At 45.7% G+C, this 461373-nt stretch carries 374 protein-coding genes, 2 tRNA genes, 3 pseudogenes and 1 riboswitch (2 of these 380 only partly in view); of the genes and pseudogenes, 178 read left to right on the top strand and 201 right to left on the bottom strand.

Going from position 1 to position 461373, the window contains the following annotated elements; translation table 11 throughout:
- A protein-coding gene (locus LZG74_RS03225; protein WP_233795171.1) for a chorismate mutase crosses the window boundary here: on the bottom strand, positions 1-665 show its 5' portion. It extends 430 nt beyond the left edge of the window; 665 of the gene's 1095 nt are visible here — the first part of the coding sequence; it begins with the start codon at positions 663-665; the stop codon falls past the left edge of the window.
- Positions 666-853: 188 nt separating this feature from the next.
- Between LZG74_RS03225 and LZG74_RS03220 the strand changes: the two genes are divergently transcribed.
- On the top strand, positions 854-2056 hold the full coding sequence (locus LZG74_RS03220; RefSeq protein WP_233795170.1) for a proline dehydrogenase family protein: 1203 nt from the start codon (positions 854-856) through the stop codon (positions 2054-2056).
- Between the two features lie 50 nt (positions 2057-2106).
- Positions 2107-2826: a lipoprotein signal peptidase gene (locus LZG74_RS03215; RefSeq protein WP_233795169.1), complete on the top strand. Its 720-nt coding sequence runs from the start codon at positions 2107-2109 to the stop codon at positions 2824-2826.
- Between the two features lie 33 nt (positions 2827-2859).
- Here LZG74_RS03215 and LZG74_RS03210 read toward each other — a convergent pair whose 3' ends face one another.
- From LZG74_RS03210 to LZG74_RS03175, 8 genes are all read right to left on the bottom strand, one after another.
- The gene (locus tag LZG74_RS03210; protein WP_233795168.1) at positions 2860-4458 is read right to left on the bottom strand and encodes a hypothetical protein; all 1599 of its coding nucleotides are present in this window, start codon (positions 4456-4458) and stop codon (positions 2860-2862) included.
- Between the two features lie 256 nt (positions 4459-4714).
- Positions 4715-5389, bottom strand: coding sequence for an OmpH family outer membrane protein (locus LZG74_RS03205; protein WP_026631270.1), 675 nt, complete (start codon positions 5387-5389; stop codon positions 4715-4717).
- A 7-nt stretch (positions 5390-5396) separates the two neighbouring features.
- The gene (locus tag LZG74_RS03200) at positions 5397-6023 is read right to left on the bottom strand and encodes an OmpH family outer membrane protein (RefSeq protein WP_233795167.1); all 627 of its coding nucleotides are present in this window, start codon (positions 6021-6023) and stop codon (positions 5397-5399) included.
- Positions 6024-6075: 52 nt separating this feature from the next.
- A complete protein-coding gene (gene bamA, locus LZG74_RS03195; RefSeq protein ID WP_233795166.1) occupies positions 6076-8676 on the bottom strand; it encodes an outer membrane protein assembly factor BamA in 2601 nt (866 codons plus the stop codon).
- 4 nt (positions 8677-8680) lie between these two features.
- Positions 8681-9433, bottom strand: a complete 753-nt coding sequence (locus tag LZG74_RS03190) for an isoprenyl transferase (RefSeq protein WP_233795165.1) — start codon at positions 9431-9433, stop codon at positions 8681-8683.
- Positions 9434-9752: 319 nt separating this feature from the next.
- Entirely contained in the window at positions 9753-10538 is a 786-nt protein-coding gene (locus LZG74_RS03185) for a LytTR family DNA-binding domain-containing protein (RefSeq protein ID WP_233795164.1), read from the bottom strand.
- A complete protein-coding gene (locus tag LZG74_RS03180; protein ID WP_233795163.1) occupies positions 10501-11970 on the bottom strand; it encodes a histidine kinase in 1470 nt (489 codons plus the stop codon). The genes LZG74_RS03185 and LZG74_RS03180 overlap by 38 nt, the downstream gene beginning before the upstream one ends.
- A 258-nt stretch (positions 11971-12228) precedes the next feature.
- Positions 12229-12864, bottom strand: coding sequence for a DUF1080 domain-containing protein (locus LZG74_RS03175; RefSeq protein ID WP_233795162.1), 636 nt, complete (start codon positions 12862-12864; stop codon positions 12229-12231).
- A gap of 95 nt (positions 12865-12959) precedes the next feature.
- On the opposite strand from LZG74_RS03175, the gene LZG74_RS03170 reads away from it, so the two are divergent.
- A complete protein-coding gene (locus tag LZG74_RS03170; RefSeq protein ID WP_233795161.1) occupies positions 12960-13469 on the top strand; it encodes a fasciclin domain-containing protein in 510 nt (169 codons plus the stop codon).
- Between the two features lie 76 nt (positions 13470-13545).
- Here LZG74_RS03170 and LZG74_RS03165 read toward each other — a convergent pair whose 3' ends face one another.
- Positions 13546-13965, bottom strand: coding sequence for a nucleoside-diphosphate kinase (locus LZG74_RS03165; protein ID WP_026631263.1), 420 nt, complete (start codon positions 13963-13965; stop codon positions 13546-13548).
- 203 nt (positions 13966-14168) lie between these two features.
- Here LZG74_RS03165 and LZG74_RS03160 point away from each other — a divergent pair, with 203 nt between their 5' ends.
- The 4 genes from LZG74_RS03160 to LZG74_RS03145 all read left to right on the top strand — a co-directional run bounded on the left by LZG74_RS03160 (position 14169) and on the right by LZG74_RS03145 (position 17749).
- Positions 14169-15203, top strand: a complete 1035-nt coding sequence (locus LZG74_RS03160) for a bifunctional oligoribonuclease/PAP phosphatase NrnA (protein ID WP_233795160.1) — start codon at positions 14169-14171, stop codon at positions 15201-15203.
- Positions 15204-15257: 54 nt separating this feature from the next.
- The gene (locus tag LZG74_RS03155; RefSeq protein WP_233795159.1) at positions 15258-16160 is read left to right on the top strand and encodes an FKBP-type peptidyl-prolyl cis-trans isomerase; all 903 of its coding nucleotides are present in this window, start codon (positions 15258-15260) and stop codon (positions 16158-16160) included.
- Between the two features lie 83 nt (positions 16161-16243).
- The gene (rdgB, locus tag LZG74_RS03150; protein ID WP_233795158.1) at positions 16244-16819 is read left to right on the top strand and encodes an RdgB/HAM1 family non-canonical purine NTP pyrophosphatase; all 576 of its coding nucleotides are present in this window, start codon (positions 16244-16246) and stop codon (positions 16817-16819) included.
- A 36-nt stretch (positions 16820-16855) separates the two neighbouring features.
- On the top strand, positions 16856-17749 hold the full coding sequence (locus LZG74_RS03145) for a polyphosphate kinase 2 family protein (RefSeq protein WP_233795157.1): 894 nt from the start codon (positions 16856-16858) through the stop codon (positions 17747-17749).
- A 65-nt stretch (positions 17750-17814) separates the two neighbouring features.
- Here LZG74_RS03145 and LZG74_RS03140 read toward each other — a convergent pair whose 3' ends face one another.
- From LZG74_RS03140 to rpsL, 39 genes are all read right to left on the bottom strand, one after another.
- Positions 17815-18768 carry a hypothetical protein gene (locus LZG74_RS03140; RefSeq protein WP_233795156.1) on the bottom strand — a complete coding sequence of 318 codons (954 nt, stop codon included), beginning with the start codon at positions 18766-18768 and terminating at the stop codon, positions 17815-17817.
- A 328-nt stretch (positions 18769-19096) separates the two neighbouring features.
- Positions 19097-19627: a hypothetical protein gene (locus tag LZG74_RS03135; RefSeq protein WP_233795155.1), complete on the bottom strand. Its 531-nt coding sequence runs from the start codon at positions 19625-19627 to the stop codon at positions 19097-19099.
- Between the two features lie 172 nt (positions 19628-19799).
- Positions 19800-21332 carry a 2,3-bisphosphoglycerate-independent phosphoglycerate mutase gene (gpmI, locus tag LZG74_RS03130; protein ID WP_233795154.1) on the bottom strand — a complete coding sequence of 511 codons (1533 nt, stop codon included), beginning with the start codon at positions 21330-21332 and terminating at the stop codon, positions 19800-19802.
- Between the two features lie 44 nt (positions 21333-21376).
- Positions 21377-21709, bottom strand: a complete 333-nt coding sequence (locus LZG74_RS03125) for a septum formation initiator family protein (RefSeq protein ID WP_026631255.1) — start codon at positions 21707-21709, stop codon at positions 21377-21379.
- A 61-nt stretch (positions 21710-21770) separates the two neighbouring features.
- Positions 21771-23042, bottom strand: coding sequence for a phosphopyruvate hydratase (gene eno / locus LZG74_RS03120; RefSeq protein ID WP_026631254.1), 1272 nt, complete (start codon positions 23040-23042; stop codon positions 21771-21773).
- A 91-nt stretch (positions 23043-23133) separates the two neighbouring features.
- The gene (gene carA, locus LZG74_RS03115) at positions 23134-24237 is read right to left on the bottom strand and encodes a glutamine-hydrolyzing carbamoyl-phosphate synthase small subunit (protein ID WP_233795153.1); all 1104 of its coding nucleotides are present in this window, start codon (positions 24235-24237) and stop codon (positions 23134-23136) included.
- Positions 24238-24389: 152 nt separating this feature from the next.
- The gene (gene rplQ / locus LZG74_RS03110) at positions 24390-24965 is read right to left on the bottom strand and encodes a 50S ribosomal protein L17 (protein WP_233795152.1); all 576 of its coding nucleotides are present in this window, start codon (positions 24963-24965) and stop codon (positions 24390-24392) included.
- 72 nt (positions 24966-25037) lie between these two features.
- Complete coding sequence (locus tag LZG74_RS03105) at positions 25038-26027, bottom strand: DNA-directed RNA polymerase subunit alpha (protein ID WP_026631251.1); 990 nt, start codon at positions 26025-26027, stop codon at positions 25038-25040.
- A 124-nt stretch (positions 26028-26151) separates the two neighbouring features.
- Positions 26152-26757 (bottom strand): 30S ribosomal protein S4, encoded by a 606-nt coding sequence (gene rpsD / locus LZG74_RS03100; protein ID WP_026631250.1) that lies wholly within the window; start codon positions 26755-26757, stop codon positions 26152-26154.
- An 85-nt stretch (positions 26758-26842) separates the two neighbouring features.
- The gene (gene rpsK / locus LZG74_RS03095; protein ID WP_026631249.1) at positions 26843-27238 is read right to left on the bottom strand and encodes a 30S ribosomal protein S11; all 396 of its coding nucleotides are present in this window, start codon (positions 27236-27238) and stop codon (positions 26843-26845) included.
- Between the two features lie 41 nt (positions 27239-27279).
- Positions 27280-27657 (bottom strand): 30S ribosomal protein S13, encoded by a 378-nt coding sequence (gene rpsM, locus LZG74_RS03090; RefSeq protein WP_233795151.1) that lies wholly within the window; start codon positions 27655-27657, stop codon positions 27280-27282.
- A 5-nt stretch (positions 27658-27662) separates the two neighbouring features.
- Positions 27663-27779 (bottom strand): type B 50S ribosomal protein L36, encoded by a 117-nt coding sequence (gene ykgO / locus LZG74_RS03085; protein WP_015813811.1) that lies wholly within the window; start codon positions 27777-27779, stop codon positions 27663-27665.
- Positions 27780-27820: 41 nt separating this feature from the next.
- The gene (gene infA / locus LZG74_RS03080) at positions 27821-28039 is read right to left on the bottom strand and encodes a translation initiation factor IF-1 (RefSeq protein ID WP_026631247.1); all 219 of its coding nucleotides are present in this window, start codon (positions 28037-28039) and stop codon (positions 27821-27823) included.
- Between the two features lie 12 nt (positions 28040-28051).
- Positions 28052-28849 carry a type I methionyl aminopeptidase gene (gene map / locus LZG74_RS03075; protein WP_233795150.1) on the bottom strand — a complete coding sequence of 266 codons (798 nt, stop codon included), beginning with the start codon at positions 28847-28849 and terminating at the stop codon, positions 28052-28054.
- A gap of 7 nt (positions 28850-28856) precedes the next feature.
- Positions 28857-30170 (bottom strand): preprotein translocase subunit SecY, encoded by a 1314-nt coding sequence (gene secY, locus LZG74_RS03070; RefSeq protein ID WP_026631245.1) that lies wholly within the window; start codon positions 30168-30170, stop codon positions 28857-28859.
- Positions 30171-30230: 60 nt separating this feature from the next.
- On the bottom strand, positions 30231-30677 hold the full coding sequence (gene rplO, locus LZG74_RS03065) for a 50S ribosomal protein L15 (protein ID WP_026631244.1): 447 nt from the start codon (positions 30675-30677) through the stop codon (positions 30231-30233).
- Between the two features lie 14 nt (positions 30678-30691).
- Complete coding sequence (gene rpmD, locus LZG74_RS03060) at positions 30692-30871, bottom strand: 50S ribosomal protein L30 (protein ID WP_026631243.1); 180 nt, start codon at positions 30869-30871, stop codon at positions 30692-30694.
- Between the two features lie 33 nt (positions 30872-30904).
- Positions 30905-31420, bottom strand: a complete 516-nt coding sequence (gene rpsE / locus LZG74_RS03055; RefSeq protein ID WP_026631242.1) for a 30S ribosomal protein S5 — start codon at positions 31418-31420, stop codon at positions 30905-30907.
- A gap of 14 nt (positions 31421-31434) precedes the next feature.
- The gene (gene rplR / locus LZG74_RS03050; protein ID WP_233795149.1) at positions 31435-31788 is read right to left on the bottom strand and encodes a 50S ribosomal protein L18; all 354 of its coding nucleotides are present in this window, start codon (positions 31786-31788) and stop codon (positions 31435-31437) included.
- 44 nt (positions 31789-31832) lie between these two features.
- Positions 31833-32390 (bottom strand): 50S ribosomal protein L6, encoded by a 558-nt coding sequence (rplF, locus tag LZG74_RS03045; RefSeq protein ID WP_026631240.1) that lies wholly within the window; start codon positions 32388-32390, stop codon positions 31833-31835.
- 21 nt (positions 32391-32411) lie between these two features.
- Positions 32412-32810 carry a 30S ribosomal protein S8 gene (rpsH, locus tag LZG74_RS03040; protein WP_026350532.1) on the bottom strand — a complete coding sequence of 133 codons (399 nt, stop codon included), beginning with the start codon at positions 32808-32810 and terminating at the stop codon, positions 32412-32414.
- 77 nt (positions 32811-32887) lie between these two features.
- A complete protein-coding gene (rpsN, locus tag LZG74_RS03035; RefSeq protein WP_084439692.1) occupies positions 32888-33157 on the bottom strand; it encodes a 30S ribosomal protein S14 in 270 nt (89 codons plus the stop codon).
- A gap of 26 nt (positions 33158-33183) precedes the next feature.
- A complete protein-coding gene (rplE, locus tag LZG74_RS03030) occupies positions 33184-33744 on the bottom strand; it encodes a 50S ribosomal protein L5 (protein ID WP_026631239.1) in 561 nt (186 codons plus the stop codon).
- A gap of 73 nt (positions 33745-33817) precedes the next feature.
- Positions 33818-34159, bottom strand: coding sequence for a 50S ribosomal protein L24 (rplX, locus tag LZG74_RS03025; RefSeq protein ID WP_026631238.1), 342 nt, complete (start codon positions 34157-34159; stop codon positions 33818-33820).
- 48 nt (positions 34160-34207) lie between these two features.
- A complete protein-coding gene (gene rplN, locus LZG74_RS03020) occupies positions 34208-34576 on the bottom strand; it encodes a 50S ribosomal protein L14 (protein ID WP_026631237.1) in 369 nt (122 codons plus the stop codon).
- A gap of 2 nt (positions 34577-34578) precedes the next feature.
- Positions 34579-34842 carry a 30S ribosomal protein S17 gene (rpsQ, locus tag LZG74_RS03015; RefSeq protein ID WP_026631236.1) on the bottom strand — a complete coding sequence of 88 codons (264 nt, stop codon included), beginning with the start codon at positions 34840-34842 and terminating at the stop codon, positions 34579-34581.
- 15 nt (positions 34843-34857) lie between these two features.
- Positions 34858-35052 (bottom strand): 50S ribosomal protein L29, encoded by a 195-nt coding sequence (gene rpmC / locus LZG74_RS03010; RefSeq protein ID WP_026631235.1) that lies wholly within the window; start codon positions 35050-35052, stop codon positions 34858-34860.
- A 36-nt stretch (positions 35053-35088) separates the two neighbouring features.
- Positions 35089-35520: a 50S ribosomal protein L16 gene (rplP, locus tag LZG74_RS03005; protein ID WP_026631234.1), complete on the bottom strand. Its 432-nt coding sequence runs from the start codon at positions 35518-35520 to the stop codon at positions 35089-35091.
- 44 nt (positions 35521-35564) lie between these two features.
- The gene (gene rpsC, locus LZG74_RS03000) at positions 35565-36416 is read right to left on the bottom strand and encodes a 30S ribosomal protein S3 (RefSeq protein WP_035361634.1); all 852 of its coding nucleotides are present in this window, start codon (positions 36414-36416) and stop codon (positions 35565-35567) included.
- Positions 36417-36435: 19 nt separating this feature from the next.
- Positions 36436-36825, bottom strand: coding sequence for a 50S ribosomal protein L22 (gene rplV / locus LZG74_RS02995; protein WP_082217007.1), 390 nt, complete (start codon positions 36823-36825; stop codon positions 36436-36438).
- Between the two features lie 53 nt (positions 36826-36878).
- Entirely contained in the window at positions 36879-37157 is a 279-nt protein-coding gene (gene rpsS / locus LZG74_RS02990; RefSeq protein ID WP_026631233.1) for a 30S ribosomal protein S19, read from the bottom strand.
- A 9-nt stretch (positions 37158-37166) separates the two neighbouring features.
- Entirely contained in the window at positions 37167-37991 is an 825-nt protein-coding gene (rplB, locus tag LZG74_RS02985) for a 50S ribosomal protein L2 (protein ID WP_026631232.1), read from the bottom strand.
- Positions 37992-38032: 41 nt separating this feature from the next.
- Entirely contained in the window at positions 38033-38320 is a 288-nt protein-coding gene (gene rplW / locus LZG74_RS02980; RefSeq protein ID WP_025764313.1) for a 50S ribosomal protein L23, read from the bottom strand.
- A gap of 2 nt (positions 38321-38322) precedes the next feature.
- A complete protein-coding gene (gene rplD, locus LZG74_RS02975) occupies positions 38323-38952 on the bottom strand; it encodes a 50S ribosomal protein L4 (RefSeq protein ID WP_233795148.1) in 630 nt (209 codons plus the stop codon).
- A 5-nt stretch (positions 38953-38957) separates the two neighbouring features.
- Positions 38958-39578: a 50S ribosomal protein L3 gene (rplC, locus tag LZG74_RS02970; protein ID WP_026631229.1), complete on the bottom strand. Its 621-nt coding sequence runs from the start codon at positions 39576-39578 to the stop codon at positions 38958-38960.
- A gap of 281 nt (positions 39579-39859) precedes the next feature.
- Positions 39860-40165 carry a 30S ribosomal protein S10 gene (gene rpsJ, locus LZG74_RS02965; protein WP_026631228.1) on the bottom strand — a complete coding sequence of 102 codons (306 nt, stop codon included), beginning with the start codon at positions 40163-40165 and terminating at the stop codon, positions 39860-39862.
- 141 nt (positions 40166-40306) lie between these two features.
- Positions 40307-42427 (bottom strand): elongation factor G, encoded by a 2121-nt coding sequence (gene fusA, locus LZG74_RS02960; protein WP_233795147.1) that lies wholly within the window; start codon positions 42425-42427, stop codon positions 40307-40309.
- 228 nt (positions 42428-42655) lie between these two features.
- Positions 42656-43123 (bottom strand): 30S ribosomal protein S7, encoded by a 468-nt coding sequence (gene rpsG / locus LZG74_RS02955; RefSeq protein ID WP_026631226.1) that lies wholly within the window; start codon positions 43121-43123, stop codon positions 42656-42658.
- 117 nt (positions 43124-43240) lie between these two features.
- Positions 43241-43654: a 30S ribosomal protein S12 gene (rpsL, locus tag LZG74_RS02950; protein ID WP_026631225.1), complete on the bottom strand. Its 414-nt coding sequence runs from the start codon at positions 43652-43654 to the stop codon at positions 43241-43243.
- A gap of 439 nt (positions 43655-44093) precedes the next feature.
- Here rpsL and LZG74_RS02945 point away from each other — a divergent pair, with 439 nt between their 5' ends.
- From LZG74_RS02945 to LZG74_RS02910, 8 genes are all read left to right on the top strand, one after another.
- Positions 44094-46034, top strand: coding sequence for an OmpA family protein (locus LZG74_RS02945; protein ID WP_233796324.1), 1941 nt, complete (start codon positions 44094-44096; stop codon positions 46032-46034).
- A gap of 130 nt (positions 46035-46164) precedes the next feature.
- Positions 46165-47358 carry a deoxyribodipyrimidine photo-lyase gene (locus tag LZG74_RS02940; RefSeq protein WP_233795146.1) on the top strand — a complete coding sequence of 398 codons (1194 nt, stop codon included), beginning with the start codon at positions 46165-46167 and terminating at the stop codon, positions 47356-47358.
- 151 nt (positions 47359-47509) lie between these two features.
- Complete coding sequence (locus LZG74_RS02935; RefSeq protein ID WP_026631223.1) at positions 47510-48091, top strand: LemA family protein; 582 nt, start codon at positions 47510-47512, stop codon at positions 48089-48091.
- A gap of 39 nt (positions 48092-48130) precedes the next feature.
- A complete protein-coding gene (locus tag LZG74_RS02930) occupies positions 48131-48574 on the top strand; it encodes a TPM domain-containing protein (RefSeq protein WP_233795145.1) in 444 nt (147 codons plus the stop codon).
- A gap of 3 nt (positions 48575-48577) precedes the next feature.
- Positions 48578-49357, top strand: coding sequence for a YgcG family protein (locus LZG74_RS02925; RefSeq protein ID WP_233795144.1), 780 nt, complete (start codon positions 48578-48580; stop codon positions 49355-49357).
- A gap of 172 nt (positions 49358-49529) precedes the next feature.
- Positions 49530-50438 (top strand): hypothetical protein, encoded by a 909-nt coding sequence (locus LZG74_RS02920; RefSeq protein WP_233795143.1) that lies wholly within the window; start codon positions 49530-49532, stop codon positions 50436-50438.
- Between the two features lie 162 nt (positions 50439-50600).
- Complete coding sequence (locus LZG74_RS02915; protein WP_233795142.1) at positions 50601-52091, top strand: peptide MFS transporter; 1491 nt, start codon at positions 50601-50603, stop codon at positions 52089-52091.
- A gap of 29 nt (positions 52092-52120) precedes the next feature.
- On the top strand, positions 52121-54166 hold the full coding sequence (locus LZG74_RS02910) for a M13 family metallopeptidase (protein ID WP_233795141.1): 2046 nt from the start codon (positions 52121-52123) through the stop codon (positions 54164-54166).
- A gap of 1 nt (position 54167) precedes the next feature.
- Here the strand turns inward: LZG74_RS02910 and LZG74_RS02905 are convergent, their stop codons facing one another.
- The 5 genes from LZG74_RS02905 to LZG74_RS02885 form a co-directional block, all read right to left on the bottom strand.
- Positions 54168-55328: a DNA-binding transcriptional regulator gene (locus tag LZG74_RS02905; protein ID WP_233795140.1), complete on the bottom strand. Its 1161-nt coding sequence runs from the start codon at positions 55326-55328 to the stop codon at positions 54168-54170.
- A gap of 9 nt (positions 55329-55337) precedes the next feature.
- A complete protein-coding gene (locus tag LZG74_RS02900) occupies positions 55338-56585 on the bottom strand; it encodes an MFS transporter (RefSeq protein WP_233795139.1) in 1248 nt (415 codons plus the stop codon).
- A 37-nt stretch (positions 56586-56622) separates the two neighbouring features.
- The gene (locus tag LZG74_RS02895) at positions 56623-59229 is read right to left on the bottom strand and encodes a family 20 glycosylhydrolase (RefSeq protein ID WP_233795138.1); all 2607 of its coding nucleotides are present in this window, start codon (positions 59227-59229) and stop codon (positions 56623-56625) included.
- A 146-nt stretch (positions 59230-59375) separates the two neighbouring features.
- Positions 59376-60314: a nucleoside hydrolase gene (locus LZG74_RS02890; RefSeq protein ID WP_233795137.1), complete on the bottom strand. Its 939-nt coding sequence runs from the start codon at positions 60312-60314 to the stop codon at positions 59376-59378.
- An 87-nt stretch (positions 60315-60401) separates the two neighbouring features.
- The gene (locus LZG74_RS02885; protein ID WP_233795136.1) at positions 60402-65798 is read right to left on the bottom strand and encodes a S8 family serine peptidase; all 5397 of its coding nucleotides are present in this window, start codon (positions 65796-65798) and stop codon (positions 60402-60404) included.
- A 282-nt stretch (positions 65799-66080) separates the two neighbouring features.
- Here LZG74_RS02885 and LZG74_RS02880 point away from each other — a divergent pair, with 282 nt between their 5' ends.
- On the top strand, positions 66081-66854 hold the full coding sequence (locus tag LZG74_RS02880; RefSeq protein WP_026631212.1) for a shikimate dehydrogenase: 774 nt from the start codon (positions 66081-66083) through the stop codon (positions 66852-66854).
- Here LZG74_RS02880 and ribD read toward each other — a convergent pair.
- Positions 66851-67918: a bifunctional diaminohydroxyphosphoribosylaminopyrimidine deaminase/5-amino-6-(5-phosphoribosylamino)uracil reductase RibD gene (ribD, locus tag LZG74_RS02875; protein ID WP_233795135.1), complete on the bottom strand. Its 1068-nt coding sequence runs from the start codon at positions 67916-67918 to the stop codon at positions 66851-66853. The genes LZG74_RS02880 and ribD overlap by 4 nt on opposite strands.
- Before the next feature lie 92 nt (positions 67919-68010).
- Here ribD and prmC point away from each other — a divergent pair, with 92 nt between their 5' ends.
- Positions 68011-68871 carry a peptide chain release factor N(5)-glutamine methyltransferase gene (prmC, locus tag LZG74_RS02870; RefSeq protein WP_233796323.1) on the top strand — a complete coding sequence of 287 codons (861 nt, stop codon included), beginning with the start codon at positions 68011-68013 and terminating at the stop codon, positions 68869-68871.
- A 49-nt stretch (positions 68872-68920) separates the two neighbouring features.
- The gene (locus tag LZG74_RS02865) at positions 68921-69874 is read left to right on the top strand and encodes a MoxR family ATPase (protein WP_026631209.1); all 954 of its coding nucleotides are present in this window, start codon (positions 68921-68923) and stop codon (positions 69872-69874) included.
- Here the strand turns inward: LZG74_RS02865 and yidD are convergent.
- Positions 69871-70080: a membrane protein insertion efficiency factor YidD gene (yidD, locus tag LZG74_RS02860; RefSeq protein ID WP_233795134.1), complete on the bottom strand. Its 210-nt coding sequence runs from the start codon at positions 70078-70080 to the stop codon at positions 69871-69873. The genes LZG74_RS02865 and yidD overlap by 4 nt on opposite strands.
- 50 nt (positions 70081-70130) lie before the next feature.
- Between yidD and lgt the strand changes: the two genes are divergently transcribed.
- On the top strand, positions 70131-70961 hold the full coding sequence (gene lgt, locus LZG74_RS02855) for a prolipoprotein diacylglyceryl transferase (protein WP_233795133.1): 831 nt from the start codon (positions 70131-70133) through the stop codon (positions 70959-70961).
- A gap of 29 nt (positions 70962-70990) precedes the next feature.
- Entirely contained in the window at positions 70991-71623 is a 633-nt protein-coding gene (locus LZG74_RS02850; protein WP_233795132.1) for a hypothetical protein, read from the top strand.
- A 52-nt stretch (positions 71624-71675) separates the two neighbouring features.
- On the opposite strand, the gene LZG74_RS02845 is transcribed toward LZG74_RS02850, so the two are convergent.
- Positions 71676-72218 carry an RNA polymerase sigma factor gene (locus tag LZG74_RS02845; RefSeq protein WP_233795131.1) on the bottom strand — a complete coding sequence of 181 codons (543 nt, stop codon included), beginning with the start codon at positions 72216-72218 and terminating at the stop codon, positions 71676-71678.
- A gap of 594 nt (positions 72219-72812) precedes the next feature.
- Between LZG74_RS02845 and LZG74_RS02840 the strand changes: the two genes are divergently transcribed.
- The 9 genes from LZG74_RS02840 to LZG74_RS02800 all read left to right on the top strand — a co-directional run bounded on the left by LZG74_RS02840 (position 72813) and on the right by LZG74_RS02800 (position 86244).
- Positions 72813-74693: a PfkB family carbohydrate kinase gene (locus LZG74_RS02840; RefSeq protein WP_233795130.1), complete on the top strand. Its 1881-nt coding sequence runs from the start codon at positions 72813-72815 to the stop codon at positions 74691-74693.
- Positions 74690-76945: a regulator gene (locus LZG74_RS02835; RefSeq protein ID WP_233795129.1), complete on the top strand. Its 2256-nt coding sequence runs from the start codon at positions 74690-74692 to the stop codon at positions 76943-76945. Before LZG74_RS02840 ends, LZG74_RS02835 begins: the two co-directional genes overlap by 4 nt.
- A gap of 5 nt (positions 76946-76950) precedes the next feature.
- Positions 76951-78120, top strand: coding sequence for an exo-alpha-sialidase (locus LZG74_RS02830; protein WP_233795128.1), 1170 nt, complete (start codon positions 76951-76953; stop codon positions 78118-78120).
- A gap of 71 nt (positions 78121-78191) precedes the next feature.
- Complete coding sequence (locus tag LZG74_RS02825; protein WP_233795127.1) at positions 78192-80420, top strand: hypothetical protein; 2229 nt, start codon at positions 78192-78194, stop codon at positions 80418-80420.
- Between the two features lie 49 nt (positions 80421-80469).
- The gene (locus tag LZG74_RS02820) at positions 80470-81801 is read left to right on the top strand and encodes a DUF3748 domain-containing protein (RefSeq protein ID WP_233795126.1); all 1332 of its coding nucleotides are present in this window, start codon (positions 80470-80472) and stop codon (positions 81799-81801) included.
- A gap of 56 nt (positions 81802-81857) precedes the next feature.
- Positions 81858-83057, top strand: a complete 1200-nt coding sequence (uxuA, locus tag LZG74_RS02815; protein ID WP_233795125.1) for a mannonate dehydratase — start codon at positions 81858-81860, stop codon at positions 83055-83057.
- Positions 83058-83100: 43 nt separating this feature from the next.
- Complete coding sequence (locus LZG74_RS02810; RefSeq protein ID WP_233795124.1) at positions 83101-83889, top strand: SDR family NAD(P)-dependent oxidoreductase; 789 nt, start codon at positions 83101-83103, stop codon at positions 83887-83889.
- A gap of 55 nt (positions 83890-83944) precedes the next feature.
- Entirely contained in the window at positions 83945-84781 is an 837-nt protein-coding gene (locus LZG74_RS02805) for a ThuA domain-containing protein (RefSeq protein WP_233795123.1), read from the top strand.
- 26 nt (positions 84782-84807) lie between these two features.
- Entirely contained in the window at positions 84808-86244 is a 1437-nt protein-coding gene (locus LZG74_RS02800) for a Gfo/Idh/MocA family protein (RefSeq protein ID WP_233795122.1), read from the top strand.
- Between the two features lie 71 nt (positions 86245-86315).
- On the opposite strand, the gene LZG74_RS02795 is transcribed toward LZG74_RS02800, so the two are convergent.
- Positions 86316-87176: an AraC family transcriptional regulator gene (locus tag LZG74_RS02795; RefSeq protein ID WP_233795121.1), complete on the bottom strand. Its 861-nt coding sequence runs from the start codon at positions 87174-87176 to the stop codon at positions 86316-86318.
- Positions 87177-87460: 284 nt separating this feature from the next.
- Here LZG74_RS02795 and LZG74_RS02790 point away from each other — a divergent pair, with 284 nt between their 5' ends.
- Together LZG74_RS02790 and LZG74_RS02785 are read left to right on the top strand one after the other, a co-directional pair.
- Positions 87461-87889: an META domain-containing protein gene (locus LZG74_RS02790; protein ID WP_233795120.1), complete on the top strand. Its 429-nt coding sequence runs from the start codon at positions 87461-87463 to the stop codon at positions 87887-87889.
- Positions 87890-88108: 219 nt separating this feature from the next.
- A complete protein-coding gene (locus LZG74_RS02785) occupies positions 88109-88936 on the top strand; it encodes a sugar phosphate isomerase/epimerase (protein ID WP_233795119.1) in 828 nt (275 codons plus the stop codon).
- A 294-nt stretch (positions 88937-89230) separates the two neighbouring features.
- On the opposite strand, the gene LZG74_RS02780 is transcribed toward LZG74_RS02785, so the two are convergent.
- Both LZG74_RS02780 and LZG74_RS02775 read right to left on the bottom strand, forming a co-directional pair.
- Positions 89231-90676, bottom strand: coding sequence for a glycoside hydrolase family 125 protein (locus tag LZG74_RS02780; RefSeq protein WP_233795118.1), 1446 nt, complete (start codon positions 90674-90676; stop codon positions 89231-89233).
- Between the two features lie 62 nt (positions 90677-90738).
- Positions 90739-91290, bottom strand: a complete 552-nt coding sequence (locus LZG74_RS02775; protein ID WP_233795117.1) for a GNAT family N-acetyltransferase — start codon at positions 91288-91290, stop codon at positions 90739-90741.
- 162 nt (positions 91291-91452) lie between these two features.
- On the opposite strand from LZG74_RS02775, the gene LZG74_RS02770 reads away from it, so the two are divergent.
- The 3 genes from LZG74_RS02770 to LZG74_RS02760 all read left to right on the top strand — a co-directional run bounded on the left by LZG74_RS02770 (position 91453) and on the right by LZG74_RS02760 (position 97599).
- Complete coding sequence (locus tag LZG74_RS02770) at positions 91453-92580, top strand: Gfo/Idh/MocA family protein (protein WP_233795116.1); 1128 nt, start codon at positions 91453-91455, stop codon at positions 92578-92580.
- Between the two features lie 249 nt (positions 92581-92829).
- The gene (locus tag LZG74_RS02765) at positions 92830-96594 is read left to right on the top strand and encodes a PVC-type heme-binding CxxCH protein (RefSeq protein WP_233795115.1); all 3765 of its coding nucleotides are present in this window, start codon (positions 92830-92832) and stop codon (positions 96592-96594) included.
- 126 nt (positions 96595-96720) lie between these two features.
- Positions 96721-97599 (top strand): AraC family transcriptional regulator, encoded by an 879-nt coding sequence (locus LZG74_RS02760; protein WP_233795114.1) that lies wholly within the window; start codon positions 96721-96723, stop codon positions 97597-97599.
- A gap of 14 nt (positions 97600-97613) precedes the next feature.
- On the opposite strand, the gene LZG74_RS02755 is transcribed toward LZG74_RS02760, so the two are convergent.
- Complete coding sequence (locus LZG74_RS02755) at positions 97614-97931, bottom strand: nucleotidyltransferase domain-containing protein (protein ID WP_233795113.1); 318 nt, start codon at positions 97929-97931, stop codon at positions 97614-97616.
- A 436-nt stretch (positions 97932-98367) separates the two neighbouring features.
- Here LZG74_RS02755 and LZG74_RS02750 point away from each other — a divergent pair, with 436 nt between their 5' ends.
- From LZG74_RS02750 to LZG74_RS02710, 9 genes are all read left to right on the top strand, one after another.
- On the top strand, positions 98368-102171 hold the full coding sequence (locus LZG74_RS02750) for a hydantoinase B/oxoprolinase family protein (RefSeq protein ID WP_233796322.1): 3804 nt from the start codon (positions 98368-98370) through the stop codon (positions 102169-102171).
- A gap of 14 nt (positions 102172-102185) precedes the next feature.
- Positions 102186-103349, top strand: a complete 1164-nt coding sequence (locus tag LZG74_RS02745) for an NRAMP family divalent metal transporter (RefSeq protein ID WP_233795112.1) — start codon at positions 102186-102188, stop codon at positions 103347-103349.
- A gap of 201 nt (positions 103350-103550) precedes the next feature.
- The gene (locus LZG74_RS02740) at positions 103551-105872 is read left to right on the top strand and encodes a S9 family peptidase (RefSeq protein ID WP_233795111.1); all 2322 of its coding nucleotides are present in this window, start codon (positions 103551-103553) and stop codon (positions 105870-105872) included.
- An 84-nt stretch (positions 105873-105956) separates the two neighbouring features.
- A complete protein-coding gene (locus LZG74_RS02735) occupies positions 105957-109487 on the top strand; it encodes a PVC-type heme-binding CxxCH protein (RefSeq protein ID WP_233795110.1) in 3531 nt (1176 codons plus the stop codon).
- A gap of 41 nt (positions 109488-109528) precedes the next feature.
- Positions 109529-112519, top strand: coding sequence for a SusC/RagA family TonB-linked outer membrane protein (locus LZG74_RS02730; protein WP_233795109.1), 2991 nt, complete (start codon positions 109529-109531; stop codon positions 112517-112519).
- 23 nt (positions 112520-112542) lie between these two features.
- The gene (locus LZG74_RS02725; protein WP_233795108.1) at positions 112543-114126 is read left to right on the top strand and encodes a RagB/SusD family nutrient uptake outer membrane protein; all 1584 of its coding nucleotides are present in this window, start codon (positions 112543-112545) and stop codon (positions 114124-114126) included.
- Positions 114127-114210: 84 nt separating this feature from the next.
- On the top strand, positions 114211-115596 hold the full coding sequence (locus LZG74_RS02720; RefSeq protein ID WP_233795107.1) for an aminopeptidase P family protein: 1386 nt from the start codon (positions 114211-114213) through the stop codon (positions 115594-115596).
- A gap of 49 nt (positions 115597-115645) precedes the next feature.
- Positions 115646-116143: a DUF6978 family protein gene (locus LZG74_RS02715; protein WP_233795106.1), complete on the top strand. Its 498-nt coding sequence runs from the start codon at positions 115646-115648 to the stop codon at positions 116141-116143.
- Positions 116140-116922, top strand: a complete 783-nt coding sequence (locus LZG74_RS02710) for a DUF1828 domain-containing protein (protein WP_233795105.1) — start codon at positions 116140-116142, stop codon at positions 116920-116922. Before LZG74_RS02715 ends, LZG74_RS02710 begins: the two co-directional genes overlap by 4 nt.
- A gap of 51 nt (positions 116923-116973) precedes the next feature.
- Here LZG74_RS02710 and LZG74_RS02705 read toward each other — a convergent pair whose 3' ends face one another.
- A complete protein-coding gene (locus tag LZG74_RS02705; protein WP_233795104.1) occupies positions 116974-117216 on the bottom strand; it encodes a hypothetical protein in 243 nt (80 codons plus the stop codon).
- Between the two features lie 299 nt (positions 117217-117515).
- Between LZG74_RS02705 and LZG74_RS02700 the strand changes: the two genes are divergently transcribed.
- From LZG74_RS02700 to LZG74_RS02690, 3 genes are read left to right on the top strand one after another with little or no spacing between them, the layout of a single operon-like run.
- The gene (locus tag LZG74_RS02700) at positions 117516-117992 is read left to right on the top strand and encodes a DUF6934 family protein (protein ID WP_233795103.1); all 477 of its coding nucleotides are present in this window, start codon (positions 117516-117518) and stop codon (positions 117990-117992) included.
- The gene (locus LZG74_RS02695; RefSeq protein WP_233795102.1) at positions 117974-118132 is read left to right on the top strand and encodes a hypothetical protein; all 159 of its coding nucleotides are present in this window, start codon (positions 117974-117976) and stop codon (positions 118130-118132) included. Before LZG74_RS02700 ends, LZG74_RS02695 begins: the two co-directional genes overlap by 19 nt.
- Positions 118133-118171: 39 nt before the next feature.
- Positions 118172-118615 (top strand): hypothetical protein, encoded by a 444-nt coding sequence (locus tag LZG74_RS02690; protein ID WP_233795101.1) that lies wholly within the window; start codon positions 118172-118174, stop codon positions 118613-118615.
- Between the two features lie 78 nt (positions 118616-118693).
- Here LZG74_RS02690 and LZG74_RS02685 read toward each other — a convergent pair whose 3' ends face one another.
- The 10 genes from LZG74_RS02685 to LZG74_RS02640 all read right to left on the bottom strand — a co-directional run bounded on the left by LZG74_RS02685 (position 118694) and on the right by LZG74_RS02640 (position 132447).
- Positions 118694-119497 carry a M20/M25/M40 family metallo-hydrolase gene (locus LZG74_RS02685; protein ID WP_233795100.1) on the bottom strand — a complete coding sequence of 268 codons (804 nt, stop codon included), beginning with the start codon at positions 119495-119497 and terminating at the stop codon, positions 118694-118696.
- A gap of 17 nt (positions 119498-119514) precedes the next feature.
- Positions 119515-120243 carry a hypothetical protein gene (locus tag LZG74_RS02680; protein ID WP_233795099.1) on the bottom strand — a complete coding sequence of 243 codons (729 nt, stop codon included), beginning with the start codon at positions 120241-120243 and terminating at the stop codon, positions 119515-119517.
- A 19-nt stretch (positions 120244-120262) separates the two neighbouring features.
- Positions 120263-121708 carry an APC family permease gene (locus LZG74_RS02675; protein ID WP_233795098.1) on the bottom strand — a complete coding sequence of 482 codons (1446 nt, stop codon included), beginning with the start codon at positions 121706-121708 and terminating at the stop codon, positions 120263-120265.
- A 50-nt stretch (positions 121709-121758) separates the two neighbouring features.
- A complete protein-coding gene (locus tag LZG74_RS02670; protein WP_233795097.1) occupies positions 121759-123546 on the bottom strand; it encodes a DUF885 family protein in 1788 nt (595 codons plus the stop codon).
- 92 nt (positions 123547-123638) lie between these two features.
- Positions 123639-124901, bottom strand: a complete 1263-nt coding sequence (locus LZG74_RS02665; RefSeq protein ID WP_233795096.1) for an FAD-binding oxidoreductase — start codon at positions 124899-124901, stop codon at positions 123639-123641.
- A 7-nt stretch (positions 124902-124908) separates the two neighbouring features.
- Positions 124909-125910: a 4-hydroxyproline epimerase gene (locus tag LZG74_RS02660; protein WP_233795095.1), complete on the bottom strand. Its 1002-nt coding sequence runs from the start codon at positions 125908-125910 to the stop codon at positions 124909-124911.
- Positions 125910-127385 carry an aldehyde dehydrogenase (NADP(+)) gene (locus tag LZG74_RS02655; protein ID WP_233795094.1) on the bottom strand — a complete coding sequence of 492 codons (1476 nt, stop codon included), beginning with the start codon at positions 127383-127385 and terminating at the stop codon, positions 125910-125912. Before LZG74_RS02655 ends, LZG74_RS02660 begins: the two co-directional genes overlap by 1 nt.
- Positions 127386-127477: 92 nt before the next feature.
- Positions 127478-128416 carry a dihydrodipicolinate synthase family protein gene (locus tag LZG74_RS02650; RefSeq protein WP_233795093.1) on the bottom strand — a complete coding sequence of 313 codons (939 nt, stop codon included), beginning with the start codon at positions 128414-128416 and terminating at the stop codon, positions 127478-127480.
- Positions 128417-128538: 122 nt separating this feature from the next.
- Positions 128539-130467: a DUF3857 and transglutaminase domain-containing protein gene (locus tag LZG74_RS02645; protein WP_233795092.1), complete on the bottom strand. Its 1929-nt coding sequence runs from the start codon at positions 130465-130467 to the stop codon at positions 128539-128541.
- Positions 130468-130476: 9 nt separating this feature from the next.
- Positions 130477-132447: a DUF3857 domain-containing protein gene (locus tag LZG74_RS02640; RefSeq protein WP_233795091.1), complete on the bottom strand. Its 1971-nt coding sequence runs from the start codon at positions 132445-132447 to the stop codon at positions 130477-130479.
- Positions 132448-132730: 283 nt separating this feature from the next.
- Between LZG74_RS02640 and LZG74_RS02635 the strand changes: the two genes are divergently transcribed.
- From LZG74_RS02635 to LZG74_RS02615, 5 genes are all read left to right on the top strand, one after another.
- Entirely contained in the window at positions 132731-133822 is a 1092-nt protein-coding gene (locus tag LZG74_RS02635) for a Gfo/Idh/MocA family protein (RefSeq protein WP_233795090.1), read from the top strand.
- A 605-nt stretch (positions 133823-134427) separates the two neighbouring features.
- Positions 134428-137658, top strand: a complete 3231-nt coding sequence (locus LZG74_RS02630) for a TonB-dependent receptor (protein WP_233795089.1) — start codon at positions 134428-134430, stop codon at positions 137656-137658.
- 37 nt (positions 137659-137695) lie between these two features.
- Complete coding sequence (locus LZG74_RS02625; RefSeq protein ID WP_233795088.1) at positions 137696-139273, top strand: RagB/SusD family nutrient uptake outer membrane protein; 1578 nt, start codon at positions 137696-137698, stop codon at positions 139271-139273.
- A gap of 209 nt (positions 139274-139482) precedes the next feature.
- Positions 139483-141462: a sialate O-acetylesterase gene (locus LZG74_RS02620; RefSeq protein WP_233795087.1), complete on the top strand. Its 1980-nt coding sequence runs from the start codon at positions 139483-139485 to the stop codon at positions 141460-141462.
- A 77-nt stretch (positions 141463-141539) separates the two neighbouring features.
- Entirely contained in the window at positions 141540-142547 is a 1008-nt protein-coding gene (locus LZG74_RS02615; RefSeq protein WP_233795086.1) for a two-component regulator propeller domain-containing protein, read from the top strand.
- 61 nt (positions 142548-142608) lie between these two features.
- Here the strand turns inward: LZG74_RS02615 and LZG74_RS02610 are convergent, their stop codons facing one another.
- The 9 genes from LZG74_RS02610 to LZG74_RS02570 all read right to left on the bottom strand — a co-directional run bounded on the left by LZG74_RS02610 (position 142609) and on the right by LZG74_RS02570 (position 151085).
- Positions 142609-143388, bottom strand: coding sequence for a TIGR00266 family protein (locus tag LZG74_RS02610; protein ID WP_233795085.1), 780 nt, complete (start codon positions 143386-143388; stop codon positions 142609-142611).
- Between the two features lie 52 nt (positions 143389-143440).
- Complete coding sequence (locus tag LZG74_RS02605; protein ID WP_026631166.1) at positions 143441-143695, bottom strand: hypothetical protein; 255 nt, start codon at positions 143693-143695, stop codon at positions 143441-143443.
- 102 nt (positions 143696-143797) lie between these two features.
- On the bottom strand, positions 143798-145348 hold the full coding sequence (gene gltX, locus LZG74_RS02600) for a glutamate--tRNA ligase (RefSeq protein WP_233795084.1): 1551 nt from the start codon (positions 145346-145348) through the stop codon (positions 143798-143800).
- 36 nt (positions 145349-145384) lie between these two features.
- A complete protein-coding gene (locus tag LZG74_RS02595) occupies positions 145385-145753 on the bottom strand; it encodes a Rid family detoxifying hydrolase (protein WP_233795083.1) in 369 nt (122 codons plus the stop codon).
- A gap of 54 nt (positions 145754-145807) precedes the next feature.
- Complete coding sequence (locus tag LZG74_RS02590) at positions 145808-146326, bottom strand: acyl-CoA thioesterase (RefSeq protein WP_026631163.1); 519 nt, start codon at positions 146324-146326, stop codon at positions 145808-145810.
- Between the two features lie 20 nt (positions 146327-146346).
- Positions 146347-147204 carry an outer membrane beta-barrel protein gene (locus tag LZG74_RS02585; protein WP_233795082.1) on the bottom strand — a complete coding sequence of 286 codons (858 nt, stop codon included), beginning with the start codon at positions 147202-147204 and terminating at the stop codon, positions 146347-146349.
- 158 nt (positions 147205-147362) lie between these two features.
- Positions 147363-148058 (bottom strand): head GIN domain-containing protein, encoded by a 696-nt coding sequence (locus LZG74_RS02580; RefSeq protein ID WP_233795081.1) that lies wholly within the window; start codon positions 148056-148058, stop codon positions 147363-147365.
- A 67-nt stretch (positions 148059-148125) separates the two neighbouring features.
- Positions 148126-150681: a PspC domain-containing protein gene (locus LZG74_RS02575; protein WP_233795080.1), complete on the bottom strand. Its 2556-nt coding sequence runs from the start codon at positions 150679-150681 to the stop codon at positions 148126-148128.
- Positions 150682-150710: 29 nt separating this feature from the next.
- The gene (locus LZG74_RS02570; RefSeq protein ID WP_026631159.1) at positions 150711-151085 is read right to left on the bottom strand and encodes a PadR family transcriptional regulator; all 375 of its coding nucleotides are present in this window, start codon (positions 151083-151085) and stop codon (positions 150711-150713) included.
- 235 nt (positions 151086-151320) lie between these two features.
- Here LZG74_RS02570 and LZG74_RS02565 point away from each other — a divergent pair, with 235 nt between their 5' ends.
- From LZG74_RS02565 to murA, 4 genes are all read left to right on the top strand, one after another.
- Positions 151321-151830 (top strand): dihydrofolate reductase, encoded by a 510-nt coding sequence (locus tag LZG74_RS02565; protein WP_233795079.1) that lies wholly within the window; start codon positions 151321-151323, stop codon positions 151828-151830.
- A gap of 32 nt (positions 151831-151862) precedes the next feature.
- Positions 151863-154298 carry a C25 family cysteine peptidase gene (locus LZG74_RS02560; protein ID WP_233795078.1) on the top strand — a complete coding sequence of 812 codons (2436 nt, stop codon included), beginning with the start codon at positions 151863-151865 and terminating at the stop codon, positions 154296-154298.
- A 118-nt stretch (positions 154299-154416) separates the two neighbouring features.
- Positions 154417-155124, top strand: coding sequence for a DUF4290 domain-containing protein (locus LZG74_RS02555; protein WP_233795077.1), 708 nt, complete (start codon positions 154417-154419; stop codon positions 155122-155124).
- A gap of 44 nt (positions 155125-155168) precedes the next feature.
- Complete coding sequence (gene murA / locus LZG74_RS02550) at positions 155169-156476, top strand: UDP-N-acetylglucosamine 1-carboxyvinyltransferase (protein WP_233795076.1); 1308 nt, start codon at positions 155169-155171, stop codon at positions 156474-156476.
- Positions 156477-156627: 151 nt separating this feature from the next.
- Here murA and LZG74_RS02545 read toward each other — a convergent pair whose 3' ends face one another.
- A complete protein-coding gene (locus LZG74_RS02545) occupies positions 156628-157482 on the bottom strand; it encodes a DUF1080 domain-containing protein (RefSeq protein WP_233795075.1) in 855 nt (284 codons plus the stop codon).
- A gap of 131 nt (positions 157483-157613) precedes the next feature.
- On the opposite strand from LZG74_RS02545, the gene LZG74_RS02540 reads away from it, so the two are divergent.
- Positions 157614-158936: a deoxyribodipyrimidine photo-lyase gene (locus LZG74_RS02540; protein WP_233795074.1), complete on the top strand. Its 1323-nt coding sequence runs from the start codon at positions 157614-157616 to the stop codon at positions 158934-158936.
- Here LZG74_RS02540 and LZG74_RS02535 read toward each other — a convergent pair whose 3' ends face one another.
- From LZG74_RS02535 to hisH, 13 genes are all read right to left on the bottom strand, one after another.
- Positions 158937-160217: a pitrilysin family protein gene (locus LZG74_RS02535; RefSeq protein WP_233795073.1), complete on the bottom strand. Its 1281-nt coding sequence runs from the start codon at positions 160215-160217 to the stop codon at positions 158937-158939.
- A 79-nt stretch (positions 160218-160296) separates the two neighbouring features.
- Positions 160297-161457: a type IX secretion system outer membrane channel protein PorV gene (gene porV, locus LZG74_RS02530; protein ID WP_233795072.1), complete on the bottom strand. Its 1161-nt coding sequence runs from the start codon at positions 161455-161457 to the stop codon at positions 160297-160299.
- Between the two features lie 104 nt (positions 161458-161561).
- Positions 161562-164954 (bottom strand): type IX secretion system sortase PorU, encoded by a 3393-nt coding sequence (porU, locus tag LZG74_RS02525; RefSeq protein ID WP_233795071.1) that lies wholly within the window; start codon positions 164952-164954, stop codon positions 161562-161564.
- A complete protein-coding gene (locus LZG74_RS02520; protein ID WP_233795070.1) occupies positions 164932-165546 on the bottom strand; it encodes a hypothetical protein in 615 nt (204 codons plus the stop codon). The genes porU and LZG74_RS02520 overlap by 23 nt, the downstream gene beginning before the upstream one ends.
- A 68-nt stretch (positions 165547-165614) precedes the next feature.
- Positions 165615-165794, bottom strand: coding sequence for a hypothetical protein (locus LZG74_RS02515; protein ID WP_233795069.1), 180 nt, complete (start codon positions 165792-165794; stop codon positions 165615-165617).
- A gap of 151 nt (positions 165795-165945) precedes the next feature.
- Positions 165946-166719, bottom strand: a complete 774-nt coding sequence (locus LZG74_RS02510; protein ID WP_233795068.1) for a geranylgeranylglyceryl/heptaprenylglyceryl phosphate synthase — start codon at positions 166717-166719, stop codon at positions 165946-165948.
- Positions 166716-167138 (bottom strand): hypothetical protein, encoded by a 423-nt coding sequence (locus tag LZG74_RS02505; RefSeq protein WP_233795067.1) that lies wholly within the window; start codon positions 167136-167138, stop codon positions 166716-166718. The genes LZG74_RS02510 and LZG74_RS02505 overlap by 4 nt, the downstream gene beginning before the upstream one ends.
- Before the next feature lie 98 nt (positions 167139-167236).
- Complete coding sequence (locus LZG74_RS02500; protein ID WP_233795066.1) at positions 167237-167575, bottom strand: phage holin family protein; 339 nt, start codon at positions 167573-167575, stop codon at positions 167237-167239.
- A 59-nt stretch (positions 167576-167634) separates the two neighbouring features.
- Complete coding sequence (locus LZG74_RS02495; protein WP_026631145.1) at positions 167635-167970, bottom strand: phage holin family protein; 336 nt, start codon at positions 167968-167970, stop codon at positions 167635-167637.
- 13 nt (positions 167971-167983) lie between these two features.
- Positions 167984-168613, bottom strand: a complete 630-nt coding sequence (gene hisIE, locus LZG74_RS02490) for a bifunctional phosphoribosyl-AMP cyclohydrolase/phosphoribosyl-ATP diphosphatase HisIE (protein WP_233795065.1) — start codon at positions 168611-168613, stop codon at positions 167984-167986.
- Positions 168614-168697: 84 nt separating this feature from the next.
- On the bottom strand, positions 168698-169471 hold the full coding sequence (hisF, locus tag LZG74_RS02485; protein ID WP_233795064.1) for an imidazole glycerol phosphate synthase subunit HisF: 774 nt from the start codon (positions 169469-169471) through the stop codon (positions 168698-168700).
- 4 nt (positions 169472-169475) lie between these two features.
- The gene (gene hisA / locus LZG74_RS02480; protein WP_233795063.1) at positions 169476-170198 is read right to left on the bottom strand and encodes a 1-(5-phosphoribosyl)-5-[(5-phosphoribosylamino)methylideneamino]imidazole-4-carboxamide isomerase; all 723 of its coding nucleotides are present in this window, start codon (positions 170196-170198) and stop codon (positions 169476-169478) included.
- Positions 170199-170208: 10 nt separating this feature from the next.
- The gene (hisH, locus tag LZG74_RS02475) at positions 170209-170799 is read right to left on the bottom strand and encodes an imidazole glycerol phosphate synthase subunit HisH (protein ID WP_233795062.1); all 591 of its coding nucleotides are present in this window, start codon (positions 170797-170799) and stop codon (positions 170209-170211) included.
- A gap of 281 nt (positions 170800-171080) precedes the next feature.
- Between hisH and LZG74_RS02470 the strand changes: the two genes are divergently transcribed.
- The 8 genes from LZG74_RS02470 (at position 171081) to LZG74_RS02435 (ending at position 181842) form a co-directional block, all read left to right on the top strand.
- The gene (locus LZG74_RS02470) at positions 171081-172571 is read left to right on the top strand and encodes a M14 family zinc carboxypeptidase (protein WP_233795061.1); all 1491 of its coding nucleotides are present in this window, start codon (positions 171081-171083) and stop codon (positions 172569-172571) included.
- Positions 172572-172688: 117 nt separating this feature from the next.
- Complete coding sequence (locus LZG74_RS02465) at positions 172689-175505, top strand: TonB-dependent receptor (protein WP_233795060.1); 2817 nt, start codon at positions 172689-172691, stop codon at positions 175503-175505.
- A 70-nt stretch (positions 175506-175575) separates the two neighbouring features.
- Positions 175576-176922 (top strand): T9SS C-terminal target domain-containing protein, encoded by a 1347-nt coding sequence (locus LZG74_RS02460; RefSeq protein ID WP_233795059.1) that lies wholly within the window; start codon positions 175576-175578, stop codon positions 176920-176922.
- Positions 176923-177042: 120 nt separating this feature from the next.
- Entirely contained in the window at positions 177043-177654 is a 612-nt protein-coding gene (locus LZG74_RS02455; protein ID WP_233795058.1) for a HupE/UreJ family protein, read from the top strand.
- A gap of 32 nt (positions 177655-177686) precedes the next feature.
- Positions 177687-180068 (top strand): M1 family metallopeptidase, encoded by a 2382-nt coding sequence (locus LZG74_RS02450; RefSeq protein WP_233795057.1) that lies wholly within the window; start codon positions 177687-177689, stop codon positions 180066-180068.
- Positions 180069-180215: 147 nt separating this feature from the next.
- Entirely contained in the window at positions 180216-181163 is a 948-nt protein-coding gene (locus tag LZG74_RS02445; RefSeq protein WP_233795056.1) for a D-2-hydroxyacid dehydrogenase, read from the top strand.
- Positions 181164-181225: 62 nt separating this feature from the next.
- Complete coding sequence (locus LZG74_RS02440; protein WP_233795055.1) at positions 181226-181462, top strand: hypothetical protein; 237 nt, start codon at positions 181226-181228, stop codon at positions 181460-181462.
- Entirely contained in the window at positions 181444-181842 is a 399-nt protein-coding gene (locus LZG74_RS02435; protein ID WP_233795054.1) for a type II toxin-antitoxin system VapC family toxin, read from the top strand. The genes LZG74_RS02440 and LZG74_RS02435 overlap by 19 nt, the downstream gene beginning before the upstream one ends.
- A 2-nt stretch (positions 181843-181844) precedes the next feature.
- Here LZG74_RS02435 and LZG74_RS02430 read toward each other — a convergent pair whose 3' ends face one another.
- Together LZG74_RS02430 and LZG74_RS02425 are read right to left on the bottom strand one after the other, a co-directional pair.
- Positions 181845-182057 carry a hypothetical protein gene (locus LZG74_RS02430; RefSeq protein WP_026631134.1) on the bottom strand — a complete coding sequence of 71 codons (213 nt, stop codon included), beginning with the start codon at positions 182055-182057 and terminating at the stop codon, positions 181845-181847.
- Positions 182058-182169: 112 nt separating this feature from the next.
- Positions 182170-182559: a LytTR family DNA-binding domain-containing protein gene (locus LZG74_RS02425; RefSeq protein ID WP_233795053.1), complete on the bottom strand. Its 390-nt coding sequence runs from the start codon at positions 182557-182559 to the stop codon at positions 182170-182172.
- A 309-nt stretch (positions 182560-182868) separates the two neighbouring features.
- Between LZG74_RS02425 and LZG74_RS02420 the strand changes: the two genes are divergently transcribed.
- Genes LZG74_RS02420 through LZG74_RS02410 form a run of 3 tightly spaced genes read left to right on the top strand, consistent with a single transcriptional unit; the run spans position 182869 to position 185827 of the window.
- Positions 182869-183957, top strand: coding sequence for a sensor histidine kinase (locus LZG74_RS02420; RefSeq protein ID WP_233795052.1), 1089 nt, complete (start codon positions 182869-182871; stop codon positions 183955-183957).
- A complete protein-coding gene (locus LZG74_RS02415) occupies positions 183954-185033 on the top strand; it encodes a sensor histidine kinase (RefSeq protein WP_233795051.1) in 1080 nt (359 codons plus the stop codon). The genes LZG74_RS02420 and LZG74_RS02415 overlap by 4 nt, the downstream gene beginning before the upstream one ends.
- A complete protein-coding gene (locus tag LZG74_RS02410; RefSeq protein ID WP_233795050.1) occupies positions 185030-185827 on the top strand; it encodes a LytTR family DNA-binding domain-containing protein in 798 nt (265 codons plus the stop codon). The genes LZG74_RS02415 and LZG74_RS02410 overlap by 4 nt, the downstream gene beginning before the upstream one ends.
- 5 nt (positions 185828-185832) lie before the next feature.
- On the opposite strand, the gene LZG74_RS02405 is transcribed toward LZG74_RS02410, so the two are convergent.
- A complete protein-coding gene (locus LZG74_RS02405; RefSeq protein WP_233795049.1) occupies positions 185833-186159 on the bottom strand; it encodes a helix-turn-helix domain-containing protein in 327 nt (108 codons plus the stop codon).
- A gap of 6 nt (positions 186160-186165) precedes the next feature.
- Positions 186166-186501 (bottom strand): type II toxin-antitoxin system RelE/ParE family toxin, encoded by a 336-nt coding sequence (locus tag LZG74_RS02400; RefSeq protein WP_233795048.1) that lies wholly within the window; start codon positions 186499-186501, stop codon positions 186166-186168.
- A gap of 159 nt (positions 186502-186660) precedes the next feature.
- On the opposite strand from LZG74_RS02400, the gene LZG74_RS02395 reads away from it, so the two are divergent.
- The 3 genes from LZG74_RS02395 to LZG74_RS26365 all read left to right on the top strand — a co-directional run bounded on the left by LZG74_RS02395 (position 186661) and on the right by LZG74_RS26365 (position 189182).
- Entirely contained in the window at positions 186661-187788 is a 1128-nt protein-coding gene (locus LZG74_RS02395) for a DUF4249 domain-containing protein (protein ID WP_233795047.1), read from the top strand.
- 180 nt (positions 187789-187968) lie between these two features.
- On the top strand, positions 187969-188733 hold the full coding sequence (locus tag LZG74_RS26370; protein ID WP_310589272.1) for an ATP-binding cassette domain-containing protein: 765 nt from the start codon (positions 187969-187971) through the stop codon (positions 188731-188733).
- A complete protein-coding gene (locus LZG74_RS26365) occupies positions 188667-189182 on the top strand; it encodes an ATP-binding cassette domain-containing protein (RefSeq protein ID WP_310589271.1) in 516 nt (171 codons plus the stop codon). Before LZG74_RS26370 ends, LZG74_RS26365 begins: the two co-directional genes overlap by 67 nt.
- 22 nt (positions 189183-189204) lie before the next feature.
- Here LZG74_RS26365 and LZG74_RS02385 read toward each other — a convergent pair whose 3' ends face one another.
- Entirely contained in the window at positions 189205-191478 is a 2274-nt protein-coding gene (locus LZG74_RS02385) for an excinuclease ABC subunit UvrA (RefSeq protein WP_233795046.1), read from the bottom strand.
- Between the two features lie 123 nt (positions 191479-191601).
- Here LZG74_RS02385 and LZG74_RS02380 point away from each other — a divergent pair, with 123 nt between their 5' ends.
- Together LZG74_RS02380 and LZG74_RS02375 are read left to right on the top strand one after the other, a co-directional pair.
- On the top strand, positions 191602-192426 hold the full coding sequence (locus LZG74_RS02380) for an oxidoreductase (protein WP_233795045.1): 825 nt from the start codon (positions 191602-191604) through the stop codon (positions 192424-192426).
- Between the two features lie 63 nt (positions 192427-192489).
- On the top strand, positions 192490-193380 hold the full coding sequence (locus tag LZG74_RS02375; RefSeq protein ID WP_233795044.1) for an AraC family transcriptional regulator: 891 nt from the start codon (positions 192490-192492) through the stop codon (positions 193378-193380).
- 147 nt (positions 193381-193527) lie between these two features.
- Here the strand turns inward: LZG74_RS02375 and LZG74_RS02370 are convergent, their stop codons facing one another.
- The 6 genes from LZG74_RS02370 to LZG74_RS02345 form a co-directional block, all read right to left on the bottom strand.
- Entirely contained in the window at positions 193528-193683 is a 156-nt protein-coding gene (locus tag LZG74_RS02370) for a hypothetical protein (RefSeq protein WP_233795043.1), read from the bottom strand.
- Positions 193684-193887: 204 nt separating this feature from the next.
- Positions 193888-194250 (bottom strand): DUF4180 domain-containing protein, encoded by a 363-nt coding sequence (locus LZG74_RS02365; protein WP_233795042.1) that lies wholly within the window; start codon positions 194248-194250, stop codon positions 193888-193890.
- Between the two features lie 105 nt (positions 194251-194355).
- Positions 194356-195309 (bottom strand): DUF4249 domain-containing protein, encoded by a 954-nt coding sequence (locus tag LZG74_RS02360; RefSeq protein ID WP_233795041.1) that lies wholly within the window; start codon positions 195307-195309, stop codon positions 194356-194358.
- Positions 195310-195312: 3 nt separating this feature from the next.
- Positions 195313-197742 (bottom strand): TonB-dependent receptor, encoded by a 2430-nt coding sequence (locus tag LZG74_RS02355; RefSeq protein ID WP_233795040.1) that lies wholly within the window; start codon positions 197740-197742, stop codon positions 195313-195315.
- Between the two features lie 183 nt (positions 197743-197925).
- Positions 197926-198333 carry a hypothetical protein gene (locus LZG74_RS02350; protein ID WP_233795039.1) on the bottom strand — a complete coding sequence of 136 codons (408 nt, stop codon included), beginning with the start codon at positions 198331-198333 and terminating at the stop codon, positions 197926-197928.
- A 67-nt stretch (positions 198334-198400) separates the two neighbouring features.
- Positions 198401-198808 carry a hypothetical protein gene (locus LZG74_RS02345; RefSeq protein WP_233795038.1) on the bottom strand — a complete coding sequence of 136 codons (408 nt, stop codon included), beginning with the start codon at positions 198806-198808 and terminating at the stop codon, positions 198401-198403.
- A 293-nt stretch (positions 198809-199101) separates the two neighbouring features.
- Between LZG74_RS02345 and LZG74_RS02340 the strand changes: the two genes are divergently transcribed.
- The 4 genes and pseudogenes from LZG74_RS02340 to LZG74_RS02325 all read left to right on the top strand — a co-directional run bounded on the left by LZG74_RS02340 (position 199102) and on the right by LZG74_RS02325 (position 204240).
- Positions 199102-200907, top strand: coding sequence for a glycoside hydrolase family 15 protein (locus LZG74_RS02340; protein ID WP_233795037.1), 1806 nt, complete (start codon positions 199102-199104; stop codon positions 200905-200907).
- Between the two features lie 4 nt (positions 200908-200911).
- Positions 200912-201082: pseudogene (locus LZG74_RS02335) on the top strand (PadR family transcriptional regulator); the annotation flags it as partial.
- 81 nt (positions 201083-201163) lie between these two features.
- A pseudogene (locus LZG74_RS26475) lies at positions 201164-202768 on the top strand (ABC transporter permease).
- 116 nt (positions 202769-202884) lie between these two features.
- The gene (locus tag LZG74_RS02325; RefSeq protein WP_233795036.1) at positions 202885-204240 is read left to right on the top strand and encodes a hypothetical protein; all 1356 of its coding nucleotides are present in this window, start codon (positions 202885-202887) and stop codon (positions 204238-204240) included.
- 14 nt (positions 204241-204254) lie between these two features.
- Here LZG74_RS02325 and LZG74_RS02320 read toward each other — a convergent pair whose 3' ends face one another.
- From LZG74_RS02320 to LZG74_RS02295, 6 genes are read right to left on the bottom strand one after another with little or no spacing between them, the layout of a single operon-like run.
- Positions 204255-206501 (bottom strand): xanthine dehydrogenase family protein molybdopterin-binding subunit, encoded by a 2247-nt coding sequence (locus tag LZG74_RS02320; protein WP_233795035.1) that lies wholly within the window; start codon positions 206499-206501, stop codon positions 204255-204257.
- A gap of 23 nt (positions 206502-206524) precedes the next feature.
- Positions 206525-207508 carry a xanthine dehydrogenase family protein subunit M gene (locus LZG74_RS02315; RefSeq protein WP_233795034.1) on the bottom strand — a complete coding sequence of 328 codons (984 nt, stop codon included), beginning with the start codon at positions 207506-207508 and terminating at the stop codon, positions 206525-206527.
- Complete coding sequence (locus LZG74_RS02310) at positions 207505-208143, bottom strand: (2Fe-2S)-binding protein (RefSeq protein ID WP_233795033.1); 639 nt, start codon at positions 208141-208143, stop codon at positions 207505-207507. Before LZG74_RS02310 ends, LZG74_RS02315 begins: the two co-directional genes overlap by 4 nt.
- A gap of 24 nt (positions 208144-208167) precedes the next feature.
- The gene (locus LZG74_RS02305; RefSeq protein ID WP_233795032.1) at positions 208168-209226 is read right to left on the bottom strand and encodes an NAD(P)-dependent alcohol dehydrogenase; all 1059 of its coding nucleotides are present in this window, start codon (positions 209224-209226) and stop codon (positions 208168-208170) included.
- Between the two features lie 18 nt (positions 209227-209244).
- Complete coding sequence (locus LZG74_RS02300; RefSeq protein ID WP_233795031.1) at positions 209245-209811, bottom strand: DapH/DapD/GlmU-related protein; 567 nt, start codon at positions 209809-209811, stop codon at positions 209245-209247.
- A gap of 6 nt (positions 209812-209817) precedes the next feature.
- On the bottom strand, positions 209818-210222 hold the full coding sequence (locus LZG74_RS02295) for a putative quinol monooxygenase (RefSeq protein ID WP_233795030.1): 405 nt from the start codon (positions 210220-210222) through the stop codon (positions 209818-209820).
- Between the two features lie 164 nt (positions 210223-210386).
- Between LZG74_RS02295 and LZG74_RS02290 the strand changes: the two genes are divergently transcribed.
- From LZG74_RS02290 to LZG74_RS02270, 5 genes are all read left to right on the top strand, one after another.
- A complete protein-coding gene (locus LZG74_RS02290) occupies positions 210387-211283 on the top strand; it encodes an AraC family transcriptional regulator (protein WP_233795029.1) in 897 nt (298 codons plus the stop codon).
- Between the two features lie 342 nt (positions 211284-211625).
- A complete protein-coding gene (locus tag LZG74_RS02285) occupies positions 211626-214619 on the top strand; it encodes a TonB-dependent receptor (protein ID WP_233795028.1) in 2994 nt (997 codons plus the stop codon).
- A gap of 16 nt (positions 214620-214635) precedes the next feature.
- Positions 214636-216264, top strand: a complete 1629-nt coding sequence (locus LZG74_RS02280) for a RagB/SusD family nutrient uptake outer membrane protein (protein WP_035361597.1) — start codon at positions 214636-214638, stop codon at positions 216262-216264.
- A gap of 172 nt (positions 216265-216436) precedes the next feature.
- Positions 216437-217090, top strand: coding sequence for a hypothetical protein (locus tag LZG74_RS02275; protein ID WP_233795027.1), 654 nt, complete (start codon positions 216437-216439; stop codon positions 217088-217090).
- Positions 217068-217523: a hypothetical protein gene (locus tag LZG74_RS02270; RefSeq protein ID WP_233795026.1), complete on the top strand. Its 456-nt coding sequence runs from the start codon at positions 217068-217070 to the stop codon at positions 217521-217523. The genes LZG74_RS02275 and LZG74_RS02270 overlap by 23 nt, the downstream gene beginning before the upstream one ends.
- 343 nt (positions 217524-217866) lie before the next feature.
- On the opposite strand, the gene LZG74_RS02265 is transcribed toward LZG74_RS02270, so the two are convergent.
- The gene (locus tag LZG74_RS02265; RefSeq protein ID WP_233795025.1) at positions 217867-218379 is read right to left on the bottom strand and encodes a DUF6934 family protein; all 513 of its coding nucleotides are present in this window, start codon (positions 218377-218379) and stop codon (positions 217867-217869) included.
- A gap of 508 nt (positions 218380-218887) precedes the next feature.
- Here LZG74_RS02265 and LZG74_RS02260 point away from each other — a divergent pair.
- Positions 218888-219202 (top strand): helix-turn-helix domain-containing protein, encoded by a 315-nt coding sequence (locus tag LZG74_RS02260; RefSeq protein ID WP_233795024.1) that lies wholly within the window; start codon positions 218888-218890, stop codon positions 219200-219202.
- Between the two features lie 111 nt (positions 219203-219313).
- On the opposite strand, the gene LZG74_RS02255 is transcribed toward LZG74_RS02260, so the two are convergent.
- Positions 219314-219895 carry a Crp/Fnr family transcriptional regulator gene (locus LZG74_RS02255; RefSeq protein WP_233795023.1) on the bottom strand — a complete coding sequence of 194 codons (582 nt, stop codon included), beginning with the start codon at positions 219893-219895 and terminating at the stop codon, positions 219314-219316.
- Between the two features lie 137 nt (positions 219896-220032).
- On the opposite strand from LZG74_RS02255, the gene LZG74_RS02250 reads away from it, so the two are divergent.
- Entirely contained in the window at positions 220033-221100 is a 1068-nt protein-coding gene (locus LZG74_RS02250; protein ID WP_233795022.1) for an SDR family oxidoreductase, read from the top strand.
- Positions 221101-221195: 95 nt separating this feature from the next.
- Here the strand turns inward: LZG74_RS02250 and LZG74_RS02245 are convergent, their stop codons facing one another.
- The 4 genes from LZG74_RS02245 to LZG74_RS02230 all read right to left on the bottom strand — a co-directional run bounded on the left by LZG74_RS02245 (position 221196) and on the right by LZG74_RS02230 (position 225707).
- Entirely contained in the window at positions 221196-222020 is an 825-nt protein-coding gene (locus LZG74_RS02245) for an alpha/beta fold hydrolase (protein ID WP_233795021.1), read from the bottom strand.
- A gap of 97 nt (positions 222021-222117) precedes the next feature.
- A complete protein-coding gene (locus tag LZG74_RS02240; RefSeq protein WP_233795020.1) occupies positions 222118-223770 on the bottom strand; it encodes an NAD(P)/FAD-dependent oxidoreductase in 1653 nt (550 codons plus the stop codon).
- 161 nt (positions 223771-223931) lie between these two features.
- Positions 223932-224717 carry an AraC family transcriptional regulator gene (locus LZG74_RS02235; RefSeq protein WP_233795019.1) on the bottom strand — a complete coding sequence of 262 codons (786 nt, stop codon included), beginning with the start codon at positions 224715-224717 and terminating at the stop codon, positions 223932-223934.
- A gap of 33 nt (positions 224718-224750) precedes the next feature.
- A complete protein-coding gene (locus LZG74_RS02230; protein ID WP_233795018.1) occupies positions 224751-225707 on the bottom strand; it encodes an aldehyde reductase in 957 nt (318 codons plus the stop codon).
- A gap of 141 nt (positions 225708-225848) precedes the next feature.
- Between LZG74_RS02230 and LZG74_RS02225 the strand changes: the two genes are divergently transcribed.
- Positions 225849-226739, top strand: a complete 891-nt coding sequence (locus LZG74_RS02225) for an alpha/beta hydrolase (protein ID WP_233795017.1) — start codon at positions 225849-225851, stop codon at positions 226737-226739.
- 161 nt (positions 226740-226900) lie between these two features.
- Here the strand turns inward: LZG74_RS02225 and LZG74_RS02220 are convergent, their stop codons facing one another.
- From LZG74_RS02220 to LZG74_RS02190, 7 genes are all read right to left on the bottom strand, one after another.
- Positions 226901-229042 (bottom strand): hypothetical protein, encoded by a 2142-nt coding sequence (locus LZG74_RS02220; protein ID WP_233795016.1) that lies wholly within the window; start codon positions 229040-229042, stop codon positions 226901-226903.
- A gap of 168 nt (positions 229043-229210) precedes the next feature.
- The gene (locus LZG74_RS02215) at positions 229211-232045 is read right to left on the bottom strand and encodes a hypothetical protein (RefSeq protein WP_233795015.1); all 2835 of its coding nucleotides are present in this window, start codon (positions 232043-232045) and stop codon (positions 229211-229213) included.
- A 22-nt stretch (positions 232046-232067) separates the two neighbouring features.
- Entirely contained in the window at positions 232068-234692 is a 2625-nt protein-coding gene (locus tag LZG74_RS02210) for a glycoside hydrolase domain-containing protein (protein ID WP_233795014.1), read from the bottom strand.
- 120 nt (positions 234693-234812) lie between these two features.
- Complete coding sequence (locus LZG74_RS02205) at positions 234813-236558, bottom strand: RagB/SusD family nutrient uptake outer membrane protein (RefSeq protein WP_233795013.1); 1746 nt, start codon at positions 236556-236558, stop codon at positions 234813-234815.
- 32 nt (positions 236559-236590) lie between these two features.
- The gene (locus tag LZG74_RS02200) at positions 236591-240049 is read right to left on the bottom strand and encodes a TonB-dependent receptor (protein WP_233795012.1); all 3459 of its coding nucleotides are present in this window, start codon (positions 240047-240049) and stop codon (positions 236591-236593) included.
- Between the two features lie 273 nt (positions 240050-240322).
- The gene (locus LZG74_RS02195) at positions 240323-241516 is read right to left on the bottom strand and encodes a FecR family protein (RefSeq protein WP_233795011.1); all 1194 of its coding nucleotides are present in this window, start codon (positions 241514-241516) and stop codon (positions 240323-240325) included.
- An 81-nt stretch (positions 241517-241597) separates the two neighbouring features.
- A complete protein-coding gene (locus tag LZG74_RS02190) occupies positions 241598-242179 on the bottom strand; it encodes an RNA polymerase sigma-70 factor (RefSeq protein ID WP_233795010.1) in 582 nt (193 codons plus the stop codon).
- A 200-nt stretch (positions 242180-242379) separates the two neighbouring features.
- On the opposite strand from LZG74_RS02190, the gene LZG74_RS02185 reads away from it, so the two are divergent.
- Positions 242380-242847, top strand: coding sequence for a response regulator (locus tag LZG74_RS02185; RefSeq protein ID WP_233795009.1), 468 nt, complete (start codon positions 242380-242382; stop codon positions 242845-242847).
- 595 nt (positions 242848-243442) lie between these two features.
- Positions 243443-244723 (top strand): condensation domain-containing protein, encoded by a 1281-nt coding sequence (locus tag LZG74_RS02180; RefSeq protein WP_233795008.1) that lies wholly within the window; start codon positions 243443-243445, stop codon positions 244721-244723.
- A gap of 62 nt (positions 244724-244785) precedes the next feature.
- Here LZG74_RS02180 and LZG74_RS02175 read toward each other — a convergent pair whose 3' ends face one another.
- Positions 244786-245175: a helix-turn-helix domain-containing protein gene (locus LZG74_RS02175; protein WP_233795007.1), complete on the bottom strand. Its 390-nt coding sequence runs from the start codon at positions 245173-245175 to the stop codon at positions 244786-244788.
- Positions 245176-245303: 128 nt separating this feature from the next.
- Here LZG74_RS02175 and LZG74_RS02170 point away from each other — a divergent pair.
- From LZG74_RS02170 to LZG74_RS02145, 6 genes and pseudogenes are all read left to right on the top strand, one after another.
- Positions 245304-246088 (top strand): annotated as a pseudogene (locus tag LZG74_RS02170) (SDR family oxidoreductase).
- 66 nt (positions 246089-246154) lie between these two features.
- Positions 246155-246478 (top strand): nuclear transport factor 2 family protein, encoded by a 324-nt coding sequence (locus LZG74_RS02165; protein ID WP_233795006.1) that lies wholly within the window; start codon positions 246155-246157, stop codon positions 246476-246478.
- A 31-nt stretch (positions 246479-246509) separates the two neighbouring features.
- Positions 246510-247409 carry a hypothetical protein gene (locus LZG74_RS02160; RefSeq protein ID WP_233795005.1) on the top strand — a complete coding sequence of 300 codons (900 nt, stop codon included), beginning with the start codon at positions 246510-246512 and terminating at the stop codon, positions 247407-247409.
- Between the two features lie 178 nt (positions 247410-247587).
- Entirely contained in the window at positions 247588-248493 is a 906-nt protein-coding gene (locus tag LZG74_RS02155; protein ID WP_233795004.1) for an alpha/beta fold hydrolase, read from the top strand.
- A gap of 92 nt (positions 248494-248585) precedes the next feature.
- The gene (locus LZG74_RS02150) at positions 248586-249089 is read left to right on the top strand and encodes a hypothetical protein (RefSeq protein ID WP_233795003.1); all 504 of its coding nucleotides are present in this window, start codon (positions 248586-248588) and stop codon (positions 249087-249089) included.
- On the top strand, positions 249082-249447 hold the full coding sequence (locus LZG74_RS02145; RefSeq protein ID WP_233795002.1) for a helix-turn-helix domain-containing protein: 366 nt from the start codon (positions 249082-249084) through the stop codon (positions 249445-249447). Before LZG74_RS02150 ends, LZG74_RS02145 begins: the two co-directional genes overlap by 8 nt.
- Positions 249448-250342: 895 nt before the next feature.
- Here LZG74_RS02145 and LZG74_RS02140 read toward each other — a convergent pair.
- From LZG74_RS02140 to LZG74_RS02125, 4 genes are all read right to left on the bottom strand, one after another.
- Positions 250343-251539, bottom strand: a complete 1197-nt coding sequence (locus LZG74_RS02140) for a site-specific integrase (RefSeq protein WP_233795001.1) — start codon at positions 251537-251539, stop codon at positions 250343-250345.
- A gap of 274 nt (positions 251540-251813) precedes the next feature.
- Positions 251814-251887, bottom strand: a tRNA-Arg gene (locus LZG74_RS02135).
- Positions 251888-251977: 90 nt separating this feature from the next.
- Positions 251978-252757, bottom strand: coding sequence for an enoyl-CoA hydratase/isomerase family protein (locus LZG74_RS02130; protein ID WP_233795000.1), 780 nt, complete (start codon positions 252755-252757; stop codon positions 251978-251980).
- A 19-nt stretch (positions 252758-252776) separates the two neighbouring features.
- Entirely contained in the window at positions 252777-253415 is a 639-nt protein-coding gene (locus tag LZG74_RS02125; protein ID WP_233794999.1) for a hypothetical protein, read from the bottom strand.
- A 193-nt stretch (positions 253416-253608) separates the two neighbouring features.
- Here LZG74_RS02125 and asnS point away from each other — a divergent pair, with 193 nt between their 5' ends.
- On the top strand, positions 253609-255045 hold the full coding sequence (gene asnS / locus LZG74_RS02120) for an asparagine--tRNA ligase (RefSeq protein ID WP_233794998.1): 1437 nt from the start codon (positions 253609-253611) through the stop codon (positions 255043-255045).
- A gap of 151 nt (positions 255046-255196) precedes the next feature.
- Here asnS and LZG74_RS02115 read toward each other — a convergent pair whose 3' ends face one another.
- Positions 255197-256222 (bottom strand): T9SS type A sorting domain-containing protein, encoded by a 1026-nt coding sequence (locus tag LZG74_RS02115; protein ID WP_233794997.1) that lies wholly within the window; start codon positions 256220-256222, stop codon positions 255197-255199.
- Between the two features lie 118 nt (positions 256223-256340).
- Positions 256341-257669 carry a hypothetical protein gene (locus tag LZG74_RS02110; protein ID WP_233794996.1) on the bottom strand — a complete coding sequence of 443 codons (1329 nt, stop codon included), beginning with the start codon at positions 257667-257669 and terminating at the stop codon, positions 256341-256343.
- 359 nt (positions 257670-258028) lie between these two features.
- On the opposite strand from LZG74_RS02110, the gene LZG74_RS02105 reads away from it, so the two are divergent.
- The 4 genes from LZG74_RS02105 to LZG74_RS02090 all read left to right on the top strand — a co-directional run bounded on the left by LZG74_RS02105 (position 258029) and on the right by LZG74_RS02090 (position 264201).
- Complete coding sequence (locus LZG74_RS02105) at positions 258029-259165, top strand: T9SS type A sorting domain-containing protein (RefSeq protein ID WP_233794995.1); 1137 nt, start codon at positions 258029-258031, stop codon at positions 259163-259165.
- A gap of 99 nt (positions 259166-259264) precedes the next feature.
- On the top strand, positions 259265-260476 hold the full coding sequence (locus LZG74_RS02100; RefSeq protein ID WP_233794994.1) for a serine hydrolase: 1212 nt from the start codon (positions 259265-259267) through the stop codon (positions 260474-260476).
- A gap of 61 nt (positions 260477-260537) precedes the next feature.
- Entirely contained in the window at positions 260538-262496 is a 1959-nt protein-coding gene (gene nuoL / locus LZG74_RS02095) for an NADH-quinone oxidoreductase subunit L (protein ID WP_233794993.1), read from the top strand.
- A 37-nt stretch (positions 262497-262533) separates the two neighbouring features.
- Positions 262534-264201 carry a NuoM family protein gene (locus tag LZG74_RS02090; protein WP_233794992.1) on the top strand — a complete coding sequence of 556 codons (1668 nt, stop codon included), beginning with the start codon at positions 262534-262536 and terminating at the stop codon, positions 264199-264201.
- Positions 264202-264303: 102 nt separating this feature from the next.
- Here the strand turns inward: LZG74_RS02090 and LZG74_RS02085 are convergent, their stop codons facing one another.
- A complete protein-coding gene (locus LZG74_RS02085; RefSeq protein ID WP_233794991.1) occupies positions 264304-264714 on the bottom strand; it encodes a hypothetical protein in 411 nt (136 codons plus the stop codon).
- Between the two features lie 220 nt (positions 264715-264934).
- On the opposite strand from LZG74_RS02085, the gene LZG74_RS02080 reads away from it, so the two are divergent.
- From LZG74_RS02080 to LZG74_RS02045, 8 genes are all read left to right on the top strand, one after another.
- On the top strand, positions 264935-266050 hold the full coding sequence (locus LZG74_RS02080; protein ID WP_233794990.1) for an acyltransferase family protein: 1116 nt from the start codon (positions 264935-264937) through the stop codon (positions 266048-266050).
- Between the two features lie 78 nt (positions 266051-266128).
- Positions 266129-266836, top strand: coding sequence for an ATP-binding cassette domain-containing protein (locus tag LZG74_RS02075; protein WP_233794989.1), 708 nt, complete (start codon positions 266129-266131; stop codon positions 266834-266836).
- A 189-nt stretch (positions 266837-267025) separates the two neighbouring features.
- Positions 267026-270082, top strand: a complete 3057-nt coding sequence (locus LZG74_RS02070) for a glycoside hydrolase family 3 N-terminal domain-containing protein (RefSeq protein ID WP_233794988.1) — start codon at positions 267026-267028, stop codon at positions 270080-270082.
- A 79-nt stretch (positions 270083-270161) separates the two neighbouring features.
- On the top strand, positions 270162-274316 hold the full coding sequence (locus LZG74_RS02065) for a T9SS type A sorting domain-containing protein (RefSeq protein WP_233794987.1): 4155 nt from the start codon (positions 270162-270164) through the stop codon (positions 274314-274316).
- Between the two features lie 116 nt (positions 274317-274432).
- Entirely contained in the window at positions 274433-274849 is a 417-nt protein-coding gene (locus LZG74_RS02060; protein ID WP_211237755.1) for a nucleoside deaminase, read from the top strand.
- Between the two features lie 63 nt (positions 274850-274912).
- Positions 274913-275515, top strand: a complete 603-nt coding sequence (locus LZG74_RS02055) for a superoxide dismutase (protein ID WP_026629244.1) — start codon at positions 274913-274915, stop codon at positions 275513-275515.
- A gap of 118 nt (positions 275516-275633) precedes the next feature.
- A tRNA-His gene (locus LZG74_RS02050) sits at positions 275634-275709 on the top strand.
- A 250-nt stretch (positions 275710-275959) separates the two neighbouring features.
- Entirely contained in the window at positions 275960-277180 is a 1221-nt protein-coding gene (locus LZG74_RS02045; protein WP_233794986.1) for a site-specific integrase, read from the top strand.
- A gap of 352 nt (positions 277181-277532) precedes the next feature.
- Here the strand turns inward: LZG74_RS02045 and LZG74_RS02040 are convergent, their stop codons facing one another.
- Both LZG74_RS02040 and LZG74_RS02035 read right to left on the bottom strand, forming a co-directional pair.
- Positions 277533-278549: a hypothetical protein gene (locus LZG74_RS02040; protein WP_233794985.1), complete on the bottom strand. Its 1017-nt coding sequence runs from the start codon at positions 278547-278549 to the stop codon at positions 277533-277535.
- Between the two features lie 518 nt (positions 278550-279067).
- A complete protein-coding gene (locus LZG74_RS02035) occupies positions 279068-279616 on the bottom strand; it encodes a hypothetical protein (protein ID WP_233794984.1) in 549 nt (182 codons plus the stop codon).
- Positions 279617-280551: 935 nt separating this feature from the next.
- Between LZG74_RS02035 and LZG74_RS02030 the strand changes: the two genes are divergently transcribed.
- Entirely contained in the window at positions 280552-280932 is a 381-nt protein-coding gene (locus LZG74_RS02030; RefSeq protein WP_233794983.1) for a lysozyme inhibitor LprI family protein, read from the top strand.
- 27 nt (positions 280933-280959) lie between these two features.
- Here the strand turns inward: LZG74_RS02030 and LZG74_RS02025 are convergent, their stop codons facing one another.
- Complete coding sequence (locus tag LZG74_RS02025; protein ID WP_233794982.1) at positions 280960-281775, bottom strand: hypothetical protein; 816 nt, start codon at positions 281773-281775, stop codon at positions 280960-280962.
- A gap of 430 nt (positions 281776-282205) precedes the next feature.
- On the opposite strand from LZG74_RS02025, the gene LZG74_RS02020 reads away from it, so the two are divergent.
- The gene (locus LZG74_RS02020) at positions 282206-282637 is read left to right on the top strand and encodes a plasmid mobilization protein (RefSeq protein WP_233794981.1); all 432 of its coding nucleotides are present in this window, start codon (positions 282206-282208) and stop codon (positions 282635-282637) included.
- Positions 282625-283890, top strand: coding sequence for a relaxase/mobilization nuclease domain-containing protein (locus LZG74_RS02015; RefSeq protein WP_233794980.1), 1266 nt, complete (start codon positions 282625-282627; stop codon positions 283888-283890). Before LZG74_RS02020 ends, LZG74_RS02015 begins: the two co-directional genes overlap by 13 nt.
- A gap of 339 nt (positions 283891-284229) precedes the next feature.
- Here the strand turns inward: LZG74_RS02015 and LZG74_RS02010 are convergent, their stop codons facing one another.
- On the bottom strand, positions 284230-284625 hold the full coding sequence (locus LZG74_RS02010; RefSeq protein ID WP_233794979.1) for a hypothetical protein: 396 nt from the start codon (positions 284623-284625) through the stop codon (positions 284230-284232).
- Between the two features lie 573 nt (positions 284626-285198).
- On the opposite strand from LZG74_RS02010, the gene LZG74_RS02005 reads away from it, so the two are divergent.
- Together LZG74_RS02005 and LZG74_RS02000 are read left to right on the top strand one after the other, a co-directional pair.
- Positions 285199-286194: an AAA family ATPase gene (locus LZG74_RS02005; RefSeq protein ID WP_233794978.1), complete on the top strand. Its 996-nt coding sequence runs from the start codon at positions 285199-285201 to the stop codon at positions 286192-286194.
- 3 nt (positions 286195-286197) lie between these two features.
- Entirely contained in the window at positions 286198-288816 is a 2619-nt protein-coding gene (locus LZG74_RS02000; protein WP_233794977.1) for a S8 family peptidase, read from the top strand.
- Positions 288817-288969: 153 nt separating this feature from the next.
- On the opposite strand, the gene LZG74_RS01995 is transcribed toward LZG74_RS02000, so the two are convergent.
- Entirely contained in the window at positions 288970-292113 is a 3144-nt protein-coding gene (locus LZG74_RS01995) for a DUF3427 domain-containing protein (RefSeq protein WP_233794976.1), read from the bottom strand.
- A gap of 94 nt (positions 292114-292207) precedes the next feature.
- Here LZG74_RS01995 and LZG74_RS01990 point away from each other — a divergent pair, with 94 nt between their 5' ends.
- The 4 genes from LZG74_RS01990 (at position 292208) to LZG74_RS01975 (ending at position 295293) form a co-directional block, all read left to right on the top strand.
- Positions 292208-293107: an alpha/beta fold hydrolase gene (locus LZG74_RS01990; protein WP_233794975.1), complete on the top strand. Its 900-nt coding sequence runs from the start codon at positions 292208-292210 to the stop codon at positions 293105-293107.
- Positions 293108-293186: 79 nt separating this feature from the next.
- Positions 293187-293639 carry a DUF6922 domain-containing protein gene (locus tag LZG74_RS01985; protein ID WP_233794974.1) on the top strand — a complete coding sequence of 151 codons (453 nt, stop codon included), beginning with the start codon at positions 293187-293189 and terminating at the stop codon, positions 293637-293639.
- 148 nt (positions 293640-293787) lie between these two features.
- On the top strand, positions 293788-294330 hold the full coding sequence (locus tag LZG74_RS01980; RefSeq protein WP_233794973.1) for a PH domain-containing protein: 543 nt from the start codon (positions 293788-293790) through the stop codon (positions 294328-294330).
- Positions 294331-294750: 420 nt separating this feature from the next.
- On the top strand, positions 294751-295293 hold the full coding sequence (locus LZG74_RS01975) for an antibiotic biosynthesis monooxygenase (RefSeq protein ID WP_233794972.1): 543 nt from the start codon (positions 294751-294753) through the stop codon (positions 295291-295293).
- A 148-nt stretch (positions 295294-295441) separates the two neighbouring features.
- Here LZG74_RS01975 and LZG74_RS01970 read toward each other — a convergent pair whose 3' ends face one another.
- Complete coding sequence (locus LZG74_RS01970) at positions 295442-297079, bottom strand: ABC-F family ATP-binding cassette domain-containing protein (RefSeq protein ID WP_026629256.1); 1638 nt, start codon at positions 297077-297079, stop codon at positions 295442-295444.
- A 142-nt stretch (positions 297080-297221) separates the two neighbouring features.
- On the opposite strand from LZG74_RS01970, the gene LZG74_RS01965 reads away from it, so the two are divergent.
- The 5 genes from LZG74_RS01965 (at position 297222) to LZG74_RS01945 (ending at position 302092) form a co-directional block, all read left to right on the top strand.
- A complete protein-coding gene (locus tag LZG74_RS01965) occupies positions 297222-297470 on the top strand; it encodes a hypothetical protein (protein WP_233794971.1) in 249 nt (82 codons plus the stop codon).
- 162 nt (positions 297471-297632) lie between these two features.
- Entirely contained in the window at positions 297633-298391 is a 759-nt protein-coding gene (locus LZG74_RS01960; protein ID WP_233794970.1) for a LytTR family DNA-binding domain-containing protein, read from the top strand.
- Between the two features lie 3 nt (positions 298392-298394).
- Positions 298395-299546: a sensor histidine kinase gene (locus LZG74_RS01955; protein ID WP_233794969.1), complete on the top strand. Its 1152-nt coding sequence runs from the start codon at positions 298395-298397 to the stop codon at positions 299544-299546.
- A 152-nt stretch (positions 299547-299698) separates the two neighbouring features.
- The gene (locus LZG74_RS01950; RefSeq protein ID WP_233794968.1) at positions 299699-301012 is read left to right on the top strand and encodes a carboxypeptidase regulatory-like domain-containing protein; all 1314 of its coding nucleotides are present in this window, start codon (positions 299699-299701) and stop codon (positions 301010-301012) included.
- Between the two features lie 15 nt (positions 301013-301027).
- Positions 301028-302092 carry an outer membrane beta-barrel family protein gene (locus tag LZG74_RS01945; protein ID WP_233794967.1) on the top strand — a complete coding sequence of 355 codons (1065 nt, stop codon included), beginning with the start codon at positions 301028-301030 and terminating at the stop codon, positions 302090-302092.
- 40 nt (positions 302093-302132) lie between these two features.
- Here LZG74_RS01945 and LZG74_RS01940 read toward each other — a convergent pair whose 3' ends face one another.
- The 5 genes from LZG74_RS01940 to LZG74_RS01920 all read right to left on the bottom strand — a co-directional run bounded on the left by LZG74_RS01940 (position 302133) and on the right by LZG74_RS01920 (position 307007).
- Complete coding sequence (locus LZG74_RS01940) at positions 302133-302420, bottom strand: hypothetical protein (RefSeq protein WP_233794966.1); 288 nt, start codon at positions 302418-302420, stop codon at positions 302133-302135.
- 604 nt (positions 302421-303024) lie between these two features.
- Positions 303025-303543 (bottom strand): GNAT family N-acetyltransferase, encoded by a 519-nt coding sequence (locus LZG74_RS01935; RefSeq protein WP_233794965.1) that lies wholly within the window; start codon positions 303541-303543, stop codon positions 303025-303027.
- Positions 303544-303559: 16 nt separating this feature from the next.
- Positions 303560-303871: a multidrug efflux SMR transporter gene (locus tag LZG74_RS01930; protein WP_233794964.1), complete on the bottom strand. Its 312-nt coding sequence runs from the start codon at positions 303869-303871 to the stop codon at positions 303560-303562.
- Positions 303872-304009: 138 nt separating this feature from the next.
- On the bottom strand, positions 304010-305350 hold the full coding sequence (locus LZG74_RS01925) for a PQQ-binding-like beta-propeller repeat protein (RefSeq protein WP_233794963.1): 1341 nt from the start codon (positions 305348-305350) through the stop codon (positions 304010-304012).
- Positions 305351-305465: 115 nt separating this feature from the next.
- Positions 305466-307007 (bottom strand): hypothetical protein, encoded by a 1542-nt coding sequence (locus tag LZG74_RS01920; RefSeq protein ID WP_409014451.1) that lies wholly within the window; start codon positions 307005-307007, stop codon positions 305466-305468.
- Between the two features lie 245 nt (positions 307008-307252).
- Here LZG74_RS01920 and LZG74_RS01915 point away from each other — a divergent pair, with 245 nt between their 5' ends.
- From LZG74_RS01915 to LZG74_RS01890, 6 genes are all read left to right on the top strand, one after another.
- Positions 307253-308947 carry a hypothetical protein gene (locus LZG74_RS01915; RefSeq protein ID WP_233794961.1) on the top strand — a complete coding sequence of 565 codons (1695 nt, stop codon included), beginning with the start codon at positions 307253-307255 and terminating at the stop codon, positions 308945-308947.
- Entirely contained in the window at positions 308931-316529 is a 7599-nt protein-coding gene (locus LZG74_RS01910; RefSeq protein WP_233794960.1) for a hypothetical protein, read from the top strand. The genes LZG74_RS01915 and LZG74_RS01910 overlap by 17 nt, the downstream gene beginning before the upstream one ends.
- A 12-nt stretch (positions 316530-316541) precedes the next feature.
- A complete protein-coding gene (locus LZG74_RS01905) occupies positions 316542-318458 on the top strand; it encodes a hypothetical protein (RefSeq protein ID WP_233794959.1) in 1917 nt (638 codons plus the stop codon).
- 116 nt (positions 318459-318574) lie between these two features.
- Complete coding sequence (locus tag LZG74_RS01900) at positions 318575-320173, top strand: fibronectin type III domain-containing protein (protein ID WP_233796321.1); 1599 nt, start codon at positions 318575-318577, stop codon at positions 320171-320173.
- 3 nt (positions 320174-320176) lie between these two features.
- A complete protein-coding gene (locus LZG74_RS01895; protein WP_233794958.1) occupies positions 320177-320608 on the top strand; it encodes a hypothetical protein in 432 nt (143 codons plus the stop codon).
- Between the two features lie 147 nt (positions 320609-320755).
- Positions 320756-323179, top strand: a complete 2424-nt coding sequence (locus LZG74_RS01890) for a TonB-dependent receptor (protein ID WP_233794957.1) — start codon at positions 320756-320758, stop codon at positions 323177-323179.
- Between the two features lie 78 nt (positions 323180-323257).
- Here the strand turns inward: LZG74_RS01890 and LZG74_RS01885 are convergent, their stop codons facing one another.
- The 3 genes from LZG74_RS01885 to LZG74_RS01875 all read right to left on the bottom strand — a co-directional run bounded on the left by LZG74_RS01885 (position 323258) and on the right by LZG74_RS01875 (position 326800).
- Positions 323258-323629, bottom strand: a complete 372-nt coding sequence (locus LZG74_RS01885) for a hypothetical protein (protein ID WP_233794956.1) — start codon at positions 323627-323629, stop codon at positions 323258-323260.
- A gap of 74 nt (positions 323630-323703) precedes the next feature.
- Positions 323704-326328, bottom strand: a complete 2625-nt coding sequence (gene ppsA, locus LZG74_RS01880; RefSeq protein WP_233794955.1) for a phosphoenolpyruvate synthase — start codon at positions 326326-326328, stop codon at positions 323704-323706.
- A gap of 16 nt (positions 326329-326344) precedes the next feature.
- On the bottom strand, positions 326345-326800 hold the full coding sequence (locus tag LZG74_RS01875; protein ID WP_233794954.1) for a MarR family winged helix-turn-helix transcriptional regulator: 456 nt from the start codon (positions 326798-326800) through the stop codon (positions 326345-326347).
- A gap of 225 nt (positions 326801-327025) precedes the next feature.
- Here LZG74_RS01875 and LZG74_RS01870 point away from each other — a divergent pair, with 225 nt between their 5' ends.
- Both LZG74_RS01870 and LZG74_RS01865 read left to right on the top strand, forming a co-directional pair.
- Entirely contained in the window at positions 327026-329422 is a 2397-nt protein-coding gene (locus tag LZG74_RS01870) for a TonB-dependent receptor (RefSeq protein ID WP_233794953.1), read from the top strand.
- Between the two features lie 30 nt (positions 329423-329452).
- Positions 329453-330391, top strand: a complete 939-nt coding sequence (locus LZG74_RS01865; protein WP_233794952.1) for a DUF4249 domain-containing protein — start codon at positions 329453-329455, stop codon at positions 330389-330391.
- 73 nt (positions 330392-330464) lie between these two features.
- Here LZG74_RS01865 and LZG74_RS01860 read toward each other — a convergent pair whose 3' ends face one another.
- The 5 genes from LZG74_RS01860 to LZG74_RS01840 all read right to left on the bottom strand — a co-directional run bounded on the left by LZG74_RS01860 (position 330465) and on the right by LZG74_RS01840 (position 334126).
- Positions 330465-331505, bottom strand: a complete 1041-nt coding sequence (locus LZG74_RS01860) for an SGNH/GDSL hydrolase family protein (protein WP_233794951.1) — start codon at positions 331503-331505, stop codon at positions 330465-330467.
- Positions 331506-331802: 297 nt separating this feature from the next.
- Positions 331803-332114, bottom strand: coding sequence for a hypothetical protein (locus LZG74_RS01855; protein WP_233794950.1), 312 nt, complete (start codon positions 332112-332114; stop codon positions 331803-331805).
- On the bottom strand, positions 332108-332908 hold the full coding sequence (locus LZG74_RS01850; RefSeq protein WP_233794949.1) for a hypothetical protein: 801 nt from the start codon (positions 332906-332908) through the stop codon (positions 332108-332110). Before LZG74_RS01850 ends, LZG74_RS01855 begins: the two co-directional genes overlap by 7 nt.
- An 88-nt stretch (positions 332909-332996) precedes the next feature.
- Positions 332997-333467 carry an RNA polymerase sigma factor gene (locus LZG74_RS01845; RefSeq protein WP_255699088.1) on the bottom strand — a complete coding sequence of 157 codons (471 nt, stop codon included), beginning with the start codon at positions 333465-333467 and terminating at the stop codon, positions 332997-332999.
- 86 nt (positions 333468-333553) lie between these two features.
- Positions 333554-334126 (bottom strand): hypothetical protein, encoded by a 573-nt coding sequence (locus LZG74_RS01840; RefSeq protein ID WP_233794947.1) that lies wholly within the window; start codon positions 334124-334126, stop codon positions 333554-333556.
- A gap of 130 nt (positions 334127-334256) precedes the next feature.
- Between LZG74_RS01840 and LZG74_RS01835 the strand changes: the two genes are divergently transcribed.
- Complete coding sequence (locus tag LZG74_RS01835; RefSeq protein WP_026629277.1) at positions 334257-334859, top strand: Crp/Fnr family transcriptional regulator; 603 nt, start codon at positions 334257-334259, stop codon at positions 334857-334859.
- A 115-nt stretch (positions 334860-334974) separates the two neighbouring features.
- On the opposite strand, the gene LZG74_RS01830 is transcribed toward LZG74_RS01835, so the two are convergent.
- Together LZG74_RS01830 and LZG74_RS01825 are read right to left on the bottom strand one after the other, a co-directional pair.
- Positions 334975-335445 (bottom strand): hypothetical protein, encoded by a 471-nt coding sequence (locus LZG74_RS01830; RefSeq protein ID WP_233794946.1) that lies wholly within the window; start codon positions 335443-335445, stop codon positions 334975-334977.
- 180 nt (positions 335446-335625) lie between these two features.
- Complete coding sequence (locus tag LZG74_RS01825; RefSeq protein ID WP_233794945.1) at positions 335626-336549, bottom strand: DUF6268 family outer membrane beta-barrel protein; 924 nt, start codon at positions 336547-336549, stop codon at positions 335626-335628.
- A 438-nt stretch (positions 336550-336987) separates the two neighbouring features.
- Between LZG74_RS01825 and LZG74_RS01820 the strand changes: the two genes are divergently transcribed.
- Positions 336988-338415, top strand: coding sequence for a T9SS type A sorting domain-containing protein (locus tag LZG74_RS01820; RefSeq protein WP_233794944.1), 1428 nt, complete (start codon positions 336988-336990; stop codon positions 338413-338415).
- 55 nt (positions 338416-338470) lie between these two features.
- Here the strand turns inward: LZG74_RS01820 and LZG74_RS01815 are convergent, their stop codons facing one another.
- The gene (locus LZG74_RS01815) at positions 338471-339319 is read right to left on the bottom strand and encodes a neutral zinc metallopeptidase (protein ID WP_233794943.1); all 849 of its coding nucleotides are present in this window, start codon (positions 339317-339319) and stop codon (positions 338471-338473) included.
- A gap of 103 nt (positions 339320-339422) precedes the next feature.
- Between LZG74_RS01815 and LZG74_RS01810 the strand changes: the two genes are divergently transcribed.
- Entirely contained in the window at positions 339423-340001 is a 579-nt protein-coding gene (locus tag LZG74_RS01810) for an O-methyltransferase (RefSeq protein ID WP_233794942.1), read from the top strand.
- A 58-nt stretch (positions 340002-340059) separates the two neighbouring features.
- Here LZG74_RS01810 and LZG74_RS01805 read toward each other — a convergent pair whose 3' ends face one another.
- The 3 genes from LZG74_RS01805 to LZG74_RS01795 all read right to left on the bottom strand — a co-directional run bounded on the left by LZG74_RS01805 (position 340060) and on the right by LZG74_RS01795 (position 347553).
- Positions 340060-344370: an FG-GAP-like repeat-containing protein gene (locus tag LZG74_RS01805; RefSeq protein ID WP_233794941.1), complete on the bottom strand. Its 4311-nt coding sequence runs from the start codon at positions 344368-344370 to the stop codon at positions 340060-340062.
- Positions 344371-344521: 151 nt separating this feature from the next.
- Positions 344522-346228: a sorbosone dehydrogenase family protein gene (locus LZG74_RS01800; protein WP_233794940.1), complete on the bottom strand. Its 1707-nt coding sequence runs from the start codon at positions 346226-346228 to the stop codon at positions 344522-344524.
- Positions 346229-346380: 152 nt separating this feature from the next.
- Positions 346381-347553, bottom strand: coding sequence for an AIR synthase related protein (locus tag LZG74_RS01795; RefSeq protein WP_233794939.1), 1173 nt, complete (start codon positions 347551-347553; stop codon positions 346381-346383).
- Between the two features lie 131 nt (positions 347554-347684).
- Here LZG74_RS01795 and argH point away from each other — a divergent pair, with 131 nt between their 5' ends.
- On the top strand, positions 347685-349025 hold the full coding sequence (gene argH, locus LZG74_RS01790; protein WP_233794938.1) for an argininosuccinate lyase: 1341 nt from the start codon (positions 347685-347687) through the stop codon (positions 349023-349025).
- A gap of 12 nt (positions 349026-349037) precedes the next feature.
- The gene (locus tag LZG74_RS01785) at positions 349038-349577 is read left to right on the top strand and encodes a hypothetical protein (RefSeq protein WP_233794937.1); all 540 of its coding nucleotides are present in this window, start codon (positions 349038-349040) and stop codon (positions 349575-349577) included.
- A gap of 172 nt (positions 349578-349749) precedes the next feature.
- Here the strand turns inward: LZG74_RS01785 and LZG74_RS01780 are convergent, their stop codons facing one another.
- The 6 genes from LZG74_RS01780 to argB all read right to left on the bottom strand — a co-directional run bounded on the left by LZG74_RS01780 (position 349750) and on the right by argB (position 361926).
- Entirely contained in the window at positions 349750-351444 is a 1695-nt protein-coding gene (locus tag LZG74_RS01780) for a SusD/RagB family nutrient-binding outer membrane lipoprotein (RefSeq protein ID WP_233794936.1), read from the bottom strand.
- Between the two features lie 38 nt (positions 351445-351482).
- Positions 351483-354821, bottom strand: a complete 3339-nt coding sequence (locus LZG74_RS01775; RefSeq protein ID WP_233794935.1) for a SusC/RagA family TonB-linked outer membrane protein — start codon at positions 354819-354821, stop codon at positions 351483-351485.
- A 205-nt stretch (positions 354822-355026) separates the two neighbouring features.
- Complete coding sequence (locus LZG74_RS01770; protein ID WP_233794934.1) at positions 355027-356337, bottom strand: vanadium-dependent haloperoxidase; 1311 nt, start codon at positions 356335-356337, stop codon at positions 355027-355029.
- Positions 356334-359699, bottom strand: a complete 3366-nt coding sequence (locus LZG74_RS01765) for a VCBS repeat-containing protein (protein ID WP_233794933.1) — start codon at positions 359697-359699, stop codon at positions 356334-356336. The genes LZG74_RS01770 and LZG74_RS01765 overlap by 4 nt, the downstream gene beginning before the upstream one ends.
- Positions 359700-359741: 42 nt before the next feature.
- Positions 359742-361070, bottom strand: coding sequence for a cytochrome c (locus tag LZG74_RS01760; protein ID WP_233794932.1), 1329 nt, complete (start codon positions 361068-361070; stop codon positions 359742-359744).
- A gap of 58 nt (positions 361071-361128) precedes the next feature.
- Entirely contained in the window at positions 361129-361926 is a 798-nt protein-coding gene (gene argB, locus LZG74_RS01755; RefSeq protein ID WP_233794931.1) for an acetylglutamate kinase, read from the bottom strand.
- 129 nt (positions 361927-362055) lie between these two features.
- Here argB and LZG74_RS01750 point away from each other — a divergent pair, with 129 nt between their 5' ends.
- From LZG74_RS01750 to LZG74_RS01735, 4 genes are all read left to right on the top strand, one after another.
- Entirely contained in the window at positions 362056-364161 is a 2106-nt protein-coding gene (locus LZG74_RS01750) for a cytochrome c biogenesis protein CcdA (RefSeq protein ID WP_233794930.1), read from the top strand.
- Positions 364162-364243: 82 nt separating this feature from the next.
- A complete protein-coding gene (locus tag LZG74_RS01745; RefSeq protein WP_233794929.1) occupies positions 364244-364534 on the top strand; it encodes a nucleotidyltransferase family protein in 291 nt (96 codons plus the stop codon).
- Complete coding sequence (locus LZG74_RS01740; protein WP_233794928.1) at positions 364521-364859, top strand: DUF86 domain-containing protein; 339 nt, start codon at positions 364521-364523, stop codon at positions 364857-364859. Before LZG74_RS01745 ends, LZG74_RS01740 begins: the two co-directional genes overlap by 14 nt.
- An 88-nt stretch (positions 364860-364947) precedes the next feature.
- Positions 364948-367434 carry a glutaminase family protein gene (locus LZG74_RS01735; protein ID WP_233794927.1) on the top strand — a complete coding sequence of 829 codons (2487 nt, stop codon included), beginning with the start codon at positions 364948-364950 and terminating at the stop codon, positions 367432-367434.
- Between the two features lie 3 nt (positions 367435-367437).
- On the opposite strand, the gene LZG74_RS01730 is transcribed toward LZG74_RS01735, so the two are convergent.
- The gene (locus tag LZG74_RS01730; protein ID WP_233794926.1) at positions 367438-369159 is read right to left on the bottom strand and encodes a Fic family protein; all 1722 of its coding nucleotides are present in this window, start codon (positions 369157-369159) and stop codon (positions 367438-367440) included.
- A 311-nt stretch (positions 369160-369470) separates the two neighbouring features.
- On the opposite strand from LZG74_RS01730, the gene LZG74_RS01725 reads away from it, so the two are divergent.
- Together LZG74_RS01725 and LZG74_RS01720 are read left to right on the top strand one after the other, a co-directional pair.
- A complete protein-coding gene (locus LZG74_RS01725; RefSeq protein ID WP_233794925.1) occupies positions 369471-369716 on the top strand; it encodes a hypothetical protein in 246 nt (81 codons plus the stop codon).
- A gap of 23 nt (positions 369717-369739) precedes the next feature.
- Positions 369740-370135: a GIY-YIG nuclease family protein gene (locus LZG74_RS01720; RefSeq protein WP_310589299.1), complete on the top strand. Its 396-nt coding sequence runs from the start codon at positions 369740-369742 to the stop codon at positions 370133-370135.
- 158 nt (positions 370136-370293) lie between these two features.
- On the opposite strand, the gene LZG74_RS01715 is transcribed toward LZG74_RS01720, so the two are convergent.
- The 4 genes from LZG74_RS01715 to LZG74_RS01700 form a co-directional block, all read right to left on the bottom strand.
- On the bottom strand, positions 370294-373419 hold the full coding sequence (locus LZG74_RS01715) for an efflux RND transporter permease subunit (protein WP_233794923.1): 3126 nt from the start codon (positions 373417-373419) through the stop codon (positions 370294-370296).
- Between the two features lie 25 nt (positions 373420-373444).
- Positions 373445-374497 (bottom strand): efflux RND transporter periplasmic adaptor subunit, encoded by a 1053-nt coding sequence (locus LZG74_RS01710; protein WP_233794922.1) that lies wholly within the window; start codon positions 374495-374497, stop codon positions 373445-373447.
- Positions 374498-374504: 7 nt separating this feature from the next.
- Positions 374505-375836: a TolC family protein gene (locus LZG74_RS01705; RefSeq protein WP_233794921.1), complete on the bottom strand. Its 1332-nt coding sequence runs from the start codon at positions 375834-375836 to the stop codon at positions 374505-374507.
- An 87-nt stretch (positions 375837-375923) separates the two neighbouring features.
- The gene (locus LZG74_RS01700) at positions 375924-376394 is read right to left on the bottom strand and encodes a MarR family winged helix-turn-helix transcriptional regulator (RefSeq protein ID WP_233794920.1); all 471 of its coding nucleotides are present in this window, start codon (positions 376392-376394) and stop codon (positions 375924-375926) included.
- Between the two features lie 204 nt (positions 376395-376598).
- Here LZG74_RS01700 and LZG74_RS01695 point away from each other — a divergent pair, with 204 nt between their 5' ends.
- Entirely contained in the window at positions 376599-378275 is a 1677-nt protein-coding gene (locus tag LZG74_RS01695; RefSeq protein ID WP_233794919.1) for a hypothetical protein, read from the top strand.
- Here the strand turns inward: LZG74_RS01695 and LZG74_RS01690 are convergent, their stop codons facing one another.
- A complete protein-coding gene (locus tag LZG74_RS01690; RefSeq protein WP_233794918.1) occupies positions 378276-379745 on the bottom strand; it encodes a M48 family metalloprotease in 1470 nt (489 codons plus the stop codon).
- A 225-nt stretch (positions 379746-379970) separates the two neighbouring features.
- Here LZG74_RS01690 and LZG74_RS01685 point away from each other — a divergent pair, with 225 nt between their 5' ends.
- Entirely contained in the window at positions 379971-380789 is an 819-nt protein-coding gene (locus tag LZG74_RS01685) for a 1-acyl-sn-glycerol-3-phosphate acyltransferase (protein ID WP_233794917.1), read from the top strand.
- A gap of 54 nt (positions 380790-380843) precedes the next feature.
- Positions 380844-381758, top strand: coding sequence for a TIGR01777 family oxidoreductase (locus tag LZG74_RS01680; protein WP_233794916.1), 915 nt, complete (start codon positions 380844-380846; stop codon positions 381756-381758).
- A 16-nt stretch (positions 381759-381774) separates the two neighbouring features.
- Here LZG74_RS01680 and LZG74_RS01675 read toward each other — a convergent pair whose 3' ends face one another.
- Complete coding sequence (locus LZG74_RS01675; protein ID WP_233794915.1) at positions 381775-383256, bottom strand: M61 family metallopeptidase; 1482 nt, start codon at positions 383254-383256, stop codon at positions 381775-381777.
- 108 nt (positions 383257-383364) lie between these two features.
- On the opposite strand from LZG74_RS01675, the gene LZG74_RS01670 reads away from it, so the two are divergent.
- The 9 genes from LZG74_RS01670 (at position 383365) to accC (ending at position 390355) form a co-directional block, all read left to right on the top strand.
- Positions 383365-384021 (top strand): hypothetical protein, encoded by a 657-nt coding sequence (locus LZG74_RS01670; RefSeq protein ID WP_233794914.1) that lies wholly within the window; start codon positions 383365-383367, stop codon positions 384019-384021.
- Between the two features lie 119 nt (positions 384022-384140).
- On the top strand, positions 384141-384773 hold the full coding sequence (locus tag LZG74_RS01665) for an acetyltransferase (RefSeq protein ID WP_233794913.1): 633 nt from the start codon (positions 384141-384143) through the stop codon (positions 384771-384773).
- 73 nt (positions 384774-384846) lie between these two features.
- The gene (locus LZG74_RS01660) at positions 384847-385398 is read left to right on the top strand and encodes a DUF177 domain-containing protein (protein ID WP_035360694.1); all 552 of its coding nucleotides are present in this window, start codon (positions 384847-384849) and stop codon (positions 385396-385398) included.
- A gap of 114 nt (positions 385399-385512) precedes the next feature.
- On the top strand, positions 385513-385707 hold the full coding sequence (gene rpmF, locus LZG74_RS01655; protein ID WP_084439466.1) for a 50S ribosomal protein L32: 195 nt from the start codon (positions 385513-385515) through the stop codon (positions 385705-385707).
- Between the two features lie 132 nt (positions 385708-385839).
- Positions 385840-386778 carry a phosphate acyltransferase PlsX gene (gene plsX, locus LZG74_RS01650; protein WP_233794912.1) on the top strand — a complete coding sequence of 313 codons (939 nt, stop codon included), beginning with the start codon at positions 385840-385842 and terminating at the stop codon, positions 386776-386778.
- Positions 386779-386866: 88 nt separating this feature from the next.
- On the top strand, positions 386867-387862 hold the full coding sequence (locus LZG74_RS01645) for a beta-ketoacyl-ACP synthase III (RefSeq protein ID WP_233794911.1): 996 nt from the start codon (positions 386867-386869) through the stop codon (positions 387860-387862).
- A gap of 27 nt (positions 387863-387889) precedes the next feature.
- Positions 387890-388456 (top strand): elongation factor P, encoded by a 567-nt coding sequence (efp, locus tag LZG74_RS01640; protein WP_233794910.1) that lies wholly within the window; start codon positions 387890-387892, stop codon positions 388454-388456.
- 37 nt (positions 388457-388493) lie between these two features.
- Positions 388494-388976, top strand: coding sequence for an acetyl-CoA carboxylase biotin carboxyl carrier protein (gene accB, locus LZG74_RS01635; protein ID WP_026629314.1), 483 nt, complete (start codon positions 388494-388496; stop codon positions 388974-388976).
- A gap of 35 nt (positions 388977-389011) precedes the next feature.
- On the top strand, positions 389012-390355 hold the full coding sequence (gene accC, locus LZG74_RS01630) for an acetyl-CoA carboxylase biotin carboxylase subunit (protein ID WP_026629315.1): 1344 nt from the start codon (positions 389012-389014) through the stop codon (positions 390353-390355).
- 83 nt (positions 390356-390438) lie between these two features.
- Here the strand turns inward: accC and LZG74_RS01625 are convergent, their stop codons facing one another.
- The 6 genes from LZG74_RS01625 to LZG74_RS01600 form a co-directional block, all read right to left on the bottom strand.
- A complete protein-coding gene (locus tag LZG74_RS01625) occupies positions 390439-390807 on the bottom strand; it encodes a DUF5618 family protein (protein WP_233794909.1) in 369 nt (122 codons plus the stop codon).
- Positions 390788-391237 carry a type II toxin-antitoxin system HigA family antitoxin gene (locus tag LZG74_RS01620; protein WP_233794908.1) on the bottom strand — a complete coding sequence of 150 codons (450 nt, stop codon included), beginning with the start codon at positions 391235-391237 and terminating at the stop codon, positions 390788-390790. The genes LZG74_RS01625 and LZG74_RS01620 overlap by 20 nt, the downstream gene beginning before the upstream one ends.
- Position 391238: 1 nt before the next feature.
- The gene (locus tag LZG74_RS01615) at positions 391239-391571 is read right to left on the bottom strand and encodes a type II toxin-antitoxin system HigB family toxin (RefSeq protein WP_233794907.1); all 333 of its coding nucleotides are present in this window, start codon (positions 391569-391571) and stop codon (positions 391239-391241) included.
- Between the two features lie 98 nt (positions 391572-391669).
- Complete coding sequence (locus tag LZG74_RS01610) at positions 391670-392977, bottom strand: Gfo/Idh/MocA family oxidoreductase (protein ID WP_233794906.1); 1308 nt, start codon at positions 392975-392977, stop codon at positions 391670-391672.
- Between the two features lie 128 nt (positions 392978-393105).
- Positions 393106-394428: an Nramp family divalent metal transporter gene (locus LZG74_RS01605; protein ID WP_233794905.1), complete on the bottom strand. Its 1323-nt coding sequence runs from the start codon at positions 394426-394428 to the stop codon at positions 393106-393108.
- A gap of 78 nt (positions 394429-394506) precedes the next feature.
- On the bottom strand, positions 394507-395967 hold the full coding sequence (locus LZG74_RS01600; RefSeq protein ID WP_026629320.1) for a nicotinate-nucleotide adenylyltransferase: 1461 nt from the start codon (positions 395965-395967) through the stop codon (positions 394507-394509).
- A gap of 149 nt (positions 395968-396116) precedes the next feature.
- Here LZG74_RS01600 and LZG74_RS01595 point away from each other — a divergent pair, with 149 nt between their 5' ends.
- Positions 396117-396521, top strand: coding sequence for a gamma-glutamylcyclotransferase (locus LZG74_RS01595; RefSeq protein ID WP_233794904.1), 405 nt, complete (start codon positions 396117-396119; stop codon positions 396519-396521).
- Here LZG74_RS01595 and LZG74_RS01590 read toward each other — a convergent pair.
- Complete coding sequence (locus tag LZG74_RS01590) at positions 396505-397278, bottom strand: type III pantothenate kinase (RefSeq protein WP_233794903.1); 774 nt, start codon at positions 397276-397278, stop codon at positions 396505-396507. The two genes, LZG74_RS01595 and LZG74_RS01590, sit on opposite strands and share 17 nt — an antisense overlap.
- An 86-nt stretch (positions 397279-397364) precedes the next feature.
- On the opposite strand from LZG74_RS01590, the gene LZG74_RS01585 reads away from it, so the two are divergent.
- The gene (locus LZG74_RS01585) at positions 397365-400541 is read left to right on the top strand and encodes a glycoside hydrolase family 2 TIM barrel-domain containing protein (protein ID WP_233794902.1); all 3177 of its coding nucleotides are present in this window, start codon (positions 397365-397367) and stop codon (positions 400539-400541) included.
- Between the two features lie 4 nt (positions 400542-400545).
- Here LZG74_RS01585 and LZG74_RS01580 read toward each other — a convergent pair whose 3' ends face one another.
- The 5 genes from LZG74_RS01580 to LZG74_RS01560 are packed head-to-tail and all read right to left on the bottom strand — an operon-like array spanning position 400546 to position 404516.
- The gene (locus LZG74_RS01580; RefSeq protein ID WP_233794901.1) at positions 400546-401100 is read right to left on the bottom strand and encodes a YceI family protein; all 555 of its coding nucleotides are present in this window, start codon (positions 401098-401100) and stop codon (positions 400546-400548) included.
- A gap of 19 nt (positions 401101-401119) precedes the next feature.
- A complete protein-coding gene (locus tag LZG74_RS01575; RefSeq protein WP_233794900.1) occupies positions 401120-402007 on the bottom strand; it encodes a DUF5777 family beta-barrel protein in 888 nt (295 codons plus the stop codon).
- Between the two features lie 13 nt (positions 402008-402020).
- Positions 402021-402524 carry a ubiquinol-cytochrome c reductase iron-sulfur subunit gene (locus tag LZG74_RS01570; RefSeq protein ID WP_233794899.1) on the bottom strand — a complete coding sequence of 168 codons (504 nt, stop codon included), beginning with the start codon at positions 402522-402524 and terminating at the stop codon, positions 402021-402023.
- A gap of 41 nt (positions 402525-402565) precedes the next feature.
- The gene (locus tag LZG74_RS01565; RefSeq protein WP_233794898.1) at positions 402566-403966 is read right to left on the bottom strand and encodes a hypothetical protein; all 1401 of its coding nucleotides are present in this window, start codon (positions 403964-403966) and stop codon (positions 402566-402568) included.
- Positions 403947-404516: an RNA polymerase sigma factor gene (locus tag LZG74_RS01560; protein ID WP_026629327.1), complete on the bottom strand. Its 570-nt coding sequence runs from the start codon at positions 404514-404516 to the stop codon at positions 403947-403949. The genes LZG74_RS01565 and LZG74_RS01560 overlap by 20 nt, the downstream gene beginning before the upstream one ends.
- Positions 404517-404744: 228 nt before the next feature.
- Between LZG74_RS01560 and LZG74_RS01555 the strand changes: the two genes are divergently transcribed.
- From LZG74_RS01555 to LZG74_RS01520, 8 genes are all read left to right on the top strand, one after another.
- Positions 404745-405827, top strand: coding sequence for an acyltransferase (locus LZG74_RS01555; RefSeq protein WP_233794897.1), 1083 nt, complete (start codon positions 404745-404747; stop codon positions 405825-405827).
- 93 nt (positions 405828-405920) lie between these two features.
- Positions 405921-407732: an ABC transporter ATP-binding protein gene (locus tag LZG74_RS01550; protein ID WP_233794896.1), complete on the top strand. Its 1812-nt coding sequence runs from the start codon at positions 405921-405923 to the stop codon at positions 407730-407732.
- Positions 407732-409540 carry a MutS-related protein gene (locus LZG74_RS01545; RefSeq protein ID WP_233794895.1) on the top strand — a complete coding sequence of 603 codons (1809 nt, stop codon included), beginning with the start codon at positions 407732-407734 and terminating at the stop codon, positions 409538-409540. The genes LZG74_RS01550 and LZG74_RS01545 overlap by 1 nt, the downstream gene beginning before the upstream one ends.
- A gap of 128 nt (positions 409541-409668) precedes the next feature.
- Positions 409669-410985, top strand: coding sequence for an RIP metalloprotease RseP (gene rseP, locus LZG74_RS01540; RefSeq protein WP_233794894.1), 1317 nt, complete (start codon positions 409669-409671; stop codon positions 410983-410985).
- Positions 410960-411520, top strand: a complete 561-nt coding sequence (locus tag LZG74_RS01535; RefSeq protein WP_310589264.1) for a DUF6702 family protein — start codon at positions 410960-410962, stop codon at positions 411518-411520. The genes rseP and LZG74_RS01535 overlap by 26 nt, the downstream gene beginning before the upstream one ends.
- Before the next feature lie 132 nt (positions 411521-411652).
- The gene (gene lon, locus LZG74_RS01530) at positions 411653-414169 is read left to right on the top strand and encodes an endopeptidase La (RefSeq protein WP_233794892.1); all 2517 of its coding nucleotides are present in this window, start codon (positions 411653-411655) and stop codon (positions 414167-414169) included.
- 121 nt (positions 414170-414290) lie between these two features.
- On the top strand, positions 414291-415817 hold the full coding sequence (locus LZG74_RS01525; RefSeq protein WP_233794891.1) for a tagaturonate reductase: 1527 nt from the start codon (positions 414291-414293) through the stop codon (positions 415815-415817).
- A 225-nt stretch (positions 415818-416042) separates the two neighbouring features.
- Positions 416043-417194 carry a DUF748 domain-containing protein gene (locus tag LZG74_RS01520; protein ID WP_233794890.1) on the top strand — a complete coding sequence of 384 codons (1152 nt, stop codon included), beginning with the start codon at positions 416043-416045 and terminating at the stop codon, positions 417192-417194.
- Positions 417195-417227: 33 nt separating this feature from the next.
- Here the strand turns inward: LZG74_RS01520 and LZG74_RS01515 are convergent, their stop codons facing one another.
- The 5 genes from LZG74_RS01515 to LZG74_RS01495 form a co-directional block, all read right to left on the bottom strand.
- Positions 417228-417893 carry a bifunctional 4-hydroxy-2-oxoglutarate aldolase/2-dehydro-3-deoxy-phosphogluconate aldolase gene (locus LZG74_RS01515; protein WP_233794889.1) on the bottom strand — a complete coding sequence of 222 codons (666 nt, stop codon included), beginning with the start codon at positions 417891-417893 and terminating at the stop codon, positions 417228-417230.
- 24 nt (positions 417894-417917) lie between these two features.
- Positions 417918-418913: a sugar kinase gene (locus LZG74_RS01510; RefSeq protein WP_233794888.1), complete on the bottom strand. Its 996-nt coding sequence runs from the start codon at positions 418911-418913 to the stop codon at positions 417918-417920.
- A 14-nt stretch (positions 418914-418927) separates the two neighbouring features.
- Positions 418928-420352: a glucuronate isomerase gene (gene uxaC, locus LZG74_RS01505; RefSeq protein ID WP_233794887.1), complete on the bottom strand. Its 1425-nt coding sequence runs from the start codon at positions 420350-420352 to the stop codon at positions 418928-418930.
- Positions 420353-420480: 128 nt separating this feature from the next.
- Positions 420481-421671, bottom strand: a complete 1191-nt coding sequence (uxuA, locus tag LZG74_RS01500) for a mannonate dehydratase (protein ID WP_233794886.1) — start codon at positions 421669-421671, stop codon at positions 420481-420483.
- A gap of 8 nt (positions 421672-421679) precedes the next feature.
- Positions 421680-422291: an RNA polymerase sigma-70 factor gene (locus tag LZG74_RS01495; RefSeq protein WP_233794885.1), complete on the bottom strand. Its 612-nt coding sequence runs from the start codon at positions 422289-422291 to the stop codon at positions 421680-421682.
- A 276-nt stretch (positions 422292-422567) separates the two neighbouring features.
- On the opposite strand from LZG74_RS01495, the gene LZG74_RS01490 reads away from it, so the two are divergent.
- Positions 422568-423596: a LacI family DNA-binding transcriptional regulator gene (locus LZG74_RS01490; RefSeq protein ID WP_233794884.1), complete on the top strand. Its 1029-nt coding sequence runs from the start codon at positions 422568-422570 to the stop codon at positions 423594-423596.
- Positions 423597-423614: 18 nt separating this feature from the next.
- Here the strand turns inward: LZG74_RS01490 and LZG74_RS01485 are convergent, their stop codons facing one another.
- The gene (locus LZG74_RS01485) at positions 423615-424895 is read right to left on the bottom strand and encodes a DUF349 domain-containing protein (protein ID WP_082217289.1); all 1281 of its coding nucleotides are present in this window, start codon (positions 424893-424895) and stop codon (positions 423615-423617) included.
- A 70-nt stretch (positions 424896-424965) separates the two neighbouring features.
- On the opposite strand from LZG74_RS01485, the gene ettA reads away from it, so the two are divergent.
- The 5 genes from ettA to LZG74_RS01460 are packed head-to-tail and all read left to right on the top strand — an operon-like array spanning position 424966 to position 431511.
- A complete protein-coding gene (gene ettA, locus LZG74_RS01480) occupies positions 424966-426633 on the top strand; it encodes an energy-dependent translational throttle protein EttA (RefSeq protein WP_026629342.1) in 1668 nt (555 codons plus the stop codon).
- 23 nt (positions 426634-426656) lie between these two features.
- Positions 426657-428039, top strand: a complete 1383-nt coding sequence (murC, locus tag LZG74_RS01475; RefSeq protein ID WP_233794883.1) for a UDP-N-acetylmuramate--L-alanine ligase — start codon at positions 426657-426659, stop codon at positions 428037-428039.
- Positions 428040-428071: 32 nt separating this feature from the next.
- Positions 428072-428668 carry a TIGR00730 family Rossman fold protein gene (locus LZG74_RS01470; protein WP_233794882.1) on the top strand — a complete coding sequence of 199 codons (597 nt, stop codon included), beginning with the start codon at positions 428072-428074 and terminating at the stop codon, positions 428666-428668.
- A 19-nt stretch (positions 428669-428687) separates the two neighbouring features.
- On the top strand, positions 428688-430259 hold the full coding sequence (locus LZG74_RS01465; RefSeq protein WP_233794881.1) for an OmpA family protein: 1572 nt from the start codon (positions 428688-428690) through the stop codon (positions 430257-430259).
- A 10-nt stretch (positions 430260-430269) separates the two neighbouring features.
- Positions 430270-431511, top strand: coding sequence for a TCR/Tet family MFS transporter (locus LZG74_RS01460; protein WP_233794880.1), 1242 nt, complete (start codon positions 430270-430272; stop codon positions 431509-431511).
- Here LZG74_RS01460 and LZG74_RS01455 read toward each other — a convergent pair.
- From LZG74_RS01455 to LZG74_RS01445, 3 genes are all read right to left on the bottom strand, one after another.
- The gene (locus LZG74_RS01455) at positions 431508-432119 is read right to left on the bottom strand and encodes a heme-copper oxidase subunit III (protein WP_233794879.1); all 612 of its coding nucleotides are present in this window, start codon (positions 432117-432119) and stop codon (positions 431508-431510) included. The genes LZG74_RS01460 and LZG74_RS01455 overlap by 4 nt on opposite strands.
- An 82-nt stretch (positions 432120-432201) precedes the next feature.
- On the bottom strand, positions 432202-433011 hold the full coding sequence (ispE, locus tag LZG74_RS01450) for a 4-(cytidine 5'-diphospho)-2-C-methyl-D-erythritol kinase (RefSeq protein WP_233794878.1): 810 nt from the start codon (positions 433009-433011) through the stop codon (positions 432202-432204).
- A 9-nt stretch (positions 433012-433020) separates the two neighbouring features.
- On the bottom strand, positions 433021-434484 hold the full coding sequence (locus LZG74_RS01445) for a M28 family peptidase (protein ID WP_233794877.1): 1464 nt from the start codon (positions 434482-434484) through the stop codon (positions 433021-433023).
- A 318-nt stretch (positions 434485-434802) separates the two neighbouring features.
- On the opposite strand from LZG74_RS01445, the gene LZG74_RS01440 reads away from it, so the two are divergent.
- Entirely contained in the window at positions 434803-436287 is a 1485-nt protein-coding gene (locus tag LZG74_RS01440; RefSeq protein ID WP_233794876.1) for a xylulokinase, read from the top strand.
- Between the two features lie 88 nt (positions 436288-436375).
- On the opposite strand, the gene LZG74_RS01435 is transcribed toward LZG74_RS01440, so the two are convergent.
- A complete protein-coding gene (locus tag LZG74_RS01435; RefSeq protein ID WP_233794875.1) occupies positions 436376-436717 on the bottom strand; it encodes a single-stranded DNA-binding protein in 342 nt (113 codons plus the stop codon).
- Positions 436718-436974: 257 nt separating this feature from the next.
- On the opposite strand from LZG74_RS01435, the gene LZG74_RS01430 reads away from it, so the two are divergent.
- From LZG74_RS01430 to LZG74_RS01420, 3 genes are read left to right on the top strand one after another with little or no spacing between them, the layout of a single operon-like run.
- Entirely contained in the window at positions 436975-437331 is a 357-nt protein-coding gene (locus LZG74_RS01430; RefSeq protein WP_233794874.1) for a hypothetical protein, read from the top strand.
- A 33-nt stretch (positions 437332-437364) separates the two neighbouring features.
- Positions 437365-438240, top strand: coding sequence for an aldo/keto reductase family oxidoreductase (locus LZG74_RS01425; protein WP_233794873.1), 876 nt, complete (start codon positions 437365-437367; stop codon positions 438238-438240).
- A gap of 31 nt (positions 438241-438271) precedes the next feature.
- Entirely contained in the window at positions 438272-439792 is a 1521-nt protein-coding gene (locus LZG74_RS01420; protein WP_233794872.1) for a GH3 auxin-responsive promoter family protein, read from the top strand.
- On the opposite strand, the gene LZG74_RS01415 is transcribed toward LZG74_RS01420, so the two are convergent.
- A complete protein-coding gene (locus LZG74_RS01415; RefSeq protein WP_233794871.1) occupies positions 439783-440367 on the bottom strand; it encodes a hypothetical protein in 585 nt (194 codons plus the stop codon). The two genes, LZG74_RS01420 and LZG74_RS01415, sit on opposite strands and share 10 nt — an antisense overlap.
- Before the next feature lie 58 nt (positions 440368-440425).
- Positions 440426-441007, bottom strand: coding sequence for a hypothetical protein (locus LZG74_RS01410; protein WP_233794870.1), 582 nt, complete (start codon positions 441005-441007; stop codon positions 440426-440428).
- Between the two features lie 139 nt (positions 441008-441146).
- Here LZG74_RS01410 and prfA point away from each other — a divergent pair, with 139 nt between their 5' ends.
- Positions 441147-442220 (top strand): peptide chain release factor 1, encoded by a 1074-nt coding sequence (prfA, locus tag LZG74_RS01405; protein ID WP_233794869.1) that lies wholly within the window; start codon positions 441147-441149, stop codon positions 442218-442220.
- 54 nt (positions 442221-442274) lie between these two features.
- Here prfA and LZG74_RS01400 read toward each other — a convergent pair whose 3' ends face one another.
- Positions 442275-442832: a DUF255 domain-containing protein gene (locus LZG74_RS01400; protein WP_233794868.1), complete on the bottom strand. Its 558-nt coding sequence runs from the start codon at positions 442830-442832 to the stop codon at positions 442275-442277.
- Positions 442833-442897: 65 nt separating this feature from the next.
- A complete protein-coding gene (locus tag LZG74_RS01395) occupies positions 442898-443839 on the bottom strand; it encodes a DMT family transporter (RefSeq protein WP_233794867.1) in 942 nt (313 codons plus the stop codon).
- 80 nt (positions 443840-443919) lie between these two features.
- Positions 443920-444121: riboswitch (cobalamin riboswitch) on the top strand.
- A gap of 76 nt (positions 444122-444197) precedes the next feature.
- On the opposite strand from LZG74_RS01395, the gene LZG74_RS01390 reads away from it, so the two are divergent.
- The gene (locus LZG74_RS01390; RefSeq protein ID WP_233794866.1) at positions 444198-446090 is read left to right on the top strand and encodes a TonB-dependent siderophore receptor; all 1893 of its coding nucleotides are present in this window, start codon (positions 444198-444200) and stop codon (positions 446088-446090) included.
- A gap of 51 nt (positions 446091-446141) precedes the next feature.
- Positions 446142-447224, top strand: coding sequence for a YncE family protein (locus LZG74_RS01385; RefSeq protein WP_233794865.1), 1083 nt, complete (start codon positions 446142-446144; stop codon positions 447222-447224).
- 75 nt (positions 447225-447299) lie between these two features.
- Here the strand turns inward: LZG74_RS01385 and LZG74_RS01380 are convergent, their stop codons facing one another.
- From LZG74_RS01380 to LZG74_RS01365, 4 genes are all read right to left on the bottom strand, one after another.
- The gene (locus LZG74_RS01380) at positions 447300-448040 is read right to left on the bottom strand and encodes a M48 family metallopeptidase (protein WP_233794864.1); all 741 of its coding nucleotides are present in this window, start codon (positions 448038-448040) and stop codon (positions 447300-447302) included.
- Positions 448041-448109: 69 nt separating this feature from the next.
- Positions 448110-449447, bottom strand: a complete 1338-nt coding sequence (locus LZG74_RS01375; RefSeq protein WP_233794863.1) for a DEAD/DEAH box helicase — start codon at positions 449445-449447, stop codon at positions 448110-448112.
- A gap of 24 nt (positions 449448-449471) precedes the next feature.
- On the bottom strand, positions 449472-452114 hold the full coding sequence (locus LZG74_RS01370) for a valine--tRNA ligase (protein WP_233794862.1): 2643 nt from the start codon (positions 452112-452114) through the stop codon (positions 449472-449474).
- Positions 452115-452191: 77 nt separating this feature from the next.
- Entirely contained in the window at positions 452192-454018 is a 1827-nt protein-coding gene (locus LZG74_RS01365) for a sensor histidine kinase KdpD (RefSeq protein ID WP_233794861.1), read from the bottom strand.
- A gap of 198 nt (positions 454019-454216) precedes the next feature.
- Between LZG74_RS01365 and LZG74_RS01360 the strand changes: the two genes are divergently transcribed.
- The 5 genes from LZG74_RS01360 to LZG74_RS01340 all read left to right on the top strand — a co-directional run.
- Positions 454217-454993: a T9SS C-terminal target domain-containing protein gene (locus LZG74_RS01360; RefSeq protein WP_233794860.1), complete on the top strand. Its 777-nt coding sequence runs from the start codon at positions 454217-454219 to the stop codon at positions 454991-454993.
- Positions 454994-455149: 156 nt separating this feature from the next.
- The gene (locus tag LZG74_RS01355) at positions 455150-455731 is read left to right on the top strand and encodes an adenylate kinase (protein ID WP_233794859.1); all 582 of its coding nucleotides are present in this window, start codon (positions 455150-455152) and stop codon (positions 455729-455731) included.
- A 20-nt stretch (positions 455732-455751) separates the two neighbouring features.
- On the top strand, positions 455752-456759 hold the full coding sequence (gene obgE, locus LZG74_RS01350) for a GTPase ObgE (protein ID WP_026629364.1): 1008 nt from the start codon (positions 455752-455754) through the stop codon (positions 456757-456759).
- A gap of 74 nt (positions 456760-456833) precedes the next feature.
- A complete protein-coding gene (locus tag LZG74_RS01345) occupies positions 456834-460010 on the top strand; it encodes a sialate O-acetylesterase (protein WP_233794858.1) in 3177 nt (1058 codons plus the stop codon).
- A 162-nt stretch (positions 460011-460172) separates the two neighbouring features.
- Positions 460173-461373 carry the 5' portion of a sialate O-acetylesterase gene (locus tag LZG74_RS01340; protein ID WP_233794857.1) on the top strand. It continues 950 nt past the right edge of the window, so the window shows 1201 of its 2151 coding nt (coding positions 1-1201); it begins with the start codon at positions 460173-460175; its stop codon lies beyond the right edge, outside the window.

The following is a 461373-nucleotide window of genomic DNA, read 5'->3' as shown; positions in this document are numbered from 1 at the left end:
TCAAGCGCACGTTGTGCCAATTCATACAAGTAAGCACGTTTTCCGGCCATGTGGCTTGGATCACCGATAACAGGCAATTCAGGGAAAAGTGTTTTCAATTCGATTGCAATGTTCCACATTGGGGAGTTACGGAACTTCGTTTCCTGAGCGTTCGAGAAACCACGGTGGATTGCACCCAATTTCCTTACGCCAGCCTGGTTCAAACGCTCCAAAGCACCGATCCACAATTGCAGGTCAGGATTCACAGGGTTTTTCACCAAAACAGGAACATCAATGCCTTTCAAAGCATCCGCAAGTTCCTGAACATTGAATGGGTTCACGGTTGTACGAGCACCGATCCAAAGTATATCCACACCATATTTCAATGCTAATTCAATGTGCTGAGGATTTGCAACTTCAACAGCAACAGGCATTCCGGTTTGTTTCTTTACTTCCTGTAACCAGGGTAAAGCAGCTTCTCCCATGCCTTCAAAACTTCCTGGACGAGTCCTCGGTTTCCAAATTCCCGCACGGATTACGTGCGCAAATCCTTCCTCTTTGATCTGGATTGCGGTTTCTAACATTTGTTCCTCGGTCTCTGCGCTGCAAGGTCCGGCGATTACCAAAGGCTTACCTTCGGTATTGATCCAACTGCTTAACGGAAGGATATCTAAAGAAGCATTCATATTCAAAAACTTGTCCTTAATAAAAAATGATAATTGTAATATTTTGATCCGGTGTTATGCGTATTTCTGGGATTGACGTACATTTGATATAACAAAAGTCAATCAACTTCTTAATGCGTACTACTTTCTTCCAGTGATTTTAAGCAAAAACACTAAACTTTCACTTAGGAAAAACGTATAATTAAAAAATGGCATATCCTTCTCCAAAAGACGAAATACCTGTATTTTTTGAAGATACTTCCGTCGCATTTGCATCAAAATCAGACGCTCAACTACGGAAAACTTACTGGTTATTCAGCCTCATGAATCAGGCTCGAGTGGTAAATTTAGGCACTTTTTTTATAAAGCTTGCACTAAAACTTCACTTACCGATAAAAAATGTTATCCGTCTTACCATTTTTGAACAATTCTGTGGCGGTGAGACGATTAGGGACTGCGATCCAACCATTTCATTGCTCGGCCGGTCGGGCATTGGCACCATCCTGGATTACTCGGTGGAAGGTGAGGACGACGAAGCAAGCTTTGATGCTACAACGAATGAAATCCTGAAAACGATCGATAAGGCGGCTTCCTCGGAAACGATCCCTTTTTCCGTGTTCAAGATTACGGGTGTTGCTTCCGCGGATCTGCTGGAAAAAATCCAGCGTAATGAGGAGCTTACAAGCGAGGAAGAGGCCGCATATGCCCGCATTCAGGAGCGTGTGGAGACATTATGCCGCCATGCACATGATAAGAACGTCCGCATTTTTGTGGATGCGGAAGAAAGCTGGATCCAGGGCATCATCGACGACCTGACCTACCGAATGATGCAAAAATTCAACCGCGAAAAAGCCATCGTTTACAACACATACCAACTTTACAGGCATGATACGCTGGAAGGATTAAAAAGTGCTTATCTCGCGGCACGGCAGAAAGGCTATTTCCTTGGCGGAAAGCTCGTTAGGGGTGCATATATGGAAAAAGAGCGGCTCAGGGCGAGAGAAAACGAATATTTTAATCCTATCCATGTTTCGAAGGAAGCAACGGACAGCGACTACAACGCAGCCATCGATTTCAGTTTGGACCACATTGAACACATTTCGATCTGCCTGGGCACACATAATGAATACAGCTCGCAATACTGCGCTGCCAAGATGAAAAAGCAGGACATCAGCCGGAATGATGACCGGATCTGGTTTGCACAATTGCTGGGCATGAGCGATAACATTTCCTTTAATTTGTCGAAGGCGGGATATAATGTTGCCAAGTATGTTCCTTACGGCCCAATTGACGCTGTTTTGCCTTATCTGATCCGTCGTGCAGAGGAAAACACCTCTATTGCGGGCCAGAGCAGCAGGGAGTATCTGCTGGTTAAAAGTGAATTGAAGAGAAGGGGAATCGGTTCTTTATAAGTAACTTATTACTTTCGCATTCTTGAAATTGTCAATTGTTTGAAAAACGAATGAATCAATCCCGAAATCCAACGCCATATTTAGTTTTCAGTTTGCTGCTTATCGTGCTGGATCAGCTTTCTAAATTCCTGGTTTATAAATACATGGAACCTGGATTTTCCGGCCAGATCCCACTGATCGGCAATTGGCTGAAACTACATTATGTCCTTAATCCGGGGATGGCGTTCGGCATGCAGCTGGGGCACGAATATGGCAAGCTTTTTCTGACATTGTTCCGCCTTGTGGCCATGTGCGCCATTGGCTGGTATTTGATCCATTTGGCCCGTTCAGGTGCTTCAAAGGGATTGCTTTGGGCATTGTCAATGATACTTGCCGGCGCTGTGGGTAATGTGATCGACAGCACATTCTATGGCGTTTTGCTTAAAAATGCGCCTTACGGCTCTCCTACTCCCTGGTTTCATGGACAGGTTATTGACATGATTTTTGTTGATTTTTGGGAAGGGTTTATTCCGGAATGGATTCCTGTCTGGGGTGGACAATATTACTCTACACCAATCTTCAACATTGCCGATTCATGCATTTTCATCGGCGTATGCAGCATTCTAATATTCCAGGGAAGCTTTCACTCGGATCATTCAGATGATTCAGATCATAAAGATGAGGATGAAACGCCCGTTGAAACGTCAGTAAGCGCAACGGATGAGCCCACAGACATTCCTCCTTCCACTCCTGTTAAACTGGAAGATGACGAAACGAAAAAAGAGAGCTAAGGCTCTCTTTTTTCGTTTGATATGATCTTGATTTTAATTCTCTTCTTTGGTCAGCGGCACGAAATCCTTGAAGGACTTTTTCAGTGCAGCATCTGTGGCTTCCTTCTTGCTTTCCCAATTCGCATCCAGTTCCAATGCTACCAAACCACTCAGGTTCATAAGCGCTTTGAATTCGTCGAGTTTACGGATAAAATCAGGTGTCCTCCGCGCAGATTTCTGAGCATATTCACGGGCAAAAACATCTCCCTTATTTTGCAGCTCATTTTTCTTTTGCAATACGTAATTGAAACGATCTAACAGTCCGTTCGTGGACTTACCGATCACCTCAGTTGCCTCCAATGTTCCAACCGTCGCAACCGTCGTCCCGCCAATGGTTGTAATGTAACCCCGGGCTTTTCCCTTATCGTCTGTAAACTGTGGCGCCAGCCCGGTCGTTGCTCCTAGCGAAGCATTTAGCAAGGATCTGCTCCTCTTCCCGCGTTTCGCTTTGGAATATGCTTTTTTCAGGTAAATTTCCTTCTCCTGCATTTGCTCCAGAAGCCCCCATGCATTCACGAGTGCGCCCTTGTATAAGCCGTACACATACGCGTCACGAAGACTTTCATCCACAGTGTTTTTGATCACAAAGCGGATCGTCTTCTCCTTTTTGTTCTGCGCCTTGTCCATCACGTAAAAAATGATGTTAAAGGAAAGAGTATCAAACGGATCTTTTACAAAATCATAACCCGGCTCCCATATGAACTCGTAACTGGTAGGCGCGTTTTTTACCAAAGCTTCCTTGGGAACATTCTTATTTTCAGAAATGAATGCGAATGTGGAAATGTCGTCTTCTCCGTTTGGATCCGACAATGCGAACCGCAGGTTAATGCGGTTGTTTTCCGCGCTCCTGATCGTGGAAACCTGTGGCACAATCGTAAAGTCCGGTGCCAGGTCCATTTGCGTAATGTTCAATCGCAACCTCCCTTTTGTCCGCTCCTTGGACGGCTGATCTTCTACATAAAACTCAACATACTTAGGAGATTCCTTCAAGATGTTAAACTGCTTGGTAGAAGGCTCCCAGACAATTTCACCTGCTGCCGAAAGCTTCATTCCCTCAGGCATTTCTTCCAGAATGGGAACAAAAACAACGGGATCACCATCCGGATCACGGACAGAGTTCATATCGATCTGATAGGTGTTCTGAGTTCTGTATTGAATGTAGAAAGGCTTTAATTCGTCAACTTGCGGAGGCCGGTTCACGTGCATGACTTTAAAAACCACCTCGCGGGAAGCACTTTCACCCGATGTGCTCTGTGCTTCAAACACAACCGGAAAGGATTTCGAAGTATTGATACGGTCAGCAATGTCGTAACCCGGAGTCCAGATGAAATGCCCGAGCGAGTCAAACTTCATCTCTTTAAGATAACCGGTAGAAATACTATATCGCACAGAATCGCTTTTTCCACCTTTGGTCTGAAGATGAAAATTGATCTCCTTCCCTTCACTCAGCACATTCCATTCGGATTCATTCGGGAAAACAATCTGCAAGGGGCCTGTTGCAGAACTCTTCATATTATCCTGCCCCTGCGCCTTTGAGAATAAGAAAACGGCCGTCAGAAGTATCAGTATTTTATGAATATGCTTTGTAATCATAACTTCCAAAATATAATTAATTCCATGTGTCGAGAAACCCTTTGAGTCTAACGCAAAACTAGCAAATACTATATAGAAAAGCGTTTTGAATAATTTTTAAATTGATATTTGAAAACGGAAGCCCGGCTAATCAGATTGATTTTGGACATTTCAAATAATAGTGCAGTGTAAAAACGTCGGCCTTGCTAAATACAAATACCGGAGGGAGCCATTTTAAAGACTACCCTCCGGTATTTTAAGTTCAATGAAGCTGCTACTATTTTTTCTTTGGCGTCGTAGCCGCAGGTGTTGTAGCTGGTGCTGCTGCGCCTGTTTTTGCAGGTGCTGCTACTGGTGCAGCTGTTCCTGGCTTCGCTGCCGCAGGAGCTGCTGCTTCGATTTTGTCAGGATCCACACCCAATTTTCTAAGGATAAGATTGGTTGCATTGTTGTCTTCAGAAGCTGCAAACAAGATGATCGGTGTTGTTCCAGCACCTGCATCCATGTTCAGGATGTAAAGGAATCCGCTTTCTTTTCCAACTTCCTGGATAGCGTTGTTAACCTTCGTCAAGATCGGCTCAAGCAATTGTTGCTGCTTAGTCTGCAAAGACGTCTGAGCATTGTTTTGCATTTCCTGAATTCTTGTTTGCAGGTTTTGCAATTCCTTTTCTTTATCTGCACGGATGACATCAGTCATGTTAGCGCCATTTTTCTGATAGGCTTCATACTTCTCCTGTGCTTCCTTGTATGTTTCTCCTAATGCTTTATCCAACTGAGCCTTTGTAACTTCAAGCTGGTTCTGCATTACTTTACTTTCTGGTAACTTGCCAATTATATAATCAACATTAGTATAACCGATTTTAGTAAGTCCGCTTGCAGGAGTTGTTTGTGCTAACAGAGGGGTTGTAATAATGGTCATTACGACCAAAAAAGCTATCAATTTTTGTTTCATTGCTTTGTTACTTAAGTTTACTGTTTGTACTTTTTTGTTTTGGTGAGTTTTGTGTCGGGGCCTGTACGGGTGGCTGCTCTGCCTTTCCTACTTTCTCTTCCGCAGCTGCTTTTGTTGCCTTTGGATTAATACCAAGCTCCTCCATCACATAATCCGAGTAATCGTGCTTGGGATTTGTATAAAGCATGCCTACATCGCTGGACTTATCAAACATAAAATCGAGCCGGCGCTGGCTGCAAACTTTGGTAACTGCTCGCTGCACTTTTTCAAGGACGGGCTTCATCAATTCTTTCTTCTTCTGAAACAGAAGTCCTTCCATGCCGAAGATCTTACTATTGTATTCTCCGGCTTCGAGTTCTTTTTCCTTAATCTCGCTCTGTCTTTTCCGTTTTAAGTCTTCGGTGAGCAGGATCTCCTCAGCCATATAAGCACGCTGCATGCGATCGACTTCTAGAAATTTATCCTGGATCTCTTTGGCCCACTTGTCAGAGAACTTCTTCATCTCTGTTTGTGCCAATTGGTACTCAGGCATTTTACTGGTGATGAATTCCATGTCTGTGTAACCTATCTTTTGCGCCCAGGACGCTGATCCACATAGAATTGACAAAACTAGTAAAATAAAAAACTTCTTCATGCCAGGGAGCTAATAATTTGCAAACTTCTTAACGAAACTACAATCAGAAATATTATCTGATCTGCTGACCAATCGTAAAATGGAATTGTGGTCCGCTTCGTTTCTGTTCTCCCTGAATTTTATCAAAACCGTAACCCCAGTCAATTCCCAGAAGTCCGAATGCAGGCATAAATATACGTGCTCCTACCCCTGCTGAACGTTTCAAGTCGAATGGGTTGAACTCTTTATATGTTCCCCAGTTATTTCCACCTTCTGCGAAACCTAATATAAAGATCGTCGCTTGCGGGTTGAGTGAAACCGGGTAACGAAGCTCCATTACATATTTGTTATACACAATTCCACCTCCTGATGCCGGGAAGCCCTGCTCGTTCTGTGGTCCTACTTTCTGATCCTGGTAACCGCGCAAACCGATAATGTCCTGGTCAGCAAGTGAGAATGAACCTTGACCTGCCAGACCGGATCCACCCACGATAAAGCGGCCGAACGGGCTGTAACCAACTTTGTCTCCGTAAGCTCCGAGGAAACCCATGTGCGTACGAGCGCTCAATACAAGCTTTCCTGTGATAGTTGCATAATAGCTGGCGTCAAACATCCATTTGTGATATTCTACCCAACGATATGTGTCGGTCTTGTCTGTGAAAGTCTTCTTCCTGAATGCTGAATAAGGCGGCGTGAATGTTCCGCTCAAAGAAATGTTGCTTCCGTTTCTTGGGAATTGGAAATCACTAAGGGTATTTCTGGATATCGTTGTGTTGAACGAAATATTGTTTGATACACCATTGCTATACCCAATCCGGAATATATCAAGATCATCCAGTCTGTATCGCTGATAGGACAGCGAATGGGTCATAACAAGATTGCGATCCGGTTCCTTAAGACGGCGACCAAGCGATAAAGTAATTCCATTATTGAAATACCCGCCGCGGTAGCTCAGACCTCCGTTACCTTGGCCCAAATTGTTATAAAAAGAACGTGGATCTGTCATCCGGTAAACTGTGCGCTGTAAGGACACACCAAAGTTGATAGGTTTCTTGCCGCCAAGCCATGGTTCACTGAATGATAGCGAGTAGGTCTGATACTGCTTCCCGTTCGCCTGGAAACGCAACGATAGTTTCTGACCGTCACCAGAAGGCAATGGCCGCCAGGTTTCACGGTTAGGGATGTTTTTCAGTGAGAAGTTATTAAAAACCAATCCAAGCGTTCCAACGAAACCAATGTATCCACCCCATCCACCGGATAACTCGATCTGGTCAGAAGGTTTTTCTTCCACAGTGTATTCGATATCCACCGTTCCGTCCTGCTGGTTGGGGATCGGGTTGATCTGGATTTTTTCGGGGTCGAAATAGCCCATTTGGGATAATTGACGCTGCGTGTTGATAATCTCTGTTTTACTGAATTTCTGTCCTGGCAATGTAAAGAGTTCCCTTAACACCACGCGGTCGCTGGTTTTGGTGTTACCATTCAGCAAAATGCGATTGATCGTGGCTTGCTTTCCTTCGAACATTCTTAATTCAACGTCGATAGAATCGCCTTCAACAGCCTTTTCAGTAGGCTCGATGCGGAAATACAGGTAACCGTCGTCCATATAAATGGAGCTAACGTCGGCACCAGGGATACCATTGATTTTTTTGTCTAGTTCTTCGGGATTGTAAACGTCGCCCTTCTTCACACCCAGACGCTCACCCAGGTAAGCCGATGTATAAAGGTAATTTCCTGACCAGGTGATGTCGCGATAGAAATACTTGGTTCCCTCGTCAATTTTCATGACAATGCTGATCGTTTCATCACCATTTTTAATGGAGTCGAATTCAATCGTTGCATCGCGGTAACCGTTTTTACGATAATAGGCAATGAGTTTTTCCTTGTCTTCGTCGTATTTTTTAGGAATATATTTGGATGGGTTGAAAAGACGGCCAATTCTTTTCTGCTTGGTGCCTTTCATTTTGCGTTTGAGGATTTTATCGCTCACCGCCGTATTTCCCTGAATGTCGATCTCCTCGATCTTAACCTTCTTTCCTTTTGTAATGGTGAAGTTAAGCGTAGCCTGTCCGCGCGTTGAATCAGGGATTTGCAACACCTTTACTTTCGTGTTGTAAAACCCTTTATCCATGTAATACTTTTTAATAACAAGCTGGGTGTTCTTGATTACGGTTGGCGTAATAACGCGCCCTTTGATCAATTTCACCTTATCATTCAGTGTTTCGCGCTCGCCTTTGCGGATGCCTGAGAAGGAAACTTTGTAGAGTCTTGGACGCTCTTTAATGTGAATGTTCAGCCAGATCTTTTCGCCTTCCACTTTCGTAGCAATGATCTCAACATCATTCAATGTTCCGAAGTCCATCATTCTTCTGATCGACGACGGGATTGCTGGTCCAGGAACGCGGATTTTATCGCCAGGTTTCAAGCCTGAGATGGAAACCATGGAATTAGGGTCCAGGAACTGGGTTCCTGAAACAGTCACTTCTGCAATTGTAAATTCTTTTGGATTAGCCGGGTCAATGCCCAAATTGGCGGCAGCAGAAGCAGGTTTTGATCCCGCAGCTCCCAGCCCGACCTTTTGTGCATTTGCTGAAAAACACCAGCAAAGCAGGATCAATGCTAAAATACTTTTGAGGTGTGCTAATGATCTATTCAAATTTTTCACAAGGTTCATATTATTACTTAGCACTATTCGCTTTGATTTGTTCACCAGTTTTGCCAAAACGACGCTCTCTGTTTTGAAAGGCGGCAATCGCTTCATATAAATGTTCCCGCCTGAAATCCGGCCAGAAAAGGTTTTCGTAAAAATACAGCTCGGCGTAAGCAAGCTGCCATAAAAGGAAATTGCTGATCCTGTGATCACCGCCTGTGCGCAGCATCAGGTCCACTTCCGGACGGTTTTGGGTTGCCAGTTTCGCAGCCAGCATTTCTTCGTTGATCTCATCCGGTGCAATCACACCATTCTTTACATCCTCCGCAATCTTCCTCGCAGCCTGGGTAATGTCCCATTTTCCGCTGTAACCCAGCGCCAGGATCAGGTTAAGGCCTGTATTTGCCTTTGTAGCCTCAACAGCTTCCGCCAATGTTCTGCGGCAGCTCTTTGGCAGACTTTCCGTGTCACCGATCGTGTCCAGCTTTACATTGTTCTTGAGCATAGTAGGCAGCTCATTTCCAATAGACTGAACCAGTAATTCCATCAAAGCCCTTACTTCAAACTCGGGACGGGCCCAGTTTTCGGTGGAAAATGCATAAAGTGTCAAAAACCCGACACCTAATTCCGCACAACCTTCGGTTACTTCCCTAACGGCCTTTATCGCGTTGCGATGGCCGAAAATGCGCGCTGCTCCCTGGTTTTGGGCCCATCTTCCGTTACCGTCCATGATAACGGCGATGTGCTTTGGCAGATTGCCCGTATCAATGAGCTCCTTCATTATTCCTGACCCCTTTAACCTTTTTTAACAAAAACAAAATGAACTACAGCGAGGATCTTTTCAAGTAAGATCAAAATTTAAAACTTCCCGCTTTTTTAAAGGGATCACTTTGTACATCATGATACGCAGGAATGCAGCATTCTGTGTCGAAAACTAAAAAAATATTAGTCTTAGCTTCGTCTCAAATTGCTATAAACCTTCTGATGAACAGTTGATTAACCTCAAAAATAGTAATGGAATTTAAAATCAGGGCGCAATTTAGGAATAAGTATGCCCTCTTCAAAATCATTATTTTGTGTCCGGGGACGTAGTAACCCGATTAATTATCAAGAAGATGGCGGATTGCTTCTCCGTATGTGCTGCCGCTTGTGAGCTGGGATGCCTTGCGGTCGCGCATGATAATGACATACTTGCTGTTGAAATGTTTTTGGATTTCTTTGATGTGGTGGGAATTAACGATCCCGGCGCGGCTAATGCGCAGATATTGCTTGGGAAGCTTCTCTTCCAGGGATGTCAGCGTATAATTGAGCAGATATTTTTGTCCGTCTAATGTGTTTAAAAAAACATACTTTTCCTCTGCTTCGAAATGGGTGATCTCGGTCAGCGGAATGAGCAAGATCCGGTCGCCTGATTTCACCGACAATGAGAAGATCTCTCTTTTCGGTTTCATTTCCTCTAACAGCCTGAGCAGGTTTTCGGAATAGGGATTTACCGTGGCGAGATTGTTGGCGCCTGCTTTGGTAATGTTGCGGATCTTCTCAATGGTCTTAATCAGCCGGTCATTCTCGACCGGTTTCAGCAAATAGTCAACAGAATTTTCCTCAAAAGCACGGATCGCATACTGATCGTAGGCCGTTGAAAATATCACCAGCGGCATCTTGGTCAGCTTAGCGAGCATTTCGAAACCATTTAAAAGGGGCATTTCAATGTCCAGGAAGATGATATCAGGACTATGCTTGTCAATCTCGACCAACCCTTCTGCGCCGTTCTTTGCTTCGGATACAATGGTGAAAACATCATTGTGCTTTTCCAAAAGCCTTCGAAGCCGGCTTAATGCCAGCGGCTCGTCATCTATGAGGATCGTTTTCAGCGGGAATTGGGTCATGGCCTTGATGTTGATTTTGTATAATAGCAGATTTTTGAATCGAAATGTTGACCGATTTGCGCGGCTCATTATGCAGTTCCAGACGCGCCGCATCGCCATAAAGCAATTTTAATTTGTCCTGAATGCTCCTCATTCCATATCCGGCGCCCATGGTCTCGGAAAACGGCGGGCCATTGTCGTGCACACATAAATGCAGCCACTCGTCTTCTTCGTAAATGCGGACCACAATTGCGCCTTGTTCGGCCAGCTTGGCAACGCCGTGCTTGATTGCGTTTTCCACGATGGGCTGTAAAATGAATTTGGGCACATGCAATTCTTTTAATGTGGGATCGGTCACCTCGACGGTAAATCTGAGGCGCTCCCCAAACCGAACTTTCTCCACCTGCAAATAAGTGGCAACCATTTCCAGTTCATTCTCGATTGTATCAAAGTAATCGTTCGTTTTTCTTCCGGTCGTGTATCTGAACAGTTTGGAAAGCAAAAGTGTCATTTCCTCGGCCTTATCAGGATCCTCATGGACGAGGCTGGCAATGCTGTTTAAGGAGTTGTATAAAAAATGAGGGTTAATGCGTGCCTGCAATGCGTCCAGTTCGGCGCGGGTTTTCAGCTTTTCCAGGTTTAGTAGTTGAAATTCCTGATCGGAAATCTTCCTGGAAATCTGTTTGCCTTCGCGGCTCAGAAAGTAGAAAATATTAGCAACAATGATCGGGCCCCACATATACCAATACCAGGGCGCATTCTGTGCTGCTTCATTGGGATAAAGATTCCTGTAATTGTCTACCAGCGTTACGCCAAAAAGAAAATAGACGGCTATTGCAAGCAAATTGTTCATTATGAGCACGATTACGGACAAAATTACGTGCCTAAGAATGGTTCGGGTGATGAAAACGTCGAGCCATATTGTGATTCCCTGGGTTAGCAGAATGGTAAAAACCCCCGCTATAACATTTTGGGAAACCAGATATTGATACAGCTTGATCCGGACGGGCTCATTGGTGAAGTAGATTTCAGCAGTAAAATAAGAGATCGCATTTATCCCGTATAACACTGTGGCACCCAGGATAACAGCGACCACTGTCCCTATCCAACCCTGGTTTTGAATGATGCCAATGAGGTTAAGATCACGCCAGTTAAATGATTTTTCTTGTGAGGTAAAACTGAAATTGGCCCCCTCCACCCTGGCGCCTGTGAGGTCAACATCGGTTAAGCTGCTGAAACTCAAATCGGCATTGCGCAGGTCGGAGTTCCGGAATGTGGTGCGGTCCAATGCAGCGAAACGAAGCTTTGCATTGCGCAGGTTAGCGCCATCGAAATTGATGTCTTTAAGACTTGAAAAGCTAAAATCCGCATTTTCAAGGTCCATATTACTAAAATCCCTTCCATCGAGTGATGATGCCGTCATTCGCAGACGCTTCGTTCCTTTTTCGTTCATAATTTAAGTGAAACGCAATGTTACTGATTAGTCCGGGCTAGCATCCATTCTGTTCCTGATTCGTCAATCGATCCAGCATCCTTTAATAAGGCGCTGGTTTTCTCCGGATACTTAAAATAAAAAAGCTTCATGGCTAATAGACTTGTGTTACTTGTTTACACAAATCTATCAGCCATGAAGCCCTATGGTAAGCGTTTTCCGACGAACTGCTCATTTCGAATGTATGAACGCCGTTGCGGCCGGAATGAAGAAGGAAGCTTAAAGCTCTTCCACAGTAATATTTTTCCAACGCACTTTAATGCCGCCGCCATCGTGGATCTGCAATGCTATTGAACCGTCTCCGGCGCCAATTTTAGCATCGGTAAAATCAACCATTTGATTACCATTAAGATAGGTTTTAACATTATCCCCTACCGCGCGGATTCTTAATGTGTTCCACTCGCCCATTTTCAGGAAACCTTCTTTTTCATCCGGGATCTGCACCAGCCAGTTACGACCGTAAGATTCGTAAATGCCGCCAGTGTCATGATTTGGTGGCGCCACTTCAACCTGCCAGCCCGAAACTTTCGTTCCTGTAACCGTAGAGCGGAAAAACACGCCGCTATTGCCATTTGCTTCTTGCTTGAATTGCAGGGAGAGGTCAAAATTCTTGTAAAACTTGTCGGTGGTGAGGTAGCCATATTGTTTATCCGGCCCGCTTTCGCAGATCAGTTCACCATTTTCTACATACCATTTTTCGGTCCCGTTAACTTTCCAGCCGCTCAGATCTTTCCCGTTAAATAACTTAACAGGCTTTTTCAGGGGCGCGGGAACGGGTGCTGTGAATACAAAAAATGCGGAGTTCAGTAACAATATAGTCGCACAGAGCACTATAAGTTGTCGAAGTTTTAACATAATAAATTGGGGGTTAGGATTAAAAAAAATTCAATTAGAATTCCGTCAAAATACATTTTCCATTAGTTTTACGGAAATTAACCAATTGGAAAGCTATGAAAAAAAACCGTTTTGTAGGGCGTTGTCTGGCATTTTTTTTACTTGCAGTGCTGCCATCAGGAGTAATTATTTCCTGCACTGAGAAGAGTGAAGACATAGTAAAGGGCAAAACGATTACAGAAGTCATCATGGAGAATGAGCGTTTCAGTATTCTGAAAGATCTTATGCTCTATGCCAAGATGAGCGACGGATTGCGGACCGGTGAAGTAACTTTTTTTGCACCTGACAATGCTGCCTTTGGCCGTGCCAATATTTTCTCTTCCTCTGTGTTGACCGCGATGCCGGAAGATTCGGTTCGAAAACTTATCAATAACCACATTCTTGGAAAACAGCGGCTTGATTATAAGAGTCTTAAAGAAGAAAAGAAGAAGGCGATTGGAGGCAAAGAACTGAGCATTACCAAAAGGGACAGCATTTTTTCTGTAAACAGAGCGGACATTGTCGTTTCTGATATCAGCGCTGCAAACGGGGTGATCCACATTATCGACAGCCTTGCCGTAAAATGATATAAAAGAAGAAGCTTAAAAAAGATCGGCCCGGTTGAATGTTCAACCGGGCCGATCTTTTTTGCAACCATGATGTTTAGAATTGCTCGATATGGGCAAAGAAGAAGTTTCCTTCGATGGCAGCGTTCTCGTCGGAATCCGAACCGTGGATGGCGTTGGCTTCCATGGATTTTGCAAACAATTTGCGAATGGTGCCTTCGTCTGCATTGGCAGGATTGGTAGCACCGATCAAAGTACGGAAGTCCGCCACGCCGTTTTCCTTTTCGAGGATCATCGGAATGATCGGGCCGGAAGACATATATTTACATAAATCATTGTAAAAAGGACGCTCTTTGTGCACTGCATAAAATTCTCCGGCACGTTCCGCGCTAAGCTGAGTTTTTTTAACAGCTACAATCCGGAACCCGGCCTCTTCAATCATTTTGATAATGGCTCCGGAATGTCCGTCCTTAACGGCATCCGGCTTAATCATTGTGAATGTTCTATTTGTTGGCATACTGTTGGCTGGAATTTATTTGCTGCAAAACTATGCATTTTTTCATTTTATATCCTCGCGCTTCGGTTTGCGCGGTGGCGCGCATGTTAAAACATAGCCTGATAACCAGCCTTTAGGGCACAACATTGAGCAAATCCCAACAGTTTTATTAATTTTGTGGGCTGAATACGAACCGAATTTTCTTCCTTCCGAATTAAGTAACTGTGAATCAAACCGTTGAAGAGCTTAGCTCTTTTTTATCCCACCCCCAAAAAATCATCATTACGATGCATCGTGACCCTGACGCTGACGCGCTGGGATCGTCATTGGGCTGGGCAAGTTATTTAATTAAAAAAGGACATGAAGTTACAGTCATCAGTCCGACGGATTACACGGCTAATTTACGTTGGTTGTCTGGCATTGAGCATGTTCTGGTTTACGAAAAGCAGGCGGATCAGGTTAAATGCAAGGAGAAAATTGCAAATGCTACATTAATATGCTGCCTGGACTTCTCAGCGCTTTCCAGACTTAAAGATTTGGGACGGATTGTGGAAGAAGCCACTGCGCCGAAATTAATGGTAGACCATCACCTTGAACCCGAGCATTTTGCAAAATGGATGGTTTGGGATACTTATGCTGCTGCTACGGCACAGCTTATTTACAAACTGATCAAAGAACTGGAAAATAATGCGCCGGTTACTGAGATCTTCGACATCCCCATGGCTGAATGCTTGTACGCCGGAATAATGACGGATACAGGCTCATTCAGACACGGAAATGTTACGCCCGAGGTTCATCTGGCCGTTGCTGACCTGATGCTCACGGGATTTGATTCCAGCCGTGTGCACCGACTTATTTACGACAATGCGCCACTCTCGCGTTTGCAATTTCTAGGTTACGTGCTCTCCCAGAAATTAGTGGTTTTACCCGAATACAGAACCGCCTACATGGTTTTGACGGAAGCGGAACTGCAAAAATTCAATTCCAGCACGGGAGAAACCGAGGGAATCGTTAATTACGGTTTGCAGGTTGAAAACGTAGTAATGTCTGCTATGTTCATTGAAAGAAAAGGTGAAGTGAAAATTTCATTCCGTTCGGTAGGCACATTCTCGGTGAGAGACCTGGCGAGCACCTATTTCAATGGCGGCGGACACAAAAATGCATCTGGCGGAAGATCGGAACAATCAGTGCATGATACAGTTGCCACTTTTTTAAATATTCTTCCGGAATACCAACAAGAACTTTTAAACGTTGACTAAGCTTAAATTTTACTTCAAAAATCACATCATAATCTTTCCAATTAACACAATCCAATGAATTTAAAATCAATAGGTTACGCAATGGGCGTAACTATTCTAGCAGCGGCTTGCAACCAACATAAGACGCAGGTTACTGAATCCGGACTGAAATACCAGATTTTCGAGCACGAAGATGAAGCGAGAAAAGCCAAATTGGGAGACATTATGACATTCCACTTTGTGTTGAAAAACGGCAGCGATTCTACGCTTCGTGATACATATAAAGAAGGTACACCGCAAAAAATGGTTTTGCAGGCTCCTCAGTACAAAGGCAGTTTTGAAGAAGGACTTGCTTTGCTTGCAGCGGGAGACAGTGCTAAAATATCGATCAATGCAGATTCAATGTTTGCAAAAATCGGCCAGCCTATGCCTCCTATGATCAAAAAAGGATCTGATCTGAGCTTCACCGTGAAAGTGGTTAGTGTGCTTACGCCTGAGGAATTCCAGAAACAACTTGCCGAAGCCGGTTCCAAGCAAAAAGCGATCGATACGAAAATAATTGACGATTATATCGCAAAAAATAACCTGAAAGGAAAAGCGCAGAAGACAGCATCTGGCCTGGCTTATGTGGATGCCGTTCCAGGAACGGGCGACAGCCCAAAAGCAGGTGACAATGTAAAAGTGCATTACACAGGAAAATTGCTCGACGGCAAAGTATTTGACAGCTCACAGACTGGCGGCCGCGGTCCTATCGACTTCCAGGTTGGTGTGGGAATGGTTATTCCAGGTTGGGAAGAAGGCATTATGATGATGAAAAAAGGCGGAAAACGCACATTGATCATTCCATCTGGCCTTGCTTACGGAGCTGAGGGATCGCCGGGAGCCATTCCTGCAAACTCAGTTCTGCTATTTGACGTGGAATTGGTTGATTTCGGAAAGGCGCCAGCACAGCAACAGCCTGGCCTGCCAACAAGGTAATTACCAGATATGAATTAAAACGGCTGCTTCACAAGAGTAGCCGTTTTTTTGTGTAAAATGCATTTAGAACATAACATTATAGCATGAAACTTTGCTTTGCCACCAATAATTTGAATAAGTTAAAAGAGATACAAGCATTGCTCGGTGGCCAGTTTGAGCTTGTTACACTGAGCGACATTGGCTGTGAAGTAGACATTCCCGAGCCATTTGAAACAATCGCTGAAAATTCCGCTGCTAAGGCGCGATACGTCTGGGAACATTACGGCATCAATTGCTTTGCTGACGATACAGGACTGGAAGTCGCGGCGCTTAATGGCGAGCCCGGCGTTCATTCGGCCTATTATGCAGGGCCGCAGCGCGATGCTAATGATAACATGGATTTGCTGCTCAGCAAACTGGCTGCGCACAGTGACCGCAGCGCCCGGTTCCTGACTGTGATCACACTTGTGATGAACGGCGTCTATCAGCAGTTCGCAGGAACGGTTGAAGGTAACATTATCACCGAAAAGAGAGGCAGCAATGGCTTTGGTTATGATCCTGTATTTATGCCTGCTGATCTGGAGAGAACATTTGCCGAAATGACATTGGAAGAAAAATCACAGTTAAGCCACCGGGCACGCGCATTTGCCGGGCTGGTCAGCTTTTTGAAGCAACTATAATGTAACGAGTAAACATCATTTCTAAACAGCATTCAAATGGCGGACTTCAATGCAAGCGATTATCGCGTCGACGGGACCGAGAAATTCAGTATCAAAAAGGCCAAGACGCGCTTCAAGGACATTTACAAGGATAAGGAAGAATATGAATCCATGCAGGCGGAGTCGGCTAAGGAGCTGGATGTGCTGCAGAGTATGATGTACGCACATAATCGCTATGGCTTACTGGTCATATTTCAGGCGATGGACGCTGCCGGCAAAGATGGGACGATCAAACATGTGCTTGCAGGGGTGAATCCGGTGGGCGTGAAAATACATTCATTTAAAAGGCCTACGGAAACAGAACTGGAACATGATTATCTGTGGCGGAGTAATCTTGTGCTTCCTCAACGCGGAACGATCACGATCTTCAACCGCAGTTATTACGAGGAAGTGCTCGTTGCCAAAGTGAATCCCGAGATCATCACGCAATCGCAACGGCTGCCTGTTGAATTGACGGAGGACATGGAAAAGCTTTGGAAACACAGATATTCGGATATCCGGAACCTCGAAAAATATCTTTACAGAAACGGCATCCGGGTAATCAAGTTTTTCCTGAATGTGTCGAAGGAAGAACAAGCTTCGCGCCTTATTGAGCGGATAGAAGACCCTTCAAAAAACTGGAAATTTGAGGAGCAGGATGTGAAAGTGCGCGGGCAGTGGAATGAATATATGCAGGCTTACGAAGATTGCATTAATAACACTGCTACAAAGAAATCGCCTTGGTATGTCGTTCCGGCAGATGACAAAAAGAATCTGAGGCTGACAGTGGCCAACATTATCGTGGAAGAACTTAAAAAGATGGATATGTCTTATCCGGAATCAGGCCCTGAGCGGTCAGAAGAGCTGCATCACTTTATCGATGTGATTAATGCGCAGAACACTGAGGATTAAGCACAAAAAAGGCGGCTGAATAATCAGCCGCCTTTGATAGTTATGCATGGTGTGAATTCTAATTCTTATTTCTTGATAGTGAAGTTTCCACCACCAATTTTATAACCTTCTGCATACAATTCAACATTGTATTTCCCTGGACGGAATTGTGAGCTGTTGTCATACAACAATTCAACTTTCTGGTTATTGTTTTGGTAAGCAATAGACTCACGAGTTGTGAACTTAGATGGAGCTCCATCAACTTCAAACTCTCCTGATCCAGTTGCGTCATCTGCTACAACCGCTCCTTCTGGGTCAAGCACACGCACATAGATGTCTTTCGATTCTTGTGCTGTCAACTCATTTTCAGGAAGCGTGAATACCATTTTGATTTTGTCAACACGGCTTGCTTTGTACTCTTCTTTATCTTTCACTTTACCTCTTGAATTAACAGTAAGGATTTTCAGATTTGCAGCTTTCAGTGCAGCAGCCTTTGTTACTTTGTCGCTAAGCTCTTTGTTAGCAGCTGTAAAAGTTACTACTGAATCAGTAAGTTCAGCCTGACGTTGTACCAATTTCTCACGCTCGCTGGTCAAACTTCCAACGTGTGTGCTCAAAGAGTCGTTCGATGCAACCAATTTCTCGTTTTCAAGCTTCAATTGAGCGATCACCTCATCTTTCTCTACCAGGAATTTCTCGTATTCCTTGATTTTGCCAAGATACTTATTGGTCTCAACTCTCTTGCTTCTGCTGAAAGCTAATTTGTCTGCTTCCAGTTTTTCTTTAACCTTAGTCAACTCTGATACGTCACCACCTAGTTTTTCAATTTCAGCGATTTTCGCATCCAACACTGTCGAAATAGAATCTAATTTAGTTTTGGTCACAGCCAATTCTCTGGCTTTTTCAACAACCATTGTTTCCTGCTGAGTCAACTCATTTTTTTGAGTCGTAAACAAGTAGCCAAACATGGCCGTCGCAAGCCCAAGGACAACAACCATTGCCCAGGCGATACTTTGCTTATTCTTTTGTTCTTGTTCCATCGATTTAGAAAATTTATTAATGTGATTTAGTTGACATGTTGACAGGTTAAAAATTCACCTAGGGTCTACATGGATTTGATCTTAAAATCTCTATTTCTGTGCCGAATTGCCGATTCGGACCTATTACAGGCTATTATAACATTCAATTTTTATATAAATAATACTAAAAAAGAGGCTCAGTATCTTACTGAGCCTCTTTTTAAATTATGATTTTAAACTTAGAAAATTAGGGCTGAACGGCTGTATGGGGGCCGGTTAATTAGAAAATTGGGTAATGTTTACCCAAAGTATGGAGTTACAGTACAAACAAACATCATTTTAAAACCCGCTATAATCCTATTTTTGCTGTAATATCAAAAGACTTGCGGTCCATGAACAAAAGCTTTTGATAACCTTTAACCGAATAACCGGAAACTTCAAGGAGATTATTCCGTCTGCTAGATGTTAGTTCAATAAGCTTTTCTGAACTGTATATTCGGTTTTCAGAACGCAACAGTGCTTTTACCAACACAGGTTGCTGCGTCGCGCTATCCACTTTGATCATCAGATAACGCACTGGTAAGTTCTCTCCTTCCCTGATTTTATATTCGTAAACAGACGAATCACTTCGGGTCACCGAATAGCTTTTATTATATGCTGGCTTATTAATGTCGGCTTGCGCGAACAGTTCCAGCTCCTTTTTCCAGTTCGTCTCGATTTCAGCGCGCAGCTCTTTTTTCCCGTCCAGCTGAACAGTCTTGGCCACCTTAGGCTTCTTCTCGTTCAGATAAACGATTTGGTTTTCTACGAAGCCTTTGAGGTCATAGTATGCCTTCTTTTCGTTCGGATCCGTGACAGATTCCCGGCAAGCGCTTAACATTGTCAGGCATACCAAGATATAGAGGAAGCTGCTTTTAAGGAACACCGGGCGGCTAGAAGAGTGTATTGATATGAAATGCATTGGTAATGTTGACTTTATCACGCAGAAGATCTAAAAAAACAGAGAGCCCAATGGACTCTCCGGTAAACAACATCATTATAGCTGGTTTAGTTTAGAGGATACTAACCCCTGTCATCTCAGCCGGCTTTGGAATTCCCATTAAGTCAAGAATTGTAGGTGCAATGTCGGCCAGCTTGCCATCTTTTATCGGATTCTGATAATTATTATCGACTAATACGCAAGGCACCAGGTTCAAGGAGTGGGCAGTATTGGGAGAGCCGTCGTCATTCAGCATATAGTCCGAATTTCCGTGATCGGCAATGATAATGGATGAATAACCATGGTTTAAACCAGTGGTAACAACAGCCTGCACACATTGATCAACGGTTTCACATGCCTTAACCGCAGCTTCAAACACACCCGTATGTCCAACCATATCCGGGTTTGCAAAGTTGAGGCAAACAAAATCCACCTCTCTTTTTTCCAACTCAGGCACTATCGAGTCCCTGATGCCGAACGCCGACATTTCAGGTTGAAGGTCATAAGTCGCAACTTTTGGCGACTGGCAAAGTAAGCGGCTTTCACCCTCAAACGGCTTTTCGCGTCCGCCAGAGAAAAAGAATGTTACGTGCGGATATTTTTCCGTTTCAGCAATGCGGATCTGTTTTTTCCCCGCTGCTTCAAGCACTTCGCCTAATGTATTGTTGAGATTATCTTTATCAAAAATCACATCTACACCTGTGTATGTATCATCATAATTGGTCATTGTGATGTATCTCAGGTTCAGCTTGTGCATATTCTGCTCATGAAAATCCTGTTGCGTCAGCACTTCTGTGATTTCGCGTCCGCGGTCGGTCCGGAAATTGAAACATAATACAACATCTCCATCTTCGATAACACCGATTGGCGTCCCGTCCGGATTTGTTGCAACGATAGGCATGATAAATTCGTCAGTAACGCCTGTCTCGTAGGAATCTTTGATTGCTTTCAATACGTCACCGGATGCTACATGCGCACCTTCGCCGTGCACCATTGCGTCATAAGCAAGCTTCACACGCTCCCAACGCTTGTCGCGGTCCATTGCATAATAACGACCGGTTACGCTTGCTATGCGGCCTGTTGTCTGATCCAATGTTTGTTGAAGCTCTGTTAAAAAGCCTAAACCACTCTTCGGATCGCAGTCACGGCCGTCTGTAAATGCATGCACAAAGACGTTTGTCAAACCCCTGTCGGCAGCGATTTTGACAAGTCCTTTTAAATGATCGATGTGTGAGTGAACGCCTCCATCGGAAACCAAACCGATGAAATGCACTTTTTTGTTATTTGTTTTGGCAAAATCCAAAGCATTGGTAAGGACAGGTTCCTGACCTAATGTTCCTTCGGTAACAGCAAGATTAATTTTTACCAGATCCTGATAAACGACACGTCCTGCTCCAAGATTGGTATGTCCTACTTCTGAATTTCCCATCTGTCCGTCGGGAAGCCCCACAGCCAGTCCGCTTGCAGCAAGTCTGCTATGCGGATATTTCTGCATAATGCTGTCGTAAAAAGGAGTGTTGGCAGCTAAAACAGCGGAACGGCTCTCTTCGCCAGGTTGGGCAATTCCCCAGCCGTCCATGATTATAAGAATTACTTTTTTGCTCAATGTCTTAGAAATTAAATATTAACACGCAATGGCCAATGGCGGGCTTACTCGCTTTTTTTGCCTTCGACCGGCTGATTTTTCTCGTCAACGATTACATATACTTCCTCGTTGGGCTTGCGCATCATGAAATTTTCGCGCGCCCATTTTTCAAGCATTTTGGGATTACCAAAAACCTCATTCCGCTCCTTCTTAACTTCTTTGATCTTTCCCAACAAAATACCTTTTTCGTGTTCCAGTTCCTTCATTTTCATCCGGTTGGAGATCACAATCCGCATATTGTTATTGTCAAGGAAAAGGATCCAGACGAACCATGCCAGAAATGTGGCTATATAAAAGTTTTTGAGCGTTTGGAGCGACCAGAATGATCCTTTTTTCATAACGAAAAGCGAGTGTATATACAAAAACCGGAGCATTAAGCTCCGGTTTTGATTAATGATATCAGAATTTCAATCCTGGGAAGTAAGCGTTTTCACCAAGCTCTTCTTCAATGCGAAGCAGCTGGTTGTATTTCGCCATGCGGTCAGAGCGGGAAGCAGATCCCGTTTTGATCTGTCCTGTGTTCAATGCAACTGCAAGGTCAGCAATTGTTGAATCTTCCGTTTCACCTGAGCGGTGGGACATTATGCTCTTATAGCTGTTGCGTTTTGCAAGGTTAACCGTGTCAATCGTCTCAGTCAATGAACCGATCTGGTTTACCTTCACAAGGACTGCATTTGCAATTTGTGATTCGATTCCTTGTTGCAGACGGGTTACGTTTGTCACGAACAAATCGTCACCTACCAACTGGATTTTCTTGCCAACCGATTGTGTAAGTGTTGCCCAGCCAGCCCAGTCGTCTTCGTCCATTCCATCTTCAATTGAAATGATCGGATATTTAGCAACCCACTGTGTCCAGTAGTCAGCCATTTCGTCAGAGCTCAGTTTCCGACCATCTGATTTTTTGAAGTGGTACAATCCATCTTCGTAGAATTCAGAAACAGCAGCATCCATTGCGATGAAGATGTCTTCACCTGGCTTGTAACCTGCTTTCTCGATCGCCTGAATTACGATTTCGATCGCTTCTTCATTTGATTTAATGTTTGGAGCAAATCCACCTTCGTCACCTACGTTGGTAGAATATCCTTTGCTTTTCAAAACTGTTTTAAGCGTATGGAAAACCTCAACGCCCATTCTCAATGATTGCGAGAATGTATCTGCTTTCGCAGGCATGATCATGAATTCCTGGAAATCGATAGAATTATCCGCGTGGCTTCCACCATTCAGGATATTCATCATCGGAACTGGCAATGTGTTCGCGTTCGTTCCGCCCACGTAACGATATAATGGAAGGTTTGCTTCTTGTGCAGCAGCCTTGGCAGCAGCCAGAGAAACACCCAGAATTGCGTTTGCGCCCAATTTCGCTTTGTTAGGCGTTCCGTCCAATTCCAGCATGATTTTATCAATCAGATTTTGCTCAAAAACTGAACAACCGATCAACTCAGGGAAAATAATATCGTTGACATTCTCAACGGCTTTCAAAACTCCTTTTCCTACGTAAACGCTTTTATCGTCATCACGAAGTTCAACGGCCTCATGCTTTCCGGTAGAAGCTCCAGACGGAACAGCAGCACGTCCTAAATAGCCATTTTCAGTACGAATATCTACTTCTATTGTTGGGTTTCCTCTTGAATCCAGAATTTGTCTTGCATGTACTGATTGAATCGTACTCATTTGCAGCTTGTGGTTTTGATTTAAAATAGAATTTTTTAACGGTACAAAATAACACAAAAAATCCTCTGCATTACAGAGGATTTCGATATTTTCAGCTCGCTCTTAACAATTTGATAAATTCGTCAAACAGATAGCGCGAATCATGCGGACCTGGCGATGCCTCAGGGTGATATTGAACTGAGAACGCAGGATAATCCTTTCTGCGAATTCCTTCAATTGTTTTATCATTCAAATTCACGTGCGTGATTTCAATATCAGGATGGTTTTCAATCTCATCCGGATTAACCGCGAAACCATGATTTTGCGAAGTGATTTCGCATAATCCGGTGATCAGGTTTTTCACCGGGTGGTTCAACCCGCGGTGGCCGTGGTGCATTTTATATGTGTTAATCCCGCTTGACAATGCAAGCAGCTGATGTCCCAGACAAATTCCGAAAAGAGGCTTGCTGGTTTTGATCATCTGGTTGACACTTTCCACTGCGTAAAGCATTGCAGCCGGGTCGCCAGGGCCGTTGGATATGAAGAATCCGTCGGGCTGCCAAGCCATTACTTCCTCAAAAGGCGTCTTTGCAGGAAAAACTTTACAGTAACATCCGCGTGAGGTCAAGTTTTGCAGAATGCTTTTCTTGATTCCGTAATCCATAACCGCAATCCTGAACTGGCTGCCAGTTTCCTCTCCTACATAGTAAGCGCTTTCTGTCGTTACTTCGGATGACAATTCGAGGCCATCCATTGAAGGGATTTTTTTCAATTCGGCCATCAATTCCTTTTCATCCAGGACTTCGGAAGAAATGATCGCATTCATTACGCCTCTTTGTCTCACGTGGCGCACAATGTGTCTTGTGTCTACGTTACTTACGCCCACGATGTTGGCCCGCTCAAAATATTCCTGCAATGAGAAATCAGCTGTGTCTCGGGAATAGATCGGGGAGAATGTGTTACAAACCATCCCGCGGATCTTCACCGAAGCCGATTCTTCCTCGTCTTCCAGCTGAACCCCGTAGTTGCCGATGTGCGAGTTGGTGTTAACAATGATTTGACCATAGTAGGAAGGATCGGTATAAATTTCCTGATATCCTGTCATACCTGTATTAAAACAAATTTCCCCGCCGGTGGTCCCGCTTATTCCCAAAGCAAGTCCTCTATAAGCTGTCCCGTCTTCAAGTAATAACAGAGCTTCCTTTTTTTGACCCATTTTATTGCTAAATCTATTGTTTGTCAAATGTTGTTGAGCGAATTGCCCGGGTATTTTTAAACTGCGGTGCAAAATTATAAAATTTTACCCATAAAAAAGGGTTAAACGAAACGTTCAACCCTTTTCCATATATTCTTAATGACTATCCAAAACTATTCCTTTTCAGTAGTAGGTGCTGGCGAATCATTGTTTTCAGCTGTTTCGTCAGCAGCAGGCTCGTCATTTACGGGTTCTGCTTCTGCAACCACAGGATGATCTTCTTTTTTAACAGGAGCAGCTGCTGCTACTTCTGAACCTTCTTTCTTCGCTCCACCTCTTCTGCTACGTCTTGTTTTTGCAGGTTTGTCAGCATTAGCAAGAAGCAATGCATCGTTGAAATCTACAAGTTCAATCAGTGCCGTTTCGGCAGCATCACCAAGTCTGTTTCCAAGCTTAATGATCCTTGTGTAACCACCTGGGCGAGATGCAATTTTGTCAGAAACAACACCGAAAAGTTCTTTTGTTGATTCTTTATCATTCAGATAAGAGAAAACAACCCTTCTGTTGTGGGTAGAATCTTCTTTGGCGCGGGTTAGCAAAGGCTCAACGTATTTACGAAGTTCTTTTGCTTTCGCTAATGTTGTTTCAATTCTCTTGTGGATAATCAATGAAGAAGCCATGTTTGAAAGCATCGCCTTGCGGTGAGATGCTGTTCTTCCCAAATGATTATCTTTCTTACCGTGTCTCATTGTTTTGTTGTTTAGTTGCTTCGAGCGGCGGCTAGCGCGCTACAGAATACAGACTTATTATGGAATTATTTATCAATCTTCGTCCAAACGGTATTTGGCAACATCCATTCCAAATGTGAGTTGTTTATCAGCAACAAGCTGTTCCAACTCAGTAAGAGATTTTTTACCAAAATTGCGGAATTTCATCATGTCTGAAATTTCAAGTCTAACCAGATCACCCAGTGATTTAACGTCAGCTGATTTCAAACAGTTGTAAGCACGTACGGAAAGGTCCAGCTCAGACAATGAAGTCTTAAGCAGTTTTCTCATACGCAACATTTCTTCATCCACCTGATTGTCTTCTTCTGCTTTCTGCTTCTCAAACGTCATTGTTTGATCAGAGAATAGCATGAAATGTTGAATCAAAATGTTTGCAGCACCTTTCAATGCATCCTCAGGGTGGATAGAACCATCTGTCTGGATGTCGATCAAAAGACGCTCGTAATCTGTACGTTGTTCTACACGTGTATTTTCAACACTGTATTTAACGTTTTTAATTGGCGTATAAATAGAATCCACTGCGATGTATCCGAACGGCAACTCGTTTGCACGTGGTTCATCAGCAGGAACGTATCCTCTTCCTTTGTCCAAAAGCAGTTCCATTTCGAACTCTTTCTGGTCATCAATATGGCAAATAACCTGATCCGGGTTTAAAACTTCAAATGCGTTGGTAAACTTGCCAATGTCGCCGGCTGTGATAACGGATACATTTTTAAGGTTTACAACGATTCTGCTTTCGTTCAGATCAGAAACTTTTTTAAAACGAACCATTTTAAGGTTCAGGATGATTTCTGTTACATCCTCAACTATACCTTCGATAGAAGAAAATTCATGAAGAACACCAGGGAACTTCACGCTCGTAATGGCATAACCCTCCAAAGATGAAAGAAGTATTCTACGTAATGCATTACCAATGGTTACGCCGTACCCTTTCTCTAAAGGCTTAAACTCAAACAACCCGTGAAAGTCGTCTGCTTTTTCCATGACGACCTTATCAGGCATTTGGAAAGCTAATATTGACATAGTCCTTGCTCCTTTTATAGTAGTAAATGATAGTTGATCACGCTACCGTTACCTTTGCGATCGCAAAATTGCCGTTACCGGCTAAAAGCACGCCTGGTAAACTAGGCGTGCTGTAATATGAAGATTATTTAGAATACAATTCAACGATAAGCTGCTCGTTGATGTTTTCCGGGATTTGCTCGCGTTCCGGGAAGGTTACAAACTTACCTGTCAATTGCTGACCATCCCACTCCAACCAGTTGAATCCTTTTGAGCTGTGGCCAGCAAGGCTTTCTGAAACTGATTCAAGAGACTTGGATTTCTCACGAACTGTAACGATTTGTCCAGGACGAAGAGAATAAGAAGGGATGTTTACAATTTCACCATCAACAAGGATATGTTTGTGGGAAACCAGCTGGCGTGCAGCACGTCTGGTTGGAGCGATGCCCAAGCGGTAAACTGTGTTATCAAGACGAGCTTCGCAGTATTTCAACAGGTTTTCACCAGTGATACCTTCTTTAACCGAAGCTTTTTCAAATAGGTTACGGAATTGTCTTTCAAGAATACCGTAGATGAATTTCACCTTCTGCTTTTCCATCAATTGCAAAGCATACTCTGATTTCTTAGAGCGGCGACCCTTTCCATGAACTCCTGGAGGGTAATTTTTCTTAGCAAGCGCTTTGCTCGGGCCCATGATGGGTTCTCCGTAACGTCTTGCAATCTTAGATTTGGGACCTGTATAACGTGCCATTAAAAACTTGTTGTTTTACTTAATTGATTAAAAACCATTCTGTAACCCCAGTGTCCAAATTACGAATGGGCATTCTAATTGAATACTATACTCTCCGACGTTTTGGAGGACGGCAACCATTGTGTGGAAGCGGAGTAATATCTCTGATCGTGGTTACCTCTATTCCAGCATTCTGGATGGTACGGATTGCAGACTCGCGGCCTGATCCCGGTCCTTTAACAAACACCTCAGCTTTACGCATTCCCAGGTCGAAAGCAACCTGAGCACAGCTTTGAGCAGCTGTTTGCGCAGCATACGGAGTGTTCTTTTTAGAACCACGGAAGCCCATCTTACCGGCAGATCCCCAGGAAATTACCTGGCCGTTGTTATTTGTGATAGAGATGATAATGTTGTTGAAAGAAGCCTTGATGTGTACCTGACCCACTGACTCTACAACTACAACTCTCTTTTTAGCTTTATCTTTTCTTTTATTTTGTGCCATTGCTTATGGATAGAAATGTGGTTTTACCCACTGCTCACTGATTATTTAGTAGCCTTTTTCTTGTTCGCGATTGTTTTGCGTTTACCCTTACGAGTACGAGAGTTGTTCTTTGTCCTTTGTCCGCGCAATGGTAAACCTTTACGGTGACGAAGACCTCTGTAACAAGCGATATCCATTAAGCGCTTAATGCTCAGTTGAACTTCTGACTTAAGTGCACCTTCTACTTTATATTCACCTGCTATAACCGCGCGAACTGCACCTGACTCATCATCATTCCAGTCAATCACCTTTTTATTGATGTCAACTCCTGCTTTTTCCAGAATTTTTTTCGCTGAACTGCGTCCAATTCCGAAGATATAAGTTAGTGAGATTTCGCCCCTTTTACGGTCGGGAATATCAACTCCTGAAATACGTGCCATAATGATTAACCTTGTCTTTGTTTATACCGTGGGTTCTTCTTGTTAATAACATACACTTTACCCTTTCGGCGTATAACCTTGCAGTCCTCACTGCGTTTCTTTACTGATGCTTTGACTTTCATCTCGAATGTTACTTGTTGTTAATAATGAGGTGATCTTCTCCTTATTTGTACCGGTAAGTAATTCTTGCCTTTGATAAGTCGTAAGGAGACATTTCCAACTTAACACGGTCGCCCGGTAATATCTTTATATAGTGCATTCTCATCTTTCCTGAAATGTGTGCAATAACTTCATGCTTATTCTCTAAAATTACACGAAACATTGCATTGGAAAGCGCTTCTAAAATTACTCCGTCTTGTTCGATTGATGCTTGTTTTGCCATTCGTAGCGTTAATTACATTACTTCAACCATAAGGCTGGTGTTGGCCGTCACTTTTTCTATATAATCGAATGTTGTCAGAATTTCGGCTTTGCCTTTACGGACAACAACCGTATGCTCAAAATGAGCTGAATATTTTCTGTCACTTGTTCTGATTGTCCATCCATCCCGCTCTTGCATTACCGTCTTTACGCCCAAATTAATCATAGGCTCAATCGCAAGAACCATTCCTTCTTTCAATCTGATACCTTTGCCTCGTTTTCCATAGTTAGGCACTTCCGGACTTTCGTGAAGATCTCTTCCCACACCGTGCCCTACTAATTCCCGGACAACCGTATATCCTCTTTCCTCCACATAATTTTGCACTGCAAAACCTACATCACCTATCCTAAGTCCGTCGACCGCTTGCTCAATGCCTTTGTATAACGACTTTTTAGTAGCAGTCAATAATTTCATAACTTCCGACCTTACCTCACCAACAGGGTAAGTATAAGCGCTATCACTATGAAATCCATTTAATTTAACTCCGCAATCGATCGAAACGATATCTCCTTCTTTCAATGCGTAGTTCCCCGGTATACCGTGAACAACGACTTCATTAACCGATATGCAAAGTGACGCTGGAAACTTATTAAATCCCTTAAAAGAAGGGATGCCACCATTATCCCTAATATATTCTTCTGCTACCCCATCGAGTTTATTTGTTGTTACACCCGGCTTAACCCATAATGCAACCTCAGCATGCGCTTTACCTAAAACCTGCGCACTCTGTTTAATTAACTCAATCTCCTCCTCCGTTTTTAAATAAATCATTGCAATATCAGATGGCGACGCTCTCAGTTCTGCCAGTTACACGACCAGACTTCATCAATCCTTCGTATCTGCGCATCAAAAGATAACTTTCAATTTGTTGAAGCGTATCCAAAACAACTCCAACCATAATAAGCAATGATGTTCCTCCGAAGAAGTGGGCAAAGTCAGTCGAAACTCCTAACAAACTTGCAAATGCCGGCAATATCGCAACAAGAGCAAGCATTAAAGAGCCTGGAAATGTAATCCTATCGAGTATCGAACTAATGTATTCGGATGTCTGCTGACCCGGTTTTACCCCAGGAATAAATCCACCACCTCTCTTCATATCATCAGCAATCTGCTGCGGATTTACCGATATAGCGGTATAGAAGAATGTAAATACAATGATCAAAAACGCAAACAGCAAGTTGTATTGCCAAGTCGTATAGTTTGCAAAAATCGTAGCAACATTACTGGCGAAATCACTCTTCTCAGCAAAGTAGGACGCTCCTAGCGAAGGAATAAACATCAACGCTTGTGCAAAAATAATCGGCATTACACCAGCTGCGTTCAATTTCAAAGGCAAATACTGACGTTGTCCACCCATTACACGGCTACCAACGACTTGCTTTGCATACTGAATAGGTATTCTGCGAACCGCCTGTGTAAGCATTACGGCACCCATGATCACAAAATAAAGCGCAACAATTTCAAGTACAGTGATCAAAATTCCACCGCTACCACGAGATACAAACTCTTTGTAGATCGCGCCTGGGAATCTCGAAACTATCCCGATCATAATCAGCATAGATATACCATTACCGATTCCTTTATCCGTAATTCTCTCGCCCAGCCACATGCAGAACATTGTCCCCGCAGTCAAAACGAATACAGATGAAATAGAAAAAAGGCTTCTTGAAACCAATAAAGCCTCATCAGGAACAGTAGTATTCAGATAAGCAGTCCCCTGAACCAATGTAACCACAATTGTCAGCACTCTGGTAATCTGGTTCAGCTTCTTACGACCAGATTCTCCCTCCTTTTGCATCTTTTGAAAATATGGCAAAGCCATTGTCAAAAGTTGAATTGCAATAGAAGCCGAGATATAGGGCATAATACCCAATGCAAAAATCGAGGCCTTACTGAACGCACCTCCTAAAAAGGTATCCAGAAGGCCTAAAAGTCCCTGAGTGGAAACATTCATTTGATCCGGTTCAACGCCGGGCAAAGCCACGTAAGACCCCAAACGGAAAATCGTTATAAACAAAAGAGTGTTGAGAATTCGCGTTCTCAACTCTTCAATTGCAAATATGTGTTTTATAGTCTCTAAAAATCGTTTCATGTCGTGGGCTTACAATAGCTATTTGTTATAAACAACTTGTGCTTAATGCAAACAGCAAAATTATAGTTTAACCGCTTTGCCTCCTGCCTTTTCAATCGACTCAATTGCAGCCGCAGAAAAACCATTTGCCTGAACTTCGACAGCCGCTGAAATTTCGCCTCTATTCAAAATCTTCACAAGGTCTTTCTTTGCACACAAACCGTTTTCACGAATAAGATCTAAAGTGATTACAGAAGCATTCGTTTTTTCTGCAAGAGCCTGAATTGCGTCCAGATTAAGCGCTTTGAATTCAACTCTGTTAATGTTGTTGAACCCGAATTTAGGCAGACGTCTTTGAAGAGGCATTTGCCCTCCTTCAAAACCTACCTTACGGCTATATCCAGAACGTGATTGTGCTCCTTTATGTCCACGTGCAGCTGTTCCACCTTTTCCAGATCCCTGACCACGTCCAACACGCTTTCCTGTTTTTACAGATCCAGCAGCTGGTTTTAATGAACTAAGATTCATACTTGAAATATATGTTAGATTTCCTCTACTTTAATTAGATGGCTTACCTTACGGATCATACCCGCTATGGCGTCGCTATTTTCCTTCTCAACCGTTCTGTTCAACTTACCAAGACCTAAGGCCTTGATGGTAAGCTTTTGTCTTTCGGGACGATCGATTGTGCTTTTTACTTGTGTAATACGTACTTTTGACATGATCACTCAGAGATAAGGGAATAATCCGGAGGACTATCCGTTGAATACTTTGTCCAATTTAACACCGCGCTGAAAAGCAACCTGATGAGGAGCTCTCATTTTCAATAAAGCATCGATTGTTGCCTTAATTACGTTGTGAGGATTTGAAGATCCTTTAGACTTAGCAAGTACATCTTTGATCCCGGCACTTTCAAGTACCGCACGCATTGGTCCACCAGCAAGAACTCCTGTTCCAGGTGCAGCTGGCTTGATCAATACAAAACCTCCGCTGAATTTACCTTCCATCTGGTGAGGAACAGTATGCTTAAGCATTGGAACTTGAATTAGATTCTTCTTAGCGTCATCAATGCCCTTGGCGATTGCATCCGTAACTTCGTTTGCTTTGCCAAGTCCGTATCCTACAACACCGTTTCCATCACCTACAACGACGATAGCCGAAAAGCTGAAACGACGACCACCCTTTACTACTTTTGCTACCCGATTGATTGCAACTACGCGCTCTTTCAAGTCCGATTCGTTAACCTTTGAAGGTTTTGTATTTGTAGACATAGTCTTTGTTATACTTAGAATTTCAGGCCACCCTCACGAGCTCCTTCGGCCAATGCTTTTACTTTACCATGATACAAATATCCGTTTCTGTCAAAAACAACAGTCTGGACACCTGCTTCTTGTGCCTTTTCAGCAATCTTCTTACCAACCTGGAGAGCAGTGTCAACGTTAGCGTTTTCTTTTCTTCCACCCAGGTCTACTGATGAAGCGCTTGCAAGCGTTACACCATTTATATCATCTATAATTTGCGCATAAATGCTGGTGTTAGAGCGGAAGACTGATAATCTCGGACGCTCAGAACTACCTTTCACCTTCTTACGAATGTGATATTTAAGGCGTTGTCTTCTATCTGCTTTTGCGGTAGCCATTTTCAAACTTGTCTTACTTGTTTATAAACTAATTCCGTGACTTACTACTTTTTAGAAGCAGATTTTCCAGCCTTACGACGAACAACCTCACCGACAAAACGAATACCTTTTCCTTTGTAAGGTTCAACCTTACGCAATGATTTGATTTTCGCTGCAACCGATCCAATCAGTTCCTTGTCAATTCCTTCTAAAATAACCTTGGGATTTTGTCCCTTTTCGGAAGTCGTTGTAAGCTTGATCTCTTCCGGAATAGCCATAAAAATATTGTGAGAATAACCCAATTGCAATTCCAGCACATTGTTTGCTGCACTTGCCTTGTAACCCACACCAATAATCTCTAACTCTTTCTTATATCCGGCATCTACTCCGATCACCATGTTGTTGATCAAAGATCTGTACAAGCCGTGCAGTGCTTTGTGACGCTTCTGCTCAGTCGGCCGACTTACTTTAAGTTCACTACCTTCAATCTCAACGCTGATATCGCTATCAACTGTCTGATGCAGTGTACCCTTTGGTCCTTTTACTGATACTACATTACCTTCTGCAACTGATACAGAAACACCTGCCGGCAAAACGATAATTTTATTTCCTATACGTGACATTTCCTGAATAACTTTTAAATATTAATACACGAAACATAACACTTCCCCGCCAACATTAAGCGTTTTAGCCTCCTTGTCAGTCATTACACCCTTAGATGTTGAAATGATGACAGTTCCTAAACCACCCAATACGCGTGGTAATGTTGATGAACCTGAATATTTACGAAGTCCAGGCTTACTAACCCTCTCCAATTTCACAATTGCAGATTGCTTTGTCACAGGATTGTATTTCAAAGCTATTTTGATTACACCCTGAGGGCCTACTTCGTCAAATTTATAACTCTGAATATACCCTTTATCAAAAAGTACCTTAGTTATTTCTTTTTTAATGTTGGATGCAGGTATCTCAACAACCCTGTGCTTCGCTTTGATAGCGTTTCTGAGTCTCGTCAGATAATCTGCTATGGGATCCGTTAACATTTTTATGCCTAGTTTAAACACCCCCTTTGAAACGGGAGTGCAAAGTTAAGTAATTGAAATCAGAATTGAAAGTATTCTTACCAACTTGATTTTGTAACACCCGGAATCTTGCCGTCAGAAGCCATATCCCGGAAACAAACTCTGGAAATTCCGAATTTCCGCATATAACCCCGAGGCCTTCCCGTGATTTTGCACCTGTTATGCAAACGTACAGGAGAAGAGTTACGTGGTAATTTATCTAAACCAACCCAATCACCAGCAGCTTTCAATTTCGTCCGCTTTTCAGCAAACCTAGCTACTAAGGCTTCTCTTTTTCTCTCCCGTGCTTTAACTGATTCTTTTGCCATTGTCGGTAAATATCTTATATTAAGAATTATCCTTGTTTGTTCGCATTTGTAAATGGCATACCCAATGCCTTCAACAACTCATAACTTTCTTCGTCAGAATTGGTAGAAGTGACAAATGTGATATCCATCCCGGTAATTTTATTTACCTTTTCTATACTAATCTCAGGGAAAATGATTTGCTCTTTAACACCGAACGTATAATTTCCGCGTCCGTCAAATCCTTTGTCACTGATACCTTTGAAGTCTCTAACCCGAGGCATTGCAATTGCTGTCAAACGGTCAAGAAACTCATACATACGATCGCCGCGAAGTGTAACCTTAGCTCCGATCGGCATGTTTTCACGCAACTTAAAGTTCGAAACCGCTTTCTTGGAAATTGTTGCAATTGCTTTTTGACCAGTGATCTGGCTCAATTCCTCAACACCAGTGTCAACCAGCTTTTTATCTGCTACTGCTGCTCCAATTCCTTTATTAATAACAATCTTAGTCAAACGAGGAACTTGCATCACTGACTTATACTGAAACTTATCTTTCAGTTGCGAAACAACTTCGCTTACATACTTTTCTTTTAATCTCGGCTGTGCCATCTTTTTGAAGATATTATTGTGGATTACCGACCCACCGTTTATATTCTATTCCAAGTTCAACATGAACAAAGAATTACAAAATATTTCCTGTCTTTTTCGAAAAACGCTGCAGCTTTCCTTTATCATCTGCTTTGCGACCGGTTCTGGTTGCTTCGCCAGTTTTAGGATCAACTACCATTAGGTTACTAATGTGTATAGCACCTTCACGCTTCTCAATGCTTCCTTGTGGAGTTTGTGCATTAGGCTTAACATGCTTTGTAATCATGTTTACGCCTTCCACAACAGCTCTAAGCTTTTCAATATCCACCTTCTTGATAACACCAGTCTCGCCTTTTGCATTGCCTGAGATCACCTTTACAGTATCTCCGGTGCGAATGTGCAACTTAGCTGGCGCCTTTTTATTTTTGCTTTCCATTTTAGATATTCTCTTATCAGTTCAAAGAAATACTAGAGTTTTGATTTCTTACAACACCTCAGGTGCCAATGAAACGATCTTCATGAATTGCTTTTCACGCAATTCACGTGCAACCGGTCCAAAGATACGAGTACCACGTGGCTCGTCGTTGTTGTTTAACAAAACAGCTGCGTTATCTTCAAATCTGATGTAGGTTCCATCCTTACGGCGTACTTCTTTTTTTGTACGAACCACAACGGCTTTTGAAACCGTTCCTTTTTTCATATTGCTCGAAGAAAGAGCTGATTTTACTGTTACGACGATTTTATCGCCTACTGAGGCATAGCGTTTGCCAGTTCCGCCAAGTACACGAATTACGAGTACTTCCTTCGCTCCACTGTTGTCTGCTACCGACAGTCTTGATTCTTGCTGTACCATTGTTACTTAGCTCTTTCAAGGATTTCTACTAATCTCCAACGCTTACTTTTACTAAGCGGACGTGTTTCCATCACGCGGATCGTATCACCGATTCCAACCTGATTGGTTTCATCATGCACCATAAGCTTGGTAGTTTTAGTCATAAACTTACCATACTTGGCATGCTTCACTTTACGCTCCACAGTGATCACGCAGGATTTCTCCATTTTGTTGCTCACTACTTTGCCAACTCTTTCTTTACGTAAATTTCTTTCTGTTGCCTCCATAATTTCTAAACTGATTTACTGTTGGTTACTTTTAGCCGACAGCTCGGTTAAGAGTTTTGCAATTTCCTTACGCGAGGTACGAATACGCAAAGGGTTTTCAATTGGTGAAATCGCATGTGCGAACTTCAACCGTAACAAGCGCTCCCGCTCCTGGGCGATCTGCTCTTTAAGTTGATCCTGCGACAGATCCTTTATTTCTTTACTAGTCATTGCTTTAAATAATTAGCGTTCTTAATAACATTCGGGTTAATTCGCTTCTTGATAATCCCGACGTACCACGAACTTGGTTTTGATTGGCAACTTTTGTGCAGCCAAACGCAATGCTTCGTTAGCGGTATCTAATGTAACACCAGTGGCTTCGAAGATGATTGTTCCCGGCTTAACTGGCGCAACCCAATATTCAGGAGCTCCTTTACCTTTACCCATACGAACTTCCGCTGGCTTCTTAGTAATCGGCTTGTCAGGGAATACACGAATCCAAACCTGCCCTTCGCGTTTCATCGCACGGGTTACTGAAATACGTGCTGCCTCAATTTGACGTGCGGTTAACCAACCTGGTTCAAGCGCTTTGATAGCAAAAGAACCAAATGCGATTTCATGTCCGCGAGTAGCCAAACCATTGTATGAGCCCTTGCCTTTTTGTTGCTTGCGAAATTTTGTCCTTTTCGGCTGTAACATGATTTTAATCTATTTGACCCGATACGAAATCGGAAAATGTCTGATTACTTCTTCTTATTTCTATTGTTGGTGTTGCCGCCAGCATTGCGTTTGCGACGATCTGCTTCGCTTCCGCCGCCACCGCCTTCACCACGAGGTGCTCCACCATCACGGCCACCGCCTCTGCGATCTCTTCCGCCACGGTCATTGCCGCCACGATCATTACCGCCAGATGCACTTCTTTCTGCTCTGTCAGATGCTGCTGTTGCCGCGCTTGGTGTCAAATCTCTCTTGCCGTAAAGCTCTCCTTTGAAGATCCATACTTTAATACCGATTTTTCCGTAGATCGTTTGTGCTTCTGAGATTGCATAATCGATATCAGCTCTCAAAGTGTGAAGAGGAATTCTTCCTTCTTTGTATTCCTCAGTACGAGCCATTTCAGCTCCACCAAGACGTCCAGCAAGACGGATTTTAATTCCCTGTGTTCCAACCCGCATAGCAGAAGCGATTGATTGCTTCATTGCTCTACGATAAGAGATACGAGCCTGAAGTTGTTGAGCGATTGCCTCGCCGACCAATTTCGCATCGATCTCAGGACGTTTGATCTCATAAATGTTGATCTGAACGTCTTTTCCTGTGATCTTTTTAAGCTCTTCTTTGATTTTATCAACCTCGCTACCACCTTTTCCGATTACAATACCCGGACGGGCAGTGTGGATGGTCAATGTGATACGTTTCAATGTTCTTTCAATAACTACTTTTGAGATCGACCCTTTTGGGATACGTGCTTTGATGTAGTTACGGATTTTTTCGTCTTCAACTAATTTATCAGAGAAGTCTTTTCCTCCATACCAACTTGACTCCCATCCTCTAACAATTCCTAGTCTCAGACCTATAGGATTAACCTTTTGTCCCATTCGATATAGATCGTTTTACTTATGATTCGGTGATTACTGATTCTTTGTCTGCGCTTGCGATAGAAGCAGAAGCATCGTCAATCACGATTGTGATGTGGTTTGAACGCTTACGGATTCTATGTGCTCTTCCTTGCGGTGCAGGGCGCAAACGCTTTAACATACGTCCACCGTCAATAAATACGGTTTTGACAATAAGATCAGCGTCTTCCAGCTTCGCATCTTCATTCAGTTGTTGCCAGTTAGCAACTGCAGAAAGTAAAACTTTATGCAAAACCGGTGAAGAAGCTCTCGGTTGAAACTTTAATAGTGCCAACGCCTTGCTGACCTTTTGTCCGCGAATCATGTCGGCTACTAACCTCATCTTGCGAGGAGAAGTAGGCACATCTTTTAATATAGCTCTTGCTTCCATGTTCTTTCAGATATAGGCTCGTTCCTGTGACAGAACCAGCTATCGTCGACTAATTATTTTCTACCTTTATCTTTTTTTGCAGTATGGCCACGGAAGTTACGTGTAGGAGAAAACTCTCCCAGTTTGTGACCAACCATATTTTCAGTTACATACACAGGAATGAACTTGTTTCCGTTATGCACTGCGAATGTATGCCCGATAAAATCCGGCGATATCATAGAGCGTCGTGACCAGGTTTTGATTACTGATTTCCGAGAAGCGCTGTTCATCACAGTCACTTTGTTCTCAAGACGAAAATCGATATATGGTCCTTTTTTTAATGAGCGTGCCATGTTATACTATTATTTTTTACGACGGCTGATAATCAATTTCTCAGAATGCTTGTTGCGATCACGAGTCTTAAGTCCTTTAGAGAACTGTCCGTTTCTAGATCTAGGCTGGCCCCCTGATGAGCGACCTTCACCACCACCCATTGGGTGATCGACTGGGTTCATTGCAACACCACGAACGCGTGGGCGACGACCTAACCAACGACGACGACCTGCTTTTCCTAATGCCACATTCATGTGACTTGCATTAGAAACGGTTCCAACTGTTGCGATACAAGTAGAAAGTATCATACGCATTTCGCCAGATGGCATTTTCAATACTGCATATTTTCCTTCTCTCGCTACAAGCTGAGCATAAGCTCCTGCGCTACGTGCAAACTGACCACCTTTACCAGGAGTCAACTCGATATTATGAACAATTGTACCAATTGGCATAGAACCTAATGGAAGCGCATTACCAACTTCCGGTGCTACTGAACTGCCTGAAACAATTACTTGTCCCACTTTCAGTCCGTTTGGTGCAATCACATATCTCTTTTCTTCATCTTCAAACTGCACCAACGCAATACGCGCTGAACGGTTTGGATCGTATTCGATTGATATTACTGTGGCTGGCGCATCGAAACGATTTCTTTTGAAATCAATTACACGATACTTTCTTTTATGTCCGCCACCTATATGGCGCATGGTTCTGTGTCCCTGGCTATTACGACCACCTGTTCTTTTGATGGTTTCCAGAAGACTCTTTTCAGGTTTCGCCGTTGTGATCTCCTCGAATGTAGGAGCGGAGCGGAAACGCTGACCAGCACTTGTCGGTTTTAATTTTTTAACTGCCATTTGCTATTAACTCGTCAAAGATTTGAATCGCTCAACTATTCTTATGCTTCACCGTAGATATCGATGATTTCACCTTCAGCTACTGTTACGATAGCCTTTTTGATAGTCGAAGTTTTTCCACTTACAAACTTACCACCCGATGTACGGGATTTGCTTTTTCCAATGCTGCGCATTGTATGAACGCTTTCTACGGTAACCCCGAACAGTTTCTCAATAGCCTTTTTTATCTCTACTTTATTAGAAGTAAGGGACACTTCGAAGGCATATTTTCCTTGACCACCCTGAGCCGTTACCTTTTCGGTTATAATCGGACGTTTCAGTACACTCATGATTATTTGTTCAATTGGGTTTCCAAAATAGACAGAGCAGATTCACTTATCAAAAGACGGTCTGCATACATCAGGTCATACGTGTTGACCGCGTCCACTGTCGTAACTCTTGCTTTTGGAATGTTACGGCTTGACAGATATACATTGCTGTCAACAGATGGAAGAATAAGAAGTGTTTTGGTGTTCACCAATGCAAGTGAGTTCAAAACATTCAAATAAGATTTAGTTTTTGGCGCATCAAATGAGAATGCTTCAAGAACTGAAATCGAATCAGATTTCGCTTTTGCAGAGAAAGCTGACTTACGAGCCAAAACTTTAACTTTTCTATTGATCTTGAAACCGTAGTCACGAGGTCTTGGTCCGAATATACGCCCACCACCTACAAACACCGGAGATTTAATACTACCAGCACGAGCTCCACCAGTTCCTTTTTGTTTCTTGATCTTACGTGTAGAGTGATTAATCTCTGCACGTTCTTTTGATTTGTGTGTTCCCTGACGTTGGTTAGCCAAGTATAACTTCACATCGAGATAGATCGCGTGCGTATTAGGTTCGATGCCAAAAATTTCTTCAGACACACTTACCTTCTTGCCGGTATCTTCTCCTTTTATATTTAATACGGACAGTTCCATCGGTGCTATTTCTCAATGATTAGAAATGAATTCTTTGAACCAGGTACTGAGCCACTAACAACCAGAAGGTTCTGCTCAGGGATCACTTTCAGAATACGTAAATTCTGAATTTTTACACGATTGTTACCCATGCGTCCACCCATGCGAATGCCTTTAAATACACGTGATGGGAATGAACAAGCACCAATCGAACCTGGGTGACGCGCTCTGTTATGCTGACCGTGTGTCTGACCACCTACCCCTGCGAAACCATGGCGCTTTACAACACCCTGGAAACCGCGGCCTTTGGCAGAACCAACTACGTCAACAAACTCGCCTTCTTCAAAGATATCCGTAACAGATAATGAAGTTCCAAGTTCATGTTCCACCTCAAATTCCTTAAACTCAACCACTTTTTGTTTGGGAGTTGTACCGGCTTTCTTGAAGTGGCCAATCATAGGCTGGGAAGAACTTTTCTCTTTCTTTTCACCAAAACCTAACTGAATAGCTTTATAGCCATCCTTTTCTTCGGACCTAACTTGTGTAACAACACAAGGACCAGCTTGAATTACAGTACATGCCAGAGCCTGCCCGTCAGCATTGTACAAACTAGTCATTCCGATTTTCTTACCAATTAAACCAGACATGTTTTGAAATTAAAATTAGCAGGTAAAGACCCTTATTCTTTAAAACGGACTGCAAAGGTATGAAATCAAATTCACGCATCCTAGCAGCTTTAAAATATTTCTCGCTGATAATCAGCAAAAAAGGTCAGATGAATTGAACCATCTGACCTCATTTTTTGAGAACTGGCGAATGGTGCATTAAATGCACGAACATTCGGCTGTTTTCTGAGCTCAGATGTGGTTTCCGGAAACGGACCTTCATCCAATTTATGTCTTTGGCTTAACTGAATAAGCCCTTATTCCTATACTTTAATCTCTACGTCAACACCGCTCGGCAATTCAAGCTTCATCAGTGCGTCAACAGTTTTTGCACTTGTAGAGAAAATGTCTACCAAACGTTTGTAAGTACAAAGCTGGAATTGCTCACGTGACTTCTTATTAACGTGTGGAGAACGAAGAACAGTGAATTTCTCAGTCTTAGTTGGCAAAGGAATTGGACCGCTAACGATAGCACCAGTTGCCTTTACAGCTTTAACAATTTTCTCAGCTGACTTATCAACCAGATTGTGGTCGAAAGAGCGAAGTTTGATACGGATTTTTTGATTCATCTTATTTTATTATTTCCGGTTCTGAGAACACTTGAACGAAACGAGTTTCGACAATCCACAGGCGAAAGAACCATTTACTTCGCCAGCTTCTATATAAAAATGATCCGTTACCAGCTGCTGCTGATAGCGGATCAGATCAATTTATGCTTTAACTAAACCTTTTGCTTTTTCAATTACGCTTTCTGCGATGTTGTTAGGAACGATCTCATAGTAAGCGAATGTCAGAGATGCTGTTGCACGCCCGGAAGACATTGTACGAAGATCAGTAACATAACCAAACAATTCAGAAAGAGGCACATCACATTTGATAACCTGAGCACCATTACGTGAATCCATTCCTCTCATCACACCACGACGACGGTTAAGGTCACCAGTGATTGGTCCTGTGTATTCATCAGGTGTAAGAACTTCAACGTGCATAATCGGCTCCATCAATTTCGAACCTGCATGACGCGCAGCTTCTTTGAAACCAATTTTTGCTGCAAGTTCAAATGACAGCGCATCTGAATCGACATCGTGGAAAGATCCGTGGAAAATACGCACTTTCATCGAATCCAATGGATATCCTGCAAGTGCACCATTTGACATGGATGCTTCAAAACCTTTCTGGATCGGAGCGATAAATTCACGAGGAATAGTACCACCAACAATCTGATTCACAAACTGCAAACCTGTTTTTGGTTCTTTGCCTTCTTCATTATCATCGCGTGGTCCGATTTCGAATACGATATCGGCAAACTTACCACGACCACCTGTTTGTTTCTTGTAAACTTCACGGTGCTCATAGTTCTTAGTAAGAATCTCTTTGTAAGCAACCTGTGGAGCTCCTTGATTTACTTCAACTTTGAACTCACGACGCATACGGTCGATAATGATTTCAAGGTGAAGCTCACCCATTCCTTTGATGATCGTTTGACCTGTTTCTTCGTTACTTTCAACTTGCAACGTAGGATCTTCTTCGATCAATTTAGTAATTGCTTTTGAGAAGTTATCGCTGTCAGCAGCTTTCTTAGGCTCGATAGCATAACCAATTACCGGCTCAGGGAACACCATTGATTCAAGAACGATTGGGTTCTTTTCGTCAGATAATGTATCTCCTGTTTTGATATCCTTGAAACCTACAACTGCACCAATATCACCCGCTTCAAGACGATCAATTTGATTTTGCTTGTTAGCGTGCATTTGGAAAATACGAGAAATACGCTCTTTGTTTCCTGAACGGTTGTTCAAAACATAAGAACCTGAATCAAGATATCCTGAGTAAGAACGGATAAAGCAAAGACGTCCTACATAAGGGTCAGTTGCAATTTTAAACGCTAGTGCGCAGAATGGATCTGAATCCGTTGGCTGACGTGAAATCTCATTTCCAGTGCGAGGATCTGTTCCAACAATGCTTTCGCGATCTTGTGGTGAAGGCAAGATAGCCATCACGTAATCAAGCATCGTTTGAACACCTTTATTTTTGAATGAAGAACCGCAAACCATAGGAACGATTTTCATGCTGATCGTTGCTGCACGCAAAGCTGCAAGAATTTCGTCTTCTGAAATTGAAGTGGGATCTTCAAAATATTTTTCCATCAAAGTGTCATCGAATTCGGCAACAGCTTCAAGCAATTTTTCTCTCCACTCCGTTGCTTCTTCAAGCATATCGTCAGGAATAGGAACTTCTCTGAAAGTCATTCCTTTATCTTCTTCATTCCATTCAATACCACGGAAGTTAACCAAGTCAACTACGCCACGGAAAGTATCTTCAGCACCGATAGGCAATTGAAGAGGAACTGCGTAGCTTCCAAGCATTTCTTTAACCTGCGTACAAACTTTCAAGAAGTCTGCACCTGAACGGTCCATTTTATTTACGAAACCGATACGGGCAACATTATAGTTGTTAGCCAGACGCCAGTTTGTTTCAGATTGAGGTTCAACACCGTCAACTGCACTAAAAAGGAATACAAGACCATCCAATACACGAAGAGAACGGTTTACTTCAACTGTGAAGTCAACGTGTCCCGGTGTATCGATAATGTTGATATGATATTTTTCACCACGGTAATTCCAGTCAACAGTTGTTGCTGCTGATGTAATAGTGATACCACGCTCCTGCTCCTGCTCCATCCAGTCCATTGTAGCTGCACCATCATGCACTTCTCCAATTTTGTGGCTTACCCCTGCGTAATAAAGGATACGCTCCGTTGTGGTTGTCTTACCCGCATCAATGTGCGCAGCAATACCAATGTTTCTTGTTAATCTTAGATCACGTGCCATGACAAATGGTGATGTGTTATTTTATATTCGATGTGCAATTCACTCAGAAGCAATTTGAACTCAAAGAGGATGGCGAAAACGCACTACTTCCAAAAATTCAGAGCGCAAAAGTATAAATTGTTGATTATAAAAACAATTATGTAAAGGTTAAATTTCAGAAAAATCTTAAATAAAAATCGGAAGCCCGGGTAAACCGAACTTCCGACTGTATTCAATATTCTGCAACTACTAGAATCTAAAGTGCGAGAACGCTTTGTTGGCATCTGCCATACGGTGCGTGTCATCTTTCTTTTTAACAGCAGCTCCTTCACCCTTTGCAGCGGCAATGATCTCACCAGCAAGACGGTCAACCATTGTTTTTTCTCCGCGCTTACGGGAATAGTTGATCAACCATTTCATTCCCAAAGACTGCTTACGCTCAGGACGAACTTCGGTTGGAACCTGGAAAGTAGCACCACCTACACGACGGCTTTTTACTTCCACAGATGGAGTTACATTGTTCAATGCTTTTCTCCAGGTTTCAAGACCGCTTTCGCTAGTCTTCTTCTCAACTATTTCCAATGCATCATAGAAAATAGTGAATGCAATGCTTTTCTTACCTTCGAACATCAGGTTGTTAACAAACTTGGTAACCTGAACGTCCCTGAACTTTGGATCAGGAAGGATATATCTTTTCTTTGGTTTCGACTTTCTCATTTTAACTTAAAATTTTACACGAGGTTTCGTTTTGCAACTTATTCACCCAGGCCATGAGCTTGGATTACTTCCCTTTTATCAGATTAATTCCTTAATAAAAGCAGAGAGAGTTACTTTTTATTTCTTTTTACCTTTTGTTGGTGCTGCTGCAACTTGTCCTGGTTTTGGACGCTTAGCACCATATTTCGAACGACGTTGCTTACGGCCGTTCACACCAGCTGTATCCAATGCACCACGGATAATGTGGTAACGCACACCTGGTAAATCTTTAACACGACCACCGCGGATCAAAACGATCGAGTGCTCTTGCAAGTTGTGGCCTTCACCCGGGATGTAAGCATTCACCTCCTTGTTGTTTGAAAGACGAACACGGGCAACTTTACGAAGCGCTGAGTTCGGTTTTTTAGGCGTTGTCGTGTACACCCTGGTGCACACACCCCTACGCTGAGGGCAAGAATCCAAAGCCGGTGACTTTGATTTCCATGTAATGGTCTCTCTACCTTTACGGACTAATTGTGAAATAGTTGGCATTTAACAAATTGATTTTGATCTGGTTAATGCACCAGTCTATTGTTTTGAAAACAGTTTTCCCGAAAAATCGGACTGCAAAAGTAACAGTCTCACATTGATTTACAAAACGTTACTTTCTTTTTTTCCAAAATCCATTTGAACAAATAAGCATTGTAATGCCAAAATGCAGGACGAACATGCTTATATTGCTCAGCGCATCCCTGCCAAACGATTAACAGGCTTGATTTTAGCCTAAAGAAGAATAAATAAAAATCTTAGCCTCTCATATCCGGAATTTTATTTCCAAACGTTGTTTATTAGTATTGTTTATCAAAAACCCAGTGTGCGCGTCAAATCATTTGATTTTATACTTTACATTATGAAACTTTCCCGGCGTTACTTTACCCTCATAGTTAGCCTCTTTACTATATGCGCTTATTTATCCGGCTGTAACTCAGCCATGCAGGCCTACAAAGACGGGCAAAAGAAATTTGAAAACGGTGAATATGATCTGGCCATAAAAGCATTCGAAAAGGCTGCCGCCGCGAATATAGAGCCCGTACAAACCGATTACCTGATTGCCGAATCCTATCGCTTGTCCAACCGTTTCAAAGAATCTATTCCTTTTTACAAAAAAGCCATTGACGCCGGTATCAATAAGCCTGATGCCCGGTTTCAGTATGCCTATGCATTGAAAACGGCTGGCCAGTATGAAGAAGCGTCCAACCAGTTTGCTTCCTATGCCAAGGACACTGCCGGCATTCAAAGTTTGCAGGACAGAGCATTGCGCGAAGTTGAGATCCTTAAAATTGCGGATCGCTTGCGTACAACAAAGATGGAGGTTGAAGCCAAAGCAATCCCGCTCAACACGCCCGGATCTGAATTTTCACCGACCATATTAGGTAACGAACTTGTTTTTTCTTCATCCAAAAAAGAAAAGGTTTACAAAAATAATGGCCAGCCTATGCTGGGCCTTTACAAAGTTTCAGTTTCAGAAGATGCTGGTGCTACACAAGGCACTCCGGTTTTGCTGAGCAATGATATTTTTGATGCAGACGCTAATGAGGCTTCACCCGCATTTTCTCCGGACGGAAAGACATTGGTGTTTGCACGCGGCAACACAGGTAAGAAAAACGGCGCTGTGGATGTAGACCTGTATTTAAGCCGCAATGTGAACGGACAGTGGACTACGCCCGCCATTTTACCTATCAATGATTCACTAGCCTGGGACGGTTCGCCTGCTTTTTCCCGCGACGGCAAAACATTGTATTTTGCTTCAAACCGTGCTGGCGGCTCAGGTGGCATTGACCTTTACCGCACCAATATGGATGCATCGGGCCGGTTCAGCAAGCCTGTAAATATGGGTAAGGACATTAATACAGCTGGTGACGAAATGTTCCCTTATGTAGCCGAAGGCGGAAAGCTCTATTTTGCTTCTGACGGCCATCCGGGGCTCGGAAAGCTGGATCTTTTCTCAGCGACGCGCACGCAGGGCGTTATTTCGATTGAAAATTTAGGTTTGCCCTTTAATAGTCCTCAAGATGATTTTGGGCTTGTGTTTTATAAAGACTTGAACAAAGGTTTCTTCTCGTCCAACCGCGAGGGTGGCAAAGGAGACGACGACATTTATTATTTCTCCGGCCCGGAAGAAGAGGATAGCACTACGGTGGCTAAAAACAACGATCCGAACGATCCTTCAAATCCTAATAACCCGAAATACATCAATGGCAAGCCAAAGGTTGTAAGATACTTCCTGGCTGGAAATGTGATCGCCAACGGAACATCGACGCCGATCGATTCTGCAGTCATTCGCATTCTGCCAGACACCTCTGATACTGAAATTGCGCAATTGCCTTCCAATTCAGAAGGAAAATTTGGCAAACAGCCTGTTGAAGAAGGCAAGTCGTACAGCCTTTTGGTTCAGCGCAAAGGATATATCAGCAGACGCGAGCCATTTTCGATGGACGGTCGTTCGATCCCTCCAATCTTCCTGACAAAAGAATTAACCGACACCACATTCAATGTGACAATTAAGCTCGATAAGCTGGAATTGAACAAGACATTTGTTCTCGAGAACATTTATTACGATTTGAACAAATACAACATTCGCCCGGATGCGGCCATTGAGCTGGATAAGCTTGTGCAGATCCTGAAAGATAATCCTACGATGAAAATCGAGCTGAGCTCTCATACGGATGCGCGTGCAACGGACGCCTATAACATGACGCTTTCACAAAACAGGGCAGAATCAGCCGTGACTTATCTCAATACAAAGGGAATAGATGCCGACCGGATGGTTGCCAAAGGTTATGGCGAGCGCGAACTCATCATTCCGAATGCCAAAACCGAGGAAGAACACCAGCGCAACCGGAGAACGGAATTCACGATCCTGAGTTACTAACATTTGGCAAATATTATAGAAGCCCGGTCCCGGCAATGCCCTGGACCGGGCTTCTTTGGTTATGCCCAGGTTCAAATTTTGTATGTTTGTATTTTTAAAATTCGATTTTCAGATTATTTAGTTAGTATTAATGGCTCAGCGAATCATCTATTGGTTTAGAAATGACCTGCGTTTACGCGACAATGAAGCACTTTTTTCTGCTGTCGCATCAGCAAATGAAATTGTACCCGTTTACGTTTTCGATCCCCGGCAATTCGATAAGACAAGATTAGGCTTCCGCCGAACAGGCGCTATGCGGGGACAATTTTTAATCCAGTCCATCGTCGACCTTAGGAACCGTTTAAGACAAAAGGGAGGCGATCTCTTGATACGCATAGGCGAACCCGAAAAGATCATCGCGCGTCTTGCAGAAGAATACAATGCCGAATATGTTTATACGAGCAAAGAAATCGCCCCCGAAGAAACGCGCATCGAATCTTCCCTGAGCAAAAATCTCAAAACGGTTAACATTGACATTAAGCTCTTCTGGATGGATACGCTGATGCATGCCACGGCATTGCCGTTCCCAATTGCAAAGCTTCCAGCCAACTTCGTTTCTTTCGCAACGCGAATTGAAAATGCCCTAAAAGTAAAAGAACCGCTTCCGGAACCCGGCAAAGTAACATTACCGTCTGATTATGACGCCGGCCCCATCCCGATACTGGCACAAATAGGCGTTGATCCCAATGAAATGGAAAATGCCGATGAACAAAATATCAGCCTGGGAGGTGAATCTGTCGCATTAACAGTCTTAGAAAAATATCTGGCCGACTATATAAAGGAAGGAAAGAGCTACGAAAGTGTCGATCCGCTTACCGATACGCGTCTGTCGGACTGGCTTTCGTTGGGCTGCATTTCCGCCAGATACATTTACTCTCAGGTAAAAAAAGTGCAACCAGCTAACGCGGAAGATGTTGCTATGCTCGAAAACCTGCTTTCACGCGACTATTTCCACTGGACTTTGCTGCGTTTTGGGCCGAGAATGTTCAAGCCGAGCGGTGTACAGCACCAGTTTCTCCGCCGCTGGCAAAATGACAATGCATTATATGAAACCTGGACAAACGGGCAGACAGCTGATTCTCAAGTAAACACATTGATGAAAAAGCTTAAACAAACCGGCTTCTTGACCTCCGACGAGCGCACCCTATGCGCCGATTATCTGGTGAATGTGCTGAATGTTAACTGGACCTGGGGGGCGATGTATTTCGAAAGTCACCTCATGGATTATGAAGGTTCCGTCAACTGGGGACGCTGGAATAATATTGCTGGTGTAGGAGAAAACTAATGCCAAAGGGTCAAAATTGTGGAAAAAACCTATTATCCGGTAATAAGTGTGTACAAAATCCACCTCGACCCGGTCATGTAGTTTTTCTAAAGGATTTTGCTAGCTTTGGGCAACTTTGAAGTAAATTCATTAACTCTAAACTGAATATAAAATGTCAAAAGGACTCATTGCCGTTATTGTCGTAATTCTTATTTTCGGATTCGTTGGCTGCGGTAAATATAATGGCCTGGTAAGTAAAGACGAGGTTGTAAAAGAATCATGGGCGAAGGTGGAAAGCCAGTATCAGCGTCGCGCGGACCTTATTCCGAACCTGGTAAGCACTGTTAAGGGAGCCGCGGATTTCGAGAAAGGAACATTAACAGCCGTAATCGAGGCGCGTAGCAAGGCAACACAAACTACTATTAATGCAGGAGATCTTACGCCGGAAAACATCGCGAAATTCCAGGGCGCACAAGATCAGTTGAGTGGAGCACTGTCCCGACTGCTTGTAACGGTTGAGCAATATCCGCAACTAAAAGCAAATCAAAACTTTCTTGATCTTCAGGCGCAGTTGGAAGGCACTGAAAACCGCATCACGGTAGCCAGAAACGATTTCAATACGGTTGTGAAGGATTACAACCAGGAAGTGCGCACATTCCCTAACAATCTTTTTGCGGGCATCTTCGGGTTCTCTCAAAAGGGTTATTTCACAGCGGCAGCTGGTTCGGACAAAGCTCCAACCGTGCAATTTTAGAAAAAGCACATTGGTTCTTAAGTAATAAACCAGATCATCATGGCCACAGATCCACTCTTTTTTAATGAAAAGGAGCAGCAGCTTATCATTGAAGCAATTCAGCAAGCTGAAAAACAAACATCCGGCGAAGTAAAGGTGCATATCGAAAAGAAATGCCCTGATCCGGATGTGATGGAGCGGGCCAAGGAAGTCTTCCTTTTTCTGAACCTTGATAAAACAGCAGAACAAAACGGGGTGCTTTTTTACCTGGCATATGAAGACCGTAAGTTCGCTGTTTTAGGAGATAAAGGAATTGATGCGAAGGTTACCGCTGATTTCTGGAATAGTACAAAAGATCTTCTCCGGCAATATTTTTTAAACGGGCAGTATTCGGAAGGGCTTGCAAAAGGAATCGCAGAAGCCGGTTTTCAATTGAAAAAGCATTTCCCCTACCAATCTGGCGACATCAACGAACTACCGGACGATATTTCGTTCGGGCACTGATCTATGAAGAAAGCCCTCATTATTTTTTGTCTGATCTGCTTCACATTCCTACGTGTGGCAGCGCAGGATATACCTAAAAGGCCCAATCCTCCGCGGTTGGTGAATGATCTTGCCAATCAGCTTAGTGCAAGCGAAGAGGCACAGCTGGAACAGAAACTCGTCGCCTACAATGACTCCACTTCCTCGCAGATTGTGATCGTTATTGTGCCCACAACCGGCGATTACCCACTGGCCGATTATGCACTGAAGCTCGGCCGGGAATGGGGTGTCGGACAAAAAGACAAAGACAACGGAATCGTGTTGCTATGGGCGCCCACAGACCGGAAAGTATACATTAGCACTGGTTATGGTCTAGAAGGTGCCATTCCCGATGCCATTGCCAAAAGGATCATTTCACAGGTGATCACGCCCAAATTCAAAAACAATCAGTTTTATGAAGGTTTGGATGAAGGCGTGGACATGATTTTCAAATACGCGACCGGCGAATACAAAGCCGATCCCAAACAGGCTAATGACGACGAATCATCCTCACCATTGCTGATCTTCGTAATCATATTTGTCGTGATTATGATCTTCATGTTCCGAAACCGTAATAATGGTGGCGGCAGAGGCGGACGCGGCGGTTTGGGCGGATTTGGCGGACCGATCATTTGGCCATATACTACCCATTCCGGGGGAGGAAGCTTTTCCGGGAACTGGGGCGGAGGTGGCGGAGGCGGAGGTGGTTTTGGAGGATTCGGAGGGGGAAGCTTTGGTGGCGGAGGCGCAGGAGGAGACTACTAAGTCGCTATTTACGAGTTGGTTATAAAGCAATTGATATTTAAAAGGAAGGCCTTATGCAAATTTGCATAAGGCCTTCCTTTTTTGCATTTAATGCTTATCCGATAACGTATAGTATTGGCATAGTTTTTTGACATCATCCATTAATTATTTTATTTAACCTAAACAAAATTATATGGAAAGGAAGAATAATACCGGTCTATTGGTCGGGTTGATCCTTATGACAATTCTTGCGGCAGTATTTGGTTATCTATACTACAATGAGCGCAATATCACCAATAAGCAGGAAACAGATTTGCAATCTCGTGTAAACGAACTCGCATCAGCAGAAATCAAGCTTGATTCTATTTCGAAACAACTCGACGCACGGATCCAGGAAGTTCAGGGATTGGGTGGCGACATTGAGGAGTTGCAGAAAGTGAAAGCAGCCCTCGAAAATGACCGTATAGCATTGCGTAAAGGCAATGTTACCATGGGCAAAAAAGTGAAAGAGTATGAAGCGTTTCTGAACAAAAAAGACGAAGAAATTGCGCAGCTCAGAGAAGAGAATCAGCAGCTGATAAGCCAAAACGAAACATTGGTTCAGGAGAAAACAACACTGGAAACGACCAAACAGGCCATCAGTGATTCCCTTTCAGGTGTAGTTTCCAAAAACACCGAGCTGGAATCCAAAGTTACAATGGCTGCAGCATTGCGCGCACGGAACGTGAAGGTTTATGCTGTTTCGTCCAAGGGAAAAGTGAGAGAAGGCGAAAATGTGAAAGCCAAAAGAGTGGATAAGGTCCGGGTTGATTTCATTCTTGAAAAAAATCCATTGACTGCGGCAGATAACAAGACCATCTATCTGCGTATCATTGATCCATCAGGAGCAACAATCTCGGATACGAAAACCGGATCCGGCGTATTTGACTATAATGGCCAGGAACAAGGATATACCATTAGTAAGGATGTATCTTATACCAATAATAACCAGGACGTAAGTATTCTTTATGACAGGGATGCGTCATTTGCGTCCGGAAAATACACGATCGAACTTTACTCAGAAGGTTTCTCCATTGGAGAAGGCTCGTTCTCAGTGAAGTAAGGATTTGAACAACCTAATTTTATGTAAATGCGGTAACTGGCCCGATGTGGCTGGTTACCGCATTTATTTTATCCGTTTATTTATATTTATCGTTATTTCATATCTTGTGCTATCATTTTTTCAAAAAACAGCCCGCTAAACCAAATAAAACACTTCTCTTCTATGTCTGCACAGATTTCCCAAAAGCACCCCACAGGCTTATATGTCCTTTTTTTCGCGGAAATGTGGGAGCGGTTCAGCTACTACGGGATGCGTGCAATCCTCTTACTTTTTCTCCTCGACGCCGTACGTGGCGGGATGGGCATGAACGCAGGCGAAGCAGCCGCGATTTATGGCTTATATACTGCATCTGTATACTTGCTGACACTGCCTGGTGGGTGGCTTGCAGATAATATTTTGGGGCAGAAAAAAGCCATTTGGTATGGCGGGATCGTGATCATGCTGGGCCACATTATCCTGGCAATTCCAGGCGGCAGTACGCTATTCTTTTTAGGGCTCACGACAGTGGCGGTTGGAACCGGCTTATTGAAACCAAACATCAGCTCGATCGTAGGCGAGCTTTATCCCGAGGGCGGTGCGCGGCGTGATGCAGCATTCTCCATTTTTTATATGGGCATTAACCTCGGCTCGTTCCTTGGAATTGCCATTGTAGGTTATCTCGGAGAGCGGGTAAGCTGGCATATGGGCTTTGGAGCAGCCGCCATTGGAATGCTTCTTGGATTGATCGTTTTCCGCTACGGAAGCGCCCGCTATTTAAAAGGAATGGGTGATGTGCCGCCGGCCAGGATCGCTACGGCCGAATCCGATGCGCAAAACGGAGCCAACAAAAGGCTCGGTTACCTTTTCATTGGCGCACTCGTCGTGCTGTTGATCGTCTTGCAAACTTCCGGCGTGCTGGATATGACCACCGCGCAAGGACTGGCAAAAGGTGCCGGTGTGATCATTGTCATTATTTCTGCTTCCTACTTCCTCTTTATATTATTTGCCGGAGGCCTTACCCGCGTAGAGCAGTATCGCGTTGTGGTGTTAATTATCCTGTTCCTGGCCATAGCGCTTTTTTGGGCGGGTTACGAACAGGCCGGAACATCGCTTCAGATCTTTGCCGAGCGTCATACCCAGCGTGTTATTGGCGGATGGGAAGTGCCGTCCAGCTGGTTCCAGAACTTCCAGCCTACTTTCGTGCTTCTTTTCGCGCCTGTCCTGGCAAGTCTGTGGATATATCTGTCATCAAAGAACCTTAACCCATCCATTCCCGTCAAATTTGCGGCTGGATTGATCTTGTTGGGTTTGAGCTTCTTTGTAATGGTGGCCGCTTCCAACATTGCGGTAACCGGCCAGCTCGCATCTCCTTTGTTCCTCACATTGACTTACTTCCTGCACACGATCGGAGAATTGTGCGTAAGCCCGGTCGGACTGAGCTCTTATACGAAACTGGCCCCCAAGCGATATGTAAGCCAGCTAATGGGCATCTGGTTCGTGGGCGCGTCGCTGGGTAACCTCATTGCCGGGATCTTCGCCGGAGGGTTTGATGAAGAAAACATTATGCAAATGCCTGCCTTGTTCAACCAGGTCGCTATTATTACAACCGTATTCGGCTTTATCCTGCTTATTTTCTGGAAGCCTATCAAAGGCTGGATGGGCGGAATCTCGTAATCAAAAAATTAACATTCAATACACTACAAATGAAATTAGCCAATTTATGTTATTCGGCACTGGCATTCTCGCTTGCGATGACGGCCTGCAAAAAAGAGAATGATCAGGAATCGACCCGTGAAAAAGTGCCTGGTTTTGATATCAGCTCGCTTGATTCGATGGTGAAAGCTTGCGATGATTTTGACACTTATGTTAATGGCGGCTGGAAAAAAGCGAACCCGATTCCCGGAACAGAAAGCCGCTGGGGCGCTTTCAATGTGTTGGATAAGGAAAACAAAGAGGTAAGGTTAAGAGGCATTATAAACGAAATTGTCAAGCTCGAAGATCGCAAGAAAGGAAGCGAGGAACAGCAAATTGCGGATTATTACCAATCCTATCTGGACACCGTCACCATTGAAAAACGTGCTATAACACCATTAAAGCCGTATTTGGATAAAATAAATGGCGTGCAGTCCCTTAAAGACCTTTCGTCGGTTTCGGGAGAATTGCAAAAGGTTGGTGTTTCTTCGGTTGTGGGCTTAGGCGTGGATGCGGATCTGAAAAACAGTAAAATCAATGTCCTGTATCAAGGGCAGGACGGCCTGAGCCTGGGCGAGAGAAGTTACTACGAACGGACAGATTCGAGCACAGTGAAAGTACGCGAGGAGTTTGTGAAACATGTGGATAAAATGTTCTCGCTGGGAGCATTTGCGGATCCTAAACCAGGGCAAACGATCCTGGATTTTGAGACGAAACTGGCGAAGCTTCAATTAACAAATGTTGAGCTGCGTGATCCCGTGAAGACATATAACAAGATGTCCTTCAAAGGTTTCCAGGCACTCGTTCCAGATTTTGATGTCGAAACATTTGCCGGCAAGCAAGACATCAAGACGGACAGCATTGTTGTCCAGAACAAAGCTTACCTGGAAAACGTAAACAAACTGCTCAAAGCCACGCCGATTGCCACATTAAAGCTTTATACCAAATGGCAGCTTCTGTCACGGTTCGCGGGATATCTCCCCAAAAGCTTTGACCAGGAGAATTTCCGCTTTTTCAGCACCGTTATGCGCGGCACAAAGCAGCAGAAAGCAAGAGTGGAACGCGCTATCCGTTCAACGGATGGCCTGTTAGGAATGCCTTTGGGAAAATTGTTCTCTAAAAAATACTTCCCGGAGGAAGATAAGAAGAAGGTTTCGGAAATGATCGAAAACGTCCGCACGGTGTACGGCGAGCGTATCGACAAACTTTCCTGGATGGGCGATTCTACCAAGGCGAAGGCCCACAAAAAATTGAAAGCATTCACCTACAAAATCGGCTATCCCGATAAATGGAAGGATTACTCGTCCATTGATGTGGTAAAAGATAAGCTTTTTGAAAATGTGATTGCAGCGTCGCTTTACGCGCATAAGGAGGAGATCGACAAAATAGGAAAGCCGGTGGATAAGGCCGAATGGCTGATGACGCCGCAAACAGTGAATGCCTATTACAATCCGCTCAATAACGAAATCGTGTTCCCTGCCGGGATTTTGCAGCCGCCATTTTACAACCGCGATGCCGACGATGCCATTAACTACGGCGGCATCATTGCCGTTATCGGTCACGAATTCACGCACGGTTTCGACGATCAGGGATCGCAGTTTGACGATGAGGGAAATCTTAAAAACTGGTGGACACCTTCTGATAGGGCTAACTTTGACAAGCTGACAAAAAAATACATCGACTATTTCAGCGGCATTGAAGCATTACCCGGATTTAAAATCAACGGTGCTTTAACGATCGGCGAGAATGTTGCCGACCTCGGTGGATTAACATTGGCTTACTATGCATTGGAAAAATCCCTGAAAGGCAAAGCGGAGCCCGCTCCTATCGACGGTTTCAACTGGAAACAACGCTTCTTCCTGGGCTGGGCGCAGGTTTGGCATATGAACACGACCAACGAAGCATTGCGAAACCAGGTGCAAACCGACCCGCATTCACCCGCAAAAGATCGTATCAATGGCCCTATGCCGCATTTAAAAGAATTTGAAGCTGCATGGAACTGCGCACCAAATAGCAAAATGATCCTGCCCGATTCAGCCCGGATTGTGATCTGGTAAGCTATTTGCCTGCAACGTACCTGTTACGATAAACACTTGGACTACACCCCTTAGCCTGCCTGAATTGGCGGGCTATATTTTTGCTGTCTGTAAGCCCCATATCCAGCGCAATTTCAAACACCGACATATCCGTATCGAGCAGTTTTTGGGTAAATTTCTCAATGCGCAGGTTGAAAATGTATTTGTAAATGGGATAACCGGTAATTTCAAGAAAGCGCTTTTCCAGCGCACGGCGGGACAACGGGACCTGCTTGACAACCTCATCTACGTGCAGGTTTTTATCAATGTTCTGATGGATGTATTTTAATGACGACGCGATATGGTCATCATTGGTAGCATAAATATCCGTGGAATGCCTCGTAATAACCTGAACCGGCTTTACAATGATGTCATAATAATGGGCCGTGCCATGCTTGATCATGTGATCGAGCAATTTGGCGGCGTCGTAACCGCCTTTTTCTGCATCCAATGCAATGCTTGACAGTGGCGGATCTGATAAATCGCAGATCATTTCGTCATTATCCACACCCAAAACAGCAACTTCTTCGGGAATGCGGATTCCCAATTGCCGACAGGCCTCGGTAATGTGCTGCCCCTGGTTATCGTCGCAGGTCATGAGGCCGATGGGCTTCGGCAGCGATTTCAGCCAGCGGCTCAGCGAGCTGGGCTTATAATACCAAAGCTCTGTGGAACGCGCCTTTTTGTGCTCAAAATAATGAACCTCATGCCCGCGCTTTTTCAACCTCTCCTCAAATCCCTCAGCCCTCTCTCTCGACCACACAATGTCGTTGAATCCGTAAAAAGCGAAATTTGTAAAACCCTTTTTGAGAAAATAATCGGCGCCGAGTTGCCCGGCTTCGTGATAGCCACCGGTAATGTTGGGAATTTCGGCAAAACGCTCTTTGAAATCCTGCGCTATAACGGGAATCCCCGCCTGCACTATTTTTTCAATGTCCTTATTGTAAAGCTGTCCCACGATGCCATCGGCTTTCCATTCCAGCGCCCATTTCAAAATCCCGTCGATCCCCACTGTTTCCCTATGGAAAAGAGGCATCCGGCAAAAGATCCAGGGCCCGAATTCCTTCGAATACGTGTTGATCCCCTTCATCAGGCTCTTGCTGTATTCTTCGGCGAAGTCAAGGAGAAGGATTATTTTATACATCAGGCATGATCAGAAGATGTCCTTAATGCTCGAAATCGTATCATTATTAACGAGTGGTTTGGCCCAGATGCCAATGCTGAAAATGTAAGCCAGCGGCACAAAAAGGAATAGCATCGCCATTTGTAATCCAAACAACTCCCCCAGCCCCCCAACGATTAAAGGCACAACCGCCCCGCCCGCAATGCCGGCACATAAAATGCCCGAGAACGTTCCATGATGCCTCGGAACGGAATTCATCGCAAGCGAGAAAATCACCGAATACATGACCGAGGCAAAGAAACCGGTGATAGGAAATGCATTCATAGCAACCGCTTTTGAACCAAATAATGCGAAAGCCAATGATAAAATAGCCCCGGAAGTGAAGAAAACGAGCACTTTACGGCTATCGAATATTTTTAATAAAATCAATCCCAGAAAACACCCGATGGTAAGCAATCCCCAGAAATAGGAAATCACCGCCGCGCCGTTAGTGGCGGGATCAACATTGTGATAGGTTTGTAAAAATTGAGAGATCCAGTTGGCAATGCCCTGCTCGGTTCCTACATACGCAAAAATGCCCAAAAAGAACAGCCAGACTGATTTGTTCGCCACCAGTTCTTTAAATGAATGTCCCACATCCATACGCTCGTCTTCCAGCAGGTCCACTTTGGGAAATTTCACCAACGAAATCACCACCACCATTAACAATGCTATAACGGCAAAAACCCAATACAGGGAAACCCATTTCAGGTTTTCAGGGACAAGATTATTTAATGTATCAATTAAAAACCCGGAATTGCCTGAATGCACATTGAGCACCAGATAGCTGTAAAGCATGGGGCTCAGGAATGATGCCCCGCCGAAGAAAAGCTGCGCCAGAACCGAAAAGAATGCAAATTTCTCTTCACCGCCTGCAACCCGCAACAAGGGGTTAATGACAACTTGCAGCATGGCCATGCCAATCCCGATCAGAAAAAGAGAGCCTAGTGCAATGGCAAAGCTTGGAATAATGGCAAATAGCAGCGCTCCTAAAAAAGCAAGAAAAAAAGCCAGCAGTAACACTGGCTTTTCTCCGTATTTCTCAACCATCAGGCCCGCCGGGATTGACATGACCCCATAGGCGACAAAAAACGCAAAAGGAAGAAATCCCGCAAGGCCAATGCTCAGGCTGAAACTTTTGACGATATCCGGAATAATGGGTCCCAGGATATTGGTCAAAAAAGAGATGACAAAAAATATCAGCAGGATCAGGATAACAATAAAAATATTCCTTTGCATGAGGGTTCGGGCTTACTATCCACTATTTGTGACGTGCTTACTGGGCGGCAACTACGCTCGTGCGGCTCGCTCTACCAGCCATATCAAAGCTTTTCAGCTTGATCGTTCCGGCAGCTTTTACCGGCGCTTCGTAAACCGGCGATTTTGCAGTTGGCTCCGAACCGTCCGTGGTGTAGCGTATAGCAAGTCCGGGAAGTTCCACATTGGCTTTCAGCATGCCGCCTTCCACCACAGCGCCCGGCATAGGAAGCCTGTAATTATAACCTCCGTTCACAAAACTCATTCTTGGCATGTGCCGCTGCGCAATGCTGTTGGCAAAAACATTCCAGCCTTCATCGATCATTTTTTTCCGCGCTGCGTCGTCGGCCACATTCTCCCACTTGCGTTCCGCTGCCCAGGCGCTTTCTGCAAAACCCATCAATTTTGGTAAAATAGAGTATTCCATCATATCACGGCCTTTCACCGTCTCGCACCAAAGCTGCGCTTCTATTCCGATGATATTTTTCCGCGCCTCCGGTTTCAGCTGCTGCTTACCTACGAATTCCTCTTTCATAGGCTTGCCCAAAGCCGTCTGCTCCGTTGTGCGGAACATATTGAATGGTGCAAATGCCCAGTTATCGCGCGTATCCACAAATCCTCCCCAATACAAGCCTGGCTCTTTCGGGTCGTTGTTGTAAGACATATCGAAGTAAAAATTCGTCACATTGCAAAGTACAACCTGATATCCGGCATTGGCGAGGCGGTTACCCAAATCCACATCATATACATTGTTCCAAACATAAGGAACCACAGGATGGCCCACGAATTCAGGGTTAGCATTGTAAATGCCTGCATTGGTTTTGGTAAGGGCAACTTCCTCCCAGCCATGCACTTTGAGATTGCGCTTTTCCAGTCTTGGCAGCAGTTTTCTGAAAAAGTAAGTTTGTAGGTCGCGGAATTCTTTGATCTCCGGATTTTCAGCCTTTAATTTAATGGCCATAGGCGACTTGGTCCAGGCGCCTTCGGCCACCTCATCTCCGCCCGTATGGAAAGTATCCATCGTCAAACCTGCCTCTTTGTACATTTTGGCAAATTCATCCACCACCTTTTCAAAGAAATGATAAGTGGATTCCCGGGCTACACTTACAGTATTGTTCTTATAAGCCTGCGCCGAAAGGTAAACGGACTTGTCTTCCGGGTCAATCAACCGGTATTCGTTCGCTTCTTTCTCTTTTCCTTCCTTCATCAAGCGTTCATAGCGCGCTTCCATTGACTTGATCGCTGCCAGTGCGTGGCCAGGGAAATTCACTTCCGGGATAACCTTAATGTGCCTGTCGTTTGCATATTTAAGTATTTCAATAAAATCGGCACGGGTGTAATAACCACTTCCATATTTACCCTCATCATTTGCCACCGGCCCTGATCCGTAACTTGGATGTAATGCAGGAGCGCTGATTCCTGACATATGCGCACGGTGCGCGCCTACCTTCGTAAGTTCGGGTAACCCATCGATTTCAACGCGCCAGCCTTCATCCTCGGTGGTATAAAACAAAAAGTGATTGACTTTATATGACGCCAGGAGATCCAGCACGCGCTTTATAGATTCTTTTGTCTGGAAATTCCTGCCCACGTCCAAATGCATGCTCCTGAAATGAAAACGTGGTGCATCCTCAACCTGAATATGCCCTAACAATATAGATGGAGCCGGTTTTTGGTAAGATTCCGTTGGTACAAGCTGTAAAAGACTTTGAATGCCATAGAAAACGCCTGCCGCATCACTGCCCGTAATATTCACCCCGCTTGCATTAACGCCTAGCTTATACGCTTCCTTCGCAATGCCGTTTACAGATACAGTTCCTGTGTTCAAAACAATAGACGGAGCCTCGGCCGCCGTTGTGGTCGGCAGTCCCTCGCGGATCGGGAAATCTGTTCCGGTAACTGTTTTTAGTTTTTCAATCAGATATTTGGCTTCCTTTTCAAGACCTTTCTGGTAGAATACATTGGCCTTACTATCTAATGTAAATGTCTCCGTGCCGGCACTCATTTTTACCGGAGACGGAATGATCTTCAAAAGCTGCTCTGCGCCAAGCTTAGTGAATTTGAGATTGTCTTTATAACGCTGCTCCGCCGTTGGAAGCGGCACAAGATCATCTTTTCCTCTCAGGATCTGCTCTTTGGCAACAAATGGTTCAACCTTGAAATCTGCAACCTGCACGATCTCCTTCTCTTTGCCTTCTTTGTCATAAAAAACAAAATACAAGCCCATCGGCGCATCCGTTTCCTTAATGACGCCTTCTGTTCCGGTATAATTTACAATGATAGAGTCACCCGGGGCAAGCTTGAAATCCTTACCCGGCACCATTTTGTACCAATCCCCATTCAAATGCTCAATGATAGCCGGCTGCGGTGTTTTATTGCGCTGGATCGGCCGAGGCGACATATTGAAAAACAATGCCCAGTTGGTGCCGTCGAGGGTAAAATCGCTGCCATTTCTAAGGGTGAATTTGGCATCGAAACTATGCGCTGGCTCTATAAAATTGGTAATGAGCTTCCACGAAATACCGATTTTTTGCGCCTGCTCTTTGGTAACGTCACCGCTGCGCGAGCAACCGGCCAGAACAAGAAAACATAATGCAACAAGCTGATAAAGGAATATTCTCTTCATTGGGTCAGAAATACAAAGATTTTATGAGTTTAACGGTTGCTATGCAGGCAAGCCGGATTACAGCATTAATATTACTGATAACTTAGGAAAATATACTAGTATTTCTTTCAGCAATTGCCGCAATGATCCTGGTCCGCCAACGAACCTTATTTTTTACCTTCCCACATCATTAATCCTTCGATCAATGCAGTGAGCTGGGCAGTTGGCATGCCGGGTGTGAGGTAAGCGTGCGGGCCCATGGGGTCGTCCTGCCAGGTGTTATTCCCGTCTGTAATGACGATTTTCCCACGTTTTAGTCCAAAATAAGGCTGTACACCACGTACGCCGACGAGCACTGCAGTCTGGTCCCAGCTCTGGCGGCCATTGGCATCCTCCTTGCTTTTGGACATGGCCATTTGGTAAGCATCTTTAACGGGGCCTTTTAATCTTTCATTTGCAATCACATGCACACCGGTCCGGATCTCCTGCCCTATTTCAAAACCGCTGAAAATGATTTCCGTGGGCCATTCCGTGAAAACCTTCTGAGAGGCGAGTGAGTCTGCATATACATTGTATTCACGTCCTGCCGGAAATTTACCGGCCATGCTCACAAGGCCGCTTACTTTCTTCTTCACCAGGCCCAGCCCCGACAAGGGAGAATGTGCATCAGGTTTCGAATCAAGCAGATTTGCCAGGTTTGTTAAAAAACCAATAGTGACGATAGTGACGCTCTGATCCGGTTGTTTGGCTAAAATTTTACGATAAACCGTTACCGCATCTTCTGCGTCGGCGGTATTTTTGATCTTGTGCGGATACTTTTCGACCAGCATTTCGGGCCATTTTTGCGTAGCGCCAAAGGCTGGCGCTCCCGCTCCTTTCGGCGCTCCTGTTGGCAGCTCGGGTCGTCCGAAATATGTGTTGATCAGGTCGATCGTAGGCACTACATATTCATTTTTATTGGAAGCGATCACCGCCAAAGGCCTTACTTCCCCCTTGTCTGCCAAGGCATGCATGACCGCCATGGCGCCCACATCGTCATAATCCGGGCCAATGTCCGTATCCAGAATTAATGTTTTGGGGAGCCGGCTTCCTGTTTGAGAATACACGTGGGAACAAGTTAAAAGACAAAATATCAGTATTATTTTATGCATGGCAATCATTAAGAAAAACACTTTTGCGCAAATTTAACCGCTTTAATGCTTCAAAACATGAAAGACCTGCTTTTCCTTTCCACTCACCACTTCCAGTAAATAAGTCCCGGAACCATATTCCGCGCCGGTAAGGTCCATTTTATGCTTTTGGACAAAACCCGTTGCTGCCGATTTTGAGCTTTGGTATATACGGCCGCCGTTGTCATATACATTCACGGTCACCTCCGCACCCGTATTGGCCTGATAAGTGACATAAAACATGCCTGTGGAAGGATTTGGATAAACCTGCCAGGATGGTTTATCATCAAAAAACACAGGTTTAACGCTCGAATACCGGTAACTTTTATCCGTGTCCAACATTTTTAACCGATAATAAAGCACACCCGTTTGCGATGAACGCTTGTCCGTAAATGCATAACCCTGTGTCACGTTCAGACCGCCTCGGGATATCATTTCACCCAATTTCACGAATTGATTCTGGCGGTAGGCGTCATTTCCAGCTGCTACTTCAATCTCGAAATGGTCAAAGTTTTCTTCGGAAGTAGTCTGCCATTCGAGCAAAACCGATTTATCACCATCGGCATCTTTTTTCCTGGCCGAGAAGCTGATCAGCGAAACAGGCAACGCTTCACCGGAACCGATGAAGTTTTTGGCAAGCCAGAATTCAGAGAATGTTTTTACCTTCAACTCAGCATAATAACCTCTGTCATAAGGCACTTTCTTAACATTGGCCGATGGGTGAAAAGTCCATCCGATACCCAAACTGTTATCAATGTTACCATCCTCTTTCGATAGGTCCGTGCTCTTAAATTGCGAAATTCCCAGCTCATAAGCATTGGCCGGCTTGTCACAAGTGTTACAGCCCGTTGCATTTACCAAGGCCAGCGCCTCACTTTCCAGGAAATAAAGCCTTACCACGGCCGAATCGGCCAGATAGGAATTTTGCGGTTTGATTGTAAAATTTTTATCCAGATAATAATTACTGTTAGCCTGTCTGACGCCCGAAGTGTTGACATAAGCCTGCACATCCGTATTGCCGATATTTTGCCCATTGGCATTAACCGACGCCACAAGCTTATTGTTTTTCAGAAAATGCACCCAATTATTGGAGGCAGGAACATTTTGCGTAATGGGTGAACCCGTGCTTGCTTCGTCATAAATCCCATTGGCCTGGTCATAAATATGGATGTCGTCCAAAGCGATGCCTTCCCTGTTATTGAAATTATCGGCACTGAAAACAAAGCGTATCTTCAAACTGGCAAACCCCGTGGGCAACGGAATAGTAGCCACGTGCCATCTTACAAAATCCTGGATGCTCCAGGACCCTTTTCCGGAGTATGTTTTGTTGTACCAACTTGTGCCCTGCCCCTGAATCCCCAGCCTCGTCCATGCGCCGCCATCACCCGAATATTCCAGGTAGGCAATGTCGCACGGCACGGGGTCACAAACTTCCATATCGAGTGCTACGCTGAAACTCAATGTGGGTGCATTCAGCCCGGTAACATTGAAGCAGGGTGATATCAGATAAGATTCTTCCCGGTCGTTGTTTGTGCCTGCAAGATTGGTTTTCCAAATATTCTTCCCGCTGGGAGCGGTATTTATTTGCGTAGAAACGGGCTTTCCGTGCTGCCAGGAGCTGTTTGTTCCTTTGGTATACCAATGGCCGTCATTGCTTTCAAAGTTTTCGAGATAAGGATAAGCGCTGATCACCGGCGCGTTATGGATTTTTACCGTCAGCGTATCATTCAACCGGTAACTATCCGTATCCAAACCAGCCCAAACCTTTATCACATGCCAGCCGTAAGCTGACAAATCCACTTTGTCATTGAATGTATAATCGATTGTCGTCCGCTTGGCCAGCGAAGCAATGGTGTCGGTGATAATGGAACCATCGTTCAGTTGCAGATAAACCGGAATGTTGGTAATGGTCCTCGCTGAGCTGTTGCGAATTTGTGCTATAACAGGTTCAGCATTGCCTAAACCGCAATTTTCGGCTGCCGGCTGCGTCACGGCCAATGTTTGAATGTCATCCCTAACCACATAAAGCATAATGTCATCAAATGAATAACCCGCCCCGGTCATGTAATCGGCGGCGATAATCTTGCCCCACTGGCCCCAGCGGACCTGAAAACTGGATGAGAAATTTTTGTTATTCAAAGCCAACAGTTTGCTGAGCTCGATTCCCTGCGGCATTTTATAGCCGTCCTGAGCAGAATTTTGATTTGCAAACAGGTCATAAGCTTCAATCCAGGGATCGGTGTCTGCTCCACGGATCCAGACGCGGTTGTTGGCATTGGTCTTTTGTCCATGATTTTTGTATTTAAAATTCAACCTTACATCCACATCTTCTACATCAAAAGCGGCCATATTGAATGTTCCGTCCAGATAGCTGATGTTTCCTGCTGAAAAATAACGGTTCGCGTCGAGCGTCAACGCCCTTTGGCCCGAGGCGGCCATGCCGGTGTTCAGAAACGTCCTCAAACGTCCGGCCGTAGTGGAAGAGCTGAAATCATATCTGCCGTCACCGATGAGCCCCGTCTGACTTTTCACCCAGGTCTGAATAGGCAGGTTTTCAATGTCATCCAAAAAAGGCAGAGCGATCTGGTCATTGGGCAGCTGCCTGAAACTTTTGGTAAGGGTGTCGTTGGCTGAAATCAGATCAGGCTGACTGTGGATAAAAACCTGCAAATTATAATCACGCACCTGGCTCATATCAGCGCCGACGCTGAATGTATGGTCATATGTTTTCCCTTTTTCGATAAAAGGCGATATAGTCTGCGGCGGGATGGCTTGCCCATCCAGAACATAACCTACCTCAACAGGCCCGTTGAAGTCCACATCATCCAGGTTTTTGATCCTGATCTTGACAAAAATCGCATTACCAAGCTCCGAAGAGGTGTTTTTTCGGCCGGAACCAGCTGGTGTCAGTATGGATTCAATTTTTAAATCATTGTCGGAAATGGTACCGGCACAGGTCCCGCTGTCCGGCCTTCTCGAAATGGCAAGCCCTCTTCTGCCCGGATGCCCGTTGATGCGCGCCCGGACCGACATGGTATAAGTAGAATCTTTCAACATGCCGCTCAGCACATACTTGTTTTGCGTCGTGGTGCCCACAGGCATCATCTCTTCGCCTTTCAAAAGCATTATTTCATAGTCCGTTGCGCCCGGGACGGCGGCCCAGTCAAGGGAGATGTAACCCTCACATTGCAGGTTGGATAAAGTCAGGGCCGGGATGCCGACAATGGTAAAGGCTTCGCTGCTGCTTTCGCCAACCACATTGTTATTCTTCTTGTGAATGACCTTGATTTTCGCTTGATCCGTGGTCGTCCCGGCCGGGATGGTCCAGGTTGTCTGCCTTATTGCAGCAGCCAGGTTCGCGGCAATATTTGTCCATGAGCCACCATTATTGGTTGAAAACTGAACTGTATAAGTGCTCTGCAGATCCGTAGGAGCATTCCAGCTGATGATCAAGGCATCCCCATCTTTCAATCGTTCATTACCAAGCGGGTAAGTGATGGTGGCTGCGGCAGGAATGAAATCATAAACGACGAAATACTCCTGGGAAGGGTTCTGCGGAACGGCGTGGCCATTGACCGAGATTGTGTAATTCCCCGCAGCAGGATTATTGATGGTAACCTGCTCCACATTATTGATACGGTCCGCGCCGGTCGTGGCTGTCGCATTTACTTTCGACGGCGTAGGATCGAGCAGCCTGGGAAGTGTCGGATTGTTCGATGGATCTAATACTTTCAAATCCAGGTCGTTGACCAGATTCTGTGTGGAGAGCACTGCTGCTGCCGGATCATTATAATACAGCATTACTTTCAACTGCGCCGTTCCTGCCGGAACCTGAATGTTATGCGTTAATGTTTGCTGATGTTCAACCGACCCGCTTACGTAGTTTTTATCTTCCAGCATTTTCACAGACCGTGAAAGATCCATCCAGCCAAAGCCAAACTTATAATCCGGGCCTTCATTTCCTCTGTCAGTTGCGCCATTGCAGATCAGCGCTTTCATCAATGCATTTTTAGGATTGGCGCCGCCGTTGACCTGACGAAACCGCTCGTAAAGCAACGCCAGACCACCCGAAATCGCCGGGCTCGACATACTCGTTCCACTTCCATTGGTATAAAGGTTAGTGGGAATCGTCGACCGGACCGATGAGCCTAATGCCACAATTTCCGGCTTGATGCGCCCGTCACGCACGGGCCCGACGCTTGAATTGCTTGCGATCGCTCCTCCATCGGTCGTATTGCCTACACTGATCACGTTTTTGGCAGTCTGATAACCGCTGATTACATTGCCAAAACCCAGTGGATACGGAGAACAGGTGCCTCCACCGCTGTTACCCGCCGAAAAAACGTGTTGGAGATTGGGCAATTGAAATGCCTGTTCGTCCAGAATGCGTGAATAGAGATCGTAAATGCCATATGTTTCGCAGTTGTTTATCTCGCCACCGTAAGAGTTATTGGTCACAACCATCCCGAAATCATTCACATACTGAGGAGAATAGGCAATGATATTGGAAAAACTTTGTGAAACAATGGTCGCTTTGGGCGCATAACCTGCATAAAGCTCGTTCATAATGCCTGCCCCGGCCATGGTCCCCATGGTATGCATGCCATGCTGCCCGGCTTCAATGGCAGCCCGGTTAATAATGCGGTTATTGAAATCAATGTGCAGCATAGGATTGGCATCATCGCCATGCCCAAGGACAACACCCTTTCCTGTCAGCTTACGTCCATTGGGTAATGTTGAATGCAGCAAACCGGCACGCCCATTTACAAGGCTCCGGTTGTTAAATGCTTTATCCTGCGCTGGTGCGGCTTGCACATACTGGACAAATGGCTGCCCGGCAAGCTCCTTAATGCGGTTATCCGCAATGCGCAATGCAACAACCTGATAATCTTTATATTGATCCGAAATAATCTCAAAACCCTTTGCCTTCAACTGGGTGTTAATTTCCTGGTAAGTAAAAGATCGGGGATAATTAATCCAGACGTCTACCGTGCCCGGCAACTTGACTGCATGAACAGGAAGCTGACCTTTGGCAAGTCCCGGCTGCATTTTTTGTTCAGGAGTTAATTCAAAAATAGCCCGTCCGTGCATCCGGGCCAACGCACTTTTATCCGAATTGCCGGCGACTGTTGCCGTGTAAGCATTGTTCGGAATGTAATCCAGCAACTCAACGCCCTGCTCTTTGAGCTCATCCCGCTCCGCATTGTTCGGGATGGATTCAAACTGGATCACAACGAAAGTACGCGAACCGTCTGCCGCTGTTCTGAGATTGGCACCTTGCTTGCTGGCGCTGATATTTTTTTCGGGAGTGAATGACCCGCTGTTTAAAAGGACCTTAAAATCCTTGCCGTTCTGGGCGGTAACTGATAGGGAGGTTAGTGCGAAAAACGATAGTGTGTGGTAAAGTTTCTTCCATTCCATAACATTTTAATAATAAGTACGACAGGTAATTCTAGTGTAAATATGCTCGATTTACAAATTAATTCTAGCATTGTTTAACTAGTTACCAATACCATAAGTCAACTAATTGATATTTAGATTAATAACTCCTTCAATCGACCCTATTTGAGCGTCTTATTTTTTGTGAATCCTCAGCTCACATTTTGCAGGTAACATTAATTTTGTATTTGCCTGACCACTGGGTTAACTTCGCAATTTATTTTCCACGTTACTTTTGCGTTGCCAGCAGCGCGCACAGACTCTATGAACCTATACGGCCTGATCGGATTTCCCCTGACCCACTCTTTTTCAAAGCGCTATTTCACCGACAAGTTTCTCCGTGAGAAAATCAGGGAAAGCAGCTACGAACTGTTTGAAATGAGCTCACTGGAAGGATTGCCGGCTTTATTAAAAAAGAAGACGGATCTGAAAGGTTTGAATGTGACTATTCCCTTTAAAACAGAGGTAATATCCTATCTGGATGATCTGGACGATGCTTCTGCGGAGCGTATCGGAGCGGTTAATACCATCAAAATATATGCCGACGGCAGCACAAAAGGATTCAATACAGACTATTATGGCTTCCGCCAGTCGCTGGAAGAATGGATGGACAAGCGGGGCGAAAAGTGCAGCAATTTCAGTGCATTGGTGCTAGGAAATGGCGGCGCTGCCAAAGCGGTCCAGGTTGCTTTGCAGGATATGCATATGGATTATAAGCTGGTTTCCCGCCAGAAAAGTGATGACTCCATCATGTATGAGGAATTGACGGAAGAAGTCATGAATTCATTTTTACTGATCATCAATACAACGCCGCTGGGCATGTATCCCAAAATTGAGGAGTGCCCTAATATTCCTTACCAGTTCGTTACCAAAAAGCATTATCTGTACGACCTGGTCTACAATCCTGCGGAAACATTGTTCCTGAAAAAAGGAGCTGAAAAGGGCGCAGCTGTTCAGAATGGCCTGAAAATGCTTGAACTGCAAGCAGAAAAAGCCTGGGAGATCTGGACGCAGGAAGAAAACTTATGGAGTGTTTAAATGCGGGAATAATAGGTCCAGAGATCGTTCTCTACTTTTTCGGACGATGTAAGAATGCCGGTTGCAACAGGGGCTTTTACACCATTACCAATAACCGCCGGTCCCTGGCAACGACGGATCTCGTCCCATAAGCCGGTCTGCAAAAACGCATTGATCACTGCGGCACCGCCTTCAACAAAAACGGACTGGATTTTACGGGCTAACAGGCTTGTGAGCATTTGTCCGATCTCGTCTGCACCCGGGTTAACTTTTAAATAACTGATATTCAAACTGGACGAATAACGCTCTGGCGAATCCGGCAAGCTGCTCTCCTGCAAATAATTAACAACAATGGTCGGCTGTATTTTGCTGAATAAATTCAATGTCTGCGGAAGCTGCAAATGTCTGTCCAGGACAACGCGCACCGGATCACGGCCTTCCCAATTGCGCACATTCAGCCTGGGATTGTCAATTAATGCGGTTTTGTAACCAACCAAAATTGCGTCTTCCTCCGTCCGCCATTGATGCACGCGCATGTTTGAAAGCGTTCCGCTGATCCGCAGCGGCCCGCCCGTTTCCGGTCCCAGAAATCCGTCCGCCGTTTCGGCCCATTTCAGAATTACATAAGGCCTTTTCAGCTCCATAGCAGTGAAAAACCGCTTGTTAAGCGCCAAACCTTCCGACGCCAGCACGCCGATTTCAACCTCAATCCCAGCGTCCAGCATACGCGAAATGCCTCTTCCTGACACCAGTGGGTTGGGATCATTGTTGCAAATGACCACTTTTTTGAGTTGCTTACTAATGATCAGATCCGCGCAGGGAGGCGTCTTGCCCGTATGTGAGCAAGGTTCCAATGTAACATAGGCAGTGGATGCCGGCAGCAAATGCGCATTTCCTTTTAATTCGGCATCCTTAACAGCCCAAACTTCCGCGTGCGGACCGCCATACTGCCGGTGCCAGCCCTCTCCTATGATTTCGCCTTTATGGACGATCACGCACCCCACCATCGGGTTAGGACTTACACTTCCCCGACCGTTGCCGGCAAGCTGCAAAGCCCGTCTCATCCATTGAATATCTGCGTCCATGCGGCAAAAATACAAACCTCCTTTTAAACTCAACTTTCGTGAGTTCCTATTATTTGCTAACTTTCCGACATTGGAATAAAAAACACCAGAAAATGACTTCGGCACGTCAGTTATATCAATATATACTAAAAGGCATTACAGTTTATCCCGAAAAAGAAGCGCAGGCAATCGCTTTTATGTTACTAGAACATTATATGCGGCTTCGCAATATTGATGTACTTGTGGACAGACCGGTTCCTGAAAACACGGCCCAGCCGGATTGGGATACGATTATCGCGCGGTTGAATGACAATGAACCCGTTCAGCATATCATCGGATCCACCGAGTTTTGCGGACTCGAATTCCGCGTTTCATCCTCCGTACTGATCCCGCGCCCCGAAACGGAAGAGCTGGTGAGAATGGTGACCCGCGATTACGCAGAACCGGACAAAAATATTTCTATTCTCGACATTGGAACCGGCAGTGGCTGCATTGCCATTGTGCTTGCACGTTTCCTGCCACACGTTTCGGTACACGCCTGGGATGTTTCGGATGAAGCCCTGGAAGTTGCCCGCGAAAATGCGCGTCAGCTCATTGCCGACGTAACTTTTGCCAAGCAGGATATGCTTAATGTCACGTTCCCGCTCCCCGGCAACATTATCCAGTTTGACTGCCTCGTGAGTAACCCGCCATATGTAACTTACTCAGAGCAGGAACATATGCGCCCGAATGTCCTTCGTTTTGAACCCCACGAAGCATTATTTGTGGAAGACAGCGACCCATTGCTGTTTTACAAAGCCATCGCAGATTTTGGCATACACCATTTAAAACCCGAAGGAAAGTGTTACGTAGAAATCAACGAGCACTTCGGAGCCGGGACTAAGCAGGTTTTTGAGGAAAGAAATTATAAGAACGTTGAGATTCTAAGGGATATCCACGGAAAAGACCGCTTCGTAAGAGCGATCTGGAAGTAAACATCCGCCGGGGGCCAAAGGAAACCGCCAACATATAGACCAATCATCAATGTATATAGAGAAAATAAAGGATGTGCTGAATGAGATGGGCAAGGTGGTTGTGGGGCAGGACAAACTGCTCAACAGGCTCCTGATAGGTCTTTTCACCGGCGGCCATATCCTGCTGGAAGGTGTACCCGGACTAGCGAAAACACTGACGATCAATGTGATGGCAAAAGTGCTGCACCTTGATTTCAAAAGGATCCAGTTTACGCCCGACCTGCTGCCCGCCGATTTGATCGGGACGATGATCTATAAGCCTAAGATTGGGGATTATGAGGTAAAAAAGGGGCCTATTTTTTCAAATATTATTCTTGCCGATGAGGTGAACCGCTCCCCTGCCAAGGTGCAGTCGGCTTTGCTGGAAGCGATGCAGGAAAAACAGGTAACGATCGGGGATGAAACTTACTTGCTTGACCGGCCATTTGTGGTGCTTGCAACGCAGAACCCGGTGGAGCAGGAAGGAACATATCCGCTTCCGGAAGCGCAGATCGACCGTTTTATGATGAAAGTCTACGTCGATTATCTTGAAAAGGACAAAGAACTGGAAGTAATGCGCCGCATGTCGGACATTAACTATGACTACCAGATCAAACCGATCCTGAACAAAGAGGACATTTTCGCAATCCGGAACAATGTCAATAAAGTGAACATTTCGGAAACGCTTGAAAAGTATATTATCGAGCTGGTCTTTGCCACCCGCCGCCCGCTGGATTACGGGCTTCGTGATGAGGCGCGTTACATTCAGTTTGGCGTTTCCCCCCGCGCAACCATTTACCTGAACCGAGCGGCAAAAGCATTAGCATACCTGGAAGGACGCGATTATGTGTTGCCGGAAGACATTAAGGAGCTTGCACCGGACATTATGAACCACCGGATTTTACTCAACTACGAAGCAGAAGCAGACGGCGTGAGAACAATGGCAATCATTGATTCCATTTTGCGGAAGGTGGCGATTGGTTAAGGGACCGGATCATGTCCGTGACCTCCCCACGGATGACATCTTGAAAACCGCTTTAAGCCCAGCCAGGTGCCTTTTACAACGCCATGCTTACTGATTGCCTCGATCATATACTGTGAACAGGTAGGCGTATAACGACAAGAATTTGGCAGGTAAGGAGACAGCACACCCTGGTAAATCCGAACCAGCCCTATGAGTAAAAATTTCATTTCGCTTCTTGTGTCAAAGTAGTATATTTGGCAATTAACATCATAAAAGCATGATTTCGTATATAATATGGAATGTCAGTCCTGAAATTTTCACTATTCCTCAAATTGGTGATTTTGGACCATTTCCTGTACGCTGGTATGGCCTCCTCTTCGCCGCCGGTTTCCTCGTTGGACAACAAGTAATGATCCATGTTTTCAAGAAAGAAGGAAAACCGCTGGAAGATATTGATTCGCTCACATTGTATATGGTGCTGTCCACGGTCATCGGAGCGCGCCTCGGCCATTTCATATTTTATGAGCCGGAAGTTCTTTTCAAAAAACCGCTTGAAGTAATCCTGCCTCCCTATGCAGGTCTGGCGAGCCATGGAGCCATCATCGGGATCATAACAGGTCTCTGGCTTTATTCGCGTTCAAGAACCGCAACCGGGCAAACATTTTTATGGGTTGCCGACAGGATGGTGATCGTTATCGCACTGGCTGGCGCATTCATCCGTTTTGGAAATTTAATGAACTCCGAAATCGTGGGTAAGCCTACCGACGTTCCTTGGAGTTTTGTTTTTGTTCAAAACACCGAGTTCCGTCAGATTCCCCGCCATGCCGCCCAGCTTTATGAGTCCATTTCGTGTTTTATACTCTTCTTTATCCTGCTGTGGATCTGGAACAAATACAAGTCAGCAACGCCGCGTGGCTTAATGGTCGGGATTTTCTTCGTTTGGGTCTTCACCTTACGTTTCCTCTACGAATTCCTGAAAGAAAACCAGGAAGCCTTCGAAGCCAATTATCTGCTGAATATGGGTCAGATTCTGAGTATACCAGCCGTATTACTTGGTTTATATTTTATTTACCAGTCCAGAAAATCAACGCATCAACTGGCCGGATAATTTAATATTGAATCTAAAAACCCGTCAAGATGAAAACATCGTTTATGCTGTCGTTGGTGCTTGCGTCTGCCATGCTTTTGAGCAGCTGCGGAGGGAAGCAGGAAGAGAAAGAAGGGGCTGAGCAGGAAGGAGCTGAGCAGGAGGCTGATAAATCTGCTGTCGATGCATTGGAGGCATTCGCCGATAAAGCAAAAGAAATGGGAAGCCGCGAAGCCGTTGACCCGATTGATTTTCGGAAACTGAAAGAGCTCATGCCTGAAAAAATTGCCGGCATGTCCCGCACCGAAGCCACCGGCGAAAAATCTGGCGCGATGGGTTTCACTGTTTCCACGGCCAGCGCCAAATACAAAGGTGAAGGCGAGGAAAGTCTGAACATTGAAATCGTAGATACAGGAGGCATTGCCGGTGTATCGACCATGGCACTTGCAGGCTGGTCGATGGCGGAAATTGATAAAGAAACGACCACCGGATACGAAAAAACGACAAAAATAGAGGGTTATAAAGCATTTGAAAAATACGACAACGAAGGCAAATCAGGGGAAGTGAATGTGCTGGTAGCCGACCGTTTCGTCGTCAATGTGCAGGGTGACCACATTACGGTGGATCAGCTTAAAAACGCACTGAAAGATCTGGATCTCGCCAAATTAGGCAATTTGAAATAAAAAAAGCAGAAGCAATCACGCTTCTGCTTTTTTTAAGACTGTTTGAAAAGCTTTAATACGCTGTCGCAAAATCCACCTTTTCTCTCAGGATCTGCTTCGCCTTTACCAGCTGGTTTTTCACTGTATTTTTAGAGATCCTCAGAAACTCTGCGATCTCCTGGTAAGATTTCCCTTCTTCAATATTCAGCTTTAAAATTTGCCTTCTTTTCACCGAAAGCGAATCCACAGCCGCTACAACCAGGCTGATCCTTCTTTCTCCTTCTTCCTTTTCATCTTCATCCGCCATTCTGATGGCTTCCATGTAATTCTTACGTAACAGTTCGCTTTTTTCGATCTTCTTGAAATGATCGAAAGCCATATTCCGCAGGCAGGTAAACAGGTAAGAATTGAAGTTATACTCGGGCTTAATGTGATCTCTTTTCACCCAAATTTTAATAAAAACATCCTGAACCATGTTTTCCGCCTCTTCTTCATCTTTCAGCAAAGACGTGGTAAAACGCAAAGCAGGAGCTTTATAGTAATTGTAAAGTTCAGCAAAAGCCTGTTCGTCGCCTTGCGTTACTTTTCTCAGGATATTTTCGTCAGGGTAGGCCACGGTCGTAGAGGTTTATCGAATTATATATAGGGTTAGCACGTACATTCAACAGAGAAAATGTTTCTTTTACAACTTTATTTCTTGATATAGTAACATTGCACCATTATCAAAGATTACATCGTTTCAAAATCGATATAAAATTGACTATCAGGACCTTTTCTAAAATTTCATTGGTCAAAACATTACCAAAGCAATTGCAAATTTTGCTTTTCTTCGATGCGGCAAAGTTTTATGTTGAGCGGCTTATTCGTAATTCTTTCATAAATCTACGCTTAGATTTTGAAATCCAAATCGCAAAATGCGTAAAAATATCTTCAATTTGCGCAATCCAGTTTTATTAATATTTAGTTAAACAAACAGCGATCAGCCGTTATATATACTCATTATCAATCATTTCTTAGCAGAATCTACTATTGAAAACAAATTTTTTCCGCAGGGGCCAACAGAGCCTGTTAACAATTTTATAACATTTCAGGAAAATGCCGTGAGCGCGGATAGCCTGTCATTTGTGATCAGGAGTATTATATTTCAAAAGCCGAATCGTTATCCATGGACCAAAGCCGCATTCAACATATCATCGAAACAATATCCTCAGTGAAAATCGCCGTCTATGGCGACTTCTGCCTCGATTCCTATTGGATTATGGATGAACGCGGATCGGAAGTTTCGATTGAAACCGGCCTGCAGGCCCAGGCTGTTACCAGACATTACTATACGCCGGGCGGCGCTGCCAATGTTGTAGCCAATTTATCCGCATTGAAACCCGCCGGTATCCGGGTGATCGGGACCATAGGAGACGATATGCAGGGAAGGGAATTGAGGTCACAGCTGGAAAATTTGGGAGCCGAAACAACTGCGCTTTTTATCCAGAAGGAACATTTCAATACATATAGTTACCTGAAAAGGATCATTGACGGAAAGGAGGAACCCCGCATTGATTTCGGTGTATATAATGAACGCAGCGACGAAACGGATCAAAAGCTCCTTGCAGCGATCGAACAGGCTTTACAAGAATCGGATGCACTGATTTTCAATCAGCAAGTCACGGGAAGCATTAATAATGAACACTTTATAGATCAGGCTAATGCACTCTTCGCGAGATACAGCGACAACATCGTGATGCTCGATTCCAGGCATTTTAATGATCGTTTTGAAAATACGTATCTCAAATGCAACGACCGGGAAATAGCGTCGTTGAATGGCGAACTTGTAAATCCCGGTGATAATGTTCCAATTACTGAGGTGAAAAAATATGGTCGCGCGGTTTACGAAAAATACAAAAAGCCTGTGTTTGTGACTTGCGGCGAACGCGGAATAATCGCATTTGATCAAACGGGTGCCCGGGAAGTCCATGGAATCCAGCTCAAAAGCAAGCTGGACACGGTTGGCGCAGGCGATACGGCCATAAGCGCCATCACGCTTTGCCTTGCGGCCGGTTTCCCTCCCGTTGAAGCCGCCACATTCGGCAATTTCGCGGCAGCCGTCACGGTTCAGAAATTGTACACCACCGGCACAGCCAATGCCCGGGAAATTCTCTCAGTAAGCCAGGATCCTGATTTTATCTACAATGCTGATCTGGCAGAAAACGAACGAAGTGCCGTGTTTTTACAGGATACGGAGGTTGAATTATGCGAACCGGGCGTGCTGGAAAAGCTGGGTCAGATCCGCTATGCTGTTTTCGATCACGACGGAACGATCAGTTCTCTGCGGCAGGGCTGGGAAGAAATTATGGAACCGGTCATGATGAAGGCCATTCTGGGCGACCATTACGATACAGTCGACGCTAATGCTTTTCATAAGGTTTTGGGCCAGGTAAAAGAGTTCATCCATAAAACGACTGGCATTCAAACGATTTACCAGATGGAAGGTTTGGTGAACCTTGTTCGGGAAGCAGGATATGTGCCTGAGCAGGAGATTCTGGACAAATTCCAGTACAAAGCATTATATAATGATGGCTTGATGGAAATGGTCAACAAGCGGATGGAGAAGTTGGCTGCGGGAGAACTCGGACAGGAAGATTACACCATGAAAGGCGCCGTTGCCTTCTTGCAGGAGCTGAAAGAACGAGGTGTAACCATGTATCTCGCCAGCGGAACAGACGCCGAAGATGTTAAGCATGAAGCTGAAATGCTTGGCTATGCACATCTTTTCGACGGCGGTATTTATGGCGCATTGAAGGATTACACCAAGTTTTCCAAAAAAATGATCATCGAAAAGATCATTAAGGACAACAACCTGAACGGAAATGAACTGGCCGTTTTTGGCGACGGGCCTGACGAAATCCGTGAAGGCAGGCGCGCCGGCGGCATTGCGGTGGGCATTACCAGCAATGAGGTTCAGCGTTTTGGTCACAATCCGGCAAAACGGCCGCGTCTGGTCAAAGCAGGTGCACATTTGCTCATTCCCGATTTTTCCCAATACAAGAAACTCATAACCCTCCTCTTTCAGGAAAATGTAAAATACGCGGACGCATGAGCTGCTACGCGGAAAGATTTTTAAAAAACTGCCTTTTGCTGGTCTCCTTCGTACTGGCTGTTTCCTGTAAAAAGGAGCAGCCTGACAGATCCGCAAATGTCAGTTATCAAGACAAACCTTTTATCCAGGAATTCCATGAAGCATTTCGCGTAGGAAGCGGAAATGCCGAAAACGAGGTAAGGAGCATTGCGGTCGATCAGGAATCTGCGATCTGGATAGCAACAGCAGCCGGCATTTTTCAAAAAAAGAAGGATAGTCGCGACTGGTCCAGCATCATAAGCGGAAGCGACAACGGTCCCGCTTATGACGTAGAATCAGATGCCAAGGGCATAATGTGGCTCGGAACCTGGAACGGACTACTCTCTTATAAAGCGGGGAGACTGGAAAGAGTAAGCGGACCAGAAGGCCCTGTCTCGGCCATTTGTGCAGCAAAAGAAGGCATATACGCATTGGGGCCGAGAGGTTTTTGGCTCAACGAAGGAAAAGGTTTCCATAAAATGGACGGCAACATTTCCAGGTCTGTCCGGGATGTGATTTCAGATCAAAACAAAGGCCTATGGCTTGCTACGGATGTAGGATTGTATCATTGGACAAAAACCGGTTTAACCCATTACTATAAAACCGACGCATTGATCAGCGGTTATGCCAAGGGCCTGGCGCTGGATGGGAACAATAAACTTTGGGTCGGTGGACTGGGTGGTGTAACAATCCGTGGTTTGGATAAAAAAGAAAAAGAACTTAAACCTGAAAATGGCATCCCATCCGTCTACGTTACATCCGTCCGTTATGCGCCTGACAGCTCCATGTGGGTAGGCACGCAGGCAGGCATTGTACGTTTCAGGCCTGGTGGCAGCCATTCGTTATTGTTTTCCAGGCGCTGGTTAATGGATGACCAGGTTAATAAAATCGCATTTGACAAGGAAGGAACGGCATGGATCGCAACGCCAAAGGGTGTGAGCGCGATCCGGAAGAGAACGATGACATTGGCACAAAAAAGTGACTCTTTCTACGATATATTAATGAAAAGGCACATGCGTGCCCCCTGGATTGCCGGTCAGGCACATTTGCGGATTCCCGGCGATACAACTTCGTGGCAGCCCGAAGATGATGATAATGACGGCGAATACACAGGAAATTACCTCGCCATGGAAAGTTTCAGATACGCTGCCACAAAAAGCCCGGAAGCAAAAGCTAATGCTGAGAAGGCATTTGGTTTCCTGAAATTATTGCAGGAAGTGACGGATACGGATGGCTTTTTCGCCAGAACTATCGTCCCATCGGATTGGAAAAACGTGCACGACGCCAACCGGACTTTCACTGAAAGAGAAAAAGCGGATGAACTCGTGAAAGAGCCGCGTTTCAAGCCTGTGGAAGTACGCTGGCACAAATCCAGAGATGGAAAGTGGCTCTGGAAAGGTGATACAAGCAGCGATGAAATGTGCGGACATATGTTTGGCTACTATTTCTACTACACATTGGTGGCGGATCCGAACGAGAAAAAGGTCATAGCAACGCATATTGCAAGGATTGTGGATCATTTAATGAAAAATAACCTGAATCTGACAGACGTCGACGGCACACATACACGCTGGTCCGTCTGGTCACCCGACAAGCTCAACCGGGATCCCGAATGGCTTCCCGACCGCAACCAGAATTCGATGGAGTTGCTCGCTTTCATAAAGCTGGCCTATCACGTAACTGGCAATAAAAAGTATGAAAATGAGTACATAAGGCTCATAAAGGATGAGAAATATCTTGAAAATATGGGAGAAGTCACGAACCAGAACCCTGCCTGGTTCATTTACTTCGACGTGGTTTTGCAAGCTTACCTTTATCCGATCTTGCTCAAATGCGAGAAAGATCCTGAGCGCCTGAATTTTTACAAAGCACATTTGAACAAATGGTTTGAAAAACGAAAAGCAGACCATAACCCGCTCATTAACTTCATATATAGCTATTCGTCAAGCCAGAAAGCAGAGCTGGATAACTCCATCAATTTCCTCGTCGACACGCCACTGGATTTAATCGACTGGCCAATTGACCATAGCAAAAGAGAAGACCTGAAAATTGTAAGAACGCCGGTTCTGGAAGATCAGCAGGTGGATGCATTGCAGCCCGCCAGTATCCGTATGACCGTACGTTGGGATAAAAATCCCTGGACAATGGCTGGTGGCAACCCGCAAGTGGAACGGGAGCCGGTATTTTGGCTGCTACCTTACTGGATGGGCCGTTATATGAACATGATCAAATGATTAGTATGAAAATATTCTTTCCGTTTTTGTTATTGCTGCTGTATGTAACAGCCACTTTTGCTCAGAACAGTGCCGTAAAACAGGAAATGCTCATTTTTCCACAACAAGAACAGCACGTTCATGGGAGCAGCATTGTGAGCTTACCGAACGGCGACTTCCTCGTTGCCTGGTTCCAGGGAAGCGGCGAGCGCACGGCGGACGATGTGCGCATTATGGGTTCAAGATTAAAAAAGGGAGCAAAAAATTGGAGCGAGCCATTCCTGTTCGCCGATACGCCGCACATTCCCGATTGCAACCCGGTTCTATTCCTGAATGCACAGGGTAAGCTGTTTCTGGTTTGGATTGCCGTGCAGGCTAACCTGTGGGAACAGTCTATTTTAAGAACAAAAACGACAACCGATTATAACGGCGACGGCGCACCGAACTGGACCTGGCAGGACAATATTCTGCTAAAACCCGATGACAAATTTGCCGCCGAAGTCGCAAAAAAGTTTAAAGATCTTCCTGCAAATCACGCAGGATGGGCCGGGTACGCACCCAGATACGACGGCATGATCCAGGAGGCTGCAAAAGATCCTGTAAAACGGAGCATTGGCTGGATGACCCGGCTCAAACCATTGTTAATGGAAAACGGAAGAATCGTACTGCCGCTCTACTCCGACGGCTATAACCTTTCCTTAACAGCCATTTCGGAAGATCACGGCGCAACCTGGCGCCCAGGGCTGCCCATTGTAGGCCGCGGCCCCATCCAGCCGGCATTGGGATTGAAAAAGAATGGTAATCTGGTTGCCTTCATGCGCGACAGTGGTGACCCGCCTACACGCGTACATTACAGCGAATCCTCAGACAATGGCGAAAGCTGGACAGCAACGCGAAAAACAGACATCCCTAACACCGCCAGTGTAGAATTTCTGGTTTTGAATGATGGTAAATGGGCTTTTCTGGGAAACGACATCGATGACGGACGTTATGAACTGACCCTCCGGATTTCCGCAGATGAAGGCAAAACCTGGAAACGCGGCTGGATCGAAAACGACAAATCCAAAAAAGGCGGCTACTCCTACCCTTCGCTCATTCAGACTGCCGATGGCCTGTTGCACATGACCTATTCCTACCATCCGGAAAAAGGCAAAAAATCAATCAAATATGTCATCGTAGATCCGAAGTTATTATAGAGATCACGCGGAAGGGGAAAGTCCGCTTCATGCCAACACAAAAAATAATATACTAAACCTATAAATAGTTAATGCTTAAAACCCCCAACCTCCGTTTCCTGTCCCTGATTTTTCTCTTGATGACACTATCCGTCGGCAAGAATTCCGCACAGACCGTCCATCAGGATAAGCCATTCAAACAGGATTACAGCATCAAATTCTACGCTAATGAGGGCATGAATTTGCAGCAGATCATTGCCGACCGGAATGAGAATATGCAGATCCTGGGCAAGGATGGCTTGCTGCATCCCGAAAATGGACAGTTTTTACATCCGGGAAGCATTCGCGCAGATAATTCCTATCGGTTTATGAAGGACAAAAAGATCGCCGCAATCGCAAGCTACCAGGACCAGCATGTATATCTGACCGAATCCGTCATCCTCAGCAACGCCTGGGCCGGAACACTCCTTTCGAAACATACACTGCCCAAAGCCAGCATTTTTGCCGGCGGCAACAACTTTGCATTCCTGATATCGGATGGTAAGTCGATGCAATTGGTTCAGGATTCAAAGAACATCTGGAGTGGAAATCTGCCCGATGACGAGGTTTTGGACATTGTTTTTCAAAGTACAGGAAATCAGTTCTGGATACTGGGAAGGAAGTCGCTTTATAATCTTCCGGTTGGAAATAATGTGTTGACCAAGGCTTTTTCAGGGAACAATTTCACGGCTTTCGACCTCGCTAATAAAGAAAAGAGCATTATAATCGGAACCAGCGATGGCTATCACGTTTTTGATATAACCTCAAAAAAACAAACCGGGACTATCCACAACAAGCTTCCCGTCAATAAGATAACAGCCGTAAAAGAGGTGAATAACCGCATTTGGTTTGGATCAGACGAGGGCGCATTTGCACTCCGGGCTGATAATAAGTTCGATTACTATTATGGTGAGCGCTGGCTGCCGGGCAATAAGGTCGTTGACATTGCAAAAGGGCCTCAAAATTCAGTTTTGATATTGACGAACAAAGGGTTAGGCCAGATTAATTTCAAATCCATGTCGCTTGAGGAAAAAGCTTTGCTGTTTGAAAAACAAGTAAGGCAGCGGCACATCAGAAACGGGTTTAATGCCTCACTGGTTAACATGGACCACGGAAATGTTGCAACGGGTTTTATGGAAGATTCTGATAATGACGGACTTTGGACTTCCATGTATCTGGGCGGCGAAATTTTCCGCTACGCCGTGACAAAAGATCCAGAAGCACTGAAAAATTGCCGGGAATCCCTGGACGCTTTGGAAAGATTGTACTCAGTAACCGGCATTCCCGGCTTTCCGGCGCGCTCTTTTGAGCGATCGGGGCACATTAAGGAGCTGAGCGACAGCGAGCGTTGGCAGCATTCCGATGAAAAAGAATGGGATTGGAAATCGACCACCAGCAGCGATGAAGTGATCGGGCATGTGTTCGCATTCGGCGCTATGGCAGAGCTTGTCGATGATCCGTCTATGAAAAAACGGGCGGTTGCGCTGATCGACACATTGATGTCTCACATTGTTAAAAATAACCTATATCTAATAGATTTTGATGGAAAACCGACCATGTGGGGCAAATGGAACCCTGAATATGTGAATGCTTTTCCAATCAATGTTGGAGACCGGAAACTGAATTCTTCCAATATTGTCTCCATGTTGCAGACGGCTTATCATTTTACAAAAAAAGAAAAATACAAAGCCAAAGCTTTTGAACTCATGAACAAGCATGGCTATTTCGAGAACATGATGCGTTCCATGAAAGTGATCGGACAAGCCCCGGCAGACGCGGATGAGCATAGTAAGCACATGTCCGACGGCTGGAACCATTCTGATGATGAAATGTATTTTGTGGGTTACTGGGGGCTTTATCGCTACGCACTGAATGATACGCTGAAAGCAAGATACAAGCAGCAGATCCTGGATCACTGGCAGGTTGAGCGTCCTGAAAAAGAGGGCGCCTGGAACATTTTCACAGCAATGACCGGAGCAAAAGATTTTGATCTGAAAGAAGCGGTCTGGTATTTACAGGAACATCCGCTCGACCTGATCGACTGGAACATCAAAAACAGCCATCGGAAAGACATTGAGTTGATTGAACCCAACTTCCGCAGGCAAACCACCAGGGAAGTGCTCCCGCCCGACGAGCGCCAGGTTCAGCGCCACAATGCCAATATGTTCAGCCTGGACCGGGAAGGACGAAACGGTGACGGCGAGTATAGCGCGGGGGATATCTGGCTTTTGCCCTACTGGATGGGGCGTTATCTCGGGGTCATCAGCGCACCACAAAAATAGCTTCATGCAATTTCAACGTTATTTTCTAATCACAATAATGCTATTCTCAATGCTGTCTTGCCAAACAGAATCCTATCTGCAGGAGAAACAGGTTACCCAGGATTACGGTTATCATCACGATCTGGACAATAACGACAACTTTTCACCCGATGGGAAATGGCTGGTTTATGACACACGGACAGACAGCGGCGGCATTGCGGAATCAGCTAAGATTGAGAAAGTAAACATTGAAACAGGTGAGAAAAAGGTTTTGTTTGAAATAAAAAACAATCAAATGTGGGGGCCGGGAGCTGGCGCAGTCAGTTATAGCCCGGTCCGGCAAGCCGTTGTTTTTATTCATGGGCTGGCTAATAGCACAAAGGAAAATCCATATCAGCAATGGCGCAGAACAGGCGTGATCATTGAAGACGCAAACCCGAACGTTCCGATTTATATGGACGCCCGGGATGTAACTTTTCCATTCACGCCCGGCGCATTACGCGGCGGCACGCACCGGCACGAATGGAGCGGCGACGGAAAATGGATCGGTTTTACTTATAATGATGCCATCCTGAAAGCCCTTGAAGATGCTACGGGACAAAAGCGAAACCTGCGCACAATTGGCGTTTCCACAAAAATAAAGCCCGTAAACGTCGACAAAAATGAAGAAAACGTCTCCGGTGAGTGGTTCAGCGCATTAGTCGTTCGTGTTGTTCCAAATCCCGAACCAGGAAGCGATCAGATCAGCCATGCAGCAGGTGACAGCTGGGTTGGGAGGAATGGTTATTTGTTAAAAAACGGCGAGAAGCAGCTTGCAAGAGCGTTTATTGGTGTTGTAAAAAATAAAAACGGCCAGGATGTGAGCGAAGTATTTATCGTCGATATCCCCAACGACATTACGCAGCCCGGCGAACTTGGGCCATTGGAAGGAACAAAAGATGATTTCCCGATGCCTCCCAAAGGAGCAAGCCAAACGAGACTGACATTCACTGCTGAAACTCAATTTCCAGGATGCACCGGCATTGTGCGGTCGTCACCGGACGGAACTTCGCTTGCCTATTTGGCAAAAGATAAAAATGGTGTTGAGCAGATCTTCCTGATCTCACCATTGGGCGAGGAGCCGCGTCAGCTTACTGCACACGAATCTAATGTTTCGGGGAACGTAAGATGGCGTCCGGACGGGAAAGCGGTGGGTTACATTCACGAGGGAAGCATTACAATTTGCAAGATTGGCGACGCGCCTTTTCAACAAAGATTCGTAAAAATCACGCAGCCTACCAATCCCGCGGCGTCTAATTTGGTATGGTCTCCCGACGGTAAGACATTAGCATTCAATCGTTTGATACAAAAAGAAGGCAAGCCTGCTTCTCAGCAGATATTTGTCATTGAAGTGAAGATGTAGGGGAAAGCGCAAACAATCGCGTCTGCATATTTATAACTTAATATGCAATTTATCCTATGATTCATACCATGCGCTGGTTCGGGCCTAATGATCCCGTTTCACTGATGGACATACGCCAGGCCGGATGCGCCGGAATTGTCAGCGCGCTGCACCAGATACCCGTAGGCGATGTGTGGTCGCCCGAAGCGATCGCAGAACGAAAATCGCTTATCGAAGCTGGTAATGAACGATTTACGAAGCTTGAATGGCTGGTTGTTGAAAGTCTTCCCGTTCACGAACACATTAAAAAAGGCCTTCCTACCCGGGAACTTTACATTGAAAACTATAAGGAATCATTAAAAAACCTGGCCGCCAGCGGAATCAGGACCGTTTGCTACAACTTCATGCCGGTGCTGGACTGGTCGCGTACGCAGCTGGACTATACAATGCCCGAAGGCCATAAAACCCTTCGCTTCGTTTGGGAAGATTTCGCATTATTTGACCTTTACATTCTTCGCAGGCCCAACGCCTCAGCCAATTACGAGCCCGAAATTCAGCAATCAGCATCGGAAAAATTCGAGCGCATGTCGCCCGAAGAAATTTCTCATCTCACAAACACCGTTTTATTAGGATTACCCGGCTCGGAAGAGGCATTTGATCTTGTAAATTTCCAAAGTCTGCTGGACGCTTATGCGCACATTGGAGATCAGCAGCTGCGCGAAAATCTGTATTATTTCATCAAAGAGGTTGCGCCCCTGGCGCAGGAACTGGGCGTAAATCTCTGCATTCACCCCGATGACCCGCCGAGGTCGTTATTGGGTTTGCCGAGGGTTGTCAGTACAGAAGCTGACCTCGAAGAGCTCATGCAAGCCAGTGATGTGAGGGCTAATGGGATCACATTTTGCACCGGTTCTCTGGGTGTAAGAGCTGATAATAACCTTGTTAAAATCATTGAACGCTTCGGTGACCGCATTCATTTCGTGCATTTGAGAACCACGAAGCGTGAAGATGGCACCCGGAATTTCCACGAAGCACCGCATCTGTACGGCGATGTAGATATGTACGCTGTCATCAAAGCGCTATTAGCCGAAGAGCAAAAACGTAAGGAAGCTGGCTATCAGGACATTGAGCTCCCTATGCGTCCCGATCACGGTTTCCAGATGCTCGATGATCTGCACAAAAGAACATATCCCGGCTATTCCGGCATCGGACGATTGAAAGCATTGGCAGAGCTCCGCGGATTGGAAGTGGGCATTAAGCGTGCTTTTCATTATTAAAATGCCAAATCAAGAACATTAATCACCCACGATTTTTATAGAAATGCCTGAAATTGAAGATTCTAACATAGCCGCTTTAAATGTATTTTCACTCGCCGGAAAACTGGCGCTTATCACGGGCGGCGGAAGCGGCATTGGCTTTTACATTGCCCAAAGCATGGTTCAGGCCGGAGCCAAAGTGGTTATAACCGGTCGGCGCGAAGGTGTTTTGCAAGAAGCGGTCGCCACGCTTGGGCCTAATGTCCATTACTTTACCAATGACGTCACGCAACTCAGCACCATTCCCGCATTGATCGAAAGCATTGAGGCGAAGCACGGCCCGATTGATATTTTGGTCAATAATGCAGGCATTAATATGAAAAAACACGCCATTGAAGTCACAGATGAAGATTTCGACCGTGTTATTCAAACCAATTTACATGCGGTTTTTGCCGTAACAAGAGAAGTGGGCAAGCGAATGATCGTGCGTAAGCAAGGCTCTATCATTATGATCACCTCCATGGCCGCATTATACGGAATTGACCGTGTAGTGGCTTATACAGCTTCCAAATCCGCGGTTGGCGGCATGGTGAAAGCGCTGGCCACCGAATTTTCCCCTTATAATGTAAGGATAAATGCAGTGGCTCCGGGTTTTATAGAAACGCCCATGATGCTCACTGCCATGAACGGCGACCCATCGCGGCGCGACAAAGCGATGGACCGCACGCCCATGGGAACCTGGGGCAAACCCGACGACATCGGCTGGGCCGCAGTATTTCTCGCCTCCCGCGCCGCCAAATTCATCACCGGCGTCTCGTTGCCCGTGGACGGTGGCAATTCGATAGGGTTTTAACATTGAAAGAGCTTTTATACACTATAATCATAAACATTTCCTTAATCCAAGATCCATGAGAAGCACGAGTTTAATGAAATCAACAGGTCTGTTTTTGTTTTTTGTCATCTTTTCAATGGCAGCAAGCAACGCCCAAAAAGTCAAATGGAATAAAGTCAAAGTCCTGGTTTATACTAAAAATGGCAAGGGTTATGTGCATGATAACATTGCGGCTTCGGTGGTGGCGATCCAGGCTCTGGGGAAGCAGCATGGTTTCGGGGTGGATGTGAGCGATGATCCTGCGAAGTTTACGGAAGAGAATCTGAAACAGTATGACGCGCTTATTTTTTCCAATACAAATAATGATGTGTTCGATACGGACGCACAGCGCGTTGCATTGATGCGCTATATCCAGGCGGGCGGCAATTTTGTTGGCCTGCACTCGGCCTCCGGGACTGAGCGGAAGTGGCGCTGGTTCAAGGATATGCTGGGCGGAACATTCTTCTGGCATGAACCCGGACAGAGCTTCACAGTGAACGTTCTGGACTCCAAAAATCCTTCCCTGGCGCACCTACCCGCGAAATGGGAGCGCAAAACGGATGAATTTTATTTTATCAAGGAGCTGGGCGTGAACCTGAACGTGCTGGCAGTAAATGATCATACAACCATTCAAAAACCTGCCGGAAAGGCACTGGACACATTTGGGACCGTTTTCCCATCGGTTTGGTGGCATGAGTACGACGGTGGCCGCGCCTTTTATACTTCGCTTGGGCACCAGAAAGAAGATTATGAGCAGGAAGATTTGAGAAAACATATTCTGGGAGCCATCGAATGGGCCATAGGACCTCAAAAAGCAAGAAATTATAGCAAGGCTTATGCAACAAGCCCCACCGACGAAGTGCGTAAAAAGTAATATCAAAAACATTAATCCTGAATCCAATGAAAAATTTAACAGAAGAAAACGGCCAGGACAGAAGGTCGTTCCTGAAAAGCGCCGCCACTGGAACGGCCGGCATCATTGCCGCTTCCATGTTCCCGACGATCGTCCCGGCAAGTGTTTTTGGCAAATACGCGCCTAGTAACCGCATCAACATCGGCCAGATCGGCATCGGACGCATTGCAACCGGTCATGATTTGCCCGAGATCCTGAAAAATGAGGTGGCTCATGTGATGGCTGTGGCAGATGTGGATAAAAACCGGCTTGCACAGGGCAAACAGTGGATTGAAAAGAAATATGCAGATAAGACCGGCAAAGCGAATTACGTGGATGTGAAAGCATATGACGACTATAAGGAGCTTTTGGCCAATAAAGAAATTGACGCGGTGATCATCAGCACGCCCGATCACTGGCATGCACAGCCTGCGATGGAGGCGGCTGTTGCGGGCAAGCACATTTACATGCAAAAACCTACTTCGCTGACGATCAAGGAAGGCCGTATGATGGCGGACATGATCAAGAAAAAGAAAGTGGTTTTCCAGTTGGGAAGTCAGCAGCGATCCATGAACCCATGGCCGCAATTCAAGAGAACTTGTGAGCTGGTTCGCAATGGCCGCATTGGCAAGCTGAAAAAAGTTTACGTAGGCTTACCGGGTGATCCGGCAGGGGGTAACACAGAAAAGATGCCGGTTCCCTCCAATTTGAACTACGATATGTGGCTGGGCTCAACGCCCGAAGTATACTATACGTTGGACCGCGTGCATTCACAAACAGATATTAATGACCGTCCGGGGTGGCTGCGTTTAGAGCAATTCGGTGCGGGTATGATCACCGGCTGGGGTTCTCACCACATTGACATTGCGCATTGGGGCATGGATACCGAGCTAACCGGCCCGATTGAAATCGATGGAAAAGCCACATTCCCGCCTGCCGGTTCCGGCTTATGGAATGTGCACGGCGACTTCCTGGTGACTGCTAAATATGCCAATGGCGTTGAAATGGAAATCGGCGGCACCAATCCCAACGGGGTCAAATTCGAAGGAACGGACGGCTGGATCTTCGTTTCGCGTGGCAATGTGGGCGTGACGGCTTCCGATCCGGGCGCAGCTGCCGCAGCAAAGGAAAATAAGGCGTTTTATGCAAGTGATCCTAAAATCCTGGGTTCGGTAATCCAGGCGAATGAAATCCACCTCTACGAAAGCCCCGAACAACACCAGAACTGGCTCGAATGCATTCAGAATGGCAAACAAACCGTGAGCCACGCAGAAATTGCACAACGTTCGTGCTCAGCGTGCCTGATCGCGCATACGGCGATGAAGCTGGGTCGTAAACTGAAATGGGACCCGAAAAAAGAAGAATATATTGGTGATAAAGAAGCAAATGCAACATTATCCCGGCCGCAACGAGGACCTTATGGGACCAATTATGTCAAGGGCTGACAATGACAATTCTAGCAAAGAAAGACTTTCCGGAATCAAAATTCGGGGAGTCTTTTTCATATCAAATTAGCCTAATAATTGCCCTTATATTCCCTTGGCGTGTGGCCAATATATCTTTTGAAGTTTCTGTTAAAATTAGATAAAGAATCAAATCCGCTGTCGTAAGCAATCTGAGCGATGGTCCATTTATCTTCTAGCAACAATTTGCAGGCATGCCCGATTCGAATCTCATTGACGAAATCAATAAATGTCTTGTTTGACCTGGCTTTGAAATATCTGCAAAAAGCGGCCTCAGTCATCCCTGCCAGCGACGCCACATCACCCAGCCTGATTTCCTGCGAAAAGTGTTGCAGCACATAATTGTGCACCTTATGCATGCGCTCGGTCTCGGAAACTTTGTAAGTATTTACATAACCATAACTGGAAATCGGAGAACCGCCAGCTTCGTGCGCAAGCTTATCCAGCAATGTGAGCAACTGAATAATGGTTTGAAATCCTTCTGAATGCATGATCGACATCAATTCCGAACGGATATGGCTTCTTAACTCCCCCTTATATTCAATGCCGCGTTTTGAATCCAGAAGCAACTGTTTCAACGCCAGCATCTCTGGTTTCTCCAAAAAATCCTTCCCCAGAAAATCCTCCTGAAAGTACAAAACAACGCCATGTGTCGCCAGTGAAGAACCGGCGTCGAAATAAGCCGCGTCGCTGCGCCACAGGTGGGGAACATCAGGTCCGAGGAAAACCGTATCACCAGGACCGAACGTTTGCACAGAATCGCCGATCAACCGCTTGCCAGTCCCTTCCAAAACAGTGAACAACTGGTAGTGCGGATGAAAATGCCAGTTAGGATCGAAATGAGGTGCTTTCAACTCCTGGATCGTCACCGTCCTGACCTGGCTTTCAATATTTTTATGGATTGGCGCCTTCATAAACCTGCTTTATTTTACCTTAATGCAATACAAAAGTAGCACATTGCCATCAAAATACGGCCAGTATGGATTTCTACTGATCCGTTTATCCAAAAAATCAATTATGCAACGGCAAAAGAAATTTCCGTGAATCGCGTTGTAATTAACGTAGTACAGCACTGCGGGATTTATGCGACAGACCTTTTATGGCATAGTTTTTTAATTATTGAACGCTCGTAAATCCAATTCCAACGTTTTGAGTTACGTTGTATTCTATAACTTCAAATAGCAGTAATTAAGCAGTCATGAACAAAAATATTACCTTCCTGGCGTTCCTGTTTGGCGTTTTCGCCTTATCCAGCTGTGGAAAAACAACCACAATTAATACAAATATGGAGCTCACCGGAAAGTGGGAGCTGCAAAGTATAGTACAAAATTCAGACACGATAAAAAAACCTGCATTAGCCAAAGGTCAGATGCCCGTAAGCCTGCATTTTAAAGAGAAAGGTGAGCTGGAAGGAACATCCTCAACCAACATTCTGACAGGCTTCTATGAAACAGCGCAACAGAACACCATTCAGATGGGCGGTGGCGGCACCGAGCGGGCCGAAACGCAGTGGGGTAATTTGTTTGTAAATGCAATTCCAAACGTAAATCTGTACGATCTGAAAATGAATAAGCTGGTGCTTTATTATGAAAATAACAATCAGTTAATTTTCAGTAGGGTGCAATAATTTTTATACAAATATGAAAAAGGCAGCCTTGGTCGGATGATCAGGCTGCCTTTTTCTTGTCTCACATCTTAGCTTATTTTGCCCTAAGCCAAACGGCAGGCTTGCTAAAAGATCAATATGCGGTTGATATTTGTCAAATCAGGTAAAATTTGAAGCGGTTTTTTATTGTAAAATTGTGTGCATCTTAGCAGGACATTTCCTGACCAAAAACCTTTTTTGATGAAGTACAGCATGAATCTCCTCCTCTGGGGGCCACAAATTGACGATAGCCTTTTCCCTACCCTCGAACTGATCAAAGAAATTGGCTTTGACGGCGTAGAAGTCCCGATTTTCAACACCAACCCTGCACATTGGTTTAACTTCCGTAAAAAGCTCGACGAGCTCGGCCTGGCTTGTGAAACCGACACGATCTGCGGCCCATCGGAACATTTGATCAGCCCTGATCCAGCCATGCGCAGGCATACAATCGACCACTTGAAAAGCGCATTGGATTGCTCGCTTGTGCTGGGCGCAACCAAATTAATGGGCCCTTACCATTCTGCATTGGGCGTTTTCACAGGCCAGCCAGCCACGCCGGAAGAATGGCAATGGGCAATAGAAGGCATCCGCGAAGTGGCTGATTATGCTGAATCCCTGGACATTACATTAGGCCTCGAGTATCTCAACCGCTTCGAGCTATATCTTACATCCTGCGGCGACGAGTTGATCCGCTTCGTAGACGAGGTGAGCCACCCGCATTGCAAGATCATGTTCGACACTTTCCACGCCAACATTGAAGAAAAGAACATCGGCGACACGATGCGCAAAGCAGGCGACCGCATTTCATTCATACAACTCTCTGAAAATGACCGCTCTACACCCGGAAAAGGAAATGTAGATTGGGAGGGCGTTTTTAAAGCCATCAAAGACATTAAATACGACGGCTGGATCAGCATTGAAGCATTCAGCCAAAAACTGCCAGTCGCCAACATCTGGCGCAAAATGTTCGAATCCGAAGAGCAGCTCATGCGTGACGGACTGGCCTTCATCAAATCGAATTTGTCCTAATCCATCCAAAAATCGACCTTGTCATACAATCACCCCGGGTTGAAACCCGGTCTAGGAAATTGGTCGAGCCTACGGCTCTTTTTCGTTGATGGTGCACTTACCTCGCAAGAGCCAGAGGCTCGGAACATTTTTTACCAGCGGGTTTCAACCCGCTGGCTCCTGACAAAGCCCGGGTTGAAACCCGGGCTAGAAAATCGGTCGAGCCTACGGCTCTTTCTCGTCGATGGTTCGCTTACTTCACAAGAGCCAGAGGTTCGGACCATTTTTAACAGCGGGTTTCAACCCGCTGGTCGCTCAATAAACCTTCGCCAGCAAATGTGGCCGCTCCTTCTCCAACTTCAAAATCAACTCCCCAAACAAAGTATTCACCCAAGCAAACCACTTTCTCGTAAACTTGCTTTGATCATCTTTATCAAAGGATTCATGCATAAAACCAGTATTATTATGCGTGGTTTTAAGCAATTTCAACTGCGCTTCAATTTCTTTTTCGTCGGTTGAAGTAATGGCTCTTGCGATGATGCCCATGGGCCAAATCTGGTTTACCAATGTGTGCGGGCTGCCTAGGCCTTCGCCCGCTTTTCCTTTGAAGAAATAGGGATTTGAATCGCTCAGGACGAATTTTCTTGTGTTAATGTAGATCGGATCTTTCACGAACATAGCGCCTAGGTAGGGCATGCTGATCAAGCCGGGAATGCCTGCGTCGTCCATTAACAAATAGTTGCCGAAACCATCCACTTCAAATGCATAGATCTTGCCGAATTCCGGATGCGGATAGACGGCGTATTTTTTCAATGCAGTTTCAACTTCTGTTGCCAGCGCTTTAAAATCACCTGCCATTTTCGCACCTTCGCCGCCTACTTTCTCTAACATTTCTGCAACTTCCCGAAAGGAAACGACGGCGAAGAAATTGGAAGGAACGAAGAATGGATACATCGCTGCGTCGTCAGAAGGACGGAATGTGCTTGCTATCAGACCATTTGGCTTGATGGGATTGCCATAACCGTTGCCGGGAACCGTATCCGTAGACCACGAAGTGACGCGACCGAATTTGTATGGGCCGGGGCCGTCTTTGCGTTGCTGCTCTTTGCAGGTTTTGAGGATTAACCCCATGGCCTTCGTCCAATCGGCGTCGAATGGCTTGGTGTCGCCGGTTATTTTCCAATAATTATAAGCGAGGCGAATGGTGTAGCAGAGCGAATCCAGCTCCCATTTGCGTTCGTGGAGCATAGGTTTCATGTCCGTTACGTCCTTGGTCCATTCGCTTTCCTTCGGGCGATCGTAAAATGCGTTGGCGTAAGGGTCAATGATGATGCATTTGGTCTGGCGGTTGATGAGGCCGGCGACCATATCTTTCAACTTTGTGTCTTCTTTGAGCAAGGGCAAATACGGCCAAACCTGCGCTGTGCTGTCACGGAGCCACATCGCGTCAATGTCGCCGGTAATGACGAACGTGTCGGGCTTGCCGTCGATGGGTTTGTAATGAACGGTTGTATCAATGGTGTTAGGAAAGCAATTTTCGAAAAGCCACGCCAGTTCCGGGTCTTTAATCACCTTTTTCATGCGGGTAATCGTCGCTTCCACGGCTGGACTGGTAAAGCTGCGCTTGTCGGCAGGAGTACGAACGACTGGAAAATCAGCAGCTTTTTTGGCAAATGACCAGTTTGAAACGGCCATTCCAGCCACAGCCATCGCGCTGGCTTTTATAAATGTTCTCCGATGAGAACTGCTCGGTTGAGACATGGATTCAGGAAAAATGATTTATTAAAATATTTTAAACAAGCAATTTAGGCAAAAATCTCCTTTTACACCTCCCGCACCATATGATCATACGTGTGCCCCAGAAAATCCTTTTCGCCAGCCACCTGAAAACCCACTTTTTCATAGATCTTCCTGGCATCCGGATTCACCTTATCCACGATCAGTCCAACGCGATTGAAATGCTTTGCAGCGGCCAGCTCACAGAAGGCGTTCAGCAGCTTTTTACCAATCCCCTTTCCTTGATGCGCCGGATTTACATTCACGCAATCGACATAATACTCGCCGGCTTCGGTTTCATCGCCGGGTGAAAAATCGGGATCAGATTCACGCAGAGCTTTCAAAACAGGCGCGCGAAGTTCATGCAAACAGGCGCCGTTGTAGCCAACAATTGAGCCGATTACGCCGTTTTCATCTTCGTAAACCAATGTATTTTCATAACTATATTGATTGCCTTTATTTGCAATAAATCTTTCCATCAGTGGAATTGCATCATTGGGATCATCGGATTTTGCGAAGAGGCAGGCAATGTGGCCCAGGGCAAGAATAATGAGGGGAGCGAGCTTTGGAGCGTCGTCTGACGTGGCTGGTCGGATCATAAAATTTAATAATTTCTATCTATATTTTGCAAGAATTTGTCGCTGCGCCGAAAAGCAGGTCAAAATCGAGTCAGTACTAATCAAAAGACGTAAAGTTTTTAGCACTATTTTGTTTTAAAATTGTATTGCCTAAAACCGGATCATTAACCTACCAAAATAAATATGTCTCAAAAAATTAATGTTGCAATCGTTGGTCTTGGCTTCGGAGCCGAATTTATCCCCATTTACCAGCAACATCCCAATGCAAATATGTACGCAATTTGCCAGCGTACAGAGTCCAAACTGAATGAAATTGGTGACCAATATGGCATCGACGTGCGCTACACAAGTTACGACGACCTTTTGAATGATCCGAATGTAGATGCCGTACACATTAACTCCCCTATCCCGAACCACGCTGAGCAAACTTTGAAGGCATTGCGCGCCGGCAAGCACGTGGCCTGCACCGTGCCGATGGCGACGAGCGTGGAGGATTGCATCGAGATCGTGAAAGCGACCAAAGAATCGGGCAAAAAATACATGATGATGGAAACCGTGGTTTATGCGCGGGAATTCCTTTTCGTGAAAGAACTATATGAAAAAGGTGAATTGGGAAAAGTGCAGTTCCTGAAAGCAAGTCACCAGCAGGATATGGAAGGCTGGCCTGATTACTGGCCTGGATTGCCTCCTATGCATTACGCAACGCACTGCGTAGGCCCGGTTGCGGGACTTTTGAAGCTTGAAGCGGAGTATGTTTCCTGCTTCGGTTCAGGCACGATCAGCGAAGATCTGGCCAAAATTCACAATTCTCCTTTTGCCGTTGAATCCGCGCATATTAAATTTAAGGACAGCGACTTATCAGCTTATGTATATCGCTCGTTATTTGACGTGGCGCGTCAGTACAGAGAAAGTTTTGAGGTTTACGGAAGCAAAAAATCTTTCGAATGGCCATTGATCGAAGGCGAAGATCCTGTGATCCACACGGCTAAAAAACCGGAACACGAAATCGCTGAAAAAGTGGCTACGCCGGATTACGCACATTATTTGCCAGAAGAAATCCGTCATTTCACCGGAAAAGGCGTTTACAACCTGGACGAAAACGCGCATTTGTCATTTGTACAAGGGGGCGGCCACGGCGGCTCACACCCGCATTTGGCCCACGAGTTCATCAGCGCATTAATCGAAGACCGCGAGCCTTTCCCAAATGCATGGCAATCGGCCAACTGGACGAGCGTTGGGATCCTGGCGCATGAGTCGGCATTACAAGGCGGGGCGTTGATTCAGCTGCCTGATTTTAAGGAGCTGGCATAACTCTTCGACTCCGCTCAAAGTGACAAAGCAATGGCTGCCTGAGGGAACGGCCTATCAGTCAGAGCCAACCTTGTCAGCCTGAGCGTAAGCCCTGTCAGCCTGAGCGGAGTCGAAGGCACGTGCACGATGCCGTTGACAAGCGGGTTACCAAGCCAGTAACGCGCCTTCGACTCCGCTCAGGCTGACAAGGCGTGCTACTAGCAGCAACATACAACAAAGCATAAAACAAAAAAGAGAACATAGAACTCAATGAAAACCAAAGCGTTATCCTTTATCCTTGGTATTGTCCTGCTGGGCTGTGCCTCTCAGCCTTCATCGCAGAACGCGTCGGTGAAGAGCTCCTCGGCCAAGAGCGAGGCCGGAAAGGCGCGGCGTCTGGAAATCCTGTTTTTGGGAGACAACGGACACCATAAGCCTGCTGAACGCGTGCCGCAGATCATGGCTGCATTAGGCCCGAAAGGTTTCAACTTTACCTACACGGATAACCTGAACGACCTTAATCCTGAGACACTTAACAAATACGACGCCCTGATGCTTTATGCAAACTGGGATTCCATCGCGCCGCAGCAAGCGAAAGCATTGCTGGATTACGTGGCGAGTGGCAAAGGCTTTATCCCCATTCACTGCGCTTCGTATTGTTTCCGCAACAATCCGGAAGTGGTGAAGCTGATCGGTGGCCAGTTCTGGAGACATACTTGGGACACGATCCAGCCTGTGTGGACAAAACCTTCACACCCTGCAATCGCTGGTGTGAAGGAGTTCAAAACAGTGGATGAAACCTATTTGCACGAAAAACTACAACCTGATAACATTGTCCTGACGGAACGTTTGATCCAAAAAGATCAGGAAAAAGACAGACCGGGTCAGCAAAAAGAGCCTTACACATGGGTTAGAACGCATGGAAAAGGCCGCATTTTCTACACGGCTTATGGCCACGACGAACGCACCTGGTCGGTTCCAGGATTTCAGGATATGCTGGAAAAAGGAATTCTTTGGGCGGTTAATGATGATGCAAGAAAATCATTGGCAGCTTTGGCCCCAAAACCATTTGAATACCGCGAAGCCAAACTTCCAAACTACGAGCAGCGCCCTGGCCCGCAAATGCAGCAATTGCCTTTGTCGCCCGAGGAATCTGTAAAGCACATTCAAATCCCGGTTGACTTTACATTGGACGTTTTTGCACACGAGCCGGATGTAATGCACCCGATCGCAATGACCTGGGATGAGCGCGGCAGATTGTTTGTTTTGATCACAAAAGATTATCCAAACGAGCGCAAAGACACAGGTGGAAGCGACTACATTCTAATTTGTGAAGACACGAATAAAGATGGTAAGGCCGATAAATTCACGAAATTCTCGGATGATCTGAGCATTCCAACAGGACTTGTTTTTGCTAATGGCGGGATTATCGTTTCGCAGGCGCCGCATATGCTGTTTTTGCAAGACACCAATGGGGATGATAAAGCGGATGTAAAAAAAATCCTGTTCTCAGGCTTTGGAACGGGTGATACGCATGCCGGACCTTCCAACCTGCATTATGGATTTGACAACTGGATTTACGGATCGGTTGGTTATTCGGGCTTCAAAGGCAAATTCGGAAACGCCGATTCTTTGAACTTCGGACAAGCACTTTTCCGCTTCAAACCGGACGGAACGGATATGGAAATTGTGGCCAAAACCTCTAATAACACATGGGGGCTTGGTTTTAACGAAGCGGGCGATCTTTTTGGCTCAACGGCTAACAACTCGCACGGCTGGTATAGCGCCATTCCAAACCGTTATTTTGGTCAAAGCAAAGTAGACAACGGGAGCCGCAGCACGGATACGCATAAAGACATGCAGCCGATCACGCCGAAAGTGCGTCAAGTGGACGTTTTTGGCGGATTTACTGCCGCAGCCGGACATAATTTTTACACGGCAAGAGCATTTCCAAAGAAATATTGGAACAATGTCGCCTTCGTTTCTGAGCCTACGGGGCACATTTTGCACCAAAACATCATGAAGCCGAAAGGAACTGATTTTGAGGATGCATTAGGCTTCAATTTGCTGGCAGGTGCCGACGAATGGGTTGCACCTGTGTTTGCAGAAGTTGGCCCGGATGGCGCTGTTTGGGTGGCTGACTGGTATAGCTACATCATCCAGCATAACCCGACGCCAAAAGGATCTGAAAACGGAAAAGGAAATGCTTATGAGACTGATTTGCGCGATTTTACACACGGTCGTTTGTATCGCATTGCCTGGAAAGATGCACCAAAATATACGCCGATCGTTTTGAGCAAAGACCGCCCGGACGAGCTGGTTGCGACATTGAAAAACACCAATATGCTATGGCGCCGTCACGCGCAACGCCTTTTGGTGGAACGCGGAAACAAAGATGTTGCGCCTAAATTGGTTGAGCTGGTTAAAGACAAAAGCGTTGACGAAGTTGGCCTTAACACGGCTGCTATCCACGCATTATGGACATTGCACGGTCTGAAAGCGATTGAAGATCCGGCGGTTTTGGCTGCCGTAACCGAAGCTTTGAAACATCCATCTGCTGACGTGCGCAAAACAGCCGTTCAGGTGTTGCCACGCAATCCTGCCACTGCGCAGACATTGCTGACAGCCGATGCATTGCACGATAAAGCGCCGCTTGTGGTCTTAAATTCGTTGCTTGCATTCTCTGAAATTCCTTACACGCCGGAAGTTGAAACCGCGGTTTTGGGATTGATGGACACTTATGCTATGCCGGAAGATCGCTGGATGCCGGATGCTTTTGCAGCCGTATTGAATGCTCAAAATGGCAAATTGCGTGAGAAATATCTCGCACAACGCGTAAGCAAATCGTCTGCAACTGCCGCTTCAACGCAGAAAGCAAGTGCAGATAAAGGGATGGATCACAGCAACATGGATCACAGCGCGCACACCGCCGCTGCGAAACCAACTGTGGAAGGCTCGGCCGAATTGGCGATTACGAACATTACGATTGAGCCAAAAACACCTTACGTTCGTGAATATGCGCGTGTGGTGATTGAGATTACAAACCAAGGTTCGGTTGCTGTTCCAAAAGAGCTTGTTCCAGTTGTGAATGTGGGCATCAGAAGTCGTTCATTGAATACGAATTACATCAGTCGCCAACTTAACAGCGGCATAGCGCCGGGTGAAACTGTGAAACTGACTGAGGGAAATAATGGTCCCTGGAAATCAGGTTTCGGCTTTACTTCGGATGAATCGGGTAAAGTGAACATCACAGCGACGGTGGACGTGGACAATGTTGTTCCTGAAAAAGACGAGAACAAAAACAACACGATGACCAAAAGCTTCGAAGTGAAGCGCATGGACAAGCTGTCTGACTTTGCTTTGGAGCGTGCAACACGCGGTTACACGTCTTATGCAAGCGGTGACGATGTTTTGAAAATGATCAAAACAGCACAAACGCTTGATCCGCAGGGACGCAACGCCATCATGAAAGGAATCGTAGGCGCATGGAATCCAAAACGCAAGGAAACGGCAAACGAAGAAGGCAAAACATTGCTGACATCGATTAAAGGCGACTTGCCGGATGATTTGAGCACACGTTTCACAACATTAATGGAATCTTACGGCATTAAGGAAGATGTCGCAGTTGACCCGAATGTGCAGGTGGTTCAGATCAAGGCAATCCGCGAGGAAATGAAATTTAGCTTAACAGAATTCACTGCCATTGCAGGGAAAACAATTGAGCTGGTTTTCGAAAACCCGGATGCAATGCAGCATAATGTGGTCGTTGGAAAACCAAAATCGACTGAAATAATCGGTGCAGCTGCTGACAAAATGATCACTGCCAAAGACGGCGCTGAGAAAAACTACGTTCCGAACATTCCGCAAGTTCTGGCTGCAACGCCGCTCGTGAATCCGGGACAAACTTTCCGCCTGAAATTCGTCGTGCCTGACGTGGTTGGCGACTATCCCTACGTCTGCACATTCCCAGGTCACTGGCGATTGATGAAAGGCAACATGAAGGTCATCAAAGAGCAGGCGGTTTTGAGTAAATAATTCAAGAATGTGAGGCATAATGCCTTTAAATACGATCCTGGGTGCAACTTTTCCCGCACCCAGGATTCTTTGTTTTAAACAAAACACCTATCATTACATTGCAGGCTGCGCCCGCACCTTACTTCAATGAAAGTCGTTCAATTTACCATTCCCGTTTCCAAGGAGCACACCATTGTGGTGCAGGAAGACGTGTTGCCGCATTATTACAATCATTTGCACCGGCATCGGGAGGTTCAGATTGAGTGGGTTGTAGAAGGTTCGGGGATTCTCATCGCCGGGAATTATATGCAGCGTTTTGAGTCGGGCGAAGTTTACATTATAGGTGCCAATCAGTCGCATATTTTCAAAAACGACGAAGCCTATTTCAATCCCGAAGAAAAAAAGCAAGTCCATTCCGTTTCCATTTTCTTCAACCCAACGCAGCTTCATCAAAACATTTTAAGTTTGCCTGAAATGGTGAGTATTCGGAAATTTGTGGATGGCCTTCACAATGGTTACCAAATTCCCGAATCAGCATTACCAATCGTCCAGAAAACCATTGCTGAATTAAAACAAAACAAAGACAGCCTGCGCGTAGCATCCTTCATCTCGCTCCTGCATTTGTTTTCCACCATCCGTGACATCAAGCCGCTGGCAACCAACAACAGCGAGCAGATCATTTCCGAAGTCGAAGGAATCCGCATGGACCAGATTTTCCAATATCTGGTCAGCAATTACAAAAGGCACATTTCACTGGCCGAAATTTCAGAAATCTCCAACCTCACCCCGCAGGCATTCTGCCGTTATTTCAAAAAACACACCGACAAAACCTTCATCAGCTTCCTAAACGAAGTCCGCGTAAACGAAGCCTGCAAAATCATCATTTCCGGCAAATTCGACAGTTTCTCAGACGTCAGTTACCAGACTGGATTTGATAATGTGACGAATTTCAATCGGGTTTTTAAGAAGATCATGGGGAAAAGCCCGAGGGAATTTCATAAGGACTTTCGCGAGCGGGTTGGGTGAAATAGTGAAAAGGGCTAGGCAGCCACTTTCCCAATTTCTATCCCATGTTTCATGATTTCCTGGGCGACCGGATCGGAGCTTTGAAAATCCTGAACAATAAATGGATGCGGTTGGATGCGCAAATCAATGTTTCTACGGAGTTTCATCATATCTGTCTGCGTCTCAATGATATCTGCTGAACGGTCCAGCCCCAACGCAATATCAATGTCGCTATCCAAATGACTATTGCCCTTCGCAAATGATCCAAAAAGAAAAGCTTGTTTCAACGGGTAAGTCTGATTCATCAAGTCAACATATTGCTGCGCGATTATAATTGCCTCTCTTTGATCCATGATCTTAATGTTTGAAGAGGGATTTAATATTGGTAGCAAATTTGAAATCAGTGCAAAAACAATCCCGGAGGGATGTAATATCGGTAACAAAAACCGTTCGCAATCGCATCAAATCCCGGAGGGATGTAATAATGTACATGACGTTGCATCCCTCCGGGATTTGCGTTTTACGTTGATTTCCTCTTTTTCTACCAATCTTGCATCCCTCTGGGATTTGCATTTTTGCGCGCATGTTGACTTTGCTACTGATATTAAATCCCTTTGGGATTTTCCCTTGCTTACTTCATTTTCTCAAACCATTCACTCGTGTATTCCTCCTCCAAACTTACATAAAAATCAAAGCGAAGCCATTTTTCTGGTAACCATAGGTTTTATTTCAAATCTCCCCTATTTTGGAGCTTTACATTACTTTTTTGGTTTGGCTGGATTGGGAAAAATGGATGGTTCTTTTTGGAAGATTTGGGTGGATACGGGCGGGACTTTTACGGATTGTCTGGCTGTGGATCTGGCAGGGAATAAAACGAGGTTGAAAGTGCTAAGCTCTGGCTGTGTGCGGGGACGGATCGTTAGCAAGTTGGCCGATAACACTTTTCAATATACAGCTTCCTGGGCGTTTGATGCGGGTTTGCTGGAAGATTATACATTGCGCTTGTTGGAAAATGGGTTGGTTAGCAAAGTCATTTCTTTTAATTCTTCCAATCAAACATTCACACTTGAAAATGAACTTCCATTTGCGCAAAATACTGATTTTGAAATATTCAGTGGCGAAGAAGCGCCTGTTCTGGCGGCGCGATTACTAACCCAAACCAAACTGACCGAAACATTGCCTCCACTCGAAATGCGCCTCGGCACCACGAGAGGAACCAATGCATTACTCGAAAGAAAAGGAGCGAAAACGCTTTTAGTGGTCACAAAAGGCTTTAAAGATCTGCTTTACATTGGCAACCAGCAACGCCCTTCCTTATTTCAACTCGACATTCCCGAGCCGAGATTACTTTATTCCGAAGTTCTGGAAATTGACGAGCGATTGGACGCTTCGGGAAATGTGATCCAAGATTTGAACGCGGCAGATTTAACAATATTAGCATCTGCTGCAAACGCCGATTCCATTGCCATTTCGCTGCTGCATTCGTACCAAAACAATGCGCACGAGCTCCTGGCTGAAAAAGCATTCTTGGAAAATGGAGCCAAATACATTTCCGTTTCCTCCAAGCTTTTCCCATTCTCCCATTATCTCCGCCGCACGCAAACGGCCGTGGTAAATGCTTATCTCGATCCGGTTTTAGATCAATATTTGACTAACATTAAAAACTCGTTGGGCGGCAATCCGCTGGGCGGCAACCCACTCGGCGCTGGTAGCCTAAAAGTCATGACCAGCACTGGCAGCCTTTCCCAAGTGAGCGGATTCAGAGCCAAAGACAGCTTGCTAAGCGGCCCGGCTGGCGGCATGGTGGCGGCGGCCAATGCTGGAAAACGCCTTGGATTCCTCAAATTGATCACATTCGATATGGGCGGAACGAGCACGGATACGGCGCTGATCGATGGGCGGCCGGAGCTAAAATACATTACCGAAATTGACGGCATTGAATTTCATAACCCGACATTGGCGATCGAAACGGTCGCCGCTGGCGGCGGTTCTGTTTGCTGGTTTGATGGATTTTCGCTGCAAGTCGGGCCGGAAAGTGCGGGGGCTTCACCGGGGCCGGCGTGTTATGGCGCGGGCGGTCCGCTGACAGTTACCGATGTGAATTTGCTTTTGGGCAAACTGGATGCTTCGAAATTTGGCATTCCCGTTCGGGCGGATGCAGCGTTGGCGGCGCTTCATGATTTGCAAAAAAGCATTGAATCGCAAACAGGCAATGTGCTTTCGTTTTCGGAGCTCTTAACCGGCCTCGAAAGGATTGCGAATGAGAAAATGGCTGATGCGATCCGTAAAATCTCGGTTGAAAAAGGCATTAATCCTGCTGATTTTGCGCTGATCACTTTTGGCGGCGCAGGCGGATTGCACAGTTGTCAGCTGGCCGAATTGCTGGATATTCAAACGGTTATCATTCCTTACGACGCCGGACTTTTCAGCGCGGTGGGCATGGGCGAGGCGCTGATCAGCACCATTGTTTCAAAACAAATCCTACTTCCCTGGCGCGAATCGGAAGACAAAATTGAAGATTGGAAAAATGATCTCTTGGGTGAAGGTGCCAAAAAACTGCAAGATCAGGGCGTTAATGCATTCGAAACAGCCTTTTGCTACGTTTATTTCCGTTTTGCAGGACAGGAAAATACGATTGAAGTCAATTATAAAGGCGCTGAAACATTAAATGCTTTTGAAAAACTTTACACGGCTCAGTTCGGCTATTTCCCAGCAAACCTAACCATTGAATTGGAAAGTTTGAAACTAATGATTCGGGAGAAAACGGCTCCTATTGCGCTGGAAACGATCATTAAGGAAGGAAATTCAGCGGATGCAATAAGAACTGTAACGCCTTTATTTGAAACAAAATCATTTGAAACGGGAAAACCTGGTGCTTATCATGCTGCTTACCTCTTCGAATGGGACAAACTTGCGGCGGGCGATCAACTCATTGGCCCAGCGATTTTATTAAATAACACTTCCACAGCCTACATTCCCAAAAACTGGAAACTGATCATTCAGAACAGCAAAGATGCGATCGCTTTCAAAACTTCGGAAACCAACATCACAGCCGAAAAGCAAAGCGAGGAAGTTGCTTTGCAGCTTTTTACGAATCGTTTCAAATCTATTGCGGACGAAATGGGCGTGCAATTGCAACGGACTGCATTTTCGGTGAATGTGAAAGAACGGCTCGATTTTTCGTGTGCTTTGCTGGACCAGGATGGCGAGCTGCTGGTGAATGCACAGCACATTCCGGTGCATTTGGGCAGCATGGGCATTTGCGGAAGATTGGTGAAAGATGCGATTGAGATCGGTCCCGGGGATGTGATTATTACGAATCATCCGAAATATGGCGGCTCGCATTTGCCTGATATTACATTGATTTCGGGCATTTTTACGGTAGACAAAACTTGTATTGGTTATGTTATCAACCGCGCACATCATGCCGAAGTCGGAGGGAAAACCCCTGGTTCGATGCCGCCGGATGCAACTTGTCTGGCTGAGGAAGGCGTCGTTATTTTGCCTCAATATCTGATCAAAAACAATGTATTTCAATGGGAAGCCATTCGCGCACTTTTTACGGAACGCCCGTATCCTACGCGGCATTTCCTGTCCAATGAAGCCGACATTATGGCCTCATTGTCTGCATTGAGGAAAGGCAGCGAGCAAATGTTGCGGCTGGTGGACTTGCACGGACTCGAAACCGTCCGGAAATACATGCGGCTACTGAAAGAAAATGCCGTGGCACAGCTGCAAACCGCATTAATTCCATTGCAAGGCAAAACTTTCGAAGCAACCGAATTTCTCGATGACGGCCATCGCATTCAGGTGAAAGTCTCCATAACCGCCAGAAAGCAGGTTTTCGATTTTACCGGCACTTCTGATGTGCATCCCAATAACCTGAATGCAAACATTTCGATCCTGTACAGCGCGATTTTATATGTGTTAAGGCTTTTGGTAAACAAAGAAATTCCGCTGAATGATGGCCTGATGAAGCATGTGGACATTATTTTGCCTGATAACAGCTTCCTGCATCCCAAGTTTTCCGATGATTCCTTCCAATGTCCGGCCGTGGTCGGCGGGAACACGGAAGTGAGCCAGCGTTTGGTAGATACATTGCTTAAAGCGTTCGGATTGGCGGCGTGTAGCCAGGGAACGATGAATAATTTTCTTTTTGGCGACGAGCAATTTGGCTATTACGAGACCATAGGAGGCGGAACTGGCGCAGGGCCTGGCTTCCACGGTCGCTCTGCCGTGCACCAGCACATGACCAACACCCGCATTACCGACCCCGAGCAGCTCGAACGCAATTATCCGGTGCGTTTGCTGGAATTTGGCATTCGCAAAAATTCCGGTGGAAAAGGAACATTCCACGGAGGCAATGGCATCGTGCGAAAATTCGAATTTCTCAAACCATTGCAGCTCACATTATTGGGACAACACAGAAAATACCCACCTTACGGACTGAATGGCGGCGAGGACGGGAAATGCGGCATGCACACATTGATCAGCAATGGTGAAACCACATCATTACCCGGAATATGCAGCTTGGAAGGGCAGAAGGGCGATATTTTAATAATTGAAACGCCGGGTGGCGGAGGATTCGGTTAAAAATTAGTGTAAAAATGGCGAGTTCAAAATCCTCCAAAGCGCTCTTAGGCGCAGCATTCCTGATGGCGACTTCCGCAGTCGGCCCGGGTTTTCTGACGCAAACGACCGTTTTCACACAGCAGCTCGCCACGAGTTTCGGCTTCATCATTCTCCTCACGGTCATTATTGACCTTTGCGCGCAGTTCAATATCTGGCAAATCATCACCGTTTCGGGCAAGCGCGCGCAGGAATTGGCCAATGCATTATTTCCCGGATTAGGCTTCCTGTTAGCGTTTCTGATCGTCCTTGGCGGATTTGCATTCAACATTGGCAATGTCGCCGGTGCCGGTTTAGGTCTTGAAGCAATGACAGGTTTGAATGTGAAAACTGGCGCTGTGCTGAGTGCGGGCATGGCGATCGGGATTTTCCTGTTTAAAGAAGCGGGAAAAGCGATGGATATTTTCAGCCGCGTCCTCGGCACATTAATGATCGTTTTGATCTTATATGTTGCTTTTACGTCGCATCCGCCGCTGGTTGCGGCTCTGCACCACACGATCTTGCCCGAAAAATTTAATGCGATGGCCACTGTAACGTTAGTAGGCGGGACGGTCGGCGGATACATTTCGTTTGCAGGTGCGCACCGGTTGCTTGACAGCGGGATTAGCGGCGAAGCATCGCTGCCGGAGGTGAACCGAAGCGCCGCAACGGGCATTCTGATCACAACTGTGATTCGTTATCTGCTCTTTCTGGCGTCTTTGGGCGTGGTCATGTCCGGCGCAACCATTAATCCCGACAATCCCACCGCTTCCATCTTCGAACAAGCCGCCGGATCAGCCGGACGGCAGATTTTCGGTCTCGTGATTTGGAGCGCCGCCGTCACTTCTGTGGTTGGCGCTGCTTACACTTCCATTTCTTTTGTCCGTTCGTTCCATCCATTTTTGGAAAAACACCACGCCGCGCTGACCATTATTTTCATCGCCATGTCCACTGCCGTATTTACAATTATTGGCAAACCGGTGAAAGTGCTTGTTTTTGTCGGCACGCTGAATGGCTTTGTGCTGCCTATTGCGCTGGCTATCCTGCTGATTGCAAGCGGAAAATCGCGCCTGATGGGGACGTATAAACATTCGCGCGCACTGCTGATTATGGGCTGGTTGGTGGTTGCGGCCATGACGGCCTTAGCAATCGGGATTTATTAACCTAGCGAGCCGGTGGGCTTACCGTCGTTTATTCTACACATCTGCACATATCCCGAATTAAATCTGCTGTTTTAACCCAAAAGCAAAATCTAACATTGAAATAAGTTAATATCGGTAAAAAAGGGGCTAAATACCACGAAGTTTATTGCTTGCCATAAAGGTAATTTTACCCATACGAAATTGAAGATAATCATTCCTAGTATGGCGCATTTTACCAGTCAAAAGCTTCAACTGCTGACCGTCTTTGCCGGCTCCCTGCTTTCCTTACTTTCTCATAAAAGTATGGCTCAGCAGCCTGCATTGGCACCTTATCATCCTGACGCTTCTGAAATCAGTGCTTCGTACAAGCACATGGAGCGCATGGACTCGGTGACGAAAGGAACAGTTTTGAAAGCCTCGATCCAGCCAACCTGGCAGCCCGACGGACATTCATTTTGGTATAGAAATGTGTTAAAAGACAGCCTTACCGAGTACATTTTTGTCAATACCGCAACGGGTAAAAAGACGAGTCCGCTAGATAAAAAAGAACTTGCAGGCGCACTTTCGAAAGCACTGGATTCGACATTATTGGCTGAAAAGTTGCTGATCAGCGAAATTTATTCAGACCCAAAAAGCCAGACGCTTTTCGTACAGACAACGGGCAAATGGTTTGCATTTAATACCAAAACAAAAACCGCAAAAAAGCTTGAAAAACTGCCCCTCGAACATCCCAAAGAAATAGGCTGGACGCGGGCGAGAAGCCGGTGGAGACCATTCCGGGCAGACAGCACTTCGCCGGATAAAAAGTTGACCGCTATCATTAGAAACGGGAATATTTATTTAACCAAAAAAGAAGAAAAAGACGCTCAGCAGCTCACATTCGAGGGAAATCCGCTGAAACCTTTTGGTGAACTGAGCTGGTCTCCGGATGGAAAATACATTGTTGCTTACCGCATTACGCCACATGAAGAAAGGCAGATCAGCATCATTATGTCGTCCTTGCCAAACACGACGCGGGGCGAGGTGAAAACGCGTGGTTATGCGCAGCCGGGTGATGAATTTACGTCTTACGAAATGTTTGTGGTGAATGTTGAGAACAAGCAGGTTACCAAAGTTAAATCAGACATTATCGACTTTTTCGAAGCGCCGGTCATTCGCTGGCGACATGGCGATAACACGCATTTTACTTACGAAAAAGTGGATCGCGGGCACCAGCGTTTCCGGGTGATCGATGTAGATGCGACGACGGGCGACACGCGGAATGTGATTGATGAAAAAATGGAGACATTTATTTACCAAAACCTGATTTACACACATTACCAACCCGAAAAACACGAAATTATCTGGTCATCGGAAAAAGACGGCTGGCGGCATTTGTATCTGGTGGATGAGCTTTCGGGCAAGATCAAAAATCCGATTACAAAGGGCAACTGGGTGGTTCGTGACATTGACAGCATTGATACACAGAAACGCGAAGTGTGGTTTCGGGCGAGCGGCATGAATGCAGATGAAGATCCTTATCACATTCATTATTACAGAATCAAATTCGACGGCAGCGGCCTCGTAAAATTGACCGATCATGCCAAAGCAACGCATCAGCTCACTTTTTCGCCCGACCGCACTTATTACATTGACACTTACTCAACGATGATGAGCCCGCCGGTTTCCGAGCTGCGGAAAACGGCGGACGGCTCATTGGTTACCAAATTGGAAGAGGCCGACGTTTCGCAATATCTGTCGCTGGGCTTTAAGTTACCGGAGATTTTTAAGGCAAAAGGACGAGATGGCCAAACCGATATCTGGGGCATTGTGTATCGTCCGAGCAAGTTCGATCCGACGAAGAAATATCCGATCATCGAAAACATTTATGCGGGTCCGCAAGATTCGTTCGTGCCCAAAGCATTCCGTTATTATGGTGAAATGCAGAGCCTTGCCGAGCTTGGATTTATCGTCGTGCAAATGGACGGCATGGGCACAGCCAACCGCTCGAAAGCATTCCACGATATGTGCTGGAAAAATCTGGCAGACGCCGGTTTTCCTGACCGGATCGCCTGGATGAAGGCATTGGCGGCCCAATATGCTTACGTAGATTCGTCTCGCGTGGGCGTTTACGGCACATCTGCGGGTGGCCAGAATTCGCTTGGTGCATTGCTTTTCCACCCCAGTTTTTATGATGCTGCGGTTTCGGCATGCGGCTGTCACGATAACCGCGTGGACAAGCAATGGTGGAATGAGCAATGGATGGGTTACCCGGTTGGCAAGCATTACGACGAACAATCCAACATTACCAATGCCGCCAAATTGCAGGGCGACTTGCTGCTGATCGTCGGTGAAGCGGACACCAATGTGCCGCCGGAATCGACTTACCGGGTTGCAGATGCATTAATAAAAGCCAATAAAGATTTTGAATTGCTGGTGGTGCCGGGCATGGGCCACAGCGACGGCGGGACTTACGGAAGAAGGAAAAAGAGGGACTTTTTTGTAAACAAATTATTGGGGGTAACGCCTCCGAGCAGGAATAAAACAGACCTAACGCCACAGTAACACATAACAGACGTCAGCCCGGAAACGGTGTAATGGATTGCAAAAATTGCAATAATCCAAACAGGAAACCTTTGCCCTTTTATAATGAAAAAATTACTGCTTTTACTAGCCTGCTTCATCTTCATCAACAGCTGTACACGGAAATCTGGAACGGCCGTTCAAGTAAAGTCCAGCGAAGGGCGGCGCATTGAAATCCTTTTTCTGGGTTATGACAGCAAGCACCATTATTCGGAAAAATTCTTCCCGATGCTAGCACATCCGTTGTTCCAAAAAGGCATTAACCTGACTTATACTTCGGATTTGAATGTTTTGAATGCAGAGAACCTGGCAAAATATGATGGCTTAATGATCTATGCAAATCATAATGTGATCTCCCCTGCGCAGGAAACTGCGATGAAATATTTTGTGGAAGGCGGGAAAGCATTGATCCCTTTGCATGCGGCCTCTTTTTGTTTTCAAAATTCTGATTGGTATATCAAAACCGTCGGTGCGCAGTTCAGCACGCATAAATATGGCACATTCACAGCGCCGATCACGCAGCCAAACCATCCGGTGATGGCGGGTTTGAAGGAGTTTGAAACCTGGGATGAAACTTATGTCCATGCGAAAATCAATCCGGACATTAACATATTGCAGGAACGTGTAGAAGGGACGCATCGCGAGCCTTGGACCTGGGTGCGGACGCAGGGAAAAGGCCGCGTGTTTTACACCGCATATGGCCACGACGAGCGCACCTGGAAGCAAAAAGGATTTCACGATCTGGTGCTGAACGGTGTGTTATGGGCCGTAAATGATGATGCAAAAGCCGCCTATGCGAGCCTGAAACTGCCGACGCCCGAATTCAAAGACGCCGACGTTCCTAACTACGAAAAACGCGATCCGGCCCCCAAATTCCAGCTTCCGCTTTCACCTGCTGAATCGGCAAAACTGATCCAGGTTCCGGTTAATTTTGATTTACAGTTATTCGCTTCCGAGCCCGACATTGTGAAACCCATCGCGATGGCCTGGGACGAAAAAGGTCGCTTATGGATCATTGAAACGGAAGATTACCCCAACGAGATCAGAACGGAAGATGGAACCGGAAAGGACCGGATCAAGATTTGCGAAGACACCAACGGCGACGGCAAGGCCGATAAGTTTACCGTTTTTGCAGACGGCCTGAACATTCCGACCAGCATTACATTTGCAAACGGCGGCGTGATCGTAGCCCAAGCCCCACATTTCATTTTCCTCAAAGACACCAACGGCGACGACAAAGCGGACATTCGCGAAAACATCATCAGCGGCTGGGGCAAAAGCGATACGCACGCCGGGCCCTCCAATTTGAAATATGGCCTCGATAACAAGATCTGGGGCGTGCTGGGTTATGCGGGTTATCGCGGGACGGTGAATGACAAGCCGGTGAATTTCAGTCAGGGCATTTATACATTTGATGTGGATGGCAAAAACCTGGAATACATTGGCCGGACGTCGAATAACACCTGGGGATTGGGGTTTTCGGAAGATTTTGAAGTGTTTATTTCCACAGCCAACGGCAATTACAGCGGACATTTCGCGATGCCATTGGAATATGTAAAACGCTCCGTCGCGGATGGCTCGGGCAACACGGTTTACAAGCTCGATTCGCATTATGATATGAACTATATGACGCCTGCATTGCGCCAGGTGGACTTTCACGGCGGCTTCACGGCGGCGGCTGGTCATAATCTTTACACAGCCAGAAATTTCCCAAAACAATATTGGAATGCAACGGCATTTGTTTGTGAACCAACGGGCCGCTTGCTTTATCAGGCCATGCTGAAACCGAATGGCGCAGGTTATAAAGAGAAAAATGGCTTCAATTTGCTGGCGAGCTCGGACGAATGGTTCTCGCCGGTTCATGCGGAAGTGGGGCCGGATGGCGCCGTTTGGGTTGCGGATTGGTATAGTTTCATCATTCAGCATAATCCCACGCCGCGTGGTTTTGAAAATGGAAAAGGCAATGCATACATCAACCCGCTGCGTGATAATAAGCACGGACGTATATACAGGGTCGTTTATAAAAATGCAAAACCTTATCAACCGGTAAAACTAGATAAAAATGATCCCGCCGGACTTTTGGCTGCATTGAAAAATGACAACATGTTCTGGCGCACCACGGCGCAAAGATTGATTGTGGAAGCGCAGCACAAAACATTGGTTCCTGAGCTGATTAAGCTGGTTAATGACCAATCTGTTGATGAAATTGGGTTGAACAGTCCTGCCGTGCATGCGCTCTGGACATTGCAGGGATTGGGTGCGCTGGATGGTTCCAATGAAGAGGCATATCACACGCTGGTTCGTGCGGTGCGGCATCCGGCTGCGGGCGTTCGCAAGAATGCAGTGAAGCTTTTGCCAAGAAATGATAAAACGCTTTCTGCATTGAAATGGACGAATTCTTTGAACGATCCGGATCTGAAAGTGCGACTTGCCGCGATTCAAGCATTAACGGATTTGCCGGCTTCCGAGGAAATTGGGAAAATGCTTTATCTGGCCGGTCAGGATTCGGAAAATGCGGCGGATGAATATTTGCAGCAGGCCATTTTCTCAGGTGTCATTAAGCATGAAGCAGGTTTTAAAAATGCAGCTGCAAAGCTGAAAGATTCCACATTAACCGCCCGCATTGAGCGCGGATTGGTGCAGGAAACTTATGTGCTCAATCTCTGGTCCCCACCGATTTTCCCGCCGGACATTACCAACAAAGAAATCACCATTAAAGCCATTATTACCAAAGCCGACGAAGCATTATCGGGCGTGGTTGCTTCGCAAGGCAACAAGGAGAACGGTTATAGTCTTTATATGAATGAGGGAAGATTGCATTGGCTGATCAAGCAGGACGGCAAAGCTTATGACATTCATTCCAACCAGACATTGCCTGCCGAACGCCTCAATGTCGTTGCAACATTGTCCGAAGGCGGTGAAATGACATTGGCCATTGAAGACGAAACACCCATTAAGGGCAAAGCAGCATCGCTTTTCACCAAACCATTCAACCCCGACGACATCCGCCTCGGCCGCGACTTGCGCGACGAAAACCGGGTGGGCGATTATCCTGAAAATTTCAGGCTAAGAGGCTGGCTGGATGTGAAAAGCACAATGCAGCTGAACCAGGTTTCAAAAGATAAATCAGAGAAAAAAGTGGCCGCAGCAGCGCCGGTTAGCAAGCCGGAAGCAATAGGAAAAGGCAAAGGAACGCCGGTGACGATCAACCTGAAAGTGATTGAGCATGAAATGAAATTTGATAAAAAGACATTTACCGTAAGACCGGGCCAAAAAGTCTCGATACGCTTTACTAATCCTGATTTTATGCAGCATAACCTGCTTATTGCTGCTCCGGGAAGTCTGGAAAAAGTGGGCTCCGCTGCGGATCTGCTGGCGCGCGAAAGCAATGCCATTGAACTGAATTACATTCCAAAAATGCCCGAAATCCTTCATTCGACTGAATTGATCAGCCCGGAAGGAAGCACCACGCTTGTTTTTATTGCCCCCGAAAAACCCGGCGACTATCCTTTCCTGTGCACTGTGCCAGGCCACTGGCGGATTATGAATGGGATCATGAAAGTCGAATTGAACACATCTAATAAAGAAGCGAAATAACCCAGCGAACTAAAATCTTATCACCATCTAACTTTTGACACATGAATAAACAATTATCCAGACTTATTCAGGAAGTGGCCTGTTACCTGCTTTGCAGCGTAGCGATGCTGCTAGTCCTACCGGCCCAGGCACAGGCAGCCGATCGCCAGATTACCGGAAAAGTGGTTTCAGCGGAAGACAAAAATCCGTTGCCGGGTGTGACCATTATTGTAAAGGGAAATAATACGATAGGAACTGCAACGGATGCCGAAGGAAAATTCAAAATGACCGTTCCGGAGGATGCAACGCTGATTTTGAGCTACATTGGTTACACAAGCCAGGAATTTGTGGTGGGCACCCAAAACGATTTCAACATTGAAATGGCGTCGGACCAGAAGCAGCTTACGGAAGTGGTCGTGATCGGTTACGGAACACAGAAAAAGGGCGACATTACGAGTTCGGTTGCGAGCATTAAGCGCGAGGATTTTATCAAAGGAACGGTTCGCGATGCTGCGCAATTGATCCAGGGAAAAGTGGCTGGCTTGCGCATTACAACGCCGAGCGGCTCGCCAACTTCCAACACGCAGATCAACCTGAGAGGAATCAACTCAATCAACGGAACTTCAAACCCATTGATTTTAATCGACGGAATTCCCGGCGGTCTGAACACGGTTGCGCCCGAAGACATTGAATCTGTGGACGTTTTGAAAGATGGATCTGCGGCTGCGATTTACGGAACACGCGCAACCGGCGGTGTAATCCTGATCACAACCCGCAAGAACCGCGGCAACAACACGCGCTCGACGGTGGAATATTCCAATTACGTGAACATTCAGACCATTGCGCGCAGGCCAAAACTGCTGACTGGCGATGATTACCGTCAAAAAATCGGCGAAGGCATTGACTACACAGATTACGGCGGCAACACCGACTGGCTCGACGAGATCATGCAAAATCCCGTCAGCCACAACCATAACCTGACTTTCTTCGGCGGAAACAGCACAACCAATTTTACAGGATCTGTGAATTACAGAAACTGGGAAGGGATCTTTTTGAGATCAGGGCAGAGTCGCTTCACCGGCCGCGCCGACTTGAACCATGCGATGTTTAACAACAAATTGAAAACAAACATCCAGATCATCAACCGCATCACTTCATCCAATGGCGCGGTTTCGCCTGCCAACAATGATGCCGCTTATGGCTACGCTTACCGCCAGGCCATGATCCGCAACCCGACAGACCGTGTGCGCACAGAAACGGGCGCATGGCAGGAAAGGGACGGTTATTTTTACGAAAATCCTGTTTCGCTATTAAACGAATCAAACTACGAAGCCAAGTTTAAAGAAATGAGGATGAGCGGAAGTCTGGACTATGCGCCGATCGCCGATTTGAATTTCAAATTATTGGTTTCTAATGTTCAAAATAGCAACCTTGAAGGCGGTTCCACAACATTTAACCACACCGCAACGCGCCTTAGCAACCAGAATGCAACCGCATTCAGAGGCACGCAGGCCAACAACGAAAACCTGCTTGAACTTACAGGAAATTATGCCAAATCATTTGGAAAGCATCGCTTTACATTGTTGGGCGGATACAGCTGGCAGGACGCAACTTACGAGGCATTTGATGCCAGCAACTGGGATTTTCCGACAGATGCTTACGATTGGAACAACCTTGGCGCGGGCGGCGCTTTGCAAAAAGGGCAAGCCGGCATGTCGAGTACGAAGAACAAATGGCAGCTTGCCGGTTTCTTTGGCCGTTTGACTTATAGTATGGATGAAAAATATCTGTTCATGGCCAGCGTGCGTCGTGAAGGTTCTTCCAGATTTGGGATTAACAACCAATGGGGAACATTTCCTGCCGCTTCGGTTGGTTGGAGAATCAGCAAGGAGCGCTTTATGGAAGGACTTCCGGGCGTCTCTGAGATTAAGGTCAGGGCCGGGATTGGTGTGACGGGAACCATTGCAAGTGATCCTTATCTATCACAGATCAGCTATAATTTCAGTCGGGAAGATGGGGCCTTTATTGGTGGGAAATGGGTTCCAGGATTTATCCCGGCGCGTAACTTCAACCCGGATCTGCGTTGGGAGAAAAAAGAAGAGGTGAATGCGGGCGTTGACTTCGGTTTTCTAAAAAACAGGATCAATGGTTCGATTGATTTTTACAGCCGCAAGGTGAAAGATCTGCTTTATGATTTCCCTGTTCCCGTGCCTCCTTACCTGATCGGTTCCATGCTGATCAACGCAGGAACCATGAAAAACGAGGGTATGGAAGTGCTTTTGAACATTGTGCCTGTTCAGACTGCTAATTTCCAATGGAACACCGGCTTCACCTATTCTACCAACCGTAACAAACTTGTAAGTCTTTCAAATGACCAATTCCAAGCTGCTAACGACTTTTTCGATGACGGTTACACAGGCGAGCCGATCCAGGTTTCTACACACCGCGTGAAAGTGGGCGAGCCGATCGGACGGTTTTTTGTTTGGAAAAGTGTAGGTGTTGATGAAAAAGGCGCCTGGCTGGTTGAAAACAAAGACGGCGAAGTGATTCCCATCGCCAATGCGACGCCGGAAGACCGTCAGTATTACGGAAATGGAATTCCAAAACACAATGTAGGCTGGAACAACTCGGTTCGTTACAAAAACTTTGATTTGGCTGTAAACATGCGCGGCGCTTTTGGATTCGACATTCTGAACTTTCAGAGCATGTTTTATAACAACCCAAGAAACAAGGCTTATAACATGCTGAAAACGGCTTACGATCCGATCGACGGCAAAGTGCTGAACAATGAGCTTGTTTATGTTTCCAATTACATTGAAAAAGGTGATTACTGGAAAATCGACAACGTCACATTTGGCTACACGCTGCCTACTCTGAAAGGCTTGAAAAACGCCCGCATCTTCGTTTCCGGCCTTAACCTGGCGACGATCACCGGCTACACCGGCGTTGACCCGGAAGGCGTAGACATGACGGGTTTTGCCCCGGGAAGTGACCAGCGCGACAAATATCCGACAACGCGGACATTCACAGCAGGCCTTAGTGTAACATTCTGATCCACAGCAAACTTTTTGAAACAATGATTAATAAAAGTAAAATATACATCGTCCTCGCATCCATAATGGGTGCGGCTACGCTCTACTCCTGCACCGACCTCGAAGAACAGGTTTATTCAGAAGTGTTATCGAGCACTTACCAACCCACTGAAAAAGACCTTCCAGCGATTGTAGCGCCGGTTTATTCATCCCTTCGCGGGTTAATGCTGGGCTGGCAGGGCTATTTTGACTTGCAGGAAGAAGCAGCCGACGCTATCGTGACGCCCGTTCGCCCAAATGGCTGGGACGACGGTGGAACTTATCGCCGGATGCACCAGCACACCTGGACTTCCCTGCAATGGCAACCCGAAAACGCATGGCAAAGCTCATTCCGCAGCATTACCACGGCAAACCGCGTTTTGTCCCAAATTGCAGAAGGCGAAATTCCTTTGACAACGGGCAAAGTGGAAGTGGAAGCCGAGTTAAGAGCTGTGCGTGCACTGGCTTACTATCTTTTGCTCGATAACCACGGCAATGTGCCGATTGTGACTGATTTCAAGGACATTAATTTACCAAAACAAAACACCCGCAAGGAAGTGTATGATTTTGTGGTAAAAGAATTGCTTGAAGTGATGCCTAACCTGAGCGAAAATGCTTCGACAACGTACGGTCAGCTGAACCGCTGGGGTGCAAAAACGCTTTTGGCAAAAATATATTTGAACGCGCAGGTTTACACCGGCACGCCGGAATGGGAAAAGGCCAGTGCGCAGGCTGATGATGTGATAAAAAGCGGCAAATATGTGCTGGATGCCAATTATTCGGATGTTTTCACCTGGACCAATTTCAATTCCAAAGAGATCATTTTCGCGATTCCTTACGATGAAATTTACGGAACCGGCAACCAGATCCACATGAAAACGCTCGACCCATTGAGTCGCACCGTGTATCCGATGAATGCTGGTCCATGGGGCGGAAACTGCGCCGTGCCACAATTTATCGACACTTACGACGCCGAAGACAGCCGCCTCGCCGACACCTGGGTAATGGGTCCGCAAAAGAACGCAACCACCGGCGCAGTCGTTATCACATATTCCAAAACTGTCCCCAGCATTGAAAAAACGGCTTCGACAGACGGTTACCGCATTGGAAAATACAAAATCAAACCTAATGCAACCGGCAGTCTGGACAACGACTTCCCATTGCTCCGCTATGCAGATGTGATGATGATCAAAGCGGAAGCGCTTTTGCGCACCGGCAAAGCCGCCGAAGCAGCGACCATCGTAACCGAAGTCCGCAAACGCGCATTCAAAGCCAACCCTGCAAAAGCAACCGTAACCGCGGCAGATCTGGCAAAAGGCAGTCGCTATAATTACGGTTACCAGGCCACGGACGGCACCATTACCGAGCGCCAGGGCGGAGACGATGTGAAATTCGGACGCTTTTTGGATGAGCTCGGATGGGAATTCGCAGCAGAAGCGCACCGCCGCCAGGATTTGATACGGTTTGGTATATACGAAACCAAAAAGTGGTTCAATCACCGCCCGCAAGCGCAGCAACGTGCATTGTTCCCAATTCCACAAACGGAGCTGGACAAGAACACAAACCTGAAACAAAACCCAGGCTATTAACAAAAACTTTAAACAAGGTTAGGTAATAAGCTCCTGCTCCCGACACTGTTGGTGAGCAGGATTTTTTTGTTTAACATTATGACCATGTTCTCAAAAGAAACCTACATACAACGCCGCCAGACTTTAAAAAAGAAAGTGGGGAGCGGCCTTATTCTTCTGCTCGGCAATGATGAGTCGGGAATGAATTACAAGGATAATGTTTATCCATTTCGCCAGGATAGCACTTTTCTATATTATTTCGGACTGGATACGGCTTCGATTCATGCGGTTATAGACATTGATAATGATCAGGAAATCATATTCGGCGATGAGCTGACGATCGATGACATTGTCTGGACCGGTTACCAGGAGCCGCTTGTTGAAAAGGCTGCCAAGATTGGCGTGACGCAAGTGAAACCACTTTCGTCGATTTCGGGCTATTTGCGTGATGTTCAGAACCGGAAACAGGAAGTGCATTTTCTGCCACCTTACCGCGGCGAGCACACATTGCAGTTGCAGGAATGGCTGCAAATTGCCCCTGCCGAAGCGTCGCAACGTGCTTCCGTAAAGCTTATCAAAGCCATTGTTTCAATGCGTTCGTACAAATCGGCCGAAGAAATTGCCGAGATCGAAAAAGCCGTCAACACGTCCATTGACATGCACCTGGAATTCATCCGCACCACGCGCCCGGGCATGACTGAAAAAGCCATTGCAGGAAAATTGCAAAGCATAGCCATCTCCCAAGGCGGCGACATCTCCTACCCGATCATCCTGACCGTGAACGGAGAAACACTGCACACACACGCACGCGACCGCATTATCAACGACGGCCAAATGGCATTATGCGACGCCGGTGCCGAAACCGCCATGCATTACTGCGGCGACCTTACCCGCACCATTCCGGCGGGAAAGCAATTCAGCAGCATTCAAAAAGAAATGTACGAAATCGTGCTCAATGCACAGGTTTCGGCAATTGAAGCCTGCAAACCAGGCGTTTTGTTCAAAGACGTCCACGCATTAGCATCCACCAAATTGCTGGAAGGCCTGAAATCAGTAGGCATCATCAAGGGCGACCCGCAAGAAGCCCTTGCCAACGACGTCCACACACTCTTCTTCCAATGCGGCCTCGGCCACATGATGGGCCTCGACGTCCACGACATGGAAAACCTCGGCGAACAATACGTAGGCTACACCGAAGACCTCATCAAAGGCACCACCTTCGGCTGGAAATCCCTCCGCCTAGGCCGCGCCCTGGAACCGGGTTTTGTAATTACCGTCGAGCCCGGGCTTTACTTTATTCCAACTTTAATTGATCGCTGGAAAGCTGAGAATAAGCTTTCGCAGTTTATTGACTATGGGAGGTTGGAGCAGTTTAGAGATTTTACGGGGATTCGGGTGGAGGATAATTTGGTGATTACGGAGGACGGGAATCGGGTGTTGGGGAAGGAATTGGTGAAGGATATTGGGGGGATTGAGGCTTTGCGGGGGTAAGGTTAACGTTAATTACTGTTACAATTGTTGAATATTTATCACACACATTATGCTATCAAATGAATTGGCTAAGAGGCTGATCAAACTACCAAAAGCAATAGAAGGTGGCACGCAGACCATCAGCATGCTCGATGAAAAGAGCAGATTTATACTGAGTAATCATGACGAACCGGAATTCGAATTTTTATTTGAAATAACCTCGCACCGAAAAATTACCTTCAAGATTTCTCTTCATCACCAGGAACATAATTTACGAGAGGGGTTGATAAGAATAGATTACAAGGGAGGTCATAAAAACCCGGAAAACATTACAGATGATGTTCCAGAATTTGTCAGGCCATATACGGGTTACTTCTTTGTAAATGAACCGCATATCCACATTTATGTGTTCGGCTTTAAGGATCTTGCATGGGCTGTGCCGCTCGCTGCTTACAATTTTCCTGTCTTAACGATTGAAAATTCTGACGACCTTAGCAAGGCGATAAACGCGTTTGCTCGTGAGATTAATATCATCACACCATTTTACATTCAGAACTCGCTATTATGAATTGGGTAAATACACTAATTGACGATTACTACACCTGGCTAAAAAACAAAACGGTCGTAATTCCTGATGCGAAAAGTGAATGGGTATCAATTCAAACACCTTTTATCGGGCTTTTTAATGATACAATTGAAATGTATGCGCAGAGAAAAAATGATAAAATAACATTGTCTGATAATGGAGAGACATTTCAAAATCTTGAATTAGTCGGGTCTCCCATTAGTCGGACAGGAGAAAGAAAGAATCTGGCTGAGCGCATTCTTTTAAATTATGGCATTCAATTGCAGAACGATGAGTTGGTAACAGAGACGACTGAAAAAAACTTTGCTCAGAAGAAGCACAATTTCCTTTCCGCTATAATGGAGTTGAATGATCTCTATGTTTTATCAAAGTCTAACGTGACGTCAATTTTCAAAGAAGATGTGAGGGCATATTTGGAAGAACAAAACGTCATCTACACTCCGGATTTCATCTCCAAAGGGTCTACCGGATTGGAGTTTATGTTTGATTTTCAAATTGCAGGAAAAAACCGTGAAATCGTTATCAAGTCCTTCAATACAATTAATAAGCAGTCTCTCAGCAGTTTTTTGTTCAGTTGGGATGACATCAGACCTGTGCGGGAGAAGGTTAGCAAGAAAGATGTCGTAGCGATTGCATTGATCAATGATGAGGAGAAAACAGTCAAAACAGAATTTCTAGATGCATTTCGCGCTAAAAGTGCAAACTACATTATATGGAGCGAGCGTAACCATCCGGAAAATACTATAAAACTTGTCGCTTGAATCATTTTTTAAAAGCCTGCCGCTGCCATACGAGCAGCGACAGGCTTTTAACTAATTCCTCTTCCCATAATCCCCAATTTCCTTCAACAAACGCGTAAGCACCTCACTCGTATCCAACGCCAGCAGCGCATATTTACGACTAAGATTCCATTCATCAGTTGGGCGGAGATAATGTCGGAGCATTTCGTTGTGCATCCGTTCGATTTCGATCAGGTCGACATCTTGATTTAGATAGTTGCTCAGCAACTCCTCGGCTGCGCTTTGGCGGGATTCTTGGATTTTTGATGTGTGCATTTTTGGATGATTTGGACATTTTGTGAAGCAAAACACGGTGCCGCACTTGCCGTTGTCCAAACCTTCCCAGGCTAATGGTGTTCAAACCATTACGGTAGTTACGACACCGTACTTTATGTATGGCGCGCAATACGATATCGAAGCAAAATAATGCCGTCAAAATGATTTGGCGACAACATTGCCTGGGAAAACTTGGACGCTGTAAACTTACTGGGTTTGATGGAAAAAGCAAAAGTGAATACAACTTCAAGGAATATTCATTGTAATTCTTAGCTTTGCAAAAAAGAAACACACTATTAATGAATCATGCAAAATACCTGACTCTTACAGAAGAGTCATTGCTAGTATATCGTTTTACCAGTGAAGGGCCCAAGGGTCTTGTGAAAAAAAGTGCCACTTATTCTATTACTGAGATTGAGAATGTTTACAATTTAGGATTCGGAGACTATGATTCGACTACTGATCAGGTGAATGATCTTGCAGTCACCAATAATGGTGATAGCAAAAAAATATTGGCAACAGTTGCTTCAACTTTGTACGCTTTCACAGACAAATTCCCGAATGCCTGGATTGGGGCGACTGGAAGTACACCTGCTCGGACGCGACTATATCGAATGGGCATCACTAATAATCTGCGCGAAATCTTGAAGGATTTCGTTATATTTGGGTATAGCCTCGATGAAGACTGGGAGAAATTTAGAGTCGGAAAAGAATACAAGGCATTTTTAATAACTAAAAAAGAAAACGTGCACACATCATGGAGACAAAAGATCTAAAAGAATCAAAAACTTCAAATATTATTGTTGACAAGAGCCTAAATAAGCTTAGAGGCAAAGAATATTTTCCAGAGAAATTAAAAAAAATGAATGAGATCTTAGCTAAATCTGGATTGCCTGATCTTGATAAGTTGAAATAACATTTATCAAGTAGAGCTGGTGAATGATCGATCACAACAATGCCCACCCAAACCCACCGCTACTCCGGCCCGCCTACGCGTCTCTACGCCTACATGACCCACTTCTCAGTGGAATGTCCTAAGTGCAGTAAAGAAGCGCTAGTCATTAACCAAAAGAACGGAACAGAAATCATTAGAAAATTAGTTTGCAGCAACTGCAGCCATACGGAGCAAGAAGTCTCTGGAAAAACTTATCAGAATGCTTCCGTTTGCGATCCGGTTTTCAATCTTCCCTTATGGCTGCAAGGTGAGTTTAAGGGTGATGTGCTTTGGGCTTGTAATCGGGAGCATCTTGGGGATATACGGAGTTATGTTGCTTCGAAATTGAGAGAAAGACAGACTTTGACGCATACGACGATGGTTGAGAAGCTGCCGCAATTCATTAAGGCTGCTAAGAACCGGGATGGGATTTTGAAGCTGATTGACAAGATTTTAAGGAAGTAAACTCTGCGATTTCTCTCCATGTGGCTTCTGTGTGAGTCCAGCAAAACCCAGAATTTTCATTCGTACAATCTTGAAGGGTTATTTTCTTACTTCAGCTGCGGTTTTGGGCTTAGGGAGCTCTTTTCTTGGGATTTTTTGATCGAGTTGGGCTGTGTTGTAAACGAAGCTCGCAACGACGACCGCCATTTGTTTCAGATCGTCCATAACCAGCCGCTCATAAGTGTCTGCATTCGTGTGGTGCGTGCGGGTTCCGTACTCGATTCCATCTTGAATGAACTGGAAACCAGGCAATCCCAACACATCAAACGCAAGGTGATCGGTTCCTCCCGTGTTTCTGGAAGTGATCGTAGGATGGTCTACAATGTCAGTAAATGGCGCAAACCATTTTTCAAAAAGCGCACGCGGGCCTTCGTTTCCCTGCAAATAAATGCCGCGGATGCGTCCTGTGCCATTATCAATGTTATAATAAGCGGAAAGTTTCGCATGCGCCGGCAGCAATTTCATTGTTTGCGGATCACCAAACGTGTTTTTGACATAAGCACGTGAGCCATGCAACCCCTGCTCCTCACCCGACCAAAGCGCAATGCGAATGGTTCTTTTGAGTTTCAGGCCGGATGCTTGCAAAATCCGCACCGCTTCAAGCATGACCGTGCAACCAGCGGCATTGTCCGTCGCGCCAGTCGCTGAATGCCATGAATCCAGGTGACCGCCGAGCATCACCACTTCGTCTTTCAGTTTAGGATCGGTGCCGGGAATTTCGGCGATTACATTGCCGGTTGTGAGTTTTTTGTCGAAAAATGAGGTTTGTGATTCGGCTTCTAATGTTACGGGAATGCCGCTTTCTATCAATCGGGCGACTAGTCCTGCGTGCTCGGGCGCCATTTCAAATGCCGGGCGGGCTAATGGTGCATCGCTTTGTAGGATGCGCCGTTGCTGGTGAAAAATGTGCCGTGCTTTCCTGATCTCCCTGCGAGTTCTAGGCTAATATTTTGGGCTTTCATGGTGCTGTCTACCCGGCTGCGGAAGCTGCGCATGGTGCGCATCCGCTCGGCTTGCTCGGGGGTGAAGTTGCTTTGGCCGAATGGCTGCGAATTGGTCATTTTGTCCAGATCCTCCGTTGTATAACGCAATGCATCGGGCTTGAATGTCGGGTCGGTGTCGGCGGGTCCTTTTACCAAAACGATTTTCCCATTTAGCTTTCCATCTGCATATTTTGCGAGGTCTTCTTCATTCTGGATATTTACAACCACAACCTCCCCTGTCATGGGCCCTTTCGTGCCGGAAGTCCAGGCTTTTGGAATGGCTATAAATGGCATATAATATGGCTTAGTCATCGCCAGATAGCTTTTTTCGACCTGCCAACCTTTTCCAAATTCTCCCCATTCTTCGATGCGCGAGTTCTGCAAACCCCACTTTTTCAATTCACTTACCGACCATTCCGCGGCTCTCTGGAAGCCGGGAGAATTTGTAAGACGCGGACCGGAAACATCTGTTAGCTGATGAGCAATTTCTTTCACTTTGGAATTTTCCATGCCTTCCTTCCGGATTTTGGCAATGGCAGCTTGATCGACTTCCTGAGCAAAAAGAAGGCCCGGACAGAACAGCAATGAACAAAAGATCTTTTTCATAGGAGCTGATATGAGAATTCTAAGCTTTAATCTCTTTTCTGGCAATCATATAATAAACCGGAATGCCCAGCAGCACAATGATCAATCCTGGCCAGGTGTATTCTGGTTTATAAATGATGAGCAAAATGCAGAATGCGAGGCCCATAATAATGTAAATGATAGGCAAAAACGGGTAACCAAATGCTTTGTAAGGCCTATCGGCATCAGGACGTTTTTTTCTTAATATAAATATCCCAACGATAGTCAACATATAAAACACAACCACCACAAACGAGATCATATCCAGCAGGTTACCATATTTCCCACTCAACGCCCAGAGCGATGCAATGACGCATTGAATCCAAAGTCCAAATTCAGGAACAGAATTCTTATTCAGCTGTCCTACTTTGCTGAAAAACAGTCCGTCTTTGGCCATCGAATAATAAACCCGAGCGCCGGACATGATCAATCCGTTGTTGCAGCCGAATGTTGAAATCATGATCATTACGGCAATAATGATCGTTCCGGATGTTCCGAAAATAACGTGTGAAGCGCTTACAGCAACGCGATCTTTATCAGCAGCTGCGATTTCCTGCAAGGATAAAACGCCGGTGTACATGACATTGGTTAGCAAATAAATCACTGTTACAATGATGGTTCCTAAGGCAAGGCTTAGCCCAATGTTACGCTGCGGATTCTTGATTTCTCCCGCTATGAAAGTTACATTATTCCAGGAATCGCTGCTGAAAATGGAGCCAACCATGGATGCGGCGATGGCACCGAAAGCGGCGATCGTTGTATAGGAGGCAATGCTTCCGTCTACATTCAATTTATGCATATCCCACATGTTATGCATATCCCACATGGTGGCTGAATCCCAGTTAGCCGCCCAGATCTCAGGTTTCATAAATAGTAAGCCGAAAACGATCAATCCCAATAAGCTCAAAAGCTTCGTTAATGTGAATGTAGTCTGGATAATTTTTCCGCTGTTGACGCCGCGTGTATTGATGAACGTTAACAGCACAATGACGACAATGGACAGTAACTGCGCGGGTGTTATTTGTAAAAATCCCAGATCGACGGCCACAATGTCTTCACTGAATTGAGGCAATAAATAAGCTGTGAATTTGGCAAAAGCCACGGCAACGGCGGCAATGGTGGCGGTTTGGATTACGGTGAAAAAGCTCCAACCATACAGGAAGCTAATCAGCGGGTTATAGGCTTCTTTGAGGTAAATATATTGGCCGCCGGCTTTGGGAAACATGGCGCTTAATTCGCCGTAACTCAATGCTGCCGTAAGCGTCATAAAACCGGTGATCAGCCACACAAACATGAGCCAGCCCACGCTCCCGGTGTTGCGCGTAATGTCCGCGCTTACGATGAAAATTCCCGATCCGATCATACTGCCGGCAACGAGCATGGTTGCGTCTACGAGACCTAATGAGTGTTTAAATGCGGTTTTTTCCGGGACGGATTCTACTGACATAAAAGTTTTTTGGGTTAGATAAGGCAGGTTTCAACTCTTAAAGTACGCTTTTATTTGAAACTATAAAATTTCCACTTTGTTTTAAAATCGCGCGTTACCGGCTGATTGATTAATGTGGCCCTTACCATCTCAATGGGCATATTATTTTCCTTCATAATGGCGTCGTGGAAATCTTTGTATGTCATTTTTCCGCTGTCGACCAGTTCGTTTTTGAGGCTCAGGATCTGCAAGCCGCCGATGAGATAAGCGACCTGGTAAAGCGGACTGTAACTGCCTTCGAATGAGCGGCGCACTTCACCCTCCGCATTCGCACGTTCGTGACCTACCCGATCCACCAGAAAATCAATGCATTGCTGCGGGCCCCATTTGCCTAAATGATAATTGAGCGAGAAAATAATCCGTGCGCAACGGTGCATCCGCCAGAACAACATCCCGATCCGCTCCTCGGGCGTTTTGGCAAAACCCTTGTCATACAGCAGCAATTCCCAGTAAAGCGACCAGCCTTCCGTCCAGAACGGCGTCCGGAATTCGCTGCGGTAAGCCTTGTAACGGCTGTTCATATAATATTGCAAATGATGCCCCGGCACAAGCTCGTGATGCACCGTCGCCCGCGAAAAATACGGATTATTGCCGCGCATACTCATGAGCTTATCCTCGTGCTGCATGGTGTTGGTGGGATAGGAAATGATAATATCGCGCCCGCCCAGGAAAAACGGGTTAATAAGCTGTCGCTCAGGCGTCATCATTTGCATGCCCCAGGTTTCGTCTGCGATTTCGGGATAGTCGATCAGGTTGTTGGCGGTGATGAATGTTTTGGCGTCGTCGTAGAGTTTCAGGATCAGTTCGGGCTGGGTTCCGGCTTTTACGTAGCTGTTTTTGACCTTTTCCTGCGCCTTTTTCCAATCGTTCCCGAAACCCATTTCCTGCGATGCTTTCAGCAATTCCTTGTCACACCAGGCAAATTCTTTGTTGGCCAAATCGATCAATTCATCCGGCGTATAACTGATCATTTCTGCATTCAGCTGGCGGATCAGCTCGTCGCGGCCGATGGGAACGCCCTTTATGCCGCTGTTGTCGTCCTTTTGCGTTGTGGTAAGTTTGCCTTTGCTTTTGATTGTTTTGGCATAAGCATTCAAAGCGCTGTCCAATGCCTCGTAAGGCTCTGGAACCCACCATGAAAACATCGGATCATAACCTTTGTAAAAATCACAAGTGCTCTTTAACCTGGATTTTAATCCAATTACCGCCTCTTCGCCGCGTTCTGCAAGAGGCATTTCAATGCTTTCTGTTTTTTTGAATGCGTCGGACGCTGTTTTAACTTCTTTTAAAATATCATTCAGCTGACCTGCAACTGCTTGTCCGTCAACGGTTGCGCCGCGTCTTCGGCCTTTTTCCAATGTGTATATTTTATCCGCAAAAGGGAAATAGGTTTTTACTGCATTGTATTCTTTTTCCTCTTTGGATAATGTTAGCAAATCATCCTCAATGCTTCTTTTGAGCAAAATATAATCCACTTTTCCATAAATGCTCATGGCATTGAAATCGAGCTTGGCGAGCTTATCCAAATAATTTTGATCCACTTCGCGAAGTCGATTCCGCTGTTCGGGCGAATTAAGGACATTGCTTGGCGCGCCGAAACCGCCTCGTCCGCGCTCCATAGGCGAGTAAAAAGAGCGGATTGCGCGGGTGTCCTGGCCATATTGAATGATGAGCCCGGCTATTTCGCTGGTTTGTTCGTAGAGGTTAAATTTGCTTTGGGCAAAAGCTTTTGGAATAAAAATCGCTGCGCTTATCAGGAAAATAAGGCACAAGAAAGTTCTGTGGTTGAAAAGTTTCATCCAGGTCTGATTAAGGTTTATACTTCGGCTCCGCTCAGTATGACACTGCTTCTCAGTATGACAATCCTGGATGAAGCTTGATATTGGTTAAATCAATTATATCGTTCAGGATCGTAAATTTTGATGTCGGCCGACAATGCAGACTCGTTGGCCAGCTCCGCCACCATTTTGCCAGTTGCCGGTCCGAGACTGATGCCCATCATGCCATGACCACCGGCGACGATGAGGTTTTTCAGTTTTTTGCTGTAACCCAGATAAGGCAGCCCATCCGGAGAACACGGCCGGAAACCATACCAGATTCTTTCCTTGCCCGGAACAGCCACATTCAGCTCGGGATAATATTGCGGAATGGAGTTTACGATCCCTTCCACGCGGTTCATATTAATGTTGTCATTCACCGCCGCAAGCTCCATCGTGCCGCCAAATCGCACTTGTCCGTTCATAGGCGTAACCGCAACGCGTGCTTCGATCAGCAATGCGGGATGTTCGATTTTATGCTCAGCATTAGGCTCCATGAAAGAGTAACCCTTTCCAGGCATTACAGGAATGGATAAACCAGCTAACTTGGAAAGCTCGGGAAGCCAGGTTCCGCCTGTCATGATAACGAGGTCGCCTTCGACGGTTTTGGTTTCGGTTTGAACACCTTTTATTTCTCCGTTTTTTATATCAAAACCTTTAACCTTCGCATTCAAAATCACTTCCGCGCCTTGGGATTTTATGTATTTCAAAAGCTGCGAAAACAATGCGGTTGGATATAAATGTGCGTCACAATGATAATGCACTGCTCCTATCACGTCCAGCTGAATGTTGGGTTCAATGGCCTGAACTTGCTCCTTAGTAAGCATTTCAATGTCCAAACCGAGCTTTTGACCGTCCTTAGCCACGTGGATTTCTTCTTCTCCGGCTTTCTCGGTTTTGTAAAGCATCAGAATGCCTTTTTCTTCCAGACCAAAATCAAAACCTTCTTCTTTGGCCAGATCTTCGTAAAGCTGCTTGCTCAGCAAATGATAATCGCGCAAATAAGGCGCGGCGCGTTCCACATTGGCAGGCGTGGCGCTTTTCATGAATTTCAAACCCCATGAAACCAGCGACCAGTCGAGTGAAGGTTTTACATAAAACGGACTGCGGCTGTCGAACATCCATTTAATGCCTTTGGAGATCATGCCGGGAGCAGCCAGCGGAATAAAATGACTTGGAACGATCATTCCAGCATTGCCCTGCGAGCAATTATCTGCCAGATCGCCCTTATCGATCAACGTCACATTCCAGCCACTTTTTAACAAATAGTAAGCCGAAGTCAACCCCATAATCCCGCCGCCAATAATGGTGGCTTTTCCCTTATTCGTCACGTTCATATTGCTATTACAAAACCTGGAATCCAAATGCGTATGGATCTTCCTCGTCGTCGATGATGATTGTATTGTAACCCGTCACAACCGCCCAGCCTTCAATGCCTGGGATGATCGCGGGTTTGTCTCCTATGGTCACTTCGTCCTCGACGGTCCCGGTGAATTTGGAACCGATGATGCTTTCGTGAATGAATTTGTCGCCTTTTTTAAGTTTTCCTTTGGCATGCCATTGTGCCATCCGCGCCGAAGTCCCGGTTCCGCAGGGTGATCTGTCAATGGCTTTATCGCCGTAGAAAACTGCATTGCGCGCAGTGGAAGTCTCGTCCAGAACAGCCCCTGCCCATAGGAAATGGCTTAATCCATTGATATGCTCGTTTTCGGGATGGACGAATTTGTATTTTTCATTCATCCGCTGACGGCAAACGCGGCTCCAACTGATTAGCTGATCTGCCGTGTAATTTTCGATGCCTTTGAAGTTTTCCTGCGGATCCACGATGGCGTAAAAGTTGCCGCCGTAAGACACATCCACATTCAATGTGCCCAGTTCAGGACATTCCACTTCCAGGTTTTCGGCTGCTAAAAATGATTTTATATTGATCAGTTTAACAGATTTCACCCTTTTGCCTTCCTGCACATATTCCACCAAAACCAAACCGGCAGGCGTTTCCAGGCGCAGCTTACCGGGCACTTTTGGCGTTACCAAACCTTCCTGAATGGCAATGGTGACGGTTCCAATGGTTCCATGGCCGCACATCGGAAGGCAGCCGCTGGTTTCAATGTAAAGCACACCAATGTCATTTTCGGGATCAACGGGCGGATATAAAATGCTTCCGCTCATCATGTCGTGGCCGCGTGGCTCGAACATTAATCCTTTCCTGATCCAGTCAAATTCTTTCAAAAAGTGAAGTCTGCGCTCCATCATGCTATTGCCCTGCAAAAGCGGGCCGCCACCGGCCACCACCCGAACGGGATTCCCGCAAGTGTGCGCGTCGATGCAGAAAAACGTTTTTCTCATTACAAAGCCTCCTTCGTTAGCTCATTATTAACCGTCCGCCAGATTCCGAGCGGGTTGGCATTTTTTAATTCTTCGGGCAAAAATTCATCTGGCCAGTTCTGGAAGCTCATTGGGCGAACGAAACGCTTGATCGCGTCCGAGCCAACGGATGTAAACTGGCTGTTGCTTGACGATGGGAATGGTCCGCCGTGGTGCATGGATTTGCAAACTTCGACGCCGGTTGGGAAGTTGTTGAACAGGATCCGGCCGCATTTGTCGGTTACCAATCCGATCAGTTCTTCATTTTCAGCCAAATCTTCGTTCGTTGCCAGCAATGTGGCTGTTAACTGTCCGTGCAGCTTTCCTCCGACAGAAATCACTTCATCGATGTCCTCACATTTAATGATCAATGCAAACGGGCCGAAAACTTCTTCCTGCAATGCATCATTGTTCAGGAATGTTTGCGCGCTTACCGTGGCAACCGTCGCGCCGCCTTGTCCTTCTAAAACTTCCGTTTCAGTGACAGCAAGGATTTCAACACCGGGTTGTGTGGTTAACTTTTGGCGACCTTTCTCATAGCTTTCCGCAATGCCTGCATGCAGCATATGTGAAGGGGCAATTTTTATGATTTCTTCCTCCAATGCATTTTCAAATGTTTCCAATGCAGGACTTTCAATGGCGATCACGATGCCCGGATTGGTACAAAACTGACCTACGCCCAATGTTAAAGAACCGGCATATTGTTTTGCCAATTCAGCAGCCGAAGCTTCCAATTTATTTGGCAATAAAAACACAGGGTTAACACTGCCCATTTCCGCAAAAACTGGAATTGGATCAGGCCTTTTTGCTGAAATCTCAGCCAATGCAGTTCCAGCACGATAAGAACCTGTAAATCCAACCGCCTTAATGATCGGGTGGCTTACCAGGAACTGCGATTCTTCATTGGTTTCGAAATACACATGTGAAAAAGTGCCTTCCGGAAAACCGCTTTTCTTAACGCCTCTCGCGATGGCCTCGGCCATGATCCACGAAGTTTCGGGATGGCCGGGATGGGCTTTCACCACAACCGGACAACCGGCCGCAATGGCGCTGGCCGTGTCACCGCCCGCCGTTGAAAATGCGAATGGGAAATTACTCGCACCAAAAACAGCAACGGGGCCTAATGCAATGCTTGTTTTGCGAATATCAGGTTTTGGAGGCGTTCTTTCTGCGTTTGCTGTGTCAATGCTCGCATCAAGCGGAACGCCTTTTTCTAATGCATCGGCATAGCTTCTCCATTGGAAAATAGTCCTTGCTTTTTCACCTGTTAAGCGTGCTTCGGGCAGGTTGGATTCTGCTTTGGCGGTTGCAATGAGTTCAGGGCCAATGGCTTCAATCTCGTCTGCAATTGTCCGCATCAATGCCACGCGCTGCTGGATCGAATGTTTTTTTATGATCACAAAAGCCTCGAGAGACTTTTGCAAAATGGCTTCCAGTTGTTCTTTTGAAGTTGTCATGGGCTGGTTAGGATAATTTCTGTTTGTAAAAGTCGAAAAAACGAATGCGAATCCAGCTCTAAATTAAAGCCGGATTGCGCAACGCGACAATGTTATGCAACAGAAACTTCCGAAGACAAATTCAAATAATCGGGCAAAGCAGGCTGAGTTGCAATGGCTTGATCAATGATCGCAAGCACTTTTTCGCGCTCTGCACCTTCGAGAACCAATCTTGGTGCACGAACGAATTCTGAGCCTATGCCTGCTTTTGTAGCGGCAAGTTTGATGTTTTGAACCAGTTTTGGATGAATGTCCAGTTCAAGCAAAGGCAGATACCAGCGGTAAACGGCCAATGCTTCTTTGTATAATCCCGCTTTTACGAGGTTGAAAATCGCAACGGTTTCTTTCGGGAATGCATCTACCAAACCACCTACGACGCCGTCGCAGCCCAGCATTACTTCTTCCATGATCAATGTATCCACACCGCAGAAAACCTTGAAACGGTCGCCGAAACGGTTATACAGGCGGGTAACATTGCTTACGTCGCGCGTTGATTCTTTGATGGCATGCACATTAGGAACCTTTGCAAGTTCTTCGAACATTGCCAGCGTTACTTCAATTTTGTAATCCACCGGATTGTTGTAGATCATCAATGGCAATGATGTGCTTTGCGCGATGGTTTTGAAATACACAACCGTTTCATGGTCGTCTGCTTTGTAACGCATCGGAGGCAACACCATCAGACCGTCTGCACCCGCAGCTTCGGCTTCTTTGGCAAGGCTTACCGCTTCGGCAGTCGATTGCTCGGCAATGCAAACAACGATCGGGAAATCCTGGGCAACAATGCTTTTTGCATATTTTACCAATTCCACTTTTTCCGTTTTGGTCAATGTGCTTGCTTCGCCCAATGAGCCTGAAACGATCGCGCCGGTCACACCTGCTTCGATCTGCACTTCCAGATTTTTACGGAAAAGATCAAAATCAATGCTGTCGTCTGATTTGAAAGGCGTTAGCAACGCCGGAAATACACCTTGCCAGGATTCCTTGTTCATATATTGATTGTGTTAACTATGAAAGATCTGATTTTTTGTCAAAGTTAATTGTTGGTTACCCGCCAAACATTTCAGGTATTAATCAATAATATACGAATTTTAACATAAAACCGAATCCGGCTTCAAGGTTTGTTTTCTACGAATACGACTTGCGCGCGGTCGGCTTTTCTCACCTTTTTCAGGAAGTCGATCCAGGCAGGAAAATCCTTGGCATTGTAGCGCCCGCCGTTCATAACGACCTTCCGGGAGCACAGGAGCTTGTTGTTTTCCAAAATCGTTTTGGATTCATAAGTCCCGAAAACCGAATTAATCTGAAAAGAAGGCAATGTGGTTTCCAGTTTATAATTCGCCGGAATGACGTAAGACACCGTGTCAGAATCGGTAAAGTCATAGACAGAGCCGGGCAGATAAAAGTCTGTTGTGCGCTCCGAAGTTGCCGGTAATTCAAATCCGCGACTTAGTAATGTAGGTTTAATAAAAAGGCGTGAGCCCGTTTTGGTTGCGCAGTTGCGCACATTCAGAGATAATTTCTCCGTAATGGTCGGTTCTGCTTCCCTGCCTTCGAGAAGCTCGAAACGCTGTAAATCCAGACTTGGTAAATTAATCTGGTTCATCAGCCATTTCTTCTGCTCTTCTTTATTACCATTGTGAAAAACACTGTTTCGAGATTCCTGCTGTAAGCCTGCATATAATGTATGCACTTCCACTTGTCCGTTTCCGCCTTGATCCAGGTTCACATTCGCGCGACTTTTCCGTGTGTTTTGATGTGATTTATAAACGGGCGTCTGCACCAGCTTTCCGCCTTCGGGCGTGACGAGTAATGCATAGCGGCTGCCCGTGAATGTGCCCATGAAGTTGGGCGTCGTGGTCTGGCTGGTGCATTCGAGCCACATCGTGTCTTTTGCGACTACGGCGCAGGCGATGACGTGGTTGAACTGGCTGCTTGGGAAGTCAGGTTTCATCATCGCTTCACTGCCTGCTTTGATCAAGGCAACATAAGCAGGAATTCCCGCCTGGCGCAATGCAGCGACAGTAAAATTGCTCAGCGCCTTGCAATCGCCATAACCTTTGCTGGCAACAGTCATGGCATCAATCGTCTGCCAGCCGCCGATTCCCAGCTGAATGCTGACATAACGTGAGCGGGTTTGCATCCATTTATATAGTTTTTCAACTTTTTCGCGATCTGTTTTTGCATCCTTAATAACCGATTTTATTTCGGTAACCGTTGCAGGCGGAAGCACGTCACGGCCTGCATTCAATGTGTGATAAAATTTGCCAAAATCTGCCCAGGTGTTGAAATTTCCCTGATAATCCTGCACTTCAAAATCAGAAGGCGCGGCCATCACGAGCGGCAAATAGTCGATCACGGGAAGCGGGTAAAAATCGGTTGTTTTGGAAACGGGTTGGTTTCTGACAACCCAGGTGTAAATATCCGATCCGCCCTCCCCTTTGGTTTTCATCACCGGATTTACACCATTATATTCTTTGTAACGAAACTTGAAATCGGCTGGCGTTTTAATGGTGAACTGCGCGCGCTCAACGGCCGTCTTTTCATCAGAAAGAGGCATCCAGCGCGGATAGAACATCATATTTTTCTCCTTAGTCTCGTAATTGAACTCAATCGTGTAAGGATAAGCATAGCTCTTTTTACCAAAATCCGCCAGTTTAACCCTTGCGTCGGTGATATTATCTCCGCCGCCGCCATAACCATAGTCCGTAATGTCTGCGTTTTTTAGCTTTTTCTGGACTTTCCCGCCTGCATCGTAAAGGATGCCGCTGATATCGGTGATCTTGGTGAATTTATCATAACCCACAAGGAGCTGGCCATACTCATTTTCACCCTTTTCATTCAGAATCGTAACAACTGTGCGCTTCTTGTGCCGCGCTTCGGCTTTTGAAATAATCTCAAAAAAATCTTCATCCAACCGCACAACCGCATTGGCACCGGCATTGAGTTCCGGACTTATTTTCGTGACGTCGAATTCATCTTGCGCCTGAACCTGACATAGTATTGTGCAGACTAAAAAAAGAATAGAGAATAAAAATCGCATCTTGGAGGGTTAGTTAGCCTTTTTCTTGATTACCAAAGGTTGCGCATGTTTTTGGACCACGCGTTCAAAGAACTCTTTTACGTCGTGGTATTCTTCTGCGTGAAAATTCGTTTTGGAAAGGACAATGACGCTGCTCACCTGGATCATATCACCTGACTGCCGAACCTGGTAAACAAATTTTCCGGCTTTTTCAGGAAGGCTTACGATTTCTGCCTTTGGCATTTCTTCCAAAACATAACCTGCCGGAAGCTTATAATTACCAATGAATGATTCCGACATTCCGCTGGTGAAATCGAGCGGATAGATCCTTTCTTTCGATTTCAACGGATTGCTTTCCCAGCGACCGGCCAAAATGGGATTGAAGTAAAACAAATCGGGTGAAGCATTCTCGTCTTCCAGTTCAAAATCGCAGGCGACATTGACAGCTGCTTTCAAATCTTCATTTTTATTCTTCACGGCAATGTTGCTGATCTTCCACTCCGGCGACCGTTTTTTGAGCACTTCGTGATAAATGTCGTCAGCCTCTTTTACATATTTGTCACGCCAGCGTAACGCTTCATAACCTGCATAGGAGATGCTGTAATTGCCCTTAATGCTGCCATCTTCGGGTAAAATGTTTGCATTTACCATTTCCAGTTTGGTCTGGGAGTCCAGCGGTTTTATATCCAAGAACCGCCCCGATCCTTTTTTGGGAATAAGCCTGCCATAACCGTTCAATGTGTGCTCTGGAAGAAGGCCAAGCTTGGCATAGGGCTGTGTGGCGTCCAAAAAGTATTCTTTCCCGGCAACCTCAACATGGCTGATCACATAATTGCAGCTTTCCAGAAGCGGGATTTCTTTTAAAAACCGGCCATTGGAACGTGTGCTGAGAATGACCGGATCCGCATTAAGATCCAGCTCGCGAAGGAGTGACGTCAGAATCAGATTCACCTCAGTTGCATTGCCGGCTTTGTTTTCATAAGCTTTCCTGACGCCATCTCTGGAACCCAGATAGGACGAACCGTCCCATTTCATGTGGCTTTGCAAATGCCGGTAAGCCAGCTCCATTTTTTCCTCCGGCGTCTTGGCGGTTTGCATAATTTCGTCGCGCTTTGCTTTCAGGAAAGAAGATTTGCGCAACTCTACACCAAACCAGTTCGCCTCGTTCAATGTCTTTTCAACATCGTCCCAGGTGTTTGAAAAATGCCTCGATATTTCACCAGGGACCTGAATGACGGACAGCTCGAAATTCACTTTTGACAGATAATCGCTTTCGGTCGTTATAAAAGGTTCGTTGACAAATGCAGGTGCATCCTTCACGACAAAACGATACGCGACGCCGCGCCCGTTCAGCTTGGACGAGCCTACATGCACATCCGTAGGCTCCTGTTCGCTGATATAGAGGGGCAGGTAACCGCTCATGGTTGTTTTATATTCCAGAAAAAACGGGATCGTAATGCGGAACTCACTCCACTTACTCGGCACAGACGCCTGAAAAGACCAGGGACTTGGCTTATCTCGAACGGTCAATGGTGTTGTCCGCCTGTAAGAATATTCGATCACGGAACCCTTCCGTGCATTGGCGAGGTTGAATTTGTAAGTATAATATTTGCCCGTGGCCTTTTCCCGCTTGATCGACTTCCGGTCCATGGCCGTTCGTACAAGCTGTCCGTTCTCCATATTATAGGTGAAGCCCTGAATGTCGTCCATCAATTCCTGGTTTTCGGGCCCGCTGCCCTCGTAAGTAGTGATCGCAACTGAAGCTCTGTCAAGGGCTGACTCTTTGAGGATTTTGATCCTTATCCAGGATTCCATCACCATTACCAGTCCGCGGATGTCGTCGTAGCGATAGGTCACTTCGCCAAAATCATAGAGGTAAACGGCAGCGGCAGAGCTATCGCCCGGAAGTGCTGCCATTTCCACATCAGCACGATCCACAACCCCAAACCTGGGTTTGAAATCATCCTGGGCAGCAACATTAAAAGATAGAAAAGTGAGCATGGATAGGACGCAAACCTTCCACAAGACAACGCAGGAAAGCCTGCACTGAAGTAAAAAATGAGTCATGCAACGAATAGAGAAAGAGGTAGAATTAATATGCATAATTGCAGCATTAATTTGATTTTAGCAAAAAATTTGTAACTGTTCGTAGATTTTTTTTCACTGAAATCTGCCCAAATGCGAAAACAGATTTTAATACCTACTTTTGCACCAAAATGAAGCTTTGCTTTGTTCAATAATTACCTATTCCTGCTAACCCGGAACATTAACATTTAACATTATTATGTCATCTTTCGAAAATGGAAGTCCACTTCGCGTACTCGTAGTCGGTTGTGGCAATATGGGCGCTTCCCATGCATTTGCGTATCATTCGCTGGACGGTTTTGAAATCTGCGGAATCGTTTCAACCGGTAAAAGCAAAGAGGTTTTGAATGAAAAACTTGGTGGCGGAAATGCCCTTTTCAGCGATTATGAAACGGCATTGAAGGAAACCAAACCGGATGCGGTCTGCATATCAACTTACCCTGACACGCATGAGGACTTTGCTGTAAAAGCATTGGAGCACGGCGCGCATGTTTTCATTGAAAAACCACTTGCTGACACCGTTGCAGGTGCTAAGCGCGTTGTAGAAGCTGCGAAAACGGCTGGCAAAAAAGTGGTTGTTGGCTACATTCTGCGCGTGCATCCTTCCTGGGAGCGTTTCGTAGCAGAAGCGCAAAACCTGGGCAAGCCGCTCGTGATGCGTATGAACCTGAACCAGCAAAGCCACGGTTACATGTGGGGCGTTCACCGGAATTTGATGAAAAGCCTGAGCCCGATTGTGGATTGCGGCGTACATTATATAGATGTAATGTGCCAGATGACGCGTTCGAAACCTTTGCGTGTGAATGCCATCGGTGCGCGATTGACGGAAGACATTCCTACTGGAAACTATAATTATGGTCAGCTTCAAATTTGGTTTGAGGACGGTTCTGTGGGCTGGTATGAAGCGGGCTGGGGACCGATGATCAGTGAAACTGCATTCTTCGTGAAAGACGTGATCGGACCGAAAGGAAGCGTTTCTATTGTTGCGAAAGATGCGGGCGGCACTGGAAAGTCGTCTTCCGTGGAAGCACATACGAAGACGGAATCCATTCGCGTGCACCATGCGGAGCTTAATGATAAAGATGAATTTGTGAACGAAGATTCCTGGATCAACCTCGAAGACGAGCCGGATCACCAGGAGCTTTGCAACCGTGAGCAGCGTTATTTCCTGAATGCGATCAAAGACGATTTCGACCTGACTGATCACCTACAAGACGCAGTAACAAGCTTGCAGATTGCCTTCGCTTGTGATGAATCTGTGAAGACCGGCCGGACGGTGGATCTGGTTTAAAACACATTATCTTAAATATAGCCCTGTTGGTTTTCGGTGACTTATCCGAAAATTAACAGGGCTATATTTTTTGTAAACATGCGGTTAACTAATTGATTCCGAGCAAAAATTGATCAAATGTGAGTGAATTTATGCAAACGTTTGCACAGATAATTTAATTTTTTCTCTGCTGGTCATTCGAAATTTATTGTTATTTATTATAATATTGCAACGTCTTTTTAAGACTTTTAAAAATCTCAACCGACCCTTTATAATCGTATTGCATCTTTTTTCACTTTGAAGATCACGCAAATTCCTGGCATAACTTACTTGTCTGGCACCTCTCACAAATAAATTTTCGTTGCACCCATTAATGGCAACCAGAAATTTCTGAACAGTAAACACCCAAAAAACCGAACATAGCCAGGAGCCAAAAGTTCGCGCTTTTAAAAATTGAACGAATTAAATAAATACCATAACTTTTAAAACATAACACAAATAATTTTCCTCACCTTAAATAACTAATTAATGATGCAGAAAACACCCGATTGCCAGAATTCACTATGAAACAGTTAATTACCATTTGCCAACATTGCATGAAAAACGTTTAACCAATACTAACCTACATGAAAAATACCGATACCTATCAATGGTTGTTCCGAATGCGGAATATCCGGAATGCATTATTTCTAATACCCGCTCTTTCAGGTCCCTTCGTGGCATCAGCCAACATGAACATCGCTTCGGGAACTGCTGCTCACGCTAAGATTGATAAAACATTAAAAGGAAAAGTTACCGATAAGGAAAACGGGGAAGGCTTACCTGGCGTGAACGTTGTTATAAAAGGTTCCAGCACAGGTACAACCACCGACGGAAGCGGTAATTACACATTGCAAGTGCCAGAAACCGGTGCAACGCTTGTGTTTAGCTTTGTAGGTTATACAGGCCAGGAAGTGGAAGTGGGAAACCGCACTACGCTTGACCTCGCTTTGGAGTCAGATTCAAAAGCACTTAGTGAAGTAGTCGTTATCGGTTACGGTACCGCTAAAAAATCAGACTTAACCGGTTCCGTAGGTTCGGTTAAGGAAGATCAGCTGAAAGAACGTCCTGCTCCGTCTTTGAACCAGGCTCTTCAGGGTAAGGTTTCGGGTGTACAGGTGAACGTGAACTCGGGACGTCCGGGTGGTCGTGCTAACGTGCGTATCCGTGGATTTAGCTCTATTAACTCTTCAAACAACCCATTATATGTGGTGGATGGTGTAATGCTTCCGCAAGGAAACCAAAATCAGCAAAGCCAGGCCATCGACTTCATTAACCCTAACGACATCGTGTCTGTTGAGGTTTTGAAAGATGCATCTTCAACAGCCATTTATGGTGCAAGAGGTGCGAATGGTGTTATTTTGGTTACGACTAAAAAAGGAAAATCAGGTGAAGGTGTGATTACTTACAACCTGGACCTGAGCGTTCCGACAGCGGGACCAAAAAGAGCAAAAGTTTTGAACGCGAAGGAATATCTTGCGGTTGAAGACCTTGCTTACGCCAACATTGCGAAATATGACCCTGCGGGATGGGCTGCCGGAAAATATGCTCCGCAAAACCCGAAAGTGCGTCGTGCTGAATTGAATGCTAAACATCCTGATATCTTCACAGTGGATGGCAGCGGTAATTTCATACCAAACTATGATACCGACTGGTTCAAAGAAGCTACGCAACACAAGGTTTCTCAAAACCACCAATTGGGTTTCAGCGGCGGTAACAACAAAACAACTTACTCTTTGTCACTAAACTATCGTGATGATCAGGGTTTGATCAAAACATCTTACCTGAAACGTTATTCAACTCGTTTCAGCATTGATGACCAGGTTAAAAAATGGTTGAGAATCGGTGCTACATTGAGCTATAACAACCAGGCTGAAAACCTTGTCGATATCAATGATGCTGTTCCACGTCAGATGGTGGAGGATTTCCCTTTCCTTCCTGTTAAATACCCAGACGGAACTTATGCAAACAACCGTGATTATCCACAGGCAGAAGGTGCATTCAGCTCGGTACACCGTCTGATGGGCCGTAAATACAACCAGAACACACAAACTACATTGGGTAGCTTGTACTCGAACATTACCCTGGCTCCTGGCCTGGAAATGCGTTCTGTTCTGGGTGTGAACATCCTGACTCAGGAATTCAACGAATCACAAACACGTACACTGGCAATCGGTGAATCTGGTACGGCTGGTAAAGCAAGCAGAAAAGAGACGTTCTGGTCATTTGAAAATTATTTGACCTACAACAAAACTTTCAATGGTATCCACGCAATCAATGCACTTTTGGGTATCTCGTGGCAGGAAACGAACCTGACTTCAACAGGAGCAAGCGTTCGTAACTTCTCAACAGATTACTTCGGTTTCAACAACCTTGGAGCAGGTGCTACATTGCCGGGTGTTGGTTCAGGTGCTGCACGTTTTGCGTTCAACTCTTACTTTGGACGTGTGAACTATACATTGAAAGAGAAATATCTGTTGACAGTAACAGGTCGTATCGATGGGTCATCTAAATTCGGTGATAACCACAAATACGCTGTGTTCCCATCTGCTGCTTTGGCATGGAAAGTGTCTGACGAAGAGTTCCTGAAAGGAAATACATTGATTTCCAACCTGAAAATCAGAACAAGCTACGGTTTGACTGGTAACTCCGAAATTCCTTCTTATTCTTCATTGTCATTGCTTAGCTCAAACTATGCAACCATCTACAACGATGCAAGATTTAACGGAACGGGTATCAACAGACTTGCTAACCCTGATTTGAAATGGGAGAAAACAGCACAAACTGACGCAGGTCTTGAAATTAGCTTCCTGAAAGGCAGAATCTCTGTTGAAGCGGATTACTATTACAGAAAAACCACTGACATGCTTTTGGATGCTCCGGTTCCACGCACAAGCGGATACGCAGTTATCAGAAAGAACATTGGTTCAATGGAAAACAAAGGAGTTGAACTTGCTTTGAATACGACTAACATCGAAAGAGCAAACTTCTCATGGAACACGAACTTCAATATCTCATTCAACAGAAGCAAAGTATTGTCATTGGCAACACCTTCTGACATCTTCGGAGTGGGTGGTCCTGGTATTACAAACCAAACGAGCATTATCCGTATCGGAGAGCCTGTTGGTGCATTCTGGGGACTTACACGTCTGGGTGTTTGGAGCGAGGCTGAAAGAGACGAGGCTGCTAAATTTACCAGCTATCGTAACAACCTTAAAATGCTGCCTGGTGACATCAAATACAAAGATTTCAACGGTGATGGCGCTATCACAGATGCGGACCGCAGAATCATTGGAAATGGTAGCCCAAAAGGCTGGGGAACTTTGGCGAACTCAGTTCGTTACGGAAACTTTGACCTGACATTTGATATGCAGTTCTCTTACGGAAATGACCTGATGGACATGAACCTGCACGCTAGCGAAGACCGCGTTTCTATCGCAAACAGCTACGCTACTGTATTGGGTGCATGGACTCCTCAAAACCAAAATTCACAAATCGCTGAGATTCGTGAAACGCGTGCGGGTTACGTAACAAACGTAGATACACGCTGGATCTTTGACGGTTCATTCCTTCGTGGCAGAAACTTGCTTTTGGGTTACAGCTTCCCATCGGATATGATCAGCAAAATCAAACTGAGCAAACTGAGAATTTACGTTTCAGCTCAAAACTTCTTCTTGCTGACTAAATACCCACATGGTGACCCTGAGCAAACGCCGATCCGTGGTGGAGATGCTGACAACGTATTCTCACAAGGTATGATCTGGCATAGCTATCCAAAACCAACCACTTACATGGCTGGTCTGCAGATCGCATTTTAATGAACAGGTTAAGTTATTTTAAAAACAGATATTCATTATGAAGTTATATAATTTGAAAAACCTAGGGACAGCACTTCTTTTCGGCGCTATTTTGCTGGGACCGACGAGCTGTTCAGACTTCCTTGACGAACAGGATCCGTCCAACCTAACACCGGAAAGTTTTTACACAATCCCTGATCACGCGGAAGCTGCCGTTGCAGCAACCTATGCTGGTCTTAGATTCTATGGAGACGGCGCTGGTATTTTCTCTGCAAACTGGCAATTGCTGGAAGCAGTAACAGGAACTGCAACCACTGAAACGGGACAAAATTCCGATTTGAACAACCTTTACTCGTTGACTTACGATGGTAACACAGCGCATATCAACAACTGGTGGAACGGATTGTACCGCCTTATTGCTAATGCAAACCTTGCTATCGAGAAAATCCCGACCATTCCTTTTTTAGCTCCTGCAACACCTGCACAGCAAACAAAATTGCTTGGTGAAGCACGTTTTCTTAGAGCATGGGCTTACTTCAATGCAGTTCGTCTTTGGGGAGATGTTCCTTTGGTGACAAAACCACAAACGGCAACATCAGAAGATTTCTTTGCGAAGAGAGCTCCGCAGGAAGAAGTTTATAAACTGATCGTAGAAGACTTGCTTGCAGCAGAATCTGCCGGACTTCCTGTTTTCGAAACAAGCGGCCGTGCTACACAAATGTCGGTGAAAGCATTGCTTTCAAAAGTATATCTGACAATGGCTGGTTTCCCGCTAGGCAAAGGTGCTTCGCACTACAAGCTTGCGGCTGATAAAGCTTTTGAAGTAATTACTTATTCAAAAGCAAACCCAAATGTTGTAAACCTGTTTCCTACTTACAAGGAAATTCATACGGAATCGCTGAAAAACAGATTGGAGCATTTGTTCCAGATCCAGTATAATGCATTGGTTGCATCATTCCCATTGAATGACTATCTGCCTAACTTCAAGGCTGTAACTTTTGCAGGTCCTGGTGGAACAGGAAGCACTATTCCAACGCTTTCATTCTACAACTCATACGAAAAAGGCGACTTGCGTACAGTTGATCAGGAAGGCTGGTTCTATACAACGTATTATACCAATGGCGACGGAGCTAAGTTTAATCTTGGCGCACCTTATGTATTCAAGCATTTCAATCAAACTGCGCTTGGTGCTCCTGGTGTTACTGCCACCAAGAACAACAACCTGAATGTGAACCTGATCCGCTACGCAGAAGTGTTGCTGATCTATGCAGAAGCACAAAACGAAGTAGGCGGCCCAACTGCCGAAGCTTATGCGGCTTACAAAAGAATCCGTGACCGTGCCAAGTTGACAACGCCTGCCATCGGAACATTCACTGCTGCAACATTCCGCGAAGCGGTTTGGAGAGAGCGCTGGTATGAATTCGCTTACGAAGGCATTACCTGGTTTGACATGGTTCGTCTTCGCAAAGTGTTCAACGAGAAAACAAAAGGATTTGACAATTTCGTTGGTCACCTTAACCTGAATGTTGGAGCTGGTGTTGCTTTACAGGAAAAACACCTGCTGTTCCCATTGGGAATCCAGGAAATGAAAAACAACCCTGGCCTGACACCTCAAAACCCAGGTTACGGTCAATAGTTAGCGTAATGTTTGAAGAGCCGGTCCGGATTTGGACCGGCTCTTTTTTTATGCCAAAACCATAAGCGCCTCAATGTAATTTAAGCTAAATTGAAGCCGAAACAGATGTGAAGAGCAGGCTAATGATGAGAACGATACGAACATACTGCGCACCTTTCTGCAAAAGATATAAAGCGGTGTTGTGTTTTCAGTGCATTGCCTTTTTCCAAATGCTTGCCGTTTCTGCAAACGGACAGATCATCTTAACAGCTCCTGCCAATAACCAGATCGTCCAGCGCAACCTTTCGGGTTTTGCCTCGATAGCGATTACTGCGTATGCTTACCGGCCTTATACAAGCATTGAAGGTCGTTTGGTCCCGATCAAAGGAAATGTACATCGGGAGAAAGTCTGGGAGTTTGATGAAGAGCAAGTTCGGCAGGGATTTCTGACGGCTTCTGTTCAGGCAGAAACGGGCTGGTATCAGCTGAAAATTTCGGCTGTGACCGAAAATGGGGATATTGATTCTATTTCTGTAGATCGTGTTGGTGTAGGTGAGGTTTTCCTTGTGGCAGGAAATTCCAATGCAATGGGTTTACCCGGGCTTGGTGCTAAAAGTACTTCCGACCAGGTTGTTTCCTTCAACGCAGTCAATAAGCAGTTGAATGCAGAAAATATCACCGTTGCGCCAAACGAACCCATGCGAAAGCCGACTTTTGAGGTTTTAAAAAAAGACAATTTCATTTTTCCTTCCGGAGAAACGGCCTGGTACTGGGGTGAATTGGGCGATTCTATTTCAAAGAGATTCAAAACGCCGGTGCTCTTTTTGAATGCTGCATGGGCCGCAGCAAATTCCGACAGTTACTACGATGCGGCAACCGGGAAAGATGCGTTTAATCCTTATGTTGGAAAAAATTGGCCAAACAGACAGCCCTACTCGAACATTGTCAACACCATCCGCCATCTGAACTCATGGCTCGGAATGCGTGCAGTGCTCTGGTCGCACGGAGAGAATGATGCGCAACTGAAATTCACCGAACAGACTTACTTCAACAACATCCAGACATTAATTACAAATGCCCGTGCGGATGCTGGTTACAATGTGCCCTGGGTTATTGCGCGAAATTCGGCCAGTAACATTATAAAAGATCCTTACCTGCCCGTTATTAATGCACAAAACAGACTCTCGACATTAAAAAATTTCAACACATTTCCTGGTCCTAACCTCGACACTATTCAAATTCCCAGGCCCGTTTCCGAGCATTTTGAGAATGTGCCGGGCGGGATTCAGGGCTTGACATTAGCAGCGTCTGCCTGGAACAGGGCACTAACGGATTCGCTGTTCAAAAAGATCGTCCCTATACAACCTACAAATTCCATTCATACGGGCGTTGTGCCTTCCACGGCGTTTCCGGGTGCGTCTTTTTATTTGGGTTACAACATTCATGGGCAACAAGTCGGGCCACTTTCCTTACGCGCAGAGTTGTTTGATGAAGGTGGGAAATTTGTAGATACAGTTGGCATAGGGAGCGCAAACCCAATGCTGGTTAAGCTTCCGGCCAATCTGGCTAATGGAAATTACAGCATCCGCCTGGCAGGAACCACGCCGAATCTCGCTGGCAGCACTTCAACATTATTCTATGTAAACAATGCTTACCGATCCGTACAGGTCGTCAACACGATCAGCGCTGTAAAAACGAATCAGGTCATCAATCTCAAATGGTTAGTGGCCGCAAATCCTGGTATGCAACGAATGGTTCTGGAAAAAACAACCAACGGCGACACCTACACCGATTTACAGCAATACAATGTGCCTGACAATGGAACAGCATCAGGCGTATATGCTTACACCGATACCAATACGGATTCAAAGATCATTTTTTACAGGGTAAGAATGGAATATACAGATGGCAGAACCTCCTATTCGCCCGTCGTGACCATTCTGGAACCCGGTGCATTGCCACGACTTGTTGCATTTCCGAATCCGGTTACCAGGCAGGCATTTTACCTGGAAACTGACGACATTGACGCCATCCCGCAACTTTCGCTGTACGATGTTGGCGGACGCGCGCATCCTTTGTTTGTCTCGGATCGGGAGATTATTGGTTTGCTGGCTGTTCGCCCGCTTTACCCTTTGCCCGCGGGCATCTACATATTGCACATAAAAAGCGGGACAGGAACCCAGGCTCAGAGAATGGTTTTTGTTGATTAAAAGAATGAATATCAGTAGCTTCCAACGAATTTCACAGCAATGGTGTCAATTCCAAAACAACCTAAACCTCGAACGCTATGAAAAATGCTGTACTGATCTTTGCTATCCTCTTGCTTTTCGGCTCCTGCAAAAACGATTCGAAAGAAGTAATTCCCGAAGGCCGCGTGCTTGACGATATTACATTAAAAGACTATTTCATCACCAGCATTGCTTTTGACAAAAAAGGCAACGCATGGCTTGGAACGCTCAGGCACGGACTAATCAAATTCGATGGTCAAACATTCAAAATCTTCGATGCCTCCAATTCTTTGTTGAGTAATGCGGCCATAATGGACATTGAAGTAGATAAAGCCGGTCACATCTGGATTGGCAGCAATGACCTGATGGAATACGACGGAGCAAAATTTATCAGATATGAATCGAAGCAGTTTGGCCTCCCTGCCAATCATGTCCGGTCCGTTGCTATCGACGCAAGTGACAACATCTGGTTTTCGTGCGGCAGTAATCAGTCAGGTGGATTGGTAAAATATGACCGGTCAACATTCAACACCTTCACCCCGGCAAATTCCAAACTACCAGGAAATATGGTGCAAAGCATTGCGGCTGACAAGTCGAATAACGTTTGGGTCGCGCTTAATGATGGCATTGACGAAGTGTCCCTTGCTAAAATAAATCCTGACAATGCGATTTCCGTGACCGGCTCCAAAGAACTGGGTTTTAAACCTTATTATTTCGGCAACATTGTTGTCAATGAAAACAACGAACTTTTAGGATCAATCGATTACGGCTTGTCGAGTCTGATAGCAACCGGAAGGCCTCAGATTTTCAAATTCACCGGCAAAAAAGCGCAGATAGTGAGCTTGCCCGACGAAGAATCAACCGTTTACACAACAAATCGGATATTTTCAGACAGCAAGAATAATTTGTGGGTGTCGTTCTCCGGTTCGGACAAAGAATGCGGCGTTTTTAATGGCACAGATTGGACATTTCCTAAGTTAGGAACAAGCGGGATTTTTGCATTCGCCGAAAGCCCTGACGGTGAAATATGGCTGGGAACCGGCGAAGGTCTTTTTATTTTGAAATAAAAAAGCAAGCACATTGTGCTTGCCCAAATTTTAGCTTACTAGTTATAGCTTACTTACAGCATTAATCTTCAAACAACCGCCCTAACCCACCAATCACCGACCCGCTTTCCTTATTAGCATTTGGGCCGCCAACTGACAAGCGTTGAATCAGTTTAGAAATAGGCATCGACTGGATCCAGCAACGGCCCGTGCCCCGTAATGTGGCCAGGAACATGCCTTCGCCACCGAAAACCATGGATTTCAAGCCGCCGGAACGCTGAATATCGAAGCTTAATGATTGCTCGAATGCGACTACGCAGCCTGTATCTACGCGCAAAGTTTCGTTATTTAAATTCCGCTCTATCACCACGCCGCCTGCGTGCACGAACGCCATTCCGTCTCCTTTAATTTTTTGTAAAATAAACCCTTCACCACCAAATAAGCCTGAGCCGAAACGCTGGTTAAAATGGATTTTCATGCTTGTGCCCATGGCAGCGCACAGGAAACCGTCTTTTTGAACGATGAGCTCGTTGCCGTAGATTTTGGAAAGATCAATGGGCATCACGGTTCCCGGGTAAGGGGCTGCAAATGCTACTTTTTTCTTGCCATATCCCCGGTTTGTAAAGTGCGTCATGAAAAGCGATTCGCCCGTAATCAGGCGTGTTCCGGCCTGGAAGATCTTGCCCATAATGCTCTGGTTCGCTTCCGATCCATCGCCCATTTTAGTCTGGAATTCAATGCCATCTTCCATGAAAAGCATGGCACCGGCTTCCGCGATCACGGTTTCGTTAGGGTCCAGCTCAATTTCTACGACCTGGATATCGTCGCCAATAATTTTGTAATCGATTTCGTGAGAGATCATTTGTGCGTAAAAGGTTTAATTTGATAGTAAGCTGAACTGCAATGACCACTTGCTACTCTTCTTCTTCCTCCTCTTCCTCGCTTGTTTTCTTCTTTTTGCGGGTTTTCCGGCCAGGAATGTCTTCCCGGTCGCGGAGCTTTTTGTCGTCCACATTTTTATTCAAAAATTCGTTGATACGGTCCATATCGAAGCTGGTCGTAATCTCGCCAAATGAATTGATCTGAATGTCAAATCCGTCCAGGTCCTTATGTACACGGGGTTTTTCGGCAGCTGGTTTGGTCGTATCGGTTGGTTTTTTCTTAGCCATGTGTCTGAAAATTCGCCGCAAAGCGGTCATTTCGAATGATTACTAAATTAAGGAGCCCTTTTCCGGAACCCAAGTCAATTTGATCCAACGGTCATATCACAATTATGCCAGGCGAATTTGGGCTGGTAAGCGGGTTAAGGCATTATCCAGACGTTTTACGACTTCGTCTTTTCCCAAAATTTCCATGGTCACCATCAGGTCAGGTCCGTGGCCTTCGCCCGTGAGCGCGAGACGGAGCGCCTGCATGATTTTGCCCATTTTTATACCAAGGGATTCCATCGTTGCCGACAGGCTTTCTTTAATGTTATGCGCCGTAAATTCAACGTCAAAAGCGATCAGAGCATCTTTAAATCCGGAAATCGCATTCACTGCCTGCTCATCCCATTTTTTCAAAACCAATTCCTGATCGTAAGTTTCGGGCGTATGGAATAAAAAGCTGGATTCGCTCACAATCTCCTTCACGAAGTGCACGCGGTCTTTCAGCAAGAAGACTATCTGCGCGATTTGATGGTCATCAACATTAATGTTTTGAGCCGCAAAAAGCGGTTTCGCCTGCGCTATGAGCGTTGCGTCGTCCAGATTTTTGAGATATTGCTGGTTGAACCAGTTTGCTTTTTGAATGTCAAATCTTGCCCCGGCCTTATGCACGCGCTCAAAACTGAATGCGGCAATTAGCTCCTCCATGTTGAAAAGCTCCTGCTCGGTTCCTGCATTCCAGCCTAGTAAGGCAAGGAAATTGGCCGTTGCGTCAGCGAAGTAACCTTCTTCACGGAAACCTTTGGCTATGTCGCCTGTGTTCGGATCGGTCCATTCGAGGGGGAAAATCGGGAAACCGCCCAGATCTGCATCACGCTTGGATAACTTGCCGTTTCCGTCTGGTTTCAGCAAAAGCGGAAGGTGCGCAAACTGCGGCATGGTGCTTTCCCAGCCTAAATATCTGTAAAGCAAAACGTGCAACGGGGCCGATGGGAGCCATTCCTCACCGCGGATCACGTGCGTAATGCCCATCAAATGGTCGTCCACAATGTTGGCCAAATGATAGGTCGGCATGCCGTCGGATTTCAAAAGCACTTTATCGTCGATCTGCGAGGAATGCACCACGACCCAGCCGCGGATCAGGTCATTGAAACGAATATCTTCCTTTGGGCTGATCTTCATCCGGATCACATACGCTTCACCGCCTTCCAGTCTCGATTTTGTTTCTTCCGCCGATAATGTCAGCGAATTGGTCATTTCCATCCGCGTGATCGCATTGTATTGTGCCGCTGCGACTTTTGCTGCTTCGAGGCGTTTGCGCATCGCGTCCAGTTCGTCAGCTGTGTCAAAAGCATAATAAGCCTTTCCCTCTGCAACAAGCCTTTCCGCATATTCGCGATACATTTCTTTTCTTTCCGACTGGCGGTAAGGCGCGTGCGGACCGCCTTGCTGCGGGCCTTCGTCGATGGTGACGCCTAGCCATTCCAATGCTTCCAATATATATTCTTCAGCACCGGGAACGTAGCGGTTCTGGTCTGTATCTTCAATGCGAAGCAACATTTGGCCACCCTGCTGGCGTGCAAACAGATAGTTGTACAAGGCAGTGCGGACGCCGCCTGCGTGCAGCGGGCCGGTCGGGCTGGGGGCAAATCTTACCCGGACAGGTTTATTATTCATTATCTTAATCTAAAATTTACTGGATGATTTTGCCTCCTATTCGACGGCAATAACGGATATTTCAACATTCACGTCTTTTGGCAGACGCGCAACCTGCACGGTTTCACGGGCAGGTGGTTCTTTGGTAAAAAAGCTGCCATAAACCTCATTTACGGCCGCAAAGTCGTTCATATCTTTCAGGAAAATAGTTGATTTCACCACATTCTGGAAACCTAGCTTGGCTGCGCCGAGAATGTGACCAATGTTCTGCATAACGATTCCTGCCTCGGCCTTAATATCACCCGATTGGGCAAGCTCGGCGGCAATTTGTCCTGAAACGTAAAGGGTCCCCTTTATTTTGACGGCCTGGCTGTAAGGTCCGATCGGAGCAGGCGCTTTATCTGAAAATATGATCTCTTTTGGCATAAGTTGAATGGATTTATGCCGTAAAAATACCAAAAATATGGGAGTAAGCCCGACTTATGTTACCTGAAAAAGCGCTTTCAATTCGGTGGCATCCGCAGGATTCATGCGACCGGCCAGGACGAGGCGCAGCTGGCGCCGGCGAAGTGCGCTTAAATACAAATCATGTTCTTCGGGCGTTTCAGGTTCGAGCGGCGGCACTTCGATAGGACGGCCGTTTTGGTCCACAGCAACGAATGTGTAAAAAGCGCGGTTTGTGCTCACACGGTGCCCGGCAGGAATATCCTCGGCCCAAACTTCCAGAAAAACTTCCATAGAAGAGTTAAATGCGCGGGTTACTTTGGCCTGCATGGTCACAATGTTACCCAGCTTAATCGGCTCAGTAAAAGACACATTATCCACCGAAGCGGTTACTACAATGCGGTTGGAATGTTTCTGCGCGGCAATGGCGGCACAAATGTCCATCCAATGCAAAAGCCTGCCTCCCATCAGATTATTTAATGTATTCGTATCATTGGGAAGCACCATTTCGGTCATGGTAACCTCCGACTGATGAGGGTGTTTAGGCTTTAACATATGTAACAATGGATGATTTATTAAAATTTGGGACAACGGGTTTTCCTGCGCTCCTTGGCCTGCATTCTATTGCCAATGGAATAAGTGCCGCGCACCTGTAAGAATAAATAGCTGTCTTTATTTTTGGCACTTCCGCGGTTCCAGCCCGGTTGACGTGGATCTAGGCCGATTTCCGGCGAGCGGTCGGACAATCTTCTGGCTAAGTCGCTCGGTAACTGATCGGGATTGGGATAAACTGTGCTCACGTCGTCGAGATAATCGGAATTAACGAAGTTGTTGCAAAGCTCCATGCCAAGGCTCAACCGCTCCGTCGTTTTGATAGAAACACCGATTCCGGCTGTAAAAACCAATGGTAAGCGCTTGTATTTTACGCCTTCGGTAGTGAGCGGCGCGAGATTCACCCACTCGCCGTCAATTTTGGCTTTTGGATTTAATAATGTAAAACCTAAGCCGCCGAAAAGATAAGGATTAACCCGCGGCTGGCTGTTGAATGAGAACAATTCCGCCTGTATGCCCAGGTTAATGTCTGGGTTGAATGTCTTGAACGATAAATTATTTTGCGCGTTTTTAGAATATTTCTGATCGGCTGAAACCTTATAAAACCTCAGTTCTCCGCGCGCGCTGACGTGCTCTGTCAGCCTGTAAAGTCCTCCAAATGAGATGGATGGCCCCAATCCCAAATGCTCCATGTTCACACCATCCGACAAATCTCCCATGTAATATGCAACGCCCACACCCGCCGTTACACTCATGACGCCGAATGGATTAATGTATTTGCCTGATCGATTCTGCGCCGCTGCTTCCTGTGCGGTCTGGAATGAAAAGACCAGGATTAACGCATTTAAAACAACATATTTCAGGTAAAGCTCACTTCTCATTTTACTCAGGTAAAAGTTTTTGATCGTTGATTGCAGAGAAGGTTAAGTCCGTAAATATATTACTCTTAACCTAATTTGTTGCTTTTTTCACTGATCTTACAAAAACAAAAGGCCGGACAATGCCGGCCTTCTGTTCAAATGATATCGAGGTATTTATACTAATCTCTTTTTACCGAACTCGCGCCGGAAGAGCTGGAATGAATGTCTTTCGCCGATCCGGAATAACGGATGCTGCTCGCGCCACTCGCATCTGCATGCACCGCATTGCTGGCCATAACCGCCGCGCTGCTGGCTCCGGATGCATCAATATTCACCGTTCTGGCAGCAAAATCACGGCCTTTGAACGACGAAGCGCCCGAAACTTCTCCGCTTAAAACATCACCTTTTCCAACCAGAACAAGGGAAGAAGCACCGGATAAATCGAACGTTAACTTCGGCGCCGACATCTCCATATTAACTTGTGACGCACCGGAAACCTCTACATCCATATTTCCTACACCCGTAAAAGGAGCCACATGAGCCTTACAAGCACCTGAAAAATCAACCCCTTCTAAAGCAGGCATTGTAATGTTTACATTGACCGTCTTCCTGTTTTTATTCCAATTATTGCCTTTGTAACCCAAATGAAGCACATCTCCTTTCACCGTTGCTTCCAGATCTTGCAGATCCTCGGAGCGGCCGGTAGTGGAAATACTGTATTTGCTTCCTTGTTTTAGCTCAATCCGGAATGCACTGCCCATAGAAACCTTATCAAAACCGGATAAGTTGAAATTACGTGTTTCCTGTGCGCTGGCGGTTAATGTTAAGAAGAGCATTAATAATGCTGCAACTGAAAATAAAGGGATCTTTTTCATGGTATAAACTAATTAGATGACTTTTCGAAAAGATGTGTAGTCAAGATCAAAAGTTGCATCGGGCCAACTATTCCTGAACATTAATCTTGCTGGCGCCACTCGTGTGACGTCTGATACTTGGAATTCTTCCCAACTCCACTTTGGAGGCGCCCGAAGCGTCCACATCGGCTGTCTGAATGTTCAGTCCCACGGCATCCAACTTGCAGGCGCCGGATGCATCCAGATTTACCGACCGCGCAGATCCTTTTAATGTTGCTTTGGAAGCACCTGAAATACTCACTTCCAATTGATCCGCCTCAACATTAATTTCCGATTTTGAAGCGCCGGATATGTCCACTGCCAATTTGCCCAGACCTGTAAAGCCGCTTACCAACGTTTTGTTAGCACCTGAAAGAGACAGATTTTCGATCTTCGGCATCGTGATCACCAAGCCGATCCTTTTCCATTTATCAGAATCAAAAAGACTGAATTCCTTATTTCTGGTGACACGTAATGTGCCATTTTCCACATACACTTTAAGGTCATCCACGTCTGCCGGTTCTTCGCTGTCTGCTGTTACATTGTACTCATTTCCCTGACGGATAATGATCGAATAAGCGCCGCCTATGTCTATTTTATTAAAATCCCCTACTGGAAACTGCTTGCTGTAATTGCCACGCTCGCCGAGTTCAAGATCGCTGTTGTCCTCATAATCAAATGAGTAGCCGGCATTTTCATTATTCTCCTCCGTATCGCTTTTCAGGAACTTAGCAGGCAAATTCACACAAATCAAGCCTGAATCCTGACGCATTTCCCATTTCAATGTGTTGAAATCAACTTCATCGTTATCAAGGTCATAGCGGTCTGTCGTTTTCTGATCCCAGCGATTCATGGTAAAGTAGAAATCGCGCTTCATAACAAATGGTTTGTTAAATGGAATATGCAGCGCAAGATCGATCCGCTGATCCCGAAACGGGCCATGTCCTGCCAATATGGGGCCTTCTTTAAAAATAAAAACGGAATCCTTCACATCTATATCATACGCTAACTCGCTTGCATTCTTCTCCGCATCCTGGCGGCTGCGCCCCCTTGCATATAATGTTTTATCCAACCTGATACTGTCCGAAGTTGCCATATATCCAACCAGACGGATACCAACATCCACATTTTCCTCATCATTAATATAGTTGTAATCAAGTGTAAGCGTTCCGGAGGGTGCTGGATAAGATACGGATTGAACCACTTCACCTCTTTTTGCAAAATTTCTTTGGTAAGAAATTCCACCAATCGTAGCCCCGATAATTCCAACAATCCAAAGGCCGAGCAATGTCAGCCAAACTGAGCCTCCAACAATTCTTTTGTTAGAAATAAGCGTCAGACCTAGTAAAAGGAACGTAACCAATGGAATGGCTGACACAAGAAATCCTGACAAAATCAGAACGCTTGGTAATTCTTGAAAAATCAGGAAGGGAAGCGGCAAATTGTCAAATGCTGCGGAACTTGTCACGCCCAAAGCTACACCGCCAGCAATGATCAGCCCCAATAGCCCCATAACCGCCGTTGCCACCAGGAATGCACCGATCAGAATCCGGATAATAGGCCCCAATCCTTTCAACATCCTTCCCAACGCACCGATTACCAATGCGATTGCACGAAAGGGAAAGAGGAAAATCTTTGTTACGATATGTTCCTCACCTGTTTTTTCGTCGAGGTTTAAGCCATGTTTAATGTTGGATTCAATGTTGGATAACGTGATAGGCTCGCCTTGCATTTCCATTTTCTCGGTTAGTGTATTCGCAACCGGGGCAATGACCCAAAGGATGATGTAAACCAGCACACCAGTTCCGAAAAGCAGGATCGACAACACCCAAAGAAACCGCACAACGCCCAGATCCACACCAAAATAAGATGCTACACCGGCCGCAACACCACCCACCACTTTGCGGTCCGGATCGCGGTAGAACTTTTTGATTTTTGTATCTTCTTCCAAAGTTGTAGAACCCGGAAAAGCAACCCACATCGCAATGTAAACCAGCACCATAAAGCCAGAAAACGGTCCGAATTCATCTTCCATATTCAGATTCATCATTCCCGAACCTGCCGGTAAGCCAATGACAAAGAACAAAAATGCAAGCCTTACCCAAAGCGGATCAATCGTAAAGTAATGTGCAAGCCCGGCCGCAACACCGCCCAAAAGCTTGCGTTTCAAATCGCGGTAAAGTTTTTTAGGGGCAGCGAATGGTGCAGGTTCTGTTTTAGGCGCGCTATATGACGACGATGAGGAAGATGAAGCAGATGAATATGTTTCTTCCCTTGGTGCATAACCTTTGGAAGCGGCAGATTCCAATGGATCGGCAAGGATGTCTTCCGCCTGTTCGATGGCTTCGAAATCAGCAACCGTTCCCATGGCAGCGATCAGCTCGTCTACGTCGGAAAGGGAGATAACCTGCTTAGCTTCTGCTTTTTGTTTGTTCAAAAACCGCTCTGCGATCCTTCCTTCAATGTCCGATAAAATCTCTTTGCTGTCTGCAAAAGACGAGAAGTATTTCTGGATGGAAGATAGGTAGCCTTTCAGTTTTTCATACCCATCTTCCTCGATATGGAAGATGATGCCGCCTATATTTATGCTGATTGTCTTTTTCATGATTGTAATAATCGAATGTCTCTAAATGATCAGTTAGGTTCGGGAAGATTGGAAGAGGCCGTTTTGCTCAATTCCTCTGTGCGGTGAATAACAGTTTGCACAGACTCCGCCAGTTCAAACCAGGTGGCTTGCATTGCATCCAGGAATATTTTCCCCTCATCAGTCAAAACATAATATTTTCTTGGCGGGCCCGAGGAGGACTCCACCCATTTATAATCCAGCCAGCCAGAATTTTTTAACCTGGTAAGAAGCGGATAAAGCGTGCCTTCCACCACCATAATGCGTGCAGAAGTCAGCTCATCCAACATATCCGAAGCGTATACTTCGCCCCGGGATATGATGTGCAGGATGCAGAATTCCAAAATTCCCTTCCGCATCTGCACTTGGGCATTTTCAATATTCATGTGGTTTCATGTGTTAATTATATGTAACAGTTCATGGCTAACAGATAGGATTGGCCTTCTGATTTAACAAAGGTATACACAGGTACTTTGTGATGCAAGGTACCATGTTAAAAAGATTTAGCTGTTAGGATGAATGGTCATTTTGAATGCTGACCGGCGCAAAATATATTTAATATATCTGGCCTTATTATTTTAGAATATATTTTATAAATAATTGAATTCAAATCTAACTGCATTGGCAACACAAACTCAGCTTTATATCATCGCCGCCATGAGCGAAAACCGGGTCATCGGAAAGAACAACAGCTTACCCTGGCACCTGCCGGACGAGTGGAAACACTTCCGGAAAGTGACGGATGGGAAAGCTTTTATAACGGGCCGTAAAAGTTTTGAAGCACCTGACGCGCTGCATTCGACTTATAAAAACGTGATCCTTTCTTCCAGCCAGCCAGATACAAGTGCGCCTGATAAGGTGTATGCAAAAGATATTTCTTCTGCACTGGCGTTACTTTCTGGCGAAGACGCCGTATTTGTATTGGGCGGAGCTTCTGTTTTTTTGGAAATGCTGCCGCTCGCGCAAAAACTATATCTAACCATTGTACACGCACAGGTTGAGGGCGACGCATTTTTTCCGGTTGTGAACCAGGATGATTGGGATCTGATCAGTTCTGAATTTCATGAAAAAGACGAGCAGCATGCTTACTCCTTTTCGATGAATGTTTATGAAAGAAAAAACACCGGTTAAGGACGTACGCAGCCTGTTCATCTGTTTTCAGTATGGACAAATTTTTCGAACACACGCTATTTCTTATGTTCTGGATAGTGCAACCGGCATCACTATTAGCTCAAAAATCGTTCGGCAACGAATGGATGGTTGCTTCACAGACTTATCTGCGCATTCCGGTTGTCGAAAACGGTTTTCACAAAATTACCAATGCAGAGCTCCGGCAGGCCGGCTTTCCCTTGGATAGCAGACAGTCCGCTTCATTTCAAATGTTTCGGCGCGGAAAAGAAGTTCCTATTCAAATAAGCACCGACGAGCAGAATAATATTGAGATCATTTTTCAAGGACAAAGGAACGATGGCGCATTGGATAGTGCGCTTTACATTAAACCCAATTCAATTCCCCATCCACATTACAGCCTCTATTCCGACACCAGCGCATTTTTCTTAACACATAATGCTGTCGGCATTCCGGGTAAGCGAGTGAATTTCAATGTTCCAACCCAGGATTCGCTTGATTATCGCCTTGCAGAAGTGGAGAAACTCTTCGTATCCCATTATGCGCCCGGAAAGTTTTATCCGCCGGAAAGCGGCTTTAATGATGGCTCAGCGCTTTCTGGCTACGACGTGGGTGAAGGCTGGACAGGCCCTGAGATTAAAAATAATGCCGCCTATCCCTTTTCATTCAATATTAACAATGCCTGTCTTGACAAATTCTCAAAAGCTAAAATAGAGCTCGTTCTGGTTGGAAGATCGGCTGGCAACCATGCTTTTTCGCTTTGGTCGTCTGATCAGTCAGGTTTGAAGAGAAAAATCAGCACATTCAATTTTACAGATTTTGAATCCATAATATGCAAAGCGTTTCTGGATTCAGCGGACGTTATGAGTAAAAGTGAATTTAGGCTCACGTTGGTCCCAGCCGAAAACGAGGGCTCTTTTTCTTTGTCTTATGCTAAGCTGCACTATCCGCAAAGGATCTTAAATGATGATTTCGCACCAATCAAGCCAATGAACATTCCCAAACCGCGGCTGGTCAAATTTACAGACATTGACCCGCAAAGATTTAACTATTTAATCATTACACATCCGGCTGTTCGGATCTCTGTTGCCGATGCTGATCCTGTTGCGGCTTACGCTGCTTATCGCGCTTCTAAGCAGGGCGGCGGGTTCAAACCGCTGATTTTGCATAGCGAGGACATTTATGATCAGTTTAATTACGGTGAGCCAGGGCCGGCGGGGATCAGGAATTTGATTTCCTGGATTGCAGAAGCCGGAAATTTGAAATTCGTGTTCTTAATCGGCCGATCTGTTGACCCGCAAGCTGTGAGAAAATCAGTTGATGCGCGGACATTGGATATGGTTCCTAATGCTGGCTGGCCGGGATCGGACATTGCGCTGGTGATGGGAACGGACTCTGCATCCGGCTTGAACCCGATTGTGCCTATTGGACGGCTGAATGCATTGAATTCGCACCATGTCTATGATTATTTGCTGAAAGTTAAGGCCGTAGAATCGGAACCGCTAACGGCAAAGTGGCGGAAAAATATTCTTCATCTGAGCGGAGGACGAACCACTGGTGAGATCGCCGTTTTCTTGGATTATGTAAAATCTTTTGAGCAAAAATTGGCGCATTCAACATTAGCAGCCCATTTTGAAACAATATCAAAGCAGACCACTGATCCGGTTGAAAAGATTCCGGCGCACATTCCCGTTAACAAGGGTGTCGGACTGATTACATTGTTTGGGCATTCGAGCCTGGACGTGACGGACATGGATATCGGGTTAGCCAGCGATTCCAAAGCCAACATTGCCAATCATCCGCGTTATCCGGCGATCATTGTCAATGGCTGTGCGGCGGGAAGCATTTTCTACTCTACCAAAACGCTGAGCAGCGACTGGATCCTTACGCCGAACAAAGGCGCTGTGCTGTTTCTGGCACATACATTCAATGGCTTATCAACTGATTTAAAACATTATACAGATAGCTTTTACGAAGTTCTGGGCGATTCTAATTTTACTCATCAGGCATTTGGTCTCATACAAAATGAAGCCATCCGCAGGAATTTAATTAAACAAAAAAACATAACGGCCATCATCACCGCACAGCAAATGGTGCTCCATGGCGATCCTGCAATCCGTATTTTCCCAAAAGATTCAGCATCAATTTCAGACACAACATCAGCCACATTACCGGACATTGCAGCCATACATGTTTCACCAAACCCTTCCAATGAATGGTTCCGGTTCTCTGTCGAATTTGAACCATTGCCATCTCCCGAAAAAGTGAGTTTGCTGGTTTATGATTTGTGGGGAAGAAAAGTGGACGAAATGTTGTTTTCAGCACATTATGGAGAAAACGAATGGTTTTGGCATCCCAAAAACCTGCCATCCGGCGTTTATATATACAAACTGAAATTGGATCTTGGAAACAGAACAATTTCACCGGCAGCTCAAAACGCCCTGCAAGGAAAATTGATTTGGCTCCATTAACCGCAGTCATCCTTTTCTTTCCGTAAAAACTTCTTATTTTTGTTGATTATAAAAATGACTTATCCACTTGAAAGAATACGGTAGTAACGTACAAAAACTTGCTGATCACATCGTTAAGATGGAAGATCGGACAAAACGCAACCTTTATGCGCACATTCTGGTTGAGCTCATGCGTCAGATCCATCCGAACATGAGGGATAACCAGGATTACACCAATAAACTGTGGGATGACCTGTACATTATTTCCGGATTTGAATTGGACGTTGATAGTCCGTTCCCGCCGCCTTCACCAGAAGCATTAGGTAAAAAACCTTTGACAGTTGGTTATAACCAGCAAAATCTAATGTATCGCCATTACGGCCGAAACATTGACCTGCTGCTTGAAAAAGCTATAAATACGGAGAGTAAAGAAGATAAACTGGCTTTTGTCTCGTATATTTTCCGCCTCATGCGCTCCTTTTTCAACACCTGGAATAAGGACAATCCGGAAGATCACGTTTTATTGGGCCAGCTGGAACAACTTAGCAAAGGCCAGCTAAAAGAAGAAATCGACTATATCCGTGCTAACGGGCCTATTGAGGCAGCACCGAAAGATCGCAATAATAGCAGTCAGGAGCGCAACCGCGGAAACAGCCATCAAGGCCAGGGCAACGGCGCCGGAGGCTTCAAAGCCCAGTCGGGCCACAATGCGGAACGGCAGGGAGGGAACAACAACCAGGGCAACTCCAACCGAAACAGGCCCAATAACAAGTTCTCGGGCCGGAACAACAGCGGTAACAACAACAATAATAACAACCGGAATAACCGTAAAAAACCTGGAATCTAACATCCAGGTTTCATTTTATCCAGTCAATTGCCCCACATTCAAATATGGCTTCATTTAAAATAACCGGAGATAGACGGCTTAAAGGATCTATTGTTCCCCAAGGCGCAAAAAACGAGGCATTGCAGATTATCTGCGCAGTGCTTTTGACCAAAGAACCGGTAACAATTCATAACATTCCTAACATTCGGGATGTAAATCAGCTTATCAATCTCCTTAGAGACCTGGGTGTCCGTCAAACAAGACTGAGTGAGTCGTCGATTCGCTTTGAAGCAGCTGATATCAATCTGGATCACCTGGAATCGGAGTCTTATAAGCAAAAAGCAGCCGCCTTGCGTGGATCGGTCATGTTGCTTGGCCCTATGCTGGCACGTTTCCGCAAAGGCAGAATCCCGCGCCCGGGCGGCGATAAAATAGGCCGTCGCAGGTTAGATACGCACTTTTTAGGTTTTGAAAAATTAGGTGCGCAATTCAGTTACGACGAAGAAGATGGTGGTTTTTATAAAGTTGATGCGACCAATTTGAAAGGCGCTTATATGCTGCTTGACGAAGCGTCTGTTACCGGAACAGCCAATGTTCTGATGGCAGCCGTGATGGCGGAAGGCACAACCACCATTTACAATGCCGCGTGCGAACCTTACTTGCAGCAGTTATGTAAAATGCTGAACAGAATGGGCGCCAAAATTTCAGGAATTGCTTCTAATCTGCTTGTCGTAGAAGGCGTTAGCCAGCTCAGCGGAACAGAACATACAATGCTTCCTGATATGATTGAAATTGGCAGCTTTATTGGATTAGCTGCTATGACACAATCCGAAATAACGATCAAGGATTGCCAGATCGCGCAATTGGGCATCATTCCCGATGTTTTTCAAAGACTCGGGATCAAAATGGAATTCCAGGGCGATGATATTTTTATTCCCGCACAGGAACATTACCGCATTGAAAACTTTCTGGATGGCTCAACCATGTCTGTTGCCGATGCACCGTGGCCAGGTTTTACACCGGACTTGCTGAGCATTATCCTGGTAACAGCCACACAGGCACAGGGAACAGTGCTCATCCATCAGAAGATGTTTGAAAGCCGTCTGTTTTTCGTAGATAAATTAATTGAAATGGGCGCACAAATAATTCTCTGCGACCCGCATCGTGCAACCGTAATCGGACATAACCGGGAAACACAACTCCGCGGCATCCGCATGACCTCTCCCGACATTCGCGCCGGAGTAGCGCTACTCATCGCAGCACTATCCGCAAAAGGCATCAGCATTATCGATAACATCGAGCAAATCGACCGTGGTTATCAGAACATTGATGGTAGGTTGAATGCTATTGGAGCTGAGATCATTAGGTTGTAAGGCTCTTGTCCTGTCAGCCTGAGCGGAGACGAAGGCGCGTTACTCCTTGGTACCGCGCCTTCGACTCCGCTCAGGCTGACAGGGCTATTAACGGCTCAGGCAGACAGGCTCCTTTGCCAGGCGGCCGACCGCTGGGCCCTGCTACAACACCCTACTTCTTCCCGTAACTACACTTACTATTATCTGCCTTCACATAGTAAGACTTATAATTGACCGCCTTAGGGTCCATGCAGCCTTTCAAATCCAGGATTTCAACCTTCCTGAATTCCACAGGATGGCTTTCGCTTTGTAGTGAGATGGAACCGTGATCCAGTAATTTTCCGGCAATCATCAGCGACGGATCATGGCCGCTTACATTGCCTCCGCCAATTTGTGGTTTGTTGTATTCCAAAACCATTTCTCCATTTGCAAAATGCTGGATTAGCGAATCGCCCAGTACAAGCACTTCTGCTTTTACCCATTGATCGCCATTGTAGGTTTGTGATTTGGAATTCACGCAATGTTGTGTGATCAGTTTCCCGTCCATCACCACATTGGTTCCTGGCGTGCAAAGGTTGCAGGTCGTGCGGGTTTTGTCATTTCCACCCAACAGCTGCACTTCAATGGAGGCCGGGAAATCCTGGTCTTTTCCCATCGTTGCAGCCGGCTGGCCGTGCACCATGATTCCGCTGTTGCGCCATGCCCAGCCTTCGCCCTTAGGTGCTTGCTCGCCTACGAAGCGATATTCCACGGAAATACGATAGTATGAAAAGTCTCCTTTATAGAAAATGTGACCATATTTTTGCTTGAAGTCGTCATACTTGTCATAACGCACAACCATTTTGCCATCTTCCACCCGGAATGTGTTCAGGTAGTTGTCGTTCAGTTCATATCCACGTATTTTAATGTCCCAGCCGTCGAGGTTCTTGCCGTTAAAAAGCTGCTTCCATTCCTGTTTATCGGCATTTTTCTGACCGAAAACGATAAAGCTTATCATGCTGAAAAGTAATGTAAGTTGTAATTTCATGGATCAAGGATTAATGAGACCACAAAGTAAACAGACGATTGTTACAAATCCGGGGCATCCAAAAAATTCTTTCCTCCGTATTTATCACAAGCCTTTATCCGTTTGGCATACTATTCTTGCAATTGTAAAACATGAGCTTAAAAACAAAAGAAAAGATCACAATATTTTGGTTTCGCCGGGATTTAAGGCTGCATGATAATGCAGGTTTATACTATGCATTGCGCAGTGAGCATCCGGTTGTTCCTTTGTTTATATTTGACAAAACAATCCTGGATGATCTTGAAAATAAGCAAGATAAGCGCCTAATGTTCATTCATCAGACGGTTCTAGAATTACAAAAACAATTGCGTGATCTTGGCTCTGACATTCTGGTATTTTATGGTCATCCAACCGATGTCTGGAAAGAATTAAGTGAAAAATATGACATTGCCGAGGCCGTTACCAACACAGATTATGAGCCTTATGCCACCGAACGGGACACAGCGGTAAACAAAATTCTTCAAGCAAAAAATGCGCAGCTGAAAGCCTACAAGGATCAGGTGATTTTTGAAAAAAAAGAGATCTTAACCGGCCAAAACACGCCTTACACTGTTTTCACGCCTTATAGCCGCATGTGGAAGCAAAAATGCAATGACTTTTATTTGTCTTCTTACCCTAACAAAAAGTATTTCAAAAACTTTTTACAATGGAAAGGCGACGCAATTCCAAAGCTGGAAGAAATGGGCTTTCAGCCCACGGACACAGATTTCCCATCTAGCCAAATCCCAGCCGAATTGCTCGAAAACTATGAAAAAGGAAGGGATTTCCCTGCCATGGAGGCCACAAGCCGAATCGGCATACATTTAAGATTTGGAACAGTGAGCATTCGCCAGCTGGCGCGATTTGCCAAAGACCATAGTAGCCTTTATCTTAACGAACTGATCTGGCGGGAATTCTATCAGCAAATTCTCTATAATTTCCCGCATGTAGGAAAAGGCAAAGCGTTCCGTGCTGCATATGACGACATTAACTGGGGTTATGATAAAGAAGCTTTCCAGAAATGGTGTGACGGTAAGACGGGTTATCCGCTGGTGGATGCGGGTATGCGGCAGATGAATGCCATTGGCTTTATGCACAACCGCGTCAGAATGGTTACAGCAAGTTTTCTTGCCAAACATTTACTGTTGAACTGGCGCTTAGGGGAAGCTTATTTCGCAGAAAAACTGCTGGATTACGACCTGGCAGCAAACAATGGCGGATGGCAATGGGCGGTTGGCTCAGGCACAGATGCGGCCCCTTACTTCCGGATTTTCAACCCGGAAGCACAGGCAAAAAAGTTTGACCCGGATGAAGAATACATTAAAAAATGGGTCCCGGAATTTGGCACTGATGCATATCCGGAACCCATGGTAGACCACAAAATGGCGCGGGAAAGATGTCTCAAAGCCTATAAAAAGGCATTGGACAAGTCTTAATCACCTTCCGCCGGCAATTACAGTAAGCATATCCTCAGGTTTCAGATACTGTGTTGCCATAGCAAGCACATCTTCGCTTGTGGTTGCGTGGATCTGGTCAATGTAATGTTTGAAAAAATCTGTTGGCAATCCGTCGAGAAGCAGGATTTTCTGACGGTCCGCTACTTCAAACGCGGTGTTCAAAGATCCGGCGAATTCTCCTGCCATAAAATTCTTTACAGTTTGCAACTCCTCCTCGCCTACCGGCTCGGTTTGCAGTTTGTATATCTCTTTCTTGATTTCGTCAATGGTTTGTTGGGTAAATTCCTTTTTCACATCCGTCCCGATCATATAGTAACCTTCTTTGCGCAATGTTACCAGATGCGAAGAAATGCCGTACGTCAAACCTTTTTCTTCCCTGATGTTTTTCATTAACCTGGATCCGAAATAACCACCTAGTATTTCATTGGTTACCAGCATTTTAAAATAATCAGCATGATGACGGTTGAACAGTTTCCTTCCCATTCGGATGGATGACTGCACGCTCTCAGGCTTCTCTACAAGCACTTCTGTATCGATATAATGAGATTGTACAAAATTCTTTAATGGCGCAACAGATGCCTCAGTCTGGCTTTTCCCGAGCTGCTCGTTGACCACTTTTATATCCTCCTCGCCAACCTGCCCAGCTAGAACGACCGTAAATTTTCCGTTTTTAATGAAGTTATGATAATGCTCTTTGACCGTTTCGATGGAAAGTGCAGAAATCGTTTCTTCTTCCTGGCTCTGGCCATAAGGATGATTGCTGCCAAACAGCTTTGCACGGAATGCAGTCGTTGCCAGGTAAGCATTTTTCTCCTTATTAACCCGCAGATTTTGAATATTAATATTTCGAAGGTCTTCAAACTCCTTTTCTGGGAAAACGGCATCATGGATCAGCTCGCTTACCAGGGGCAAAACCTCCGGTAAAAAACGGGAAAGTGCATAAACGACGATTCCTATACGGTCGGCAGTATGCGTCATTTCCGTAAATGCGCCGATCCGGTCAAAGGCCTCGCTGATTTCCGCAGATGCTTTCGAACGCGTTCCCTCCGAAAGCATTTTGATCGCAAAGAATGACGCACCGATTCCACTTTCATACCAATTCCCCGCTTCAAAAATAACTTCAAGCCTGATCACCGGCTGATCTCCGATATTGATTACATGCAGGGAAGTCCCGTTATCAAGTGTATAAGTTTGCGGATCTGGCAGGTTTACAGCATTTATAACTCTGAATTCGGGGGCGATAGTACGGTCAATGGTCATGTGAAATGGTTGAGTAATAAAAAACGAATGACGTTACAATTACGCCATTCGTTCTGAAAAAACTAAATTCTGAATTCTGTTAGTTCTCTGTATCGCTTACGTCCAGTTTCTCCGACTTGTTAAGGCCAAGTGAAAGTGTGATTCTAAGTGTCTGAGCCAACGGGCTTCCTTGTGTAACTGGGAAAAGATAAGCAAAATCAACTGAATATCTGTCCATAAAATGAGCTCCTGCGCCTGCTGTGAAATATTTCAGGTCGCCTTTGTTCTTATGTTCTGAGTTATAACCGGCGCGAAGTGCGAAGATGTTATTATACCAATATTCAGCACCAACTGCCAATCCGATTTCCTGCAATTCTTCTTTAAACCCATCAGGAGCATCCGAGAATGATCCGAACACGCCATTAAGCAGCGGACGGGAATTGATGTTGGTTCCGTCCGGAGTTGGCACCATTAGTTTTCTTGCGTCAGCAACGAAATTGAAACGGTTGCGTCCGTCTGCTGAGAAAGAAATTCCACCACCCAGTTTAAGATTAGTAGGGATAAAGTTCTCAGTATCAGTTCCTGCACCGTAATTCACTTTACCACCCAGGTTGGAAAGTACCGCCCCAAGCGACCATGTGAAGTCACCGCCTGTCTCTTCGTTTCTCATTTGCTTGCGGTAATATGCGCTGATATCACCCGCTGCTACACGAGCAGGATTCAGTGAAATTTGGTCAATAACCGCTTTTCCTGCAAGGTTTGAAGAAATGTATTTCAATGTTAAGCCCAGCGAGAAATTTTTACCTAGCTGGCGTGCATAAGTTCCGCTGATTGCAAGTTCTCTCGAAGTAAAATATCCGTTTTGAGCACCAGTGGAAGTTCTCAAATCCAGCTCGCCATTGTTGAAATAGTTAACCGAAAGTGCAACAGCCTGCTTGTCACCCAATTTCTTATATCCTGTGAGGTAACCCAGCCACATATCGTCTACAAGGTTCCTGAGCCAAGGCGTATATGATGCAGATACACCTATGTCTTTCGTATTGTAAGGAAGCTTGGCGGCATTCCAGTAAGTAGCATTGGCATCGGGACTAAGTGCGACCCCGGCTTCCCCCATCGCAGCGCTTCTTGCGTCCGGGGCAAATGTTAAGAATGAAAGCGGGGAATGAGGAATCCTTTGTGTGCTTGATGGTGTGGTTTGGGCCAAAATTGCACCCGTTGATAGAATAAAGAGAGAAGATAAACTAACAAAAAATAGTCTCATAGAAATTGGATTTGCGATAGGAAGTGCTTTGAATCAGCTTCTTTAAAGGGTCAAAAATACAATGAAAGATAGTTATTACTAAAAAAATGATAAGTTTTATTAAACTAAGGAGAACGGACCAACTTACCGGACCGCTGGTCGCTGGAATTATCTTTTAAGGACCTGATGCTTAACTGGTAAATAAGAGAAGTAAGCTTCGGTATCCAATATCCTGATTGAGTAGCGTCAAATGTTTCTTTAACGGTTGACTCAATGTTGAAATATTGTCTGCGGAAATGTCCCAGAGACTGCCCATTGTTTGATAATATATTAAAAACTATTTCGACATCATCATTTTCCCTGTTATGTGTCAGTTCAAATGACAAATCTTTTTCAAATGGGTTTGGATATACTTTCAGCGTGTTGAGTTTGATGCCCTTGAATGCACCTATCTGAAAACCGAACGCAATTTCTGAGAAGTTAGTATAAGTATCCCAGACTTTTACTCTAATTACATATTTACCGGTTGGTAAGTTTTCAAACGGATAATTGATGACGCCCTTGCGGTAATCACCCGTATCTGCTGTGTAGTATTCGTTCAGGTTAACCGACATCGTGTCATTGACAACCATCGTGATATCATGCCCGATCCCCGCATTTGAAATACTGATCCCATTTTCGTCGCTGGCAGAAATGTATAAGTTGCCCGACGGCTCAATAACGTCGCCATCCCTGAACGACGGATCGTTCACATAGGCCGTAAGTTGCGGCGGCGTGTTGTCGATTTCGGGGATAGCGCTGCCGCCAATGGTAACACTCAGCTGTGCACTGGCGTCACCAAGACTGTCTGACTGAACAGCATAGACGTTGACCCTGCCTATTCCCATGCGATAATCGATATCCTTTGGCATGACAAACTCACAAATAAATTCCCCTCCTATCACCTTTACACTGCCATCGAACAATTTGCTGCGAAACTCTGAATAAGTTTCCGGCTTGCCTTCATTACCCAGCGTTTTGAATGTGGTTTGCTTATCATATATTACAATGCGTGCAATGCCTTCGAACTTGCTGTCCTTTAATGTTGTAACTGCGTCAAACACCTGCCCTTTCAGCTTCACTTTTTGCAATGCACGCAATGTATCCGGCTTTTCTGCCCATCGGATTGCTTTCTGAGCCCGGGCGAGCTTCATCGACGGATCCGCAAGCAATGTAAAATTGCGGTTCAGGCTTCCTACCAGCGCTTTGTTTTTGGTTTCTTTGAAAAGATCGCCTAATCTCCGGCTCGGATCTTTATTAACCAAAGCTTCATAAAATGCTTTGCTAAGCGTGAAATTGGTGCTGGAATAAACCGGCCGCGTCGTGCTGATGGCGCCAATGGCCGCGCCTCTCGGACTTAAAACCATCAATTCTGCGCCCGAAACCAGCCCGGGATCATCGTAACGACCAAAATCGCAAGTCGCTGTAAAAAGCAGTGGTAAATTATCTATCCCGCGCGCCGATTGCATATCTGCCAGCGTCAGCACCTGTTCCTCCGCCCAGCCGCTCACGCCCCCGTGACCCGTGTAGTTCAGGATTAATGTGCCCTCGTTAATCTTTTTGTTGATAACCTGATTTACCGCTGGCGCCTTTTGTCCTTCTGCACCTGTATTTTGCGGAAATGCATCAATGAACACCCGTGAAGGCATAAAATCGTTTTGAAGCAATGTCGCCAGCTCGTCCGCGTGACGCTGGTGAATGTTACCATCGCCGTCGTCAGCAACAAACTGAACGGTGTTCCGCCAATTCCCAAAACCACGGCCCGACGAACCATAGCGGATCAATTTGTCCACACTGAGCTCCGCCTCAGCCAATGTTTTGACCGGAAGTCTTCCTACCCCGATGTCAATCGTATGATCACCAGAAGCTGATTCCTGCCATGCGCCCTCGCCATCCTTCATGAAACCAAAATAGTCATCGGAAGAATACGTGTAAACCGGATTTAAAGACTCTCTGCTTTCGTAAACCGGCACCCAAAGCCGCTGCTGCGACTCCGATTGATTTTGTAAAAGATTTTTGTAATCAAATGTCGCATCACCGAACAAAAGCAGATATTTCAGCTTCTCAGGCTTTTTATCATAAAGGTGTTTTACAAAGTCCCTTATCGCGGTCAGATCGGGCTTTCCTCCTCCAAATTCATTGTAAATCTCGTCCGTAGTCACAACCAGCGTTTCCAGCTCATCATTACTTTCGCGGAATGCAGCCAGCCTTTCAGCAGCTTGCCTGAATGCCGGGGGTGTAACAATCAGGAAGTCTGGCGTAGCATTGCTGATAATGTTCTGCGGATCAATTTTTTGCAAAAAGACCGGCTCAATCGCCTGGCTTGCAAGAAAGCCTATATATTGCCTGCTACGCTTCCCGCCTCTTGTTGTAAATGAATATGTGCTGTTCCGGATATTTTGATTCACGACTGATGAAACCTGCGGATTGGTCACATCCCAGAGCTGCCATTCTGGAATTGCATTTGCGAATTCATAAGTAACCGTGTCAGCAATTTCCGGTAAAAACCTGTAAACCTGCTGATTATCGTAGCGGCGCAATTGTCGTTTCAAATGCAACGCCATGTAATTCAGATATCCCTGTGCGGAATTCTGCCCGTTTCGTTCGTAGGTTACAGCGATATTAAACACAGCCGCCGGCGCATTGTCTGCATTTACTGTAAATGTTGCATCGGACCGTAATGCTTTGATGTCATAAGTTCCGGCGCTTACGGTTCCAATGGCAGACTCTCCTACTTGCTTGCCATTCAGTTGCCAAAGAAATTTGGTGGCGATCTGTGCTGCACCAATCGCAGAAGTACGCAGCTGTATTTTCGACGCCGGAACAATGCCGGGAATGTTCGCCGTGACGGCAAGCGGCGTATTATTCAAATATTCGCCCCACCATTCCCTGCCTGATTTAAGCAGGTTGTATTTTTCAGTTTCATGAAACCAATAGTCATCAAACTGATTAATCACTTCGCCATTCAAAGAAGCAAGTGCCGCCAAAGGCTTCACCCTGAGGCCATTTTGCTGTCCATAGGTCAGGAAATAATAGTTGGAATCGGTGTATGTGTTAATCTGATGCTTCAACTCTGCCTTTGCAGAATCGTATAAGATTTCGTGCGGGCTTTCGGCAAAGAAGTAAACCGCGTCGTTTCCATCAAACTTGCCATCGGCCTCTCCTGCAACCCAAACCGCACTTTCCAGCAATGCATTGGATTTTAATGCATTATTAGCCTGCGGCAGCATTCCTGCTTGCTGGCTGTAAATTTGGATTTGCCTGGGATCAATTTCTGATGCATTAATGCCGAGCTTTTTAAAAAAAGCTGCGTCCATACGGTGAATGCCCGTTTCCGTAACTGCCAACTTGAACCAATTACCGCTTGAAAGAATAGATTTTTCCTGTGCTTTTGAAGAAAAAGAAATGAGTAATCCCAAACAGCATAACACTGAATGGATCAGGCGATCACGCACATTAACATGCTTCAACCAATGCATGGGCTGGAATGGTGTAAAGACGCTGGGAAGCTTTGTCCGTGCAAAGCACACGTGTCCTTCTGAGCGATCCACGGACGAATAACCTGTTCTGAAACACGAAATTACTTCCTTCATGAAGCTGAAACAATGCTATCCTTGATGCATTCAGCTCCTGACTGTCGTATTTGCGGATTGCACTATACAGAATCAGGTCACCGCCAGTTGACGCCTTCGGGTTCTTAGCATAACGTATTAATGCATCAAGAATATCTGCCGGAAAATGATTTTCGTTCAGGACAGGCTGCAACAATTTACTAAACTCCTGCTTCCATTCCACTCCATGCGGCGCAACACGCTTTCTCAGCCGGACTTTATAATTCAAATGCACCACGCAATGTGCCACTTCGTGTAGATACGTGATCAGAAAATTGTAGGGATTGAGATTAACATTAACCGTTATTCTGGGAGTGCAGCGCGGACGAACTGTAAAATCGCCCAATCTGGTGCGGCGTGGCCGGGAGAGAAAGAAATCAAACTTATAAACCTGGTGTAACTCCTCGCAATATGCGATTGCCGCCTGGGGAACATGGAGGCCGAAGGATATGTTTTTCATTCCTTAAATAAAAAAAGAAAAGCGCTATTTTCATAGCGCTTTTCACGAATTTCGACTTGTACGTCTAATTACTTAACTGAATCAGCAGCAACTGAATCTGTTGCCATTGTATCAACCATTGCAGTATCAACAGCAGGAGTTTCAACAGTTACAGCAGTAGTATCAGCAGATTCGTCAGCTGGTTTGCTAGTACAAGCAGCGAAAGTTACCATCCCGGCAACGAACGCAAGTGCAAATATTTTTTTCATTTCTTGGGTGTAATTAAGGTTCGATACAAATGTAGCAGGATTAAATCGAATGTTCCTAACGTTTGCTATTGTATTTTTCCAAGAACTTAAAATTTCCTTAGAAAACACCCAAATCCCTTTATTTTGTACAATAAAATCTCCTATTGTTTCCTTAAACGCTTTCTGTTTTCCTATTGAAAGCCTTTACGCAGGCTGCAACTTCGGGAAGCAGGTCCGGGTTTTGTTCTATTCCGTTACCGACTACAATTACGTCGGCTCCCGCGCCCAGTGCGGCATCCGCTTTTTCATACGAATCGATGCCGCCGCCTACGATGATGGGTGTGTCCACGGTTTCGCGGACAGCTCTGATGGTTTCGGATGTAACCGGGAATTGTGCGCCGCTGCCTGCGTCCAGGAACATGAGTTTGAGGCCCAAAAATTCTCCCGCTAATGCTGTACAAGCTACAATGCCAGGCTTGTCCCTTGGTAAGGGTGTAGTATTACTGATATATGAAACGGTTGTGAGCTTTCCGCTTTCGATTAATAGATAACCGGTAGGCAAAACTTCAATTCCGCTTCTCTTCAACAACGGCGCCGCTATAACATGCTGACCAATAAGAAGTTCCGGATTGCGCCCTGAAATCAGGGAAAGGAAAAGGACCGCGTCGGCGGAAGGATCGATGTGAAGGCTGCTTCCGGGGAAAAGGATAGCAGGAATGTTCGTGTGCTCGTGTATAGCGGCAATAAGCTGGTCAATCGCGTAATTGGTAATGAGGCTGCCTCCTACGAAAAAAAAGTCAACGCCATGCTCAACCGCGAATTCCAGGAATTTCGGAAATGTTGAAAAATTAATTTTGTCAGGATCCAAGAGAACAGCAAACGATTTCCTTTTCTCTATTTTTCTTGCTGAAAGGAGGTCTGCGATTTTATGATTCGCTGTTTTCATTCGATTTTTCTATCATCTGCAATTAAATGTTTAAGCTTCTGGCGCGCCCACCCTACTGCCAACGTCCAGGCTAAACTTTGAACGGCTGCTCCAACCGCAAATTTGCTTTTCTGTTTCGCCTCTCCTGCCTTGAATGCCTGAGCTCGCTCATATGCCTCAGCCTCTTCCTCTGCCGCCCTTTCGTCTTTCTTATTTTTTGGTAAAATCGCATTCATTACAACATATGTGGTTGCCACCACACCGCCGATAATCAATGCTTTCTTTCCATATTCGGTAGCGTTCGTTTTCAAACCGCTCCACTGTAATTCAAGCTTGTCCTTATATAAATCCGCGTCGAGCAGTAGGTCTTGCTTATCCTTATCCGTATCAGATGAGAATGGTTTGGTGATCTTTACGGAAGAATCTATTGAAGCACTCATTTCATTTTTAGTTTAATGATGAACCTGAGAAATTTTCAAAAGGAACCCAAAAATAGCAATTTGAGTGAATTTTTCCCCAAAATATTATTTCAAAAGTGTTAATCCTCTTTTATTTTGACAAAACGAACGATAATTCCACGGATAAACTGAATCAGCTTTTCTCTGAAGACAATCCAGATTACCAGTTTTAAAATGAACACGCCCAACAGAATCAGATAGCCCAGATAATCGCTGTCGAGCCATTTGTTCAGGAACGTCCCGAGTAGAATTACCATCAATATAAGCACTGTAAGCGCGATACAAAGCAGAATGGCGCTATAAAGCCCCATTACAACCGCACGTTCGATCTTGTCCCTTGTTTCGATTTTAAAAAGATCGATACGGGTCTCGAAGTACTTAAAAAGCGTGTCCTTAATTTCCTCTAGTTGACTAAGCATAAGCAGTAGTTTTCAATCATGTGTATCAATTTAAGGCTCTTACGGAGCTGGACTTGACACTAATCCAAAAACATACCAAGAATACCTGAAATGATAGAAACGACGAAACCGAAAAGCAGTGCGGGAATGAACCCGTCTATAGAAAACCCGGAAACAAGATAGGTGGCAAGGTAAATGATGAAAACGTTCACAACAAAATAGAATAGTCCCAATGTCATGATCGTGATCGGCAGTGCGAGAATCTGCAATACGGGTTTCAAAAATGTGTTTAAAATCCCCAGCACAATAGCCACAATAATGGCGGTGGTTGTGCTCGCCACAACAACTCCCGGAATTAACTTGGCAGCAAGTAAAATTGCTAATGTACTGATTAACAGACGTATTATTAATTTCATAAGCAGGTTATTTTTATTGATGACGGCTACGAAGTACGCCAATTACCTCATCTAAGTCAATGTTTTTCTGCTCCAAAAGGACGAGCAGGTGAAAAAGCAAATCGGATACTTCATTTTTGAAAAGATCCGCATCGTCATCCTTGGATTCTATCACAACTTCCACTGCCTCTTCTCCCACCTTCTGCGCTATTTTATTGATCCCCTTACGAAACAGGCTGCTGGTGTATGACTCGTCCAGGGGGTTTAATTTTCTTTCCCGGATCACTTCCTTTTGAAGGTAATTGAGAAAAGATGCTTCCCCGATTCGGGTATCCTGACTATTTTTTTCCCCAAAGCATGTATCTGCTCCGGTGTGGCAGGTTGGGCCAGCGGGAGTCGCCTTAATAAGGATGGTATCCCCGTCGCAATCAGCAGCTATCTCGTTCACAAAAAGGAAGTTGCCGGAAGTTTCGCCTTTCGTCCAGAGCCTCTGCTTGCTGCGGCTGAAAAACGTCACGGTCCCCAGTTCCTTCGTTCTTTCAAGTGCTTCCTGGCTCATGTAACCGAGCATCAGCACTTTGTTGGTGTTGATATCCTGAATAATAGCCGGTATAAGCCCGTCCGGGGATTTATTAAAGTCAATAGTTGAAAAAGTCTCGCTCATTGTAGTTTAGTCATTTGGACAAAGTTGCATTCTTTCCGGCTATTTTAAAGAATGTTGCCGGTAATAGTTGACAAACCTCCCGCCTCAGCGCGTCATACGCATAGGCAGGTTTTTATCATGGAGGTATTTTTTCAGATCCGGAATATCAATCTCCCGAAAGTGGAAAATGCTTGCCGCCAGGCCCGCATCGGCTTTTCCGGCAGTAAAAACATCGTAAAAGTGCTCCATATTTCCCGCCCCACCGGAAGCGATCACCGGAATGTTCGCATTTCCGCTGATGGTTGCAGTAAGCTCCAAAGCGAAACCAGCCTTGGTTCCGTCCGTGTCCATAGAAGTCAGTAAAATTTCGCCGGCACCACGGTCTTCCACTTCTTTTGCCCAGGGAATGGTCCGGAGTTCGGTTGGTTTACGCCCGCCATGCGTGTGGACAATGTGCTCCTGCCCGTTTTCCGTTTCAATGTAACGCGTGTCAATCGCAACCACAATGCACTGGCTTCCGAATTCCAGCGAAAGCTCGTTGATGAGATCCGGATTTTTTACCGCCGCCGAATTGATCGAAACCTTATCCGCACCCGCATGCAGCAATGCAGAAACGTCCGCAATAGAGGAAATCCCGCCGCCTACCGTAAATGGAATGTTAATGGTGTGCGCCACTTTCCGCACAAGGTCAATGAATGTGGAACGGCCGTCAACCGTGGCCGTAATGTCCAGGTAAACAAGCTCGTCCGCGCCGTGGGCCGCGTATAATGCTCCCAATTCCACCGCGTCGCCCGCATCGCGAAGATTGACGAAATTAACGCCCTTCACTGTTCGCCCGTCCTTTACATCCAGACATGGGATTATTCGTTTTGTTAGCATAATTTTAATTCAAAAAACGCTGTAACTCGCTCAGCTTGATCCGGTTTTCGTAAATTGCTTTCCCGATGATCACACCGTAAATGTTCATTTCGGCCAGCTTTTCCACATCTGCCAACCCACTTATTCCTCCGCTAGCAATAATTTTCAGGTCGGGACATTTGTCCTGCAAATTTTTATATAGGTCAAACGATGGGCCTTGCAGCAAACCATCCTTCGCCACATCCGTGCTGATCGTGTATTTAACACCTTTATCAACATAATTCTCCACAAAATCGTAAACCCAGATCTCCGTCCCCTCTTCCCAGCCGCTTACTGCCACTTTCTCTTTCTTCGCATCGGCTCCGAGAATGATCTTTTCGCCCCCGTAAACCGAAATCCAATTCATAAAAAGCTCCGGATTTTTCACCGCAATGCTTCCGCCGGTAACTTGTTTGGCACCACTTTCAAAAACCGCTTTCAAATCATCATCCGACTGAACACCTCCGCCAAAATCAACGTGCAGCGTAGTTTTAGAAGCAATTTTTTCCAAAACCTTCCAATTAACCACTTTCTTGGCTTTTGCTCCGTCCAGGTCCACCAGGTGTAAACGTTTCAATCCGGCATCCTGAAATTGCATCGCTACTTCGAGCGGGTTTTCATTGTAAATGGTTTTTTGTCCATAATCTCCCTGGGTAAGGCGCACGCATTTTCCTTCGATCAGGTCAATGGCTGGTATTATTTCAATCATTTCAAAGGGTTTAAACAATGTCTAAAAAGTTTTTCAGGATCTGCTGCCCCGCGTCGCCGCTGATTTCGCAGTGAAATTGCGCTGCATAAAAGTTGTCCCTATGCAGCATAGCACTGAACGGAAGCACATATTCGCAGCTGGCAACCGTGTACTCGCAAACCGGCGCGGCATAACTATGCACGAAGTAAACATAAGCATTGTCGGGCAAACCCGTGGTAAGCGGAGTTTTATAGCCTGTAATGTTGTTCCATCCCATATGCGGCACCTTTAAGTCCGGTGTTGCAGGGAACCGGTTTACGTCCACATCGAAAATCCCCATGCATTCCGTGTTATTTTCCTCCGAAAACCGGCACATGAGCTGCATGCCGATACAAGTTCCGAAAAAAGGCTGCTTCAATGTCGGGATGACTTTATCCAAGCCCACTTTGCGCAAGTAGTTCATCGTTGTGCTGGCCTCGCCCACACCCGGGAAAATGACCTTATCCGCCGACCGGATTTCTTCCACGTCGTCCGTATACAGGTAACTTGCGCCAATGCGGTCGAGGGCGTACATGACCGACTGCACATTGCCTGCATTGTATTTAATAATGACTGTTTTCATCCAATGTGATTTGAGGCAAAACAAAAAAAGCCCGATTTTGAAAATCGGGCTTCTGGGATACTATGTATTCAACCTTATTACAACACTACTTGCAAAAACACATCACCCAAGACGTCCGAAAGCCAGATGGCCTTGATGAAAATGATGATTTGTTTCAGCTTTAAACATGCACAAATGTAAGTAATATTTGCTAAAAGTAGAAAGCATACGAACAAATATTACATTAAAATTTGCTTAGAAAATTCTTGTACATTGCGATTACAAAACGGCTTTGTACGATCATGCGCATTATCATTTCACAACTATTTTTCTTTCTAATTACCTTGACCACCGTTACATCCCAGGCACAGTCTGACGAGCTGCCGAACCGGCTTTTTAAAGTGCACGACACTTACCGCGAGACTACATTAACACAGCGCCGCTTCAAACAAAAAGACATTCTTCCGCTCATCGCCAAGCGCCAGGGTAACCCGCTTTACAAGATCGAAACTGTCGGCCAGTCGTTTGAAGGCAGGACGTTACAAATGATCAAAGTCGGCACGGGCAAGAAAAAAGTGCTCCTATGGACTCAAATGCATGGCGATGAACCTACTGCAACCATGGCGAGCTTTGATATATTTAATTTTTTAGAAGGCAAAAACGATGGTTTCGACGATTTCCGGAAAGAGTTGCTCGAAAAAACAACATTGTATTTTGTCCCCATGCTCAACCCCGACGGCGCCGAACGTTACCAGCGCCGCACCATGCAGGGCATCGACATGAACCGGGATGCCGCTTCCCGGCAAACGCCCGAAGCAGTGGTGCTGAAAGGTTTGGTGGATCAACTGAAACCCGATTACGGCTTCAACCTCCACGACCAGAGCCCACGCTATTCGGCTGGCAGAAGCGCCAAGGTTGCGACGATTTCGTTCCTGGCTACTTCCTATGATTACGAGCTGAATATCAACCCCGTCCGCGAGCGTTCCATGCAGCTGATCGTGGGCATGAATAAGGTTTTGCAAAAATACATTCCCGGTCAGGTTGCACGCTATTCCGACGATCATGAACCTCGTGGCTTTGGTGATAATGTTCAGAAATGGGGAACCACATTGGTCCTGATCGAATCCGGTGGCTATGTAGGCGATCCTGAAAAACAATACATAAGGAAGCTCAATTTCATGGCGATCCTTTCGGCATTGGACAAAATCGCTGACAACTCCCTTACCAAAGAAAAACGCGACGATTATTACAAAATCCCTGAAAACGGAAGATGGGTTTATGATCTCGTGGTGCGCAATGCGACAGTTAAGCAATCCGGGAAGTCGTTTCTGGCGGATCTGGGCATTAACAGGAATGAAGTAAGCTATTCCAATGCAACCAAGTTTTTTTATTACAGCAAAATCGAAGACTTCGGCGACCTGCACCCACAATTCGGCAGTGAAGAAATTGATGCAAAAGGATTAACCATTGAAAAAGGCAAGGTCTATCCCACGACATACAAGAATGTAAGCGAAGTCAGCAAACTGAATGCATTAAGCCTCCTCAAACAAGGTTACACCTACGTCCGTCTTGCATCCGACAGCAACACCCGCGCCCTCGGTCTTTACTTTACAACAACACCATTGCATGTCCTCAGAAGCGGGCAAGCTGCTCCTTCCGGAACGCCTGGATTAGGCAATACGGCAACATTTATCCTCAAAAAAGGCGCCGTAGTGAAGTATGCGGTCATCAATGGCTTCGTTTACGACCTGGAAGACTATGAAGCCGGAAAAGGAAACGGGATTATTGAGTAAGTGCTTGATTTTAAACGAAAAACCACATTCCGAAATAACTGAGCCATAACATGGGGGTAACATTGAGGTAATATTGACAGTCTACTTTTGTATCAGAAAATAATTCTGACACAAGACATGAACTTAAAAATTACCTCTCTCTTATTTTTCCTCTTCACTACCACGTTGGTATATGCCCAAACGGGTTCGATTAAGGGGAACATTGTTGATTACAAGACCAAAGAAGCTGTCATCGGAGCCAGCGTTGTTTTAAAAGGTTCCACTCCACCCATCGGAACAGCAACAGATGTTGAAGGAAATTTCGACATTCAGAATATCCCCACAGGAAAGCAAACGGTTATCGTAAGCTACGTTTCTTACAAGCCGAAAGAAATTGCGATTGAAGTTTACCCAAATCAGGCTGTCCTCATCAACACAACCATTGAGGAAGATGTGGCGAACCTGGAAGAGGTTAAGATCGTAGGACAACGTCAATCCTTCACTGACGTTTCCGTTATCACAGAGATCAAGCAGGCTGAGCAAATTGCCGTTGGTATTTCTGCCCAGCAAATCCAGAAATCACAAGACCGTGACGCTTCCCAAGTGGTTCGCCGCGTGCCGGGCGTTTCTATCCAGGACGACCGCTTCGTCATTATCCGCGGTTTGAACGAGCGTTACAACACCGTAATGTTGAATGATGCGATCACGCCTTCAACAGAGGTTGACGTTAAATCTTTCTCATTTGACCTGATTCCAAGCACGGCCATTGACCGGATGATGATCTACAAATCTGGCGCTCCTGAATTGCCAGGCGAATTTGCAGGTGGGATCATCAAAATTTATACAAAAACAATCCCCGACGACAACGGATTTACATTCAGCTTAACAGGCGGTTACCGCGGAAATACAACATTCCAAAATGTGCTTGATTACAAAGGCTCATCATTGGACTGGACGGGTTTTGGTGCCCCTGACAGAGCACTTCCAAACGGTTTCCCTTCGACAAAAAGATTGCAGAATGAAAACGGCCCTTCGGATGCAACATTGAATGCATTCCGCAACTTGCCGGAGTTTTATGATCTGAAATCAAAGTCGGTTACGCCTGACCTTCGCGCTTCGCTGGGTTACAACCACAAGTTCGAGCTTGGGAATATGAAGCTGACCACATTTAATAACGTCAACTATTCATCTACACACCAGTTTTTACCAACAACGCAATTCCGTTACCTAAGCTTCGACAAGGAAAAGCAAAAATCAGACATTCAAAGCTCTTATCAGGATGAGTTGTATCAAAACAATGTCCGTCTGGGCGTCATGTCCAACTGGGCTTTGATCATCAACCCTAATAACAAGATCGAATTCAGAAACCTGTTCAACCAGCTTTCTAACAAAGAGACCAACTTCCGTCAGGGTTACAATACAGACAATGATGTTGAAGTGCAGAACTACGCATTCCGTTACGAGTCGAAAAGCATTTACTCGGGCCAATTAGGCGGAACGCACGAGCTGGGCGCACATACAACATTCAAATGGCTTGGCGCGTTGGGAACAACATTCCGCAGCGAACCCGATTACCGCCGCTTTATTTCAACCCGTTCCATTGGTAGCACTGGCCCTTTCCAGGTGGAACTTGTTCCGGGAAGCAACGCCAGCTTAACAAGAGGAGCGAGATTTTATTCTGAACTAACCGAATACACCAGCTCTTTCCGCGCCGATCTTGAACACCGTTTCGAACGCAGCGCTTATGAAGATGACGAAAGCATGCAGATCAAACTTCGTGCGGGTGCTTACGGTGAAATGAAGGACAGAGCATTCAAAGCAAGATGGTTCAACCTGACAAACTCTGGCAATGCTTCGCAAGAATTGCTCGGGCAGGCACCAGCACAGCTTTTTGACTCACAAAATATTGGAAGAGATCTGCTTTACTACGCAGAAAGAACCAACACAGATGATAAGTATACTGCTCAAAATACATTAATGGCAGGTTACGTAGGTTCTTACATTCCTTTTACCAAAAAATTCAATGTTTCGGTTGGCCTGCGTGTTGAGAACAACATTCAGAAACTGCAAAGCAGACAGCGTGGTAGCGGCGAACGTATCCGCGTGAACAACCCAATTTTCCGCTTCTTGCCTTCGGCTAACCTGGCTTACAACTTCACAGAAAAATCATTAGTAAGAGTGGCTTACTCGGTTTCTGTGAACCGTCCTGAGTTCCGTGAGCTTGCACCATTTACTTACTATGACTTTAACTTCGACGTGTCCCGCGTGGGTAACCCAAATTTGAAAACCCCTTCGATCCAGAACGTCGACCTTCGTTATGAGTTTTATCCAAAAGATGGTGAAATGATATCGGTTGCGGCATTCTACAAGCACTTTGTTAACCCGATCGAAACACGTATCCGCTATGCAGGTTCAGGCGTCTCGTTCTACGTGGATAATGCTAAGTCTGCTTACACTTATGGTGCTGAAATCGAACTGCGCAAATCCCTTAAAAACCTGACCGTTTCCCCATTCGTAGATAACCTGAGCGTATTGCTGAATGCATCGGTGATCAACAGTAATGTATTGACAGGCTTTGCAGGACAAGAAAATGACCGCCAGCTTCAAGGACAATCGCCTTACCTGATCAATGCAGGAGTTTATTACAACGATGTGAACCGCGGCTGGCAGGTGAATGCCCTTTACAACGTGGTAGGACGCAGGATCTTCCTGGTGGGTGACCGCGATTTGCAGCCAACCGTTTATGAAATGGCAAGAAACGTGATCGATCTGAACATCGTGAAGGCTTTGGGAGAACATCTTGAAATCAAATTGGGGATCCAGGATCTGCTTAACCAGCGCTTCCGCCTGATCCAGGATAGCAACCAGGATCAGAAAATCAGCAGCGTGGATGAGTCGTACCAGAGTTACCGCAGAGGCAGCTATTCAACAATCGGAATCACTTACAAATTTTAATAACCACAAGTCGTAAACCGGCTCTTTTTATCACCAGAATACTTTAAAACAGAAAACAAACAATTGAATTATGAAAAACACAGGTAAACTTTTAAGCTTGCTGATGTTGGGGCTTACCATTTTCGGATCTATCTCTTGCACAAATGATGACGATGATGACGAGGAGCCGATTGTAACACCGGTGGGTGAAATAAAAACCGTTACAGGCAAAATCACTGCCAATACTACATGGTCTGCTTCGAACCAATATTTGCTTTCAGGATTTGTATATGTTGAATCTGGCGCAATACTGACTATTGAGCCGGGAACGATCATTAAGGGTGATGGAAACCAGAAAGGCTCTCTTATCATTAAGCCAGGCGGAAAAATTGTTGCCGTAGGAACTGCTGATAAGCCTATCATTTTTACATCAAGCAAGCCAGCAGGTCAGCGTAAAGCGGGTGACTGGGGAGGTTTGATCTTACTTGGAAAAGCTCCGGTTAACAAGCCAGACGCAGTAATCGAAGGTGAAAACCAATCGACGTTCGGCGGAACGGATGCAGCTGACAATTCAGGACAACTGAAATATGTTCGTATTGAGTTTGCTGGTATTGCTTACGAAACGGATAAAGAGATCAACGGTCTTACATTTGGTGGCGTTGGTTCAGGAACTGAGATCGATTACGTACAGGTTTCTTACTCGGGTGATGATTCATATGAATGGTTTGGTGGAGCAGTAAATGCGAAACACCTTATTGCTTACCGTGGTCTGGATGATGATTTTGATACGGATAACGGTTTTTCAGGAAACGTACAATACGGTTTTATCCTGCGTGACCCGGCAGTAGCTGACTTGGCAGGTGATTCAAATGGTTTTGAGTCAGATAATGATAATGCCGGATCTGAAAAAACACCTCAGACTTCTGCGAAATTTGCTAACATAACAATCGCAATGGCAGAAGGAACGCCTAACGCGAAATTCGCCTCAGCTGTACGGATCAGAAAAAATTCTGCTATCTCGGTTTTCAATACATTGGTGACTGGTGCCTGGCCACGTTCAGCTGTGAGAATAGAAGGCGCACCTTCTGTTGCAAACTTCACAACTGGCAAGATTAAAATGGACGGCAATGCGGTAGCAATCACCGGCACTCCAAAGGAAGGTGTTATCGAAGGCATCACAGAGGCGCTTTTCGCTCCTGCTGCTAGCAAAAACAAAGTAGCTGCTGTTGCTGATCTTAAATTGGCAGCTGGTTACAATTCAATCACTGCTAAGCCGGGTCTTCTTCCAACAACAGGTTCTGCTCTATTGACTGGCGGTGCAACATTGCCAGCAGGATTTGAGGCAAACACAGTAGTTGGTGCATTCGGAACAACCGACTGGACTGACAAATGGGCTAACTGGGATCCACAGAATGCCAACTACGAAATCGTAAAATAATTAATAGTCTTATATAATTGGTGTCAGAATTTCGAAAGGCCGGGGGCAGATGCTTCCGGTCTTTTTTTTGTGACACGAATAGAATATATTCGAATTCTTTTTTTGTCTTGACAAGTATCTATGTCCGAATTCCAGGCTTACCTACAACTAGGTTTCACCCACATTACCGATTCCCTTGGCTACGACCATATCCTTTTCATTATGGCGCTTTGTACAGTATACACGCTTATCGACTGGAAAAAAGTGATCGTTTTGGTTACTGCTTTTACCATCGGCCATTCCATTACGCTCGCGCTTTCCACATTGGGTTTTGTGAATGTGAACCCGGACTGGATTGAGCTGCTCATTCCGGTTACCATTGTCATTACGGCTGTTCTCAATTTCTTTTATGTTGTTCCAAAGGCTTCTTTCAGCCATCATGAAAAAGCTTCAAAGGTCCGATATCCGCTCGCATTGTTTTTTGGATTGATCCACGGACTGGGCTTTTCCAATTATCTGAGGTCGTTATTAGGCAAAGAAGCAGACATTGTAAGTCCGTTGCTGGGTTTTAATGTTGGACTGGAACTGGGTCAGCTGATCATTGTTTTTGTCATTTTGTCCATTGCATTTTTCATGATCGAGATCCTTCGTGTACAGCGACTGAGCTGGATCCATATTTTATCCGGCATTATCGTCGGCATGTCGCTTTCACTGATCATTAATAACGAATTCCTGCACAGCCTTTTAGCCTAAATAACCTGCATTATTCTCAATAACCAACTAATATGAAAAGAGCACTTCTCCCGTTACTGATTTTGCTTATTACGGTTTCTGCCATGGCGCAGCAACTTCCTCCAAATCCCAATTACAAAGCAAATGACCGTTTTGAACAATTGGGCACAATGCTTCCGACACCCAATTCAACCCGCGCGGCATCTGGTGCGCCGGGACGTGAATACTGGCAGAACCGCGCTGATTACGACATTAAAGTGGAATTGGACGATGACAAAAGAAAGATCATAGGCTCCGAAACCATTACATTTTTCAATAATTCCCCGGACGATCTGAAATACATCTGGCTGCAACTGGACCAAAACCTTTTCAAAAAAGACGGGATCGGTGCCACTTCCAGAACAGGCTCGGTAAGCGAAAAAGGAATGTCAACAGCGCATCTCGCAGCATTGAACAACGGCCGCGGCTCATCCCTTGATCCGAATGTTGAATATGGTTATAAAATAGGTTCGGTGAAGGACAAAGCTGGAAAAGTATTGCCTTACACGATCAACGGAACCATGATGCGCATTGATTTACCCATGACATTGAAATCGGGGACAAGCTATGTTTTTGGTGTGGACTGGACTTATAATGTTACTGAATATTACGGACGTAGCGGTTACGAGTTTTTCCCGAAAGACGGCAATGCCAATTATTTCATCGCCCACTGGTTTCCACGCCTGGCGCCTTACGACGACATCAATGGCTGGAACCACAAGCAATTTTTAGGACAAGGTGAGTTTGCATTGATTTTTGGAAATTATAAAGTGGCCATCACCGCTCCCGCCGACCACGTGGTGGCAGCCAGCGGCGAATGCCAGAATTATGCACAAGTGCTTACGGCAACCCAAAAGCAACGTTTGAAGCAAGCCGAAACTTCCAAAACACCCGTTTTAATCGTCACACAGGCCGAAGCAGAAAAAGCGGAGAAACGCGAGAATAAAAACCCAGGCAAGAAAACGTGGATTTACAAAGCAGATAATGTACGTGATTTTGCATTTGCTAGCAGCCGTAAATTCATCTGGGATGCCATGCAAACCGATGTTTACAAAAGCGGCCGTAAAATCTGGTGTATGTCTATTTATCCAAAAGAAGGGAATCCGCTTTGGGAGCAATATTCAACCCGCGCTGTTGCCCACACATTGAAATCTTACGGCGCACGCACATTTGAATACCCTTACCCGGTTGCAATCTCATGCCATGGCGTTGCAGGCGGCGGGATGGAATATCCGATGATCAGCTTCAACGGCGGCCGTCCGGAGGAAGATGGGACTTACAGCGAGGCTGTAAAATATGGCATGATCGGGGTGATTATCCATGAAGTAGGGCACAACTTCTTCCCTATGATCGTGAATTCCGATGAACGTCAATGGGCTTGGATGGACGAAGGCTTAAATACATTCTGCCAATATCTGGCTGAGAAAGAGTGGGATTACAACTTCCCTACCCGCCGCGGCGAGCCCAACCAGATCACAGATTATATGTCGTCTGACAAATCTGTGCTGACACCCATTATGGCCTCCGCAGAAAACGTAATAGGCTTGGGACCAAATGCTTACGCGAAACCAGCAACTGCGCTGAACATTCTCCGCGAAACCGTTATGGGTCGTGAATTGTTCGACCATGCATTCAAAGAATACGCAACAAGATGGAGATTCAAAAGCCCATCACCAGCTGACTTTTTCCGCACCATGGAAGATGCCTCAGGCGTGGATCTGGACTGGTTCTGGAAAGGCTGGTTTTATGGAACCGAAGCTGTGGATCAGGACCTTGTAAGCGTGGATTGGTTCAGCATCGATACCCAGAATCCGGAAATTGAAAAGGAAATCGCGCGCAAAGAAGCAGCCCGCAAGCAGCAGACAATGAGTAAACTGCAGGATGCCAAAACCAAGGGCGAAACCGTAGTTGCACAGGATTCCACCATGGCCGACTTCTACAACCGCTATGATCCATTCAAGGTTACGGAAGCGGACAAACAGAAATACAACCAATATCTGGCGACACTTTCGGACAACGAAAAGGCGCTGATCCAGGAAAACAGCAATTTTTACACCCTTTCTATCAAAAACAAAGGCGGATTGCCCATGCCGGTGATCGTGAAAATGGGTTTTGAGGACGGCACTGATTCTGTGGCCGTATTCCCCGCAGAAATCTGGCGCTTCAACGACGCACAGGTTAATAAGGTGATTTCGACCAAAAAGAAAGTCGTGCAATGGACATTGGACCCATATCAGCAAATCGCAGACATTGATACAGAAAACAACGCCTTCCCGCGCGTAGCTGCGCCCACAAGGTTCCAGATCTTCAAGCAGCAGCAACTCAAAAAGACGCCTAACCCCATGCAAATGCAAGGAACTGGCGCCGGAAAAGTCACGACTGATCCGAAGAACTAGAGCTTTTTTAATAAAAAACGAAACCTCCCCGAGCCTTGTTTCGGGGAGGTTTTTTTATGTTATTTCAAAATTAATTCTGTATAATTTCAAAATAGAAGTTATGTAATTTCAAATTCGTCAATTGAGTATTTTTAAATCAATAAGTTAATGAACATCGTAATTCTAGACGGCTACACCCTGAACCCAGGCGACCTGGACTGGGCGCCAATTCATAAACTGGGGCATGCGAACATATTTGACCGCTCAAATCCAGCGGAAATCGTTGAACGGGCGAAGGATGCGGAAATGCTTTTGGTGAATAAAGTGGTGTTAACTGAGGCTATTTTGGATCAATTGCCAAAGTTGCAATACATTGGCGTAATGGCAACGGGCTTCAACAACATTGACATTAATGCTGCCCGAAAACACAACATTACAGTTACCAATGTGAAGGCATATGGCCCTGCTTCCGTGGCGCAGCAGACATTTGCATTGCTCCTGGCGGTTGTGAACCATGCCGAGCTGCATAGTCAGAGTGTGTTTGCAGGTGATTGGGTGGCCTCACCGGATTTTTGTTATTGGAAAACACCGTTAACCGAGCTGGCAGGGAAAACAATGGGACTGATCGGCCTTGGGGACATTGGGTCGCAGGTGGCAAAGATTGCGCTGGCCTTCGGAATGAAAGTGATTGCTTATAGAAAGCATCCAACGCCAACCGAGGGAGTTGAAATGGTTTCACTGGAGGAAGTTTTTGAAAAAAGCGATGTTGTAAGCCTGCATTGCCCCTTAACCGACGAAACCAAAGAGATCGTCAACAAAGAGCGGCTCGCCCGCATGAAGCGTAACGCTATCATTCTCAACACCGGCCGCGGCCCACTTATCCAGGAGCACGACCTTGCAGAAGCACTAAAAAACGGCATAATTGCCGGAGCCGGACTCGACGTATTGTCAACAGAACCACCAAAAGCCGACAATCCCCTCCTATCCGCCCCCAACTGCATCATCACCCCTCACGTAGCATGGGCTACCTTCGAAGCCAGAAAGCGACTCTTGCAAATGGTCGCCAACAACCTCGAAAGCTACATGCACGAAGAACCGGAGAATGTGGTTTCGTAAAACCATTTAGAGGAACATTTGTTACCCGAAATGTTTATATTTGATTATAAAACTAAAAGATTATGCTTACCGCAGTTGAAGGGATTTATGAAAACGGACAGATCATCCTGAAAGAGAAACCGGCCGTTAAACAGCGTGTTAAAGTTTTTGTAACTTTTACAGATGAGGTCGCGGAAGAAGAAAAAAAATCAATGGCTCGCCCTTCTACGCAATTGAGAGGTGCCTGGAAAGATGCCGACAAAAAAGAAATCCAAAGCTACTTCGACAATATCAGGAATGAATGGGAAAGAGATATCTGATTGACACGAATGTTGTTACAAAATATTTAACCGAAGAACTTTCCGAGAATGGTCTTGATCTGATCGATTCGATAATAGATGCAGGCGACGCCCAAATCTCCGTTATATCCCGGATTGAATTATTAGGCTTTGCCCCCAAAAGCGATCATCTCGCCCAGTTTATAAAGCAGTTCCTACAAATTTCCAATGAATTTGGCATTGCCGAGGATATCGTGCAAAAGACGATTGAAATACGAAAAGCTTATAGGATCAAAATTCCCGATGCAATCATTGCTGCGACCGCATTAACAAGCGACCTGATCCTGCTTTCGGATAATGATTCGGATTTCGGAAAAGTGTCTGGGTTAAAATACATTAACCCAAGAAAATACACTTTATAACTCTACTTCCGAGTCTTCTTCCCCTTACCCCAGTTCTTTTTCATCTTGGTATAGGACTTCTTGCTGACTGTTTTTTTGCTTTTCGGGCGGGAGGTTCCTTTTTTCTTTCGGGCGTTGATGTTGTTGACGAGGGAGTTTTTAACGCCTAGTTTGTTCTTTTTCTTGCCGCTGGTCTTCGCTTTTGTGCCGCCTTTTTTCTTTGCTTTCTTAGCCATAATCGATGCCGTGTTAAGTGTTTCGGCAAGACGTTAAATATCCGTGCCCGCGCGCCGGGAAACGAAAAAGCCCCGGACCTTTGCAGATCCGGGGCTTGCTTCTATATAATCCTTATGCTGCCAGGAATTCACCCGCAAGCATTTCATGGATTTCACGCATCCTTCTTCTTGCAATGGGCACCTTCCGTCCGCAGCTTAGCAACAGCGTGTCAGGTTCGATTTGCGCCGTAATGTACATTGGATTAACAATGTATGATTTGTGGATCCGGATAAAATCGACATTCAAAATCTCCACCACTACTTTCAGCGTTTTGGACACCAGGTATTTCTTGCCCTGACGCGTATGAATGTAAGTGTAGTTCCCTTCCCCTTCCAGAAATGTGATCTCTTGTGCAGAAACCCACAAGATCTTGCCGTGCATGTGCACTGCAATGAGGTGAGCATTGTCAACGTCGGCGGGTTCGGCTGTCCAGGAGAATGGATTCATTAAAGTTGTTTTCATGGCTTAATAGATAAAAGTTAAATTGATTTTAGGGTAATGCCCTGGCTATTAGAATGACACAAAATTCGCTCGCAATTGTTGCGGTGGGAAACAGATATTATCCGTACTGTAAGATTTGGTATCTGTATTACACTTTTTGGTGGATGATCTGTATGTATCGCCATTTTCACCAATAGTTTACATGAATGCCGGGGGTAAGCAGTTTGGAAGGAGATTAGTGACATTTCAGCACTTTTTTTATACAATTGACAGCCGTTCCGTTTCTGCCGGATTCCCCGCGTTCCTATTTTTGCTGTTCTTGTTTTTACTATGATGCGAATCCGGTTCAGGTATTTCGATAAGTATTTTGATACGCTTCGAAAAAACCGTCTAAACTTCTTCATTCTTGTATTGGTGATCCCCTGGCTGGTTCCGGTGGTAGGTTACCTGATGTGGGGAAGCATTTACTTTTCGGACCTGCGGGTTTTCCTTGGCGGGAGCTTTATTAACCTTATACTCTGCCTGATAGCCAATCACATCAATCAGATCATCGCTATTATCATTGCCAAAATATATCCCGACACACACCAGTCCGTTTTCCGCGTGGTGTTCTGGTTTGTGCTTTATTCGATTGTTAATGTTTGTATTCTGATGGCGGTGCTGCTGGCCTATGATCAGATTCATTTATTTGGCTTTTCGATCCAGCGTGAACGGGCCATGTGGTCTGTATTCCTGCTTCTTGCGGCTTCGCTGATCGGTGCAGGGCTTACGGAACTGGCTTATACATTCATGCAGTGGAAAACCAACCAGGACGAATTGCAGCAGATGGAACAGCGGCAATTGCTTTCCGAGCTGGAAGTGGTCAAACAGCAGGTTAACCCTCATTTTTTATTCAATTGCCTTAACTCCCTGTCTGTACTGATCTCAGAATCGCCTGCTACGGCTGAGAAATTCGTGGACGAGATGTCCAAAGTTTACCGCTATCTGCTGAGTGTCAACGGCCCCGACCGCGAAACAAGCATGGTTACACTCGATGCCGAGCTTCGTTACATCCGCTCGTACATTTACTTACTGGAGACGCGTTTTGAAAACGGCATAAGCATTTCCATTCAGGCCGCTGATCTGTATCTGAATGGTCAGATGGCGCCATTAACATTGCAAACATTGATCGATAATGCGATCCGGCACAACATTGTTTCCGCCGACCATCCGCTGCGGATTGCTATCCGGACCACCGCCACCGGCCAGCTGGAAGTGGTCAATAATTTGCAAAAAAGGACCGTGCGCACGCCATTCAGCAATGCCGGCCTGGCCACATTGATATCACGCTATAAAATGCTTTTCAACCAGGCCGGAACCATTCAGATCAAGGAAGAAGGATCAGAATTCACAGTGCTTTTGCCCCTGATCTATACATGATAAAACATTACAGATTTCAGCACATTGGCCAGCTGATATGGCTGAGCCTCTTCGGCAGGTGGATGTTTGTCCTGCTTGTGCCCTGGTTTGTGCCCACGATCAGTTATTTGCTCATCGGTGATCCTTATTTTGCGAGCATTCCGAACTTTATTTTGGGTACATTAATGGTCTTGGCTATGACCATTCTGGCATTTATTCCGCATGATTGGGCGGCGCAATATATTGCTCAGAAATATCCATCCATCCATTCGTCACTGAAAAGGGCAGTGTACACCGCGCTCTCATTTTGCGTCCTTACTGGCGTCTATGTGACGGCATATGGCTTATTCATCATTCATTTCCGGCCATTGAATGCACAATTGGATTTCGGGAAAATGATAAATGTGTATTTGTTTGAAATGCTGGCGATCCTGCTTTTGACCTGTTTGTACGAAGTAAATTATTCGCTGCGGAAATGGAAAGAGATCAAGATCAATAAAGAAGCCATCAAAAAGGCCGGATTACAGGGACAGCTCCAAAGTCTGAAAAGCCAGGTTAACCCGCATTTTTTGTTTAATAGTTTGAACACATTGTCCGCACTAATCCATGACGAGCCTGCCCGGGCAGAGCAGTTTGTGGATGAAATGGCAAAGGTTTACCGCTATCTGCTGCAAACCAACCAGCACGAGCTCACGACGCTGGCCACCGAAATCCGTTTTATCAAATCCTATTATCACCTCCTGCGGACCAGATACGATACGGGGCTGGAACTCGTCATTAATGTGAGCGACAGCGCTTTAAACAAATACATTCCGCCTTTAACATTGCAGTTACTGGTTGAGAATGCCGTAAAGCACAATACGATTCTGGAAAAAAATCCGCTTCTGATAGCCATTACTTCGATCGACAATGACCAGCTGGAAGTGCGTAATAATCTTTTGGAAAAATCAACCCGCGTAAAATCAACCCGGCTGGGCCTTGCCAATATTGAGGCTAAATACAGGCTGCTATCCGACAGGCAGCCCGTGATCGACCTGAGCACCGACCACTTTGTCGTACTGTTGCCCTTGCTTATGCAAAATCCTGATAACCAATGAATATCTTAATTGTTGAAGACGAGAAGCTTGCCGTGCGCAAACTCACAAAACTGCTGGAAGAGACCGCTCCGGAGTTTGTAATCAAAGGCATTACACCCAGCATTGAGGCCACGGTGGAATGGATTTCGGAAAACCGCGAAACCGGCAGCGCCGAGCCAGACATTATCTTTTTGGACATTGAGCTGGCAGATGGGCAAAGCTTTGAAATATTTAACCGCATAGAAATCAGGAGCACCGTGATTTTCACAACATCCTATGACGAATATGCATTACAGGCATTCAAAGTCAACAGCATTGATTATCTGCTGAAACCCGTGCAGCAGGAAGATCTGCAACGCAGCATCAGGAAGTTCTACGACCTCACCGGAAACCAGCGGAAACCAGAAATGCCAACATTGCCTGCTAACCTCGAAAACATCCTCAAAAACCTGCAATTACAACAGCCAGCCGCGGATTACCGCAAACGTTTTCTGGTGAAGCAGGGTGCAAGGATGCTGTCGGTTGAGATTTCGGAAATCGCTTACTTTTATATTGAAGACGGGGTGAGTTTCTTCAAAAACCAGCAGGGTCAGAAGTTCGTCGTGGATTATCGCATGGATGAATTGGAGCTGTTTCTTGATCCCGACCGATTTTTCCGCATCAACCGCGGCCTCATCGTCACGCACCAGTCCGTAACCCAGATCCAACCCTACTACAACAACCGCCTGGCCCTGACATTAAAACCAACCTTCGAAAAAGAATCCATCGTAAGCCGCGAAAAAACGAACGATTTTAAGAAATGGATGGGGAAGTAAAGTGGTTATCTAAGCTGGATATAATTGTTTTTGAACCGGACCTTAAAATGGAGTTCTGCTTGCAACGCGCGAAAAACCTTTAATATCGTGTCAATGGTCGCACTGTTGCTGCTGCTTTCAATTTTGGATATTTGGGCTTTTTGAACACCAACCAACTTGCCCAATTGTTCCTGGGTCAGGTTTTGTTCCTGGCGTGCAGCCTTTATCATTCGTCCTAAAACATCCATACTCAGCTCATACTCATACGCCTCCCGCTCTGCACTGCCGACCTCTCCAACATATTTGTCCTTCATTTCGGCAAGCGTGTAAGACTTTATTGTCGGCTTTTCCATGTTTTTTTAAGATTTTCCCTGAAAATATCTGGCCCTGATTCTTTTAGCTTTATCAATTTCGCTGCCTGAAACTTTGTTTGTTTTTTTGATGAAACCATTAGTTGCGACAACCAAAGTATTTCTACCATCGGTTTTATCCCAAAACGCGAGCAACCTGACGCACTCACCGCTATAATTCGTCCTGAATTCCCAAATGTCATCCCTCAACTTCTTGAACAGTCTGGGATCATTGGTTTTTTCGGCGAGGTCAACATTATAAATCACCTTCCTGGCCACTTTGGGAGAAAGCGTTGCAAGGAATTTTTCTGCTTCCTCTAAAAATAGTGTGTGAAAATATTGCACTTTAAATGCTTTTCACAAACTTAAACAAAGTTTCTAAATTTAGAAACTTTCAGGAGGCTCTAATGCGTTCCAGTATCATAAGTAACCATCCGATGATAAATTTTGCGCTATTGTTTCTCGTTTTACTGACAATTTCAGAACTTAGTAAGAAAAGTGACTATGACGTATCGTTTACTTAAGTTTGTTTCTTTTGCCCTGCTGTTCTTTATGGACAGCTGCATTGAGCCGTTCTCTCCGCCTGAGGTCAATTCTGTTGAAAATCATTTGGTTGTGGATGGATTTCTGAATGTAGGGAAAGACACTAGCCGGATAGAACTTAGGAGAACGCAAAATGTAAATCAAACGGCCGGCCCGACGATCGAATCCAATGCAACTGTCTCGGTTGAATCGGAATCGGGAGAAGTGAATGCGTTTACTGAGTCACGTGCAGGCTTATATGAGCTTCCACCCCGGCCATACAATACCGCCGACAAATACCGGATCCGGATCAAGACGCAGGATGGCAATGAATATTTATCTGATTACGTGACGGTTAGCGTTACACCTGCCATCGACAGCCTGACCACCAAGTTTGACAGCTTCCAGGATGCAATGATATTTTACGTAAACGCCCACGATGCGCAGGGAAAGACACAGTTCTACCGCTGGAAATTTGAAGAAACCTGGGAATATCGCGCCGCCTACCAAACGGGCATCGAAGTGATTGACAAGAAATATGTTTCCCGGACGAAAGACATTAATCAATGTTGGGGAAATATGCGCTCCGGAAGCATTCTGCTGGGGACAACAGTGAAACTTTCCAGTGACATTATCAAAGATCTGCCACTTTTCAAAGTCCCTGTTTCGACTAATAAACTTTACATTAAATACAGCGTACTGGTGCGGCAATATGGCCTTTCCAGGCCTGCGTTCGAATATTGGACGGCACTTTCCAAAACCACACAGGGAACAGGAAGCCTTTTTGATCCCCAACCTTCGCAGGTTACAGGCAATATCAAAAATACCAAGGACGGAAAAGAACTCGTGTTTGGCTATTTCAGCGCATCAACCGAAGAAACAAAAAGGCTTACGATCACCCCGAAGCTTGGAAGATTCCCGACCTGCATGATGCCCGATACATTTGACGTAGTATGCAACCCCATGAGCAGCAGGCAATGCGGGCTCGAAACTACCTCATTATTAATGTCATACACAGGCCTGAGGGGAGAATTCCTCCTGGGCGCCCCGCCTAGCTGCACCGACTGCAGGGAGCAGGGCGGGACATTGGAAAAACCCAAATTCTGGTAACCGATGCACCGGAAAGGATAAGGTAAATGAGGAGATAGCATTGACAAAAAAGCCGATCTGCTTTATATTTGCGCTTTAACCACAAACTGATATTCATGTAAGAGCAATTTCTTTCACAAAAAAATAACCGGGGCCACTTCAATCGGCTCTTGATTTATTCACTTTTTAAAGAAAGAAATTATGCTTTTTCTCCAAGGTGTCGCGTATGCGCACCCTAACAGGGATTTATTGCTTTCCAATATAAATCTCTCCATCAATCGACATGAAAAAATTGCCCTGATCGGCAATAATGGCTCGGGAAAATCCACGCTGCTGAAAATGCTTGCGGGCCAACTGCTCCCTTCCGAAGGACTTGTCAAAGCTGAATCCGAACCCTATTATGTTCCGCAGATCTTCGGTCAGTTCAATGATCATTCCGTTGCGAAAGCGTTGGGTGTTGAGGGAAAAATCAATGCTTTAAGGGCCATTCTGGATGGAAATGTCACCGAAGAAAATCTCGCGTTGCTAAACGATGACTGGGCCATTGAGGAACGTTGTTTCGAAGCATTTGCACATTGGCAGCTGGGTGCATTGGATCTCACGCAAAAAATGGAAACGCTCAGCGGCGGACAAAAGACAAAGGTTTTTCTGGCCGGAATCATGGTTAACCAGCCAGAAATAGTACTTCTGGACGAGCCCAGCAATCATTTGGATGCTGCGGGCAGGGCTATTCTTTCTGATTATATCAAAACAACATCAAACACCCTTGTAGTGGTAAGCCACGATCGCACGCTGCTTAATCTGCTCCAAGCTGTGTATGAGTTATCCAAACACGGCATAACGGTGTATGGCGGCGATTATGATTTTTATGCAGAACAAAAAAGCATTGAAAAAGATGCATGCAGATCACCAGCGGAGAACGCATTGCCATCAAAGGCCATAACGGGTCAGGCAAGACAACATTGATCAACCTCATGCTGGGAAAGCTGGAACCACGCTCGGGGAACATTTACCGTGCTGTTGATCAGTGTATTTACATTGATCAGGACTATTCTTTAATTCATAATCATCTGAGCATTTATGAACAGGCGCAGCGCTACAATTCCGGGCATTTGCAGGAACATGAGGTAAAAATTCGGCTTAACCGGTTTTTATTCACGAAAAATGAATGGGAAAAGCGATGCGAAAACCTTAGCGGAGGAGAAAAAATGCGCCTCATTCTCTGCTGCCTGACGATCAGCAACCAATCGCCGGACATGATTATCCTTGACGAGCCGACCAATAATCTGGACATAAAGAACATTGAAATCCTGACCACAGCAGTGAATGAGTATCGCGGCACATTGCTCGTCATCTCGCACGACGCTTATTTTCTATCCCAAATCAACATTGAAAGGACAATTGAGCTGACATGAAAACCTCGCGCAACGGCCATAATCAGGCCGTTGCGTTTTTTAGATATAAGCTGGTAATGGATCCTTCTGCACTCAATAAATCGACAGGTGTGCCTTCAAAAACGACTTTTCCGCCTTTTGTGCCGCCATCCGGGCCCATATCAATGATCCAGTCCGCGTTTTTGATCACATCCAGATTATGCTCGATGGCGATCATGGTGTTTCCGGCGTCTACAAGGCGGTTCATGATAGAAAGCAAATGCGTTATATCCGACATATGCAGCCCTGTGGTAGGCTCGTCAAGGACATAAATGCTGCCTTTTTTATGAAGTTCGCTGGCGAGCTTGATGCGCTGACATTCCCCGCCGGACAATGTGCTGAGCGGCTGGCCGAGCGTGAGATAATCAAGCCCTACATCGCTCATAGCTTGCAACTTATGCAGAATGTCTTTTTGTGTAAAATAATCCAATGCTTGTAAAACGGTCATTTCGAGGATATCGGAAATGGACTTTCCATCCAGCTTATGAGCCAGCACTTCCTCCTTGAAACGCTTCCCTTCGCAAATTTCGCAAGGTGTTTTTATCCCGTCCATGAAGGCCAGATCGGTGTAAATCACGCCCAGCCCCTGGCAATTGGGGCAAGCGCCCTGCGAATTGAAGCTGAACAACGATGCGCTCACGCCATTTTCCTTCGCAAACGCCTTACGGACATCGTCCATAACACCCGTATATGTGGCAGGGTTCGAGCGCGTGGATGTGCCCACGGCCGACTGGTCAATGACGATCGCCTTGGGATGTTGTTTTAAAAACACATGATTAATGAGTGAGCTTTTGCCCGAACCGGCTACGCCCGTAACCACTGTCAGCACGCCGCCTGGAATGTCCACACTTACATTATGCAGGTTATTAACCTTTGCATTTTTCACAGAAAGTTTGCCCGCAGCTTTGCGGGATTTTTCTTTGAGCGGCAACGATTGCTTGATATGGCGACCAGTAAGCGTATCCGCCTTGACAAGCTCAGCATAGGTTCCCTCAAAGACAATGTTTCCGCCCTTGCTTCCCGCGTGCGGGCCTACATCTACGATATGATCAGCCACTTTAATCACATCCGGATCATGCTCAACCACAATCACCGTATTTCCTTTGTCGCGCAACTTTCCGAGCAGTTCGTTCAACCTATGGACATCGCGCGGATGCAAACCCACACTCGGCTCATCGAAAATATACATCACATCGATCAAGCTGCTGCTCAGATGCTTAACCATCTTTACCCGTTGCGATTCTCCTCCCGACAATGTGGTCGTTTCCCGGTCCAGGCTCAGATATTCCAGGCCAATGTCCACCAAATGCTGCAACCTTTCGGATAATGTAGCCACCATGGATGCGACCAGCGGATCTTTGATTTTACTGATCAATGACACCAGCTCCGACACTTCCATCGCCGACATTTCGGCTATATTCCTGCCATCAATTTTACAGTTCAATGCAGCCTGGCTCAGCCGCGCGCCGTGGCAGGATGGACAAGGTTTGAGGGCAATGTAAGGCGCAACACTCTTTTGCGTCCGCTCCGATAATGTCTTAATGTCCCTTTTAATATATGACTTTTCAAATTTCTCGATCACACCCAGGTAAGTCGCATTCATCGTTCCGCCTCCGACCTGCAACTTGTATTTCAGGTCCTTACCATAGAGCAGCAGCTTCATTTCCTCATCCGTGAAATCTGAAAGTTTTTTATCATTGTCAAAAAACCCCGAACTCGCGTAACTGCTTTTTTCCCAGGTCGCAAACACCGGAACCTGCACGGCGCCTTCGTTGAGGGACTTGGACATGTCCAGAAACGAGTCCGCCACAACGCCCATTTTTTTTCCTATCCCATTACATTCCGGGCACATTCCCTGCGGATCGTTGAATGAAAACACATTGGAATTCCCGATATGCGGCTTCCCGATCCTGGAAAACAGCAAGCGTAACACCGGCGAAATGTCCGTAATCGTGCCCAATGTTGAATGTGAATTCCCGCCTAACCTCCTCTGGTCGACCACAATGGCCATGCTGAGATTTTCAATCGCATCGGCGTGTGGCTGGGCGTATTTGGGAAGAAAATTCCGGATAAACATGCTGAAATTCTCATTCAGCTGGCGTTGCGCCTCCGTGGCAATCGTATCGAACACGATGGAAGATTTTCCCGATCCCGACACGCCTGTGAAGATGGTGATCTTGCGTTTTGGAATGCGCAGTGAAACGTTTTTCAGATTGTTTTCACGCGCACCCCGGATTTCAATAAATTCCTGATACATGGCTTTTTGTTTATAATTCATGGCTTGCCACAGAACAAGGTAATTCTGTGCTATTCTTCCGCTCAAATGAGCTATTTATCCGCCGGCATGTACGCCAACTTTGTGTCATCAAAATAAACATTAAAAACACAAAAAAATAAGATCATGTCAAAAACCATTTTTATTACCGGCGCATCCAGAGGATTTGGAAAATTATGGGCGGAAGCACTCCTGAAACGCGGAGATAAAGTTGCCGCCAGCGCTCGCAACATTGCGGCCCTGGACGATTTGGTTGCCACGTACGGCGACAACATTCTGCCCGTTCAGCTCGATGTGAACGACAGAAATGCAGTAAACAAAGCCGTAGCACAGGTAAAAGAGCATTTCGGAAGCATTGATATCCTGATCAATAATGCGGGATATGGGGTGTTTGGGACAGTGGAAGAAACGACCGAAGCGCAGGCCAGGGCGCAAATGGAAACCAACTTCTTTGGTTTGCTGTGGGTTACACAAGCAGTGCTTCCGGTTATGAGAGCGCAAAAATCAGGTCATATCATACAGGTTTCAAGCTTTTTGGGACTAACAACATTGCCTATGCTGGGCTTATATAACGCATCCAAATTCGCAGTGGAAGGCCTAAGCGAAACCATTGCCAGCGAAGTGGCCCATCTCGGAATTAAATTCACACTCATTGAACCCAACGGATATGCAACAGAATGGGCTGGAAATTCCGCAGTTCAGACCACATCGGACATTGCGGATTATGCGCCCGTACGCGCTGCATTTGCCGAATCAGGCGAGAATCCCGATGGCTGGGGCAAGCCGGAAGCGACCGTGGACGCTATCCTGAAAGTGATAGACAGTGAAAATCCTCCGCTGAGATTATTGCTGGGAAAAGTGGCCTATCATGGTATGAATCAGGTTTATACAGAACGCCTAAAAGACATTCAGGCCTGGAAGGACGTCAGCATTGCGGCACACGGACATTGAGTAGGCCGAATTATAAAAACAGCTAAATTGTTAACTCTGAACAATTCGTTTTTAGCAATACAAATGAAACATTATAAAACGATAAGCGAGATCCATAAGGGCAATGGCTGGGCGCCACCCGAAAATCCGCTGTTCAGCATCAATGCTTGTAACAATGCCTGCACGCTCGGCAACCGCGAGTTCACCAGCGATGCTTACATGATCGGTTTCAAAAAGTTGAAGTCCGGCATAATTCGCTATGGCAGAACAGAATATGACCACAGCGAAGGTTCGATGATGTTTGTCAAACCCCGGCAGATCATTGAAATAAAGGACATTGAATTTGAAGAAAAGGGATTTATGATCCTTATTCACGAAGATTTCCTGGCCGGCCACGAACTCCACCACGCCATTCAGAAATACGGTTATTTTGACTACGAAGTCAATGAAGCACTGCACCTTTCCCCAAAAGAAGAAATGGTGATCTGGGAGCTTCACGACAAAGTAAAAGCCGAGTATCAAAATAACCCCGATGAATACAGCCGGGAGATCATCCTGAGCCACATTGCCTCGATTTTGATGTATGCGCAGCGGTTTTACAAAAGGCAGTTCCTTAACCGAACTGACATGTCGGGCAAAACCGTCACCAGGTTCAACGATGTGCTGGGGGCTTATTATGGCCAGGGATATTTGCAAACAAAGGGGTTACCCAGTGTAAATTCAATCGCCGAGCAGCTCAATGTTTCCTCGCGTTACCTCAGTGACCTGCTCCGTCAGGAAACAGGCAAAACCGCCATGGACCTCATTCATATATCATTGATTTCGGAAGCGAAAAACATGTTAAGAGAAGGCAGTCAGGGCGTTGCAGAAATTGCGTACGGACTCGGGTTTGAAAACAGCTCCTACTTCACGCGGTTATTCAAAAAGCAAACCGGCATGAAACCGCTGGAATTCAAGAAGATGAGTTTGAATTAGATAATTATAGATTAAGCTTGAATTAGCAAACCAAGCGAAACCAAAAATAAAAAGGCCTGGCTAGTTGATATGTATCTCAACTTCCAGGCCATATTTTTATAGTGTGTCTAGTGCTGCTTATGGTGTGCTTAATACCGCTTTCCACTTTTAAGACAGGCGAACCGAATAAAGCGGCTTCATAATCCTCGGTCTTTTACCCGATTTCTGCATGCCGGCCGAAGCACTCTCACGCTGGAAAGGATTGGTGTTTTCAAATATGCTTTGGTCTTCGAATAACTCCTGATTTTTTGCTGACGATTTCATGTTTTTTAGCTTGTTGATGAATTGTAATAAGGGTAGATAAAAATCTGTGCCAGAAGATTAAATGTAAAAAGCCAGGCAATCGTGATGAGGTTAGCCTGACTTAGTTTGTCTTTGCGTACACCAATTCATATTAGATAGATAGTGTGATTCTAGGCTGGTATTTTGATAAAATCAAGCCGCTCACAATGTAAAGGGGTGCATTTCCTACCCATTCGCAAACCTCTCCAACGCCTCAGAAACGCCACCTAAAAAATTAACCCTACCACCGCGGTTACTTTCCCTAATAAAGTCCTGAATGCTCTTTCCGGGATATTTGTCAAAGTCGCCGATGATAGCCAGACGCATTCGGTAGTTGGAGAATTTTTGAAGGATTTCTCCGGCGATGCCGGTTTTTAGGTCGAAGAAGGAGGATGTGATGTTTGCTTCGTGAAGGATAATGCTGTCAAAGCCTTGGTAATAAAGGTTTCCAAGCAAGTCCAGCCCATCTTCGGCTGTTTCGATAATCAGCTTGTCAGAAGTGACTTCTGCGATCTGGACTTCGCCCGCAGTATGAGATATAATGTTCATTGTAATGTAAGATTGGAGTAATTGGGTCAAGCAAATTTTCGTCTTTTTGACCCAATTAACAAAACGTTTACACATTTAGGGATGCCTGTTTGTAAGGGCAACGGCCTAAAACACCACCTTCACCTGCGCTGCGTTGTAAGCCGCAAAACATCCCAACCCGCCATTAACATTGGAATACAGCGGCGCGGGTTCGGCGAAGGGGGTTTCGGAGTTGCTTTTGACTTCTAGTGAGCGTTGGTATTTGTGATAGTTTGTGTCCAGGTTGAGGACTTCAATGATAATTTCGGGAATTTTGATTTTGGGATAAACTGTTACCTTTTTGCCATTCGCCAGAATGTTGTCGCTTGGACGTGGAAGTGTAATTTTAGCCAAAGGCGAATTCATTATCGCTCCATCCAGATTATGGTCAATGAAATATTCGTTCTTGCCCTTTTGCCAGTCCCAGTGGAAATAAAAATGATTCGAGACCCGGGATTCTTTTACTTGCTTATCCTTGACAAATCCTATTGAATATTCGATATCGAATCCGGCGCTCAGCTTATAATAATTGGTGTCGGAAGGAATGTCCCGCCAGTTCATCCGCAATGTCAGGATGGTGTCCTTCGTGGTGATGTCGTCAACCACTACTGTATCCAACTCATACGATTTGATCACCGGCGTCTTGCCCGGAACTGAACATTGTGCAGTAACATTCCGGCTTTTGTCTGAGACGGTTAAATAATAGGTTTTTGAACCGCTGATGGGGAATTTTGACTGCGGAATACTGTAAAGCTTCTTCTCAGCATCGAACGGAATCAAAATCTCATTCGCACCATCCGACAGCCGGACGGTGGCGTCTTCCACGCGGCTGCCACTCGATTCGGTGTCTGTAAATAGAGGGATCGACTCCGTTACTACCACGTTGATAAAAGGCAACTGGGGTGAAATGATGGAGCTAACGACCAGTTTGGATTCTGCCTGCGGTAACTCGGAGCGCGGAATGTCGGTCATCGGTGTTTCGCAAGCGCCGCATATGATGGATAACAGCGCAATGCTGCATATGAATTTCAATGTCTTCATGGCTCAAAATTTAAAGTTGTAACTGAATGAGGGCACCACGGGGAACAGAGAGTATTTTTTCAAAACCGTTTTCCATTCGCCGTCACTCATTTTCTCTTCCGAGCGATCGTAGAAGAAGGGATTTTTGCGGTTGTAGGCGTTGTAAACGCTGAATTCCCATGTCCGTTCGTGGCGTTTCTTTTTCTTATGAAATTGAATGGCAAGGTCCAAACGGTGAAATGCCTCTGCGCGGAAACTGTTTTTAGCAGGAAACTCTGATGCCGCATATCGTCTGTCGTTGCTGTTTTGATTCAGATATAGGTCATTCAAAGCCTTGTCCGATGGATCATATCGTGTGAAGAAATTATCACTCATTGGATAGTAGATCGCAGACGGAACGGTGAGCGCATTTCCGGTTCCGTAAACCCAGCTTGCCGACATGGTAATGCGCTTATTCAGCTCATAAATCCCTACCACAGAAACGTCATGCCTTCGATCGTAACGTGGATGGAATGTCTGGCCGTTGTTCAATTCGGGGAATTTCCAGTAAATCCAGGATAATGTATAACCTATCCAGCCCGAGAACTTTCCGCTTTTTTTCTGGATTAAAAACTCAGAGCCATACGACCAGCCTTTCCCGGACGTGACATTGTCCTGCCAGCTTACATCATTGGCATTTTCTCCGTTAACACCCAGGAAGCTGGCCCCTTCCCGGTAACTGAGAATGCGTTGCATATCCTTATAAAACCCTTCCAATGTAATGGTTAAGCCTTTATTTTGAAGATCCTTCGCCAATCCGAACGCCACCTGGCTCGATTGCTGCGGAGCAATGCGGTCTGTGCTGGTCACCCATAAGTCGGTGGGCAAACCTAAGCCTGTGTTGGAAAGCAAATGCACATACTGGTTCATGCGCGCATAGGAGGCTTTGGCAGAAAAGTCAGGAGCAAGCTTTAATGCTGCCGAAAAGCGGGGCTCAGGGTTCAGATATGTTTTTTTATCCGCCTTAAAATAGCTCATGCGAAAGCCCAGGTTCATTTTTAAAGCATCGAACGGTTGCCAGGTGTCCTCAACATAAGCTCCGCCTTCCAGGGAATACATTGGCTTCTCCAGCGGGTCAATTGTTCCCTCGGCATCCGTGCCCGACATAGCCAATGCCGACGGCGTGGATTTATGGCGTGTGGCCTGAACGCCAAATTTGATCGCGTGCGATGCATTGGGATAAAAATCAAAATCGCTTTTGAAACTCAGATCCTGGATCCGGGAATCATACCGCAATCTCGACTCTGTCGTAGCATTGCTTTCATCGACAATGGGTTCTCGGATATAGCTTGTCGTGGTGAAGTTGAAATTGGTAAAAACCAATGCAGTATTTGCAAAAAGTTTTCGGTTAAATACGTGGTTCCAGCGCATGGTAGCTGTTGTATTGCCCCAATTTAGCCCCGCTTTCATTTTGAAGGATCCGCTCTCTTCCTTGACGTAGAATTTGTCCTGCCCTAGATAACCACTCACATAAAGCTTGTCTTTGGCTCCGAGGTCGTAATTGATTTTCGCATTGAGGTCATAGAAATAGTAGCCCGGGCGAAACCCTTTCTGTTCTTTTTTCTTTTGCATAACATTCAGTACAGGCGCAGCCAGAACATCAATGTAAGTCCTTCTTCCGGAAACCAGGAACGAGGATTTGCCTTTCTTTATAGGCCCTTCCAATGTCAATCTGGATGAAATTAACCCGATCCCGCCTTCTCCGTGCAGCTTTTCCTTATTCCCTTCCTTCATATCCATTTCCACCACCGAGGACAGTCGCCCGCCATAGCGAGCGGGGAATCCGCCTTTTGTCAACTCTACACGCTTGATGGCATCGCTGTTGAACACCGAAAAGAAGCCGAACAAGTGGCTTGCATTGTAAACCACGGCATCATCCAGGATGATCAGATTTTGATCCGGGCCGCCACCGCGCACATACAATCCGGTCTGGCCTTCGGTGCCTTTCTGAACGCCGGGCATAAGTTGCAAACCCTTTAAAACGTCCTTTTCTCCAAGTAATGAGGGTATTTTCTTAATCTGGTCGATTGGAATTTCGACCACACTCATCTGAGCCGAACCGCTGACATTGTCGTCCTGCTTACGTGCCGAAATAGTGACTTCATCCAGTTGACGGATCGAAGACAACGCCAGACTTAACTCAACATCTGTTCGTGCTGAAATAGTCTCGGTTATTGTCTCATAACCTACCAGAGAACAAGTAATTGTAACCGAATCCGACGCAGGGATTGTAAGTGAATAGAACCCATAATTATTGGTTGCAGCTCCGGTGGCTGAGCGGGTAATGTACACATTAGCACCCGTCAGTAATTCCTGGCTTCCCTTCTCTTTTACAAAACCGCTTATGGTTATACGTTTCTGCCCGAATACATGCATGGATGCAAGGCATAGGGCGATTATGATGTTTATTTTCATAAAAATTTAAGCTTTTTGCATTCAGGGACACAGCACTTTTCAAGTCCGGGCAATCCGGATCCGTTGCTCCGGATTGCCCGAACATGACATTATTGGCCCGCTTGAATGCGTGGTGAAAAAATGACGATTAACTGGTTCGCGTTGTTTGCAATGCGTTAATCAGGAAAATCAGACTCTGGAAGTTTAAATATGCGTGTCAATCATTTTGAAAGGAACTTCTTCCTCAGTGCTGGTGCCGTCTTCAAAGAATACCAATATCCGCAACAATACATCCGTTGATTGATTTGCATCATATTCAATAGATTCTTTAATATTGATTCGCTTTTCACCTTTGCAATCGCACTTGATCTCTTTGTTGAAAATCTTACGTCTTTCAGGGTCCAGCAGCATTACATAATAACTCATTACCGACTTATCTTTCGGTTCAATGATCGCCTCGACATCGAAAGCGGTAATGTCCTTGACATCCTGATCGCGCGTCGGAGAGACCACAGTAATCAAAGGTGAGTTTGCCGTAATGTCCTTCTGCTTACAAGCGCCCAGCATAGTTGTCAAGGCTGCTATGACGAAAATCATTCTGTTCGTTTTCATGTCTTTTCAAGTTTTGTGAAAGGATAAATGAATTTGGCTTAGTTCTGGTGAAGTGCTTTTTCACCTTCTATTTTTTTACATCCACCAGTTTGAATGGGATCTCTTCCCGGATGTTGCTGCCATCACTAAGTACGGCATCTACATGGAGGAGCAGTTCAGACGTTTTCTTAATGTCGTATTTGAACGACGCTTCAACCTGGACTTCGTCTTTGTCCTTACAATCACATTCTGTCTTTTTGTTATATATCTCTTTTTTCTCATTATCGATAAGATAGATATAGTAACTAACGACGGACTTTTCCTGAGGCTTGATTACTGCCTTGACGACGATCTCCTCGGTGTCATTAATCTCCTGCTTCCAGCTCGGAGAGGTCACCGTGATATATGAAGAATCGGCTCTCGGAACTTCCTTTTCCTTACATGCTGATAGTGCAGCCAAAGCAGATAAAACTATCATTGATCTGTTCGTCTTCATGTTTGATTTTAATTTAAGTGAAAAAATGATAATTAAACTTTCAAACCCACCATCGAAACCCATGCCCTGAGCCGCGATTTACGCAATAGGGTTTCCTTCCGGCAGGGATGAATGATTGAACGGTAAAGTGTTTGTGTAAACCTTGGTTTGAAAATGTTCCAAGGCTGGGAACTGGGGATATTGTTCGCAAATCAGCTTTTAAAAGGAGGCTATTCTCCTTTGGAAAGGTTGTGAGCCCCTCCCCCCTGGCGTGATAATTTACACACTCCTTTCTCACGCTCACAAAATAACAAATGCCCAGAAAGAACCCTGAACATGCGCGGATTGAGGATTATGGATTGATTGGAAACTTGAAAACTGTTGCCCTTGTATCCGTGGAAGGCTCTATCGATTTCATGTGTTATCCCGCCTTCGATTCCCCAACTGTTTTTGCCAAATTACTGGATAATAAAAGTGGCGGCAGCTTCGGTATTTATCCGCAAATGGATGGTTATAATACCAAGCAGCTTTACCTCCCGGCAACGGCTGTGCTGCTTACCCGCTTTTTCTCGGAATACGGGATCGCGGAAGTGACTGATTATATGCCGGTTAACGACCAGATGGACAAGTCAAATGCAATCGTTCGGCAGGTGAAAACAGTTCGTGGCAACATTACTTTTCAGGCGAAATGTGAGCCTGCTTTTGATTACGCAGGCGCTTCGCATACTTGCGAAATGCATGATGAAGGTGTTTATTTCAAAGCAAATGATAAAGACGGGACGATCATGCGCCTGATAGCGGACGTTCCGTTACAGATCAGGAAAAATGCAGGTTACGCGGAATTTACGCTTGAACAGGGAAACACGGCTTATCTGGTGCTGGAATGTGGCAAAACGCAGGTGGAGGATGAAAATCCAATTGATGTTTATAAAAAAGATACTTACCAGGATACGGTTGATTTCTGGCGGAACTGGTCCAAAAAATCTACTTATAAAGGTCGCTGGACGGGTGCTGTGAACCGTTCGGCTATTACGCTCAAACTGCTCACTTCCCGCGAGCAGGGTTCCATGGTGGCTGCCCCGACGTTCAGCTTGCCGGAAGTGATCGGCGGCGGGCGAAATTGGGATTACCGCTTTATGTGGATCAGGGACGCGGCATTTACGATGTACGCATTCCTCCGGCTGGGTTATACCGATGAGGCCACGGCTTTTCTGGAATGGATTCACGATCGTGCCCAGGAAGATAAGCTTTACCTCATGTATACGATCGATGGCGGCCATGATATGGAAGAAAAGGAGCTGGAACACCTGAGCGGTTACCAGGATTCAAAACCCGTAAGGATCGGCAACGGGGCGCAGGACCAGTATCAGCTGGATATTTACGGGGAACTGATAGATACCATCTACATTTATAACAAACAGCATACGGCGATCACGTTTGAATTTTGGGAAACCATTGTGAAGCAGGTTAATGTGGTTACCAAGCAGTGGAAAACGGCCGATCACGGAATCTGGGAGATCAGGAACACCGAAAAACATTTTCTGCACAGCAGGCTTATGTGTTGGGTAGCGATGGACCGCGCAATAAAGATCGGCCAGCACCGCTCATTCCCTTTCCCGGAACAGGAGTGGAAAAAAGTGCGTGACGACATTTATACAGACATTTATGAAAATTTCTGGAATGATGAAATCGGCGCATGGGTCCAGCATAAGGGCGCGAAAACCGTGGACGCCAGCGTGTTGCTCATGTCGCTGATGCATTTTATCTCCCCTTACGAGCCGCGCTGGTTGTCTACATTAAAGGTCGTGGAAGAACAGCTGGGTGTTGACGTACTTCTATATCGATACAAAAACGGCGAAACATCATTCGATGGCCTTGAAGGTGAAGAAGGCACATTTAACATGTGCTCCTTCTGGTATATTGAATCCCTCGCTAAAAGTGGGGAAGTCGCAAAAGCGCTTGATAGTTTTGAAAAAATGATAGGTTATGCCAATCACCTGGGACTGTTTAGCGAACAAATCGGCCACAAAGCCGAGCACCTGGGCAATTTCCCACAAGCATTCACGCACCTGGCTTTAATCAGTGCGGCATTGGAGATTGATAAAAAGTTGGATAGATAGCTGGCTTGAAGAAAAGGGGCTTGTGAAGTCCGAAATGGGTGGTGCCACAGGTGAGCGGGGCGGAAGGAGCAAGCGGCTTTATGTGGTAACAGCAACCGGCCGGCGCGCATTGGAAGAAATCAGGCAGCTTCGCAACCAAATGTGGGACACCATTCCAAAAATAGCCTGGTCATGAGCGCTTCCAAACCTGCCGGTAAAGTCCCGCCACGCTAGGCAACATGGCTGCTGCAATTGTTCTGCCCTGCGCACCTGGCCAATGAAATGGAAGGCGACTTATACTTATTCCGGCATCAACATTGTTGGCCTGTCCATCGGGATGACAACGGCCATCCTGATCGGCCTTTGGATGTGGGATGAGCTTTCCTACAATAAATATCATCAGCATTATGACCGCATTGCCCGCGTGATGCAGCATCAGACTTATAACGGGATTACCAATACTTTTCCTGCCACTCCCCTGCCCATGCGAGCTGCTTTACACAGTGAGCATGCTAGCGATTTCACGTATATCGCATCTTCGTCATGGACTGAGGACCATATTTTAGCATCTGGCGAAAAGAAAATTTCCAGAAAGGGCAATTGCGTTGAGCCCGATTTTCCGTTTATGATGTCGCTGCGAATGATCAAAGGCACAGCCAGCGGTCTTGATAACCCGGCTTCGGCATTACTCTCCGAATCAGTTGCCGAAGCTTTGTTTGGCGAGGAAGACCCAATTAACAAAACAATAAAGGTTGACAACAAAGATTACTTCAAAGTTACCGGCATTTATGAAGACCTTCCTTACGGGACGGAATTCCATGATGTGACATTCCTGCTGCCCTGGAAGCACTTTCTGGAGGAAACACTCTGGGTAAAACGCTCGGAAACCAATTGGGGAAATAATTCTTTCCTCTTGCTGGCACAAATCGCGCCGAACACAAGCTTCGACCAGATCAACGCAAAAATTGAAAATATCAAAGCCCGTCATGCAAAAGAAGAAGCCAGGTTTAGTCCAAAAGCATTTCTTCACCCAATGAGCCGCTGGCATTTGTATTCCGAGTGGGAAAATGGCGTGCCGGTCCGCGGACGGATACAATTTGTATGGCTGTTTGGAATCATTGGCGCATTTGTGCTGATGCTGGCCTGTATCAACTTCATGAACCTGTCCACTGCCCGGTCGCAAAAGCGGGCCAAGGAAGTCGGCAAATCGGCACTTTGGTTGTGCTTCGCCAGATCCAGTATGCCAAAGACAGACCGGTGGGTTTCGATCGTTCGGGATTACTGTCCGTTGAAATAAACACCCCGGATCTGCAAGCACATTCACAGCCGCTCCGAGACGATTTACTCCAAACCGGTGCTGCTATTGATATTTCTAAATCTTCGAGTCCGACTTCGGAGGTCTGGAGCAGCGATGCAAGTTTCAACTGGACCGGCAAAGATCCCGACCAGCTTGGTGATCTGGGAACTGTTGGTGTCACCCACGATTGCGGAAGAGCGAATCGGGCAGCTCTCGACAACTTTTGCGTCTTTGGCAATATTTATTAGTTGCCTCGGTCTTTTTGGCTTAGCTACGTTCTTTGCCGAACAGCGCCAGAAAGAGATCGGTATCCGAAAAGTCCTTGGCGCTTCCGTGGCTAACTTATGGCAACTGCTTTCCAAAGATTTCCTGACCCTGGTAATGATATCCTGCCTGCTGGCGACACCCATCGCATATTATCTCATGCACGACTGGCTGCAACAATACACTTATCAAACAGCATTATCCTGGTGGATTTTTGCAGCAGCCATTGCAGGCGCTTTTGTCATCACCCTCGCCACAGTCAGTTTTCAGGCGGTGAAGGCAGCCATTTTGAATCCGGTGAATAGTTTGAAGAATGAATAACAGTTAAATGTGCGTTGCGAATAATTTTATGACCATTAGAACAAAAACTTGTATTTCAATAAGAAATATCTTTACTTCATGCCGTATGTCACCGTTTGCCTATTCCTCTATCTTTTATGAAAAAGTTGCTTTACGTGTTCATCATGTCGGTTTGCCTGCTCATAGGCTGTAAGAAGGATTCCCCGGTTCTTGAAATTGCACCACAACCTGGTCCGACTGCCGAAGGAAAAATGATAGCAGCGACTGAGCTGTTGAAAGGGCTCAGGGTTAAAGGGTCCGAAAAAATCACCTTTGATTCGCTGCATAATGCTTACCTGGTAAGTTTTCCGCAAACATATAATGCTTCACAGGCTGAGGTTACGTTTTCTATGAAACCAGGGGTTCGGTTAAGGTATGAGACGAACGACCTGACAACGGACAGCGTCATCAACTATAATTTTCAACGTACGTCCCCGCTGTATTTGAGTTTGCAGGATCTGGCGGACAACGATTTTTCTAATCCGTATATTTATTTTAATTTTTCCGGAACCCCTGATATTGAGTTACTTCAAAAAGAAATTGCCGTTAATGCGGATGCGATCAAGCTGCCTTTTAAATTCAATGTTAAGGAAGGAAGTTCGCCTGCTGCGCCCGATTTCAATGGCCCCTTTGTTAAAGTTACTGATAAAAAAACCGGCCTTTCGGAGGAAGCAACCTTTTATGTGGAAGACCCGAGCATTTATCTGGCAAATACACTGGAACTAACGACCAACGCCCCACTGACTTTTGAAATCAAATTCTTCAATCAAAACCCTGTTGTTTTCGAGGGGATCCGATTTAAACGCGCCTTGCCAACCGTCCGTGCTTTTACTTATTTTCCATTCCAATACACGCGCCAGGATACCATTGAGGCAATGGGCGGCTTCTTTTTACCGACTGAAAAATACACGATGACCATCTCCGGCGTTTCCTTGCCAGCCCCGGTTACGCTGCCTGTCCGCATGCATGACGTACACACATTAATGCGCGACAAAATCCCCGCTAACTTGCCCGACGGCTCTTACCTGCTCTCTTTTTATGAGAAAGACCAATTGCTGGGAAAGGGGGCCGTTCATCTGGGCAAGGCGGATGAAAAATCTCTCGAATCCATTTGGAAAGGCGATCTGAATCAAAGTCTTGACAGGAATGTGGAGCAGCTTTCTTTTAGCAAGGGCGACGTTTTCTATGCCAAGCCGTCACCGTTGATGTTCACATATCCCCGGGTTAATTTTGATGTAAACCACCTTCCGCGTCTTCGCCTCAAATCTTCCGAAAAGACAATAGACCTAGTTCCCGAACTGGCTTTGTATTACTGGGCAATGGCCGGTTTCAATTTTGCGGTTGGGAAATATACGATCCCTGCAAACATGCCCTCGGGCAACTATATTGTGACTGGCATTTATCCGGACAAAACAGTTTCAAAACCCTATTGGTCCAGCATTGAAGTCAAATAGCTCAGAGAGCCGACTCAAATCAGCTTGTCGGGCGTGATAGGCAGCTCCCGGATTCGTTTTCCGGTTGCATTGAAGACTGCATTCGCAATTGCCGGCGCTACGCCTATGATTGCAATCTCGCCTAGTCCTTTACTCCCCACGGGATCAGCCAGTAAGTCGGGTTTGTTTACAAAATACACATCAATGTCAGGCACATCGGCATGAACCGGCATGTGGTAATCCGCCAGGTCTTTGGTGACGTATCGTCCATAACGGTGGTCCATTACCGCATCTTCTGTCAATGCCATTCCAATGCCACCCGTAGCGCCGCCGATCATCTGGCTTGCCGCGGTTTTGGGGCTTACGATGGTGCCCGCATCTGCGCAGCAAACGATTTTTTTCACGCGCACCTGGCCTGTGAACGGATGCACGTGGACTTTGGCAAAGTGCATGGAAAATGCATACATTGAATATTTAGTGCGGTTTTCGTCGGGTTTGGACTCGTTGGTGGTCTCTATTTTTTCAATGTTATTTTGTTTAAATAAATCGGCGAGCGTCGTTTTTGCAGACTTGCCACCGAGCTGCAATTCATTTTTATCAAACATCAGATCATCAGCCTTTGCAGAAGTGAATGCTGCATTTCCCTTGGCCGCTGCCATGGTTATGAGCTGTTCTTTTAGTGCATTACAGGCAGCAAGCACTGCCGGCCCCACGCTATTCACAGTCGAAGAACCTCCCTGCAATCCTGCATTCGGAAATTCGGAACTTCCGAGGTGAAATGTTATTTTTTCGGTTGGAATGCCCGTAGCATTTGATGCGATCTGCACCATTGCCGTTCCGGTACCCGGGCCGATATCGGTAATTGCGCAGTGCATAATGAGGTTGCCTTCCTTGTTCAGCTCTGCATGTACGGTGGCCGGACTGCGGTTTGCGCCAAATGTGCCCGTGCCCATTCCATAGCCTACAAGCCATTCTCCCTCACGCACTTCGCCTGGTTTCAGTTTCCGCTTTTCCCACCCAATGCGCTTTTTACCTTCTTCATAACATTCCCGCATATATTTGGTAGACCACGGCATTTTCTTGTCCGGATCGGACTCCGTATAGTTTGCAAGCCTAAAATCGATCGGGTCCATTCCGATGGCGTGCGCCATTTCGTCCATGGCAGATTCCAGCCCAAAAGCACCCGTCGCTTCACCCGGCCCACGCATCCAGATGGGTGTAGCAAGGTTGAGTGGTAAGATCCGGTAGCGTGTGCTTATGCTGGGCGAAGCATACATCATTCGCGTTTGCTGCAAGGTGGATTCGGTGAATTCTTCGTAGCTCGACGTCTGCCCGATGGATTCGTGGTTGATAGCAACCAGTTTCCCGTCTTTGGTCGCGCCCATTTGTATTTTCTGCCAGGTGCGCGGGCGGTAACCTACCATCGTGAACATTTGCTCGCGTGTCAAAACCAGCTTTACAGGCCTCTTCACCTGTTTTGCTGCAATAATAGCAGCCGTTTCGTGCGGCCAGTTATGCAATCCATTCCCGAATGCGCCGCCTACGAATGTGGTAATGCATTTCACATTTTCTTCGGGCAAATCCCACTCTTTGGAAAAATTTTTCTGCGTCATTTTTGTGCCCTGCACTTTGTCGTAAACCGTCAGCTTGTTGTCGGCTTCCCAATGTGCAATGATTGCCTGCAACTCCATCGGATTATGCATTTCGGTAGGCAACACATATTCCGCCTCAATTTTTACAGCGGCATTTTGGAATGCGTCTTTCTGTCCCCGGTCGTAATCCGCAGTCGGTGATTTCGGGTTTTTCTTGGCAGATTCAGGCAGCTTTGCATTTTTAGCGTTTGCTTCCAGGTCGGTCTGATGTTGCTCCTTATTGTACTGGACCTTGACCAGCGACGCGGCATGCTGCGCCTTTTCCAGGCTCACTGCAACCACCGCTACAATGGGCTGATCATTGGAATAAATCTTATTGTCAAAAAACACGCGCAGCGGCTGGCCACTGGTCGATGGCTCCGAGGGATGCTCGCCTTTGGGCTGGTATCCAGGCACTTTGATCGCATTCACATGCGAAATCACCGCCAGCACACCCGGTGCGCGCTCGGCGGCTTTGGAATCAATGCTTTTAATGGTGCCTTTGGCGATCCGGCTGCCAACCAGTACGGCGTACGCCATATCAGGCAATGGATATTCGGCTGAGTATTTGGCTGCGCCGGTCACTTTAAGGCGTCCGTCCACCCGGTCGAGTGGCTTATATTCTTTTTTATCGAAAAATGCTTCGTTCATGATCTTGGAATTCAGGGTTAGGATTACACCAGGTTAGCGGCATTTTTCAATGCTTCTACAATCACATTCGGGCCGAGTTTCAGCTTGAATGCATTGTATTTAAAAGCCTTAGCACCTTGCATGGCAATTTCGGCAGCCTGCCTGAAAGTCTCTTCGGTGGCTGGTTTGCCGATCAACGCTTTTTCTGCCTCTTTCAAACGCCACGGCTTATGCGCCACACCGCCCATTGCGAGCCTTGCTTCCTTAATCACCTTTCCATCCAAATTCAAAGCTGCCGCCACCGACACCAATGCAAAAGCATAAGAAGCACGGTCGCGAACCTTCATATAATGGCTGTTTTTACCAAATGCATTATCCGGAATTTCAACTGAAACGATCATTTCGTTGTTCTGAAGTGTGTTATCTTTTTCAGGCTGGTTGCCCGGAAGCCGGTGGAATTCTTCAAACGGGATCCGCCTTTCTCCTTTCGGGCCTGCTATCAGCACGGTCGCATCCAATGCTACCAGCGCTACGCACATGTCGCTCGGATGCACGGCAATGCATTGTTCACTCGTCCCGAAAACCGCGTGCATACGGTTCAATCCTTCTAATGCGCCGCAGCCTGAACCGGGCTCGCGTTTATTGCAGGGCAGTGCTGTGTCATAAAAATAGTGGCAGCGCGTTCGCTGCATCATATTTCCGCCAACAGTGGCCATATTCCTGATCTGCGGCGATGCGCCAGCATTTAGTGCTTGTGATAGCAGGGGATGTTTTTCAATGATCAGTTTGTGTTCAGCCACGCGGCTGTTTAGTGCCAGGGCGCCGATGCTGATCTTGCCATTCTGCTGTTGTATATCTTTGAGGGGAATCTGGTTAATGTCCACCAGCTTGGTTGGTGCGGTAATGTTCCGCTTCATCAGATCCACCAGGTTCGTACCTCCGGCAATGAACTTCGCATTGCTGCTGTTGGCCAATGCATTCACAGCTGCTTTCGTGGTTGCCGCGCGTTCGTATTGAAATTGTATCATGATTTCTGCCCCCCGTTTTTAACTTCCTGAATCGCCTTTACAATGTTGGGATAAGCTCCGCAACGGCAGATATTCCCACTCATGAATTCCCTGATGTCTTCTTCGTTATTCGCGTGCCCTTCGTTAATACAGGCCACTGCCGACATGATCTGTCCCGGCGTGCAGTAACCGCACTGGAAACCGTCGTGCTTGATAAAAGCTTGCTGCATCGGATGCAGCTGTTCGCCCTTTGCCAATCCTTCAATGGTTGTCACTTCCTGGCCTTCATGCATAATGGCCAGGCTCAGACACGATAACACGCGCTCCCCGTTCACATGGACCGTACAAGCGCCACATTGACCATAGTCACAGCCTTTTTTGGTTCCGGTCAAATTCAGCTGTTCACGGAGCACGTCCAGCAGTGTGGAGCGTGGTTCCAGGTTAAGCTGTTGTTTTACACCATTCACCTTGAAACTTACAGGCGTAGTTTCCAACGCAAGGCTGATCTTTTCTCCTAAATCATGCTTTGCTGCTTTCGCAACTGTTGCGGGTGCAACAGCAATGGCGGTGAGGATGGAAGTTGTTTTAAGAAAGTCGCGCCGGGAATCGCTGCTATGCAGCTTTTCCGGCTTTTCTGATGCGTTGTCTTGGTTCATGGTGAATGTTGATTGGTGCAATACTTACTTCTTGATGGAAGCCAGGTCAATAACGAAACGATATTTCACGTCGCCTTTGATCATGCGTTCATAAGCTTCATTAATTTCCTGAATGTCGATCATTTCAATGTCTGCGACAATGTTATGCTCGCCGCAGAAATCCAGCATTTCCTGTGTTTCTGCAATACCACCGATCATGGATCCGGCAAAGCTTTTACGTCCCTGGATCAGGCTGAAAGCTGCAACCGGCAGCGGATTTTCAGGCGCTCCTACCAATGCAAGCGAACCATCCACGCGAAGCAAACTAATGAATGCGTTAATATCGTGCTCCGCCGAAACAGCGTCGAGAATGAAGTTCAGCTTGCCTGTGTAAGCAGCCATTTGATCTTTGTCTTTTGATAAAACCACTTCATCGGCTCCCAGTCGTTTCGCCTCCGCGAATTTTGATTCGGAAGTCGTGAATGCAACCACATGCGCGCCCATTGCTTTGGCAATCTTGATCCCCATATGGCCTAAACCGCCGATCCCTACGATCCCAACCTTCTGACCAGGCCCCACATTCCAATGTCTTAATGGAGAATATGTTGTTATCCCGGCACATAATAATGGCGCTGTTGCCGCCAGATTAAGGTTTTCGGGAATGCGTAAAACGTAATTTTCATCCACCACAACACTTTCAGAATAGCCGCCAAAGGTGGGTGTGTCCAGATATTTATCCGGCGAATTGTAGGTGCCCGTCATGCCTGGTTCGCAATATTGTTCCAGACCTTCCTGACAATACTGGCACTCGCGACAAGAATCCACAATGCAGCCTACACCCACCGTATCGCCTACTTTGAATTTGCTCACATGATCACCTACACTAATGATTTTACCAACAATCTCATGGCCCGGAACGCAAGGATAAATTGTGCCGCGCCATTCGTTTCTGGCCGTATGAATGTCGGAATGGCAAACTCCGCAATATTGAATTTCGATTTGAACGTCGTGCGGAGTTGGAACTCTGCGGCTGATGTCCATTGCATTTAAAGGTGCCTGTGCTGCTGTGGTGCCGTATGCTTTGATATTTGTTGTGTCTGTCATGATATTTGATACTTGTAGTTAAATCTGTTTTACAACTTTTGCAGGAATGCCTGCGACAACCGTGTTCGCAGGAACGTCGCGGCTTACCACCGCGCCTGCTGCCACTACTGCATTTTCCCCTACCGTTACACCCGGCAGAATCGTTGCTCCTGCCCCTATCCAAGCATTTCGTTTGATAATGACTGGTTTGGGGATCAATGTCGTGCGGTCATCGGGATCAAGCGGATGATTTTCAGAAGTAAGGTTCACCCGCGGGCCGATCTGCACATTATCTTCAATGGTTATCCCACCAATGTCCAGGAACGAGCAGGCGTGATTGATAAAAACGTTTTTACCCAGCTTAACAGACTTTCCGAAATTGGTGTAGAAAGGAGGAAAAATCGTCGTTGATTCGTCGATTTCCGTGCCTATAATTTCACTCAATTGCGTTCGGACCTGATCCAATTCTGTTGCGGTCGCATTCATTTGCACACATAACCGGATTGTCCGGGCAACTACTTCCGCGAATTTCCCATATTCAGGATCATCTTTCTGAAGCAGTTCACCGGCCTGTAACCGCGTGAAAATGTCTTTTTCTGTACTCATTGACTGTTATTTCAATTTTTTAAAGATTTCCGGCATCGTCTGCGAATCAATTGCATTCATATCTATCAATTTCAATGCCTTCACCATTTTCAATGTTGTTGTTTTGTAATGCTGGAAATGTGGGGTTTTCAAATGCGATTGGTACGCTGCGCTGTCGGCATAGATCTCCACGATCCGGATCTGGTTGGGCTGCTCTTTGATATACATTGGAAAAATAGCCACCACACCCGGCTCCTTTTTGACAGACGCTGCGGCTTCTTCCTTCAAAATCGCATTATACTCCGCCAGAAATTCCGGCACGATCTCGATTTCAGAAATTCGCACCATCGGCTGGTTTTGAGCAACCTGTGCACTTACTACGGTTGCGCTCAGCATGAGAACGAGAAGCGGGATAAATTTATAAAGGCCCATGATAATGATTTTGGTGTTTGAAGTTGTTATTACAAAGCTCGCGAATACTGCCTGCGCTATTTTATACAGGTTACTGGAATATTTACCACTTTTACTGATTACGTCTGTAAGATAGAATCGGTTTTGCGGCAGGTGTTATATTTGATCTGGAAAATTCTCAGATTATGGAGCAGGTAGAAAGAATAGATACGGTAAAGCAATATAACAACTGGATCGGTGTGGAGACGCTGCATCCGCTGGTGAGTGTGATCAATTTCAGTGAGATACCGACCGTGCAGCACTTCCGGCGCTATATGGGCATTTACGCCGTTTTTTTCAAGAATATCAAATGTGGCGACATGATCTACGGTTGCCAGCCTTATGATTACGAGGACGGAACATTGGTTTTCATATCGCCCGGACAAGTTTACGGGATCGATAGCAAAGGAGTTGCAACCAAACCGTCCGGTTATGCACTGGTTTTCCACCCCGACCTGATCGCCGGAACGCATTTGGGAAGGGTTATTAAGGATTATTCCTTCTTTTCCTATGAGGTGAATGAAGCATTGCATTTATCAAAAAAAGAGAAGGAAACGATTGTGGATTGTTTGGAAAAGATCAATGTTGAAATAGACCAGAATATCGACAAGCATAGCAAAACCCTCATTGTTTCCAACATTGAGCTGTTCCTCAATTACTGCATGCGCTTTTATGATCGTCAGTTTATCACAAGAAGCAATGTTAATAAGGATATCCTGGTGCGGTTTGAGCAATTATTGAATGATTATTTCAAATCAGGAAAATCGCAAACGTCAGGCTTGCCAAGCGTGGCTTACTGCGCCGAGGAGCTGAATTTGTCTCCTAACTATTTTGGTGATTTAATTAAAAAAGAGACCGGCCATACTGCGTTGGAATTTATTCAGTCCAGGTTAATTGATCAGGCCAAAGTGAAGATGTTTGAAGGCAGTCAATCACTGAGTGAAATTGCTTACCAGCTCGGGTTTAAATATCAGCAGCATTTTACAAGGCTTTTCAAGCAAAAAACCGGCGTTACGCCAAATGAATACCGGAATTTGAACTAAAATTATCGCCATTCACTCGGCCATTCTTCTCGCCTGGCCCGCAGCACTGCGGAAACTTACATTGAATATATTCAGAGTGATGTATTGAAATGATACTTCGTTTTGAGCTTTATCTACAACCTTCGAAAATCTGGGATTTGATAGAACAAATTACCATCCCATCACGAATTGATGATACGGCTAAAATTTGCACCTTTCTGGCTGTTATGTCTGAATAAGGTCAAAATATAGTCAGTAGTCGTCAAAAACCGTAATTTGTTTAGCATTATTTAAGCTTAAAATTGTATTGTAATTTGATGCACTGCATAATGCGGCGCGGGGTTTGGCAGACCGCTTTGTGCCATGCTGATCGCGGGATCCATCTTTACCGGCCAGGTGAGGGCGGCTATACACCCGCCAACCACGGCTGGTATGGAGCTTCCGGTAAAGGCAGAAAAAGTACTGAAGGGAAAAGTGCTGGACAACAACAATGCAGCATTGCCCGGCGTAAGTGTCGTGGTTAAAGGAACTTCTACCGGAACTATTACGGATCCTGACGGAAATTTTGAATTGAGAGCAGAAGATCAGGCTGCCACGCTTGTCTTTTCGTTTATTGGTTATGTTACCCAGGAAGTCGCCATTGGCAGTCGGTCAAATTTCGATGTTGTGCTGGCTGTTGACAGCAAGGAACTTACGGAAGTGGTTGTGGTTGGATACGGAAGTCAGCGTAAAGCAGACATTACCAGCTCAGTAGTGCGTGTTACGCAAGAGAATTTTGTAAAAACCCCTGCCGTGGATGCGGGACAGCTTTTGCAGGGAAAAGTAGCCGGTCTTACCATTTCAGCCCCAAGCGGTGATCCTACCCAAGGCTCTCAGATCCTGCTACGGGGAAATACAACATTGCTGGGTGCTAACTCAAATCCCCTTGTACTTATTGATGGTGTTCCCGGCGACCTTAAAACCGTAGCGCCTGAGGATATTGAGTCAATAGACGTTCTTAAGGACGGTTCTGCGGCTGCGATCTATGGAACCAGGGGCACCAATGGCGTAATCATTGTCACTACAAAAAGAGCCAGCGGCAATTACAACAGCACGGTTGAGTACAACACCTCTTTCAGCACACAAACAGTTGCCCGGAAGCTTGACCTCCTTACAGCAGCGGATTATCGCGCGCACATTGAGCAGGGCATCCGCGAGCCTTCGTGGGACCTGGGCGCGGATACAGATTGGATGAAAGAAATTTCTAAAAAAGCATTGAGCCAGGTCCATAATCTTACGTTCAGAGGCGGAAGCCACCGTACCAACTATCTTGTGAACCTTAACTACCGATATCTGGACGGTATTTTTATCAAATCTGAAAACAAAACCTTTAATGGACGCGCCGATGTAAACCATACCATGTTGAATGATAAACTCAACATTAATCTTGGTTTCATCAACTCATACAACAGCTATCCGACCACCGGCGATGGGGTAAGTTTCAACGGATATACCTATCGCCAGGCAATCATCCAGAATCCTACTGCACCATTACGAAACCCGGATGGAACCTGGTTTCAGCAAACGGGGATCTTTAATTATGATAACCCTGTGGCGCGTTTGCAGGAAAGTGATGGAAAACACAACTCTCAGAATACCAGGATAACATCCAATATCAGCTATAGTCCCATTGAAGACCTTAAACTGTCGGCCCTGTTTTCCTACAATCAATACAATCAGAACCGTGGGTATTCAGAAACGAAGAGCCATGTATCTGCACTGCGGGACGGGCGTAATGGTTACGCCTCGATTGGTTCGGTGCGGTCGGTGGATAAGCTTATGGAGCTTACCGCACAATATTCCAAAAACCTGAACCGTCACAAGTTCTCCCTGCTGGGCGGTTACAGCTATCAGGACAACTCGTTCTCGGATTCTTTCATGCAGAACTGGGATTTCCCGACTGATAAGTTTTCCTATAATAATATCGGCATCGGAGACGCATTGAAAACCGGACTTGCGCCGATTGGCAGTTCCAAAAGGGAAACCAACCTGATCGGCTTTTTTGCAAGGGCCACTTACAACTTCGACGACCGTTACCTGTTGCTGGCAAGTATCAGACACGAAGGTGCGAGCCAGCTATATGGCGCGAAAAACCCTTGGGGAACATTCCCGGCCGTTTCGCTGGGATGGCGTATCAGCAACGAAGCATTCATGAAAGGCCAGACGATCTTCGACGACCTGAAACTCAGGGCCGGCTATGGTGTTACGGGAACGCAGCCTAATAACCTGTTCCTCGGCGTGGCGATCCTGAATTATCAGAAGTTCTTTTACAGCAATGGCAAGTGGGTGCAGACATTGGTTCCTGCCCAAAACCCGAATCCCGACCTGAGATGGGAGGAAAAGCATGAATCGAATATAGGTCTTGACTTTGCCATCCTCAAAAACAGGATCAATGGTAGCATTGATTTTTATAACAGGAAGATCAAAGGGCTTTTGTATGATTTCCAGGTGCCCAGCCCGCCCAACTTGTACACATCTACCCGCGCTAATGTGGGCGTGATGGAGAACCGGGGACTGGAACTGCTGGTGAACTTCGTGCCGGTGCAGACCAACAATTTTACCTGGAATTCAAGTGTAAACTATTCGACCAATACCAACAAGCTGGTGAGTCTTTCAAATGACATTTATAAGACAACCAACGACTTTTTTACCACGGGTGCAACCGGCGACCCGGTTCAGACTTTTACGCACATTGTGCGGATTGGTGACCAGGTGGGGGATTTTTATGGCTTCAAGGTGGTGGACATATCCGACGACGGTAAGTGGATTTACGAAGGCCGCGACGGTCAGCCGCAAAATTACGATGAGTTCCAGCATGCCTTTGAGGACAAACGCGTGCTTGGAAATGGTTTGCCTAAGTTCTATCTCAACTTCAACAATAACCTGCGTTACAAAAATCTGGACCTGGGCGTAACCATGCGTGGGGCATTCAAATACCAGATCCTGAATTACCAGCGGATGTTCTTTGAAAGCACTGGCCTTCAACAGTATAACAACCTGAAATCGTCCTATGACAAGGTTTTTGACAAAGCTGTACTCAGCCCAACTATGCCACAGGAATTCAACAGTTACTACATTGAAGATGTTGATTTCTGGAAAATCGACAACATCACAATTGGTTACAACATCCCGAAGCTGAAAACAAAACACATTAAGGCCATCCGGGTTTACGGCTCTACGCTTAACACATTCACTTTTACCAAATACAAAGGCGTAGACCCTGAGGTGGACAGGCTGGGACTTTCTCCTGGAAATGACAGCCGCGATAAATATCCAATGACCAGGACATTCACACTCGGGCTAAACTTGTCATTGTAAAACTCTAAACTTGATTATGAAAAATATACACTTTGGTTTAAAAAGTAAAATTGCTGTTGTAGCGCTGTTGCTGGGCAGCTCGTGTACTGATCTGAAAGACGAAAGCTTCGACCGTATTATAGCCAACCAGTTCACACCAGCTTCCGGTGACGTGGCCTCGCTGGTGGGCGCTGCCTATACCAATTGGCGCGATGTGATGCAGCAATGGAATGGGCTTTTCCGCACCCAGGAGATATCGGGGGATCAGCTTGTTATCCCTTCCCGCCCGAATGGCTGGGTGGATGGCGGCGTTTACCGCAGGATCCACGATCACAAATGGACCGCCGACGACGAGATCGCGATCAATAACTGGAACAGGTCTTATGCTGGGATTGCCAATTGTAACCGGCTTATTTTCCAGATCGAATCGGGAAGTATTCCGTTTACAGAAGGGAAAGAGGCGGTAATTGCCGAGCTCAAAGTCCTTCGTGCATCCTATTACTATGTGCTTTGCGACCTGTTCGGGAATGTGCCGATTATCACGCAATTTGATGTGCCCGCAGGTTTTATTCCAAAGCAAAGCACACGGAAAGAGGTTTTCGATTTTATTGTCAAGGATATTCAGGACAATCTGCCGCTGCTATCAGAAAAGAACGATCCGACAACCTACGGACGTTTTAATAAATGGGGCGCACATACGCTTCTTGCCAAAATGTATCTCAATGCAGAAGTTTACACAGGCACACCTGCCTGGGAAAAGTGTATCGAGCAATGCAACCTGGTGATCAACTCCAAGGCCGGATATGCATTGGAAGCTACTCAGAAAGAGGTGTTTAAAACAAATAATGAATCTTCTAAGGAGATCATTTTTGCCATACCTTTTGATATAAAATACGTAACCGACTGGAACGGATTTTCTATTCACATGGAAACATTGCAGCCAGCCAATCAGGCGACTTACAACCTGCTGAACACGCCCTGGGGTGGCATTTGCGCCATTCCGCAGTTTATTGATTCGTTCGACAAGGACGACGAGCGCCTGGTAAGCAACTGGATACAAGGTCCGCAGTATTCGGCAGGCGGAACACCGCTTACGAGTACGCTGGGGGCATATGCGGGCAAACCGTTGAGCTACATTAATCAGCTGCCCGGCGTGGATCAGTCGGAAGAAGTCCATGGTTTCAGGCTTGGGAAATTTGAAATTGAAAAAGGAACCACGGTAAACCTGAGCAACGACTGGCCCTTGCTGCGCTATGCAGATGTATTACTGATGAAAGCAGAATCGTTGCTGAGAAGCGGAAAAGCCGCAGAAGCAGCAACCATAGTGACGACTGTAAGAGCACGTAATTTCAAAGCAAACCCTGCGAAAGCCGTTGTTACTGCTGCGGATCTTCAAAAAGGAAGCACTTATGCTTACGGGTTGAAAAACCACAATACAACTACAAACGAGGGCGGAGCGGATATCAAATTTGGCCGCTTCCTCGATGAATTAGGTTGGGAATTTGCACAGGAAGGGCGACGTCGGCAAGATCTGATCCGGTTTGGTGTGTTTACAACCAAATCCTGGTTATCCCACGTGCCTAACGGCGCCTACCGAACGCTTCTTCCAATCCCGAGGCCGGAGCTTAACAAAAATGCAAACTTGAAGCAGAACAACGGATACTGATCCTATCTTCTCATTGTCAGCACATTCCCCGACCGGTCGCCTTTTCTGCGACCGGTCGTTTGCTTTTAGCAAAGCGCCTTTGCAAGGAAAATCACAGCAAAAAATGTTTCAATCTTCTTTATATGTAACCTTTATTTAATTATATTAAGGATCAAATCATATCGTTGTAACAATGGGCACGCTGCTGGTATTTCTGATCGTCTTCATTCCGATGGGTTGGGTATTCTGGCGACTGCTGCGATTCACGCGCAATACAATCGGCACGAACTCTCCGCTTAAAGTGCAACGGATTTACCAGACTACATTCCGCTCGTTCTTTGTCAGATTGGAATCAGTGTTTCTTTTGATTTGCCTCTTTATGGGCTTCGTAATTCTAAAAGCTTCGCTCTTCGCAACCTTTTCAGGGCCGGACCCCATGATTGGACGGACGATTCTCATCATCTTTGGCTTTGCCCTTCTTTGTATGGGGATGTTCACTTTAGTGATTGACTTAAATCACTGGCCTTATGCCCGCGGCGTCGTGATTACGACATTACCGGATGAACATGAACTTGATATACAACTCCCCGACACAACCTTACGCATCAAGGAGGGTGACATCCGCAAAATAATGCTGTATCATAACGAAGGCAAATTGCAACACGGATTTGCACAATTCCAGCTTAACAACGGCAACAGCTTTCTGCTCCCCTTTAAAACAGAAGGCATATGGGTCATCAATGAATATTTCAAAGGCATACCAATGGAAAACCACATACAGCATGTCCCGCTGATCCGCACAACTTTCAAAAGCGAGGCAACCTATGAACGAGGTTCTGATCGTTGAAAACCGGCGATACGGATGGATAGTCCCTTTCGTCACGTTTCTTCTGGGTATTTGCCTCCTCGTGATAATCTACATGATGTACACCAGTGCAAAATGGGAAGATGAAATGTCGGCCCATTTACCAGTTGTCTGCATGAAAATCACTTACGGGTCAGAGGGCCTAGGAACCGTTAAATATCCCGATCGCATTTACGCAGAATATCTGGGCAAAACCTACAATTTCTCGATGGGAAGAAAGTACTACCGAAGCTTATCAGGCGTAGATACCATCGCAGTCCACTTCGACCCGGCAAGCGGCAAAGCATTCCTGCCAACAACATCCGCACGAGTCAAACATTACACCGGCCTCTACATCCTTTTCGCGGCTGGCGGTTTGTTGCTGATAGGTGGAGGCGTGTCGGAGTTTATTAAGATTTTTAAGAAGCGGGTTTGAGGGGGGGGGGGTGAGAAAGATGTTCCGGTACTTGAAACGGCAGAGAATATCAGTTTAGAAATTCTTTCGGGACAGGATTTCTCTTCAGAAACGCCTTCATTTCCTCCGCTTTACGATCGAAAGTCGACTTTTCAGAATTGTTAAAATCATCATAATGGGATGGCGACGTAGGTTGCACAGATGGTATAGCCGAAGAATTTTTCATAAGAAGTAACCCAGTGGACGTTTTGGGATATACTGAGCCTTTTGTACCAGTTATTGCCAAATGCCTCAAACCTTTCAGGCTCTTCTCTTTGGCTGTCTTTGAATGTTGGTTAGCCATATTTTGTTTTTTTATATTCGACTAGTGTTCGGACCTTTTCAAATTTAACAAAAAAGCATCGTAGTTGGTGCCTAGCTCAAAAGGAACCCACGATCCGTCCCAATCTGGCCAACTACCCATTATTTTTCCATCCACTTTATCCGCTTTGAACCCATAGATATTACAATACGCGATTAACTCATGATAATATGCATTGATACCCATCTGATATTTGCGGGTCCTCAAAGCCAACTCTCCGGGCAAAACCGATCCTGTAGCTGCAATATTAGCGCGCGGATTGCTCCTTAGGAATTCCAGGGCCCTTTGCCCAACCGTCGCCAGTATACGATCTGTGTCACCATTTCTGATTGTAACTTTATCATCAATGTCACCTTTCAGGGTGTTCCAAACTCCAAAACCGACATTATAGAATCTTGTTTCAGCGTCCATCAGTGTAATCCGAATCCGCAATTCAACCATCCCTAACTCCCCAATACTAAAAAAGCAAAACTCCTGACTTCCAATTTGATGTGTTGGATATGGGATAATGTCCATATAAATGTGTGTTACCAATAAGGCACAAATCTATGTAAAAATCTGTGCAGTTAGCTTTCGCTTGCTGAGGTATGAAACAACTTCTAAATCTTAGCAATCGCTTTGCTGATTAACTCAAAACCTAAACTTACTACTCTAATGAAAACCATTGCACCGACCATAGGACCTGTGTAATCATGGTGTTGATCCGGCTTCCCCACATGCATATAACCCGCAGCCATTGACATCTGCCGCTTTTCAGAAACCAGAAAAAGTATATTGGGCCGCCAGCTTGGAAACTTTCAGCACGGTTTCGAGTAAGCGCCGGCGACTGTGACATTCGAACCAACGCGAGTTTCTTTTTAACGAAACTTTATATACATTTGCCGTCTTAAACACACTAAACATTGGTAGTAGCCACGCATGGATTTATAAAAAAGAGAAGTAAAGTCCCGGAAAATGAAATTGAAAAGGCAATCAACATTAGGCTCAAATATTTTTCGGCCCAAGCATCAGAACAAAAGAAAAAATGAAAACACATACATTGGATGAGGTCCAGGATAGACTTCTTGGGAAAATCGGGACACCGGATCGTGACAGATTTGAATTTGAACTTCAATTAGACCTGATTGGCAAGGCAATAAAGGAAACCCGAAAAGAAAGAAAGCTGACGCAGGAAGAGCTGGGAAAACTAATCGGCGTGCAAAAAGCACAAATTTCGAGGCTTGAAAGCAATGCAAGCAATGTGACAATGGACACATTATTGCGGGTATTTACTGCTCTGAAAGCCAAGGTAAAGCTGCAAGTTGAGTTACCAAACCTCAAAATAAGTATCGGAGAATAAGTGCCAATGACGGCCAGGCGCAATGCGGTCGTTTAGGAATTTTTGAAGCGTTTCTCCTTTTATGCCTGTTTTTAGGTTCAAGGTTGTTGGCGTAAGGTTTTCTTTAATAGGTTATCTCCGCTGAGCCAAATTCTTCTTAATCCTGCTCAGCGTTTCCGGGGCGATGCCCAGGTAGGAGGCGATCAGGTTTTGGGGGACGCGTTCGATCATTTTGGGGTTTGACTCTGCCAGTTTTACGTATTTTTCTTCGGCCGAATGCGTGATGGAGCTCATCAACCGCCGCTCCTTGGTGACGATGCTGTTTTGGTATAGGATGCGGAAATAGCGGTCCATGACCGGGACGGCTAGCGTTAGCGCTTCATAATTTTCCCGGGAGATCAGCAGCAACTCCGAATCTTCAATGGCATCAATGTTGAATACGGCCGGCTCGCCCGACAAAAAGCTGTTGAAATCGGATAACCACCACCCTTCCCACCCAAAAACGCTCATGTGTTCGTCACCCTTGTCATCCACATTGTAAGTCCTTAGCAGTCCTTTCGCTATAAAAGTCAGATGCTTGCAAACATCGCCTTCCTGCAATAAATACTGGCGTTTTCTCAGTTTTTTGGGAATAAAAAAGGTCTCGATGGCCTCCTTATCAAGGTCCGAAAGCGAAACCTTTTCCTGAATGTGCTGAAAAAGTACTTCAATCATAGCTAATCACATTTACACCGGCAAAGATAGGAATGCTTGATTTAGATCAACTGCATTACTTGATGCAGGTCAATGGGCATCGCCTTGGCGTGCGGTAATTTTGTAACATTAAATCAAGTGTTGAAAATCCCAAGCAAATGACAAATATTGCACTAGTAGTAGGCGCAACCGGCATCACCGGAAGTAACCTCGCAGAAAAACTGATTGAAAAAGGCTGGATCACTTATGGCCTTTCCCGTCATTCGAACACAGAAATTGCAGGCTTAAAACCTATCGCCGCTGACTTGCTTAATCCGGCTGATCTGACAGTGAATCTGGCGAATGTGACGCCTACCCACGTTTTCTTTACAAGCTGGATGCGCAATGATACGGAGGCCGTAAATATCCGCGTCAACAGCGCAATGGTCCGGAACTTACTAGACAGCCTTTCTGCACGAAAGTCGGTCCGGCATGTTGCGCTGGTAACGGGGCTTAAACATTACCTGGGACCGTTTGAAGCATATGCAAAGGCAGGCACATTGCCCGAAACACCCGTCCGGGAAGAGCACCCCAGGCTCGATCTGGAAAACTTTTACTATGCCCAGGAAGATGAAGTTTATGCTGGCGCTGAGCGTGATGGTTTTACCTGGAGCATTCACAGACCGCATTCTGTGGTGGGCAAAGCAGTTGGTAATCTTATGAATATGGGCACCACGCTGGCCATTTACGCAAGCATTTGTAAAGAGACCGGCAGGCCTTTTCAATTTCCCGGCTCAGCCGAGCAATGGAACGGGTTATCCGATGTCACAGATGCAAAACTGCTGGCTGAACACATGATCTGGGCTGCCACCACGGAAGCGGCTCACAATGAAGCATTTAATGTTGCGAATGGCGACCTCTTCCGCTGGAAATGGCTTTGGAAACAAATAGCAGACTGGTTTGGCGTTGAGTCAGCCGGATTTGGCGGGCAAATTCGCCCTTTGGAACAAGAAATGGCAAACGACGCCCCGGCCTGGCAGCAGATTGCTTCCAAATACAATTTGAAAGAACCCGATATTAATCGTCTAGCCTCCGCCTGGCATACGGATCTCGATTTGGGCCGCCCTTTGGAGGTTATGACGGACATGTCCAAAAGCCGCAAACTCGGTTTTACGGGTTATCAGGACACGCGCGACTCGTTTTTTGATTTGTTCAAAAGGCTGAGATCGGAAAATTTGATCCCGTAATAGCTGAAATATATTGCTACCAAACCAGAATGGCCGGGCGGAAAAATTCCCACCCGGCCATTCTAATGCTCCTGACGACGATAAAGCGCCAGTTACTAGTATTCCTGAATGAATGCCAGGATATCCTTATTGATTGTTTCGGCTTCCGTAGTCGGCATTCCGTGTGGAAAACCTGGGTAGGTGATCAGTTTGCCATTTTTCAACATTTTAGCTGCCTTCAATGCAGTGATCTCATAAGGCACGATCTGATCGTCTTCCCCATGCAGCACCAATACCGGGACATCAACGCTTTGCAGATCTTCGGTAAAATCAGTTGCAGAAAATGCCTTTATACATTCATAATGGGCAAGAATGCTACCCATCATGCCCTGACGCCACCAGTTGTCACGAATGCCCTGCTTTTCAACAGCGCCTTCGCGGTTGTAACCGTAAAATGCCTCCGAAAAGTCTTTAAAATACTGCGGTCTTTGCGTAGCGGTCATCTCGCGGATCTCATCAAAAACTTCCATCGGCACACCATCCGGATTAGTTTCGGATTGCACCATAAGCGGCGTTACAGCACTCACCAGCACCGCTTTTGCCACCCTGCCATGGCCATGTTTGTTCACATAGCGTATCACTTCACCGCCACCTGTCGAGTGACCGACATGTATGGCATCTTTAAGGTCCAGATGGGCAACCAGTTCGGCTACATCCGCAGCGTAAGTATCCATTTCATGACCTTCAAAAGTTTGGGAAGAACGTCCGTGTCCGCGACGATCGTGAGCTATGACGCGGAAGCCTTTTTGAAGAAAAAACATCATCTGATTATCCCAGTCATCGCCGGAAAGTGGCCATCCGTGGTGAAATACGATAGGTTGCCCGGTGCCCCAATCTTTGTAAAACATTGTTGCCCCATCTCTTAGCTGCAAAGTGCTCATGATTTTGTTTTTTGAGAGTGAAAATTGACGCGACAATAACGTAACATTCGGATCACTTTTCAAGCAACGAGCGTGAATGTTGTGTTAATTTGGTTTATTAGACTACTTTCACCTTCCTTCTCGTATTCATCTTCGTTTTGATCCACTCAGGATAATGTGTTGCATCCTCGGCTGCATACACGTGAAGTTGCTGGGACGGATCTGGTTTCAGCAGTGCTGCCTGGGATGTGCCGAGGATCTTTGCGGCTGTTTGCACACCCGAATAACTTGCTCCCGCAACGCCGTTGGCCAGAATGCTGGCGCCGCACAAATACAGATTTTCGATCTCACTTTGCGCTTTAAAAGCAAATGCACCAATCTGCCAGAAACTTTTTTCGGTGCCATACACACAGCCGTCCGTGGAACCAATGTAATGCTTGTTGGTAAGCGGAGTGCCCATTTCTTTCTGGACAATGCTTTGGCTGATCCCCGGCAGAACTTTTTCTAGGCTTTTGATCATTTTCATGCTCAACCGCTCTTTAAAATCCAGATATGCCTGCGAATGTATGCCGGTTTCGCCGTCAAACTGGCTGAAAGCATGATTGTTAATGAGCGTAATCACCTCAAGCGTATGGTGAATGCCGTCAAAACTTGTCGGATCTTTTAATGTGCTTGAACTGATAAAAAGTGCTGGAAAGGCGTTTTCTGAGGCAATATCTGCATCTTCATCCTGACCATACGATTCTTCCGCCGCTTCATCAGGCACCAGCCAGACATTTCCTGAGTCCAAACCCGCTTTGCGGAGATCCATATCAACCGTCAAAAACAGGATCAGCGAGGTGCAAGAATATTTAGTATTTTTTAATTGATTCAGAAGCTGCTTGCTGAGGTTTTGCTCGCCTATCAGACTTTTATAAGTCGTTCCCGGATCCGCATTGGAAATAACCCTTTTTGCATAAATAAGCGCACCGTTTTCAAGTTCGACACCCACCGCACGCTTCACTTTCTCACCTCGTATCAAAATGCGCTTCACCTTCTGCCCCGTCCTGCACTGGCCGCCGTGTTTTTTAATCACATTGGCCATCGCTTTGACGATCGCCGCACCGCCGCCCATCGGATAAAAGCCACCTTTTGCATAATGTGCCATCACCGCAGCATGGTAGGGAAAGCTGGCTTGGGCAGGCGGAAGGCCGTGGTTACCCCACTGGATATTCAATATTTTTTTCAAAAGCGAGTCCTTGATATGCCAGTCAATAACCCGTTTTACGCTGAATAAGCCATATTTTCCAAGATGTCGCGTACGCCAGGGAATGGTCAGGTGATCACGGAAACCATTCATTTCTGAAATCAGATCCAGCTGGCTGCTGACATTTTTAACCGCAGTCAGATACTTTTTAATCCCCTTTTTTTCCGCAGGAAATTGTGCAGAAAGTGTTTTGCAAAGTGCGTCGAAATGGGCTGGAATATTAACGCGCTTTTCGCCAATCCAGCAATGTTCATAGGCAGCCGGGTTCATTTCAAAAAAGGTGAGTTCATTGGCAATTCCCAAACCTTCGTACAACATTCGGGTGGACTGCCCCTCGCCCAGCTGACCTATATAATGTACCCCGGGAGAAAAACGCTGGCTGCCGATCCGGAAGCTGTGGCACCAGCCGCCGAGCACATTATGCTGTTCCAAAATGAGCACCGTTTGCCCCTCACGCAGCAGGCAAATCGCCGCCGAAAGCGCACCCATACCCGAGCCGATAATGACATTATCGAATTCATACATTAAATCCTGCGGTTCAGACGACACAATATGGGCTGGCTATTTAAGAAACTGGGAGTGATTGGAATGAATATAAAAATATTGTTCCCTGACAAATGCAGAAAAATGAATGTTATTAAATTTTAACTGAATCTATCGCCGCCTGCTTTGCGCCTAACCAGCCGCTATTGCATCACTTCTGACGGAGTCCTGCCGAATTCTTTTTTAAATACAAATGAAAAATGAGACAGGTCTTCAAAGCCAACTTCCAGATAGACTTCACTGGGTCTGTGTTTTTGCTGACTGATTTGAAAATAGGCTTCGTCGAGCCGTTTCTTTTTAAGCCAATTTCCGGGGTTTGTGCCGAAAACCTTTTGAAAATCCCTTTTAAATGAGGACAAGCTTCTGCCAGTAAGGAAGGCGAAACGTTCCAGGCTAATATTAAAGCGGAAGTTGCGGTTCATATATGCTTCGAGGTCAATCTTGGCAGGAATTGCGAAGTTGAAAAACACATTAGCCATCGCAGGATCAGACTTTAAAATGATCATCAGCAGCTCTTCGCGTTTTATATCCGCAAAAGTTTCGTCAATCTCCAAATCTCCGGAGTAGTAAGGTTCCAGCGACTGGATATAGTTTTTAATCAGTTTGTTATCTTGTATAAAAAGAAAAGAATCATTGTTGCTGTCAGCCTGGGCTTGAAGCGGATGCCGCTCCAAAAACTTCCTTAGGAATGGCTCGTCCAATGTGATGATGATCTTTTCAAATTCGTCCTTATCCTTATATTTTGTATAGCGCACCAAATGGTTTTTCCTGGCGATGCAGTAATCCCCGGGAACCATCTGATAATGCTTGTGACCGTCAAAAGCCTTTATTGAACCTTTCAGTAAATACAGAAAGAAATGTTCTGATATAAATTGCTCCGGCGAAATTTCCGGCCCCAAATGACAGGATTGCAGGTTATTAACTTTCACTTTTCACATTTGATTTTATGAATCCAAATTTACTCATTTATACAAACTGTCGACACTTTCCAGAATAGCGGATTGTCTGCTTTTCGGATCCCAACTTAATATTTCCACTGCTTTCCTGTTCGACATTTGAATATAAAATGCTTCATCCGTCTGCTGCATATCCGCAATATTCGCGGCCAGTTCAGGCCGTTCGGTTTTGATTAGTTGCGCCACATCGTAGACGCTCATTACGCCCTCAGATGTAGCCAGAAAGCGCTGTCCGTTTGCTTTGGGATGCAGCATTGCTTTTAAATGGATGTCGGCAACATCACGTACATCAACAACGCCGAATGTAAATGCCGGGCTTTCGGTCGTAGTGCCGCTGATGATCCCCTTCACGATCGTATCCAGCGAAGCCGACGAAATATCTCCCAAAACCGGCCCGAAAATCCCAACCGGATTGATAACAGTAAGCTCCATGCTACCACCTTCTGTTTTTATAAAATCCCACGCCGCTTTTTCTGCAATGGTTTTAGATTTAATGTATGCCATGATCGGCGCATGCTCATCCGTCCAGTCTGTTTCGGTGAATACGTGATCCTTTGCATTATTACTGTAACCAATGGCAGCAAACGACGAGGTAAGTACAACGCGCTTAACACCTGCATTGCTCGCTGCTTTCAAAACACGCAGCGCACCGTCACGAGCAGGAATGATGAGCTCGTTCTCATCTTTGGGCGCCTGGGCTGGAAATGGCGATGCAATGTGCAGCACATATTCGCAGTCCCTTACCGCTTCCTCCCAGCCTTCATCTGACGTTAACTCAGCCTGATAGAAAGAAAGATCAGTAAAATCGTCAATTCCGCCATCTTTCAATGCATCAATTATTTTGTCTTTTTTAGACAAAGAACGGAGCGTGGTTTTCACCTGATAACCTTGTTGTAACAGTTGCAAGATGGTATGGATGGCTACGAATCCGGTTCCGCCTGTAACTAATATGATACGTTTCATTTCGATTGGTTTTAAAAGTGAAATTTGATTTGGGTTGTTGCTTGGCGTGGCCGCGCCATTCATTTTCGGATTTTCAAGTCCTCATGTTGTCTTTGTTTTTCCAATACAAATTTCAGCAATCCCAGATCAGGCTGCTTTGTTGTGAAGTTCAATTTTTCTTTGTTGTGGGGGTCAATGGGACCCTTTCAATGGCTGACCAGTCTATTTTTAGTTGTCGCTTTTCAGGCACATTCTCAAAATATACAGGCGTATACACCTACATCAAGTGAGGTGTTGACGATTCACTCCAAGCTATTAAACGAAGACCGAAAGGTGTATGTGCATTGCCCTAAAGCAGACTCCGCGGATAGAAACAAACATTATCCAGTCATATACGTAATGGACGGCGATAATCATTTTGAATTGCTTGTTCAGTATGTCGATTATCTGAGTAGGCCCGACGTTTTGGCAATGCCGAAGACAATTGTCATTGGCATCCCAAATACAAAACGGACCAGAGACCTTACCCCAACCAACAGCATACTTAACTACGAGGGAAAACCAGACAGCAGTTCGTATACAGGCAGCGGCGGGAACGAGAAATTTTTACAATTCATCGAGAATGAATTGATCCCAATGATTGACAAAAATTATAAAACAACACCCTATAAAATATTTGCCGGGCATTCCTTTGGAGGCCTTTCAGCACTTAATTGTCTGCTGACTCATCCGGATCTGTTTGATGCGTATATTGCCGTAAGCCCATCTCTTTGGTGGGACAGGGAGTATATGTTGAAAATGACTGATGAAAAATTAAAAAGTGGCTCAGCCCTAGACAAAATATTTTTTTACAGTGACGGAAACGAAGGGGGGCCTAATTCGTTTTTCCATAAACATCTGTTGAAGCTGGATGCAACAATTGCTAAGAAAAAGCTAAAAGGATTCAATTATCTCTACAAACATTACCCCACTGAAACCCACATGACCGAACCCGTTGTGGCTTATTACGATGCCCTGCGTTTCATTTTTGAAGACTGGGAGAAGCGTCGCTAGGGACTATTACTTTCAAAAATCTTACAGCGAAATCTATTGCAACTTTTATTGCAACAAAAACAAAAAAGACCTAGCGGAATTTGCTAAGTCTTTCATTTCATGTGGTCACGTAGGGATTCGAACCTGCGCTATACCTAAGATATATTAACCTTTCGTGCAAGCTAATCTCGTTTAAGCATGCGATATGGTTTTCTATTTTTACCATCAAAGTCTGCTTTATATAGCTGCCAGCTATCAACGCTCAATTCTTCCAGGTGATATTGATTGACAGGATCGGCAAGTTCTTTTCTAAGCCAGCGTGGAAAAGCATTCGCAGCACGTGCGTTTTCCCATGTACGGATCGCTTTGAAAATAGCATCCTTTTGTGGGCAGCTTTCGACTTCTTTCTGATCAAGTTTTAAACTGTAAGTAGAGCCGATTCCTACTGAAATTGCTTGAATGTGCTCATATTCAGCGACAGTGGATTTTGCATTGATCGGGAAGTTTGCGCCCATTCCGACTGGAAAAAAGTTGGCGTAGGTTACATCTCTCAGGTCTTTCCCCTGGCTGGTGGCACTGCCCCATTCCCTGGTTTCAACGTCATAAAGATTTTTACCGCCCCCCACATTCCAAATGCTTTGATAGTGCCAGGAACCTTCTGACAAGGTAGATCCCGTGAAACGAATATAGGGGACTCCAAGCTCGTTGGCCCTCGTAAACATTTTACGAAAAAACCGCTTGACGGAATAATATCCGTGGCCGTTGTTAAACAGAAACTCCTGGCCGTCAAAATCATAGTATTGCAGCCCATTGACCTTACATACGTCGGCATAGTATTCGGCTATTTTGTCCTGTAATTGCATGTTGGGAATCAGTCCGTCGTAGCCATAGTTGATCGTCACCTGCAACTTGTAAATGGTATCTCCGGCTGCGTGACTGGATTCGGTGGTTTTCCAGTAGCCGCGTTTCACATTGAGCAGCCGGAATGGTGCCTCATCAGAAACCCCCATATAATAAATTAGCTCCTTGCCGATTTTGATCATATTCAGGTCTTTGGCGTGACCTTCCCAACTGGCTATTTCGTCCAGATATTTGGGATCATTGACAAGAATAATTGTATCTCCGGGTGCGATACTTTTGACAAGCAGGCGTTTTTGCTGGTAACACAAACTATCGCTCGGAACCGGGCTGGCGTCTTTGGTACCCGGTGCCAATGCGGTTGTAATCGGCGTCCGGCCAATGATCAATCCGGATTTGGCAGCCAGCTCGGAAAATTCTTTGTGCGACTTATCACCAGACGCCATTTTTAATGGTTTCTTTTCAAAGTTTTTCCCGTCCAGATAACCTTGATTTCCTCGGTCGGCCCTTACAAAACCCAGATCATACAAGCTGATTGCTTTAAAACCCAAATGCTGGGCATAGGGTACAATGCTATCATATACCCCGCCGACGGTCAGCGCGTCCGGCACAAATGCAGCCGGGTCTTTTACCCATTTTCCATTGATCGTAGGATAGGGGAGGCCTTCCGATAGCACAATGTTTTGCATCACGTCCAGCAAAGCCGTACTGTCCGGACTTCCCCAAAACGCAACCGAAGATCCGTGATAATCTACCCCAGGTAATGGCTGCACTTCCTGATGGTTTGGTTTGTTCACCGCCATATTTGGAATCAGCGAAAAGTAAACCTCCCGCTTCGGTGCCCGGTCCCTCGAACTGTACGCAATGGAAATTCTACCCTTGATGTCGATCTGGGCAGCATTGCCGTATAAAATCCGGTAATAAGGTTCTTTGTGCGCATAAAAGGCAACGTCATTGATTCCATCGCCTCCAATTGGAAAAATCTGACCTTCGTGCAGGTGTGAAGGGAGCGGAAACCGTTTTTTATCAGGACTATGGATGATATATTGGAAAGGCGCCGCGTCGGCTATGGTTTCGGAAGTGCCGCCGAGGGTGTTATCGTTCAACGCCAGCATACCGATCGCATAGTTGACGGCATCGCTGGTATCACGGGCTACGCCGATTATTTCGCCAAAAAGATTGGTGATATTGGTATGATACGCGCCCCACTGAACGTTGTCGATACCATTTCGGGGACTAAGCGATTCCAAAGTCAGTTTGAAATACTTCTTGTTAGAAACCAATGCTACGGTAGCGACCGAACCATTGGGATATTGCAGCGCGAAAGTGTTTTTTGACTTATTATATATTGCCTTCGTTGGTTGGTAATATTTCCCTTTTTTACTATCGTAGAGAGAAAGCAATGGCGATGGTTTGTCAGCCGGGCTAAATTCCCGCTGAGCTGTTTTCCCTGTTGCATTCTTCATACTCGTAATCCATCCCTTACTGTTGATATGGATTTTAAAATAGTCGGTAGTAAAGTCATGCTGGGCATAACAGTACGGAGCAACTATTAATATGAATAGATTTAAAGTAAGGGTTTTAAGGATCGAAAATCGCATGTCAGTCATCTCATGTAAATAAAAATAAACGCATTAAGGTGTCAGCAAAAACCATTTCTGGCTTTTGGCAGGAATCGACACTCTCAAAGTCATTTTGGTGCCGTTCAGTGCCATTTTTCTGGTTGGTCCATTATTTTCCGCAATACTAACCTGCTTTTGCAATCCCGTATAATAAAGGTCGACATCAATTTCCCTGGTGATAGGCTGGTCGAGCGGGTTATAAACCATGAGCAAACCCTTTTCTTTTCCAAGCGGGTCCACGTGCATGATCGCGTCATAATCCCTGCCGTCTGGCCTGCGGATATGGATAATGTCCGAGTCAAGTATTCTTCTGTGATTTTTGTAAAAGTCGACCCACTTTTTGACCATGGCTTTTGTTTGAGGGGCATCATACAATTGCGGGCCGCGGTAACAAGCCTGCACGCCCGCGCCAAACAAATTGGCTAGTCGTTGTTCGTAATGTGGCAGGTGTTCTTTGAGGGGTTCAATGGTTGCAGCTGCGCCGCCGCCGTGGTATTGCACAAGCGGAACAAACATCCAGCCCATCGACGGCGTTTTCTCCCAGGTACCGTCATAAATATTCTGACGTTCTATGATTTCCTGGAATTCGCGCGGAAGCGACCAGTTGGTTTCCCGGTAGCCCATAGCGCCTTTGGTACTGCCGTTCAAATAATACCAATCAGGCACATTCAGATAAATGCCTCTGCTTCTACACCAGCGGTAAAACTTCTGGATTTCGCCGAACTGTTTCCAGCGCGAATCTTCCAGCCCGCGGTGGCCGGGGTGCGTGGTGGAGGCACATACATCGCCGGGATAAGAGCCGTCATGTTCGAGCAGATCGTGCCCGGTTGTTTCGTAGAAATTGTATAGCTTTTTGAAATAATCCTTCCCCCATTCACTTTCCAGACAGGGAGAATTCCCGAATGCAGGTTTCTTTCCAGCTGGCATTACCACATCATCTTCTTTACTAATAGCCCGGCTCGCCAGCAGAGAATAGCCACCGAGCGCAATACCTTTCGATTTGGCATAATCCTTCAACTCCTTCATGCGCTGCAAGTTTTCAGGCGAAGTATTCTCGATATCAAACCCGCTGCCGAATGTCATGATCACCATTTCGAAACCTACCTCGGCACATTGATCGATCGCGGCTTTCACCGGCTGATCTTTTACGCTGCTTACATGCATGATCACCGGATTTTCGGTAACCCAGGGTGATATCGTGCGGTACATTTTCCTTTCGCTCATGCCTCTCCGTTCCCGGTTGTAACTATCATAAATCAGCTCCCAGAGCCGCATGCTTTCAAATGAAGCTCCGGCGGCAACTTCCTGGCCCATGCCCGTTTTCGGCATACATACCAGCAGCGAGGGCGTTTGCAACAGATAGTTAACCTGCGTCGTGTAGGTCGAATCTACCTTCCACTCCACACACGCATTTTGTGCGGCATTGGGCGACATAGAGCCGAATGCAAAATCACTTTCAGCAAATATGGGCGGCATTTCCCAGCGCTGTTTGTGTTCCACGGCACTTTCTGCCTCGGTCACGGCCAGGTGCTCGCTTTTAATATTATTGACAATAAATTCTGCTTTACCTTGATTCTCCACACTCACCCATTTGCTGATCATGGGCAGTCCGTCATACAACTCGTAGTGTACCGTCACTTTCAGGTTTTTGAGAAAGTCGAAATCAGTATCCGATCCTTTATTTTCTCCCAGTAAAAGCAGCTGTTCTATTTTGCCTCTTCCCACAACTCCTTCTGCGCCATTGCTTTTCACTTTACCGCCACGAGGATCGGTTTTTCCCAGCCGGATATGCGTCGGAAAGCTGCTGGTCGGCAATTCTGTAAGTATCTGGTAAGTTTTACCATCCTCTGACACCGAGCAGATCATCTTTTTTTCAGCCAGCAGTATTTTCAGAAAATAGGATCTACCAGTATCAAAACCTTCAAAATCCTGACTTTTACCATCGTGATAGACACGGAATCGCTTGTTACTCGCCGACAGATGAAATTTAGAAGATTTGTCGCCCTCAAACTGCAATGCAATGCCCGGACCGTACCCGCTGCTTTCATCTGTTCCCGAATTGAGCTTGCAGATGATCACTTTGGTTTGCGGCGGCAGCGCACGTTCTCCAAAAACCACCGCATTGGCCGGAGCGAGGATTTCCCCTGCTTTCCCTTCATTATTAAATGCATTGGCCAAGGTTTGGGACGAAACAATGTTCCAGTCCGGCGATAATTTGATAAAATCATCTTTTAGCAAAATCTCCCTTTTCGAATCCTGCGCATTTAGATTTTTAAAATTTCTGATTACGGCTTCGTCGGCTTTGTACGTGAATGCGACTTCTATTCCTTTGGGGGGCCAGGGCAATTGCTTCGACGACCATTCAGTACGGCGGTTCCATTCGAAACGTTCTTTGATCGGGGAGGACGTGTACGACATTAATTTCAAGCTATATGGGTCCGCCTTCATGCCCGGGATCCACTCTGGCAGCAGGTAATTCCCAATCGGCTGGCCGGTAAGTCCGCCCACATTGATCTCATGCCCGTTAACCCAGATCACGGCTTCCGGCGACACTGCTCTTACCAGTGCCTCATTGGTAGTCAGGTTGTCTAGTCCGATCGTTGCACCATTTGGATTCATGGTGAATGTTCTAGAAATCAGTCCGTTACTTAAAACCATGTAGCCTTCTTGGGTTTTATAAACAGCTGATTTCTGCGCATTACCGGTAATGAGCCAGTCTGTTTTGCTCCGCAATCTTTGCTTGTCATAAACAGGCAGGTTACCTATCTCAATTCGCTGTGCTTGCGCACCGACGAGATGACACGTGGCCATGATAAATGCCGCAATGGCAAGGATATTTTTTTTCATTTCAACCATTCTAGAAAGCCTGTCATTTATTTTCTGTTACTACAATCATGAACCCTTTGCCTCCGGGCACATTGACGGAACTCAGCGATTGCAGAGGTTGCTCGTCCTGGAAATCTTTTACAAATGGCATCGAGATCATGCATTTGGAAGCGTCGTAACCCAGCGCATTCCAGTCGATTAAAACCGATGTACTTTGCGCTTCTTTGTCCCAATTGGCAATAGCGATGACACTTTCATTTTTGCCCTTGAAAATAGAGCTAATAACGTGCTTATTATTTGTCTTAACCGGACAATCTTTGTCCCAGTAGCCGAGCAGTTCTTTGTCTTTAAAGTTGTGTTCATCCCAAAACTTCCATAGCTCGTCAGGCACATTGCCGGTCCATCCAGAGCGGTTGGTAATGCCGTAAACCATTCCACGCCACGGGTTACCTCCACCTTCCAGCATTTGTCCCGGCAACCCAAACGGAATGCCTGATACTTCCACCAGCCAATGATCCGGTGCGCGGTTGTAATCTCTTGCTTCTCCGATCCAGACCAGATCAAGATAGGGAAGTAGCTCCATGTAGAGATTCAGGCAGCTCGCAAATCCAGCCCAGCTATTGAAATGGTTCCAGCTATGCAGGTCGATCCGGCCTTCGGGGCGGTTTTGGTCGATGACTTTCCTGGCTCGCTGCAAGGTAAAGCGGTCGAGCGCGGCGTCGTCGATGTAGATACCATCAATCTTTAAGTTTTGAACCATCCAGTCGAGACCAGCGATGTAGAAATTGTTGAGCCTACTGTTGGGCGTGGTGATCACCGACAGATCAATCGATCCCTTGAATTTGCCTTCGCTCACCGGATTATACCATGCCGGAACATACTTTTCTCTCAGATTCCTGACCAGCCATTCATTTGGGCCTTTTGGATGTAATGCCTCCGTCCGGCTTGCATTGCCTGGTCCCGGAAAAAGTATTTCCCCGTCCAGGCTGTAAAAAGCCTGAAATTCTGGAATGTTCTTGGTAAGCTCGCGGGTTGTATAATACAGTTTAAGCCGCTTTTTATGGTCGTGGGCTTTGTCCGCCAGTGTTTTGAGTTCAGCTGTATTTTCGTCTAAATAAGGATAATTGATGAAAGGGTAAATGTCTTCTGCGTGGTGGATATTGATGATATTGGCACCTGCTTTTTCGGCTTTGTCCACCTTGCTGATCGCATTCGTGCCTCCTCCATGAAAGTAGCGGTCGCCATATTTTTTTTCATTGCTAATAGATTTAAATGGTGTTATCAGGATTTCAAAATCGTAATTCAGTACGCTTCCTGCGGACATTTCCCGGCTGCCGGAATAGGCGTTCACCAAAACTGAATTACCTTTTTCCTCCACATTCACACCTCCTTTATTTTCATTTCCCCACGACGGAGGAAGACGAAGGGGTTCGAATTTGTAGTAAATATTAACCAGCGGGAGCTTGTAATTTTCAGCTTTCCATTTCAAACGCAGCCCGCCATTTACCGCGCCCAGCCATAGCGCATCCTGATTTTTGGTCGTATCCCACTGCCACTTCCAGGAATCGGGTCGCAAGCCGCCTTCGCGATTCAGGCCCATCATATAGGTTGATTTTTCCTTAGTTACGGGCACTTCAAGACGGACATCTTTGATCTTTAATGGCTTCAATGCCTTCAACGAAACCTTATACTCCACAAATCCGTCGAAATTCAGGGTTCCTAGATAGGTCAGCTCACATTCTGCCGAGGAGTTCTTTACCTGCCAGCTGATATGTCCTTGTTTTTCCTCAATAAACTTTACAGGGCCTGGCGTTAGCCTGATGATCTCTCCATTTGCTTTTTCAATTACAAAACGAAATGCGCCGCCTGTGATAGGTTCGCCTTTTTCAGAGATACTTTGATTGGAGCTGGTAAAAAAAGTATTGATTTCCGCAGGCATGCCATCGTTCCCTATTACAAAGGATCTTCCCAGGATATGCAGGGTTTTGTCTTTTCGGGTCACGGGCTGGTAACCTTTTGTGATTTCTGCATCAATGCCGACAGTACTATTCAGCCAGTTCATGCGGGACAGCCCTTTACCCTCGTTATAGCCGTGATTTTCAACAGCATTCCCGTCAACCGCGAGCTGTATTTTCAGGGATTGCTTTTTACTATTAACTGAAACCGTAACGGTGCCATCATAAATTCCTTTGGCCACGCCGGTAAGATCCGTTCCGACCCATAATGCCTGCACCTTACCATTCGGAATACCGATCTTTTTAGAAAAAGGTTTGCCCGTGTAATCAATTCCGCCGGCATTGAAACAGCTCATCTGTCTGGAAGGGATAAGCTTTCCATCATTTCTTTTGAAATCTGAAAATTTGATTTCTAAGTTTTGAATGGCGCTGCTGCCAGCCCCAACTCCAATCTGGTACACAAAGTATTCGCCAGGCCTGGCTTTTAACTCCAAAGGGTTTCTGGTAAAATCGCTAGTTAACCAGGATATTTTCAGTGAATCGCTCCATTGGATAGGGTTTTCCCTGGTCTCTGCAAAAACATAATGAGACTGTTTTGCCAGCTTTTCGTACTTCTTTTTGGCGGTTTCAACAGCGATATATTGCTCGCCGCTGCCCTGCCCGGTTACTACAGCCGCTAAAAATAGCAGCATACTTAAAAGAATGTATTTCATTAAGGTTTAGGATTAATGATAGGCTACGCATTAATAAAAGAGTCCTCTCAGCGTATTCTCAGGTCAATGGAAGGAGCGCACCGAAGTGCGCTCCGGACTTATTGAGGGTTTAGGAATTTTCTATTGTAATGGGTCAAATGTGCCTCCCCAGCTTTTGTTCTGCTCTATTTTACTGCTGCGGTCAAGAATCGCTTTTGGAATACCGAAAAAAGAATATTTGTCTTCTTCAAGCATGACGATGGGCTGGTAATCCCGGACTTCTGTTATTGTGAATTTATTCGCGATGGTGTTGATGTCAACGAGACCTTTTGGCCGGTCTGCTGCCGTACCATTCCATTCAACTCTTAATCCATGAAAATATTTATCCTTGAAACTGTTGAATGTCGAAGTGTATACCCTCCATCTGCGCAGGTCCCAGAAGCGCTGTCCTTCGAAAGCAAATTCGACCAATCGCTCGTCCATAATCGCCTTTCTGATGTCAGGAAGTGTTGCTGCGGTAATGCCATAGTTTGCCTTGGCTCCCGGCTCTATGCCCGCCCGATTTCGGATTTTATACATCGCAGCCAGTGCTTCACTGGTTTTACCAATCTCGTTTGCCGCCTCTGCCATGTTCATGAGCACTTCTGCATACCGGATCTCGATCCAGTCAACCTGCCCGTCTTCGACGGTGGTTCGGGTAATGTTGCGGTCCAGCATTTTGGCGGGGTAAAAACTCGAATGTGAAAACAGGTTTTCGCTGTTATCTGCCCGGGCTTCTTTTCCATTAATCCCGGTAGCCGCGTTGCCATCTGCGTCATAGAAATATGTCCACATATTTTCCTTTCCAAACATTTCCGCCAGATAAGGTTCAGCGCCATTGTAAGCAATCGAAGCATAAAAACGTTTGTCCCTGTCTTTAAATAGCGTTTTGTAGTCCATTGTAGCCGGATTGTACTTCGATCCGTCTTTCATCGGATACGCATTGACCAGTTCGAGAGAAGGAACATTATCCCCCACAGCGCCGCGGGAGTAAAGTAACGGGCGCATGCCTGCTTGAGAATAGCCGTTTGAAAAACCGGGATACTGGAATCTTTTAACCATGATTACCTCTTTGTTCATCTCATTCGTCCACAGGTCTTTATAATTAGCGTAAAGTCCTTTTCCATTTGCATCCAGAAACGTGAGCGCATCTTTGCTTGCATTGTAAGCAGCGGTCCAGCGTGCAAGGTCATTCGAACGGTTGAATTGTGGGCTGGCCCAATACAGCAGAACGCGTCCTTTGAAAGACATTGCAGCGCCTTTATCAATCCGCCCGATCGTGCTGAGCGGTTCTACCAGCGGGATTGCTTCGTCCAGGTCTTTAACAATCTGGGCAATGCACTCGGAGGTTTTGCTTCTGGGAACAAAAATAGCCTCCTTGTTAGCCGGTGATTCAGGCTTTAAGATCAGCTCGACCCCTCCATAAGCCTTAACCATTCTGAAATAGGCGAATGCACGCCAAAACAGCGCTTCGCCTTTCAGTGATTTTTTAATGTTTTCATCGAAGGTTGCATTATCCACCTGGGCAAGGAAAATGTTGATTTTCCGGATGTTTTCGTAAGGGAAATCATTGTAAGTGTCAGCCGTGAGGGTGCCTTTCAGATAGTCACTCAGTCCTGCTGCATTCTCTCCGTTGATCACCATGGTTTCATCCGTAAGTCGCCCAACTGAAAACGAGGACGGCATAAAGTTGGCGTACATGTCATTCACATAAGCCTCAGCCACCTTGGGATTGGTGAGAACATCCTCGCTGCTGAGCGCTGCAAGGTTGGTCTTGTCCAAAGGATCGCAGCCGGCCAGCATCATCAAGGAAAACAAGCTCGACAAATATATATATGCTTTTTTCATATCTGTATTTCTATAAGAAAGTTGCAAACTGATTAAAATGAAAGGTTTACGCCCATCGTGTAGGTTTTCATCGTCGGATATGAATTCATATTGGCGACACTTGGGTCATGAAAATCATATTTTGAAAGCGTAAGCAGGTTGGCTCCGGATAAATAAAAACTGACTGCTGACATGCCGATCTTTTTAGTCAAAGTTTTGGGCAGGGAGTAGTTAAGGTTTATGTTCTGAAAGCGCAGGAAACTACCATTCTTCAGCCAAAAAGTGGATGGCAAATGGTCATTGGATGCGTCCCAGGTGACCGGCTGCGGATAGGCCGCATTTACATTTTCAGGCGACCATGAATCAAGCCAGAATGAAGGTGGTCTTGCGCCGTCGAAAAACCTTCTGCTATATCCATCGTCATACAGCTTCGAACCGCCTGTCACACCCTGCACAAATACGTCGATTCCGATACCCTTCCAGCTGGCCCTAAGGTTCAGTCCAAATGTGTACGGGTTAAGTGAATGCTTGCCTTTCAGGACCTGCCTGTCATAGTCATCGATCTTACCATCGGGAACTCCCTGTGCACCATTGACATCCTCAAAATTGATGATACCCAAAACCGCTGGCTTTCCATAAATTGTATAGCCGGATGGCAGAGCGTCCAATTGTTCGCTTGTCCGGATGATGCCAGAGGAGACGAGCATTCTGATGTAATCTGTCGGGCGTCCGTTCGGGTCATCCACATCCTGAGCATTCTGAGCCACATCCCTTACTTTCACCTTATTATTAGAATATGAGAAGCTCCCTTTAACCCCATACGTTACATCACCCGCATTCCCACTGTAGCCCAGCTCGATTTCGTAGCCGTGACCATCAACAATACCATAGTTTTCTGGCGGCATACTTCCTCCGAAAGAGTTAGGCAGCGAGGCGATCCGGGTATCGAGGATATCGTAATTATGTCTTTTGAAATATTCCCCCGAAAGTGAAAAACGGTCGAATATTTGTGCATCAAAACCTACATTAAGCTCACTGGTTTTCTCCCAGGTAAGTTTTTCGTTGACAATTCCATTGTAACCTACGCGCGGCTGCGGCGTGGTCCCAAACAGATAGTCGCCGCTCACCCCATAAGATTCGCTCCATTTCCAACCACCGACAGCATCGTTACCCGCCAAGCCCCATGAACCACGCAGTTTCAGGAATTCAATGTGTTTTACTTTGAAGAAGTTTTCTTTTGACAATACCCAGCCAGCCGAAACAGAAGGAAATAAACCCCAGCGGTACTCAGGTCCGAAAAGCATTGATCCATCACGCCGAGCGGTTACATTCAGGAAATATTTGTCGTCATAACTGTATATGGCCCGGCCGATATAGGATGCGCGGCCGGTTTCCGATTCGGTGCCGTCTACATAAGAGTCAGCCCTGGCCGATGATGTTGCCCATAACTGGTCGTTTTGTACAAGCGGGAAATTTTCTCTTACTCCGTAGAAATAATCGTATTTGCCTTCACTCTGCTCATAAACAGCGATTGCGTCGATATTATGCTTACCGAACTGTTTGGTAAAATTGGCGCTGAAGTTCAGCTGGTAATTGTTGGTTGCTTCCTGGGTTTTCACCAGTCTCTCTTTATTAGGATAAGAGGATTTTATGCTACCGGTAATCTCGTCTGTGAAAATGGCGCCATTGGTTCCCTTTTTCACAACATCATACAATGTTGTTTTCAGCTCATGAAGCTTCATGGTCCTGGCCTCATAATTCGGGCTGAACTTACCCGACACGGATAACCCTGGCACAAATGGAACATTGTAGGTTAATCCTAAGACCATTGCAATGTTTCGTTCTGTGCGCGTCACTGAGCCGCCTTCTTCAACAAAGGCTAATGGGTTGCCTATCCACCCCGGATTAATGAATTTGCCGTCTGAGGTTTTTGGCCCCGTGTTAGGCAGGTAATAAAGCAGCCTGCCCCACAAACTACCAAAAGTCGGATTTGTGTCAAAGCCATCCAGGTCTTCCTGCATGGCAAACCGCGTCTTTTTACCCTCATTGTAAGCTACATTAAACGTGCCCGTCAAGTTCTTGGTAAGATTTATATCGATATTGGAGCGGAAATTATACTTCTTAAAATCTGCATTTTTAATGAATGCCGACTGGTCAAAGTAAGAGCCAGCTACAAAGTACTTCACCTTATCACTTCCCCCACTCGCAGAAAGCGAATGTCTTTGTAATACAGGATCTATGTAAGCTTGTTTATACCATCCCCGTCCCGGATCATTATTTTCAAAGAAGGCAGCTTCTTCAGCATCATACGCAGGTGCAATGCCCCTGCTTGTCCGTGCGTAATTGTTGAGCCTGACCATATCGCGGGCATCCACGTAGCTGGGTATTTGGGAGGGGTTATCAATACTGTACGAATAATTATAATTGAGCTGAAACTTACCTGATGTGCCTCTTTTTGTGGTTACAAGCACCACTCCATTGGCAGCTCTTGCACCGTATATCGCCCCGGACGCCGCATCTTTCAGCACAGTAATATTTTCCACTTCGGAGTAATCCAGGGCGTCAAACATTCTTTTATCCATGATTACACCGTCAATCACATATAGCGGATCGTTCCCGGTCGTTTTCCAGGTGTTAATAGACCGTATCCGGATGGGCGGCGCATACCCCGGCGCGCCAGATGCCTGACTTACATACACCCCGCTTAATCTTCCCGCCAGCGAGCTGGACAGATTAGGTACGGGATTGTTTTTAACGTCATCGGATTTCATCGTAGCAATGGCTCCTGTAACGGAAGTTTTTTTCTGCGTACCGTAGCCCACCACGACTACTTCCTCGAGGGCTTTGTCGTCTTCCGCCAGCCTGATATCAAAAACAGTCCTTGCACCGACAGCAACTTCCTGGGACACGTATCCCACGTAACTGAAAACCAATCTTGCATTCTGATCTGGCACATCCAGCTGAAATTTCCCGTTCTCATCCGAGGTTGTCCCCAGTTGCGCGCCTTTCAGCAGGATGCTTACTCCCGGAAGGACTTCCCCAGCTAAATTCGTAATGGTGCCCCGCACTGCAATGTCCTTTTGCTGAGCACGGTTCAGCTTGTCTATGAGCATTCCCTGCATTCTTTTTTCCATATCCTGCTGGGCGCCCGGATAGGTACTTTCTGTGGGTGCCGAGAGATCCGGGGATAAGCTCGATTGAGGAGCAGGCAACTTTTCCTCTTTTCTCTTGATCACAATGGTTTTATCCACAACGCTATAAGTAAGCGGCTGATCCTTCAATACCTCGTCCATGATCTCCTTGACTGAGCTGCTCTGAAGAGACGCGGTTACGTTCCTTGCTTTTTTTACCACTCTGTTGTCATAAAAAAACTTATAACCACTTTGTTGTTCAATCCGGGTGAATACATTTGAGAGCGTTGCATTCTTAACAGAAAGGACAATTTTCTGGGAGACGCTGTCGGCTGATACATGAACACAAGCGATTGCTATTAAAAACGCTATCAGTTTCATTATCAAAATCGATTTAATAAAGTAACGGATGTTTATACACGTTACTTTCCTGTGTAAAAAAATTTGCATATTTTTGTTTGGGTTTGGATTGTAAAAATTGTTTTTCCATCAAAAAAGGGCAGTTCTCTCCTGATCCGCTTTGCGGCTGGGAGCATTCCGGACATCAACCGTTTCAGGTCAGATCTGAGACGGTTTTTTTGTTCCTGGAACTTCGTAGTTAGTTTCTCTTTTTTATTAATCCATAATGCGCAGGTTTAGGTTTGGTTCAGAGGGTTAGTTAGTCACTACTATTTTCTTATTTTCAATCCGGAAGTGCACATCGCCCAGTTCGAGTATCTGCAGTACCTTCGATAAATTGGTATTCCGTTCGATTTGACCTACAAACTCGTATTCTTTTATGGGTCCTTCATAAACTACCTCCATGTCATACCAGCGAGAAAGTTGCCTCATCAATTCTGGTAAGCCTACGTTGTTAAAGCGGAAATATCCTTCCTTCCATGCAATTACGGATTGAGTATCCACCTGTTTGACTTTAAATGACCCGGCAGCCACGTCAGTAGTTTTTCTCAGGTCTCGTGCTAACAAAGCCTGTTCTCCTGGCCTCAACAATACTCCTTGATTTCCCTTTCCTGTTAATTCCAGTTTTATACTTCCTTCCACTAAAGTTGTTTGAATGATAGCTTCGTCGGCATAGCTATTCACATTAAAGCGTGTGCCGAGCACCTTTACAACCTGCTCGCCCGCTTTCACTTTAAATGGCACGCGCTTTAAATTTCTGGTTACTTTGGCCACTTCAAAATATGCTTCGCCAGTAATTTCAACCACCCGTTCTGTTGTCGGGAAAACAGTAGGGAAATGTATAGACGAGGCAGCATTAAGCCAGACCCGTGTTCCGTCGGGCAGCTTTACCTGATATTGGCCTGCCTTTGGGGTAGAAATCGTATTGTAAGTCAGTTTCCATGCCCCGCCATCCGCTTCCTGCATATCAAATTCATATACAATTTCTCCCTGCTTTGTTTTGATCACCGCAGTTTGTCCCTGCTGGGCCAGTTTACCGTTGCCAGCTTCGTGCAGCATAATACTGTGTCCGTTTGACAATGTAAGCTTCGCTCTGTTATCCCCCGGCGCTGCATCCTGAGCCATGGCAACAGTTTTGATCTTGGGCGCATTTTTCTGTTTAATAAAAACATTCACGCCGATCGTAGCAACGATGGCAATGGAAGCGGCAACTGCAAGCCATTTTCTCAGAGGTTTAACCCGGCTGCTATAAGATGCTGTCTCATTCTTGTGTATCGGGAGAGATTCCCAAACCTGATCCAGGTGCTTCTCAATCTCATTGGTAGTAATGGTTACTGTTGAGGATTTTCCGTGAGCAGTATACCAGCTTTCCAGCAGCGCCATTTCCTGCTCGGTCAATGTCCCGTCCTTATATTTTTGAAATAACTCCTTAGCCAGAGATTCGTCCATTATACATGTTTTCTGCGTCTGTATATAAGACGGGCTGCGCAGATGGAAGTAGTAGACCAGCGCGAAAAAAATTTAACTTTTCTAAAGATCTTTCGAAATAAACATGAGAACGAAAGCTAGATCCAGCTTCTGCCTGAGAATGTGAAGGGCATTACTGACCTGTTTTTTTACTGTCTTGTCTGATATATGGAGCTCCTGAGCAATTTCCTTGTATGATAGGTCTGTATTTCTGCTCATTTCAAACACTTCACGCATTTTGGGAGGCAGGAGGGAAACTTCCTGCTCAATGAGTACGGTGAGTTCTTTTTCTCTAACCTGCTGGTCTGTAACACATTCACCTTGTTCAATAAATGCAGCCAGCGAACTAATGTACTTTTGCTCCACTTTCTTGTGGGAAATGACATCAAAGATACGATTTCGGAGCGCCTTGTATAAGTATGATGAAAAGGAGGTGTGCGGTTTGATTCCTTTCCTATTGGCCCAGAGTGTAGTGAAAAGCTCTTGCAAAATGTCCTTGGCCTCTTCCTGATCCCCCAGCATCCTGTGAGCATGCAAAAAGAGCACGCCTTTATAACGACGATAGATTTCGGCAAATGCCTGGTCATCGTCATTTGCTATGAGAGCTGCTAACTCGAGATCACTACTTAGGTAATAAGAAGCCATATCATTAGAAAGGCTAAAGATAACTTAAATATAATGCAAGAAATGGCGCATAATCGAAACCAATTGTTATTAGTTGACTTAACGATGCTTATGACGGCATTCAAATAAATTGAGTTAGACAAATTTTGATCAAGAGCATTTTTTTGAAACAATAAATGCTCCTATTATCTAGCATAATATCCTTATTCATTCTTGCAACAATGCCTGCAAACTATTACATCTTCGCACCAAGTGCAGCTATGCATCGAGATAATAAGCTTTTAGAGAATCAGGAAAATTTTCAAACAAAGACAAACAAACTCAAGCATTCTTGGGACTACCGCTTCTTGATCCGCGAGGCTGTTCGGGTTTCTGACTTGCAGTTGACTATTATTGAAGCACACACGGGATTAGATTTTATTAAAAAATCTCCTGTTAATCCTGAAAACACTATTGTGCTATTGGACATGAACATGCCTCAGATGGATGGAATTGAAACAATAAAGGCAGGAACAGCACAGGGGAAGCTCCATACTACCCCTGTCTTTATGATTTCAACATCTGATAATAAAAAACTTAGGAGCAATGCGCTTAAGAACGGAATTAAACGCTTTTACAGCAAGCCTGACTCTTTTAATGGATACCTGCGCATGATGAAAGACATTTGCAGATACTTTGATCATGTTTAGGCCTTATACTCCTTTCAAAATCTTATAGCCAAATCTATTGCAACTGTTATTGCAATAAAAACAAAAAAGACTTAGCAGAATTTGCTAAGTCTTTGATTATCTCGTGGTCACGTAGGGATTCGAACCTACGCTATAACCTATTGATTTTCAATGCCTAAATGTAGCTCAAAAGGGCTGCTCACCGACTGCTCACCTGATTTTGGGGTTGGTGCAATCGTAAGTCAAATATAAATATAATCAGCTTGCTGACAAGATATTAGGTCAAAAATCACATGAAAAGGTTCAGGGTTCGGGTCGTTTTGGGGTTCGCTTAAAGTTATTTTTTCGACCTATAAATATGCCTAACTCTTGTATTTGCCTATGATTTCTTGAATTATCCATCCGCGTGAACCTCGATACATATAAATTCCTGATCGAGGGCATTTTGGTCTTATTTGTTTGTTATCTCGCGAATGTAAGCGCAAACCGTAGATAGCGAAATGTGCATGACTACTCGAATTTTGTCCATTCTCTCCCGCATTTCAGTCTGCCAATTTTGCATTCAGTTTAAGGGAGGCGGTTCGATGCCGTCCCCGTCATCTTAACTCAATGTAAAATGAAAAGAAAACAGAATCGCACATTAGGTGCGTTCGAAAAAGCATTTTGGCTGCTCGACCAAATCGATTCCAAGGATTTCGCCCTGGCCGCAGACATCAAGGGAACCGAGCCTGTTGAAAAATGGCAGAATGCAATTAAGCAGGTGCAAAAACGCCATCCTAACCTTTCGGTAAGAATTGTGCTGGACGAATTGGCAAGACCCACATTGCGGCATGTTGAAAACATGACTATTCCGTTCCGGGTGGTGCATGTGGAGCAAGATTACCGCTGGGAACAGGAACTTGAAAAGGAGCTTTCCGAAAGGTTTGACACAGAAAATGGTCCGTTATTAAGGGTTGTTTTAGTTCAAAAACCGAACAGCACGGTTCTGATCGTGGCAGCAAACCATACCGTCTCAGACGGAACATCATTGAACTTTCTGGTTCGGGATATACTGCTCGCTGTGACTGGGAAAGAGCTTGCATTAATGTACCCGCAAGTGTCCAATGACGAAACACTCGATCTTCCAGGAGATCTGCCTGCTCAGACTGTCGAAAATGTGCTCGAACTGAAAATGAAGACAGATATCGTTAACCCATTGGTTTCGTCGCACCGCTTTTCCGAAAATTTAACGCAGAATATTCTTGAAAGAGCCCGACAGGAAAATACAACCGTTCATGGGGCAATCTGTGCGGCAGTGCTTATGGCTTCCAGGAAATTGCGTCCGGAATGGGATGAAACCAGAATGGAATTAGTCTCGCCGATTTGCACCAGAGGAGCGCTCGAATTGGATGATAATTTCGGCCTGAATATCACCACACAATCCGTGTTTTTCGAACACCAGAGACATTTATCTTTCTGGAATCTGGCAAGAATGGCGAAAGCTGGGCTTGACGGGACCAACTCACCTGAATATGTGACGGGCTATCTGTCGTTTTTCAGGGACATTGTCTTTGGTCACAATGATATGCAACTGATGATCGATGCATTGAAACAAGCATTCAACCATCATATTATGGTTACCAACCTGGTCAAAGTCAGATATAAAACTGATTTTGGAACATTAAAACTGGAATCGGTATATGGTCCGATGGTGCGGTCAGGGAAAGGAATGGAACAAACGATCGGCGCATTGACGACCAATGGATCGCTTGGATTGACCAACACGAGCGATAACCCGATTCCCGGTCTGCTTATGGAAATAGAGAAAATCCTGATAGAAGCTTGTCAGGGATGTGCTGATTCCAGCAATATCTCCGATGTCGAAGGCCGAACTACCAAATCGTGCTTTCTTGCTTAACTTAATAAATCCGAAACTGTCGTGGGGAGACTCACGGCGGTTTTTGTTTATATAAAAAATTACTACTCGTCATTGATAATATTCGAGTCAGCTTGCCTGGCAAATGTTCTTTCAATGAGCGACCGCAAACGCTGGTCATGCTGGTCGCCCCATTCGCCGATCGCGCCGATTACGGGAATCAATGATTTTCCAAAATCGGTGAGATAGTATTCGACTTTTGGCGGAACAACCGGGTAGATCACTTTGCCAATCAGCTCGTGGCTTTCCAATTCTTTCAATTGCACATTCAGGACGCGCCGGGATGCGCCGGGGATCTTTCTTTGCAGTTCGCTGGGACGTTGGAAGCCTTGGTTGATGAACCACAAAAGCCTCATTTTCCATTTGCCGTAAAGCACTTCTCCGATCAGGTCGAGCCCGCAGTTGAGGTCGGGCAATGTTTTTCTTTCGTACATGCTGCAAATATAACCATGTGCATTTGGCAGTTCAATAGGGATAAATTTATCCCTATCTGAATCGTAAGTCCCTACTTGTCAGCAATAAGCATTGTGCTGAAATTTGTCCTAAACAAATCAACAAGGTCATGGACTTTAATTTTGAAGACGAAATAGCAGGTAAAGTTGCACTGGTAATCGGGGGCACGAAGGGGGCTGGCAAGGCCATCGCAGACCTCCTTTTGAAAGCCGGCGCAACAGTGATAATTACAGCCAGAAACAAGCCGGAAGAAGAAAATAACGGCACTCATTTCATACGGCAAATTTAAGCAAAGCGGACGGAACACAGAAAGTGGTTGAAGAAATTACAAACAAATTCGGTCGCCTGGACATTCTCATCAACAATATGGGAGGCTCAGAAACGCCCGGCGGGGTTTTGCGGTGCTTTCGGACGATGATTGGGAAACCTCATTTCAAACCAATCTGCTCGCTCCCGTGCGGCTGGATCGCGGCTTTTTGCCCGGAATGATCCAGCGGCGCGAGGGAGTAATTATTCACATTGCATCCATTCAGGCGAAATTGCCCTTACGATTCCACCCTCCCTTATGCGGCGGCGAAGGCAGCATTGGTTAATTATAGCAAAAGTCTATCGAATGAAGTGGCGCCGAAAGGCGTTCGCGTGCTCACCGTGTCACCGGGCTGGATTATGACCATTGCATCCAGCAGAATGATGGATCGCATTGCAGAAAGCTCCGGCGGCACAAAAGAAGAAGCCGAAAGCAGCGTCATGAACGCGCTTGGCGGGATTCCTTTTGGCAGAGCGGCCTGGCCGGAAGAAGTGGCCGAGCTGGTTGGCTTCCTGGTTTCACCCAGAGCGGCTTACCTCACCGGCACAGAATACGTGATTGACGGCGGCACAATACCGACGATATAGGCAGGCACTGACCAAAACAATTCTTGAATCAAAAACCATTTTAATCAAACTCAAACTTACGTAATCATGAAACTTCCAAACAACATTGAAGGCCTTATTCAGGCACAAAACAACCAGGACAGCACAACATTTGCTGAATATTTCACTGCAGACGCAACCGTGGCAGACGAAGGCTCGTCCTATTCTGGAAGAGACGAAATTAAGGTTTGGAATCGGCAGACGACTAAAAAGTATCAAATGCATTTAAAACCGATCGATTTCAATCAAACCGGCTCAAAAGGCGAGCTCACCGTGGAAGTAACTGGCACATTTCCCGGCAGTCCTGCCGTAATGCAATATCACCTGGAGTTGGATGGCACATTGATCAGCTCGTTAAAGATTACCGCGTAATAGTGATTTGTTATAAATATTAAATGTAAATATGATTGTAAAATCAGGATTGACATTGACAATCTTAATATTGTTAGTATGGTCATCCACAACAATAATCTTCGCCCAGAAGAAGGACTCACAGAGCAATTCTGACCCGTCCAAACGGATCAGAATTGCACCTGAAAGTGTTTTCAAAAGTTTTCGCGAGGCGGGCATGAAGCCTGTTAATCACAAACTAACACCAGCTGAAAATAAAAAAGTGAGCAATGCTTTTGCCCTTTTGCCACCATTACATCAGCGGATTTTAAAACAGCATTTACAAAGCATCAGCTTCATGGATAACATGCCGAACACGGCATTGACTTCACCGGTTGATATGGGCGGCGCGACAAAAATGTTCAACATTACTTTTCGGGCAAGCTTGCTGGACGAAAACATTTCTGAGTGGGCGACATGGAAAGAAAGAACTTGTTTTAAGCAGGAAACTGATTCTAATTATAACGTGCGCGTTGACGGAGGGAAAATGGATGCCATTATTTATGTGCTGATGCATGAAGCCACGCACATTGTCGATGCGGTAATGGACATTAACCCGCATCCAGCAGAAGCAAATGCAGTCGTCGACCCGACGACATTTACAAAAAATGTTTGGCGCTTAATGAATGTGCCTGCGGATCCATACATTGATTCGCTGCTAGAACAAACGCGTTTCCGAAGCGGAAAGCCGGTGCCGATCAGTCTGGCACCGGAAGTTTATGCTAAGCTAGCGAAAACGCCATTTCCTTCTTTATATGGAATGGCGGCATGGTTTGAGGATATCGCCGAGCTTGCAACCATTTATCACCTTACTGCCAAACTGAATCAGCCATTTTATATAGTGGTCACCAAAGACAATGTTGAGCTGGCCAGGTTCGAGCCGATGAAAAATGTGCTGGTTAAGCCGAGATAGAAGCAACTTTCGATCTTCTACACGAAATAATTTCTCAGGTCGGGAAAAATGTACAAGCCGCATTGACTTTTATCCATTCTTCTGCGCTGCTTTCCGTGCCAACTTTGCAATGTCAAAACACAACGACAATCAGCTAGCTGTTAGCTGATTACTCAAAAAATCTAAACTTACTACGCTAATGAAAACCATTGCACTGACCATCGGATTGATCTTCACACTTATCCAAAGCCAACTCCTATTTGCACAAACGCGCAAACCGGCATCCGCAGGAAGAGAAGAATACATTGAAGTTGAAAAAAATGTAAAACTGCACGTTATTGACCTTGGCGAAGGTCAGCCCGTTGTCCTCATTCACGGATGGCCGCTGAACAATGAAATGTATGAATATCAATACCAATATCTGGTTGAAAAGGGATTCAGGGTTATAGGCATCTCGCTTCGCGGTTTCGGAAAATCGGACAGGCCTTACGGAAAATATGATTTTGACACTTTCTCAGACGACATTAAAGTGGTTTTGGAAAAACTGAAAATTGAGAATGCAACGCTAGGTGGCTTTTCAATGGGCAGTGCCGTGGTGCTTCACTACGTGACTAAATACAATGGGGCGCATATCAGTAAACTGGCCGTCTTCGGTGCAACCGGCCCATCATGGAAACAACGCGATGGCTATCCTTACGGCATCACCGACCAGGGCGCAGCTGATCTGATAAAACAGACGAAAACGAACCGGGAACAATTAGTAGCAGGTTTCGGGAAAGCATTTCAGGGACAAGAAGGCGGACTTTCACCAGAATCGATCAAATGGCTGGAAAACATTAACCTGAATGCTTCACCTTATGCTACGACACAAGCAATCTCAGCATTGCGAGATCTGGATCTGCGTCCTGAGTTGGCGAAAATCAAAATGCCTGTCGCAATATTCCACGGCGTAAATGATAAGTTATGTGACTTTTCGCAGGCTGAACAGTTGAACAAAGCGATTAAGGGTTCATATATCGTCAAATTTGAGAAAGGCGGACACGGGTTATTCATTGAAGAAATGGATAAATTTAACTCCGAGCTCGAAAAATTTGCAAGAAAGTAATTACCCTATCGTCCCTGTGCAGCGGCTAACGCTTCACAGGGACTTTTCCCGATTTAAACCAAAGATATTACCAACATTCAGCGTATATAGCCATGAGTACGACGGTTTTCAACAATAATTTAAAGACATTGGGATTACTGCATGTAAGTCAAGCGCAAACCGACGCCATCAATGGACCCGATTACAAGCAATACATCAAGATCCTTTACTTACCCGCAGGCTACAAGCTCAGAGTGGATTTTGCCTGTTACGACACACAGCAACCAACCCTCTTCTTTATCAGTCCAAATCAATATCTGGAACTGGAAAAAGCGGGCGAAGAAAGCGGTTACTTTATATTTTACAACCGTGATTTTTATTGTATTCAAATTCACGATCAGGAAGTTGCGTGCGATGGGCTGCTTTTTAACAACATTCGCAATATGCCCAAAGTAGAGGCTTCGGAAGAAGAAATTGCTTTTTTGGGAGGCTTATTTAAAGAAATGATTCAGGAGTTTCAGCTTAAAGACAGCTCGCTGGAAGAAATGGTGAGGACTTACCTCAAACAACTTTTGATACGCGCTACACGCTCCCTGGAAAAGGCAGCATTTGGATAATTCAGTAACGGAGCAACAGAGCGATCTGGAATTTTTCCGCAAGTTTACGCGGTTGGTAGAAGAGCATTATAAATCAAAACACACCGTCGCCGATTACGCGGACTTTTTATGTATGGCGCCGAAAACGATTACCCATAAGTTTAACCGTCTTCGGCTGCCACAACCCAACGAAGTGATCAAAAACCGGATTGTTTTAGAAGCAAAACGATTGCTCGTTCACACATCGCTTACGGCAAAAGAAATCGCCTACGACCTTGGTTATAATGACCCGGCTTATTTCAGCAGGCTGTTTCAAACTAAAACGGGTGAGTCTCCGTCGGGCTTCCGAGCGAGCTTTTTGGGGCAGGGCATTTTGTAATTTACATAACAATGCCCGTAAATTATCCGGAAACTGCCCGCCGGATTTATTCAGCCTCCGAGAGAAAATTCGCGTCCTGCGTACACTCCCTGACAGACTCCGCCACTACAAGCAAACCCTTCTAGAAGTCAATTCAAATTTTTAAACAAAGACAAACAAATTCAAATTTTTTCGAGAATCACGGTGATTTTTCCACAGCCAGCTATCGCCGGTACGTCGCAAAAAGCGACTCCCCGGCGGCTGGCCATGGGAAAACCCCTGGACCCCTGCTATTCGCCTTGCGGCTCATAGCTTATTTTGGAAGACATAGGGAAACAAAAGGAATAGCAGACCATACGCTGGTGATTCAATGGTTGCAGTGTTAAACATCACTATGGGATCACCTGCATAGTTTACCGAACGAAATGTACTTTTAACGAAAGCGTTGGGCAAACAGTATAGCGCGAAAAGGATTACCGAGCGTTGGGCTGACGATCATTTTCTCTTCATCAGCAGAAGTCTCAAATGAATAGAATGAATGTGGGTGACCGCTAACCTTGGCAACACTCATCAAGCTAGTATTGATGTTCAGCAGGGAAACGACAAGTCGCATGTAGATGCATTGTTGTCTCCCGTTAAGGATGGCAAAACCATGCCGCACCAGCCGAAAAAACCGAAACGGAAAAAGCAGAAGGGTTTTCTATTGGGTTGTAAGAAATAAGTACGCTTGCAACCCAGCGCAACGAAAGCTACAAAGCAAAAAGCGACGACTGCAAATCCGTCGACTATTTACCGCGGCTAGGCGCCCCCGGCTCTCGCCGCTCCTTAAACCGCCTCATGGATTTGCAGCCAAGGGGTAAACCCCCGTCACTTTCTGCTTTGAATGAATTGCTTATGCCCTGACTTCCAAGGAAAATTAATGTGATAATTTCTCCCTAAGGGACCTCATATCCTCACTAATCTTTCGATCCACGATCTTGGCGTAAATCTGAGTCGTCCGAATATTCGAATGCCCCAGCATCTTTGACACGCTCTCCATCGGAACTCCATTTGAGAGCGTAACCGTAGTCGCAAATGTGTGCCGGGCAATGTGAAACGAGATATTCCGGTCAATCCCACAAACCGCAGCGATTTCTTTCAAATAAGCATTCATTTTTTGATTGCTCGATACAGGGAGTAGCTTGCCACTAATCTCGCATTGCGGTTCATCCTCGTATTTGGCGATAATCTGCAAAGGCACGGGCAAGAGTAATACTCTGGACTGAGAATCTGTTTTTTGCCGGTTGATGATCAGCCATTGCTCGCCATCCTGCCCGATCGTAATTTCCGAACGGGTGAGTTTCTGCACATCCACATACGACAATCCGGTGTAGCAGCTAAAAAGAAAAATATCCCGCACTTGTGAGAGCCTGGCAGATGGGAATATTTTATTGGCTATCACTTTAAGTTCCTTTTCTGTGAGGGCTGCACGGTTCGTTTCCTTCTTATGCACCTTGTACCCAAAGAATGGATCTCTGGGCAACGATCCCGTTTTGATCAGGCCGAGAACAATTTTCTTGCAGTATCCCAGATAGCGCATGGTGGTGTTATGCCCGCACTTCTTTTGGGTTTTAAGCCAGAATTCAAAGTCAGTGATGAATTCGTAATTCAGTTTTTCAATCTCAATGTCCTCTGACTTGAATTTCCATTTGATATATTCCTTGGTGTGCTGGTACGAAGTATTGTACCGCAAGATAGTACCATGCGCATAGTCGGTGCCTTTCAATTCGACAAGCCGGGCGTTATGCTTTGCGAACTGTTCGAGAAACATGATCTTCTTTTCAGCAACTCCCGTGACCGATGCTTTCAAGGCTTCAATCGTAATTTCGTTACCTGTGGCCATTAATTGCCGGTGCGCCTCATAAACTTTTGCCTGGAAGGTATCAAGGTAGGCATTGAGCAACCTTGTGTCTTCCCGCGTTCCGTTCTTCCTGCCAGCAGCTGCATTCCACTTTTCCGGCTCGCATTCCCGCTTTGTAGCCAGCTCAAATCTTTCACTTCCAATCGAAACCCGAATGTAAATGGGCAGCGAGCCGGATACGAAGTTGCTTCTTTTCTTAAGATAAAAAAGCATCGAAAACCTGTTTGTCAACATAGCAATCTGTTTTAATGGTTGATAAAACTACGATTGCAACCACCCAAAAATCAAGATGTTTACGCCGTAAACAGGTATGATACAGTCATTTACGACGATTCTGGTGAGCACTTTTTCTGTCCCTTTTGCTTGCTCACCAAATGCTCACCAAAACACTGCGAAAACCTGTATTTTTTGGTGTTTTTTGACAAAAAAAAAGGCCCGTAAATCATTGATTTACAGGCCTTTTGATGCTTTTTAGTATTGAACTAAGTGGTCACGTAGGGATTCGAACCCCAAACCTCCTGATCCGTAGTCAGGTGCTCTATCCAATTGAGCTACGCAACCAATTCCTTAATTGGAGTGCAAAGATAGGAAATGGAGGCGCTTGGAGCAATAGTAGATTGCAAAAAATGCTGAAAAAAATTTTGCAGAATTTTATTTACCCTGAAAATCAGGCTTTTTCTTTTGCAAAAATGAAGAAATTCCTTCCTGGGCATCGTGGGTTTTGAATAATCCTTCCTGGTTTTCGAGCTCGTGTTGCTGCATTTGAGCCAGATTGGAATGAAAAGATTCGTTCATGACGAGCTTCATGGCGCCGATGGCTTGCGTGGGTGCATTGCGGTAGTAAGCAGCGGTCCTCTCGATTTCTGCGTCAAGCTCGTCTGCCGGCACGCATCTGCTGATGAGGCCGATGCTGGCGGCTTCCGGGGCGTAGACTTTTCTGCCGGTGGATGCGATGTCGAAAGCGCGTGCGGCGCCGACCAATCGAGGCAGGAAGAATGTGGCGCCGGCGTCGGGTATGAGGCCGATTTGCACAAATAATAAGCTTAAATAAGTGTCTTCACGCGCGATGACGACGTCGCAGGCCAGCGCGAGCGAGCACCCCGCTCCTACTGCCAGACCGTTGAGTCTGCAAATCACGGGCTTTGGAATGTTGCGGATGGCCTGGATCATAGGGTTGTAATATTCCCGCAAAATCTCATCGGCACCCTGCCCTGAGCCTGCGGTTTCTTTCAAATCTGCGCCGGAACAAAATGCCTTGTCGCCCTCGCCGGTGATGATGATGACGCGAACGGATTCATCGCTTTCGGCTGCTTTAACGGCAATGGTAATTTCGTTGATCAATGCAGGGCTTAATGCATGGTAAACCTGCGGCCGGTTCAGCGTGATCCTGGCGATGCCATGTGCGTTTTCGAAAATAATGTGCTGGTACATGGCTGTGAAGTGTTTTTTGTCAAAAGAAAAAATAGACGGTGAGGCTACTCACAAAAACACCGCAAATAACGCCGACCAGAATCTGAGCGGGTGTGTGTGCATTCAAATGCAGCCTCGCACTGAGCAGCCAGCCGGCGATCAGGACTGTGCATATCAGTGGAATAAGCAGTTGCGCTTCGTCGTGGCGGATGAGCAGGCCGGTAAGCATGCCCAGGGAACCGCCTATGCCGGTTGCGTGGGCGCTGATTTTCCAAAACAGACTAACAACAGTAACAATAAGCAACGAAATCGTGGCCGCACCAAGAATGATCGCAATTTGCGGGGCGAGTTCGGCGATGGGTTGCAATTTCCAGCCGAAAAGATAAGTGGCAATGCCATAGATAATGATGCAGGCCAGATACGGCAGCCTGCGCTCTGCGAGGTCATCGACGTGCATGGTGCTGATAATGCCCATTTTTTGGAAATAATAAACGACCAATGCAGGCGCAATGAAGGTGTTCAGGAACAAAAGCAACAGCAAGCTACCCAATGCCGGCAGCTCAAAAGCACTCACGCCGACCAGATCAGGGGTAATGATAAACAAGAGGGCGAACAAATAAGTAGTGAGGATCAGCGGGTGAAATACTACAGATAATATGAGTGCGATTCGATTATTCAAGGCAGAGTGTCTTTAATCCGGATGTAACTGACAAAATTACGCTGAAAACCAGTCTGCACAAGAGTCAGTTCCCGCAGAAAAGTAAGTTAGGCGCGCGGAATAGGTTTTCGTAGGGTAATTTGTAATTTTGCGCCTCATTCGGAAAGCCGGATTCACAAGCATTCAGTAAATATAAGATTGAACCAAAAAGAAAATGGGACCGCTGCAGATTAAAGACATTTTACAGACTTCTCCTGAAAACCAGTCCGTTACAGTAAAAGGATGGGTCAGGACAAAACGTGAGAGCAAAAACGCGATTTTCATTGCGTTGAATGACGGTTCCACCATTCATAATATTCAGGCCGTGGCTGAGCCCGGCCAGTTTTCTGCTGAACTGCTGAGCACGGTTACCACCGGTTCTTGCCTTAAAATCACTGGTCAACTTGTTGAATCACAAGGTTCTGGTCAGGCTGTCGAGGTGAAGATCGACGACATTCTGGTTTACGGGACGGCTGATCCGGAGTCTTTTCCATTGCAGCCTAAAAAGCATTCACTCGAATTTTTACGCGAAATAGCGCATTTGCGCCCTCGTACCAACACTTTCAGCGCAATCCTGCGCATTCGCCATGCATTGGCTTTTGCGGTGCATCAGTATTTCAATGATGGTGGATTTTTCTATCTGCACACGCCCGTTATTACGGCTTCGGATGCGGAAGGTGCAGGTGAAATGTTCCGGGTTACGACATTGGATCTCAATAAGTTGCCAAGAACCGAAGAAGGAGCAATCAATTTTAAGGAGGATTTCTTCGGAAGAGAGGCCAACCTGACGGTTTCGGGCCAGCTTGAAGGCGAGCTGGGTGCGATGGCGCTTTCCAAAATTTATACATTCGGGCCAACATTCCGTGCTGAGAATTCCAATACGACTCGCCATTTGGCCGAATTTTGGATGATTGAGCCTGAAATGGCGTTTTTCGAGCTGGAAGATAATATGAACCTGGCGGAGGATTTCGTAAAAAAAGTGATCACTTATGCATTGATCCATTGCAAGGACGATCTGAATTTCTTGCAAAACAGGCTTGCAGAAGAAGATAAGAACAAGCCGCAAAACGAGCGCTCGATCCCGCTGCTTGAAAAACTAAGTTTCGTGGTGGATAATCCTTTCGAGCGCCTTACTTACACAGAGGCCATTGAGATTTTATTAAAATCAAAACCACATAAAGAAAAAAAATTCCAATATCCAGTCGGCTGGGGAATCGACCTTTCCAGCGAGCACGAGCGTTATTTGGTGGAAAAACACTTCAAAAAACCCGTTATTCTTACCAACTATCCGAAGGAAATCAAGTCGTTCTACATGAAACTGGACGAGGATGGAAAAACGGTGCGTGCGATGGACGTTTTATTCCCGGGCATCGGCGAAATCATCGGCGGAAGTCAGCGTGAAGAGGATTACGATAAACTGCTGGGTCGCGTGAAAGAAGTGGGCATTGATCCTGAAAACCTGTGGTGGTATCTCGAAACACGTAAATTCGGAACCGCACCGCACTCCGGTTTCGGACTTGGATTCGAGCGTCTGGTGCTGTTTGTGACGGGCATGAGCAACATTAGGGATGTGATCCCATTCCCGCGTTACCCGAAGAGCGCAGAGTTTTAATAATATTTTGAAGGTTTTTGGTAATCTATCCTATAAAGACGATGAAAGTAAGGAGGGGGTAAGATCAGATAACTATTCGGCCAAACTCAATTTTGTAGCTAACGCTATTGAGTTTGGCCGATGTTCGAGGATAGGTTACTGTTTAAAATTATTAATTAACCACGATTTTATAGGTGGTTTCCGACCCATTCGTGTTTGTCAATTGTACCACATAAACTCCCTTCGGCATACCCTTCACATTCACTTTTGACGAGGGCTTACCAGCTGAACGATAAACTTCTTTTCCATCAGAACCGACAATCTTCACTTTCGAAATCTTGCTCCAATCAGCAGCTTGAATTGTCAATTCCTCCGAAACAGGATTAGGGTACGTGTAGGTAGCAACACCCTCAAACTTAACATTACGAATCCGGCTATAAGCGCTTGTTCCATCTTTGTCAATCATATGCAAACGATAAAAGTTATCACCCTCTAGTGGATCATTATCAACCGCAGCATAGTCGACCTGCGCTTTACTTTCACCCGTTGCAGCCACTGTCTGAATTGTTTTCCATTCTTTTCCATCAAAACTACGCTGCACATCGAAGCGGTCGCTGTTGGTTTCTTCGGTTGTGGCCCAGGTCAATGATGCAGTTTTCCCTTCGCTTGAAGCATTGAATTCTTTTAGCGTTACCGGGAGGTTTACCTCGACAGGTGTGGTTGTTGTGCTATTGTCATTACCAGTGTCGTTTCCCGGAGTTTGGCCTGGATCTGCAAAACCAAGGTTTGCCACTATAATCCCGTTACCGACCTTATTTCCAGTAAACCGAATATGAAAACTAATACAAGTTGCATTTTCAAGGGTAGGGTTGTACAGTAAACGAACCGAATGGCTGCCCGGAATATTCTCCAGTGAGAGGATTGTAAAATCGCTTACGGGAGTTCCATCAGTATTTACGACCTCAGTAATTGTTAGATTCTCTGAAAAGCTTATTAGTGGTCGTATTCTATTAGCAGGAGCAGTTATCGGATCCGGATCATCATTGCATATCGTCACGTCAATTGCGCCTGTCTCGTAGTTGAGAATTGATGATTGTAAAGGCGTAATATTTATGCCGATATCCTGTGCATGTGCAAAATTGAAAATGCAGGTGCAAGAGGCTATTAGACTACCAAGTAAAAGTGTTTTGATTTTCATTGTTCATTTTGAATTAAAGGATAGACCTAAAAATTGAATATTACTACATTGACCTACACATTAACCCATTGTTATTCAATGAATTAACATATGAAGTGGATCTTTTTATAGACAGGCCTTAATTTGTGGAAATAGAGGTTACTACCGCGTTGTTGCGCGAATCTTTATCACCACCTGTCTTACCAATAAGTGTTGCTTTTATGTTCTGGCCAGTACCGGGTGTGACTTCTTCATTTGGCTTTATCTTGAAACCAACAACCGCTTTTCCTTTTGCAGGAATGGGTGTTGTGGAAGACGCGGTGATATAACTGGCACTTTCTGAAAATGTCCAGTTACTATTTTGGTTAGGTGTACCTCCTTGAAATACATCAGAGACACCACTCACAGTTGGATAAGTTATTTTAAATCCTCCAACTTTGTTTATACGAAATGTGACAGTTCCAGAAGTAGGTACGCCACTGTTTTCAAAAAGGTTAACCACAAAATCCTTGCTTGCCTCAGTAACAACTATTGCATTGATATCCAGAGAAGGACTCAGGTCGGGGCAATCGCTTATTTGAACGGTAACCAATGAGGTAGAGAGGTCCGTATTAAAGCACGAATTGTGCTTATCATACCAAAAAGCAAAATACTGCCCATCCCCCGCAGCAGCAATATGCGCATCAGTTAAATTTAGAGGTTCGCTATGATACTGGGATTGCTGCCAAACCACAACACATGACGGACATGGCGGAGTACCAGCAACAACAAAATCATTCAGATTGACAGTGGCCTGAGGACACTTATTCGTTCCCTTATTAATGGGTTGTATTAACGCTACTTGGGATAAACCGGCGTCACATGCGTTAATTGCACTTTGTCCGATATCCAGGCCCAGGTAACCCGTCAGTTGTCCGCCTTCTCCCGAAAAGGCTACGACTGCACTGGTTCCTGTTGCTGTAAACTCCAGAACCTGGGGAATCCAAGTGCTGACATTACTAAATCCTGGCCCACCGCCTGGTTGAAACTTGGTTACGTTTATTCCCGAACCTCCAGAGACAAGACCTAGCTTCGCTTGCGTACCAAAGCCTAGATTGCCGACTCTTAATGAGATCACATTGTAGTGTATTTTATACTTCCGCCCGGGTGTCAGATTACTGATTGTTGTTTGAGCCACCGCGGTGCCCAAGTAGTTAGCCATAATTGTAAGAAACCCATTTGCCAAAGGGTCAAGACAAGCATCAAAAGTTGGTGGAGGTAAGATAGCGGGATTCCAGGTAGTGCCTGCCGAAGTGTTTCCCCCCAAGTACTTGATATTAGAAATGCTAGGTTGGTATGCTGATATTGTCCATCCGGAAGGAACGCAGTTTGCGCAGGGATCCCCATGAGAATCCTGTAGAAGCTGGGCATTGGAATCTCCTAATGCAAGAAGATAAATAGCGATAGCTGATAGAAAAATCTTTTTCATAATATTATAGTGTTTAAATGTTCATAAGCATCTTAAAAATTGTTTGTGTTCATTGTTTCAGCTAGGTCCGAGCAATCCGGATTACGGGTTGTAATTTGGAGTGGCGAATTAGACTTTGGATGATGTAATGAATGAAGGGTTAGTCTGAGTGAACCAACGGTATTCCTATTATATTTACTTGTCTTTCAGCGTCGAAAGCAATTTGTTCTTGATTATTGGGGAGGTATTTGCAGTAATTGCAACTACAATTTTTTGACAGGCTTTTAAATTCACATCGAAAAAATCTCTGCCCCCGCGTGACCTTTTCAAGATTTACCGTATCAATAAAGTAAATACTGTAAATCTTAAATTTCACGCACTTGAAAACGGACTTCAATTCTTTTCGAAACAGCATCATTTTGACCTGGTCAATGATGCTGTTTTTTGTTTCAAACGGCTCTGCCCAGGAAGCATTCAAAATCAAATGGTCGATGGATAATACCCAGAGCGGCGTTTCCAACCATGCCAACTTCGTGCCTATTGATGCCGTGCTGGCGGGTGGCGGGAACACCAATGCGCTCAATGGCGGTTACGGGCTTGGCGGCGCGATGGTAGCGGCTTATGTAGTGCGGCCCTGGCCTAATTCCTTCTCGGCTGGCCGCTATATGGAGTTTGCATTTATTGCCAAATCATTTAAATACAATATTAACAGCATTTCCCTGAGGTTAAGGCGCTCGCCCGACGGTCCAAAACAATTCAAGATTCGAACGAGCATGGATGGCTTCTCCTCCGACCTTACGGCGTCTACATTGGTTAATCCGAGCCAATTCTACACATTTACGGTCCCAGCGGGGTTTAATAACCTTTCGGAGAACATATTTACCTTCCGCGTTTACAGTTACGGCCCAACGAGCATTTACGGCACATTATGGTTCGATGAGATCATTGTGAACGGAGATGTGCTGGCAATTATCCTGCCGGTTTATCTCACATTTTTTAGAGCAACCGTAAAAGAAGGCAAAGCGCTACTTTCCTGGGAAACAACCCGGGAAAAGAACAGCAAGGAATTCCGCATCGAGCGCAGCAACGACTTTAACACATTCACAGAAATCGCACGGCTGGCTGCAAGTGGCGAGACGCAGGGCAGGACGCGTTACGAATTTTTGGATGAAATGCCTGCCGCCGGAACCAACTATTACAGGCTTTGCATGACGGACACGGATGGCAGCATTGTGTTTTCGGCTCAGGCGGATGTTAATGTTCAATCAGAAACCGCCTCCTTTTATGTTGCTCCTAACCCGGCCTCTGCTTTGAAAATCTGCGTTTTTGGGCAAAACATAGATCCGGAATCATTAGAACTCACCAGTTTCGCTGGTTTACGTATAGTCACCAAACATGAATTTAATACGCCGGGATCCGTTGATTTAATTCCGGCTCAGGCACTTTCGCCGGGTTTGTATTTATTATGTTATCAAAAAAATGGCATTAAAGAACATGCGAAAGTATTAGTTCCGTAAAATATTGTGCGCTTAATTTGTGTTGCTTAAGTATAAAAATTGCCTGCGATTCATCGTTAGGAAAGCGACGTTCTGATGAAAATAAATGGCTTGAAGCCTATGTTGAAAAAAGTGCAGCCGAAAGTGTGGTGGGCGGCATTAGCTGTCCTGGTTATCCTCGTCATTTCTTGGGGATTGGTGCGGAAAAAGAAGTCGGGACCGGAAGAAATTTTGGTCGATGGCAAGATGGTCTCCAAACTGGACCCTGTTCCTGTAAAAAATCCGGATGCAGCCACGGCGGCAAAAATTGCCAAAATTGAAGATATTTTCAGGCGTAAAAAAAGGGCTGGATTCAATGGTAATGTGCTCATTGTTCAGAAAGGGAAAGTGCTTTATCAGGATTCCTTTGGTTTTGCCCATCTAAAAAAGAAGGATACATTGACCAGCGATTCGAGGTTTCAGCTTGCCTCGCTTTCGAAGCCATTTACGGCCATTGCCGTCCTTAAACTTGTGCAGGAAGGACGTGTTAGCCTGGATGATTCGGTGCAGCGGTTTTTTCCTGATTTCCCTTATCACGGCGTGAAAGTGGATATGCTTCTAAGCCACCGCAGCGGACTTCCCAATTACATTTATTCTTTTGATGATAGCGTGCGCCATGGCAAAAAGTATCCTGATAATCTGGATATTATGGACTGGTATGCCAAAGTCGTCCCTACTCCTACGCCTTACAACCGCCCGGGAAGATCATTTAATTATTGCAACACAAATTACTGCGTGCTGGCCGCCATTGTTGAAAAAGTATCAGGCGAAAATTTCGGCACTTATCTGTACGACCAGATTTTTGCGCCCCTCGGCATGATGAACACATTCCTGGTAACCGACACCTCCAGTGCGGCTGTGCAATTCAGGACGGATGGACACCAGTTCGGGCGCAAACTGGAAAAGGATTATTACGACGATGTGGTCGGGGATAAAGGGCTGTATTCCACAACGGGTGACATTTATAGATTTTATAATGGGCTGACCCAAGGCTTATTATTAGACAAAAAACTCCTTGACGAAGCATTCAAACCTCGCAGTTTCGAGCGCGCCGGCATCCGGAATTATGGTTATGGCTTCCGTATGCATACGAAAGAGGACAACACACCGCGCTTCATTTACCATGGCGGCTGGTGGAAAGGTTATAACACCATGCTGTGGGTTTGCCCGGAAGACGAGGCGGTGATTATTGTGCTTGGTAACTCCTACAACCGCTCCACTTACGACCTCAAAGAACTGCTCGAAGTGATCCACGGACCAGGCAAAGTTGAGGAGATTGAGAAAGACATCTAGCATTGTTTGAATTCGGCCGCGAATTCAGGATATTTGCCGAAACAAACGAATTCCCGCATCTATGCCCGATTCTGCATACTTTTTACCTGCTTGTCTGCTGTTGGGATTGCCATTTTTGGGTTTTCTTTTGCTCTGGCTAGCTGGAAAAAGTTTTAATAAAGCAGCAGGTTTCGCGGGAGCATGCATAACCGCTGCCGGACTGATAATCAGTTTTTTATACGCAGATCCGCAATCATTACACGTCGTCAGTTTTCACTGGCTCACAATTGGCAGCACTTCCATTGACATTCCATTCCGTTTTGATGCATTAACCTGCATAATGCTCGTGATCGTGCACTTTGTCGCATTGCTTGTGCAGCTATATTCCACGGCTTACCTCCACGGTGACAATAATTTACATCGCTATTTCGCATTCATTCAGCTCTTTCTGTTTTCCATGATCGGCATTGTGCTTTCGGGCAGTTTGCTGGTGATGTACATTTTCTGGGAATTGGTGGGGCTTTCTTCTTATCTGCTCATTGGTTTTTGGTATTTCAAACCCAGGGCCGTTTGGGCTGCGCAAAAGGCGTTTGTGCTCAACCGGATCGGTGACGCAGCATTCCTGACGGGCATTTTAATGCTGTTTTACTATATTGGTTCTACCGACTTTGAGGTGCTCTCCCTGAAAATTGACTCGCTAAACCCTGGAATCCTGACCGCCATCGGCCTTTGCCTTTTCGGCGGCTGCATGGGAAAATCGGCGCAATTTCCGCTTTCGGGCTGGCTACCGGATGCAATGGAAGGTCCTACGCCTGTTTCCGCTCTTATCCACGCGGCCACAATGGTTGCTGCGGGGATTTTTTTATTGGCAAGAATTTCTTTCCTGCTCACATTCGATGCAAAGCTGGTTATCACGATCATTGGCACCATAACCATGCTTATCGGGGCTGTTAAGGCCACTCAGGTTTGGGATATCAAGCGCGTTTTGGCTTATTCCACGATGTCACAACTTGGATTAATGGTCATTGCAGTGGGTTTCGGGAGCTGGCAAACTGCCCTGTTCCATCTGGCCACGCATGCATTTTTCAAAGCTGGATTATTCCTTTCAGCCGGTTCAGTCATTCACGCCGTAACACCGGCCGACCTTGGTTCTGATTTTGATTTGCAGGATATGCGCACAATGGGCGGCTTGAGCAAAGCATTACCGGTTACATTCATTTGTTTTTCGGTATGTGCCGCAGCATTGGCCGGTTTGCCGTTTTTTTCAGGTTTTTTATCCAAAGACGCGATCATTACCGAAGGTTTTTTGTGGGCAGGAGAATTGGGCGCACTGTTTTATATTTTCCCCATTGTTGTGATCCTTTCCGCGGGCCTGACAGCATATTATATGACAAGGCAGATCTGGCTGGTGTTTTTTGGTCAAAACAGATTTGATGCCATACGCATTCACCCGCATGAATCGCCAGCCATTATGTGGCTTCCGATGGCGGTTTTGGCAATTCTATCCGTTTTCATCTGGTTCTCCTGGAATCCTTTTGACGCGGCTGGCTGGTTTTTATCATTCATAGGACAACACTCAGAAGCGCATTTAGTCTGGGTTCCGATTGTGGCCAGTTTGACAACTTTCGTTTCCATTTTCTTGGCTTACAGAGAAATTAAATCAGAAAACCCATTCAGTATCAATACGGTAAATGCTGTTAATGCTCCGAATGCGCTGCAAAAACTAGTTTGGCTAAGGGACTATTCCAACACCCAATATTTCATCATTCCGTTTGCATTCATTACCAAATATTTGAAAATATTCGAAAAGCGCGTCATCGACTCGTTTGTTGACCGGCTCGCCAAAGTAAGCGTTGTCCTGGGTCACCTCATCGGCTGGTTCGATCGGTTTTTTGTGGATGGCGGGGTGAATCTGCTGGTCTTTTCGATTAAATCCGGCGGGCAGGCAGTCCGTAATTTACAAAATGGCAAGATCCAGTCTTATTTCATTGTGACTGCCATGGGCGTGTTTTTATTGATATTGTGGCTGGTAATCCTGTAAAGCAACGCACCGGCCATGATTTTTAACTTAATGCTGAATGATTGATCATATACTGACATTACTAATTGCCATTCCATTGCTGGGCGCAGCCGCTGTGGCTGTATGGCCGGCCAAAAAACCCGAAAACTTCCGGATCATCGCATCGATTGCGCTGGCTTTGGAAGTCATCATTTCGGTGCTGTTATATATTTCTTTTGACAATCAAAATCCCGGTCACCAGCTCAGCGAAGTTACCGACTGGATCACCTTGCCGATCGGCGCATTGGGTGTGGTTTCGATTGATTATGCGCTTGCCGTGGACGGCATCAGCTTTCCGCTTGTGCTGCTGGCCGTGATCGTGCTTTTTGTAGGGGTGATCAGTTCGTGGAATGTTATTCAAAAATCAAGGGCATATTTTGCATTGTATTTATTACTCACAGGCAGCGTAATCGGCTGTTTTCTGGCGCAGGACTTCTTCCTTTTTTACCTGTTTTTCGAATTCATGCTGCTGCCCATGTATTTTCTCATTGGCTTATGGGGCGGTCCGAGGCGTGAATATGCTGCATTGAAATTCTTTATTTACACATTCTTCGGCTCATTACTCATTCTGATTGTAATGATCGCGCTGTACTTGTCGGTGATCGATCCGCTGGAAACGGCCAGAGTCGTGGGCATTTTAGGCCTGGAAGATCCCATTCATCCCGACCTTATTTTACAGGTGCAGCAATGGCTTATCGACGGCAAAATCGCGCCTGAGCAGCTTGTCCACACTTTCCGGTTCGCCTATCTCGCCGATCCCAACAACTACATTCCCGGCTCACTGCTCAGCACCGCTTCCGAATATCTGATCGGCAACATTCCGTTGCGTCTGCTCGCATTCTGGTTCCTGTTCATTGGATTTGCGGTGAAATTGCCTGTCGTTCCCGTCCACACCTGGCTGCCCGATGCTCACGTGGAAGCGCCAACGCCTATTTCGGTCGTGCTGGCTGGGATTCTTTTGAAAATCGGCGGTTACGGTTTTATCCGGATCGTGGATGGATTCTTCCCGTTCGAGGCACAGTATAGTGCCGTTCCGTTGGCCACATTGGGCATGATTTCCATCATTTACGGTGGATTCAATGCGTTAGGACAAACCGATTTGAAGAAAATGATCGCCTATTCCTCGGTCTCTCACATGGGATTTGTATTGCTCGGCATTGCCGCATTCACGGCCGAAGGCATTAATGGCGCCATTTACCAGATGGTCAGTCACGGCGTTCTTTCCGCGATGCTCTTTATACTTACCGGCGTGGTTTACGACCGCACCCACGACCGCCGCATCGACCATTACCGCGGCCTCATCGCCGTCATGCCGCAATACACCATTATCACCGGCATCGCGTTTTTCGCATCATTGGGGCTTCCCGGGTTCTCAGGTTTTGTAGGAGAACTTTTCACCTTGATGGGCGCCTTCCAGTCCGAAGCATTGCCCGTCTGGATCCCCGCATTATCCACATTAGGCATTGTATTGGCCGCCGCCTATTTCCTTTGGACCTACCAGCGCATGTTCTTCGGCGCATTCTGGTACAAAAACGGCAGCCTCCACGTCCTCTCCGACCTAACAAAAAGGGAAACAGCGATGCTGCTTCCCCTGGTTTTATTGACTATTCTTTTGGGCCTTTTGCCCGGAATCTTGTTCGATATGACCGGTCCTACGGTTGAGGCCTGGCTGGAGGGGTTGCGATAACCAAATCCTTAAAACCATAATATTTTGGGATTCAAATCCCTAAAAACTATAATAATTACGGATTCAAATCCCCAAAAACCATAATAATTAAGGATTTGAGTATTATTTCCCGAAAATCTGATCCAAGCTGAACCTCCCCTTCTTGGCCAAAGCCTGCAATGTTTGCTGTTGCTCGGGGGTGAGGACTTCTATGATTTCTTGTCTTTTTTCTTCGGCTAGGCGTTTGTGATCGCGGCGTTTGGCTTCGTCGTTTCTGGACAGTTTGCGGTCCATGCGGGCGTAGCGGCGGTCGATTTTCTTTAATTGTTTTTGCTGGCGTTTGCTGAGATTGAGCTCTTCGGCGAAGCGGTCGAGGTTCTTTTCGAGGCGACGGTTGTTGAGTTTGCTGTTGGTAACGGGTTCTTCACTGCGGTAATCTTCGTCGTTATCGTTGTTATTTCCGGTGTTGGAAGTGGCACAGCCGGTGAAAAACAGCGTTACGGCCACAAGGCCCAGCATTAATATTTTTTTCATGGGGTGAATGAATGGGTTGAAAATATTGATGCTTATAACGCAAGGCCGGAGCTTTGATATATAATCCTGCACAAGACTTATATGTATTTTCAAATAAATGTAGTTTTGCCCGAAAGTATAAATAGTATTTTTTGCAATCTTTACAGTAAGTACCAGTACATTTTATTCCAAACTATGCCCTTTTTACCAAATTTTATTTCTCCTTACCCTTCTTTATCAAATGAAAGATAGTCCTGCGCCGCAGAGGTTGTTATCCCTGGATACATTGCGTGGTTTTGACATGTTTTGGATCTCAGGAGGCGAAGAAATCTTCGCAGTGCTCGCAAAAGTAACCGGCTGGTCCTGGGCGATTTTTATGGCGCATCAATTCACCCACCCCGACTGGAACGGTTTCCGCGCCTATGACCTGATCTTTCCAACATTTCTTTTCATGGCTGGCGTTTCCGCCCCATTTTCTCTGGGCAGCCGGCTGGAAAAAGGCGTCCCGCCTTCCGAACTGATCAAAAAAGTTGTTCAGCGCGGACTGACACTGGCTTTACTGGGCGTCATTTACAACAATGGTTTATTCCAAACCGAATGGGAAAACATGCGGTACCCAAGCGTCCTGGCGCGGATCGGGCTTGCGGGAATGTTTGCTCAGATCATTTATTTATACACCGAAAAAAGGACGCGCTGGATCTGGTTCGCAGCTATTTTGATCGGTTACTATCTGTTTATGAAATTTTATCCGGTCCCGGGCTGCGGCGCCGGCTTGCTCACTATTGAATGCAATCCGGCCAGCTACATTGATAAAATGATCATTCCGGGACGGTTGCACTTGACGATACACGATCCTGAGGGCCTGGTTTCTACCATTCCCGCCATTGCGACTGGGTTAATGGGGATTTTTGCGGGTGAGCTTTTGCGGACAAGTGAAGAAATTATTTCAAAAAACACGAAAGTCATTTACCTGGTTTTTGCGGGCATTATCAGCCTGCTCGTATGCGTCGTTTGGGATTACTTTTTCCCGATTAACAAGAATCTGTGGACGAGTTCGTTCGTGCTTTGTGCCGGCGGGTTCAGTACATTGCTGCTGGCCTTGTTTTACTGGATCGTGGACGTGCTGAATTACCGTAAATGGACATTGTTCTTTGTCGTCATCGGGATGAATTCGATCGTGATTTACATGGTAGGAAGCTTTATCAACTTCAATTACACAGCCCAGGCACTTTTTGGCGGCATACTCAGTTACTTCCCCCACACCATCGAAGCCGTAGGAGAAGTCATCGCTTATATCATGGTTCAATGGGCATTTATGTATCTTTTGTTCCGGAATAAGCTATTTTTGAAGGTATAGGAATTAATTTTGAATGAGTGAATGACTGAATAAAATCACATTCAGTCATTCACTCATTCACTCATTCAACATTAAAAAATGTCCATCCAAGTCACCAACCTAACCAAACTCTACGGGACGCAGCGTGCGATTGATGGGATATCTTTTAGTTTGAAGAAAGGAGAGATCGTGGGGTTCCTGGGACCGAACGGGGCGGGGAAATCGACGACGATGAAGATATTGACGGGCTACCTGAAAGCTTCGGAAGGATCGGCGAAAGTGTCTGATTATGACGTGTCTGAGGAGCCAATGCCAGCGCGCAGGACAATAGGATATTTGCCAGAGCACAACCCGCTTTACCTTGATATGTATGTGAGCGAGTTCCTGCTATTTTCAGGAAAATTGTATGGCATGAAGTCCGCCGAATTGCGGACGCGGGTAGACGAGGTCATTGCCTTGTGCGGCCTCGAAGCAGAGAAGCGCAAGAAGATCGGGCAGCTTTCCAAAGGTTACCGGCAACGTGTGGGACTTGCGCAGTCATTTTTGCATAATCCATCCGTGCTGATCCTCGACGAACCGACTACGGGCCTGGATCCCAATCAGATACAGGAAATTCGCGAAGTGATCCGTAATGCCGGGAAGGACAAAACGGTGCTTTTTTCAACCCACATTATGCAGGAAGTTGAAGCATTATGTGATCGCGTGATCATTATTAATAAGGGAAAAGTGGTGAGCGACAGCACATTAGATGAGCTTCGAAAAACGGGCGATTCGCTCGAAGAAATTTTCAGGAGCCTGACGCGGTGATGTTTGCTTTGACGTGAAATCGAAAGTCAGAATCCGCACGCATTAAATATTAGAATTGCATTAAAACAACTTTTTTTCGGATTTATTCCGACCGCAATTTGTTATAATTGTAACCTTTGATAAATTCAATTGAGCAGTGCAAAATTCAGGTAACCTAACATTCCCTCTTTAAAATCAGTAGTTCGGAGTATGAAAAATTGGTTGTTAAGCCGGTTTCGTTTAGTTGTAAGTGTGGTCGTTCTGGTCATTTTAACCTCAATGGTTTCCGTTGCCTGGAAGCGCATACGCGTTTTTACAGAACCCGTTACCGCATTGCCGGAAACTGTGAAGCAACCTGCGAAAAAAGCCAGGAAAAGGCTTGACCCGGTGCTCGTTCTGCCTGAAAACGAGTGGGTTGACAGCACATTAAACTCTTTGACGATTGAACAGAAAATCGGCCAGCTTCTCATGGTGGCCACATTCTCGAATCGCGACGAATCACATTATAAATACATTGACAGGCTGATCAGCGACTTCCATATCGGTGGACTGATCTTCTTCCAGGGCGGCCCGGTAGGACAAGCGCAGCTCACAAACCGCTATCAATCGCATTCCAACATTCCGTTATTTATCGGCATCGACGGTGAATGGGGCCTGGGTATGCGCCTCGACAGCACGATTTCTTTTCCAAAACAAATGGTGCTTGGCTCGATCCAGGACGACGCACTCGTTTACAGAATGGGGAGCGACATTGCCCGTCAATGCAGCCGTTTGGGTATACAGATCAACTTTGCGCCCGTTTCGGACATTAACAGCAATCCGGGCAACCCTGTGATCGGCATTCGTTCCTTTGGCGAGGACCGCGATAATGTGACGCGCAAGGCGATCGCTTATATGAAAGGTTTGCAGCATAACAAGATCATTGCCACTGCCAAGCATTTCCCCGGCCACGGCGATACGGATGCGGATTCACATTTTACGTTGCCCGTTCTCACGCATTCCATAGACCAGCTTACCGAAACGGATCTCTATCCTTACCGCGCGATGATCGCCGACAGTCTGATGGGCGTTTTGAATGGTCATTTGTTCATTCCGGCATTGGACAGCACCCCAAATCTGGCCAGCTCACTGTCTGACAAAGTGGTTACCGGTCTTTTGCGCAAGGATCTGGGCTTCCGCGGGTTGGTTTTTACGGACGCCATGAACATGCGAGGCGTTTTGAAAACCGGAAAGGCAGCAGAAGTGAATCTAAAAGCATTGATCGCCGGAAACGACATTCTCCTTTATCCAGAAAGCATTGCCGAAACCGTTGCCAAGATTAAAGACGCCATTGATTCCAAAAGGATCAGCGAAAAGATCATTGATGATAAGGTAAAACGCATTTTGCAGGCCAAATACTGGTCAGGATTGAGCCAGTACAAGCCCATTGACACCAATAATCTTTACGCTGACCTGAACACCGAAAAGAGCAAAGAACTCTATCGCGAACTTTGCGAGGCGTCGGTGACGGTTGTTAAAAATAACAATGATCTGCTGCCGATCGGCTCGGTAATGGATGATAAAATGGCTTCTGTAAGCATCGGGGATGGAAGCAGCGTGGCGTTCCAGAAAATGCTTTCGACTTACAAACCGATGCGTTCCTACACATTCTACGAAGGACCGACTTCACAGGCGCAGATCGCTGAAATGATTGGCTATTTGTCTAATTATAACACAGTAATCGTAGATGTGCACGGCATAACGTCTAATCCCAAAAGCAATTACGGCGTTACGACGGGGATGGTGGATTTTGTAAATCAATTGAAATTACAAAACAAAAAAGTGATCCTGTGCTTGTTCGGCACGCCTTACAGCATTCAGTTTTTCCCTGAAACCGATGCGCTGATCTGCGCAAGCCAGGATGGGAAGGATCAGCAGGAAATTGTGCCGCAAATCATTTTCGGCGCCTTAAAATCACAAGGCCGCCTTCCTGTTTCTGTACTTTCATACAAAGCGGGAAGCGGCGTTACCACGACTACCATCAACCGGATCGCCTTCGGAACGCCTGAAAGCGTGGGTATGGACGGCAGTTCGCTGAAACGGATCGATGAGCTGGCAACAGCGGCCGTGAATGACCATGTTTTTCCGGGGTGTGAGGTTTTGGTGTCAAGAAAAGGAAAGATCATTTATGACAAACAATTCGGCGCCCTAAGTTACCGCACACCAGACCGTGTGACTTCGGAGACCATTTACGACCTTGCCTCACTGACCAAAGTGTCGGCCACATTGCAGGCTGTTATGCTGCTTTACGACCGCAAACAAATCGATCTGGACCAAAAAGCATCCACTTATTTGCCTGAATTGATGGGCACCAACAAGCAGAATTTCACGGTCAGGGATTTGCTTTTGCACAGATCGGGCCTGGTTTCGTTTTATCCGCCGCTTTGGGACAGGACCAAAACCAGTGCAGGCGGCCTGCTTCCCGAATATTATAGTTCCAAAGCGGACACATCCTATTATCTGCAAGTTGCCCCAAAGCTTTTTGCCAAAGGCGCAATGCGTGATTCGGTTTGGAAATGGGTGGTGGAATCGCCGATGAACAATCGCAAAGACAGGTCGGGAAGTTACGGTTATCTGTACAGCGATCTTGGCTTCCTTACATTGCAGAAGATCGTTGAAAAAGTGACCGGTCAGCCGCTCGACATTTTTGTTTCGGCCAACATTTATGAACCGTTGGGCCTGGCTTATCTGGGTTTCAATCCGCTGCGCCGTTTTTCTGAAAAACAAATTGCGCCTACCGAGCAGGATTACCGTTTTCGTAACCAGCTTTTGCAGGGAACTGTGCACGACCAGATGTCGGCCATTGTGGGCGGCGTTGCGGGACATGCGGGACTTTTCGGCACGGCGCGCGACCTTGCTATTTTGTTCCAGATGAACCTTTGGAAAGGAAATTATGCGGGACGCAGATATTTCGAGAATGCGACCGTTCCGCTCTTTTCGAGGGTTTATGACGAATCCCACCACCGCGGCCTGGGCTGGGACAAAGCACCGAATGATGGAAACAGTTCTTACGTATCTCCACAGGCGTCTGTGAATTCATTCGGTCATACGGGCTTTACGGGAACTATGGTCTGGATCGATCCGGAAGAAGATCTGGTATTTATTTTTCTTTCCAACCGCGTGAATCCGGACCCTGAAAACACAGCTATTACTACGCAGCGCACGCGTCGGAAAATCCAAGATGTAGTCTATAGTTCACTTATTGAAAGGAAAAGCGAGCTTCCTTAATCGAGTCGAAAGTGTATTTGAAAAATATCTCTAACTTTACCAGACAAACAGGTTAGCGGAAAGATATTAAGACAGATACATGAACAGAACATTTATTAAAAAGAGTATTTTTACAATTCTGGCTGCGGTTTTATGCGTAGCAAATTCATTTGGCCAGACAATCAAAACGGATGCTGTAGACCCAGTTGAGGTCTGTGCCGGCGGAAGCGTTTCGGTCAAGTTTACTGCAAAAGACATTCTTTTAGCTCCGACAAATTACACCGCTCAATTATCTGACGCTTCCGGCTCGTTTGCCGCGCCCACAGATCTGGGCTCGTCCGCTACTTCCCCGATTTCGGTAACCATTCCAAACGGAACCGCTAGTGGTGACGGATATAAAATACGCGTCATAGGTTTCGTATCACTGGTGCCAGCCATAGCAACTTCTGAAAGCGCTTCAATCAAAATAAATGCGATTCCGGCAAAGCCAACCGTAACATCACCCGTGGCTTACGAAGTGGGCGACAAATCCGTAGCATTAATCGCAACCGGCACAGGCCTGAAATGGTACGACACCGTAACCAGCGCCGCCGGATCAGCAACCATCCCCGTCCCCGATACCAAAGCCGAAGGAACCCAAAACTATTTCGTAAGCCAAACCGTAAGCGGCTGCGAAAGCGACCGGGCCCAAATCGTTGTTAATGTTACAAAAACGGCATGTACACCGCCTGCTAAGCCAGTTGTGACCGATAGAAATTTCACTATCGGAGATCCGGAAGAAGCGCTCACCGCCACTGGAACTGGTCTGAAATGGTATGCCGCGGCAACAGGCGGTTCACCTTTGGCTTCTGCCCCAAAACCTTCTACCGCCACAGCCGGAAAAACCAGTTATTTCGTAAGTCAAACTTTCAACGAATGCGAAAGTGAGCGTGCCGAAATTGTAGTTACGGTAAGTGCTTGTACGCCACCAGCGAAGCCAGGAGTTGCTAATAAATCATACACAATAGGCGATCCTGAGGAGGTTTTGACTGCAACAGGAACCGCTTTAAAATGGTATACAGCCGCATCTGGCGGTTCACCATTGGCTTCCGCACCGAAACCATCTACCAAAACTGCCGGAACAACAAGTTATTTCGTAAGTCAAACTGTTGGTGGCTGCGAAAGTGAAAGAGCCGAGATTGTTGTGACAGTAAGTGCTTGTACGCCACCTACAAAGCCAGGAGTTGCTAACAAAACATACACAATTGGCGATCCGGAGGAAGTTTTGACTGCAACAGGAACGGCTTTGAAATGGTATACAGCTGCATCAGGCGGTTCACCATTGGCTTCCGCACCGAAACCATCTACTAAAACTGCCGGAACAACGAGTTATTTCGTAAGTCAAACTGTTGGCGGCTGCGAAAGTGAGAGAGCCGAGATTGTTGTGACAGTAAGTGCTTGCACACCACCAGCGAAGCCAGCAGTTGCTAACAAAACATACACGATTGGCGATCCGGAGGAAGTTTTGACTGCAACAGGAACCGCTTTAAAATGGTATACAGCCGCATCTAGCGGTTCACCACTGGCTTCCGCTCCAAAACCATCTACCAAAACAGCCGGAAAAACAAGCTACTTTGTAAGTCAGACTGTTGGCGGCTGCGAAAGTGAACGCGCCGAGATTGTCGTAACCGTAAGTGCTTGTACACCACCTCCAAAGCCAGTAGTTTTAGATAAAACTTACACAGTTGGAGACCCCGAAGAAGTACTCACTGCAACAGGAACGAACTTAAAGTGGTACGCACTTGCTAACGGTGGATCCCCATTAGCTTCGGCCCCTAAGCCCTCGACCGCTACTGTTGGAACAAGCGTTTATTTTGTTACTCAGACAGTTGGTGGATGCGAAAGCGAAAGAGCCAGCATCACAGTTATCGTAAAAGCATGTTCTCCTCCTGCTAAGCCGACAGTATCCGCAATTGACCCGGTTTGTATGAACACCACAGTTCCATCATCCCTATTATCAAGCGCTGTTGCTCAGAAAACGGGTTTAAAATGGTATGAAAGTGCAACGGGTGGCGTTGGTTCAACGACCGTTCCTACGCCGACAACTTCAACTGCCGGAACCAAGACATATTATGTTACACAAACTGTTAAAACTTGTGAAAGTGAAAGGGCAGCTGTAAGTTTTGAGGTTAGGGCTCTACCAAACAAACCAACTGTTGAAACCGTTGAATACTGCAAAGACGTAACGACCGCAGTAGCATTGACGGCCACAGGCACTGGCGTAATAAAATGGTATGCTGCTGAAACAGGCGGGAATCCATTGGCAGCGGCTCCAAAACCATCGACTACCACGGTGGGAACAGTTTCTTACTTCGTAAGCCAGACCGTTGCAAGTGCAGGCCTTTCGTGCGAAAGTCCCCGTGCAGAACTGAAAGTTGTTACCAATGCGCTGCCAGCTGCTTTGCCGACCATTTCAGTAGCGGTATGCCAGGAGCGTTCAGACAAAACCTATACGCTTGAACCGCAACCATCCAACGGAAATACAGTGAATTGGTATACTGCCCTGACGGGTGGAACTGCTTCTAAAACGGCTCCTTCTGTAAACCTTAAAAATGCCGGCGAAACGACATTTTATGCCACTCAGGTTTCAGCAAAAGGTTGTGAAAGTCCATCACCAAGAATTGCCCAGAAAATCCGCGTAAAACCACTTCCAGGCCTACCAACAATCGCCAACCAAACCGTTGAAATCTGCCAGTTTGTTGTCGCGCAGCCGCTAACTGCTACGCCTGTAAAAGATGGAATTTTGAAATGGTACGGAACCAATGCAACAGGCGGCGACGCCAGCGATGCGGCTCCGATCCCTTCTACGGCAGAAGGCGGTACAACCTCTTATTTTGTTGGCCAATCCCTGGAAGGCTGCATCAGCGACCGTGCGAAAATTGATGTGAAAATCAATACAACACCAAAACCACAAACTACCACGCAACTGGCTTACTGCCAGAATGAAGTGGCTCCAAGACTGGATGCAACGGGCTCCATCCTGAAATGGTATCGCAATTCAAATGATACTGATTTTCAAGGCGTTCCGTTTACGCCGTTTACAGAAAAAGTACAGGATTATTCTTTCTATGTAACACAAACCGGCACAAACGGCTGCGAAAGCCCGAAAGAAGAGATCAAGATTCATATCAAAGCATTGCCATCGGCAACGATCTCCGGCAACACTACAATTGATCTGGGACAAACCGCTACGATCAGGGTCAAATTTACAGGCGATGGCCCATGGATGTATGCACTTTCAGACGGCAAAACCGACACAACTGATCAGATTAACCACGAGATTATGGTTAAGCCGGTCACGACTACGACTTATTTGCTAACCGAAGTTGCCAACGCTTGTGGTAAAGGTTTACCAATTGGCAGCGCATTGGTAACGGTAAAAGTCCCTACCATTAATTCAGGGAATCCGTCGGTGGCAGAAGCTTGTGCAGGAAAAACGTTCAGTGTTCCATTCCAGCAGTCAGGCGATTTCCCTTCCGAAAACACGTTTAAAGTACAGATCGCTACGGAGAATACAGATGCCAAATTTATCAGCATTCCATCCGTTGCCTCGTCCAATATTATCACTGCCACATTCCCGGATACGACGCTGGCAGGAAGCTATTACGTTCGCGTAGTGAGCTCTGGCAAAAACCCCGACTTTACCGTTAAAGGCAGCGTAAGCGCGATCACCATTACGGCAAGTCCGCTCCCGGTTGCTACAATTACCGGCACCCAAACGATCCTGATGGGCGATAAAGCGGATATGAAAATTGAAACCACAGGAAAAGCACCGTGGACGTTTACATTAAGCAATGGCACAAAAGACTCGCTGATCACTGCATCCGTGACTCCCTATACATTCAAACTAGCGCCAAAAGCTACGACCATTTATACTATTTCGAAGGTGACCAATGGCTGTGGAACCGGCAAAGGGGCTGGCAGCGCAAGAGTCCAGGTTGACCCGATCCTGGGCGTTGAGCCGCCTGCATCTGCTGATTGGGTGAAGGTTTATCCAACGCTTGTGACAACACAATGCACCGTGGAAATTGACGGCATTATTGCGCCAAGAGAAGCCCGCGCAGAGGTTATTGACCTTACCGGCCGCTCCCGCGCAGTGAAAAACATCAACCAGAAAGTAACAGACGTAGACTTCTCCTCCTACCCTTCCGGACTTTACCTGCTGAGGGTTACGAACGGAAACAAGAGCACCGTTTGGCGCGTTATGAAGCCATAATTAGGACACAAGAAGCTACAAACGGGACATTTATTGCTTGGCAATGAATGTCCCGTTTTCATTCATAAACGAACCATACATTGAATATTCAGGCAGACATTCTTGACAATTACTTCATGACTGAAGCCATGCGGCAAGCTGAAAAAGCGTACGAAGAAGGTGAAATTCCCGTCGGCGCGGTCGTTGTGATTGGCGAGCGGATTATTGGGAAGGGTTATAATCAAACTGAAAAATTACATGACGTAACTGCTCACGCAGAGATGATTGCGATCACCGCCGCGTCAGATAATCTGGGATCTAAATATCTTCAGGATTGTACATTGTACGTAACACTCGAACCTTGTGTCATGTGCGCGGGCGCGCTCTATTGGACGCAAATGAACCGCGTGGTGTTTGGTGCTGCTGATGAAAAGCGTGGATTTTCGAGGCTCGGTAAGGCAATTTTACACCCCAAAACGACGCTCACAACCGGAATTTTGGCAACCGAATCGCAGGAACTGCTGCTCAAATTTTTTAAGAGATTAAGAACATAAAGCCTTTTTCTGCTGTTAGCCTAGTGATACAGCATATTTTTTAAACATTAAACTACACTGAAAATGGCGTTTACACTAGATCCCTTACCTTACGCAAACAATGCATTGGAACCACATTTCGACGCATTGACCATGGAGATACATCACGACCGTCACCATCAGGCATATGTTACCAATTTGAATGCAGCGGTAGCAGGCACTGAGCTGGAAGGCAAAAGCATAGAAGAAATCGTTGCAAACATCAGTAAAGCACCGGCACCCGTTCGTAACAATGGCGGTGGTCACTGGAACCACGCATTTTTCTGGAAATCCCTTTCTCCAAACGGAGGCGGCGAACCAACAGGCGAACTGGGCAAAGCGATTACAGCGAAATTCGGATCATTCCAGGCTTTCAAAGACGAATTCAAAAAAGCAGCCACAGGCCGTTTCGGTTCAGGCTGGGCATGGTTGATTAAATCCGGCGACGGCGTAGCCATCACTTCTACCCCAAACCAGGACAACCCGTTGATGGACATTGCGGAAGCAAAAGGAACGCCGATCATCGGTTTGGACGTGTGGGAACACGCATATTACCTGAAATATCAAAACAAGCGCCCGGATTACATCGACGCATATTGGAACGTAGTGGACTGGAAAGCTGCTGACGCTCTTTACGTTGGCGCGTAATCAGGGTTGAAAATATAGATTTAGGTTTGAAGGTTGAAAAAAAAGTGCACCATTCGCCTTGCAACCTTCAAACCTTTTCCTAATTTTGTGTCCTCGAAAGGGGTTTTCCCCTCAGAACGGAGGTTGTAGCTCAGTCGGTTAGAGCGCTAGATTGTGGTTCTAGAGGTCGCGGGTTCGAGACCCGTCTCCCTCCCTTGAAATAAGTTCAAAGTCAAACAAAATGCCTGTAAATCAATGATTTGCGGGCATTTTTGTTTTTCAGATCATATCAAAAAATGCAAAAATTCCCATGTTTCCAGTGAGTCTTTCGTGTAGTTCACTCACTTTGAGAAAAAGACTCACTGGAAACGGCATAACAAATTGATAACAAGATGTTTACGGCGTAAACATCTTGATTGGCAAGCGTGGTAATTCGATATTTAACCACTTTTAAATGCTTGTGTTATGTTGGAGAAAACATTTGGCCTGCTTTTCTATTTAAAGCCCGCCAGAAATCAAAAAGGAACAGTTCGCTACATCTATCTGCGAATCACAGTCGACGGCAAGGTCGCCGAGCTATCCACCAAGAAGTTATGGAATACTGAAAGGTGGAATTCCTCAGTTGGACGTCCCGCCGGAAACAAGGAAGACGCCAAGACGCTTAATGCGTATTTGGACATGCTCACGTCAAAAGTTTACCAGGCCAAGAAAATTCTTACCGAAGATGACAAAGAAATTTCTGCGGAAGGATTGAAAAACATATTGCTCGGTAAGAGCAATGAAACCCGTACAATCCTTGAAGTCTTTTCGCACCATAATGAGCAGATGGAAGCTCTGGTCGGACAAGAGTTCGCGCCGCTGACTTTGAAGCGCTACAAGACCGCTAAGGAGCACACTGCCTCCTTCATCAAATGGAAGTACAAGAAGGATGACATGGCTATCAAAGACCTGAATTTTGAATTTATCACGGAGTTCAACTTTTGGCTGCGAAGTGCGCGAGGCTGCAACCATAACTCTGCGATTAAATACATGAGTAACCTCAAAAAGGTTGTGCTGATCTGCGTCAATAATAAGTGGTTGAAGAAAGATCCGTTTCAAGGATTCAAGCTGACGAAGAAAGAGGTTGTCAAAAACCCTTTATCTCGGGACGAACTAAAAAGACTCACTGAAAAAGTATTTGATGTTGAAAGAATAAGTCAGGTGCGGGATATCTTTTTATTCTGCTGCTATACTGGCCTTGCATACGTGGATGTGAAGCAATTGAAGACGACGGACATTGTCATCGGTATGGACGGCGAGCCATGGATTGATACCACTCGCCAGAAAACTGATGCGCCTACACGTATTCCGCTGCTGGATACGGCCCTGGAAATTATTGAGAAGTATAAGGATCATCCGCAGTGCTGCGCTGCTGGTGTTGTGCTGCCGGTTCTGAGTAATCAGAAGATGAATGCTTACTTGAAGGAGATTGCTAACCTGTGCGGGATTTCTAAGACGCTAACTTTTCATATTGCGCGGCATACATTCGCTACTACGGTGACGCTGAGTAATAAGGTGCCGATTGAGACGGTTTCGAAGATGCTTGGGCATCGGTCTTTGAAGCAGACTATGATTTATGCTAAAATACTGGATGTGAAGATTAGTGAGGATATGAAGGGTTTGCGGGAGAGGTTGAAGGGGTTGTAGAGTGGGGGCGAAACGTCAAGTTGGCAAGCCTGGCGTTTCGCTCACTAAAACTACAGTCTAGTTAACATATCATTTGTTGCTTGATAATGTCGCGCAAATGACGTGGGAATGTCGTCTAGAAGTTAATATATAAATCCTGTTTTAGACTACCGTGCAAAAAAGATGAGCAGCTATGCAAATAGGAGAAAGATAAGAAAATACAGGATTAGGCAGGACTTACCCGGGGTTAAACTTATTCCCTGAATACGCCCACGTTGCTTCACAAGATGCGTCATCTTCATATGGAACAAAGGTCCCATTTCTCAATAAGGAAAATCATCGATTCATAATGGTAAGCTTCAATATCCAGCAATCAAAGTGGTATCCATTCAGAGTATTCCAAAGGAATTCGTCCACTTGATTTTAAGTAGTTAACCCAACTGAACTCTTTACGCATACCTACTCTGAACTTCTTGTAAGTAGGGTCAATTGTGAGGGAAAATGCTGACGCGCGACCAACAGAAGCTTTCTTTTCAACATAAATACTATGTCCTGCTAATGGTATTGTGGAATCATTATATTTTACTGCAAAAAACTCACGTCTTTGTGTCCCACTGTATCGAAAATCTTTAAAAGTAAATTCACTATTTACATTCTCTTCCGTCTCGACAATAAGTGCCATCTTAAACTGGAAGGAAGTGACTTCTGAGTTCTTAATTAACTTAACTTGAAAATCCGAGTTACTTGCATATACTGACGGGATAGCAAAAAATTTCACTACCCGGTCACCGGGAGGAATTATTGTCTCATTAGCCATATTAAACCGTTGTAGGTTTTTCATTTTCTCCACAAACTGAGATGTCGCATATATCTTTTCGTAATATTCGCTTTTAAGCGGGCTAATCTGATTATATCCGATTACAACTAATATGCTATCTAAGCTTATTTTTTGGATCTTGTTACTGTTATTTTCCAGTGAGATCATAAAAACATTTAGATATCGGTCTTCAATTTTATATGGATTATATGCACTTGAGTATTTTGTTTTGGAATGCGAGACTTCTTCACCACTAGACCCTACTCCGTCTCCAAAGCTTGCTCGCCTTTTGAGAGCTTTCACTATGTCGCTTGGTAATTCACCACTTTTGGCAAGAGCATCTAAATGCCTATACGCATTCGAAAGGCTCAATTTTCCTTTATTTTTTCCATTATCTTCAGATAATGGGTCAACCATGACCGTACTGTAACTGGATGTTTCGCGACTGTAACTACCGTCTGTGTTAGTTGCAGCTGTGCTGATTGAGTCCATCATCCTGGCATCTAGGGGAGAAAGTTGAATAGTCATGCCATTATCTAATTTTTTAGCTAGGACAGATGGGGTGAATTTCATCGTCTCAATTCGACTTTGAAACACCTTTGTCGTCTGTTGAGGTTGTCTAGCACAGCCGATAGCCAAAAGAAACGTCGCAGCAAAGTAGAGGGATAGGCGAAACGAAATGTAAAAAGTATGCATAAATAACTCTGGGTCAAGAAAAAATGGTGATGGGAAAACTCAATTTTTAAAAGTCGTGAAAATAGATAGAATTTGCTTAAGAGTGATCTAAACCAGCAATTCTAATGACGGTTTTCCAGTAAAACCTGTGTTATCTCTCATTATCAGCGAATCTAACACCGTATGCTCGGAGCATAACTTCGCTGCCTCAACCACCAAGCTCTAACTAAAAAGATGTCACCTCCATGCATAAGACTCAACATAAGGTCTGTTTGATAACAAAATTATTTTGTGAACAAACCAAAATAATAAGCTTGCGACATATTTGGCATTTTTCAATAATTGGCAGCCGCCTGTGCTAAAGGGTTTGAAATATGGCAGATGCATTAAGTTTATAAACCAGGCATCCGTGAGCATTATTGGCAAAGACTTCTGTCAACATACGTCTTATTCCCATTACTATTTATATAATAACACCCACCACGTGGTCCAGTTATGTAGGATGTTCGAGGAGCGCGGTACGACCTTCTGACTACTGGTACAGCCTCTGACTCACGTTCAGGCAACACATAGTTATCAAGGGAATATTGAGGTGTTGCCATTTTCAAGTCAGCGACTTGATTAGCAAGTATTTCAACCAGCTTTTGTGATTGTTGCATTGCGACCTGTGCGCTTTCCTTTTCCTGGGTCCGTTCTTTTAATTCCATCTCCTTAGAACGCAATTCAATCCGAAGATTCTCTAGGGATTTGTTGGACTCGAGTCTATATTCTTCTCTTTTATTATCAGCTGCAATCTTACCTTCTTCCAATGAGCTTTTCAACTTGGAATTCTCATCCTTCAGCTGTTGAATTTCAACCATCTGCTGACGTACTATCGTTTTTAAGTATTTCCTGGTATAATCAAGTGTTTGAGAGTAACTATTTAAGCTAACGAGTAGAAATAATGCAGCAAAAAATGCTTTCATAAAGAGAAATAGTTAAGTACAATTTGGCAAAATTACTAGGGTTATTCGTAATAGGCGTAACCGATTAATCATTTCTTTTCAATTTGCGGATTGCCTGAATTACCTGATTAATAAGTTTGAAGCTTAGGGTCCTAGTAACTATGTTTCGTATACACAATTAGGGTGTCGAATTCATACATTTAACCATTGAAGACCTCCGTGAAGTGAATTTGAAGGAGTAAAAACGTCTTTAACCAAACGACAAATCGTTGAGTTGCTCCGCACAAAAATTAGCTTGGAACGACAAATCTTGGCTGCAATTCGGAATTCGCGTTATCAAGGCGCTGAAACTGTTACTATCAAAGAAGCAATTCAATGACGCCAAAACAAACCGAACGGCTCCAATTAAAAATTGTAAACATCAAAAAAGCCCTGGTTGATGAAGCAATAAAGTATCGCGATTCCACTGCAACATGGCTTTGTTACTGAAACGAGGATAAAATAGGGCATGAATGACCCTAACGCATACGCCCCTCGTCCGAAAACTTTTAGCATCGTCGTTATCAAGATTTCCTGCAAAATCAGAATTGCAAAAAGGAAGATTGCGAAATGGTAAAATTGTCTGGCCATGTGCTATGGGAAAGCGTTTTACCAAACTTATAGAAAACATTCTCGGTGGGTTACTTTCAGAACTGTTAAAGTAATTTAAATGCCTGTTTGAACAAACTCGGGTATTTTCAAGAATTCTCGAACAAACGCAGACATTTTCGACCATTCGCGAGTAAACCCGACCCATTTTCGAACAGACTAATATAGACCTTTAAACGACCATTGATCCAAATGAGACATTCTCCATCGGCCTTGGTTAACACAGCCGGAATGCCAGCGATCGAGGGCTATTGGTGAAAATTTCCCACTTTTACAGCATTATACCCAAACACCAGACTGACATTCAAATGAAGAAATACCTGTTAGCTTCCATCATTTTTCTAGCATCGCTAAATATCTCATTCGGGCAAGTAAACGAAAACGCTTATGAAAAAGCAGAGAAAGAGATCAATTCGGTTTATCAAAAAATCTTACAGGAATATGCCACGGATAAGGAATTCATAAAAAACCTTAGAGCGTCTCAACGCCTGTGGATTCAGTTTCGCGATGCTGAGGTAAAAGCCAAATACCCTGACAGGGAACCTCGCTATTATGGTAGCGTTCATTCTATGTGTCTGGCAATTTTGAAGACTGAGCTTACCAATGAAAGAATTAAGACATTGAGAGTTTGGCTGGTAGGCATAGAGGAAGGCGATGTATGCGCCAGCTCAGTCAAGCGAAAAAACTGATGGTATCAGACTTTTCTTAGATGTCAGTTATCGCTCCAACTCATACACCTTGTCTGTCGGCTTTAAATCAGCATAAGTCTGCAAACGCCAGGTTATGAACGATAAAAGGTCCTTAGCAACTCTGGGCGTAAAAGTGGATTTCAGATATTTTCGTTTTCCATTAAAGTAAAAGATGAGTGTAATTTCCGGAGAATCCTTAACCTCAATATCTCCGAATCTCAGAGTTCTTATACTGCTGTTTTGCAGTATAGTAATACACTGTGTATAAGTACTATCATCCAGTACTGCCATGTATTGACCGGTTGCCAGGTCTTTGTTATGGCCGTAGAAACCATTGTCGATTTCCAGGTAAAGATTTTTGTGATTATCAAGCTGCAATGAAACAGTTGAGCTGAACCAGGCCTGTGTAGCGTGATAAACCAATTTTTCAAAGACGAATGTCGTATCAATAACTTGTTCCTTTCTTCTGAGTTTCAACAAAGGTCGGTTCTGGAAATAGGCTTTCGACAATTCAGATACAGGCTTTACAATTAGGCTTGATTTATCATAGCTGACCACTTTTAGGTCGTACCGATCTACATATTCGATTTTAAATTGCGTCCGTGAGCTTGTATAAATATGTTGAAAGCTCAGCGTGTCCCCTAGCATGAATAGGTGAAAATAATCTTCTTGCATTAACTTATTAGCTAGTACATTACTTGAATCCCGGCCGAGGTTTCGAATTTCAATCAGGTCTTGCTCAGGTGTAATCCAAGAGCCCTTCAGCAAGGCAGGCTGTGCAAGCATATAATGTCCCAGAAGAAATGTCAAAGCCATGATAATGGCAGCAGTTCTTTTTCTCATAGCCGTCAAATTCAATTCAAATATATAAGAAAATTATATACTTAGCCGAATGTTGGAGATGTGTTTCCATATATTCAGTTCTTACTTGGACAAAACCGACGGGAGCATCACCTTTCGAACAAACTCAAACATTTTCAACAATTCTCGAACAAACACAAACATTCTCGACTTTTTTCGACCAAACACGAATATCTGCGTCCAGATTATCATTAGCCTAAAACAATTCCTGATCCTAAGGCAAATTTACACAGGATAGGTAAATCCCATTTCAATAAAGTAGATTCACAAATCGGCTCAGCACCTGGTTCAAAGACTATGAAATCCAAATGAGCCGCCTGCTTTGTGCGTCTGGCCAGATGTACGATTGTAATACAATCGCCGGTTGCTGCGCACCCGATCTGGCCTTCCCCTCCAAAGTCGGTCCAGGTTTGTGAAGGAGTTTTTAATGTTTGAAAGTGTAGATAGGATCGTGATGAAAGAAGAAAAATCGAACAAGACAAAGCTTGTAATCTTCCGGTTAACCCCCAAAGAGTACGCCACATTGGAAGCCAAACGCGGCCGTACCACATGCCGGAAATTAAGTGAATTTTTAAGGCTCTTGATCTTCAACCGACCAGTAACCGTGATCGAAAGGAACGGTTCGCAAGATCAGATGATTGGCGAATTGTCGGAGCTTCGGGAAGAACTTAACCGGCTTGGTAACAACTTCAACCAGGCGACCAGACGCCTCAATGCAGTTAACCAAATCTCAGAATTCAGAAACTGGATCGCCAGCTACGAAGCTGAAAAGACATTCCTGTTTTCAATCCTGGACAAGATCAAATCGCAAACCGATAAACTGGCAGACCGATGGTTGCAGTGATCCACACCAGCAGCCGGCTTCGGGCTGTGCTTCAATACAATGAGAACAAGCTGGAACAGGGTCATGCGGAATGCATTTCGGCTATCAACTATCCCAAGGATGCGGATGCCCTGAGTTTTGATCAAAAGCTGAACCGGATTCAGCGGCAGCTGGCTTTGAACAAAAGGACGAAGGTCAATACGGTTCACGTGTCTCTGAACTTTGATCCGTCGGAAAAGCTGAGCAAAGAACAGCTTGCGGAGATTTCGAAAGCCTATCTAAAAGGTATTGGATTTGAGAAACAACCCGCCTTGGTGTATGAACATCGGGATGCCGGTCACCCACACGTGCATATCGTGACGACCAACATCAAAGCTGATGGCAGCCGGATCTCGCTGCACAACCTGGGCAAAAATCAATCGGAGAAAACCAGGAAGGAGATTGAGATAGATTTTGGATTGGTGAAGGCACAAGATCGAAAAGCGCAGGAGTTTAATTTGAAGCCGGTTAGCATCAAAGCAGAGTATGGAAAGTCAGAAACCAAGAAGGCCATTGCCAATGTGCTCGACAAAGTTCTGAACGAATACAAGTTCACTACGATGGGAGAATTGAATGCGGTGCTCAACCAATATAATGTTGCGGCAGACATTGGCTCAGAGGGTTCGAGGATCAGAAAGAACAATGGCATCTTATACCGCGTGCTGGATAAAGATGGCAACCGGGTTGGGGTGCCCATCAAAGCAAGCGACTTTCATTTTAAACCAACACATAGAAATCTGAAAGTGCGTTTTCTGTACAATGAGATGAATCCGAACCGTACGAAGGATTCGTTACGGATTAGGAATAGTATAGATTTTACTTTGTATGGCAAACAAAACGTGTCATTGCCCAGGCTTATCAATATTCTTGAAAAAGACGGGATCGATACGGTAATCCGAAAAAATGAAGAAGGCCAGTTGTACGGGATCACATACTGTGATCATCGTACGAGATCCGTCTTCAACGGAAGTGCATTGGGCAAGCAGTATAGCGCGAAGGGAATTGCCGAGCGATGCATCGAGGACCCTTTTTATCTTCATCAGCAAAAGTCTCAAAGGATAGGGATGGAGATTGGGCAGGCGGGTAATGCTTACCATGCCGGAAATGGTAGTTCGTTGGAGAATGATAAGTCTCTTGATTCTTTATTGTCTCCTGTTAAGGATGGGGAGAACATGCCGCATCAGTTGAAGAAGCCGAAACGGAAGAAGCAGAAAGGGTTTTCGATGGGGTTTTGACTTATTCAAGAATTGCACTTGCACCTCAGCGCAACGAAAGGTACAAAGCAAAAAGTGACGACTGCAAATCCATGAGGCTATTTACCGCGGCTGTCGCCGCTCCTTAAACCGCCTCATGGATTTGCAGCCAAAGGGGTGAACCCCGTCACTTTTCGCTTTGTGTAAGAATGGGCGATTGTGCTGAGGTGAAAAATAATAGTATGAAATCAAACGACAATTCAAAGTAACAAAGGCACTGCTTTTCTATTCCCAGAGCTTTGCGTCGGGCGACGGGTTGCTCGGCAGATATTTTTCTGAGCTACAACAAAAAAGGACTGTCGCCAACAGTCCTCCCAACCTCTAAGCTTTCGCCCCCATTTGTTCGAGCCCTTCCCAAAGTACTTTCAGATCGAAAAGAGCTGACTTTTCTTTCTGATCAAACGGGATATCCGAGTGATAAAGAGCCAGATCGTGGATCATTTTTAACGATTGGGATAATTCCCGACAGCCCTGGCAATCGACGATATACAGAAAATCTGCCTGCCGTTGCGTCAGCGGAGCGCCGACATCTAATGCGTGACGTGCATCATTCGTTGCGTTGACTGAACTTGCATTCGAGTCGACACCTAGACCATTTGATGTTTGCATTGAAAATGGATTTGGGTGAAATGAAAAGGAGAGGTCACCGCAAACATCAACGAAAGAACATCTCGTCCAGGTCTCGGGACTTACACCCGTGTGCCTCTCCAAGGCCATTTTGGCCTGGATTTGTTTAAAAATTTCATAGATGTTCTTAAAATGTTTGCGGGGCAAATATAGGGGAATATTCTGAACTGGAACAGGTACTTTGGCAAGTGCTGTCAAAGCCCCAATTCGGCCAGCGGGCTAGTTGCGTAGCAGCCTAAATTTCTAGAATTGGGAAATTGGGAAACTATTATAGACTCAAAATCTAGCCGCGTTGGAAGTTGCCAAGAACTCTCAGAGGATCACTACGCCGCAATGCCACTGGTACGCTGACTAGCTCTTGGCAATCAGAAAACCATACTGATTTAAAGGCGATTACACAGCCGCGTAGGACTTTTTAATGCTCACTTCAGTTGCAAGGCGGAGTATTTACCCGATTTGCTTAACAATACGCCTTGAAGATGAAGCCGTCAATTGTTTTATTAACTTATTCATACAGTTATAATTGCAGCAATTATAAGTAAAGAATAATCTCGAAGTCCTTAGATGAATAATACACCAGGGTTTACGTTGGGAATACAAACAGATCTTTTCGATAGCTCGTCATAGATTGTCAGTACATTTGTATAAAAAATTATTTTCTCTATGCACCAAGACCTGCTTGTACGACTCTTCCGATCAATTGATGGAGAGCGCTCTGACGATATCGTCAAAGTCGCTCAGTCTATCATTGAAGATGAGCGAAAAAAAGGACACGAAAAACTTGCTGATCGTCTAAACATCATCCTAACTAAGAATATCAAAACCAGTCAATCATTGAAAGGGGAATTGCGAAATATCTTCGGCAATTCCATTTTGATTCCAACAGATAAACGGAGCAATATTCCTCTTGCGACAGAAGTCAAAAGAGATATGTTGCGACATGAAATGATTTTATCAGAAGAGGTTGAAGAAAAAATCGGACGAATAGAAAAGGAATTCTTGGCCCGCGAGAGATTAGCTCATTTCGGCTTGCAGCCACGGAGACGTATTTTGTTTCATGGCTATCCAGGTTGCGGCAAGAGCATGAGTGCCGAGCGAATAGCATGGAATATAGGATTGCCATTTCTTAAGGTAAAATTTGAGGCAGTGGTTTCATCTTACCTTGGTGAATCGGCAAGTAATTTGTCTAAGCTCTTTGAATCGATAAAAACGTACCCTTGCGTGCTGCTATTGGATGAGTTCGATTTCATCGCTAAATCAAGGGATGGCAAGCAAGATGTAGGTGAAATGCATCGAGTAGTCAATATTTTGCTGAACGTCCTGGAAGATTTTAACGGCCCAGGATTGATTATCGCCACGACAAATCTTGAAGGAGCCATTGATAAAGCCATTTTTAGAAGATTCGACGATATCATCGAACTTCCAAAACCAGAAAGCGCGCAAATCTTGCGCATCTTAAAGTCGACTTTGGAATCAATGAAAACTGACAAAGACGTAAATTGGATTAGGGTAGCAGAACGGTTGAAAGGTTTTTCATCTGCATTGATTGTTAAGGTAGCAATGGATGCAGCTAAATTAAGTGTTATTCAAGGCGATGGGGTAATCAAAAACACCTATTTTGAGCAATCTATCGCTGAAAACGAAAAGTATAACAAGTAATCAATGGCCGAGTTTCCCCACCTAAACCTTAAACAAAAACTACAAGGTCGTTACCAATTTGCTGGAAGACGGATTGAAAAAAAGACCGATCCACAAACCGAAGCAAATCTAAAGAATCGTGAGGCTCATGGCAATCAACTTAGAGAAGCCGCTCAGTTATTGGCTCGCGATCACGCTACTTTCCTCAGGGAACGGGAAGAACAGCGCCTGCCAGATTTATTCGATGATGATATTCTGCCTATTTTTTTGCAGGTAGATCCCAAAGATTTTGACATTGAGGCTCTTAAAGGATTTGGAATAGAAATTGTTTCCGAAGAGGAAGACGGATTTATCATCGGAGCTAACACGGACAGTTTTCGTTCTCTGACCCTTAAAATTGACTCGTTTTTAAGAGAGGAAGGTCGTTCCAAAGATCAAGCAGGAAGGCTATGGCAGATTATTCATGGAACTCAGTGGCGAGTTGACTATATTTTATCAGAAGAACTTAGAGCAAAATACAATTTAGGTATCTCTGACACTGATCAGTTTACGGTCGATATTTCTGTCGCTTGTTATCTAAAAATGCCAGAGCGCCCAGTACGTGTGGAGGCGGAAACGGACGATGAATATGCCGCAGCACTAGCGCGACATACTGAGAAACACCGCCAATTGGTAGGGAAAAAAAAGTTTCGAGAAAGGAAGGAGGAGGAAAGTGATGAGCAATTTGAGGAACGTCTAGACCGGTGGAGGAAAAATTATTCGAACTTGGAAGACGCGCGAGACGCCATCGCAAGTGAAAGGCAGAATTACTTGACAAACTTTGTGATAAATATCTATGGCGGAGAACTGCTTAGCAGCTTTATAGACTTGGAGGATAGTTTCGGTTTCAAAGCGAAGATGTCTGGACGGGCTTTGAAAGACTTAATTCGTGGTTACGCCTATGTGTTCGAAATTAGTGAAAGCGAACAGGTTGAAATAGAACAATCTTCTAGTGAACTAGCCAATCTGAATGATATTGAGATTCTAGAACCAAGTGAAGATTCCCCTACATTTTGTGTTATTGACAGTGGAATGCAAGAACAGCACATTTTACTGTCAGCGGCTATTAAAACGGCTTCTTCAAAAAATTACGTCCCATATGAAGACACAACTGCCGATTCGGTTCCCAATGGGGGACACGGTACAAAAGTAGCCGGAGCTATATTATACGGGAACAACATACCAATTAGTGGGGTATATCAGCCACCTTGTTTTTTGCTTAATGCACGAATACTAGACTCTTCGAATTATTTGCCTACGGAGCTCTATCCTCCGCAACTTATGGAGCAAATACTATCCGACTTTGATGAGGTAAGATTATTTAACATGTCAGTGGCATCTAGGGGACCATGCAGACTAACACATATGTCGACTTGGGCAGCTGTTATCGATCAATTAATTCATGAACGCCAAGTTTTGTTTGTTTTAGCTGCGGGTAATATCATGAGCCGTACGGGACGTAATGATCGACCCGGAATATCCGAACATTTACAGGCGGGACGTGCTTATCCCGACTTTTTATTGACCCCATCCTCACGAATCGCCAATCCTGCCCAAAGTTTATTGGCATTAACTGTCGGCTCAGTCAGTATAGCTGAGTTTAATGATGCTGATAGAATTTCGTTTGGCAAACGCGATTATGCGTCGGCATTCTCACGCAGTGGACCAGGTATGTGGGGCTGTGTAAAACCAGACGTTGTGGAATATGGGGGTGATTTTTTAAGGGAAAAGAATGGCTTTTTAATAACTCAACATAACGATATCTCAGCGCAAGTTGTCCATACTGGGGCAAACCGGCAAGGGTTTGATGTTGGAACATCCTTCGCAGCTCCCAAGGTGGCACATATTGTTGCTCAATTGGCGAAAAAATTTCCTAATGACAGTACCTTGCTCTATAAGGCTTTAATAATACAGTCGGCACGTTTGCCAGAACATGTGTTTCACAATCCAGGAACGGAGGCGTTACGACATCTTGGCTATGGTATTCCAGATCCACAAAGGGCCTTAGAGAACAACCCTTACCGTGTGACGTTTGTTGCGGAGGGTTCGGTTGCAGCACAGCAGGCAAACTTGTATTCGGTGACTATTCCGGCGGAAATCAATCGTGCTGGTACCGACTTTGACATTCTAGTAGAAGTTACCCTTACATTCACCGCCGCCCCACGTCGGACAAGAAAAAAAATCAAATCTTACCTCAGTTCATGGTTGAGCTGGGAATCTTCCAAATTAAGCGAAAATTTCGAGGACTTTTCCGCCAGAATTTTAAGAGATTTGAATAGTCCCGAAGAAGAAATTGTCGACAATAGATCTATTAGATGGACAATCTGGTCGTCGCCAACTTGGGGACGAGTAGCCGAATTTAAACGACAGGATAGCGCCACACAGAAGGATTGGGTAGTTTTAAAATCGAATGCCCTCCCTCGTGAACTATCATTTGCGATCGTAGGCCATAAAGGATGGTCCAAGGATATAACAGAGGAACTACCATTCGCTTTGGCAATAAGTTTTGAGGCCATTAGTAGAGAAACTGAGATTTACAACCTAATTGAAGTGAACAATCGCATCGAGATAGAAGAAGAGGTAGCTGTACAGATCGTTAAATAGTGAATAATCCAATTTATTATAAGCCTTACTTTTGCAGCGAAAGTCATTTCATTTCAAAATCCACACATTGCTTTTTGCAAACAGAAGTTGCTTCTCAGGGAGACACTCTGCACTAGCCAGCGTGATAACCGCACTGGTTAAGGTGAAATAACCTCACCCAACCGCCATCTTCGCCATTTCCTTCCAGATATAATGCGGAGCTGACTCGCGCAATGCCCAATTGATACTCATCGGCTTCGCTCCATAATGGTCGATATAATCAGCCAGGCCAAGGAAGACATAGGCAATCGTATTATTGAATTCATCATTGTTCTTCTCCCGCACAAAAAGAAGTATCGATTTTTCCGTTTGCTTTTGCTTTACATATGACAGCCCCTTGCCAGTTTCGGGCCGGGCGGTGTTCTGAGATTGCCAGTGAAATATCTTTTCACTGACTGCGTAATCGTTGTACAATGTGGTCGGAGAATAATTTGCTTCTGTCTTTTCAAGCGTTATGAGCAGCAGCTCGGCATTTTTCGCTTCCAGGTTTACGACCCCTTCGCGGTTGCTGGATTTCCTTTCAAATGTGCTTTCTCCGAAAGCGGCCAAGATCTGTTCTCTCGAATATCGGCTATGTACTTTGAGTGGTTGAACGAAAGGTAAATCAGCGTCCGTTTCGATGTGTGCAATTCTATCGATAACAAGTTCGAGCAGCTCGACCATTTCATTCACTAGCTGTTCATTCCTTCCAATTTTTGCAATACTTGCCGATAGGTCTTCTGCTCCGCCCGGGCTTTGCCAAAAGTCGTAGTGAAGCATGGTCAGCATTAATTTTTCATGATCGGGCAACGCATTTACATCTACCTGAAACTTCTGCTTCGCCATCCTTAGAATGAATGACAAATAGCTGAATGAATTACAGCAGAGCCATTTTTTCAGGATCGTGCGCTTCGTCTCTTCCTCATTGATTGGCAATAGATCGTCCAACCGATTCGCCAACTGACAGAGTTTGCTCCAAGTCGCTCGCTTGTAAATCGCTTGCAGCGGAATGTTATGGAAAGTGACAAAGTTTTTAAGCGATAAAGGCAATGTGGTTTGATGCCGGAAATTGGCGATTTTGGTGACTAGCTGATTTGTATTGAGCTGGGTTGCTGATCGAATATTTCTTAGGATGATTTCCTTTGCCTTCCTTTCCAAAACAATGGAGCATCCCAATGGCAAATGTGGAAAATCGCGTTCGAGCTCTTCCAACGTGGAAGTACTGGTTTTCCCTATGAGCGCCCGGAACTTACCTTCAAAATCGTATTCCGGCCGGGCATTGCCAACAAAGTCAAGAACAGTCAGGCACTCCTTACCTTCTGACAGTCGCAAACCCCTACCAAGTTGTTGAAGAAACACAGTCAAACTTTCGGTAGGTCGTAAAAACAGCACAGTATCAATTTCCGGGATATCGACACCTTCATTGAAAATATCAACCACAAAGAGGTAGTTGATATCCTTTCGCAACAATTTAGATTTAATGGTGGATCTCAATTCGTCACGGTCGCCTCCGCTGATAAGGTAATCCGCTTTTAGCCCAGCCAATGAAAACTTTTCCGCCATGTAAATGGCGTGTTCCCGCGTTACACAAAAACCCAATGTCCTGACATCCTCATAGTCTGTGAGATAGTTTCTGCAATGATTAATTATTTCTCCCACCCGAAGATCATTGTGCGTGTAAATTCTCGTCAGCTCGCTTGGAAGATAGCGTCCATTCTGCCAGGTTGCATTGGATAAATCTGTAGTGTCGCTAATACCAAAATATTGAAATGGACAAAGCAGTTTCCTGTTCATCGCCTCAGGCAATCTGATTTCGGCTGCAATTGTATCACAAAAATCCGCTAGAATATCAGCCCCGTCAGTACGCTCGGGAGTCGCGGTTAAGCCAAGAAGCACCTTCGGCTTAAATTTGTTTAGAATTGGGCGGTAGCTATTTGCAGCAATGTGGTGCACTTCATCGACGATAATGAAGTCATAATAGCTCTCCGAAAGCGGTAGCTCCTCCATGCGATTTGCAAGAGTCATCACGGACGCAAACACAACATCGTAATTGTCTGGCTCGATGCCGTCAACCCAAAGATCACCAAAGTTGTTGTCACGTAGAATGCCCGCAAAGGTTGCCCTTGCCTGCATCAGTATCTCCTTTCTGTGTGCGACGAAAAGCAGTCTCGCGTGAGGCTGAATTTTTAGAAAGTTTTTGAAATCAAATGCAGAGACTACCGTTTTGCCTGTACCGGTCGCAGCGACAATCAAGTTTCTATACCTATTATGAATTTGCCTCTCCGCTAAAAGCTTTTCTAAAATTTCCTCCTGGAACGGTAAAGGCTTTATATCAAAAAAAGAAGTCCCTTCGACCTGGCCTTTGTTCTTCTCTCTTCCGAGGGCCACTTTTAGTTTCTCCGAATGTTCCCCCAATCGAAAATATTCGAATTCTCCGTCTTGCCAATACGTTTCGAAAGTCTTCGCAAATTTGTCTATGATGTGACTAACTTCCTGAGTAGTCACTTTCAGGTTCCATTCCAATCCGCTGGTTAGCGCGCTTCTTGAAATATTGGATGAGCCAATGTAGCCTGTATTGAAGCCAGTATTTCGGAAGAACAGATAAGATTTAGCGTGCAGCCGCTCGTTTTCCGTATTGTATGAGACCTTCACTTCACAGTTAGGCAGTCCGGCTAAAAACTCTACCGCTTTCAGATCAGTCGCACCCATGTAAGAAGTCGTGATAATTTTAAGGGAATTACCTCGACGCGTGAATTCTTCCAGTTCTTTCTGAAAAATTCTAATGCCAGACCATTTGATGAAGGAGACCAGGAAGTATATCTTATCAGAAGACAGGATTTCCTTTTTCAACTCACTTTCCAGCGAAAGCCCGGCATTAGACCCTGTGAATAACTCGCTTTGTCCTAGGCCCGTAAATGGGGATATTTCCTTGATATGTTTTTCAAAATCGGAGAAAGGTGCATCCATTTTCGCGAATACAGCATTCAGGATTTTCCCATTTATCGAAACCAAATCGTCATCGAAATCTGTGTGATCCAACTCGGTTCGAAGTACCCTGATGATTTTGTTTGACAATTCGATTTGATGTTCAATACTATCATCTCCCGAGATCAAACTTAGACCGTAGTTCAGAAGGCGACTTACATGGTGACTAAGCACGCGAGCGACTTCGCTCTTTTCGACGGGTGTTTCCTTTACAAAGAATTGTTGTTTATCGAGGGAGCTTATCTTTGAAGCGATCAGTTTGGTAATCAAATTCTCGTAAAGGCCTTGCTGCATGGGGCGGGTTTAGTAATGGTATTTAGATAAAGTTGTAGAAAGGAATTTGTTACCCAAATATTAGTTATGTTAGTCATTCTTCAATACTCACTGTATGTCGATAAAAATCCTAACCATTCTAACTCTACTGGTACCCACGCTCTCCGCTTTCTCTCAGGAAAAAATGGTAAGTGTAAACGGCGTTAATTATCACGTTCTTACGACAAGCTTAGAGCAAAGAAAGCCAAGTCAGCCAGTTTTGGTTTTTGAAAATGGCATGGGTATGGGGCTTGGAAATTGGAATACCATAACGGATTCGCTTGCTAATGATGCTCCTGTTTTTCTTTATGACAGGCAAGGCGTGGAGAAATCAGAAATGGTTTACCAGCAGCCTACTCCTCAGAAGATAGCAGCGAACCTCAAATTACTTTTGAAGGAATTAAAAATTGAACCGCCGTATATATTAGTCGGTCATTCTATGGGTGGTATATATGTGAGGGCTTTCGCAGGATATTATCCCAATGATATTGCGGGGCTCGTGTTTGTTGATCCAGCAGATTTTACAGAAACAAAAGCCGATTGGAATCAGATATTCAGAACGATCGGCGTTTCTGAAAAGCAAATTGACGAAATGCTTATAAAGCGACTATACACTCCTTTGAAAGTAGATTCGTCGCGCTACGCTGCATGGAGCGAGGGACAGGTTCTGACGGATCTCCGAAAAACCGACTTCGCTGAGCTTAGCAGCTTACCCATTCCTCAGGTGCCCATCTTGTTTTTTGTCGGCGGAAAGCTGGAAGTTCCAATGGAACGCCGAAGTAAGGATTATGATCATGAGCGATTCTTTGAAGTAAAAAATAGCTCCAATATGCTAAGATGGAGGCGCTTTATTCACGCTTCCAGTAAGGGTGGCGCACTGATCTATTTAAGCAACAGCGGGCATTTTGTGCATCGGGACGACGCGGCAATAGTGATTGGGAATATCAGAATGATGTTAAAAGCAATGGAAAAATAATCCGAAAGACTTTAATGACGAAGTAATCCGAAGACTTAGATTAAAGAAAAGTGTAAGCAAAAATGTTTATATTTGAAATATGGAAAAGCAGTTTGAAAAATATAAAGGCATACATCCTGGAATCATTCTTGATCGTGAGCTAAAAAAGCGATCACTCAAACAGCGCCCTTTTGCCCTATCTATTGCTGAACATCCACAAAGCTTCAACGCTATTGTTAAGGGAAAACGGAACCTCAGTACTGCGCTGGCGCTTAGAATTGAAAAGGGGTTAGATCTTGACGAAGGCACATTTGTAATGCTCCAAGCCTACTATGACATCAAGAAGGAGAAGGAGAAACAAGCTAACAAGACTCCTGATTTGACGATATTGAGAAAGTCACTGTTCTGGGATACTGACATCAGCCGCATTGATTGGGAAAAGCAAGCAAAGGCTGTTATCGAGAGAGTCTTTGAACGCGGGAATGAGGATGAGAAAGCGGAAATTGCAAGGTTTTATGGACAAACAAAGATTGAGCATATAGTATCAATGTAGACTAGATACTTTTCAGCATACTCACATCCAGATAAGAATAGCAGCTAATTACCTCTAAAACCATCATTTTATACCGATTTTTCTCCATAACGATAGTAATAGGTATCATGACAACCGTCTAATTAACACATATTTACGACTAGTACACATGACTAATTCCGAAGAGCTAAATAGTTTTCTAACGAATTATGGTTTTCAGCCAAAAGAAACTTGGGATGAAATTCGTGAACTACCATCACTTATTCATACGGGAGAAGTCTATTTGGCCATAATTGAAGGCCAGCTTGTCAAGATTCATAATCGCCCGCGAAGTGGCATAGGAATCTTGGTTTTGACTGATAGGCGAACGGTTTTTTATAGGAAGAGCATAATGGGCACTGTCACTATGGAGGAAATACCTCTTTCTAAAATCTCTTCGACTTCATATCGGAAAGGACTAGTATTCAGTTCTATTTGCATAACTGCATCAAATAACGAAGCAATCATCGACTATTGTCAACCTGCCTTAGCGAAAACCTTTACTGATATCTTGCAACGAAAATTAAATGAGCCGAGTTTACCACAAATTACGACACAAACAAAAGAATTTGGTCAGCTTGATGAAATTGAAAAGCTTTTTAGCTTAAAGGAACGAGGCGCACTAACTGATGAGGAGTTTGCACATCTAAAAAGAAAACTTCTGGGCATTTAATTACTATAATAGCGCTTAAAGAGTTTTTAAAATTTTCGTATTTTTACCACAGAAAAATCGCACTTACCACCGCCAAAAACACAGGCATTTTCCAACCTTTGAACACCAAAAACCACCCGAAAACTTACTCAAAAACCAGCGAAAATCACCACAAAACACCGCAATTTTCGCCAAAAGAATTATACATAACAAATATACTGTTGTACTATATGTATAAAAAATAGTGAGTCTTTCGTGTAGTTCATCTCAAATACAGGAGGCAAAACCTTGATTACGAGCTGATTAACGGCAAAGTTCGAGACCCGTCTCCCTCCAAGTTGTTGGCAGCCTTTCTTTCCAGGACATTTCTTAAGCCTTTCTAGAAAACCTGCATTTATTATATTTACGTTCAATCCTTCCCAAAATGCAGATAACATTCCCATGCCCATTCATGTAGCTATTACCCGTAAAGTACTTCCTGGAAAAGAGGATGAGTTTAAAGAGGCTTTGCGGCATTTTTTGGGGGATTCTTTTTTGCATGGAGGGGTTCATGGTGCGGCAATGATGACGGCTTTGCCAGGCAGCGAGAGTCGGGAAATTGGCATATTAAGAACGTTCGCCAACCAGGCAGAGCGTGACGCTTTTTATAATTCAAAGCTCTTTAAAGACTGGGAAGCCTATGCATCCACGCTGACGGAAGAGCCGGTTTATCGGGAGCTTACCGGCCTCGAAGCCTGGTTCCGTTCACCTGTTCCGCCTCCAAGATGGAAAATGGCAGCGGCAACGCTTTGCGGTGTATACCCAACGAGCTTGTTTCTGACTTATGTTCTGGGTCCGTTTATCCAGGAACTTCATCCTGCATTAAAGACATTGATTGTAGCGGGATGTATGGTGGGACTGCTTACCTGGGTTGTAATGCCGCAGGTTACAAAGATTTTGAGACCGTGGCTACAAAGCTCAGACACACAAAGTGCCCAAAAGTAGAAGAAAAGGACTGTCACCAACAGGCCTCCAATCACTGGCATTTAATGCGTGACGGCCATCGACCGCGGAGAACAATAAACACTATTATTCGTAGACGCAAAAATCCTACCTCTCTCACCAGCCGCACGGCCCACCACCGATCGTAATGCTACTTCGCAAGCTGCAAGTCTGCAATGCTCTTAATCCGATTCCGCTCCAAAAAAGCATCAATTGTCTCGAAATGTTCGATAACCCGCTTGTCCTTGAATTCGAAAACTTTTTGAGATAAGCCTTGTAAAAAGTCCCGGTCGTGGGAAACGAGCACCAATGTGCCGTCAAAGTTCCGGAGCGCTTCTTTTAAAACATCCTTTGATTTCAAATCCAGGTGGTTCGTAGGCTCATCGAGGATCAATAAGTTGACAGGCTCCAAAAGCAGCTTCACCATGGCAAGCCGCGTTTTTTCGCCTCCCGATAATACACTTACTTTTTTATCAATGTCCTCTCCCTGAAACATAAACGCACCCAAAATGTTCTTGATCTGCGTTCTTACATCACCTTCTGCAACTTCGTCCACAGTTTGGAAAATAGTCAGACTTGGGTCGAGTAGCGAGGCCTGGTTTTGCGCAAAATAGCCGACTTTGACATTATGCCCCAGCTGGCAGGTTCCTTCCACATCAAGTTGCCCCATGATGGCTTTAATCATGGTCGATTTTCCTTCTCCGTTCCGGCCTACAAACGAGACTTTTTCGCCTCTGGAAATGGTCATGCTCGCATTTTTGAACACCACCTGGTCGCCGTAGGATTTGGAAACGTCTTTCACCGTCACCGGGTAATCGCCCGAGCGGGGCGAAGGCGGGAAACGAAGTTTCAGGGCTGAATTGTCGATTTCGTCAATTTCGATGATTTCCAGTTTCTCCAGCATCCGCTCGCGAGAAGAAACCTGGTTGGTTTTTGAATACGTTCCGCGGAAGCGCTCGATGAATTGCATGTTGTCTGCAATCATTTTCTGCTGTTCCTGATAAGCCTTGATCTGGTGCGAGCGGCGCTCTTCGCGCAGCACCAGATAATGCGAATAATTGGCTTTATAATCAAAAATACGTCCCATTGTCACTTCAATGGTGCGATTGGTAATGTTGTCGATGAAGGCCCGGTCGTGGGAAATCACCATGACTGCATTGGCCTTATTTACCAAAAAATCTTCCAGCCAGATCACCGATTCAATGTCAATGTGGTTGGTAGGCTCATCGAGCAAAATAAGGTCAGGCTTTTGCAAAAGGATTTTGGCCAGCTCTATGCGCATACGCCAGCCGCCGCTGAATTCCTTGGTCTGCCGATGAAAATCTTCGGGCCGGAATCCCAGTCCTTTCAATGCTTTTTCTACTTCGGCGTCGTAATTGACTTCTTCGAGCTGGTAATATTTCTCACCAATTTCAGTCACCTGCTCGATGATGGCCATATATTCATCGCTCTCGTAATCCGTGCGGGTTTCGAGGGCGTGGTTCAGCTTTTCCATTTCGGCGCGCATTTCAAAAACCTGCTTGAATGCTTTGGCCGCTTCCTCGAATACGGTGCAGTTGTCTTCCGTCAGCAAATGTTGCGGCAAATAAGCGATCACCGCATCCTTAGGCGCACGCACGTGGCCGCGATTGGCTTTTTGCTCACCAGCAATGATCTTCATCATGGTGGACTTTCCGGCCCCGTTTTTACCCATGAGGGCAATTTTGTCGGTTGGGTTAATCACGAAGGACACTTCGCTAAAAAGGACAGAACCGCTAAATTCAACGGCCAAATTCTCAACTGTAATCATTGTCTCATTTTTTGAAGCCGCAAAGGTACGAGGATAGCATCATTGACCAATAACATTGAATTAATTGTTCGGACCGAACGTTTTTAAGTTGAGACATTATGGCTGATTCAGCTAATTTAAAAACAGAAAATCAACTCAAAATATGGACGTTCGCACAACATTATCGGTAAATGAAAGCTTTATGGAAATGCTGACCGATATCAAAAACCGCGGGGCAAAAGCAGAAATGATCCTGGACATCAACGGACTGGAACGCGCTCAGGGAGTCATTCAGGAAATTCACGCCGACGATCCAAACCCTTACATTGAACTAACAGACGGGACCAAAATCGTAGAAAAGACAATCGCCGCCCTCAACGGCATTTTCCGGCCGGAATATGCGGGGTGTTAATGGCTTCAAATGTTTGTTCTGCTTCTTAGTAATGATACAACGCACGGCCAAAGCAAGATTAGGCGGCCTTAAAAAATGAACCGCCGCCGTTCAAAGCAGGAGAAGCGTTGTGAATGTGACTTCTAGTATCCATATTCATGACGCGAATTCAAACGCAGGCCAATGAGCGATATTAGCACAAGGAAAATAAAATGTCTGATTATTGATGATGAGGAACCTGCGCATGAGGTGCTCAAATTTCTGATCGCAAAAGTGCCGTGGCTGGCCTTTGAGGGCAGTTGTTATAATGGCATTGAAGCGATCGAGGTTGTCCCGGCCCGAAAGCCCGACATTATATTCCTCGACGTAAATATGCCTGAGCTTTCAGGCCTCGATCTGCTGAACATCATCCAGTCGCCCGAGCTGCACGTGATCATGACCACCGCTTATCCCGAATACGCGGTCGACGGATTTACATTTGACGTGACCGCTTTCCTGCTGAAACCCATCGGATTCGACCGGTTTTTAAAAGCCGTCACCAAAGTGAGAAAGCTCATCACAGGCGGCCAAATCCCTGAGCCAACGTCCGCATTGTCCGAAATGAAACCAGAAAGTCCTGCCAATGACGAATATGTCTGGATCCGGGCTGACCGTAAAATGTATTGTGTTTGGTTTAAAGATATTTTCCTGATCGAGGGCTTAAAGGACTATGTTAAAGTGCATTATACCGGCGGCGTGCTCGTCACATTAATGTCGATGTCGGCGATGATGGAAAAGCTGCCGTTCCCACCATTTGTGCGCACGCACCGCTCCTACATTGTCAACCGGAATGCAATCCGCATGATCGAGGGCAACACCATTACACTGCAAAATGGCAAGGAAGTTGCCATCGCCGTCTCGTCTACCCGCGATGAGATATTCAGACAGCTGACAGCGAAATAGGGCATGGGAAATAGCATCAGGACTGAACATTCGTTTTTCGAATCTCTCATTTTCCCACCAACGCCCGCCGTACGGATCGCTCATCACGTTTGTTTTTGGATAGGCTTCGTTGTGCTGCATTTTGCCTATTCACTCCCTACCCTTTCCAACGTCGTCGCCGATCCGCGCTTCACACTGGTGGGTGTGATTTATTTTTTAAAGTTTATCCCAAACTACTATTTCTGTGTAGCATTATACAACTTTCTTAGCAGGTATTTAAAGGGATTTTTGCTGGGATTGGCCGTTTTTTTCGGCACCATTCTATCTCTGCATATTTGCAACACACTGATTTTCATGTTTGTTGATATGGCTTATGGCCTGGAAACGATGCCGGAACGCTTTCGCATGATCGGGGAATTGCATTTAAAACTGCTTCGGCTCGAAGATCCCCTGACCTGGACCGTACTTGCCTACGATCTTTCAGAACTAGAATTGTTACTGTTCACGGCGTCGGTTAAAGTTGGGCTATATGCAGCCCGGCAAACCATTCTGCGGCAAAAACTGCAAACCGAAGCATTGGGCATGGAGCTGAAAGTTTTGAAGACACAGATCAATCCGCATTTTGTATTTAATGTGCTGAATGCCGCTTATGCCAAGATCCTGCCCATTTCGGAAGAGGCTGCCGAGTATTTACAAAAGTCTTCGGAAATCATTCGTTTCGCTTTGTATGAAGCCAATGAAGAATTTATCAAGCTGGAAAAAGAAATGGCCTATCTGAATCAATATGTGCAGCTGGAATCGATCCGGAATACGCATCGCTGCAAAGTGAGCCTGGTTCAGGAAGGAAGTATCCTGGAATCGCACGAAATCCCGACGCTATTGCTGATTACACTCGTGGAAAACGCATTCAAGCACGGTGTACATGCTTCAAGGCATCCTTCTTTTGTTGATATAAAAATATTTATCCATCCCGATAAGCTGGAATGCAACATTATCAACAGCGTTCCCCAAAGATCTGCCGAAGCGCAACCAGCACCTGAACAACCCACTGGCCTGGGCCTCGCCAACCTGAAAAAACGACTGGAAATCTACTATCCGGATCGTTACCATTTTGAGACGATTGCAAAGGACCATACATTCAAAGTAATTCTCTCAATGCCACTCACAGCCGCCTAGCGGATCGACGAAACGGCTTCTGAAATCGACGAAATACCGGCACCCTATTTCGTCTAGTTTTTAACATACTTGATCTAAGAAGATTTCAAATCCGCTGTATTCCGGATTGATTTGTACAATCTAAAAACCAGTACAATTCAATCCTCAGCTCCATGAAAAAATTCTCCGCTCTGCTGATCTGCATGCTTCTCATAACAAGCATGCTACGCGCGCAATACATTGTAAAAGGAAAGGTTGCTGATAAAAATAACGCGGGAGCAGCTTACGCAACGGTGGCTCTTCTGGCAGCTGCCGATTCAAGCATTGTAAAAGGCGGATTGACCAACGAAAACGGTGATTTTCAAATAGATCACCCTTTGAAAGGTGCGTATAGGATCAGTGTTCAATACGTAGGTTTTGCAAAAGCATTTACCAATCAATTTATATTAAACGACACAAATAAAATCCAGGAATTCCGTCAGATCACATTGGCTGACGAAGCTGCTAACCTGGAAGAAGTTACTGTGAAGGGCCAGCGTAGTTTGGTAGAAAATAAGGGCGACCGGATGGTCCTGAATGTGGCTAACAGCGTCATAGCCAAGGGAAATAAAGTAGAGGATCTTTTGAAATACGCTCCTCTGGTCCAATCCTCGCCGATGGGAATCAAGGTTGGCAACAAAAGCAATGTTCTGATATTGGTAGATGGCCGGCAAACCAGCCAGACTTCCCTCACCAACTTCCTGCAAAGTTTCTCTGCGGAAGACATCCTGAAAATCGAAGTCATTCCAAATCCATCTGCCAAATACGATGCAAGTTTCGGGGCTGTCATTAATATTATTACAAAAAAGAGTCTGGAAAGAGGCTTTAACGGTCGGTTAAGCTTGATTTATTCCAAAGGTGAATACGGGCGTTTTTATCCCGATGCCTCGGTGAATTTCAGATCGGAGAAATGGAATGTCTTCACTTCTGTCAATGGCACGCTGGAAAATATTGGCTCGGAAGACGAATTGATCCGCAAATTTCCCGGCGGATTTATGGACACCAAAGCATTGACCAATTACAAAACCGACGGACTTTCCACATTCAGCGGCATTGACTATACGCCAAACAAAAACAACACCATGGGCATCCGGCTCAATAGCGGCTCACGGAACAGCGACTATACAACCAACATGAACACCGGCTTTAAATCTTACCCAGCAAGGCTGGACTCGCTGCTGGACGTCAGCCGGTTGACTACAGATAAAACCCGGAACTATGACATTAACTTCAACTACACCGGAAAGCTGGACAGTGCAGGCAAAGAGCTAACTTTTAATGTCACGAAAAGTTATTTTGACAAAAAGAACACGCAACACCTCATTTACCAGGAACGAAGCCTCGAAGGCGTTTCTTCCGGCGACCCGACCAGGGCCAGGATCCGCAATCCAAAAGACGAAAATAACCTCATTGCGCAGGCTGATTTAACATTACCCACAAAACGCTGACGTTGGGAATCGGGATTGAAATACATCGTGATCGGAAACAACAATACGCTCACGCAGGAAAACGAAATCGAGGGCCAATACGCGATCGACCCGGATTTTAGCGTTTCCGGCATTTATAAGGAACATTCCTATGCAGCCTATGCGGGTTACAACAATGCATTCAAAAGCGGCTGGACTGTACAATCGGGATTGCGTTACGAAAATACCAGTCAGGAACTCACCAGGTCCGACGTGAGCCGGCAATATGCAGGATTATTTCCAAGTTTAGGCCTGAACAAAAGCTTGAAAAATGGCGATATGGTCAATATTTCGTACGCCCGCAAAATTTCCAGACCATCACTCACTTACCTGATTCCTTATCGCTGGCTTTCAGACCCTTACCTTGTTTCAGTAGGAAATCCCAATCTTCGTCCGTCTTACGAGCATACCATTGATGCCGGGTTTTCCAAAGGCGGACTTTCGCTTTTCATCAATTACACGCGAACAAAGGATTACATTTCGGATGTCATTTACACAGATCCGGAAACCAGGTCATTTGTAAGTATTCCCGAGAATTTGAAGCATGTAAACAGCGCCTACGCAGGCCTTTCGTGGAACCAGGAGCTGTTCAAATGGTGGTATACCAACTGCTCCGTCGTCTTAAATGCCTCCCGGACCAAAACACCGATCGCCAACATTCCCGGCGTAAATTTCAGCGGATTTGGCATGAATTCTTACACCAATAACACATTCACTTTGCCAAAAGGATACAAAATCGAATTGCTCTTCATTTATAATTCGCCTTATCGGTTTGCGATTATGCAAAACAAGCAAGTGTATTTTATGTGGCTCAGTTTCAATAAAGCAGTCCTCAAAAATGGCAATGTAAAAATCTCCATCCAGGATGTATTCCGGACGCAGGCATACCGCTACGTCACCTCGTACGGGCCTGTCTACACGTCCACGCGCTCCTACGCCGACAATCAGCGGATAAGGCTTTCATTCAATTACAATTTCGGAAAAAAGACTGTAAAGCAAGCCAAAAACAGGAGCTTAGGCAACGAAGCCGAAAAAAGCCGGATGGGCGGAGGGGTTATGTGAGGTTTTGGCGGCGCCCCGCCACCGCCACCCGCCAACCTGACTAAACTTTCGCTCCCATTCTTTCGAAGCCTTCCCAAAGTACCTTCACATCGAAAAGCGCCGATTTTTCAGCCGTATCAAACGGAACGTCTGAATGATAAAGCGCCAGGTCATGAACCATTTTAAGCGACCGCGCCAACTCCTCGGAACCCTGACATTCCACGAGATACAAAAAATCGGCTTGTGATTGCGTCAGCGGCGTGCTAACATTTGATACGTTACGTGCATCAACCGTTGTGTTGACTGAATGTTGGTTCGAGCCAACACCTTTTCCATTTGACGCTTGCATAGTTAAAATGGATTTGGTTAAAGAAAGGAGAAGTCACTGCAAACGTCAACAAAGCGAACTTTGGTAGGTCCAGGGACTTTCACCCTTCTGCTTCTCCAGTGCCATTTTTGGCCTACATCTCAATTTTCTGTTCATAATGAGTATTGTTAAACGTTTGCAGGGCAAATATAGGAGAAAGTTTTGATGGGTCGGAGATGAATGAATTAACGGTAAAAATCCCGCAATCAATGCCGTTTGATAAATGCTTTGAGTAAAATAGAGCAGTGGCAAACTTGAAAGACCAAATAAGAAATAAAATACTACAGAGATTAATCAATCCGATAAGTGAATCGCGATCGAAAAACTCGAGAATCACAACCATTTTCCTGACGTCAGGAAAATGGTTAGTATAGGCTCAGAATCCGAGAGACCTGTTCAAGATATCGCACTCACGAGATATGCTTGTTACCTGGTAGCCCAGAATGGTGATACACGGATTTCGGAAATTGCTTTTGCGCATATTTTGCAGTGCAAACACGACGTGCAGAGATCATTGAGCAACGAAGGCTGGACCGTGAAGGAAAGAAGGTTTTGATAGAAACGAAAAAGAATAAGAAATAGACTCTCAAAGCATCTTCCTCATCATAATATCCGTCTGCTCGTCTGCTCCGAATTTGAAGATGTGTTTGTCGAAGGCGGTGAAGCCGTTCTTTTCGTAAAATCGGATGGCTTTTGGGTTTTCTTCCCATACGCCCAGCCAGAGATATGCTTTTTGTTCGAGTTGGGCGGTTTCGAGCGCTTTGTCGTATAATAACTGGCCTACCTTTTTGCCGTGAAATTCACTTTTGACATAAATTCGCTCGATTTCGAGAGAGGTCGGATCTTGCAGCTCGGTCTGTGCTTTTCCCGTATTTAATTTCATGTACCCGACGGGACTATCACCGAGCCAGGCTATGAAAAAGTGTGATTCGGGATTGTCGAGTTCGGCGGCCATTTTAGCATCACTGAAATTTTCGGTCAGATAATGCTTCATATCCGCCTCGGTGTTGGCTGCTGCGAATGTTTCGAAAAATGTTTCCCTGCCAATCTGCTGAACCGTAGTCAAATCGTCAGCGCCAGCCTTAACTATCGTAATTTGATCCATTTCGTTTCTTATTTTTTCATGAAAGTTTCATTAATACCAGCCCTGCCGTGATGAACAATGCAGCGGTGATCCGCATTGCGTTGGCTGGCTCGCCCAGCAGAAAAGTGCCGACGATAAATGCCCCAACAGCGCCTATCCCCGTCCAAACGGTGTAGGCGGTGCTCAATGGCAATGTCCGCATAGCCATGGCCAGCAAGGCGAAACTCGCGATCATTGCGACGAGGGTAATTGAGGTAGGAATAAGCCGGGTGAAACCTTCCGACTGCTTCATGAAGTAAGCCCAGACAACTTCCAGAAGCCCGGCTGCAATCAAATAAATCCAAGACATGACTTTGACCTTTTTAGGCCGGGCCGTCCCGATTCGGTTCCCAATACGGGGGAGGTCGTCCTCCTGCATGGCCGCTGTGCAAAGGCTGAGCGGCGGGACAAAAATACCGTTTTGTCAAAAATTTTACAAACCTTCCCGCTATAACGCTGCCTCAAAACAATATACATTGTAATTCGTGGATGCAAAGATTTTGCCCTTCTTCCCATTTTTTCCAGGGGAACCCGTAACGAAGCCGGCAAACCACGAGTCGTGCCGCCTTTCGAGTTTAATGTCTGGGGAGGGCATATCCCAAAGCAGCTTTCCTGTGTTAACGTCCACAGCAAGCAGCGACTTGGTGTAAATGTAATACACCACGCCATCCTGGTGGTAAAGGTCACTGGTTAATGCGCTTGCCTTCTGGGTCCAGCGCGGTGATCCGGTGTTGGCATCCACACAATAGAGTGTCGCATTGTCTCCGTTGAGCAAAAGTTTGTCTTCGACAAGGATAAAATCATTGAAACCTGTGAACATGTCCGACAGGCTTCGCCTCCATATTTCTTTGCCGGTCATCAGATCAAAACATCCAACCGTCGTCAGCGAGGTTACATACACTTTATCACCATTCACAATGGGCTTCAGACAAGCCGAAGCACCACCATTATCGGGACGGATGGCTATTCTTTCGTAAACCCATTTCTTCGCGCTGAGATTATACAGGCCAAAATAACCACGCGTGTGATTGTACTGATCCTTCGGGCCCGGCTCCGTGAAAGGCACCACCAGATAATCACTACCATTCCGGCTAAACGCTTCCATATTCAGCATTGAGCCCCGGTAATACAGGGAATCTGAGTCGATATAAGCGTATTCATCACGCATAACAGGTTTCACGATTTCTTTAAGCGCACCGGTCCTTACATCGCCTGCAAAAATCGTTGGTTCTATCCGGCGTTTTTTCTGCGATTCCAAGCTCCTGCCAGGCATAAAATACCGCTCTCCTAAAAATGCCGGGTAAGGTCTTAATGATAATTCCGGGTTTCTGGTTTTCCAGATTGTTTTGCCTGTCAGGGTGTTAATACAATAGGTTGTACTGGCGTCATGTAGCAGCATACTTCCGGGATAAAGTCCGATGCTTTGCCGCAGCGTGCCAATGGATTTATTTTCAAATTCGTCCCAGACCCACAAGTTTTCACCCGTTTCCAGGTCTTTCAACTGCAAGAATCGCTCTCCAACCACTTTCTGGGCTGATTCACGAACACCCACAGCTAACACGCCGCGATCTTCTACAATGTATCCCCTATGCAGGCCGGAAGAACGCGGACCATTGGAAGTCGATGATTTCCAAATGTGAGGTTGCTGGGTTATCACACCATCCTTGTCGATTTGGGTTGTGATCTTTTCGGGAGCGCAGGCGACCAGTCCAATGAGAAGAAAAATAGCTAATAACCGGCCCTTCGTGATAGCGGGCACCCGTTTTCTGGCTAATGCGATCCTGTTCATAGCTCCCATGATTGATTGTTCAATGCAAAGGAACGATATGCAGAAAATTAGCTTCTTGTCCCCCGACATAGTTTCACGTTGTCGTACAACAAGATTTTTTCACACTAAAACAATATCATTTGCCGCTCACTGACCCAGCATTCACCTTTACACCCTTAAACATAAACGCATTATCACTGATCCTGAGCTTTTTACCGCTGGAAGTCGTTACATTTTTTAGCACAACCTGTTTGGTTTTGATAAATGGAAATTTTTCCTGGTAGGAATCACTTGTCATCTCCGGATTGAAATTGGCAAAAATGGCTGGCCCTTCGTAAGCTTCGGGGTGTGCGGAATCTTCGATGCGCAGATTCTCAATCGTAATTTTTTCGGGCATGTAACAGATGTAGCCGAAATCGTGCTGCCCTGAATTGGACCCGCCTATCAGGCTGGCACTGACAGGCTTGCCATTTACCGGCACAAAAACGCAGTTCCGGATCACCAACTCACCTTGCCAGGTGCTGCCATAATCCGAACGCAGGTTGACAATGTTTTTGCCACGGATACACGAATTTTCCACCAATAACAGTCCGGTTCCAATAGCATTGATGCCCATGTGACCGAGCGTGGAATTACGGATGGTGGCGTTGGCAACGCCCTGGTGTGCATCGAAGCGGGAGAGCGTGCAATGGTCATAAAGCAGGTTTTTGCAGAAATTAGAGCCTAATATGCCCCAGTATTTACTGTCATTGATGTCATTGGTCTGGCTGCAATTGACAAAAGAGACATTAAGCGCCCGGTTCACCGAAAGATCATAGCTGCCCATAGACACAGGTTTATCAGCTGTTCCAATCGTTCTGTAAGTTTTGTGTCCGGTCAGGATGGTATTTTTTACGGTAACATAGGAGCAGTCGCCAATGCTGATAAAACCATTGTAAGGCGCGCCTTGCTCGCCTTCGCCTTTAATATGATGTTCCAATCCTTCCAATGTCACATTGGAGCGTCGAACGGCAATGTTCCGGCTGTAATAGTTGTATTTGGATTCCGCTTTGTTGGCAATTGTAGTAAAGCGTCCGCCACTGATTTTCAGTGGTTTTTCATCAATCGGGAGCGCGGTAATCTCGGTTATTTTATCAAAATCCCAGATAATAGGTGCGTTCATATCCACGTTGCCATTTTTATCGACAACAAAAATATCCGTCTGCGAAGAGCCATTGTTTTGGTTGAGCCCGTAACGAATGTAGTGCTTCACATTTGCATTCGTAACCGTGATAAGGCAGGGGCCGGGCAGTGTGGCATTGATCTTTTTCTGGTTTCTTTTTAGTGACCTGATCATTTCCAGTTTAAAGGGTTTAAGCGCTGAGCTAACCATAAATACGGAGGCATCACGTTTTTCCGCCTCGGTATCATCAATAATGAAAGCCGCTTTGCCAAAATCAGTTTCCGTCCGGATAATGGCAGTGAGGTGTTTTCCGCCAATGTAGTAAGTCGCGCCATCGTCGGCTTTCACGCGCAAACCGTGCAAATTGGCAAATGCATGCGTCGCGGCAATGGCGTCGATGTCGTCCGTCTTACCATCACCTTTGGCGCCGAAATCACTGTAATGCACCACTCCGGTGGCTTTAAACCTGGCCGCCTCATCCTGCGCCCTGGCCGTCCATGCACCCAGGATGAGCATTAATAATAGTGTGTATTTCATGTTAAAAATCAATGATTGTTATGAATAGGAAAGAAAATTTGAAAGCAACCTTACCCTTGTCCTGCTTCTGAATTTCGTGTCCATAGCTCCGTTAAAAATCCTTCATCGATTTTTGAATGTCGTTCATCGATTATAAAAAGAACAGCGGCAGGTGCGCAGATACCTTTCGGGAAAATCGGTCAGGTCGAGACTGGTTTTAATTCAACCCCAAAACTGTTCTGCAAATGCGACGCTCAGGTTTGTTACTGATTTGCCTCTGTTTCTGCTCCTGCTCCCTTCTGCGGGCGCAGGATGGCGCGCCTAAAAACAAGCAGGTTCAGCTTTCGGGAGGGCTTAATGCTTATGCTGGCCTGTACACGTCCAGCGGCATCGCCGGGCGCAACCAACCCAATCCGTTTGGACTGAGCGGGGCCGTTACATTAACCCTTCCCGGCGGCATTTCTTTGCCATTTTCTGCTGTGCTGGGCAACCAGGGCGCCAGTTTCCGTCAGCCGTTCAACCAGTTCGGCGTGAGCCCCACATACAAATGGGCCACTGCGCATGCAGGTTACCGCAATGTATCTTTCTCGCCATTCACGCTTGCAGGTCATACATTTCTGGGCGGAGGCATTGAGCTGAATCCCGGCATGCTGCGGATAGGCGCTGTATACGGACGTTTTAACAAAGCCATTTCTTCCACACTTTCCGATCCTAATGTTATCCCGTCTTTCAAACGCACCGGTTATGCGGTGAAAGTAGGTTATGGCAAGCCTAACAATTACGTGGACCTGGTTATGCTCCGGGCCCGTGATGATACCAACTCCATCGACCGGGTGCAGATGTCTCCCGAGAAATACACCACCCCAGCCGAAAACATGGTTATCGGTCTCACTTCACGACTGCTTTTGATCAAACACATCCTGGTTGAAGCAGACCTTGCGGCGAGTTCCTATACGCGGGACATTTCTGCATCTGAGGTGGCGGCTGAGGGTAAAAATCCGATGTTCCGGCTCGTAGGCAAGCTGATCACGCCGAGGCTTTCCACCCAGCTAACCCAGGCGACGCAGGCGGCATTGGGTTACCAAAGCAAATGGGGGTCTGTCAAATTTCAGTACAAACGCATTGATCCTAATTTCCAGACCATGGGCGCCTATTATTTTCAGAGTGATATTCAGAGCTATACGGGCAATGTCACATTGAATTTACTCAAAGGAAAAGCGCGGCTGGCTGGCAGTTACGGAAAGCAGTTTGATAATCTGGCCCAAAATAAAATCGCGCGCACAGGCCGCTCCATAGGTTCTATGATGGTTTCTTTAAACCCCGGCCCTACCCTCGGATTCGACGTTTCGCTCTCCAATTACGGGCTGAGCCAGCGCGCGGGAATCCGGCCATTGATCGATACGCTCCGCATTGCCCAAAACAATTTATCAGCAACTGCCAACGTCCGTTATTCCATTTTTGACAAAGATTTTTCCCACATTTTCACCCTTACCGGCGCACATCAGCAACTGTCCGACATGAATGATAACACGTCCGTACAAACCGAAAATAACAGTCAGAATGCCAACCTGGGCTATTTTCTGCAAGCCAGTCAAAGTGGGTTCGGAGCGAACTTAATGCTCTCCTACACGCAGACGAGCCTTCCGCAAACCTTGCCCGGGACCACGGATCAGAAAGTAAAATTCTACGGCCCTACACTGGGGACGAATTATAGTTTTTTAAAAAAGAAACTGAACACTTCACTCAACTTCTCCTATCTGTTCAATAAGCAGTTTGGGGAAACAGGAAAAGTGTTAACAGCCTCCATGAATGCAGGTTACCAGCTTGCAAAAAGGCAAAGCCTGAACATTATGTTCAATTATCTCAATTCGAACACGGGCATTCAAACAGAAAAATTCAACGAACTCAGAGGAAATATCGGCTATGGAATTTCATTCTAAAAAATATAGCGCTTTCACAAAACGGTGCATTGGCTTCGGGATGATGCTATTTCTGTGTCTGGGATTTTATGCGGGTTTTGCCCAAAATCAAATCCGCATCACCACCAATGTTTTGCCGCCTTACAGTCCTTATATCCAGGATTATCCCGGCACTGGCAACCGCGTTCAGGTTTTTATTTCCAATCTTTCGGGCCGGGCATTGTCGGTGCGGCTTTTGGGGAAACTGGAAGGCGATAATGGTGTCGTCATTCGTACTTCGCAGCATTACCGTCCATTGCGCCCGCTGGAATTGCGGCCAACGGATGTGAACAGAATGATTACGCGGGCTGAACTGGAAGGGCTTTTCGACCTGAATCAAATTGAAGTCGAAGGGTTGAATAAAGACCAGCTTTACCGCGGCTTACCCCTTCCCGAAGGCAACTATCAATTGTGCGTCCAGGCATTTGATAATGCCACCACCCGCCCGTTATCCGCCGAATTCCCCATGGGCTGCAGCGGATTGATCCCTGTCCGCATCATTGAGCCGCCTATCCTGATTTCACCGATGGCCGATGAGGAAATCGCCGTCAAAATACCGCAAACTCAGCTTTTCACCTGGTCGGCGCCTGTGGGCATATTGCCTAATCAGGTGGAATACAGCATCCGGATCGTGGAGCTGCCCGAAACCAATGTTGATCCTAACGTATATATAGATGCGATGGTGTTGCCAAGGTCCGGCGTGGAAGTGAACAATCTCCGAACAACGACATTTTTATACGGCCTACAGCAGCCACCTTTGCAAAAAGGAAAACGTTACGCATGGCGCGTACAAGCGAAGCCCATCGGACAAAGGCTCAATTTCCTGAACGACGGAAAGAGCCCTGTTCAATCATTCATATATGGCCAGCAAATGCCGCTTGGGGTTGATCTGGAATACATTACCATTACCAGTCCTGCGGCAAAACGCAATGCAAGTATCGAAGTAGGCAGTAACAATCCGTTTCTAGTAACCTGGAAGCTGGATGAAGAATTTGAAAAAACATTACGAAAAGCATTTGAAGCGCAACCAAAAAAATCAATTGTAGAGCAGTTTGCTGAACTCAGTTATCGCGTAGTGATTAAAACGGACGAAAAAAGAGGCCAGGGCACCGTGGTGCTGGACCGGCTGGTCCGGGGAGAGCAGCTGAGCATGGAAAAATCGGAGCTGCCAGCAAACATGCCGACCGGGCAAAATTATGAGGTCCTGATTGAGTTACAGGGGATGTCGGAAGCGAGAAGAAACCGCGCGCAGCTGGGCGAAGCGCTTTTAGTCTCAAAACCAAGATCTTTTACACTGATTGAAAGAAACAAAGGAAATGAGGCAGATAGCCTGACGATCCGGGGTGTGCTGGCTTATCGTTTCCCGGGCGAAAGCGGCACACCGCACATTCTTCCGAACACGCAGGTTGTTCTTATGAAAATTTTCCCGAACAGGTTCCGGGCAACCGTTGCTTATGGCAAATCCGACGGTTCGGGTAACTATACCATTAAAATTCTCAAAACCTCAATCCAGGGGCTGGGCGATTCGACGGCTTACACCCGTTTTATGGTCGATCCGGTGAATCCGTTTATCCAGCGCCTGGCCGAGCCGGGCTACTACCAAACCAAGGATGACAACACTTTCCAGGTGTCCAGCGCCGAGCAAAAAGGCTATGAGGTTCAGAACATTACCTGGCTGGCGGCCGGCTATAACCTGGACGTAACAGCCAGGATTTCATATAAAAACTGGCCAGGCACGCCGGGCATCAACCTGGAAGGAAAACACCTCGTCATTTACCGGAAACCAGGCATTGCCAAAGATTTTGACAAATACAGGCTTCCGTTTGAAGGTTCAGTAAACCAATCGTCCGGGCCCGTAACTGCAACCGTGCAAGCCGGAATAAACAGCGGTTACCAGCCAGTTGGCGGCATCGGTAATAAGGTAAATGTGAATGTAAATGCATCGTCGGATGAGCCCGGCAGTTCCGGAAGCGGCAAATCCGGTGAAGCTGCGCTGCGTATGCAGGTGATCGCAGAGCTCGAAAAAAAGGGTTATCAGTTCATCAGCATGGTGGCCTTGAACAAGAAGGATACTGAATACGGCGCGATGATCAATAACCTCGTTTATGGCGGCGTATCTTACGATGCTTACCAGATTTATTGCCCGGATTGTGGTCTTGCGCCGGATGACGCCGACCCAATTATCAAGACAAAACCTTCCGAAAAGCTGCCTGAAACGCCCGCACGCATTGAAAAATACACCTATAACATTCAAACCGACGAAGCTCCTACCATGACTTTTACCGGCAAGCTCACATACAAGTTTGCGGACGCGGGCAAGGAAGGCGCGCAAGTGAAAGCATTGCCCAACACGCAGGTGCGTTTGCAAGTGGTTTACAAAGCAGCCGGTTCAGATAAAACCACATTCGGCACCAGCTACGGCAATTATGCCGAGTTTTCGGAATTCCATCATGATTTCAGCCAGACTCTCGATACCAAAGTAACGGGCTCCGACGGCTCTTTTACATTCACTGTAAAGATGACCAAACCTATGGAACTGGGAATGCTTGCGCCTACCAAAGAAACTGGCCAGGGAGAATTCAAGATGCCGTCCGTAGCCTACATCCGCGGCATCCGCGTCGTGGTGGACAATCCCTATTATGCAAGCCCGACGGAAACATTCGGCATTCAACAAGACCAGGTGATGAAACCGCAGGGCTCCTACGACTTCGGCCCGGTTACCGCAGTAGCCAAAAGCTATACGCTCATTACGCAATCCAAATCGGACACAACCGGAATTTCTTTGGTGAATGAACAAAAGGCCGGGATCAGAAACGACCTTTCCGGGATAAGGGTGTCTGTGCTGCGCCGGATCAAAAGCAAGGACAAACCCACAGGTCCTGACCGCAGACCGCCCGCAGACGAAGGCGTTGGTGCAAAACAGACCATGACATTCCATATGAAACAATTCACCGTGATTTCGACCGCAGAAACGGACGCTAGCGGAATTGCTAAATTCCCAAGAATGGTTATGGCCAATGGTGAGGACGATGCGTATTACCTTTCAACCGAATCATCAGTGGACGGTTTGAATAACTATAAGCTTGTTTCGCTCAAACGGATCACCGTCAGCGAAACCTGGGGGTCAACATTCTCGCCGTATGCAACGCAGGAGGAAATACAGCGTTCGGAACAGGCACAAAAAACACAGTACGACGCCTCTAAAATTGATTGCAAAACAGTTTGGGAGCTATTCCACCTGGACAACCCCAATTTCCCCACAGTCTGGACCCCTTCTGGCACTTTCAGTAATGAAGAGTATGAAAAAAAGGTTGTGACACAGCATGCACCTGACTACCGCTGGGCAAGTCATTTGGTTGACTGCAAAACGGTGAATAATTACTGGCTTGGCGAGAAATTGCATGACGTGAAAGTGAACCAAAAGGTAATGATCCCGCAGTCAGCCTTGTATGAGCCGGTCTTCGCAGATCAATATAAAACATTTGAATCGGACCCTGTCATCCGTCACCTGAAACCAGGCAATCCAACTGTGAATGTGCGGGTTGTAGATAAATCAAATCCAACACAGGGCATCAAAAATGCGATAGTTACCCTCAATTATATTCCAAACGAATCGCCTGCCGGCCAGATCACAAGCCTGATGATGATAACGGATGATGAAGGCTGGATTTTGCAACCATTCCAACTCAAACCCGGCACCAAAACAACTGTACGCATTAAGGCGGAGGGCTATGTCTATGTTTCCTGGATGAACCAGGCCAAGAATGAAGGCCATATCAATATCGGCGACGTGTTATTAGGCCAGAACAGTTACTACGACCGCGTTTTAATGGAGCCTAACACGGTCATCACCGGTAGGGCGATAGACATTGATGCCATTCAGAAATCGACTGTTGACGTGTCCGGCAATAATGCAACTATGGATGTGAAAGATGCTGCCACCAAAACAACAACACCAAAAACGACAGTTGGTAAAAATGCAGCAAGCGGCAATGTTAGTTCCGTACCGGTACAAACGCAGCCTTACAATCAAATGGTCGTCAGCTCGGAACCGTCGCTTGAAGCCTATGCCCAGGCCGACGATGGCAATATGGTGAAGACCAAATTTGAGAACGGGACCTGGAAATATGCCCTTAAAACACCTTCTACGGCATCCCAGCTTAAAATTTTCCCTGTCAACATCAGCTATTTTGGTGAAGAAAGAAACATTAAAACGCAACTTCCAAAACCTGTCTTACAAGCAAACAGGTATACCATCGATGCGGGCGACATTAATATTTACGAACGGGACCACCGCATTATATTCAAATTGCAAGATGAAATAACCAAAAAGGGAGTTCCCAATGCATATGTGCGGCTTTTTGGCAAGAAATCGAAAGGTTTTGAGTTTGGGGCAAGTGAAACCGATGGCATCGTGGAAACGCGCTTCAAGAATGTTTCCATTGACAACCTGTATGTCGAAATCGCGGCGCCGGGTTATGTGACCAGGACAGTAGCTGTGAATAATAGTGAAACGAAAACAGCCGAAACCAAAGTCGTAGTGCTTCAACCGGCCAGGACGGTCAAAGGAGTTGTAGTAGTCAACACGGGAAAAGGAACAGAAATCCCGCTCGAAGGAGCCGAAGTGTATGTGGCTTCTGGTGGCAATGCGCCCGTGAAATACAGCGCGGTAACGGGCAAGGATGGCTCTTTTTCAATGGATGTAGCCAAAACCCTGGATGGCAGCACGATCAATATTGAGGCCATTTTTGACCCGAAAAATGTTTCCAATCCACCATTGCCTGCGGGCACTACATACGTGGGAGCGGGCAGCAAATTGCTTATGCCGCAGCAATCCGGCCAATCATTAAAATTGACATTAACGGCTTTTGATAAATTCAAAATCGCGTCGCTATGGGGCTTTCCAGTCACTATCGAAAAAATAGACCCGAAAACGATGGGGGTTACGGGCGAAATCGACTTGTCGGACAGCGGATTAGGGCCATTCGCGATTGTAGATAAGAGTATAAGGGTGCGTTTTGAGAATGTGGCTTTCAAAGCAGATCTCCAGAATCCGGGTTTCGGCATTCCGGTTGAAGAATCCGTAGCACTTGAAACGAATGTTCTGAATAACCTCCTTTACCACGCTACCCCGGAAGTTGACATTAAAAAGACCAGGTATAACATCAAACTTTCCTCCCCGGAAGGGCTGCTTTTCAAACTCAAAATTGTAAGAACGCCCGGCACTTCCACCGGCAAGATCATGGCCAAAGCGCAGGTGCTCGATAACTCGTTCAACTTTTCGTCCAACCTGCTGTATTACGACAAAGGCCAGTTCTTCCTGTACGACCCCGAGGTTTCCGGGCAGCCAGCGAATAAACCAATGGTTACCGCATTCGACGCGGCGAAAAGTAACATTAAATGGACCAATTTCGGGATCTGCCAGTCAAACGGAAAACCCATGACATTGAGGCTGCTTGACTTTGAAGCGGTCAGCAAGCTGGAAGGCTCGCGTCTGATCGGCGACGAAATCCACCTTAATCCCGTCATGACCTGTCCTGTTAAAAACGCCCAACCGGAAAAACTGGAAGTGACGATCGGCGACCTGGTTTTGAAAAACAACACCGTGGATGTAAAAACGGGCGAAACGCCGCTCACTTTCCCGCTGGCCGGCAAATGGAGCGTAGAGATCCGTGACTGGAAGCTGGATTACAAAAAGGGTGGGTTTTATTCCAAATCAGGCGTTGTAAAAACCGGAAAGGTGGATATTCCTGTCACAGAATTCAACTTACGCAGCGATTTTTATCACCTGCTTGTCAATCCAAATGGCAATTTCGACCTGGCGGGCGTGGCCAAAATGAACCTGATAGGCGAGCCGTATTTTGCATTTGATCCGCAAACAGGGTCAGATATGAAGGGGCATTGGGCTATGGTAGTGGTGCCAAAGGACGGTAAGCCAGCCGCTCAGCTTCCTGCGGGTGCTGTTCCGGGCCTTTCAAAGGAAATGGATTTTGAAACATTATCCCTCCTGGATAATGGTGAAGATGTGGTATCATTTGGCTCAGGCAGCAAGGCGTTCCGGTTTTTTAACATCATCGACGTGCGCCCAACCACCATTGAAACCGGCGCCGATTACTTTGCATTCGATGCGGGGATGTCCAATGCTATTCCCAATGCGCCGCAGGATGTTTCAATGCGATTTATTTATTCCAAACCACAGGGTACCGTGAAGCTCAAAACCGTTGTCCCTGGCGGATACAAGCTGCAAACCAAAGGTTACCTCAATTTCGAGGCTGGCCAGCATGTTGCTGCGGACAAAAGCCAGTCCACTGCCATCTTCTTCGGAGAAGGTGTGATCGCCATGCGGGGTAAGGTAGAGGAACCCGATAAGCTAAAACTGGATAATGTTCTTTTGGTTCATAATAAAAATGAAACGCACATCACCCACGGCCGCAACATAGATCTGACCGATCCGACCACATTGACAAAATGGAGCGAAAACCTCTCCGACCTCACGGATCCGGCAAAAGATGAAGTGAATTATAATGAAGGTGGTGATTTCAAAAGGCTCAGTGTAGGGCTTGGCGGCAATGGTCTTAGTAAGGTGTTTGTTCACCAATCTGTAACCAACAAGCAATGGGAGCTGCTCAAATTTTCCGGATTGCCGCAGGGTTTTTCCAAAATGCTGGGAGAAGATGAGAAAAACCGGCTTGCGTTTACTGCCTATGGTGAGATCAAAGCCGAAGGCCAGAAGATCAAGCTCGATGGGATTGATACGGGCCTCGGCGGGCTGAGCCTGGTGTATGATCACGAGAAAAAACGGTTAACAGGCTCTATGCAGCTTTCGAACATTCCGGTTCCGCCTACCATGACTTTCATGAATGGCATGGCGCAGGTAAGGCTGGACGGCAACGGATTTTACCTGGTTGCAACCGGCGAATTGCAGAATGTGCCGCTCATCGTGCCGGTTACCATGCGTGCCGGGTTAATGCTGGGCGTGTACAACAGCAATGATCTTGGGGAAGCGCAGCAGGTGCTTTTCACAAACAGCCACCGCAAAGCGTTACCCTGCTCGTTCGATGGTTTCAAAGGGATTTACGCGATCGGCGAAGTGCCTGTTCCTTTGATCAAATCCTTCAATTATGAGATGTCCTTACCAGGCGTGGGCGGTTACAAAGTGGGAATGGATGCCTTCGTGGACGGTTATGTGTTTAGTAATTACAGCAATGGCGCATTCACAACAGGCACAGGATTGGGCATTGGCGCACATGCTTATGCATATGGAAGCATACTTTCCCTGAGCGCGGGCGGTGAAATCCACGTCAGTGGCGGTGTGGACGGCACATTAACCGTCGACCCGGGAGCGAAAAGTGTTTCGGTTGAAATGAATTCAAGAATCGGTGCCGGATTTTCAGTGACATTAACGGAAGACCTGACCGGTGCTACAACCGGCACATCCGCTGATTTCTGTCTGACATTGGCGGGCAAGGCTCAATATAAAATTGGAAGCAGTCCCGATCTCTCCATCACACCCGGCTGCATGTTTACAGCGTGCACAGGCGGCTGCACAGTAACAGAACAATAATCAATTTCTGATATGAAAAATATATTATACAAAGCGCTGATAATGATTTGCTTGTACCCAGTTGCATTGCAAGCGCAAAAACCGCAAGCCGCTGCTGGTCCGTACGGAGTGTTTATCCAGATCGACAAATTATTACACGGCCCGCAATATGTGGTGGAGCGGCTGGAAACCGGCAAAGCAACGTCCAAACCGGATTGGCAACCCGTATGCACCACCGACAAAGGCCCGATCAGCGCAAGAGACCTTGTTGCCCGGCTTACATTGCTTTCTGCTAAAAACTCCATGTATGAAATTCCGGACGATTCACTTACCGCATTGCTATATACGCGCTATCGGAATGCCTCACATGTAGATTCTTTGGGTGCATATGGCGAAAATCCGCAGTATCTGGAAGCATTAGGACTTGGTTTCCTGGATACGGATGTACTCCAGGGCAAGCGTTATGATTACCGGGTCCGCGCATTGGAATCGCGTGAGGGGGTTTTTTATAATCCAGGGACAGTTTCAGTGCCTGGTTCAAAACTCGCTACAACTGCCATGGCTGTCAGTCAAAATGCGAATGGGCAGGTTGTTAACATTCAATATTTACTAAAAAAACCCAATCCTTACATTGCCGGCGCGCGCGTTTTGCGGGCAACTTACGGTCAGACCGATTTTGCGGAATGCGGTGCGGAATGGGGTTTTAGAAAAGGGAAAAAAGATTCGCTTTTCCTCGTTGTTACAGATCCGAATGTGCGCCGGAAGATGCTTTATTCGTATGTCGTTTATCTCAAAGATTTTTTGGGGAACGAAAGCGGCGCGGCGGACACGGTTACCATTGCCAATCTTCGCCCGCAAGAACAAATCCCTGTTATTCATTACATTAACACAGTTTCCCATGAGGCCGAAAATGCCATTGCCGTTTCCTGGCAGCTTTCTTCGACCAAAGACCTTCGTTCGGTTGAGATCTGGCGCAGCGAAAAATTTGATGTGGGTTTTCAAAAAATCGGCATAGCAACTCCTAATGATACGGTTTATTACGACAACCGCGTGGAGCCGGTGCAGGGATATTATTACCAAATCCGGCTGAATGGGACTTACGAAACTTCCGGAGAGTCGGTCAAAGTTTCGGGAATGCTGAAAGCCAGTCGGCCGGCATTAATACCGCCTACCCATTTTCAGCTGAAAACATCCAGTGACACGCTCACATTCCGCTGGCAACCGGCTGATTTTGATACACATGGCTATTACATTTATTTCGCCGCCGGTCAAACAGACTCCCTGCAACGCTATTCCGACATTATCCTGGCTGGTAAGGAGTTAAAATATCAGGTTCCGGCCAAAAAGCTGGCTTTGGGCACAGGTTACCGGTGGGCTGTGGTGGCTGTAAATACAAGCTACAATATGGGACCGATGAGCGAGATCCTTTATTCGCAACCGCGGTTTCCCGAGCGGCTGGCAACACCCATTAACCCTGAAATGATTCCCCAGAATGACCGCGCATTGCTGGTTTGGGAGAATATGAGATCCATTGACCCCTACATTTTAGGTTATATCATTGAAAGAAAGGCGGCTAATGAAAAAGCGTTCAAGGCGATTTACCGGCAAAAGGATGAAGATAACAACCGGAACAATTTCGCGGACAGCACCGTGAAACAAGGCGTCCGGTACACCTATCGCATTAAGGCTTATGGTTTGAATGAAATGTGCTCCTTTTCCCAAAAACCAGCCTTGCACAGCGCGCCATGTTACGGGCCAATGTGGTTTCGTACCAGCAAGTGGACCTGTCCTGGGACCGGCTTCCTTCTTCGGTGGAAGTGTTTGTGGTTGAGCGCAAAGAAGACGGTTTTGGCCAGCGTTTTACTGCGATTTCAGGTAATTTATCTGGCACCACATTTTCGTATCAGGACAAAACCGTGCAGGAAAACCGGACCTACATTTACCGGGTAACGGCCTCTTGCGACAAATCCTGCGGCGGTGAGCTGAATGAAGTCCGTGTTACCACGCCTTTGGCCCCGCCTGCAAATCCCAGCAACCTGGAAGCATTTTACATTTCCGGCCGCGGCATGGCCATAACCTGGGTGGGAAACAACAGCGATGGCACTACTTTCCTGCTGGAACGCTCGGAAAACGGCGGCGGCTTCAATTTACTTACACGAGTTCCTTATGCCAGGTCGCTCAGCTATAATGACGGAACGACGACGGCTGGCAACAGCTATTGTTACCGCGTAAAAGCAGTCAGTGCAGGAGGAGAATCGGGTTACTCGAATGAAAGCTGCGTGAGCCGCGCGCTTCCCAAACCAGCAGCGCCGTCGGGCCTTTCCGCAACGGTTGTCAGTTCCAGCCAGATCGATCTCACGTGGTCGGATAATGCTGATAATGAGACAGGATTTGAGTTAGAGAGGTCTTCGGATGGAAATAATTTCAGCAAACTGGCAGACATACCAGCAAACGCGACAAGCTATTCCAACACAAGCCTTCCCACATTAACCAAATTTTGGTACAGGATTCTGGCCAAAAATGCGATCGGGACTTCGGGATTTTCGAATGTAGCTGAAGCAACTACATTTGATGTTCCGCCCGGCGCTCCGACAAGCCTTACGGCCAAAACCATTAGCAGCAGCCAGGTTAATCTTTCCTGGAAAGACCAGGCCACGAATGAAGCCAGGTTCGAACTGGAGCGCTCCACAGACGGCACCAGCTTTTCCAAAATTGCGGACATTGAGGCAAATAAAACGACTTACGAAAATACGGGACTGCAACCGGCCACTAAATACTGGTATCGCGTGCGGTCGGTCAATGATTCAGGGCCGTCGGGTTTTTCCAACATTGCCGACGCTACAACATTGGACGTTGAACCAAATGCGCCGGGAAGGCTCAGCGCCACAGCGGTAAGCCATGACCAGATCAATCTGGAATGGGAAGATGTCTCAGGCAATGAAACGGGTTTTCAGATCGAGCGGTCAACCAACGGGACCACATTTACAAAAATCGCTGACCTCGCGGCCAATGTGAAAAGTTATCAGAATAAAGACCTGAGCTCTGAGACAAAGTACTATTACCGGATTCGGGCTGTGAATGCAATCGGCCCGTCGGCATACAGCAACGTCGCAGATGCGACCACACGCAAAGCGCCAATTCCCGATAAGCCCAAAAACCTGACCGCGACGCCGGTAGACTATGATCTCGTACAGCTGAAATGGGCTACATTATCGTCCAATGCAACGACGGTGATCATCGAGCGTTCCCGCAAGCCGGACGCAGATTTCAAGCAGATCGGAAGCCAGGCGGCAAACACAACGCAATTCCCCGACCGTGAGATTTTGGATGTGTACGATTATTATTATCGGATTAAAGCAGTCAACAGTGCAGGCGCCTCACCGTATAGTGACGTCGTGAAAGTCGCTGCCAGTCAAATCATTACTGGCACCGAGCCGCAAGCGCAGGAAAGCCTGGTTTATGTACACGAAAAGACATTGCACGTAACATTAAAGCACCCGGTTTCAGGCGAGATGACATTGTATAACACCCGCGGCGCAATAGTAAAAAAAACAAGTTTGACCCAAAACATGACCCTCGACCTATCCCTGCTCCCCGTGGGCATTTACATTGCCGTCCTGAACGGTGAAAAGACATTGGTAAAACAAAAAGTACTTCTTTATTAAATCATGAAAAAGAACCTGTATCTGATAGCATTATTGCTGCTTGCTGCCTGTCAGCCCAAAAAAGTAGAGCCTGCCGACATTGGGCAGATCTGGAAAGCAACGTCCGTAAAGGAAAATGGCGTGGTGGTGTTTACCGAAGGAAATGCAGGGAACACCAAACCCGGCTACGCCCGCTTCCGCCTAGACCTGACAAGTAAGGAACAGGTCCGTTTCACAGACGTCGACGGCCGCACATTATCGGGTCAATGGTCCCTTTCGCCCGACAACAACCGCCTCATCCTCGAAAACCTGTCTCCCCCACCCACCGGATCAGCCGGCAACATTGAATTTTACATTACCGACAAACCCACGCAGGAGAGGCTGTTGCTGAAACGGACGAATGAGAGCAGGAAGACGGGGAATACGGTGAATGAATATGAGCTTGTGCCGGAGTGAGTTTTGCGTATTAAAAATTCTATCTTCTGAATGAATAAAATATCTACAATCCCCTCCTTACCAAAATAGTACAATTTGCTTGGAAGTGAACTTTGGGAAGAATACATTTGCAGCGTCATTTAAATTTTAAATAGTCTAAATAAGCAAATGAGAACCTTTCTACCATTTTTATTATTTTTACTCATAACATGCCTTTCCTATGGTCAGTCAGGGAAATTGAAGGGAGTTGTGCAGGATAACTCCAAAAAGAGCATCCCGGGCGTCACCGTTTTGATCAAAGACACTAAAATCGGGACGCAATCCAACAACGACGGCGTCTTTGAATTATCCAATTTGAACGACGGAAACTATACTTTATCGATTTCTTCTATTGGGTTTAAAACCAAAGAGTTGCCGGTTACTATCGCGCAAAACGAAGTTGACCTGAATACCATCACATTGTATGAGGGCGACGAAATATTGCGGGAAGTGCTCGTGCAAGGTGAAAGTGAAAACAAATTTTCAAGAAATCAGACGGCCTATGTTGCCAAATTGCCATTGCGCGATTTCGAAAACACGCAGGTTTACAGCACCATTACCAACTACCTGCTTAAATCACAGATCGTTACAAACTTTGACGATGCATTGAAAAACGCAGCTGGAGTGGAAAACCTCTGGACGTCCACGGGCCGTGGCGGTGACGGAGCAGGATATTACTCGCTGCGCGGATTTTCAGTCCAGCCTAAACTGGTCAACGGCTTACCCGGACTAACCAACGGAACCATTAACCCGGCCAACATTGAGCGCATTGAGGTTTTGAAAGGACCTTCTGCAACGCTTTTTGGCAATGCGGTCAGTTCTTACGGCGGGCTTATTAATGTAGTAACCAAAAAGCCTTACGTAGGAACGGGCGGCGAGCTTTCATTCACAACCGGTTCTTTCGGACTGAACCAGGTAACGGGTGATTTTAATACAGCATTAAGCAAAGAAAAAGGAATTTATTTTAGATTAAACACCTCATATGCAGCAGAGCGCAGCTTCCAGGATGCTGGTTTTCGGAAGTCTTTCTTCGTAGCCCCTTCCCTATCTTATAAGGTGAACAATAACCTGTCGTTTTCTTTCTATGGCGAGATTACACAGGCGGAACAAACAAACCCCATGTTCCTTTTCCTGAACCGCACCGCGCCTACGGAGTCCAAAAATATGAAGGAGCTGAATTATAACTACAAGCTCTCTTTCACCAGCAACGACCTGACATTGCAAAACCCAACGCAGAATTACAGGGTCGAAATGGATTACAAACTTTCGGACACATGGCAGTCGCAAACATTGATTTCCAAAAGCGCCACTTCTACGAAAGGCTATTATTCCTATTTGTTTGACTACGGCATATTGGGAAATGATACTTTCTCGCGCTTCCTGAACAAACAAAATGAATACACCGGAACATCCGATATCCAGCAAAATTTCATTGGTGATTTCAAGCTCGGCTCATTGCGGAACCGGGTTGTGCTTGGGCTGGATTATTTCACAGCCACGTCCACAAGCAACGGCACGGGTTATGCATTTTACGGTAATGTAACGCCGGAAGGTGGTTCGAGCGGCGATGATCCGTTTACGCCAAAAGTGGTCGAAACCACTGCTTACCCGCTTTCAACGGCTGCTGTGGATGCCGTGCTGGCGCGTCAGGGCGTGAGTAATGCAAAATCGAAATATAACATTTACAGCGCTTACGCGTCTGATGTGCTGAATCTTACCAATAACTTGTCTGTAATGGTGGGCCTGCGTCTGGATCATTTTGATAATCAAGGCGATATAGCAACGGGAGAAGACAATTACAATCAAACTACATTGTCTCCGAAATTGGGACTTTTGTTTGAGCCGGTTACGGATAAGGTCTCTATTTTTGCCAATTTCCAGAACGGCTTTACCAACGTGGCGCCTGCACTTGTGGGCAACCCGGAAGCCGGCCCGCAAACTATCAAGACTTTCAGACCTGAGCAGGCCAACCAGATTGAGTTTGGTATCAAGACGAACATTATCAGAAACAAGCTGAACGCAACGATCAGCTATTACGATATCCGTGTGAAAGACCAGGTGATGACAGATCCTACGTCGCCGTTCAACAAAATCCAGGATGGTGAAATTTACAGCAAAGGGTTTGAAATAGAAGTAAATGCTAACCCTGTGCGAGGCCTGAACGTGCGCGCCGGATATAGCAACAACGACAGCAAAACCACCAAAACGGATTATACCGACATTCTGGACAAGCGTCCACTGGGAGCCGGGCCAAAGACACTTTACAATTTCTGGGCTAATTACGAAGCTCCGGGCGGTAAGCTGAAAGGGTTTGGCCTTGGGCTGGGCTTCAACGGCGCTAGCGAGCGTTATGCGATAAACTATGTTTCGACAGGAGATTTCATGCTGCCCGCTTACACCGTTGCCAACGCCTCCCTCTTTTTCCAGGCAGAAAATTACCGCATAGGCCTCAAACTGAACAACGCTTTTAACAAAGAATACTATAAAGGATGGTCAACCATTGCCCCACAAACTCCGCGGGCCTTGCTGGCAAACTTTACTTATACTTTTTAAGGTTTGGTTTAATATAAAAAAAGCCTGTGAATCGATTGATTTGCAGGCTTTTCTTGTTTAGAGACTAAAATCAAAACATTATTTTTTTGCTTCCTTAACCGCCTTGATCGGGAAATCTCCGTATTGTGATGAGATCATTCCGGTGAGTGTATCGCCTTTTAGTGCCAAATTATATTTGAAAACACCCTGGTCAGATTCTGTCGAGAATGTGACTTTATCCGCGGCAACGGTCAATTCCTTCATTTCCTGCTTTTGCGTGTCACCTACGTAGCCAACCGTTTTGTTGTCTTTTTGCTCAAAAGTGAAAAATCCGGATTCGTATTCGGGCGGAACATCGCTGATCTGATATTTCCAGGTGCCCAATATATCGTCCGCCGTGACCGATTTTTGCGCTGCAATTGAGAAAATCCCAAGTGCGATAACCATCATGAAGTACAACTTTGTTTTCATCCTGACCAAAAGTTTAAAATTTGAAAACTAATATTTGGTCACCAATTAACACAATTCCGGATACAGTTCAAAATTTAGATCAGCTCAACATATCCATCCGTCCCATTCACCCGGATCCGCTGTCCATCCTTGATGAGCTTTGTTGCATTTTCTACGCCTACAACGGCTGGTAAGCCATATTCGCGTGCAATAACGGCTCCATGGGTCATTAACCCGCCTACTTCTGTGACGAGACCTTTGATGGAGACAAACAAGGGCGTCCAGCTCGGATCAGTGAAAGCGGTAATCAGAATGTCGCCATCTTCCAGCCCGGCGTCTTCCATGTTCAATATCACGCGCGCGCGACCTTCAATGATCCCCGACGAAACGGCCAGACCGGCAATGGCGCCATCGGGCAGATTTTCTTTTTTATAAGAACCGGTAATCACTTCACCATCAGACGTCATAACCCGCGGAGGCGTTAGTTTTTCATAACTTTTAAATGCTTCCTTCCGTTGGTGGATAAGTTCGTTTTCCAGCTTTTTTGTTTTGACAACTTCACATAGTTCGTCGAACGTGAGATAATAGATCGCTTCTTTGTCAGCTATGACATTTGCCTGCACAAGCCGTTCGGCTTCCCCTAATAACGCTTGCTTATATACGAAGAAGCGGCTTACCATTCCATATTTTGGATATTCACGATAACCCGTAAAATTGCGGATCAGGTTGATCACCTGTTTGGCCTCCTTTGCTTTTGACTCACCATCAGGAAGTTGTCTTAACCGGCTCAGTAATTCCTTTTCTTTTTCCAATGCTTCCCGCCGCCCCTGCTCAAATTTTCTTTGACTGGCACCAGGTTCAAAATTTCTGATATTACCAAGAATAACCGGGATAAGCGTGGCAGGTTTTTCTATCCAGCGCGGACGCGTAATGTCAATTTCGCCAGCACATCGTACACCGTATTTTTGTAGAAAAGCATGCATTGCAGCCTGGGCTTCTTTTCCACCTTCCAATTGGTCCAGATGGTCCAGAAAATGATCATCTTTTACATTTTGAAGATAATGGATGACTTCCGGAAAAGGGCGGATCACATCTGCAACGTCCAGTAGCGCCAATCCCATTTCGGAAGTCACGTTGTTGGGGACAGATTGAGAAAGTGTGTCTGCTGCATTTTTCTCACCCAGCCATTCATTCATTTTGTCATTAACCCACGCCAAGGCATTAAAAGTGGACATAATTGTCTTCGTACTCAGCGAATCAAACATGCTTTTCCTCCACTGTTGAATGTCCTGGCGGATGAAATCGAGCAGATCCGAGCCTAATTTGGACTGGATATCTGATTTCAGTGCGGCAAGCGATGTTTCGCTCTTGCTGATCAAATCCGTTATGACCTTTGGATCGTCGATGAACGGCGGAGTGGCAGGCGGCGGTGCGGGGTTGTTTAAAACCGATTGTTCTTCCGGCAAAAATTTAATAAAATCTTCCCGGCCCAAAATATTCAGCAGCGCGTCTTTGATCAGCGGATCCGACTTTCCCAATGTCGTATTCAGGAGAATATCCCGCATGGCCGGAGAAGCCAGGTTGGGCGCGACGTCCACGAATAATCTCCCGCCAGCGGTGCGCATTTTGGCAGGGGTTAGCAACAGGAAAACGGAAAGCCCCAGCGGCTTCATAGCATCCGTCATCATTTGCTGGTGGCCCACAGACACATAAACGGCCGGAAGGCCCTCAGCATGAACCGGATCGCTTGTCTGAGGAATGGGGAACAAAGTAGTAATCGGGCGGCTTTGAACAATATAAAACGTGTTACCAGACAGGCACCATTCGATATCCTGAGGAGCGCCGAAATGGGCTTCAATTTTTCTTCCAATGTGGGAAAGCTGTAAAATTTGCGCATCTGTCAGCGTTTGCATTTCCTGTTTTTCGGGATCAATCTTCTCTTCGTGCGTGCCGCCATTTGCTGATGCACGAATAGCCAGCTTCTTTCCTCCTATCTGCTTGTCGACGATAGCCTCGTTACGGACTTTATAATGATCCGCATTGACAATGCCCGAAACCAGCGCCTCGCCTAGGCCGAAGCTGGCATCGATGGATGTGACATTCCGGTTGCCATTAACCGGATCAGCAGTGAACAAAATGCCGGCCGCATCAGGAAAAACCATCTTCTGGACCACCACCGACAGCTGGACTTTGCGATGATCAAATCCGTTTTGAATGCGATAAATCACTGCACGATCCGTGAACAAGGAAGCCCAGCATTTGCTGATATATCCGAGGACAGCCTCCTTTCCTATGACATTCAGGTAAGTATCCTGCTGGCCTGCGAACGATGCCGTCGGCAGATCCTCCGCCGTGGCGCTGGAACGGACCGCATGTGCATTGCTTTCACCCAAATGATGAAGATGAATGCCAATTTCTTCACTGATCTTCGCCGGAATCGTTGTTGCTTCAATCAACCCTCGGATTTCCGCACTGATTGCACAGATCGCTTTTCGATCCTCAGCATGCAGCAGCGCCAGCCGATCCAGCAACATATCGATATCCGGGCTGTTCGCAATAATTTCCTTAAAAGCATTGGTAGTCACGCAAAAACCATCCGGCACCTGCACGCCCGGAATCCGCAGCAACTCGCCCAGATTAGCACCTTTGCCACCGACCAAGTGTATTTGCGTTTTATCAATGTTCTTAAATTCTATTACGAATTGACTTTTATTTTCCATGGCTAATAGGAATGCATTATTGTTTGTCGAGCTGTTCCGTCGTTTCTTTTGCTATTTCTATCGCTTTGTTAAAATAGGCTTCAATGATTTTGCTGTCCGCATCGGAAAATGACGCCAGCATTTCCTCCGTTTTGCTCCTGAAATCCTTGTATAGCGGCGCAAGGAGCGCCATAATGTTTTCGGTGTTGGCTACAATGATCACTTTCCGCCTGTCTTCCGGCGCAAAGCGCCTCTTCACCAGATCTCTCTTTTCGAATCTATCAATCAAACCGGTTACGGCCCCCGTAGTGAGACCCGTCAGGTTCGAAAGTTCACCAGCCGTCATTTCGCCTTTTTCGAGGAAAAATCCCAAATACTTATGATCAGTCCCGGCAAGTCCGGCCTTTCGGGCAACGGTTTCATGCATTTGCAGTGAAACATATGCGTATTGCTGGCCCAGTCGCCGGACCGTTTTTACAGCCTCATCATTCATATTTTATCTTGTTGAATAATTATCTTAGTAACAAAGATAAATATAGAAAAGTGAGACGTCCAAATTATCAGGTAAAAATAAAGTCGATCCTTTTGCGTCACTAGCGCTGTTTCCCTCGTATTCCCTAGCAACATCGTTCAGGAAATTCTTGAAATGATTAAATTATTTTTTTGACATACCATAAAATGTAACCGAACGTTAACGAATTTTAACGCGATGCTAAGTATGCCCAAACCACTCTACCAGTTACTAATTTTTGTTTTCGTTTCTTTTCAGGCTTATGCTCAGGAGCAGATTACCATCAGTGGTTTTGTGCGTGAAAAAGGAAGCCTGGAATTGTTGCCAGGTGTGAATGTGTACCTCGAAAATTCTACGGTCGGGACGGTTACCAACACCTACGGCTTCTATTCACTCACCATTCCGAAATCAGATTCCGTCAGGATTTCCTATTCCTTTGTAGGCTATGAAAGGCAGGAAGTTCGCGTTGAAAAGGTGGTTAGCCAGCAGATTGACATTGCATTATCAACAGCTAACCAGCTGAACGAAGTCATCATTTCGGGAAGGCGACAGGATGAAAAAGTTAGCGAATCGGTGCAGATGAGCCAGATTGAGATCCCCATTTCTCAAATCAAAAAAATCCCGGCGTTTTTTGGTGAAAAGGATGTGATACGCGTGTTGCAGCTTATGCCGGGCGTCCAAAAAGGGACCGAAGGACAAACGGGCTTATACGTCCGCGGCGGCGGGCCAGACCAGAATCTGATTATCCTCGACGACGCGGTGGTGTACAATGCAAGCCATCTTTTCGGCTTTTTCTCCGTTTTCAACAGCGATGCCCTCAAAAGTGTTGAACTCACAAAAGGTGGGTTTCCGGCGCGATACGGTGGGCGGCTTTCCTCGGTTGTTGAAATGAATATGAAGGAAGGAAGCAAAGAAAAACTCCACGGCGAAGGCGGCATTGGCCTTATCTCATCCCGGTTGACGCTGGAAGGGCCATTGGCTAAAAAGAAATCCTCTTTCCTGATTTCCGCACGACGTACATACATTGACGTGCTCGCTCAGCCGCTGATCGCCCAGCAGCAAGCGGGGTCCGACAGCAAGGTGAAGCCAGGCTATTTCTTTTACGACCTCAATGCAAAAGTGAATTACGACTTCGGCGCGAAAAACAAGCTGTATGTTAGTGGATATTTCGGGCGTGATAAATTCAACATCCGGGAAAAGAGCACCGATAGTGAAAACAGGTCGGGGCTGAGCTGGGGGAATGCTACGGCGACATTGCGGTGGAATCATTTGATCAACCAAAAGCTGTTTGTAAATACTTCGCTGATTTACAGCCATTTCAATTTTAATATTTTTGCCAACGACAAGCGGTATGAAAAGGGCGTATTGCAGGATGAGTTTAGTTTGAAATACAACAGCCTGATCCGGGATTATAGCCTGAAAACGGATTTTGATTATTTCCTCAGTGCAAAACACAGCGTAAAATTCGGGGCGCAGCTTACGTCGCATCGCTTTGTCCCTTCGGCCCTGGCGCTGGAAGGCGACTTTTCTGACGATGAGATTGACCTGCAAGCCAAACCCATCAACACCCTGGAAGCGGGCGCTTATGTGGAGGATACCTGGCAGCCCTTTACCGCTTTAAAGGTGAACGGAGGCTTCAGATTGAGCTTTTTTCAAACAAAAACAAAGTTATATGTGCGACCGGAGCCCAGGATTTCCGCAGCATTGAAATTGGCAAAGGATTTTTCCGTCAAAGCCTCATTTGCCAAAATGAACCAATATGTGCATTTGCTGAGCAACACCGGACTAGGTTTGCCCACGGATCTTTGGGTTCCTACCACCGACCGGGTGGCGCCGCAACAGTCCAGCCAGGTTGCATTCGGCTTTGCAAAAGATCTTGAAAAGCCCGGCCTGGCGCTTACTTTGGAAGGTTACTATAAGAAAATGAACAACATTATCAGTTACAAGGAAGGCTCCTCCTTTATCAGTCTGGACGGTGAAAATGCCAACGAACTCGACTGGGAAGATAACATTACCACGGGAAAAGGCTGGTCTTATGGCGCCGAGTTCATGGTGCAGAAGAAAACCGGAAAACTCTCGGGCTGGGTAGGTTATACATTATCGTGGACACAGTGGAAATTTCCGGAGCTCAATTTTGGCAAAACATTCTATCCCCGCTACGACCGCCGCAACGACATTTCGGTGGTGGGAATTTACGAACTGAGCAAGCGCATTACATTATCAGCAACATGGGTTTACGGAACGGGCAATGCACTTACGATCCCCATTTCGAAGTTCTCTACGTATCCAAACCGCTTCGTCCCGAACCCCTGGGGATCACCTGCATATGGCGGGAATGTCACCAACGAATATGGAGACAAAAACGGCTTCCGGGCAGAGCCTTACCACCGTATGGATGTTGCGATCCAGTTTCATAAGAAGAAAAAGCGGCACGAACGCACCTGGGAATTCGGGCTTTACAATGCATACAACCGCAGAAATCCGTTTTTCTATAACATTGATAATAAAAAAGATCCAGGCGATCCTGACAGAAGGATCAATGTCCTGACACGCTATTCGTTGTTCCCGGTGCTGCCGTCTTTTAGTTATAATTTTAAATTCTGATCAAAAATGCGTGTTATAACGGCTTTACACATGAATAAGACCTTGCTTTTCCTCATGCTGATGTGCATCGGTTTGCTGTGCGGCTGTGAGAATCTTGTCAATGATCTGGATCAGGACAAGCTTCCGAAAGTAGAGGCTAAACTGGCTGTTTCCTGCTACATTTCTCCACAAAGCCCGCGGTTGGAAGCCATTATTACAGAGTCACAACCGATCTTCGGACCGGCGTACTACAATCCGGTGATTGTTACCAACGCCGAAGTAATCCTGTCCGACGATGTAAATCAGGTACGGCTGGTCTTCGATGATTCACTCCAGAACTACGTTGCGGACAGCAGTGCGTTTAAGATCGTGGCGGGCAAGACCTACACATTGACTGTTAACGATGGAAAAAGGTTTGTGAAAGCGCAATGCACAGTGCCGTTTAACCGGGTGAAAGAAATGGAAGTGTCCATTGATAAAGAATGGGCCGGCTATGAAACCGATTCGACTGCATGGTTCTGGTTTTCGTGGGAAGATGTGAAAGGGGAAAGCAACTATTATGCACTTCGCGGTTCCTATACGCATGAACAAACTATGCCCCGGCCCGACCCAAAAACAGGCAAGACCGAACCTTTTCGATATATCTTCACCACGGAAATGATTGCTTTTGAGAGAGGCGTTTACAATGATGTAAATCTGGACGGGATCAAGTTTATCAGCCCCAAAAACGGAGCTCATATCAGTTCAAACAGGACCATTACCTATCTGGACGAAAAAGGTGCGGAAAAATCACTGGAAACAAAGCCCCTCATTAGGGACGTGAGAATAGAAGTAATGGGCATTGACGAGCATTATTACAAGTTCAGGCGCTCGTTGGAAAACAATAATGATAACCCGTTTGTAGAACCCACTTTGGTTTATACGAATGTGGAAGGTGGCTTGGGCTGTTTTGCATCGTTTAATGCGGTGGGAAAAACCATTAATCCCTGAACTGCACCGCTATCAAAAGAAACGGTGACCAGGTTTTTGTCTGGCCACCGTTCAAAATCTTTAAGGCTGCAAATCAGTATTTAAGCTCTTTGATTTTTGCTATGACCCTGTTTGCAATGATTTGGTAACCCTTATCATTCAAATGGATTTCGTCCGTACTGACGTCAGCCCGCAGACCTCTCGGGAAATTGAGATTTTCAAGGTCTGTCAAGTCATCCTGTGAAGGACTATAACTGATTTCGGCCAGTTCTGCATCCGTTGGCGGCGTCATTGGAACAAATGATTTTCCATATTTCGCTGCCAGCTTCTCATTAATCGAGGCAACCTGCTCGAAGTTTTCTGTTCCCTTCCGATCCGATTGCGCCAGCAGAACGCCGAGAACAATGTAACGCGCTGGCGCTGTGATATAAGCAATGGAACTGTCGAGGGCGGCAAGGATTTCCTCTTCCGCATTCGGTTTCCCAATGTTATTCCGGCCATACCATAAGATCTGCGTGGCCGTTTTCAGCCTCGAAGCGTCGTCCAGCAAAAATTCCGAGTTTTCGGGGACATCAATTACGCTTACAGCCGTAGGTGTGATTGTATAATTTTCGCCCAGTTCCGCGTTAGCTGTTCGCCTGATGGTGCACCTGACACCGCCTACGGAGCCGGTTCTGCTGTATTCGTCGTTATTCGTGGGTGTTGATAAAAATTGATTGCTCAGTTTTGTGATCCGCACAGGCTTGATGCCATTCAGCTTATTGCCTTCAATGGATATTGTCAGCGGCGTTCCACCTTGTCGCACGGCAATGCGCGATGCAACCTGCCCTACGATGCCGTCGCTGAGTACCGGTCTGCTTGCCAGTGCAGCTGCAACAATGTTCCCGTAAGGAGCGGTGCCACCTGCGCCGATGGTGAGACTATCGCCAAAAAAAGCCAGCGTTTTGTCCCGGTCGGGCTGTTTTTCTTCTTCCTCTTTGTCGCTTTTGGGGAAAATATCTTCGATAATCCCGCTACACGACGATAGCAATGTTGTTGTAAAAATGGCCGCCCCAGATTGTAGGAAAAAACGCCTGCGGCTTAGTGAACTGTCTGGATTCTTAATGTGCGAGTCAGTATTCTGATCTTCATTCATTTTTTTGGAAGATATATGGGGTTATGCTTACATCGTTCCAACAATAATCATTCCAACCGCAGACTCATTACTTTGCCGCTGAATCACTAATATTTGTTGCATTTTTCCACGCTATGTTCCTTTGTGAAAAATCACATAGCCATGGAACAACTATTCTTACAACTTGCAGGTTTAATTGAAGCAGGATTAGTTATATTGATGCTTTTCATTGGATTCAAGATCATCCAATCCCTGGAAGTAACATCACCTAAAAAGTAGAACAATTCTCATATGGCAATTCAAGCCATAAGTAAAGCATTACCAAACCCGAAATCTCAAAAACAACTGCCCGTTCACTTTTCGAATGGGGTATTTCGGTGAAGCAGAAAGATTGCTCAGGGGCGCCAAAATATTGATTCCTGCTTGGAAACGCCCCACCTTATACGAGAGGCCTGCTTTGAAGTAAAAAATATCTTGATTCAAATAGCGCCCGGTCTGTTCCGAACCTTTTAATGTAACCAGTTCCGGAGCTAACAGTTCGCCTCTTCCGTTCACAACCTGCTCCTGCACCAGCGCTCCTGAAACGCGGCTATAAGCAACGCCTGCCCCGATCGTAAAGTGATTTACCAACTCATACTGATATTGTAAAGCCAGGTTAATGCTGGTTTTTTGGTGCTGTCGATACTCGTGAAAAGGAAATCAGTATGCTTCAACGGCGAAATCAAGTTCCATTCAAGTCCTGCTTCGAAGGACTTTTTGCGAGGTTCTTTCGGAATGTTCATTGTAATGACTTTACTGGCTTGCGCGCCTCCTTTTACTTTGGCTGAAAAACCCGGGTCATAGGAAGAAGGTCTAAAGGGCAAAGATTTGATTTGAAATAACGCAGCAATTTCCCAACGTCTATCGCCTTCCGTCGTGGCGTTAATGTTGCCGGAATCCCCCCCCGGATACTTGGCTATTGTTTCCCGCCTCTCTGTTTTATAAGCTCTTTGATCAACTTTTTTTGTTTTTACAATTGTTCCCGTTGTTTCAACTTTTCCACGTTCATTGCTTTCTCGAGTCTTAGCACCTGTTTCAGTATCAACATCTCTTTCGGTTTTAACACCTGTTTGAGTTTCAACGCCTGTTTCCGTTTCAACAGCTCTTCCTGTTTCAACACCTCTTTCCGTTTGAATGCCTTCCAGACTTATGTCACCTTTACCAACTTTTTCTATTCCCCTATTGTGCTGACCCGCAGAAATGTCCTTGCTGGCTAGCTTTTCATTTTTAATAGAAACCTCTTTTTTATCATTTTTTAAAAACAAAACCACTCCAACGCTTACAATCCCAACCAGGATCAGCACTGAAAGCAGCTTGAATGTGTTTCCCTCGAAGATTTGCTGCAATTTTCCAGCAGCCGGAGTTGCATTAAGCATATCGTTCATCTTTCCCCACGCGTCGTCGGCCGGAATTTCCGGATCGGGCAATTTCCCGGAGAAAAATTTGTCGATATTTTTGTTTTTGTTTTTCACATCAAAAGATCTTTTCAAAAATTATTTTCAGCTTTTTGCGGCCTTCGCTCAAATGCCATTTCACCGTGCCATCAGAGATATCCAGCGACTCCCCGATTTCCTTAATGCTAAAACCATCCAGATAAAATAATCCGCAAACGCGCCGGGTTGCCACAGGTAATGCAGATAAATAGACGATCACATCCGACGCGGTCAGCTTGTCAAATGGATTCTCTGCGGATTCGAAACCCATCTTATCGTCAAGCTCGTCGTAATCAAACTGCTGCGTTTTCTGATCCCTGAGCTGGGTAAGGGCCGCATTTCTCACTGTTGTGTAAAGCCAATTAAAAAATGCTCCTTTTTGATCGTCGAACTGGTCAATATTTTTGAAAACCTTCAACATTCCATTATTAATGGCTGTCAGGATCTCATGTTTGTCGTCAAAAAATTTACGGCATAACGCAAAAAGCACAGGATAAAACTGGCGATACAGCTTCTCCTGGGCTTGGGTTGTTCACAAGGTTGGGTAACTAATTAAAAAAGTCGAACATTAATACACCGCGGCGGGCTTACCGAATGTTAAAACCTGATACTAACTCCACCATTAACCAACCCTTTGAAGCCATAACCCAACTCGACAAAACCGCCGACGTCTTTTCCGACCCGCACGCCAATGGGTGAATAATGCAGCGTGGGTGCCATATAGGATGTGTCAGAAATACCGTCATACTCATTGGTCCAGGAGCCAAAAAAACCTGCGCCCACAGAAGAATACAAATTAACCCTTGGCCTTTTCAAATAAAAGAAACTGGTTTCGACAGCAATTGCTAATGTTCTGGGACGAGGACCGTTATCTATCCATTTAAAAAAGCGGGTTTCATACGCAGCTGCATTATAGGCACCGCTCGCACCCAGTGAAAATCTTTCGGAAAGATGATATTTGTAACTTAATGAAAATGCAAAATCATTCACCTCCTTGTCAGGCAGCCGGCCGGATAGCGCTATAAAGAACACTGTAAAAATTTCGGCGGCGACATCTTCTGTGGGCATAATGCCGAAACCTATTGCGAGCTCACTTTTTCCTTTGTCCTGCGCAAGGCACGGAATAATGGTGCAGCTCAAAAATGCGATTTGTAAAAGTAGCGTTCTCATGGTCAGGTTTGATTAAGGATGGAAAGGGCAATAGGATCATCGTTTATGTCCTGATCAAAGTAACTCGAATGATATTAATTTATATCTTGTCCTGCGACATAGATATACGTTGTTCTACGACAAGATTTTGATGAAAGCCAAAGAAGAAATAAAGCCCCTGGACCGCATACTCGAGGCCTCGCAATTCATGGTGTCCCAGGAAGTAAAGGAGCGTTTCACTAAAAACCTGAAACGTTTCATGATCCCCAAAGGGCGGATCCTGGTCGATCTCGGGCAGGTGAGCCCTAATCTTTATTTGATCGAAAAAGGAGTGATGCGCACTTACTATTTGCGCGGTTCGGAGGACATTACTTCACTGCTGGTTGCGGACGGAGACATTGTCTGCATTGCCGAAAGTTTTCTGTTGCAACAATTATCAAACGAAGTGCTGGAAACGCTCGAAGATACGATCGTATATGCCATAGGGTACGATGCTTACAGGAAGCTCGTGGAAGAGGACGCGTACATGGCCGGACTGGCTGTCAAACTGCTCGAACAGCATCTGATTAATTTCACAGACCGTGTTAAAGTTTTTAAATATCTATCTGTTGAACAGCGTATTGAACATTATGTAAATCAACCTTCGTCACTATTCCGCCGCATTCCAGATCATTATATTGCCACTTATCTCGGCACAACTCCGGCAACATTCAGCCGCTGTCTTAAAAGTATTCAATTTGATAAAAACCGCTGATCTATTTTGTAATTACCAGTGACATTTAAAGTAGAAATACACTAAAAAAGCCGTAATCAATCCTGCGATTCATTACGGCTTTTTTTCAGTAATAACTTGAAAAACTGCAAGGCTATTAACCTTCCTGCTCAACAGCTTTTGGCTTACGGCCACGTGGCTTTCCGGTGTAAGCTGGCTTTGGTTCAGAACTTGCCAATGCTAATTCGTAACCTACAACGCCATCTTCGTAATGGAATGGTGTTGCCGTAAATGTGTATTTTGTAGTGTCAAAAGCGACGCCGCCTTGTTTCAAAATAATAGCCAGCGGAATCACATATCCTCGGCCACTTTTTACCAATTCAAATGTATCTGTATCATCAGAAGAAGGAATCAGATATACCGTATTGATCTTTCTTTTCCCCTGATCCGTTCCGATTTTGAATCGTGTTGCATCCGCTTCAATTCCTAATTCTTCAAGAGCAGCAACGGGAAGAACAATTTTACCTGTTGCGGAAATGTAGCCGGCAGGTTTAGCCTTTGATTTGATTACCTCACTTTTTGGAAGGTTTTCCTGAGGTGAAAAAAACTTAATTGATTTAGCTTTCATAAAATATGAATTAAAAATTAGCGGTTATGTCCGGTGAAATTAATCATTATAATTTCTATAAAAAATTCAGGCTAAATAAACATCCCGAATTCACCGGAATCAACATTAACCCAACTAATTAAATCCGAGGTATAAATAACCGGAAATATCAACTAAGTAAACTATAATTACATAAACGATTTACTTTCTTCTTTTGAATTTGGGAGGCTGAACATAAAGTTCAATGGTGCCCGCAAATCCCGAAGTCTGCACGGGAACTGCGCCTTCAATTAAACGGTTGGAGACATTCTGACGATAACCCGCGAATAGCTCAACACCAGCATAATTGCCGATCTTACGGTTATACGACATGCCCAAATCAATGTCTACCCGACGGCAAACGCCGAGCGCATCGCTGTTGAATTGGTGAAGATAATAGGTCCGGCTCACTGCCTCGGATTTCAGGTAAATGATATCAGAAGGCGAAAGGTTTTTCCTGAAAGCGATCTTCTTGGGAAGCATCATTTCCAGTCCGGAATTTTCAGAAAAATTGTAGTTGAAAATCAGAACAGGAAGCACCGTAACCCTGAAACTCTTGTTCATCATTACACCAAAACCCACTTCTTTATTAGCGCTTTTCCTGCGCAGGAAAGAAGCAGATAATGTATAGTTAATAGGAATCTCCGACCAGAACAACCGCCCGAAATCGCCGCTTTTATTAATATGTGAAGTAAATACAAGCCACGAACTGCTATCTAATTTAACCACCGAATTAAGGTCCAGCGCAAATGTCCGCAAATTCCAGCCTTCCATATGGCTTACCGGATTTTCACCCGTGCTTTTAAATTCAAGCTGTTCTGCGCGATAATTGGGACCGAGCAGCACAGCCATTTTTTTATTATGAACAAGCGGGACCCATGCACGCATGAAATATTCTTCCTGCGTAAATCTTTTGGTATCCGTCCCATTAAAGCGGTATGTTTTACCGGGCGCATGCGTGTGACGGAACGTTAACCATTTTGATGGTGCCATTCCTTCAAGTCCGGGTTTAAGCGATTGGCACACAGCGTGCGCGCTCAGCAATGTGAGTATAATAAAAAATGGCCCGGGACCGCGAAACTGCATAAATTACTAGTTATGAGCTGGTAACGAAAATGGATTTCCAATAAGTTCCGGGCGGGAAAGTTGGGCACACTTATAAATTTTGTATTTTCGGATTCAGTTACATCCCCACTCAGCTTTCCTTCAAGTCATCACTTCAAAATGGACGAAAATCGGCCATTTCATAATTCCTGTTTGCACATTAAAGTCGAGAAGAATGATTAAGATCTGTACACTACTATTAACGCTTGTAATCAGTCCGACTTGTTTTGGACAATGGAGCCCGTACCACGATGTAAATAATGCGATTTGCATTACGCCTTTGATCCAGGGTGGAATTAGTCAATCGGACCCTGAAATGACGAGTGATGGTGACGGCGGGGCAATTATTGCGTGGATGGATAGTCGGGATACATCTTCGCACATATACGCGCAACGAATTGACAAAAATGGTTTTGTTAAATGGCAGACCAACGGAGTGCCCATTTGTATCCCCGGGATGCCATCACCGGTATTTATGCGCAACATGTTAATTCCTCGGGAACAACGTTGTGGCCAACCAACGGTAAGCTAATTATTCCGTCGCCGAAATACTATATGTCACATAAGATGGTCGATGATGGAAGCGGGGGTTTTATCACTCCCTGGTCTGAATTTGGCATTGACTTCCATCAGAACTTCGTCTTCGCCCAACGGGTAGATTTCTCGGGGAATATTTTATGGCCATCCGGTGGCGTTCAGATTGTATCCCCCACATACTATCCGGTACAACCAGCGTTTGTAAGTGATGGCTCTGGTGGCGCTTTCCTGACTTGGTATCATACAAAGAATCAATCTTTTGTTACCCGTATATTTGCCCAGCATCTCTTGGGGAATGGCACGCTTGTAAAACCAGATGCAACGATCATCTGTGATGCACCAGTGGGGTCCAGAGATCCACAACTTGTGAGTGATGACAACGGAGGTGCCATCATCACTTGGACGGATTTGCGCTTCGGTGATGGATCTAGCAATGAAAGTATCTATGCGCAGCGCATCAATGCCGGAGTAGATGCATTATGGGCAGTGAATGGAATAAATGTTTCGGTACACAAGGGATATTACGCTCTTCCAAAAATTGTGCATGACGGTAAGGGAGGTGCTATCATTATTTATAATGAAAAAGACCCTTATGGGATTCGCGGTGAACAAATGCAAAATATATCCAGTACAGGGAAACTTTTATGGAATACACTTCCCATAGCACAGTATAAAAGAAATCCCCAATCATTGAGGATAATCAGTAACGATGACAAAGGAGCTATTGTAGCCTGGCTGGATGATCGTAAGAACGCTGCGGGAATATACGCCTCGAAAATTTTTGAAAATGGCTCTCTTCCTGTTTCGCTTGTAACGTTTGAAGGTAAAGCTGAAAACAGCCAATCCAACCTTACCTGGTCGACTTCTTCTGAAACGGATAATAAAGGATTTGAGATAGAAAGAAGTATGGATGGCCGGGCCTTCACGAAAATCGGTTACGTTGAAGGACGTGGCACTTCTGCGGAAATGCAATCGTATCGTTTTGTGGATTATGCACCCTTGAATGATAAAAATTATTACAGATTAAAGCAGTTGGACCGGGACGGAAAATTTGAATATTCTTCAATCATATTTATTCAACATTCAGTTCAGGAAACGTCCAAACTATACCCTAATCCTGCTACAAACACATTGTTAGTAAATACGTTGGATTTCCGGGGTGAGATTTCAATTCTCGATATCATGGGTCAAATTGTGAATAAAGTGAGTGCAACAGCAGACGAAACAAGCCTGAATGTAAGCCATCTTTTGCCTGGTTTGTATCTGTGTAGATTTGGGAATACAACACAGCAGTTTGTTAAAACAAAATGAGTTGGATAATGCTCCGATTATTCCAACTCATTTCAAATTCCTATTTATTACAATTTTATCTGATATCCTCGTATTTCCCCTGGTTCAAATCGCCGGTTTCAAACCCTTTCTTGAACCAATACATTCTTTGTTGTGAACTTCCATGCGTAAACGCATCAGGGACAACGTAACCTTGCGATTCCTTTTGGAGCTTATCGTCACCGATGGCGTTGGCCGCGGTTAATGCTGCTTCCAGGTCACCCGGTTCGAGGATATTTTCCATTTGCTGCGCATGGTTAGCCCAAACGCCTGCAAAAAAATCTGCCTGAAGTTCGAGCTTTACGGACAGCTTGTTGTATTCTTCCTTACTGATCCGGCCACGCTGCTCTTGCAGCTGCCCCGAAATTCCCATTAAATTCTGCACGTGGTGCCCTACTTCGTGTGCCACAACATACGCCACCGCGAAATCGCCCGGCGCTTTGAACCTGTCGCGTAATTCATTACAAAAGTCAAGATCGATGTATACTTTCTGATCGGCCGGGCAGTAAAACGGCCCCATTGCAGAAGATGCGCCGCCGCAGGCGCTTTGCGTTGCGTCTTCGAACATTTGCAAGGTTGGCTGCTCGTACTGTGCGTCATTGGCCTTGTAAATCTCGCCCCAGACATCCTCTGTGCTACCCAAAACAGCAGAAACGAAATCGGCCGTTTTATCATCGGGAAGCGGTCCTGGCGCGCGCGTCTGAGCAGGCTGCTGGGTTTCCGTCCCTTGCAGATTCCCTAAAATCTCGCTGGGATCCTGACCGGTTAAGAGTCCAATTGCCAGCACGATGATCATTCCGATCCCGCCGATCGCTACTTTACCGCCTCCGGACATTCCCCGGCGGTCTTCCACATTGCCGCTTCTTCGTAAATCTTGCCAACGCATATTTTCTGATGTTTGAGATGCATGGAAATCAATAAAAACCATGCCAATATACGTCGGTGATAATTATTGCATAAGTTTAGGATGTAAAACAAATATGCCGAAAATGAACCAGGAAATTAACCATCCATTACCCAAGGCTTATGTTTCCATCGACAATGCTACAAAAGCATCCGGCTTTACCATGGCATCCGACATTAAGACCTGTTCTTTGCTTAAAACATTAGCCGCTTCAAAACCAGCTGGCAAATTCCTGGAACTCGGAACAGGCACGGGACTATCCACAGCCTGGATCCTCGACGGCATGGACAGCGATTCGACATTGGTTTCGATTGACAATGAGGCTCAGTTCCTGGCCATTGCAGAGGACCATTTGGGCCAGGACCCCAGGCTAACATTAGCATTGACCGACGGCGAAGACTGGGTCAAAAATAACCTCAACCAAAAATACGACTACATTTTCGCCGACACCTGGCACGGCAAATACCTGATGTTAGAAGAAGTGCTGGCCATGCTAAACAAAGGCGGCTATTACATCATCGACGATATGCTCCCCCAACCCAACTGGCCCGAAGGCCACGATCTAAAAGCCATTAAGCTAATCGAAGATCTTGAAAAAAGAACAGACCTGGTTCTCACGAAACAAGTCTGGGCAACGGGCATTGTGATTGCGGTAAAAGTCTAAATAAAGATCCCGGTTCCAAAAAGTTTCGGAACCGGGATCAGCATCGTAAACGCTGCTTTTATTTTTTAATCATGTGAAAGGATTTATTCCCAAGCTTGATCAGATAGCCACCCGGAATCAAGCGACTCACATCAACGCTTTTAATGCCCTTTTCATTTTTCTGAGACAATATTTCTTTTCCTGAAACATCGTAGATTACAATTTCTGTATTAGGCACTTCTGAATCAATGTTCAATGTGTTCGACACCGGATTAGGAAATAAACTTGTCTCTTTTCCTTCCAATGTAACTGCTTTGATCGAGCTGTACGCAAAGGTTTTGTCCCGGTCCACCATTTTCAAACGATAATAGTTTAAACCAAGTTGAGGCTTGAAATCCACGAAGCTGTATGCATTCGGCTTTTTGCTGTCACCAGCAGAATAGACCATTCCTATTTGCTCCCATTTTTTACCATCTTCGCTACGTTGCAGCTCGAAATAATCACTGTTCACTTCTGTCGCTGTTTCCCAGGTTAAATCAACCTGCTTTTCGACTGCTTTTGCATCAAACCGGACTAGTTCAACAGGCAGAATGCCTGGATCCGCAAGATTGGAAGAACTCGCATATCGCCAGGGCCCGTACACCTGGCCTGTGATGGCCAATACCGGACTAAATCGAACGCGCGCCCTGACTCTATTCAAGAAATCTGTTTTCGTAACGAGACTTTTCAGTTCCGTTTCCGTTGTTTGCAGATCGGTAAGGTTACCCTGGCCTGAAAACTGCGTACTGTTTGTGATCGGACTGGCCTGTGAAAAACTCTCCCCCTGCCCGATAATCTCCCAGACCAACTTCCCTTTATTTCTTCCCAAAAATGATTTCGCAAATAACCCTATTCCAAAATCGTCTATCCCGAGATTGTCTTTATTAAGATTAGTGCTCAGGTCGCTGTTGTATAGGTTGAGGTTTGCTCTTATGGCCGGATCGAAGCTGATGCCAATGTTAGACCCATTTCCATGATAGATAAATCCGAGACCCGTTCCATTATATTTCGGAGCTCCTGCAATTACATCTTCAAACCCGTCGCCGTTAACATCGCCTGCTGCGGACACCGAGTAGCCCATTTCAGAATTAATTTGATTCCCGCCAATGACCGTGGCCACATTGGTAATTATTCCTGTTTCAGAACCGTGGTAAACAAGTATTGCTCCCTCTTTACCCTGATCATCCGTGTATGCGGGTGAACCCACAAGCACATCTTTATATCCGTCACCATTCACGTCTGCAGCACTTACCGATGCGCCCATTAATGCGTCGGTCTGATTGCTTTCCAGAATGGTTGGAGTTAAATATTGTATCCCAGTTTGTGCTCCATAAAATACCGCCGCAGCACCTTCATTACTTTGTCCACTATCGTAATATAAAGAGCCGATCACTACATCCGAAAAACCGTCCCCATTGATATCTCCCGCACCAGCAACATCCCAACCCGTCCAAGCTTTAGTTTGATTGAGTTCTAATAAAGTACCAATATTTTTAAGGCCAGTTAAACCGCCATAGAAAACAAATGCACCACCTTCTTCTTCAGTTAGGGGATTGCTAGTGTATTTATATGCACCTATAACTACATCATCATAACCGTCGCCATCAATGTCACCTGCCGAAGAAACCGAGTTACCCATTTCTGCTCCTGTTTGATTTCCTTCGAACACAACCCCAGGCCCATTTGCAATTCCATCTTTTGATCCATAAGAGATTAGGAAGGCTCCCTCATTGAACTGAACGCCGTCATCATAGAATGGAACACCTACGATCACATCATCGAAACCATCAGCATTTACATCTCCCGCACCAGCAACTGATTTGCCTGCGTGAGCGCTTGCTTTTGGAAGATAGACAATGCTAGGAATTGCTACAGACAATCCCGCTGGCGAGCCATAATATACAAATCCAGCTCCGGTGTCACTGATCCCTGACATATTATACTGATGTGCACCGATGATTACATCATCATATCCATCGGCATTTACATCTCCCGCAGCAGCAACGGAATGTCCAAAATGTGCCAAGGCCTGCCCCATGGAAATAATTAATATTGTCCCTAAATCGACGCCCTTTTGATCACAGCGATAAAGGAAAGCAGCACCTTCATTATTTGCTCCATTATCATAAAATGGAGCGCCAACAATGACATCATCAAATCCATCGCCATTCACGTCACCGGCTTTGGAAACGGAAAATCCCATTTCTGCGTCCACCTGACTATTGAGTATCACCTTACTGGCATTCATTTCTACACTCGCAGCTGAGCCATGAAACACCAATGCGATGCCCTCGTCAATCGCAGATTTATCATAAGATGGTGCACCCACAATTACATCACTGAACCCGTCACCATTCACATCACCTGCGCTTGCAACAGAAATCCCTAACTCAGCTTCTGCTTGCCCACTCGTTATAAACGATTTCGCTTTTAAAGTTTCATCTGCCGAACCGAAATAGATATGTGCCCAACCTTCCTGCACATTCGCACCATTGTCCCTATACGGCTCTCCCACAATTACATCGCTGAATCCATCACCATTTACATCTCCCGCACACGCAACGGATCTACCAAATGCCGCACCTGCCTGGCCGCCCTCAATAATTACCTTTGCTTGGTTTTCAATTCCTTTTCCTTCCCAGGAAGCAAGGTATACACTTACAGCTCCTTCGCCGATCTGCCCATTTGTGTAATTAGGTGTTCCAACCAGGATATCGCTGTAACCATCACCATTCAAATCACCTGCGCTACTGACGGCATATCCGAATTGTGAGCCATCTTGCGTACCCAAAAGAGTCATCGACGGGGTCGTCTGAACTCCGGACGGTGCACCTGAATAAATAAAAACAGCGCCGTTGTCTGTTGCAAACAGGTTATCATACATATACGCTCCAATGGCAATATCACTAAAACCGTCACCATTCACGTCACCTGCGCTGGCGACCGACGATCCATAATACGAAATGCCCTGATTGGATTCGAGAGTGGTTGCCGGGGTTGTTGAAATCCCTGCTTGTGATCCCATATATATGAACACTCCTCCCTCATCATCCTCACCATTACTATACCCTGGCGCTCCGACGAGCACATCACTAAAACCATCTCCATTGACATCTCCCGCACTGGCAACCGATTTACCAAATTCAGCAGTAGGAAGATTTGATTCAATCTTGACACCTGTAAGGTTTATGCCCGCTGCCGAACCGTAGAAAATATACGCAGCACCCTCACCTGCCTCGCCATTTGCATATGCATAAGAACCAGCAATGACATCGCTAAATCCATCCCCATTTACATCACCTGCACCTGAAAGCGATTGTGCGAAGTAAGCATCGCCTACTTTATTGTCACCTATACATAAGATACCATTCGGATTAACCCCTATTGAGGAACCAAAATAAATAAAGAACGCACCCTGGTCTTTTTTACCAGAGTCAAAGAATGGTGCACCAACTATTACATCACTATATCCGTCGCCATTTACATCCCCTGCACTGGCAACGGATTCCCCTGCCTGTGCCCCTTGCTGCTTTCCAGCCAATTGCACATTCGCATTACCCGGATTGCCATAGCTAACAATCGGGTCAATGGTTATTGGGAATGCTGCGGATGAGGTGTTTACGGCTATTTGTACAAAGCCTCCTTTGTAGGATAATTTCGCGGGCAGGTCCTTTCCGTTTGCGTCCCAGCATTTCAGTCCGTCATACGTGAGCTTATCGTTCGCGTCCACGTTTCCAGAATAGAACGCCAGCTTGTTGTTCTGCAAATCTTGCACAGTCAGCCCCTCCGCCATCATTCTTACTTCCAGTTGCTTTGTGCTTTTCGGAGCGTTTTGAATGATGAAGTTCTGCCTTATACCAGCTTCGCTGTTGATGTATTCCTCGGTCAGAATGCCTTGTTTTAACTGGATCTTATTTTCGGAAATAATGGCTGCGGTATCGCTTTTCGAGACTGGCAGCTTTTGATTATCGGCGTAAACGCCCTCGGTCATTAATGTCAGATGGAAGTTATGGCCTGCTGAATCGACACGGTTCTTAACTGTAAATGTTCCCGGTTTAAAATAAGCCCGCAGGTTTTGTTTCCGGTTTGGACTTTGCGGAATGCCTGTTGCAGGGTCTTTGGTAACATGATATTCCCTGGCTGCAATGCTGCTGTAAATCGTTTCCAGCGCGCTATCCGGAATGCCTGCAGATTCAGAAGGTTTGTCATTTTTGAAATCAACATTACTGAAAGGCTTTTCCTGTAATGTTGATTTCTCAGACAAATTTTCCCTGGTAAATTCATGCTGCAGCGTGACGCCGCAAGCTATCGATAACAGCATTAAAGTGCCGCACAAGTAATTTTTCTTCATTCCACCTGACATTAAAAGTGTTAGCAAATCTGTTTTCCACCTTGGCCCGAAGACCTTGATTTGTCACAATTTTAAGATTTGCATCACGCTTTTAACATTACATTGAATAACCGGTGGAAGCTGGTTTTTTAGTGGTAAAACAATATCACATTTATCGCAAAACCAACACTTTTTGTTGTAACATCCTATCCCGTCCGGTAAGCCTTACTATGTAAATTCCAGTGTTTGTGCTTTGAAGCGGGATGCTTAATGGGCCGCTTTTGCCGGTGATTTCCTGGGACATGAAGATGGTTCCGTTCGTGCTGACCAATTCCATTTTATCAAAGGGATCGCTGAGCACCATATCGATGGTGGCATTGCTGATAAGTGAGGGTCTTACGAAGTTGGCAGGGGAATCGTTTTCGGTATTCACAACGATGATTTTGGAATAGGCGAAACTTTCGTCCTTGTCAACCATTTTCAGTCTGTAATAAAGATTGCCACCAAAATTGATGTTGTGTGAAAATGCATATTGAGAGCCGGAAACGGCATTTTGTCCGCTTACTGTTCCTACTTTTACAAATTGAGCTGTGTTGAAGCCTTGTTCTATGTCGAATTGCCTGAAATCTGTTTCACTGGATGTTGACCAGGATAATTTTGCACCTTCATTTCCGCGTGTGCCTGAAAAATCAACCAATGTTACGGGTAATGCAGTACCCGCAGAAATTCGGTAAACCGCACTGCCGGTTACTGCGTAAATTTCACCGCGCTGATCCTCTCCGATATCCGTGATGTTGATCACCGTGGAAGTCTGATATGTTTTAGTGGCTTCATTGGCGGAAATTTTATGAATATCGCCGGAGTAGTAATCGGTCCCAATGTACCAGCCGTACATTTGAGGGTAAAGTAATCCTCTGTAAACCACACCTCCGATGACTGATTGCCCTCTTTCACCATTGACATAAGCGTAAGCAGGAGACACATAAGGCCCGCCTGTGTCGCAGCCGGTTCTGTTCACCCCTGGCGTTGCAATGTCGCCCTCAAAACAGCGCCACCCGAAATTGGCATTGGCAAGCTGAGCCGGCGTTCTGTGGTTGATTTCTTCCCTGGCTCCCTGCCCTACGTCGCCTATCCACGCATCGCCGGTAAGCCTATCGAAGCTCCATCGATATGGATTTCGTAAACCCAATGCATAAACCGCATTGCCATAGGGATTACCGGTTGGGACCGCGTATTTCACAGTATTAGTATCGGGCACATTTACATCCATTCGTAGAATTTTACCCAGAAATACGTTTGGATTTTTAGCATTCTGATTCGGATCGTTGCCGCCGCCGCCATCGCCGACTGATAAATACAGAAACCCGTCCTTACCAAAATGCATTTCGCCTCCATTGTGGTTTGCGTTGGTTGGATGCGGGATTTTCAGGACTTCCAGCCTAGTGTTGGGGTTAACCGCATTATTGCTGGCCGGGCTCGCAGCCGTGTACCGGGCCACCACCAGATCACCCTGGGTGTCGGAATAATAAGTATAAAAATATCCGTTGGTTTCGAAGCTCGGATGAAAAGCAATGCTTAGCAAACCATCCTCACCGCCCGTACGCACAACCTGAGCATTCTGGTTCATATTCAGAAAGGTCGTAGGCGTCGCGGACGGGCTCGGTGCCAGCACTTTGATTGTTCCGCCACGTTCAGCAATGAAAATGCGGTTGGAATTATCGTCTGCATGCACCAGTTGCATGGCAGAACTTAGTCCGGTGATCACAGGGTTCTCCGTATCAATGCTGACCTCAGGAGTTTGAGCAAAAGCTAGCCCTGTGCACAAAAGCATGCCCGAGGCGCTGAGAAAGATTTTAAGAAAGAAGTTGAAGTGTTTCATATAATTAGCAGATTATTAATAATATTTCTATAATATGTGTCATGTTTTTACTACAACATCTATGCCTTAGTTTTTCCTAATGAGCATTAATGGCAAAAGGCCGCCTGATGTTTAAATCAGACGGCCTTTCTATTTGAATGCTTTGTAAAATGCTAGCTGTAATAGAATTCCCCGAATTCGCTTTTTATAGTCAGTTTTTTGGTATCCGAAGCTTCTACCCTACCGACAATCTGCGCATCGATCCCGAACGATTTTGAGATCTCAATTACCCGCTCCGCATGCTGCTGAGAAAGGTAAATTTCAAGCCTATGGCCCATATTGAACACTTTATACATTTCCTGCCAGTCTGTTCCGCTTTCTTCCTGGATCATTTGAAACAATGGAGGCACCGGCAGCAGATTATCCTTGATAATGTGAAGGTTATCAACAAAATGTAGAATTTTTGTCTGAGCGCCGCCGCTGCAATGCACCATGCCATGGATTTCCGAACGCATCTCGTCCAGCAACGCTTTGGCAACCGGCGCGTAAGTCCTTGTGGGTGAGAGCACAAGTTGGCCTACATTCAATGGTGTTCCTGCAACGGGATCTGTCAATTTTTTGGTTCCGCTATAAATCAGGTCTGCATTTACTTCCGGATCAAAGCTTTCCGGATATTTTTCTGCGAGATATTTACCTAAAACATCATGACGTGCAGAAGTAAGTCCGTTACTGCCCATTCCACCATTATAAACTTCCTCATACGTTGCTTGTCCGCAGGATGCCAACCCAACGATTACATCACCAGCGACAATGTTGGCATTATCAACCACTTCCGAACGCTTCATTCGCGCAATGACCGTACTATTGACCGTAACAGTTCTTACCAGATCCCCTACATCAGCGGTTTCGCCGCCGGTGCTGTAAATTTCAACGCCATAGCTGCGCAGCATTTCCAGAACCTCCTCAGCACCATTGATCACCTCAGCGATCACCTCGCCAGGGATGCGGTTTTTATTCCGGTCAATGGTTGAAGAATAGAGCATTGGGCCCGTTGCGCCTACGCACAAAAGATCGTCCGTATTCATCACAATCGCATCCTGCGCAATGCCTTTCCAAACCGAAATATCGCCCGTTTCTTTCCAATACAAATAGGCAAGAGAGGTTTTCGTACCAGCGCCATCGGCATGCATAATGGTGCAATATTCGGGATCACCAGCCAATGTATCCGGAACGATTTTGCAAAAAGCTTTTGGAAAAAGCCCCTTATCTATCTTTTCAATGGCCTTATGTACATCTTCTTTTGAAGCCGAGACACCGCGTTGCAGATAACGGTCGGTAGTTTTCATTTGAGCGTAATTTCATGAATATGGCACAAAAGTAAGAAAAAAATCCCCTCGGCGGGATTAATGCGCATTATGCCCATAATCGTGTAAATTTGCTCTGTCAATATCATCTTCTACTTCAATTTACAAGTGCATTGAAACTCTGGCAAAAAGAAAATACGGTTACTTCTGAAAAAATAGAAAAATTCACCGTTGGTCGGGACCGGGAAATGGACCTTAACCTGGCGGAATATGATGTATTAGGCAATCTGGCGCATGCTAAAATGCTTAAAACCATCGGGCTTTTGACTTCTGATGATCTTGTAGCATTGGAGCAGGAACTCAAATTAATCCATTCCCAGATTCAGCAAGGCGAGTTCTTAATTGAAGAAGGCGTGGAAGATGTGCATTCACAAGTGGAATTGCAGCTAACACGCAAACTGGGCGATACAGGCAAGAAAATCCATAGCGGACGCTCACGCAATGATCAGGTGCTGGTAGACATGAAGTTGTATACGCGTGCCCGTTTGTTTGAAGTGGTGCAGGCTACGGAAAAGCTTTTTGATGTGCTGGTAAGCCGCTCGGAGGAGCATAAAAATGACCTTTTGCCCGGTTATACGCATTTGCAGATCGCCATGCCCTCGTCGTTTGGCTTATGGTTCGGCGCTTATGCGGAAGGGTTAATCGATGATGTTATTCAATTAAATGCTGCCTATCGCCTGGCTAACCGCAACCCACTGGGATCGGGGGCGGGATATGGCTCTTCATTTCCTTTGAACAGAACATTGACCACTGAACTTCTAGGTTTCGAGGGCATGCACCATAATGTCGTGTATGCACAAATGAGCCGCGGACGCACGGAACAGGCTGCATTAACGGCGATTGCATCATTGGCTGCAACCGTTTCCAGGTTAGCGATGGATGTATGCCTTTATAACAGCCAAAATTTCAGCTTTATCGTTTTGCCCGACGACCTTACAACCGGAAGCAGCATAATGCCGCATAAAAAAAATCCGGACGTGGCGGAATTGCTTCGCGCAAAGACAAACCGGATGAAAGCGTTGCCGATGGAGGTGACGATGGTTTTGAGCAATCTGCCGTCGGGTTACCATCGGGATATGCAGTTGTTGAAAGAGATTTTAATGCCTGCTTTTGATGAAATCCTGGATTGCCTGGACATTGCTGCGTTCATGCTTGAAAACATGAAAGTGAAGCAAAACCTATTGGATGACGCCAAATATGACTTGCTTTTCAGCGTGGAACGTGTGAATGCGCTCGTGATTAACGGCGTGCCTTTCCGGGATGCTTACCGACAGGTTGGGGTGGAGATAGGTGATGGAAGCTACATGGCTCCGCGCGAATTGAAGCACACGCACGAAGGTAGCATTGGAAACCTGCAAACTGCTGAAATCCAGCAGCGCATGAAGCAGGAGATCGCGGCTTTTGGTTACGATAAGGTAACTGCAGCATTGGAAAAACTATTGCAGAACGGTTAACAAAATAAAGGAATGTGGCGAAAGATAAATGTGTTGATCCTTATTTGCCTGCTGGTTTCTTTTGATAAAACCGAAGGAGGGCCCATTCGTGAAAAATTACCCGCAAGACCACTAAAAGTGATCCTTTTTCTGGATCCCGAATGCCCTGTTACCAATGCGTATATGAGGGAGATCAAAAGCATTTATGCCGATTATAGTGCAAAAGGCGTGAGCTTTGAAGCCTACTTCCCGATGGAAACGGTTACAGAACGGGACATTCAGGGATTTTTGAAAAAATACAATGCTACATTCCCTGGCTTTCCGGATCCTGGCATGCGGAAGGCAATGCGTTACAAAGCGACCGTTATGCCGGAAGTTGTTTTGCTCAATGCAAATGGCCTTGTTGTCTATCAGGGCGCGATTGATAACTGGTTTTACGCGTTGGGAAAAAGTCGTCCGAAAGCGACTGAGCTTTACCTGAGAAATGCACTGGAAGCGACATTGAATGACAATCCGATCATGCATAGTAAGACGCAGGCCATTGGTTGCCTGATTAATATGAAGCTGGATTGATAACGGGCGGGATGTTGTTTCATCCCTCCGGGATTTGCGTTTCACAATCCTTTTTATTTGCTACCAATGATGCGTCGCGCTGCGACTTTGTTAAGTCATAATTGAATGGGACATTTACAAAAAAAGGAAGGCCAGGCGGCCTTCCTTTTTCAATTATAACTAAATATAAAAATCAAGGCTTATCCCACCAAACACGTCCTGCTGCGCTAGTCAGGTCACCGAAGCCTGGCATGGCTGCCATAGCGTCGTAAGCTGCTTTTTTGTTTGCGTAGTTAGGGTCAGACTGTGAAGGCAATGTAATTGGCGCACGACGTGGGACTGTCAAAGGCACGTTCAAATAAGTTACTCTTGGCAAAGGAACAACTGAGGTTGGATTTGGGTAACCTGTACGTTTGTACAATGCCCAGCCTTCCTGCGGCTGCTTCATAAAGTTTAAATAGCTCTGGCTACCGATCTGATCCATTGCTTTTGCAGGATTGAAAGCGATATCTGGTTGTGCCATGTAAGCAGTGATTTCAGCTGCTGTTGTCGGCGTGTAGTTAGTCAATTGTGATTTTTGACCTACTTCATTATACCAATCCAATGAGCTTTTCACACCTGCTTCGTACCAGGTTTTGGCAGCTGCCGCACCTGTTGTTTTTAGAGCGATTTCAGCACGCATGAAGCAATACTCAGCGTAAGTGATTACTGGCAGATAAGATTGTCCCGTTCCAGCATTTCCTGCGGCATCAGCCCTTCCCGTATTAAATAAACGAGGCTGAATTAGAGATAATGTATCAACTGTTTGCTTGTTGGAGCTGATTAGCTTCGGCGTGTAATATCTCTGAACATTTGCTGTTGTTCTGGCATCGTCAGGGCTTGTAAAGCTTCCCACATAACGTCTGCCTTCTTTTGTTCCGGCAGGCAGTTTTTTGTCAGCAATAAGCAAGTCAATGTTCGCCTGAGAGTATTGGTTTGGCGTGAAAAACGCATCAATACGTGGATCCATTTTTGTCCACATAAAATCAACCATTGGCTTAGGAGCACGGAGCCCTTCCGTATTCCAGTTACCACCATCGGCTGGCCCTGTGAACGTAGCATTTCCGATAAAGATCCATGCATCTGCGTTGCTGCTCATCATGTCTGTTGCAGGCTGCGCCAAAACATCTGTGATAATTGCGTTTCCTGCAGCTGCATCCGCCTTTTGAACGCGTAAAGCCATTCTCAAACGCAATGCGTTTGCTGCTTTAATCCATTTCAAAGGATCGCCTCTGTAATATTGATCATAGTTTCCCAACGAATATTGGGGAGCAGCCGGAGTTGCTTTCAACGCAGTTACTGCTGCTTTAATTTCACCGTCCAGCTTTGCAAAAAGCTCTTGCTGCGTGTCATATTTCGGCTGTAATGTTCCGCCATAACGTCCCTGGAAAGCCTCAGAATAAGGAATGCTTCCATAAATGTCTGATACGTAGAAAGCATAATAGGCCCTCAGGATTCGGGAAATCTGGATCATTTGATCGTAGCGAGGCTGTTCAGCTGCATCAAGCTTCAAAACAAGTTGCTCTACATCATACAGCCTGTCACCGATTCCGTTGTAAAGACGTCCGTAACGGTTTGCAAAGTTGCTGTAATTCTGCGTAAACGAACCTTGGTTACCAGTTACCGGTGTATTGTACTGCATCCAGGGCATAATCCGACGGTAATTGTCATAATATGCTTCGAAATCCTGACTGTGGATGCCATTGGTTGCTTGCAAGAACTGATTCTGAGGCGGTATTTCAGTAAGGGCATCGGGATTTTTATTGATATCCACGAATGCTTCCTTTTCGCACGAGGAGAGGAATCCTAATGCGGCAAGTAACAATATTTTACTTTTTATCAATTTCATAACAATGTTTAATTTGAATGGGTTGTAACAAATCAGGATTACAATCCTACACTAACTGATACACCAAGGTTACGCGAGAAAGGCAGACCACCATATTCCATGAACTCACCTGCTTTGTTACTGTATAAACCTTCTGGATTAATACCGTCTTTGGCAGTTTTGTACAAGTAGCCCAAGTTCCGACCTACAAGGCTCACACGCAGCGATTGAATCTTGGCTTTACCAAGCACTGATGCCGGAACATTGTATCCGACCGACACTTCGCGAAGTGAAACCCATGAGTTTTCGAAGGTTGAGTATTCACGGATACCGGATGACCATTGTGTAAGGTTCAAATAGTAAGCGTAAGCAGGAATTGGCTTAACATAACCAGCTTCAACAGCATCTGCATAGCTCATACCGCCCAAATCCTTCGGCGCACCATCAACTACAACCTGGAAACCATTAGCAAGCACACCTTGTGGAATGATACCGTCATTTCTAACATTTCCTTCCGCATCTGTAAACGTTACACCGCCCAGTTCCGTATTACGCCCTGGCAGCGTAAATTTGAATGCGCCATAAGAAGAACCGTACTGATGCGTACCAGATGACATAAGCCCTCCAATCTTAGCATCAGCCTGAACTGTTGCAGTAAAGTTTTTATAACGGATTGTGTTCACATTGCTGGCAAGGAATTTCTCCATTACTGTTCCCAATTCTTTATCCGCCTTAGATCCGTAAGAACCGTTACGTACATAACCGATTCCACCTTCACCATCGATTGATCCGATTACTTTTTGTCCGTTTGCAGGATTGTTTGCATCGTCCGATGTGTAAGTTGCAAAACCGTATCCTGTAATCAGCGTTCCGTAATCTTTACCAACTCTTGCAACTGATTTGATATCAGCACCAAAACCAAGGTTCAACTCATAAGTATCAGTTCCCTGAACCAGTTCAAGTACTTTATTACGGTTGCGCGAGAAGTTAATGCTTGTATTCCATTCAAAGTTAGCCTTCTTGATTGGCGTAGCAGTCAATAAAATTTCAATCCCTTTGTTCTGGATTCTACCTGCGTTCACAATTCTCTTATCAACCCCAGATTCAGAAGTTGTTGTCAAACTGAGAATTTCGTTCTTGGTGATTTTATTATATACCGTCGCATCAATTCCCAAACGGTTGTTGAAGAAACGAATGTCAGCTCCAAATTCAACTTCTCTTGCCAAACGGTTTTTCAAAGCGTAGTTAGGAAGTGTGTTGTCCCGGTAACCCGACCAGTTTACAGTTGATCCGTCAGCTTGCAGATAAGGAGATTTTGGCTCGTAAACACCTGTCTGGTTGGTAGACCATGCATCCGTGTCACCACCTGTGTAACCAAGGCTGGCTCTTAATTTACCGAAAGAAAGCCATGATGGGAGATTTTTCAATGACTCAGTCGCCATCCAGGAAAGACCAACAGATGGGTAAGAATAAATATAGTCACCGCTTCCGTTTGCATAAGTCAATGTCGAAGACCAGTCTGTACGATAGCTGGCGCTCAATGTTAACGCGTCCTTGTAAGTCACATCACCATAAGCATAAAGCGCATCAATCCTTTTTGAAGGTGTAAGTGCAATGCTTTCTTGCTTCAAAACATTGATACTGTTTGACAATGAGAAAACATCAGGGACACGAAGTCCGCCATCAGTTTTATAGTCAAACTTGCGACCACCAATTAAACGGTTTGTTTCTCCACCCACGGACAAACTAAAATTGAAGTCTTCTCCAATTTGCTTTGTTGCGGTTATCAATCCTTGAAAACGGGTTTGGCTTTTGTTTTCAGAATACTCACGGTATTCACCTCCTGCAAAGTTTACACCATCTCCTCTGTTTTGATTATTTCCAGTATAAAGCTCATTCTGAACGTTACCACGAACCAGGAAGCTCAGCCAATCTGTAATTGTTCCGCTCAAATCAATGTTCCCTCTGAAAACCTTCTCATTACGGAATTGCTTGAACTGGAAGGTTTCAAACATAAATTGTGACATTCCATAAGGATCAGCTGTTCCTTGACGACGGCCACCGGCAACAGGATCAAGATAATTGTTTTTCCAGTAATCGATATCTACGTTACGTGGACGACCATATACAAAACGGAAAACCGGGTTATATGTTCCACCTTGACGGATCGGGTTCACCATGTCATTGTCCGTGTAATCTGCACTTACGTCCAAATTCAAGATCTTTCCAATTTTTTGTGTTCCGCGGATGTTGAAGTTATTTCTTTTCAACTCTGTTCCAGCAACCATGATCGAAGTGTTTTTCAAAGTAGAGAACGATGCACGGAATGAGCTGCGTTCGTTACCACCTTCGATAGCAAGGTTATGGTTGATGTATTTTCCAGTCTGGAAAAAGCTTAAAGGGTCATTGGCTTTCCACTCCACCATACGGCCATCCAGGTCGCGAACTTGCTGACCTTCAAATTTGGGTCCGTAAGAAAAGTTGTAGTTAGCACGGTCAACTTCCGAAACACCGTCAGCACCCTTTGCAAATGTCGGATTTAAACCTGCTCCATATTCATTTTGCAGATCCAAAAACTTGTACGCTGTTTCAAATGTAGAAGTATGGTTGTAAGTAACACCCAAACCTTTATCCTGACGTCCTTTTTTGGTTTGCACAACAACAACACCATTCAAAGCCTCAGAACCGTAAAGCGAACTGGCAGCAGAACCTTTCAACACCGTCATAGACTCAATGTTGTCCGGGTTGATGTTTTTCATAATGTTACCAAAATCCTGATTAGCTCCCCAAGAGTCAGCTCCTGACGTTCCAGGGCGGATAAGCACACCGTCCACAACGAAAAGTGGCTGTGTATTAGGGCTTAAAGAAGCATTACCACGGATACGGATACGCGAAGAGGACATTGGACCACCTGTTCCCTGGTTGATCATCACCCCTGCCACTTTGCCCTGAAGGGCGTTTACCATGTTCGCATTAGCCGTCCTGGTAATGTCGTTTCCTTGCACAGATTGCACGGAGTAAGCAAGCTTTCTCGCTTCCGTAGACATACCGAAACCTGTAACCACAAATTCGTCCAGCGTTTTGTTGTCTTCTTCAAGGTTTATTGTCAGTTGGCTTGCATTGCCAACCGGAACTTCCTTGCTTACAAAGCCGATTGATGAAATTACAAGTACGGATGAACTTGAAGGCACACTGACTGTAAATTTTCCGTTCGCATCTGTTGCGCCTCCGGTATTCGTTCCTTTCACTAGGTAGGAAGCACCAGGCAACGGATTTTGATCCTTGTCCAGCACCGTTCCATTAACGGTTTTTCTGTCCTGGGCCATGCTCCATGTGCTCCCTATAAGCAGGAGAAGCAAGGTTACCAGACGGGTTAAAGTCGTAAACTTTTGTCTCATAGTAAACTTTAGTGGTTAAATAAAGGTGGCTTGATTCCCATACGTATGCCCTGCCCTAAAAAGATTTTCAAAGTTGAATAGCCTATTCGTTAACAGCATAAGTATTGATGGATCAAAATAAATATAAATATTAACAAAAACATAACATTTATTAAAAAATATTAATAATAAGCATACAAAGTAAGTAGAGTGTTTGGCCGATCGACTATTTGACCTTTATTTTCGACAGCAAATGACGGCCTACCAGCTCTCCCTGGTGCTGGCCATTGGTGATGGAAGACCGGTAATGTATCCCGCCATACAACCGGCTGATCCCCGCCTCGGCCGCTGCCGCATTAAATGACCTGAAAGTGCGGACCGGCAGCCCATAGTCAGTTTCTGTATGGTCATTGAATGAAAAATCTTCTCCCAGAAGGTCGGTTAACACGACTGCTGCCGCGGCAGAAATGACGCTATGCCCGCTGGTATATTCCGGGAAAGGCGGTGTTTGGAGCATAGGACGCCATTTTTCGTCTATATAAGCATTAATGACAGTTTCGGGCCGGATAAACTGGCTCCTGTATTTTTCATCCCAGCAACTGATAAATCCGTCGAATAACGCCATGGAAGTCAGAACATAAATGGCAGCTGTTTCCTGCCAGTTTTTGCCTTTACTTTCCGTAGCCTGTCCTGCAATGGATATCCAATGACCGCCGGGTGAGAGCTTTTTGGTTGCAAAATTAAGATGGCCTTGTGTATTAAGATAAAATGGATTACAGTCCCAAAAGCTGGCAATCAACACCTCTTCTTTGCTTAACTTTTGGGTAAGATGGTAAACCTCCCGCACCTCTTTCATAAAAACGCTGCCCGTATCTGTGCTGTATCCCGGTGGCGGAACGGGTTTGAATTGCCCGGCAGAATCCAGGCTAACCGGCCTGATCTGAGACCAGTAAGGTTCCACAGCGTCAATGAACCCGGGCGGCGTTGGCGTCCATTTGCCTTTTTGCTTACTGTAAGCGTACCGCCGCTTTGCCCTCGTTATCGCATAATTGTCTTTCGCAGACCAGGTTAATATGCTATCCGCCACGGCCTGCCCGAGTCGCAGGGAGTTATTGTAGACCAATGTATCTTTCTCCCGGAAGTCATTCAGGATTACGCGGATACTGTCGGTTAGCAAATGCTCTGAAAACACCAGTCTGCCCCCGGTTTTGAAAAACGCATAGACAGCGGCAAGCTCATAGTTGACCTTCTTTTCACTTTTTAACCCTTTCATGTCAGGAAAACCGAGGATTTGTCCCTGCATGGTCCGATAGCTTTTATCCTGCATAGCAAGCGTTTCATAAGCAGCAACATTGGCATACAAATAAATCCTGCTGGCGGCCGGAGGGGAAAAAATATCATATACGATCACACGCGTTAAGTTTTTTTCAGCCCGGTGCAAAAGCCTGGGTGAGGGCCCTGCAACGGCAGCAATGCTATCCCCATAATTCGCAAATAGCAATATCAGCAGCAAATGCAAAGTGAATCTTCCCCTCATTTCTCTATGGTTTGTTCAAAGATCACAGGCTCACCATTATTAACGGACAGCACTATACGCGTGTTTCCTATTACGGTTCCATTCCGGATTTCACCGCCCGCCCAGAAACCGGATTGTGCAGGGTTTATGGTTTCGTACTGAAACGGCGCAACTTGTCGCAATGCCACTCCTACGGACGCATCGCAAGGGCCCAGCTGAACACGATAGGGCGAAAAGTTTCCTGCCAACAGCAAATCAGTCTTTTTATCGCTGTTTATATCCATCGGAATGATTGCGCTTACCCGTGAGATCTGTGCTTCCTGCGGCAGTTCGTGTTTTTGGAATTGAAAGTTGCCTTTGTTTTCCAGGATAATGCTGGACAATTGTTTGCAGTGGGCTTTGCTGCTTTTACTAATGGCCTCTGCGCCGAATATATCCGTTAATGTTGCATCCGCATAGAGCGCATAGCTGGTGTATTTTCGCTTCAAAGCCGGTATTTGATCCAGCATTTCGTCGCGGGAAAACATGGGGTAACTTTTGTCACCGATAAAATAAGTGCACACGGGATCCACGACGCCATTTTTGTCAAAATCATCATAATAAATCGTTACAGGCTGCTCCGCAGATGCTTTGTATTGATTATTGAGTCCACCGTTGCCTAAAACGAAATCCATATCGCCGTCATTATCAAGGTCAACGGGCGTTATAGCGGCCCACATGCCGTCGCTGTTTTGCAGCTCTGACGGGGATTTTTCGGTAAATGTATTTCCTGTGTTTTTATATACTATAATCGGCATCCAATCGCCTGCCAGCATCAGATCCGGTTTTTTATCATTATCAAAATCACTGAAAACTGCAGCGGTAACCATGCCCGGATTTAGCAGGTCTTTGGACCAATCGGCAGTGACATCTGTAAACCTTACATTGCTTCCCTGACTGTCATTTCTTAAAACATAACTTCTTGCAGCCATTGGAAACGAGCCCGGAATGGCGCGTCCGCCCACAAAAAGGTCCATATCACCGTCACCGTCAATGTCTGAATGAACAACACATTGCTTGGGATTTTTCATTGACGGCAATGCCAGGACTTCTTCATGGAAATTGCCCTTTCCATCATTGATATACAAATGGTCCCGGTATTCCGGCGACTGTTCTTCGAACTCATTGCCACCGCTTACAACATATAAATCCGAATCCCCATCTTTATCCACATCAAAAAACAATGCATTCACTTCCTCACAAGCCGCATTCTGCCGCCATGGCTGGGCCGCTGCTCCTTCGAACTTTCCGTCCGGTTTTTGCAGATATAACACGCCAAACTGATTGGAAGCACCGCCAAAGAACAGATCTTCCAGACCGTCGCCGTTTACATCCGCTTTCGCAAGCGCAGGACCAAATTTTGACAATTGATAAGGCAGTAGCACCTCCACTTTGAAATCCACGAATTCATTTTCATTGTGAATAAAGTCAATACCAATGCTTAGAGCACTAACTTTTTGCAATGCTGTCTTCAAAATAGTCTTTTCCTGATCTGTCACTTCTGCATTTGCATCCGATTCTTTTAGGGTCAAAACTTTGGCGGGCAGATCCCTCAGCATAGTTATTTTTCCGGTAGGCCAAAACACTTTCAGGGAATCGATCTTTGAAACTTTACCCAAACCAAAATGCAAATCCGAAGTCACGGTTGCCTGATAACCCCGCACCGAATAAAGCTCTGCATATTGCGTAATCCCGCCGGCATAAACCCAAACCTTGCTTCCCAGAGCCCGTGTATTCTGCCCGGCCCCGGAAAGCTTAATCGTCAGCCCTTTTTGATCACTATTATTCTGATAGATCGAAACGGGCTCGTTCACATTGGAGATCACAATGTCCAGGTCGCCGTCACCATCAAAATCTACATAAGCCGCTGCATTGGAAACCGCATCCTCATTGAAGCCCCATTTTCTGGAAACATCTTCAAAGGCGAATCGATTGGAAACGTCCGCTGTGTTGCGGAAAAGATAATTTTTCAGCTTGTTGGAGGGCATCTTCTGGACCAAACTGTATGTCTTGAAATTCAAATTCCCCTTCCCTACTTCCTTCATTTGCTCGTCGGCAACGGTGTACTTCAGGAAATCCATATTCGTGAAATCGCGGAGATAGCCATTGGTAATGAGCAGATCCTTCCAGCCGTCATTATCCAGGTCGGCCATTAACCCTGCCCAGCTCCAATCTGTGTTGGAGACGCCCGCCATTTGCCCTATTTCACTGAATCTGACATTGCCTTCTGCATCCGTGCCCTGGTTTAAATGCAGCATATTACGCATATTCTGGTGGTAATAACCGCTGTCGAGCAGCAAATGATACTGGTCGTAAACGTCGGGACCTTTGAGCAGCTTCTGGCGATGATTGTCTTCCGGAAGCATGTCTAATGTGAGCACATCGGGTTTTCCATCGTTGTTAAAATCACTCACATCCGCGCCCATGGAAAATTTGGAGACGTGGGTAAATGACTTTTTCAGGGATTCCGTGAATGTTCCGTTTTTGTTGTTGAAATAATAACAATCCACTTCCGTGTAATCGCTCGTCGTATAAAGGTCCGGCCAGCCGTCCTGGTTCATGTCGGCCACAATCACGCTCAGACCGAAATTCAATGCATTGTTAATGATGCCTGCGTTTTTTGTAACGTCTTTGAATTTCAGCTTTCCTGGCTCACTAATGTTCTCAAAAAGCCTGTTTCCGTAATAAGGATTCGGCGTTGCACGCATGGCGCGCGTGTTCAGGAAGGGATTAACTGTGTGATTGGAGTGGTTCAAAAGGAACATATCCAGGTCACCATCTTTGTCATAATCAAAAAAAGCAGCTTGCGTCGATTGCGAACCAATGGCATTCAAACCAGCCTCAACCGCCATTTCCTTGAAAACAGGAACGCCGTTTTTGACGCCCTGATTGATAAAAAGCTCATTATTACGGTCGGAAAGTTTGCGGAAGAAGCCGGAATGGCAAACGTAAATATCCAGCAGCCCATCGCCATTTACATCCGCGACGCTCACGCCCGTAGACCAGGTTCCGTTGCCTTCTATTTTCGCCTTTTTGGAAATGTCTTCAAATGTGATTTTCCCGGCGGCGGATTTATTGAGATACAACTTGTTAGCAACTGTATTTCCCGAAACAAAAAGGTCCGGCGCGCCATCATTATTGAAATCGCCTATGCCGATCCCATTGCCGTTATAGAGATATTCATAGCGGAAAATGTGCAGCGAATCATTCTCCTCGATCTTGTTGATAAAAGTGACCTTTGTGTCTTTGGGTGACAAAAGTGTGAAGAGGCTTTGTGTGTGGCCCGGCCAGGAGATGCCGAGAATGGTAAACAAGGAAATGAGACGAAAGTAAAGTTTACCCATTCGTAATGCTGTTACCAGATATATGCTAACTCATGAACACTCCTAATTCCATTTAAAAACCAGATTTTCATCACCGGCCTCGCGCTCCACATACATTAAAATCAAGGTCATCATTTCCTGGTCGCTCCGCATATTTCCCGTGGACATTACCAGTTCGGGAGGGCTATGCGGGTTGGCAGGATTGGCCGCAGTGTTGTCATAAGTGCCTTCTACGTGCACAACGGCTCCTTTTGGCAGCAATAGTGGCTTTTTATATTTGTAAATTTCCTGCCAGCGAAAGTCCCACGCAGGCACATGCACCAGCTTCACCGTGTCGCCCGCAGCCGTGGTCGCATAGGCTTTGAACTCCTTACCTAGATAATGCATATGCGGCCAGGCGTAGAGCAACGAAACATCCGGCTGGTTATTGGCAATCCGCAAACGGAAACTTTTGACCTCATCTGCAAAAATCATGAACGGCGGACTAATGTCCTTCTCCCCGATCCCGCCGGAACCCAGGCTGATCACTTTCACCTTCCGCTTAATGGGCGTTTTCTTGAAGAAAATATTCACCCCATCGATGCTTTCGGCATCCACAGAAGACGGTCCGAAATGTACAGTTACCAGCACGACGCCGCGTTTTGGCATGATCCAACCCATATCTTCGGGATAAGTTTCAACGGTTGTTCCGGGAATCCAGCCGCCATAGTAAGTCATTTCCTTTTTGTATTTGACCCACTCATAATATTTATCGCCAGAAGGCCCGCTGAGGTCCACAAAATCGACTGTGTTGTTCAGATCAATGGCAGGATCTGCAACCGGATGGATCGCAAAATTGGCGTGGTGAATGAGTTTTTTATTATTGGAAGTAAATTCAATGGCCTCCACATTAGCCTCTTGTCCAAGTTCAAAAGGGATTTTGAACATCACAAAACGCTCTGCTGCGTCACCTTTCACCATAAATGGCTCCTTCATTTTTAAAGTGAGGTCTGGCTTACGCTTATAAGCCGTCCCGGCATTCACCCGCGCCTGCAACTCCTGCTCGGCTTTCAGGTTTTGCTTTCCCTTCGGCGTGCCGCCATCGATCCAGCCTACAATTGTCTTGATATCCTCATCGCTCAGTGAGCGGTCGTTGGCAAAGGAATTATAGTGATTGTCCGCTTTCCAGGGCGGCATATAGCGCGAGCTTACGACCTGTTTGATAAACTTGGAACGCTTGGTAACATCTTCAAAAGTGATGAGAGCAAACGGCGCCGCTTCGCCCGTCCGGTGACAAGGCACACAATTGGCATGAATGATGGGCTGGACATCCTTATAAAACTCCGGAACCTGGCCTGCGCACAAATCACACAACAACAAAAGCACAAACAAAAGGCCTGTTCGGAACGGCATGGTAATGAGTGGGTTTATCTCATGCAATTTAATAATAGAAAATTGATTTTAAAATAATTTAAGAAATGGCATCCAACTTGATCACCGTTCCCGCTGCCGACTTCGTTGCTGCCAGCAAATCATCTGCGTGGCAGATTGTGACTTGCTTCACGCCGTCGTTTAATGCTTCAAATGCGCTGTCTAGCTTGGGGATCATTCCTTTGTTGATGACGCCTGTTGATTTATAATCGGCATAGGAGGCTGGGTTGAGGGAAGAAATGACTGCATTATCATCGTCAGGGTCAGATAAAACGCCTTTTTTCTCGAAGCAGAAAATGAGGTTTACTTCGAAAATTCCGGCCATGGCGATGGCTGTTGCGGAAGCCATGGTGTCGGCGTTGGTGTTGAGCAGCAGCCCTTCCGAGCTGTAAGTGAGCGGGGCGATGACCGGGATAAGACCGCTGGCCAGTAATGCATTCACTTGCTTGGCATTAACCGCTTCAATGTCTCCAACGAAGCCGTAATCAATACTTTTAACCGGTCTTTTGACCGAACGTATGATGCCGCCGTCAGCGCCGGTGAGGCCGATGGCATTGCAGCTCAATGCTTGCAGTTGTGCAACAAGATTTTTATTGACCAATCCCCCGTAAACCATCGTTACAACGTCCAGCATAGCTTTATCTGTAATCCTGCGACCTTCCACCATCTGCGTTTCGATCTGCAATTTGGCTGCCATTTGCGTGGCAACTTTCCCGCCGCCGTGGACGAGGATTTTAGGAGCATCGAGTTTGGCGAAGTCTTTCAGGAAACGTGCGCAGGCTTCGGGGTTGTCGATTACGTTGCCGCCGATTTTTACGACATAAAGGGTCTGGGACATTGTAGTGGGTTTTTATGCTGTGTTCGAGCCGCAAAGTTAGCAGAAACGTACAGCGTTGGAAGTGTAATTTCAATTGATGAATTTTTTTGCCAAAATTACGTTGACTAAGCAAAGCAGAATTAAAACATTATGAAACGCCGCCTTCTCATCTCCCTTGTTCTTTGCCTATTTTTTTCGCAATCCGTTTTTTCCCAGCTTCAAAAGGCAAAAGCACATTGGACTTATTCGTTTTCAAAGCCAGAGGTTAAAAAGGGCGAGACTGTCGATCTGATTTTCACGGCTGTTGTGGACAAGGACTGGTACATTTATTCCAGTGATTTCGATCCGGATCTGGGTCCGATGCTGACGACTTTTAATTTTGAAAAGAACAATACATTTGAGGTTGTTGGCAAGCTGAAACCGCAGAATCCCAAGGAGAAATTTGAGGAAGTCTGGGGCGGAAAAGTTCGCTATTTTGAAGGAAAAGGGGTTTTTAAACAAACTATAAAAGTACTCGCAGATAACCCGGTCATCAAAGGGGCATCTGAATATCAGACTTGCAGCCACGTAACAGGGCTTTGCATTCCGGGCAATGATGATTTTGAATTTAAAGGTCTCAAAGTCGTAGCAGGCGCCGCAACGAGCGACCCACAGCCGACCGTCGGGGCCGCAGCACCTGAAACGGGAACAGCTGCTTCCACAAGCCAGGCCACCGCAGCCACTGCAAATGTTGATTCGGCCTCACAAACAGCTCCGAATACGACTGTAACAACTGCCGAAGCGCCGGAAGCCAACACCGCTGTGGAGCAAGCATTAACCGCAGAAGATCCTGAAAAAGATACTTCGCTCTGGGGCTTCGCCTTAGCCGCATTTTTATCCGGATTGGTCGCGTTGCTTACCCCCTGCGTATTCCCGATCATCCCGATGACGGTGAGTTATTTCACCAATCAGGAAAAAGGGAAGTTCAAGGCACTCTTGTATGGCATTTCCATCGTTTTGATATATACATTAATAGGAACCGTCGTTTCGCGCTTGAATGGTCCGGCATTTGCCAATTTCCTAAGCACGCATTGGATTCCTAACCTGTTGTTTTTTGCCATTTTCTTCGTTTTCGGATTGTCGTTTTTAGGGCTTTTCGAGATCGTTTTGCCAAGTGGTTTTGTAAATAAAATGGATCAGAAAGCCGATCAGGGCGGATATGCGGGCGTTTTCTTTATGGCGTTCACATTGGTGCTCGTTTCGTTTTCCTGCACAGGTCCTATTGTTGGGAGCTTGCTGGTGGCTTCTGCGGGCGGCGAAGTCGTGAAACCAATCATTGGTATGGCATCTTTTTCCGCTGCATTTGCGATTCCGTTCACACTATTCGCCCTTTTCCCCCAATGGCTCAAATCGCTGCCTAAATCCGGCGGCTGGCTGAACACTGTAAAAGTCGTTTTGGGCTTCCTGGAACTGGCACTAGCATTGAAGTTTTTAAGCATCGCCGATCAGGTTTACCACTGGCGCTTGCTGGATCGCGAAATCTATCTCGCATTCTGGATCGTGATTTTTGGATTGCTCGGTTTCTATTTATTAGGCAAAATCAGAACGCCTCACGATTCCCCGCTTGAAAAAGTGAGTGTACCCAGATTGCTTTTATCCATTATCACCTTCACATTCGTCGTATACATGATCCCCGGCATGTGGGGCGCGCCATTGAAAGCATTGGCAGGTTACCTTCCGCCGCAATCGACATTGGATTTTGATTTAAACAAAAGAACAGCAGGCGTCGCCGCAACGATTGCCCCCGGTGAAACCCGCAAATACGCCGATCTTTTCCACTTACCGCACGAACTCGAAGGCTTCTTCGATTATAAAGATGCCTTAGCTTACGCCAAGAAAGTCAATAAGCCCGTTTTTATAGATTTCACTGGCCACGGCTGCGTAAACTGCCGGGAAATGGAAGCGAGAGTCTGGGTAGATCCAGCTGTACAGCAACGACTTAGAGACGATTACGTCATCGTAGCACTTTACGTGGATGACAAGACAGAATTGCCTGAGTCCGCCTGGTACACTTCCAAGTACGATAACAAAGTCAAAAAAACCATCGGCGCCCAAAACGCCGACCTCCAAATCGTAAAATACAACAACAACGCCCAGCCACATTACTGTTTGGTGGATCACGAAGGAAATCTGCTGGTTAAGCCAAAGAATTACGATTTAAATCCTGCAAATTTTGCAGCGTTTTTGGATAGTGGGAAGGCAGCGTTTGGGAAATAGTATCCTGTTTGCGTTGATTAAAATCAACGCAAAATCTGTTCGCTTTTCTCAAATTTGTTATCTTTCACCAAATGTTGAGGTTATGAAAGAGATAGCAGAGATTGCCGCCAATTACTTCAAAGATAAGCCCGTTAAAAAAGCATATCTGTTTGGTTCTGCGGCAAAAAATGAACAAAACAAAGAAAGTGACGTAGACATTCTAGTGGATCTTGACTACGAAAAAGGCGCCGATTTCTTTACTTTTCTCGACATGCAGGAGCAGCTCACGACTTTGCTGGGCACAACGGTCGACCTTGTCAGTTCCAATGGTCTTTCGCCACACATCAAGCCTCACATTGATCAGGAAAAGAAATTGATCTATGAAAGAGTTTGACAAAGCACGACTCTTTCACATCATCGAGGCCATTCATTACATTGAAACTTTTATTGAGGGCAAAGTAAAAGATGACCTTTACAATGATCCAATGCTGCGCTTTGCGATAGAACGGCAATTGGAGATAATCGGCGAAGCGGCCAATCATTTGTCTGACGAACTTAAACTAACAAATCCTGAAATAGAATGGCGTAAAGTGATTGCGTTCCGAAACTTCATAGTTCATGAATACTTTGGTATTGACCTTGAATTGGTTTGGGATATTATTGCTAACAAAATTCCGCTTTTGAAAATGGTTGTAGAGAGAATGAATGCAACATTATAGCATAAGAATGGCTTTTATAAATTTTGCAAGCTTATTTTAGGGGATCAATTTGATCCCTTTTTTATTTCCTAACAAGCCTGATATCCCAATGTCTAAACCCTGGCTGCTGATTTTAATTCTGTTTGCTGCGTTTTCTGGTTTTGCCCAAACCTTCCGGCCGCCTGCCGTTCCGCTAATTACTATTGATCCTTATACCAGCGTTTGGTCGTTTGGGAATGAGCTGAATGGCTCTGTAACGAAGCATTGGACGGGTAAGCCGCATCCGATGGACGGGCTGATCCGGGTGGATGGAAAGACTTACCGCTTCATGGGCGCACCCACGCCGGAGATGAAAACGATATTGCCAACAGCCAAACAAGCACCCTATACAGCTAAATTTACAACCATAAAACCGGATCCAAACTGGTGGTATAAAGAAGGTTATAACGTCAGCACCTGGAAACAAGGCCCTGCGCCATTCGGGACGAAAGATCGTAACGATGCCATGCTTCGGGGAGGCACCGAGTTTCCTCAGGAGATCTGGTATCGCCGCGAATTCACATTAACAGCCGCTGATTTCGAAAAACCAACCCTGAACATTTTCCACGACGACGATGTCCAGGTTTTCATCAACGGCGTTCCCGCTTTTGACTGCGCCCCTTGCTACACAGGCGATTATGAATTTAAACCAATGAGTGTCTCAGCAAGAAAGTCCCTCAAAAAAGGCAAAAATATCCTGGCCGCCTACTGCAAAAACGGCGCCGGCCCTGGCTATATCGACATTGGCCTGGCAGACGAAATCGCGCCAAAAGGCGCAGATGTGATCCAGCTTGCAAAACAAACCGGTTTTAATATGACGGCAACCCAAACGATTTATGATTTCGTGGCTGGGCCGATTCAATTAAAAGCGCGTTTTGTGGCTCCATTGATCCTGAAAGACCTGAACCTCATTTCCCGGCCTTTAAATTATGTGGTTTATGATGTTGCGTCTACGGATGGAAAGACGCATGAAGTGGAAATTTTAAATGCGGTTTCGGGACTATGGGCGGTAAATGATGCAAGCCAGCAGGTCGCAGGAAAGCGGGGAGCCCCGGATGGCTTATTAATGTTGTCTCTTGCGAATACCGAACCGAAATTGCTCGGCCGCAAAGGTGACGACGTCCGCATTGACTGGGGCCGCGCCTTTTTATCCGCGCCGCACCGGTTTGTTAAAAGCTCCGGTTTTGGTCCGTCGGAAGAAGTGATTAAAATGTTTGCAAAAAGCGGTTTTGTCACGGGAAACCAGCGAGAGGCGGCGAATGCAGATACGAGATCGATGGCTTACGTGCTTGCTTTTGATAGTAAAATTGGCTCGCAAAGTCAATCCGTACACGCTATTATCGGTTACGACGATGAATATTCTGTCCAGTATTTTGGACAAAATCTCCGGCCATGGTGGAACAAAGAAGGGAATAAAACCATCGAAAATGAGCTGCAAAACGCAGAAACAGATTTTGCCAAAATCATGAAAGAATGTGAGGCAACGGACGAAATGATTTATCAGGATGCACTGAAAGCAGGCGGAAAGCAATATGCCGATCTTTGCGTGCTGGCTTACCGCCAAGCTATTTCCGCACATAAGCTGGTCGCTGATCCTTCGGGCGCGCCGTTGTTTTTATCCAAAGAAAATTTTAGCAATGGCTCCATTGGAACGGTTGACATCACGTATCCATCCGCGCCATTGTTCCTGCTTTACAACCCAACCTTGCTAAAAGGCATGATGGAACCCATTTTCTATTATTCCGAAAGCGGCAAATGGACCAAACCGTTCGCGGCGCACGACGTTGGCACTTACCCACTTGCAAACGGCCAGACTTACGGCGAAGACATGCCCGTAGAAGAATCTGGCAACATGCTCACGCTCACTTACGCCATTTCCAAAGCCGAAAACAACATTGATTTCGCCAAAAAGCATTGGAAAGTCCTCACAACCTGGGCCAATTATCTCAAAAAAGAAGGCTTCGACCCTGCAAACCAGCTCTGCACCGATGACTTCGCCGGCCATCTCGCCCGCAATGCCAACTTATCGATCAAGGCCATTATGGGCTTGGCCTCCTACGCAAAAATGGCCGAGCAACTGGGCGACATAAAAGAAGCCACCGAAGTGAATGCCTTAGTAAAAGAATTTGCCCAAAAATGGATGCAACTAGCCGACAGCGGCGATCATTATGCATTAACCTTCGACAACAAAAACTCGTGGAGCCAAAAATACAACCTCGTCTGGGATGACCTCCTGAACCTCAATGTATTCCCAAAAACCGTCGCCGAAAAAGAAATCAAATATTACCTCACCAAACAAAAACCCTTCGGCCTCCCTCTTGACAGCCGCAAAACCTATACCAAATCCGACTGGATCATCTGGACCGCCACATTAGCCACCAACCAGCAAGATTTCGAAGCGCTGGTAAAGCCGGTTTACAAATATGCAATGGAAACCCCCGATCGTATTCCACTTTCAGACTGGCATGAGACGGTGGATGGCAAGTCGGTTGGATTTAGAGCAAGGTCGGTTGTGGGTGGGTATTGGATGAAGGTTTTGGGGGATAGGTGGAAGTGAGGGTTAAAATTCGCTAGTGCTAATTATATAAATCCTGTCATCCTTTAACGTATAATTTTTGTTATACAGAATTTTATGAAGCCTCGTTTCTAAATCAATTCTTGCGCCTTGAGGTATGGATTGATAAAGAAGCAAGCCGAACGCTATCTCTATTTTAAACCCAACAATGTTAATATTATAACTATTGACTGATGTCAATGAAAGCTTTAGAGCCCGCGGTAGTTTGGTTGAAGATTCAACGATATACTCCCACTTACGCTGGATATCTTCAATAGAAGGTATCAAGATTGGACGCTCGGAGAAAATATCCTTGATACAATCTAAAAGATTGCTTCCAACCTCAGAAACAAATGATGCTACCTCATCCTTGTTTATATTTTGGTGGTAATATTTGTCTATGGTACTTGATTTGTTTCCCCATTGACCTAACGGAATTCTATTAACCGACTGTAAGATACTTCCTTCGAGAATGCTATATCCAATTCTATATCGATAATCCTGTAAACTAATAATAATTAATAAATCGATAGAAAAAGGATTTTCTGCAACCTTAAAGTCGCTAAACCTCAATTGATATATTTCAATGGATTCGTTATGCTCATCTTTATTAAATAATCTTTCAATCTCCTGCAGCACATTAACCGACATGTAAATCCACTCATTTCCTTTGTGGTCGAAAGTTTTAATATTTTCCGAATAAGAAATGAAAAGATCCTTGAAATCAGACAGTGAAGTTAATAGTTCGTTTAGAAAAGGAAGAACAGATTCCTTATAAACTTTTTGTTGAACTTCCAAGGAGCGTTTAGTCTCGATTTTGTCTCTTCGGGCCTCAACCTCTTTCTTGAACAACACAATTTTTTTCCGTAAGTCAGACGGATCATCTAGATTCTCTCCATTTGCCCCTTTTACATAAACATTCATGGATGAAACCAAAGCCGCCCCAATATAATCAACAAAAGGCTCATAGTTTCCTATGTCAGCTTGGCTTAAAGCCGCAAAATATTCATCCTTTTCGTTATTTTTTACGACAGCTGGAGGGTAGCCGTGTCGCATTAGAATTAGATTCATTAATAGACGACTCATTCTTCCGTTCCCATCATCGAATGGATGAATTGCCGTAAACCGGTGGTGAAATATCGACGCAATAACAACAGGATGAAGCTCTGAAGTTGACGTTACATTCCTATACCAACTTACCAGGTCGTGCATTAAAATAGGTGTTTCTTCCGGAGTAGCATAGTAATGAATTTCACCAGTCCTTGTTTCCACGTGGTTTGGCATTCGCTTATATTCACCAAGATGAATCTTCCTTTGAACAGTTCGCCCATCTTCGGTTTTTGATAGATTCTCGTATGGCCTTACTAACATCATTTCGTGCATTCCTCGGATTTCTTTTTCGGTCAAATCCTCCCCATGCTGGACAAAATGTGTTAAATAATCAATGACTTGGTTATGCCCTTCAATATCAAAATAATCCTTGAGGGGCTTACCTTTTGCTGTAACTCCGTGCATAAGTAGTGCAACCGTCTCGCCATAGTCAAGTGAATTACCTTCAATCGCATTGGAATTGTAGTTCCATTCTAATCGTAACTTCTGCATAATACGACCCTCAATATCCTTTGCCAAGGGTCTAAGAGCATCAATTTTTTCTCTTAGTATATCAATGTCCTTAATAATGTCTAAGTCATTAAGTGCTGAAAAGGTCTCGCTACTAATCAATTCCATTTAATTGCAGATAAGATGAATTTTGGGCTTGAGCAAGTTATAAATTATAACCCGAAATTGGAATCCCCTTTATTGACGCTGCCTTTAGATTTACCCGGGCGACCGATAGAAAAGTCACAAGCGCAAGACTTGCATAACTACCAACAAAATCTCCATATTCGCATTCCCAATAAAACTCATACAAAATGAAAGAGCTAGTAAGTATTGCCCTGTTATGGTGTGGATCAAGTGAAAACTCCAGGGCGCCTGTGTATGGGCGCGGGACACCTAAGACAGGGCATTTTTAATTTTTTTATCCCAAAAACATACACATGAAGACAAAGACACACTCTACCGAGTCTACGGATTCGATGTGCTTGGCCTATGGCCAGCAAGTTCAGCAATTATTCGAACTCAACACGCCTGGCGAAATGGCGGAGCATCTTTGGGAGATTTATAGCGGTTTCCAAAGTTTTGATCAGGAAACCGGTTTCAATCCCCGCAAACTCAACATCTTTTATACTTTTCGTGACTTACTGCTTTTCTGCCAGAGGATCGAGGCGATGGAGGCGGCTTAATAAATAATGTGTTTTCATTTGAAATGGCCAGGGCATTTTGCTTTTGGCCATTTTTTGTGACTTTAAATCAGAACCAGCGTCTAAGATGTAAATCTAAACACGCTGGAAATATGAGAATTTACTATGTCTATATTTTGAAATGCTCAGATGGGAGTTATTACACCGGGGTTACGAATTGCCTGGAACGACGATATACGGAGCATGTTGATGGACGTAATGTGACTTGCTATACGTTCTCAAGGCGGCCGGTTGAGCTGGTATTTTTTCGGGAGTTTGGGTATGTAAATGATGCAATTGCTTTTGAGAAGCAGGTGAAAAAGTGGAGTAGAAAGAAGAAGGAGGCGGCGATAAAGGCGTGCTGGGAGGAATTAAAGCTGTTGGCAGCATGTCGCAATTTAACACACTGCAAAAATAAGTAGCTGGACCGATCTTGGAGTTGTTTGAGAGATGTTCTATGCCCTGTCACCCTGAGCGGAGCCGAAGGGCGCTACTACTTGGCAGTAACGCCCTTCGGCTCCGCTCAGGGTGACAGGGGGAGTGGCGTTGTGCAGGGGCGTTGTGCCTAACCAGCAGCACCCTACCCCTCCAAAACCAACTCCTCCCTCCTCTGCTTCTTAGCCTTCCGGTTCGCGAACCGCTCCTTTACTTTATCCACAACATAATAAACACTAGGAACCAAGAAAATAGTTAGCAGCAACGAGCTCGTCAAACCTCCGATAATTACCCAGGCCATGCCGTTTTTTACTTCGGCGCCGTCGCCGGAGGCTAGGGCGATGGGGAGCATACCAGCTATCATGGCGATGGTGGTCATCAGGATCGGGCGGAGACGTTCTTTGCCGGCTTCGATTAGTGCGTCTTTTAAGGCGTGGCCTTCTTCTTTTAATTGGTTGGTGAAATCGACGATCAGGATGGCGTTTTTGGCTACCAGACCCAGGAGCATGATCATACCGACGATGGAGAATATGGTTAGGCTTTCCATGGTTAATGCTAATGCTGTCAATGCGCCTACCAGTGCCACCGGGATCGAGAACAGAACCACGAATGGGTAAATCGTGCTTTCGTAAAGGGCTACCATGATCAGATAAATAAGCACGATGCCGAGTACGAGTGCCAGGCCCAGGCTGCCGAATGCGTCGGCCTGGTTTTTCAGGTCACCGCGGTATTCGATGAATACGCCTTCGGGGAGTTTTACAGTAGCCATTTTGGCTTGAATGTCGGCTCCGATGGAACCGGATGGACGGCCGATTACCTGTGAGTTAATGCTGATAGAACCCAGACGATCAATGCGTTGCAGGACGCTTTCGCCCATTCCTTCTTTGATGGTGGCGAATTGAGAAAGTTCGAATGCTTGTCCTGCGCTGTTTACGAAACTCAAATGACGAATGTCGTCGGCGCTGGAACGGTTGAACTGGTCTAATGTGACCATAATGTCGTATTCCTTGCCATTTTCTTTGAATTTCGAACGGTCGTCGCCGCGGAATGCAGTTTGCAATGCTGCGCCTACTTCGGCTGCGTTGATGCCTAGTTGCGACATTTTCTCACGGTCCAATGACACGCCTACTTCGGGTTTCGGATCATCAACGGAGTAATCCACGTTCGCGGTCCCCGGTATCGATGCTACCACTTCTTTCACTTGCGCGGCAACTTTACGGATCGTAGGCATATCGGTCCCTTTTACCGCTACCTGGATCGGCGCCTGGTTGGCGTTACCCGTGATGGAAGTAGGTGCAACCGTAACTTTTACACCCGGGATTTGCAGGATCTCTTTTTGAATTTGTGTACCAAAATCTTCTGAGGATAATGTACGGTCCTTTTTATCAACCAATTGAACAGTTAAGTCGGCAATGTTGCTATTGGAAGTTGTTCCCAAACCTGTGCTGCTGTAACCGACATTGGTAAACACTTTGGTCACTTCTTTTCTGCCTAACAATAACTTTTCAACTTTCTGAGCAACCTGATTGGTTTGGTAAACCGATGCTGTTGGCGCAAGCTCAATGGACACATTCAACTCGCCGCGATCACTTTGCTGCATGAATGCTGCTCCGATGAAACCGCCCGGAACCAAAGCAATGGAGCCAACGATCAACACCAGGGCAAGAATGAAAACATATCTTTTGTGACCCAAAGCCCAGGTCAGCATGCGGCCATATTCGTCTTTGATCCGATCCAAAAACCTTTCAAAACCAAGGTTAAGGCGTCCCCAAAGTGTGTTTTTATCTAAAATTTCTATTTTACCAAAACGCGAAGCCAAAAGCGGTGTCAATGTAAAGGAAACGAACAAGCTCATTAATGTCGAGAATACGACCACAAGCGAGAACTCTCTCAGAATGTTACCGATCAAACCGGAAGTTAATGCAAGCGGCACGAATACCACAACGTCCACTAATGTGATCGCGAGGGCTGTGAAACCGATTTCTGCACGTCCGTCCAATGCGGCCTGCCATCTGCTTTTGCCCATTTCCATGTGGCGGTTGATGTTTTCCAAAACCACAATCGAGTCATCGACGAGAATACCAACCACCAGCGAAAGCGCCATTAAGGTCATTAAATTGAGTGAGAAACCTAAAAGGCTCATCAAAATGAAGGTCGGGATCATCGACGAAGGCAATGCTACCAGGATAAACATCGAGCTCCGGAAGCTATGCAGGAACATTAACATTACGATCGACACGATCAAAACGGCCAGGCCAAGGTCAAAAACCACGGCATCCGCGGAGGCCAATGTGTAAATGGATTGGTCGGATGCAATGTTGAATTTCAAACCGGACGAAGCATATTGTTTTTCCAAAGTCGTCAAACGCTCGCGGGTCAGCTTACTCACATCCACTGCATTGGCATCGGATTGTTTCTGGATTTGCAAGGCAACTGAGGGCGCTCCATTAATGTGGTTTACCGCAGTTGCATCGGCTGTGCCATCGTACACTTCGGCTATGTCTTTCAAAAAGACCTGCCCGCCAGTGCTGTTCCGGCCAACTATCACATTTCTCAGGTTTTCAACAGTGGTCAGTTTCGCATCAAAACGGATCGAAAGCTGATCTTCCTGCGTTTTTACCTGACCAGCTGGGTATGAAGTGTTTGCATTATTAATCGCAGCAGAAACCTGCGCGATCGACAGGCGATATGCTTTTAATTTATCCTGACTGATATTGACCTGAATCTGACGCTCCGTTCCCCCAATAATGGTCACCTGGCCTACACCGGTTACGTTGGAAAGCTGCGGTTTCAGTTTGTCATCAATCAAATCGTAAAGTGCTGATGGCGACATATTGGCCGTTACACCCATTCTCAAAACCGGGATTTCGTCGGTTGAAAATTTGTTGATCACAGGGCGGTCGGCATCGTCGGGAAGCAAGGAAATAACCTGCTCTACTTTACGCTGCGCTTCCTGTTGTGCCAGATCGACGCTGATGCCTTGTTTCAACTGGATAATTACAGAGGAAACGCCTTCCTGAGAAGTGGAATTGATCTGATCCAAACCCTCGATCGCCGAAACGGCGTCTTCGATGTGCTTGGTAACATTGGTTTCGACTTCGTCCGCAGCGGCTCCGCGGTAAGTCGTCATAACGCTTACAACATTAGCCTCGAATTTGGGCAACAAGTTGTAAGACAATTGTTTATAGCTGATCACACCAAATAGTATCAACACCGTGAATACTACTATGATGAAGAGCGGTCTTTTTACTGCTACTTCGGTGATTGACATTTCTTGATTCGTTTACTGATGAAAACTATTTGGTAACATTTACCGCCGCACCTTCGCTGAGGTTGATCTGGCCGGTTGTGATCACCGTTTCGCCCGATTTAAGACCCGACAAAACTTCAATATTATCGCCCAATTCGCGTCCTACCTGGATTTTGCGTTGTTTGGCAACCCCATTTTCAACCGTGTATACATACGGATTGCGAACGCTTTCTACCAATGCACTTCTCGGGATAAGCAATGCCTGCTGGCTGCTTTTTTGACTAAATTCAACACTTACAAATGTTCCTGCACGCAACTGACTTGAATTTTTAATCACAATCTCCACCGGATAATTGTGCGATTCGTCGCCCTGAGGCGCAATGTAAGAGATCACCCCATCGATTTTTTTATCGGGAAAAATGCTCGATCCAACTTTCACGTGCTGACCTTCTTTCAATTTATAAACATCATTTTCGGAGATCATTACCTGCACTTTCAGGCGCGACACGTCCAGGATCGTTCCCAATGAAGTTCCTACATTCACAAATTCACCCGGCTCAATGTTCTTCTTGATCACGCGGCCGCTGATCGGCGCTGCGATGGATGCATCATTGATCTGCTGCTTGATTTGCTCGGCCTGGTTCAAGGCATTTTCGTAGTTGTATTTGGTGTCATTCAATTGCACTTCCGTTGCTGCATTTCCTGCCAGAAGCTTGTTATAGCGATCCGTATCCTTTTTCAATTTGTTGATATTGAGCTCGGTGGCTTGCAATGAGAGCTCTTTTAATTTGCTATCCACCTTCACGAGCGTTGCGCCTTGTGACACAAATGTTCCAAGATCGTATTTCACCGCCAGGACCTTACCCGCCGAAGTGGCCATAATTTCTGCCTGTTTGAACGGGATAAGACTTCCCGTGCGGACCAACTGCTGGTCGGTGCTGCCTTCTTTTACTGAAACAGCGGTCACCGGAATGGTCACATTTTTGTTATCCGGCATTACTTTCTTGGCGTCCATCTTGGATTTATTGGCTACCAGGCGGAAGCCGATCAGGATCCCGATGATTGCAATGGAGCCGATGATGATGAGTTTTCTTTTCATGGTAAGCTTATGGCAGTGTTGAATAAAAGTTGTTAAGCGTGCCTTGCGACTGTTCAATGCCTAATTTGGCCTGATAATAGCTCAGCATGGAATTGATATAATTGCTTTGGGCCTCTTTGTAAGATGTTTCCGCGTTCAGCAGATCCGACAACGGCACCGTTCCCTCTCTGTATTGCAATGTGGTAACGTCGTAAACTTCTTTGGCCAGCGTCACATTACTTTCGTCATTGCCGAGGTTTAATTTGGCTTTTTGAAGTTGTGTGGTAGCATTATGGTTTTGAAGTTCGTAGTTCTGAACATTCAATTTCAGCTGTTCATTTTGTGTCAAAAGATTCAAATCAGCCTGCTTGTATTGTGCATCTCTTCTGAAACTGTCAAAAATCGGGATAGACAATTTTACGCCTATGGCACCGAAACTGAACCAGTTGCCCCAGGATTCGCCCAGATTCTGGCCCAGGGATTGCATTCCATAACGGCCGTAAACAGACAATTTGGGAAGATAACCTGCCTTAATCCGTTCTTTTTCCAATGATTGCAGCTGCATGTTCACATTCTGGATTTTGAAATCCGTCAGACTCGCCACGTCAAATTTCTCGGGCTCTACCAATTTGAAAGGCTGGCTTAATGGGTTGTCGGTCAATTCAAGTTGCTCGGCCAGCGGCATGCCCATTTGAAATTTCAGCTGGTTCTGGGAAAGGATTAAATTGCTTTCTGCTAATGTCAGCTGCGATTTAATGTTATTCAAACTCACCTGCGTGCGATCGAAATCCACTTTTTTGATGACGCCGTTATCCAGTTGCAACTGCAATGTGCCCAGGATCTGCTGCGTTTTTTCAAGGTTATCTTTCAAAAGGTCGATCTGCGCCTGCGTTACAAAAACCTGATAATAAGCATCGGTAACATTAAAAATGATCGTCTCTTTGGTCTTCTGCGCATTCAGGGCAGCATTTTCGAGGTTAGGCTTGTTTGCCTTGATTCCAACCAGCAATGCCTGGTCAAAAATTACCTGATCTGCCTGTGCGGAAACGTTGGTCGAGTATTTCGTTCCCAGCGCAACGCGGCGGTCTTCACCTCCAAAAAGCGCTCCCGGTAAAACCGTCGATTGCAGCTTAATGTTGTCGTCCAGCGCGCCATTTCCCGCCACTTGCGGCAGGTAACCTGCCAATGCCTCGCGCCCTTGTTGCACGGCAATGCTTTCTTTATACTGCGCAATTTTCACATTGCCGTTGTTCTTGATCCCGTAAGCAATGCAGTCTTTCAGGCTCAGGCGGGTTTGCGCCCAGCTAGGCCCGGCCGTGGCAACGAATGCCAGCATTGCTATGATCCATTTACTTTTCATCTTTTCTGGTTATTAATTATTTAAGGCTAATTCTGTATCTCGTTGATATGTCTACTGGTGATATATCAACTATTTATTTAAAAAATTTTATTCTCCTGCCACGGCCGCTACCCTATCCAGGTAACCTATGAATGTTTTGCGTTCCTCGTCCGTGAAATGCTCCATCACGCGATTGTCAAAAGCAATAACCATGGCCTGAATACGCTCGCAAACAAACTTTCCGCTTGGCGTCAGTGTGACCAGATTCTTTCTTTTGTCCTCAATATCGCTTTCTATCTTTAAAAAGCCATCCTTATGCAATGTTTGCACAGAACGCTGAATTCCTGCTTTATCCTTTTGAAGCAGATTCGCAATTTCCTGCTGTGTCATAGCGTGCTCCTGGAAATATACAACCATTAATATAGGCAACTGTTCGGCCAGGACCGGGATGCCTTCCTGCACCAGTTGTGCATTCATTTTCTTAAAAACAATTTTCGTCACGACCCCCAGCTTGAATTGCAGGGAGTTTTTCATGTCCTCTTTTATGTTCGCAAAGAATTTAGGCTGTATTGTGTTCATGGTGCAAATGTATATTACGTTGACATATCAACCAAATGAATAACAGAAAAGTTTTCTGATGTGCGAATAGTTTATGCATTAAAGTAAGCCCGACTTACCTGCAAATAATTGATACGCGCCAGATGCTCACCGGATTCTCTATTGCTAGCCTTTTGAATGAAATTCCTTTCCCCGATTGCGGCATAATTAAACGGGGATCGTATCATGATTTTATTAAAAACCAATCACGGAAGGGTAACACGAATGGTCTGGTTATTCCTGATACTAGTTCCTGTTACATGCTATACCATTGTAATAAGCTTCCTGCACTGGAATCTGCCGGTTCATGACGACTACATTATCCAGTTTGAAATCGAGCAAATGCTGGATAAAACTTCTTTACCCGCATTTCTCGACATTCTTTTTAGCCAGCTTAATGAACACAGGCTGTTTTATACCAGGATTATCTTCCTGCTTAACTATCTGATTCAAAATAAGCTTTCTTACACCCTTTTAATTTTTCTGGGAAATTTGCCTCTGATCGGGATTTGGTTCATTGTCGCGGCTTGGCAGCGCCAGGCTTCTATGTCTATATGGACCAGCGTCTTTGCAAGCTGGATGCTGTTTCAATTTCAGTATCATGAAAATTCGCTGTGGGCAATGGCGGCACTTCAGAATATAACCATCCACTTTTTATATCTGCTGCTATTTTCGATGCTTGTCAGCAAGTCCAGGAAGGTTTGGTGGGTTGCCCTTGCAGTAGGCGGGCTGATGTGCTATACTTCGGGAAATGGATTTATCGCCCTTGGGATTGGAGGAATTTCGTTGTTTCTTCAAAGGAGATGGCAGGACCTTTCAATCTGGATTCTGCTATTTCTCGCCACCATTTTGACATATTTCTATCAGTATCAGGCTGTTGCTGAATCTCATGCCATGAATGCCAGCACGAATAGATTACTTGAAATATTACTTGGCCTGACGACTTTCATTGGACAAGGACTTGTTATTCACCAGTCACTTTCAGATGTAAGCATCGTAATGGTGCTTGGTTTCGCCGCTATTGTGGCGTCCGCCTTATTATCACTACATGCCCTGCGCCATTTGCTGCCAGTTTTTTGCTATAACGAGTTATTAACTGCAAAAGATTGTCTAATGATTGTGCTGGTTGAGGTGAACATTTTTATTATGCTCTCAGGCTTAGCGCTAGCCTGTAACCGAATGCATGCTGGCGACTATTCCGCAATGATTTCCAGTCGTTACCAACTGTATCCAACAATGTTGATTTTGGCTAATGTCTGCTTATTTCAACTCCTGTTCCCCAAAGTATTTCAGCGCTTTTCCACAATCATGTTGGCTGCAAGCATCCTTGCCTGGCTGCTGATATTTCAGAAAAATCTGTCCAGCATGTATTTGTTCAGTGACCAGACGCTGGCCTACTATTTTAATACACAACAACTTTCCCAAACTGCGCCGGCACCGCATAGGACGATATTTCAGCCTGATACTGAAACCAAACTGTCACTTTTGAAGATAGGTCAGGCCCTAAAAAAAGCAACTGTTGATCAACGTGCCAGTAAAGCGATAAAGATTTTGGATCTCGACTATGTACATTGTATGAGCTGCGCTAACTCCCTGCATCCCGGCGACTTTAATTTTGTCGTTTTAAAAAATGCCCGCTTTCAGTTGTTATTTCCTTTACTGAGAAATGCGAATAAAGGTCTGCGATCCTTTTGGCTGAAAGGGAAGTTGTTTGACGTCGGCAATACAGCGCAGCTATATTCTTTCTTTTTGAATGTTGGAAGTTTAAAAAAGCCCTATACGATCAGTCTCCTTGAAAAAAGAGATGAAGACATAACGCATTATTCCACCAACATTCAAATCGATTTGACAACAAATAAATGATTACTTACTCAGCGTTTTGATCAGCGTCCCTTTCGTTACTTTATCTGAAAGCGACATGCCGTTGATGATCGCGAGGTCGTCCATTTGCTTGTCTTGCTGATTGAAATCTCTTAATGCATCCTTTAAAGAACCATCACGTTGCACTGTTTTGATCCTGATGCGGTCTGGCTGACGGTTCAGAATACTTCCGTCCGTAACAGATTTAAAGCCACCCGCAACCGACTTGAACTGTCCCATGCTTCCTGCAAAGTTCGCAGCTTGCGATACGCCGTGAATGGCATAAATATTACCGCCATACTGGATCAGCCACGTTGCCACCTGGATGGAATTTGCCGTCGGTGCTGCCTGCTGGCCAGTTTGGGTTTGAGCAGCTTGTGTTGCAATCATGACAAGCGCAGGATTGCCGTTAATGGTCGTTTTTTCATTTTCAGTAACCTGCAACCCATAATTTTTAATTACTGCTGCACTGGCTTCTTCCAGCGATTTTCCGGGAGCGAGCATAAACAGCATCATTGATTTGCCATCTTTGGCAGCCATCTGGAACTGTGCTGGTGAATTTTCGTATTGCCAGCCACTTGGAACCGGTAACTGGAACTTCAATTCAGGATGGTAAAACATATTGTTTTCTACAAATCCCTGCTTTGGGTCCGTTCCGTAAATGATGCCCTCGATTTTGCGCAGATACGCGTCGCGGTTCACATTATACTTAGCCGGATGTTCTTTCTGGTATTCTGTCGCCAGCTTTTCCACTTTCGATTGTCTGCCGCCCGGATCCGGGTGAGTCGATTGGAAGGTTGGGATCGTTTGTCCGCTCTTCTCGCTGATTTTTTTCAATGTGCCAAAGAAATCGGCCATCTGGTGTGCATCGTAACCAATCTTGCTGGAATATTCAACGCCAATTTTGTCCGATTCCGACTCGTGCTCCCGGCTGTAACTGAGCAGCAATAAACCCAAAGCTTGCTGCGTCTGGTCTGCAAGCCCGCGAACGGTTTCTGAAAGCACCATTCCGGCCATTAATCCTACCTGACCAAAAATCTGTGACGTTTGCTGGCGAGCCGAATGTCGTGCGGTAATGTGCCCGATTTCGTGACCCAAAACACCTGCAAACTCGGCCTCATTATTGAAATGTGCCATGATACCCCTTGTAAAGTATACGTAACCGCCAGGCACAGCAAATGCATTCACAACCGGCGAGTCCACGATGAAAAATTGGTACGGCAAATCGGGGCGGTGAGAGATATTAGCCATTGCTTTTCCCTTCTCATTGATAAAGGATTGCAGGTTCTTATCGTCATAAATGCCCATTGTAGCCACGATCGACGGGTGGGATTCGGCGCCAAGCGCTATTTCCTTTTCCTTCGACATAAAGATGATTTCCTTTTTGCCGGTAACCGGATTTTTGGAACAGCCCGACAGGAAACCTGCACCTATGAGGCACACAAGAATGTGAAATTGAAATTTCATTTTCATACAAATTAAAAAAGAAGCTTTACGAGAGAGTTATTCAAAAATTAACGTCTGTGGAATATTCGAAAGAATCATGCCAATGTTTTACGGCAAAAAAACCGGATGCAGTGCAAACTAAATATATTTTATATTAACTGTGCTAATTATCTAAATTACGCCAAATTGGTACAAAATTTTCATTGAGGCAGACGCCGGTTCAGCAAGGACAACTGAAATTACATTTACACTATGCATCCGAAAAAAAGTACTTTCAGCCTGTTGCCTGCCTGGTTGGTGCGATTTGACTTTATGGGTATTTTCGAGCAGGATCCTTTTGGCAACTATCTGATTTTCAAGCGTATCATTATCTTCATCATCGGATGGTTTACCTATTACAGATATACGGCTGTCAATAAAATAGAAATAACCGGCAGCGACCAGCTTATCGAACTTCCGGATAACGGGGTGCTTTTCCTATCCAACCACCAAACTTACTTTGCAGACGTAATTGCTTTTTACCATATTTTTTGTGCAACCAAGTGGGGCTACAAAGACACCATTTCACCTCCGTTCTATTTGTTTTCTCCTCGTGCAAGATGCTATTATGTAGCCGCTTCGGAGACCATGAAAGAAGGGATTTTACCCAAATTATTCAGCATAGGCGGAGCAATCACCATTGAACGTTCCTGGCGTGCCAATGGTGAGAATGTAAAACGGCAGCTGGATAATGATGCTCAGGATAAGATTGGAATGGGACTGAAGCACGGCTGGGTCGTGAGTTTTCCGCAGGGAACCACGAAGCCTTATGCACCTGTTCGCAAAGGAACGGCACATTTGATCAAAGACCATCAACCCATCGTAATTCCCGTGGTTATCAACGGTTTCAGAAGGGCTTTTGATAAAAAAGGACTGAGATTTAAGAAAAGAAACACGAAGCTAACCGTACATTTCAAAGCACCGATGCACTTTTTGCCCGACGAATCGCTTGAAAGCATGATTGAGCGTGTCACGAAAGCCATCGAGCAGGAAGCGCCAAAGGAGGGACCGGCAGCAATTCCCGCAGCCTGACATCCGAAAACGAATTCACCACGTAAGTAAAGTTTCCACATTCATATTAGCTTAATGAAAGGCAAAAAAGTACTGATTACCGGAGGAACGGGCCTGATTGGCAAAAGGCTGACCCAGCTTCTGCTCGCTAAGGGTTACGAAGTAGCGTATTTGAGCAGGAAGAAGACTAATATTCCTTCGGTGCAGGTTTATGAATGGGATGTGGACAAAGGTTATATAGAAGAAAATGCGCTTGAAAACACGGATTACCTCATCCACCTCGCAGGTGCGGGCGTAGCGGACGAGCGCTGGACAGAAGAGCGAAAAAAAGTGATCGTTACCAGCCGCACGGAAACGATTGGATTGATTCACAAGAAGCTAAAAGAAAAGAACATTCGCCCTACTGCATTCATTTCGGCTTCTGGAAGCAGCTATTATGGTGAAGATACGGGCGACGTCCGAAACACCGAAAACACGCCTCCTAACAATGATTTCCTCTCACATGTGACCATTGTTTGGGAAAAAGCAGCCGACGAAATTGCGGCGTTAGGCATCAGGACCGTAAAACTCCGGACGGGAATTGTGCTAAGCAACGAAGGCGGCGCGATCCCAAGAATGGCTGCTCCGGCCAAATTAGGCTTCGGTGCGCCATTAGGCTCCGGAAAACAATGGGTTTCGTGGATCCATATCGATGACATTTGCCAAATGTATATCGACGCAATGGAAAAAGAATCCTGGGAAGGCGCTTACAATGCGATTGCCAGCCATCCTGTTACTAATGAGGAGCTTACCAAACAGATATGCATAGCCTTAGGCAAGCCTCAGTGGCTGCCCAATGTACCCGCATTTGGTTTAAAGCTCGCTTTCGGCGAAATGGCGAGCGTTGTGCTGGGAAGCAGTTACCTTGTCAATGAACGAATTGCAAAGGAAACAGACTTCCAATATCAATACGATGACCTCGGAGAGGCGCTCAGAGAGATTTTAAAATGACATTCGGCAGACGAGATTATTCTTCCTCCTCTTCGAGCTCATCCTGCGTTAATGGCTCTACGGTTTCAAGCCATTTGTCGCGCTGCAATTTGGCTTTAAAGTTGTCCATAACATTTAACTGAATGTTGCCATTACTGAATGTGGACATTTGTAAACCTACAAAAGCAAGCGCTTCGTTTAACCTCGTTTCGAGCGGCGTGCTGGTGAAAATGCAGTCATTCCAATACCATTCAAGCGATTCGCCCGCAACCTCTTCCACTATGTCAATGTAATCTTGCAGGGTATATCCGATAAAAGGTTTACCAAAACGCGTCCATAGCAGCTGCATAACAGTATCAAGCGATTGTTCGTGATTGGTTTTTTTCCTTAAATAAAGATCCAGGATAAGCGCCGCCAGGGCCCCTTTGTGGTAAACGGATACTTTCCGGTTCGGGATTCCTTTCTCATAGCCGTCCAGCCAAAGGTCAAAAGACGAGTCTGCCAGTGACTGCGTGGCGTGCGCGCTGCTTTCGAAATGCCTTTTCATGTAAACCTGCAACTCCTTAATGTAAGTTTCTTCCGTAAACACGTCAGCGCGTTTCAGAAAAAGATCTCCATAGTAAGTGGTGCAGCCTTCTGCTACAAAACAAGTCCTGAAATAGTTTTCTTTGGTAAAATCATAAGGCAGCAATTCCGCCGGGCGGATGCGTATAATGTTCCAGGCGTGAAACAACTCATGCGAACTCACTCCCAACAGATCCGAATAAAGCCCTTCACCCTCATCGTCCGGCCCGAGCACGATCATGGTTGAGTTATGATGCTCCACGCCGTGGTAAAATGCGTTAGGCAGGATCAGGTTCAGGAAATGATAGTCGTTTTCGGGAAACTCACCCATTGTAATAATTTGCTCGCGGGAAAAGCGACGAAAGTCGCGGACAATTCTCCGCCAGTTTGGCTGCAAGTTCCCATGCATCCAGATATTGAATTCCACGCCGCGGGCCTGGTAATGCCGTTTTTGCAAACTTTCGGAAGCCAGCAACGGGCTGTCAACCAATTGATAAAAATCCTTTGCCTTTAAAACATTTCCCTCCGCCGGTAATCCGCACGCGATCTGGTAACCTTCCGGCAAATCCAGATGAACTGTGTAAGCTTCACCAATGCGGCCTTCGGTATACATGCAGAAATTGATGAAATTGAGATACCACAATTCCTCGTCCACATAACTGCTGCCCGCATTTTGGATGACTGCATAGAATGTATAGCGGATCCTGACCTCTTTTTCACCAGTCGTTGCAACCTGCCAGCGGTCTTTCGTTACTTTATGGATAGGGAGTTTCTGATCGGCGGTTGAGATCGCTTCAATAAATTGAATATTTTTGGCGAAATTCTGTATTTCGTACCGTCCGGGTCTCCACGCAGGCAACTGAATTTCGATGGTATCGGCATCTATTTCAGGAATTGTGTAAATAATGTTGATTAAATGAGACTGCGGGTCAGATACGTAAATATTATAATGCATAGATACAGAAAGGTAATTTGAGGAGTGGGTAGCACTAGTTTAGGCGTAAACCAAAATCCAGGATTTCTACGTTACCAGTTACAATGTTATAAAATAAACGATTTTAAGATGAAAAGTAAAATCCTCCTCCTATGCACGGTCCTGATTGGTATTTTAATCAGTCCGGCATTAATGGCTCAAGATGACGAATACTACCGCCCAGACTCGCTGCGGAAAGACAATGTTGAAGAAGCAGAAAAACCTCCCGTTGAACGAAGGGAATTGGTTGAGAAAAAGCCGTTGGCTGAATTCAAAGACCGTCCGTTTGTAGACAGGCTAAGATTAGGCGGAAGTTTCGGCCTGAGCCTGGGAACGGTAACCAACATTAACCTCTCTCCCATGGCCGGTTATGAACTTACAGAAAAGCTGGTTGGCGGCGTCGGGGTTACGGGGATGTATTATAAATCACGTTACTTTGGTTTTAATGAATTCTATTATGGAGGACGGGGATTCTTAATGTATTCTATCTTTCCAATGGTCAATGTGATTGCGGAGCTTGAAGGAATGAATGTAGAAGTTGATACTTTCAAAAAATACGATGCGCGTAAGTGGATCGCTTCGCCAATGTTGGGAGCGTCATATTCGCAGCCATTGGGAGCTCGATTCATCAAAGCGGTTCATTTTACAGCCCTTTATAATTTTAATTATAACAATCAACTGGATGACTTCGGCAATAATATATCGCCTTATGGCAGTCCATTTGTGTTTCGGATCACTTTCCTTTAATGATTTAGATTCTTATTATATATAATGTATACGGAACCACTGTGTCACCGCAGTGGTTTGATTTTTTACCACCAGAAGAAAGCTTGCTATTAAGCATGCCACATTTAATAACCTATACTATGGAAAATCCAGTTTTGATTTTTGGTGCCGGCGACTTGGGCGTTCAGGCATTGGATATATTTAAAAGAAATAATGTGCTCGTTTACGGATTGCTGGACGATCATAAGGAGCTGCACGGCAAGGAATTTGGCGATGTGAGTGTGCTGGGGAATACGGACGACTCCGGGTTTCTGAGCATTCTCGGCAGTAAATGCGAAGCATTTGTAGCCATTGGTGAGCGCTCCGTGCGCGAACGGCTCGTGGAAACGCTAACAGAAGAATACAAAACAATGCCCATCAATGCAATCCACGACAGCGCATTGATCTCCGAAATGGCCACAATCGGCCATGGTAACCTCATCGGCGCCCGCGTTACGGTTGGTGCAAAGTCAAAAATCGGGCAGCATTGCCTGGTGCAGACGGCTGCCGTGGTGGACACCTGGGTGCAGGTTGGTGATTACGTAACGATCGGTGCAGGCGCTATCATTAATGACCGCGTGAAAATCGGGGATGGCGTTTTTATCGGTTCGGGAGCAATTATTGTGGCTGGGATAGAGATAGGCAAGAATGCGCGGATCGGTGCAGGCTCAGTTGTAGTTGAAAATGTGCCGGCAAAAGCCACTTATTTCGGCAATCCGGCACGCAAGATCTGAGGCCAATAAAATGCGGCCATAGTTTTTTTATTAAATCGAATACATTACCTTTGCAGTCCTTTTGACAGAAAAAGTGAAAGAGCTAAGTAAATACAACATAGACATTTACGGTTTGGAAGACAAACAGTATGCCTATGAAATGGAGTCGGGAGATGCATTTTTCCAGGAACTGGAACAGGATCTGATCGAGTTTGGCCATTTCAAAACGCATGTTGTGCTTAACAAATCGGCCACTATGATCCAGCTTAATTTTCACACAGTAGGAAGCGTAACGCTTACTTGTGACAGAAGCCTGGAACCGTTTGAAGAGCCCATTGACCAGGATGATCGCATTATTTTAAAGTTTGGCGATCATAACGAGGAACTGACGGACGAGATCGAGATCATCAACCGCAATACGACCAGGATCAATGTAGCACGCTACATTTTTGACTTCATCGCATTAGCGCTCCCTGTCAAAAAGATCCATCCGGACCTGCGCGGCGAGGAAGAGGAAATTGATCCGTTAGATGAAGCCGAAGGTATTCTGGTCTATTCATCGGGAGATGCAGAAAGTGAAGAAACAGAAGAAGAAGAAAAAATAGACCCCCGCTGGGAAGCATTAAAAAAGCTAAAAGGCGAATAACGATATCCGAATACCCAATACCCGTCGGTTGAAACCGCCGGAAATTTATAATGACCGACGGTTTCAACCGACGGATAATAAACCAAAAACAAAACATACAGAAAATAAAGCATCATGGCACATCCTAAGCGGAGACATTCCACAAGCCGTCGCGATTCGCGCAGAGCACATGATTTCCTTACAGGAAAACAATTAGGCACTGATTCTTCGACAGGAGAAATTCACCAATTCCACCGTGCACACGTTCACGAAGGCAACTTGGTTTATAGAGGTAAAGTTGTAGTTGAGAACTATTCTAAAACAGTCTAGTTTCAGTCGATGAGTATATCAATTTCGCAGCAGCCGTATAAAAGTTGTTGCGAAATTCTTTTTTACTACGGCACATCTGCTAAATTTACACCTTCGATTTCTAACTTATTAGTCTAAAATAACAGCGTGTAAATGAAAATTGCGGTAGATGCCATGGGGGGAGATTTAGCTCCACAGGCAATTGTTGAAGGGGTTATTCAGGCCGCTTCTGAACTACCATCCGAGGCGAGAATCGTTTTAATTGGCCGTGAAAGTGCAATCTGGGACATATTCAACCAGCACAATTTCACTCCTGATAATGTTGACGTCGTTCACGCAGAAGATGTTATTGAGATGGGGGAACATCCAACAAAAGCCCTTTCTCAAAAACCGAATTCCAGCATCGGGATCGGTTTCAAGCTTCTGAAGGAAAAAGAAGTCGACATATTCTGTAGTGCCGGTAACACGGGGGCTATGCACGTAGGAGCGCTTTTTAGCATTAAGGCGATCGAAGGAATTATAAGACCAGCTATTGCAGGATTTGTGCCACAGGTTGACGGCAGCTATTCGATTATGCTGGATATTGGCGCTAATGCCGACTGCAAGCCAGAAGTGCTTGCGCAATTTGGAGAGATAGGCTCTATTTTTGCCCAATATACTTTTCAGATAGACAAGCCAAGAGTAGCCCTGATGAACATTGGGGAGGAAGAACAAAAAGGTTCTCTTACAACTCAGGCCACTTATCCCCTGCTCAAACAAAACAAGCGAATCAATTTTATAGGAAATATTGAGGGTAAAGATCTCTTTACCAATAAAGCCGATGTAATCGTAACGGATGGCTTTACAGGCAATGTCTTATTTAAATTGGGCGAATCATTCTATGAAATTTCCAAGCAACGGGGTTTCAGCGATGAATTCGTAGATCAAACAAATTACGAATCCATTGGCGGAAGCTCGATCATTGGTGTGAATGGCAATGTCATGATCGCTCATGGCATATCATCGCCAATAGCAATAAAAAATATGCTCGGCTGGGCATATAAACAGGTCAAGTCAAAAGCATATTTGCATATTGCGCAGGCATTGAATTAATTTCCATTGCTGACAACCACGAAATGAATAAATTGATTCTGTTCTTTTTTACAAAAACCTATTCGGATTTTGAATAGTTAAATTTATCATGACCCATATAAAAGCCTCTATAACAGGAATACAAGGGTATGTGCCTGATTATATTTTGACAAATGCCGAACTTGAAACCATGGTGGCGACAAATGACGAGTGGATCGTCAGCCGCACCGGCATCAAAGAAAGGCATATCCTCAAAGGCGAAGGTTTAGGAAGTTCTCATATGGGTGCCGAAGCTGTAAAAGGATTGCTTGCTAAAACCAACACCCTTCCCAGCGAAATTGACCTCCTGATCTGCGCCACAACAACCCCCGACTTCATTTTTCCCTGCACGGCCAATCTTATTTGTGATATGGTAGGGATTAAAAACGTCGGAAGCTTTGACATTCAGGCGGCTTGTTCAGGCTTTGTTTATGCACTTACCCTTGGCTCACAGTTCATTGAGACAGGAAAATATAAAAAGATCATTATCGTAGGCGCAGATAAAATGTCTGCGATCGTAGATTACACCGACCGGAAAACTTGTATTCTTTTCGGAGACGGCGCAGGCGCTGTTTTGCTTGAACCGGATACAGAAGGAAACGGTATCATTGATTCTATTATCAAATCCGACGGCGCAGGTTATCCTTACCTGAACCAAAAAGCAGGAGGAAGCCGCTATCCGCCCACGCATGAAACCGTAGATGCGCGTTTGCATCACGTATATCAGGATGGTGCTCAGGTATTTAAGTTTGCTGTGACCAATATGGCTGATATTTCGGCTGAGATCATGGAGAAAAATGGCCTTAGCGGGGATGATGTAGCCTGGCTGGTTCCGCATCAGGCAAACAGGCGCATTATTGAAGCAACGGCGCACCGCATGGGTGTGGGAATGGATAAAGTAATGGTGAACATCCAGAAATATGGAAATACCACCTCCGCAACCATTCCACTATGTCTTTGGGATTATGAATCGCAATTGAAAAAGGGTGATAATCTCGTTCTGGCTGCCTTCGGAGGCGGATTTACGTGGGGTTCCATTTATCTGAAGTGGGCCTACGGCGAATAAAATATTAATACTAATTTTTGAATTAAAATGGCAACTACCGCAGATTTGCGTAACGGATTAGTGATCAACTTCAATCACGATCTTTTTCAAGTAATTGAATTTCAGCATGTAAAACCTGGAAAGGGCAATGCATTTGTTCGTACCAAGCTGAAAAGCCTTACTTCGGGCAAAGTTTTGGATAACACATTCTCCTCCGGCGCAGGCATAATTCCGGTTCGTGTGGAGAGACATAAATTTCAGTTTCTGTACAAGGATGAAATGGGTTTCAATTTCATGAATGCAGAAACATTCGATCAGCTCTCGATCGATGAAAAACTGATCACCAATGCTGATTTAATGAAAGAAGGTCAGGAAGTTGAGATCCTGATCAACACGGAGACTGACGCTGCGCTGCTTTGCGAATTGCCTCCGTTTGTCGAGCTTCTGGTAACTTATTCTGAGCCAGGCTTAAAAGGTGATACGGCGAACTCTCCCAAGAAAGCGATTGAGGTGGAAACCGGTGCAAGGATCATGGTTCCTTTATTCATTGAAGAAGGCCAAAAAATTAAAGTTGACACGCGCACGTACGATTACGTAGAAAGAGTAAAAGCATAGCTCAACGATCATCACCCACAGTTTTAATTTTGACTAAATGGAAACCAAAGAAATCCAAAAATTGATTGACTTCATTGCCCAGTCGGGACTTGATGAAGTGAACATTGAAACGACCGATTTGAAAATAAAGGTGAAGCGCTACGGTTCTGCACCAACGGCATCATTATCTTCGTCACAAGCGGCACCAGCGCCCTCTTATGCACCGGTTACGCCTACTACGGCCGTTACGCATTCCGCACCTGCTGAGCCAACGGTTTCCTCAGAATCAGCATCTTCCAATCTGATCACTATAAAATCGCCAATGATTGGCACATTCTATCGTGCTTCAAGCCCTGAAACACCTGCTTTCGCTAACATCGGCGACGAAATTAAGCCGGGTAAAGTGGTTTGTGTGATCGAAGCAATGAAGCTTTTCAACGAAATAGAATCTGAGATCTCAGGAAAAATTGTAAAAGTACTGGTTGAAAATGCCACTCCGGTTGAATTTGACCAGCCTTTATTCCTAGTTGAGCCTATTTAAGGCAATGGACGATCTGTAAAACTTAATTGATTTTCATGTTTAAAAAGATACTCATTGCCAACCGGGGCGAGATCGCCTTGCGTGTTATCAGGACCTGTCGTGAAATGGGCATCAAAACGGTTGCTGTGTATTCAACAGCCGACCGCGATAGTCTTCACGTTCGCTTTGCAGATGAAGCCGTTTGTATCGGTCCGCCGCCAAGCCGTCAGTCTTATCTGAGCATTCAAAATATCATTTCAGCCGCCGAAGTTACGGGCGCAGACGCCATCCATCCTGGTTATGGATTTTTGTCTGAAAATGCTGAATTCTCTCAAATATGTGCCGATTACGGCATTAAATTCATTGGTGCAACTGCCGCCCAGATCAACGGAATGGGTGATAAAGCCACTGCGAAAGCAACCATGATCGCTGCCGGTGTTCCGGTTGTTCCGGGCTCGGAAGGACTTTTGGAATCGGTGGAACAGGGTAAAATGCTGGCAGAAGGCATTGGTTATCCGGTAATCGTGAAGGCAACTGCCGGTGGCGGTGGCCGCGGCATGCGGATCATTAACAAGCCCGATGAATTTGAAAAGGCATGGAATGATGCCCGCACAGAGTCAGCAGCAGCATTTGGTAACGACGGTTTATATCTCGAAAAATTTGTAGAAGAGCCACGCCACATTGAAATCCAGATCATCGGAGATCAGTTTGGTAAAGTGTGCCACTTGTCGGAACGCGATTGCTCTATCCAGCGTCGTCACCAGAAATTGGTTGAAGAAACGCCTTCCCCGATCATTACTGACGAATTACGCGAAAGAATGGGTGCAGCCGCTATCAAAGGCGCGCAAGCCATTGGTTACGAAGGGGCAGGGACCATTGAATTCCTGGTAGACAAACACGGTGAGTTCTTCTTCATGGAAATGAACACCCGAATCCAGGTTGAGCATCCTATTACTGAGGAAGTTACTGATTTTGACCTGATTAAGGAGCAAATAAAAGTTGCAGCAGGCGAGCCAATCTCAGGCGTCAACTACACGCCAAAGCTTTTCGCTATGGAATGCCGCATTAATGCAGAAGATCCCGCGAACAATTTCCGCCCTGCACCAGGCAAGATCACCAATCTGCATTTCCCAGGCGGTCACGGTGTTCGGATCGACAGCCACGTTTACAGCGGCTACACCATTCCCCCAAATTATGATTCCATGATCGCCAAGCTTATCGTCAGCGGTCAGTCGCGCGAGGAAGTAATCACCCGAATGAAGCGCGCATTGCAAGAGTTCGTCATCGAAGGAATCAAAACCACGATCCCCTTCCATATCAAACTCATGGACGATCCCGGCTTCAAATCCGGAAACTTCACAACGAAATATTTGGAAACGTTTGATTTTTCGACTTTGTAAGGAGAAAATCTAAAACGGAAAATGGCTGCTAGTTCGCACTGGCAGCCATTTTTGTTTTCAGAATAATCTTAATGCAGGATTGTTTAATGTAAAATAGCAAGCATCTTCCTCGTAGCGTCCAGCCCTTCCTTAATCGTCCTTACCGAAGGCGTTCCGTGATAGTAACCTGCCAGGTGAAGCGTGTCGTACGCCTCATTCAAATAGGAAAGCAATGTCTTGTTATACTTTCTAAGCCTGTTGCGGTAATCTTCAATGCTTTTGGGTTTCACAAATTTTGCACCCTCTCGTTTCTTCAAATACTCATCGGCAATCATCAGTGCAGCGTTATAAGCCGTCCCGGATGCCATTTGAACATATTTAATGTCTTTATACTCACTCCCATCCTTTTGAGCCTTCGTGCTAAGGATCTCTTTTGCATTGTTTAGATACCTGTCAATTTCTGGATAATCCATGTGCGTGTATTTGATTACTTAATTGGTTACTGTTTGATTTTAATGTTGGTGAAACCAGATCGTAGGGCCGGTTGAATGCTTTTTGATTTACTTTGAATCGGTCTGCGAGCTTTCTGATTATTTCCTTTGACATGCCTTTTCTATAATGCAAAATGTCAGAGACATAGCCTTTGCTGACTTTGAGCAGTACGACCAGATCTTTGGCTTTTACTTGGTGTTCCTGCATTAATGACTGCAAAAGCATAACCGGGTCCGATTCTTCAAAAGTATTCGTTTCCGAATCGTACTGCTCTATTAAGACTGTCAGCAATTCAATTTCATCCTCGTTAATGGCATTTGGATTATTGCCAAGCAGGTTTTCCAGCTCCTGACAATAATCGTCATACTGCTTTTTGTCTTTGATGACTTTATATTTAAGTATCTCTGTCATCTTAATATACATTTACATGATACTGTTTTTGCGCTTTACACAAAGTCGTATAAGCCGCGTGCGTTCCAATCCAGCAAACGAATAAATGGATTTGCTTCTCTCCAAAAACATATTTGCAGATCATTCGATAGTTATTTCCGCCGACATTAAACACGACCCTGTTTGAACCCTTACCAAGCGGATCGACCGAATTGAATGTAGACTTCATATCTTCCGGCTGCTGCCAATCCGCATACTTGATTTTGTTAAGCCAATCGCCAAATGACTGTCTGGCAGGCGCATTTATATTCACAAAATCTTCTATACTCCTCCTTTTGATCAAATGTACTTTCACTATATAGTGTGTATAAAGATAAATAAAGTTCTGCAAAAGAGAACTTTATTACTTAATGAAAAACCCGGTTTCCCGGGTCATAAAATATTTAAAACCCATCAAACCCCCGCAGGCAACGAATAAGGTGCCCGATACTTCCTGGTCAAATACTTATTCGCATCATCGTCATTTATAAACTTTTCCGTCTTGGGGTCGAAGGTTAATGCTCTTCCGGTTCGGTAGGCGATGTTGCCCAGGTGGGCCAGGCCGGAGGAGAGGTGGGCGGTTTCTACGGGGCCATTCAGGATCTTTGGGTCTTTGGCTACGACGGCGTCGATGAAGTTTTTGTAGTGGTCGCCGCCGGCTTTCCGCGTTGGGCCGGGTTTCTTTTCTTTGCCTAAGAATGTTTCATAGAAATCGTAACCTTTTACGACCATATAACCTTCGGAACCATAGAAAATGTTGCCGATCCCTGTGCCGCCTTCGTCGTTGGTCATCCAGGGCCGGACTTCAAATTCAATGATCTTTTTCTCTTTGGGATATACAAATGATGAGGTCAGCACTTCGGGCGTTTCCTTGGCATCGTTCCACAGGAATTTGCCGCCGGACGAGGTGATTTTCTCAGGAAAACTGTCCACGCCCAGCCCCCACATACACATGTCCGTTTCGTGAATGCCTTGATTTCCAATGTCTCCGTTGCCATAGTTCCAATGCCAGTGCCAATCGTAATGCACGTAATTTTTGGAGAATGGCTTCATTTCCGCTGGCCCGGTCCAGAGGTCGTAATTGAGGCCTGCGGGAACGGGTTCGGTTCCTTTGTCACCAATATCTGGGCGCCATTTGTATACCAAACCTCTTGCCATGTAAACATTGCCTATTAATCCGTCGCGCAAATGTTTCACAGCTTCCTGCAATGCTTCGGAACTACGTAATTGAACGCCGTGCTGCACAACCCGTTTGTATTTATGCGCAGCCTCAACCAGCTTCCGTCCTTCGGCAAGATTATGAGAACCGGGCTTTTCCACATACACATCCTTGCCTGCCTGACAAGCCCATATCGCTGCCAGTGCATGCCAGTGATTGGGTGTTGCAATGCTGACGGCGTCAATGGTTTTGTCCTCAAAAACTTTACGGAGATCATTTTCCATCTTCACCTTCTTCCCTGTCTTTTCCTCAAATTCCTTTGCTCTTTTTTGAAGAATGTTGTTATCCGGATCACATAATGTGGCTACTTCTACATTGCTAAGGTTATTAAAACCGCTGATATGGCTTTGGCCACGCCCGTTCACGCCCAGGACTGCCACCCGCACGCGGTCGTTGGCGCCAAAAGCGCTGGCCGGAATGATGGACGGAATCGAAAGCGCAACGGCGGCTCCGGTGGAATTTTTGATAAAATCTCTGCGTGAAACTTCATTTTCTTTACTCATATTCGGGAGATCAGGATAGTAATGGGACGAAACTGAATGGTAAGATTATATAAATGAGACGATTATTCGCAAACGCTCCCTTAGCAACATTTGCTAAATAATACTATAATTTTGTCATTTCGTACTATTCACAAAATCTTGATAACGCCATATGCGCTCACCGTTAATATGGAAATGACGCTTATCCAGAAGAAAATGTCATAGGTTAATGTGGGTTTCAGCGAGGCAGGCAGCTCTTTAAAGCGAAAAACGAGCGATACATAGACGATTAAAAGCAACAGGATCGAAGTGGCGATTCCGCCCAGGATGACCATGAGAACCGGCGATTGAATAAACAAAAAAAGTATGCACCACACCGCAGGTAAAATCCAGGATAGGATCGCAATGCTTTTTCGCTGGTTCTCAGCAGAATCAAATTTCATCCAGCCTAATGCGCCGAACGCATCGCCCCAAACACGCGCCCAGCTCGCCGTAGCCGTGAAAAGTGTCGAGTATAGCACAAAAAATGCACCGACCAAAAAGAGGTTTTTAGCCCATGGACCGAGCGTTTCAGTAAAAATGCGTGATAGCACTTCAATCATTTCATAACCTTCCGGAACAGCCCCGCCGCTGTGCAAAACCGCTGCGCCCAACAAATAGAATGCTGCCGTCACCACTGTGTAAACGACCATCGACAGCACCGCATCCATATACATGACATTAAACCAGCCTTTTGCACGCTCGGTCCACTCCGGGGTTCCGTCATTAGGGCCGGTGTAAGCGGCGTAACCTTTTTCGATACACCAATAATTATAATACATGATCTCATCGCCACCTACGCCCGTGATGCCGAATGCCCCAAATGCGATCGCTACCAAACTGGTTGGTAAGGAAAATTGAAGTCCGGATTTGACCTGTTCCCAGTGAATGGCATATTTAGTGCCCTGCAACAAGATCAGCGACACCAGAATGACGGCCGTAAAAAGAATGATCATCACCAATGAGCCCTTTTCAACAAGTCCGTACTGGCCGCGATAAACGAGAAAAGAAGTGATTAATACAGAAACTATTGCCCAGACATTGACAGGAATAGCAGGCCACGCCATGTTCAAAACAATAGCAACCCCGCCGACGATCCCGCCGACCTGCAACAATTTCAATCCCTGCAAAGAAAGCCATAACCAGATGCTCCAATGTGCTCTCCCCCACTTCCGGCCAGGCAGCTGATTGAAATTATGCATCATGAACGTGCCTGTATAAATGGCATTTTTGCCAAATTCCAGCTGCAACGCAACTTTCACCAAACAGCTTACAATAATGACCCAGAAAGTGATAAAACCTGCCTTAGCGCCCAGGGCAGTGGTGGCAATGAGCTCGCCCGAGCCGACAATTGCAGCGGAAAGGATGAAACCGGGGCCCAGGTATTTGAGTCTTCCCGTAAATGTGGAAGGAGGAGAAAGAATCCTGCTCATCTTGAAGCTTTCTTCTGAAAAGCAACACGATGCGCAGGACTACTTTTATTTTGTTTATTGAATGATTAATACGATAAATCAAAGATTACCGACGGCCTGATGGATCTGTTTGACAGTGTCCTCATAATTATCCTCATTAGGCAATCCGAATAAGGATTTCTCCTTAATGATCTTGGCAACATTCTCAGGCACAAGCTTTTCCCAGCCCGGCTCGCCTCTTTTGATCTTTTCAAGCACACTATCGGTCGTAATGTGCATATGCTCCTTGTTGTAGTTCACAATGTCCTCGATCTTGTCATTAATGACCAGATATTGAAATAATGGCCTTAAATGATCCGGAACAACGAAATTGGCACAGCTGTAAACCGAGCCGTCGGGCTGTAATGTGGGATAAATGAAAAGCTTCACCTTCCTGCTGAACAGCGTTGCGAAGGATTCCAGAATGCCTCCGGGAAGCGATTGATAATGTTTTTCTTCAAAAATATCCTGCAAACTCGGGCTTCCCAGCAAAAGGCCGGCTTTGAGCTTGGTAAGGCGGGAAAGATAAGCGACCAACCGATAATATTCGTGGTGATTGGAGATCATTACCATGTGCCCCAGAGAACAAAGAATGTCCACACGGTCCAGAAAATCCTTTTCGTCAATGTCGCGGTCGCCGCTTTTGAGGTTATGCAATGTTAGCTCAGAAATGAGGACAACTTTTGATTCATCCACATCCTCCTCATCCAGAAACTGCTTCTGACCATTGCTGATCAGGTCGACGTGCACATTGGTAATGGGCCTTAACCGGCCGCGCATCATCAGAATGTGCTTTTTATACAATGCTTCCGAAGGCTGCAAAACACCGCCGTCGCTGCCAAACAATGCTGCATCTGTAAAACCGTTTTTAACAAGCCTGAGACTCATTAACCGGTTGTCCACTTTCGAAAAATCCGGCCCGCTGAAACGCACCATATCGATCTCAATGCGATCCGTTGTCAGATCGTCCATTAAGGATAGTAAAAGCGTTTCCGGAGATTTGTAATAGAAAAAACAGCCATACATGAGATTAACGCCAATAATCCCTAAAGCCTGCTGTTGCAGGACATTCTCGTCATCGCGCATCCGCACGTGGATCACCACATAATTTGTCGGGCCCATGGGCGAGAGTTGAAACTGCAACCCGATCCAGCCGTGCGACTCATTGGTTTTCTGAAAATTAAGGGCAACAACGGTGTTGGCGAATGCAAAAAACTGGCTTTCCTCACCGCGTTTTTCTGAAAGACGTTTCTCAACAAGATTGTATTCACGGTTCAGCATCTTCATCAGGCGGGATTCCACCACATACCGGCCGCCTTCCTCTGTTCCATATATTGCATCACTGAAAGTCATATCGTAAGCAGACATGGTCTTTGCCACTGTTCCCGATGCCCCGCCTGCCTTAAAAAAGTAAGCAGCTGTTTCCTGACCTGCCCCAATTTCTGCAAAAGACCCATAAATCCTGCGATCCAGGTTGATCCTTAACGCTTTTTGTTTTGTACCAAGGTTCTTTTCGTACATAAACGTATATTAGTAAGTTGAAAAGCAATATGTGTAAATATAAGAAAAATACAGTTAACAGTCGATTATGGCTAACTGACTTGACTTACTAAAAAGGAAAAGTTCTATAATTTATTGTACTTGCCGCTGGCTAATGTTAATGCATCGCTATGGATCCGCACGCTACTTATCTGTTCACATATGGCACCCTGATGCAGGGTTTTGACAATCCGTTTGCCGGACGGCTTCGCGAAAATGCGGTGTATGAAGGCAGGGGATATTTTTCAGGATTACTCTATCTCATTTCCTGGTATCCGGGAGCTGTTTTTGATAAAAATGCTTCCTCAAAAGTGCACGGAGAAATATACAGGCTAACTGCGCCGGAAGCATTGTTTGTGGAACTGGATGATTATGAGGATGTTTTTGAAGATGAAAAAAACAGTCTGTATCTGCGAAAAACTATTTCAATCACCACAAAAAATGAAGCAAGCCTTGATTGCTGGGTATATCTTTACAACCAATCCGTAGCTGGATTGCCTTTAATTGAAGAAGGCCGCTTCAAGCGCTCGGTCTGAGGCGCTCGCCAATGATCCGAAGTCCGTCCAATGTTAAGTTACTGTCAATTTCTACGAACTCTTCTTGCAAAGTCTCAATAATAGACGAAAGTCCACCTGTGGCAACGGCAATGCATTCACCGCCCATTTCCTGCCTGATCCTTTGCAGAAGCGACTTTACAAGTCCTTCATAACCCAGTAATATGCCCGCCTGAATGGCTTCTGTTGTATTTTTTCCAATGGCCGTTTTGGGTAAAACCAGTGGTACTTCCGGTAATTGTGCGGTGTTGGCAAAAAGCGCTTTCACCGCTGTCATAAGCCCTGGCAGGATTGCTACACCCAGTATTTTCCGGTCTTTCGACACCGTCGTGAATGTTAATGCTGTCCCAAAATCGACAACCACGCAATTTTCCTGGTAACGCGTCATTACGGCCACTGAATTGGCGATCAGGTCAGCGCCAATTTCGTGCGGATGGTTGATGGCAATGGACAGGTCGGGATAAATGTCCGGGCCGACGACAATGACGTCATCACCGAACATGGAGCGCAGCACTTTCTGGATAATGGGCGTCATAGCAGGCACAACGCTGCTAAGCACCACCGTATCCACATCACCGAACCATAGCCCCGCTTCAAGGAAATGCAGCCTTAACCTGGATTCGTAATGGGATTCATTTTCATTCACCAGCGAACGCATCCGCCAGATATATTCCCAGTCATCCGATTGGTAAAGCCCAAAAACAGTGTCGGTGTTACCAACGTCAACGGCTAGAAGCATAGCAAAGAATTTACAATTGCAGACAAATTAAAGGCATTAATCTATAATTTTAGCAAAAAATATATACCACACCCTACCAAAGTTATATGCACCGCTTCTATCGTTACTGGCTTGGCTTACTGACTGCTTTTCTGCTTTTCAATACATTCCAATCCCACGCACAAGCCGTCCCGGAATGGCAGGACGCGCAGGTTTTCGGCGTCAATACGGAAAAACCACGTGCTGATTTCATTCCTTACCCTGACGAAAAGAGTGCGCTGCTGATGGATAAAAAAGCGTCATCGGCACGCTCGCTGAACGGCACCTGGAAATTCAGATGGGCATCGCATCCTTCCAAAGCCATTCCCAATTTTTTTGATCCCAATATGCAGGATGCGGGCTGGGACAATATTTCCGTCCCGTCCAACTGGCAGGTTACGGGAGCGCGCGAAGGCCGCAAATACGATGCTCCGGTTTCGAATAACAAACTAGCTTTTAAATCCACGCCGCCGCGGATCAATGCAGACACGAACGCAGTAGGCATGTACAGGACAACATTTACGGTTTCGGACGACATTAAAAGCAAGGAAATATTTTTACAATTCGCCGGCGTGCAGTCTGCATGCTACGTATGGCTGAATGGTGTTGCCATTGGTTACCACGAGGACGGCATGACGCCTTTTGAATTCGATATCACCGAAGATGTGAAATCAGGACTCAATCATTTGGCGGTCCAGATAATCAATTGGTCGGACGGGAGTTATCTCGAAAAACAGGACCAATGGCGGTTAGCGGGCATTTTCAGGGATGTGAATTTGCTTGTGCGCCCAAAAGTGATCCTGAGCGATTTTTCTGTCAGAACGCTGTTGGACGCGAATCAGGAACATGCAACATTGAAACTCAGCGCTTTTGTAAAAAATTACACGGAACAGGCCGTTCACGCACACCAGGTTTTATTCACTTTATACGATGCAAACAAATCAGTAGTAGTAACACCGGTCAGTCAAATGGTGGGCACGCTCGATCCGGCAAAGGAAGGCGCAGTGCGGGTTGATATTCCTATTCCAAATCCTGTAAAATGGACTGCAGAAACGCCTTATTTGTACACATTGTCGGTTCAGCTGATGAATTCTGACGGAAAAGTGATTGAAGCCACAAGCCAGCCTGTGGGTTTCAGGGAAGTGAAGATTAAGAATGGGCAGCTGGTGGTGAATGGGAAAGTAATTACGGTGAAGGGTGTCAACAGGCAGGAATTTGATGCAGAAAGCGGCCAGGCGATCACGCGCGAAACGATGATCAAGGACATTACCTTAATGAAACAACACAACATCAATGCAGTTAGGACTTCACATTATCCCAATGCTTCCCAGTGGTACGAACTCTGCGACCAATACGGGCTTTATGTCATTGACGAAGCTAACTTGGATGGCCAAGGCATTTCGGGTGCCAACATAATCCTGGCCGATATGCCGCAATGGCGTTCGGCATTTCTGGCGCGGGGGAAAGCAATGATCGAGCGGGACAAAAACCATCCTTCGGTGATCGTATGGTCGCTGGGAAATGAATCTGAAAAGGGCAAGAATTTCAAAGATATGGCCGATTACATTCATCTCGCCGACCCTACGCGGCCCATCGACAGGCATCCTGTGAAGCAAATCCACTTCGCTTCCAATTGGGTCAGCAAGGCCTTAGCGCTCAAAAAACCTGACGGAACGTCCTACTGGGAATTTGCCATTGGGAGCGACAGCACCCAAGCAGGCGACGGCCTCATCAACCCGGACCGTGTGCCGCAACCTCAGCTAAATGAGATCAAAAAGGTTTATCAATACGTAAAATTTGAGTCGCCCGACAGCATGCGCGCGGGCGAAAAAACGGTCAGTCTTCTTAATAACTACGATTTTCTGCCATTAAATGTCTTGGAACTGGCCTGGTCTGTTCAGGAAAATGGTAAGATTATCGGAAAGCCCGGCGTGATCAGCAATCTTAACGCAGCTTCAAAACAGCGCCAGCAGGTTTCAATCCCTTACGAGTTGCCGGCAGTGCAGAAACCTGGCGCCGAGTATTTTCTTAACATTAGCATACGCCTCAAAGATGGCACTTTCTGGGCGCCAAAAGGACACGAAGTTGCGTGGCATCAGATCGCGCTCATCAAATCCCAGGAGGCTGCACCTGTCTTAAGTCTTTACAATGAAAGGCCTTTGCGCGTAGCACAGATCAGCTCGGCGCGCGTTGCGATTACGGGACAGGATTTTGCTGTGACTTTTGATAAAAAAGAAGGAATTATTTCTTTTAAAAATAAGCGGGAAGAAATGCTGCAAGCTGGCCCAAATGCCAGTTTCTGGCGTGTCCCCACGCATCAGGACGAAATGGGTGGCGCAAAAAGTTACGCTGCACAATGGCGGGAAGCCGGGCTCGATACGCTGGAAGTTTCCGATTCTGAAATCAAAACACAGCGCCTGACTTCAACAGTTTACAGGGTAACCATAACAAGAACATTCAAAAGCAAAACGGGCGACGTGGATATGACCAACGAGTTTATCGTTTATGCAACGGGTGATATTTATGTCAAAAATACATTCAGCCCAACCGGCCAGTGGCCGTCCATGGCGAAAGTAGGAACGCAGTTCCGGATGCCAGCCACATTTAACAAAACGCAATGGTATGGCAATGGCCCGCACGCAACATATGCAGACCAGAAAACGAGCGGCAGGATCGGGATTTATAGCGGGAGCGTTGCTGATCAGCATTTCGCGCATTTAACCCCTCAGGAGAATGGAAACAAAACCAATGTTCGCTGGGCCGCGGTTACCAATGCGGAGGGAATCGGATTACTGGCGGTTAGTGATTCTGTTTTTAATTTTAACGTACATGACTATACGGATCAGCAGTTACTGGCATCGAAAAAGCGGGGCGCAACACTTACACGGGGTTTGGAAACAGTCGTAAACATTGACCTAGCACAAATGGGCCTTGGCGGAGGCGACAGCTCTTCACAACTGCATTCACCCTATCTACTTCCTGCGAAAAGTTACAGTTATGCTTTTCGGTTAAAGCCCATTGACAACACGTCCAACATTGAGCAGATCGCTTCTTACACATTACCTTATACAGGCCAGGAGTCCGGTTCAAATCTCGCCACTAACACGGTAAGTGATTCCGATGTGGGAGAAGAAGTTGCAGAGGAGGAAGCCACTGAGCCTGTTGCCAAGCCCGTTGTACGAAAAGCTCCGGTCAGGAAAAAGCCTGCTTATAAACGTAAATCTTCTCGGAGACGCCGTAGATAGCCTTTCATTTCGCAGTCAGCACATATTGCGCCTTCACACTGATTACCTGGGCTATTTTTACAAAAACGACTTGTGGAACTTCAATTTTGTGATCGGTTAGCGGCACTTCAAAATCAGAATTGATGGTAATTTTGCCGCTTTCGATCTTCATTTTTCCTTTGATCGTGCGTTCTTTGGTGACGCCATGCACGGTGAATTTTCCTGTCGCCGAAACGTCATATTGGCCATCTTTGGCGTAGTCAGGCGCATTATCCACTTTTCCGCTGAATGTTGCCGTCGGATATTTTTCCGATTCGATGTAGTTCTCGTTGAAATGCTCCTGCATGAGTTTATTGGGAAAAACAAATTCCCGCATGTTCATGCGTATCGCAATTTCACTGTTGGCCGTGTTGAGGATAACCTGGCTTTTCTTATTCTCCGCATTCACATTTTCGAGCGGAGTTACCGAAGAGAATTTCGTATTTCCGGTCGAGGTTGCAAACTTCCCTTGCGCCAGAAGCGGCCGGGAAGGCAAAGCGGAGGCGAGCACGGTTACGAAAACCATGGCTAATAGATGCATTTTCATAGGTTGTTTTCGGTCAGTTGGCTACCTTCTTGTTCTTCTTGTCAAAACTGAATGTACGGGAAATGTTGAACCCATAATGAATCTCGCCCTTGCCCCAGGTGCCGGTTGTTTCCCCGATAAACTGCTTCTCGATCATACCCAGCGAATTGGTAAAGTGCAATTGAAAAACGTGCCCGCCGGTCTCGATGTCAACCCCGAACGACATGGAATCATAATAGGGAGCAGTAACCGTGTTTTTCTCCCTTGCTGTGTAAAAATACTCGCCGTTCAATGAAACACGTTTGGACAGCTTGAACCTTCCCCCGATGCCAAGCGCCAGCAGCACTTTTTCATCACCAAAAACCTCTGGCTTGTTCCGGTGCAGGAATGTGGGCGAAAGCTGCAAGGAAAGCCTTTCTCCAAATTTACGCGCTATAAGCACCTGGGCTGAATAATATAGTTTGTCCTGAAATTCAAGTTCCTTGTTAACCGTAGCAATTCCGGTTCCACCAAAAAGCGTTACGGAAACCGGAATATTGCGGGCACCATCGCTTTGTTTCAGCACTTTTAGTTTACCAAAAAAATCATAGACTTTCTGCGAAGTGCTCCTCCCTACACCGATCATGAAATCGTCGGTCACGCCGTATTCAAAACCCATCCGCATCGTTGCCTGGTCCAGTCCGAAAAACTGGTAAGCACCCGAATTGAGTCGCCCGAAACGGTGCGAGATACGAAAGTCCAGATGCTTCTTTTTCATTGTTTCAATGGAATGTCCATTGACGACACGCGTGGATTTGAATGTGGCAGAAACGGGCACGGTAACCATGCTATCCTGCTTGGATAGTTCACTGAGCAGGTCATCCTGGGCATAGAGAACCGTTGTTGAACAAGTCAACATCATCATTAGGCGGAGTAATTTCATTGTTTTGGGGCAGTTAGGCTGTAACTGTTAATGTATTTCCGTCCGAGGAAAGAGAAGTTTTGTAAGCTTGCAACGGAGTAGTGGCCGGGCCTTGTTCCACTGCGCCTGTAAGCGAGAATTCTGATTGGTGCGTAGGACATCTGATGTCGTTCTGCTCTTTTCGGTATCCTACTGTGCTTCCCTCATGCGTGCAGATCCTGGACAAGGCTACATACTGATTCGCAGTGGTAAAGGCAACCAGGACATCCCCAAAAACCTTTCCTGTTCCTGCCGTTTTAAGTTCTTTTGCATTGCTATGGGTAAGATCCAGTGTAAAGTTGATCGCATTGCCGGTTGTCGTTCCGGTTACGCCATTTACCGAGCCGCCGCCTGGATTTGGTTCCGGCTCATCGTCGCTGGATCCGCAGGCCGTCATGGTTGTTCCTATGCAATAGAATGCCATGAGTGTAGAAGTGCTTAGTCCGAGACTTCTCAGGAATTCACCTCTTTTCATTTTGTCTGCTTTAACATTTTCCATAGTGAAGAATTAAATTAGTAGATACAATTTGGGTATGCGGGTTATTTGAAAGCGGGTGTATAGCGCAGTGATATCCACATTCCCACTGTCGTGAGATTTACTTTTCCGTAACCTACCCCTTTTACCGGGATTCGGATGTAGGGCTCTGCTACAAGAGAAATTTTGTTTGTGATCGTGCGTTCGTAGCCTACGGATGCATTGATATGACTCAGTAAGAACCATCCTGTTTTTCCATCCCAACCTTCTTTCTGCTTAGGGACATATTTGGCATAATGGTACTTGTACTGCTCTTTTTGAGCATAATAAGATGAAACGCCAGTTCCTATGAACAACTTCGACTGTGCTTTATGGATGAAATTATAACGGAGCCCGAGCGGAACTTCAATCATAGTACATTCTCCATCAACTCCATATGGCGTATTATAATAAGTCACATAATCTTTCAGCTCATAGTCCTTCGCGTAAGCGTAATAATCTTTTCGGCTCCATATCACTCCGCTCTGCAGATAAAGCCTTGACGATAAGCCGTATTCAATTAAAAGAGAAAAAGCGGTCCCTGGTTTTGTATAATTTTTAAAACCAACCGTTGTCAAATCCGGTGAATAACCAAGCCGAACGGCCCATTTGGCATAATCTTCCACCACTTTTTCAGTTTCTGCCGGTTCAACAACATTTTCCGGTGCATCGAATGTTACAGCCGGGATTTCCGGCTGATTTTCCCAGTTCAATGTCCTGCTCGCTAACCTCGTGACGGAAATCAATGTTCTTGCTTGCTCCTCCGATATAGGTTGCTCCTTAACTTGTTCATTTGCAGCGCTGTTCGTCACAATTCGCTCCGGTAATCCGTCGTTGGCAATGCCGTTAACGAAAAAAGCCCCGTCGCCTCCCTCCTGCTTTGAGCGGTTAGGCTCTAAGTACACTCCGCCTGTCTTAGACTGGCTCCGGGGCAATTTTTTCCTGCGTTGGTAATCGGTAATATTCAAATTTGCGACAGAGGAAGATTTCGCAATGTCTGCTTCCTTATTACGTAAAGGTTTGGTGGACAGAATGACCTTTTCCGGCAGCTTTTCGGGCGATTCCGGATTCTTTTCACCAGTCCGTACTTCTTTTTTAGCTAGATCAGTTTTATCAAAATTGCTTGTTGCTACATCGTCACTTGCCTTACCAGCCACAATTTCGCTCTTCGCCTGGCGGTTAGTGATGGGCAGGGTCGCTGATTCCTGCGTTTTGTTCGTGAAATACAGTGCGAAGCCGATCGGGATCAGCAGCGCAAGTAAGCCCAAAGGCCACCATTTCCTCAACCAGCCGCCCGGAACTTTGCCGTCGTTGGCATCCAGCCGTTTTCTTAACCTATTCCAATCCTCCGGATCAAATTGTGGATCAAGCTCTTCTGATGACTTTCTGAAGAGCTTATCCAGTTCGTCATCTGGTAACTCTGTCATAATCGCCAATATTTATCTTTGATAACATTTCTCTCAATTTTTCTCTTGCACGCGACAAATTTGACTTCGACGCCCCTACTGAAATATTCAGCTGGTCTGCAATCTCTTCGTGTGTATAGCCGTCTATAACTGATAAACTAAATACAAGTCTGTAAGAAGGGGTCAGTTTCTGGATCAGCTCCATCAATTCTTCGTGTGCAAGTTTGCTGATGACCGTTTCATCAATGGCCACATTGTCCGCAACTTCCACATCATCAAAAACATCCCGGCGTATTTCCTGTCTGTAATGATCGAGGGCTGTATTAATCATAATTCTGCTCAACCAGGTTTTAAATGAACGGCTGGAATCGAATGTATCCAGCTTGGTAAAAACCTTAAAAAATCCATCGTTGAGTATCTCTTTCGCTTCTTCCCTGCTGCGTGTATAGCGCAAACAAATGCTCATAGCATAGCCGTAAAACTGTTTATACAACAGCTCCTGACTGCGGCGGTTTTTCTTTAAACAGCCGTCGAGTAGTTCAAGAAGAACTGCGGAGGTATACTCGGGCATGCTATTTGCTCTTTTAACACTAGTACGGCAAACCGAAAGTCAGGGTTGCGTACAAGTTTGCAATTTTTTGGTGATTTTTTATAACCATTTGAGAATGTTACTATTAAGTCACCGTTTGACAAGAATTTTTGCCTTATCAAATGTGAGAACTGTGGATTTTTCTCCAAATTTGGCAGCATAGTATTATTACTCAACGTTAATTTTTCCTGTCCGGTCAGGAGCCATTGAATGACTGAAAAACGTCCTCATCTTAACATTATCGATTCCCGCTTTCTTGAACTGGACGCATTACGCGGTCTGGCGGCAGTGCTGGTTGTCCTTTTTCATTTCACGATCAATTCCAACAGCTTATTGCTGGGATGGGAATTCCGATATGGCGTCACGGGCGTTGACATATTTTTCATCATCAGCGGATTTGTCATTTTTCTTACCATTTCAAGAGTAAAAAAATGGCCTGATTTCGTCGTTTCCAGGTTCGCGAGGCTGTATCCCGCATTCTGGTGTTGCCTTTTGATAACAACAATGGCCATGATGCTTATTGAACCAGAGGCAGTTTCCCTTCAAAAGCTTCTGGCAAATACGACAATGATGCCGATCTTTTTCAATCAGGAGAATATGGACCAGTCTTACTGGACATTATTGGTTGAGCTTATATTCTATTTCTGGATCCTGGTGCTACTGGTTACCGGGAATATCAAAAACATTGTGAGTGCGGGCTTTATTTTTACCGTTTTCATTATCCTTTTTCATGCTTTTTCGCCGCTATATACAGGTTTTCATGAGTTTGCAACCCGGAAGATCGAACTGCTCAACCACTTCCCGCTATTCTTTTCCGGCATTCTTTTTTACCTCATCAGAAATGGAAACCATGTAAAGAAAAACTCGCTGTTAATTGGGTTTTGTCTCTTCGCCGCGTGTTATCTGCACAATCAGGGCGGCCGTTCACAGTATCATGTGACTCCTTATGAACATTATGCGATCCTGACTTTTTTCCACATTGTTTTTGCGCTGGCGATATTTGGCAAGCTGAAATTTCTAAACACAGCGCCCCTTCTCTTTTTGGGTAAAATCTCCTATTGCCTGTATCTGATCCATCAGTATGTGGGTTTGCGTTTGCTGGCAATGCTTACCGATGTCTGGCAGGTGAACATTTACCCAGCCCTTCTCATGACCATGGCCCTGGTTACCTTAGCCGCCTGGCTGATCAACAAATTCGTTGAAATTCCGGCCAATCATTTAATACGCAACTGGTACAAAAACCGGAATCAGAAAGGTTCACATGCCCGCTCCCGGGAAATTGCCATACAATAGTTTCCTGTTCTTACTTACTTTTGCAGCCTAACCACGCATATTTGAATATTATTTTCAAATCATGTGTTATCATGTGCACTATACTGATTTTTAATGGCCAAAAGTGAACCCACTCCTGAACAACCATCGCCATTCGCGGTGCGAAAAATAAGCTGGCAAGGGCTTAAAACGACGCTTGACCTGCTCAGATATTTAAGGCCGTACCGGCTCACATTCTTTATCGGGCTCATTTTTCTTGTGCTGTCCACCGCCACTTCACTGGCTTTCCCGAAGCTGGTAGGAAGCATTATTGAAGTGATTGAGGGCAAATCGCCCTACACCATTAACCAGATCACGCTTTTCCTGTTCTTTATACTAATATGCCAGGCGGTTTTTTCATTCTTCCGGGTGTATTTGTTTACAAAAGTGAGTGAACTGGCCATGACCAATATCCGGTCGGATGTTTTTACCAAAATTATCACATTACCCATCGCTTTTCTCGAACAGCGTCGCGTTGGCGAGCTTACTAGCCGCATTACTTCGGATGTTTCGCAGTTACAGGGGTTACTTTCCTTCACGTTAGCAGAGATTTTCAGACAAGTCGCCACGTTAATCGTGGGTGTTTCCATCCTTTTTTATACTTCGTGGAAACTCACGCTTTTCATGCTGGCAACATTTCCGGTTTTGGTTATCGCTTCGGTGTTTTTCGGCAGGCATCAGCGCCGGCTTGCGAGGAAAGTGCAGGACGAGCTTGCGGCGGCCAATGTGGTTGTAGAGGAAACATTGCAGTCTGTGAATGTGGTCAAAGCATTTACTAACGAACCGCTAGAAGTAATCCGTTACCAGCTGATTTTGAAGCGGGTGGTGGATTTATCGCTTTATGCGGCAGCATTCCGGGGTGGATTTGTTTCGTTTATTATTTTCGCCCTTTTTGGTGGCATTGTCGGGGTGATCTGGTATGGCGCGGGACTGGTGCAGGCAGGTGAGTTTGGGCTTTCGGATTTGTTTACATTCATTCTCTACACCACATTCATAGGCGCTTCCATCAGCGGAATGGGCGATTTGTATGCGCAGATAAACCGGGTCATCGGCGCTTCCGAAAGAATATTTGAAATATTGGAAGAAGAACCCGAGCTGGATCTGGAAAATGCAAAAAATGCGCTTGCCAGCCCTATTGAAGGCCACATTGCGTATCAGGATGTGCATTTCTCTTATCCTTCACGGGCCGATCTGCCGGTTTTGAAAGGAATTTCGTTTGAGATAAAAGCAGGAGAGAAAATTGCCCTGGTCGGTTACAGCGGCGCTGGAAAGTCAACGATCGTGCAGTTGCTCATGCGATTCTACGATCATCAGACGGGCGACATTCTTATTGACGGCCAGCCTGTTGAATCTTATGGCCTTACCGAACTGCGTAAAAACATTGCCATTGTGCCGCAGGAAGTAATGTTGTTTGGCGGAACAATTTACGAGAACATCGCCTACGGAAAACCCAATGCAACCCGGGAAGAAATCTACGATGCTGCCCGGCGCGCGCATGCCAGGGAATTCATCGATACATTTCCTGAAAAATTTGACACAGTCGTTGGCGAACGCGGTATCAAGCTCTCCGGAGGTCAGCGCCAGCGCATCGCTATTGCCCGCGCGATTTTGAAAGATCCTAAAATTCTGATCCTCGACGAAGCAACAAGTTCGCTTGATGCGGAATCGGAAAAGCTGGTGCAGATTGCATTGGATGAATTGATGAAAAACCGCACTACGATCGTTATAGCGCACCGTTTGGCGACTATCAGGAAGGTGGATATGATTTACGTTATCCGGGAAGGCCGCATTGCGGAATCGGGAACGCACCAGCAATTAACACTTATGGACAATGGTTTGTACGCAAATCTGATCAAATTGCAATTTGAAACCGCAGATAGCAATTGATGGAAACAAGCAGCACAACCCAGAAATCCTCCAAAGCATTTTTTGAAACAGAAAAAAACAAAGCAGCTATTGCCGAGGCAGCCGCATTGCAAAACTTTAATCAGCTAGCCATTGCCAGGTTACTCGTGTTTTTTGCCATGATCTTCTTCCTATGGCTGTGGAGTAACCAAAGTCAGCCTGTGTGGGGATTAGTAGCATTCGGATTGCTCGTGATTTTCTTGATTTCGATGCGCCGCCAGCAAGCTGCCCGTAGATTACGCGATTTTCAGCGCAACCTCGTTACGATCAACACCGACGAGCTTAACCGGCTTTCATTCCGTTTCAGCAGAGCAGATTCCGGCGTGCAGTTTCAGGAAAAAGAACATGCATTCGGAAGTGATCTGGACATTTTTGGAGAATATTCATTGTATAAGCTCCTTAACAGGACGCGGACCGCGGAAGGCAGCCAGCGTTTCGCAAACTGGCTCAAAAACCATGCGGATGTCAAGGAAATAAGGCTTCGGCAGGAAGCTGCGGCGGAATTCAGCAACCATCCCGAAATGATCCAGGCGCTGGAAGCAACTGCCTTACTGCACGAACACGCCGCACAGCAACTCGGCGATTTCAGAAAATGGTCTACGGAATTTATGGACAAAGACATGGCACGCCTGCTGAATTTCCGCTGGTTCAGTGTCATTACCGTGATTGTAGCCGTTCTGTTTTTATTTTCGATCCTGCCTGCGTGGCCATTATTGTTATGCATTGCCGTGAATGCCGTATTAATTGCGCGGTTCAAAGCATATGTTGATGCTGTTACAAACCGCACAACTGAGCTGGGGAAAACACTGGTTTCTTATGGAGAAATTCTCGAAGTCGCCCAATCGTTTCCATACCAGGCACAGTGGTGGCTTACCCGCAAAGACCGCATTGCAGGTTCAGGACAATCATTGAAGCAAGTCGGAGCACTCTTCGAAAAACTGGATTACCGCAACAATATATTTTTCTCACTATTTGTGGGCATTCCAACGCTTTGGGACCTCTTTTGCATTGCAGGACTTGAAAATTGGAAACGGGACAATCACGACAAATTAGCCGACTGGCTGGAAGTCCTGGCCGACGCCGAAGCAATGAATAGTTTGGCTGGTCACGCATTTGCCAATCCCACGTACATTACTCCCGAAATCGTCGATTCTTCTGAATTCCAGATTGATACCAAGGAAATGGGCCATCTGCTCATTCCGCTGGAACGCCGGATCAGCAATGATTTCAGTGTATCGGGAACAGGGCATACGATCCTGGTAACAGGCTCGAATATGTCCGGCAAAAGTACGTTTCTCCGTACGATCGGGTTAAATTTTGTATTGGCCCAAATAGGCGCCGTAGTAAGTGCAAAAGCATTCAAATGTGCACCTGTACGCGTTTTCAGCAGCATGCGCACGCAGGATTCGCTTGAAGAAAGCACTTCATCTTTTTATGCTGAATTAAAAAGGCTGAAAAAGCTGCTGGAACTGTCCGACCAGAACAATGTTGCCCCGGTATTTTATTTACTGGACGAAATCCTGAAAGGCACCAACTCTTCCGACCGCCACCGCGGAGCCGAAGCATTGATCAGACAGTTGCATATGAAAAAAGCTTCCGGGCTGGTTTCGACCCACGATCTTGAACTCGGCGAATGGGGAGCCACTGAAAGTTACGTTCACAATTTCCATTTCAGGTCCGATGTCGAAAACGGTGAATTACTATTCGACTACAAGCTGCACGATGGAATTTGTAAGAGCTTCAATGCTTCGGAATTGATGCGAATGATGGGTATTCAGATAGAAAAATAATGTTGTGCCCGGATTTGCGTAACTTTACAGGGCACAATTACGTTTCTTAATTCTGAGCGTGGATTGAGGATTTTAAGCATTAGATTTAGTACATTAATTAATAACAAATAACGATTACCGAAACCTGAATGGAAGTATTAATAATGGCAGGGCAGCTCATTCTGGGCTTATCAATTTTGGTAGGGCTGCATGAATGGGGGCATATGTTTGCTGCGAAAATGTTTGGAATGCGAGTTGAAAAATACTTCATTGGTTTTCCTCCGAAGATATTCAGCTTTAAAAAAGGAGAAACAGAATATGGAATTGGCGCAATCCCGTTGGGAGGTTTCGTCAAAATATCGGGAATGATCGACGAGTCCATGGATACTGAGACGATGAACAAGGAACCTCAGCCCTATGAATTCCGTTCGAAACCAGCCTGGCAGCGTTTGATCGTCATGCTTGGCGGAATTATCGTCAATGTAATCGTCGGGATATTCATATTCATTGTCATTGCGTATAATAATGGGGATAAATATCTTTCCAGCACCGAGGTCAATAAATACGGCATTGTAGCCGGCGACCTGGCCAAGGAAATCGGCCTGCAAACGGGCGACAAAATTGTAAAGGTGAATGGTAAGCCGTTCACTAGTTTTGATGAACTGGGAAGTTCCGAAGTGTTGCTGGGAAGCAACAGCTCGTACACGGTGAACCGTGCCGGAAAAGAGGTTGAGATCGACATTCCAAATGACTTTATCGAAAAATTATCTGATCCGGAAGAAAAAAGAAGCTTTATCCGTCCTTTGGAACCATTCAAGATCGGTGAAGTTGTACCGGCGTCTCCTGCACAAAAAGCAGGTCTGTTAACGGGGGATAAGGTCATTTCTATCAATGGTCAGCCTATCCAGTTCTTCCATGAGCTGCAAGGGCAGCTGCAAAATCTGAAAGGCAAAAAAGCTGAACTGCTCGTTCAACGCGGTGCGGAAAGCAAAACGCTTAATGCTACTGTGGACGAAGACGGAACGCTGGGTTTCTATCCCGAAAGTCTGTTGAACTACACGGCTGTAAAATATACATTGGCACAAGCCATTTCGGTGGGCACAAATGATGCTTTTGCCGTCGTTTATAACAACATTAAAGGTTTTGGTAAAATATTCAGAGGTGAAGTTTCAGCTTCCAAAGCACTAAGCGGACCGATCGGCATTGCCCGTATGTTTGGGGGCGTTTGGGATTGGAGCCGTTTCTGGTATTTAACCGGTTTGCTTTCAATGGTGCTTGCGTTCATGAATGCATTACCTATTCCGGCATTGGATGGCGGCCACGCGGTGATACTATCTTACGAGATCATTTCGGGACGTAAACCATCCGATCGCTTTTTGGAAAATGCACAGAAAGTAGGCATGGTGCTTTTACTTGGCCTGATGGCTTTTGCAATATTCAATGATGTCTGGAAAGCAGTATTTTAAAATATTTTTGGTTGAAAATAAGGAAAGGACAAAGCGCTTAATCCGCTTTCCTTTCCTTATTTTTTTCGTTTTGACCCTGTCGTCGTCAGTGCATGATTATCATGTTAGCGTCACACAGATGCAGTATAACCCTGCGCTCAGAACATTCGAAGTGAGTATACGTATGTTCACGGACGATCTTGAACGTGCGCTATCACAGCCAGGGCTGACCCAGGGAAATGATAAGCAGCGCGTTGTGATAAAGAACAATGACAAAAATGATCCCTTGGTCGAGCGATATGTTTTGAAATCGTTTGTACTGATGGACAGTCAGAAGAAACCGGTTGCTGCAAAGTATGTAGGGAAGGAACAGGAGGAGGATGCAACGTGGGTTTATCTCGAAATTCCATTCAATGGTCCTCTGAATGGCTTCAAGCTACAAAACAGCACGCTGATGGAGGTTTTTGATGATCAGGTCAATATGACGAACATTAAAAGCGCTTCCGAAAAACGCACATTCTTGTTTAAAAAGGGACAATCTGTACACATTCTTTAACCGCATTCCGGTTACTAAAAAGCCTGACACAGCCGTTGGTGGCATGGCTATTTTGTTTTATTATTCCCTTTCTTTTGAAAGTCATTATTTATATATTGGGAAAAGATTATCTGTCATTTTGACAGAATGCCTATGAAATTTGAACCTTCTGACTTATATAGTCGGCTGCTAATGTCCGATTCGGATATGGATAGCCTTGAAATTGTTCCTCTTGGTGGCCCTGATGGCTCCGATGAGCCTTTTGAACTCCCCGAAGAACTTGCGATACTGCCGATCAGGCAAACAGTACTTTTCCCAGGAATGGTTATTCCCGTGACCGTAGTGCGCCAGAAGGCCATTCGTTTAGTCAAAAAAATATACAGGAATTCGGATATAAATCAACGCATACTCGGAGCAGTAACGCAAGCCATTCCCAACAAGGAAGACCCTACTGCTGAGGACCTATACAATGTCGGAACAGTTGCCCAGATCCTGAAAATGATCACGTTACCAGATGGAAATGTGACCATTATTGTGCAGGGAAGACAACGTTTTGAGATTAAAACCATTCTGCACGAAGAACCTTATTTGACTGCCCAGGTAAAAGCGATTGACGATTCGTTTGTTGGCCCGACCAAGAAGGAATCGAAAGCACTTTTGCAATCCCTGCGTGATGGCGCGCATAAGATCATGCGCCTGAACCCTGAAATCCCTCAGGAAGCCAGGATCGCGCTGGATAACATTGAAAGCCCTATTTTCCTGATCCATTTCCTTTCCTCCAACATTAATGTAGAGGTTGCAGACAAGCAAAAGCTGCTCGAAGAAAGGAACGGTCATAAGCAGGCTACATTGCTGCTTCAGTATATGATGCGGGAAATTGAAATGCTGGAATTGAAACGGGAAATCCAAACCAAAGCCAGCTCCGACATTGACCAGCAGCAACGCGATTATTTCCTGAGACAACAAATAAAAGTCCTGCACGACGAACTCGGTATGGACAGCCCGGAGCGCGATCTGGACGAGATCCGTTTGAAAGCAAGCCAGAAAAAATGGTCGGACGCGGTGCGCCTGCACTTTGAAAAAGAACTGGCGAAGCTGCAACGCATTAACCCAATGGCACCCGAATATCCGGTGACGATGAATTACCTGGAAACGCTGGTTGACCTGCCGTGGGGACAATATACCAAAGACAATTTCGACCTGGTCCGTGCGCAGAAAGTGCTGGACGCAGACCATTTTGGTTTAGAGAAAGTAAAGGAGCGTATCATTGAATATCTGGCTGTTTTGAAGCTGAAAGGCAATTTGAAAGCGCCTATCCTTTGTTTATACGGCCCTCCGGGAGTTGGTAAAACTTCACTGGGAAGATCCATTGCCAAAGCATTAAACCGCGAATACATCAGAATGGCCCTGGGCGGCGTGCATGATGAGGCTGAAATCCGTGGCCACAGAAAGACATATATCGGCGCAATGCCGGGAAAAATCATTCAGAACATTAAAAAAGCAGGTTATGCCAATCCTGTGTTCATTCTGGATGAAATTGATAAAGTAAGCTCCGATTATCGCGGGGATCCTTCTTCCGCATTATTGGAAGTGCTCGATCCGGAACAAAACTCTTCATTTACAGACAATTACCTGGAAGTTGAATACGATCTTTCCAAGGTTCTGTTCGTAGCAACCGCCAATGCACTGGACACCATCCATCCCGCATTGCGCGACCGGATGGAGATCATTGAAATGACGGGTTATACCATCGAAGAGAAATTGCAGATCGCGAAACGTTACCTCGTTCCCAAACAACGCAAAGATCACGGCTTGAAATCGACTGATATCAAGATCGACGATGTTGCATTGACTAAAATTATAGAAGGTTATACAAGGGAATCCGGTGTCCGGAACCTGGAACAGAAAATAGGATCTGTTGTCCGCAAAATCGCGAAATCGGTTGCAATGGAGCAGGAATATCCTAAAACCATTAAGGCTGAGCATATTGAAAAATACCTTGGCGCAGAGATTTTTGACAAGGATCTGTATCAGGATAATGATTTCGCAGGCGTAGTAACAGGCCTGGCCTGGACCTCTGTCGGCGGTGAAATCTTGTTCATTGAAACCAGCCTGAGCCGCGGAAAAGGAAACCTTACATTGTCTGGCCAGCTGGGCGATGTGATGAAAGAATCGGCGGTGGCCGCATTATCTTATCTGAAAGCAAATGCAGACCGGTTAGGCATCGATTACAGGATCTTTAACCATTATGACCTTCATGTACATGTGCCTGCGGGTGCCGTGCCCAAGGACGGGCCTTCTGCGGGTGTGACCATGGTAACTTCTATGGCTTCGATCTTTACGCAGCGCCGGGTAAAACCGTTCATCGCGATGACGGGCGAGATCACATTAAGGGGAAAAGTATTGCCTGTGGGCGGTGTGAAGGAAAAAATCCTTGCTGCACGCCGTGCAGGTGTGAAGGAAATTATTCTTTGTGTAAAAAACCGCAAGGATGTGGAGGAGGTGCCTGCGAATTATATCAAAGATCTGTCATTCCATTATGTGGATCAGATTGATGAGGTGCTGGAATATGCATTGCTGCCTGAGAAGGTAAAAAATGCCACCAATTTTATTTTCCCGGAAGAGAAGAAAGAAAAAGAAGAAAGCGGATACGCGACTCTGGACGTTTAAAGGCCGTTTTTAAAAAAATAATATATTTTAAGTTCAAAAAAGACGCTTCCGGGCGTCTTTTTTGCTTAGGGGTTTGTAATTCGAAAACACGTCCTGATATCAACAACTATTCATTATTAAAATGTCCTTACCGCAGCTTTCCCCCGAATTGCTGGACCAGCGTCCAGACTTGTTGCCAAACCATCAAAACCTGCTTGCACTGCCTGAAAAGATCATTCAGTTCGGTACAGGCGTGCTGCTGCGCGGCTTGCCCGATTATTTTGTAAACAAGGCCAATCAGCAAGGGATTTTCAATGGCAGGATCGTGGTCGTGAAGTCTACAAACAGCGGCGGAACGGATGCATTTGCTACGCAGCAAAACGTATTCTCACACAGCATCCGCGGCATTGAGGATGGAAATCAGGTTGATAAGCTGGTAATTAATAGTGCCATTAGCCGGACCATTTCAGCAAACAGTCATTGGGCTGAGATCCTGGAATGTGCTCATAACCCTGAATTAAAAATTGTTATTTCAAATACGACAGAAGTTGGGATACAACTGACTGACGACGATATTTTTGCCACTCCCCCAGCTTCCTACCCCGGAAAACTGACGGCTTACTTACATGAGCGTTTCAAAGCATTTAACGGAAGTGCAGAGTCCGGAATGGTGATCGTTCCTACTGAGCTGATCGTTAACAGCGGGCAAAAATTGCGCGACATTGTTCTTGAACAAGCCAAACGTCACAACCTGGAAGAAGCATTCAATCAATGGCTGGAAGAACATAATCATTTTTGCAGCTCGCTCGTGGATCGCATTGTTCCCGGCAAACCGGACGCTGAAACCGTGGCGCTAATTTCTGCTCAACAAGGCTATAAGGATGACTTACTGATCGTTTCGGAAGTTTACAGATTGTGGGCCATTGAAGGGAGCGAACATGTGAAATCCGTTTTAAGCTTTGCTGAGGCGGACAAGGGCGTTGTGATAGAACCCAACATTGATCTGTACAGAGAGCTGAAATTACGCCTCCTTAACGGCACGCATACGCTTGCCTGCGGTCTTTGCTTCCTGAATGGCCTGGATACGGTCCGGGAAAGCATGGAAAACCCCGAAACCGCATCTTTTATTGCGGATTTAATGTTGACAGAACTCGCTCCGGCCATTCCTTATGATGTGGATGCGGCGCGTGCGCAGGAATTTGGCAACCAGGTTCTGGACCGTTTCCGCAATCCGTTCATCCGCCACCAGCTGGTCGACATTACTGTGCAATACACAGCCAAAATGAGAATGCGGAATATCCCCACATTGCTGAGCCATTACAAAAAGTCCGATCAGGCACCAGCGCTTTTTGCCGAGGGTTTCGCTGCATTCCTGAAATTTATGAAGCCGGTTGTCCACAAAGACGGCGCTTACTACGGCGATCGCGATGGCCAGCCTTATTCGATCCGCTGCGATGCCGCCCCGTATTTTGATGAAATGTGGAAAACGGCCGCTTCACCGCTTGATCTTGCAGAGAAAGTTTTAGCCGATGTATCACTTTGGGATACGGATCTGACGCAGCTTCCTGGATTTCTGGACGCTGTGAAGTCGCATATGGCTGAGGCAGCAGCGATGGATACGTTACGCATTGTCCCCGGTGCCGATGCGCCCAAAATTGATGTTGATTAATGCTGTATAGCGCAATTTGTAATAAAAATAAGGTAAGGCGACCTGCTGGAAGCCTTCACACATACAGTCCGCTTTTGTTGAAACAGACAGAAGCGGACTTTTTATTTACAATCAGTTTGATTCATCATTGCCTCTTTGGATACTAAAAATCCCTTTGGCATCATTTTTGACTTTATGACACCCTGAAACTCAAAAAATGATCATCACGATTTTTGATTTAAAACTGTGAAAAAATCTATAAAAATACTGATAGGAATAGTGGTTATTGTTATAATCGCACGCTTGCTGCTTCCCTATTTCGTGGTAAAGTATGTGAATAAAGTCCTCGCCGATATGGATGGTTATACAGGGCACATTGATGACGTTGACATTCATCTCATCCGCGGCGCTTACCAGATAGACGGCATGAATATCCGCAAGGTGAATGGCAAAATAAAGGAGCCGTTTATCCTTATCCCTAAGATGGACCTCTCGGTGCAGTGGGAATCGTTGCTGAAAGGAAAGCTGGTGAGCGAGGTGGAATGTCATAACCCGGAGATCAACTTCGCGTTTAGCAGTAGCGAGGAAGCCAGCCAGACTGGTGCAGAAAACGATTGGACCAAAGTAATCAAAGACCTTTTGCCGATTGAAATAAACCGTTTCCAGATCATCAACGGCAAAGTGGACCTTACCAGCATTGTAAGCCAGCCCAAAACCGACCTGACGCTGAAAAACTTCAACCTCGAAATCGAGAACATCCGGAACGTTGAAGAAAAAGGCAAGAGTTTTCCTTCCCCCGTAAAAGCGACTGGTGATATGCCTGGTTTTGGCGGGACCATGCTCTTTACGGCCAATATGATGCTGTTAAAGAAAATTCCGGACTTTGATTACAATCTTAGTTTGAAAGACCTTCAATTGGTGAAACTCAACAGTCTGGCGCGGCAGTATGGCAACCTGGACTTTGAGCAGGGCACAATGAGTCTTCTGAGCGAGATGAAAATGGTCGACGGGAAGCTTGAGGGCTATTTAAAGCCGCTTACCAAGGACATGAAAATATTTAAAATGAAGGAAGAAAACCGCAATGCGAGCCAGTTCTTTCGCGAACTCCTGGCAGAAGGCGGTGCTTTCATTTTGGAAAATAAAAAGAAGGATCAGGTGGCCACACGCATTCCATTAAAAGGGACTGTGGGCGAAATTTCAACTGACTTCTGGCCCATCATTATCAATGTGCTCCGGAATGCTTATGTGGAAGCCTTTAAGGCTGAGTACGACTCTTCTATGAGCGTAAAAGACACCATTAAGGAAGTGCGGAAGGAGAGAAAAGAGAAGCGTAAAGAGCGACGTGCGGAAAGAAAGGCCAAGCGTGAACGCAAAAAAGCGGAACGTAAAAAAGATTAAGTTCCGCTTTCAGTAATATTGAAAATTGAATGATCAGCTCGCTTTCCGGAACTGAGCAACCAGTGCTATGCTTTCAGCAACTTTCTGCTCGATCCAGGAATAGTTACCAGCTTCGATAATGTCTTTTGGAAATAAATTGGATCCCAAGCCAACCGCATAGGCGCCTGCTCCAAACCATTCGTTAATGCTGTCAGCAGTTGGCTGTACGCCGCCGGTTACCATGATTTTAACATTCGGCATAGGCCCGCGGATCGCTTTAATAAATTTGGATCCTACAACATCACCCGGAAAAAGTTTAACCACTTCGGCTCCTGCCTGCTGTGCGTTGTAAATTTCCGTTAATGTAGAAACGCCCGGAATCCAGGGAATGTTGGCTTTCGCGCAAGCATATCCGACGGCAGGGTTAAGGCAAGGTGTTACAATGAAATCGGTTCCTGCATCGATGAATTTCTGTGCAGTTTCGGCATCATAAATGGTCCCTATGCCCATGGATAAGCCTGGCAAGCTCTCTTTTGTATAGGCAACCAGCTCAGTAAATACAGTAAATGCGTTTTCACCGCGGTTTGTAAACTCAAACGCACGGGCACCGCCCCTGTAACTGGCATTAATAACCTCTTTCGCAATTTCTATATCACCATGATAAAACAGCGGCAGCACGCCGACCTGATTCAATAGTGTTAATGTTGTTTCTTTGTCCATATCATTCTTTTTTTGGAACGGTAATCAGCGCTTGATCCTGCCTGACGTCTCTCCCTGCCGGATCGCCTCAACCTCCTGAATTGTGGAAATCAATGCGTCCCCTTCGATCGTATGTTTCAACGCAGAGGCCGCAACGCCAAATTCAAGTGCTTTTTGCTGATCATTAAATGTAATCAATCCGTGTATCAAACCGGCAATGAATGCGTCTCCGCCGCCCACTCTATCGATAATGGGGTTGATTTCAATATCAGCCGTTTCCAACAATTCTTTTCCGTTCCATAGATAAGCCCGTAAAAGGTTGTGTGACGCGCTGATGGAAGTCCGTTTTGTATCAACAACCGTCTTCACTTGCGGATAAGCCTTTTGTAAATTGACACAGGACTCTACAAAATCGTTTCCGCCGATGCCAAAAATCTCCTTTATATTTTCGCTGTTTGCGATCACAATGTCCGTTCCGGCAGTCAGTTCGGGGAGAATGTCGGATGGCTTTTTACCATATTTCCACAGATTTGCCCTGTAAAAAATATCGCCTGAGACGGTTATTCCGTATTTCCGTGCTGTTTTAATTCCATCCAGGAGCGCGTCTGCTGCTCCCTGGGAAAGTGCCGGCGTAATGCCTGCCCAGTGAAACCATTTGGCATCTTTCAAAATGCTGTCCCAATCTATTTCCTTTGGGTCTATCTCGGCCAATGATGAGTTAGCACGGTCATAAACGATCTGGCTGCCGCGCAGGGCCGCACCCATTTCAAGAAAATAAACGGCCATTCTGGGGCCTCCGTAAATGATGTAGGAGATGTCAACCCCGTGAAATTGAAGATATTGCGCTGCTGCCCGACCTATTGGCGAGTCAGGAAAACGCGTTACATGTGCCGTATGATGTCCCCAATATGCCAAAGCCGTAGAAACATTCGCTTCTCCGCCGGCATAAGTAACATTCAGTTGACGTGCTTGTTCAAAACGGGAAAAACCTGGTGTAGAAAGTCGCATGAGGACTTCTCCAAAAGAAACTATTTGAGCCATAGTTGCAAACCTACCTAAAATCCGAAATAATTACTTGCATTGCGATAAGAAATGTCCTGAACCACTTTTCCAAGCCATTGCATATCATTAGGAAGCTCACCATTTTCCACATCGCTGCCAATCATGTTGCAAAGGATTCTGCGGAAATATTCATGACGCGGGTAAGACAGAAAGCTCCTTGAATCGGTCAGCATTCCTACGAAACGGCTCAATAGCCCCATGTTGGAAAGTGCATTCATCTGGCGTTCCATGCCGTCTTTCTGATCAAGATACCACCAACCGGAGCCAAATTGCATTTTGCCCGCAATAGTGCCGTCATTATAATTACCGGTCATCGTCGCCAACACTTCATTATCGGCCGGATTGAGGTTATAGAGAATGGTTTTGGTCAGCTGATTTGTGGAATCCAGTTTATTAAAAAACTTGGACATTGAAGAGGCCTGGCTGTAATCGCCAATAGAATCCCAGCCTGTATCCGGGCCGAGCTCCCGCAGCATACGCGCATTGTTGTTACGCAATGCTCCTAAGTGAAATTGTTGTGTCCACGATTTTGCATGATCCATTTTCGCCGTTTCAAAAAGCACCATAGATTTGAATGCTTCACGTTGTGCATCGCCTGGAAGCTGTCCGTTGCGTGCTGCTGCAAACGCCGCTTTCGCAGCTTCCTCATCAAATGAGGCATAAATATGCTCCAACCCATGATCCGAAAGCTTGCCGCCCATGGATGCAAAAAAGTCGTGGCGATTCTGCAAAGCTGCAAGGAGTTCTTCGTAAGAATTAATTTCTCCCGCCCCCGAAGCCGCTGCCAGCTTGGTAAGATATTGATTGAATTCTTCCGGCGAATCGATCAGCAGCATTGCTTTATCAGGACGGAAAGTAGGCAGCACTTTAAGGTCAAAACCACTGTCTTTGATCGCCTGATGGTCAGAAAGGGAATCCGTAGGATCATCTGTTGTACAAACGATCTTCACATTCATTCGTTTCAAAAGATTTCTGACCGAAAAATCCGGCTGCTTCAATTTAGCCGAACATTCGTCATAGATCTCTCTTGCAGAATCTTTGTTTAGTAAAATATCAATGTCAAAATAACGCAGCAATTCCAAATGCGTCCAGTGATACAGCGGGTTACGCATGGTGTAAGGCACCGTGATCGCCCATTGTTCAAACTTTTCCCAGTCGCTCGCATCACCCGTACAATAGCGCTCATTAATGCCATTCGCACGCATCGCCCGCCACTTATAATGGTCCCCATATAACCAGATCTGCGTGATATTCTCAAACTGCTTATCCGCCGCGATCTGATCGGGAGGAAGGTGGCAGTGATAGTCGATAATGGGCATTTCTTTGGCATAATCATGATAAAGAATGCGCGCAGTCTCCGAACGAAGCAGAAAGTCGTCGGATATGAATGTTTTTTGTGCAGTAGCGAATGTTGTCATACCCCCAACCCCCTAAGAGGGGGCTATTTTTTTAGTTATTTAAGATCAATACAAAGCAAAACGCAAGTCCCCTTTAGGGGATTTAGGGGCCAAACCCCAGCAGAAACGCAAAGTCCCCTTTAGGGGATTTAGGGGCCAATCCGCTCAATAGCATACTCCAACCCCCGTAATTCTGCCAAACCACGTAACCTTCCGATGGCAGTGTAACCCGGATTCGTCCTTTTAGTCCCTGAAAGATCGTCGAGCATTCTGTGACCGTGGTCCGGGCGGAACGGCATTCTTAAATCTGTCCTTCCGGCTTCGATCCGGCGTCTTTGCTCTGATAGCAATGCTTTCATAACGCTATACATGTCCACATCGCCATCGAGGTGATCTGCTTCGTAGAAACTGCCGTCGTGTTCTCTTTTTGTGGCCCGCAAATGGATAAAATGGATCCGGTTACCCAACCTGTCGACCATTCCGCTGAGGTCATTATCAGGTCTTACACCATATGAACCTGTACAAAAGCAAATGCCATTTGCCTCATGATCAAATGCTTCCAATAATAACAATGCATCGTTTTCCGTGCTTACCACGCGTGGCAGTCCTAAAATAGGATATGGTGGATCATCCGGATGGATCGCAAGCCTTATGCCTGCCTCGGCTGCAACCGGCGCAATGGCCTGGATAAACTGATATAAATGGGTCCGCAATTCCAGGTCACCCACATGCGCATATGCACTCAATGCCGTCCGGAATTCCGCAATGGTAAAGCTTTCCTCGGAGCCCGGCAAGCCTGCTATAATGTTCCTTACGAGCTTGTTAACTTCTGCTTCCCCCGCATGATCCAGCCAGCTTTTTGCTTTTTGCTTTTGCTCGGCGGTGTAGTCGTCTTCCGCCTCAGGTCTTTTCAAAAGATAAAGATCAAAAGTGGCAAACTGGGCTGCGTCAAACCGCAAACCTGTTGAACCATCCTTCATAGGGGCATCCAGATCGGTTCTTGTCCAGTCCAGAATAGGCATGAAGTTGTAGCAAACGGTGTCTATGCCGCATGCGCCCAGGTTTACCAATGTTTGCTGGTAATTTATAATGTATCGTTCAAAATCTCCGGTCCGGGTCTTGATCGCTTCGTGGACCGGAACACTTTCCACCACCGACCAGGTGAGGCCGGCTTGCTCGATCATTTCTTTGCGTGCTTGTATTTCAGCGACTTCCCACACTTCCCCGTTACGGATGTGGTGCAATGCGGTTACGATGCCTGTTGCCCCGGCTTGACGGACGTCCTGCAATGTGACAGGATCACTGGGGCCAAACCAACGCCATGTTTGTTCTAATGCCATATCTGAATTTATGCTACTAACCTATGTTCGGGAACGCGTTCGCGTAAGACTTTCAACGCCCGGCTCATCTGCGTTTCCACTGTTTTAACCGAAATTTCAAGCTTTTCAGCAATGTCACGGTAACGAAGGCCCTCTTCGCGGCTGAGCCGGAAAATCAGCTGACATTGCCTTGGCAAAGCCTTGATGCAACCTTCTACATGATCAAAAAACTCGTTGAATGTAAGTTCTTCGGCAGGCGAGAAATGATCCGCGTGTGTCAGGTTCCATTGTACGGAATCCAGTGATTCACGCTCATTCTGCCGGTGTATCCTCAGTTTAAGATAATCCAGCGCCTGATTTCTTACTGCTCTGTAAATGTAAGCCTGAAACGAAGTATGCACTTGAATCTGCTCGCGATTTTTCCAAAGTTTCACAAACACATCTGAAACCACTTCCTCCGCGATTTCCCGCGTAACCACCACACGCATTGCATAATTACAAAGCGACCGGTAATGATGCGTGAACAATTCACGGAAAGCATGATAATCTCCGGTTGCCACCACTTTGCCAAATAAACTTTCCAGCGCGCTTTTCTGGGAATGGGCGGGTGATAGGGTGTTGGTAAATGATTTTGCTTCCATTAATGAGCTAGGTTAATTATAGAAAATTTCCTGGATTCGTAGTGGTAAAAGGCATACTTGCCTCGTCAACAGTGAACCTAGTTTAACGATTGGTTCGTTGATACACAAAATTTAATCTTGAAAAAAATCAATAAATCTACGCAACCGTTCCCGGAACCGTTCCCGTTTCCGTAATTTTTCCCGGAACTTGGTGCACTCTTTGTAATTTGTGCAACAAATGCCGGTTAGCGCATTTTTTATACAAATTGTTGCAATTGTATTATTCCCATACATTCCATGAAGAAGGTCTCTATCACCATTAAGGAAATTGCCAGGCAGCTTAACATTTCCAAATCGACGGTTTCTCGGGCTTTGCGGGATAGCAGTGAAATCAGTGAGGAGACAAAAAATAAAGTCATTGAGCTGGCCGAAAAACTCAATTACTATCCCAACCCAATTGCTATTAGTTTACTCAAAAACCGCACGCAAACGATTGGCGTCATTGTGCCTGACATTGCCAATCGGTTTTACTCGTCGGCCATCGGCGGCGTGGAGGACATTGCATATAGCCGGGGCTATCACACGATGATTTACCAAAGCCATGAACAGCTCGAACGCGAGCGTTCCGCATCACGGCACATTGCTTCGCGGCGTGTCGATGGGCTTGTTGTAGCCATTTCAAGCCAGTCGGAGAACATTGATCATTTTGTTTCTTTGCAGGAACAAGGCATTCCGGTGGTATTTTTTGACCGTGTGAGTGATGCGATGCAAACGCATAAGGTGCGCGTGGATGACTACAAGGGCGCATTTGAAGCAACAGAACATTTGATTAAACGCGGTTGCAAGCGCATTGCACACATTGCCGGACCAAAACCAGTTTCCATCACGCGTTTCCGCTTGGAGGGTTATAAGGACGCATTAAGGAAACACAACATTGATTTTAAGGAAGAATGGGTGTTGCATAGTGAAATCACTCAGGCAGGCGGGACGGAGCGCACGTATCAGTTGATGGCGCTTCGGGAACGTCCTGATGCCATTTTCGGAGCAAGCGACCGGATCACCATGGGCATCCATTGGGCACTGCGGCAGCTGGGTTACCGCATGCCGGACGACGTGGCGGTGGTTGGTTTTTGTGATCTGGCTATGTCGTCATTGCTCGATCCGCCGGTAAGCTCGGTTACGCAGCCGTCATTTGAAATGGGCCAGCAAGCCACATCATTGCTTCTGGACCTGATAGAAAGCAAAAATACCCCGGCCGAATATGAGACCAGGGTATTGCCTTCCAATCTTGTTATTAATCAGTCCTCAATGCGGGTTGCTAAATAAGCGCTAGCCCGTATTTGACTAACCCGTAATCGTTTTCAATTTTCTTTCGAATTCTGAAAGGATCTTTTCTTTCATCTGAACCTTCCGCTTCTGAATATTGATGCGGCCGGCTGCCTGCTTGTCTTGCTCTGGATCGCCGGTGGCAGTCCTGTCAAATTCAAGTATGGCAAATTCCAGGTCACTTTTCTCGCGTTTGGCAAGCCATTCAAGTTCTCTGTATTTTGTCCTGAGCTGCTCTTCGGGGCTTTTCAGTTCAAATGCAGGATATTTGCGGCTGATCACACGGGCCAGATAGCTAAGCTCAAATATCTTGTCGCAAACCATCCTGAAACGCTCTGCAAGTTCCTTATCTGCCATTTTGAAAGGGATTTTGATCTCCTTCCATTTGCTCAAAAGGACTTTTGCTTCCTGCGATGCCTCAATAATGTCTGGTGCACGAAGCAATGTTTCTGCTTGTTGCAGCAATTTCTGCTGTTCTACAATTCTTGGGTCAACGCGCACTTTGGGCTCGATGCCTTTGGCAAGATTATATTTATCATAGAACAATTTCAAAAAGTGCCTGTAAGCCTTATTCACCTTGAAAAAGCGCTTTGGCGGCACTTCACCAATGTTGTTCCAGGCATTCCGCACTTCCCTGGCTTTCTGATAAGCGTCGTCCAGATCGCGTGAATAACTCAGCGTTTTCGTGATCTTGATCAGCTTTTCATACTCTTCGATACGGAACTGGTTAATTTTATTCTGCTCGTCGAAATAATCCCTCCGGCGTTGGAAGAAATCGTCCAGGATTTGCTGGAAAGTCGTTTCCACTTCTTCCTGATATTCCTTCTCCACAGGTCCGGTGCGAATCCACTTGGCTTTGATTTCCTGAATCTGGTCCGTTGCCGCCGTATAATCTTCGATAGCCGCCGCAACCTTCACATCTTCGATCAAAGCACGTTTGATTTCCAGGTTTTTAAGCTGGTTAACCTCGATCAAACCTTTCAGATATTCCTCTTTCTCTTCCAGTCTCTGCAACAATGGAACAAAGTCCCCGAGTGCATCAAAACCTTTAAGCTTACGTTGAAGCTGGATCAGCTTGGTAAGATAAGAACCCTTGTTAAGTGCCTCATCTATTTCTTGTTCCAACTGCTCCACTTTGTTCAGAACGATGTTAAAACGATTTTTAAAGTAGTCAATCGCTTCCTGCTCAGTTCTCTTTACTTCTCCAATTTGCCGGTCGGGGAATTCCAAATACCCCTTTAAAAATACTTTGCTGTCTTTAACATAGCCGTATTCATCATTCAATGTGGCATTTTCCATTCTTTCAATTTTTTATCTGCTAAGTGTAGGGATAATAACGATATTTGTTATCGCACAAATTAAACAAAAAATGAGTAACGAAACCATTATTTTCTCAATGTCGGGGGTTAACAAAATCATTCCTCCAAACCGGCATATCATTAAAAACATCTATTTATCCTTTTTTTATGGTGCTAAAATCGGGGTTTTAGGTTTAAACGGATCAGGTAAATCAACGCTTTTGCGCGTTATAGCAGGAATTGATAAGGACATACAGGGAGACGTGGTTTTCTCTCCCGGTTATTCCGTTGGAATGCTTGAACAAGAGCCCAAACTGGATCCCACAAAGACTGTAAGAGAAGTTGTAGAAGAAGGAGTTCAGGAAATAGTTGACCTGTTAAAGGAATTTGAGCAGATCAATGAGGCATTCGGAGAAGAAGATGCGGACTTCGATAAGCTGCTTGAACGCCAGGGTGAAGTCCAGGAAAAGCTGGATTCAACAGACGCGTGGAACCTGGATAACCGACTCGAAATAGCGATGGACGCCCTGCGCTGCCCGCCTTCGGATACATTGGTTGCAACGCTTTCGGGTGGTGAAAAACGCCGGGTTGCATTATGCCGCCTGCTGCTTCGCCAGCCTGATGTATTGCTGCTGGATGAGCCTACCAACCACTTGGATGCGGAGTCGGTTTTATGGCTGGAAGAGCATTTGAGACAATATAAAGGAACGGTTATCGCCGTAACCCACGATCGTTACTTCCTGGATAATGTGGCAGGCTGGATCCTGGAACTGGACCGCGGCGAAGGCATTCCATGGAAAGGAAATTACACTTCCTGGCTTGAACAAAAGCAGGAACGTTTGAAGAAAGAAGAGAAAACAGAGTCAAAGCGTCAGAAAACATTGCAACGCGAGCTGGAATGGGTGCGCATGGGTGCGAAAGGACGCCAGGCCAAATCCAAAGCCCGTTTGGGTGCTTACGAGCGCTTATTGGGTGAGGAAGGGCGCGAGAAAGAAGAAAAATTGGAGATCTTTATCCCGGCGGGACCCCGTCTCGGGAACAAGGTTATCGAAGCGCACAATGTCTCCATGGGTTTTGGGGACAGGCTTTTGTATGAAAACCTAAGTTTCGCATTGCCTCCCAACGGGATCGTTGGCATTATCGGGCCGAATGGTGCGGGTAAAACCACACTTTTCAAACTCATAACAGGGCAATTGAAACCATTGAGCGGACATTTCGATGTGGGCGACACGGTGGAACTGGCCTATGTGGACCAGGAACATGATAATCTGGATCCTGCCAAAACGGTTTACCAAAGCATTGCAGACGGCAACGACTGGATCATGATCGCAGGCAAGCAATCGAATGCACGGGCCTACGTAAGCCGTTTTAATTTTGGCGGCGGCGATCAGGAAAAGAAAGTCGGTAACCTGTCCGGCGGAGAAAGGAACCGCGTGCACTTAGCCATGACATTGAAGGAAGGTGGCAATTTACTTTTGCTCGATGAGCCTACCAACGATTTGGATATCAATACATTGCGCGCACTGGAAGAAGGTTTGGAAAACTTTGCAGGCTGCGCAGTAATCATCTCCCACGACCGGTGGTTCCTGGATCGCGTAGCAACGCATATCCTTGCTTTTGAAGGTGATTCGCAGGTGTATTGGTTTGAAGGTAATTTCTCTGAATATGAGGAAAACCGTAAGAAGCGACTGGGCTCCGACCTGACGCCGAAGCGGATTAAATACAAAAAACTAGCTTAGTTAGAAACAGTTAATCATTATCAATGAGTCAGATTTCATCTCTGGATAAAATACATTTTATATCGATCGGCGGCAGCGTAATGCATAATCTTGCGATTGCCCTGCATTTAAAAGGTTTTGTAGTAACGGGGTCCGATGACGAAATATATGAACCCTCGGCAAGCCGCCTTTCTAAACATGAATTGCTTCCGGCGGTTACTGGCTGGTTTCCTGAAAAAATAACAGCCGATCTTTCGGCTGTTATTTTGGGTATGCATGCCAGGCAGGACAATCCGGAGCTGGCAAAAGCAAAGGAACTGGGCATTAAGGTGTATTCATATCCCGAATATATTTTTGAACAAAGCGTAAACAAACAACGCGTGGTAATCGCAGGAAGCCATGGTAAAACGACCATTACTTCCATGATTTTACACGTTTTGAATCATAATAAGCGTGTTTTCAACTATTTGGTAGGTGCCCAGATCGAAGGGTTTGACAACATGGTGAAGCTTTCGGAAGAAGCACCGCTGATCGTGATCGAAGGCGACGAATATTTCACTTCGCCCCTCGATCCTACCCCGAAATTCATGCATTACCAGCCGCACATTGCTTTGATCAGCGGCATTGCCTGGGATCATTTCAACGTTTTCCCAACCTGGGAATCCTACGTGAAGCAATTTGAACTACTGGCCGACTCGTTGCCAAAAGCAGGCGGAATTATCTTCGATGAAACCGACGATATGCTGAATGTTATCGGGCAAAAAGAGCGTGCAGATGTTGTGAGCACACCCTATCATGCCCATCCCTACAAGATTGAAGATGGCAAAACAATCCTGATCACGCCTGACAATAAGGAAGTTCCTGTGCTGGTTTTTGGTAATCACAACATGAAAAATATCAGCGGAGCTTATGCAGTTTGTGAACGCCTGGGCATTACCGACGATGAATTTTATGAAGCCATTCAAAGTTTCAAAGGTGCTTCCAAACGCCTGGAACTGTTGGGTAAAAGCGAAACCGTCAACATTTACCGCGATTTCGCGCATGCGCCGTCAAAAGTAGAGGCTACGACAGCTGCATTGAAAGAACAATATCCGGAGCGCACATTGGTTGCCTGCGCAGAGCTGCACACATTCAGCAGCCTTAACAAAGCGTTTTTGAGCCAATATCGCAGAAAATTAAAGGCAGCAGACATTGCAGTGGTTTATTACAATCCGCAAACAGTTGAACACAAGCGCCTTGAACCGATCTCGGAAGAAGACATTCGCACAGCTTTCAAGCGCGACGATCTGAAAGTTTTTACCGATTCCGCGGAAATGGTGGCGTTCTTAAAAACATTAACTTGGGAAAATGCCAATCTCCTTTTAATGAGCTCAGGCACTTACGGCGACCTCGACTTAAAAGCGTTGGCAACAGAATTGCTTGATTAACAGAACCATACATTAACACTATATTTTAAATTATGCAATCAATCGTAGTCTATTGCGGTTCCAATCCCGGTAAAAAAACGATCTATGCGGAAACTGCGTACACGTTAGGCGCGGAGTTGGCAAAACGAAACATCAGACTCATTTACGGCGGCGGCAACATGGGCTTAATGGGCCGCGTGGCGGACGGAGCCATGGAAAACAATGGTTCTGTGACCGGGATCATTCCCAACTTTCTTGCCAAACTTGAAGTAGCGCACAAAACGCTGACTGAAATCCACTTTACCGAAACCATGCATGAGCGTAAGGCTAAAATGGTTTCCCTTACGGACGGCGTTATCGCGCTTCCGGGCGGTTATGGCACATTTGATGAGCTTTTTGAAATACTAACCTGGTCGCAGCTGAAAATTTTCAAAGGGCCAGTCGGGCTCTTGAATGTTAGCGGATTTTACGATCTGTTGCTTTTGCAACTTGATAAAATGGTGGAGGAAGGATTTTTACATCCTGATAATCAAAAGCTTTTGGTGGTAGCTGACAATGCTGCTGACCTTTTGGGAAAAATGGAGGCATTTCGTGTACAAAACATAGAAAATAAGCCTCTGGATAAGTCGTTATATGTAGATAATAACTAAGTCACCCTTCCAAAAAACGATGCGCATTTCGACACTGGCCGTGCTGTTTCTTTCCGTTTCCCTTTGCGCCCATGCGCAGCTGGAAAATCTCGGAAAAACGGTAAACACCGAATACAATGAAATTAACCCCATTATTTCGCCTGATGGCAAGACCATCTACTTTTCAAGGGTAAGCCATCCGCAAAATACGCATGGCGCAAAAGGCAGTCAGGACATCTGGTTTTCGGAATTAAAAAACGACAAGTGGACGCAAGCCCGCCGCCTTCCCCAGCCGCTAAATAAGGAAGATTACAACAGTCTTTACAGCATTACACCCGATGGTAACACATTACTGATCAAGGGCTCATACAAAAACGGCGTGTATGAAACGCGGGGATTTTCGACCAGCAAAAAAACGGCACGCGGGTGGGCTGCTCCCAATAAGATTGATATTCCGGGTTATGCCAAAATCAGCAAAGGGCAGTTTGACTGCGGCTATCTTTCAACGGATGGTAAAACACTGGTGATGTCATTCAGCGAGAAAAAGAACAGCAAGGTGGACGACATTTATGTGAGTTTCAAGGCCAAAGATGGTTCCTGGTCCAAACCTATGAACCTGGGCAATGAGATCAATTCAGAAGAATTTACCGAAACAACACCTTTTCTCGCTCCCGACGGGGTAACATTGTATTTTTCGAGCGACCGCAAAGGCGGCCAGGGAAGCAACGACATTTATTACAGCAAACGCATTGACAAAACCTGGAAACGGTGGAGCCGGCCCGTAAACCTGGGCCCGGCCATTAATTCCGACGGTTATGACGCATACTACACCATTTCGGCTGTGGGCGATTACTCCTATATGGTCTCGTTCAAAGACACGGAGGGCAAAGGGGATGTGGTTCGTTATAATCTGAAACCAAAAGAGGTTCCCGGCGACACGTCCGAAGCCCCGATTGCCAGCGTTCCTGTCTCCGACCCTGTTGTCATGATCAGTGGTAAGGTAATCGACTCCAAAACGGGGAAACCTGTGGAGGCGACGATCATTTATGAAAGCCTGGCCGACGGTGAGGAAGTCGGAACCGCGACGACCAATCCAACCACCGGTGAATACAAAATCGTCCTTCCGTATGGTCAGAAATACAGCATGCGTGCCGTAGCGCCGGACTTTATTGCCGAAGGCGAGAACATTGACCTGAGTGATTCCACCGCTACCAAGGGTTTTAAAGAAATCACCAACAAATCTTTGAAGCTGATCCCGATCGAAGAAGGCCAGATTGTGCGGCTTAACAACATTTTCTTCGCCACAGGCAAGTCAACATTAAGCCCGGAGTCCTTTCCAGAACTGAACAGGATCGCCATTTCAATGACGGAAAATAAGACGCTGGCCATTGAATTGGGTGGGCACACAGACAACACCGGCAGCGCAGAATTCAACATTAAGCTATCCCAGGACCGGGCCGATTCTGTCCGGGAATATCTGATCGGAAAAGGAATCGAGCCGGACCGGGTAGGCAGCAAAGGTTATGGTGAGACGGTTCCGGTTGCCAAAAACGACACGCCCGAGGGCCAGCAGCAAAACCGCCGTGTTGAGTTCAAGATCCTGAAGAAATAACATCTCTCACATGAATGACAAACGTTCTCCCGCACTTGGTTTTATTTTTGTCACTCTGTTAATAGATGTAATCGGCCTCGGCATTATCATTCCGGTAATGCCCAAACTGATCAGCGAGCTCACCGGCGACAGCATTAGTGCTGCGTCCCGTGATGGCGGCTGGCTTTTATTTGCTTACGCATCCATGCAATTTCTTTGCGCGCCCATTATTGGCGGGATCAGTGACCGGTTTGGCCGCCGGCCTGTCTTGCTTGCCTCGTTGTTTGGTTTCGGAATTGACTACATTTTTCTTGCTTTTGCCCCTACACTCGCATGGCTGTATGTTGGGCGCATCATCGCGGGTATTATGGGCGCGAGCTTCACAACAGGCGCCGCGTACATTGCGGACATCAGCACACCCGAAAAACGGGCGCAGAACTTCGGCTTGCTTGGCGCTGCGTTTGGCCTGGGCTTCATTATTGGTCCGGTTGTCGGCGGTTTGCTCGGTCAATATGGAACCCGCGTTCCGTTCATCGCTGCTGCTGCATTCTCCTTGTTAAACTGCCTTTATGGCTATTTTATCTTACCTGAATCACTTTCAGTAGAGCATCGCAGGAAATTTGAATGGTCACGGGCAAACCCGATTGGCTCCTTAAAAAACCTGAAACGTTACCCGGTTATTTACGGATTGATATTCTCGCTTGGGCTGCTTTATGTAGCATTGCATGCGGTGCAAAGCAACTGGTCGTTTTATGTTATTGAAAAATTTGGCTGGGACGAGGCGCATATTGGCTATTCATTGGGCGCTGTGGGTGTGTTGAGTGCATTTGTACAAGGTTATTTGATACGGCTAATTTTACCGAAACTTGGGCAGAAGCGAGGTGTTTACATTGGTTTACTCCTGTATGCCGTTGGATTTATTTTATATGCATTTGCCACGCAGGGCTGGATGATGTACGCCTTTATGGTTCCTTACATTTTGGGCAGCATTGCCGGGCCGGCGTTACAAGGCATCATTTCTACGCAGGTGCAACCCAATGAGCAAGGCGAAATTCAGGGTGCATTAACCAGCCTGCAAAGCCTGACATCCATCATTGGCCCACCATTAATGACCAATCTATTTTCCTTTTTCACGCAGCCTGCCGCGCCTGTCTACTTGCCGGGCGCACCCATGATCATGGCGGCTGTTCTCACATTACTGAGCACATTCCTTGCCAGAAGGAGCCTCAAACGTAATTTCTCAGGAAGCGTTAATAAAGAAGGATCGAACTAGTAAAGAACGATAAGGAAGAGAAATACAACGAGCCAGAGCGCACCGGTAAAGTGCCAGTATCTGGTCAACAACTTAATTTTTAACTTATTAGGTGCATTCACACTGTAAATGAACGAATCTATATAAGTCCGGTTTTTAATCGCTTTCTGGAAAAGAATGCTTAGATAAATCACACCGGCAACGATATGCACCAGGTGTAATCCGGTGAGGAGATAAACTAGCCCGCTGGAAGTTGTTACTCCTTCGAATACTCCTGCATTAAGCATTTCAGCCCATCCGCCAACTTGTAGTAAGATAAATGTGATTCCCAGAACTAGCGTTGCGCCAAGGAATACGCGGTAATGCAAAAAACGCTCACTCGCAAAAGCCAGGTTGGCTTCGTGTAATGTAATACTACTGAACAAGATCACTAATGTGCTGAGCCAGAACATATCTGGCAGAACCATCATATGCCCGGTTTCCCTTTGCACCCTCACCAGGAAAATAATGAAGATGGAAGTAAATAGTAACGAGCTTCCGACCACGCCCAGCCAAAGCATAAACCCGAGAGGTTCCCGCCGTTTGGTGAAAGGGTTTTCCTTTAATTTGGTCGTTGGTTTGGCGCTCATTTACAACTCTTTCTCTAATGGTTTGCAAGCGGGAGGTGAATATAACTACTATTTCCCGCGTTTTGTAGCCTGCTAATATTTTTTAATCCAATGGCCCCTGCCAGACTTTGTAATCGGCAAAATGCTTCTGTAAATCCTTTTCCAGCTCAAATATTCCAAACAAGGTTGACCCCGAACCGCTCATAGCAGCATACAGCGCTCCTTGCTGATACAATGCTTCTTTTATTTCTCCTAAGAGAGGATATTTAGGGAAAAGCGTTGCTTCAAAATCATTTTTTACTTTAAACTTCCAATTTTCAATCGGCTCTTTCAACACATTACGCAGATCATGCTCACTCCGTTTCGGGACAATGCCTGAATATGCTTCAACAGTTGAAATATGCAAACCGGGATTTACCAGAACAATCCACTTTCCCTTCAAATTCAAGTCGATATCCTCAAATTCATCCCCTTTCTGAAAACAATAAGCAGGCTTGTTCGAAATAAAAAAAGCGCAATCACTCCCTAATCTACGTGCGTAATCAAGCTGTTTTTCAAAAGATATTTTAAGGTCAAACTGCTCATTCAATGCCTTGATCGCAAATGCGGCATCCGCCGAACCACCACCGAGCCCCGCTCCGATCGGAATGCTTTTTAATAAATGCATTTTCACTGCCGGCAAAGCATAATCTGCTGCGATCATTTGATAAGCCTTTGTACAAAGGTTATCAGATGAATTTCCCGGGATCACTATTCCGTCACTCCGGAAGGAAAATTCGTCTGCCAACGTTATTTCCAGCGCGTCGGACCAGCCAACGGGATAGAAGCAAGATCCAATATTATGGTAACCGTCAGCACGTTTTTCAACGATATTGAGGCCTATGTTAATTTTTGCGTTCGGAAATACAAGCATTACTAGGTTTTATTGTTCCCACCGCCACTCCTGCCCAATGACCAATTCTTCCTTCAACCCCTGTGAGATCAGAAAATCCCTCGTTTTGGTATCGGAAAGCTTGGAAACGGCTATGGTTTCGGTGTTTGCCAGCGCATATAAATACATGGACGCAATGCGAACGGTATTTTCAAACTGATCTTTGTTTACAAGACTAAAATCATCACAATCCGCGTGGTAACATTGCAAAACATTCGGATCCAGATGACCGGATAATCCTGCTATGGGAACGCCTTCAAGCATAAATGGCTGATGGTCGCTGTGCAAGCCAGCACGGTTCGACGATTCGTTCTTAAAGCTTTGGTCTACATGCTGAATGGCACTGCCTACCCCTGCAAAGAACTCGTTCATTTCGTCCCTTCCAAAAGCATTAACGCCTTTCGGATCGTTTGTCATATCCAGGTTCATCATATAACTCACCTTATTAATCTCTCCCGATTTCTTCAGTTCGCCCACGAAGTGCTTTGATCCCAAAAGGCCCTGCTCTTCGCCCATGAATAATACAAACTGAATCGTGCGCTCGGGCTTCAGTTTCAACGCTTTGAAGGTCCTGGCAATATCCATTACTGCAAATGATCCTATGCCATTGTCGATTGCGCCGGTGGCCAGGTCCCAAGAATCCAGGTGGCCGCCGATGATCACTTTCTCATCTGTTTTTCCTCTTAATGTCGCAATCACATTCCTTGCTTTGATCGGTTTCGAAATGTTGTGCATATCAATGTGCGCTTCCAGCGGGCCCTCCTCTTTCAGCCATTTGCGAAGCTCACCGCCGCTTTCGTTTGAAATACAAACCGCCGGAATCGAAATGATAGCACCAGTTACAGAAGCTGTTCCCGTAAGCAAGATCTTGCCCGGCGCTCCATTAACCATGATCACACCAGTTGCGCCATATTTGATTGCCAAAGCCGTTTTCTCCGAGCGGTGCAGGTTTTTCTTACCAGGAGATCCTACTAAGTTAATGTTCGCAAGGGCTACTTTGCCTTTTATTCGCTCTTTAATCGCCTCAAAGTCTTCTTCAAGACCATTGCCTACATCTACGATTTCTCCCTGAAGTTTGGATTCTACAGGTGAGTGGGCGAGTGAAACAACCGGGACTTCTCTGAAATTATCGCTGCTGCTTGGTGCAATAGACAATGTTACCGTATCGCGCATCCACGCTTCAACCTCAAATGCCTGAAAGGCAACATCTGTAAACCCGTAACTTTTCAGGAGCTGAAATGCATATTCTTCGGCTTTTTCTCCATTCACACTGCCGGTAAGCCTATGCCCGATCGTCTTTGTTGCTTCACCAAGCGTCTGGTACGCTTTGCTGTTCTTTCTTACCTCACTATCCAGCCGGGAGAAGGGTTTTTCCCACTTTTTTTCGATGGGACGGAATCCGGCGAACATCACAATAAAGCCACCAATCAAAACCACTTGTACAATTTTTTTCATAATACCCATTGACGGATGCTCCGTTTTCTTAAAATTTACACCTTGAAATTAACAATCAGCTATTTGGTGCTTTGCTTCGATAACACAAATAAGACTACAAATAGATTCAAATTGTTTCAATATCTTCATTAAAATAGTGAATTTTTCCGGCACTGGATATCTTTTTCGTTTTTCGTGGTAAAAGCGGTTAGACAGTAAGAAAATAAATAAGTGTAATATTTACACTTAACAGTTTGCTTTTTCAAAACCGAGGGAACATTTTTGTATTTTTTTCGGCTTATATTTAAATATTACAGCAATTTTAATCATAATAGCACAATGTATTTCCTGGGATTCGATTTAGGCAGTTCGTCCGTAAAAGCATGTTTGATCCACGCAGACTCGGGAGCAGTGGCTGCCGCTGCATTTTATCCTGAACGGGAAATGACGATCGCCGCACCCAAGCCGGGCTTTGCGGAGCAACAGCCTGAAATGTGGTGGCAGAATGCCTGCCTGGCTTCGAAGGCAGTGATCCAGAAAGCTGGCATTTCACCGGACGAGGTTGGCGCGATCGGGATCTCATATCAAATGCATGGTTTGGTGGTTGTAGACAAGGACATGAATGTGTTGCGTCCATCCATCATCTGGTGCGATAGCCGTGCAGTGGAGGTTGGAAATAAGGCAATGGAAGCATTGGGCGAAGAATACGTGCTTCCGCACCTGCTTAATTCTCCTGGCAATTTCACGGCATCCAAATTAGGTTGGGTTAAGGAAAATGAACCTGATGTTTATGCAAAGGTTTATAAATTCATGCTTCCGGGCGATTACCTGGCGGCACGTATGACCGGCGACATTGTTACCACGCCATCGGGGCTATCCGAAGGCATTTTCTGGGATTTTGTCAATGACCGGCCGGCAGATTTCCTTTTCGATTACTTTGGTTTCAATCACGAGATTATGCCGGAGATTTTACCCACATTCTCGGAACAAGGGAAAGTTACGGCATCCGCAGCCGAAGCATTGGGACTTCGCGCTGGCATTCCTGTCACTTATCGCGCGGGCGACCAGCCCAACAATGCATTCTCGCTGAATGTCCTCGAACCGGGCGAAGTTGCGGCAACTGCCGGCACTTCCGGCGTGGTTTATGGCGTGAGCGATCAGGTGAAATTTGACGCAAAATCCCGTGTAAACACATTCCTGCACGTAAATCCCATATCAAAAGCATCACGTTATGGCGTATTGCTTTGCGTGAACGGCACCGGAAGTCTGAACGGCTGGCTGCGCAATTCGTTGTTCCAAGGCAATGTTTCCTATCCCGAAATGAATGCACTTGCTTCACAGGCCCCTGTCGGCGCTGATGGGTTGTTCTGTCTTCCTTTCGGAAATGGTGCAGAACGGATGCTTGAAAACCAGGATCCCGGAAGCACATTCAAAGGCTTACAATTCAGCCGCCACGGTCTGAACCACTACACACGCGCTGCACAGGAAGGCATTGTTTTCGCCTTGTACTACGGCATGGAAATCATGGAAACCGTTGGCGTATCCCTGAAAAATATCCGTGCAGGTGAGGCAAACATGTTCCTGAGCCCCGTTTTCCGAGAAACATTTGCCAATGTATCGGGGGCAACTGTGGAACTCTACAACACAGATGGCGCCCAGGGCGCTGCCCGTGCAGCAGGATTCGGACTCGGTTATTACAAAAACCGGTCTGAGGCATTTGTAGGCCTGTCTGCATTAAGCACGATTGAACCTGACCAAGCATTAACAGAAGCCACCATGGAAGCTTATGGCAACTGGAAAGCAGCTTTGGAAAACAGCCTGTAACATCATTCCTGGTCTTAATAACTTCACTGCTGTTAAGACCAGGCTGTTTCTGTCTCATCCCTGCTAGATCATTGCAGCCAGCATTTATTTAAGCATTCGCCTCCTGCGGCTCTTTTCTGACAATCTCCTCCACTTTAAAAGCCACAATTTCCACCGCCCGCACCGGTTGATTATCCTTATTCATATATTGGCGATAACTAAGTTTTCCTTCCACAGACACCATTTTTCCTTTTTCAAGCATAGCTTCGCAACGCTGCGCAAGCGGTCCCCACGCAATAATTGAATGCCATGAAGTCGATTTGACCTCCTCTTTGTTCTTATTGATATAATTTTCATCCGTTGCCAGCGAAAAAATTACCGCTCTTCCGCCTTCAAACTCCTTCACATTAATTTCCCGCCCTACATTTCCGATTAGCTTTACTGAATTCATGATTTCCGTTTGTTTAAAAATGAATACTTAACCTTACAAATCGATCGTGATCAATCGACAATGCAAATGTGCTGGATCGGTGGGATACGATTCGGTTATTAACTATTTACAGTCAGGTACAAGCATTTGCAGCCGTTTGCAAACGGGTAAATCCGTTAGTTTATCGCTGAAAAAGTAATTTTGCTATATTGCACTAAGAGATCACATATGCACACTTACCGGATTCCGTAAAGCGGATCTGAATAAACGTTGACAAAATGAAGAATTGCCTGGAATGCGGGAAACCACTGATGGGGAGGGTAGATAAAAAATTCTGCTCGGATATGTGCCGGAACAGCTACAATAACCGGTTAAATTCAGATTCTTATAACATCGTCAGGACCATGAACAACCAGCTTCGGAAAAATCGCCGGATACTGGAAGAAATCTGCCCCGAAGACAAAATCAAAACAACAAAAAGCCTGCTGACAGGCAAAGGATTCGACTTTAATCTCATCACCAGCATTCGCCCAACACTCAAAGGGAACATTTACCATTTTGTGTATGATTACGGTTATCTCGAACTGGAAAACGATATTTATCTGATCGTAAAAGATAAACGTTTGGATAAATAGATATTTTTGCACCAGCATTCAAACATCCGCCTTATGAAAAAAGTTAGTTTAAGCGACTCTGGCCCCAAAGTTTCCGAAGCAATTTACGGCTTCTGGAGGTGGACAGACGAAGGTGCCCAAACCACGTCTCAAATTGAAAAAACTGTCAATCTCTGTCTGGAACTGGGTATCAACACTTTTGATCATGCCGATGTTTATGGAGATACTGCGATTGAAGAGCATTTCGGGAAAGTAGTTCAGAATAAATCTTTTAAAAGAGACGAAATCGTCTTGTTTGGCAAATGCGGGATCAGAAAATCTGCTGATAAAAACCTGACTTATTATGACACATCCCGTGACCACATTGTCAACAGCATTAACGGATCACTGAAACGCCTCAAGACGGATTATCTCGACATTTTTTTACTGCATCAAAGTGATTTTCTGGCCGATCCGGAAGAAACAGCGACAGCGCTTGCAGAAATTGTAAAGTCAGGAAAAACGAAACATATCGGCGTTGCCAACTTTACCGTTTTCCAGCATCAATTACTAGCTTCCTATTTGAGGATCCCGATCGTTACCAATCACATTGAGTTGAATTTGATGAATACGACGGCTATTGAAGATGGTCGTATCGATTTTATCAAGCAAAATTTCAGTAAGCCACTCGCATGGGCACCGCTCGCGGGTGGAAAAATTCTGAACGGAACAGAAGAAAAAGCTGTGCGCCTTAGGGCCAAACTTGATGAGATCGGTAAAAAATACGATGCAAATATCGAGCAAACTGCCGTTGCCTGGCTGATGAGACTGGGGACTCTGCCCATTATCGGCTCACTTTCGGAAACACGCATCAGAAATGGCGCAAGCGCATCGGATATAAAACTAAGCCACGAAGACTGGTACGAAATTTACCATGTTGTAAGCAAATAATGATTTTGGTCAATTAAAAGCACAACTAAGCATGGCGGTAATCGGAGAACTGATAAAAAAGGCAATTGATTTTACAGGAATGATTACCAGTGATCCTGATCCTGTCAAAGCTCAGGAAAAAGTTTTACGAAACCTGCTTGAAACTGCTAGATTGACCGCTTTTGGTAAAGCTTATGACTTTTCGGAGCTTCTGAAAGCTGATGATATTGTTGCTGCTTTTCAGGACAAAGTGCCCGTTCACGATTATGACAAAATGTTCGGTGAATGGTGGCACTATTTGCTTGAAGGCCACCAGAATGTGACCTGGCCGGGCGGACAGCGGTATTTTGCGCTGAGCAGCGGGACCACAAGTGCCAGCAAATACATTCCTGTCACTGATGATATGTTAACTGCAATCAGGAAAGCAGGCATTTCAGAAATTACGAACATTCATGCATTCAATTTACCAGGTGATTTTTTTACCAAACAAATTTTAATGCTGGGCAGCAGCACTTCCTTAATTCAGAAAGACGACCACCAGGAAGGTGAGATCAGCGGGATCAGTGCCAGTAACCTGCCGACCTGGTTTGGCGGATTTTACAAGCCGGGGAGAGAAATTGCAGATATTGCTGATTGGGACGAGCGCGTGAAAAGAATTGCAGAAGAAGCCCCAAAATGGGATATCGGATGCATTTCAGGAATTCCGGCATGGGTTGAGTTAATGCTGAAAGAGATTATCAGCCATAATAAGTTGAACAACATTCACGAAATATGGCCGAATCTGATGGTTTATACAACCGGTGGAGTCGCATTTGAGCCTTATCGGAAGAGCCTTGAACAATTATTTGCTCATCCGCTTATTTACATTGACACCTATCTGGCTTCCGAAGGGTTTATCGCTATTCAAAAAAGCCCTGATACAAGCTCCATGGCGCTTTTTCCTGATAATGGCATCTTTTATGAATTTGTGCCCTTCAATGGCGACCATGTGGATGAAAACGGTTTGGTGAAACCCGGAGCGCCTGTTTTTTCTCTGGAAAAGGCAGAGGAAAATGTCGACTATGTATTGTTATTGTCCACAGTATCAGGTGCATGGCGCTATATGATCGGCGATACGGTACAAATTACAGACAAGGCAAAAGCAGAAATAAAAATCACCGGTCGCACCAAGCATTTTCTGAATGTAGTAGGTTCGCAACTTTCAGTGAATCAGATGAATGATGCATTACGGGTTCTCGAACAAGAATATGATGTGGTGATCAAAGAATTTATCGTTGCAGCTGTCCACAGAGGAGAGGATTATATTCACAAATGGTTTTTAAGTTGTGATAAGTCACCGGATCCTATTAAAGTTGCTGAATCACTGGATAAAACGCTTCGGGAAAATAATAAGAACTATAATGTAGCGCGTGGACGTGCTTTGAAAGGGATCGAAACGGAACTGATCCCGGAAGAGATTTTCTATAAATGGAGCGAAGAGACTAAAAAACTCGGTGGGCAGGTAAAAATCCCGCGCGTGATGAAAGAAGAAGACTTTCTTGAATTTGAATCCTTTGTCAGGAATTACTCCTGATCTTCCTTTTTTTGAGCATTGAGCTGAGCAGCTTCCAGCTTTCTGACTTGCTCCATAATGTCGTCCGGTGAAAGATACAGCCGGGCGATTTTGCTTTTATATTTCTCCGACAAACTCGCGTGATTGAGTATAAAATGCTTTGTCTTAACGATATAGCTTCCTAGTCCATGATTCACTGCATAGGTGTCGGCGACTCTTTCCGCTTGCTGGATATATTTGGTTGAAAATAAATAACCAATCCCAAACCGCATCATTCCTATAACATCCCTGTTTTCATAATCCATCACATGACCCAGTTCGTGGCCTATCCAGCCAACCATAATGTCCGGCGGGATCTGGTGAATCGGGATCGCGGAAGTAGTTAACCGGAAAAGCGCACTAATATTAATGTTATAGCCCCGTTTTGTCCCAAACATCGTCCCAATTTTGGGTTGCGCCTGCATAACGGATCGCTTAATGTTGCGCTTGAAAACAAAATCAATCTGCGTTTCCCGTAACTCAGGATAAAAAGACAAAGCCTTTAAAACCTCATTCTCAATAACTTTCGGAATTGTCTTATTAATAAAAGCTTGCATGGAGAAAAGGAACAGCGATTTTTACTTTAATTCTTTAAAAAAGCATTCCGGACATAAATCAATCCTTCAACTGCTTCGCATCCAGCTTTCTGATGATGTCTTTTTTGTTGAACAATAGTCGCCATACTGCGAATGGTGTTTCGTCTTTTGGGAGGCATGATTTGCAGATGATGCTTTCTACGGGGACGGGCACATTGTAGACCAGTAATGTGTCGCTGAGTTGCTGGAGATTATCGCTGGCGACGGATTTGCTTTTGGCGCTGTAAAGATATGCGTCCAGCAATTCCCGCTCTTTTGGCGCGAGGTCCGGATTTTTAAGATCGGTCATATCCAGAAGCTCAACTTTAACACCATATTCTTTCTGCAATGCGGCAACAACCGGAATTTCGGCTAATTTCTGGCAGATTTCTCCGGCTCTTTCCGGATGCTTTTCCAATTCGTTGGCCAGCGCCTTTTCAGCGATCTTAGCGATTTTTTTACCCCAGGCATCGGCCGAATAAATAAGCTGCGTGTTGGTCACACGTTTTATTTTTGACGCATTTATTTCGTTAGACAACTCCTTCGTATTCTCAACGCGGTTTCCCGTATCGCAGCCCGTCATAAATATGATCAGCGCCACAACAACCAATATTTTTTTCATTTCCATGCACATTATAAATGGGTAACAGTATTCCAAAGCATCTAATTCACACGCCCGCCGATATCTCAGAAAACCTTCATTTATCTAAAATGCGTATCTTTGTGCCCCGAATGCGTGGTGCCAAAGATATTCAATAAAGATGATCGATAAATTAGAAGCCATAAAAGAACGTTTCGAAGAAGTTTCGCAACAAATTATACAACCGGAAATCGTTTCGGACTCTGCCCGATATTCCAAAATAAGCAAAGAATATAAGGATCTGGGAAAGATCGTGGAGCAGTATGCCCTTTATTTGAAATTACAAAAAGATATAGCCGGAACCAAAGAGCTGATCTCGACCGAAAAGGATGAAGAGCTTCGGGAAATGGCAAAAGAAGAACTGGACGACCTGACCCCAAAATTGGAGCAGCTCGAACAGGCGATCAAAGAGCTGCTTATTCCAAAAGATCCTAATGATAGCCGCAACATTATTCTCGAAGTCCGCGGCGGAACCGGTGGTGACGAAGCTGCGATATTTGCGGGCGATATGTTCAGAATGTATCAGCGATTTTTTGAAAAAATGGGCTGGCGTTCTTCTATCATGGATTTTACCGAAGGCACCAACGGCGGATATAAAGAGATTATCTGTAAAGTTGAAGGTGAGGACGTTTACGGGAAAATGAAGTTTGAATCGGGCGTACACCGCGTTCAGCGCGTTCCGCAAACTGAATCGCAGGGTCGCATCCATACATCAGCGGCCTCCGTGGCTGTGCTGCCAGAAGCAGAGGAAGTGGATGTCCAGATTAATATGAATGATGTCCGCGTAGATACATTTCAATCGTCAGGTGCTGGTGGACAGTCGGTTAACACCACTTATTCCGCGGTCCGTCTGACACACATTCCATCCGGATTAGTTGTAAGCTGCCAGGATGAGCGTTCACAGTTGAAAAATAAGGACCGCGCATTGAGTGTTTTGCGTTCGAGGCTGTACGAGATCAAACTAAAAGAGCATAACGACGCCATCAGCTCGCAAAGAAAATCAATGGTGGGAAGCGGCGACCGCTCGGATAAGATCCGCACCTACAACTACCCGCAAAGCCGCATTACCGATCACCGCATTGGCTACACAGTTTACAATCTTCCCGCAGTTATGGAAGGTGACATCGGAGAATTTATCGAAAGACTACGCATCGCAGAGAACGCAGAGCGCATGCAGGAGGGAGAGACGGTTTAGGATTTCTACCAATATAGCATCGCTCCGCGATTTTGGTTCTGCATAAATAAGAACTTACCTTCCCGTAAAAAGCAAATTGTAAGTCTTCGATTTATAAGTATCGAAGGCTTCTTTTTTGTGGTAATCTTCTCCTATGAATGTGATTACCTGATGGAATTCTTTGGGTTTCATGTAGCCGGGTAAGGGCTGGATCATGTTGAATTTATCGTCCAGGAAAACGGTGGTGGGGTAACTGGGTTGGTTGTTGGTAAGAGCTAATGCGAGTTGATGTACACCTCGCCCGCCTTCGGAGAGAAATTCGAATTTTTTGTCTCCTAATGTGATGGCTTTTTTCTGTTCTGCATCGAGCTTGACGGCGTAGTATTTGCGGTTGACGTACTCGACAACTGCTTTATTTTTGAACGTCTCGCGGTCCATCACTTTGCACCATCCGCACCAATCAGTATATACATCGATCAAAACCTTGCGGGGCTCTTGCTGAATTTTAGCGTAGGCTTCTTCAATTGTTAACCATTGAATGCCTTCCGCGGGCCTGTTTTTGTCGGATCTGAAACCCGAGGCCACTGTTAGGATGGCCAAAAACAGAAAAAATGATGCAGCTGATCTTTTCATAACTTCATTTGATTTCAATGAATGAACAAATTTCACGGTGGAATAATTGTGCTTAATGGCTGACTTTATTCCGGATCGGCTGCCATAGCGGGCTTTCTTTTTGCCAGCGAAACCATAACTCCTCCTCCTACGATCAGCAACATGCCTGCGAACATAGAGAATGAAGGAATGGCCTCTCCCATGAAAAAACCGATCAGAACTGAGAACAGAATATTGGAATAACCAATGGCAGCAACGCGCCCGGCTTTGTCAAATGTGAAGGATTGCGTCAGCATTCTCTGACCCACTAGCGCCGTCAGTCCGAGCGCCAGAAAGCCAAGCCATTGCGAAATTTGAGATGGCCAGGTGAATGTGCCAATCAGGAAATCCAGATTTTCCATAGGATAGTAAGTCCCGACGAGCATGGAAATAATGGGCATCACAATGCCGCTCAACATAAAAGAAAGGATGATGGCGCGTGAGTCATAAACAACACCTAACTGCCTGATTGACAAATAAGAAATTGCTGTTAACAATGCGTTGCCGAGCCCTAAGGCATTGTCCCGCAGCGAAATGGAAAGATCGGGCCGGAAAACGAACAGGATGCCGGTAAAGCCAACAAAAATAGCTGCCCACTCACGGGAATTGAGCGTTTCGCCGATCAGCAGCCAGGATAGCAATGCGAGGAAAATGGGATAAGTGTATTGGTATGTGGAGGCGCGGCCAAGCCCCAGTGTTTGTATCGCATAAAAAAGCATATACAACGACAATGTGCCCACAACGCCGCGGAAAATAAGCAGCCCCAGCTTGCCTCCCTGCTGCCTTACAGGACGTCGCCAAATGCTGGTGACTACAAACACAACCCCAACAATGTTCCGGAAAAATACAAGCTGTACAATGTGGAAATCACGGCCGAGCCACTTGGAAATTGCGGAGGTGAGGGAAAAGAAAAATGCCGCGCCGAGCATCAGATAAATGCCTTTTTGCGAAGAAGTTACAGTCAGATTTTGAGCAGGAGCAGCCAACAATGATCAGGATTTTGGCCAAAGATAAAGCATATCGTACAGAAGATAAAGGATATGTTACCGCGTCGGAAATCCGGCCAATTCACTACCTTTGCACCTTTGGCGCCGAAAGCTGCTTCAATGCGGCATGAAGGCTTAATAGGGAATTCCGTTGAACCGGAAGCTGTCCCCGCAACTGTGAGTCTGTTTATATTGATCCAATCCCCTATGCCACTGTTCCTCGAACGGGAAGGCCACGGACCAAAAAGACGAGCCAGGAGACCTGCCAGAAGTTGATCTATCAAATTTTGTTTTCGGAGGAAAAACAAAGCTGATAACGCTACATATTTGACACCAGGTGATTATTGACCGGAAGTTTTTTTTGGCTTTGACCATTGCAACATGGCTTTTCCGTCCGGAAATGCTCGTTGCACAGTCGGATAGCATTCGCCTGGAACCTGTTACCGTAAAGGGTTTTGTTCCTGAAAAATTCATGAGCGGGCTCAAAATCCAAAAGTTCGATTCAGCGTCTCTGAATCTTTTCCGCTTCCAGAATATCAGCGAGCTGCTTTCGCTTTACACGCCGATTGCATTCAAAAATTACGGCCCCGGTCAGCTTAATACGGCCTCTTTCCGCGGAACGTCGGCTAACCATACCGCTGTGTTATGGAATGGTTTGAACATTAATTCTCCTATCCTTGGCCAGACAGATTATTCAACCATCCCAGTTACCGGTTTTGATCAGCTTTCTGTCCAATATGGATCTGCTGCCAGCATTGTCGGCAGTGATGCCGTGGGAGGGAGTATTTTGCTGGGAAGCGCTCCATCGACCCAGCCTTTGCAGCTTTCAATCGGCCGGCAGCAGGAAAGTTTCAACAACCACCAGACCCAGGTTACAGCACGCTATGCGGCGGTGATCAGTGATCAGTGGAGCTTTTCAGGCAAGACAAATGTGTATGACGGCCGTATGAACAACGATTTTCCATACACCGAGCGAAATCAATATACTGTTTTGCCATCCACTTCTTTCCAGCGAGGTCTGGTGCAGGATTTGTTTTTCAATTCAAAAAATGATCATCAGATTTCGGCGCATGTATGGCTAACCCGTAACCGGCTCACGTTAACACCGGAAGACAAAGCTGGGCGCGAACTGACTTTAACGGAGGCTTACAGGACGATGTTACGCTATCAATTTAAAGACTTCACGATCCGCACTTCGTGGGTGAGAGACATTATTGATTATGCCAAAGGTGATTATAGTCAGCTGGACCATGCGGTAACAGACAAGTTTTCAAACCGTGTTGAACGCGATTTTCAATTCAATGCAATTCAAATTAAAGCAGGAGGCGAATGGGCACATTACCGCGCCCAGGTCGCTGGCTATGATAAAGCATTGGTGACAGAAAACAGAGGTGACATTTTTCTGTTAACGCGCTGGCAGGCCACCGCCCGACTGGTCATTTCCGGGAATTTAAGGCAGGCATTTGTAACTAAATTTGATCCGCCATTCACGCCTTCATTAGGAGCAGACTATTTTATAGTCCAAAAAGAAACCCATAATCTGAAATTAAAAGGCTCAATAGGAAGAAGTTACCGCGTGCCTACATTGAATGAACGCTTCTGGAAAGAACTCGGAAACCCGGATATCAGGCCGGAAAACGGGTGGAACAAAGAAGTTAGCCTCGAACAAAACATTGTTATCGATGCTAACCAAACATTTTCAGCTTCCCTGACGGCATATCACAACCGCATTAAGGACTGGACTTATTGGAATCCTACGCAAAGTTACCGTGTAGAAAACTTGCAGCAGGTGCTGGCGCGTGGCATTGAAGCGCAGGCTGGGTGGCGACATCAGATAAATGACTGGAAATCAGGCATCAACCTGGGTTATGCGCTCAATAAAAGCGCTCAGGAAAAAGCTTATGATGCCTATTCCTCGGATATTATCGGCAAGCAGCTTGTATTTGTGCCGATGCATTCAGGAAATTTGAATGCATTTATCCAATATAAAAATACGAGGCTCACAGGTCAGGCGCAGACGATCAGCAAGCGTTTCAGCACATTTGATAATACGCAATTTTTAGAAGGATATTCGCTCGCAAATTTGCTGGCAGAACATACTTTTGTCTGGGATAAAATAAAAATGCGGTTGCAGGGACAGATCAATAATCTGGCAAACACGTTTTATCTAAATGTAAGAAACAATGCAATGCCTGGCAGAAGCTTTGCATTAAGTTTAATTTTAATTTATGACCCGCCACATTCCGCAAAGTAATGTTTTACAAGAGGTTATGTGGCAAAAACTTTACAACTAATAAAGCAAAAAATGAAAAAACAGTTATTCAGATTAGCATCTCTTACCTCTTTGTCTCTTTTCGCATGGTCGTGTAACCAAAGCGACCCGGCTCCGAAGGGTGATTATATCCAGGGTGTTTTTGTGGTGAATGAAGGGAATTTCTCTCAAAATAACGGAGCGATCTCGTTCTTTACGAGAGAACAAACCACTGCGGAGATTGACATTTTCAACACGGCAAACGGGACTACATTGAAAGGCGGCGTGCAGGATTATGTGGCCCTGGACGCAACCGGGATCATTCTTGTGGACAATATGTCTGCCGGCCAGGATAAGGTTGAGATTGTCAACAGCAACACTTTCCAGAGAATTGCGACCATTGGCGCTCCGGAAATTGAGAATCCACGGGAAGTGGTTTTTGGGACCAACAACAAAGCATATGTGTCTTGCTGGGGAACCAATGCCGATTTCAAATTCACGACGGGTTATGTAGCTGTCGTTGATTTAGTTACCAATAAAGTGGTTGACCAAATCGAGATCACATCGGGCGGGCCGGAAAATCTGGTTTTGAATAACGGCAAGTTGTTTGTGGGAACGGTTTCCTATGGCGGCGGCACAACGTTGACGGTGATCAATACGACCACAAACGCAATTGATAAATCAATTTCATTTGAAAACGCACCAAACCCAATCGGGATTGATGCGGATGGAAAACTTTGGGTAAATGATGGCATTAAGGTCATTAAAATGAACCCTGATTCTTACAATGCAGACGCTACATTGTCATTGGGAAGCGATGCGACCAAATCTGCATCCAACTTTGCTTTCAGCCCGGATAAGAGAACGGTTTTCTTTGTTCTGTCATACTTTGATGCTGCCGGCGAACATGGAGGAACTTATAAATTCGGCATCAGCGACGCGCAGGTGAATGTTACGACGCCATTAATCAAGAGAATTTTCACAGGTTTGGCAGTTGACCCTACGCAAGGGCTTTTGTATGCAGGTGTAACGCCTTCGTTCGCGCAGGCAGGTTATGCGCTCCGTTACCGCGCAGACGGATCACTTGTTGATTCAGTAAAAGTGAATGTTGCGCCAACAGGCTTCTTCTTCAAATAAAAGAAAGCATATTCATCACAAACGAAAAAAGTCTCCTTCGCGGGAGACTTTTTTTATGTATATCACATTGAAATCCTATTTGAAGAAACCTTGCGGATCTGGCTTCCTGGCTTTTAAAAGCTCCACAAAATCAAGGTTCATCTGGTTAAAATCGAGCGATCTTCCTTTATGCAAATGCTCCCACGATTTATCAAGATCATTGAGATTATAATGTAACAAAGCCAGGTTGTATTGGCCTAATGCATAAGTAGAATCTATTGCAGTGGCCCTGTTAAGCAGTTCGGCTGCTTCATCCAGCTCTTCCTTTCGGCTTGTTATCGCGTATAATTTCAGATCAACGGTTGACAAATCGACAAGCAGCGGCACATTTTCACCCTGCAAACCAATTCCCCGGCTTAGCATTCTCTTGGCCTCCACCCAGTTTTCGCGCTGGTAGGAAATAACGCCGAGGCCCCAATATGCTTCCACATTTTTATCATTGAGCAAATGTGCGAGATTGAAGCGATAGCAAGCGGTATCCAATGCTCCTTCCTGCAAATATTCCCAAGCACGTGCGGTAAAAAAGCTGCTCGCCTCAGCGCGAGTTGTAAATGACTTGTCGCATTCACTCAAAAAACGAATTTCCTCGTCAATCTGATCAGAGGTTTTGCTGACTTCCCCAAAAAGCGGGAGTACGCGTCTTTCTTTTAAATCTAAGGGCTTTTTTTGGGCAAGGTTCGTATCTGTATTCGGTCCGGCACTCGCGAGATGGGTGTTTTGTGCAAGGCCAAATACTGGGATAAGAATAGCAAGCCAAATAACAACGGACTCTTTCATAGGTGACTTTAATAGAGAAACAGGTTTTCTATTGTCCAAGTTAAACGGTTTTATCTAAATAGTATTGCATTATTTCCGTTTACTTCTTCCGGACGAATTACGACGGTTTGACCCTCCTTTATTAGGTTGTTTCTGCGCCGGGCGATACGTTTTTTTCTTCTCGTGAAAGGCTCCCAAAAACGTCGGATCTTCCTTTCTTTTTTGGTTATCTATCTCCCTCAGCATGTCCTGGCGTTCTGTAACGGGCGTTGAAGCGACTTCCAGATCCTCAGGCAACTCCATCCGCGGGATTTCCATGCGGATCATTTTTTCGATTTTCCGTATGTGATATTCGTCGGCCATGGTCATGAATGTAATGGCCTGTCCAATGCGGTTTGCACGGCCCGTTCTGCCGATCCGGTGCACGTAATCTTCGTAAATCAGCGGAACGTCGAAATTGATGACGTGGCTTACTTCCGTGATGTCAATGCCCCGGGCTACCACGTCCGTTGCCACCATTACGCGCACGGAACCTTCTTTAAATGCTTCCATTGCATTGGTTCTCGTGTTCTGTCCTTTGTTGGCATGGATTACTTTCAATTCATCCTCACGCACCACCCTATCTAGCAGATTCTGATGGACCAATCCGGCAACTTCCCGGCTCCTCGTAAAAATCAAGACGCGGTTGAATGCTTCCCGATCTTTCAGTAAATGAGTCAAAAGATTAATTTTCGTTCGGAAATTGGGCAATTCGTAAATGGACTGGGAAACCATTTCGGCCGTTGTGGCCTGAGGTGTTACTTCAATGCGCGTTGGGAATTCGAGAAATTCGAAGGACAGCCTTTCCACTTTATCCGAGAATGTGGCTGAGAAAAGCATATTCTGCCTTTTTGTGGGAATGATTTCGAGCAATTTCCGGATCTGCGGCATGAAGCCCATGTCCATCATTTTGTCGGCTTCGTCCAGGATCATCACATTCAGATGCTTGACAATGACCTCTTCCTGAAAATAAAGATCCATGAACCTGCCGGGCGTGGCCACAATGATGTCAACGCCTTTCCGTATCGCCTCGATCTGTGCCTTTGCTCCTACTCCACCGAAAAGCACAACTGTACGGATGTCGGTGTATTTGCTCAGCTGCGCGATGGCTTCTGAAATTTGCATGGCCAGCTCGCGCGTAGGAGCCATAATTAATGCCCGGGCGTGCTCGCCCTGGGCATATTTGATCCGCATTAAGAGCGGCAATGTATAAGCGGCGGTTTTGCCTGTGCCTGTTTGGGCTATGCCCAGAATGTCCTGTCCGGATAAAGCAAGCGGAATAGCCTGTTCCTGGATGGGCGTTGGCTCGGTGTATCCCGCTTCTTCAATGGCATTGAGTAATTGACGATTAAGCTTGAATTGCTCAAATTTGTTTTGCGTAGTCTGCATCGCGCAAAGGTACGAAAACTACCACTAACCCAACCTTGCAAGCGCTTCTTTCAATGTTTCCAGCTTGGCTTCGGCATCCGCCTGCTTCTGCCGTTCCTTCTCCACAATGTCGCCTTTTGCATTTTGGACAAAGCGTTCGTTGGATAATTTCTTGATCACCGAATCCAGAAACCCTTGCGTGTATTCCAATTCGCGTTGCAGGTTTTCACGCTCCGTTTCCACATCGAGCTCATCCGCCAGGTTTACAAAAAACTCATCCGATTTCACCCGGAATGCAGTTCCTTCACCTTCGTCGGTCACATAGCCAATGTTCTCAACATTCGCCAGTTTTAGTATTAATGGCTCCAATCCCGAGTAACGCGCCTGGTTATCCGTGCGTATAGCCAGTGGAAGCGCAATTTTTGGACTAATATTCTTTGCATTCCTTAAATTCCGGATCGAAGATATCACTTCAAAAAGCACTTCAAAATCATTCAGCAGTGACTGATCAATGTTGCCGGCTTGCGGGAATGGAGCAATGCAAATGGAATCCTTTTCTTTTCTTTCAATAATATTCTGCCAGATTTCTTCTGAAATAAATGGCATGAACGGATGCAAAAGGCGCATTAACCGGTCGAAAAATTCCAATGTTGCATCGTAAGTCTGCTTATCGATCGGCTGCTCGAAGCCAGGCTTGATCATTTCCAGATATTGCGCGCAGAAATCATCCCAGATCAGTTTATAAACCGAGTTAAGGGCATCCGAAATGCGGAATTTGGAGAAATGATCCTGCACTTCCAGAATGGTCTGGTTCAGTTTACTTTCAAACCACCGGATCGCCAATTGCGAACCCGCGGGCGCTGATATGCTGTCGGAAACCTGGAAACCTTCAACCAAACGGAATGCATTCCATATTTTATTACCAAAATTCCTTCCTTGCTCAACCAACTTATCATCATAAGGAAGGTCATTGCCTGCCTGTGAGCTGAAAAGCATGCCCGTACGAATGCTATCGGCACCATACTGGTTGATCAGATCGATCGGATCGGGCGAGTTGCCGAGTGATTTCGACATTTTTCGCCCTTGCTTATCCCGTACAATTCCCGTGAGATAAACATTCTTAAACGGATACTGTCCTTTGTATTCATATCCCGCAATGATCATCCGCGCCACCCAGAAAAAGAGAATTTCGGGTGCAGTAACCAAGTCGTTGGTAGGATAATAATAGTTAATGTCCGCATTATCCGGCTCCTTAATGCCGTTGAAAACAGTAATCGGCCACAGCCAGGCTGAAAACCAGGTGTCCAAAACATCCGGGTCCTGCTCAATGTCCTCTTCTGTCAATGCGAATAGCTGATATTCATGCTGCGCTTTATGCAATGCATCGCGCTTGGATTTTGCTATAATGGTCGTTCCGTCTTTCAAATAATAAGCCGGAATGCGGTGGCCCCACCAAAGCTGACGGCTGATATTCCAATCATGAACATTCTCCATCCAGTGCCGATACGTGTTCTTGAACTTGGCAGGAATCAGCTGCACCGTGTCATTCATGACATTTTCCAGTGCAGGCTTGCTGATTTTATCCATTTTTAAAAACCACTGCTCCGAAAGCCGCGGCTCGATCACCGAATTGGTCCGCTCGGAATGGCCTACATTGGATTTATATTCTTCTGTTTTAACCAGATTACCCGATTCTTCGAGCAGCTTAATGATCTTTTTACGCGCTACGAAGCGATCTTCACCAACCAAAATCTGAGCCTTCTCATTCAATGTGCCATCTTCATTGAGCAGATCGATAACCGGCAGATCGTGTCTTTTGCCCAACACATAATCGTTCGCATCGTGCGCAGGCGTCACTTTCAAACAGCCAGTTCCGAATTCCATCTCCACATATTCGTCGGCAATGATCGGAATGGTGCGGTTGATCAGCGGGATAGCAACTTGCTTACCGATCAAATGCTTGTAACGCTCGTCGTGCGGGTTTACGCAAATGGCGACGTCAGCCATAATGGTTTCCGGACGCGTGGTGGCAATAATGATCGCTTCGTCCGTAAGCGCTTCGCCGATTTCATCTACAAGGGGATATTTCAGGTAAACCAATTTTTGATTCACCTCCTTCATGATCACTTCTTCATCCGAGACCGTCGTCCGTGCCTGCGGGTCCCAGTTCACCATGCGGTGACCGCGGTAAATGTCTCCTTTATTATAGAGGTCAATAAAAACGTCGATAACCGAATCGTACAAATCAGGCTCCATCGTGAAGCGCGTGCGATCCCAGTCGCAGGAAGCGCCCAGCTTACGCAATTGTTGGAGGATAATGCCGCCATACTTATGCGTCCATTCCCAGCAATATTCTAAAAACTCGTCGCGGGTAAGGTCACGTTTGTTGATACCGCGTTCTTTGAGCATCGCAACCACTTTGGCTTCCGTGGCAATAGAAGCATGGTCGGTTCCAGGCACCCAGCAGGCTTCTTTGCCTTCCATACGGGCTTTCCGGATCAGAATATCCTGTATCGTATTATTGAGCATATGCCCCATATGCAGCACGCCCGTTACATTTGGGGGAGGAATTACGATTGAGTAAGGTTCCTTATCAGGATTTGGTTTTGAATTGAAGAACTTGTTTTCAATCCAGTAGGAATACCATTTATCCTCTATTTCCTGGGGGGCATATGTTTTGGAAATCATTGTATAATCTGAAATTTCCCGCAAACCGCGGTTGGTCATCTAAAAAGATGGCAAGTTAGGCGTTGCCGACGAAATTTCTAAACTAATTGTTCCTCTTTGCTAATGGGCAGCCAGACTGTAAATGTGCTGCCTTCGCCTGGTTTGCTTTGCACGTGAACGGTTCCATCATGCGCTTCCACCATTTTTTTAACATAGCTCAATCCCAGCCCGAAACCCTTCACATCATGCACATTACCGGTGGGAATGCGGTAAAATGTATCAAAAATGCGGTGCTGCTGTTCCCGGCCCATGCCAATTCCGCTGTCGGAAATGGCAATGTTAATGCCATCATTCTCATTCCAGGTCCTGATGCGGATGTGCAGTTTCTCAGGCGAGTATTTGATAGCATTGTCAATCAGGTTATTAAGGACATTTGAAATGTGAATTTCATCGCCTGAAACCACTTCATGCGTCGCTTCGAAATCCAGATCGATCTCACCGTCGCGCTGCTCTATCTGGACACTCTGCGCATTTAAAGCTTTACCGATCAGGTCGTGCACATCCGCCTGGCTGATCTTTAATTTAACATGTCCTTTATCAAGAAGCGCCATTTGCAACACTTTTTCGACATGCGTTCCCAGTCTTTTATTTTCTTCCTTAATGATGCCCAGATACCGGTCGAGCCTCGAACCGATTGCGGCCTGCTGGATCGCCGACGAGTTTTCCTGCGCCATTTCCGCTGCCAATGCAATGGTTGAAATCGGCGTTTTGAACTCGTGGGTCATGTTATTGATAAAGTCATTTTTAATGTCGGAAAGCTTCTTCTGACGCAAGATTGTAGTAACCGCCATGTAAAAGCAGGCCATAATGACGATTATCAAGATCCCAGAACCACCAAACATTACTCCCATATTGCTCAGAATGTACTTTTGCTGATCAGGGAAGTATACATATAAAGAATTAGGTGCATTAATAGTCTCACTGGGAAAAAGATCCGCTTTGTAAGACTTTTCTTCCCATTCCCTCGGCCTGAGGCTTGCCGTGGAAAAGATCAGGCTGTTGTCTGACCGGCCCCTCACGGCAAATTCGTAGGGTAGCGTGATGCCGCTTTCAACAAATTCCTTTTTTAATAATGTATCCAGCAAGAAACGGTTAACGCGCTGCTCAATAGGTCTTTTGGTATAAATAAAATCCTTCATTACCTCTTTCAGCAATGATGCCCGATCGGGTTCTGCATCGCTGATCACAGCATTAGTGGTTTTGCCGTTTTTTCTTGACTCGGGAATAGCCACCTGGCGGTTTGCGATCCTTCTCTGAGATGAATCGGGATACATTCCATTGCCTGTCTGATATTTCTTGGCATCACTATCCTGCATTCCCCTGAATGCATTGCCCAGGCGCCTTTCGTCGTCTAATCTTCTGCGCATGAATTCGTCAATTCCGGCTGCGCCGTATTGCTGAGCCTGGAAAAATTCTTCCATAATCTGCTGCTGGTGCTCCACCATCACCCGGAAATTGGGGCTGAGCACATCCGTAGGAACGGCTTCGGTAATGATCTGATAATGAATTTCCTCGCCATTGGGCCCGATTGCGATCTCCATGCGGGGCTGCGTTCGCTGAGCGAGCTCACGGGCAGGTTTGGTTTTGACCGCCGGCGTCTTTTTGATGGGCGTATGCCGCAGCTGGGTAATACGGTTCAGCTTGCTTTTCTGTTGTTCGGTTTCAATCCTACGTTGCAGCAGATACATCATTTCCTGCTTTTCGAGACGATGCACCACTTGCTGTACAGACTCTGAAACCTTTTGGTTGAACTGCTCATTGCGGATTGCAATCGCCTCACGGATCCAATACCATTGAAATCCAATAAGGCCTATGAGCGCAATGCACATTAAGCCGACTATTATCTGAATTTTCCTCTTCGTCATAAATTTAGATTCTCCGGTGCAACGCGCACGCCATATCCACCGACATTCTTGCTGAAAACAAATTTAACGTATCCGCCCCGGTCAATCTTGTTTTTAACAAAATTTAACACCCACTGAAAATCGCTTCTGATAATTTTGTAATTCATTCATACACATAACCTAATCTCACTTATGAGGACTTCTTTTTTAAACAAAATCATGTTGTCATTGCTGCTTACCGGCGCAACTGCAATGTTAGCACAGGCACAGGAAGATAAACCGGAAAAACCCGGAAAGGAGGAAAAGGCAACCATTCGAATCAAGGTTACCGGGGAAAAGGATGGCAAAACGGAGAGCAAGGAGCGGAGTTATCGCGTGGGCGCTATGACGGACGACGAACGGGATAAGTTTGTGGACAAAGTCCTGGACTCATTAGGTGTTGATAAAAAGAAAAATAACCAGATGGTTTCGGTGACCATTGATGACGGCGATGAGGATATGGTCGCAAAAAAACGGCGCAAGGTGATCATTGACCACCGCGATGACCGGGAGCCGCTGGCTTACCATTGGAAAGGCGATTTTTCCAATGATTTTGAATTCAATACCGAGAATCTCAAAAAGCATATGCGGACTTTTGAAAACGAATGGAAACCAAAGACCAAAATGCTTATGCGTGATATGGAGCATTTTGGAAATGAAATGGGTGAATTCTGGAATAAGGAAGTCGTGAAACCGGCAAGCGTGCGTTCGCTGACTGCTTATACAAATAATCCTGATAATGGTGTCCTGAACCTTAAATTCGGCGTTCCGCAAAAAGGCGATGTGAGTGTAATTGTTACAGATACAAAAGGAAAAGAAGTCGGAAAGAAAGAAATCAAGGACTTTGAGGGTGAGTTTGTGGGGCAGGTTGAATTAAAGAAAAATACAAAAGGAACCGTTTTCGTAACCGTTGTCCAAAATGAAGACGGAGCCGTCAAACGGGTCGTTATTCCCTGATTTATTCTAAAAAATATTCCATGTCCTCCTGATTTTAAGCCATCAGGAGGATTTTTTATTGTAAAAATACTACTAACTATTAGGCTAGCATTTATTTAGAATTGTAAATTTGCCGAAAAACACCATTCCACCGCGACATCAATTTTTTTTGCAACTATGCTGAATCTTATACTGTTTGGCCCTCCGGGTGCAGGTAAAGGCACTCAAAGTGAAAATATTATTGCTAAATACAAACTGATACACCTTTCGACAGGTGATCTGCTGCGTTCAGAAATCCAGGCAGGATCAGAATTGGGCCTTCAAGCAAAAACATTGATGGATCAGGGCATTTTGGTTCCTGACGAGGTGGTGATCGGCATGATCGACAATAAGCTGAAAGAGCACCGGGATGCTGCCGGCTTTATCTTCGACGGATTCCCGCGGACTGTAAAGCAATCGGAGGCGCTTGACCAGCTTCTGGCCAGCTACAATGAAAGTATTTCTGTAATGATTGCACTGGTTGTAGACGATAATGAGCTGCTTGCTCGTTTGCTTAACCGTGGAAAGACTTCCGGCCGTCCTGATGACCAGAATGAAGAACTGATCAGCAAACGCATTCAGGAATATAACAGCAAAACCAAACCGGTTGCTGACTATTACCAGGAACAAGGCAAATTTGTCGCGATCGACGGAATTGGTGAGATTGATTTCATTTTTGGAGAAATTACCAAAGCAATTTCGACGGTTACCATTAAATAATTTACTCATTCACTATACACATGGCTTCCTCCAACTTTATTGATTACGTCAAAATTAATGTGCGCTCCGGTTCTGGTGGTGCGGGTTCACTGCATTTCAGAAGGGAAAAACACGTTGAAAAAGGCGGGCCGGACGGCGGCGACGGCGGACGCGGCGGTCACGTAATCCTGAAAGGGAATAGCCAGCTATGGACATTGCTCCACCTGAAATACACCAAGCACATCAAAGCCTTTGACGGAAAAGGCGGCGAAGGCGGAAGACGTTCAGGCTCGATCGGTAAGGACATTATCCTCGAAGTGCCGCTAGGCACCATCGCCAAAAATGCCGAAACCGGTGAACAACTTTTTGAAATTACGGAAGACGGTCAGGAAGTGATCTTGCTGAAAGGCGGTCGCGGTGGAATGGGTAACGACCATTTCAAATCAGCCACGAATCAGACTCCGCAACATGCGCAGACAGGAGAAGCTGGCCTCGAAGCCTGGATTATCCTGGAATTGAAGGTGTTAGCAGATGTTGGCCTTGTTGGTTTCCCAAATGCAGGCAAGTCCACATTGCTTTCCGTTGTTTCGGCTGCACGGCCGGAAATCGCTGATTATCCTTTCACTACATTGGTGCCCAACCTGGGCGTAGTTTCTTACCGGGACTACAAATCCTTCGTGATGGCCGACATTCCCGGCATTATCGAAGGCGCATCACAAGGAAAAGGCCTTGGGTTGCGTTTTTTACGACACATAGAAAGAAATTCCATCTTACTGTTCATGGTTCCGGCTGACAGTGAAGACATTAACGCCGAATACGAAACATTGCTCCAAGAGTTAAGAATATACAATCCTTCCCTTCTCGATAAGAGTCGCATTCTCGCGATCTCAAAAACTGACGTTCTTTCCGAAGAGGAACGCGCCGATTTAAAATCACAAATTCCAGCATCCATACCCAGTATTTTCATTTCTGCAATTACCCAAGAAGGAATTGAACAATTGAAAGATCAGATATGGAACCTCATCAATTTGCCGTTGTCCGTAAAATAATATTTTCTTGAAACAGGCAACCAATTGATGCAATTTGTGTGTCTAAGGAGTTATTCTAATGAATTATATTACTCATGAAGCACTATCTACCATACTTGTTCTGGGTAGGATTAATCTTTCTTTCGTTCACCTCTTCTGCACAAGTAAACATTGACTTTCCAACAGATCGAGCTGTCTTTCAACGGGATAAGGGCAATCGCGCCAACATTTACATTTCAGGCACATACACAAAAATCACTACACGCATTGACGCGCGGCTAGAAGCCATCAACGGGCAAGGGATCTCCACTGACTGGAAAGAAATTTCGAACAATCCGCAGGGTGGCTTGTACACAGGCGCCATCGAAGGGACAGGAGGCTGGTATACACTTTATGTACGCGCTTTCAATGGCGACCAGCAGCTCGGTGAACCTGCCCGGATAGACCATGTAGGCATAGGCGAAGTGTTTATTATTGCCGGCCAGTCCAATGCAGAAGGTTTCGAACATTTCGGTTCACAAGGTGCGCAGGACGACCGTGTAAGCACCGTAAACAGACTCTATAATCAGCCTTTTCCTGAGACTTATGACCGTCATCCACAATTTTCTCACCTAGATGCGGAGACAAAGATCAGCCCTCGTGGACAGTCTGCATGGAGCTGGGGACGGCTTGGCGATCAGCTTGTTAACAAACTCCAGGTGCCCGTTTTATTCTTCAATGTAGCCTGGACAGGAACTGCGGTCCGGAACTGGAAAGAGAGTATAGATGGACCGACACAATCCGTATATGCGGCAGTCAATTATGAACCATTCGGAATGCCATATGGAAATCTTCGGAATGTTATTCAGCGCCTGACGCCCATCACTGGGTTAAGAGGGATTCTCTGGCAACAAGGCGAGTCTGATAACTATGCACCATCAACAACTACCGATTCCTATTTCAACGATCTAAAAAAAGTGATTGAAACCAGCAGAAACGATGCTGGTGAAAACATTTCGTGGGTTGTCTCAATTACTTCTTATGATAACCGGCTCGGGGCAACTTCCCGTGTTACGGACGGACAGCAACGGGTTATCAATAATGTCCCTAACGTATTCCAGGGACCGAACACAGATTTGCTCCAAATCCCACGTCCGGCAGAAGGTGAAGGCGTTCACTTCAAGGATGACGGGCTGAGGCAGCTGGGCGATGCCTGGGCGCAGCAACTGAACGATAACTTTTTTGCAAACTCAAACCCATACCAAGGCGTTAGGCCGTTAAGGGTAAGCGCATCCTGCGCTGGCAATGGTAACCTCAACCTGGAGGCCGACAATGTTGGTCTTTCCCAATTCAGCTGGAGCAATGGTTCGAATTCAAGCAATACCCAGGTTGGAAACGGCACGCATAGCGTGAGCGCCCGCGATGGAAAAGGACGTTATATCTTCTCTCCGAATATCAGGATCAATGACAACATTCAACCTAATAAGCCGATTATACAGCTTGAAGGAAGCAATCCGGTTTGCCTTGGAAACACCGCGACATTGATATCCAACACTTCTGAAAACATCAGATGGAGCAACGGCTCCACCAGCGATCGCGTGCCTGTGACCACAGGTGGAGAATATTTTGTTACAACCAGAAATTTTTATGGCTGCGAATCGACGTCCGACAAGATTACAATGACGGTTTCCACTTCGCCCCTGCCACCAAAACCAAAGATCGCGGCCTCGGGCGTGCTCGAATTCTGCGATGGTGGCGAAGTAAGCCTTACTTCCGACTCAAAGTTGAAAAATGCCTGGTCAAACGGCGGAAACACATCGACCATTGTCGTAAAATCTTCCGGTGAATATCGGGTAAGAGCATTGGATGAAGTTGGGTGTTATTCCCCTGATTCTGATCCTGTTAATATTAAGGTTAATGCATTACCGCAAAAGCCTGTGGTTGCTTTGAGCGGCAACACTACTTTTTGCCAGGGTGAGAATTTGATCATGACTTCCAACTATGATAGCGGGAACATATGGAGCACAGCCGCAACTTCAAAAGCGATTACGGTGACTGCCTCAGGCACATTCTCTTTGAAACAGCGTGATTCCAATGGCTGTGAATCAACTTCGGACGAGATAGCGGTGAAAGTAAATGCTCTTCCTGCAACACCAGCCATCACTGCACTTCGCCCAACCACATTCTGCCTCCGGGATTATACGACATTAAGAAGCAGCGAAGCGTTCTCTTATGTGTGGAGCAACGGCGAAACCGGCAGGGAAATCGAGATCCGCAATTCCGGTAATTTTACAATTGCTGCGAAAGATGAAAACGGTTGTGTTTCTCCGGTGTCACCCGTGGTAAGGGTTGTGGCGAATGTTCTTCCTGAAACGCCAACAATCCGCGCTGACGGCCCTACGGTTTTCTGCGCAGACCTTAGCGTTAATCTGCAATCGTCACCGGCGGCGGCGTTCCTATGGAGCAATGGCGCTTCGACACAATCATTGAAAGTGACCACGCCCGGAACATTCTCCGTGCAAACGATCAACGAGTTCCAATGCTTTTCTGATCCCAGTAACCAGATCACAACAGAAACACTTGCCCTGCCGCCAGCTCCGAATATTGCTGCGGAAGGCGCCACTACTTTCTGCGACGGTGACTTTGTGGTGTTGAAGGCAACATTAGGAAATACTTTCTTTTGGAACACCCTGGAAGAAGGCGAAAGCATTCAGGCAGATACAACGGGCAACTATGCCGCCAGGGTCCGGGATGAAAAAGGCTGTTACTCACCATTCTCAAGATCAATCCAGGTGGATGTAAAGCCTACGCCTACGCGGCCGACCATTAAGCAGATCGGTGTGTTTACGTTGCTGGCAGAAAACAATTTAAATTCAGGAGATCACGTCTGGAAGCTTAACGGACAGGAACTGACCGAAAACGGAACAACATTGAAAGCGATCCAGTCGGGAAGTTATGTAGTTAATAATACGGTAATTTACAGCCCGACGTTAACTTGTTTTTCAGATTTTTCTGATCCCTTCAGTTTTATTGCAGATACCCGGAATCCAGGTTTCGTTACTTATCCAAACCCGGTTGTCGACGGCAAGATCACTATTGAAACATTACAAAACCTGAATAACGCCGAAGTTCAGATCATCGACAGCCGCGGGGTTATTCACAGAACCTTCACAGTAAAGAAATTTGACAGTCAGCAATTCTTTAATATCCAGGGCTTATCAAGTGGTTTGTACGTGGTGCGGATTGTTTCAGTGGCGTTTACTGCATCCCAGAAGCTGATAATCGTTCAGTAAACGGTCGTAGCGCCAGTGATGTAATCAAAAAAACGGAATAGTGATATTTTAGCAAAAATAATCATTTACATTTGTGACCGTTTTGTAATGGCGCACACGCCGAAGTTGAATAAATCCAACATCCATCAGATATACAAATTTTTACCCTGTTTAAGAATTCCAATGCGTTATAGAATTATTCTCCCGGTTGTGGCAAAGGCATTGCTGTTAATCAGTATTATATCTTCAACAGCTTTCTCGCAAATCCGAATCACTTCACCGGCTTTCCAGGCTGTATATCAGCAAAGTGTTAGGGGGCAGAGAGAGATAACCGTTACAGGAACATTTACTGTCCCGATGGACAAAGTTGAAGCCCGCGCCGTGCCCGTAGTGGAAGGTCAGGGCTTTCCGACACCTTGGGAAACTTTGCAGCAAGCTCCGAAGGGCGGCGTTTTTAAAGGAAATATTACATTAATGGGTGGCTGGTATTCGCTCGAAGTCCGTGGACTTTCAGATGGAAAAGTTGTTGGCCGCGACATTCTTTCCAGGTTAGGCGTAGGCGAAGTTTTTATCATCGCAGGACAGTCTAATGCACAAGGATTAAAGAAATATCCGGGACCATCCGCTCAGGATGACCGCGTTATGTATATTTCAAACTATAACAATGACGATGTCGATCGTTTGACCGATCCTGTCCCACCCGCTTTTTCTAAAATATCAAGAGACCTTGGAATAATGTCTCCGAGAGGCCAGTCGGCATGGTGCTGGGGCGTATTGGGTGATTTGCTGGTTGCGAAACTGAATGTTCCGATATTGTTCATCAATGCAGCCTGGGAAGGAACTTCCATCGAGAACTGGGCGAGCAGCGCAAAGGGTTTAACTACAAAAAATAAATACGGCGGTTTCGTCTATCCTCCCCAAATGCCATTTGCCAACCTGAGAATTGCTGCAAGAAATTATGGCAATCAATATGGTGTGAGAGCGGTGTTGTGGATGCAGGGAGAAACGGATGCTTTGTTTAAAACTCCTGCGGCGTCTTACCGTGAAGATCTTCAATTCATTATGAACAGGTTGGGTGCTGAAACGGGGGACAAGCGCATTACCTGGGTTATTGCCCGGACTTCCAGAACGTCGGCGGGTGACAGGATCCCTTCTACAATAAATCCTGAGATCATTGCTGCTCAGAATGCCGTTTTAGATACACGTTTTAATCCTACATATCCTGGACCTGAAACGGACCCACTAGTTCCCAACCGCGGTGATAACACGCACTTTGTTGGAGAAAGCCCATCGGATTTTGAGGGTACTAACCGGGCGCTTACGATCCTGGCAAATGCCTGGAATGAAAGCCTTGATGCTAACTTTTTCTCAACGGCTACGCCAA

Origin of the sequence: Dyadobacter sp. CY327, from assembly GCF_021390415.1 — a bacterium.
In the GTDB taxonomy this organism is placed as follows: Bacteria; Bacteroidota; Bacteroidia; order Cytophagales; family Spirosomataceae; genus Dyadobacter; species Dyadobacter chenhuakuii.
This window is presented reverse-complemented; position numbering and strand designations above follow the sequence as displayed.

Excerpts from the sequence above, each read along its gene's own strand:
- LZG74_RS03220 (WP_233795170.1), top strand. The coding sequence starts at position 854 with ATGGCATATCCTTCTCCAAAAGACGAAATACCTGTATTTTTTGAAGAT.
- LZG74_RS03215 (WP_233795169.1), top strand. The coding sequence starts at position 2,107 with ATGAATCAATCCCGAAATCCAACGCCATATTTAGTTTTCAGTTTGCTG.
- LZG74_RS03210 (WP_233795168.1), bottom strand. The coding sequence starts at position 4,458 with ATGATTACAAAGCATATTCATAAAATACTGATACTTCTGACGGCCGTT.
- LZG74_RS03205 (WP_026631270.1), bottom strand. The coding sequence starts at position 5,389 with ATGAAACAAAAATTGATAGCTTTTTTGGTCGTAATGACCATTATTACA.
- LZG74_RS03200 (WP_233795167.1), bottom strand. The coding sequence starts at position 6,023 with ATGAAGAAGTTTTTTATTTTACTAGTTTTGTCAATTCTATGTGGATCA.
- bamA (WP_233795166.1), bottom strand. The coding sequence starts at position 8,676 with ATGAACCTTGTGAAAAATTTGAATAGATCATTAGCACACCTCAAAAGT.
- LZG74_RS03190 (WP_233795165.1), bottom strand. The coding sequence starts at position 9,433 with ATGAAGGAGCTCATTGATACGGGCAATCTGCCAAAGCACATCGCCGTT.
- LZG74_RS03185 (WP_233795164.1), bottom strand. The coding sequence starts at position 10,538 with ATGACCCAATTCCCGCTGAAAACGATCCTCATAGATGACGAGCCGCTG.
- LZG74_RS03180 (WP_233795163.1), bottom strand. The coding sequence starts at position 11,970 with ATGAACGAAAAAGGAACGAAGCGTCTGCGAATGACGGCATCATCACTC.
- LZG74_RS03175 (WP_233795162.1), bottom strand. The coding sequence starts at position 12,864 with ATGTTAAAACTTCGACAACTTATAGTGCTCTGTGCGACTATATTGTTA.
- LZG74_RS03170 (WP_233795161.1), top strand. The coding sequence starts at position 12,960 with ATGAAAAAAAACCGTTTTGTAGGGCGTTGTCTGGCATTTTTTTTACTT.
- LZG74_RS03165 (WP_026631263.1), bottom strand. The coding sequence starts at position 13,965 with ATGCCAACAAATAGAACATTCACAATGATTAAGCCGGATGCCGTTAAG.
- LZG74_RS03155 (WP_233795159.1), top strand. The coding sequence starts at position 15,258 with ATGAATTTAAAATCAATAGGTTACGCAATGGGCGTAACTATTCTAGCA.
- rdgB (WP_233795158.1), top strand. The coding sequence starts at position 16,244 with ATGAAACTTTGCTTTGCCACCAATAATTTGAATAAGTTAAAAGAGATA.
- LZG74_RS03145 (WP_233795157.1), top strand. The coding sequence starts at position 16,856 with ATGGCGGACTTCAATGCAAGCGATTATCGCGTCGACGGGACCGAGAAA.
- LZG74_RS03140 (WP_233795156.1), bottom strand. The coding sequence starts at position 18,768 with ATGGAACAAGAACAAAAGAATAAGCAAAGTATCGCCTGGGCAATGGTT.
- LZG74_RS03135 (WP_233795155.1), bottom strand. The coding sequence starts at position 19,627 with ATGTTAAGCGCTTGCCGGGAATCTGTCACGGATCCGAACGAAAAGAAG.
- LZG74_RS03125 (WP_026631255.1), bottom strand. The coding sequence starts at position 21,709 with ATGAAAAAAGGATCATTCTGGTCGCTCCAAACGCTCAAAAACTTTTAT.
- eno (WP_026631254.1), bottom strand. The coding sequence starts at position 23,042 with ATGAGTACGATTCAATCAGTACATGCAAGACAAATTCTGGATTCAAGA.
- carA (WP_233795153.1), bottom strand. The coding sequence starts at position 24,237 with ATGGGTCAAAAAAAGGAAGCTCTGTTATTACTTGAAGACGGGACAGCT.
- rplQ (WP_233795152.1), bottom strand. The coding sequence starts at position 24,965 with ATGAGACACGGTAAGAAAGATAATCATTTGGGAAGAACAGCATCTCAC.
- LZG74_RS03105 (WP_026631251.1), bottom strand. The coding sequence starts at position 26,027 with ATGTCAATATTAGCTTTCCAAATGCCTGATAAGGTCGTCATGGAAAAA.
- rpsD (WP_026631250.1), bottom strand. The coding sequence starts at position 26,757 with ATGGCACGTTATACAGGTCCCAAATCTAAGATTGCAAGACGTTACGGA.
- rpsK (WP_026631249.1), bottom strand. The coding sequence starts at position 27,238 with ATGGCACAAAATAAAAGAAAAGATAAAGCTAAAAAGAGAGTTGTAGTT.
- rpsM (WP_233795151.1), bottom strand. The coding sequence starts at position 27,657 with ATGGCACGTATTTCAGGAGTTGATATTCCCGACCGTAAAAGGGGCGAA.
- ykgO (WP_015813811.1), bottom strand. The coding sequence starts at position 27,779 with ATGAAAGTCAAAGCATCAGTAAAGAAACGCAGTGAGGACTGCAAGGTT.
- infA (WP_026631247.1), bottom strand. The coding sequence starts at position 28,039 with ATGGCAAAACAAGCATCAATCGAACAAGACGGAGTAATTTTAGAAGCG.
- map (WP_233795150.1), bottom strand. The coding sequence starts at position 28,849 with ATGATTTATTTAAAAACGGAGGAGGAGATTGAGTTAATTAAACAGAGT.
- secY (WP_026631245.1), bottom strand. The coding sequence starts at position 30,170 with ATGAAACGATTTTTAGAGACTATAAAACACATATTTGCAATTGAAGAG.
- rplO (WP_026631244.1), bottom strand. The coding sequence starts at position 30,677 with ATGAATCTTAGTTCATTAAAACCAGCTGCTGGATCTGTAAAAACAGGA.
- rpmD (WP_026631243.1), bottom strand. The coding sequence starts at position 30,871 with ATGTCAAAAGTACGTATTACACAAGTAAAAAGCACAATCGATCGTCCC.
- rpsE (WP_026631242.1), bottom strand. The coding sequence starts at position 31,420 with ATGTCTACAAATACAAAACCTTCAAAGGTTAACGAATCGGACTTGAAA.
- rplR (WP_233795149.1), bottom strand. The coding sequence starts at position 31,788 with ATGGCTACCGCAAAAGCAGATAGAAGACAACGCCTTAAATATCACATT.
- rplF (WP_026631240.1), bottom strand. The coding sequence starts at position 32,390 with ATGTCACGTATAGGAAATAAAATTATCGTTTTGCCGGCAGGTGTTTCT.
- rpsH (WP_026350532.1), bottom strand. The coding sequence starts at position 32,810 with ATGTTAACGGATCCCATAGCAGATTATCTGACGAGACTCAGAAACGCT.
- rpsN (WP_084439692.1), bottom strand. The coding sequence starts at position 33,157 with ATGGCAAAAGAATCAGTTAAAGCACGGGAGAGAAAAAGAGAAGCCTTA.
- rplE (WP_026631239.1), bottom strand. The coding sequence starts at position 33,744 with ATGGCACAGCCGAGATTAAAAGAAAAGTATGTAAGCGAAGTTGTTTCG.
- rplX (WP_026631238.1), bottom strand. The coding sequence starts at position 34,159 with ATGGAAAGCAAAAATAAAAAGGCGCCAGCTAAGTTGCACATTCGCACC.
- rplN (WP_026631237.1), bottom strand. The coding sequence starts at position 34,576 with ATGGTACAGCAAGAATCAAGACTGTCGGTAGCAGACAACAGTGGAGCG.
- rpsQ (WP_026631236.1), bottom strand. The coding sequence starts at position 34,842 with ATGGAGGCAACAGAAAGAAATTTACGTAAAGAAAGAGTTGGCAAAGTA.
- rpmC (WP_026631235.1), bottom strand. The coding sequence starts at position 35,052 with ATGACTAGTAAAGAAATAAAGGATCTGTCGCAGGATCAACTTAAAGAG.
- rplP (WP_026631234.1), bottom strand. The coding sequence starts at position 35,520 with ATGTTACAGCCGAAAAGGACAAAATTTCGCAAGCAACAAAAAGGCAAG.
- rpsC (WP_035361634.1), bottom strand. The coding sequence starts at position 36,416 with ATGGGACAAAAGGTTAATCCTATAGGTCTGAGACTAGGAATTGTTAGA.
- rplV (WP_082217007.1), bottom strand. The coding sequence starts at position 36,825 with ATGGAAGCAAGAGCTATATTAAAAGATGTGCCTACTTCTCCTCGCAAG.
- rpsS (WP_026631233.1), bottom strand. The coding sequence starts at position 37,157 with ATGGCACGCTCATTAAAAAAAGGACCATATATCGATTTTCGTCTTGAG.
- rplB (WP_026631232.1), bottom strand. The coding sequence starts at position 37,991 with ATGGCAGTTAAAAAATTAAAACCGACAAGTGCTGGTCAGCGTTTCCGC.
- rplW (WP_025764313.1), bottom strand. The coding sequence starts at position 38,320 with ATGAGTGTACTGAAACGTCCGATTATAACCGAAAAGGTAACGGCTCAG.
- rplD (WP_233795148.1), bottom strand. The coding sequence starts at position 38,952 with ATGGAACTGTCCGTATTAAATATAAAAGGAGAAGATACCGGCAAGAAG.
- rplC (WP_026631229.1), bottom strand. The coding sequence starts at position 39,578 with ATGTCTGGTTTAATTGGTAAGAAAATCGGAATGACTAGTTTGTACAAT.
- rpsJ (WP_026631228.1), bottom strand. The coding sequence starts at position 40,165 with ATGAATCAAAAAATCCGTATCAAACTTCGCTCTTTCGACCACAATCTG.
- fusA (WP_233795147.1), bottom strand. The coding sequence starts at position 42,427 with ATGGCACGTGATCTAAGATTAACAAGAAACATTGGTATTGCTGCGCAC.
- rpsG (WP_026631226.1), bottom strand. The coding sequence starts at position 43,123 with ATGAGAAAGTCGAAACCAAAGAAAAGATATATCCTTCCTGATCCAAAG.
- rpsL (WP_026631225.1), bottom strand. The coding sequence starts at position 43,654 with ATGCCAACTATTTCACAATTAGTCCGTAAAGGTAGAGAGACCATTACA.
- LZG74_RS02945 (WP_233796324.1), top strand. The coding sequence starts at position 44,094 with ATGCAGGCCTACAAAGACGGGCAAAAGAAATTTGAAAACGGTGAATAT.
- LZG74_RS02940 (WP_233795146.1), top strand. The coding sequence starts at position 46,165 with ATGGCTCAGCGAATCATCTATTGGTTTAGAAATGACCTGCGTTTACGC.
- LZG74_RS02935 (WP_026631223.1), top strand. The coding sequence starts at position 47,510 with ATGTCAAAAGGACTCATTGCCGTTATTGTCGTAATTCTTATTTTCGGA.
- LZG74_RS02930 (WP_233795145.1), top strand. The coding sequence starts at position 48,131 with ATGGCCACAGATCCACTCTTTTTTAATGAAAAGGAGCAGCAGCTTATC.
- LZG74_RS02925 (WP_233795144.1), top strand. The coding sequence starts at position 48,578 with ATGAAGAAAGCCCTCATTATTTTTTGTCTGATCTGCTTCACATTCCTA.
- LZG74_RS02920 (WP_233795143.1), top strand. The coding sequence starts at position 49,530 with ATGGAAAGGAAGAATAATACCGGTCTATTGGTCGGGTTGATCCTTATG.
- LZG74_RS02915 (WP_233795142.1), top strand. The coding sequence starts at position 50,601 with ATGTCTGCACAGATTTCCCAAAAGCACCCCACAGGCTTATATGTCCTT.
- LZG74_RS02910 (WP_233795141.1), top strand. The coding sequence starts at position 52,121 with ATGAAATTAGCCAATTTATGTTATTCGGCACTGGCATTCTCGCTTGCG.
- LZG74_RS02905 (WP_233795140.1), bottom strand. The coding sequence starts at position 55,328 with ATGTATAAAATAATCCTTCTCCTTGACTTCGCCGAAGAATACAGCAAG.
- LZG74_RS02900 (WP_233795139.1), bottom strand. The coding sequence starts at position 56,585 with ATGCAAAGGAATATTTTTATTGTTATCCTGATCCTGCTGATATTTTTT.
- LZG74_RS02895 (WP_233795138.1), bottom strand. The coding sequence starts at position 59,229 with ATGAAGAGAATATTCCTTTATCAGCTTGTTGCATTATGTTTTCTTGTT.
- LZG74_RS02885 (WP_233795136.1), bottom strand. The coding sequence starts at position 65,798 with ATGGAATGGAAGAAACTTTACCACACACTATCGTTTTTCGCACTAACC.
- LZG74_RS02880 (WP_026631212.1), top strand. The coding sequence starts at position 66,081 with ATGAACCTATACGGCCTGATCGGATTTCCCCTGACCCACTCTTTTTCA.
- ribD (WP_233795135.1), bottom strand. The coding sequence starts at position 67,918 with ATGGACGCAGATATTCAATGGATGAGACGGGCTTTGCAGCTTGCCGGC.
- prmC (WP_233796323.1), top strand. The coding sequence starts at position 68,011 with ATGACTTCGGCACGTCAGTTATATCAATATATACTAAAAGGCATTACA.
- LZG74_RS02865 (WP_026631209.1), top strand. The coding sequence starts at position 68,921 with ATGTATATAGAGAAAATAAAGGATGTGCTGAATGAGATGGGCAAGGTG.
- yidD (WP_233795134.1), bottom strand. The coding sequence starts at position 70,080 with ATGAAATTTTTACTCATAGGGCTGGTTCGGATTTACCAGGGTGTGCTG.
- lgt (WP_233795133.1), top strand. The coding sequence starts at position 70,131 with ATGATTTCGTATATAATATGGAATGTCAGTCCTGAAATTTTCACTATT.
- LZG74_RS02850 (WP_233795132.1), top strand. The coding sequence starts at position 70,991 with ATGAAAACATCGTTTATGCTGTCGTTGGTGCTTGCGTCTGCCATGCTT.
- LZG74_RS02835 (WP_233795129.1), top strand. The coding sequence starts at position 74,690 with ATGAGCTGCTACGCGGAAAGATTTTTAAAAAACTGCCTTTTGCTGGTC.
- LZG74_RS02830 (WP_233795128.1), top strand. The coding sequence starts at position 76,951 with ATGAAAATATTCTTTCCGTTTTTGTTATTGCTGCTGTATGTAACAGCC.
- LZG74_RS02825 (WP_233795127.1), top strand. The coding sequence starts at position 78,192 with ATGCTTAAAACCCCCAACCTCCGTTTCCTGTCCCTGATTTTTCTCTTG.
- LZG74_RS02820 (WP_233795126.1), top strand. The coding sequence starts at position 80,470 with ATGCTGTCTTGCCAAACAGAATCCTATCTGCAGGAGAAACAGGTTACC.
- uxuA (WP_233795125.1), top strand. The coding sequence starts at position 81,858 with ATGATTCATACCATGCGCTGGTTCGGGCCTAATGATCCCGTTTCACTG.
- LZG74_RS02810 (WP_233795124.1), top strand. The coding sequence starts at position 83,101 with ATGCCTGAAATTGAAGATTCTAACATAGCCGCTTTAAATGTATTTTCA.
- LZG74_RS02805 (WP_233795123.1), top strand. The coding sequence starts at position 83,945 with ATGAGAAGCACGAGTTTAATGAAATCAACAGGTCTGTTTTTGTTTTTT.
- LZG74_RS02800 (WP_233795122.1), top strand. The coding sequence starts at position 84,808 with ATGAAAAATTTAACAGAAGAAAACGGCCAGGACAGAAGGTCGTTCCTG.
- LZG74_RS02795 (WP_233795121.1), bottom strand. The coding sequence starts at position 87,176 with ATGAAGGCGCCAATCCATAAAAATATTGAAAGCCAGGTCAGGACGGTG.
- LZG74_RS02790 (WP_233795120.1), top strand. The coding sequence starts at position 87,461 with ATGAACAAAAATATTACCTTCCTGGCGTTCCTGTTTGGCGTTTTCGCC.
- LZG74_RS02785 (WP_233795119.1), top strand. The coding sequence starts at position 88,109 with ATGAAGTACAGCATGAATCTCCTCCTCTGGGGGCCACAAATTGACGAT.
- LZG74_RS02780 (WP_233795118.1), bottom strand. The coding sequence starts at position 90,676 with ATGTCTCAACCGAGCAGTTCTCATCGGAGAACATTTATAAAAGCCAGC.
- LZG74_RS02775 (WP_233795117.1), bottom strand. The coding sequence starts at position 91,290 with ATGATCCGACCAGCCACGTCAGACGACGCTCCAAAGCTCGCTCCCCTC.
- LZG74_RS02770 (WP_233795116.1), top strand. The coding sequence starts at position 91,453 with ATGTCTCAAAAAATTAATGTTGCAATCGTTGGTCTTGGCTTCGGAGCC.
- LZG74_RS02765 (WP_233795115.1), top strand. The coding sequence starts at position 92,830 with ATGAAAACCAAAGCGTTATCCTTTATCCTTGGTATTGTCCTGCTGGGC.
- LZG74_RS02760 (WP_233795114.1), top strand. The coding sequence starts at position 96,721 with ATGAAAGTCGTTCAATTTACCATTCCCGTTTCCAAGGAGCACACCATT.
- LZG74_RS02755 (WP_233795113.1), bottom strand. The coding sequence starts at position 97,931 with ATGGATCAAAGAGAGGCAATTATAATCGCGCAGCAATATGTTGACTTG.
- LZG74_RS02750 (WP_233796322.1), top strand. The coding sequence starts at position 98,368 with ATGGATGGTTCTTTTTGGAAGATTTGGGTGGATACGGGCGGGACTTTT.
- LZG74_RS02745 (WP_233795112.1), top strand. The coding sequence starts at position 102,186 with ATGGCGAGTTCAAAATCCTCCAAAGCGCTCTTAGGCGCAGCATTCCTG.
- LZG74_RS02740 (WP_233795111.1), top strand. The coding sequence starts at position 103,551 with ATGGCGCATTTTACCAGTCAAAAGCTTCAACTGCTGACCGTCTTTGCC.
- LZG74_RS02735 (WP_233795110.1), top strand. The coding sequence starts at position 105,957 with ATGAAAAAATTACTGCTTTTACTAGCCTGCTTCATCTTCATCAACAGC.
- LZG74_RS02730 (WP_233795109.1), top strand. The coding sequence starts at position 109,529 with ATGAATAAACAATTATCCAGACTTATTCAGGAAGTGGCCTGTTACCTG.
- LZG74_RS02725 (WP_233795108.1), top strand. The coding sequence starts at position 112,543 with ATGATTAATAAAAGTAAAATATACATCGTCCTCGCATCCATAATGGGT.
- LZG74_RS02720 (WP_233795107.1), top strand. The coding sequence starts at position 114,211 with ATGTTCTCAAAAGAAACCTACATACAACGCCGCCAGACTTTAAAAAAG.
- LZG74_RS02715 (WP_233795106.1), top strand. The coding sequence starts at position 115,646 with ATGCTATCAAATGAATTGGCTAAGAGGCTGATCAAACTACCAAAAGCA.
- LZG74_RS02710 (WP_233795105.1), top strand. The coding sequence starts at position 116,140 with ATGAATTGGGTAAATACACTAATTGACGATTACTACACCTGGCTAAAA.
- LZG74_RS02705 (WP_233795104.1), bottom strand. The coding sequence starts at position 117,216 with ATGCACACATCAAAAATCCAAGAATCCCGCCAAAGCGCAGCCGAGGAG.
- LZG74_RS02700 (WP_233795103.1), top strand. The coding sequence starts at position 117,516 with ATGAATCATGCAAAATACCTGACTCTTACAGAAGAGTCATTGCTAGTA.
- LZG74_RS02695 (WP_233795102.1), top strand. The coding sequence starts at position 117,974 with ATGGAGACAAAAGATCTAAAAGAATCAAAAACTTCAAATATTATTGTT.
- LZG74_RS02690 (WP_233795101.1), top strand. The coding sequence starts at position 118,172 with ATGCCCACCCAAACCCACCGCTACTCCGGCCCGCCTACGCGTCTCTAC.
- LZG74_RS02685 (WP_233795100.1), bottom strand. The coding sequence starts at position 119,497 with ATGGCGCCCGAGCACGCAGGACTAGTCGCCCGATTGATAGAAAGCGGC.
- LZG74_RS02680 (WP_233795099.1), bottom strand. The coding sequence starts at position 120,243 with ATGAAAAAGATCTTTTGTTCATTGCTGTTCTGTCCGGGCCTTCTTTTT.
- LZG74_RS02675 (WP_233795098.1), bottom strand. The coding sequence starts at position 121,708 with ATGTCAGTAGAATCCGTCCCGGAAAAAACCGCATTTAAACACTCATTA.
- LZG74_RS02670 (WP_233795097.1), bottom strand. The coding sequence starts at position 123,546 with ATGAAACTTTTCAACCACAGAACTTTCTTGTGCCTTATTTTCCTGATA.
- LZG74_RS02665 (WP_233795096.1), bottom strand. The coding sequence starts at position 124,901 with ATGAACGTGACGAATAAGGGAAAAGCCACCATTATTGGCGGCGGGATT.
- LZG74_RS02660 (WP_233795095.1), bottom strand. The coding sequence starts at position 125,910 with ATGAGAAAAACGTTTTTCTGCATCGACGCGCACACTTGCGGGAATCCC.
- LZG74_RS02655 (WP_233795094.1), bottom strand. The coding sequence starts at position 127,385 with ATGACAACTTCAAAAGAACAACTGGAAGCCATTTTGCAAAAGTCTCTC.
- LZG74_RS02650 (WP_233795093.1), bottom strand. The coding sequence starts at position 128,416 with ATGAACAAGGAATCCTGGCAAGGTGTATTTCCGGCGTTGCTAACGCCT.
- LZG74_RS02645 (WP_233795092.1), bottom strand. The coding sequence starts at position 130,467 with ATGCGATTTTTATTCTCTATTCTTTTTTTAGTCTGCACAATACTATGT.
- LZG74_RS02640 (WP_233795091.1), bottom strand. The coding sequence starts at position 132,447 with ATGCTCACTTTTCTATCTTTTAATGTTGCTGCCCAGGATGATTTCAAA.
- LZG74_RS02635 (WP_233795090.1), top strand. The coding sequence starts at position 132,731 with ATGTCATCTTTCGAAAATGGAAGTCCACTTCGCGTACTCGTAGTCGGT.
- LZG74_RS02630 (WP_233795089.1), top strand. The coding sequence starts at position 134,428 with ATGAAAAATACCGATACCTATCAATGGTTGTTCCGAATGCGGAATATC.
- LZG74_RS02625 (WP_233795088.1), top strand. The coding sequence starts at position 137,696 with ATGAAGTTATATAATTTGAAAAACCTAGGGACAGCACTTCTTTTCGGC.
- LZG74_RS02620 (WP_233795087.1), top strand. The coding sequence starts at position 139,483 with ATGCTTGCCGTTTCTGCAAACGGACAGATCATCTTAACAGCTCCTGCC.
- LZG74_RS02615 (WP_233795086.1), top strand. The coding sequence starts at position 141,540 with ATGAAAAATGCTGTACTGATCTTTGCTATCCTCTTGCTTTTCGGCTCC.
- LZG74_RS02610 (WP_233795085.1), bottom strand. The coding sequence starts at position 143,388 with ATGATCTCTCACGAAATCGATTACAAAATTATTGGCGACGATATCCAG.
- LZG74_RS02605 (WP_026631166.1), bottom strand. The coding sequence starts at position 143,695 with ATGGCTAAGAAAAAACCAACCGATACGACCAAACCAGCTGCCGAAAAA.
- gltX (WP_233795084.1), bottom strand. The coding sequence starts at position 145,348 with ATGAATAATAAACCTGTCCGGGTAAGATTTGCCCCCAGCCCGACCGGC.
- LZG74_RS02595 (WP_233795083.1), bottom strand. The coding sequence starts at position 145,753 with ATGCCAAAAGAGATCATATTTTCAGATAAAGCGCCTGCTCCGATCGGA.
- LZG74_RS02590 (WP_026631163.1), bottom strand. The coding sequence starts at position 146,326 with ATGTTAAAGCCTAAACACCCTCATCAGTCGGAGGTTACCATGACCGAA.
- LZG74_RS02585 (WP_233795082.1), bottom strand. The coding sequence starts at position 147,204 with ATGAGAAGTGAGCTTTACCTGAAATATGTTGTTTTAAATGCGTTAATC.
- LZG74_RS02580 (WP_233795081.1), bottom strand. The coding sequence starts at position 148,058 with ATGAAAAAGATCCCTTTATTTTCAGTTGCAGCATTATTAATGCTCTTC.
- LZG74_RS02575 (WP_233795080.1), bottom strand. The coding sequence starts at position 150,681 with ATGAAAAAGACAATCAGCATAAATATAGGCGGCATCATCTTCCATATC.
- LZG74_RS02570 (WP_026631159.1), bottom strand. The coding sequence starts at position 151,085 with ATGAATATTGAAAATGCCCAAGTGCAGATGCGGAAGGGAATTTTGGAA.
- LZG74_RS02560 (WP_233795078.1), top strand. The coding sequence starts at position 151,863 with ATGGACAAATTTTTCGAACACACGCTATTTCTTATGTTCTGGATAGTG.
- LZG74_RS02555 (WP_233795077.1), top strand. The coding sequence starts at position 154,417 with ATGGAAGATCGGACAAAACGCAACCTTTATGCGCACATTCTGGTTGAG.
- murA (WP_233795076.1), top strand. The coding sequence starts at position 155,169 with ATGGCTTCATTTAAAATAACCGGAGATAGACGGCTTAAAGGATCTATT.
- LZG74_RS02545 (WP_233795075.1), bottom strand. The coding sequence starts at position 157,482 with ATGAAATTACAACTTACATTACTTTTCAGCATGATAAGCTTTATCGTT.
- LZG74_RS02540 (WP_233795074.1), top strand. The coding sequence starts at position 157,614 with ATGAGCTTAAAAACAAAAGAAAAGATCACAATATTTTGGTTTCGCCGG.
- LZG74_RS02535 (WP_233795073.1), bottom strand. The coding sequence starts at position 160,217 with ATGACCATTGACCGTACTATCGCCCCCGAATTCAGAGTTATAAATGCT.
- porV (WP_233795072.1), bottom strand. The coding sequence starts at position 161,457 with ATGAGACTATTTTTTGTTAGTTTATCTTCTCTCTTTATTCTATCAACG.
- porU (WP_233795071.1), bottom strand. The coding sequence starts at position 164,954 with ATGCATTGGTTGAAGCATGTTAATGTGCGTGATCGCCTGATCCATTCA.
- LZG74_RS02520 (WP_233795070.1), bottom strand. The coding sequence starts at position 165,546 with ATGAAAAACATATCCTTCGGCCTCCATGTTCCCCAGGCGGCAATCGCA.
- LZG74_RS02515 (WP_233795069.1), bottom strand. The coding sequence starts at position 165,794 with ATGAAAAAAATATTTGCACTTGCGTTCGTTGCCGGGATGGTAACTTTC.
- LZG74_RS02510 (WP_233795068.1), bottom strand. The coding sequence starts at position 166,719 with ATGAAAACAGCGAATCATAAAATCGCAGACCTCCTTTCAGCAAGAAAA.
- LZG74_RS02505 (WP_233795067.1), bottom strand. The coding sequence starts at position 167,138 with ATGAGTGCTTCAATAGATTCTTCCGTAAAGATCACCAAACCATTCTCA.
- LZG74_RS02500 (WP_233795066.1), bottom strand. The coding sequence starts at position 167,575 with ATGCTTAGTCAACTAGAGGAAATTAAGGACACGCTTTTTAAGTACTTC.
- LZG74_RS02495 (WP_026631145.1), bottom strand. The coding sequence starts at position 167,970 with ATGAAATTAATAATACGTCTGTTAATCAGTACATTAGCAATTTTACTT.
- hisIE (WP_233795065.1), bottom strand. The coding sequence starts at position 168,613 with ATGAGCGAGACTTTTTCAACTATTGACTTTAATAAATCCCCGGACGGG.
- hisF (WP_233795064.1), bottom strand. The coding sequence starts at position 169,471 with ATGCTAACAAAACGAATAATCCCATGTCTGGATGTAAAGGACGGGCGA.
- hisA (WP_233795063.1), bottom strand. The coding sequence starts at position 170,198 with ATGATTGAAATAATACCAGCCATTGACCTGATCGAAGGAAAATGCGTG.
- hisH (WP_233795062.1), bottom strand. The coding sequence starts at position 170,799 with ATGAAAACAGTCATTATTAAATACAATGCAGGCAATGTGCAGTCGGTC.
- LZG74_RS02470 (WP_233795061.1), top strand. The coding sequence starts at position 171,081 with ATGCGCATTATCATTTCACAACTATTTTTCTTTCTAATTACCTTGACC.
- LZG74_RS02465 (WP_233795060.1), top strand. The coding sequence starts at position 172,689 with ATGAACTTAAAAATTACCTCTCTCTTATTTTTCCTCTTCACTACCACG.
- LZG74_RS02460 (WP_233795059.1), top strand. The coding sequence starts at position 175,576 with ATGAAAAACACAGGTAAACTTTTAAGCTTGCTGATGTTGGGGCTTACC.
- LZG74_RS02455 (WP_233795058.1), top strand. The coding sequence starts at position 177,043 with ATGTCCGAATTCCAGGCTTACCTACAACTAGGTTTCACCCACATTACC.
- LZG74_RS02450 (WP_233795057.1), top strand. The coding sequence starts at position 177,687 with ATGAAAAGAGCACTTCTCCCGTTACTGATTTTGCTTATTACGGTTTCT.
- LZG74_RS02445 (WP_233795056.1), top strand. The coding sequence starts at position 180,216 with ATGAACATCGTAATTCTAGACGGCTACACCCTGAACCCAGGCGACCTG.
- LZG74_RS02440 (WP_233795055.1), top strand. The coding sequence starts at position 181,226 with ATGCTTACCGCAGTTGAAGGGATTTATGAAAACGGACAGATCATCCTG.
- LZG74_RS02435 (WP_233795054.1), top strand. The coding sequence starts at position 181,444 with ATGGGAAAGAGATATCTGATTGACACGAATGTTGTTACAAAATATTTA.
- LZG74_RS02430 (WP_026631134.1), bottom strand. The coding sequence starts at position 182,057 with ATGGCTAAGAAAGCAAAGAAAAAAGGCGGCACAAAAGCGAAGACCAGC.
- LZG74_RS02425 (WP_233795053.1), bottom strand. The coding sequence starts at position 182,559 with ATGAAAACAACTTTAATGAATCCATTCTCCTGGACAGCCGAACCCGCC.
- LZG74_RS02420 (WP_233795052.1), top strand. The coding sequence starts at position 182,869 with ATGATGCGAATCCGGTTCAGGTATTTCGATAAGTATTTTGATACGCTT.
- LZG74_RS02415 (WP_233795051.1), top strand. The coding sequence starts at position 183,954 with ATGATAAAACATTACAGATTTCAGCACATTGGCCAGCTGATATGGCTG.
- LZG74_RS02410 (WP_233795050.1), top strand. The coding sequence starts at position 185,030 with ATGAATATCTTAATTGTTGAAGACGAGAAGCTTGCCGTGCGCAAACTC.
- LZG74_RS02405 (WP_233795049.1), bottom strand. The coding sequence starts at position 186,159 with ATGGAAAAGCCGACAATAAAGTCTTACACGCTTGCCGAAATGAAGGAC.
- LZG74_RS02395 (WP_233795047.1), top strand. The coding sequence starts at position 186,661 with ATGACGTATCGTTTACTTAAGTTTGTTTCTTTTGCCCTGCTGTTCTTT.
- LZG74_RS26370 (WP_310589272.1), top strand. The coding sequence starts at position 187,969 with ATGCTTTTTCTCCAAGGTGTCGCGTATGCGCACCCTAACAGGGATTTA.
- LZG74_RS26365 (WP_310589271.1), top strand. The coding sequence starts at position 188,667 with ATGCAGATCACCAGCGGAGAACGCATTGCCATCAAAGGCCATAACGGG.
- LZG74_RS02385 (WP_233795046.1), bottom strand. The coding sequence starts at position 191,478 with ATGAATTATAAACAAAAAGCCATGTATCAGGAATTTATTGAAATCCGG.
- LZG74_RS02380 (WP_233795045.1), top strand. The coding sequence starts at position 191,602 with ATGTCAAAAACCATTTTTATTACCGGCGCATCCAGAGGATTTGGAAAA.
- LZG74_RS02375 (WP_233795044.1), top strand. The coding sequence starts at position 192,490 with ATGAAACATTATAAAACGATAAGCGAGATCCATAAGGGCAATGGCTGG.
- LZG74_RS02370 (WP_233795043.1), bottom strand. The coding sequence starts at position 193,683 with ATGAAATCGTCAGCAAAAAATCAGGAGTTATTCGAAGACCAAAGCATA.
- LZG74_RS02365 (WP_233795042.1), bottom strand. The coding sequence starts at position 194,250 with ATGAACATTATATCTCATACTGCGGGCGAAGTCCAGATCGCAGAAGTC.
- LZG74_RS02360 (WP_233795041.1), bottom strand. The coding sequence starts at position 195,309 with ATGAAGACATTGAAATTCATATGCAGCATTGCGCTGTTATCCATCATA.
- LZG74_RS02355 (WP_233795040.1), bottom strand. The coding sequence starts at position 197,742 with ATGAAAATAAACATCATAATCGCCCTATGCCTTGCATCCATGCATGTA.
- LZG74_RS02350 (WP_233795039.1), bottom strand. The coding sequence starts at position 198,333 with ATGAAAACGAACAGAATGATTTTCGTCATAGCAGCCTTGACAACTATG.
- LZG74_RS02345 (WP_233795038.1), bottom strand. The coding sequence starts at position 198,808 with ATGAAGACGAACAGATCAATGATAGTTTTATCTGCTTTGGCTGCACTA.
- LZG74_RS02340 (WP_233795037.1), top strand. The coding sequence starts at position 199,102 with ATGCCCAGAAAGAACCCTGAACATGCGCGGATTGAGGATTATGGATTG.
- LZG74_RS02325 (WP_233795036.1), top strand. The coding sequence starts at position 202,885 with ATGAAAAAGTTGCTTTACGTGTTCATCATGTCGGTTTGCCTGCTCATA.
- LZG74_RS02320 (WP_233795035.1), bottom strand. The coding sequence starts at position 206,501 with ATGAACGAAGCATTTTTCGATAAAAAAGAATATAAGCCACTCGACCGG.
- LZG74_RS02315 (WP_233795034.1), bottom strand. The coding sequence starts at position 207,508 with ATGATACAATTTCAATACGAACGCGCGGCAACCACGAAAGCAGCTGTG.
- LZG74_RS02310 (WP_233795033.1), bottom strand. The coding sequence starts at position 208,143 with ATGAACCAAGACAACGCATCAGAAAAGCCGGAAAAGCTGCATAGCAGC.
- LZG74_RS02305 (WP_233795032.1), bottom strand. The coding sequence starts at position 209,226 with ATGACAGACACAACAAATATCAAAGCATACGGCACCACAGCAGCACAG.
- LZG74_RS02300 (WP_233795031.1), bottom strand. The coding sequence starts at position 209,811 with ATGAGTACAGAAAAAGACATTTTCACGCGGTTACAGGCCGGTGAACTG.
- LZG74_RS02295 (WP_233795030.1), bottom strand. The coding sequence starts at position 210,222 with ATGGGCCTTTATAAATTTATCCCGCTTCTCGTTCTCATGCTGAGCGCA.
- LZG74_RS02290 (WP_233795029.1), top strand. The coding sequence starts at position 210,387 with ATGGAGCAGGTAGAAAGAATAGATACGGTAAAGCAATATAACAACTGG.
- LZG74_RS02285 (WP_233795028.1), top strand. The coding sequence starts at position 211,626 with ATGCTGATCGCGGGATCCATCTTTACCGGCCAGGTGAGGGCGGCTATA.
- LZG74_RS02280 (WP_035361597.1), top strand. The coding sequence starts at position 214,636 with ATGAAAAATATACACTTTGGTTTAAAAAGTAAAATTGCTGTTGTAGCG.
- LZG74_RS02275 (WP_233795027.1), top strand. The coding sequence starts at position 216,437 with ATGGGCACGCTGCTGGTATTTCTGATCGTCTTCATTCCGATGGGTTGG.
- LZG74_RS02270 (WP_233795026.1), top strand. The coding sequence starts at position 217,068 with ATGAACGAGGTTCTGATCGTTGAAAACCGGCGATACGGATGGATAGTC.
- LZG74_RS02265 (WP_233795025.1), bottom strand. The coding sequence starts at position 218,379 with ATGGACATTATCCCATATCCAACACATCAAATTGGAAGTCAGGAGTTT.
- LZG74_RS02260 (WP_233795024.1), top strand. The coding sequence starts at position 218,888 with ATGAAAACACATACATTGGATGAGGTCCAGGATAGACTTCTTGGGAAA.
- LZG74_RS02255 (WP_233795023.1), bottom strand. The coding sequence starts at position 219,895 with ATGATTGAAGTACTTTTTCAGCACATTCAGGAAAAGGTTTCGCTTTCG.
- LZG74_RS02250 (WP_233795022.1), top strand. The coding sequence starts at position 220,033 with ATGACAAATATTGCACTAGTAGTAGGCGCAACCGGCATCACCGGAAGT.
- LZG74_RS02245 (WP_233795021.1), bottom strand. The coding sequence starts at position 222,020 with ATGAGCACTTTGCAGCTAAGAGATGGGGCAACAATGTTTTACAAAGAT.
- LZG74_RS02240 (WP_233795020.1), bottom strand. The coding sequence starts at position 223,770 with ATGTATGAATTCGATAATGTCATTATCGGCTCGGGTATGGGTGCGCTT.
- LZG74_RS02230 (WP_233795018.1), bottom strand. The coding sequence starts at position 225,707 with ATGAAACGTATCATATTAGTTACAGGCGGAACCGGATTCGTAGCCATC.
- LZG74_RS02220 (WP_233795016.1), bottom strand. The coding sequence starts at position 229,042 with ATGAAGAATGCAACAGGGAAAACAGCTCAGCGGGAATTTAGCCCGGCT.
- LZG74_RS02215 (WP_233795015.1), bottom strand. The coding sequence starts at position 232,045 with ATGAAAAAAAATATCCTTGCCATTGCGGCATTTATCATGGCCACGTGT.
- LZG74_RS02210 (WP_233795014.1), bottom strand. The coding sequence starts at position 234,692 with ATGAAATACATTCTTTTAAGTATGCTGCTATTTTTAGCGGCTGTAGTA.
- LZG74_RS02205 (WP_233795013.1), bottom strand. The coding sequence starts at position 236,558 with ATGAAAAAAGCATATATATATTTGTCGAGCTTGTTTTCCTTGATGATG.
- LZG74_RS02200 (WP_233795012.1), bottom strand. The coding sequence starts at position 240,049 with ATGAAACTGATAGCGTTTTTAATAGCAATCGCTTGTGTTCATGTATCA.
- LZG74_RS02195 (WP_233795011.1), bottom strand. The coding sequence starts at position 241,516 with ATGGACGAATCTCTGGCTAAGGAGTTATTTCAAAAATATAAGGACGGG.
- LZG74_RS02190 (WP_233795010.1), bottom strand. The coding sequence starts at position 242,179 with ATGGCTTCTTATTACCTAAGTAGTGATCTCGAGTTAGCAGCTCTCATA.
- LZG74_RS02185 (WP_233795009.1), top strand. The coding sequence starts at position 242,380 with ATGCCTGCAAACTATTACATCTTCGCACCAAGTGCAGCTATGCATCGA.
- LZG74_RS02180 (WP_233795008.1), top strand. The coding sequence starts at position 243,443 with ATGAAAAGAAAACAGAATCGCACATTAGGTGCGTTCGAAAAAGCATTT.
- LZG74_RS02175 (WP_233795007.1), bottom strand. The coding sequence starts at position 245,175 with ATGTACGAAAGAAAAACATTGCCCGACCTCAACTGCGGGCTCGACCTG.
- LZG74_RS02165 (WP_233795006.1), top strand. The coding sequence starts at position 246,155 with ATGAAACTTCCAAACAACATTGAAGGCCTTATTCAGGCACAAAACAAC.
- LZG74_RS02160 (WP_233795005.1), top strand. The coding sequence starts at position 246,510 with ATGATTGTAAAATCAGGATTGACATTGACAATCTTAATATTGTTAGTA.
- LZG74_RS02155 (WP_233795004.1), top strand. The coding sequence starts at position 247,588 with ATGAAAACCATTGCACTGACCATCGGATTGATCTTCACACTTATCCAA.
- LZG74_RS02150 (WP_233795003.1), top strand. The coding sequence starts at position 248,586 with ATGAGTACGACGGTTTTCAACAATAATTTAAAGACATTGGGATTACTG.
- LZG74_RS02140 (WP_233795001.1), bottom strand. The coding sequence starts at position 251,539 with ATGCTTTTTTATCTTAAGAAAAGAAGCAACTTCGTATCCGGCTCGCTG.
- LZG74_RS02130 (WP_233795000.1), bottom strand. The coding sequence starts at position 252,757 with ATGTACCAGCACATTATTTTCGAAAACGCACATGGCATCGCCAGGATC.
- asnS (WP_233794998.1), top strand. The coding sequence starts at position 253,609 with ATGGGACCGCTGCAGATTAAAGACATTTTACAGACTTCTCCTGAAAAC.
- LZG74_RS02115 (WP_233794997.1), bottom strand. The coding sequence starts at position 256,222 with ATGAAAATCAAAACACTTTTACTTGGTAGTCTAATAGCCTCTTGCACC.
- LZG74_RS02110 (WP_233794996.1), bottom strand. The coding sequence starts at position 257,669 with ATGAAAAAGATTTTTCTATCAGCTATCGCTATTTATCTTCTTGCATTA.
- LZG74_RS02100 (WP_233794994.1), top strand. The coding sequence starts at position 259,265 with ATGTTGAAAAAAGTGCAGCCGAAAGTGTGGTGGGCGGCATTAGCTGTC.
- nuoL (WP_233794993.1), top strand. The coding sequence starts at position 260,538 with ATGCCCGATTCTGCATACTTTTTACCTGCTTGTCTGCTGTTGGGATTG.
- LZG74_RS02090 (WP_233794992.1), top strand. The coding sequence starts at position 262,534 with ATGATTGATCATATACTGACATTACTAATTGCCATTCCATTGCTGGGC.
- LZG74_RS02085 (WP_233794991.1), bottom strand. The coding sequence starts at position 264,714 with ATGAAAAAAATATTAATGCTGGGCCTTGTGGCCGTAACGCTGTTTTTC.
- LZG74_RS02080 (WP_233794990.1), top strand. The coding sequence starts at position 264,935 with ATGAAAGATAGTCCTGCGCCGCAGAGGTTGTTATCCCTGGATACATTG.
- LZG74_RS02075 (WP_233794989.1), top strand. The coding sequence starts at position 266,129 with ATGTCCATCCAAGTCACCAACCTAACCAAACTCTACGGGACGCAGCGT.
- LZG74_RS02070 (WP_233794988.1), top strand. The coding sequence starts at position 267,026 with ATGAAAAATTGGTTGTTAAGCCGGTTTCGTTTAGTTGTAAGTGTGGTC.
- LZG74_RS02065 (WP_233794987.1), top strand. The coding sequence starts at position 270,162 with ATGAACAGAACATTTATTAAAAAGAGTATTTTTACAATTCTGGCTGCG.
- LZG74_RS02060 (WP_211237755.1), top strand. The coding sequence starts at position 274,433 with ATGACTGAAGCCATGCGGCAAGCTGAAAAAGCGTACGAAGAAGGTGAA.
- LZG74_RS02055 (WP_026629244.1), top strand. The coding sequence starts at position 274,913 with ATGGCGTTTACACTAGATCCCTTACCTTACGCAAACAATGCATTGGAA.
- LZG74_RS02045 (WP_233794986.1), top strand. The coding sequence starts at position 275,960 with ATGTTGGAGAAAACATTTGGCCTGCTTTTCTATTTAAAGCCCGCCAGA.
- LZG74_RS02040 (WP_233794985.1), bottom strand. The coding sequence starts at position 278,549 with ATGAAATTCACCCCATCTGTCCTAGCTAAAAAATTAGATAATGGCATG.
- LZG74_RS02035 (WP_233794984.1), bottom strand. The coding sequence starts at position 279,616 with ATGAAAGCATTTTTTGCTGCATTATTTCTACTCGTTAGCTTAAATAGT.
- LZG74_RS02030 (WP_233794983.1), top strand. The coding sequence starts at position 280,552 with ATGAAGAAATACCTGTTAGCTTCCATCATTTTTCTAGCATCGCTAAAT.
- LZG74_RS02025 (WP_233794982.1), bottom strand. The coding sequence starts at position 281,775 with ATGAGAAAAAGAACTGCTGCCATTATCATGGCTTTGACATTTCTTCTG.
- LZG74_RS02015 (WP_233794980.1), top strand. The coding sequence starts at position 282,625 with ATGGTTGCAGTGATCCACACCAGCAGCCGGCTTCGGGCTGTGCTTCAA.
- LZG74_RS02010 (WP_233794979.1), bottom strand. The coding sequence starts at position 284,625 with ATGGCCTTGGAGAGGCACACGGGTGTAAGTCCCGAGACCTGGACGAGA.
- LZG74_RS02005 (WP_233794978.1), top strand. The coding sequence starts at position 285,199 with ATGCACCAAGACCTGCTTGTACGACTCTTCCGATCAATTGATGGAGAG.
- LZG74_RS02000 (WP_233794977.1), top strand. The coding sequence starts at position 286,198 with ATGGCCGAGTTTCCCCACCTAAACCTTAAACAAAAACTACAAGGTCGT.
- LZG74_RS01995 (WP_233794976.1), bottom strand. The coding sequence starts at position 292,113 with ATGCAGCAAGGCCTTTACGAGAATTTGATTACCAAACTGATCGCTTCA.
- LZG74_RS01990 (WP_233794975.1), top strand. The coding sequence starts at position 292,208 with ATGTCGATAAAAATCCTAACCATTCTAACTCTACTGGTACCCACGCTC.
- LZG74_RS01985 (WP_233794974.1), top strand. The coding sequence starts at position 293,187 with ATGGAAAAGCAGTTTGAAAAATATAAAGGCATACATCCTGGAATCATT.
- LZG74_RS01980 (WP_233794973.1), top strand. The coding sequence starts at position 293,788 with ATGACTAATTCCGAAGAGCTAAATAGTTTTCTAACGAATTATGGTTTT.
- LZG74_RS01975 (WP_233794972.1), top strand. The coding sequence starts at position 294,751 with ATGCCCATTCATGTAGCTATTACCCGTAAAGTACTTCCTGGAAAAGAG.
- LZG74_RS01970 (WP_026629256.1), bottom strand. The coding sequence starts at position 297,079 with ATGATTACAGTTGAGAATTTGGCCGTTGAATTTAGCGGTTCTGTCCTT.
- LZG74_RS01965 (WP_233794971.1), top strand. The coding sequence starts at position 297,222 with ATGGACGTTCGCACAACATTATCGGTAAATGAAAGCTTTATGGAAATG.
- LZG74_RS01960 (WP_233794970.1), top strand. The coding sequence starts at position 297,633 with ATGAGCGATATTAGCACAAGGAAAATAAAATGTCTGATTATTGATGAT.
- LZG74_RS01955 (WP_233794969.1), top strand. The coding sequence starts at position 298,395 with ATGGGAAATAGCATCAGGACTGAACATTCGTTTTTCGAATCTCTCATT.
- LZG74_RS01950 (WP_233794968.1), top strand. The coding sequence starts at position 299,699 with ATGAAAAAATTCTCCGCTCTGCTGATCTGCATGCTTCTCATAACAAGC.
- LZG74_RS01940 (WP_233794966.1), bottom strand. The coding sequence starts at position 302,420 with ATGCAAGCGTCAAATGGAAAAGGTGTTGGCTCGAACCAACATTCAGTC.
- LZG74_RS01935 (WP_233794965.1), bottom strand. The coding sequence starts at position 303,543 with ATGGATCAAATTACGATAGTTAAGGCTGGCGCTGACGATTTGACTACG.
- LZG74_RS01930 (WP_233794964.1), bottom strand. The coding sequence starts at position 303,871 with ATGTCTTGGATTTATTTGATTGCAGCCGGGCTTCTGGAAGTTGTCTGG.
- LZG74_RS01925 (WP_233794963.1), bottom strand. The coding sequence starts at position 305,350 with ATGAACAGGATCGCATTAGCCAGAAAACGGGTGCCCGCTATCACGAAG.
- LZG74_RS01920 (WP_409014451.1), bottom strand. The coding sequence starts at position 307,007 with ATGCTCATCCTGGGTGCATGGACGGCCAGGGCGCAGGATGAGGCGGCC.
- LZG74_RS01915 (WP_233794961.1), top strand. The coding sequence starts at position 307,253 with ATGCGACGCTCAGGTTTGTTACTGATTTGCCTCTGTTTCTGCTCCTGC.
- LZG74_RS01910 (WP_233794960.1), top strand. The coding sequence starts at position 308,931 with ATGGAATTTCATTCTAAAAAATATAGCGCTTTCACAAAACGGTGCATT.
- LZG74_RS01905 (WP_233794959.1), top strand. The coding sequence starts at position 316,542 with ATGAAAAATATATTATACAAAGCGCTGATAATGATTTGCTTGTACCCA.
- LZG74_RS01900 (WP_233796321.1), top strand. The coding sequence starts at position 318,575 with ATGGCCATAACCTGGGTGGGAAACAACAGCGATGGCACTACTTTCCTG.
- LZG74_RS01895 (WP_233794958.1), top strand. The coding sequence starts at position 320,177 with ATGAAAAAGAACCTGTATCTGATAGCATTATTGCTGCTTGCTGCCTGT.
- LZG74_RS01890 (WP_233794957.1), top strand. The coding sequence starts at position 320,756 with ATGAGAACCTTTCTACCATTTTTATTATTTTTACTCATAACATGCCTT.
- LZG74_RS01885 (WP_233794956.1), bottom strand. The coding sequence starts at position 323,629 with ATGAAAACAAAGTTGTACTTCATGATGGTTATCGCACTTGGGATTTTC.
- ppsA (WP_233794955.1), bottom strand. The coding sequence starts at position 326,328 with ATGGAAAATAAAAGTCAATTCGTAATAGAATTTAAGAACATTGATAAA.
- LZG74_RS01875 (WP_233794954.1), bottom strand. The coding sequence starts at position 326,800 with ATGAATGATGAGGCTGTAAAAACGGTCCGGCGACTGGGCCAGCAATAC.
- LZG74_RS01870 (WP_233794953.1), top strand. The coding sequence starts at position 327,026 with ATGCCCAAACCACTCTACCAGTTACTAATTTTTGTTTTCGTTTCTTTT.
- LZG74_RS01865 (WP_233794952.1), top strand. The coding sequence starts at position 329,453 with ATGAATAAGACCTTGCTTTTCCTCATGCTGATGTGCATCGGTTTGCTG.
- LZG74_RS01860 (WP_233794951.1), bottom strand. The coding sequence starts at position 331,505 with ATGAATGAAGATCAGAATACTGACTCGCACATTAAGAATCCAGACAGT.
- LZG74_RS01850 (WP_233794949.1), bottom strand. The coding sequence starts at position 332,908 with ATGAACGATATGCTTAATGCAACTCCGGCTGCTGGAAAATTGCAGCAA.
- LZG74_RS01840 (WP_233794947.1), bottom strand. The coding sequence starts at position 334,126 with ATGAGAACGCTACTTTTACAAATCGCATTTTTGAGCTGCACCATTATT.
- LZG74_RS01835 (WP_026629277.1), top strand. The coding sequence starts at position 334,257 with ATGAAAGCCAAAGAAGAAATAAAGCCCCTGGACCGCATACTCGAGGCC.
- LZG74_RS01830 (WP_233794946.1), bottom strand. The coding sequence starts at position 335,445 with ATGAAAGCTAAATCAATTAAGTTTTTTTCACCTCAGGAAAACCTTCCA.
- LZG74_RS01825 (WP_233794945.1), bottom strand. The coding sequence starts at position 336,549 with ATGCAGTTTCGCGGTCCCGGGCCATTTTTTATTATACTCACATTGCTG.
- LZG74_RS01820 (WP_233794944.1), top strand. The coding sequence starts at position 336,988 with ATGGCAGACCAACGGAGTGCCCATTTGTATCCCCGGGATGCCATCACC.
- LZG74_RS01815 (WP_233794943.1), bottom strand. The coding sequence starts at position 339,319 with ATGCGTTGGCAAGATTTACGAAGAAGCGGCAATGTGGAAGACCGCCGG.
- LZG74_RS01810 (WP_233794942.1), top strand. The coding sequence starts at position 339,423 with ATGAACCAGGAAATTAACCATCCATTACCCAAGGCTTATGTTTCCATC.
- LZG74_RS01805 (WP_233794941.1), bottom strand. The coding sequence starts at position 344,370 with ATGAAGAAAAATTACTTGTGCGGCACTTTAATGCTGTTATCGATAGCT.
- LZG74_RS01800 (WP_233794940.1), bottom strand. The coding sequence starts at position 346,228 with ATGAAACACTTCAACTTCTTTCTTAAAATCTTTCTCAGCGCCTCGGGC.
- LZG74_RS01795 (WP_233794939.1), bottom strand. The coding sequence starts at position 347,553 with ATGAAAACTACCGACCGTTATCTGCAACGCGGTGTCTCGGCTTCAAAA.
- LZG74_RS01785 (WP_233794937.1), top strand. The coding sequence starts at position 349,038 with ATGTGGCGAAAGATAAATGTGTTGATCCTTATTTGCCTGCTGGTTTCT.
- LZG74_RS01780 (WP_233794936.1), bottom strand. The coding sequence starts at position 351,444 with ATGAAATTGATAAAAAGTAAAATATTGTTACTTGCCGCATTAGGATTC.
- LZG74_RS01775 (WP_233794935.1), bottom strand. The coding sequence starts at position 354,821 with ATGAGACAAAAGTTTACGACTTTAACCCGTCTGGTAACCTTGCTTCTC.
- LZG74_RS01770 (WP_233794934.1), bottom strand. The coding sequence starts at position 356,337 with ATGAGGGGAAGATTCACTTTGCATTTGCTGCTGATATTGCTATTTGCG.
- LZG74_RS01765 (WP_233794933.1), bottom strand. The coding sequence starts at position 359,699 with ATGGGTAAACTTTACTTTCGTCTCATTTCCTTGTTTACCATTCTCGGC.
- LZG74_RS01760 (WP_233794932.1), bottom strand. The coding sequence starts at position 361,070 with ATGCCGTTCCGAACAGGCCTTTTGTTTGTGCTTTTGTTGTTGTGTGAT.
- argB (WP_233794931.1), bottom strand. The coding sequence starts at position 361,926 with ATGTCCCAGACCCTTTATGTCGTAAAAATCGGCGGCAACGTAATCGAC.
- LZG74_RS01750 (WP_233794930.1), top strand. The coding sequence starts at position 362,056 with ATGAAACGCCGCCTTCTCATCTCCCTTGTTCTTTGCCTATTTTTTTCG.
- LZG74_RS01745 (WP_233794929.1), top strand. The coding sequence starts at position 364,244 with ATGAAAGAGATAGCAGAGATTGCCGCCAATTACTTCAAAGATAAGCCC.
- LZG74_RS01740 (WP_233794928.1), top strand. The coding sequence starts at position 364,521 with ATGAAAGAGTTTGACAAAGCACGACTCTTTCACATCATCGAGGCCATT.
- LZG74_RS01735 (WP_233794927.1), top strand. The coding sequence starts at position 364,948 with ATGTCTAAACCCTGGCTGCTGATTTTAATTCTGTTTGCTGCGTTTTCT.
- LZG74_RS01730 (WP_233794926.1), bottom strand. The coding sequence starts at position 369,159 with ATGGAATTGATTAGTAGCGAGACCTTTTCAGCACTTAATGACTTAGAC.
- LZG74_RS01725 (WP_233794925.1), top strand. The coding sequence starts at position 369,471 with ATGAAGACAAAGACACACTCTACCGAGTCTACGGATTCGATGTGCTTG.
- LZG74_RS01720 (WP_310589299.1), top strand. The coding sequence starts at position 369,740 with ATGGCCAGGGCATTTTGCTTTTGGCCATTTTTTGTGACTTTAAATCAG.
- LZG74_RS01715 (WP_233794923.1), bottom strand. The coding sequence starts at position 373,419 with ATGTCAATCACCGAAGTAGCAGTAAAAAGACCGCTCTTCATCATAGTA.
- LZG74_RS01710 (WP_233794922.1), bottom strand. The coding sequence starts at position 374,497 with ATGAAAAGAAAACTCATCATCATCGGCTCCATTGCAATCATCGGGATC.
- LZG74_RS01705 (WP_233794921.1), bottom strand. The coding sequence starts at position 375,836 with ATGAAAAGTAAATGGATCATAGCAATGCTGGCATTCGTTGCCACGGCC.
- LZG74_RS01700 (WP_233794920.1), bottom strand. The coding sequence starts at position 376,394 with ATGAACACAATACAGCCTAAATTCTTTGCGAACATAAAAGAGGACATG.
- LZG74_RS01695 (WP_233794919.1), top strand. The coding sequence starts at position 376,599 with ATGATTTTATTAAAAACCAATCACGGAAGGGTAACACGAATGGTCTGG.
- LZG74_RS01690 (WP_233794918.1), bottom strand. The coding sequence starts at position 379,745 with ATGAAAATGAAATTTCAATTTCACATTCTTGTGTGCCTCATAGGTGCA.
- LZG74_RS01685 (WP_233794917.1), top strand. The coding sequence starts at position 379,971 with ATGCATCCGAAAAAAAGTACTTTCAGCCTGTTGCCTGCCTGGTTGGTG.
- LZG74_RS01680 (WP_233794916.1), top strand. The coding sequence starts at position 380,844 with ATGAAAGGCAAAAAAGTACTGATTACCGGAGGAACGGGCCTGATTGGC.
- LZG74_RS01675 (WP_233794915.1), bottom strand. The coding sequence starts at position 383,256 with ATGCATTATAATATTTACGTATCTGACCCGCAGTCTCATTTAATCAAC.
- LZG74_RS01670 (WP_233794914.1), top strand. The coding sequence starts at position 383,365 with ATGAAAAGTAAAATCCTCCTCCTATGCACGGTCCTGATTGGTATTTTA.
- LZG74_RS01665 (WP_233794913.1), top strand. The coding sequence starts at position 384,141 with ATGGAAAATCCAGTTTTGATTTTTGGTGCCGGCGACTTGGGCGTTCAG.
- rpmF (WP_084439466.1), top strand. The coding sequence starts at position 385,513 with ATGGCACATCCTAAGCGGAGACATTCCACAAGCCGTCGCGATTCGCGC.
- plsX (WP_233794912.1), top strand. The coding sequence starts at position 385,840 with ATGAAAATTGCGGTAGATGCCATGGGGGGAGATTTAGCTCCACAGGCA.
- LZG74_RS01645 (WP_233794911.1), top strand. The coding sequence starts at position 386,867 with ATGACCCATATAAAAGCCTCTATAACAGGAATACAAGGGTATGTGCCT.
- efp (WP_233794910.1), top strand. The coding sequence starts at position 387,890 with ATGGCAACTACCGCAGATTTGCGTAACGGATTAGTGATCAACTTCAAT.
- accB (WP_026629314.1), top strand. The coding sequence starts at position 388,494 with ATGGAAACCAAAGAAATCCAAAAATTGATTGACTTCATTGCCCAGTCG.
- accC (WP_026629315.1), top strand. The coding sequence starts at position 389,012 with ATGTTTAAAAAGATACTCATTGCCAACCGGGGCGAGATCGCCTTGCGT.
- LZG74_RS01625 (WP_233794909.1), bottom strand. The coding sequence starts at position 390,807 with ATGGATTATCCAGAAATTGACAGGTATCTAAACAATGCAAAAGAGATC.
- LZG74_RS01620 (WP_233794908.1), bottom strand. The coding sequence starts at position 391,237 with ATGACAGAGATACTTAAATATAAAGTCATCAAAGACAAAAAGCAGTAT.
- LZG74_RS01610 (WP_233794906.1), bottom strand. The coding sequence starts at position 392,977 with ATGAGTAAAGAAAATGAAGTTTCACGCAGAGATTTTATCAAAAATTCC.
- LZG74_RS01605 (WP_233794905.1), bottom strand. The coding sequence starts at position 394,428 with ATGAGCAGGATTCTTTCTCCTCCTTCCACATTTACGGGAAGACTCAAA.
- LZG74_RS01600 (WP_026629320.1), bottom strand. The coding sequence starts at position 395,967 with ATGTACGAAAAGAACCTTGGTACAAAACAAAAAGCGTTAAGGATCAAC.
- LZG74_RS01595 (WP_233794904.1), top strand. The coding sequence starts at position 396,117 with ATGGATCCGCACGCTACTTATCTGTTCACATATGGCACCCTGATGCAG.
- LZG74_RS01590 (WP_233794903.1), bottom strand. The coding sequence starts at position 397,278 with ATGCTTCTAGCCGTTGACGTTGGTAACACCGACACTGTTTTTGGGCTT.
- LZG74_RS01585 (WP_233794902.1), top strand. The coding sequence starts at position 397,365 with ATGCACCGCTTCTATCGTTACTGGCTTGGCTTACTGACTGCTTTTCTG.
- LZG74_RS01580 (WP_233794901.1), bottom strand. The coding sequence starts at position 401,100 with ATGCATCTATTAGCCATGGTTTTCGTAACCGTGCTCGCCTCCGCTTTG.
- LZG74_RS01575 (WP_233794900.1), bottom strand. The coding sequence starts at position 402,007 with ATGAAATTACTCCGCCTAATGATGATGTTGACTTGTTCAACAACGGTT.
- LZG74_RS01570 (WP_233794899.1), bottom strand. The coding sequence starts at position 402,524 with ATGGAAAATGTTAAAGCAGACAAAATGAAAAGAGGTGAATTCCTGAGA.
- LZG74_RS01565 (WP_233794898.1), bottom strand. The coding sequence starts at position 403,966 with ATGACAGAGTTACCAGATGACGAACTGGATAAGCTCTTCAGAAAGTCA.
- LZG74_RS01560 (WP_026629327.1), bottom strand. The coding sequence starts at position 404,516 with ATGCCCGAGTATACCTCCGCAGTTCTTCTTGAACTACTCGACGGCTGT.
- LZG74_RS01555 (WP_233794897.1), top strand. The coding sequence starts at position 404,745 with ATGACTGAAAAACGTCCTCATCTTAACATTATCGATTCCCGCTTTCTT.
- LZG74_RS01550 (WP_233794896.1), top strand. The coding sequence starts at position 405,921 with ATGGCCAAAAGTGAACCCACTCCTGAACAACCATCGCCATTCGCGGTG.
- LZG74_RS01545 (WP_233794895.1), top strand. The coding sequence starts at position 407,732 with ATGGAAACAAGCAGCACAACCCAGAAATCCTCCAAAGCATTTTTTGAA.
- rseP (WP_233794894.1), top strand. The coding sequence starts at position 409,669 with ATGGAAGTATTAATAATGGCAGGGCAGCTCATTCTGGGCTTATCAATT.
- LZG74_RS01535 (WP_310589264.1), top strand. The coding sequence starts at position 410,960 with ATGATGTCTGGAAAGCAGTATTTTAAAATATTTTTGGTTGAAAATAAG.
- lon (WP_233794892.1), top strand. The coding sequence starts at position 411,653 with ATGAAATTTGAACCTTCTGACTTATATAGTCGGCTGCTAATGTCCGAT.
- LZG74_RS01525 (WP_233794891.1), top strand. The coding sequence starts at position 414,291 with ATGTCCTTACCGCAGCTTTCCCCCGAATTGCTGGACCAGCGTCCAGAC.
- LZG74_RS01515 (WP_233794889.1), bottom strand. The coding sequence starts at position 417,893 with ATGGACAAAGAAACAACATTAACACTATTGAATCAGGTCGGCGTGCTG.
- LZG74_RS01510 (WP_233794888.1), bottom strand. The coding sequence starts at position 418,913 with ATGGCTCAAATAGTTTCTTTTGGAGAAGTCCTCATGCGACTTTCTACA.
- uxaC (WP_233794887.1), bottom strand. The coding sequence starts at position 420,352 with ATGACAACATTCGCTACTGCACAAAAAACATTCATATCCGACGACTTT.
- uxuA (WP_233794886.1), bottom strand. The coding sequence starts at position 421,671 with ATGGCATTAGAACAAACATGGCGTTGGTTTGGCCCCAGTGATCCTGTC.
- LZG74_RS01495 (WP_233794885.1), bottom strand. The coding sequence starts at position 422,291 with ATGGAAGCAAAATCATTTACCAACACCCTATCACCCGCCCATTCCCAG.
- LZG74_RS01490 (WP_233794884.1), top strand. The coding sequence starts at position 422,568 with ATGAAGAAGGTCTCTATCACCATTAAGGAAATTGCCAGGCAGCTTAAC.
- LZG74_RS01485 (WP_082217289.1), bottom strand. The coding sequence starts at position 424,895 with ATGGAAAATGCCACATTGAATGATGAATACGGCTATGTTAAAGACAGC.
- ettA (WP_026629342.1), top strand. The coding sequence starts at position 424,966 with ATGAGTAACGAAACCATTATTTTCTCAATGTCGGGGGTTAACAAAATC.
- murC (WP_233794883.1), top strand. The coding sequence starts at position 426,657 with ATGAGTCAGATTTCATCTCTGGATAAAATACATTTTATATCGATCGGC.
- LZG74_RS01470 (WP_233794882.1), top strand. The coding sequence starts at position 428,072 with ATGCAATCAATCGTAGTCTATTGCGGTTCCAATCCCGGTAAAAAAACG.
- LZG74_RS01465 (WP_233794881.1), top strand. The coding sequence starts at position 428,688 with ATGCGCATTTCGACACTGGCCGTGCTGTTTCTTTCCGTTTCCCTTTGC.
- LZG74_RS01460 (WP_233794880.1), top strand. The coding sequence starts at position 430,270 with ATGAATGACAAACGTTCTCCCGCACTTGGTTTTATTTTTGTCACTCTG.
- LZG74_RS01455 (WP_233794879.1), bottom strand. The coding sequence starts at position 432,119 with ATGAGCGCCAAACCAACGACCAAATTAAAGGAAAACCCTTTCACCAAA.
- ispE (WP_233794878.1), bottom strand. The coding sequence starts at position 433,011 with ATGCTTGTATTTCCGAACGCAAAAATTAACATAGGCCTCAATATCGTT.
- LZG74_RS01445 (WP_233794877.1), bottom strand. The coding sequence starts at position 434,484 with ATGAAAAAAATTGTACAAGTGGTTTTGATTGGTGGCTTTATTGTGATG.
- LZG74_RS01440 (WP_233794876.1), top strand. The coding sequence starts at position 434,803 with ATGTATTTCCTGGGATTCGATTTAGGCAGTTCGTCCGTAAAAGCATGT.
- LZG74_RS01435 (WP_233794875.1), bottom strand. The coding sequence starts at position 436,717 with ATGAATTCAGTAAAGCTAATCGGAAATGTAGGGCGGGAAATTAATGTG.
- LZG74_RS01430 (WP_233794874.1), top strand. The coding sequence starts at position 436,975 with ATGAAGAATTGCCTGGAATGCGGGAAACCACTGATGGGGAGGGTAGAT.
- LZG74_RS01425 (WP_233794873.1), top strand. The coding sequence starts at position 437,365 with ATGAAAAAAGTTAGTTTAAGCGACTCTGGCCCCAAAGTTTCCGAAGCA.
- LZG74_RS01420 (WP_233794872.1), top strand. The coding sequence starts at position 438,272 with ATGGCGGTAATCGGAGAACTGATAAAAAAGGCAATTGATTTTACAGGA.
- LZG74_RS01415 (WP_233794871.1), bottom strand. The coding sequence starts at position 440,367 with ATGCAAGCTTTTATTAATAAGACAATTCCGAAAGTTATTGAGAATGAG.
- LZG74_RS01410 (WP_233794870.1), bottom strand. The coding sequence starts at position 441,007 with ATGAAAAAAATATTGGTTGTTGTGGCGCTGATCATATTTATGACGGGC.
- prfA (WP_233794869.1), top strand. The coding sequence starts at position 441,147 with ATGATCGATAAATTAGAAGCCATAAAAGAACGTTTCGAAGAAGTTTCG.
- LZG74_RS01400 (WP_233794868.1), bottom strand. The coding sequence starts at position 442,832 with ATGAAAAGATCAGCTGCATCATTTTTTCTGTTTTTGGCCATCCTAACA.
- LZG74_RS01385 (WP_233794865.1), top strand. The coding sequence starts at position 446,142 with ATGAAAAAACAGTTATTCAGATTAGCATCTCTTACCTCTTTGTCTCTT.
- LZG74_RS01380 (WP_233794864.1), bottom strand. The coding sequence starts at position 448,040 with ATGAAAGAGTCCGTTGTTATTTGGCTTGCTATTCTTATCCCAGTATTT.
- LZG74_RS01375 (WP_233794863.1), bottom strand. The coding sequence starts at position 449,447 with ATGCAGACTACGCAAAACAAATTTGAGCAATTCAAGCTTAATCGTCAA.
- LZG74_RS01370 (WP_233794862.1), bottom strand. The coding sequence starts at position 452,114 with ATGATTTCCAAAACATATGCCCCCCAGGAAATAGAGGATAAATGGTAT.
- LZG74_RS01365 (WP_233794861.1), bottom strand. The coding sequence starts at position 454,018 with ATGACGAAGAGGAAAATTCAGATAATAGTCGGCTTAATGTGCATTGCG.
- LZG74_RS01360 (WP_233794860.1), top strand. The coding sequence starts at position 454,217 with ATGTTGTCATTGCTGCTTACCGGCGCAACTGCAATGTTAGCACAGGCA.
- LZG74_RS01355 (WP_233794859.1), top strand. The coding sequence starts at position 455,150 with ATGCTGAATCTTATACTGTTTGGCCCTCCGGGTGCAGGTAAAGGCACT.
- obgE (WP_026629364.1), top strand. The coding sequence starts at position 455,752 with ATGGCTTCCTCCAACTTTATTGATTACGTCAAAATTAATGTGCGCTCC.
- LZG74_RS01345 (WP_233794858.1), top strand. The coding sequence starts at position 456,834 with ATGAAGCACTATCTACCATACTTGTTCTGGGTAGGATTAATCTTTCTT.